Here is a 421604-nt window from a genome sequence, read left to right as displayed (position 1 = left end):
ACGAATGACCTCGGATCTGTCTCCGGGCCCAGCCCCTATCAGCGATCACGCACTGCCAGACCAGGCCCGGTGACAACACCCCCCAGATCATGACTTCGACAGGGGGCAGTAATCATGCCGGGCCCGGCAGGCCGTCGCCCCTCAGCTTGCCGCCGAGAAGGCTCACGAAGAAGGTAACGGGGACCGCCCCGGTTCAGGGTCTCGGCGCCCGGCGGTTCACCGCGAACGAAGCCCGTCTAGTAGCTCGCCGCGGTCGAGTACGAGACGAACGCGGCGCGGAGCATCTCGAAGGTCTCGTCGGAGGTCGCGGAGTGGATCGAGAGCCGCACCTGGCCGAGGCGGGTCGTCGCGGTGACGCCGTGATTGTGCAGCGACGCCGTGAGCAGGGTGACCTGCTCGGCCGGCGGCTCGAGCACGACCATGCCGGCCCGCTCCTGCTCGTCGCGCGACGAGACGACGGCGATCGCGTACTCGTCGGCGAGCTCGATCGCGCGGCTCACCCGCTCGGCCATGGCTGCGTTGATCGCGGCGACGCCCGTCTCGGCGATCTCTTCGAGAGCGGCTGCGAGCCGCGCCTGGGCGAGCGGGTCGGGGTTGGCGATGCGGTAGGCCCGGGCGTCGGGCGCGGGCGGCGGCACGTGCCCCCAGGGCTCGGCCTCTTCAGTTGCGCTGAATCCCGAGAACACGGGGGTCAGCCGCTCGAGCGCCCGGTCGGAGAGCGCGAGCAGGCCTGTGCCCCAGCCGGCGCGGCACCATTTCTGCCCACCGGTGACGACGACGTCGGCGGCCTCCCACGGGGCATCCACGACGCCGAAGCCCTGAATCGCGTCGACGACCAGGAGCCGGTCGCCGATCACCTGGCGGATGCCCTCGATGTCGCAGAGGTAGCCGGTACGCGAATCGACGAGGCTCACCGCGACGGCCGCGACGTTCTGCTCGAGCTGTTCGCGGATCTGGCCGGGCGTGACCTTGCCGTGGTCGGTCTCGAGCCATACGGGCTGCACCGTGTGCAGCGCCTCCTGCGCTCGAACGGCGCCGATCGGCAGGCTCGGGAACTCTTCGGCCGAGAGCAGCACGCCACCGGTGAGCCCGAACATCGCGTGCATGATGCCGGTCGTGGTGTTCGGCTCGAAGACGATCTGCTCGGGGGTGAAGCCGGTCACCGCCGCGGCGGCGGCACGCACTCGTCCGTCCTGCTCGGAGAACGCGTCCATGCTGCCGTGGCGCGCGCGCTGGAGCACCTGCGTGAACGCGAGCACCTCTTCGGCGGCGGCCGTCGAGAGCGGACCCACCCGGCCGTAGTCGAGGTAGCCGGGTTCTTCCGTGAATCCGGCGTTGAAATCGTCGATGGTCACGTGATGTGCCCCCTTCTCCGTCGAACATCCTTGCAGAACCGGGGATGCCGCGCAGCCCGGCCGCTCGGAGTTCCGCCGGTCACCCGCCGAATCGGCGATGGCGTTTGCTGTAGTCGCGGAGCGCGCGGAGGAAGTCGACCTTGCGGAGGTCGGGTCCGAGCGCCTCGACGAAGTAGAACTCGCTGTGCGCCGACTGCCACAGCATGAAGTCGCTGAGACGCTGCTCGCCCGAGGTGCGGATCACGAGGTCGGGGTCGGGCTGACCGCCCGTGTAGAGGTGCTCGCCGATGAGGTCGGGCGTGAGCCGTTCGGCCAGGTCGTCGAGGCTGCGGCCCTCGGCGTGGTGCGCGGCGACGATCGAGCGCATCGCGTCGGTGATCTCCTTGCGACCGCCGTAGCCGACCGCGAGGTTGACATGGAGGCCGCGCTTGTCGGCCGTGCGGTGCTCGGCCGCGTCGAGCGCGGCGACGAGCGGTTCGGGCAGGCCCGTGTCGCTGCCGACGTGCTGCACCCGCCAGTCGCGGTAGTGGCTGAGCTCCTCGGCGAGCTCGGCGATGATCTCGATGAGGTCGGCGAGCTCGTCGCTCGGACGGTTGCCGAGGTTGTCGCTCGAGAGCAGGTAGAGCGTGACCGTCGAGATGCCGGCGTCGTCGCACCACTCGAGGAACTCGCGCATCTTCGCGGCGCCGGCGCGGTGGCCGTGCGCGGCCGTCTCGAAGCCGAGCTGCTTCGCCCAGCGGCGGTTGCCGTCGATGATCATCGCGACGTGGCGCGGGAGGGCCGCGGGGTCGAGTCCGCGTCGGAGCCGGTTCTGATAGAGCCGGTAGAGGATCCCGCGACCGAGGGGCTGATCGCTCGTCTGCACGGCACTACGCTACCCCTTCGCCGACGCCGCCGAACTCACAGGCGACCGTGATCGGCCAGGCCCTACGCTGTGACCATGACCCCCGAACGACCCCGCGAACCCGCCGACCTCGTCGAAGGGTTGACGCGACCGGTCGCTCCCGACGACCCGGCCGACATCGCGATCGCACGCGACGAGCACGGCCCCGATCTGCCGAACATCCCGCTGCTCGACGATTCGCTCAGCCACGCCGACGAGGTCAAGCCGACGTGGCGCGGCTGGATCCACGCCGTGACCTTCCCGGTCACGATCGTCGCCGGCGTCGTGCTCATCGTGCTCGCCGAGGGCGCCCCGGCGAAGTGGGCCTCGGCGGTGTTCGTGCTCACCTCGATGCTGCTGTTCGGCAATTCGGCCCTGTACCACCGCTTCGACTGGGGGCCGAAGACGAAGGTCGTGCTGAAGCGCATCGACCACGCCAACATCTTCCTGCTGATCGCGGGCACGTACACGCCGCTCGCGATCCTCGCGCTGCCGCCCGCGAAGGGCTGGCTCCTGCTCTCGATCGTCTGGGGCGGGGCGCTCCTCGGCATCGGGTTCCGCGTGTTCTGGATCACGGCGCCGCGCTGGTTGTACGTTCCGCTCTACCTGCTGCTCGGCTGGGCCGCGGTCATGTACCTCGGCGACCTGCTCGCGGCGAACGTCGCGATGATGGTGCTCGTCATCGTCGGCGGCCTGCTCTACACGATCGGCGCGATCGTCTACGGCTTCAAGAAACCGAACCCGTGGCCCGGCGTCTTCGGGTTCCACGAGATCTTCCACACCTGCACGGTGCTGGCGTTCATGTGCCACTGGACGGCGACGCTGCTGATCGCCATGGCGCCGGCGTACCACGTCGGCTGAAGTTCAGCCCCGATTCGGGTCGTCCTCGTCGCGCGGCGCCCGCCCCGAGGCATCCGTCGCCTGGCCGTCGGCGTCGCCGAACGCAGCCTCGGAGGCTGCGGCCGCCTCGGCCGCGGCCTCCGCCTCGAGTTCGGCGCGCACCTGCGCCCGGTAGTTCGTGCGACGGATGCGGCGCACCATGTCGAGGATGAGCAGGAGCACCGCCACCATGACGAGGAACGTCACGACGAAGCCCATGACCCCGGGGGTCACCGTGTTCGGGTCGAACTCGTCCTTCTCGGCGACGAAGCTGCTCGCCGGGAGCAGCAGAGAACGGACGGAGTCGACGAGCATCGGGGAGCCTTTCAAGGACGGACACGGTCTTCATGGGGCGGCGTTAGGCTTGAAGCAGCCTAGTCGATCCACCTTCGAAGGAGCCCGGGTGCCCACCCAGACCGACGCGCCGGCGAGCGCTCAACTCGACGACCGGTACGGGCGTACCCGCCGTCACCGCTCCCGCGACCGATTCCTTCTCGTCGGCGGTGCGATCGCCTTCGCCGTGGTGCTCGTCGCGTGGGTCGTCTGGGCCGGCCTCGACGGGCAGAAGCCGCAACTCGAGGTGACCGACACCGGCCACCGCCTCATGAACGAGGAGCGCTCGGTCGAGGTGAGCTGGAACCTCTCGGTGCCGCCCGGCAACGAGACCGCCTGCATCGTGCAGGCGCTGAACGAGGACTTCACCGTCGTGGGCTGGAAGGTCATCGAGGTTCCGGCCTCCGACCAGCACATCCGCGCCCTCACCGAGACCGTCCGCACCGCCCAGGAGGCGAACACTGGTTTGATTTACAACTGCTGGCTCACCTAACATGGGGCATTCGCCCTGAACGTGGTTCGGGGCGACACGTCTATCCGGCGTGCCCATCCCCGAAACGGGCTGTCCCCTACACAGGAGTGTGCATCATGGCGCAGGACGCCACCGTCACCTGGCTCACCCAGGAGGCCCACGACCGCCTCGCGGCGGAACTCGAGCAGCTCTCGACCACCGGTCGTGAGGAGATCGCGAAGCGCATCGAGGCGGCACGCGAGGAGGGCGACCTCAAGGAGAACGGCGGCTACCACGCCGCGAAGGACGAACAGGGCAAGATCGAGGCCCGCATCCGGCAGCTCAAGGAGCTCCTGAAGACCGCCGAGGTCGGCGAGGCCCCCGCGTCGAAGGGCATCGTCGAGTCGGGCACCGTCATCACGGCGATCATCGCCGGCGACGAAGAGAGCTTCCTCATCGGCAGCCGCGAGATCGCGGGCGACTCCGAGCTCGACGTGTGGAGCGAGCAGTCGCCGCTCGGCGCCGCGATCCTCGGCCTCGCGGTCGGCGCGAAGACGAGCTACACCGCGCCGAACGGCCGCGAGATCGCCGTCGAGATCACCGCCGTCGACACCTGGGGCGGCCAGTAGGCGCTCCGGCAGCAAGCACACGAGAGCGGATGCCACCGGCATCCGCTCTTCGTCGCTCTCTCGCCGCCTCGTCACGGGCTGCGGGATACTGCTCAGTCGTCGAGCACGACGGGCGAGTAGCCCGCGCGCCGGAGCACCTCGACGACCTCGGTGCGATGCTCGGGGCCGCGCGTCTCGACCGAGATGTCGATCTCGACCTCGGAGATCTGCATGCCGCGCCCGTGGCGGGTGTGCATCACCTCGACGACGTTCGCGTGCGTCCCCGCGACGAGTTCTGCGACACGCACGAGCTGGCCCGGGCGATCGGGCAGGCCCATCCGCACCGTGAGGTAGCGGCCCGATGCGGCGAGGCCGTGTGCGATCACGCGCTGAACGAGCAGGGGGTCGATGTTGCCGCCCGAGAGCACGGCGACCGCCGGCCCGTCGTTCGGCACGGCGCCCGTCATGATCGCGGCGACGGCGACCGCACCCGCCGGTTCGACGACGAGCTTCGCCCGTTCGAGCAGCACGAGCAGCGCCCGGGCGATGTCGTCTTCTCCGACGGTGACGATCTCGTCGATCGTGTCGCGGATGATCTCGAAGTTCAAGGCGCCGGGGCGGTACACCGCGATGCCGTCGGCGATCGTCGGAACGACGGGAACCTGCTGCGGCGATCCGGCCGCGAGCGAGGCGACGTACGGAGCGGCGTTCGCCGCCTGCACGCCGATCACTCGGATCGTGCGCCCCTCGGCCGCGGCCTGCTGCTTGACGGCGCTCGCGATGCCCGCCGCGAGCCCGCCTCCGCCGATCGGCACCACGATGGTCGTCGCGTCGGGCGCCTGCTCCAGGATCTCGAGACCGAGCGTGCCCTGACCGGCGACGACGTCGTGATGGTCGAACGGCGGGATGATGACCGCGCCGGTCTCGTCGGCGAAGGCGGCGGCCGCATCGAGCGTCTCGCCGATCGAGGCGCCGGCGAGCATGACGTCGGCGCCGTAGGCGCGCGTCGCCTCGAGTTTCGGCAGGGCGACGCCGACCGGCATGAAGATCGTGGCGCGGATGCCGAGCTCGCGCGCCGCATAGGCGACGCCCTGCGCGTGGTTGCCCGCCGACGCCGCGACCACACCGCGCGCCCGCTCGTCGGCGGAGAGCGAGGCGAGCCGGTTGTAGGCACCGCGCAGCTTGTACGAACCGGTGCGCTGCAGATTCTCGCACTTGAGGCGAACCGGGGCGCCGAACAGCCGCTCGAGGTATCGCGAGGACTCCATCGGGGTCTGCCGTGCGACGCGCGCGACGACCTCGCGCGCGTCGTGGAACTCGGCGAGGGTGGGCCCCGCGACGGTGGTGCTCAACTTGTCGATTCTCCTCGCTGGAATCCGGGTCGCTGCGGCACGGTGCGCCAGAGCGGCGATCGCACATCGGCGGTCGGCGGTGGCGCGTCGTCCTTCCACGCACCGCTCGAGACGTAGAGGATCATGACGTTCACCACCGCGGCCACCGGCACGGCGAAGAGCGCGCCGGGGATGCCGGCGAGCAACGACCCCGTGGCCACCGCGACGACGACGCCGAGCGGGTGCACCTTCACCGCGGTGCCCATGATGAGCGGCTGAAGCACGTGCCCCTCGACCTGCTGCACGAGCAGCACGATGCCGAGCATGATCACCGCGGGCCAGAGCCCGTTGTAGACGAGGGCGACGAACACGGCGAGCGCCCCGGTGGCCACGGCACCGACGATCGGGATGAAGGAGCCGAGGAAGACGAGGATCGCGATGGGCACGGCGAGTGGCAGTCCGAGCAGGAAGGCGCCCAGGCCGATGCCGACGGCGTCGATCGTCGCGACGAGGATCTGCACCTTGACGAAGTTCTGAAGCGTGGTCCAGCCGGCGCTGCCCGCGCCGTCGACGGCGGTGCGGGCACGCCTCGGGAAGATGCCGATGATCCAGTTCCAGATGCCACGGCCGTCGATGAGCATGAACAGGGTCGCGAAGAGCGCGAGCAGCATGCCCGCGAGGAAGTGTCCGAGGCTCGAACCGAGCGAGAGCGCGCCGCTCCAGATGAGGCCCATGTCCTGCTGGACCGCCGTGACCGCCTGTGCGACCCAGTCGTTGAGCTGCGCCTCGGTGAGGTGCAGCGGCCCCTCGAGGAGCCATACTCGGAACGCATCCCAGGCGACGAGGGACTGCGCCGCGAGTTCGTCGGCACCGCGGGCGATCTGCCAGATGCCGAGCGTGAGCAGACCCCCGACGACCGCGAGTGCCGAGAGCATCGCGACCGCGACCGCGAGCCATTTGGGCCATCGGTGCCGCTGGAGGAACGCGGAGAACGGCACCAGGAGCGCGCTCAGGAGCACCGCGACGAGAATCGGGATCACGATCAGCCGGAGCTGGATGATGAGGAAGACCACGACCGCGAGTACGCCGCCGACGAGGAGGAGCCGCCACGACCAGGCCCCCGCGATCCGCATGCCGAACGGGATGGAGTCGACCGGATCGCGCACGGGTTCGGCCGGCCTCCGCGACCCCTCGGCCGCTCGTCCGGCCCATCGTCGCGACCATCGGCCGCGCTGCCCCGCCCCACCAGTCGAGTCCGCCATTCGTCCAGTCTAGGCACCGCGTATGCATGCCTCGGCATGTCGCGAGGCGGCCGTGAACGGCGCACTCCGTGTCGGTCGTCGGCAGTAGCGTCGGATGCATCATGGTCGACGTCGTCAGTCCCGCTCTCGCCCGCCGCATCGCGCTCGCTGCGCAGGGTTTCGCCCGCCCGCACCCCGAGGCCGCCGGAACACGCGCCCTGAACGGGGTGATCGACCGCTTGGGTCTCCTACAGATCGACTCGGTCAACGTGTTCGAGCGCAGCCACTACCTCCCTGCCTTCAGCCGCGTCGGCCACTACGACCGGGGGGGGCTCGACCGCATCACCTCGGGCCCGAAAGGGCGCATGGTCGAGTACTGGGCGCACCAGGCCGCGTACATCCCGCGAGAGCTGTGGCCGCTGTTCGCGTTCCGCCGCGACGAGTATCGACGTTCGGGCAGCGATTGGGGCGGCTGGGTCGCCGAGCAACGCGACCTCGCGGTGTGGCTGCGCGCCGAGCTCGCCGCGAACGGCCCCATGCGGGCGAGTGAGATCGAGCACGACGCGAACGAGCGGCGCGGCCCGTGGTGGGGGTGGTCCGACGTCAAGCGCACGCTCGAGATGATGTTCCGAACGGGCGACGTCATCTGCGTCGACCGGGTGCGTTTCGAGCGGGTCTACGCCCTGCCCGAGCAGGCCCTGCCCGCCGAGCTCCTGGGCTCCGGCCCGTCCGAGGCCGACGCGGTGCGCGAACTCGTCGCGCGCGCCGCCGCGGCGCAGGGCATCGCGACCGAGGCCGACCTCGCCGACTACTGGCGCATGAAGCGGGCACCGGTACGCAATGCGATCGCCGAACTGGTCGACGCGGGCGTGCTGCTGCCGGTCGAGGTGCCCGGCTGGCAGACGGGTTCGCGTCCGACACCGACCTGGCTCCACCGTGATGCGCACCGGCCGCGCCGCATCGAGCAGCTCGCCCTGCTTTCGCCGTTCGACCCCGTCGTGTGGTTCCGGCCGCGCACCGAGCGGCTCTTCGACTTCCACTACCGCATCGAGATCTACACGCCAGAGCCCGATCGCAAGTTCGGCTACTACTCGCTGCCCGTGCTCGTCGACGATCGGGTCGTCGCACGCGTCGACCTCAAGAGCGACCGCAGGGCGCGCACCCTGCGAGTGCAGTCGGCCTGGTCCGAGCCCGGGGCTCCCGCCGAGACGGCCGCACGGCTCGTGCCGGTGCTCCGCCGTGCCGCGACGTGGCAGGGGCTCGACGACGTCGTCGTCGCCGGACGCGGCGACCTCTCCGCCGCCCTCGAGAGCGAGCTCGTCGCCGCGGCCGCCTGATGCCCCGAACGTCGCGGCCTAGAAGCTCCCGCCCATCTTCTCGAGGCGCGCGATGCGGTCGGCGATCGGCGGGTGGGTCGCGAAGAGGCGGTCCATGACACCGGGCTTCAGCGGGTCGGCGATCCAGAGGTGGGCCATCGACGAGTTCTGCCGTTTCATCGGCCGCCCGTACGCGTCGAGCTTGGCGAGCGCGCGGGCGAGCGCGTCGGGGTGGCGGGTGGTCATCGCGCCCGTGGCATCCGCCAGGTATTCGCGTTGACGCGACACGGCGAGCTGCACCATGCTCGCGACGAGCGGTGCGATGAGCATCGCGACGAGACCGAAGATCATGACGACCGGGTTGCCGTTGTTGTTGTTCCTCCCGAAGAACGCCATGCGCACGAGCATGTCGGAGATGAAGCCGACGGCCACCACGAGCCCGAACACGATCATCGACAGGCGGATGTCGTAGTTGCGCACGTGGCCGAGCTCATGCGCCATGACGCCCTCGAGTTCGGCGTCGTCCATGATCTCGAGGAGCCCGGTGGTCGCTGCGACGACGGCGTGCTCGGGGTCGCGCCCGGTCGCGAAGGCGTTCGGCGCCGGGTCGGAGATGACGTAGACGCGCGGCATCGGCGTTCCCGTGGTGATCGAGAGGTTCTCGACCGTGCGCCAGAGCCGCGGGTGCTCGGCCTTCGAGGTGATCTCGACCGCGCCCGACATCGACAGCGCCTGCCGGTCGGCGGTGAAGTACTGGATGAGCGCGTAGCCGATGGCCACGACGAGCGTCACGACGACGATCGTCAGATCTTGGTAGATGGTGGCCGCCAGCCAGCCGAGGCCCCCGATGACGGCGAGGAAGAACAGGATGATGAAGACGGTGTTGCGCTTGTTCTTCGCGATCGCGCGGTACATCATCGACCTCGGGTCTCGATGCGCGTCGCGCTGCGCGCGGCGCTACTCGACCTTGCTGCCGGCTTCGCCGTCATCAAAACTGGACGCGCGGCGGCTCGGCGATCGCCGCCGGCTCGGTGACCTCGAAGAAGTCGCGCTCATGGAAGCCGAGGCCGCGCACGAACAGCGTGTTCGGGAACACCTTGATCTTGGTGTTGAGCTCGCGCACACCGCCGTTGTAGAACCGGCGCGACGCCTGGATCTTGTCTTCGGTGTCGACGAGCTCGGACTGCAGCTGCAGGAAGTTCTGGCTGGCCTGCAACTGCGGGTACGCCTCGGCGACGGCGAAGATCGATTTCAGCGCCTGCTGCATGTGGTTCTCGGCTGCACCGGCCTCGGCGGGGCCCTGTGCCTGCAGCGTTTCGGCGCGCGCCTGGGTCACCGACTCGAAGACGTTCTTCTCATGCGCGGCATACCCCTTGACCGCCTCGATGAGGTTCGGGATCAGGTCGGCACGGCGCTTCAGCTGCACCGTGATGTCGCTCCACGCCTCGTCGACGCGCACGTTGAGCGTGACGAGCGAGTTATACGTGGCCCAGAGGTAGATGCCGATGATCAGCACGAGTGCGACGACGATGAGGACGGGGATCAGCCATTCCATGGCGCGGACTCCTAGTGCATTCGGCTCCGGGATCTCGGGGCTCTGCAATCCTACCGACGCCGCCTCGAAGCGACGGCCGTTCCCATGAGACTCGAAGGAACTCCGGCGGAACCTCCGGGGCTAGGCTCAGACTGTGGCGGAGCGTTCCAGACCGAGGGGTCCCGGTCGCCCTCGCGGTGCGAAGCCCGGCGATATGCGGGCGCGGATTCTCGCGGCGGCGACGGCCGAGTTCGGCGAGCGCGGCTACGAGGCGGCCTCGATACGGGCGATCGCCCGTCGGGCGGGCGTCGACCCCGCCCTCGTTCACCACTACTTCGACGACAAGCAGCGGCTCGTGGCCGAGGTCGTCGAGGTCCCCCTCCGGCCCGACCGGCTGGTCGGCACTGCGCTCGACGGACCGCTCGACGAGCTCGGTGAACGGCTGGTGCGCGCCGTGCTCACCGCCTGGGATGCGCCCGCGGTGCGTCCCGCGGCGGTCGCCGCGCTGCGTTCGGCGATCGGTCAGGGCCCGGTCGCCAGGATGCTGCGCGAGTTCCTGCGCCGCGAGATCATGCTCCGCATCGCCGTGCGCCTCGACGACCGCGACGACCCGACCGACGCGGAGGTGCGTGCCGAGCTCGCGGCGTCGCAGCTCGTCGGCGTCATCATGGTGCGGTACGTGCTCGAGTTCGAGCCGCTCGCCTCCCTCGCCGTCGATGAGCTCGTCACGCGGGTCGGGCCCGCGGTGCAATGGCACCTGACCGGGCGTCCGCCGGGGGCTTGACAGCGCGCCGCCCGAGGCGAAGTATTCGGCGCATGATGAATAGCTCGGATGTCCCGCAGCACGCGCCGGCCGCGCCGACCGCGCCGGCGGCGATCATCACGCAGGACCTGCACGTGCACCGTGGCGGCACCCCCGTCCTCGAGGGGCTCTCGCTCGCCGTGCCGAGCGGCATGATCGTGGGTCTGCTCGGCCCGAGCGGCAGCGGCAAGACGACGCTCATGCGGTCGATCGTCGGCGTGCAGCTCGTGAAGTCGGGCACGATCGAGGTGCTCGGCAGGCCCGCCGGTTCCCCCGAGCTCCGCCGACGGGTCGGCTACGTCACGCAGCAGGCGAGCGTCTACGACGACCTCAGCGTGCGCCAGAACCTCGTGTACTTCCGCCGAATCCTCGGCGCACCCGCCTCCGATGTGGCCCGGGTGATCGAACGCACCGACCTCGGCACGGTCGAGCACCGGCTCGCGGGCACGCTCTCGGGCGGCCAGCGCAGTCGGGTATCGCTCGCGGCGGCACTGCTCGGCTCCCCCGAGCTGCTCGTGCTCGACGAGCCGACGGTCGGTCTCGACCCGGTGCTGCGCGTCGAGCTCTGGAACATGTTCCGCGCCCTCGCCGCCGACGGCACCACCCTGCTCGTCTCGAGCCATGTCATGGACGAGGCCAAGCGCTGCGACCGGCTGCTCCTCATGCGCGACGGCGCGCTGCTCGCCGACGACACCGTGCACGGAGTGCTCGGGGTGACCGGGACCGATGACGTCGAGACCGCCTTCCTGCGGCTCATCGAGCGCGGCGAAGCCGACCTGCGTCCGCGCGACGCCGACGAGGAGGCATCCCGATGACACTCGCGCGCACCTTCGCAACCGCCGGTCGCGTACTCGCGCAGATCAGGCACGACCCGCGCACGATCGGGCTCCTCCTCGTCGTGCCGAGCCTCCTGATCGGGCTCGTCGCGTGGATCTTCGTCGACACCGACGTGTTCGGCGACATCGGCCCGGCGATGATCGCGCTGTTCCCGTTCATCGTGATGTTCCTCGTCACGAGCATCGCGACCCTGCGCGAACGCCGCAGCGGCACCCTCGAGCGGCTCCTGTCGATGCCGATGGGCAAGGGCGACTTCATCCTCGGCTATGCGCTGGCCTTCGGCATGCTCGCGGTCGCGCAGACGGCGATCGCCGTGTCGTTCGCCGTCTGGGTGTGCGGCCTCGAGATCGAGGGCTCGATCTGGCTGCTGTTCGCGGTCGCGGTCGCCGACGCATTGCTCGGCACGGCGCTCGGCCTGCTCGCGAGCGCATTCGCCCGTACCGAGTTCCAGGTGGTGCAGTTCATGCCGCTGCTCGTGTTCCCGCAGATCCTGCTCGGCGGTATCTTCATCCCCCGCGATCAGCTTCCCGCGGCGCTCGAGGCGATCAGCGAGTGGTTGCCGCTGAGCTTCGCGATCGATGCGCTGCAGGCGGTCGCGACCGACAGCGAGTCGTCCGAGTGGATCGTGGCGAAGCTGGTCGTGATCGGGGCGTGGGTCGTCGGCTCGATCGTGCTCGGGTCGATCACGTTGCGCCGGCGCACCGCCTGAGACCGACGAACGGCGATGCCGTCGAGCGTCCGCCGTTCGACGGTTCAGACTCGCGCGTGGACCCCGCCGAGCACGCGATCGAGATAGGGGTTCTGGAAGCGCCGCTCCGGGTCGAGCTCGTCGCGGACGGCGAGGAAGTCGTCGAAGCGCGGGTACACCTCGCGCAGAGTCTCGGCGGTCTGCGTGTGCATCTTGCCCCAGTGCGGGCGCCCGCCGCGGGCGCGCATGAGGTCTTCGACGGCGGCGAAGTACTCGCGCTGGTCTTCACGGAAGTACCGGTGCACGGCGATGTAGCCCGACTCGCGACCGTAGGCGGTCGAAAGCCAGTTGTCGTCGGCTGCGGCGGCGCGCACCTCGATCGGGAAGCTGATGCGCCAGCCCTTGCGTTCGATGAGCGCGCGGACCTCGCGCAGGGCCTCGGGCACCTCGGCGAGCGGAATCGCGTACTCCATCTCGCGGAAGCGCACCGTGCGGTTGGTCACGAACACCGACGGCGAGAAGTCGGAGAACTCCCGGCCGCTCTGCAGCTTGTCGACGAGACGGGCGAAGGCGGGGATGACGGCGGGCGCGGCCGTTCCGACCGCGCACGCCGCGCGGAACAGGCCGTTCGCGACGAGTTCGTCGTCGAGCCAGCGCGAGAACCGGCCGAGCGGCCGCCGCTCGGCATCGCCCGGCAGCCGCGTGTTCGTCTTCGTCATCGCGAGCTCGGTGTGCGGGTGCCAGTAGAACTCGAAGTGGTCGGCGCCGCGTACCCGCTCCTCCCAGCCGTCGAGCACCTCGGCGAGGGGCTCGGGACGTTCGACCGCATCGAGCACGTACCGCGGCACGAGCTGCAGCGTCACCTCGACGAGCACGCCGAGCGCGCCGAGGCCGAGGCGTACGGCGGGCAGCAGCTCCGAACGCTCGGTCTCGCTCACGGTGATGATCTCACCCGTGCCGGTGACGAGCTTCGCGGCGACGATCTGCGTCGCGAGCCCGCCGAAGCCGAAGCCGGTGCCGTGCGTGCCGGTCGAGGTCGCACCGGCGAGCGTCTGGCGATCGATGTCGCCCATGTTGGCGAGCGCGAGCCCGTACGGCGCGAGCAGCGCCGGCAGGCCGTGCAATGCCGTCCCGGCGCGGAGCGTCACCCGGCCCGTAGCTGCGTCGGCGTCGACGACGCCCGAGAGGTCGGCGAGATCGAGTTGCACATCGGGAGCGAGCGCGATTCCGGTGAAACTGTGGCCCGAGCCGACCGGCTTGACCCGGAGGCCGGACGCCGCGGCGGCCTGCACGGCGCGCTGCACCGCCTCGGCCGAGTCGGGTCGTTCGACGCGCAGCGGCCGCACCTGCTCGGTCCGGCTCCAGTTGCGCCATGTTGCTCCGGTCGCGGTCACAGGAACGCCATCCCCTCTCCCCGATACGACGGGATCATCTCCACGGTCTCGTCGCCGTCGACGACGGCGAACTCGTTCAGGTGCTCGGCGAGCTCGCCCGACTTGGTGTGGCGGAACCAGACCCGGTCGCCGACGGTCAGGCCGCGCGCCGCGCGCCCCGACACCGGAGTCTGCACCTCGCCGGCCATCTCCCGCGGCTCCATGACGAGCCCCTCGGGCCAGACGATGCGGGGCAGCCGGTCGGGCGCAGGCGGGCCCGACGCGACCCAGCCGCCACCGAGGATCGTCGCGTGCGCCGTGCTCGGGCGACGCACCACATCGAGGGCGAACGCCGCGGCTGGGGCGGGCGTGAAGTGCTCGTAGCCGTCGAACAGGTGACCGCCGAACAGCCCCGAGCCCGCGGCGATCTCGGTGATCACGGGATCGGCCGAGGTGCGCTCGAGCGAGCCGGTGCCGCCGCCGTTGACGAATTCGAGCTGTGCGACCTCCCGCACCGCCGCGACCGCGCGGGCCCGACGCTCGAGGAGTTCCGGCATCGAGCACGACTGCATCCAGCGGTTGACGGCGCCGTCGACCGGGCGACCGGCCGGCCGATTCACGACCCCCGCGATCTGCGCCTCGTACGACATCATGCCGACGAGTTCGAAGCCCGGGCGGCGGGCGATGTAGGCGGCGAGCGCCCCCGCGTCGGCGGGAGCGTGCACGGGAGAACGCCGCACCCCGAGGTGGCCGAGCACCGGGACATCCCAGGAGGCGTCGAGTTCGAGGCACACCCGGATCGTCTCGCGCCGGCCGGGGGGCAGCACCGCATCGATGAAGTCGAGCTGCGCGGGCGAGTCGACCATCAGGGTGATGCGCGCCGCGAAGTCGGGGTCGGTCGCGAGGCGGGTGAGACTCGCCCGCTCGGCCGTCGGGTAGCCGACGACGATGTCGTCGACCGTGTCGGCCAGCCAGAGCGCCTCGCCGAGGGTGTAGGCGAGCACCCCTTCGTAGCCGGGCATCGCGAGCAGCGATTCGATGACGCCGCGCACCCGGACCGACTTCGACGCCACCCTGATCGGCGTGCCGTTCGCCCGCCGCAGCATGTCGAGCGCGTTGTGCCGGAGTGCGCCGAGGTGAACGGCGCCGACGGGGGCGTCGAGGTGCGCGGTCGCCGCGGTGAGGCGCGGCCAGTGTTCGGCGGGCGTACGCCAGCTCGAGGCGTCGGTCGCGGGGCTGCCGGTCATTCTCAGGTCGAGCGAGGCCATCAGCGCACGCTCCGCACCCGGGCGACCGCGAACGCCCCTGCGGTCGAGAGCGCCGCACCGAGCAGGAACACGAGCATGAACGAGCCCGAGACGACGACCGCGGCCGCACCGATCATCGGAGCGACGGCCTGCGGCACGGCCGAGGCGATGTTCATTATGCCGAGATCCTTTCCGCGCGAGGTCGCATCGGGCAGCACCTGGGTGGCGAGAGCCTGGTCGACCGAGAGGAAGCAGCCGTAGCCGAGGCCGAGAAGGCCGGCGGCGATCATCGCGACGGTCAGGTCGGGGAAGAGGCCGAGCAGCAGCGCCGCGATCGCCTGCAGCGCCGAGGCGACGAAGACGAACTGCTTGCGGCGCCCGAGCCTGTCGGAGAGCCTGCCGCCGACGAGAGAGGCGATGATCACGAACACCATGTAGATGAGCGTGAGCACGATGAGGTCGGCCTCGGCGTTCGCATCGTTCAGCTGGAACATGAGGAAGTAGAGCAGGAGGCTCGTGCCGAGCGCGTTGCCGGTCGACACGAGCACCCGGCTGAGCAGCGTCCAACCGAAGTCGGGGTACTTCTTCGGGCTGATCCAGAACCCGGCGATGACGGTGCGCAGCGTCATCGGAGTACGCAGTGACGGCGCGAGCGGCTCGTCGTGCCGGGTGAGGAACGGCACGGCGAGCACGAGCAGGAGGACCGCGAGCAGGAGGTAGCCGAGCGTGGCGTCGGTCACGAGCTCGGTGACGAGGATGAGCCCGACGATGATGCCGACCGCCTGCGGCGCAGACATCCACCCCGACACGAAACCGCGCTGGTTCACCGGCACCTGGTCGGAGATCGTCGCGGTCAACGCGGCGGTCATGATGCAGAAGCCCACGGATGCCACGACCCACGCGGTGCCGATCGCCCACATCTCGGTCTGGAGGCCGAGCGCCACGAGCGCGGCGGCGAACACGAGCGCGCCGATGAGGATCCACGGCCGCCGCCTGCCGAACCGCGAGCTCGTGCGGTCGGAGAGTGCGCCGGTCAACGGGTAGGCGATGATCGTGGCGATCGCCGCGATGCCCGAGATGGTGCCGAACGCGACGACCGAGTCGACCCAGTGCTCGGGGCGGAGCTCGGCGTCGATCTGGGCGGGCAGCAGCAACTGCACCGGAGTGAGCTGCGCCATCCAGATGCCGAACCAGACGGTCGCGAACGACGCGATCCATCCGGCGCCGATGCGGCGCGTCGGTTCGGCGAACGCAGCGGGGGTGGTCGGGGCGCCGGGGGCGTCGGCACGCGTCATCGGGTGTCGGCCATTCTCGTGAGGGCGTCGGCGGCCGCATGCGCGACCGCCCGGGCGGCGGCGTCGTCGCGATCGACGAGCCAGGTGAGGGTGAGTCCGTCGGTGAAGGCGACGAGCACGCGCGCGACGCGTTCGACGGGGACGGTCCAGCGAGCGCCGGCGAGCTCGGCGCCGAGCTCGAGCGACTGCGCCGCCAGGGCGATGTACTTCGCGTACTGCGCGGCGGCGAGCGGGTGGCGCTCGGGCGAGCGCAGCGCGTACTGGGTGAGCTCGAGCATCGCCTGCTCGTGCTCGGGATCGGCCTTGAGGTGTTCGAAGTAGCGGAGGATGCCCGCCTCGACGAGCTCGAACAGCGTGAGCCCCTCGACCTCCTCGGGGGCGACCGCCTGCTGCTCGCGGGCGACGACCGTCGTGATGAGTTCGTCGATGAGCTCGTCGCGCGACTCGAAGGCGTAGTGGAAGCTCGCGAGGCTCATGCCCGCTTCGGCGACGATCGCGCGGGTGGTCGCGTGGGCGAGGCCCCTGCGGGAGACGACGACGAGCGCGGCGGCCACGAGCGCGGCGCGTCGCTCGGGTGCAGGAATCCGGGCCACATTGCTCCTCTCGACTGCGATGCCGACGAAGTGGGACAAACGTCCCAGTCGGATCAGTATGCACGAAAACGCTACGGCATGCATGCCCACCCACCCGCTACGCTCGCAACATGCGTCTCGGTGTTCTCGATGTCGGTTCCAACACGGTGCACCTCCTCGTCGTCGACGCGCACCGCGGCGCCCGCCCCATCCCCACGACCTCGCACAAGTCGGTGCTGCGCCTCATGCGGTACCTCGACGGCGACGGCGCCATCAGCGACGAGGGCGTCGCCGCGATCATCGAAGCCGTCGCGGCAGCCGCGGCCGCCGCCGCCGAGGCCGATATCGACGAATTCCTCCCGTTCGCGACCTCGGCGATCCGCGAAGCCGCGAACGGTGAAGAAGTGCTCGCCCGCGTCGCTCGCGACACCGGCGTCGAGCTGCAGGTGCTCCCCGGCGAGGACGAGGCGAACCTGACCTTCCTCGCCGTGCGGCGCTGGTACGGCTGGTCCGCCGACAACATCCTGCTCTTCGACATCGGCGGCGGCTCCCTCGAACTCACCCAGGGCATCGACGAGATCCCGGATGTCGCGCGGTCGGTGCCGCTCGGTGCCGGGCGGTCGACCGTGGAGTTCCTGCCCGACGACCCGCCCTCCGAAGCACAGGTCGCGCGGCTCCGCGCCCACGCCCGCGAACTGCTCACCGGCGAGGTCGGCGCGTTCCGCGATCTCCCTGCACCCGATCACGTCGTCGGCTCCTCGAAGACCATCCGTTCGCTCGCACGGCTCGCCGGCCACCTCGCGGAGGGCGTCGGGTCGAACGACCGCTACGTCCTCACGCGCCGCGGCCTCGACGACTGGACGCCCCGGCTCGCGAAGATCCCGGCCGACGCGCGACCGGCGCTGCCCGGCATCACCGCCGACCGCACCTTTCAGATCGTCGCCGGCGCGGTCGTCCTCTCCGAGGCGATGCGCGCCTTCGGCGTGCGCGAGCTCGAGGTCTCGCCGTGGGCGCTCCGTGAGGGGATCATCCTCCGCAGGCTCGACCTGATGGAGTGAGCCGGTGCCGATGCACCTCATCCGCGTCGCATGACGCCGAGCTCCTCGTACGAGGTGCCCGACGTGGTCAGGTCGCTGCAGTTCGGCGCCGGGCGCTCGACCGTGGTCTTCCTTCCCGACGACCCGCACTCGCCCGACCAGGTCGATCGGCTGCGCGAACATGCACGCGCCGTGCTCGCGAGCGCGGTCGCCGACTTCGCGGGTCTCGCCGCGCCTGATCACGTCGTCGGTTCGTCGAAGACGATCCGGTCGCTCGCGCGCCTCGCCGGCTGGACGGAGGACGGCGTCGGCTCCGACCATCGCAGCATCCTGCGGCGCAAGGGCCTCGACGACTGGATTCCCCGGCTCGCGCATCCCCGCGGATGCACGACCCGCGCTGCCGGGCATCTCCGCCGACCGCACGTTCCAGATCGTCGCGGGCGCGGTGGTGCTCTCCGAGGCGATGCGCGCCTTCGGCGTCTCCGAACTGGATGTCTCGCCGTGGGCGTTGCGCGAGGGACTCATCCTGCGTCGCCTCGACCTGATGGAGTGACGAACGGCGGCCGTGCATCGTGGTGCGCGACCGCCGCCGTTACGATGCCTGTTCCTGCATCCGGCGCTCGGCCATCGTCCCAGATGTTGTTCATGGAGGTATCCCTTCCATCGCTCGTCGAGGCCATCGCGCGCGAGGAAGCGTCGAAGCTACTCCCCCGCCGGCCATTTGCACATCATTCGATTCGAGCGAGGCCGAGCGTGGCGTACGCCGCGAGCGGCACGATGCCTACCGCGGCGGCGGCGACCCGCTCGTCGCCGGCGACCAGGACGTCGGCCTGCAGCGTGGCGACCGCGAGATACTCGGCGAGCGACGGATCGTCGAGATCGAGCTGTCGGGCAAACCGCCACGCTGTCGCTCGGGAGACGCGATCGCTGAGCAGCCGCATGCGGAGCGACGCCAGCCCCTCGAGACTGGTGCGCGCGTCCCGCTCGTCGAGGCGACCTTCGCGCACCTCGCGATAGAGCATCGCCATCGCATGGCTGCGGATGAGCGACGGTGCGACGAACGGATGTCGCACCTCGGCATTGCGCCCCTCACGGATGAGCCGCAGTGCCGTCACCGCGTCGATCGCGTGCCTGGTCGCTTCCGCGTCGCCCATCGCTACCGCTGATCACCGCGCTTGGCCGAAGCGACGCGCGACCAGATCTTCGATTGCCACTGCGAGCGGTTGATCCTCCGGTTCGACGCCATTGAGGAAGACGAGGCCTCCGTCCTCGTCCACCTCAACCAGAATCTCGACGATCGAAAGCACGGCAGCCAAGCGTTCGACGAACCCGCGATGCGAAATCACCGTCGACGCGCGGACTGGGACTGCAGAGAGGATGCGCAGAACCTCCTCTTCGACACGCCGAGGGTCGTGTTCCCCACTCTCGTTCACGAGGAGATGAGGGTCTGCTGTGCGAGCATGCACCCCGAGTACGCCGTGCTGAGGTCGGACGCTGTAACCTTCCACGTTGCCGTTCGACTGCCCGACTTCCAGAAGTGAGTGCGACCCGCGGACGACGTATAGCGATGAACCCCGCCTGTGTAGAACTTCACCGATCCAGTGATGTTCGTCGATGCATGCACGTACACCACATATCCTGTGCCGCATGACTCCGTCCCAGAAATCGACGTCGTCGCGGCCGTCGCGCTGGGCATGCCGGCAGTCACCGACAGCAGCCCTGCAACTACGAACGTCGAGCCGATCTTCCAGCCGATCCCGGTTCGCCTCCCCTTGCCCGCTTCCATGTCGGCATTGAAGCAGCGCTGAAGCGGCATGCCGACCAAATCGTCGGGCGTGTCGGTTGTGCACGCCCGGCAATATCGCTTCCGATCCGACGCCGTGCACAGCGCCGCCTGCCCGCACCAGTGCTCCCGCTGGGACTCGAACCCAGACTTGAGCGGGTTTAAGCCGCCTGCCTCTGCCGATTGGGCTACGGGAGCGTGCGCTCCCCGAGAAGTGGAACGCGGCGCCGCCCCGATGGGCGACGCCGCGTCTCAGCTTAGTCAGGAGCCGCCGGCTACTTGGCGGCGACGGGCTCCTTCTTGGCGGGCTTCGCCGTCTTGACCGCCGCGTCGGCGGCAGGCGCGGGCGCCTCGACCGCCGGCGGCTTCGGACGAGCCGCGAAGAGCTCGAACTGGGCGCGCGGGTTCTGCACCGCCTCGAGCGCGACGATGTCGCGGCCGAGCCAGAAGTTGTTCCACCAGCCCCAGAACACGCGGAACTTGCGCTCCCAGCTCGGCATCGCGAGACCGTGGTAGCCGCGGTGCGCGAACCAGGCGGGCAGGCCCTTGATCGCGAGCTTGCCCGACTGGAACACGCCGGAGCCGATGCCGAGACCGGCGACCGCACCGAGGTTCTTGTGGAGGTACTGCTTCGGCTCCTCGCCGCGGAGCACTGCGACGATGTTCTTCGCGAGCAGCTTGCCCTGACGCACGGCGTGCTGGGCGTTCGGCACGCAGTAGCCGCCGACGCCGCCGCCTGAGAGGTCGGGCACGGCCGAGATGTCGCCGGCCGCCCAGGCATCGGCGACGAACTCCTCGTCGTCGCCCACGCGGAGGTCGGCGCGGGTCTTGATGCGTCCGCGCTCCTCGACGGGAAGGTCGCTCGTGCGCACGATCGCCGGGTTCGCCATGACGCCGGCCGTCCAGACGATGAGGTCGGACTCGAAGCTCTCGCCGGTCGACAGCTCGATCCGGCCGTCCTGCGCGCTCGTGAGCTGGGTGTCGAGGTGGATCTCGGCACCGCGCTGCGCGAGGTGCTTGATGACCCAGTGGCTCGTCTCGAGCGAGACCTCGGGCATGATGCGGCCCATCGCCTCGATGAGGTGGAAATGCGTCTCGTCGAACGTCAGCTGCGGGTAGTACTCGAGCAGCGAGCTCGCGAAGGAGCGGAGCTCGGCGAACACCTCGATGCCGGCGAAGCCGCCGCCGACGACCGTGACGGTGAGCAGTCGCTCGCGCTCGGGGCCCGCGGGCAGGCTCGCCGCGCGGTCGAAGTTGGAGACGAGGCGGTCGCGGATCGCGACGGCCTCTTCGATCGTCTTCAGGCCGATCGCGTTGTCGGCGATGCCGGGGATCGGGAAGGTGCGCGACACGGCACCGCCGGTCACCACGACGACGTCGTACTCGAACTCCCACGGCTCGCCGAGCTCGGGGGTGATCGTCGCGGTCTTCGAGGCGTGGTCGATCTTCGTGACCTTCGCCGTGATGACGCTGGTCTTCTTCAGATGGCGGCGCTGCGAGGTGACCGCGTGGCGGGCCTCGATCGAACCCGCCGCGACCTCGGGCAGGAACGGCTGGTAGGTCATGTACGGCAGCGGGTCGACGACCGTCACCTCGGCCTCGCCGGTACGCAGCCACTTCTCGAGCTTCCACGCCGTGTAGAACCCCGCATAGCCACCGCCGACGATGAGAATCTTGGGCACGGTGAATGGACTCCTCAGTATCTGGTGATGCGGGCTGATGCGTGCGATCACTGCTCGCGAATGCGGACAGTCCGCCTGGTATGCCGAGTGGCGCCGATGCCCAACAGCGCTGCTAGCGTACCAAATCCTGCGACGAGCGAGAGCGGCACCGTGATGTAGGCCAATGTCCACGGCGTCGGGAGCAGCGTCGCCGTGCCCTCGTCGGCCGGCGGCGGCGGGTCGGCGATCGGCACGATCTCGGTTTCGGGCGAATCGGTCGGCGCCGTCGTCGAGGATGCGCGCCGGTGCAGGGTGATCCATTCCTCGAGACTGCCGAGCGGATTCGCCTCGACCTCCTCGACGTCGGCCTCGAGCGCGGGGACGGGGTCGATCAGCCCGTACCCGTAGAGCGGGCTCGGCACCTCGTGCCCGTTCGGGTCGGCGGTCCGGATGACCCGGTTGATGACGTTCGCCGCGTCGAGCTCGGGGAACTCGGCGCGCACGAGCGCCACGAGCCCCGAGACGAGCGGGGTCGCCGCGCTCGTGCCGTCCCAGATGACGACGCGACCGTCGGGCCTCACGCCCACGAGGTCTTCGCTCGGTGCGGCGACGCCGAGGGTGATGCCCTGCGAGCTCGCGCCGAGGCTCGCGTTCTTCTGCTTGTCGACGCCCGCGACGGCGAGCACGCCCGGAATCGTCGCCGGCGCACCGACCTCGGCCGTGCCGCTGCCCCGGTTGCCGGCCGCCGCGACGACGACGACGTCGTGCTCGAAGGCGTAGGTGAACGCCTCGTCCCAACTCTCGGGCCAGTCGCGGGTGTTGCGGGTGAGTGACATGTTGATGACGTCGGCACCGTTGTCGACGGCCCACCTCACACCCTCGGCGATCTGCTCGTCGTTGCTCTTCTCGGCGCCGGTGTCCTGGCCGAATGCGACCGACACCGTCAGCAGCTCGGCCTCGGGCGCGACGCCGATGACGCCGGTGCCCTCACCCGTGCCGCGCCCCGCGAGGAGCGAGGCGACCATCGTGCCGTGCCCGCTCTCCTCGGGGTCGCCGACCGGCGTCTGCCCGTCGGGAGTGCCGAGGCCCGAGACATCCGTGCCGCCGGCGACGGCACCGCGGAGTTCGGCGACGTTGCCGTTCACTCCCGTGTCGATGATCGCGACGGTGACGCCTTTGCCCTTCGTGGTGTTCCACGCCGTCGTGAAGCCGTAGTCGCCGAGCCAGTACTCGTAATCGCGCACGGTGTCGGCGCGCGCGGGCGCGGCACCCCCGAGCAGCACTGCGGCAGCCGCGACCGCGGCGGTCGCGGTCTTCGCGAGCGTCGATGCGAGGCGGCCCCGGCTGCGGGTCATTTCGCGTCGACTCCGTAGTCGGGGCATCGGCAGACGTCGGGCGACCAGCTCGACCGTTCGAGCGCGAGGTCGCCGATGGGGTTCAGGCCCGGCCCGGCCGCGAGCGACTGGGCGGCGAGCGCGTGCAGGCACTTCACCCGGGTCGGCATGCCGCCCGCCGAGATGCCGTCGACCTCGGGCACATCGCCGAACCCGGCTCGGTCGGCGAGGTACTCGCGGTGGGCGTGCTCGTACGCGGCGCGCACGCCGTCGTCGCTCGCGAGCAGCTCGGTGCACTCGACCATGAGCTGGGCCGCCTCGAGGAACGACATCGCGGCCGTCGCGCCCGGGTGCGAGAGGTAGTAGAACGTCGGGAAGGGCGTGCCGTCGGCCAGGCGCGGCGAGGTCGCGACGACCGTCGGCGCGCCGCAGACGCAGCGCGCGGCGATGCCGACCACGTTACGGGCGGGGCGGCCGAGCTGGGCCGAGACGATGGCGAGGTCGCGTTCGGCGACCTCGTCGAACGGGGGCCGGGTCATCGCGCGCCCTCCGCGTCGGGGGTCGCCGGGGCGCCGCTCTCGGGCGCGGCCGGGTCTCCGGCCTCGGGGGCCAGCCCCGCGGTCACCACGGAGTCGAGCAGGGTGCGCATCCAATCGCCCTTCGATTCGGTCACTTCGGCCGAGACCTCGGCGGCGTCCTCCGCCTTCGCGGCCTCGCTGCGGTCGTCGATGACGAGGTAGCTCACCTCGCCCGGCATCACGTAGTACAGACGTTCACGCGCCTGCGTGACGATGAACGTCTCGTCGTTCCAGCGCTCGCGCTCGTCGCGCAGGCGCTGGACCTCGGTCTCCTGGGCGGCGACCGCGGCGCGCAGCTCGGCGAGCTGCGCACGCTGCTGCGCGAAGGCCGCGATCGTCGGTGCGAGCACCACGACCGCGAGCACGAGCACCCCCAGCATGATGAGCGAGAAACCTGAGAAACGGATGCCACTGAGCCACCCCGCACGCACGGAGTCCGTCGATCCGCCGGGGGCGGGCTTCGCCGAGGCGCGCGGCGTCGTGTTCTTCGGCGGCTTCTTCGGCGGCTTCTTCGACGTCGCGGGCTTCGACGAAGTCGATCTCGCCGAAGTCGCGGCCTTCGCCGAGGACTTCGCAGCCTTCGCGGCACCGGACGACGCCGGCTTCGCGGACGACGCGGGCTTCGCGGCATCCGCGCCCTGGTTCTGCTGCGCGCGCGAGCGCGGCGTGCGCGCTCCGGAAGGGTCGGCGGGGCGTCGGGGGTTGCGGGCGGAATCGTCGTTCATCGCTCTCCTCCCGGCCCGGCAGAGAACGACGGGGGCGGCCACCCGGCCGCCCCCGTCGCTGATCAGCTACGCTGTCACGCCGTGAAGCGCGGGAACGCCGTGCGACCGGCGTACACCGCGGCCTCACCGAGCTCTTCTTCGATCCTCAGAAGCTGATTGTACTTGGCGACGCGCTCCGAGCGGGCGGGCGCGCCCGTCTTGATCTGACCGCAGTTGGTCGCGACCGCGAGGTCGGCGATCGTGGTGTCCTCGGTCTCGCCCGAACGGTGCGAGAGCACCGCGGTGTAGCCCGAGCGCTGCGCGAGCGAGACCGCGTCGAGCGTCTCGGTCAGGGTGCCGATCTGGTTGACCTTCACGAGGATCGAGTTGCCCGCGTGCTTGGCGATGCCGTCGGCCAGGCGCTTCGGGTTCGTCACGAACAGGTCGTCGCCGACGAGCTGGAGCTTCTGCCCGAGCTCGGCGGTGAGGGCCGTCCAGCCCTCCCAGTCGTCCTCGGCGAGCGGGTCCTCGATGGAGATGAGGGGGTACGCCGCGGCGAGCTCGGCGTAGTACGCGCTCATCTCGGCCGAGCTGCGGTCCTGGCCTTCGAAGCGGTAGACGCCGTTCTCGAAGAACTCGGTCGCCGCGACGTCGAGGCCGAGCGCGATGTCGGTGCCGAGCGTGAAGCCGGCCTTCTGCACGGCCTCGGAGATGAAGTCGAGGGCGTCGCGGTTCGACGCGAAGTCGGGGGCGAAGCCGCCCTCGTCGCCGAGGCCCGTCGAGAGGCCCTTCGCCTTCAGCAGGCTCTTCAGTGCGTGGTAGGTCTCGACGCCCCAGCGGAGGCCCTCGGAGTACGTCGGCGCGCCGATCGGCAGGACCATGAACTCCTGGATGTCGACGCCGGTGTCGGCGTGCGCGCCGCCGTTGATGATGTTCATCATCGGCACGGGCAGCACGTGCGCGTTCGGTCCGCCGAGGTAGCGGAACAGCGGCAGGTCGGCCGCCTCGGCGGCGGCCTTCGCGACCGCGAGGCTCACACCGAGGATGGCGTTCGCGCCGAGCGCGCTCTTGTTGTCGGTGCCGTCGGCCTCGATGAGGGCCGCGTCGACGAGGCGCTGGTCGCTCGCGTCGAGGTCTTCGATGGCCGGACCGAGGTCGTCGAGCACGGCGTCGACGGCCTTCTGCACGCCCTTGCCGAGGTAGCGGTCGGCGTCGCCGTCACGCAGTTCGTAGGCCTCGAACGCACCGGTGGAGGCGCCCGAGGGCACGGCCGCGCGGGCGAGGGTGCCGTCGTCGAGCAGCACCTCGACCTCGACTGTCGGATTGCCGCGCGAATCCAGAATCTCGCGCGCGCCTACAGCTTCGATGAATGCCACAGTGGACTCCTCGTGTGATGGGGGTGACTGATGGACGACTCCGTCGTGATCCGCTCCCGAGTCTAGAGGTCGAGGATGTCTCGTGCTCGCCCGCGACGTCGCCGCATCGACGCACGACCCGCCCCCGCCTCATCATCCTCCCGTCACTGCCCGTGCCCACCCCCAACCCGAGTGGGCGAACTTTGCAGGGTTCCGAAGCCCGACCCGACCAAGAACGCCCACTCGCAGGGGAAGGGCTCGGGAGCGCGGCTCCGCCGAAGACGAACCCCGCCGAGTGGGCGAAGTTGGCGCGATTCGTGCGCAAGTTGTCGCCGACATCGCCCATTCGATTCGCCGAGCTCCGCTTTCCTCGGTCGGCTGTGGAGAGATGCCGGAACGAGCGCGACGGATCCGCGAGCATGCAGGGATGACGCGACGCACCGTTGACCCCATCCCGCGAGGCGGAGCCGTACGGACGAGCGAGCATGCGAGCTTCGACACGACCCGCGGCCGATTGCGTGCCAAGTCGATCCAGCACCCCTTCACCGGTGTGAGCGCCGTCGGGCTCGACCTCGAAGCGGTCGTCGACCTGTGCGAGGCGTATCGGCCACTCCTCCGACCCGGCGAGGCCTACAGCCACGCGACCGCCGCATTGCTGTACGGCGCACCGCTTCCATCATGGGCGGCGGCGGTGCGGCCGCTCCACGTGCTGAGCCCCACCGTGACGCGACCCCGCACGCGGGGCACCGTCGGCCACCGCGCGATGCGAGCCTTCCCAGTCAGCCTGAGACTCGGCCTGCCCGTCGTGACCCCGGCCGACATGTGGATGCAATCGGCGGGCACGCTGGGGCATCGCGACTTGGTCGCGGTCGGGGACTTCCTCGTCACGGGGCGTCTCCACGGTCGCGCGGCGGAAGGCCCGTTCTGCACGCCGGCCGAACTCGTCGCCGTGGTCGAGCGGAGCACGGGTCGTCGCGGCCTCGCCTCCGCACGCCGGGCTCTTGAGCAGATAAGGGTGGGCGCGGCATCGCGCCCCGAAACGCTGCTGCGCCTCGTCGTCGTCGAGGCCGGACTCCCCGAACCGGCGATCGGCCCTCCGGTCATCGTCGCCGGTGGTCTCGTGCTCCACCCCGATCTCGCCTACCCCGACTTGCGGATCGCGATCGAGTACGAGGGCGCGGGGCATCGTGACGCCGGCCGGTGGGAGCGTGATATCGAGCGGCGCGAACTCTTCGAGGATGCCGGTTGGCGAGTCATCCGGATCACGAAGACCGCGCTGTTCGAGAATCCTGAGGGCATCGTCCGGCGTATCCGGGAGGCCCGAGTGGCGCGCGCGGCATGAGACTTGATCGAGTGGGCGAAGTTGGCTGGTTCTCGAAAGAGAACACCGCCAACTTCGCCCACTCGGCACAGCGGTGAGGTGAGGCGCGGCGGCGCGGCGGCGCGGCGGCGCGGCTACGCGCCGAGTTCGCGGAACTCGAGTGCGGCGGCGTCGCCGGTCGCGTCCGTCACGGTCGCGAAGGCGTCGAATCCGTCGGCGGTCACGCGGTCGAGCAGGGCGCGCAGGTTCTTGGTGCGGCGTTCGAGGCGAACACGGGTGCCGGATGCCACGAGCTCGGCCTTGAGGGCGAGCAGGCGCGCCTGCTGCACATCCCCGTCGTAGACCAGCACGACCGCACGCGGGCGCGCATCGTCGTCGATCTCGAGCAGGTCGATGATGCGCTCGAAGCCGATCGAGAAGCCGCAGGCCGGCACCTCCTGCCCCAGGAACCGCCCGATCATGCCGTCGTAGCGACCGCCGCCGCCGAGCGAGTAGCCGTACTCGGGGTGCGCGATCTCGAAGATCGTACCCGTGTAGTAGCCCATGCCGCGCACGAGCGTCGGGTCGAACTCGATCGCGGCGCCGGGAAGGGCCGCGCGCAGCGCGAGGAGGTCGTCGTAGGCAGCCCGGTCGAGCCACGCGGGCGCCGCGTCGGCGAGGTGCCAGTCGGCGCTCGTGAGCTCCTCGAGGGCGCGCGCGACGACGGAGGCATCGGGAATCGCGCTGATCTCTGCGAGTTCGGCGGCGACGCCCGCGACGCCGATCTTGTCGAGCTTGTCGATCGTGATGAGCGCCCGCTCGCGCAGCTCGTCGGGCACGCCCCACGACGCGAGGATCCCCGCGAGGACGCGCCGGTCGTTGAGTCGGATGGAGCAACCGGTGAGCCCGAGCGCGTCGAGCGTCGCGACGGTCGCGGTCAGCAGCTCGAGCTCGGCGAGCTGCCCCGCCTCGCCGATGATGTCGATGTCGCACTGCACGAACTGGCGGTAGCGCCCCTTCTGCGGGCGCTCGGCACGCCACACGGGTGCGATCTGGATCGAGCGGAACACCGGAGGCAGCGCCGCGCGGTGCGTCGCGTAGAAGCGCGCGAGCGGCACGGTCAGGTCGTAGCGCAGCCCGAGGTCGGCGAGCGAGAGGGCGTCGTCGGATGCCGCGGCGCGCGCGAGGTCGGCGGTGTCGAGGCCGCGCTTCATGACGGCGAAGGCGAGCTTCTCGTTGTCACCGCCGAGGCCGGCGTGCAGGCGGCTCGAATCCTCCATCACGGGCGTCTCGATCTCGTCGAAGCCGTGGGCCGCGTAGACCCCGCGGATCACGCCGAGGGCGTGCTCGCGGCGGGCCTTCTCGGCGGGGAGGAAGTCGCGCATGCCGCGCGGAGGAGTGACGGAAGCGGCCATGCGTGCCATTCTTCCAGTTGTGCGGGACGACCCGGCGCACGAGGAGGCACGATGGCAGGCATCACGGTCACGGGCGTCGCCCGATCGTTCGGCGAGGTGCACGCGGTCCGCGATGCGAGCTTCGAGGTCGCCCCGGGCAGCGTCGCAGGGCTCATCGGCCCGAACGGCGCGGGCAAGACGACCCTGCTGCTGATGCTCGCGACCCTGCTCGCGCCCGACGCGGGCACGATCCGCATCGCCGGATACGATCCCGTGACCGAACCGCACCAGGTGCGCCGGCGCATGGGTTGGATGCCCGACGTGCTCGGCTCGTGGCCGACCCTCAGCGTACGGGCCGCGCTGACGACGAGCGCCCGAATGTACGGAATGGGTGCCGACGAGGCATCCGCTCGTGCACAGCAGCTCGTCGAGCTCGTCGACCTCGTCCCGCTCGCCGAGCAGGCGACGCGGGTGCTCTCGCGCGGGCAGAAGCAGCGGCTGAGCCTCGCCCGCGCCCTCGTGCACGACCCCGAGGTGCTGCTGCTCGACGAGCCGGCCTCGGGTCTCGACCCCGCCGCCCGCGCCGAGCTCCGCGAGCTCGTGCGCCGACTCGCCGGCGAGGGCAAGACGATCCTCGTCTCGAGCCATGTGCTCGCCGAGCTCGAGGAGATGGCCGACTCGGCGGTGTACCTCGCGGCCGGCGCGACCGCCGCGCCCGAGGAGGTCGCGCGCGCCGGCCGGTCCGCGAGGCACTGGCGGATCCGCTCGCTCGACGCCGAACGGCTGGTCTCCGCCCTCGGCGACGCGGGCTTCGGCGAGGTCGCGGTGGTCGACCGCTTCGGTGCGGTCGTGCCGCTCACGAGCGAGCCGGACGCTGCGCAACTGCTCGCCCATCTCATCGGTTCGGGCGTGCCGGTCTCGTCGTTCGCGCCGGCCGTCGGCGATCTCGAACACGTCTTCCACGACCTCAATCGGGCGGGAGACGACGCATGATCGGGTTCTTCCAGGGCATGTGGCTGATCGTCGCCCTCGACCTCAAGCAGCGGGTGCGCGGCGTCGCCTGGTACGTGCTGCTCGGCGTCTTCGTGCTGCTCGTGACGATCGTCACGGTGCTCGTCGTCATCGCGACGAACGCGTGGGACTCGGGCGGCGGAGCGGTCTTCTCGACCGTGGTGTTCTTCGTCCTGCTGCTCGGCACCCTCGTCTCCCCCGCGCTCTCGGGCAACGCCATCAACGGCGAGCGCGAGGCGGGTACGCTCGCGACCACGCAGGTGACGCTCGTGACGACCGCGCAACTCGTCGTCGGCAAGTGGCTGGCCGCCTGGATCACCGCCCTCGCCTTCCTCGTCGCCTCGGTGCCGTTCCTCGTGTTCGGTGTCGTGCTCGGCGAGGTCTCGGCATCGACGATCGCGGTGTCGCTCGTGGTGCTCGCCGTCGAGGTCGGGGTGATCGCCGCGATCGGCGTGGGCCTGTCGGGGGTGATCGCGCGGCCGCTCTTCTCGGTCGTCGTGACGTACCTCGTCGTCGCCGCGCTCTCGATCGGCACGCTCATCGCCTTCGCGCTCGGCGGGGCGGCGATGCAGTCGACGGTGCACAGCACCTACATCTCGGTCGATTACGAGGCCCTCGACGACTCGGGGCAGATCCCCGACGGCGACGAGGTGCCGTGCCTGGCCCCGGTCGTCAGCGAGTACCCGACACCTCGGTGGGACTACGTCTGGGGATTCCTCGCGGCGAACCCCTACGTCGTCGTCGCGGATGCCTCGCCCGGCACCTTCGACGAGCACGGTTCGCCGCGCGACCTCTTCGGCTGGATCGCGGTCGGCGTGCGCCAGGCGCAGCACGCGCCCGACCTCGAGACGACGTACGACGAGTGCGCAGACTGGCGGAAGTACGGCGCCTACGGGTACGGGGGTCCGGGCGAGGGCGAGACCCCGAAGGAGGTCTACGAGCGCTCGGTGCCGTCGTGGTTCGTGGGGCTCTCGATCCACGTGCTGCTCGGCGCGGGCGCGCTCGCGTGGGCCTGGCGTCGCACCGAGGTGCCGGTGAAGCGCCTCGCCCCGGGCAGCCGCATCGCCTGAGCCGAGGCGGGCGCCCGCTCAGCCGGCCGGTTCGGCCGCGCGCGCCGCCTCGGCGCGCCGCACCTCGCCCTCGAACTCGCGCACGGCGGCGCGGAGGGCGCGTTCGGCGTCGAGCCCCTGATCCCGCGCTGCGGCCACGAGCCCGAACAGCTGTCGCCCGAGCTCCGCCTCGGTGGCGGGCACGGCGATGGGCGCCGTGTCGGGCGTGACCGGCCACGGGGCATCCTGCGCCGTGACGCCGGCCTTCTCGGCCTTGCCGAGCACCTTGCGGGCGAGCGCGAGCGCCGGCATGCCGCGCGGCACCCCGTCGAGCACGCTCGTGCGGTGCGGCTTCTCGTCGGCTTTCAGGTCCTCCCAGAAGGCGACGACGTCGTCGGCGGTCGCAGCCTCGCGGTCGCCGAAGACGTGCGGATGCCGCGACACCATCTTGGCCGTCATGTGACGGGCGACGTCGTCGATGTCGAAGCGCTCGTCGCCCGTATGGGCGGCGATGTCGGCGTGGAAGAGCACCTGGTAGAGCACGTCGCCGAGCTCCTCGAGCATCTCGGCGCGGTCGCCGGCCTCGATGGCGTCGATGAGCTCCCAGCACTCCTCGACCAGGTACTGCACGAGCGATTCGTGGGTCTGCTCTGCGTCCCACGGGCACCCGCCCGGGGCGCGCAGCAGGGCGACGGTGGCGACGAGTTCGTCGAGTCCGGGGTGGGGTGCGCTCATACGGGCAGCCTAGGCGGCGGGCGCGCCGTGTGCGCGGTGCGGTCAGTGCACGAGCGCGAGCAGCAGCCCGACGCCGATGAAGAGCACGCCGAAGACCGTGTTCACGATCCGCTGTCCGCGGACCGAGCGGGTGAAGCGGCGCATCCCGTGCGCGGCGAGCGCGAAGAAGCCCCACATCACGATGACGTCGACCACGATGACGGTCGCCCCGACGATGAGGTACTGCAGCAGCAGCGGCTGGCCGGGCCGGATGAACTGCGGCAGGAAGGCGAGGAAGAACACGATCGCCTTCGGGTTCAGCAGATTCACCCAGAGGCCCCTGCGGAACATCGACCAGCGCGACTCGGGTGCGGCGGCCGGGGCCGGCCGCGAGGCATCCGCGTCGCCTTCTGCGTCGCCTTCTGCGTCGCCTTCTGCGTCGCCTTCTGCGTCGCCCGCGAGCTGCGGCTTCGCGAGCAGTTGCCGGATGCCGAGGTAGACGAGATATGCGGCGCCCGCGTATCGGATCGCCTCGAAGGCGATTGGCGAGCTCGCGACCAGGACGCCGACGCCTGCGGCGACGATGAGGATGTGCACGACGAGCGCGGCCTGCTGCCCGAGGATGCCCCAGATCGATCGGCGGAACCCGGAGTTCAGGGAGTTGCCCATCGTGTTGATCGCTCCCGCACCCGGGGTGAAGCTGATCACGAAGCAGGCGGCGAGGAGCGTCGCCCAGAGCGAGAGGGTCACCGCTCAAGCGTAGGCGCGTCTGCGCGGCACGCCTGCCGACCCGGGGCGCCCCGGCCGGCCGCCCGATAGACTCGATCGCGGAGTGCCGGGAAGTCTGGTCGGCCGGCGGGAGACCGTCGTCACCGTTCCTCCAGCGGCGCCGCACCGTCTCCGGCCCCACGCGCACGCGACTTCCGAACAGGAGTCCCATGAACTTCCTCCGCTCCGAGCGATGGGCCGCGGCCCTGCTCCTCATCGCCGCCGCCCTCGGTCTGCTGCTCGCGAACACGGCGGCCGGCCCCGCGTTGCTCGAGGCCAAGAACGCCCACCTCGACCTCGCGTGGATCGGGCTCGACCTCTCGGCCGGCCATTGGATCAGCGACGGACTGCTCGCGATCTTCTTCTTCATCGTCGCCGTCGAACTCAAGCGCGAACTCGTCATCGGCGAGCTCAACAGCCTCTCGAAGGCCATGCTGCCGGCGATCGCCGCGGTCGGCGGCGTGGTCGTGCCCGCGCTGATCTACTTCGGATTCACGGCCGGCACGCCGACCGTCGACGGTTGGCCCATCCCCACCGCGACCGACATCGCCTTCGCCCTCGGCGTGCTCGCCGTGTTCGGCACCTGGATCCCGACGCGCGTGCGCGTGTTCCTTCTCGCCCTCGCCGTGCTCGACGACCTCATCGCGATCCTCATCATCGCGTTCTTCTTCACGAGCGACGCCGACCTCGCCGCGATCGGGTTCGCCGGCATCGCGATCGCCCTGTTCGGTGCGGTCAGCCGACTCATGAAGCCGCGCTCGGCGTGGATCCTCGCCCGCCGCCCGCAATGGCCCATCGTGCTGCTGCTCGTCGTGCTCGGCGTGCTCGCGTGGTACTTCATCTACCAGTCGGGCGTGCACGCCACGATCGCCGGCGTCGCACTCGGTCTCGTGATGGCCCGGCGCCCGGGCGGCCGCGCCGTGCACGCGCTCGAACCGTGGTCGAACGGCGTCATCCTGCCGCTGTTCGCATTCTCGGCGGCGATGGTCGCCGTGCCGCAGGTGAGCCCGAGCGAACTCGACCCGGCGTTCTGGGGCATCCTCGTGGGGCTGCCGGTCGGCAAGATCGTCGGCATCCTCATCGCCGGCGGCATCGGTGGACTCGTGGCCCGACGGAGGTCGGGCACTCCCCTCACGCTCGGCGATCTGCTCGTCGTGGGCACCCTCGGCGGCATCGGGTTCACCGTGTCGCTGCTCATGAACGAACTCGCGTTCGCGGGCCTCCCCGAGGTCGCGGATGAAGGCACCCTCGCCGTGCTGCTCGGCTCGGGCATCGCGATCGTCGCCTCGGGCGTCGCGGTCAGCGTGCGCTCGGCGCAGTACCGTCGCCGCGGAGCGCCGGCCGGGCCGAGCGGTGCGTTCTCACGCTGAGCGGCCTTCGTTGCGGGGGCGGCTCGCCGCCATGGAATCGGTGATCGCCACGAATTCGGGCGTTTCGCGCTGATTCGCCCGAATTCGTGGCGATCGCCGAATTCGTGGCGGGCGGGCGTGCGTGCACGGGGGCCAGCGTGCGGCGCGCCGGGCGGTGCCGCGGCCGACGCGCCGGCCGCGCCCCGCTCACACCTTGGGCGCCGCCGCCCCGTCGCTCGGCTCGAAGATGTTCGCGACGAGCCGCGACACCCACTCGATGAGTTCGCCGTCGGGCAGCATCTCGCCACCGGGCATCGGGAACGGCACGAGGATCACGTCGTTCTGCGCGAAGTGCTTCGCCCCCTGGTACATGCGCTCGAGTCGCACCCGACGCGAGTCGGGGATCTTCGCGGGCGCGATGCGCAGCTTCGACCCGGTTGCGAGCAGGTCGCTGAGGCCCGCGAGCTGAGCCTGCCTGCGCAGCCGGGAGATCGCGACGAGATGCTGCACCTGCTCGGGCGGGGTGCCGTAGCGGTCGACGAGCTCCTCGAGCACCGTGTCGATCTGACCGTCCTTCGCCGCCGGGCCGCTCGCAGCCGAGAGCTTCTGATACGCCTCGAGCCGCAGGCGCTCGCTGTTGACGTACTCTTCGGGGATGTGCGCGTCGACGGGCAGTTCGAGCCGAAGCTCGGTCTGACCTTCGGCGACGTCGCCGCGGAATGCGGAGACGGCCTCGCCGATCATGCGGAGGTACAGGTCGAAGCCGACTCCCGCGATGTGGCCCGCCTGCTCGGCGCCGAGCAGGTTGCCGGCGCCGCGGATCTCGAGGTCTTTCAGGGCGACCTGCATGCCCGACCCGAGTTCGTTGTTCGCCGCGATCGTCGACAGCCGGTCGTGCGCGGTCTCGGAGAGCGGCTTCGCCGGATCGTAGAGGAAGTACGCGTAGGCGCGCTCGCGGCCGCGGCCGACGCGCCCGCGCAGCTGGTGCAGCTGGCTGAGCCCGTACTTGTCGGCCCGGTCGATGATGATCGTGTTCGCGTTCGAGATGTCGAGGCCGGTCTCGATGATGGTCGTCGAGACGAGCACGTCGAACTTGCGCTCCCAGAAGTCGTTCACGATCTGCTCGAGCACGTGTTCGTTGAGCTGGCCGTGCGCGACCGCGATGCGCGCCTCGGGCACGAGCTCGGCGAGCTGGGCCGCGACCCGGTTGATCGACGAGACGCGGTTGTGCACGAAGAACACCTGGCCCTCGCGGAGCATCTCGCGGCGGATCGCCGCCCCCACCTGCTGCTCGGAGTACGGCCCCACGAAGGTGAGGATGGGGTGCCGGTCTTCCGGCGGGGTGGCGAGGGTCGACATCTCACGGATGCCGGTGACGGCCATCTCGAGGGTTCGCGGAATCGGCGTCGCGCTCATCGCGAGGATGTCGACGTTCGTCTTCAGCTTCTTGAGCGCGTCCTTGTGCTCGACACCGAACCGCTGCTCCTCGTCGATGATCATGAGGCCGAGGTCTTTGAACTTCACCTTCTCGGTGAGGATGCGGTGGGTGCCGATGACCATGTCGACCGTGCCGTCGGCGAGACCCGCGATCGTCTCGCGCACCTCCTTGTCGGTCTGGAACCGGCTGAGCGGTCGCACGTGCACCGGAAACCCTGCGAAACGCTCGCTGAAGGTCTCGAGGTGCTGCTTCGCGAGGAGCGTCGTGGGCACGAGCATCGCGGCCTGCTTGCCGTCTTGGATGGCCTTGAACGCGGCACGCACGGCGACCTCGGTCTTGCCGAAGCCGACATCGCCGGCGAGCAGGCGGTCCATCGGGATGGGCCGCTCCATGTCGGCCTTGACCTCGTCGATCGTCTGCAGCTGATCGTGCGTCTCGGCGAACGGGAACGCCTCCTCGAGCTCGTGCTGCCACGGGGTGTCGGGGCCGAAGGCGTGCCCCTTCGCCGCCATGCGAGCCGAGTACAGCTTCACGAGTTCGACGGCGATCTCGCGCACCGCCCTGCGGGCCTTCGACTTCGCCTGCGACCAGTCGCTGCCGCCCATCTTCGAGAGCGCGGGTGCCTCGCCGCCGACGTAGCGCGAAAGCAGGTCGAGCTGGTCGGTCGGCACGAACAGGCGGTCGCCCGCCTGGCCGCGTTTCGAGGGCGCATACTCGAGCACGAGGTACTCGCGTACCGACTTGGGCTGCTGCTGGATGCCGGCGGTGCGACTCGGGCCCTTGGGGCGGGCGCCGGTCGCCACCTCGCGCTGCACCATCTCGACGAACCGGCCGATGCCGTGCGTCTGGTGCACCACGTGGTCGCCGGCCCTCAGCTGGAGCGGATCGACGACGTTGCGGCGGCGCGAGGCGAGCTTCTTGCCCTGCCGTGCGTCATAGCCGGCGGCGCGGCCGTAGAACTCGGCCTCGGCGATGAGCCCGAGCTTCGCCTCGGGCACCTCGAAACCGCGCGCGGCGTCGGCGTGCACGAGGTAGGCGACACCGGGTTCGAACTCGTTCGGCGTCTCCTCGACGATGCGTGCGGCGAGGCCGGCCTCGGCGAGCACGTCGCGGGCGCGCTCGACGAGCCCCTGCCCGGCCGAGACCACGACGAGCGACCAACCCTCGCGGAGGCGCCCGGCCACGTGCTCGACGGCCCCCTCCACGTTGCCCTGGAAGCTCGGCATCGCGTTGGCCGCGACGCGGCGGGTGGCGTCGGCGGCCCGCGCGGCCAGCTCGGCGGCGTCGCCCCCGGCGGCCGCGACCACCTCGGCGGCGTCGCCGAGATCGAAGCTCGAGAAGTTCCACCACACCCGGTGCGGGTCGGGCTCGCCAGGAGCACTGTAGATCGCGGCGTCGCGCAGCGCCCGTACCGTGAGGAAGTCGCCCGCGGCGAGGTCGATCGGCGCCTCGGCACCGTGGGTCGCGGCCATCCACGCGGCCGACAGGAACTCGCGGTTCGTCTCGCCGAGGCTCACCGCTCGCCCCGACACCCGCTCGGGTTCGAGCACCGCGAGCGCGGCGCCCTCGGGCAGGTAGTGGGTGATCGGCACGAGCCGATCGAGGAGGGCGGGCGCGAGCGACTCCATGCCCTCGACCGGAATGCCCTCGGCGATCTTCTCGAGCATCGCCGAGAGGCTCGGGAACTCGTGCACCATCTCACGGGCACGCTGTCGTACGGGGGCGGTCAGCAGCAGTTCGCGGCTCGGTGAGAGCACGACCCGTTCAACCGGCTCGGGCAGCGACCGCTGGTCGGCGACCGAGAAGGCCCGCAGTTCTTCGACCTCGTTGCCGAAGAACTCGACGCGCACCGGGTGGTCGGCCGTCGGCGGGAAGACGTCGAGGATACCGCCGCGAACCGCGAACTCGCCGCGCCGGGCGACCATGTCGACGCGGGCATACGCGAGATCGACGAGCCAGAGCGCGATCTGCGAGAGGTCGTACCCGCGCCCGCCCGCGACGAGTTCGATGGGTGCGTGCTCGGCGAGGTTGTCGGCGAGCGGCTGGAGTGCAGCGCGCACCGAGGCGACGATGATGAGCGGATGCCTCGCCGACGATGCCGACCATTCGTGCATGCGGCGAAGGGCATGCAGTCGTCGGCCGACGGTCTCTGCGCTCGGCGAGAGGCGCTCGTGCGGCAGCGTCTCCCATGCGGGGAAATCGAGGAGCTCGGCGTCGGCCGGCAGGTAGGGCGCGAGCGATGCGCGCAGCGCCTCGCCCTCGCGGCTCGTGGCGGTGATGACGAGCATCGCCGGGGGCAGTCCCGCTTCGACCCGGCGGGCGAGGAGCCCGGCCAGCAACGGCGCATCGAGCCCTGCCGGAGCCGAGAAGTCGGCGCTGCGCTGGGCCTCAGCCAGGGCGCGATCGATCGTGGAGGCGCGCGAAAGCGCAGTGGACAGACCCTGCAGACTCACCCGACGAGTCTAGCCGCGCCCGCCGAGACGTCGGCCGGCGCACGTCGGGCGCACTCGGACGTGCCGAATGCAGGATGTTCCGCCCGCCGCGCCGCGCGCGAGTGCCGATGCCACGGTGTGCCGCCGAGTCATCCTGCATTCTGCACGCACGCGGCACGAGCGAAGGCCGACGCACCCGACAGCGGACCCGGGTCGGCTGCGCCGGATACGATTGGCGCGGCTCGACGGAAGGACTCCGCATGATCATCGCCGCCGCAGACGGCTCGGCCCTCGGCAACCCCGGCCCGGCCGGCTGGGCCTGGTACGTCGACGAGCGCACCTGGGCGGCCGGCGGGTGGAAGCACGCCACGAACAACCAGGGCGAGCTGAAGGCGGTGCTCGAACTCTTCCGCGCGACGGCGCACCTCGACGACGAACTGCTCGTGCAGTGCGACAGCCAGTACGTCATCAACTCGGTCACGAAGTGGATGCCCGGCTGGAAGCGCAAGGGCTGGCGCAAGGCCGACGGCAAGCCGGTCATGAACGTCGAGCTCCTCCAGCAGCTCGATGAGGTCCTCGCCGGTCGCCGCTACCGCTTCGAATGGGTGAAGGGCCATGTGGGGCATCCGCTCAACGAGGCGGCCGACTCGCGTGCCCGAGCCGTCGCCGAGGCCTATCGCAGCGGGCTGCCCATCCCCTCTGGGCCGGGCTGGACGGGCGACGGGGTTGCCGGGGCCGATGCAGTCCACGAGCGGATGCTCGACGAGGCGACCGCGATCGACGACGAGGACGACCGCGGCGACCGCGACGCCGACGAGGTGCCCGCAACGCTCTTCGAGCTCGACGAGGCGCCCGACGCGTGGCAGACGCTCACCCTCGAACTCTCGACGGAAGAGCACGATCGGCTCGTGCAGCGGGCGCGGGCGGCGGGCGTCTCCCCCGAGGAGTTCCTCCGCGGGCTCATCTGACTTCGGGTCTCGAGGCCGCCGCGCCGCTCAGCCCGGCGAGTGGAACCGCTGCTGCGCCGCAAGCAACCCGTCGCTCGCGATCGCCTCGGCTGCGTCCGCGGCATCCGAGATCAGATTCGGCAGTGACTGTCGCTCAGTGCCCGAGAAGTCCTTCAGCACGTAGTCGGCCGCGTCCTGCCGGCCGGGCGGGCGACCGACGCCGACGCGCACCCGCACGTAATCGGGGCCGAGCGCCTTCGAGATGTCGCGCAGGCCGTTGTGCCCGCCGTGTCCGCCGCCCTGCTTGAGCTTGACCGTGTCGAAGGGCAGGTCGAGCTCGTCGTGCACGACGATGAGTCGTTGGGGGTCGACGCCGTAGAACTTCACGAGCGCAGAGACCGGGCCGCCCGAGGTGTTCATGTACGAGTTCGGCTTCGCTATGACGAGCTTCGGGCCGCCGGGTCGGAGAAAGCCCTCGGCGACGCGCGAGGGCGTCTTGTGACTCTTGAAGGCCGCGCCGATGCGCGCGGCGAGCTGATCGGCGACCATCTGGCCGACGTTGTGGCGGTTGCCCGCGTACTGCGCCCCGGGGTTGCCGAGGCCGACGACGAGCCAGGTGTTCGCGGCCACGATGGGTTCCTTCCGGGGGCGCAGGCGGTCGAGGAGTCCGATGATCGTCTCCGTTCGCGAGTTTCGAGATGTGCGGTTCGAGAGTTGGTGCCCGTTGACGGCAACGAGGGCTGCGGCCCGCTCCGAGCGTACCCGGGGGCGGCCCGGCAGGCCCTCGCGCGAGTGGGACTCCTCGGCGGTGGCCACGCCCCTCGGCTGCCTCGGCTGCTTCTTCGCCCAGGTCGAGCTTCCGGGGGTGCGCACGTTCACGACGAGCGCGTCACCGTCGGCGGCGAGCGCGGTGCCCGCGGGAAAGCTCGAGCCGTCCGGGGTGCTGTCAAGGCTCGATCCCTCCCCGGGCCTACCAGAGCTCGCCGCGGAAGAGGAGGGCCGACCACGCCGCGGGGTCACCGACCGGGCGGGCATCGACGACGACCGTGTCGCCGTCGACCGTGACGTTCTCGACGGTGAAGTACTCGGAGTACGGGGTGCCCTCGAGTTCGTCGCTGAGCTCGGCGAGCGGGTCGCCCTGCAGCGTCGCGCCCTGCTCGTAGAACTCGCGCATCGACTCGCCGAGCGCCTCGGCGTCGCCGTCGGTGACCGCGACGATGTGCACGAGCGCCCCGTCGGCGTCCTTCGTCAACCCCGCGCCGAGGTAGCCGGCGAGCGAGCCCTCCTCGGTCGGGTGGATCGCGGCCGACAACACGCCGCGCTCGTCGAGCGCCTGCGCCGCGGCGACCGCCTGCTCGTCGGTCGACGCCGTCGTGCCGTCGAGGACCATCTGCAGCTGCCTCTCGCTGCTCGTGATCACGACCTGGTCGTCGATCAGCGCGATGCGCTGCGAGTACATCTCCGCTTCGCCGAGGCCGAGGTCGATGGCGCCGTCGTCGCCGCGCATCCAGGCGCCGTCGACCGGCTCGCCGAGCGCCTCCGTCAGACGCTCGGCGGCGTCGCCCGGCGCCTCGAAGGCGAGCACGGCCTCGGACCGTCCGCCCGTCTCGACGAAGCGCTCGACGTCGACCAGCGAGAGCCCGAGTACCTTCGCGACCTCTCCGGCAAGGTCCAACTTGTACCAGGAGAACGACTGGGGCGTGATGAACCCGAGCTCCGTCTCCAGCGGGCGGTAGATGTCCTCGAGTGTGCCGCCCTCCTCGATGCCCAGGGCGGCCTGGGCGGCCTCGATGTCGCCGTAACTGATGTCGTCGCCGGCGGGCACGAACGCGAGTTCGTGCACGAAGCCGCTGCCGCGCGCGGCCGTGCCGGCGGCATCGCTCGCAGCGGCCGTCGGCTCGTCCTCGCCCGAGCCGGCGGAGGCGCACCCAGCGAGCAGAAGCATGGCGGCGAGGGCGATCGGCATCGCGGTGATGGGCGCGAGGGCGCGGCGGGTCATGGGCTCTCCGTTCTCGTCGGCGCGCGGCCGAGCAGGGTGTGCGGGATCCGGGGGCGACGTCGGCAGTTCCAGGGCCGCAGAAGCGCCTGGCCGGACTCCGGCGACGGGGAACGGCGAGGGCCCGTCCTCGACCGACAGGTCGTGGACAGGCCCTCGCGCGCGAGTGTGCTTACTCGGCGGCAGCCTCTTCGGCGGGTGCCTCGGCGGCCTCGCCCTCGACGCCCTCGACGCCCTCGGCGGCCTCGGCGGCCTCCTCGCCCAGGTCGACCTTCTGGGGGGTGTGCACGTTCACGACGAGCGCGTCGCCGTCGGTGACGAGCGCGGCGCCCTTGGGAAGCTCGACGTCCTTCGCGTGGATCTGGGTGCCCTCTTCGAGGCCCTCGACCGACACGACCACGTTCTCGGGGATGTGGGTCGCCTCGACCTCGAGGAGCAGGGTGTGCGAGTCGAGGTCGGCGATGGTGCCGGGAGCGGGCTCGCCCTCGACGTGCACGGGGATCTCGACCTGGACCTTCTCGCCCTTCTTCACGACGATGAGGTCGAGGTGCTCGATGATCTGGTGCACCGGGTCCTTCTGCACGTCCTTGACGAGGACGAGCTGGCTTTTGCCGCCGATCTGCAGGTCGAGCACGGCGTTCGCCTTGCGGATGAGGAGGCCGACCTGGTGGGCCGGCAGGGTGACGTGCTGCGGCTCGGTGCCGTGGCCGTAGACCACCGCGGGGATCTTGCCGGCGGCGCGGATCTTGCGGGCCGCACCCTTGCCGAAGCTCTCGCGGGCTTCTGCGATGACCTTGTTGTCGTCGTCCATGATGTTCTCCTTGCGGGCGCACGGCCCAGATCGTGTATCTGTCGTCTCGACTCGAACGCGCGCAGTGACCTGCGCAGAGCGTGAGGAAAAGCCGTGGAGCCTGCTCCTACCGCGTCGATCACGGATGCCTCGCCGACCGCTTTCACGGGCGGGCGGGCGTCCCTCGCCGAAGTCCAATCGCCCAGTCTACCCGAACTCGCACGCGGCGTCGTTCCGAGCGGTTCGACGCCTCACCCGGGGTCGGAGCGGCCGAGTGCGTCGCGCACGTCCGCCACGAGCTCGGCCGGGCTGCGGCGCACGTCGAGCACGACGCCGCGCTCGTCGCCGCCGAGCGGCTCGAGCGCCGCGAACTGCGAGGCGAGCAGACTCGTGGGCATGAACTCGTGCTCGCGATCGCGCTGACGTTCGGCGATGAGCCCGGCGTCGCCGGCGAGATGCACGAAGACGGTGCTGGGCGCGTGCGCCGTCAGCTGCGCGCGGTAGCTGCGCCGGAGCGCCGAGCACGCGACCACGATCGGAACGCCCTCGGCGAGTTCGGCGGCGATGCGCGCGCCGACGCGATCGAGCCACGGCGCCCGGTCGGCGTCGTCGAGCGGGCGGCCCTCGGCCATCTTGCGCCGGTTCGCGAGCGGGTGGAGCTCGTCGCCGTCGACGAACGGCACGCCGAACGCTCGGGCGAGCGCGGCGCCGACCGTCGACTTGCCCGAGCCGGAGACGCCCATCACGACGAGCGGGGTGTGCAGGGCCTCGGACACGGCATGCTCCTCACTCGTCGCGACTGCGAACCTACCGCACGCCGCCGGCTCGGCGACGGGCGAGCGCCTGCTCACCGCAACACCGTGCAACGGTGAGGCGCGCTCACAGTACGCTGGGAACGACCCCACCCTTTCTTCGAGGAGAGCTACGTGCCTGTCACCCCTTCAGCAAACATCGGCGTCGTCGGCCTCGCCGTCATGGGCTCGAACCTCGCCCGCAACCTCGCGAGCCGCGAGGGCAACACGGTCGCGGTGTTCAACCGCTCCCCCGAGCGCACCAGGCTCCTCGTCGATGAGCACCCCGAAGCCGGATTCGTCGCGAGCGAGTCGTACGACGACTTCGTCGCCTCGCTCCAGAAGCCCCGCACCGCGATCATCATGGTGCAGGCGGGCCGCGGCACCGATGCCGTCATCGCCGAACTGGCGAGCCGCTTCGAGCCCGGTGACATCATCGTCGACGGCGGCAACGCGAACTTCCACGACACCATCCGCCGCGAGGGCGAGATCTCGCCCACCGGCATCCACTTCGTCGGCACCGGCATCTCGGGCGGCGAGGAGGGCGCGCTCAACGGCCCCTCGATCATGCCCGGCGGCTCGGCCGAGTCGTACGAGACCCTCGGCCCGATCCTCGCCTCGATCGCCGCGGTCGCCGAGGGCGAGCCCTGCGTGACCCATGTCGGCACCGACGGCGCCGGCCACTTCGTCAAGATGGTGCACAACGGCATCGAGTACGCCGACATGCAGCTCATCGCCGAGGCCTACGACCTCATCCGCCAGGGCACGGGCAAGTCGCCGGCCGAGATCGCCGACATCTTCGCCGAGTGGAACACCGGCGAGCTCGAGAGCTACCTCATCGAGATCACCGCCGAGGTGCTCCGACAGGTGGATGCCTCGACCGGCCTCCCGCTCGTCGACGTCATCCTCGACGAGGCGGGCGCCAAGGGCACCGGCGCGTGGACGGTGCAGAACGCCCTCGACCTCGGCGTCCCCGTCTCGGGCATCGTCGAAGCCGTGTTCGCCCGCAGCCTGTCGTCGAAGCGCGCCCAGCGCGAGGCATCCGGTGACCTGCCCGGCCCCGACGGCGAGTTCGCCGTCGCCGACGCCGACGCCTTCATCGAGGACGTCCGCCAGGCGCTCTACGCCTCGAAGATCATCGCCTACTCGCAGGGGTTCGACGAGATCATCGCGGGCGCCGAGCAGTTCGGCTGGGACGTCAAGAAGGGCGACATCGCGAAGATCTGGCGAGCCGGATGCATCATCCGCGCCCGCTTCCTCAACCGTATCGCCGACGCCTACGCCGAGGACCCCGAGCTCGTGGCCCTCGTCGTCGCGCCGTACTTCCGCGACGCCGTCACCGGCGCCCAGGCGGCGTGGCGTCGCGTCGTCGTCGCGGCGGCGCAGTCGGGCATCCCGACCCCGGCGTTCAGCTCCTCGCTCGCGTACTACGACGGCCTGCGTGCACCGCGCCTGCCCGCTGCCCTCGTGCAGGGCCAGCGCGACTTCTTCGGCGCGCACACCTACCAGCGCGTCGACAAGGAGGGCGTCTTCCACACGCTGTGGTCGGGCGACCGCAGCGAGATCGAGACGACGCCGTCGTCGCACTGATCCTTCGAGGCATCGAACGGCTGCCTCCGGTCCGCGGTCACGGATAGGCTCGTCGCATGGGCGAACCGAAGTGGCGCAGCGAGGGAGACGACCCCGACTACCGGTTCACCCTCGCGAACGAGCGAACGTTCCTCGCCTGGATCCGCACGGCGCTCGCACTCATCGCAGGAGGGGTGCTGCTGCACGAGTTCGCCGCCGGCATCGGACCGCGCCCCCTCGTCACGGCGCTCGCGGTCGCGCTCGGTGCGGCCTCGGCGGTGCTGGCGCTGCTCTCGTACCTGCGCTGGCGCGGCAACGAGATCGCGATGCGCCACGGCCGCCGGCTCGGCTTCAGCTGGGCGCTTCCGGTGCTCGCGGCCGTCTGCCTGGTCACCGCGATCGCGCTCACGGCGTTCCTGGCGCTGCCATGAGCACGGCGAGCGTGCGCGACCCTGGGCTGCAGCCCGAACGGACCGCACTCTCGTGGACCCGCACGGCGCTGGTCGTCGCCGTCAACGCGCTCCTCGCCCTCCGCACCGGGTTCGTCGAGGGCGAGCCCTGGCTCGTCGTCGCCGGTCTCGTGCTCGTCGTCGCCGGCGGCGCGGTGGCGGCGATCGGCTCGATCCGCAGCCGTCAACTCGAGGCGGGCTCGTTCGCCCCGCCAGTCGCGCTCATCGGCGTCGTCACCGCCGTGACGCTCGCCGCGGCGGCCGCGGGCATCGGCTCGGTCGTCGGCGGGGCGGGTCTGTGAGCGACTCCGACCCCGAATTCGAGGGCCGGCCCCACGACGACCGCCCTGTCTTCGGCGAACGTCGCCGACGGGTGCTCCGCATCACGGTGCTCGTCGCGCTGGCCGCGCTGGTGCTGCCGCTCGTGCTCTCGGTCGCGGGCCAGGCGCAGTCGGCGGCGGCTCGCGCGTGCGCCGTCTACGTCGAGCGATTCGATGCCGATGCGGTCGGCTCCCGCGTCGCGCTCGACCTCTTCGCCGACGGTGGCCCTGGGTGGACGTGTTCCGCGGTGTCGGAGGGCGGTGTCGAGACGCCGCTCGCGAACCTCGGACTCCTGCCGAGCGCACCGCAGCCGGTGGGCCCCGACGAGATCCCCGCCTAGCCCGAGCGCATCGTGGGGTCGGTTGCCCTCGACGGCACAACGCTCGTCAGGTATCTTGATGTCAAGATACTTTCGGAGGTTCGAGATGCTGCATCACGTTCAACTCGCCTGCCCTCGCGGCCGGGAGGATGCGCTCCGCGACTTCTACGTCGGCGTGCTCGGTCTCACCGAGCACGAGAAGCCGCCCGCGCTCGCGGCCCGTGGCGGCTGCTGGTTCCGCGGCCACGGCATCGAACTGCACCTCGGCGCCGAACCCGATTTCGCGCCCGCGACGAAGGCGCACCCCGGTCTCCTCGTGGAGGACCTCGACGGGTGGGCCCGGCGGCTGCGCGAAGCGGGCTACCCCGTGCACTTCGACGACGACTTCCCGGGGATGCGCCGCTTCTACAGCGAGGATTGCCACGGCAATCGTCTCGAGTTCCTCGAACCGATCGGCTGAGGCGCGGTCACGCCCCGCCGGCGTCGAGGCTCGCGGGCTCGTCGGCGCTCGCGGGCTCGTCGGGGAACACCCGCTTGTACTTGCGACCGTCGGCGAGCTCGACCGTCTCGGCGCGCAGGATGCCCCGGGTGACCCGCTGGTAGATGGCCTGCGCCGTGACGCCGTACTTCGCCGCCGCCTCGGCGACCGAGAGCCCCGGAAGCCCGGTCGGCACGCTCGACGGGCGCTCGCGCTTGCGCCTGCGACTCGCCTCCTGGCGCTCGGCGATCGCCTCGTCGTCGCCCGCCCAGCGGTACTTGGCAGCCGAGGTGCTGAGGCCCGCGGTCTCGGCGATCTCGTCCCAGCCGATCCCGGCGGCGAGTGCGTCGCGCACGGCGGCGAGCGCGGCCGGGTCGGCTTCGAGGGCGGCCACGAGCGAACGGATGCCGCCGAGCCGCTCGAGCGGCGAGGCATCCGCCGCATCGTCGGCCCCGCCGGCCCCGCCGCCCGCGAGCGCGTCGAGCGCGACCAGTTCGGCGAGCGCCCGCGCGGTCTCGGCGGAGAGGAACGACACGGCCCGACCCTCGCTCAGCCGTTCAGCAGGCCGTTGCGCACCTCGCGGCGCAGCACCTTGCCGATGAGCGACCTGGGCAGATCGTCGGCTGGCAGGATGCGCCTCGGCACCTTGTACGGCGTCAGCCCGGCGCGCACGAAGTCGCGGATCGACTTCTCGTCGAACTCGGCTCCTTCGGCGAGCACGACCACCGCGACGACCTCTTCGCCGGTGCGCTCGTCGGGCAGGCCCACGACGGCCGCGTCCTCGACGTCGGGGTGCGAACGCAACGCCTCCTCGACCTCGCTCGGCGCGACGTTGAAGCCGCCCGTGATGATGAGCTCCTTGATGCGGTCGATGATGCGCACGAAGCCCTCGTCGTCGATCGAGACGATGTCGCCCGTGCGGAACCAGGGCGCCCCGCCCTCGGGGTCGGCGACGAAGACGGCCTCGGTCTCTTCGGGCTTCTGCCAGTAGCCCGAGAACACCTGCGGGCCGCGCACGATCAGTTCGCCCTCGGCGCCGGGTGCGACGTCGTTCGACGGCTGTTCGGGGTCGACGACCCGGCATTCGGTCGACGGCAGGGGCAGGCCGACGGTGCCCGCCTTGCGGTTCGGCGCGACGGGGTTCGCCATCAGCACGGGCGAGCATTCGCTGAGCCCGTAGCCCTCGACGAGGTAGCCGCCCGTCGCGGCCTCCCACGGGTCGACGACCTCGGCAGACAGGGGCATGGCCCCCGAGATGGCGATCTGGATGCCCTGGAGCGAGACGCCCTCGGCGGCCGCGGCCTTCGTGAGCCGGTCGTAGATCGGCGGCACCGCGGGCAGGAAGGTCGCGGGATGCTTCTTCACGACCTTCAGCACGAGCTCGGGGTCGAACTTCGGGAAGAGCACGAGGCGTGCGCCCATGCTCATCGCGAAGGTGAGGCAGAGCGTCAGCCCGTAGGCGTGGAACATGGGCAGCACCGCGTAGACGACCGCGGTGCCGCGCGGCACGTCGGGCACCCACGCCCGCGACTGCGCCGCGTTCACGAGCAGGTTCGCGTGCGTCAGCGTCGCGCCCTTCGGGCTGCCCGTGGTGCCGCTCGTGTACTGGATGAGCGCCACGTCGGCCGCCGTCGGCGCGATGATGTGCGCGTCGATCGGCGCCGAGGAGGTGAGCTCCTCCCAGCGCACGGCGCCGCGTACCTTCGTCGTCAGCGCCGCGCGCGACTCGCGCGCCTTCGAGACCGGCAGGCGGAGCAGGGCCCTCGTGAGGAACGGCATCGCCCGCGTCACGTCGACCGAGACGAGGTGCGCGACCTGCACGTCGGAGGGGAACGCCTGGATCGTCAGGGCGACCTTGTCCCAGGCGATCACGACGCGTGCGCCGTGGTCCTCGAACTGGTGCCGCAACTCGCGCGGCGTGTACAGCGGGTTGTGCTCGACGACGATCGCCCCGAGCCGCAGCACCGCGTAGAACGCGACGATGTGCTGCGGGCAGTTCGGCAGCACGAGGGCGACCGGGTCGCCCTTCTGCACGCCGAGCAGGCGCAGCCCCTCGGCGGCGCGTTCGATCTGCTCGCCGAGTTCGCGGTAACTCATCGTGCGCTCGAAGAACTCGAGCGCGACGTTGTCGGGGTACTGCTCGACCGAGCCGCGGATGAGGTCGTAGAGCGAGCCCTCGGGCTCGTCGACGTCGTCGGGCACCCCCGACGCGTAGCTCGCGAGCCAGGGGCGGGGCGTCGTGATGGCCATCAGCCGGGCCTAGGCCGCGCCGTCGAACATGCTCGTGACCGAGCCGTCTTCGAAGACCTCGTGGATCGCACGGGCGAGGAGCGGCGCGATCGGGAGGATGGTGAGGCGGTCCCAGCGCTTCTCCTCCGGCAGCGGCAGCGTGTCGGTGACCACGACTCGGTCGATGAAGTCGGACTGCAGGATCTCGGTCGCCGGGTTCGAGAACACGGCGTGGGTCGCGGCGACCACGACGCCGGTGGCCCCCGCGGCCTTCAGCGCCTCGGCGGCCTTGACGATGGTGCGGCCCGTGTCGATGAGGTCGTCGACGAGCAGGCACACCCGGCCGTTGACCTCGCCGACGATCTCGTGCACCGAGACCTGGTTCGGCACGAGCGGGTCGCGCCGCTTGTGGATGATCGCGAGCGGCACGCCGAGCTTGTCGCTCCAGATGTCGGCGACGCGCACCCGGCCCATGTCGGGTGAGACGACGGTGAGGGTCGCGGGGTCGAGCGAGTTCTTGAACTCCTCGAGCAGCACCGGCATGGCGAAGAGGTGGTCGACGGGGCCGTCGAAGAAGCCCTGGATCTGCGCCGCGTGCAGGTCGATCGACATGATGCGGTCGGCGCCGGCCGTCTTGAACAGGTCGGCGACGAGGCGCGCCGAGATGGGCTCGCGGCCGCGACCCTTCTTGTCTTGACGCGCGTACGGGTAGAACGGCGCGACCACGGTGATGCGCTTGGCGGAGGCCCGCTTCAGCGCGTCGACCATGATGAGCTGCTCCATGAGCCACTCGTTGATCGGCGAGGTGTGCGACTGGATGACGAATGCGTCGGAGCCGCGCACGCTCTCGTCGTAGCGGGCGTAGATCTCACCGTTCGCGAAGGTCCGGGCATCGGTGGGCACGAGCTCTGCGCCGAGTTCGGCCGCGATCTCCTCGGCGAGCGCGGGGTGCGCCCGCCCGGACACCAGTACGAGTCGCTTCGATCCGGTGGTCTCGATTCCCGACATCTGCTGTGTCCTCTCCACCCGCGATCCGCCGGTGCGTCAGTCGACGACGGGTTCGGATGCCTCGCCGGCAACCTCGGCCGCCTGGGCTGCCGCGGTGCCTGCTCGATACTGCTGGACCCATCCTTCGATGTTGCGTTGCGGCGCCACGTTCACGGCGAGCGCACCGGCGGGGACCTCCTTGCGGACGACCGTGCCGGCACCCGTGTAGACGCCGTCTCCAATCCTAACGGGCGCGACGAAGACGCCGTGCGAGCCGGTGCGCACGTGCGAGCCGATCTCGGTGCGGTGCTTCTGCACCCCGTCGTAGTTCGCGGTGATCGATCCGGCGCCGACGTTCGAGTGCACCCCGATCGTCGCGTCGCCGATGTACGAGAGGTGCGGCACCTTGCTGCCTTCGCCGATCTGCGCGTTCTTCGTCTCGACGAACGCGCCGATCTTGCCGTCGGCGCCGAGCACGGTGCCCGGGCGCAGGAACGAGAACGGGCCGACCGTCGCACCGGCGCCGATGACGGCGAGGGTGCCGTCGGTGCGGCGGACCTCGGCATTCTCGCCGACCTCGCAGTCGACGAGGGTCGTGTCGGGGCCGACGACCGCACCGGTCGCGATGACGGTCGCACCCTTCAGCTGCGTGCCCGGGCGGATCGTCACGTCGGACTCGATCTTCACGGCGAGGTCGATCCAGGTCGTGGCGGGGTCATCGATCGTGACGCCGGCGAGCTGCCAGCCGCGCACGATGAGGGCGTTCAGCCGTGCCGCGGTCTCGGAGAGCTGGGCGCGGTCGTTGATGCCGGCGACGAGCCAGGGCTCGGCCACCGGCACTGCCTCGACCTCGCTGCCCGCCGCGCGGAGGAGGCCGATCACGTCGGTCAGGTACTTCTCGCCCTGGGCGTTCTCGGTCGTGAGGTTCGCGAGCTGGTCGCGCAGGGCGGCCGCACCGAAGGCGTAGATGCCGGCGTTGATCTCGGCGATGGCCCGCTCGTCGGGCGTGGCATCCTTCTGCTCGACGATGCGGTCGAAGGCACCCGCGTCGCTGCGCACGATGCGCCCGTAGCCGCTCGGGTCGTCGTAGACGGCCGAGAGCACGGAGGCGGCCGAACCGGTGCCGCGGTGGCGCCCGAGGAACTCGGCGAGAGTGTCGGCGTCGAGGAGCGGCACGTCGCCGTTGAGCACGAGCACGTCGCCGTCGAAGCCCTCGGGCAGCGCGGCGACCGCGAGCTCGACCGCGCGGCCGGTGCCGTCGATCTCGTCCTGGTCGACCAGCACGGTGCCCGGGAAGCCCGCCTCGATCGCCGAGGCGACCTGCTCGCGCTCGTGGCGCACCACGGCGAGGACGTGGGCGGCGTCGAGTGCGCGCGCGGTGGCGAGCACGTGGCCGACGATCGGCGCACCCGCGAGCGGGTGGAGCATCTTCGGCAGCGAGGACTTCATGCGGGTGCCCTGGCCTGCGGCGAGGACGATGATCGCGAGGTTCTGGTCGGTCATGCTGGCTTCCTGTGAGTACGGATGCTTCGGACGCGGGGCCGCGTGCAGCGTGGTCGGGCTCCGCCACCAGGATTCGAACCTGGGCCTCACAGCTCCAAAGGCTGTCGTGCTGCCGTTACACCATGGCGGATCGCGCGCGGCGGCTTCCCGGCGCACGCGCCCTCAAGTCTGCCATGCCGCAAACCTCGCGCGATAATGGCGGGATGAGCGATGCCGACGAGGTCGACCGGATCGTCGACGACTGGGAGCGCGAGCGCCCCGACCTCGACTTCTCCCCGCTGCAGGTGCTGTCGCGCGTCGCCCGACTCGCGAAGCACCTCGACCGGGCGCGGCGACAGGCGTTCGCGCGCTCCGAGCTCGAGGCGAGCGAGTTCGACGTGCTCTCGGCGCTGCGTCGTGCGGGCGCTCCGTACCGGCTCTCCCCCAAGGCGCTGCTCCAGCAGACGCTCGTGTCGAGCGGCACCATGACGAACCGCATCGACCGCCTGGTCGAGCGCGGGCTCGTCACCCGCCAGACCGACCCGAACGACGGGCGCGGCATCCTCGTCGAGATGAGCCCGGCCGGCCTCACCCGGGTCGATGCCGCGATCACCCGACTCGTCGACGCTGAGGCCGAACTGCTCTCGCGGCTTCCCGCGGCCGAGCAGAAGCGGCTGGCGGGGCTGCTGCGCAAGCTCAGCCTCGGTTTCGACACGCTGTAGAACGGCGGGGCGGTCGGGTTGCGTCTCGGCACCGCCCCGCGCCCGGGCATGTGCAGAACTCAGGATGCTTCGCCCGCCGCGCCGCACGCGGAGCGCATCCGCGCGGCGTGCCGCACGAAGCATCCTGAGTTCTGCACGGCCGGAGCGGATGGCCGACCCCGCCCCGACTAGCGGCGCAACACCTTGCGCGCGAGCCAGTTGCCGAAGAACTGCAGGCCCTGCACGAAGACCACGATGACGAGCAGCGCCGCCCACGTGATCGCCGGCTCGAACTGCCGGTACCCGTAGACGAGCGCGAAGTTGCCGAGCCCGCCGCCGCCGATGAAGCCGGCCATCGCCGTCATGTCGACGATCGCGACGACGATGAAGGTGTAGCCGAGGATGAGCGGGCCGAGCGCCTCCGGGATGACGACGGTGCGGAGGATCCGCACCGGGCCGGCGCCCATCGCGCGGGCCGCTTCGATCGTTCCCGGCGAGACCGTGATGAGATTCTGCTCGACGATGCGCGAGATCGCGAAGGAGGCCGCGATCGACAGCGAGAAGATCATCGCGTCGTTGCCGATGCCGATGCCGATCACGTACCGCGCGAACGGCTGCACCGCGGCGAGGAAGATGATGAACGGGATCGGGCGGAAGAAGTTGATGACGACGTTCAGCACGTTGAACACCGCGCGGTTGGGCAGCAGGCTGCCCGGGCGGGTGCTGTAGAGCAGCACCCCGAGCACGAGGCCGATCGCTCCGCCGACGAGGAGCGTCAGGGCGACCATGTAGAAGGTCTCGTAGGCGGCGACCCAGAACTCCGAACCCAGTTCGAACAGGCGATCCATCAGGCGGCCTCCGTCACTTCCACGCGCGCGGCGATCGAGGCGAGTGCGGCGTCGGTCGCCGCGTCCTCACCTCGGATCGCGAGCGTCAGGTGGCCGAACGCGCGGCCCTGGATGTCGTTGATGCCGCCGTAGACGAGCTCGAAGTCGAGCCCGGCCCGGGCGAGCTCGAGGAAGACCTGCGCCTGCGAGGCGTCGCCGTCGCGGAAGGAGATCGTCACGATCCGCCCCTCGTGACGTTCGCGCAGCACCGCGAGTTCGGCGGGCGAGGGCAGGCCCTTCACGACCGTCGCGACGAAGCGCTGCGAGGAGGAGTTCTTCGGGGTCGAGAAGACATCGAAGACGTCGCCGTTCTCGATCACCCGTCCGCCGTCCATGACGGCGACCTTCGTCGCGATCGACTGGATGACGTCCATCTCGTGCGTGATGACGACGATCGTCACGCCGAACTCCCGGTTGACGCGTTTGAGGAGCTCGAGCACCTCCTGCGTCGTCTCGGGGTCGAGCGCGCTCGTCGCCTCGTCGGCGAGGAGGAGGCGCGGCGAGGTCGCGAGCGCGCGGGCGATGCCGACGCGCTGCTTCTGCCCGCCCGAGAGCTGCTCGGGGTAGGACTTCGCCTTGTCCGAGAGCCCGACGAACTCGAGCAGCTCGGCGACGCGCGGGGCGATCTCGGCCTTCGACCAGCCGGCGACCTTCAGGGGGTAGGCGATGTTGCCCGCCACGGTCTTCGAGCTGAAGAGGTTGAACTGCTGGAAGATCATGCCGATGCCGAGCCGGATCTTGCGGAGCTCGCGCTCGGGCAGCCCCGTGAGCTCACGGCCGTCGAACTCGATCGACCCCGAGCTGGCCGGCTCGAGCGCATTGACGAGCCGCACGAGGGTCGATTTTCCGGCGCCCGAATAGCCGATGATGCCGTAGACGTCGCCTGGCTCGATGTCGAGCGTGACGTCGTCGACCGCGACGACCTCGCGGCCGCCCTTCTCGGGTGCCGGGTACGTCTTCGTGACGTTCTTCAGCGCGACGAGCGCCATGGTGGTTCTCCTCCGGACTCGTGGTCCTCTGGAAACGCGCATCGGGCGGCGGGACCGGGTTGGTCTCCGCCGCCCGCGCGGCGGAACGGGTGGAACGGGCGATCAGCCCTTGGCGGCCTTCGTGTCGGCCTCGACCTTGGCGAGCGACTCGGCGAGGTCGGCGACGGGCGTCACGAGCGGCACGCCGGTGCCGCCAGAGGCCTCGATGAGACCGGCCTGCACCTCGGGGTCGGTCTGGAAGATCTCGACGAGCTTCTTGTACGTCGCGTTGTCCTCGTCTTCGGCGCGCGTGGCGAAGATGTTGACGTAGGGCAGCGCGTTGGGGTCGCTCGGGTCGTCCTGCGCGATCGCGTCCTCGAAGGTGAGGCCGGCGTCGGCGACGAAGTCGTTGTTGATGACCGCGGCGGCGACGTCGGGCAGCGAGGTCGGCGTGAGCGAGGCCTCGAGCGCGGTGACCTCGACCCTCGAGGCGCTCTCATCGACGTCGGCGAGGTCGCTGAAGATCGTGCCGCCGCTCTTCAGTTCGATGAGGCCGGCCGACTGCAGCACGAGCAGCGCGCGCGCCTGGTTCGACGGGTCGTTCGGCACCGCGACGGTCTCGCCGTCCTTGATGTCGTCGGCCGACTCGTACTTGGTCGAGTAGAGGCCGAGCGGGTAGATCGCGGTCGAGCCGATCGCGACGAGGTCTTCACCGGCCGACACGTTGTAGTCGGCGAGGTAGACGATGTGCTGGAACTGGTTGAGGTCGAGCTCGCCCTCGGTCGTCGCGGGGTTCGGCTGCGCGTAGTCGCCGAAGTCGATGATCTCGAGGGTGATGCCCCCGTCGGCGGCGGCCTCTTCGAATGCGGCCCACTGCGGGTCGCCCTTGCCGACGACGCCGATCTTCACGACCTCGCTCGCCGCCTCGCCCTCGCCGCCGGCCGCGGGCGTCGCGCAGGCCGCGAGCCCGAACAGGAGGGGCGCCGCTGCGAGTGCGGCGATGAGCTTCGTGGTGCGGTGTGACATGGGGTTCCCTTTCGCTTCGGGCGCCGCGGTCTGGGTGCGGATGGGCGTGGAGCAGGCATGGCTCCGCCACCGTTGATTTCAGTGGGGGCGTCGATGCCGCGATCGCGGGCGCATCTCTACGCTAGGCGAAGGTTCTTCGCGCTGTTGACCACGTGGTCACAATGGGTCACAGCTTCTGCGACGTCAACCCTCGAGATTCTCAGATACTTCGAGCCAGCGGGTCTCGAGGTCGGCGACGGATGCCTCGAGCCCTCGCAGTTCGTCGCCGAGCGCGCCGAGCCCGACGTAGTCGGACTGGTCGTGGCGGGCGAGCTTCTCGTGCTGCACCGCGATCTCGGCCTGGAGCTTCTCGAGCCGGCGGTCGATCGAGGCGAGCTCCTTCTCGGCGTTGCGGCGTTCGGCCCCCGTCAGTGCGGGCACCGCAGCGGCTCCGCCGGCGGCCGCGCCGGTCGCCGCCGTCGAGGCCGAAGCGGCGGGCCCGCCCGCCGAGCCGCCGGGCGCCGCCGCACTCGCCTGCCTCGCGGCATCCACGCCGGCCCGCAGCTCGAGGTACTGCTCGATGCCGCGGGGCAGATCGCGCAGGTGGCCGTCGATGATCGCGAGCTGCCGATCAGTGACCCGCTCGATGAGGTAGCGGTCGTGCGAGACGACGAGGAGGGTGCCCGGCCACGAGTCGAGGAGGTCTTCGATCGCGGCGAGCATGTCGGTGTCGAGGTCGTTCGTCGGCTCGTCGAGAATCAGCACATTCGGCTCCTGCAACAGGATGAGCAGGAGCTGGAGACGGCGCTTCTGACCGCCCGAGAGGTTCTTCACCGGGGTCGAGAGCTGGGCGCTCGTGAAGCCGAGCCGCTCGAGCAGCTGCCCCGGGGTGAGTTCGACGGCCTTCGAGCCGGCGCCGACGGTGTAGCTCGCCCGCTGTTCGGCGACGACGGCCGACACCCGTTCGTCGGCCCACTCGGCGAGCTCCGCGAGCTCCTGGCTGAGGGTCGCGATGCGCACGGTCTTGCCCCGCTTCACCCGGCCTGTGGTCGGTTCGACGGCGCCCGTGACGAGCCCGAGCAGCGTCGACTTGCCGGCGCCGTTCACCCCGAGGATGCCGGTGCGCTCGCCAGGCGCGATGCGCCACTCGAGTTCGTGCAGCACCGTCTTCGAGCCCGTCGCCGACTCGGCCGACGGGTACTCGACACTCACATCGAGGAGGTCGACGACGTCTTTGCCGAGCCGCGACACCGCGAGCTGCGAGAGCTCGACCGCATTGCGCATGGGCGGCTCGTCCTCGATGAGCTGGTTCGCCGCCTCGATGCGGAACTTCGGCTTCGAGGTGCGCGCGGGCGCGCCGCGACGCAGCCACGCGAGCTCCTTGCGCATGAGATTCTGCCGCTTCGCCTCGCTCGCCGCGGCCATGCGGTCGCGCTCGACGCGCTGGAGCACGTACGCCGCGTACCCGCCCTCGAAGGGCTCGACGATCCCGTCGTGCACCTCCCAGGTCGCGGTGCACACCTCGTCGAGGAACCACCGGTCGTGGGTCACGACGACGAGCGCACCCTGACCCTGCGCCCAGCGGCCCTTGAGGTGCCCCGCGAGCCAGGCGATGCCCTCGACATCGAGGTGGTTCGTCGGTTCGTCGAGGAAGAGCACGTCCCAGTCGCCGATGAGCAGGGCCGCGAGGCCCACGCGTCGACGCTGGCCGCCCGAGAGGCTGCCGATCTGCGCCTGCCACGGGACATCCGCGAGCAGCCCGCCGATGACGTCGCGCACCTTCGCATCGCCCGCCCACACATGCTCGTCGATGCCGCCGACGACACCCTCGGCGACGGTGACGCCCGGGTCGACGACGTCGGCCTGGTCGAGCATGCCGATGCGGATGCCACGACGCTGCGTGACCCGCCCGCCGTCGGGTTCGAGGCGGCCGGCGAGGAGCTTCATGAGCGTCGACTTGCCGTCGCCGTTGCGGCCGACCACGCCCACGCGGTCGCCCTCGTCGATGCCGAGGGTCACCTCGTCGAAGACGGTGCGCGTCGGGAACTCGAGATGCAGGCGCTCAGCGCCGAGGAGGTGTGCCATGACCTGACGAGCCTAGCTGCGTTGGTCGAGGAGCGACGTGTCTCGGTGATGCGCTGGCGTGCCTCCCCGACGACCGGCGTATCGGGGTCCGCCTCAACCGCGCAGCACGCGCGCGCCGTGCACGGCGCCGTGCACGTGCAGGGCGTTGAGCCGGGCTGCCGAAAGCGCGACCTGCAGCTCGATCGCCGAGTCGGCGTCGTCGACGAGGAATGCGATCGTCGGCCCCGACCCCGAGACGAGTCCGGCGAGGGCGCCGTTCGACTCGCCGAGCTCGAGAATTCCTCCGAGTCCGGGCGCGAGTCCGAGCGCCGCGGCCTGGAGGTCGTTGTGGAGCGCCGCTGCGAGCATGCGGGCGTCGCCCGCCCGCAGCGCCTGCAGCACCTCGGCGTCGACCGCCGGGGTCGCAACACCCGGATCGAGTTCGGGGTGCGCCTCGCGGCGACGGTCGAGTTCGCGATAGACCCCGGGCGTCGACAGGCCGAACTCGGCCACCGCGAGCACCCAGTGGAACGATCCGGTCGCGAGTGCGGGGCTCAGCCGGTCGCCGCGCCCCGTGCCGATCGCCGTGCCGCCGGTGAGGGCGAACGGCACGTCGGCGCCGAGCTTGGCCGCGAGCGTGTGCAGCTCCTCCTTCGTGAGGCCGGTGCCCCAGAGCGCGTCGCACGCGACGAGGGTCGCCGCGGCATCCGCCGAGCCCCCGCCCATGCCGCCCGCGATGGGCACGTGCTTCTCGATCTCGAGTCGCACGCCGCCGGGAACACCCGCGGTGCGGGCGAGCAGCTTCGCCGCCTTGATCGCGAGGTTCGAGCGGTCGGCGGGCAGAGCCGACACGTCGACGCTGCCGCCGAAGGAGACGCTGAACTCGTCGTCGGGCCACGCCTGCACGTCCTCGTAGAGCGACACCGCCTGGTACGCGGTCGCGACGTCGTGGTACCCGTCGGGCTGCACCGCGCCCACGCGCATGAAGAGGTTGATCTTGCCGGGCGCCCGAACGTGCACTGCCTCGTCGGCCCAGGCGATCGTCATGCCCCCACGCTACCCGACGGCTTCGCGGCCACGACGCGCCTCACCCGACCTCGGCGAGCCATTCGCGCATACGGGCCTTCACCTCGGCGAGTCGCTCGTCTCCCGGCATGCGCCCCCACGTCAGTCCGATCGAACTACGACCGTCCGAGCGCGCGCTCGACGACGCGAGCACGAACTCGCCGCCGCCCTGCGGGAACCTCGCGGTCGGATGCTTCGCCGTCAGGTTAGGGCGAGGGGTGCCGTGCCGAGCGCCGCCTCGACGACCTCGGCGAGGGCGCGGAGCGCCGCGGTCTTCTCGAGGTCGACCGTGCGGGTGACGCTCGCCTCATAGCTGCCGTCCTGCCGCTGCCCCGGGCGGCGGATGCCGCGCGCCTGCTCGTACGCGACCGTCACGTTCTGCGCCCACCAGGGGTCGACACCGTGCTCGGCGACGAGCCACGCGGCGACGGCCTTATGCGTCCAGCCCGTCGCCTCGGCCTCGTCGAGGCGGGCGAACCACACCTCGCGCGGATGCCCGGTCGCGGACTCGACGGCGTCGTCGCCGACCCCGTCGGTGTTCGATCCCACGGGGTCGGATTCCACAGACTCGCTCATGCCCGCAACGCTACGCCTCCTCGGCGCGCTCATCGCACTGAAGTGCGGTTTCCGCGACTGAAGACGCCCGCCACGGGGTTCGGTCGCGGAACTGAACCTCAGTGCGCGGCCCGGGCCGCCGCGGCCCGCGCGACGCGCAGGAAGTCGGCCACGACGAGCTGCTCGCCGCGCGCCTGCGGGTCGACGGCTGCCGCCTCGAGCACCGCAGCGGCCGAGGCCGAACCGCCGCCGAGCACGGCGGAGAGCGACTGGCGCAGCATCTTGCGGCGCTGCTGGAAAGCGGCGTCGACGAGCGCGAAGGTCGCGACGCGCTCGGCCTCCGACCCCGGGGCATCCGATCGCTCGAAGCCGACGAGCACCGAATCGACGTTCGGCACCGGCCAGAACACCATGCGGGAGACCTGACCGGCCGTGCGCCAGCGCCCGTACCAGGCGGCCTTCACGCTCGGCGCACCGTAGACCTTCGATCCCGGCTCGGCCGCGAGCCGGTAGCCGACCTCGGCCTGGACCATGACGATGCCCGACTTCAGGGAGTCGACGTGCTCGAGCAGGTGCAGGAGCACCGGCACCGAGATGTTGTACGGCAGGTTCGCGACGAGCCGCACGGGTGCACCGGGCAGCGCGGTCACCCGCATCGCATCTTCGGTGACGACCGTGAGCCGGGCGCCCGGCTGCATGATGGCGGCGGTGTGCGGGAGCTGGGCGGCGAGCCGCTTGTCGATCTCGACGGCGATGACCTCGGCGCCTGCCTCGAGCAGGCCCAGCGTCAGCGAGCCGAGCCCCGGCCCGATCTCGAGCACGGTCTCGCCTCGTTCGACGCCCGCGATCTGCACGATGCGCCGCACGGTGTTGCCGTCGTGCACGAAGTTCTGGCCGAGCTTCTTCGTCGGCGTGACGCCGAGGAGCTCGGCGAGGTCGCGGATCTCGGCGGGGCCGAGCAGGCGCGGCTGGGCGCCGGGTCCGTCGCCGTCGGCCTCGTGGCGGTGCGCGTTCACGCCCCGCCGCCGCTCGTGGTCGCCCCCTGCACGGGGTCATCCTCCCATGCGCCGTACACCGCGAGCGTGTTCGACGCGAGCTCCGCACAGAACTCGTCGAGGGGGGCGCCGAGGGTCTCGGCCATGAATCGCACCGTGTGCGGCACGAGATAGGGCGCGTTCGGCCGCCCGCGCAGCGGCACCGGGGTCAGGTAGGGCGCGTCGGTCTCGACGAGGATCAGCTCGCGCGGCAGCACCCGCAGGGCCTCACGGAGGTTCTCGGCGTTCTTGAACGTCACGTTGCCCGCGAACGAGCAGTACCAGCCCTCGTCGGCGGCGATGCGGGCGAGCTCCTCGCCGCCCGAGAAGCAGTGGAACACGGTGCGCCGCGGCGCACCGACTCGGCGCAACGTCGCTGCGACCTCGTCGTGCGCGTCACGGTCGTGGATCTGCATGGCGACGCCGTGCCGCTTCGCGATGTCGATGTGCGCCTCGAAACTGCGAAACTGCGCCGGCCGACCCGCATCACCGGTGCGGAAGAAGTCGAGCCCCGTCTCGCCGACCGCCCGTACCCGCGGCTGCGCGGCGAGTGCGTCGATCACGGCGAGGGCATCGTCGAGCGAACCGGATGCCTCGAGTTCGGGTGCTTCGTTGGGGTGCAACGCGACCGCGGCCAAGAGCCGCGGCTCGCGCGCGGCGAGCTCGGCCGACCACCGGCTCGTGGCGACGTCGGTGCCGACCTGCACCGCACCCGCGACCCCGACCGAGGCCGCGCGCTCGAGGTGCTCGTGCACCTCGAGGAGCGTGTCGGGGCGACCGGGCGGCGCCTCGTCGGAGGGTTCGAGATGGGTGTGGTTGTCGTAGACCGGGATCGGCAGCGGTTCGGGCAGCGCCGGGTAGCCCTGCCCGGCGCTCGTCGACGGCGGTGCCACCTGCTACTCCGCGACCTCGACGCGGGGGAAGAGTGCTTCGAGCGGCGCGACGCGCTCGCCGAGCTCGGCCTCGAATGCGCGATCGATCCGGGCCTGCTGCACGGTGCCGGGCGCGCCGAGGGCCGCCCACAGCTTCGCCGCGGCGACGGGCGTGACGGGCGAGAGCAGCACGGCGAGGGTGCCGAGCCCGCGGTAGGCCGTCGCGAGCACCGTCTCGAGCCGTTCGCGGTTCGCCGGGTCCTTCGCGAGCACCCACGGCTCCTCGGCGGTGAGGTAGCCGTTGAGCGCGTCGACGAGCGCCCACGCGGCGCCGATCGCCTCGTGGATCGCGAGGCGATCGATCGCCTGCCACGAATCATCCGTAGCCCGACGCTCGACCGAGGCGATCTCGATGTCGGCGGGCTGCAGCGCGCCGGCGGTCGGCACAGCGCCGTCGCAGTAGCGCGTGATCATCGCCACGACGCGGGAGGCGAGGTTGCCGAAGCCGTTCGCGAGCTCGGCCTGGTAGCGGGCCGACAGGTCCTCCCAGGAGAACGAGCCGTCCTGGCCGAACGCGATGGCCCGGAGGAAGTAGTAGCGGAAGGCGTCGGAGCCGAAGGTCGAGGTGATCTGCTCGGGCGCGATGCCGGTGAGCTTCGACTTCGACATCTTCTCGCCGCCGACGAGGAGCCACCCGTGACCGAAGACCCCCTTCGGCACCTCGAGTCCGGCCGCCATGAGCATCGCCGGCCAGATCACCGCGTGGAACCGGAGGATGTCCTTGCCGACGATGTGCTGCGCGGGCCAGCGACGCGCGAACTCCTCGTCGCTCTGCCCGTAGCCGACCGCGGTGATGTAGTTGAGCAGCGCGTCGAACCAGACGTAGACGACATGGGTCTCGTCCCAGGGCACCTTGACGCCCCAGTCGAAGGTCGATCGCGAGATCGAGAGGTCGGCGAGCCCTGAACGCACCCAGCCGAGCACCTCGTTGCGGGCCGACTCGGGCTGCACGAAGTCGGGGCGCTCCTCGTAGAGGGCGAGGAGTCGCTCGGCGAACGCCGAGGTGCGGAAGAAGTAGTTCTTCTCGTGCAGCAGCTCGACCGGCTTCGAGTGGATCGCGCAGACCAGTTGGCCCTCGTACTCGCCGGCACCCGGCACGAGGTCGGACTCCTGCTTGTACTCCTCGCAGCCGACGCAGTAGTACCCCTCGTACTCGCCCGTGTAGATGTGGCCGTCGTCGTAGAGCTTCTGCAGGAACTTCTGCACATTCGCCTCGTGACGCGCGTCGGTCGTGCGGATGAAGTCGTCGTTCGCGATGCCGACGGTCTCGAGCAGCGGGATCCACGCGTCGGCGACGAGCTTGTCGGCCCACTCCTGCGGGGTGACGCCGTTCGCGGTCGCGGTGCGGAGGATCTTCTGGCCGTGCTCGTCGGTGCCCGTGAGCATCCATGTGTCGTCACCGGCCTGCCGGTGCCAGCGTGCGAGCACGTCGGCGGCGACCTCGGTGTAGGCGTGCCCGATGTGGGGCACGTCGTTGACGTAGAAAATGGGCGTGGTGATGTAGAACGAGGAGGCTTCGGCCATGCGATCGATTCTATGGGCGCCCGGATGCCGCGGCGTTCGTGTTACCCGCGCTGTGCCTCCTCCTCGGCTCGGCGCTCACGCCGCCGCCGTCGCACGCTGCCGTCGCCGATCGCCGCCGGCACGGCCTCGGCGACGTCGAGATGCTCGTGCGGCGTGGGGACGCCGAGCGTCACGTCCTGCTCCTTGATCGCGGGCTCCCGCACCCGCTGGCCCGGGTACTCGACGACGCGGAAGCCGAGCACGATCTTGCCCGGTGCGTCGCGACGGTCGAGCGCGCGGTAGGCGTCGGCCACCTCGGCGAGCGGGAACACGTCGGCGATCGGGAGGCGCACCCGACGCGCCGAGACGAGCGCGGCCACCCGGCCGAGCGCGACGACGTCGCCCGCCCCGAGCGCGACGGCGTCGCTCGCCTCGACGGCACCCTGGTCGAGCACGGTGAAGACGCGCGAACGGGGCACGCCGAGCGCCAGCGCGGCGGCGGTCTCACCGCCGAGGAAGTCGAGGAACGCCGTCACCGGGCGTGCATGCTCGGTCGCCTCGACGATCGCGGTCACGCGCTCGGCGAGACCCGGCCCGTACCCGGTCGGGATCACCCCGAACTGGCGCAGGAAGTCGAAGCGCTCCTCGGCGGTGGTGCCGATGACCGTCGCGCCGCGAATCCTCGCGAACTGCGCGGCGAGGCAGCCGACGCCGCCGGCGGCCGCGGTGACGACGATGGTGTCGTTCGGTCCGAGTGCGAGGCCCTCGACGGCGTTCCACGCGGTGGTGCCGGCGAAGTGGAGCGACCCGGCGACCTCCCACGAGAGCCCGGGGGGCTTGGGCAGCAGCTGCTGCTCGGGCACGGCCACATGACTCGCCTGCGCACCTCGGGCGACGAAACCCATCACCTCGTCGCCGCGGGCGAATCGGGCGACGCCCGGCCCGGTCGCGATCACGACTCCGGCGAGATCGCTGCCCTGGTGGGCCGGCAGTTCGACCGGCCATCGCTCGCGGTGCTCACCGCGCCTCGCCGCGCTGTCGGCGGGGTTGAGGCCGGCGGCGAAGACCTCGACGAGCACCTCGCCGGCCCCCGGCTGGGGTACCGGCACGTCGTCGACCCGCAGTACCTCGGGCCCGCCGTACTCGGCGAATCGGACGGCGTGCGCGCCGCCCCCGTGCGTTCCGTGCGTGTCATCCATCTCGCACCTCCCATGTCGGGCGATGCCCTCATTCTCCCCCGTTCGGGGGTCGACCGACAGGGGTTGCGCCGAGTGTCCCGCGCGCCGTCCGGCTAGTCTCCGGCGGGCTGCCGACGGCGCGCGAGCGCCGCCTCGTACAGCTCGCGCTTGCCGATTCCGGTCTCGCCGGCGACGAGGGCGGCCGCGTCCTTCAGCCGGGTGCCCGACGCGGCGAGCCCGAGCACGCGTTCGAGCGCACTCTCGGCGTCGACCGCGGTCTCGCCCGCCCCGCCCACGACGATCACGATCTCGCCGCGGACGCCTGCGGCGGCCCATTCCGAGAGTTCGCCGAGGGTCCCGCGGCGAACCTCCTCGTGGAGTTTCGTGAGCTCGCGGCACACCGCGGCGGGGCGCTCTGCGCCGAACGCCTCGGCGAGGGCCTCGAGACTCGGCGCGAGTCGCGACGGGCCCTCGAAGAAGACGAGCGTGCGTCGATCCCCCGCGAGTTCGGCGAGACGGCGAGCGCGTTCGCCGGCCTTGCGCGGCAGGAACCCCTCGAAGGCGAATCGGTCGGTCGGCAGTCCCGACACGGCGAGCGCGGTCACGACGGCCGAGGGGCCGGGGATCACGGTGACGAGCACCCCGGCGGCCGCCGCCGCGGCGACGAGCGGGAAGCCGGGGTCGGACACCGTCGGCATGCCGGCGTCGCTCAGCACGAGGAGGTCGTGCTCTCGAGCGAGTTCGACGAGTTCGTCGGCCTTCTGCCGCTCGTTGTGCTCGTGCAGCGCGATGAGGCGGGGGCGGTTCGAGATGCCGAGCGCGGCGATGAGCCGCTGCGTCACACGGGTGTCCTCCGAGGCGATCACCGTCGCGGCCACGAGCGCCTCCCTGAGCCTGGCCGAGGCGTCCCCGAGATTGCCGATGGGCGTCGCCGCGAGGATGATCATGCCCTCAAGTCTGTCCTAGTGTTGGGCGCATGAGTGTCGACGCGTCGGTGGAGCCCACGGGCTCCCGGCTCGACGACTGGTGGTCCCGGCAGATGTCGAGCCCGGCCCGACGCCGGCTCTGGTACTGGGGCGGCCCCGTCCTCGTCACCGTCATCGCCGCCGTGCTGCGATTCTGGAACCTCGGGCAGCCCCAGCAGATCGTCTTCGACGAGACGTACTACGTGAAGGACGCGTGGACGCTCCTCCACAACGGCTTCGAGTCGCGCTGGCCCGAAGGCGCCGACGCCGATTTCGCCGCGGGCGACACGGACCTCTACCTCGACGAGCCCTCGTACGTGGTGCACCCGCCGCTCGGCAAGTGGCTGATCGGGCTCGGCATGGCCGCGTTCGGCGCCGGCGACGCGTTCTGGTGGCGTGCGACGACGGCGCTCGCCGGAACGATCGCCGTGTTCCTGATGACCCTCGTCGGCCGGCGGTTGTTCTCCTCCACCGCGCTCGCGGTCACCGCGGGCCTCCTCTTCGCGGTCGACGGCAATGCGATCGTGATGTCACGGGTCGCGCTGCTCGACAACTGGGTGATGCTCTTCGCACTGCTCGGCTTCTGGTTCGTGCTGCTCGATCGCGCCCATGCCGAGCGGGCGCTCGACGCCCGGCTCGCGGAGGCGTGGGCGTCCGGCCGCGACCCCCACTACGGGCCGGCGCTCTGGGCGCGCCCCTGGGTGGTCGCCGCGGGCGCCGCCTTCGGCGCGGCGACCGCCGTCAAGTGGTCGGGGCTGTGGTTTCTCGCAGCGTTCGGCCTCTATCTGGTCGTGGTCGACATCGTGGCGAGGCGACGTGCGCGGGTGCCGTTCTGGCTGACCGGCGGGCTGCTCAAGCAGGCGCCGGTGACGTTCGTACTGCTCGTCCCGGTGGCGGCGGTCGTCTACCTCGCCTCGTGGACGGGTTGGCTCGCGACCGACGGCGGCTACTACCGGCACTGGGCCGAGGAGGCCGGCAACGCGGCGACCGGGTTGTTCGCGTGGGTTCCGAACTCGCTCCAGAGCCTCTGGCACTACCACGTGTCGGCGTACGACTACCACGTGGGGGTGCACAGCGAGCATCCGTGGCAGTCGAACCCGCTGACCTGGCTGTTCATGGTCCGGCCCACGAACATGCACTACTCCGACGATGCCTCGAGCGGGCTCGTCTCCTCGATCATCGGGGTGGGCAATCCGATCATCTGGTGGGCGGCCGCCGCAGCCTCCCTCTATCTCGTCTACCGATTCGCACGGTACCGCGAGTGGCAGGCGGGCCTGATCCTCGTCGGGCTCGCGGCGGGGTACCTCCCGTGGCTCGCCTACCTCGACCGCACCGTCTTCCAGTTCTACTCGATCGCCTTCGAGCCCTACCTCGTGCTCGCGCTCGTCTTCGTGCTCGGACTGATCGCGGGCCGGCCGAGCGACGAGCGCTGGCAACGCACCAGCGGGCTCGCGGTCGTCGCGGTCTTCCTCGCCGTCGTGCTGCTCGTCTCCGCGTTCTTCCTCCCGATCTGGACGGGCGTGCCGATCACCCCGACGCTGCGCGAGTTGCACTTCTGGTTGCCGAGCTGGGGCTGAGCGCGTTCAGCCCGCCCCCGCGGCGCCGCGCTGCGCGGCGAGTCGCAGCTCGAGCTGGTCGAGCACCAGGTCGAGGCCGTAGCCGAACTCGTCGCCGTAGTCGTAGCCGTGCCCGACGACCATCTGCTCGAGCATCTCGGCCAGGTGCGGGTACTCCTCCGCCGGAAGCTCGAGCTCTTCGGCGAAGGCGTCGGCGCCCTCGTCGGGCGTGAACGGCAGGGTGAGCTCGGTGAGCACGAAGCCGTAGATGTAGGCGTCGAGCACCGAGAAGGCGTGGGCGGCGAGCGCGAGGTCGAAGCCGCCGTGCCGCAGCACGCCGAGCACCCGGTCGTGGTGACGCATGACGGCCTGCCCCGGGTTCGACCGCGATTCGAGCAGGCCGAGCGACCAGGGGTGCGCGGTGAGCACCGCGCGCATGGCCCCGGCGCGGTCGACCATGGCGGCGCGCCAGGGCGTGCCGATCTCGAGCAACGGGATCTCCTCGAACGCCGCATCGGCGAGGAGGTCGAGCAGCTCCTCCTTGCCCGAGACGTGGTGGTAGAGCGACATCGCCTCGGCGCCGAGCGCTCTGCCGACGCTCCGCATGCTGACCGCGGCAAGCCCTCCGTCGTCGGCGACCTGCATCGCGGCGGCGATGATGCGCTCGCGGCTGAGCGGGGTGCGCTGGGCCATTCCTCCTCCATCCTCACGGCGATCCTTGCGTCCTTACGACCGTAAGGCTATCGTGGACACCGAACGAACTTACAGGCGTAAGGAAGCAGCATGCGCGCAGCAGTCGTCGAACGGTACGGCCCGCCGTCGGTCGCGCGGGTCGAAACGGTTCCCGATCCCGTCGCGCGCCGCGGCGAGTCGCTCGTGCGCGTCATGGCTGCGACCGTCAACTCGGGCGACGCCCGCATTCGCGGCGCCCGGTTCCCCCGCGGCTTCGCCGTGCCGGGCAGGCTCGCGCTCGGCGTGCGCGGGCCGAGGGTCCGCGTGCTCGGCGCGGTCTTCGCCGGCGTCGTCGAGGCCATCGGTGCGGATGCCACGGGCGGCGCCCCGCACGCCGGCGGCACCGTGGCATCAGGGTACGCCGTGGGCGACCGGGTGTGCGGCATGACGGGCGCGCGCATGGGTGCGCACGCCGAACTCGTCGCGGTCCCCGCCTCGCGGCTCGCGCGCATCCCCGACGGGGTGACGTTCGACGACGCGGCCGGGGTGCTGTTCGGCGGCTCGACGGCGCTGCACTACCTGCGCGACAAGGCCGCGGTGCGGCCGGGCGAGCACGTGCTCGTCGTCGGCGCCTCGGGCGCGGTCGGCACGAACGCCGTGCAGCTCGCGAAGCACTTCGGGGCGAAGGTCACGGCCGTCACGAGCGCACCGAACGCCAAACTCGTCACCGCGCTCGGCGCCGACCGGGTCGTCGACTACCGCACGACGCCGCTCGGCTCGCTCGCGTCACGCGGCGAACGCTTCGACGTCGTGTTCGACACGGTCGGCGCACTGAGCCCGGCGACCGGTCGCCCGCTCCTCGCCGAGGGCGGGCGGCTGCTGCTCGCCGTCGCGAGCCTCGGCGAGATGATCACCGCCCGCGGCCCGGTGAAGACGGGCACGTCCCCCGAGCGCGCCGAGGACTTCGCGACCCTGCTCGGCCTCATCGCGACCGGCGATCTGCGCGTGGTGGTCGACGAGACGATGCCGCTCGACCGCCTCGCCGAGGCGCACGCCCGCGTCGACTCGGGCCGCAAGGTCGGCAATCTCGTGCTGCATCCGCAGGAGGCCGCGGCCTGAGTCGGTGCTAGTGGCCGGCGCCGCCGTCGACGAACTTCAGGCCGATGACGCAGCCGATGAGGCCCACCAGCAGTGCGATCTTCAGCCACGAGACATCCGTCTCGCCCGTGACCATCGCCCAGACGACCGTGAGCGCCGCACCGATGCCGACCCAGACCGCGTACGCGGTGCCGGTCGAGATGTCGCGCATCGCCCAGGCGAGGCCTGCCATCGAGAGCGCGAGTGCGCCGAAGAAGATGACCGAGGGCCAGAGCTTCGTGAAGCCCTCGGACTTGCCGAGCGCGGTAGCCCAGACGGCCTCGAGCACGCCCGAGATGATGAGGATGATCCATGCCATGACTGTGCACTCCCGGATTCGTTGGACAACATTGTGCCAGTCGTCATCTCCGGGTACTGGATGCCCTCGTCCGGTGGTCGCCTCGCACGACCTGCGTCAATCGTAGCAAGGCCGCCTGATCAGGCCCTGTGCACTCAGGCCCTGTGCACGAGCGCGAAGTGCTCGACCACCGGGAACGGCTGGTAGAACCCGTGGAGCAGCGCGCGCCAGCGCGCGTACTCGGGCGAACCGCGGAACCCCCGCTCGTGCGCCTCGACGCTCTCCCAGTGCACGAGCAGCAGATACTCGCTCGGCGTCTCGATCGAACGCGAGAGCGTCAGGTCGATGAAGCCGGGCATCGACGAGATGATCTGCTTCGCCTCCGCGAACACGGTCTCGAACTCGGCCTCGCGGCCGGGCACGACGGGCAGGAGCGCGTGTTCGAGGATCATCGGCCAACCGTAGCGCCCGACGACCGTTGCTCTTCGTTACGCCGCCGAGCCTGCCGTCGTGCGGGTGAAGCTAGCGTTGCGCGCATGGCAGACCGCGAATACGGCTTCAAGACCCGCGCCATCCATGCGGGCAACATCCCCGACCAGGTGACGGGCGCCCGTGCGCTGCCGATCTACCAGACCAGCGCATACGTCTTCGACGACACCGCCGACGCGGCCGCCCGCTTCGCACTGCAGAAGTACGGCAACATCTACTCGCGCCTCGCGAACCCGACGGTCGCGAGCTTCGAGGAGCGCGTAGCGAGCCTCGAGGGCGGCCTCGGCGCCGTCGCGACCGCGTCGGGGCTCTCGGCGCAGTACATCACCTTCGCCTCGCTCGCGGGCGCCGGCGACCACATCGTGGCCAGCGCGAACCTCTACGGCGGTTCGATCACGCAGCTGGATGTCACGCTCCGCCGCTTCGGCATCGAGACGACGTTCGTGGCGAGCTCCGAGGCATCCGACTACGCGGCCGCGATTCGCGAGAACACGAAGGCGCTCTTCGTCGAGACCATCGCGAACCCCTCGGGCGAGATCGCCGATCTCGAGGCGCTCGCCGACGTCGCGCACGCGCACGGCATCCCCTTCATCGTCGACTCGACGCTCGCGACGCCGTACCTCAATCGCCCGATCGAGTGGGGCGCCGACATCGTCACCCACTCGGCGACGAAGTTCCTCGGCGGGCACGGCACGACGCTCGGCGGAGTCGTCGTCGAGTCGGGGCGCTTCCACTGGCATTCCGAGAAGTTCCCGCTGTTCGGGCAACCGGTGCCCAGCTACGGCGGACTCGAGTGGTCGGGCAACTTCGGCGAGTACGCGTTCCTCACGAGGCTCCGCGCCGAGCAGCTGCGCGACATCGGCCCCTCGCTCGCGCCGCACTCGGCGTTCCTGCTCGCGCAGGGCGTCGAGACCCTGCCGTACCGCATCCAGGCGCACGTCGACAACGCCCGCACCGTTGCGAGCTGGCTCGCCGAAGACCCGCGCATCGAGCAGGTGCTGTGGGCGGGCCTGCCCGACCACCCGCACCACGACCGGGCCGCGAAGTACCTGCCGAAGGGGCCGGGCTCGGTGTTCAGCTTCGAGGTCAAGGGCGGCCGCGCCGCGGGCCGCGCACTCATCGAGAACGTGAATCTCGCCTCGCACCTCGCGAACGTCGGCGACGCCAAGACGCTCATCATCCACCCAGCCTCGACGACGCACGCGCAGCTCACGGAGCAGCAGCTCGTCGACGCGGGCGTCGCGCCCGGCGTGGTCCGGCTCTCGGTCGGCATCGAGGACGCCGACGACCTCATCTACGATCTCGATCAGGCGCTCACCGCCGCGACAGGAGGCACGCGATGACCGACACCGCAGTCAACACGACCGAGACGGATGCCTCGGTGCAGGGCTCGCTCGAGACGGTCCGCTTCGCGAACGGCCTCTCCTGCGAGCTCCCGGCCTCCTCGCCCCTTGCGAAGCTCCTGCACTCGCAGCGCACCTGGGTCGGCCCCGATGCGAAGGCCCGCCTCCGCATCCTGAACGCCGCGAAGTCGGTCGCGATCGTCGGCGCCTCGCCGAAGCCGCAGCGATCGAGCTACTTCGTCGGCACGTACTTGCAGCAGTCGAGCGGCTACCGGCTGTACTTCGTGAACCCCATGGAGACCGAGATCCTCGGGCAGCCCGCGTACGCGAGCCTCGCGGACCTGCCCGAGGTGCCCGACATCGTGGTGGTGTTCCGGCGCGGCAGCGACATCCCGAGCGTCATCGACGACGTCGTCGCCGTCGGCGCGAAGACCATCTGGGTTCAGCTCGGCATCTGGAACGAGGAGGCGGCGTACTCGGGCGAGGAGCAGGGTCTGACGGTCGTCATGGACCGCTGCATCAAGGTCGAGCACGCCCGCTTCCACGGCGGCCTGCACCTCCTCGGCTTCGACACCGGGCAGATCACGAGCCGCAAGACGCTGCGCTGACCCGTGTCAGGAGCACCGACCCGGGGGATCTACCCGAGCCGCTGCAACGCCCGTTCGCGACGGGCAGCAACGCGCGAACCCGACTCGCGCCGGGTCATTCGCCGGAGGACGATCGGCGCGAGGACGAGCCCGACGACGCTCCATACCCCGAGCACGACGGCAGTCTGCACCGGTCTCCAGGAGCCGTGGAGCTCGATCGCCGCCGCGCGTCGGGCAGCAGCGCGGAGCGCATGCCGAGGCCGAGCCAGTACACCGGAAACGCCTGAGCGAGCGGCTTCAGCCACTCGGGCATCGACGTGATCGGCGCGAAGATGCCCGAGATCGCGATGAGCCCGAGGAGGAGCAGGGAGACGTAGCCGGCCCCGCGCGAGGTCGAGATGAACGAGCCGACGACGGCACCGATCGCCTGGGTGGCGACGAGCCCGAGCCCGATGACCCACGCGAAGGTCAGCCACGAACCCGACCTGCCGGTGTCGAGCGCGTCGACGAAGAAGAGCCCTGGGACGAGGATGGTCGCGAGATAGGCGAGGACCGTCACCGAGATCTGCACGAGCTCGCCGATGAGATGTGCGCGGATGCCGTTCGGCGTGACCTTCGCGCGCAGCAGGGAGCCGTCCTCGCGGTCTGCTGCGAGCTGCTGCACGACGAGCAGCATGCCGAACGCCACGAACATGCCGATCGCGCCCGGCAGGATGAAGGTGTCGAGCGTGTAGTCAGGGCCGATCGGAACGTCGCGGAGCAGGAAGAGCGCCACCAGCGTTGCCACCGGCCAGAGCAGCTGGCCGACGAGATCCATGCCGCTGAACGCGAGCCGGAGTTCGATCACGCCCCGCGCAAACCCCGCGCGGACTCCGGGAATGCCGATGCTCATCGTGCCGCCCCTTGCAGCTCGCGCTCGTCCGCCGTCGTCGCGGCAGCCTCGGCCTCGCGGACCAGCGCGAGGTACGTTTCCTCCAGCGACGCGCGACGGATCTCGAGAGCGCTGACCGCCGTGCCGTGCTCGAGCAGCAGTTCGCGCGCGAACGCGGTCGAGTCGGCGACGAACCGGGTGCGGCGGTCGCCGCCCTGCACCCAGCGCACCTCGTCCTCGCCCACGATCTGTCGCGCCAGCTGCTCGGCGGAGCCGTCGGCGATGATCCGCCCCTGGGTGAGGATGACTTGGTCTGAATGATCCGGCGGACGAGCCACCGACTGCGAAGTGGCTGTTGCCTGCGCGGCGCGGCCGCGATTGCATCGAGGGATGCATGACGAACTCGAGTTCTCCGACGACCCCGCACGCCTCGACCTGGATCGGGTGCACACCTGGCTCGCCGAGGAGTCGTACTGGGCCGAAGGGCGCTCGCGTGCGGCGCACGAGGCCGCGGTCGCCGCGTCGCGCAACTACGGCGTCTACGACCGCGCGAGCGGCGAGCAACTCGCGTACGCCCGGGTGATCACCGACGGGGTCACCTTCGCCTGGCTGTGCGACGTGTACGTCGATGCGCCGGCGCGTGGGCGCGGCGTCGGCGTGGCGCTCATCGAGCAGATCATGACCGAGCTCGAGCCCCTCGGGCTCCGCCGCATCGGCCTCACGACCGCCGACGCGCACGGGCTCTACGAGCGCTTCGGGTTTCGGCCGCTCGACCGGCCCGAGCAGTGGATGGCGCGCATGGGGCCACTCCCCCGCGCGTGACGACCGCGGCGCGGCAGCTCAGGCCGACATCGGCCGGACTGCATCGGAGGCGACGTCGCGGCCGTAGGCCATCATGAGGAAGCTCGAACCGTCGGGCGGCACGAAGGTGAACTCCCGCTCGTGCATGCGGCCGAACCCGAGCCGGTCGTAGAGCCGCTGCGCTGCGACCATGTCTGGGCCGGTGTTCAGCACCACGCGATCGAGGCCGCGAATGCGCGCGAGTCGCACCACATGCTCGACGAGCACCTCGCCGACGCCTCGGCGCCGCGCCCCGGCGGCGACGCCGAGGAAGCGGAAGTCGAGTTCACCGTCGCGTGCGAGCGGCGAGATGGCAGCCCCCGCGACGGGAGTGGACGCCGTGCCGAGCAGCTCGCCGCTCGTGGCATCCACCGCGACCCAGACCTGGTGGTCGCGGGCCCGTTCGGCGACCGCGACGAGGTCGGCGCGATAGCCGGGGTTCAGCTCGAAGTCGGCGGCGTAGGCGCCCTCGATGAGGGCCGCGACCGCCCCGGCCTCGTCGGGGCGCATGAGGCGCACCCGTAGGTCGTCGCGTTGCTGGAGCGGAAAGCGGTAGACGAGCGAGTCGACCCCGGCGCCGACCGTCGCATCGCGTTCGGACGCCCGCTCGAAGCCGAGTCGCTCGTACAGTGCCTGCGCGCGGACGTTCCGTGTGCCCGTGTCGAGCACGAGGGCCGTCGCGCCCCATTCGAGCGCGGCCTCGAGGCTCGCGCGCATGAGCGCGGCGCCGACGCCCGAGCCCTGCTCGGCGGGGTCGACCGAGAGCAGGCGGATCTCGGCCTCACCGTCGACCGCCACCCGGGCGTACGGAGTACCGGCGCGGAGCACGCTCGCCGTGCCGACGACGCCGCCGTCGTCACCGACCGCGACGAGCACCTCACCGGCGGCGGCGCGGCCGGTGGTGTCGGCTTCGAACGCCGCGCGCTCGGCGCTCTTCGGCAGGTGCCCGTACGGTCCGGCCGCGAACGCCCGCACGATCAGCTCCGCCTCGGCGGCGAACTCCTCGGGGCGGACGGGTCGGATGCGCGGCACGGTGGGGCCGACGGCGAGGTCTGCGGCATTCGTCATATCCCCTCAAGCCTACGGCTCGGTTGTGTCCGGCCTCCTCGCAGCTTCGTGCCCGGACGTGCGCGAGATCGGTCTGCGACGCACGAATCTGCGATGCCCCGAGGCATCCGTGCGCGTGAAGCGGCGTAGCCTTGAGGGGTGACAGCGTTCGTCTCTGCCCTCGATCTGTTCTCGATCGGGATCGGCCCCTCGAGTTCGCACACCGTCGGCCCCATGCGGGCGGCCCGAATGTTCGTCGAGGCGCTCGACGAACAGGGTGCCCTCGGGGCGGTCACCCGCGTCTCGTGCTCGCTCTACGGCTCGCTCGGCGCGACGGGGCTCGGCCACGGCACCCCCGACGCGGTCGTCGCGGGCCTCGCCGGACTCGAGCCGCACGACTGCGACCCCGACGACGTGCGCGGCGCGTGGGCGCGACTCGACGAATCCGGCCGAGACGGCGCCGAGGTGCGGCTGTTCGGCCGTCACCCCACCCGGCTGCGGCAGAGCGACATCTCGCTCGAACCGCGAACGCGCCTGCCCGGCCACCCGAACGCGATGACCCTGCAGGCCTTCGGCGATGGCCCGCTCCCGATCGCCGAGGAGACCTACTACTCGGTCGGCGGCGGCTTCATCCGCCGAGAGGGCGACGCCGCGAGCGAGGCCGAGGCGCTGCGTCACCCGCTCCCCTATTCGAACGCCGCAGAACTGCTCGCGCTCTGCGAGGAGCACGGCGTCTCATTCTGCGACATCGCCCGTCACAACGAGGTCGCGGTGCACGGCGAGGCCGGCATCGACGAGGGCCTCGACGCCATCTGGGCCGCGATGGCCGAGTGCGTCGCGCACGGCATGGGCACCGAGGGCACGCTGCCCGGCGGGCTCAAGGTCAAGCGCCGCGCCCCCGAGGTGCGCCGTCGCCTCGAGGCCTACGACCACGACGAGATCGAGGCCGCGCACCACCGCGACACCTCCACCGAGTGGCTGCACGCCTTCGCCCTCGCCGTCAACGAAGAGAACGCCTCGGGCGGGCGGGTCGTCACCGCGCCGACGAACGGCGCGGCCGGCATCATCCCCGCGGTCGGCCACTACTACCTGCGCTTCGTCCCCGGTGCGGATGCCGCGGGCATCCGCCGCTTCCTGCTCACCGCCTCGGCCATCGCGAGCCTCGTGAAGAAGAACGCCTCGATCTCGGGCGCAGAAGGCGGTTGCCAGGCCGAGGTCGGCTCGGCGTGCGCGATGGCGGCGGGTGCCCTGTGCGCCGTGCTCGGCGGAACGCCCGGGCAGATCGAGAACGCCGCCGAGATCGCGATGGAGCACCACCTCGGTCTCACCTGCGACCCCGTCGCCGGGCTCGTGCAGGTTCCCTGCATCGAGCGCAACGCGATCGCGGCCTCGACGGCCGTCTCGGCCGCGCGTCTCGCGCTGCACGGCGACGGCACGCACCTCGTCTCGCTCGACACGGTGATCGAGACGATGCGCCAGACCGGCATCGACATGATGACGAAGTACAAGGAGACGAGCGAGGGCGGCCTCGCGGTGAACGTCATCGAGTGCTGACGGGGGTCGTGCCCCCCAGACGGGGACTCTCCCGGCGCCGCGGCGCTTCTGTCAGAGTTTCCCCATGGAAAGCGACCCGACGCTCGACCCGTCCTTCTTCTACGGAGCCGGCCTCATCGGCCTCATCATCGGCCTCGTGATCTATCTCGCCGTGCTCGCACTCATGCTGTGGATCGGCTACCTGATCATCAAGGCCGCCGTGCGCAACGGCCTGCGCGAGCACACCATGTGGCTGGAGAGCCGCAGGGGCCCGCTGCGCTGACCTCGTTCAGCAGTCGCAGCTGATGCCCGCGGCGGCCCCGGCGACGGGCGAACCGCCGAGCCCGACGCGGCCGACGTTCGTCAGCGGGTCGGCGGCGATCCGGGCGAACCCGTCGGCCGTCTCGTAGGCGAAACCCTCGCGCACCCAGTACTCGAAGCCGCCGATCATCTCCTTCACGGGGTGACCGAGTCGGGCGAACTCGAGCGCCGCGCGCGTCGCCCCGTTGCATCCCGGACCCCAGCAGTAGACGACAACCGCCGTGCCCGGCCCGACGAGCGCGGTGCCCTCCTCGGCGATCCTGCGGCGCGGCAGGTGCACGGCCCCGGGCACGTGCCCCTGCGCCCACGCCTCGTCGCTCCGCGTGTCGACGAGCACGAACCCGGAACCGCCGTCGGCGAGCGCCGCGGCGACGTCCGAGACATCCGCCTCGACCGCGAGGCGGGCCGCGAAGTGCGCGATCGCCGTCTCGGGCGAGGCGACCGTGTCGAACAGCGCGGTGGTGGCGGGAGCGGCCGGGGCGACGGAGGCGGTGAGTTCGGTCATGCGCCCAGACTGCCAGCCACCGCGCCTCGGACCGCAGGGAAATCGCGCCATTCCGCCGCGAGATCCGGCCAGCGCGCCCGGCCGGGGCCGAGCGCGCCCGGCAGAGCTCAGGCGGGCGCGAAGAACGCCGTCACGGCGGCCCCGAGCGCGGCGAGGTCGTCGACGTGCGCGAGCTCGCGGGCCGAGTGCATCGAGAGCAGCGGCACCCCGACGTCGACCGTGCGGATGCCGAGCCGGGTCGCGGCGAGCGGGCCGATCGTCGAGCCGCACGGGATCGCGTTGTTCGACACGAAGGGCTGGGTGCGCACCCCCGCCTGGCGGCAGACGCCCGCCCACAGGGCCGAGCCGACGGCGTCGCTCGCGTAGCGCTGGTTCGCGTTGAGCTTCAGGAGCGGCCCGCCGCCGAGCACGGGGCGATTCGCCGGGTCGTGCCGCTCGGGGTAGTTGGGGTGCACGGCGTGGCCGGCGTCGGAGGAGAGGATCCACGACGCGGCGAACGCGCGACGGCGCTCGTCGTCGCCGGCGCCGAGGCCAGCGGCGATTCGCACGAGCACGTCCTCGAGCATGGGGCCGCTCGCGCCCGAACGCGACTCCGAGCCGAGCTCCTCGTGGTCGAAGGCCGCGAGCACGCTGACGTGGCCGGCCTCGGACGGAGCGGCGAGGAGCGCGACGAGGCCGGCGTAGACCGAGCTGAGGTTATCCATGCGGCCGGAGGCGAACAGCTCGCCCGAACGCCCGAAGCGCGCGGGCGCCTGGGTCTCGGCGACGAGCACGTCGTGCCCGACGATCGTCGCGCCCGGCACGCCCGCGAATCCGGCGAGCTCGGCGAGCAGGTCGACCGGCTCGTCACCCGCGACGCCCCAGACGGGCTGCGTGTGCCGCTGCTTGTCGAGGGTGAGCCCCTTGTTCACCTCGCGGTCGAGGTGGATCGCGAGCTGCGGGATGCGCAGCATCGGCCCGGTGCGAACGAGGTGCAGCTCGCCGTCCTCTGTGGCGATACGGCCTGCGAGTTCGAGTTCGCGGTCGAGCCACGAGTTGAGCAGCGGTCCGCCGTAGACTTCGACGCCCGCCTGCAGCACGCCCTCACCGGTCGTGGACGGGTTCGGCTTGAGCTTGAACGACGGCGAATCGGTGTGCGCGCCGAGGATGCGGAACGGGGTCACGGCGCCGGCCCCGTCGGGCTGCACCCACGCGATCACCGCGCCGTCGCGCACGACGACGCGACGGCCCGGGGTCGCGGGCCACGCCTCGGTCTCGTCGAGGCGGTCGAACCCGGCTGCCTCGAGGCGCCGGGCGACCTCGGCCGCAGCGTGGTACGACGAGGGCGAGGCCTGCACGAATGCGGCGAAATCCTCGATGTAGGCATCGGTCGGGGTCACGGGCGTGGCGGGAGGCATACCTCCATCCAACACCGCCGACCCCCACGACGACGAACCGGCCGACCCGTCGCCCACTCGTGATGTCGCACGAATCGTCGCCATCGGGCGTGGGTGGCGACGATTCGTGCGACATCACCGCGCGGGGGCGGGGCGGGGGCAGTCAGGCGAAGCGCACGGTCGCCTGGAGGCGCGATCGGACCTCCATCACCTCGGTGCCTCCGAGATGCGCCGAACCGGGCAGGCCTTCGCGCACGGCGCTCGCGAGGCGCGAAGCGCGAACGAGTGCGACGATCGCACCGCGATTCGTGCCGCCGAACTCCAGCGGCTCCGCCGCGTACTCGTCGGGCACGACCACGACGAGCGCCGTCGGCTTCACCTTCGCCGCCTTGCCGATGGCCTTCGCACGGGCGGCCAGCGCCCGGATCGGCCGCTCGCCCGCGAGCGCCTCGCCGACGAGTTCGCCGCGCTTCAGCGCGACCGGCCCGCCCCAGTCCTCCGACTGGATCGCGAAGAGCCCCGTCGGCCCGAGCACGAGATGGTCGAGCTTCGGCGGCAGCCCGTGCCCCGCGGCATCCGTCGCGAGATCGTGCCAGATCGTGTACGCGATGCCGAGCGTCGAGAGCGAGCGCGCGGTCTCCTCCTCGGCGAGCGCATCGGCGAGCACATGACGGATGTCACGTGGCGCGCCCCGCACGAGCGCCGGGTCGTACGGGTCGTCCAGCGGCACGCCGCGCCCCACCCACTCGCGGATGAGCCCGAGATACCGCTCGCGAGAGAGCCCGCCGGGGTGGCCGTACGAGCGCGCGAGCGGTCGCGAGTCGCGCCGCGGCCGGGGCGCGGCGGGCGCCCATGTCGCCCGGGTCGGCGCGGCGGCACCGCCCGCGCCCCGATCGAAGGCCGCCCGTGCCGCTGGGGTGCCGACGAGCGCCCACGCGCGCTGCACCGCGTGGAAGCGGGCCGGGTCGCCGCCGGTGTCGGGGTGGGCCACGCGCAGGGCGCGTCGGTACGCGGTGCGAAGCTCCGTGGCATCCGCGTCGGAGGCGACGCCGAGCACCTCGTACGGTGAGTCGGAGAGCGGGGAGTCGGGCATGGGCTCGCTTTCGATCTGCGACCACGACAATACCGGGCGGCGCTGCGCCTCGGGTCTAGACTGCGGAGCATTCCGGCCCGCCGGGCCGCACAAGCGCCGGGAGGCCGTGATGCTCGTGGACGTCAACTACTGGGCGGTCGTCGTCGCGACGCTCTCGACCGTGGTCGTCGGCTCGATCTGGTACACCCCGAAGGTCTTCGGCAACTACTGGATGAGGGTGGCCAAGGTCGACGACTCGGGCGACCGCGGGGCCGTCGGCCCGATCCTCACCACGCTCATCGTCAGCTTCATCTCGGCGTGGGTGCTCGCGATCGCGGCGCAGATCGCGTGGACGGCGCTCGGCGGCGACTACCTCGGCGTCACGATCATGACGGGCCTGATGCTCTGGGCGGGGTTCACCGCGGCCCGCATGATCACGCACGACGCCTTCGAGGGCCGCCCGTCCGGCCTCACGATCCTGAACATCGCGCACGAACTCGTCACCGTCGTCGTGATGGCGCTCATCATCGGCGTCTGGCCGCCGGCCGGCACCGTGTAGCCGGAGAAAGACGACGCCGGGCCGACGCCGAAGCGGCGGCCCGGCGTGGGATCAGACGACGGGCGCCGTCGCCGCCGACGTCTTGGCGATCGTCTGGTAGCCGTCCTCCGGATGGTGTCGAGGAGACGTCACTCCGCCGGCAGCAGCAGCATCCCGTCACCCACGAGTTCGCGCACCTCGGGCAGCAGCTCGGCGGCGAGCGCCTGCTCGTCGACGTCGAGCAGCTGGGCGAGCGCGGCCACGATCGCGCCGATCGAGAGTTCGCCGTCGCACGCGCCGACGAGGGCGGCGAGCGCCGTCCCTGGCGCGACGGTGCGCCCGAAGCCGCCGCCCTGCCGCAGCAGCATCGCCGTCGGGTCGTCGTCGCCGGGCCAGTAGTGGCGCTCTTCGGTGACGTCGCCCGCGACCCGCAGCCGGGTTGCAGACAGCGCCGTGTCGTCGAGGAGCACCTGCCGATCGCGCGCGGCGAGCGTGGCCGCGAGATGCGCGCCGAGGCCCTCGTCGTCGCCGCCGAGCGGGCCATGCCGGCGCTCCACGCGTGCGAGCGGGGCCGTTCCCGAGGCATCCGACTGCTCGACGGGGCGGCGCAGCAGTACGTAGCCGAAGCCGACGTGATCGACGCCGCGCGCCTCGAAGTCGTCGAGCCAGGCGTCGTAGAGGCGGTCGAACGCCGACGTGCCGGGTCGGGTGCCGCCGTCGCGGATCCAGGTCTCGGCGTACTCGGCGACCGACTGCACCTCGCGCTCGACGAACCAGTGCTCGAGCCCGGCGCCGGTCGCCCAGGCGACGGCCCGCTCGAGCCCGTCGGCGTCGCCGCGGTACTCCCAGTTCGCGAGGAGCTGCGCGACGCCGCCGGGCTCGAGGTGGTCGGCCGCACCCCCCACCACGGCCTCGACGAGGGCGTCGCCGACCATGCCGCCGTCGCGGTAGTCGTACTCGGGCACGCCCTCGGTGCGCGGGGTGATCACGAACGGCGGGTTCGACACGATGCGGTCGAAGCGCTCGCCGGCGACCGGCTCGAAGAGGCTGCCGAGGCGCAGTTCGACGCCCTCGATGCCGTTGAGTGCGAAGTTCATGCCCGCGAGCACGAGCGCCCGCCCGGAGATGTCGGTCGCGACGACCTCCTCGGCGAACCGCGAGGCGTGCATGGCCTGGATGCCGCAGCCTGTGCCGAGGTCGAGCACCCGCCGTGCCGGGGTCGGCAGCATGAGTCCCGAGAGGGTCATGGATGCCCCGCCGACGCCGAGCACGTGCTGCTCGCCGAGTTCGTGGCCGAGGGCGAGTTCGCCGAGGTCCGAGACCATCCACCACTCCACCGCGCCGCGCTCATCGGTGAAGGCGTAGGGGCGCAGGTCGAGGGCGGGGGTCACCTGACCGCCCGACTCGCGCACGAGGCCGAGCCGGGCGGCGCCGTCGACGCCGAGCGCCGCGAACGCCGCCCCTACCTCGGCGGCGGGCACCGGGAGCCCCAGTACGAAGAGCTCGCCGAGCGCGGCCAGCGGCGCGGATGCCCCGTGCTCGCCCCTGCGGGCGTCGAGCACACGCCGCGCGGGCACGCGCTCGCCGCGGTGCAGGGCGGCGGCCGCCTCCTCGCCCCACAGCCCGTCGAGGGCGCCGACGGTGTAGTCGGCTCGGCGGAGGTCGTCGGCGAGGCGGGCGAGGAGTTCGGGGCTCGGTGCAGGATCCACCCGACCATTCAAGCGCAGTGCGACCGCTCGATCACCGGCGGCGGTAGCCCGTACTCAACCTGCGGTCGCGTCGCCCTCGACGAGCTCGAGCACGAGCGGGAGCGGCCCGTACCCGTCGGGGAGCGCGAAATGCCCAGCGCCCGGCACGATGATCGGCACGATGCCGTACAGCTCGGCGAAGGAGGGCGAACCGGTCGGGCTGACGCGGTCGTCGTCGCTCGTGACCAGGACCGGTGGCTCGAAGCTCGCCGCAGCGAGCGCGGACGCCCGGTCGACCGTGCCGCCGTCGCGCACCCCGCCCGACGCCTCGCCCAGGAAACCCGAGATGACCGGCTGGGAGGCGAGGAACGCGTCCGACGGTGGTGCCACGAGCACGACCCGGGCCGCGGCGGGCTCGCCGATGCCGAGCTCCGCGCGCGCCTGCGCGAACGCCGCCCACAAGGCGCCGCCGAGGCTGTGTGCCACGACCGTCAGCGACTCGGTGCGGGTCGCCGCGAGTTCGCGCTCGAGCGCTTCGAGCCACGCCGCCGGGTCCGGCGCATCGGCGTCGGGCAGCTGCGGATACCGCACCCGGTGTCCGCGCGCGGCGAGTTCTCCGGCGAGCCAACGCTGCCAGTGCCCCTCCGGGCGGTGGTTCTGCCAGCCGTGCAGGATGAGTACGTCTCCCATGGCATCCTCCTCGTCCGGCCGCGGTCGGCCGGTCGGGCACCATTCAAGCGGGTTCGCTCGGTACGACGCATCTCTCCCGTCATGTTCACGTCATCGCGCCGACACGTTCGGCGTCCTCCCGTAACCCGAGCGTCACACGCGCCGCGTAGCGTGGGCGTACGATCGTGGCAGCGAGGGGAGGTCGCACATTGGCAGAGTCACCGGCACCGGCGCTCGAGCGTCTCCGTCAAGACGCACGCGACGAGCTCTCCGCGCTCATCGAGCTGCGCTGCCGACTCGGTGAAGACCCCTGGGAGTTCCTGCCAGAACTCCCCTCAGTCGACGAGCAGGTCGTCGCGACGCTTCGTGAAGACCGCCTCCGCTCGGAGCAGTGGGCACCGGCGCGTTCGCGCGCCTACCACCCCGCCGCGCGTCAGGGCGAAGCCGCCCGGTTCGAGTTCGACCTCCTGCGCGGCATCGCGCTGGAGCATCCCGAGCTGAGCGCCGCCGTCTGGTCGGTGCTCGACCGGGTGCCCGCCGCCTGGTGAAGGCGCCCCGGGTGCCGACCGTCGGCCTTCAGGCCGGGCCCGCGAGCGATTCGGCGCGTCGCCGCTGCACGCGCATCCACGTGAAGAAACCGAGCAGCGTGAACGCGCCGTAGAACACGTACATCAGGGCGGAGGCGTAGTACCCGGCCGAGACGAGCAGCGGAACGCCGACGAAGTCGACGGCGACCCAGATGAGCCAGAACTCCGTCCACCCCTTCGCCATGCCCCAGGTCGCGAGGAGCGACCCCATGAAGATCCACGCGTCGGCCCACACCGGCTCGAACGAGCCGAGCGCGCGGAAGACCGGGGTGAGCAGGAGTGTGCCGCCCATGAGGAGCCCCGCGAGCAGCAGCCGTTCGCGCCCGCTCGCCCAGCGCGGGTCGACCGCCGACGCGCCCGCCGCCGCGTTGCGGTGCCGCGACCACTGCACCCAGCCGAAGATCGAGACGCAGATGAACATCAGCTGGCGCCCCGCCTGGCCGAGCAGGTTGACGGGATTGGGGGTGTCGAAGACCGCGCCGAGGAAGACGGTGAACAGCAGCGCGTTGCCGATGATGCCGACCGGCCACGCCCACACCTTGCGCCGCAGCCCGCCGAGCGCGCTCGCGAGGCCGAACAGGTTGCCGACGATCTCGCGCCAGAGGATCACCTGGTCGCCGATGACGAGCTGGGCGTCGAAGAGCCACTCGATCGGGTTCACCGCTCGGCCGATGCGCCGTTCGTCTCGGCCTCCGCCGCCGTCTCGCGAGCGAGCCGCCGACGAGCACGGAGCCCTTCGATCGCCCGCCATCCGAGCAGGAAGACCGCGAGCGTCACCGTGGCGACCAGCACGAAGGCGAGGGCGATGCCCTGGCCGGAGGCCGCTCGGAGGGCCAGACCGCCCGCGACGGTCACGGCCCACACGACGACCCCCGTGGGCCAGAGCGCGAGCGGGCGTCGCCACGCGAGCGAGACGAGCCAGCCCACCACGAGTGCCGCGAGGAACGGCCATCCGGTCTGCCAGACGCCGGCGAGGTCGACGCCCTCGGCGTGACTGCGGCGGCCGATCACCACGAACAGCACGACGAGCACCGCATCGACGAAGAAGGCGGCCACGGCACCGGAGGAGGTCGGCTGCACCGATGTGGGCGAGCCTGCGGGCGGCGGGGCGCTCTGGCGAATCACCCCTCAATCGTAGAGCCCGACGGCGCGGTCGCCCGCGCCGCCGGGCTCATCCTGACGCGGTGCGGGGTCAGAGCACCTTCGAGAGGAAGGCGCGGGTTCGCTGATGCTGCGGGTTCGACAGCACCTCGCGCGGATCACCCGACTCGACGACGACGCCGCCGTCCATGAAGACGAGCGTGTCGGCGACCTCGCGGGCGAAGCCCATCTCGTGCGTCACGACGATCATCGTCATGCCGCTCTTCGCGAGCCCCTTCATGACCTCGAGCACCTCGCCGACGAGCTCGGGGTCGAGCGCCGAAGTCGGCTCGTCGAAGAGCATGAGCTTCGGCTCCATCGCGAGCGCCCTGGCGATCGCGACGCGCTGCTGCTGCCCGCCCGAGAGCTGCGAGGGGTAGTAGTCGCTGCGGTCGGCGAGGCCGACCCGGGCGAGCAGTTCGAGCGCACGCGCCTTGACCTGCCCCTTCGGCTGGCCCTTCTTCAGCAGCGTCGGCGCGAGCATCACATTCTCGACGGCCGTCATGTGCGGGAAGAGATTGAAGCGCTGGAACACCATGCCGATGTCGCGGCGCTGCTTGGCGGCGTCCTTCGGGTGCAGCTCGTAGATCTTGTCGCCGTGCTGGCGATAGCCGACGAGCGAGCCGTCGACCGACAGGCGACCGGCGCTCACCGTCTCGAGGTGGTTGATGCAGCGCAGGAAGGTCGACTTGCCCGAGCCCGAGGGGCCCACGAGGCAGAGCACCTCGCCGCGCTTCACCTCGAGCGAGATCGAGCGCAGCACGGTGTTCGAACCGAACGCCTTCGAGACGGCTTCGGCCTTCACCATGGGGGTTTCTGCGGCGTTCATGCGCCTCCTCCCGGACGGTTCGAGGGCGGCACGGCGCCCGGCAGTTCGCCGGGCTCGACGGCGGCCGTCGCACTGGTCGCGACGGTCGGCCTCTGCGGGGCGGGGCGCTGGTCGACGCCCTTCGCGAAGTGCTTCTCGAGGTAGTACTGGCCGACCATCAGGATCGAGGTGATCGCGAGGTACCAGATCGAGGCGACGATCAGCATCGGCACCGGCTGGTAGGTCTTCGCCGCGATGTCGCTCGTGCGCGTGAACAGCTCGAGCGAGAACGGCACCGCGGTGACGAGCGAGGTCGTCTTCAGCATCGAGATGACCTCGTTGCCCGTCGGCGGGATGATCACGCGCATCGCCTGGGGCAGGATGACCCGGCTCATCGTGTGCCACCAGCCGAGACCGAGGGCGGTGGCCGCCTCGTCTTGGCCCTTGTCGACGGCCAGCAGGCCGGCGCGCACGATCTCGGCCATGTACGCCGCCTCGTTCAGCGCGAGGCCGATGACGGCGAGGAAGAAGTAGCTGAACAGCTCGCCCGTGTCGAACGAGACCCACGGTTCGGTGAACGGGATGCCGACATCGATCGTCTTGTAGATGACGCCGATCAGCCCCCAGAACACCAGCTGCACGTACACCGGAGTGCCACGGAAGAGCCAGAGGTACGCCCACGCGACCGACTTCACGACCGGGTTCGGCGAGAGTCGCATCACGGCGAGCACGACGCCGAGCAGGATCGCGATGACCATCGAGTAGATCGTCAGTTGCAGCGTGTAGCCGGCGGCCTCGATGACGCGCACGTCGAAGAGGTACTTGCCCACCTCGGGCCAGTTGTAGACCGGCCGGTTGACGGCCGCATCGATGATGAACAGCACGGCGATCGCGGCGAGCACGATCGCGAGCACCATGCGCCACGGGTGACGCAGCTTGATCGCCTTGATGGCCTCGGGCGGGGTCTCGGCTCCGGCGCCGGCCGGCGGGGTCTCCGACCCCGCCGGCCGGGAAGGCATGTCGGACATGACTGGGCTGGCCTACCGGATCAGTTGGTGGCGCCGTTGATGACGGCCTCGTCGACCGCACCCGACTCGATGCCGGCCGCCGTGAGGATCTCGAGGTAGGTGCCGTCGTCGATGAGCGACTGCAGTGCGGCCTGCACGGCCTTCGTCATGTCGCTGCCCTTCTCGGTCGCGAAGCCGTACGGGGCGGCGTCGAACATCTCGCCGACGGTCTCGAGCTGACCCTCGAGCTTCGAGACCGCGTCGCCGGTCACGGGCAGGTCGGCCGAGAACGCGTCGGCCTTGCCGTTGACGACCGCCGTCGTGACCTCGGGCTGGCCGTCGAACGGCAGGATCTCGATGGCCGGGTCACCCGCGTCGAGGCACTCCTGGTTGCGGGCGGGCAGCTCATCGGTGTGCTGGATGGTGCCGGCCTGCACCGCGACGGTCTTGCCGCAGGCGGTGTCGGGCGTGATGTCGCTGCCCGCGGGAGCGGCCCACAGGCTGCCGGCGTTCAGGAAGTCGACGAAGTCGACCGAGGCCTGCCGCTCCACCGTGTCGGTGAACGACGACGAACCCATGTCGAGCGCGCTCTCCTGGATGCGGGGGATGATGCTGTCGAAGCTCAGGATCTCCCATTCGGGCTCGAGGCCGAGCTTGGCCGAGACGGCCTCGGCGAGTTCGACGCCCCAGCCCGTGGGGTTGCCTGCGTCGTCCTTGTACTCGTTCGGCGGGTACTCCGCGTCGGTGCCGATGCGCAGCACGCCCGAGTCCTTGACCTCGGCGGGCAGCAGGGCGACCGCGGCGTCGTCGGCCGCGATCGCGGTCGTGGTGGTCTCGTCGCCACCGGGGGAACCGCCCTCGCTCTCGGCATTGTTGACGCAGCCCGTGAAGAGCAGGGCTGCCGCGGAGGCGATGGCGGCCGGCAGGAGAAGTCGGCGGATGTTCATGGTGATACCTCTGTCGTCACGCGATCATGGGGACAAGACGGCGGAGCGAAATCGCAGCGGCTCCGTCGCCGTACCGAGAGCCTAAACCAAGGCGGCCGCACGCCTGCATCCCTGCGGATCACGATTCGGCGGCGATTGGATTCGCCCCTTCCCCGCCCGCGGGACGCAAGATTCCGCTCTTTCAGCGCGCATCGTCGCACGGCGTACGGCGCTCGATAGGCTGGGCGCACCGTGGGAAGCTACTCCGAACTGCTGAAGACCTCGGGCGTCGCACGCATCATCGCCGCCCAGCTCACGGCGCGCTTCCCGTTCGGGATGCTCTCGCTCGCCTTCCTCCTCCACGTCGAGCAGCAGACGGGCTCGTACGGCGCGGCCGGCCTCGTGCTGGCGGCAACCTCGATCGGACAGGCCATCGCCGGCCCGTTCACGAGCCGGCTCATGGGCCGATTCGGCATGCGCCCCGTGCTCATCCTGACCCTCGTGATCTGCGTCACCGGGGTGGTCGCGATCGCCGTGCTGCCGCTCACCGTCCCCCTCTACATGGCGATCGGCTTCGTCGCGGGGCTCGCGACCCCGCCGGTGCAGCCGGCCGTGCGCACGATCTATCCGAAGATGGTGAACTCCCGCCAGCTCACTCCGCTGTTCTCCCTCGACGCCTCGGCGCAGGAGATCATCTGGGTCGTCGGCCCGGTCGTCACCACCTTCGTCTCGACGCAGATCGGCACCGTCTGGGGCATCCTGCTCGCCGCCGCGCTGATGGTCGTCGGCGGCGCCTGGTTCATCGCCTCGCCCGAGCTCGGGCGAGTGCGCATCCCGCGCTCCAGGCGCAGGCTCGGCGTGGTGCTGACCAGGCCGCCCGTGCTCCTCGCCACCGTCGTCGGCTTCCTCCTCATCGGGGCGTGCGCCGCGATCGAGGCCGGCGTCGTCGCGGTGTTCGGTCACGACGGCGCCGAGGCCGGCATCGTGCTCGCGATCTTCTCGGTCGGCTCGCTCGCGGGCGGGCTCTTCCTCGGCCACGTGCCGATCGGCCCGTGGTCGACGGCTCGCCGCATGTTCATCGTGTTCGCGGGCACGGCCCTCGCCGCGTTCGTCATGGACTTCTGGTGGCTCTCGGTCACCCTGTTCATCGCGGGCATCGGCATCGCCCCCGCGCTCGCCGTGCTCTTCGCGATCGTCTCGTCGAGCGTGAAGTTCTCCGACACCGCCGAGGCCTACGGCTGGGTCGGCACCGGGCAGCTCATCGGCGCCGCACTCGGCTCGGCGCTCGCCGGGTTCCTGATCGACGGCCACGGCGCCCAGGGCGCGTTCTGGGCGGCGACCGGGCTCGCGCTGCTCGGCTTCCTCGTTCCTGCCCTCGCCCGGCGATGGCACCCCGATCTCCGCGGCCGCGACGCGAGCCCCATCCCCGACACCGAACCCGTACCGCTGCAACCGAGCTAGAGAACGGCAGATGTCACGCAACCTCGATCCCGCTCCGCTGATGCCGCTCGCCGACGGCGGAGTCATCCCCCAGCTCGGCTACGGCCTCTACAAGGTGCCGCCCGCCGATGCGACGAGGCTCTGCCTCGAGGCGATCGACGTCGGCTACCGCCACCTCGACACTGCGGCCTTCTACGGCAACGAGCGCGAGGTCGGCGAAGCGGTGCGGGCCGCGCCGGTGCCGCGCGACGAGCTGTTCGTCACGAGCAAGGTCTGGAAGGACGACAACGGCTACGACGAAGCCCTCCGCGCCTTCGACGCCTCGATCGCGCGCCTCGGTCTCGAGCAGCTCGATCTCCTCCTCATCCACTGGCCGGTGCCGTCGACCGACCGCTACGCCGACACCTGGCGCGCGCTCGTGAGGCTCCGCGACGAGCGCCGGGTGCGCTCCATCGGTGTCGCGAACTTCCATGCCCACCACCTCGAGCGCATCATCGGCGAGACCGGAGTCGCCCCCGTCGTCAACCAGGTCGAGCTGCACCCCTGGCTGCCGCAGGCCGAGCTGCGCGCCTTCGACCTCGCTCACGGCATCCTCACCGAGGCGTGGTCCCCGCTCGCGCGCGGGCGGGTGCTCGACGACCCGGTGCTCGACGAGCTCGCCGCCCGACACGGTCGCACGCCGGCGCAGATCGTGCTGCGCTGGCACGTGCAACTCGGCAACGTCGTCATCCCGAAGGCGTCCTCGCCGGGCCGCATCCGCGAGAACCTCGACGTCTTCGACTTCGAGCTGCGCCTCGGCGACCTCGCCGAGATCGCCGCGCTCGAGAGCGGAGCGCGCACCGGCCGCGACCCCGACGACGACTGATCCGCCCTCGTCGATCACGGCCCGGTCACGGAGAGGTCACGGCCTGGTCACGGGTGAAATGCGATCGTGACCCGACTCTCAGCGGACATCCAGACGTCGGCTCCGGCTCCGGTCCTAGCCTGACCGCATGAGACCGATCGCACCCGTGGCCGCGGCCGCCGCACTCACCGTTCTGCTCCTCGCCGGATGCTCGATGGGCGGCGAGAATTCGAGCTACGAACCCGCGATGCCGGCGCCCGCGGAGGGCGGCGAGTCCGGGCGGTCCGCCGACGAGGCGATCGCCGACGGCGACGGCACGACGGCGACCCAGAGCGTCATCACGACGGGCCGCATGTCGATCACCGTCGATGACCCGCTCGCCTCGGCCGAGGACGCCGCCGACCTCGCCCGAGACGCGGGCGGGCGGGTCGAGAGCCGCAGCGAGCAGCCCGGTTCGGGCTCGACGTCGCCGAGGGCCGAGCTCGTGCTCCGGGTACCGGCCGACGAGCTCGACGCCGTCGTCGACGAGCTCCGCGAGTTCGGCGACGTCAACGGCGTCACGATGAACGAATCGGATGTCACCGCGGAGCGGAAGGATCTCGACGCGAGGATCGAGGCGCTCGGCGCCTCCGTCGACCGACTCGAACAGTTGCTCGCGCAGGCCACGACGATCACCGACCTCATCGCGATCGAGTCGGAGCTGACCACCAGGCAGGCCGAGCTCGACAGCCTCACCCAGCAGCGCGACTGGCTCGCCGACCAGGTCGACTACTCCACGCTGACGGTCGAGCTGATCACGATCGAGACGGCTCCCGACACCGCCCCCGACGACTTCTGGAGCGGGCTCGCGGCCGGGTGGGCCGCGCTCACCGGGTTCGCGGCGGCGCTCGGCGTCGCGATCGGCGTGCTGCTGCCGTGGGTCGCCGTGCTGCTCGTGCTGGCGGCGATCGTCGTGCTCGTCGTCGTGCTCTCGACCCGCGGTCGCCGACGGGCGACGCCCGCGCCGGCCGCTCCCCCGGCACCCGCGACCTCCACCCGACCCGGCGCAGCGCCTGAGGATCCGGACACCACGGAGCCCTCCCCCGAGGACGAGGGCCGGGCGTAGTCTGGCGACGTGAGCGCGACGACCGAGAATCCGACGCCCGAGTCCACGACGACTGCCTCCCCGACGCCCGAGTCCCTGCTCGGCGACGAGCTCCTCGAGCGGTTCCGGGCGAGGGCGGCCGAATCCGACCGCGACAACGCCTTCTTCGACGACGACCTCGCCGAGCTGCGCACGGCCGGCTACCTGACCGCGCTCGTCCCTGTCGAGTTCGGCGGCCTCGGCTGGTCGGCGCTCGACGTCGTGCGTGCGCAGCAGCGGCTCGCGGGCGCCGCGCCGGCGACGGCGCTCGCGGTGAACATGCACCTCGTGTGGACGGGCGTGGCGAAGGTGCTCCGCGACCGCGGCGACGACTCGCTCGAGTTCGTGCTGCGCGAGGCCGGCGCGGGCGAGATCTTCGGCTTCGGCATCAGCGAGGCCGGCAACGACCTCATGCTCTTCGGCTCGCGCTCGGCGGCCGAACCGCAGCCCGACGGCGGCTACCGCTACTCGGGGCGCAAGATCTTCACCTCGCTCTCGCCCGCGTGGACGAGGCTCGGCACGATGGGCCTCGACAGCACCTCGCCCGACGCCCCGAAGCTCGTCTACGGCTTCATCGACCGCGAGGACCCCGACGTCAGAGTCCTCGACGACTGGGACACGATGGGCATGCGCGCGAGCCAGAGCCGCACGACGGTGCTCGACGGCGCGTACGCCCCCGCCGATCGCATCGTGCGCCGCCTCGACCCGGGCCCGAACGCCGATCTGCTCGTGTTCGGCATCTTCGCGAACTTCGAGCTGCTGCTCGCCTCGGTGTACACCGGCATCGGCGCGCGTGCGCTCGAGCTCGCGGTCGCCGCGGCCCACCGGCGCACCTCGATGAAGCACGATGGCCGCCCGCTCGCGCACGACCCCGACATCCGATGGCGCGTCGCCGACGCCGCGCTCGCCTACGACGCCGTGCCCCCGCAGCTCGAGGCGGTCGCGCGCGACCTCGACGGGCTCGTCGACCACGGCACCGCCTGGTTCCCGAAGCTGGTCGGGGTGAAGGTGCGTGCGACCGAGACCGCCAAGCACGTCGTCGACCAGGCGGTCAGGGTGGCCGGCGGATCGAGTTATTTCGCCGGGTCCGAACTCGGGCGGCTCTACCGCGACGTGCTCGCGGGCATCTTCCACCCCTCCGACGACGAGTCGGCTCACGCCACGGTCGCGAACGCCTGGCTCGGCCCCGTCCCCGACTGACCGCATTTGGCTAGACTTGCGGGGGCGGCGAACGTCGCCAGCGCACACTGGAGGTCGTTGTGAACGTCGTCGCCACCGTCATCGCCCTGGGACTCTTCGTCTTCGGCATGTGGGTCATGAGCATCGCCCCCGAGGTGGCCGGCTTCCAGGCGGCGACCTTCTTCTCGGGCATCCTCGCCGTCTCGCTCTCGCTCGCGATCCCGTTCCACCTCCTCGGCCGCGCCGACGACTGAGCACGCCGCGATGACGTTCCCGGCGCACGACACCCGCGTCACCTATCCCTCGGGCGCCCTCGTCGAGCGCGCGACGGTGCTCCACGTCGCACCCGCCGCCGCCGGCCGGGTCGCGGTCGTCACCGACGTCACATCGTTCCACCCGGTCGACGCGTCCTGGCCCGACCAACCGGCCGACAGCGGCACGATCACCCTCGCCGACGGTGCGTCACTGCCGGTGCGCGATGCGGTCGTCGCCGCGAGCGACGGCGAGGCGCTGCACCTCGGCGCCGACGTCCCCGTTCGCAAGGGCACCGAGGGCTGGGTCTACCTCGTCGCCCACCTCGTCGACGAGGGTTCGGCGATCGCCGAGGGCGACGAGGTCGAGATCACGGCGGATGCCGCGGCGCGCCGCGCCCTCTCCTCGGGGCACACGGCCTGCCACGCGGCATCCCTCGCCCTGAACCTCGCCCTCGAGGGCCGTTGGTCGAAGCCGGCGCGCACCGATACGCTCGGCCGGCCCGACTTCGACGGCATCGCGATCGCCTCGAGCCTGATCGAGCCGAACGGCTCGCTCGACCGCTATCGGCTGAACAAGTCGCTGCGCCGCGCCGGATTCGACGTCGCCGGCCTCGGCGACGAGCTCGATGCCCTCGCCCAGACGGTGTCGGCGACGGTCGGCCAATGGGTGGCCGCAGGTTCGCCCGTGCGCATCGACCGCGACGGCGACGCTCTCACCGATCGCCGGTACTGGGTCGCCGAGCTGCCGGGCGGCACCGCGTCGATCGCCTGCGGCGGCACCCACGTCGGCTCGCTGGCCGAACTGGGCTCCGTCGCCGTCGCCTTCGAGCTCGTCGACGACGGCGGCACGCCGGTGCTCGAGATGCGCACGCGCACCGGCGCCTGACCAGACCTCACCCCGGCATCCAGCACACCGGCGCCGAACGGCCGAAGCGCCGCCGAACGGGGTTACGATTGCCGACGTGGGTATTCGCATCGAGAAGGTCGATCTGCCCGGGATCGGCGTGCGTCACGACCTCGTGACCGAAGCCGGGCGCCGTATCAGCGTGGTCTCGCACCGCGACGGCGAGCGCGATCTCGGCGTCTTCGACATCGACGACCCCGACGCGTGCCGGGACTCGGTCGCGCTGAACGACGACGAGGCCGCGGCGCTCGCCGACGTGCTCGGCGCCTCGGTCATGCTGAGTCGCCTCACGAGCCTGTCGGACGAGACGGCGGGCCTCTACACCGAGCAGATCGCGCTGCCCACCGACTCCCCCTACCTCAACTCCACGCTGGGCGACACGAAGGCCCGCACTCGAACGCACGCCTCGATCGTGGCGATCGTGCGCGACGGTGCGGTGATCCCCTCCCCGACGCCCTCCGAATCCCTGCGCGCGGGCGACCTCATCGTCGTCGTCGGCACTCGCGAGGGGCTCGACGGCGTCTCGCGCCTGCTCGCCAACGGACCCGACTGACGCCGGGCCCGGTATGCATGAGACGACGCTCCTCCTCATCGAAGTCGGCGCGCTGCTTCTCGGCATGAGCCTGCTGGGGCGACTCGCCCTCCTCATCGGCCTGTCGCCGATCCCGCTCTACCTCCTGCTCGGACTCGCGTTCGGCGACGGCGGCATCTTCCCGTTCGATGCGAGCATCGAATTCCTCCAGACCGGCTCCGAGATCGGCGTCATCCTGCTGCTCGCGCTCCTCGGCCTCGAGTACACCGCGACCGAGCTCTTCGACAGCCTGAAATCGGCGCGCAAGCCGGGCATCGTCGACGGGCTGCTGAACGCGTTGCCCGGCGCGGGCCTCGCGCTCCTCCTCGGCTGGGGCCCGGTCGCCGCGGTGGCGCTCGCCGGCGTCACGTGGGTGTCCTCGTCGGGCGTGATCGCGAAGCTCCTGCGCGACCTCGGGCGCCTCTCGAACCGCGAGACGCCCGCCATCCTCGGCGTGCTCGTCATCGAGGACCTCGCGATGGCGTTCTACCTGCCGGTGCTCTCGGCGATCGTCGTCGGCGTGAGCCTCTGGCAGGGCGCCATCGCCGTGGCGGTCGCCGTCGCGGTCGTCGCGGTGATCCTCTACATCGCGCTCCGGCACGGGCACCTCGTGTCCAAGCTCTTCCCGGCCGACCACGCCGAGCCGCTGCTGCTCGGCGTGCTCGGGCTCACGATGCTCGTCGCCGGTCTCGCGCAGGAGGTCTCGGTGTCGGCCGCCGTCGGCGCGTTCCTCGTCGGCATCGCGCTCTCGGGGCGGGTGGCGGCGAACGCGAGCCAGGTTCTGACGCCGCTCCGCGACCTGTTCGCGGCCACGTTCTTCGTCTTCTTCGGGCTCACGACCGACTCGTCGGCGCTCTGGTCGATGCTGCTGCCGGCGCTCCTGCTCGCCGCGATCACCATCGTGACGAAGCTCCTCACCGGCGCCTACGCGGCGCGGCGGGCGGGGGTCGGCACGCTCGGCCAGTGGCGCGCGGGCTTCTCGCTCGCCCCGCGCGGCGAGTTCTCGATCGTCATCGCCGGGCTCGCGGTGAGTGCCGGCGTCGAGCCCGCGATCGCGCCGCTCGCCACGTCGTACGTGCTCATCACGATCATCGCGGGCACCTTCCTGACCCGGCTTCCGGATGCCACGTGGTTCCGCGCGGCCGTGCGCGCCCGGCAGCAGCGCGCACGGCTCTCGGCATAGGGCGGCTGCGGCGCCCCGTCTATTCGCCCGGGCCGGCGTTCGCCGCGGCGTCGGCGCGGTCGGCCCGTGCGAGCGCCGCGGCGTCGTCGAGCTCGGCGTCGGCGGCATCGGCGGCGGCGAGCAGCTCGCGCACGCGCGGCACGACCTCGCTGCCGTAGCGCTCGATGCTCCCCATCATGGCCTCGTGCGGCAGGGTGCCGTTCGAGTACTTGAGGTCGAAACGCACGGCGCCGATCGTGCGCACCGCGCTCGCGATCTTGCGTGCGACGGTCTCGGGCGAGCCGGCGTAGAGTGCGCCGTGCTCCGAGGCCTCGGCCTCGAAGTGCTCGCGGGTGACGGCACCCCAGCCGCGCTCGCGGCCGATGCGGTCGACGATGACCCGGTAGTGGGGCCAGAGCGTGTCGAGCGCGGCCTCGTCGGTGTCGGCGATGAAGCCGGGCGAGTGGATGGCCACCGGCTGCGCCGGCTTGCCGAACTGCGCGAGCGCCTTGCGGTAGAGCTCGGCGAGTGGGGCGAAGCGCGCCGGGCTGCCGCCGATGATCGCGAGCACGAGCGGCAGGCCGTAGTGCGCGGCGCGCACGACCGACTCGGGGCTGCCGCCGACGCCGACCCACGTCTTCAGGTGTCCGTGCTCGACCGGCGGGTAGACGCGCTGATTCTCGAGCGGTGGGCGCAGTTCGCCTGCCCACGTCACCGGCTCCTGTTCGAGGAGTTCGGCGAAGAGGTTGAGCTTCTCCTCGAAGAGCTCCTGGTACTGGCTGAGTTCGAAGCCGAACAGCGGGAACGACTCGATGAACGAGCCGCGCCCGAGGATGACCTCCGCGCGCCCTCCCGAGAGCCCGTCGAGCGTGGCGAAGCGCTGGAACACGCGCACCGGGTCGTCGGAGCTCAGCACCGTCACGGCCGAGCCGAGGTGGATCCGCTCGGTGCGCCCGGCGATCGCGCCGAGGACGACCTCGGGGGCGGAGACGGCGAACTCGTGCCGGTGATGTTCGCCGATGCCGAAGAAGTCGAGTCCGAGCCGGTCGGCGAGCACCGCCTCCTCGACGACGTTCCGCAGCACCTGGGCGTGCGGCAGCACGGTGCCGTCGGGGGCGGCCGTGACATCCCCGAAGGTGTCGAGTCCGAATTCGTAGCGCTCGGTCATGCCGGCCCTTCTCTCCGCGTCTGCATGCGTATGCATACTTCTTGGCGAAACCCGTGACGCCACGAGACTATTCCCCGCTCGCCCCGTCGACCAGCACCCGGGGCGGGAATGCCCGCACCGCCGCCGTCGTTGGCATTCCATGTCGACGCATCGATCTCGTGGTCGCGCATCGGGAATGGGAGCATGGAACAGTGACGGAACGCCAGGTGATCGGTATCTTCGGAGCGGGCAAGGTGGGCACCGCCCTCGCCCGGCTGCTCGTCGACGCCGGGTACCGCGTGCTCATGTCGGGCTCTCCCAGGCAGACCGCGCTCGATCTCCTCGTCGGCGTCGTCGCCCCCGGCGCCGAGGTCGTCGCGCCCGAGGTGCTCGCCGCCGAGTCGCGAGTCATCATCGTCGCCGTGCCGTTCGGCAAGGCCGGCACCGTGCCATGGCCGGCCTTCGACGGTCGCATCGTCGTCGACGCCATGAACTACTGGCCCCCGGTCGACGGCAACATCGCCGAGGTCGACGACGATCCCCGCACGACGAGCGAGCAGAACGCCGCCCGCAATCCGCGCGCCCGCGTCGTGAAGTCCCTCAACCACCTCGGCTACCACGAGATGGAGGACGACAGCCTGCCCGCGGGCGACCCGCTCCGCCGCGCGCTCGCGGTCGTCGGCGACGACGACGAGGCGCGTGCCGAGATCGCCGCACTCATCGACGCGATCGGCTTCGATCCCGTCGACGGCGGCGCACTCGCGCACGGCGTGGCCCTCGAACCCGGCCACCCGGCCTTCGGCCGCGAACTCTCCGCCGCCGAGCTCGCCGCGCTGCTCACGCCCGTCACGCACCTCGCCGCCTGACCACCCCCTACGCTGTTCCCCGACGGCACGAACGGGGGCGAGCATGGATGCTTCGGGGCTGATCGGCGAGCTCGAGGCGATGGCGAGCGAGGCCGAGCGGGTGAAGTATCGACGCTACTTCCCCGACGACGACTCCGCACCGTTCATCGGCGTGCGCATGGGTGCCGTCTTCGACCTCGCGAAGACCGCGCTGGAGCTTCCCGTTCGCGAACTGGAGCTTCTGCTCGAGGAGCCGACGCACGAGGTGCGCGCCCTCGCGTGCAGCATCATGGGCAGGTCCGCCGCGCAACCAGGTGTCGACGACACCCGCCGCACTGAACTGTACGAGCTCTACCTCCGCCGTCATGACCGCATCGACCAATGGGACCTCGTCGACCTCGCCGCCCGCGACGTCATCGGCGCCCACCTCCTCGAACGCGATCGCCCGCCGCTCGACCTGCTCGCGGCATCCGGCTTCTGGCCCGAACGCCGCACTGCGCTCGTCGCGACCTTCGCGTTCCTGAGACGCGGCCAGCCCGACGACGCCTTCACCCTCGCCGAGCGCCTCGCGCTCGACGACGCGCCGTTCGTCCAGAGGGCCGTCGGCTGGGTACTGCGCGCGGCCGGTGATCTCGACGAGGCGCGTCTCGTCGCCCTCGTCGAACGCCACGCGGCTACGATGCCGCGCATCGCCCTCCGTGCCGCGATCGAACACCTGCCGAAGACGGAGCGGATGCGCCTGCTCGCGATCCGATGAACGCCGTCAACCGGCGTCGGATGCTGCGCCGGACGCCTCGTCGCCGCCGAGCGGACGTCGCCCGCGCCGCCGGACGCCGAGGTCGGCGACCGCGATCGCGAAGGCGATCGCGACGAACACTGCGACGGCGAGCATGCCGACCGCGTACGCGTCGTGGTACACGACGAGATCGGGCTCGCCGTCGGATTCGCGGAAGATCGTCGAGTAGAAGAGCGAGAGCGTCACCGCCGTGCCGATCGCGGTACCGATGCGCTGGCCGAGCTGACCGACCGAGCCCGCGAGACCGCCCTGCTTCACCGGGATGTCCATGAGTGTCAGCGTCTGGTTCGGCGACACGACGAGCCCGCCGCCCGCGCCGCCGATGACCATCGCCCCCGCCATCGCCCACGGCGTCACCTCGGGCGGCGTCACGATCGCGAGCAGCACGAGCAGCCCGATGCCGATGAGCAGCAGCACGAGCCCCCCGACGACCAGCGGCCGCCCGATGCGGTTCACCAGGTTGCCGCCGAGCCACGAGCCGACGGCGCTCATGAGCGCGAAGCCGATGCCGACCATGCCCGCGTAGACCGCCTCGAGACCGAGGCCGTGCTGCAGGTAGAGGGTCGTCAGCAGGAACATCGACGGCATGGCCGCGAAGTAGACGCTCGCGAGCGCGGTGCCGTTGCGGAACGAGCTCACGCCGAAGAGACTCAGCGGCACGAGCGGATGGCGCCCGGTGGCCGCGTAATGGCGCTCCCAGGCGATGAACGCGGTCGCGGCGAAGACGAAGACGACGAGCACCCACCATCTGGCCGGGTCGTCGTCGGGCGAGCCGGTCGTGAAGAGGAACGGCCACATCAGCGAGAGCACCGTGAGGGCGAAGAGGCCGAGGCCGATCGGGTCGAGCGAGAGCGGTTTGCCCGAGGGGTGCCGGGTCTGCGGAAGCAGCCAGACCGCCAGCGCGATGGCGGCGAGCGCGAGAGGGACGTTGATCCAGAAGATCCCGCGCCAGCCGTCCTCGGGGCCGCCGATCGCGATCATGAGCCCGCCGAGCGTCGGCCCGAACGCAGTCGCGAGCCCGATCGTCGCACCGAACAGCCCGAAGGCCTTGCCCCGCTCCTTGCCGTGGAAGAGTTCCTGGATGATGCCGAGCACCTGCGGCATCTGGATGCCCGCGGCCACCCCCTGGAGCAGCCGGGCCACGAGCAGGACCGCGGCGTTCGGGGCGAGGGCGGCGACGAGACTCGTGAGGGTGAAGAGGCTGAGGCCGATCACGAACAGGGTCTTGCGCGATCGCTGGTCGCCGATGCGCCCCGCGGGCACGAGCGTGAGGCCGAAGGTCAGCACGTAGCCCGCGACGATGAGTTGCAGCTCGGTCGAGCCGGCATCGAAGGCGTCCTCGATCGCGGGCAGGCCGACGTTCACCTTCGAGAGGTCGAGGATGGTGAGCGCCGCGACCGCGACGCAGACCCAGAACGCACGCCAGCGGTGCTGCTCCGAGAGCGGGATGGAACGGGTGACGGGAGGCACTGACATCGGTCCCAGCCTATGCCCGCGCCGCCGTTCAGGCGCGCAGCGGTCCGCCGCGCTCCTGCGTGCGCGCGATCGAGGGAAGCACGATCAGTGCGACGACCGCGATGAGCTGGGCCGTGAGGCAGATGCGCACCGCAGAACCCGCACCGTCGAGGTTCGCGAGGATCACGACGAACTGCGCGACCGGGGTGAGCACCGCGAGCCCGACGACCCACCAGAGGACCCGCGAACTCAGCCGGCCTCTGCGGGAGGGGGCGAGGGTGTCGGCCCGGCCGGCCGTGAGCCCGAGGACCAGCGCGCCGGCGATGAGGGCAGCAGTGGCCGCCCACGAACTCGCGATCGGGGCGACCCGCATGACGAGGCCCGCCGCGGCGAGGAGCGGAGCGACGCCGATGAGAACGAGGCCGCTGACGGCGCCGAGGTCGAACGACACAGGGTCGCCGCGCTCGACGCGCGGATCGGCGGAGCGGCCGCCACGCGCGTTCCAGTCCTGCCTTCGGGCGATCTCGGAGAAGGCGAGCAGGCCGAGCACCATCATCCCCTGGAGCCCCACGAACCCGCCGAGGAACTCGGCGGCGGCAGCGGGGTCGGCGAAGCCGTTGACGACCAGCACCACCGGCGTGATCCCGCCGATCGCGGCGATCCAGCGCAGCGCGACCGGGCTGAGCCGGCCGAATCGTCGAGGCGCCGTCGTCACGCCGCGACGCGCGGTGGTCGCCAGCACGAGTTCTCCGAGCAGGAGCAGCACAGTCGACAGCACCGAGGCGACGACGAGGTCGAGCCCGGCCGGCACGCCGACGACGACGACGATCGGTGCGGCGACGACGAGGGCTGTGCCGACGACGGCACCCGGATCGGCCGGTCGGTCTTCGACGATGCGCGCGGGGACCGCGACGGGCGCCGGCGCCGTCTTGCGTGCGACGGCCGAGGCCGACGCTCCGACGGGCGTCTGCCGCACCAGGCCGGCGAGCGCCTCGGTCAGCACGCCCCGACGCACGAGCGTGTCGAGTGCGACGGCGCGCTCCGTCTCGGCTTCCATGCCCGCAGCGCCGGCCTGCAAGGTGTCGAGTTCGACGAGGACGCCGCGCGGGTCGCGTTTTCCGGGCGTCTGCTTCGCCCACGTTCCGAGATCGATCACGGCCTCACCCGTTCGGAGCCCAGGCGAAGGTGCTGACGATCGCGTCGCTCAGTGCGACGCAGGAGTCGAGCAGATCGGCATCGACGGGTTCGTCGGCCGGCCGGACGATCGACGTCGAGAGGAGGACCGCGGACGTGCGGTTCGACCCCGGCACCGGGATGAGGTAGTTGACCTGCTCGTCGACGGCCTCCTCGGCGCCCGCCAGTCCGCTCACCGTTCGGGTCCATCGCACGATCATCCGGTCGTCGCCGAGAAACGCCGCGCCACGAGTCGAGAACAGCTCGCTCACCCGCGCGTCGAGCGGACCGCCGCCCGGTTCGACGAGCCTGGTCGCCGTGATCGACATCGGCGCGAGTGCTGCCCCTTCGTCACCGCTCGGCAGGTAGACGGCAATGCCCTGACGGTCGCGCAACCCTCGGAAGGACGACTTCACGGCCGCGGCGAGCTGGAACTCGAGGTCGGGGCGGCCGTAGGGGCGCAGCTTCGCCCGCATCGCCGTGAGCAGCTCCGCCTCCGACTGGGTCGACAGGTCGTGGCGCACCCAGCCCGGCGGAAACAGCATCCGGAACGATGGCACCGCCGTGGCCGCGATCATGCGCGCTCCAGTCGGAGCGAATCGACGAGCGCCCACAGTTCGGGCGCCATGAGCCCGATCATCTGCGGGTCGGCGCTTCGGGCGAGCACGACGACGCGCGCGCCGGAGGGTGCGAAGAGGTAGCCGAGCTCGGCGACGGTCGCCTCGCCCGCGTCGTCGGCCAGGATGCGGGAGTACCCGATGCCGGCACCCAGCCCGGCGGAGCGCACCTCGGTCGGGCGCACCGCGACCGTGCTCGGCAGCGGCCCCAGTTCTGCCGCGAGATCGACGTCGTCGTCATCGTCGCGCTCCGCGATGAAGAGCTGCACGACGCCCACCGCAGGCAGCCCGTAGGGGCAGTACCAGAGGGCGCCCGATCGCTCGGCGTCGAGACCGCCCTGCTGCGCGGCGAGGAGTTCGGGCAACTGCGCCGACCACGGCGGCTCGTTCCACGGCGCGGCGACGTTCGCGGACGACGCGATGCGGTGGGCCCACTCCTCCAGCCGCTCACCCGACTCGGTCGGGAACGCGGTGGGCACCGGAAGCCACCACTTGCTTTCGTAGTCGAGCGAGTAGGTCAGCACGCTCCCAGCATAGGGAGCCGGTCGCGGGCTCCCGCTCACGAGCGAGCGAGCGATGTGGCCCAGCGGTCGGCCGAGGCGTCGCCGGCGAGGCCCTCGAAGAAGTCCGAACCGTCGCGGTACGCACCGAATCCGGGCTTCGCGATGCTGTCGATGATGTTCGCGACGGTGTCGACCCCGCTCGACGCGAGCTGGCTGCCGTCGAGCACGGTGCCGGCCAGGGCCTGGTTGACGCGGTTCGTCACCGCCGGGCCCGAGGCGGCGAACGCGTCGGAGAGCGCCGCGGAGATCGGTCCGCCCGAGCCGCCCGTGACGCGCGCGAGCCACCCGGCCGGACCGGTGTAGGAGATTCCGTCGACGACATCGCCGAATGAGCGGATCTGGTTGATGATGCCCTGACTCTGCGTGAGGTTGCCCGCCGAGTTCGTCACGGGGCCGCGGAGGAAGGTCGAGAATCCGCGCAGGGCGCGCAACTCGCGGAAGGCGGTGAGCCCGACGAGGTCAGAGCCGAACCCCTTCGCGAAGCTGAGCCCTCTCGAGCCCCAGGTGCCGGCGCCCCGGAACAGCGTGCCGAGCTTCGCCAGGCGCCCGAACGGCACCACGGCGAGGCCCGCGAAGAAGATGTCCCAGCCGTCGCCGCGCCCGGCGGCCACCTTCCAGATCGTCAGGCCGAGTGCGAGCAGTCCGACGATCGCGCCGGCCAGCAGCACGAACGGGCCGCCGACGATGATCGCGACGACGGCGAGGATCACTCCCGCAACGGCGAGGATGTTCAGGATCACCTCGATCGCCGGCAGCGCGTCATCCCAGAAGCTGTCCTCGACGCCGCGGTCGTTGGCGTCCTCGAGTCCGTTGACGGCGTTCTCGTACGAGCCGTTCCACGTGTCGAAGGGCTCGTCGTAGCGGCGGGCCTCTTCGAGCCACTCGTCGTAGATGTTGTCCTGCGCGACCCGCAGATCGGCGACGCCCTGACGGCGTTCCTCCGCCTGGGCCGGCGTCTCGTCGACGGGCGGCGTCTCGCCGTTCGCGTCGCTGAAGGAGCTGCGCGCACCCTCGTACGTGCTCCAGAGCTCGACGCAGTTGTCGACGATGTCGTTGAGCCGGTCCTTCACGTCGACGACCGTCTGCCCGTACTCGCGGAGCACCTTGCCGCTCGGCTCGTACCGGGCACCGGCCTTCGCGAGATCGGCGTGGACCTGGCCGGCCGTCTCCTTCAGGCTGTCGATCGAATAGCCCTTGCCCTCGGCGCCCGAGACGATCGCGCTGAGGATCGCCGCGGATTCGCGCATCTGCATGCCGAGGGACTCCATCTGCGAGCCGCGAGTGACGATGTCGGCGCCGTCGCCGGCGATCTTGCGGATCTCGTTCCCACCCGGTGAGCGGTCCATCGTCAGTTCCCCTTCGGCAGGTTCTTCGACTCGTCCTGGTCGACGGAGAGGGAGGCGGAGGCCTCCGTGTCCCAGTTCACCCAGGCCTGGCCGACCTCGTCGACATGTTTCTGTAGCTCCTGCACGTCCTGCTTGAGCGTCTCGCGCTTGTCGTTCCACGCGCCCTCGAAGCGATCGACCTGCTCGCGGAGTCCATTGCGGCCGAGCGGCGATCCGATCGCGCCCTCGAGCGCACCGGTGCGGTCGCCGGCCTGATCGAACTCGACGATGATCTGCTTGAGCGAGCCGTTGAGCTCGTTGAGCACCTCGTACGGGATCTGCACTCCGTCGCTCATCCCGGCCCCTTTCCGTGTCGTCCTGGGTCAGCCTAAGCGGTGCGGCGCGGATGACGACATGGAGAGGACTCCCCATGCGGATCACGAGGAAGTCGGGAACTTGTTCGGCCTCCACGCAAGCAGAAAGCCCCCGGGCAGCGACCGGGGGCTTTCTGATGGCGACGGATGTCGACTCGAGTGGTGGACCCAGGGGGATTCGAACCCCCGACCTTCTCATTGCGAACGAGACGCGCTACCAACTGCGCCATGGGCCCGAGCGAGAAAGAGCCTATCACCCTTCAGCGGGTGGTTCTGACCACCGGCCCCGGCGTCGTCAGCCCGCAGCCCGGCGACGGCGGAGCACCGCGTCGAGGTCTTCGAAGCCCGGGCGCGAGTCGTCGACGATGCCCATGCTCGCGTAGGGGCTCGCCGTCGACGGCCGGTCGGCCCGGCGCGTCTCGGGTGCCGCCGCGGATGCCGCGGGGGTGATCGACGGCACCGCAGGCGCGAGCCGCTCGGCGCGCCGCGCCACCGCGGCCTCCGACTCGGCGCGCTTGAGTTCGGCGGCGGCCTCAATCGACGCCATCGCCGTCGCGGCGATGGTGCCGCGCGAGAGGTGCAGCGGACGGGGCAGCGGCTGCGGCGTCCAGCCGACAGGCTCCTCAGCCGTCTCGGGGAGGTCGATGGGCTCGAACTCCTGCGCGGCCGGGACCGGATGCGCCACGCTCGACGCCCGGCTGGGCGGGCGCACCCGCGCGAGCGCCACGAGTCCGCCGAAGGCGGCGAGGAACACGAGGCCCGCGACCCCGGCGATGAGCAGCGACGCACCGAACGCGGCCGCCACGAGTCCGCCGATGACGGTGAGCAGGGCCGCGAACGCCGTCAGCGAGCAGGCGGCGCGCTTTCGGCGCAGCGCGAGTCGCGCGGCGCGGGCCGAGACATGGGGCGCAGTCGTCGGCAGTGCGATGGGTTCGGTCACGGGAGCGCGTGCGGCCAGCGCCGCGCCGGCACGTGCGCGCGCGGCATCCGCGACCTCTTCGGCTTCGCACCGCTCGGCGATCGCGATCTGCTCGGCCGCCTCGGCCGCCAGCCTCGCGGTCTCCTCGTGCTCGTGCAGGATGCGCTGCTGGGCCGCGACCTCGCGGGCCGTCGCCTCGACGACGACCGGCTCGGGCGTCTCGGCGGTCTCGGCGAGGATGCGCAGCGTCTGCTGGAGGCGGACGGCGTTCCGTTCGGTCGCGAGATACTGCCGGCGGCGCAGCCAGTTCGGCAGCAGGTACGCGATCCACAGCGCGGCGGCCACCGCCACCAGGACCCCCCCGCCGATCACATCCATGGCGACAACGTTAAGTCACGGGGCGCCGCAGCCCCGAGCAGACTCGGGCGTGTTCAGCGATCTGTCAGGGGAAGTGGTCGCTGGCTCGCGGCCAGGTCCGCTGCGGCGACCCTCGCCGCTTCGCTCGGCGCCCGCCCCTCGCGCCACCTCCGGAGCACTCCGCGAGGTACCTCCTCGGCGACGAGCGCGAACGAGAAGTGGTCGCGCCAGTGCCCGTCGATGTGGATGAATCGGCGTCGCAGCCCTTCGTAGCGGAAGCCGAGCTTCTCGACCACCCGCAGCGAGGGCCCGTTCTCGGGGCGTATGCAGATCTCCATGCGGTGCAGTCGCAGCACCCCGAAGCAGTAGTCGGTCGCGAGCGCGACGGCCGTGGGCGTGATGCCGCGACCTGCGACCTCCTCGGAGACCCAGTAGCCGATCGTCGCCGAGGAGAGCGAGCCGTAGCTGATCGACGAGACGTTCAGCTGGCCGACGAGCTGCCCGTCGACTTCGATCACGAACGGCAGCCCGTGCCCGCTGCGCGCGTGAGCGAGGAGATTGCGGATCGACGCTCGCGCATCGACGAACGAGCCGCCGCCCGGGTAGCTCGCCTCCCACTGGCGCAGCCAGCGCCGGTTGGCCAGCAGCACCCGCTCGAGCGCCTTCGCGTCGCGGACACGGATCGGCCGGAGCGTGACCTCGCCGTCACGGAGCGTGGGCAGGGCGACCGCGGCCATGTCAGTCGGCGTCGAGGGCGGCGGTGTAGCCGAGGAGCCATTCCTTCAGCTCTGCGCCGAGGTCGTCGCGATCGACGGCGAGCTGGATCACGGCCTTGATGTAGTCCAGCTTGTCGCCCGTGTCGTACCGGCGACCCCGGAACACGACCCCGTACACCCCGCCCGTGCCCTCGACATCGCCCGCCATCGTCATCAACGCATCGGTCAACTGGATCTCGCCGCCCTTGCCCGGCGGCGTCTCGGCCAGGATGTCGAACACCTCGGGCTTCAGCACATACCGGCCGATCACCGCGTAGTTCGACGGCGCGACCTCCTTCGCCGGCTTCTCCACCAGACCCGTGATCCGCACCACATCGGGGTCATCGGTCACCTCGACCGCCGCCGCACCGTACTGGTGGATCTGATCCGGGTCGACCTCCAACAGGGCCACGATCGACGCGTCCCGCTTGACCTGCTCGTCCAGCATCCGCGTCAGCAACTCGTCCCTGGCATCGATCAGGTCATCACCCAGCAGCACCGCGAACGGCTCATCACCGACATGCATGTGCGCCCGATGCACCGCATGCCCGAGCCCGAGCGGGTCACCCTGACGCACGTAGTGCATGTCGGCCAGCTCGGTCGACTCGTTCACCTTCTCGAGCTTCGCGGTATCACCCTTGCGCTCCAGGGTCGCCTCCAGCTCCGCGACCCGGTCGAAATGATTCTCGAGCGCGTTCTTGTTGCGCCCCGTGATCATCAACACATCCGTCAGGCCCGCCGCGACAGCCTCCTCGACCACGTACTGGATCGCGGGCTTGTCGACCACCGGCAGCATCTCCTTCGGCATCGCCTTCGTCGCCGGAAGGAACCGCGTACCGAGCCCGGCCGCAGGAATGACCGCCTTCGTGATCCGTTGTGTCATGGGCTCCAGCGTAGCCGTTCGGGCATCCGGCCTAGGATGTGTGCCATGCCCGAGGATCCGGACGTCCAGAAGCGCATCCTGCGCGCAGAGCTCCGCGAGCGGCGCCAGAACATGCCGGCGCACGAGCGCGAGATCGCGACCGAGGGCTTCACCTCGCGACTCGAAGAACTCATCGGTTCGACGGGCGCCGAGTCGATCTCGTGCTACCTGTCGATGCCGTCCGAGCCCGACACGAGACCCTTCGTGAACTGGGCCGAGGCCCGGGGCATCCGCGTGCTCTTCCCGATCACCCGGGAGGACGGGCTGCTCGACTGGACCGTCGGCGAGGAGGCGAGCGAGACGATCGGCCTCCACGGCACGCCCGAGGCCGTCGGCGAGCTCCTCGGCCCCATGGCGATCAACGACGTCGACCTCATCGTGATCCCGGCGGCCGCGATCGACGCGAGCGGCATGCGCCTGGGCTGGGGGCGGGGCTATTTCGACAAGACCCTCGGATCAATGGGAAAATGTCCTCCGGTGTATGCCGTGGTCTTCGACAGCGAGTTCGTCGAGCACGTGCCGCGCGAAGTGCACGACCAGCCGGTGAACGGCGTCGTGACCCCCACCCGCATCATCGCCTTCTGACCGGATCGGCCGGTCTCCACGACCGGAGAGTTGCATGCCCACCTATTCCTACCGCTGCACCGAGTGCGACAACGCCTTCGACATCCACCAGGCGTTCACCGACGACACGCTGACCGTGTGCGAGGTCTGCGGCGGCAAGCTGCGCAAGCTCTTCAACACGATCGGCGTGACGTTCAACGGTTCGGGCTTCTACCGCACCGATTCGCGCGCCGGCGGCGCGGGTTCCGCCAAGGGCGGGTCGGATGCCTCGTCGTCTTCGAGTTCGTCGTCGTCTTCTTCGTCGTCTTCTTCGTCGTCTTCTTCGTCTTCGTCTTCGTCTTCTTCTTCGCCGAAGCCCTCCTCGACCGGCGGGGGCGCTTCGGCATCGTCGTGAGGGTCGGCTAGCGTGGTGCCCGTCTGATCAGCGACCGGAGGGGGAAGCCGTGATCACGGGCTTCAGGGAATTCATCATGCGGGGCAACGTCATCGACCTCGCCGTCGCGGTCGTCATCGGCGCGGCGTTCACGGCGGTCGTGACGGCGATCGTGGAGGGGCTCATCAACCCGTTGATCGGCCTGCTCTTCAAGGCCGACAGTCTCGATTCTCTGAGCTTCACGATCGGCGAGGCGACGTTCAGGTATGGCGCTGTGCTCGGCGCGATCATCTCGTTCCTCGCCGTCGCCGCCGTCGTCTATTTCGTGTTCGTCATGCCGATGAACCACTTCAAGGAGCGCGCGGAGGCCCGGCGCAAGGCTGGGCAGCCCGACCCAGAGGAGCCCGAGACCGAGCTCACCGTGCTGGCGCAGATCCGCGACCTGCTCGCCCAGCAGCCCGCTGCGGGCGGCTCGGGCCGCCACACCGAGCAGTAGGCGCTCCCCGGGTCACCGGCTGAGCGTCGGACGGACTGCGTCGCGTTCGGCCGAGCTCGGCGCCTTCTGCAGAGACTGCTGAGCGTTTGCAGGACTTCGCCGCGTTCGGAGGACGATTCCGCGCAAGCTCGTCCTACGAACGCGGCGATGTCCTCAATTCCCGCCCCCGGATTGGGTCGGCCGGGCGGCATCCGCCACTCGGCCGGGTCAGTCGCGCCGCCAGTGCGGGGGTCGGTCGCCCAGCAGCCGCTCGTCGTCGGGCGACCTCCGCCGAGGCGTCTCCGTCGTCTCGCCGCGATCGTCGCCCGCGTCGGGCGCGACCGGCGCTTCGGGTGACGGATCGGACCCTGGTGCCGGCGTGAGCTTCGCCCGGCGCGCCCGCCCAGGAACTCGCTCGACCCGTTGACGCGGCTCGTCGGGTTGGCGCGGCTCGTCGGATTCGCGCGTCACGAGCGGGCGTCGGCGGCGCGCGGTCGTTCGTCGCCCTCGACGGCCGCCGGATCGGGCTTCCCGAGGAGCGTCGCGACCCGCGCAGCCACCGCATCGGGATTGCCGAACAGCTCGAAGCTGTGCACGCGGAGGTAATGCCACCCGAGTCGTCGCAGCACATCGGGGCGCAGCCGCAGCGCCTCACGCAGGCTCTGCCCCGCGAAGGCGTCGTCGGTCTCGACGACGACGGCCTTGCCCGCGTGAGCGGCGGCGAGCGCGAGGCGCCCGCGATGGCCCACGCTCACCCGGATGCCACGACGTTCGAGTCGTGCGCCGAGATCGCGCAGCATCGGCCCCGGCGGGTTCGCCTCGCCGGGGTCGGCGGCGCGCTCCTCGGTCTGTGTGAGCACGTTCGCGAGGGCGAGCACTCCATGGCTCTGGCGCGACTCGTCGATGTCTTCCGGGCGGAACGCCGACACGAGGTCCATCGAGCGTCGGGCGCGCGTCATCCCGACCGCGAGCAATCGGTCGCCGCCCGGCTCGCCGAGGGAGCCGAAGTTCGAGAGCAGTCGTCCGTGCGGGGTGCGGCCGTAGCCGATGGAGAAGATGACGCGGTCGCGACTCTGCGCGACCGCCTGTTCGAGCGTCAGCACCGTGAAGGGTTCGGCGCGGTCCTTCAGGATGAATGCGGAGAGATCGGTGCGCTTGGCGAACGCGGCGAGCACGGCCTGGTGCACCCTGGCCGCGTGACGAGTGCTCGCCGTGATGACCATGAGCGACTCGCGCGGGCGCTTCACGGCGTGCTCCATGACGAGTTCGACGACCTTCGCGACCTCGGAGTCGATCGACTCGACCGTGCCGGTCACGGTATCCGGCAGCCCGTTGCCCGCGACGTAGTGGAGGCCGAGACTGCCGTGCCCGAGGAAACTGCCCGCCCACGGCATGGAGACGATCCGCCCCGCGTAGAAGCGCCGGTTGACGAGCTCGGCGAGGTCCTCGCCGCCCGCGCGGTAGCTGCGGGTGAGGGTGAGGGTCGGCAGGAGCTCGCCGAGGCGCGCGAGTGCCGAGTCCGCGTGCAGCGCGTCGACGCCGTGGTCGGCTTCGACCGGCTGGTCGCCGTCGTCGATGCCGGTCTCGAAGAGGGTCGGCGTCTGGGTGACGGGGTCGCCGAAGGCGACGACCTGCTTGGCGCGCCGGATCGCGCCGAGGTTCTCGGCGATCGTCGTGGCGCCGGCGTCGACGAGGAGCACGGTGTCGAACGGGATCCGCTCATCGATCGCGGCGACCTCGTAGGGCGAGGCGAGCCACACGGGCGCGAGCACGCGGAAGAGGTTCGGGACCTCCGATTGGAGGGCGCTCACGCGGACCCGGTCGCTGCGGAGCATCCGTTTGAGCAACCCGGCCTCGTCGGGGTGATCGACGAGCGCGACCTTCCAGTTCTCGGCGAGCCGCCACGCCAGCAACGGCCCGGCGGCCGAGGCGTGCGCCTCGTCGACGAGACGGAAGTCGCCTTCGAGACGGTCGAGCACGGTCGTGTTCGCGCCGAGCAACGCCTTCTCGCTCGCGAGCACGTGTTCGAGCACCGACTGCCACCAGGCGAGCTCGAGTTCGCCTGAGACCGCCGGTTCGGGCACGTGGCGACGAGCGAGGTCGAGCAGCAGCGGATCGAGGCCGAGATCGCGAAGGCGCCCGAGGATCGCGGTGCGCTCCTGCAGGTTCGCGAGCACTTCGGAGTCGGCGGCGAGCCCCGCGAGCGTCGCGACGAGTTCGCGGACCGGGCGCGCCGCGAGCTGGCGAGGCGTGCCGACGATGTCGAGCGGCGCATCGAGGGTGGCGAGATCGGTCGCGACGTGCTGGAAGGCGACGTGCACGTCGTCGAGTCCGACCGGGACGCCCGGGATCGCACCGGCGTCAGAGTAGCGCTGCCACAGCGTGCGCTGCTGCTGGATGCCGCGGAGCGCCGCGTTGAGGTCGGTGATGTGCACCCCGGGGCGCACGTACTCGAGGGCGTGCCTGCGGAGCCTGCGGCGGTTGGCGCCCGACATGCCGGGAGACTCGCGCCTCGGCGCCGTCGCCGTGATCAGTTCGCCGAGCGGGCGGTCGTACACCGAGGGCTGGAATCGGTCGAGCGTCTCGCGCACGTCGAGGAGGAGCCGGAGGAAGACGCCGAGTTCGGCGATCGACTCGAATTCGCGGAGCCGGGTCTGCGCGATGAGGGCGCGACCGCGTTCGAGGAGCCGTGGCACCTCGACCGCGCTCAGTCGCTTCGCGAGCTCGTGCGCGTTCGTCGCCTCGGCCGAGCTCGCGAAGGAGGCGCCGTACCAGGGCGAATCGCCGGGGCCGTAGCGGAACTCGCCGAGTTCGGCGGCGCGGGCGAGTTCGCGTGCGACCTCGTCGCGCCCACTCGACAGGGCGACGAGGGCGGCGTGGTCGAGCCTCGCCGTCGTCGAGGGCGGCGTGGGCAGGAGCGCGAGCCGCGAGAGTTCGCCGAGCGCGTCGAGCACCGAGACCCGGAGCCCGGGGTCTCGCCGCGTGAGCGCCGTGCGATAGTCGAGCAGCACCTTGCGCAGCCGCACGAGCGCGTCGTCGACGTCGGCCACGCGCGGGCGTTCGGCCTTCTCGTTGCGAGAGATCGACTGGATGAGTTCACGCCGGAGGCCTGCGGTGGTGACGGCGGCGCCGCCGAGTCCGATCTGGCCGAGACGATGCGCGATGCCGTCGAGGCTCGCCCGACGCGAGCCGACGACGAGCACCCGCTTGTCCTTCGCGACGAGGGCGCCGATGGCGTTCACGACCGTCTGCGTGCCCCCGGTACCCGGCAGGGTCTTCACGACGACGGAGGTGCCGGCCTCGATCTCGGCGATGACCTGCTCCTGCTCGGGATCCGCGTCGAGGAGCAGGGTGTCGGTCGACGGGGGCCGCTCGTCCTGCGAGACGAGACGCACGGGCTCCTCACGAGCGGCCGCGACGGAGGCCCGGGCCGCCGGGTTGCCGGCGAGGGCGTCGATGACGGGGTGCTCGAGCCGCGAGGCATCCGCCGCCATCTCGGGGCCCACCTCGGCGAAGGAGGACACGACGAGTCGCGGCGCGACCTGGAACCACGGCAGGTGGCTCGTGAGGCCGCGCAGGCGATCGATCACGGGCTGCGGCTTGAACGCGCCGTTCGTGATCGCGAGCGCGACGAACGCCTCGGCGTCGAGGGTGATCTGGAACTGCTCGCGGAGTTCACGCGCGAGCGCCGGGTTCAGGAAGGGCTGGCCCTTCAGCTTGAGCTCGAAGTCGCGGCCGTACCGGCGGATGGCGAGCGGACGCAGGAGAACCGGAGCGAGGAACTCCTCGCCGCCGTTGCGCCACGAGGCGAGGCCGATCGCGAGGTGGACCGACTCGATGCCGCGGACGCTCCGGAGCTCGATGCCCTTCTGAGTGATCTCGGCGGCGGCGAGTCGCGCGTTGCGGAGTGCGAGTTCATCGCGTATGAGGCTCGAGAGCAGTGTCGACTTGCCGGTGATGAACTGGGGCAGCCCACCGGGATGGGTGGTCGAGAGCTCGATGCGAGTGCGCGGGGTGTCGACGAAACGCACGAGCGGCGAACGACCGCCGACGGCGGCGAGCTCGGCACCCCAGCGGCGCCAGCTGGGCTCGGCGACATTGCCTGCGATGAGTTCGGGGTCGCCGAGGCTGACGCCGTTGGGGCTCGTGATGTCCTGTTGCATTTGATCCGGGGTGAGGTCGTCGGCTGCCGCATCGGTCTCTTCGCCGAGGATCTCGTCCTCGGCGTCGTCGTTCCGATCGAGCCGCTGCACACCGACACACTAAGACGAAACACGCGAATTCCTCGGAGCATCGCCGCATCGGACGCTCATTCGATACCCCTAGGGTATTGTGCTAGCGTCATCGGATGCTCCCGCCCACCCCAGCCCCCCGTTCACCGCGCGTGACCGTCGTCATCGGCGGCGTCGCCGGAGGCATGTCCGCGGCCACCCGCCTGCGCCGCCTCGACGAGGAGCGCGAGATCATCGTGATCGAGCGCAGTTCCGCCGTCTCGTTCGCGAACTGCGGTCTGCCGTACCACGTGTCGGGCGTCATCGCCGAGCGCGACGACCTCTCGCTGCAGACCCCCGATCGTCTCGCCGAGCGATTCCGGCTCGAGGTGCGAGTACGGCACGAGGCCGTCGCGATCGACCGCGCGGAGCAGACCGTGGAGGTGCGCTCCCTCGCGAGCGGCCAGGTCGAGACGCTGCACTACGACGAACTCGTGCTCGCCCCGGGCGCCGCGCCGCGCCGCCCGAGCGACGTCGCGGCGGGCGCCCCGCTGCACACGCTGCGCACCCTCGACGACCTCGACCGCATCATGAGCCGCCTCGACGAGGCGCCCGCCGGGAACGCCGTCGTCATCGGCGGCGGCTACATCGGTCTCGAGATGGCCGACAACCTCGCCCGCCGTGGGCTCACGACGACCCTCGTGCAGCGCGGCGGGCAACTGCTCGCCGCGCTCGACGAGGAGATGGCGGCACCGGTCGCCGACCACCTCGCGGCGCACGGCGTCGCGCTGCGCCTCGGCCGCACCGTGCACCACGTCGCGGTCGATCACGTGCGCCTCGACGACGGCACCCGCCTCGCCGCCGACCTCGTCGTCGCGGCGATGGGCGTCGTACCCGAGACGCGCCTCGCCGCCCGGGCCGGCCTCGCGGTCGGACCGAGCGGCGGCATCGTCGTCGATCGCTCGCACCGCACCAGCGACCCCGCGATCTTCGCCGTCGGAGACGCCGTCGAACAGCGCGACGCCGTCGACGGCTCCCCCCGCCTCGTCCCGCTCGCGGGCCTCGCGAACCGGCACGGACGGGCCGCCGCGGACGCCATCGTCGGACGCGCCGCATCCGCACGGCCGGCGCTCGGCACCGCGATCATCGACGTCGCCGGCCTCACGGTCGCGAGCGTCGGATGGACCGAGCGCACCGCACGCGAACGAGGCCGAACCGTGCGCGTCATCCACTCCCACCCGCTCTCGCACGCCGGCTACTACCCCGGCGCGTCGCCGATGTCCCTGAAGCTCGTCGTCGATGCCGCGAACGACCTGATGCTCGGCGCCCAGGCGATCGGCACCGACGGCGTCGACAAGCGCATCGACGTCATCGCCACGGCGATGGGCGCCGGAATGACGGCCTCCTCGCTCGCCGAGCTCGAGCTCGCCTATGCCCCGCAGTTCGGCCAGGCGAAGGACCCGGTCAACCAGTTGGGCTACATCGCCGAGAACCTCGCTGCGGGCACCGATCGGGTGATCCAGTGGCACGAGCTCGACGCGGCGCTCGCGGAAGGCGCCGTGCTCCTCGACGTCCGCGGTGAGGCCCAACTCGACGAAGGGCGCATCCCCGGCGCGCGCTGGCTGCCGGTCGAGCGCCTGCGCGCGGCCCACACCGAGTTCGCAGGCCGTCGAATCGTCGTGCACTGCCGGGTCGGCCAGGGCGCCCACACCGCTGCCCGCCTCCTCGACGCACTCGGCCACGACGTCGTCAATCTCGACGGCGGATTCCTCACCTGGCGCGACGGCATGCACGCCCGAGGGCTCGCGCGAAGCGGCCAGGCCGCCGAGGCCGCCGCCGCCGAGGCCGCCGCCTGAGGCGGCGCGAACCCGACCCGCCCACTGAACCCACGAATCACGACCCGCCCGCTGAACGAAGGAGCACCGGAATGCAGTCCCTCTCCCCCGCCGAGGTGCACGCCACCGCCGACGCGTACATCATCGACGTGCGCGAGCCCGAGGAGCTCGCCCAGGCCCGCGTCGACGGCGCCCACCACATCCCGCTCGGCGAGCTCGCCGCCCGGCTCGAGGAGGTGCCGCGCGATCGCACCGTGTTCGTCATGTGCCACGTCGGCGGACGCAGCGCCGAGGCCGTGGTCTACCTCGAGCAGCAGGGCTTCGACGCGGTGAACATCGACGGCGGCATCCTTCAGTGGTACCGCGCCGGGCTCCCGGTCGAGACTGGCGCGACGGAATGAGCGGCCCCGGCGAGACGACCGCCTCCGACGCCGAGCGCCTCGCCGAGCAGCGCCGCATCGCCAACCGGCTGAAGCGGGCCCGTGGCCAGCTCGGCGCTGTCATCGAGGCCGTCGAATCGGGCGCGGACTGCCGCACGGTGGTCACCCGTCTCGCGACCGTCTCGAGCGCCCTCGACCGGGCCGGCTTCGCGATCATCTCCTCCGCGATGCGCGAATGCCTCGCCGACCAACAGGAGTCGGCAGGCGGCAGGCCCGGCGCACGCGGCGAGCACGGCGTCGCGGCGAAGCCCGACGTCGAAGAGCTCGAGCGACTGTTCCTCAGCCTCGCCTGACCGGCGCCCCGGTCCCCGGCGCAGTCAAGGTGCATTCCCGCCCCGGCCCCGGCGCGGTCCCGGTGCATTCCCGGCCCGGCCCCGGCGCAGATTGACGATGCCCCGCCCATGAGGGCGGGGCATCCGGTCGCGCGGAGCAGCGGGAGCACGCCCCGCGCGACGGTTCCTCACCCCTCGCGACCGCCTGTGCAGTGGCGGTCGATCGGCTGCGAGGAGTGAAGCTCAGCGGAGCGATCTGCGCCCCGCGCCGGCTCAGCGAGCCGTGTACTCCAGGCCGTGCGCCGCGGCGACGGGCTCGTAGCTGAGCTTGCCGGCCGTCGCGTTGAGGCCCTTGGCGAGCGCCGGGTCGGCGGCGAGTGCGGCCTCCCAGCCGAGGTCGGCGATCTTCAGCGCGTACGGGAGCGTGGCGTTGATGAGCGCCGGCGCCGACGTCGCGGGCACCGCGCCGGGCATGTTCGCGACGCAGTAGTAGATCGCGTCGTGCACCTTGAAGGTCGGGTCTGCGTGCGTCGTCGGGCGCGAGCCCTCGAAGCATCCGCCCTGGTCGATCGCGATGTCGACGAGGACGGCGCCCGGCTTCATCGCGGCGACCATCTCGTCGGTCACGACCTTCGGGGCGGCGGCACCGGGGATCAGGACGGCGCCGATGACGAGGTCGGCGGTCTTCAGCGCGCGGGCGATCTCGTACGAGGAGGAGGCCATCGTGTGGATCCGGTGGTCGTACCGGCCGTCGATCTCGCGGAGCTTCGGCAGCGAGATGTCGAAGACGGTGACGTCGGCGCCGAGGCCGAGCGCGGTCGCCGCGGCCTGCTCGCCGGCGACGCCGCCGCCGATGACGACGACGCTGGCGGGGGCGGTGCCGGGAACACCGGCGAGCAGCACGCCGCGGCCGCCCTTGGAGGCATGCAGTTCGGCTGCGCCCACCTGCGGGGCGAGCCGGCCGGCGACCTCGCTCATCGGCGTGAGCAGCGGCAGCGAGCGGTCGGCGAGCTGCACGGTCTCGTAGGCGATCGCGGTGACGCCCGAGTCGAGGATGGCCTGCGTGAGCGGCAGGTCGGCGGCGAGGTGCAGGTACGTGAAGAGGGTGAGGTCGTCGCGGAGGAAGCCGTACTCGCTCGCGATGGGCTCCTTGACCTTCAGCACGAGTTCGGCCGCCCACGCCTCGGCGGCGGTGGCGACGATGCGGGCGCCCGCGTCGACGTACTCGGCGTCGGCGTAGCCGGCGCCGAGGCCGGCGCCCGCCTCGATGACGACCGAGTGGCCGCGCTGCGTCAGCGCGTGCACTCCGGCGGGGTTCATCGCGACACGGAATTCGTTGTTCTTGATCTCAGCGGGCACGCCGATACGCATGATTGCTCCGAACAGCTCTCGGCCGACAGCACAGTCGGGCCGAATGGAATGTGGATGGATGCGAATATCATCGCTGCTTGTTCGCCTCTGTCAAAGATCATCCGTGGATGATTCGGTAGACTCGTCGCATCCGATTCATTCATGCGAAAGCGAAGGTTCCGATGGCGGATGCACCGCAGATCAGCGCTCCGGGCGTCGAGCCCGCTCCCGTGGCGCTCGATGCCGTCGACCGGCAGATCATCGCGATCCTGCACGAGAACGCGCGCATCCCCAACGTCGATCTCGCACGCGCGGTCGGCGTCTCGCCCTCGACCTGCCTCGCCCGGGTCCGGTCGCTCCGCGATCGCGGCGTCATCGTGCGCTACACGGCCGAGATCTCGCCTGCCGCGCTCGGCTACCACCTGCAGGCGCTCGTCAGCGTGCGCATCCGGCCGGGCGCCCGTCACCTGATGGAGCAGATCTCCGACGAGTTGCGCACCCAGCCCGAGGTCGCGCAGCTCTTCTTCCTCGGCGGCTCCGAGGACTTCCTCATCCACGTGCGCGTGCGCGACAGCGATCACGTGCGACAGTTCGTGCTGAAGAACCTCTCGGCGAATCCGGCGGTCGCCCTCACCGAGACGAATCTGGTGTTCGAGCACCACACGGCGATGTCCGCAGGGCTCCGCACCGTGCTCTGAGCCGAGATCCGCGCCACATCTTCGGAGATCACCACAGATTCGGATGGATGGGGGTCTCTCGACCGAATCCGCGGCGATCGCCGAATCTGTGGCGACGTGCGCGGGGCTCAGCCGCGCAGCGGCAGGATCTCACCGAGATCGAGCCCGTCGGGCGTCTCGAGCTGTTCGTAGGTGCAGCTCTCGGGCGCGCGATCGGGCCGCCACCGGCGGAACTGCGCCGTGTGGCGGAACCGGTCGCCCTCCATGTGGTCGTATGCGACCTCGACGACGAGTTCGGGGCGGAGCGGCACGAACGAGAGGTTCTTGCCGGCATTCCACCTGCTCACCGCGCCCGGCATGCGACTGCCCTGCTGCGCCGATTCCTCGGCCCACCCGCCCCACGGGTGCGCGGCGAGATCGACGGCGATGAGCGGTTCGAGTTCGGCGACGAGGCTCGCCCGCCTGGCCATCGGGAACGCGGCCACGACGCCCACGTGCTGCAAGCGGCCGCCGTCGCCGTAGAGCCCGAGCAGCAGCGAGCCCACGACCTCGCCCGACTTGTGCCACCGGTACCCCGCGACGACGCAGTCGGCGGTGCGTTCGTGCTTGATCTTGAACATCGCACGCTTGTCGGGCAGGTACGCCCCGTCGAGCGGCTTCGCAACGACGCCGTCGAGGCCGGCCCCCTCGAAGCGGGTGAACCAGTCGCGCGCGACGGCGGGGTCGTCGGTCGCGGGGGTCGTGAAGATCGGGTCGGATGCCTCGGCGAGCGCCTCGACGAGACGCGCGCGCCGCTCGGAGAACGGTCGGGACATGAGGTCGTGCGAGCCCGAAGCCAGGAGGTCGAAACCGACGAATGCGGCCGGGGTACGTTCCGCGAGCATCCGCACGCGACTCTCGGCGGGGTGGATCCGCTGCTGCAGGGCCTCGAAGTCGAGTCGCCCGTCGGTCGCGATGATGATCTCGCCGTCGACGACGCACCGCGGCGGCAGGTTCTCGCGGAGCGAGGCGATGAGCTCGGGGAAGTACCGGGTCATCGGCCGCTCGTTGCGGCTGCCGAGCTCGATCTCGTCGCCGTCCTTGAAGACGATCGTGCGGAAGCCGTCCCACTTCGGCTCGACGTGGCCGGTGTCGGGGATCTCCTTGACCGACTTGGCGAGCATGGGCGGCACTGGCGGCATCACCGGGAGGTCCATTCGACCATCCTGCACCTCCGCCCCCGGCTGCGGTAGCACCGCCGGGCGATCCGGTCAATCCCTCGCGCCGAGCTCGGCGCCGGCGTAGCGTCGAAGCCGCCGGAGCCGACCGGCCCACGGCGCGAGGAGCATCCCATGGGCGACGCACGATCCGAAGACCCCGAGACCGGCAGGATCTCCGAGGCGGAGGTCCCATGAGTTCGACCATCGATCGTCCCCGGCGCGCGCGGAACCTCAGCACGACGCTCCCGCCGATCGGCATCTGGTGGCCGATGCTCGAGGGGCCGCTGCGCCAGGAGATCCTCGAGAACCTCGACGCCCCGCTCCGCACGGTCGTGGTGGCGCGCATCCTCGAACTCTGCGAGGCCGACGCAGTGGTGCCGCGAACCCCCGTCCACCTCGACGAGAACGAGCGCGCGTACATCGCCGGCTGGGTGCACGCCGTCGACTGGAGCTGAGCGGCGGCACCACTCGCGGCGCGCCGCGAAGGCGTCGGCGGATGCGACGATAGAGGGATGCCCTTCGACTCATTCCCCTCCGTCGAGGAACTCGTCGTCGCCCGCCTCGTGGGCCCGCTGAGCCTCAGCCGCGGACGCACCGTCGAGCGTTCGGGAGCCGTAGAGGAGCTCGTCTGGGAGGCCGCCGGGTTCCGGCTCCGCGCCGTGGTGCGCGGCAGTTCAGCGGAGTCGTACCGGGTCGACGTCCGACTCGACCTCGCCATCCCCGGCCGGACGACGATCCTCTCAGGCACATGCAGTTGCCCGGTCGGGCGCAATTGCAAGCACGTCGCCGCTGTGCTGCTCGCCTCGACGGAGCGCCACAGGCAGGCGGCCGCTGCGCCGGCGGACCTGGTCGCGGATGCCGCCGGTCGCGGCTGGCGCGCCGAGCTCGAGGCGCTGACGGCGGCGGCCGGCCGGGGCACCGGCGAGGTGATGCCCCGGCAGCCGCTCGCCCTGCAGTTCGAGTTGCGCGAACGCGTCGCGCGACGCGGCGGCGCGGGCCCCAGGCAGACCGCGCGCGACGAGCCGGCGACGACCGAGGCCTCCGTCGACCGGCTCGCGGTGCGCCCGGTGACCCGCGGCGCGCGGGGTGGCTGGATCAAGGCGAACCTGAGCTGGCAGAACGTCGGATTCCAGGGTGGGGCCGGCGGCTTCGACCCTCGGCAGGCGCGGTGGTTCGGCGAATTCTCCGTGCTGAAGGGTGCGCGCCATTCAGCCTTCGCCGAGTACGGCTCGGCCTGGATCTCGCTCGACGAATACGAGAGTTCGACGCTGTGGGCGCTCCTCGGGCAGGCGGCCTCGCTGGGCATCGCCCTCGTCGGCCGGGCGACGCAGACCGAGGTGGTGATCGGCGACGCTGCCGAGATCAGCCTGGCCGCCCGGGCGCTCGACACCGACACCGCGACGGCGCCCGCGGGCCTGCAGCTCGTGCCCACCGTCTCGATCGACGGAGAGGCGCACCCGAGCGCTCGCGCGCGCCTCATCGGCGACCACGGCGCATACGCCTTCGACTTCGCACGCGGCCGCATCACCCTCGCACCGCTCGCGGTCGTCTCGACTCCGGCCACCCGCGCGGTCGTCCGCCGCATCGAGCCGATCGTGGTGCCGGCGTCTGAAGTCGAGGAGTTCGCCCGCCATGAATACCCCCGTCTGGCACGCACGGTGCGCATCGCGAGCGACGATCCCGCGGTCGAACTGCCCCCGCTTCCACCCGCGACACTCGTCGCGACCGCGACCCATGAGCCGGGCCACCTGCTGCGTCTCGAATGGGAATGGGAGACCGACGGCGGCCGCCGCCTCCCACTCGACGCGCCCGATGCCGAGTTCCACGACCCCGCTCGCGAGCGCCGCCCGGCCGAGCTCGCCGCCGAGCTCGCCGCCGGCGAGCCGACGGCTGCGATGCTCCTCCGGACGGTCCCCACGACCGGCTCCCGCGATCGGCGCGAGGCCGGCCCCGTGGCATCCGCGAGCCTCAGACCGCAGGTCGTGCTGCGCGGCGTCGAGGCCGCCGAGTTCTCGACCCGCCTGCTGCCACGGCTGCAGGAGCTCGCGCACGCGCGGGTCGACGTCGTGGGTGAGGCGCCCGAGTACCGTGAACTCACCGAGGCGCCGAAGCTCACCGTGACCACGGTCGAGAGCGAGCGCACCGATTGGTTCGACCTCGGCGTGGTCGTCACGGTCGAGGGCAAGAAGGTGCCGTTCGGCCCGTTGTTCAGCGCGCTCTCGCACGGGCGGAAGAAGCTCCTCCTCGTCGACGGCAGCTATCTCTCGCTCGACCAGCCGGTGTTCGCGCCGCTCCGAGAGCTCCTCGAGGAGGCCGGCACGCTCGACGAGTGGGAGGGCGGCGAACTGCCGATCCACCGCACGCAGACGAGTCTCTGGGCCGAGTTCGAGGATCTCGCCGACGAGTCGGCCGCCGCCGTCTCGTGGCGCGAGACCGTGGCGGGCCTCAACGCCCCCGAGGGCATCGACCCCATCCCCCAGCCCGAGGGCTTCGCGATCGAGCTGCGCCCGTACCAGCTCGAGGGGTTCCGATGGCTCGCCTTCCTCCACCGGCACGGCCTCGGCGGCATCCTCGCCGACGACATGGGGCTCGGCAAGACGGCGCAGACCCTCGCGCTCGTCGCGCATGCGCAGGGGCGAGCGGATGCCCCGGCGTCGCCCTTCCTCGTCGTGGCACCGACCTCGGTGGTGTCGAACTGGGAGCGCGAAGCGGCCCGATTCACCCCTGGGCTGCGAGTCGCGACGGTGACGGCCACGCAGGCGGCGAGTCGCCGACGCCTCGCGGACGTGATCGCCGGCGCCGACCTCGTCGTCACGAGCTACGCGATCCTTCGCCTCGACGCCCCGGCCTTCGCCGAACTCGACTGGTCGGGACTCGTGCTCGACGAAGCCCAGTTCGTGAAGAACGGCAACTCGAAGGCGAATCAGGCCGCTCGCGACATCCGCGCGCCGTTCAGGCTCGCCGTCAGCGGCACCCCCGTCGAGAACAATCTCATGGAGCTGTGGGCGCTGCTGCGGATCGTCGCCCCAGGTCTCTTCCCCTCCGGCCGGGCCTTCGCCGAACGCTACCGACGGCCCATCGAGATCGACCACAACGGCGAACGGCTGGCGACGCTCCGCCGTCGCATCCGGCCGCTCGTGCTGCGCCGCACGAAGGAGCTCGTCGCTCCAGAACTGCCCGAGAAGCAGGAGCAGGTGCTCCAGGTCGCGCTCGACCCGACGCACCGGCGCATCTACGACACCTTCCTGCAACGCGAGCGCCAGAAGCTGCTCGGCCTCATCGACGATCTCGATCGCAACCGATTCACCGTGTTCCGATCGCTCACGCTCCTGCGCATGCTGAGCCTGCACGCCGCCCTCATCGACTCCGAGCAGTATGCCGACGTGCCCTCGGCGAAGCTCGACGCCCTCTTCGACCAGCTCGACGAGGTCATCGCCGAGGGGCACCGGGCGCTCGTGTTCAGCCAGTTCACCTCGTTCCTCGAGCTGGCGGCGGCGCGGCTCGATGCGGCGGGTGTGCCGTACGCCTACCTCGACGGCTCGACCCGGCGCCGCAGCGACGTCATCGACCGCTTCCGCACGGGCGACGCGCCGGTGTTCCTCATCAGCCTCAAGGCGGGCGGATTCGGGCTCAACCTCACCGAGGCCGACTACGTGTTCCTCCTCGACCCGTGGTGGAACCCCGCGAGCGAGGCGCAGGCCGTCGACCGCGCGCACCGCATCGGCCAGTCGAAGACCGTCATGGTCTACCGCATGGTCGCCGAGGGCACGATCGAGGAGAAGGTGATGGCGCTCAAGGCGAAGAAGGCCGCGCTCGTGTCGTCGCTCATGGACGACGACGAGCTGTTCAGCGAGACGCTCACCGCAGACGACCTGCGCGGCCTCATCGGCGGGTGAATCTGCGCCGCCCATCGCCTCGCATCGGCCGCCCCGGATCGGACGGGCCGCCGGGCCGGCGACGGGGAATCGCCGGCCCGGCCATCACCGGACCACGCGGGTAGGTCGCGAACCCGGCGATGGCGTACGCCCGATGGCACACGCGTCGCAAGGCGAGGAAGAGATCATTGCCCCCCCGGATCCCTCCCCGTCGCTCTCCGCGGTGACGGTAGAGAGGAGGCGATGTACCCGAAACATCGTCGCCGCCGTCGCTGCGAAGTGGTTCGAGCGTACCACCGCAACACCCCCCGTTCGGGGGTGGGCACGTGCCGAACGTCCCGAATCGATTCAGAGGACGTCGCCGGCGCGATGCCCGGGGTGCGCACCGAATGGTGCCCCTGGAGGGACTCGAACCCCCAACCTGCTCCTTAGGACGGAGTTGCTCTTCCATTGAGCTACAGAGGCCGGTCGTACGAGTCTATGGCACTCCGGTAGCGTGAGCGGCGGCGCACGGAGTGCGCGTGGACGCGCGGCCCGGCCGCGAGAACGGAGACGGCATGGCCGAGGCGGGCACGACGAGGTTCTGGGTCGGTGCGTCGACGGTCGGGGCGCTCGGCTCCCCGGCGCGTGGCATCCGATCGCTCGATCTCGACGCCGACGGCCGCTGGGCGCTCGGCGATCCGATCGACGTGGGCCCGAACCCCATGTTCCTCGCGGTCTCGGGCGCGGCGGGCGTGCTCGGCATCGTGCACGAGCTGGCCGAGGGCCGGATCTCGAGCTGGACCTTCGAGGGCGACGGCCTCTCCCCGTTCAGCCGTGTCGGGGTCGCGAGCGGCGATCCGTGCCACCTCGCGTTCACCGAGTCGGGCGAGCTCGCCTTCGCCGCCAACTACTCGGGGCACCGGGTCACCGTGCATCCGCTCGCCCCCGACGCCTCGGCCGACTCCGTGCTCGAAGCCGAGTTCTCGGGCACCGGTCCGAACCTCGATCGTCAGACCGGATCGCACCCGCACCAGGTGGTGCTCGACCACGAGCGCGATCGTCTACTCGTGCCCGATCTCGGCGCCGACCGCATCCGCATCGTCGGCCTCGGCATGCTGCCCGAGGCGCTCGAGCACGACGAGCACGCCGACATCGTGATCCACCCGGGCGCGGGCCCGCGCCACCTCGTCGTCTCGGGCGGACTCGCGGTCACGGCGAACGAACTCGATCGCACGGCCAGCGTCATCGATCTCGTCGAGGGCCGCGAGCTCGCCTGGTTCCCGATCGGGCCCGACACCGAGACGCGCGGCCTCGGCTGCTCGGCGATCAGGCTCACCCGCGGCGGCATCGTGCTCATCGGCGACCGCGACGCCGATGCGCTGCGCGGCCTTCGTCTCGACGTCGAAGCGCGCACCCTCGAACTCGTCGCCACCGTCGCAACCGGCGGGCGGCACCCGCGTGACCTCGAACTCAGCCGTGACGAGCGCTTCGCCCTGGTCGCCGACCAGGGCTCCGACTCGATCGCGATCGTCGCGCTCGATGGGGAGGGCGTGCCGCTCGGGCTCGTCGACACGGTGGCAACGCCCGCCCCGGCGTGCCTCGCCCGGGTCTCGTAGACGAACGAGTCCGTTCGGCGGGGCGGCGTGGACGCCGTTCATCGTTGGCGAAGGGTGCTAGCACTCCCGCACTCCCGCGCTCCCGCACTCCCGCACTCCCGCACTCCCGCACCACCACACCGTTTCGGGGGTGCATATCCGCAAGATCGTGCCGCGATTCCGTGCCGAAGTTGCGGGAAAGCACCCCCGAGACGAGCTAGCGATCCCCCACCGCCTACGACCACTGAAGGCGAGAGAACTCATACATCTCGACGACGCGGAACTCCCGCGCGCCCGGGTCGGTCGGGCGCCGCACTCACCGCGTGGCAATCAGACCGGCGGGTACAGGTACAGCGCCTCGCCTGCGGGGATCGTGCGCTGATGGTACGAGTGGTCGGAGTTCTGGTTGTACTCTTCGATGTTCACCGAGCCGTCGCTGTTGATCGACTGCACGTACGCGACGTGGTTGTACGGGAACCAGGCCACCGCTCCGACGACCGGGGTGCTCGAGGTGGGCCAGCCGCGGCTCGCCCATTCGTCCGCCCAGGCGTAGGCGCTGCCCGATGCGAGGTTCGACCAGTCCCACTTCCACGGGGCGCTCGTCACGCCGGCGTCGCGGTTGAGCCGCCAGGCGACGAAGTCGACGCACTCGCGGTAGTAATACCGCAGGGGCGAGAGCCCGCCGCCGTAGTCGTCGGGCAGTTGATCCCACCAGGGGTAGTCGTCGCCCTCGGCGCGGACCGTGTACAGGGCGTAGCTGCCGCCGCCGCGCGAGGCGAGCTCCGAAGCCCGCTCGGCGCGCTCGGCCTCCTCCGCTGCGAGACGGGCCTCTTCGATCGACGCCTTCGTGGTCACCGCGTAGCCGTCGGAGACGATGGGAGCGCCGCTCGCGAGGGCGCCGACCGAGACGTCCTGGGCCTCCGCGATGCTCAGACTGAAATCGCCGGATGTCGCGAACTCGCTGCCGCCCGGAATGACGGCGTAGGCCGGAAGGGCGACGGTGCCGACGATCGCCGGGACGACGAGCACCGTGGCGAGCACCCGCATCGGGCCGTTGCGCCGCGGTGCGCGCGGGGTCGGAACAGCCGACTCAGGGCGTCGTCGACGACCATGCTCAGGATCTCGGGGGGCGGTCCGCACCCGACCTACCATAGGGCACCGCCGCGAGGTTTGTCACGGCGGGCGCGCGGCTCACGCGGCGGTCGCGAGGTACTCGCTCCACTGCGGCAGCGGACGCTCGACACCGCGGACCGCCCAGCTGCGACCGTTCGGCATCTTCGGCGTGAAGCGCAGTTCCCAGCCCATCTCGGCGGGCGTGCGATCGCTCTTCGTGTTGTTGCAGCGGAGGCAGCACGCGACAAGGTTCTCCCACGTGTCGCGCCCACCGCGCGACCGCGGCAGCACGTGATCGATCGTCGCGGCGGATCGCCCGCAGTACGCACAGCGATGGTCGTCGCGACGCAGCACCCCTCTGCGACTCACCGGCACGTGGTGCGATCGGGGCGCCCGAACGTACCGCGTCAGGAGGATGACGCTCGGCCTGTCCCAGTTGCCGCTCGCCGCGCACACCGGATTGCCCTCCTCGCGGAGGATGACGGTCGCCTTCTGATTCATCACGAGCAGGAGCGCGCGTTTGAACGAGACGACCGCGAGTGGTTCATATCCGGCGTTGAGCACGAGTGTGCGCATGGGGGGCCTTCCGATCGGGGCTGGATGGCTTCCAGCCGCGTGCAGGACTCGACGGTCCGAGGGTGCCCCCGAGGGACGAGGATCTCTGGGCGGAGGCTTCGCCGCACCGACCCCGAGAACGCGAAACGGGCACCGTCATGAAGACAGTGCCCGTCGGCGCGTTCGCGCGAATGGTACTCGGCTGACTACTGCGCCGTTGGTGGAACTGCGCGCGCGCACCCGCGGAATGGATGCTGTGCGCCTTCACCATCGGCTTCACCTGCCCGGTATCTCGGATCGTCAGGGTCTCAGGCTAAGGCACGAACGGCGCCCCGGGAACTCCCGGCGCGCCGTTCTTCGCGTGCAGGCCACGCGGTGTTCACCGTCAGATGCCGATGCGCACGATCGAGTAGTCGCTCGTCCAGATGGGCTGGACGCGCACCGATGCCCCCTCGTAGGGAGCGTGCAGGATCATTCCGTCGCCGGCATAGAAGCCGTCGTGACCGTCCATGATCACGAGGTCACCCGGCTGCGCGTCGGCCTCGGAGATGACCGTGCCCATCGCACCCTGGCCTGCCGACGAGTGGGGCATGCTGACGCCGAACTGCGCGTACACGTACATGATGAAGCCCGAGCAGTCGAAGCCCGCCGGCGTCGCGCCGCCGTAGACGTACGGCGTGCCGATGTACTGGGTCGCGACGTCGTACACGCTCGCGAGGTCGAAGCTCGGGTAGGGCGGGTTCGCGAGGAAATCGCCGACCGAGGGGCCGTCGTACGACGCCGCGTACGACGTCATCGCGTTCTCGGCCGCGATGCGGGCCGCCTCCGCCGCCTCGGCGGCCTCGGCCGCCGCTCGGATCTCCTCGCCGGAGACCGTCGCGTAGCCGTCGGCGGTGACGGGCGCTGCGATGACGTCGTCGGTGACCTCGACGGTCTGCGCCTGCGCCTTCGACAGGCGGGTCGCGTCGGTCTCGCCGAACTGGGGGCCGACGCTGCCTGGAGCGATGGCGTAGGCCGGAATCGCGAGCGTGCCGACGATGCCCGCCGCCGCCGTCATCACGAGGATGTTCGCGAGACCCCCGCGACGAAGTCGCCTGGTCGACGGCAATGCCGGTGCGGCGACGGCCTTCGCGAGGTCCTGCGTCTGGGGGGTCGTGGGGGAACTGGGGGCCTTCGAGGCGATGATCGCCTTCGTGGCGGCCCCGCGAGCGCGGGTCCTCGGGGGACGGCGCCGGGAGAGTCGAGCCAAGATGTAACCTCCGTCGCTCCACGTCACCTGGATGCCGTCTCACCTGATGCGCGCGCGGCGCCTCACGGGTACCGGGTCGAGCGGTGAGCGCTGGGAGCGTCTCGACCCTGGCCCTCCGGCTGGCTTCGTGCCGGTGGACTCGTACGAGAGTACGCGAGCCGAGCCCGAATGTCACATTTCGATCACGGCGCGGCCGAAATCGTCCGAAAGAGGTCGCAGCGCCGCTCGGATTCAGATGCTGATGAAGAGGTGTCCGGCGACTTCGGTGGGCAGCTCGATGCCGCCGTCTGCTCCGTCGACCTCGACGAGCACGTACCCGCCGGCACGGCTGAAGCTCGCGAGCGCGCCGGGCATCACCCCGGCCTGCTTCAGCTGACCGAGGAGCTCCGGATCGAACTGCACGGGTTCGCCGAGCCGGCGGACGGTGGCGCGCACGGGCTCATCGCGGTCGCTGACCGCGTCGACGAGGTTCACCACACCCGTCATGAACGGGTCGGCCGGCGCAAGCCCGAGCTCTTCGAGCCCCGGGATGGGGTTGCCGTACGGCGACTCCTTCGGACCGCCGAGGATCTCGATGAGGCGACGCTCGACCTGCTCGCTCATGACGTGCTCCCATCGACAGGCTTCGTCGTGCACGTACTCCCATTCGAGTCCGATCACGTCGGCGAGGAGGCGCTCGGCGAGACGGTGCTTGCGCATGACGTGCACGGCCTTGCTGCGGCCTTCTGCGGTGAGTTCGAGGTGGCGGTCGCCGGAGACGACGACGAGCCCGTCGCGCTCCATGCGGGCGACGGTCTGCGAGACCGTCGGACCCGAGTGGCCGAGACGCTCGGAGATGCGCGCGCGCAGCGGCACGATGTTCTCCTCTTCGAGGTCGAGGATCGTGCGCAGGTACATCTCGGTCGTATCGATCAGATCGGTCACGCGGTATCCTCCCGTTGCGTCGCAGCCCGTCATCAAGCCTAGCGGCCACCACCGTCTCGCTAGACTCGTCGCATGCCGAGCCTCGTGATCCCCGCTGACCTGCTGCCCGCCGACGGACGCTTCGGATGCGGGCCGTCGAAGGTCCGCGCAGAGCAGCTCGCGCACCTGGCCGAGGTCGGCCCTGCACTCCTCGGCACCTCGCACCGCCAGGCCCCCGTGAAGAACCTCGTCGGTCGAGTTCGCTCAGGGCTGGCAGAACTGTTCTCGCTCCCCGAGGGCTACGAGGTGGTGCTCGGCAACGGCGGCTCGACCGCGTTCTGGGATTCGGCGGCCGTCTCGCTCATCGAGCGCCGCGCGCAGCTCGCCTCGTTCGGCGAGTTCGGCGCGAAGTTCGCGAAGGCCGCCGGCGCGCCCTGGCTCGAGGCCCCCGAGGTGCGCACCGCCGCACCGGGCACGAGCGCTCGCGTCGAGGCCGGCCCCGGGTTCGACGTCTACGCCTGGCCGCAGAACGAGACGTCGACGGGCGTGCAGGCCCCCGTCGCGCGCGTCGAGGGCGACGCCGGTGCGCTCACCGTCATCGACGCGACGAGCGCCGCGGGCGGCGCCGCCGTCGACGCTCGCGAGTTCGACGTCTACTACTTCGCGCCGCAGAAGAACTTCGCGGCCGACGGCGGCCTGTGGTTCGCACTCATGTCGCCCGCCGCGATCGAGCGCATCGGCCGCGTCGCCGCGTCGGGCCGGTACATCCCCGAATTCCTCTCACTGAAGAACGCGGTCGACAATTCGCGTCTCGACCAGACGCTGAACACGCCCGCGCTCGCGACGCTCCTCCTCATGGAGAACCAGATCGACTGGATCAACGCGTCGGGCGGCCTCGCGTGGGCGGACGCACGCACCCGCGAGTCCTCCGGCCTGCTGTACGAGTGGGCCGAGGCCTCGAACGTCGCGACCCCGTTCGTCGCCGACCCCGCCGACCGCTCGCAGGTCGTGGTGACGATCGACTTCGACGAGTCGGTCGATGCGTCGGCGATCTCGAAGGTGCTCCGTGAGAACGGCGTCGTCGACACCGAGCCGTACCGCAAGCTCGGTCGCAACCAGCTGCGCATCGCGACCTTCACCGCCATCGAACCCGACGACGTCCGCAAGCTCATCGCCTCGATCGACCACGTCCTCGAGCGGATCGGCTGACCCGGTGCGCCTCTGGCTCAGCGAGGAGGAGCGCCGGCCCGATCCGGCGCCCGCTCGGGCCGACGCGCGCAAGGCGCTCGTCGCCGGCACGATCGGATGGCTCGTCGTCGCCGCCGGCTGCCTCGTGTTCCGCGAACCGCTCGAGGCCGCAGGCCTCGGGTGGTATCTGGTGGCCGCGCTCGTCGGTGTGGCGCTCGGGGTCGCCGGGATCGTCGTCGTTCAGGCGATCCGTCGTCGCGCTGGTCGACCGGGCGACGACGGATCGGGCGTCTCCGCCTGATCAGGCATCACGGCGCGGGCGCGGCCTCTTCGTCGTCGCGCGCGCCGTCGTCGGCGTCCCGCGTCGCGTCGAGGTCGAGCGCATCGATGTCGATCCCGTCGAAGTCATCGTCGCGCTCGAGCCCGTCATCGTCGTCGTCATCGTCGGAGTCTTCGTCCTCATCATCGAGGTCATCGTCCTCGTCCTCGTCCGCGAGGTCATCGTCGTCATCGTGCTCGTCGTCGATCCCGCTCGCCTCGGCCTCGTCGCCGTCGGACGCGGCCGCGAGTTCGGCGGCCGCCTGCTGCGCCGCCCGGTATTCGGCGAGCCGCTCGGACCACGGCACCCACTCGGGCGCGAGCAGCGCCTGGTCACCCGGCATCAGTTCGGTCTCGAGCACAGTGGCGGCCGCGTCGTCGACGCGGGCGATCGTCACACTCCACCGCCAGCCGGGGTACCCGGCCAGATCGGCGGCGAAGAGCAGGCTCACGACGTGCTCGCCCTCCACGATGTGCCCGATGACGGAACCCACCGTCTCCGGTGCGGTCACCTCGAGCAGCGCCCGCCGCGCGAGATCGACCGAGGCGAGCAGCACCTCGTCGGCCACGGGCGGCGCCGTCTCGCGGCGAGCGTCGGCCGAGTCATCCGGCGAGATCTCAGCGGCCGTCGGGGATACCTCGTCGGCCGGCTGCTGGGTTTCAGGGGTCTCAGGCATCCAGATCGTCAGCCACCTTGCGCAGCACCGCAGCGACGGTGCGCGCCTTGGACTTCTCGGGGTAGCGCCCCCGTCGGAGGTCGGCGCCGATGCCGTCGAGCACCTTCACGACGTCCTCGACGATGATCGCCATGTCGTCGGCCGGCTTGCGGTTGATCTTGGTGAGGCTCACGGGCGTGTCGATCACCCGCACCGAGAGCGCCTGCGCACCGCGCTTGCCCTCGGCGATGCCGAATTCGAGCCTGCTGCCCGCACGCACGGTCGCGCCGGCGGGCAGGGCGGATGCATGGAGGAAGACCTCCTGGCCGTCATCGCCGCTGATGAAGCCGAAGCCCTTGTCCTCGTCGTAGAACTTGACCTTGCCGGTGGGCATCGTGGAAACCTCGCTTATACGTCTCACGGCGCGCCGAAAGCAACGCGCCGTTCTCCCTCCAGTCTAGAGTCACGTGCCCCGCAACGAGGCCTCCTGCCCTATTCTTGACAGGTGAGCGATTCCGGCCCTATCACCGAACATCGCGCCGAGCGCATCCTCGCGGTCATGTTCGCGACGATCGTCGGGCTGTCGATCGTCGCCTTCTTCGTGGTCATGATCGGCACCGCGAGCGGCGCCGCCGCCGACGACGGCTTCAGCCACGGCGCCTGGCCGTTCATCATCATGCTCCCCTGGTTCGGCCTGCCGATCGCGTTCCTGCTCCTGATCGTGCTGCTCATCGTCAACAGCGTGCGACGTTCCCGCGAAGCCCGAGCCGGATCGAGCTGAGCGGAGACGATGCTCGAACTCGCCGCACGACTCCGCGAGCTGACGCGAGATGACCTCGCCGCAGCACTGCGGACGCGCGAGTTCGAGACCGCGGGCGTCCACGACCTCTTCGATCTCGCCGAGGCGCTCCTCGCGCCCGACTCGCTCGACCAGGCGATCGGTCGCCTCGACCGGCCGCGCCTCGCGGTGCTCGCCGTCGCGGCCACCCTCGCCGACGGCACCGGCGCCAGCACCGTCGAGGCGGTGCAGGGCGAGCTCGCCGCGCTCGGCGCCACCAGCACGCGCGCGGATGCCACCGGCGAACTGATCGACGAGCTGTCCCGATCCCTCCTCGTGGTGCGCCGAGACAGTCGGGTGCACGTGCCCGTCGCCGTCGCCGCGCGGCTCGTGCCCCGGCTCGGTGACGATCTGCCGGCCCCGGGCGACCTCGCGGCGCCTGCACCCCCGGTGCTCGTGCCGAGCGACTCCGTCGATCGGAGCCTGCTCGCACGGAGCTCCTCCGAGGCGGCGTACGCGACGGTGACGGCGACGTCCGAACTGCTCGCCGCGCTCGGATCCCAACCCGCCCGCGAACTGGCGAAGGGCGGGCTCGCCCTGCCCGACTCGAAGCGGCTCGCCGAGGCGAGCGGCACCGAGCTCGACGCGCTGCCCCGCCTCTTCCATCGCGCCGACGAGGCCGGACTCGTCGTGCGCGACGGCGCCTTCTGGCTCGAATCCGACCGCGGCGCGAGCTGGTCGCTCGAGCCCGCCCGCGGCCGATGGCTCCGGCTCGCCGAGTGCTGGCGCGATCGCATTCCCGAGGCGCTGCGCCGCCTCGTGGCCCGCCGCAACGATCCCCTGACCGCGACCGCCCTGCGCGACGACGTGCGGTGGCTGTACCCGGCGGGCGGGGCGTGGCTCGACGACGGCCTCGACCGGCTCTTCGGCGAGGCGGAGGCGCTCGGGCTCGCGGTCGCGGGCGAGCCGGTCGAGGCGGGTCGTCTCGTGCTCGGGGGCGAGCTCGAGCGCGCGGCAGACCTCATCGCCGCCCACTTCCCGGCCCAGGTCGACCGCGTGTACCTGCAGCACGACCTCTCGATCGTCGCGCCCGGGCCGCTCGAGCCGGCCCTCGACGCTCGGCTCCGCGGCGTCGCCGACGTCGAGGCCCGCGACCTCGCCTCGACGTATCGCGTGAGCGCGGCATCGGTGAATCGCGGGCTCGCCGCCGGCGAGACGGCCGAATCCATCCTCGACTTCCTCGGCGGGATCTCGCTCACCGGAATCCCGCAGCCGCTCGCGTATCTCGTCGCCGAGGCCGCTGAGCGGTTCGGGGCGGTGCGCGTGTCGAGCGCCGCCGACTCCGATGCGCCGGCACGGGCCTCGATCCGCTCCGACGACGAGCAGCTCATCCGCACGCTCGCCGTCGACCAGTCGATCTCCTCGCTCGCCCTTCGCCAGACCGGCACCCACCGGCTCCTCTCCCGGTTCGGGCCCGATGTGGTGTTCTGGGCGCTCTCCGACGCGAAATACCCCGTCGCCGCCGAGGATGCGGCGGGCGAGATCGTGCGACTTCAGCGGCACCGGCTGGCGCCCGCTCCGGTCATCGCCCCGGCCCCCGATCCGATCGCGGCGCTGCTCGACCGCATGGCCGAGGAGCAAAGCGTCGGCGGCGACGCCGAGCAGGCGTGGCTCGCCCGCCAGCTCGAGGCCGCCGCCCGCTCGAAGGAGACGCTCACGGTGACGGTGCGGATGCCGGGGGGCGATACCGCCGAGTACCTCCTCGCCCCCGCGAGCGTCGCGAACGGTCGGCTCCGCGCGCGCGATCGCAGGGCCGACATCGAGCGCACCCTGCCGCTCTCGGCCATCGCGGCCGTCTCACCAGCCCCCGCCGACGCCTGAGCGCACGGCCGCCCTCTCACGAAGCGGGCGTAGACTCGACGGTTATGTCAGACGGCCCCCTCATCGTGCAGAGCGACCGAACCGTGCTGCTCGAGGTCGCGCACCCACTCGCCGAAGACGCCAGGCACGACCTCGCGGTGTTCGCCGAGCTCGAACGCGCCCCCGAACACGTGCACACCTATCGGATCACGAGGCTCGGCCTCTGGAACGCCCGCGCGGCGGGCCACGACGCTGAGGACATGCTCGGCACCCTCGAACGCTATGCGAGATTCCCGGTACCGCAGACAGTCGCCGTCGACATGCGCGAGACCGTCGGGCGCTACGGCCGCCTCGTGATCGATCGCACCGACGACGGCGAGCTCCGCCTGCACGGCGACGACGTGGCCGTGCTCACCGAGGTCGTGGGCGCCCGGAGGATCGCGCCGCTCATCGGCGAACGCGTGGGCGACACGAGCTTCCTCGTCGAGCCGTGGGCGCGGGGGCAGCTCAAGCAGGAGCTCGTGAAGCTGGGCTGGCCTGCCGAGGATCTCGCCGGCTACACGCCGGGCACTCCGCACGAGATCGAGCTCGACGAAACGGGCTGGCACCTGCGCGACTACCAGCAGAAGGCGGTCGACAACTTCTTCGAAGGCGGCTCGGGAGTCGTCGTGCTGCCCTGCGGCGCGGGCAAGACCCTCGTCGGCGCGGGCGCGATGGCCACCGCGAAGACGACGACCCTCATCCTCGTCACGAACACCGTGAGCGCCCGGCAGTGGCGCGACGAGTTGTTGAAGCGCACGAGCCTTTCCGCCGACGAGATCGGCGAGTACTCGGGGCAGGTGAAGGAGGTCAAGCCCGTCACGATCGCGACCTACCAGATCCTCACCGCGAAGCGGAAGGGCGAGTACGCCCACCTCGCCCTGCTCGACGCCCTCGACTGGGGGCTCGTGGTCTACGACGAGGTGCATCTGCTGCCGGCTCCGGTGTTCAAGCTCACGGCCGAGTTGCAGGCCCGCCGGAGGCTCGGCCTCACCGCGACCCTCGTGCGAGAGGACGGCCGCGAGGGCGATGTATTCTCGCTCATCGGCCCCAAGCGCTTCGACGCCCCGTGGAAGGAGATCGAGGCGCAGGGGTTCATCTCGCCGGCGGCATGCTTCGAGGTGCGCATCGACCTGCCGCAGTCCGAGCGGCTCGCGTACGCGGCATCCGCCGACGACGAGCGCTACCGGCTGGCGGCGACCGCGCCGACGAAGCTCGGCGTCGTGCGCGAGCTCGTCGCCCGCCACGCGGGCGAGCGCATCCTCGTGATCGGCCAGTACCTCGACCAGATCGACGAGCTCGCCGAATCGCTCGACGCCCCGAAGCTCACCGGCTCGACGCCCGTCGACGAGCGCGAGCGACTCTTCCAGGAGTTCCGCGAGGGCACGACGCCGGTGCTCGTGGTGTCGAAGGTCGCGAACTTCTCGGTCGACCTGCCCGAGGCGACGGTCGCCATCCAGGTGTCGGGCTCGTTCGGCTCGCGGCAGGAGGAGGCCCAGCGCCTCGGCCGGCTGCTGCGCCCGAAGGAGTCGGGACTCAGCGCCAACTTCTACACGCTCGTCTCGCGCGACACCGTCGATCAGGATTTCGCGCAGAACCGGCAGCGGTTCCTCGCCGAGCAGGGGTACTCGTACACGATCCTCGACGCGCACACCCTCGACCCCGCGGCCTGACTCGCCGCCGAGCGGTTTCTCAGGAGCGCCGAGACCGCCATCGGCCGCACTCCTGCGGGAATCCGCCGGTCTCCGCGGTCGACTCGGCCAGTGCGTCCTGAGAAACAGCGTCTGAGCGGCCCCGGCTCCTGAGAAACAAGAAGAGGGGTCAGCGCGCGCGAGCGTAGCGGAGGAGCAGCAGGTCGCCCACGGGGATCGCGTGCACGAGCCGCAGGCGGCGCGCGTGCTCGTGTCCGCCCGCGGTGATGCGGCCGGCGTCGCCCGAGACGAGCAGCGGGCTGAGGCTCAGGCACAGCTCGTCGACGGCGTCGACCTCGATGAGCGCGGCGAACAGGTGCGGGCCGCCCTCGCAGAGGATCTGGGCGAGCCCCTCCGCCGCGAGCGCTTCGCGCATCGCGAGCGGGTCGACGACCGCGTCGCCGCAGACGAGCACGTCGGCCACCTCGGCGAGCTCCGCCCGACGAAGCGGGTCGGATGCCGCGTGGGTGACGACGATCGGGCGGGTGACCGCGTCGGCGAAGAAGGGGTGCGCGGGTTCGAGCTCGAGCGCCGAGGAGACGACCGCGAGGCGGGGCTGATCGGCGAGGCCGTGCTCGCGCCGCCAGGCGACGTTCTCGCCGCGCAGGCGCAGGCCGCCGTAGCCTTCGGCGCGTACCGTCCCTGCGCCGACGAGCACGACATCGGCGAGGGTGCGCAGCACCCCCATCGCCAGCCGGTCGGCGTCGTCGCCGAGGCCGCCGCTGCGGCCGTCGAGGGTCACAGCGCCATCGAGGCTCATCACGAAGTTCATGCGGACGCGGGACGTCACTCGGTCGGGCAGGGCGTACGCGGCCAGCAGTCGGGCCCGGTCGATGTGGCCGGCCGGTTCGGCGACGGTCGACCCGCCCTCGGCCCCGGTCACGGCTCCTCGTTCGGGCCGTCGATCATGTTGTGCTTGAGATAGGCGGGCTCGCGCCATCCCATGATCGCCTCGACCATGCGCGCCGCGTCGACCGACTCGGCGACGTTGTGCATGCGCAGGATGCGCGCGCCCTGGATCACGCAGAAGACGGCCGCCGCGATCGAGCCCGAGAGACGTTCGCCGCGGGGCCGGTCGAGGCTCTCGCCGATGAAGTCCTTGTTCGAGACGGCGGCGAGGAGGGGGAAGCCGAGCCGCGTGAACTCGGCGAACCGCCGGGTCAGCTCGAGCGACTGCAGGGTGTTCTTGTTGAGGTCGTGCCCCGGGTCGAGCACGATGCGGGATTCGGGCACGCCGCGCGAGACCGCGAGCTCGACGCGCTCCTCCAGGAACGCCGCGATCTCGTCGACCACGTCGTCGTACCGGGGCCTCGGAAACCACTGGCGCGGCTCCGCCCGGCTGTGCGTGATGACGAGCGTCGCCTCGGATTCGGCGACGACGTCGGCGAGCGCGGGGTCGTGCACGCCGGTCGTGTCGTTGACGACGTGGGCGCCCGCGGCGATCGCCGCGGCGGCCACCTCGGCATGGAAGGTGTCGACCGAGAGCGTGGCGCCCGAGCCTGCGAGCGCGGCGACGACGGGCACGACCCGGTCGATCTCCTCGACGACGGGGATCGCCGGGCCCGGCCCGAACTTCGCGCCCCCGATGTCGACCCACGCAGCCCCTGCGTCGATCGCGCGGCGCGCCGCGTCGACGGCCGCGTCGAGGCCGAAGGTCGCTCCTCGGTCGTAGAACGAGTCGGGCGTGCGGTTCACGACCGCCATGATCGCGATGGAACGCCGGAAGTCGACCTCGCGCCCGGCGATACGGCGCACCGGCTCAGCGAGGTTCGGGTCGGCCCAGCCGGGCGGTGGCGCTGCGGTCACGCGGATGCCTCGGCGACGAGTTCGTCGAAGGACACCGCCGGGTCGGCCAGGCGCGCCGGATCGATCCGGGCGCCCGAGCGGATGAGCCGCTGCACCCCGTCGCTCACGTCCCACACGTTGACGTTCATGCCGGCGACGACCCGCCCGTCGCGCTGCCAGAAGGCGATGAATTCGCGGGCGCCCGGGTCGCCGCGGAACACCGGGTCGACGCCGTCGGCGAGGGTTCCATACCCCGAGTACTCCATGCCGAGATCGTACTGGTCGGTGTAGAAGTAGGGGATCTCGGCGTACTCGAGCGACTCGCCCGCGAGCACCCGGCCGGCGGCCCGGCCCGCGTTCTCGGCGTTGGCCCAGTGCTCGGTCCGCAGGTGCGCCTCGAGCACGGGGTGGTAGACGCTCGCCACGTCGCCGACGGCGTACACATCGTCGGCACTGGTGCGGAACGAGGCATCCGCGACGATGCCGTTCTGCACCTCGAGGCCGGCTGCGTCGGCGAGGCCGGTCGCGGGGACCGCGCCGATGCCGACGAGCACGAGGTCGGCCGGTACGGTCTCGCCGGTGTCGAGCTCGACCCCGGTCACCCGCCCCTCAGTGCTGCGGAGAGCGGCGACGCCCGTCGACATCCGGAGGTCGACCCCGTTGGTCCGGTGGAGCTCGGCGAACACCTCGCCCACGGCACTGCCGACGGCCGCGGCCAGCGGCACCGCCTCGGGGGCGACCACCGTGACCTCGTCGCCGTAGGCGCGCGCGGCGGCGGTCGCCTCGAGGCCGATCCATCCGGCTCCGATCGCGACCATGCGTCGTCCGCCTCCCGAGAGCGCGTCGCGGAGGGCGACGGAGTCGGCGAAGGTACGGAGGACGTGCACCCCGGCGAGCTCGCCCTCGGGCGCCGGCCAGCGCCGCGCGTTCGCCCCCGTCGCGATGAGGAGCCGGGCGTACGCGAGGGTGCGATCGTCGGCGAGCCGGAGCCGATGACCGCCCGGATCGAGCGCGGTCGCCCGCACCCCGCGCAACACCTCGACGTGCTCGTCGGCGTACCACTCGGCCGGGTGCACGTCGACGACATCTCGTTCTGCGGCACCGGTCAGGAACTCCTTCGACAGCGGCGGCCGGATGTACGGCATCGCGTCCTCGGCGGCGACGATCGTGATCGGGCCGGTGTGGCCCGCCTGCCTCGCCCCCTCCGCGGCCCGTGCTCCCGCGAGCCCGCCGCCGACGATCACGAGTGGTTGCGCGCTCATCTCACTGCTCCGTTCTGCCGATGCCGCAGCGCTCGAGGAACTCGCGCCGCGTCCGAGCGTCATCGCGCACGACGCCCACGAGCGAACTCGTGATCGTGCGGGTGCCCGGCACCTGCACACCGCGGAGCGACATGCAGAGATGCTCGGCCTCGACGATCACGCCGACACCCTCGGGGTCGAGCACCTCGACGAGCCGCTCGGCGATCTGCCCGGTCATCCGCTCCTGCACCTGCAGGTCGCGGGCGTACTGCTCGACCACCCGTGCGAGCTTCGAGAGCCCGATGATCCTGCCGCCGGGGACGTAGCCGAGATGGGCGACGCCGCGGAACGGCAGCAGATGGTGCTCGCAGAGCGAGTCGAAGGGGATGTCGCGGACGACGACGAGTTCGCCGTAGCCCTCGCCAGGAAAGGTGGTCGGCGTGAAGCGGCGGGGTGTCAGCATCTCGATGTACGCCTCGGCGACCCGTCGCGGCGTGTCGGCGAGGTGCTCGCTCTCGACATCGCGGCCGAGCGCGACGAGCAGGGCGCGCACCGCCTCGGCCGCCGCCTCGCGATCGACGGCGTGCTCCCCGTCGGCGTGCTCCACCTCGATCGCGTGCTCCGCCTCGTCGGCGGTGACGGCGTGGAGCCTCGGTACCTCGGCTGCGAATTCGCTCGACGTCATGCTTCCCTCCGGCCCCTGCTGCCGAGGCTAGGCCCGCGGAATTCTTTTGTCAATGTTTGCTGCATTTAGAGATAGGATCCGATCATGGGCACCCCAGCGAAGGGCCACCCCGACGCGATCAGCGCGCTCGGCGCGCTCGCCGACCCGGCGCGACGCCGTGTCTACCGCGTCGTCTCGACCAGTCGTGATGCCGTCGGTCGCGACCACGTCGCCGAAGCCCTCGAACTCCCGCGGAGCACCGCGGCCTTCCACCTCGACCGCCTCGTCGAGGCGGGCCTGCTCACGACCGAGTCCCGTCGGCTCACCGGTCGCACCGGCCCGGGCGCCGGGCGGCCCGCGAAACTCTACCGCCGGGCCGAGCACGAGGTCGGCCTGAGCCTTCCGTCGCGGCTCTACGAGCTCGGCGGCCGGGTCATGGCCGAGGCGATCGCACGGGCCGCCGAGGGCGTGCCGGTGCGTGAAGCGCTGCACGAGGCCGCCGAGCGGGCGGGTCGAGGGCTCGCCGGGGCATCCGACGATCTCGGCACCGCGCTCGACGCGGCCGGGTTCGAACCGCACGACGACGGCGAATCGGGCGTCACGCTCGGCACCTGCCCCTTTCACCGGCTCGCCCTCGAGAACCCCGCCGTCGTCTGCGATCTCAACCATGCCCTCGTCTGCGGCATGGCGCGCTCCACCGGCGCCGACCCCGCCCGAGTGCTCCTCGACCCCGGCGCCGGCAGTTGCTGCATCCGGGTCGTCGCCGCACCGAATTGACCGTCGTCCACACGACTCACAGCCAAGATTCAGCGAACGTCAAGAGAATCGAGACATGAGCGACGGACCTCGCATTCTCATCGTCGACGACGAGCCCAACATCCGCGACCTTCTCACCACCAGCCTGCGCTTCGCCGGCTTCGCGGTGCGCGCCGTCGGCAACGGCGCGCAGACCATCTCGGCCGTGCTCGAGGAGGAGCCCGACCTGATCATCCTCGACGTGATGCTGCCCGACATGAACGGCTTCGGCGTCACCAAGCGGCTGCGTTCGGCGGGCTACACTGCGCCCATCCTCTTCCTCACCGCGAAGGACGACACGGAGGACAAGATCACCGGCCTCACGGTCGGCGGCGACGACTACGTCACCAAACCCTTCTCGCTCGACGAGATCGTCGCCCGCATCAAGGCGATCCTGCGCCGTACCATGCACGCCGAAGAAGACGCGGTGATCCGCACCGGCGAACTCACGATGGACCAGGACACCCACGAGGTGCTCGTCGGCGACGTGCCCGTCGAGCTCTCCCCCACCGAGTTCAAGCTGCTGCGCTACCTCATGCTGAACCCGAATCGCGTGCTGTCGAAGGCCCAGATCCTCGACCACGTGTGGGAGTACGACTTCAACGGCGATGCCGGCATCGTCGAGAGCTACATCTCGTACTTGCGCCGCAAGCTCGACCAGCACTCCGCCGAACCGCTGATCCAGACCAAGCGGGGGTTCGGGTACATGCTCAAGTCCTCCTCCAAGCCCTGACTCAGGTTCCGCCGCCTAGACTCGGCCCGCCATGAATCAGACGTTGTTCGAGCGGTGGAACCGCATCTCGCTCCGCACCAAGATCACCGGGGTGACGGTGCTGATGCTGACGCTCGGGCTGCTCGTCTCGGGCATCGGCACGGCCGCGATGCTGCGCTCCTACGTCGAGGACCAGATGGGGTCGAAGCTCGAGGCGATCGCGTCGGGATCGATGAAGCAGTACTTCGAGATCGACAGCGACAAGCCCCGGGTGCAGACGAATCTCAACCAGCTCGACTTCTCGTCGAAGGACGACGTGTTCGTCGCGATCTACACCGCGAGCGGCGAGTACAAGCGCAACAACTGGGAGAGCGTTCCCGAGGAGCAGTGGCCGGTCTTCCCGTCGACGATGACCCAGGCGCAGGTCACCGCCATGAACAGCGGGCACTACCAGACGTTCACGCTCGACGACGCGAACGGCGACCCCACCTTCCGCGCCGTCGCGGCGCTGATGACCGCAGACTCGCACGGCACGCTCGTGCCGATCGTGATCGCCGTCTCGACGCAGGACACCGAGCGCCTGCTCGCCGTCTACCTCACGATCTTCTTCGGCTTCGGCTTCGGCGTCGTGCTCGTGGGTGCTCTCCTCACCCGCATGCTCGTGACGAGCACCTTCGGCCCCCTTCGCGAGGTCGAACGCACCGCGGCGGCGATCGCCGACGGCGACTTCAGCCAGCGGCTCGGCGGAGCGACGCCGAACACCGAGGTCGGCCGCCTCAACCGTTCGCTCAACACGATGCTCAACCGCATCGACCGGGCCTTCCGCGACCGTGCCCGCACGATCGACCAGATGCGCCGTTTCGTCGGCGACGCCTCGCACGAGCTGCGCACCCCGCTCGTCTCGGTGCGCGGCTACGCCGAGCTCTACCGGATGGGCGCGCTGCAGTCGCCCGACGAAGTGGCGCAGGCGATGGACCGGATCGAGAAGGAGGCCATCCGCATGGGCGGCCTCGTCGAAGACCTGCTCGCCCTCGCCCGCCTCGACGAGGCGAAGCCGCTCGAGCTCGCCGAGGTCGACCTCGTGCCGCTCGCCCGCGACGCCGCCCTCGACACCATGGCGGCGCACCCTGGGCGCACGGTCACCGTGATCGCGCCCGAAGAGTTGGGCGCTGCGGATGCCGCGGCCGACGCCGCACCCGAGCTCGAGGTCGAACTCGACCCCTCGGCGCGCGCGGCGGCGACCGGCCCGATCTCGTTCGCCGGCGCCACACTGGCGCGACTGCGCGGCCGGCAGCCCCGCAGCGAGCCCTCGGCCGCGGCGGTCGCACGCAAGGAGGCTCAGGCCGCCCGTCGTGCGGCGACCGCGGCTGCGCAGGCTGCGAAGCGCGCGGGCCGCCAGAGCGCGGCGCAGGCTGCGCGTGCCGATGCCGCGGCGAAGGCCGCCGAACGCACGGCCGCCACCGCAGCGCAGGCTGCCGCGCATGCCGCCGATTCGACGCCGAAACCCGTTCGGCGCGCGGTGGTGCTCGCCGAGGAGAACAAGATCCGTCAGGTCATCACGAACCTGATGGGCAACGCGATCCGCTTCACGAACGACGGCAGCCCGCTCGAGATCCGCGTGTCGATCGACGATGTCGCCGAGCGCGCCGTGATCGAGGTCGTCGATCACGGCGAGGGCATTCCGCCGCAGATCCGCGAGAAGATCTTCCAGCGCTTCTGGCGGGCCGATACCTCGCGCACGCGCGAGACGGGCGGCTCCGGCCTCGGGCTCGCGATCGTCTCCTCGATCGTCGCGGCGCACAACGGCGCGGTCGACGTCATCGAGACGCCGGGTGGCGGGGCGACCTTCCGGGTCATGCTGCCGCTCGCCGGGTCGTCGGCGGCGCCGCAGCCGATCGCCGAGGGCTGAGGGCCTGCTCGATCCCTCCTCCCCAGCACCGCTGCGCCCGCTGCGGTGCGGTGCGGACCGTGCTGCGGGCTGCGGCGCCTGAACGCCGAATAGCGTGTGGACACACCGAACGAAGGGATTCTCGATGACCAGCTTCCACGTCGACGCCGAACAGGTCGCCGCAGCCACCCAGACCGCGCAGGGCACGATCGGGCGGATCCAGTCCGACGTCCAGGCGCTGCTCTCGCAGCTCACCGGGTTGCAGTCGTCCTGGTCGGGCCAGGCCTCGAGCGCGTTCCAGGGGGCGGTCTCCGACTGGCGTGCCACGCAGCTTCAGGTCGAGCAGAGCCTCATCGGGCTCAGCCGCGCGCTCGGCACGGCCGCGGCGCAGTACGCCGACGCCGAGCAGGCGAACGCGCGACTGTTCCTGCGCTGAGCCGTCGGACGCACACCGGCGAGGCTCGCGCTGCGAGAGACTGGGCCGATGACCGGTGAAACCGATTGCTGCTGTGCTGCCTGCTCTGGGCGGTGCCCGGCGAGGAGGCTGCGATGAGCAGTTGCGAAGACGAGGTGCTCGCGCTCGTCACCTGATATTGAGTGCCTTCTTGTCAAGAGGGCATGGCGAGGCGCCGTCCGGGAATAGCCCGGGCGGCGCCTCTTGCTTCGCGTTCTGACTGGTTGGTGAGCGTGTCGTTGCGACGCGCGGTCAGTCTGAACCGGCCTGGGTTTCTCGGAGGGTCGTGAGGTCGCCCGGCTGCGGCGCGCGAACGAGATCCTGAAGACCGCGTCAGCGTTTTACGCGGCAGCGGAGCTCGACCGCAAACTCGGACAGTGATTGATTTCGTCTGCCAGCACGCGGACGAGTTCGGGGTCGAGCCGATCCTGGCCGTGCTGAACGAGCACGGCCACGGGATCGCCCCATCGACGTACTACGCGTATGCCCGCCGCGGGTTCGGGCCGACCGTACGCGACCTCGAGGACGCGTACACGGCGAATGTGTTGTTCGACGTGTGGGTCGCGAACCGGCGCCTCCACGGGCGCCGCAAGCTCTGGAAGGCTGCTCGTCGGGCCGGGCATGACATCGGCCGTGATCGCGTCGAGCGGTCCCCGGCCGGTTCAAACTGTCGGATAGGCCGGGCAGACCATCCTCTGCCCGGTAACCCACGAGCATGTGTGAGCGAGGCCCCGTCCCGCGACCCTCTCACCAGAAGAGGGCCACTACATACTGTCTAGCACCGCGGGGCGCTCGTGCAGCGGGCTTCGAGCGACGGGGCGGGTGGCGCGCCGCACGAGGTGCAGCTGCTCCGGACGACGAAGGGCGCCTCCCGGAGGAGGCGCCCTTCGCGCGATTCGTGTGTCGCGGACCTGCTTAGAAGTCCATGCCACCCGTGGGGTCGCCGACCGGAGCCGGGTTCTTCTCGGGCTTGTCGGCGACGACGGCCTCGGTGGTGAGGAAGAGGCCGGCGATCGAGGCCGCGTTGAGCAGCGCCGAGCGGGTGACCTTCACCGGGTCGTTGATGCCTGCGGCGAGCATGTCGACGTACTCGCCGGTCGCGGCGTTGAGGCCCTGGCCGACCGGGAGGTTGCGGACGCGGTCGACCACGACGCCCGGCTCGAGGCCGGCGTTGAGGGCGATCTGCTTGAGCGGGGCGTCGATCGCGACGCGCACGATGTTCGCACCGGTCGCCTCGTCGCCCGAGACCTCGAGCTTCTCGAAGGCGGTCTTGCCGGCCTGGATGAGCGCGACGCCACCACCGGCGACGATGCCCTCCTCGACGGCGGCCTTCGCGTTGCGGACCGCGTCTTCGATGCGGTGCTTGCGCTCCTTGAGCTCGACCTCGGTGGCCGCACCCGCCTTGATGACGGCGACGCCGCCGGCGAGCTTGGCGAGGCGCTCCTGGAGCTTCTCGCGGTCGTAGTCGGAGTCGGTGTTGTCGATCTCCTTGCGGATCTGCGCGACGCGGCCTGCGATGGCCTCCTCGTCACCGGCACCCTCGACGATGGTCGTCTCGTCCTTGGTGATGATGACCTTGCGGGCCTGACCGAGCAGGTCGAGGGTGACGTTCTCGAGCTTGAGGCCGACCTCCTCGGAGATGACCTGGCCGCCGGTGAGGATCGCGATGTCCTGGAGCTGCGCCTTGCGACGGTCGCCGAAGCCGGGGGCCTTGACGGCGACCGACTTGAAGATGCCCCGGATCTTGTTGACGATCAGGGTCGCGAGCGCCTCGCCGTCGACGTCTTCCGCGATGATGAGCAGCTGCTTGCCGGTCTGGATCACCTTGTCGACGATGGGCAGCAGGTCCTTGATGTTCGAGACCTTGCCGTTGACGATCAGGATGTAGGGGTCTTCGAAGACCGCCTCCTGGCGCTCGGGGTCGGTGACGAAGTACGCCGACAGGTAGCCCTTGTCGAAGCGCATGCCCTCGGTGAGCTCGAGCTCGGTGCCGAAGGTGTTCGACTCCTCGACGGTGACGACGCCCTCCTTGCCGACCTTGTCGATCGCCTCGGCGATGAGCGCGCCGATCTGCTCGTCGGCGGCCGAGATCGAGGCCGTGGCGGCGATCTCCTCCTTCGTCTCGACGTCCTTCGCGTTCGCGAGGAGCTCGGCCTCGACGGCCTGCACGGCCTTCTCGATGCCGCGCTTCAGCGAGATGGGGTCGGCGCCTGCGGCGACGTTGCGGAGACCCTCGCGAACGAGCGCCTGGGCGAGCACGACCGAGGTCGTGGTGCCGTCACCGGCGACGTCGTCGGTCTTCTTGGCGACCTCCTTGACGAGCTCGGCGCCGATCTTCTCGAACGGGTCGTCGAGCTCGATCTCCTTGGCGATCGACACGCCGTCGTTCGTGATCGTGGGGGCGCCCCACTTCTTCTCGAGCACGACGTTGCGACCGCGCGGGCCGAGGGTCACCTTGACGGCGTCGGCGAGCGTGTTGAGGCCACGCTCGAGGCCGCGGCGGGCCTCCTCATCGAAAGCAATGATCTTTGCCATGTGTGTTTCTCGCCCCTTCTCGGACGTCTTCAAAGATTCGTGATTAGCACTCAAATCACCTGAGTGCTAAAACGATTCTGGCACTCGACCGCCACGAGTGCAAGCGAGCGCGACGGCCCCGGCGCACGCCGAGCGCGAACATCGCCGCCCCCGTCAGGGGGCGAACGTCGCCGTGCCGCTCTGGGGCACGAGTTCGATCCAGGTGCTGCCGGGTGCGAGCCGGAGCGACGAACCGTCGTCAGCCGTGAGAACGATCGGCGAGCTCGCCGCGTCCTTCGTCCACGTGCCGCGCGCGGTGCGCCCACCGGCCGACACCCAGGCCTTCCCCGAACCGATGAGCACGGTCTTCGGCACCTCGCCGTACCGCCAGTCGATCCCGACCTCGAGCGTCACCACGTTCGTCGCCCGCACTCGCGCGCTGCCCTCCTCGACGTCCGCAACCCCCTCCTGCGAGCGCAGCCAAGACGAGGAACCCGCATCCCAGTCCCAGCTCGGCGAACGCCCCTCAGCGAAGACCAGTGCGATGCGCGAGGTCGGCGCCGCGGCGAGCGCGGGGTCGGAGAGCGGATCGGCGGTGCCGTACTCGAACTGCACGGGCGGCGGCGAGACCCCGGCATTGCGCGCCATGGTCTCGCGGGCGTCGAGGATCACGTCGTGCGGGCCCGGTCGCTCGTCGGCGCGGGAGAAGAGGCCGGTCTCGTCGAGGTCGAAGACGACGTTGACGAGCGGGGTCGCCATCATCATCGCGACGAACTGATCCTGCCCACCCGAGTAGGCGATCACTCCCCCGAGCGGCGAGGCGATGTCGGGGTCCATCGGACGGATGGACCGCACAGGTCCGACCTCGGGCGGAATGTCGGAGTGCCAGACCGCGAGGTAGCGGGTGAGGCCGCCCTCCACGAGTTCTTCGAACACGAGGTCGGTGCGATTCAGCGCGATCTGCGGCCGCGCGTCCTCGTGGTTGTCGATCTTGGCGGCGAGCGAGGGATGCTCCGGGGCGGTCGGGTCCGTCGGCGTGCCTCTGAGCGGGGAGAACGCCACGGCGAGCGGTTGCGAGGTGCCGACCGCTCGGCGCTCGGCGCTCGGCGTCGGTTCGGGCGGGGCCTGCCCGCAGCCGGCGACGAGCAGCGCCGCAGCAGCGATGGCGACGAAGGCGGCCCCCCGCGGTCGCCAGGTCGCTCGGACCCCGGTGACCATAGCCACATGCTAGTGACGTACGGGCGGCTTCGACGACGATCGATTCGGACACGCCGAACGCGCCGTCGGAGGGACGACGGCGCGTTCGGAATTCGCGTGTGCTCAGGCGGGACGAACGGCTTCGGCCTGCGGTCCCTTCGACCCCGTGCCGACCTCGAAGACGACCTGCTGTCCCTCTTCGAGCACCTTGTACCCGGCCATGTCGATGGCGGAGTAGTGGACGAAGACGTCTTGGCCGTCCCCGTCGACGGTGATGAACCCGTATCCCTTTTCAGCGTTGAACCACTTGACGGTTCCGTTCGCCATTCGTTGCTCCCATGTTGCGGTGTGTGGATCAGCACCTGCCTGTCGCCTGTACCGGGTCGCCTCGACACGGGCGAACGAGGCACCTGAGGTGCCGGACGTGCACACGGGCTCGGGCGACCAACTCCAGATAGTCACACCGCGCCGTCCGGACGCAAGGGGGTGCACGTCACGAATGGTCGCAGAATGGCAACGATTCGACCGGGTCAGCCGGCGGTGGCCTCCGCGTAGTCGGAACCGAGCACGAGCACGAGCGGCGTGCCCGTCTCGGCGAAGGTCTCGGAGAGGCGTACGTCGGCCTCGGGCAGCAAGGTCGCGACGCCGCGCGCGGCACCCTCGAGATCGGGTGTGGCGTAGTAGACCACCGTCTCGGTGAGGTCGTTCTCGCTCGCGTTGGTGGTGGCGTCCACCGGGACCCCTCCGGCCGTGAGCGTCTCGGCGGCCTTGGCCGCGAGTCCGGCGGTGCCGGTGCCGTTCAGCACGGTCACCTTCACCTCGGCCGAGATGGTCGGCTCCGCGGTCTGCGTCGGCGCCGGCGTGGCAACCGGATCGGGACCGTTCGCGGCGTTCAGACGTTCGTTGAAGACCATGACCCCCGCGATGCCGACTCCGGCGAGCACGACGGTCGCGAGCGCGGCCCAGCCGAACCTGATCCATCGCGCTCCTCGACGGGCGGGCGCGCGGTGGGCGCCGACGCGGTCGATGCCGTGCGGGATCGTGTCGAAGCGATCGCGGGGGAACTTCTGCGCCATGTGATCCAGATCGGGTCGGGGCCGGGCTCAGGCGAGCGGTCGGCCGAGGGGAATCGAACGGCTGGAGCGCGCCGCCCGGCGCGCCGAACGCATCCGCTGAAGCCGCTTGACGAGCATCGGATCGTGGCGGAGCGCCGCCGGCGAGTCGATGAGCTCGCCAAGAATCCGATAGTAGCGGGCCGCCGAGATGTCGAACTCGTCGCGGATCGCCTCGGCCTTGCGGGCGGGCTGCTGCCAGGCGCGCGCCTCGAAGGCGAGCACCCGGAGCTGGCGATCGTCGAGATCGACGGCGTCTGGCCGGTCCGGCATGCGCTCCGCGCTCATCCGTTCCTCCGCTCCCGGCGGTCGACGCACCACCTGCAGCACATCCTAGGGAACGCCCGCCGAGAGTGCGCCGAGCGGTCGCGGCGTGTGCCGCCGACTGGAACAGACGGCCGCTCCGCGGCGTTGCATCCGTTGCGGCCGCCCCGTCCGGCGTTCGAGCTGAGACGATGGAACCCGTCGACCGCGATCCCGAGAGGAGCACCCCATGTCCTACCCCGTGCACAAGAGCGATGCCGAGTGGCGAGCCGAGCTGGGCGAGGAGCAGTACTCGGTGCTCCGCGAGGCCGCGACCGAGCGACCATGGACGGGCGAACTGCTCGACGAGGAGCGCTCCGGGGTCTACCACTGCGCGGCCTGCGATGCCGAGCTCTTCAAGAGCGGCACGAAGTTCGACTCGGGCTGCGGCTGGCCGAGCTTCTACGAGTCGGTGCGGCCCGAAGCGGTCGAGCTCATCGAGGACCGCACGCTCGGCATGGTCCGCACCGAGGTCCGCTGCGCGAACTGCGGTTCGCACCTCGGGCACGTGTTCCCCGACGGATTCGGCACGCCGACGGGCGACCGCTACTGCATGAACTCGATCGCCCTCGGCTTCACCCCCGAGTCCTGAAGTGGCATCCGTTCGCGAAGCGGCGCTCGCCCGGCGTTCGGCAGCGAAGGTGACGGATGCCTCGCCCGACGACGCCGCACTCCTCGAGCTGCTCGGCGTCGCCGAGCGGGTCGCCGACCACGCCGCCCTTCGCCCGTGGCGCACGATCGCGCTGCGGGGCGGGGCACGCGAGCGACTCGGCGCGGCCCTCGTGGCCGCGTCGGGCTTCGAGGGCGACTCGGCCGCGAAGCTCGCCGCCAAGCCCCTGCGGGCACCGCTCGTGCTCGCCCTCGTGCTCTCACCGCGGTTCCACCCGAAGGCGCCCGAGTGGGAGCAGCTCGTCGCCGCCGCCGGCGTCGGCCACCTCTTGAGCCTGCTCCTGGACGAGGCCGGCTGGGGAGTCATGTGGCGCACCGGGCCGTTCACGAGGCATCCGGCCGTCGCCGAGATGCACGGGCTCGCCCCCGGCGAGCAGCTGCTCGGGTGGCTCTACGTCGGCGGGCGACCCGACGGCGGACGCCCGGGGCGGCCGGCGGAACGGCCGGCGCCGCGATTCAGCTCGATCGACTGACGGCGACCGCGACGCCGTCGCCCGGCCCGGCGGCTCGGTGCCGGTGGCGCGACCAGCGGATCGACGCGACGGCGACCGCGACGACGGCGAGCACGGTGCCGCCGATCGTGGCGCCGTCGACTGGGCGGCCGGTGGGCAGCAGCAGGTCGAGGGCGAGCGCCCCCGCGAGCTGGCCGGCGACGCCGCAGAGCGCGAGCAGCAGCACGCCGATGGAGCGGACGACGAGCGCCTGGCCGGCGATGAAGATGCAGCCGATCGCGCCGCCGAGGTAGAGCCACGGCTCCGTCGGCAGCCGATCGGGCCACCCCGTGATCGCGGCGTGCCCGAGCATGACGATCACGAGCGCGACCGTGCCGACGAGGAAGTTGCCGAATGCCGCGGTCAGCGCGCTTCCCGCCTCGGCCTTCACCCGCCCGTTGACGGCCTGCTGCCATCCGACGCCGAGTCCGGCGACGAACGGGAACAGCATGACGGGAAGCGGCACGTCGTGCGCGAGCTGCGCCGACACCGCCCAGCCGATCGCGAGGAGCGCGAGCAGTGCACCGAGCAGGCGCATCGGGGTGAGCGGCCGGCGTCCGCCGGGGCCGAGCCCGATCAGGTCGAAGACGATGCCGCCGATGGTCTGACCCGCGACGATCGCGACCGTGAACATGGCGACGCCGAGCACTCCGGCCGAGAGCCCCTGGGTGACGACGAACCAGGCGCCGGCGAGCCCGCCGAGCACCATCCACCACGCGAGGCGCCCGGCGCGAAGGCCCGCGACGACCCGCCCGACGCCTGCCCGCCCCGGCCGCCACCCCCCGAGTGAGACCACGAGGATGACGAGCCCCGAGCCGAACGAGATCGCCGCCGCCGTGTACGGGTCGTCGAGTTCGGCCGCGAGCTGCCCGTTGATGCGCGACTGGAGCGCGGTGAAGGCGCCGAACACGGTCGCGAGCGCGACCGCGATCCAGAGCGGCATCCGCGTGCGCTCGGCATGCTGGTGGGTGTGGGCGTGGCGACGGTCGGGGCGCTGCGATTCGGCGTTCGACGGTGCGCCGGTGGGTTCTTCGGTCAAGAGCCGGCTACGGGACTCGAACCCGTAACCCCCGCTTTACAAGAGCGGTGCGCTACCAATTGCGCCAAGCCGGCAGAGGGCGGATGCCCCGCTGGGTCATCCTACCCGGGGCTGCACCGACGAGGAGGGCCCGGCGCGGACGCCCGGCCCTCCTCGGATGCCTCGGCTACGACGCGGGCGTCGGGGTGGGCGTCGGGGTCGAGGTCGACTCCGAGAACGCCTCACCGGTCGCCTGCAGCACGAACGACTGGAACTCGGCCGGGTCGGTGAGCGATCCGACGTACTGCTTGCCGTTCACAAGCACCGTCGGGGTGCCCTTGATCGACGGGAGGTCGGAGTTCGGCACCGGCTGGGTCAGCGCCCGCTCGGTCGCGTTGTTCACCCAGCCGTAGAACTCCTTCGAGTCGATGCAGTTCTCGATGGTGCCGACCGAGGAGGCACCGGCCTCCGTCACGAAGCCCTTGATCTCGTCGTTCGTGAGACCGGTCGAGCCCTCCTCCGGCTGGTTCGCGAAGAGCAGCGCGTTGAAGTCGAAGAACGACTCGGGCGAGGTGTCGGCCACGCAGGCCGCGGCGTTCGCCGCGCGGAGCGAGTACTGGGTGCCCGCCGACTTGTTCGTGAGGATGGCGAGGGGGTGGGTCTCGAGGGTGGCCGCGCCCTGCTCGACCATCGTGCGGATCGCCTCGCCGTTCGTCGTCTCGAACTGGCCGCAGAAGGGGCAGAGGTAGTCGACGTAGACCACGATGTTCGCGACCGTGCCGCTGTCGTCCTGCTCGGTCGGGATCGGGTCGGCGTCGGCGTCGAGCGACTTCGTCTCGACGGGCGTCATCGCGCCGTCCACTCCGGTGAGGAGGATTCCGTTGCTCGCCATGTTGGCGGGGCCCGGCCCGGCGGGCTTCATGTTCTGCACCACGACGCCGATGACGAGGCCGATCACGAGCACCACGGCGACGGTGACGCCGCCGACGAGCAGGAACTTGTTGCGACGCTCCCGCTTCTTCTGCGCGACGCGCAGCTCCCTGGCCTTCTCGCGCGCGGCTTCGCGCTGCTCGTTACGGGTGGGGCGTGGCTGGTTCGATCCGCCGTTGCTCATCGATGGTCACTCCGGTCGCTGTGTGGGCGCGCGCGAGTGCAGGCGCACGCAATGACGATAGTAGGGACGATGGCTGGGAATCACCCAAACGGGCGCTGAATGCGCTCTCCGCCGGTTCACGCCACGGCAGCGAGAGGATGCCCCGGGGCCGGGGCCGTGGCATCCGCACCGTGGTCGGGAGCCCTGCCCGCGCGTGCGATACTGATGAGGCGTCGACGTCGACGCGCTTCCATTCACTACGGATCGTCCGGCACGTACCTGCCGGTGAAGGAGAGAAAGAACCATGGCGTCAGTCACGTTCGACAAGGCCACCCGCCTGTACCCGGGCGGCACCCGCCCCGCGGTCGACCAGCTCGACCTCGAGATCGCCGACGGCGAGTTCCTGGTGCTCGTCGGCCCGTCGGGTTGCGGCAAGTCCACGTCGCTCCGCATGCTCGCGGGCCTCGAAGAGGTCAACGACGGCAACATCTTCATCGGCGACCGCAACGTCACCGATGTGCCCCCGAAAGACCGCGACATCGCGATGGTCTTCCAGAACTACGCGCTGTACCCGCACATGACGGTCGCCGAGAACATGGGCTTCGCGCTCAAGATCGCCGGCGTCGGCAAAGAGGAGCGCGCCGCCCGGGTCCTCGAGGCCGCGAAGCTCCTCGACCTCGAGCCCTACCTCTCGCGCAAGCCGAAGGCGCTCTCGGGCGGTCAGCGTCAGCGCGTCGCCATGGGCCGCGCCATCGTGCGCCAGCCCCAGGTCTTCCTCATGGACGAGCCGCTCTCGAACCTCGATGCGAAGCTCCGCGTGCAGACCCGCACCCAGATCGCGTCGCTCCAGCGCCGCCTCGGCGTCACCACCGTCTACGTCACGCACGACCAGACCGAGGCGCTCACCATGGGCGACCGCATCGCCGTGCTGAAGGACGGCCTGCTCCAGCAGGTCGGTACCCCCCGCGACCTCTACGAGAAGCCGCAGAACGTCTTCGTCGCCGGCTTCATCGGTTCGCCCGCGATGAACCTGTTCCACGCAGAACTCGTCGACGACGGAATCAAGTTCGGCACGGCCACCGTCCCGGTCGACCGCGAGACGCTCGCCGAGACCAGCGGCAAGATCGCCACGATCGGCGTGCGCCCCGAGGACATCGTCGTGTCGCCTCACGAGGGCGAGGGCCTCGCGGTCGACGTCGACCTCGTCGAGGAGCTCGGCGCCGACGGCTATCTCTACGGCCACTCGACGGTCGAGGGCAAGCGCACCGACATCGTCGCCCGCGTCGACGGCCGCGCGCACCCGAACGCCGGCGACCGGGTGTACCTCACCGCGACGCCGAACCACGTGCACCTCTTCGACGCCGAGTCGGGCGACCGCCTCGGCAACAAGGCCGTCGTCAGCTGACCTCGCGCCTCATGACGATCGATGCCGGTCGGGCGGTTCGCCCGGCCGGCATCGCCGTCTTCCGGGGGCGGCCCCGTGGCATCCGCACCTCTTCTGGAAGGATCGACCCATGAGCGGTTCCCTCTCGATCACCTCGGCCATGGCCGACCCGGCCCTCCTCGACCTGCCGTGGCACCTCCCGCTCGAGTCGTGGCCGAGCGACGCGATCGCCGCGCTCCCGAAGGGCATCTCCCGCCACCTCGTGCGCTTCGCCCACCTCGGCGGTCACGTCGTCGCCATCAAGGAGACGACCGCCGAGATGGCGAAGGGCGAGTACGAGATGCTGCGCACGCTCCAGCGCCTCGAGATCCCCTGCGTCGAGCCGGTCGCCGTCATCACGAACCGCAGCGACGACGAGGGCGAAGAGCTGAAGCCCGTGCTCGTGACGCGTCACCTGCGGTTCTCGCTCCCCTACCGCGCGCTGTTCTCCCAGACGTTGCGACCCGACACCGCGACCCGCCTCGTCGACGCGCTCGCGGTGCTGCTCGTGCGCCTGCACATCGTCGGCTTCTTCTGGGGTGACGTGTCGCTCTCGAACACGCTGTTCCGCCGCGACGCGGGCGCCTTCGCCGCATACCTCGTCGACGCCGAGACCGGCAAGCTCTACGAGGGCGGGCTCTCGAACGGGCAGCGCGAGAACGACCTCGAGATCGCGCGGGTGAACATCGCCGGCGAACTCCTCGATCTGGAGGCCGGCGGCAAGGTGGCCGACGAGCTCGACCCGGTGCGCATCTCGAACGGCATCGTCGAGGCGTACCGCAGCCTCTGGACCGAGCTCACCGGCTCCGAGTCGTTCTCCTCGGCCGAGCGCTGGCGCATCAACGAGCGCGTCAACCGGCTCAACGAACTCGGCTTCGACATCGAAGAGCTCGCGATCAAGACGGATGCCTCGGGCACGACCGTGCGGATCCAGCCGAAGGTCGTCGATGCCGGCCACCACCAGCGCCGGCTCCTGCGGCTCACCGGCCTCGACGCCGGCGAGAACCAGGCCCGGCGCTTGCTCAACGACCTCGACTCGTACCGCGCCGCGTACGGCAAGGGCGAGCTCGACGAGGAGATGGTCGCGCACGAGTGGCTCATGCGCGTGTTCGAGCCGGTGGTGCGCGCGATCCCTCGCGAGCTGCGGGGCAAGCTCGAGCCGGCCGAGGTGTTCCACCAGCTGCTCGACCACCGCTGGTTCATGGCGCAGCAGGCCGGCCACGACATCCCGCTCGCCGAGGCCGTGTCCTCGTACATCAACACCGTGCTCCGCCACCGCCGCGACGAGGCGACCATGATCGACCCGCCGACCGGCTCGCTGACCGCGGCGATCGAGGTCGTGCCGACCGAGACTGCGGCGATCAGCGCGATCGACCCCGACGACGAGGACGACTGGCGTCTGAAGGTCTGAACCTGCTCCACATCGCGTTTCTCAGGAGTTTTCCCGGGCATCGTGCCGTTCGAGGGTGATTTCTCCTGAGCACGGCACGGTTTCGAGATCACGCTCCTGAGAAACGTGATTTCGCGGATGTCGGGGTCAGCCCTCGGCCCGCAGCTTCGAGATCTCGTAGAGCGTGACCGAAGCGGCGATGCCCGCGTTCAGCGACTCGGTCGTCGCGCTGATCGGGATCGACACGATCGCGTCGCAGGTCTCCGCGACGAGGCGCGAGAGGCCCTTACCCTCACTGCCGACGACGATCACGATCGGGCGGTCCGCCCAGCTGAGGCCGGGCAACGACACGTCGCCGTCGCCGTCGAGGCCGAGCACGAACACGCCGCGTTCTTTGAGTGTCTTCAGCGTCTGCGTGAGGTTCGCGGCCATCGCGACGGGCACGCGTGCCGCGGCGCCGGCCGAGGTCTTCCAGGCGGCCGAGTTGACCCCGACCGAGCGGCGCTGGGGCACGATGACGCCCTGACCGCCGAACGCGCCCGTCGAGCGCAGGATCGCGCCGAGGTTGCGCGGGTCGGTGATGCCGTCGAGGGCGACGAGCAGCGGCGTCTCGTCGCTCGCGATGATCTCGTCGAGGAGCTCGATCGGGTGGGCGTACTCGTACGGCGGCACCTTGAGCGCCAGGCCCTGGTGCACGCCGCCCTCGCCGGCGAGGCGGTCGAGCTCGGGCTTCATGACCTCGAGGATCGGAATGCCCCGGTTGGTGGCGATCTTCACCGCCTCCTTCACCCGGTCGTCCATCTCGATGCGCGCGGCGAGGTAGAGGGTCGTCGCGGGGATGCGGGTGCGCAGCGCCTCGAGCACCGAGTTCCGGCCCGTCACGATCTCGGACTCGTCGCCCGACTTCGAGCGTCGCGCGGCACCGGAGGCACCTCGGGGCGCACTCGAGCCGCGGGACTGGCCCGCCACCTTGCCGCCCGGCTTGCCCTTGCCGCCCGAGGCGGCGTAGCGTTCCTGCGCCGCCTTCCGCTTGCCGGCGGGGTGCCAGGCGCGATCCTCGGCCTTCGGCGTCGGCCCCTTGCCCTCGAGGGCCTGGCGGCCCTGGCCGCCCGAGCCGACCTGCTTGTTCTTCGCCTTCCGCACGGCTCCGGCGCGCGACTTGCCGCTGCTGCCCTTCATGATCCCAAACTCCAATGCGTGCCGGTCTGACTGTCTTCGATGGTGATGCCCGCGGCCGTGAGTTCGGCGCGGATCCGGTCGGCTGCGGTGTAGTCCTTCGACTCGCGCGCGGCCCGCCGGTCGTCGATGAGGCGACGGACGAGCGTGTCGAGCGCCGCCGCGGCGGGCCCCTGCTCGGCCGCCGACCAGTGGGGGTCGCGGGGGTCGATGCCGAGCACCTGCACCATGGCACCGACCTGCCCGTGGGCGATCGCGGCGGCGTTCAGTTCTTCGGTGTCGAGTGCCTGGTTGCCGGACCGCACCGTGTCGTGCAGCACCGCGAGCGCCTGCGGCACGCCGAGGTCGTCGTCCATCGCCGATTCGAACGCCTCGGGCACGACGGGGGCGCCGACGCCGATGAAGCGGGTGCCCGCGAGCCGCCGCTCGACGCGCTCGAGGAACACCCGGATGCGGTCGACGGCGGCCTCGGCTTCGAGGAGGGAGCCGGGCGCGTAGTCGAGGGTCGATCGATAGTGCGCCTGGCCGAGCAGGTATCGCACGGCCAGGGGGCTCGCCAGGGCGAAGAGCTCGGCGGCGTAGACCGAGTTGCCGAGCGACTTCGACATCTTCTGGCCGCCGATGTTGACGAGTCCGTTGTGCACCCAGTAGCGGGCGAAGCCGTCGCCGGCCGCACTCGTCTGCGCCAGCTCGTTCTCGTGGTGCGGGAAGCGGAGGTCGAGTCCGCCGCCGTGCAGGTCGAACTCGGGGCCGAGGTAGCGCCCGGCCATCGCCGAGCACTCGATGTGCCATCCCGGGCGGCCGTCGCCCCAGGGCGAGCGCCAGCTCGCCGAGGTGGGCTCGTTCGGCTTGCGGCCCTTCCAGAGGGCGAAGTCGCGGGGGTCGCGTTTGCCGCGGGGGTCGGCGTCGGCCGCCGCCTCCATCTTGTCGCGCGACTGCCGGGTGAGCTCGCCGTAGGCGGGCCAGCTCGCGGTGTCGAAGTAGACGTCGCCCGATCCGTCGAGCGCCGGGTACGCGTGGCCGCGCTCGATGAGGCGCGTGATCAGCTCTTGCATCTGCTGCACGCTCGCCGTCGCGCGGGGTTCATAGCTCGGCGCGAGGATGCCGAGGGAGTTGTAGGCGGAGGTGAACTCGAGCTCGACCCGGTAGGCGAGCGCCCACCACGTGTCGCTCGCGCCCTCGTCGGCGGCGGCCTGGAGGATCTTGTCGTCGATGTCGGTGACATTGCGCACGAAGACGACCTCGTTGCCGCGGTAGGCGAACCAGCGCCGCATGATGTCGTAGACGAGGGCGCTGCGGAGGTGGCCGATGTGCGGGCTCGACTGCACCGTCGGCCCGCAGACGTACATGCCGACGCGCCCCTCCCGGAGGGGCACGAAGTCGCGCAGCGCCTGGGCCTTCGAGTCGTAGAGTCGCACGGTCACCCGCCAAGCCTACCGGCGCGACTCCGCGGCGCCCGCGTCGTGCGGCCCCGTCGACCGCGCCGAACCTCAGGCGGGCACGATGAGCGCGGTCGCGATGGCCGCGACCCCCTCGCCGCGACCAGTGAACCCGAGCGCGTCGCTCGTCGTCGCGGCGACGCTGACCGGGGCGCCGAGCACTCGCGACAGCAACGCCTCGGCCTCGCCACGACGGGGCGCGAGCTTCGGCCGGTTGCCCACGATCTGCACGGTGACGTTGCCGATGAGGTAGCCGGATGCCTCGACGAGACGCCTCGTCTCGGCGAGGAACACCTCGCCATGGGCGCCGGCGAACCGCGCGTCGGCAGTGCCGAAGATCTGGCCGACGTCGCCGAGTCCGGCCGCCGCCAGGAGCGCGTCGCACACGGCGTGCGCGGCGGCGTCGCCGTCGGAATGCCCCGAGAGGCCTCGCTCGCCCGGCCAGTGCAGGCCGGCGAGCCAGAGCGGGGAGTCGTCGGCGGCGAATGCGTGCACATCGGTACCGGTGCCGATTCGCGGCGCCGCGGGGCGCGGGGCGTCGTCGTGCGCACCGGCGGCCGGCGACCGGCCTGCAGTGTGCTGCTCGGCGTCGTGCCGGCCTGCGAGCAGCTGCTCGGCCCGGCGGAGGTCGGCGGGCACGGTGATCTTGAACGCGCGGACATCGCCGGGAACGATCTCGACGACGAGACCGGCGGCGGCGGCGAGCGCGGCATCGTCGGTGACGTCGCCGCGCGCCGTGGCGTAGGCGTGGTCGAGCGACGACCGGGGGAAACCCTGCGGCGTCTGCACGGCCCGCAGGGTCGAGCGATCGACGGTCTCCTGCACCTGGCCGTCACCGCCGACCCGCTTCACGGTGTCGACGATGTCGAGGGCGGGCACGATGCCGTGTCTGCGCGCGCGGACGGCCGCGGCGACCTCGTCGAAGAGCAGGGCGGGCGCGAGCGCACGTGCGGCGTCGTGCACGAGCACGGTCTCGACCGCGGCGGGGAGCACCGCGAGGCCGGCGGCGACCGACTCCTGCCGACTCGCTCCCCCGGCGACGACGTCGAGCGTCGCCCCCGCGGCGGCGGCATCGGCCGAGAATCGCTCGCGCGTGGTCTCGACACGCTCCCCCGGCACAACGAGCACGAGGTGCGGTGCCTCGCGCATGGCGAGCACGCCGGAAACCGCCGTGGCGATCACCGTGTCGGGGCCGAGCGGCACGAAGGCCTTCGGCTCAGCGTGACCGAGACGGCTGCCGCTGCCCGCGGCGACGACGATGACGGCGATCGCAGAACTCACAGCTCGAGCGTAGCCCCGTGCGATCGTCGCCGCGCGGCGGTGGTGGCCCGCCCAGGAGACGTGCCGCGCCGGAGACGACGAACGGCGGGTGCGCACGCACCCGCCGTTCGTCGAAGGATCGATCGCCCGCTACGAAGCGAGCACCTCGTCGAGCACGGTCGACGCCGCCTCTTCGTCGGTCTTCTCGGCGAGCGCGAGCTCGGAGATCAGGATCTGACGTGCCTTCGCGAGCATGCGCTTCTCGCCCGCGGAGAGACCGCGGTCCTGATCGCGGCGCCACAGGTCGCGCACGACCTCTGAGACCTTGATGACATCACCGGACGCGAGCTTCTCGAGGTTCGCCTTGTACCGGCGCGACCAGTTGGTCGGCTCCTCGGTGAAGGGCGCGCGCAGCACCTCGAAGACCTTGTCGAGGCCCTCTTTGCCGATGACGTCGCGGACGCCGACGAGATCGACGTTCTCGGCGGGCACCTCGATGACGAGGTCGCCCTGCGTGACGTTCAGCTTGAGGTAGAGCTTCTCTTCACCCTTGATGATGCGTTTCTTGACCTCGGTGATCGTTGCGGCACCGTGGTGGGGGTAAACGACGGTTTCGCCAACCTCAAAAAGCATGAATGGTAGTCCTTTCGGCAACTCTCAGGATATCACATTCGCGATCATGCTAAGGTTCGCCTCCCCTTCTGGCAGGCGGCCCCGGGTACGATATGCTCGGATTCGATCGCACGCGCCGACTGGTTCGTGCGCGCAGTTTCGCACTTGGAGGTTCTGTGAAGGCGCGTCTCGCCGCATCCGCTGCTCTGGCCCTCGGCGTCGCGCTCGGCGCAAGCGGGTGCTCGATGCTCACCTACCAGGCGACGACCGAGCACTACGACGCGAGCGACGGCGTCTCCGCGAACGTCGGCGAGCTCGACCTCCGCAACATCCTCGTCGTCAGCGACGACGGCGTCGACGGCACGCTCGTGCTCACGATCGTGAACACCGGCGCCGACGACGTCGACCTCGACGTGCAGGTCGACGGCGGCGACACCGTCACCATCCCGGTCGACGCGGGCGAGACGGTCGCCTTCGGCGTCGATGCAGCCGAGGGCATCGACGCGGTCGAGCCGATCGTCCTCGAGGGCATCGGCGTCGAGCCCGGTTCGCTCCTGCCGATCTACTTCCAGTACGGCTCGGCCGAAGGCGTCGAGAAGCAGGTGCCGGTGCTCGACGGGCGTCTGCCCGAGTACGAGTCGCTCGTTCCCTGAGCCGGGGCTCCCAGCGCGCGATGCCGAGCGGATGACGCTCCCGGCGTCGCCCGCCTACCCTGAGACGGCACCGGCGTAGCCGTTCATGAACCCGACCACGAAGAACACCGCGGCGGCCACGACGGCCACGAAGCAGATCCCGATTCCGACGATCGCCGGCCATCTCGCCCCCGGGCGGGACAGGGCGACGATCGACAGTACGAACGCGGCGAGCAGCAGCACCCCGCCGATGGCTTCGAGCAGCATCGTGGGCAGGCTCACGCCGATCAACGCGAGCACGGCGAGACCCAGCCCGAGATAGCCGAGCACGTTCTGGGGTCTCGCGGCCCCGGCGGATGCGGCTTCGGCCGCCCCACCCTCCTGCACCGCCGGCTCGGTCCATCGCGTGCCGTCCCAGTAGCGGCGCGTTCCCGCGCCGTCGTCGTACCATCCTGCCGCAGCGTTCGAGTCCATGTCTCGATCGTCGCAAGGACGACTCATGGGACGCAAGCCGGCATGCCACGATTCGCGCGACGCCGCGCAACCGGCGCTCCGGGGCCCCGGCGGCGACTCACCCCTCGAAGCGGTACCCGAGCCCTCGCACAGTGACGAGCTGCACCGGCTCGGAGGGTGCGACCTCGATCTTCGAGCGGATCCGCTTGATGTGCACGTCGAGCGTCTTCGTGTCACCGAAGTAGTCGGAGCCCCAGACCCGGTCGATCAGCTGGCCGCGCGTGAGCACCCGCCCGGGGTTGCGCATGAGCAGTTCGAGCAGCTCGAATTCCTTCAACGGCATGGGCACGGGTTCTCCGTCGACCTCGACCGTGTGCCGATCGACGTCCATCTTGACGCGCCCTCCCTCGAGCACGCCCTCGTCGAAGTCCTCGATCTCGGTGCGGCGGCGCAGCACCGCCCGGATGCGGGCCAGCAGCTCGCGCGTCTTGTACGGCTTCGTCACGTAGTCGTCGGCTCCGAGCTCGAGGCCGACGACGATGTCGATCTCGGAGTCCTTGGCCGTGAGCATGATGATCGGCACCGTCGAGCGGGTGCGGATCTCGCGGCAGACCTCGGTGCCGGGCAGACCCGGCAGCATGAGATCGAGCAGCACCAGGTCTGCTCCGTCGCGGTCGAAGGCGGCGATCGCCGAGGGGCCGTCGGCGGCGACCTCGATCTCGTAGCCCTCGCGCTCGAGCAGGAAGCTCAACGGATCGGAGAGGGCGATCTCGTCTTCGACGAGCAGGATGCGGGTCACGTACGTTCTCCTTGCTGAGTCGCCGCGCGCTTCACGGCGGGTCTGACATCGGCCGGGGCCGCTTCGGCCCCGTCGGGCTCCGCGCCCGCGCCGACCGAGGTCTCGGCGAGCGGCAGCGTGATCATGAACGTCGAACCGCGACCAGGCTGCGACCACACCCGAACGTCGCCGCCGTGGTTCTGCACCGTGTGCTTCACGATGCTGAGCCCGAGCCCCGAGCCGCCGGTATTGCGCGAGCGGGCCTGATCGACCCGGTAGAAGCGCTCGAAGACGCGCTCGAGGTCGTCGCTCTCGATGCCGATGCCCTGGTCGGTGACGGCGATCTCGACCTCGTCACCCTCGATCTTCACGCCGACGCCGACCCGGCCGCCCTCGTTCGAGTACGCGATCGCATTCGCGACGAGGTTGTGCACCGCGACGATCATGAGGGCACGATCGCCGTAGACCCGGGCTCGCGTGCCGGCCTTGACGGCCACGTCGACGCGCTTGCCGCCGGCGACTACTCGGTTCTGATCGACCGCCGCGGCGACGATCTCGTCGACGTCGACGAGCACATCTGGCCGCAACGCGTCTCGCGCCTGAAGCCGAGACAGCTCGATCACCTCGCTCGTGATGTGTGCGAGCCGGCTCGCCTCGACCGACAGCCGGCCCGCGAAACGGCGCACCTGGTCGGGTTCGTCGGCCGCCTGGTCGAGGGCCTCGGCGAGGAGGCTGACGCTCGCGATCGGCGTCTTCAGCTCATGGCTGATGTTCGCGACGAAGTCGCGACGCACTTCGTCGAGACGGAACGACTCGGTGCGGTCCTCCGCGAGGAGGAGCACGAACCGGGTGCCGAGACGGGCCACGCGCACCCGCAGGCGCAGCGGCGAGTCGCCGTGGGGCGATCGAGCCACCGTGAGTTCATCGGCGACGGGGTCACCGGAGCGCCGGACGGCGGCGACGAGTTCGAGGAGTTCGGGGTGGACGAGCGACTGCTGGCGCACGAGCCCCATCGCGAGCGCACCTGGCGAGGCGCGGAGCACGTTGTTCGACGGGTCGAGCACGACGCCCGCCGACTCGAGCACCTCGAGCACCTGGTCGACGCCGTCGGGGATCGTCGGCGCGACGACTCGTGCCGCGCTCGAGCCGCGGCGCTCGGCGACGTGCAGCATGACCATGAATGCGGCGCCGAGGAAGATGCCGAAGGCCAGCGCGGTGAGCACTGCCCAGGTGGAGTCCATGGCACCAGACTAACGAGGCGGTACGCGCGGGAGGGCCGTCTTCCCACTGTGCGGCGCTACGTTAGGGAGTGTTCAGCATCCCGGCACCTGTTGTTCATCTCCGGCCGGGAGGATGTCCCGGAGCCGGGTCGTCCCGGAGGGTTCGTGCTGTGCGCGCGAGCGATGACGAGGTAAGGAATTCGAGCATGCGTGAGGTGTTCCAGCAGGAGCTGGCCGAGGTGCAGGAGCGACTCGTCGAGATCGCCGACCTCGTCGCCGTTTCGATCGACAAGGCGACTCGGGCGTTCAACGAATCCGATGTGAGCCTCGCTGAAGAGGTGATCGCCGACGACGACAAGATCGATCAGGCGGCCGTCGAACTCGACGAGCTCGCGATCACGATCCTCGCCAAGCAGCAGCCGGTCGCGCGCGACCTCCGCATCGTCGTCAGTGCGCTGCGCATCAGCGCCTCGCTCGAGCGGATGGGCGACATGTCGACCCACATCTCGCAGCTCGCCCGCTACCGCTTCCCCGACAAGGTCGTGCCGAAGTCGCTGCGCCCGACCTTCGCCGAGATGGGCCGGCTCGACGTCGAGATCGCCCGCAAGCTCGTCGAACTCCTCCGCACCGAAGACGTGCACCTCGCCGAGGAGATCCGGAACGAAGACGACAAGGTCGACGCGCTGCACCTCTCGGTGTTCGACAAGGTGCTCGGCGAGAAGTGGAAGGGCGAGGCCGTCGACACGGTCGACGCGACCCTCGCGAGCCGGTACCACGAGCGTTTCGCCGACCACGCGGTGTCGATCGCGAAGAAGGTGCAGTACCTCGCGACCGGCGACTGGGACCCGGAGAAGTCCGCGCTCTGAGCGCACGGCCGCGACCGGCGCTGACATGACGAAGGGCGGATGCCGACCGGCATCCGCCCTTCTCGTGCGTTCGGTTACTTCTTGCCCTGCGCCGCCACCGCCGCAGCACCGGCCGCCGCCGCCTCGGGGTCGAGGTACTCGCCCGGCTTCGTCGGGCGGAACTCGTCGTCGAGCTCGTAGACGAGCGGGATGCCGGTCGGGATGTTGAGTTCGGCGATGTCGTCGTCGCCGATGCCGTCGAGGTGCTTCACGAGCGCCCGCAGCGAGTTGCCGTGCGCGGTGACGAGCACGGTCTTGCCGGCGGCGAGGTCGGGCACGATGTCGGACTGCCAGTACGGCAGCATGCGCGCGATCACGTCTTTCAGGCACTCGGTGCGGGGCAGCTCATCATCGGCGAGGCCGGCGTAGCGCGGGTCGCCGACCTGCGACCACTCGGCGTCGTCGGCCAGCACGGGCGGCGGCACGTCGAACGAGCGGCGCCACAGCTGGAACTGCTCGGGGCCGTACTTCTCGAGGGTCTCGGCCTTGTCGAGCCCCTGCAGCGCGCCGTAGTGGCGCTCGTTCAGGCGCCAGCTGCGACGCACGTCGATCCACGCGCGGTCGGCGACGTCGAGCGCGATGTTCGCCGTCTGGATCGCGCGGGTCAGCACCGAGGTGTGCAGCACGTCGGGCAGGAGCCCCGACTCGGCGAGCAGTTCGCCGGCGCGGGCCGCCTCGGCCGTGCCGAGCTCGGAGAGCCGGACGTCGACCCAACCGGTGAACAGGTTCTTCTGGTTCCATTCGCTGTTGCCGTGACGGAGCAGCACGAGGGTGTGAGGCATGCCCCCAAGCCTAGCGGCGAGGCATCCTCGGCCCTGCCCGCGTGAAGTCCGATGACCGCCCGGCCGCCGCGAACGCGACCGCCGGGCTGTCAGACTTGCAGCATGCCCCCGGACGCCTCGCCCCACCCCCGGCGCCTCCGGCCCGGGCAGCGCGTCGGCACCGTCACCCGCGGCACCACGAACACCAACCGGTTGCGCCGCGTCGACCGGTGGATCGCCGCGCAGCCCGCGCTGCTGCACGCACCCGACCCCTTCGTGGTCGACCTCGGCTACGGCGCGAGCGGGGTCACGACGCTCGAACTCGCGTCGCGCCTCGCTCACGTGCGCCCCGACGTCGACGTGCTCGGCCTCGAGATCGAACCCGAGCGGGTGCGCGTCGCGCGCGAGCAGCTCGCGGCGGTGCGGACGGGCGAAGCGCACTTCAGCGCCTCGCTCGCGGTCGACTTCGCGATCGGCGGCTTCGAGGTGCCGGCGCCGGGCGGTCGCCGCCCCTCGGTCATCCGCGCCTTCAACGTGCTGCGCCAGTACGACGAGGGCGAGGTCGCCGCCGCGTGGGGCCTGATGCGATCGCGGCTCGCGCCCGGCGGGCTGCTCGTCGAGGGCACCTCCGACGAACTCGGCCGGGTGTCGAGCTGGGTCGGGCTCGCGGCATCCGGACCGCGGACCTTCACCGTGAGCCTTCGCCGTTCGGGTCTCGAACTGCCCTCGATCGTCGCCGAGCGCCTGCCGAAGGCGCTCATCCACCGCAATGTGCCCGGCGAGCGGATCCACCGCCTGCTCGTCGACCTCGACCTGGCGTGGCGGACCCACGCGGCGATGGCCGTCTACGGCCCGTCTCAGCGTTGGATCGCGGCCGTCACGACGCTGCGCCACGAGGGCTGGCCGATCATCGGCGGGCCGCGACGCGCGCGGCTCGGCGAGCTCACTGTGCCGTGGTCGGCGGTCGCTCCGCTCGACTGAGTCGCACGCTGGGCAACGGTCAGGGCTTGCGCACCCCGAGGCGTGGCAGGCGTGGCACCTCGACGGCGGCCCCGGCGCCCGCGGGCACGATCTCGACCTGGGCTGCGGCGATGTCGATGCCGTGGCTCGGCACGATGAGGGGGAGCTCGGCGGGCACGGCGCGCTTCACCACGGCGAGCGCGATGGGCCCGAGCTCGTGATGCATGGCGCTCGACGTGATGCGGCCGACGACCTTGCGCTCGGGCGCTTCACCCTCGACCGGCTCGGGGCGCACCTTCTCGCCGACGACCTCGTCACCGGGGGCGGGCAGCACGGTGTCGCTGCCGTCGAGGTGCAGCAGCACGAGCCGCCTCGGCGGACGGCCGAGGTTCAGCACCTTCGCCACCGTCTCCTGGCCTTTGTAGCAGCCCTTGCCGAGGTCGACGGCGCTGCGCAGCCAGTCGAGCTCGTGCGGGATCGTCTTCTCGTCGACCTCGCTCGCGAGCCGCGGTCGCCATGCGGCGATGCGCAGCGCATCGAGCGCGAGCGCCCCTGCCGCCGCGACGCGCCCGGCCGCGACGGCGGCCGCGGCTTCGGCGAGCGCCGAGCGCGGCACGATGCGTTCGACGAGGCGCCAGTCGGATGCCGGGTGGCCGGCCAGGGCGGCGTACTGGTGCCCACCGGGCCGGGGTGCGGCCCACGGGTCGACCCAGTCGAGCGCGACACCGGCGGGCGCGTACGCGGCGGCGGCGTCGTCGAGCGCGGACTGCGACATCGCGGCGAGCACCGCCGTCTCGGCGCTGCGGTCGGCCACCTCGACCCGCAGCATGAATCGCATGCGGTCGAGCCAGGCCGCGAGCGGCGCGGCCTCGTCGCCCTCGACGACGAGCCAGACGCTCTCGCCGTCGTCGACGGCGTGCACGGCATGCTCGATGTGCCCGGCCGCGTCGAGGAGCAGCGCCTCGATGCCCTCGCCCGGTGCGAGCCGGTCGAAGGACTGGCTCGCCATCGAGTGCAGCCAGCTCAGCCGGTCGGGGCCGGTCACGCTGACGACGCCGCGGTCGGAGAGGTCGACGATCGCCTCGCCCCGCTCGAGGCGACGCTGCTCGACCATGGGGTTGCCGTAGTGGCCCGCGACGGCGGCCGACGACTCCGACGGCACGGCACCGGGGAGCGTGAGGAACGGCGAAGCGGTCATCAGTCGACCTTGCCGAGACGCGCCGAGGCGTGGGTGCGCAGATCTTGGCCGAGCGCGGCGATGTCCCATGCCCAGAGCAGGTGGCCCTCGACGAGGCCGTAGAGCCGGGTGGCGGCCGAGTACGGCTTCGCGCCGGCGGCACGCATGACCGCGTCGGTCGCGAGGTCGATGCGGGGCCCCTTCACCTGGCCGAGATACAACTCGCTGACACCTCCGGGGTGCACGATCGACACCTCGAGGTCGAACCCGCCGTCATCGTTGCGCAGCGCTTCGACCGCCTCGGCATCGGGGAAGCGCGGTTCGCCGACCGCGGGCAGCAGTGCCGGCCCGGGGTCGCCCTCGCCCTGCTCTCGGACGAGGCGCCAGTAGCCCGTCTCGGTTGCGAGCGGCGTGGGTTCGCCCCCCTCTTCGTCGGGGAAGAGCCAGGTGTAGGACGTGTAGTTCAGGTGAGGCAGCCCGTCATGGCTGAAGCTCACCCGCTGGCCGAACTCGCGCGTCACCGAATCGTCGCCGACGGCGTAGTCGATCACCCCCGAACCCTCCCAGACTCCGAGGAGCCAGGAGAGCGGGACGAGCTCGGCCGGGAGGTCGACGGGCAGCTCGATCATCGCCACGACGTCACCGGCGCCTAGCGCTGACCCTTGAAGAGCTTGTAGACGACGACCCCGCTGACCCACGCGATCGCGAGGCTCGCGAGGCCGAGCAGGCCGATGAAGAGGAGTTCGAGGGCGAGCAGCTCAGACATACTGGGAGTCTATCCGGTGGTCACGTGGCGCGGGCCCGCATCAGGCCGTCGCGAGCGGCGCGAGCAGCACGGCTGCGAGCGCGACCACGACCACGGCCCCGCCGATCGACGCGGAGACCCGCCCGACGAAGCCCTCGGGTCGCCGTGTGGCCAGCTGCACCACGAGCGTGCCGATCACCGCGGCGGCGAGGACGACGCCGAGCGCCCCGTAGAGACCGAGCCACGAGTCATCCCCGAACCAGGCATCCTGCCCGGAGAGGGCGAGGCCGCCGACGATCGCGCACCCCGCGATCGCGACCACCCAGATGAGCACGACGCTCGCCCACCCGAAGCGCGTCTCGGACTGCTCGACCATGTCTCCCCGTTCGTGTCGCGGGTCGGCGTCGGCCGTCCCGTAGTATTGACCGCACCTTACTACTGGAGGGTGTGGCGTGGCGCAGCTGCTGATCTTGACGCCGACGGCCAACGACGACGTTCTCCCGGCGCTCGCACTGCTGACCCATCGGGTCAGGGTGATCCCGGCGTCGCCCGAGCAACTCGTGCGGGCACCCGACGCCGACCTCGTGCTGCTCGACGCGCGCACCAACCTCGCGGGCACCAAGGCGCTCGCCCAGATCCTGAAGACCACGGGGCTCTCGGCCCCGCTCCTGCTCGTCGTCACGGAGGGCGGCCTCGCGGCCGTCACGCCCGACTGGGGCGTCGACGACGTCGTGCTCGACGGAGCCGGTCCCGCCGAGATCGACGCCCGCATCCGCCTCGCGATCGGGCGCGCGCAGAGCTCGCAACCGAGCGAACGCATCCAGACCTCCGGGGTCGTCATCGACGAGGCGAGCTACTCGGCCAAGGTGCACGGCAAGCCCCTCGACCTCACCTACAAGGAGTTCGAGCTGCTGCGCTTCCTCGCGGCGCATCCGTCTCGCGTCTTCACCCGCGAGCAGCTGCTCAGCGAAGTGTGGGGTTACGACTACTTCGGCGGCACCCGCACGGTCGACGTGCACGTGCGACGGCTGCGTGCGAAGCTCGGCGACCTCGAGTCGCTCATCGGCACCGTGCGCAACGTCGGCTACCGCTTCAACGTCCACGAAGACGACGAAGGCGCGGGCGCAGCCCCCGTCGCCGCCCGCTGACCGGGCCCTCATCGGCCCGCTTCGGGCCGCGAGACGTGATGAGCGTGGGTGTGGAGTTCGGCGTTCTGTGGCGGCGATCTCGATCGGCGTGCGTCGCGAGCGCTGAGGTCACCCTCGGTGGCGCCATCGGTTGATCCCGACGGCGATGAACGTGACGGCGACGCCGAGGAGCAGGAGAGGAGCTTCGAAGGCGAGGGCCGCCGATGCGCCGGCCAACGCCGCGAGGAGTATGCCATCCAGCGCCCAGGCTATCCGTGCAGCCGCGCCGAGGTCACCCATCGGCGTGGGAATCGGGGTGAGCAGCGCGGGCGGGAGCGGACCTTTGAGTGCGTTGTCGACACGTGCGAAAAGGGCGAGCAACCCGAGCACGAACGCGCTGACCAGCGGCGCGGCGGCCGCGGTGCCGGTCAGGATCGAGCACACCATGACCGCCGCGAGCAACACGAGCACGACGGCGGCGAGCGGGAAGAGTGCGTGGTTGGCGAGCAGTCGTTCGTCGCTGATCCCATAGAGGGGGAAGTCCCCGGCAACGCTCGCGGCGTGCCGTATGCCGTCGGTGAGCGGGCCGATGCCTGCGAAGACCATCAGCCCTGCGGCGGCTCCGAGCAGCCAGCCGGGTGCGGCTGGCGCGAACGCGAGCGTGATCAGCACCCCGCTTGCGGCGAGGGCGACGACGCCGACGATGAGACGGCCCGGTGTGCGGGTTGCGCCGATCGCGTCACGGATCAAGAACGTCCACGCCAGGCGATTCCTCGGGCGGACCGCGAGGGCGCGGCGACCGGTATGCGCGCGCCCTCGATAAAGAGCGGCTGCCGTGTCGAAGTCCATGCCCATTGCCAGAGCGGTCGCCGAGTCCCAGCGCGCGGCCTGCGCTGCCAACGCGGTGAGGCCAAGCCGGTTCATCAGCATCGGCACCGCAGCCACGAGCGAAGCCGTCAGAGCGGCCAGCGCGACCAGCGCGACCGGGGTGTGCGACGCACTGCTCGCGGGGTACGCGAGGCCGACCCAGCCCCAGGGGGTGAATGGCTGCGCGGCAGGGATGGCGGCGATGGTCGCCCCCAGCCCCAGGACACCGACCGCCACCGGCACCGCGGCGCGTGGGAACGCCTGCCCGGCCAGCCACGTCACGGTCGCGAGAACTCCGACGAGGGCACCGACCGCCGTGAAGCTCGCGGCACTGAACGGGTCCGCCAGGCCATGGCTCATCAGGCTGCCGGCGACCAGGCCGGCGACGAGTGTGGTCGTCGCGGTCACCCGCACGCCGGCGCGCAGCAAGGGGCCGCGGAACGTGTCCGAACGGGGCAGATCGCTGGCGGCGAGGGCGTGGGTCAGGAACGGTGGATGCAGTGCCGGGCCACGGTCACGGCCCAGCACCAGGCCACCCGCCCACAGGCCCGCGACGACGAGCATCGTCACCTCCGGGGCAGCAGGCGATGCCAACAGGGCGAGACCTTCCGCGCTGGTCGCGCTCAGCCACACCGCGCGAGCGAGGGGTGCCACGGTGACCAAGGCGACCATGTGAACCAGGTAGACCAGGAACCAGCGGTCACCGACCGTGCGGACGTTGCGCGCACGCCAGATCCCGATCGCCGCACCAGAGGCGGTGCTCACGCAGCATCCAACCGGAGCGTGTGATCAGCCAACCGGTCCGCGAGCAGCGGACTGTGCGTGGCGACCACGAGCGTCGCGCCGCCATCGCGCCGCGCACGCAACACACGGATCACCGACTCGACGTGCTCCGGGTCCAGCCGCTGTTCCGGTTCATCGAGGATCAACACCTCGAACGGACGGGCCAGCACCAGGGCGAGACCGAACAATTGCATCTGCCCGGAGGACAGTTCGTGGGGGAACCGTCCGTGCAGCGCATCCAGCCCCAATTCCGAAAGCACGCCACGCGCGAGCTCCGCGGCCGCGGCCTGGTCATCCGTCCACGTCGTTGCGACCAACAGGACGTGATCGAACACCGTGAGGTCAGAGGCCATCGGCGGCAGGCCGATCATCGCGGCGACCCGTCGCCGGAAACCACGGTCACGCTCGACCGCGCCGGCGCCGCCGATCCGCACCGTCCCGCTCGACGGCTTCCGGGCACCGGCCAGCACGCGCAGCAACGTCGACTTGCCCGTCCCGTTCCGACCGCGCACGATCAGTACCTCGCCGCGCTGCACCATTGTCGAGATCGGGGCCAGCAGCGTCACGTCGCCCGCGATCACAGCCACCTCGTCCACCTCGATCATCCGACCATCCTCGCAGGTCGTGGAATCGCGCCGGGCTCGAACTCGCGCCCGACCCATCGGTGGCGTGCCGAGGCCTCGTGCCTGCCCTTCGGAGCGCCGAATTCCGCAGAGCGCGGGCGCAGCCCCGTCACCGCCCGTTCACCGTGCCCTCATCGGCCCGTTTCGGCCTGCATGCCATGATGTCAAGATGAGCCCCGACAGCATCCTCGAGGACGACCGCACCTCCGACCGGACGGCGAGCGACTTCGACGACGACTTCGAGCCCTTCGACATCGAAGGCGCCCCCGAGCTGCCGGCCGAGCGCTACCTCGACCGCGAGCTCAGCTGGCTCGCGTTCAATCAGCGGGTACTCGAACTCGCCGAGGACGAGACCCTGCCGGTGCTCGAGCGGGCCAACTTCCTCGCGATCTTCGCGTCGAACCTCGACGAGTTCTTCATGGTGCGGGTGGCGGGCCTCAAGCGCCGCATCGTCACGGGGCTCGCGGTGCCGACCAACATCGGCCGGGCTCCCGCCGACGTGCTGAGCGACATCTCGAAGCAGGCGCACGAGCTGCAGGAGCGGCATGCGGCCGCGTACCAGTCCCTCGTGAAGCCCGCCCTCGCCGCGGCCGGAATCCGCATCGCCTCGTGGGCCGAGCTCGGCGACGAGGAGCGCGCCCATCTGCACGACGTCTTCTCGAAGCAGATCTTCCCGGTGCTCATGCCGCTCGCCGTCGACCCGGCGCATCCGTTCCCGTACATCTCCGGCCTCTCGTTGAACCTCTCGGTGCGCGTGCGCAACAGCCGCACCGGCCGGCAGGAGTTCGCGCGCGTGAAGGTGCCGCAGATGCTGCCGCGCTTCGTGCGCGTCGACCCCGGCGAATCGATCGAGCGCGCCAGGTACCTCACCCTCGAGGAGCTCATCGCGAACCACCTCGGCGACCTCTTCCCCGGCATGGAGATCGTGGAGCATCACGTCTTCCGCGTCACCCGCAACGAGGACGTCGAGATCGAGGAGGACGAGACCGAGAACCTCATCAAAGCGCTCGAGAAGGAGCTGCTGCGGCGCCGATTCGGACCGCCCATCCGCCTCGAGGTCACCGACGACATGGACGAGGTGACGCTCGGCCTCCTCGTCCGCGAACTGGATGTCACGGACCAGGAGGTGTACCGCCTGCCCGCGCCGCTCGACCTCGGCGGCCTCTTCGACCTCTCGCGCCTCGACCGGCCAGAACTGCACTACCCGACGCACGTGCCGACGACGGCCGTGCAGCTGCAGCCGACCGAGTCGAACCTGCGGGCCGACGTCTTCAAGGCGATCTCCCGCCAGGACGTGCTGCTGCACCACCCGTACGAGTCGTTCGCGACGAGCGTGCAGGCGTTCCTCGAGCAGGCGGCGGCCGACCCCGACGTCCTCGCCATCAAGCAGACCCTGTACCGCACCTCGGGCGACAGCCCCATCGTCGAGGCGCTCATCGACGCGGCCGAGTCGGGCAAGCAGGTGCTCGCCCTCGTCGAGATCAAGGCCCGCTTCGACGAGCAGGCGAACATCACGTGGGCGCGCAAGCTCGAGAAGGCGGGTGTGCACGTCGTCTACGGCCTCGTCGGTCTGAAGACGCACTGCAAGCTCGCGCTCGTGATCCGCCAGGAGAAGGGCGTGCTGCGCCACTACAGCCACATCGGCACGGGCAACTACAACCCGAAGACCAGCCGCATCTACGAAGACCTGGGCCTCCTCACCGCCGACGACCAGGTCGGCAAAGACCTGACCCGCCTCTTCAACGAACTGTCGGGCTACGCGATCGAGAAGAAGTTCAAGCGGCTCCTCGTCGCACCGCTGCACCTGCGCAAGGGGCTCCTGAAGCTCATCGCGACCGAGATCCGCAACGCGGAGGAAGGTCGGCCCAGCGGCATCCGCATCAAGGTGAACTCGATGGTCGACGAGGCCATCATCGACGCGCTCTACCGCGCCTCGAACGCGGGGGTGCCCGTCGAGGTGTGGGTGCGCGGCATCTGCAGCCTGCGGCCCGGCATCCCCGGGCTCAGCGAGAACATCCGGGTGCGCTCGATCCTCGGACGCTACCTCGAGCACTCGCGGCTCTTCTGCTTCGAGAACGACGGCGATCCGCAGGTCTTCATCGGCTCGGCCGACATGATGCACCGCAACCTCGACCGCCGCGTGGAGGCGCTCGTGCGCCTCACCGACCCGATGCACCTCGCCGAGGTGCAGGGGCTCTTCGACCGGGCGATGGACGAGTCGACGAGCTCGTGGCACCTCGACGGCGAGGGTGTCTGGACCCGCCGTTCGACCGACGATTCGGGGCAGCCGCTCTCCGACCTGCAGAACCAGCTCATGGCCGAGGTCGCCCGGCGCACGAGATCGGCCCAGCGTCCGCGAACGGGGCAACGCCGGTGACGACGGCCGTCTACGCCGCCGGCGCCGTGTGCTGGCGCAACATCGACGGCAGACTGCACGTGCTCGTCATCCACCGCACGGTCTACGGTGACGTCACGATCCCGAAGGGCAAGGTCGACCCCGGCGAGTCGCTGCCGCAGACCGCGGTGCGTGAGATCGCCGAGGAGACGGGGCTCGAGGTCGCCCTCGGCGTGCCGCTCGGCGTCTCACGCTATCCGCTGCCGAGCGGGCGCGAGAAGATCGTGCACTACTGGGCGGCCGAGGTGAGCGACAAGGCGGTGCAGCGCTCGACGTTCAAGCCGAACGCCGAGGTCGCGGCGCTCGAGTGGGTGACGCCCAAGCGCGCCCGCGGGTACCTCAGCTACCAGCCCGACGTCGAGATCCTCGACAACTTCATGGCGCTCGTCGAGCAGGGCGTCACCCGCACGTTCAGCCTCACCGTGCTCCGCCACGGCAAGGCCGTCGGCCGCAGCGGGTTCGACGGGCCGGATGCCTCGCGCCCGCTCTCGGCCCGCGGCGTCGACCAGGCGGCGGGGCTCGTCGGCACGCTCACCGCCTGGGGGCCGAAGCGCATCGTGTCGAGCCCCGCGGTGCGGTGCATCACGACCGTGACGCCGCTCGCCGCCGCGACCGGGATCGAGATCAAGCGCGACGCCGGAATCAGCGAGGATGCGTGGCGGGCCGGCGACGGCGAGGTGCGCCGGGTCGTCGGCAAGCGCGTGCGCTCGGGCCGGTCGGCCGTGATCTGCAGCCACGGACCGCTGCTGCCCGACCTCCTCACGGAGTTGGCGCTCGCGACGGCCACCCCGCTCGGCACCTACGTCGGCGACGCCGCCGAACTCGAGCCGGGCGCGTTCAGCGTCGTGCATCTCTCGGCGACGAACCAGGGTTCGGGCATCATCTCGATCGAGACGCACCCGCCGCGCGCCTGACCGGCACAGCGGGTCGAGGAGGGAGCGAAGCGACCGTCTCGAAACCACGCCAGGGTGCATCAAGGGTTTCGAGACGTCGCTTCGCTCCTCCTCAACCCGCCAAGATCCGTTCACCTCCCGTTTACCGAGGTGGCGGATGCTCGTAAGGCGCGCTCGTTAGCGTCGCAGGCGGGTCGGCACCGGCCCACAACTCCTGCAAACGATCCCCGGAAGGGAAATCACGTGAACCTCAAGCGTTTCGGCGTGCCAGCAGCCGTCGCCGTCACCGCGGCGCTCGCGCTCAGCTCCTGTGCTTCGAACGAAGGCGGCGCCGCCCCCGAGGAGTCGGCCTCGACCCTCGCGGGCAACCTGGTCGGCGCGGGCGCCTCGTCGCAGGACGCGGCCCAGCAGTCGTGGATCGCCGGTTTCCAGACCGCGAACCCCGACGTCACGATCGACTACGACCCCTCGGGTTCGGGCGCCGGCCGCGAGACCTTCCTCTCGGGCGCGAGCGACTTCGCCGGTTCCGACCGCGCGTTCAAGGACGAGGAGCTCGCCGCGGGCGGCTTCCAGAAGTGCGCACCCGACTCGACCATCGTCGAGCTCCCCCTCTACATCTCGCCGATCGCGGTCATCTTCAACCTCGAGGGCGTCGACTCGCTCGACCTCGACGCGGCGACCGTCGCCGGCATCTTCGCCGGCACGATCACCAAGTGGAACGACCCGGCGATCGCCGCGACGAACGAGGGCGTCGAGCTGCCCGACCTCGCCATCACCCCGGTGCACCGCTCCGACGACTCGGGCACGACCGAGAACTTCACCGAATACCTCGGTGCGGCCTCGGGCGGCGTCTGGTCGTGGGAGGCCGACGGCGTGTGGCCGTTCGACGGCGGCGAAGCCGCACAGGGCACCTCGGGCCTCGTCGACGCCGTGACCAACGGCAACGGCACCATCGGCTACGCCGACGCCTCGCGCGCCGGCGACCTCGGCACCGTGGCGATCAAGGTCGGCGACGAGTTCGTGCCGTACTCGCCCGAGGCCGCCGCCGCGATCGTCGACGCCTCGCCGTTCGCCGAGGGCCGGGCCGACGGCGACCTCGCGATCGAGATCGACCGCACCTCGGAGGAGGCGGGGGTCTACCCGATCGTCCTCGTCAGCTACCTGATCGCCTGCGGCGAGTACGCCGAGACCGACCACGTCGAGCTCGTGAAGTCGTATCTCTCGTACCTCGCGAGCGTCGAGGGCCAGGAGACGGCGGCCACCGACGCCGGCTCGGCGCCGATCTCCGACTCGCTCCGCGAGAAGGTCACCGCTGCGATCGACTCGATCAAGTAGTAGCTTCGTGCCCGACCCCCGAATTCCGCGAGGAGCGACGGGGTCGGGCACAGCCGCGTCCTCCGGTTCGTCCGGGTGACGTACCGAAGAACCGCAACCCGACCCCCAGGATCGCACCAGATGACCTCCGCACCAGCCCCGATCAAGGCGAAGCTCCGCGTCGGCGACCTCGTCTTCTCGCGTTCGGCGGTCTTCGCCGGCTCGATGATCCTCGTGACGCTCGCCGCCGTCGCGGTCTTCCTGATCGTCCAGTCCATCCCCGCGCTCTCCGCCACGAAGGACGACGCGTCGATCCTCGACACGAACTTCTGGGCGTACGTCGGGCCGCTCGTCTTCGGCACCGTCTGGGCGGCGGCGCTCGCCCTCGTCATCGCCCTGCCGGTCTCGATCGGCATCGCGCTCTTCATCTCGCACTACGCGCCGCGCCGACTCGCCTCCGTGCTCGGCTACGTGGTCGACCTGCTCGCCGCCGTGCCCTCCGTCGTCTTCGGCCTCTGGGGCATCGGGGTGCTCGCGCCGGCCGTCGTGCCGGTCTACACCTGGCTCAATGAGCACCTCGGCTGGATCCCGCTTTTCAGCGGCACCGTCTCGGCCACCGGCCGCACCATCCTCACCGCAGCACTCGTCCTCGCCGTCATGGTCCTCCCGATCATGACCGCGATCTGCCGCGAGGTGTTCCTCCAGACGCCGGTCCTCCACGAGGAGGCGGCGCTCGCGCTCGGCGCGACCCGCTGGGAGATGATCCGGGTCGCCGTGCTGCCGTTCGGCCGCTCGGGCATCATCTCGGCCTCGGTGCTCGGCCTCGGCCGCGCGCTCGGCGAGACGATGGCCGTCGCGATGGTGCTCTCGGCCGCGCACGTAGTGACCTTCGACCTGCTCACCTCGGTCAACCCCACGACCATCGCCGCGAACATCGCGCTGAGCTTCCCCGAGGCCTACGCCCTCAACGTGAACGTGCTCATCGCGACCGGCCTCATCCTCTTCGTCGTGACCTTCGCGGTCAACGCCTTCGCGCGCTGGATCATCAGTCGCCGCAAGGAATTCTCGGGAGCGAACTGATGACCTTGCAGACCATGAACCCCTCGCCCGAGACGGGCACCCCGATCGCGAACTCGCTCACGGCCGGCCGTCTGCCCTCATCCGCACCCTGGGTCATCCTCGGTACCGCGGTCGCGGTCGCGGCCGCCGTCTTCGGCGTGGTCGCGATCGGCTCGGGCTCGGGCTTCGACTGGGGCGGTGCACTCGTCGTGGGCGCCCTGCTCTACATCCCCTCGATCTGGCTCTTCTCGCGCCTCGTCGAGGGCGCCCGCCGTGCGACCGACCGTCTCGTGACGGCGCTCGTGACGGGTGCGTTCCTCCTCGCGATGATCCCGCTCGTCTCGCTGACGATCACCGTCGTGACCTTCGGCCTCGCGCGCTTCGACGCCGACTTCTTCTCGATGTCGATGCGCAACGTCACCGGCGAGGGCGGTGGCGCGCTGCACGCCATCGTCGGCACCCTGCTGATGACGGGTGCCGCGGCGATCATCTCGATCCCGATCGGGCTGATGACCTCGATCTACCTCGTGGAGTACGGCCGCGGCAAGCTCGCGCGCGGGGTGACCTTCCTCGTCGACGTCATGACCGGCATCCCGTCGATCGTGGCCGGGCTCTTCGCCTACTCGCTCTTCGCGATCTTCTGGGGCCCGGGCACCCGCACCGGCATCGCCGGCGCCGTCGCGCTCTCGCTCCTCATGATCCCGGTCGTGGTCCGCTCGAGCGAGGAGATGCTGCGACTCGTGCCGAACGAGCTCCGCGAAGCGGCCTACGCACTCGGCGTGCCGAAGTGGCTGACGATCGTGAAGGTCGTGCTGCCCACCTCGATCGCGGGCATCACCACCGGCATCATGCTCTCGATCGCCCGGGTCATCGGCGAGACGGCCCCGCTCCTCATCGCCGCGGGATTCACCGCGAGCATGAACTACAACCTCTTCGACGGGCGCATGCAGTCGCTGCCGGTGTTCGTCTACACGCAGTACGCGAACCAGGGCAATCCGGCCGAGGCGTTCCTCGACCGCGCCTGGGCCGCCGCCCTCACCCTCATCCTCATCGTCATGGCGCTGAACCTCATCGCGAGGCTCGTCGCCCGTCTGTTCGCGCCGAAGCTCGGCCGCTGAGCCCGTCGACCGAAAGCAAGAAGGAAACCTCGTGTCCAAGCGCATCGAAGTCCGCGACCTCAACGTCTACTACAGCAAGTTCCTCGCCGTCGAGGGCGTCACCCTCGAGATCGAACCCCGCAGCGTCACCGCGTTCATCGGACCGTCGGGCTGCGGCAAGTCGACCTTCCTCCGCACCCTGAACCGCATGCACGAGGTCATCCCCGGCGCACGCGTCGAGGGCGAGGTGCTCATCGACGGCAACAATCTCTACGACCCCGCGGTCGACCCGGTGCTCGTGCGCCGTCAGGTCGGCATGGTGTTCCAGCGGCCGAACCCCTTCCCGACGATGTCGATCAAGGAGAACGTGCTCGCGGGCGTGAAGCTCAACAACAAGCGCATCTCGAAGTCCGACGCCGACGATCTCGTCGAGCGCTCGCTGCGCGGCGCGAACCTCTGGAACGAGGTGAAGGACCGCCTCGACCGCCCCGGATCGGGCCTCTCGGGCGGCCAGCAGCAGCGTCTCTGCATCGCGCGCGCCATCGCGGTCTCCCCCGAGGTGATCCTGATGGACGAGCCCTGCTCGGCCCTCGACCCGATCTCGACGCTCGCGATCGAGGACCTCATCGAGGAGCTCAAGCAGCAGTACACGATCGTGATCGTGACCCACAACATGCAGCAGGCGTCGCGCGTCAGCGACCGCACCGCGTTCTTCAACATCGCGGGCACCGGCAAGCCGGGCAAGCTCATCGAGTACGCCGACACGACGACGATCTTCTCGAACCCCTCCGTGCAGGCGACCGAGGACTACGTGTCGGGGCGCTTCGGGTGATCTGAACCACGAACCGCGGATGCCACGGAGCGACCTCGCTCCGTGGCATCCCCGATCTCGGGGTCGTGGTCTCGCGGTCGTGTCCTCGAGACGCGACCGCGCGACGCTACACGACCGCCGCGACGGTCACTGCAGCTCCCACGGGCCCCACGCGGAGGCGCCCGGCTCGTCGCCCTGCGTCCACCACTTGGCCCGGTAGCTCGCGCCCTCGTGGCTCACAACCTGGCCGCCGGTGTAGGCGGTCGTCGCGTTCCACGCGGGCGCGGTCTCGCCGCCACCGTCACCGCCGTCACCGCCATCACCTCCGCCGGGCTCGCAGGCGCCGACGAGCTTCCAGGCGGAGTCGGATCCGGGAACGCCGCCCTGGGTCCACCACTGCGCGGTGTACTCCGATCCCTCGTGCGAGACCTTCGCACCGCCCGTGTAGACCGCGGTCGAGTTCCACGCGGGTGCGGTGCAGGCACCGTCACCGCCGCCGTCGCCGCCGCCGCCGTCGCCGCCGCCGCCGCCGTCGTAGACCGGATCGGTCGCCGGGCCCGTCGCCGAGGCACGCAGCTTGTCGGCGAGGGTGCCGATCAGTTCGCCGTTGCGGTCGCCGTCGAGTTCCCACCACATGCCGCCGCCGAGGCCGAGTTCTGCGATGTACTGACCCTTGCGGGTCGTCGACTGCGCGTTGTCGTAGCTCCACCACTGGTTGCCGTCGTAACGCCATGCCGCGCCGATCGCCGGGTCGTAGTACTCGGTGCCGAGGGTCTTCAGCTTGTCGTAGTCCTCGTTGCCCTTCTCCCAGGTACCCGGGCCGGCCGCCGTCGCCGGGCCCCACGCGTCCGCCGAGGTGGCGCCCTGCCAGCCACGGCCGTACGCGGCGAGGCCGATGCCGAGCTGCTTCGGCGAGATGCCGGTCTTCAGGTACTCCTTGACGGCCTTGTCGACGCTGAAGCGCTGGTGCGCCGCACGCGTGTCGGCGGGGTCGTCGAAGAGGTTCGCCTGGTGGCCGGTCAGCGTCGGGTTCCAGGCCCCGTGCAGGTCGTAGCCCTGCACGTTGCCGAAATCGAGGTACTTGAAGTTCTCGGGGTCGTTCCACCCGCCGGCCGCGATGTCGGCCGGGTTCGCCGGAAGGAACGCCGAGAGCTGGTACGGGTGCCCGTTCTCGGCGGTGAGGGCGTCGATCTGCGTGCGGAACTCCTTCAGCAGCGCGGTGAAGTTCGCCTTGTCGTTCACCTCGTCGACGTGGTTGCCGACCTCGCCGTTCTGCGAACCGGGCCACTCCCAGTCGATGTCGATGCCGTCGAAGACGCCGGCCGCCGCACCGGGCCCACCGCGGCCGTCGATGACGGGCAGGTTGCCGCGCAGGTAGAGGTCGACGCAGCTCTTCACGAACTTCTTGCGCGAGGCATCCGTCGCGGCGGCCTTCGAGAAGTTCTTCGACCAGGTCCAGCCGCCGAGCGAGATCATGACCTTGAGGTTCGGGTTCTTCGCCTTGAGCTGCTTCATCTGGTTGAACGAACCGGCCAGCGGCTGGTCCCAGGTGTCGGCTGTGCCCGCCACGGAGTTCGCCGCGGTGTAGCCCATGCCGAAGTCGGCCCAGGCGTCGCCGGCCCCGTCGGAGCCGTTCGGCCCGGTGCCCTGCGCCTTGTTCGCGATGAAGCACTCGAGCGTCTGGTAGTTGATGTTGCCGAACGCGTAGTTGATGTGGGTGAGGTCGGCCGCAGTGCCCGAGGTCTGCAACTGCTTGGCTTTGAAGTCGCGGCCGTAGACGCCCCACTGGGCGAAGTAGCCGACGTTGCGGTAGCCGTTGACGGCGCTCGGCGTCTGTTCGGCCGCGACGGCCGGCGCAGCGCCGACCGCCGCGAGGCCTGCGACCATCGCACCGGTCGCGAGGGCGGCGAGCGCCGCGCGCACACCGCGCCCCGGAGTTCTCTGATTCTTCATGGCGTCCTTCGGTGAAGGGGAACTGAACGGGCGCGTGCGCCCTTGGACATGCTCACGTTATGGAGAGCGGCCGCAGCTCGGCGTCCGCACGATCCACACGATCCGGAGAGCGCGTGCGGGCGTACGTAGAACTACGTACGCCCGCACCCGACTCAGCAGCCGACCGGCTGACCCCAGACGTCGTTCGTGCCGGGGGTGTTGCCCTGCGTCCACCACTTCGCGGTGTACTCGGAGCCGTTGTACGAGACCTGCTGGCCGCCGGTGTAGACCGCGGTCGCGCTCCAGGCCGCCGCGTCGCACGTGCCGGTGCCTCCACCGCCGCCCGAGCCGCCGCCCGATCCCGCAGTGGGTTCGACGACGGTCACGCCGCGCGGCAGGTCGTCGAGCGTCGCGAAGGTCTCGGAGCCGATCTTCACCCGCAGGTTCGAGATCTCGGTCATCGGCAGGCGCCACGAGAGTTTCGTGAAGACGCTGCCGCCTGCGGGGATGCCGCCCGAGGGCACCGTGATCGTGTAGGTGTGGAAGTCGCCCTTCAGACCCCCCACGTTCGATCCGGTGTGATCGCTCGACACCTTGGTGATGCCCCAGCCGTTCTGCTCCCCGAGGGCGCCGGTGTCGCTCGTCGCGGTGTCGAAGGTGATCGTCGCCCCCGCGGGGATCGCGGTCTTCGACCGGTTGGTGAAGGTGACCTTCGGGTTGATCGGGTAGTTGTTGTCACCGAGCGCGAAATCGCCGAACGACACCTGCAGGTCGATCGCCTTCGTCGGCATCGGCACGTTCGCCTTCACCGCATCGTACGGCTGGGATGCCGCGAACCGGTCGTGCAGGATCGACACGAGCGTCGAGCCCATCTCGTACTGGCCCTTCTGCGCGTCGTACTCGTAGTCGCCCGCGAGCTCCCAGATCATCGCGCCGCCGATGCCGTTGTCGGCGATGTACTCGGCCTTCGCCGTGATCGCCTGGTCGGAGTCGCCCGAGAGGAAGGTCTTCGTGGTGGAGTTCCACCACCACTCCGTCTTCGTCGTCTGGTCGAAGTGATGCGTGTAGGTGCCGTTGATCGAGGTCGGCGATCCGTAGGAGGCGGTGTAGTCGCCCACAATGCCCTTCTGAAGGTTCAGCACGTGCCAGATCGGGTTCGCACCCGCGCCGACCTCGGCGCCCGACTTGTCGAGGTCGTGCCAGAGATTGTTGATGCCGACCGCGCCGTTGCCGCACTTCGAGGTGCCGCCGTTCGACGGCCCCGTGCCCGGAGGGCATTTCGTCTGATCCGCGAGCGGAGCCTTGCCGTAGAGCCCGTCGGTGCCGCCCTGCACGCCGTCCCAGCCGCGCGTGTAGAACGGCAGGCCGACGTTGATGCGACCGGGAGGCATCGCCCCGCGGAAGTAGTGGTACGCCCAGTCGGTGTTCAGGTACCCGATGTTGCTGTAGGCGCCGTAGACGCCGCCGGCCGCGAGCTCGGGGTCCTTGCCGTCGTCGAAGAGCGGGCCGTTGCCGCCGACGTAGTCGTTCCACGCACCGTGCAGGTCGTAGCTCATGATGTTGACGTAGTCGAGGTACGGGGTCACCTGGTACATCTCGGCCCCGCGCAGCAGCCAGCCCGAGGCGGGCGCGGCGACCGTGAGCAGGTAGTGCGTGCCGTCGGCCGCGCCCGCGCGGTCGAGCTTCTCGCGGAGGGTCTTCATGAGCGACTCGTACCCGGCCCAGAGCTTCGCGCGCCTCGGCTCGGAGAAGGCGAAGTCGTCGGGGCTGCCTGCCTTGCCGTTCGAGTTCGCGTACTCGTAGTCGATGTCGACGCCGTCGAAGCCGTAGCTGCGGATGAACTCCACGGCCGAGTCGGCGAAGGCGTCGATCTTGGCCTGCGAGTCGGTCAGCGTGTAGAAGCCGCCGTCGGCGACCCGCTCGCCGTTCGCGTCGAAGTGGCCGCCGGTCTCGGCCCAGCCGCCGACCGACACGAGGGCCTTCACGCCCGGGTTCTGCTGCTTGTACTTGTTGAGCAGGTTGAAGTGCCCCTGGTACGGCAACGTCGGGTCCATCTCGGCACCGGTGACGCCCGGCCAGGTCATCTTCGTCGAGGCGTTGCCCGCGACATCCTGGTTGACCGAGACCTCGCCCCGCCCGTCGATGTGGGCGAAGGCGTAGTTGATGTGGCTGACCTTCTTCCACGGGATGTCGCTCGCGAGGTAGCGCGGCTGGCCGTTCTGGCCCGTTCGCCAGTTCGTGAAGTAGCCGATGACGCGGTGCTCGAGGTCGTTGGGCAGCTTCTCGCGCCCCTGCTCGTCGTAGATCGTGCAGTAGGGGACATCGACTCCCGGGGTCTGGTAGAGGCCGTCGGGACGGCACTTCTCGTCGGGGTTCGAAGTCCACGGGGTGCCGGGTTCGGGGGTCGGCGTCGGCGTCGGCGTCGGCGTCGGCGTCGGCGTCGGCGTCGGCTCGGGTGTGCCGGTGCCGCACGCAGCGCCCGCCGCCCAGGGCCCCGAGTCGCCCGCCCCGGGCTCGTTGTTCTGGGTCCACCACTTGGCGGTGTAGTTGATGCCGCCGTGCGAGGCGGCGGTGCCGCCCGTGTACACGGCGGTCGAGCTCCACGCCGGGGCGCACGCCTCGGCGGCGCTCGCGACCGCGGCGGGGAGGAGGCCTGCGATGAGCAGTCCGATCCCCGCGGCGGCGACGGCGGCCCTCCGGCCGCGCCCGAACTTCAGTGTTCGCATCTCGTTCCTGTCTGCCTGTGATCCGCCCGCAGTCCACGGGCAGCCCGACGCTACCGAGGAGCCGGGGCGACCGAATCCGCACATCCCCGCATACGCGGTACTACGTACGCTGCTCGCCGACGGGACGCGGATTCGGCGCTGCGTGGGCTACGTCGTGCGCGAGGGGGACAGCCCGCGCATGCGGTAGGCGAGCACCGCGAGCTCGACCCGCGAATGCACGTCGAGCTTCGTGAACACCCGGCCGAGGTGCACCTCGACGGTACGCACCGAGACGTAGAGCCGCGCAGCAGCATCGCGGTTGGACGCCCCGCCGACGACCAGCATGGCGACCTCGAGTTCGCGTTCGGTGAGCACGTCGGCCCAGACAGCGCGGCACATGACGAGTGGATCGTCGACGTCGGCCGGTTCGGCGAGTGTCGGATCGGAGGCCGCAGCAGCGGAGGCGACCGGGGCCACCGCCGCCCGCGCCGTGCCGTCGGCCGAGGGCGCCGTCACGCGCGCCGCCGCACGCCCCGATGCCGGGTCTCCGCCCGCCCCGATCATCGCGCGTTCCCCCGCCGGCGCGGCCGACGAGGCCACCGCGGCAGAGAGCACGCGCCGCTCGCCGTCGATGACCGCGAGCCACGCCCGCGCACCGGACTCGTCGAAGAGGTGTTCTGCGGTCAGCAGGTGCCGCTGCGCACGATCGAAGGCGCCCGCCTCGCCGCAGGCCCTCGCGAGCATGAGTTCGGTACGAGCGCGCTCGTAGTGCGAGCCGATCGCCCGGCTGGTCTCGAGCGCCGCGCGGTAGTCGACCTCGAAGCGGTGCCGGTCGGTGCTGCGCATGCGCCGATGGAGCTCGCCGGCGAGCCGGGCATCGAGTGGTCGCCGAACTCCGGCCTCCGGCACCGGGGCGCCGCCCGGCGACGGAGCCGATGGGCCTCCCTCCCAGCCCGCGACCGAGTCGAGCCCCGGCACGTGCAGTCCGCACCCGACCGTCTGCTCGCGTTCGGCCGCGAGTGCGACGAGCGTCGCCGCCTCCGTGTTGGCGCCTCGCAGCTGGGCGGCGACGGCGCGGTCGACGAGCTCCTCCGCCCGGATCGAGACCCTCGACGGCGGCTGCGCGGCTTCGACGGCGAGGGCGAATGCGCCGATCTCACCGGTGGTGATGATGTCGATGCGTCGCGCGAGCGTCGCGCCGAGACCTCCGAACGGCAGGGCGATGGGGAGATCGGTCGCTGCGCGGGCGAGCAGCCGCCCCGCCCGACCCACTTCGCCCGACCACAGCACGAGCAACGCGGCGGCGACGGCACGGGCGGCCCGCATGAGTGGTGCCCGCTCGTCGCCGGCCAGGCGCGGATCGCTCGAGGTGTCGCGAAGCGCGTCGAGCCAGCGTGCGGCACGCTCGGGGTGCCCGGCGAGCCCCTGTTCGATCGCAAGCGCGATCGCGCAGGCCCCGGGCGTCGCTGAGCCGTTCGGCGCACCGTTCACCACCCCTCCCTCGGCGCCCTCGGAGGACGCGACACCGTCGAGCGCACTCCCGACGCCGAACATCGCGCACCAGGCGGCGGCCGCCAGGAGCGGCGCGTCGTCGAGCCCGTGCCGCGCGGTCATCCGAGCTGCGTCGGCGAGCCGCCGCGACGCGGCCGCGGGAGCGCCGCGCTCGGCGAGCAGCCCGGCCGCCGTCGCCGAAGCACGGGCGAGATCGGACCTTCGCCGCGCGAGCGAGCCCCAGGCATCCGACGCGTCGACCGCGTCGTCGCCCGTCGCGGCGAGCCGATCGTCGAGTTCGCCGAGCGGCACGTCGCCCTCGAGCGCGGCGCGCACGATGAGGTAGTCGGCGAGCACCGAGGCGCGCTCGTCCTCGTCGCCGTGTTCGAGCACCGCGCCGAGCCAGCACCTGGCGTCGTCGACGTGCCCACCGTGCAGCGCGGAGCGGCCGGCGACACGCCACGCGTCGATCTCGGCGCGGCCCGAGGCGTGGCTCGCGGCCTCGCGGGCGACGGCGTGCGCCCACTCGGGCTCCCCGGCCGCATCGGCGGCCTCGGCGAGCTCGAGCAGCGGGGCGACCAGCGCCTCGGACCCCTCGAGCGTCGAGAGGGAACGGTGCCAGGTGGCCCGCCCGTCGTCGCCGAGCTCGGTGTAGGCCCGCGCGAGCGTCGCGTGCGCCCCGGTGCGGTCGGCGAGGCTGGCGACGGCGTGCACCCAGACCCGCGTGCGCGGGTCGGCGAAGGCGAAGTGGCCGGCGACGAGCAGCAGATGGCGGCTCACCTCGCCCGCGACGAGTGCCGACATCGGCCGGCCGGATGCCGCGAGCAGCACGTCGACCCGGTCGTCGACGCAGACCGCGGCGGTGACGAGGAGCGTGCGCTCCCACTCGGCGAGCCGCTGCACCTCGGCGCCGACCGCGGCCTCGATCGCGGGCACGAGCGGCAGCGGGTCGGGCAGCACGGCGTGGCCGAGTCGCTGCGCGGCGCGGAGCCGCCCGGTCACCTCGATGATCGCGTCGGCGTCGCCGCTGAGGGCGAGACCCAGCCGCGCGGCGACGTGCGGAGCGACGACGAGGCGGTGCCTCGCGAGCAGCTCGACCACCGCTCGCGTGTCTTCGAAGACCTCGGTCGATGAGCGATGACGCGGGGCCTGGCGGGGCCGTTCCGGTGTGGAAGCCATTGCCCCTCCGCTCACTACTTCGGTCGCGTGGGGTTATGTTAGCAACATTTACAAAGTCGGCGCGAGTGCGCGGCACGCCGAGCGCAACTCCCCCTTCGGGGGCGCCGGTTCGGGCGCGGCGCTCAGTCGCGCGGGCTCAGGAGATAGTCGTTGAAGCGCCGGGTGGTCGCCTCGTCGAAGGCGACGGATGCCCCGTCGAGCGTTGTCACGCCCGCAGCGAGCCGCACGCTCGAGACGAGCCAGATCGCGTCGGCGAGCGCGAGCTCGGCCACCGGGATGTCACGGTACTCGGTGCGCTCCCCCGCCTGTTCGAGGTGCTCGAACAGGCTCTGCTGGGTCGTCCCGTGGAGGATCGCCCCGCTCGGCGCGGGGGTCGAGTAGACGCCGTCGCGGCGGAGGATGACGCTCGAGGTCGGCCCCTCCATGACGAAACCGTCGGAGGAGACGAAGATCGTGTCGTCGGCTCCACGACGCTTCGCCTCGCGGAGCGCCGCCATGTTCGGCGCGTAACTCAGCGTCTTCGCCCCGAGGAGGAGCCACGGGGCCTTCGCCGCCGCATCGTGCGCGAGACCGCGATCGAGCGTCACGACCCGGATGCCCTGCTCGCGCGGCACCGTGAAGTCGGCCGCGGGCGAGGCATGCAGCCACGCCGTCGGCGCAGGCCCGTGCTCGACGCCGCGACTCAGCACGAGCTTCAGCGCGAAGGTGCCCGTCGCGGGCAGCGCGGCCGTGGCCCGCCGGATGGCCGCGTGCCACTGCTCGAGATTCGGCTCGGGCAGTTCGCAGATCGCCGCCGAGTTGCGCAGGCGCACGAGATGGGCCTGCGCCTCCTGGGCGTGACCGTCGACGACCGCGAGGGTCTCGAAGATGCCGTCGCCGCGCTGCGTCGACAGTTCGCCGACGCGCAGCGCCGGCTCCGAGGCATCCACCTCGTGGAAGGTCGCATCGACACCGTCTGCGGACGCGTCGGCGGGCAGCGGGGCGATGAGGAGTGTCACGGTCGGGGTCATGCACCAATGCTATGCAGGATGCCCCGCGCCGATGCGCTACCGTACGGGCATGCAGACGCTCGGCACCGGAGAGATGAGCCGCGCCTCCGGCCTGTCGCTCAAGGCGCTGCGGCTCTACGCGGCGAGCGGCCTGCTCGTGCCCGCCGAGGTCGACGCGCGCACCGGGTACCGTCGCTACGGCGAGGCCGAGCTCGCCCGCGCCCGATCGATCCAAGCGCTGCGCCGGGTCGGGCTGCCGCTTCGCCGGGTGCGCGAACTCATCGATGCCCCGCCCGAACGGCTGCGCGCCGAGCTCGCCGTCTGGTGGTCGGCGGAGCGGAGCGCGTTCGCCCGACGCAGTCAGGTCGTCGACGTCGTCACCGAGGTCTCGGTGCAGCCCGAGCTGCATGGTTCCGCCGCGTCATCCGCCCTCGACGCACGGGTGCGCGTGGTGCATCGCGCGGCGCAGAAGACGGCGTCGATCACGCGCGTCGTCGAACAGTCCGAGCTCGTGCCGACGACGATCGCCGATGTCATCGCGCTCCGCCACCACCTCGCCCGGCCCGACGCCGGCCCGCTCGCGGCGCATCAGCTGATCTTCCACGAGCCCGTGGGCATGGCGCTTCCTGGCCGCATCGAGACCGCGGTGCCGTACGCGGGGTCGTGCGATCCCGCGGGCGAGATCGTGCTGCGCGCGGTGCCTGCGGGCGCCTTCGTCGCGATCGATGTCACCGCCGAAGAGCTCGTGTACCCCGCGCTGCTGCGGTTCTACGATGTGATCGCCCGCGCCGCCGAGCGGCACGGCGGCGCACTCGGCGCCCCTCGCGAGCTCTACGAGCAGCCCTGGTCGACCGCGCCGGGCGACGTCGTTGCCACGATCGCGACCCCCATCGCGGTGGTGTCCGGAGCCGCACTTGACTCTGCCCCCGGGGCAGACCGGAGGCTCGAGTCATGACCGATCGACTCGCCGCATCCGCATCCGCATCCGCATCCGCATCCGCATCCGCATCCGCATCCGCATCCGCATCCGCCGAAGCCTCCGTCGCGGCCACCCGTGCTGACCGCTACCGCAGTCACTCCGCCGTCACCGATCCCGGCGGCCACGCCGAACTCCTGCGCGACGTCGGCACCGGGTTCGAGGCCCTGCACCGCACCGTCGAGCGGCTCGTGGACCACTACCGGGCGACACCCGGAGGGGTGAGCAGCGAACAGCTCCACGACATCGATCGGCGGTGGGTCGCCTCGCAGCTCGACGCGCTCGCGAAGCGGCAGCCCGGGCCGCTCGACGCCCAGCGGGCACCCGAGCATCGCCTCGGCGGCTGCTGCCGTGATCATTCGGTGCTCGCCGTGGCGATCCTCCGCGAGCACGGTGTTCCCGCGCGCACCCGGCTCGGCTTCGCCGGCTACTTCACGCCCGGCTATCGCAACGACCACGTCGTGGCCGAGCGGTGGGACGCCACGGTCCATCGCTGGCTGCGCTTCGACCCCGAACTCGACCGTGCCGCGTACGCGTTCGCCGTCGACGACCTCCCGCGCGGCGACGAGGCCGTGTTCCGCACCGCCGCCGAGGCCTGGCTGGCGTACCGCGCGGGCCGCACCGAACTCGACGACCACGGCGTCGGACCGGACACCCCGCTTTCGGGCCCCTCGTTCGTGCATCGCTATGTGATCGCCGACCTGGCGCATCGACAGCGCTGCGAGGTGCTGCTGTGGGACGGTTGGGGCGCGATGGCCCTGCCGGGCGCCGAACTCTCGGCCGAGCAGGTCGAGCTCACCGATGCCGTCGCCCAGCTCACCGTCGCGGCCGACGCCGGCGACGAGGCGGCCGAGACCCGGCTCGACGAGCTCTGGGCGGCCGACTCCCGGGTGCGCCCCGAACGGTTCGTCGAGACCTGGTCTCCCACCGGCCGCGTCGGTCGGACCGACCTCGAGGGCCGCACCACCGAGTGGGCCGCTGCTGCAGATTGACGGGCGCCACCCGGCCGAGGAGACGACGAGGCCGGCCGCAGGAACGCCTCTCGGCGCGAGGCCGCTCGGAGCGGCGAATTTTGGAGCCCGGGGTTACTGCGGCCGGCCTCAGTCAGTCTAAACGACGTCGCGGGCCCGTTCATTCCCGGCGCCGGCGACGCCGGCGACGCCGCCGCTCGCGGCGCTGAGCACCGGCGCCGCGCCCCGCTCAGTCGAGGCTGTCACGCCGCCACAGCCGGGCGCAGGCGCCGAGTTCGTCGGCGAGCTCCGCGAGTCGCAGTGCGCGCCGAGTGAGTGCGCCCGAGCGCTCGGGGTGGGCGGCGTCCGTGGCATCCGCGTCGTCGGCGAGACTCGTGAACCCCGCCGCGCTCACCCGCGCGAATGCCGCCGCGCGCTCGAGCGCGACGGCGAAATCACCGGTGAAGACACCGTGAAGCACCCGGTCGGCGAGCTCGCGCACCTCGTCGGGCCCGGTGGGCGACGCCGCACCCGCCACGACCTGGTCGATCGTGTGCGAGCCCTCGGATCCGCGCCGGTACGCGAGGCTCAGCGCTTCGGCATCCTGGCCGATGAGTGTGCGCAGGAGGTAGATGCGCCAGAGCGCCCCCGGGAGGCTCTTCGCGGAGGACCCCGACCAGAGTTCGGCGATCGCGTCGATGCCGTGCAGATCGGTGTACGCGATCAGCCGCCCGACGATCTCCGGGTCGGGGTTCGCGCGCACCCGGGCGAGGAGCGCCGCCGCCGTGTCGTGCGCCGCCCGGTTCAGGCGGGCCGGGTCATCACCGCCGATGAAGCCGTCGAACAGCGCGGGGGGAAACCGGGTGGGGCGATGGAAGTCGGCGGCCATTCGGAACAGGATACCCGGACGCCCTGCACGTGCCCCCGAAACGAGTGGTCCCCGCACTGGGGGCGCCCGCATTGGGGGCGCATGGGCCGCGGCATCGGGATAGCCTGCGGGACAAGCGCCCAAGCATCTTGGCGACCTCGGAGGAGGGCGGCGAGCTGACCGTTGTGCCGCTCGAAGGCCCTGTGCGCAGCCGTCGAGGCTCCGCATCGGCCCGACCCGGGGTGGCGAGCGGCCGGACGCCGGTGAGAGCCGGCGGCCGGCCGCATCGTCGTGCCTGCCCGTCTCACTCCCCCTCGGCGGCCCGCCGCATGAATGCCGTCCGCCAGTTCTCGCCTGAGCGCTCGTAGGTGATCTTCGCGTGGCAGTTGCGGCAGCGCACGTCGCATTTCGCGATCTCGCTCATGACCTTGCGCACCGAATAGCCGTTCTGCGCCAGACGCATCACCTCGGCGGACTTCTCGCAGCCCACCCGATGGTCGAAATCGAGCACACGAAGATCGGGCTCGCCGCAGTCGAGGCATGGGTGGGCGCTGAGGTAGTCGCCGACTGCGTCGAGTGCGAGACGCCTCTGCTGTGCCTTTCTCGCCATGATCACCCGCACATGAGCCTCACGGTTCTTGGCGTAGTACTCGCGCGCCTTCTGACGATTGCACTCCTTGCAGAGCGTCGTAAGGCCGTCTCGGGATGAGCGAAGCCGGTTGAACTCTTCGAGTGGCCTAGACTGCTTGCAGCGATAACAGCGCTTCTGCGTCACGTTCACGCCCCCGTAGCTCAGAGGCAGAGCAGCTGACTTTTAATCAGCGGGTCGGGATGTCGGAATTCCCCGGGGGCACCACCACGGTCGGGCTCCATTGTGCGGATGCTCATCATCGAAAACCTCCTTCATTCGAAGGTATATTCGACCACTGACACTCGAACTCGATTGCTCCCACCCGCTCAGCGCACCACCAGCCCGTGCTCGTATGCCCAGATGACCACGTGCACGCGGTCGGGCAGCCCGAGCTTCGCGAGGATCGCCTTGACGTGCGTCTTCACGGTGTTTCCGGTGAGATAGAGGCGTTCGGCGATCTCGTCGTTCGAGGCGCCGACGACCAGTTCGGCCAGCACGTCGCGCTCGCGGGCGGTGAGCGCGGCGAGCAGCGTCTCGGCGTCGGCGGCGGTCGGCGCCCTCGCCACGAAGTCGATGAGACTCGCCGTCGCCCGCGGCGCGAGGGTCGCGTCGCCCGCGTGGACGGCGCGGATCGCCGCCGCCAGTTCCTCGGCCGAGGCGTCCTTCGTCAGGAACCCGCTGGCACCTGCCCGGATGGCGGCGAACACGACCTCGTCGAGGTCGAAGGTGGTGAGCACGAGCACGCGGGTGCCGGGATGCTCCGCCCGCACTCGACGCGTCGCCTCGATGCCGTCCATCCGCGGCATCCGCACGTCCATCACGACCACGTCGGCGCGGTGCGCGCGCAGGCGTTCGAGGAGTTCTGCCCCATCGGCGGCCTGCGCGACGAGCTCGAGGTCGGGCGGGTCCTCGAGCATGATCCCGAGCGCCTGACGCATGAGCTCCTGGTCGTCGGCGAGCGCGACGCGGATTCGGGCACCGTCCGTCATCTGGATGCCTCGTCGTGGGCGTCGCTGCCGAGTGGGAGTCGCGCAACGACACGCCAACCCTGGGCATCCTTCCGGGGGCCGGCCTCGAAGCCGCCGCCGAGCTGCCCGACGCGGTCGCGCATGCCGTGCAGGCCCCGCCCGTCGGCGGAGCCCCGCAGTGCGGCGACGTCGCGTCCGTCATCGTCGATCGTCACGGTGAGCACGTCCCCCCACTCGATCCGCACCCGCGAATGCGTCGGCGGCGAAACATGCCTGATCGTGTTCGTCAGGGACTCCTGCACGACCCGGTACGCGGCGAGCCCGACCCCGGGTCGCACCTCGGCGGGCACGCCGAGGACCTCCAGTTCGGCGGTGCGCCCCGGCGCCTGCGAGCGCTCGACCAACGCCGGGAGGGCGTCGAGACCGGGGCTCGGTTCACGCGGCGCCGAGTCGCCGCGCGGTGCCGCGGCGAGCGCCCCGAGCAGCCCGCGCATGTCGCCCATCGCCGCACGCCCGGTCGTGACGACATGTTCGATCGTCCCACGGGCCCGTTCGTCGTCGCGCCCCAGGAGCAGCCGCGACGCCTCCGCCTGCGCGACCATCACGGCGAGCGAGTGCGCGATGACGTCGTGGAGTTCTCGGGCGATCCTGCGCCGCTCCTCGGCGACCGCGCGCAGCTCGCCCTGCATGCGCAGTTCGGCGGCCTGCTCGAGCGCGAGTTCCTGCGCCGCGCGCTTGCGGAGCGTCTCCCTGCGGTAGCGGCCCAGCGCCCAGGCGACTCCGATCCCGCCCCCGAGCGCGCCGGCGAGCGCCAGCACCGCCCCCGGGCTCGCAACCATCCCCACGTCGCTCGGGCGATTCGAGAGGAGCACGACCCCGGTGATGACTCCGACGCCGGCGAGTCCGAGGGCGAGCCCGGTGATTCCGGCGACGCGGTCATCGCTCGCTGCGGCGGCGTAGACGAACGCGAGGTAGACGACGGAACTGGCCTGCAGCACGGCGAGCCCCGGCATGCCGGGCAGACTCAGCACGGCGAGCGCCAGCATGAGCGTGGATGCCACGGCGATCGCCGCCCGCGGCCACCGCGGCCGCACTGCGACGAACAGGTGCAGCAGCACGAAGAGCACGAGCACGACGCTCGCCCAGGCGGTGCCCGCGGGTCCGGCCTCCCGCAGCACCTCGGCAGCGGTGATCGGCAGCAGCGCTGCCGCACCGACTGCGGCCCAGGCCCAGTCGGCGGGGCCCGGCGCCCGGCGCGCGGTCGTGGCATCCAGCATCTGCCCCACGCTACCGGCGGGTCGCCGGGTCGCATCTCACCCGATCGGGTGAGGCGCGCGACCCGCTCGGGACGGCACGCTGGCGACGACTCCCGCCGATGGTCGGCGGGCACGCCGGGAACATGCCTCGACGAGGTGCCCGGCTGATGCAGAGGAGTGAACCATGACCTCCACCAGACCCGCCACCGGCTCGGTCGCCGTCGCCCCTCCGGACGCCGTCGCCCGGCTGCTGCACCTATTCGCACTGCTCGCGCTCGTGACCTCCGCCGCGATCACGGCGTTCGGTCTCGCCTGGTGGCTCCTGCCCGGCTGGAATCCGTATGCGACGTCGAGCTCGCGCAGCCTCGCGAGCGCACTGCTCGACCCGGCACAGTTCGCCGCGGCCGTGGTCGCGACCGGCGCCGTCGGGCTCGTCGTCGCCGCCGCCGCCGCGTCGCGCGGCGCACTCGACCGACGAGCGCCGCTCATCGCGGGCGCCGCGGCCGTGCTCACCGCCGCCGTCATCGTCGTCCTCGGCGACGCCGGCACCGTGACCTTCGCGGGCTACCTGTTCGGGTTCTCCGCCGTCGTCGCAGGAATGCTCACGACCGCCGTCCTCGTCGTGCGGGCGCCCAGGCTCGGCGTGCCGCTGCTCGCGCTGCTCGCCGCCCTCATCGCGGTCGCTGTGTGGTGGGCCGGGCTGACCTGGGCGGGTGTCACGACTTTCCTCGAGAATCTCGGCTCCGGGCTCATCGACAACGCGCTGCTCATTCTCATCTCGGCCGTCTCGGTCGCGGCAGTGCTCGCGTGGACCGCCGTGGCGGTCGTCGCAGGCCGCACGACCCGCGAGATGCGCGGCTTCGAGGCGCGGCTCGTGCGCCACCGCCGTGCCATCACCGTGCTCGCAGCACTCGGGCCGCTGCCGTACGCGTTCATGCGGGCGAGTTGGCTCACGCCGTGGCCCCTGTTCGCCCCGGCCGTCGGCGAGATGTCGCCGGCCGTGCTGGCGACCGGGCTCATGCTGGGCTCGGGCGCGGTCGCCGCGTGCGTGCTCACGCTCGGACTCATCCTGCCGTGGGGCCGCGTGTTCCCGCGTTGGATGCCTCGGATCGGCGGCCGACGCGTTCCGGCTCCGCTCGCGGTCGTTCCCGGCCTCATGGCCGCGACGATCATCACGATCTCCGCTGTGCCGCTCGTGCTGATGTCGCTCGACGCCGACTCGCTCCTCGACGCGGTCGTCTTCAACCTCGTGCTGCCGCTCTGGTTCTGGGGGCCGATGCTGGCCCTCGCCGTCTGGGCCTACGCGGCGTGGCGGCGCGGTGAGCACGAAGCGGTCGATACGGGCGGCGCGCTCGACTGAGCAGTGCGCGGATGTCGCGTGGTCGGTGCCGTGCGGCGCCGCCCACGCGGCCCCTCCCATTGGTTCCCCTGCACGCACCTTCGCGTGCCGGTTCCCACGCTATCCGCGAGTACTCCTCAGCACCAGAGTCGACGGGCCCCAGTTCGGGGAGCCTCGCGGCAGGGCCATCCACTCGATGAATGCCCGCTAGCCTGCCATCGCGCGGAGCCCGGCCATGAGCGCCACCCGCTCGGCGGAGGTGCGCCCGAGGGGCGTGACCGCGAGCGTCGTCACGCCCGACTCGGCGAAGGCAGCGACCCGCTCGGCGACGTGCCCGGCCGGCCCGATGAGCGAGATCGCCTGCACGAGCTCGTCGGGCACGGCCGCGACCGCCTCCTGCTTGCGGCCGTCGAGGTAGAGGTCTTGAATGCGCGCCGCCTCGGCCTCGAACCCGTAGCTCGAGATGAGGTCGTTGTAGAAGTTCTTGCCCCGGGCGCCCATGCCGCCGACGTAGAGCGCGAGGTGCGGCTTGGCCGCGGCGAGCGCCATGGCCTCGAGCGCGGGGTCGTCGGTGATCGCGAGCGCGGGGCTCGCGAACACGTCGAGCGGCGCGAGCGCGGCGTCGCGCTTCGCGGTGCCCGCGGCGAGCGCGGCACCCCACACCTCGCCCGCTCGCTCGGGGTGGTAGAACATCGGCAGCCAGCCGTCGGCGATCGCCGCGGTCTGCTCGACCGACTTCGGTCCGAGCGACGCGACCGTGATCGGGATGCGCTCGCGCACCGGGTGGTTGATGAGCTTCAGCGGCTTGCCGAGCCCGGTGCCCTCGCCCGCGGGCAGCGGGATGGTGTAGTTGCGGCCCTCGTGCACGACGGGCTCGCGCCGCCAGGTCATGCGGCAGATGTCGATGATCTCGCGGGTGCGGCCGAGCGGCGCGTCGTACCTCACGCCGTGGAACCCCTCGATGACCTGCGGCCCCGAGGCGCCGATGCCGAGCTCGAACCGCCCGCCCGACACGTGGTCGAGGCCGGCGGCCGTCATCGCGGTGAGCGTGGGGGTGCGGGTGTACAGCTGCAGGATGCCGCTCATGAGCGTGAGCCGCTCGGTGCGCGCGGCGAGGAACCCGAGCTGGCTGACCGCGTCGAACGAGTACGCCTCGGGCACCGCGATGAGATCGATGCCGGATGCCTCGAGCTCGGCGACCTCGTCGGCCGCTTCGCGGAAGCCGCCCGCGTAGTTCAGGAACATGCCGACGCGCATCCGTCACTCCTCGTCGTGTGGGGTTCGTGTTCGCCCGGCGAACTGGCGCACGGGCATGTCAGAGGGTAACCGACGGCCCGCGCATCGCCGCGCCGATTGTGGGGTTCCGACGACCCTCAGCTTGCTCCGAGACGGATGCCGCAGGCTGGACTCCAAACGACCGGCATCGAACCCCGACCGTGAGGAGGACCCGTGAGCTGGAGCCTCGTGCTCGACATCCTGCTCGTGCTCGTCTTCATCGGAGCCGGCGTGAACGGCTGGCGCGCCGGGCTGCTGCGCACCGCGGCCGGGCTCATCGGGCTCGTCGCGGGCGGCATCGCCGCCTGGTTCGTGATGCCCTGGCTCGCCGGGCTCATGCCGCTGCCCGAACTGCGCGCACCCGTCGCGATCGCCACCGCGATCGTGCTGCTCTCGCTCGGGGCGTGGCTCGGCGCGATCACCGGACGGGCGCTCCGCCGCGGCGCCCACCGGGTGAAGCTCGGGGTGCTCGACCGGGTGCTGGGGCTCCTCGGCAACCTGCTCGTGACCGCGTTCGTCGTCGCGCTCGTCGCATCGGGGGTCTCGGCGATGGGCGTGCCGGTGCTCTCGCCCGCCGTCGCCGGATCGGCCGTCGTGCGCGCGCTCGACCAGGTCACGCCGCCGCCCGCGAGGTCTGCGCTCGCCGAACTGCGCGCCGCCGCGCTCGGCGAGGGGCTGCCCTGGCTCGTCGATGTGCTCGACACGCCCCTGCCGACCGACCCGCCGCCGCAGGGCGGCGTCGACTCCCCCGCGATCGTCGAGGCGTCGCGATCGGTCGTTCGCATCACGGGCACGGCGTTCCAGTGCGGCAGCAACGTCTCGGGCTCGGGGTTCGTCGTCTCGGACGACCGCATCGTGACGAACGCGCACGTCGTGGCGGGCGTCGACGAGCCGATCGTCGAGGCGCCGGGCCTGGCGGCCGTCGCCGGCCGGGTCGTCGCGTTCGACCCCGAGCACGACCTCGCCGTCATCGCGGTCGACGGACTCGACGCCCCGGCGCTGGTCATCGACGAACCCGCGGTCGGCGACGAGGTCGCCGTCGCGGGCTACCCGTTCGGCGGACCGCTCGAGCTCCGCCCTGCCCGTGTCGCGGCGAGCGGGCCGCTCACGATCTCGACCGACGGCGCGTCGTCGACACGCGACGTCATGACCCTGTCCGCCGAGGTCGATCCCGGCAACTCCGGCGGCCCGGTGCTCGATGCCGACGGCGAGGTCGCGGGCGTCGTGTTCGCGAGATCGGAGACCGTCGCGACCGTGGGCTTCGCGGTTCCCGTTTCGACGCTCGCGCCGCTCGCGGCGGAGGCATCCGCCCTCGACGACGCCGTCGATTCGGGGGCGTGCGCCGCGTGAGCTCAGTCGGCTGAGAAGCCCTCGAAGCGGATGCCCCAGCTGAGCTGCCACTCCTCGCCCGGGCCGAGCCAGCGCAGCCCGCGGCCCGAGTTGAACGCCTCGGCCGGCGCCGTCATCGGCTCGATCGCGATCGCCACGTCGCCGTCTTCGCCGGGGAACGCGCGCGAGGTGTACACCTGCACGTAGCCGAACTCGTCGTCGGCCCACACCGACACGCTCCGCCCGTCGGGCGCCGTCAGCGTGTGCAGCACCTGGCCGTCGTCGCTCGCGAGCTCGCCGAACGCGTCGTCGAGCTGGATGTCGCCGACCCGGCGCCCCTCGCGGAAGTCCCACTCGGTGCCGTCGACCGGCACCTCGCCGGTGGGCAGCAGGCGCTCGTCGACCTCGATGTGGCTCGCTGCGTCGAGGCGCAGCACGAGGTCTTCGGTGCGGACGCCGCCGATCTTGAGGTACGGGTGGGTGCCGATCGCGACGGGCGCCGCGTCGGCGCCGAGGTTCTCGACGAAGTGCGTGACGCGCAGGCCGTCGGCGACGAGCTCGTAGTGCACGGCGGTGCCGAGCAGGAACGGATAGCCGAGCTGCGGGTAGATGCGCGCTGCGAGCGTCACCGAGTCGCGCTCGCGATCGACCGCGGTGTACTCCGCGTAGCGCAGCAACCCGTGGATCGCATTGCCGCGGGCGGGTTCGGTGATCGCGAGCTGATGGTCGACGCCGTCGTGGCTCCACCGGCCGTCGCGGATGCGGTTGGGCCAGGGCGCGAGCACGATGCCGGCGCCCATCGGCGGCGACTGGTCTTCGCCGTACGCGGGAACGAGGTCGATGCCGTTGATGCTGAGGCTGCGGAGCCCGGCGGCCACGGCCGTGACGGTGGCCCGGATCTCGCCGCTCGACGTCGTCGTCTCGAGCTCGAACTGCTCGCCCGTGGGAAGGGTCATGGACCAACTCTATGGTCTGCGTCGGACGCATGTGCGGTGACGACCGCGAGTCCCGCCTCCTCGAGCTCGGCGACGACCGCGTGCGGGGCCGAGGCATCCGTGACGAGCTCGTCGAACGCGTCGACCGGGCCGACACGGCCGAGGTGCACCTCGCCGATCTTCGACCCGTCGGCGACGACGACGGCGCGCGCCGCCCGCTGCAGCATGAGCGCCTTCACCTGCGCCTCGGGCAGGTTCGCGTTCGTGACGCCGTGCACCGGATCGACCCCGTTGCAGCCGATGACGGCGAGATCGACGTGCACGTCGCGCAACATCGAACCGGCGAGCGGGTCGACGAGGGAGTGCTGGCGGGGCCGCAGCGTGCCGCCGGTGACGACGACCTGGAACCGGGGGATCTCGCTCTCGAGCTCGAGGGCGATCGAGAGGCCGTTCGTGAACACGACCACGTCGTCGAGCTCGGTGCGCTGTGTGAGGGCGCGGGCGACCTGCAGCGTCGTCGTGCCCACGTCGAGGATGAGGCTCTGCCCGCTGCGCACGAGCCCGGCCACGTGCGCGCCGATGCGGCGCTTCGGTTCGACGGATGCCTCGAGCGCCTCCTCGAAGCTCGGCTCGCGTTCGGGCCGTGCGGCGCCCGGCGCTCCGGCGGGCACCGCGCCGCCGTGCACCCGGCGGATCAGTCCCCGGCGCTCGAGCGCGTCGAGATCGGCACGGGCGGTGACGGTCGTCACGCCGAACGCGCGGCTCAGTTCGGCGACGCGCACGAACCCGCGTTCGGCGACGAGCGCGCGCGCGAGTTCGCGGCGGCGCGGTGCATCGACCTGAACGTCGAGCCGGGGTTGGTCGCTCATACGGGAATCATGCGGCCTCGAGCCGCACTTTGCAATACGAAAGGAGTTTGTTTGCGAAACGAAAGTCGCGTAGGGTGTGCGGCGTGACCGAGATCTCTCCCGCCGACAGACACCCCGTCGACCCGCGCATCGCCGTGCGACGCACACGTCTCGCCGACGGTCGCGAGCTGCTGTACTTCGACGACGCAGACACCGACCTGCCCGCCGAGCGCGCCATCGACGAGCGCGAACTCGGCGCGCGCCCGGCAACGGCCGAGATGCGGCAGGACATGCTCACGGGCGAGTGGATCTCGATCGCCGCCGCCCGCCAGAACCGGGTCGTGCTGCCGCCCGCCGAGCTCGACCCGCTCGCGCCGCAGGCGCCCGGCAACCCGTCCGAGATTCCGAGCCGGTACGACGTCGCGGTGTTCGAGAACCGGTCGCCGTCGTTCGGGCCCGCCCTTGCCGAAGCAGGTGTCGCCGATCCGCTCGCCGAACTGCGCCGCGTGGGCATCGAACGGCGTCTGCCGTCGCTCGGCCGGTGCGAGGTCGTCTGCTTCAGCCCCGAGCACGAGGGCTCGTTCGGCACCCAGACGGTCTCGCGCGCCCGAACCGTGATCGAGGCGTGGGCGCACCGCACCGCCGAGCTCTCGACGCTGCCCGGCGTCCAGCAGGTGTTCCCGTTCGAGAACCGCGGGCGTGAGATCGGCGTGACGCTCGGGCATCCGCACGGTCAGATCTACGCGTACCCGTACGTGACCCCCCGCACCGAGCGACTGCTCGCCTCGATCGACGACTACGGGCCCGGGCTCTTCGCCGACCTGCTCGACCGCGAGCGCGGCGGGCCCCGCGTCGTGCTCGCGGGCGAGCACTGGACCGCGTTCGTGCCGTTCGCAGCGCGCTGGCCCATCGAGGTGCATCTGCTCCCCCACCGCCATGTGCCCGACCTCGCGGAGACGACCCTCGCCGAGCGCGACGAGCTCGCGGTGCTGTACCGCCGCCTCCTCCGCGGCGTCGACCGGCTCTACGACACGCCGACGCCGTACATCGCGGCCTGGCACCAGGCCCCGGCGCACGAGCGGCGCGACGAGGTGCGGCTCATGCTGCAGCTCACGAGCCCGCGACGCGGCGCCGACAAGTTGAAGTACCTCGCCGGCTCGGAGGCCGCGATGGGAGCATGGGTCGGGGATGTCCCGCCCGAAGCACAGGCCGAGGCGCTGCGCGCCGCGATCGAGGGAGCCGCAGAATGACCGTCGCCGACGCCGCCCACGGATTCGCCGAGTGGTTCGGCAGGCGCCCGGCGGGGGTCTGGTCGGCGCCCGGACGCGTGAACCTCATCGGCGAGCACACCGACTACAACGACGGCTTCGTGTTCCCGTTCGCGATCGATCGTCGCACGTCGGTCGCGCTCGGCGACCGCGACGACCGGGTCGTGCGCGTTGCGACGAGCCACGAGCCCGAGGCCGTCGAAATCCACCTCGACGCACTCGCGCCCGACGCCGTGTCGGGGTGGGCCGCCTACCCCCTCGGAGTCGCGTGGGCGCTGCGGGAGTCGGGCGCCGACCTCGACCTCGCCCGCGGGGTCGACCTCTACATCGCGTCCGACGTGCCGATCGGCGCAGGTCTGTCGAGCTCGGCGGCGATCGAGTGCGCCGTGGCGCTCGCGCTCGACGAGCACTGGGGACTCGGCTTCGACCGGCCGGCGCTCGCGAAGGTCGGACGCCTCGCGGAGAACCGCGTGGTCGGCGCCCCGACGGGCATCATGGACCAGACGGCGTCGCTGCTCGGTGCGGTCGATTCGGCGGTGTTCCTCGACTGCCGCAGCCTCGACGCCGACGTGATCCCGCTCGGCTTCGATGCCGAGGGCCTGTCACTCGTCGTCGTCGACACCCGCGTGACGCACGCCCACGCCTCGGGCGGGTACGCCGCGCGCCGGGCGTCGTGCGAAGCGGGCGCCCGCGGGCTCGGCGTCGAGTCGCTCCGCGACGTACGTGTCGACGACCTCGCCCGCGCGGCGGAGGTGCTCGACGACGAGACCTTCCGCCGGGTGCGCCACGTCGTCACCGAGAACCAGCGGGTGCTCGACACGGTGCGCACGCTCCGTGAGCGCGGTGCGGGGGCGATCGGCGCGCTGTTGGATGCCTCGCACGTGTCGATGCGCGACGACTTCGAGATCTCGGTGCCCGAGCTCGACCTCGCCGTCTCGACGGCGCAGTCGTCGGGCGCGATCGGCGCCCGCATGACGGGTGGCGGGTTCGGCGGATCGGCGATCGCACTCGTCCCCGACGCCCTGGTGCCCGACGTGACCCGCGCGGTGGCCGCGGCCTTCGCCGATCACGGCTACCGCGAGCCGGTCGTCTTCACTGTTCGCGCATCGGAGGGCGCCCGCCGCGACGCGTAGGCCTCGCTCAAGCGCCGCAATCGCAACGACAGTCGCCCGTGCAATCGCCCGACTCCCAGCAGGCGGAGAGACAGACGCAATCCCCCAGTGTCATCAGGTCTCGCTCCGCAAGCCGCTTGGCGTGTTCGAGTCGCTCGACCAGCCGGCGACGAGCCTCCGCTTGCATCGAACTCCGAGTCGGGTGGTCGTCTCCGGCGGTGAGTCCGAGTCTCGAACGCCGCTCGTCTCGCGCAGCCCTGTGGTGGTACCAGCCGGTCGGCTCGGCGCGGTCGTAGCGGACATCCGCCAGCTTCGACCGCGGCACATCCTCCGGCGACCTCACGTCGAGGTGAGCCGGCATGCGTCGACCCGCATTGTCGCGGATCGCGTCCTGCGGCACCGGGACGACCTCCTCGCCATCCGCGTCGAACACCGAGACGCGCATCCCGGCGAGCGCGATCAATCGCTGGAACGCGGCGAGTCCGATGTCGACCTGTGATGCCTCGATGCGCGCGACCGTGCTGTGCCCGACCCCGATCATCGCCGCCAGTTCGCGTTGGCTCACATCCAACTCCCGACGCACACGCAGCACGATCCCGGCCGTCTCGAGCGTCGCACCGACCACGCCATCCATTCGAGCCTCCTCGGTCACCGCGGAATGATGCGCCGAGTCTGCACCAATCCGCCGACACCGAGTCCGGCGCACCGTGCCGCGACCCGACTGCACCCTCCGAGTACTACGTCATTGCCCCGCCTCGCGGGGCAGTGACGTAGTACTCGGAGGCGGGCCGACGAAGGCGGAATCACAGCGAGACCCGGGAGCGGGGATCGCCGGATCCGTTGTCGATCAGGACCGTTCGCGGACAGCGGCGGGCTCGACGATGGGGAGGGCGGCGGGCTCGACTGCGTGGGGCGTGCCGCGGGTGATGCGCACGAGATCGTCGAAGGTGGTGGAGAACACGGTCTTGGCGTGACCGGCGGCGGCCCAGACGACGGGGAATGCGGCGAGGTCGGTGTCGACGATCGTGCGTACCGGCGCGGGGTGGCCGAGCGGTGCGACGCCGCCGATCACCTGTCCCGTCGCCTGCTTCACCGTCTCCTTCGAGGCGCGATGGATGACGCCGCCGAGTGCCGATCCCAACCACTCGGTGTCGACGCGATGAGCGCCCGAAGTGAGCACGAGGATCGGCTCGTCGTCGAGCGTGAACACGAGCGAGTTCGCGATCTGGCCGACCTCGACGCCGAGTGCGTCGGCGGCGAGCCGGGCCGTCGTCACGGCGTCGTCGAACCAGACGATCTCGGGCTCGAGACCCTGCGCGGCGAGCGCCGCCGCGACGCGGTCGACGGCGGCGTGGGAGGTCGGCGATGCGCTCATCTTCCGATCCTATGGCGGTGGTCGCGAGCCCGGCGGGCGGCGTCGTCGACGCGACATCCCGATGGCGTAGAGTTCGCCCGTGCCACAGCCCTCGCTCGCCCGCCGACTCGGCCTGCGCGATGCCGTCGTGATCGGTCTCGCGGCCATGATCGGTGCCGGCGTCTTCGCCGCATTCGCACCCGCCGCCGCTGCAGCGGGCGAAGGACTGCTCATCGGCCTCGCGATCGCCGCGATCGTCGCATTCGCGAACGCGAGCTCGACCGCGCAGCTCGCCGCACGATACCCCGAGTCGGGCGGTGCCTATCGGTACGGGCGCGAGCGGCTCGGAGCATGGCCGGGGTTCCTCGCCGGCTGGGGGTTCGTCGTGGGCAAGACGGCGAGCTGCGCCGCGATGGCGATGACGTTCGCGGCGTATCTCGTGCCGGAAGCATGGCAGCGGCCGGTCGCCGCCGTCGCCGTCATCGTGCTCGCCGCCGTCAATCTCCGCGGCATCACCCGCACGGCTCGTGCCGCGAGCGTCATCGTCGCGGCCGTGCTCGCCGTGCTGCTGCTCGTCATCGCGGCCGGTGCCGGCCCGCTCCTCCAGGGCGGCATCCCCCTCGACGGGCTGCTCGATGCCGGCTGGCCCGGCATCCTGCAGTCTGCCGGCCTGCTCTTCTTCGCCTTCGCCGGATACGCGCGCATCGCGACCCTCGGCGAGGAGGTGCGCGACCCCGCACGAACGATCCCCCGCGCCATCCCCATCGCCCTCGGCATCGCGGTCGCCCTCTACGCCCTCGTCGGCTCGGTGCTGCTCGCCACGCTCGGCGCCGATGCCCTGGCGTCGTCGACGGCACCCCTCGTCGACCTCGTCGACGAGGTCGGCTGGAACTGGGCCGCCCCGATCGTGCGCGTCGGCGCCGCCGCCGCCGCGCTCGGCGCACTTCTCGCCCTCATCGCGGGCATCGGCCGCACCGCCCTCGCCATGGCCCGCGACGACGAGCTCCCGCGGCCGCTCGCCTCGGTGCATCCCGAATACCGGGTGCCGCACGTCGCCGAGATCGTCGTCGCCGTCGCGATCGTCGCCCTCGTGCTCACGGTCGACCTGCGCGACGCGATCGGCTTCTCGTCGTTCGGCGTGCTCGGCTACTACCTCGTCGCCAACATCGCCGCCATCACGCAACCCGCGAACGAACGCCGGACGCCCCGCGCGCTGTCGGTGCTCGGCGCGATCGGCTGCATCGTGCTCGTCGTCACCCTGCCCCAGACCGCGATCGTCGCCGGCGTCGCCGTGTTCGTCGTCGGAATCGTCTGGCGCCTCGCGACGCGGGCGATCAGACGACGCCGCGGCGACCGCCGATAGGCTGTCGGCATGTCCGTCGATCCCAGCGCACGCCTCATCCCACTGGCCGGAATCGCCGCCCCCGTCGTCGCCGACAGCGCGTTCGTCGCAGCCGGCGCCGTGATCGTCGGCGACGTGCGACTCGAGGCCGAATCGAGCGTCTGGTACAACGCGGTGCTGCGTGCCGAGGCCGAGCCGATCGTGCTCGGCGAGGCGTCGAACCTGCAGGACACGGTCGTCTGCCACGTCGACGCCGGGTACCCGCTCACCGTCGGCCGTCGCGTCTCGGTCGGCCACGGCGCCGTGCTGCACGGGTGCACCGTCGAAGACGACAGCCTCGTCGGCATGAACGCCACCGTGCTCAACGGCGCCGTCATCGGCGCGGGCTCCCTCGTCGCCGCCGGCGCGGTGGTGCTCGAGGGCACGATCGTGCCGCCCGGCTCGCTCGTCGCCGGAGTTCCCGCGAAGGTACGCCGCGAACTCAGCGATGCCGAGCGCGAGGGCATCCGCCGCAATGCCGCTTCCTACCTCACCCACGTCGGCGAGCACACCGCCGGCACTCCGCTGGTTGAGTAGCGAGCGACGAAGGAGCACCACTCCGCTGGTTGAGTAGCGCGCGACGAAGGAGCACGCGTATCGAAACCATGGTGGGCAGGTCTCGAGACCGGCTCACCAGGTTTCGATACGCGTCGCCGCTCCGCGTCGGCGCTACTCAACCAGCGGAGGGCGTCGCCGCTCCGCGTCGGCGCTACTCGACCAGCGGCAGGGCGAACGCACGCCGAACCGCCCGCACCCGGCGCACCGCCCAGCGCGACGGCACCGCGACGACCATCGACAGCGCTCCGGCGACCGACCGGTCGTACGGGCCGAGCATCCGCTTGCGTTCGAACGCCCGTCGCACCGCCCCTCCGACGAGGTTGTACCGACGCGCCGGGGCCGGCAGCTGCCCGGCCGCACGCCGTTCGAGCAACGCGTCGAGCCGATCGGCCCAGTCGTCGAACGCCTCGCCGTGGAAGTAGTTGTCGTCGAGCCAGCCGTCCGCGGGAGTCCGTGCCATCCAGCCGACGACCGCCTCACCGCCGCCGAACAGGCCGCTGCCGTCGAACACCGTGTTGATCAGCTTGGGACCCACCCCGAACTCGTCGACGACGACCGCCGGCACCCCGGCGCCCACCGCCTCGAGCACCGCCGTCGAGCTCACCGTCACGAGCATCGAGGCGCGCTCGAGGTGCTTCGCCATCGGTCCGTCCTCGACGACGAGGTTCGGCGGGACACCGCCGAGGCGGGCGCGCACGTCGGGATCGGCGAGCAGCTCGGCGTAGTCGTGCACCTCCGCGTGGGTCTGCGCTTCGCCCCGCCTCGCCCTGACCTTCACGACGACGCGGCGGGTCGGACGCCGTCGTGCGGCATCCGCCAGCAGGCCGAGCATCCGCACCCGATCGTCGAAGCCGACCGGCACCTTCGCCTGTGCGGCGAACACGAGATCGCCGTCGTGCGGCGCCGGCGCCGAGGCATCCCCGCCGCCTGATGCCCCCGGCCCGCTGCCGGTGACGAACGGCAGCGTCGCGAGCCCGAACTCGACCGGCACGCCGAGCCCCGCGGCGAGCTGCTCGAACTCGCGCACCTCGCGGCGACTGTGGAGCACCACGAGGTCGACTTGTTCGCGGTAGACCACCGCCTTCGCGGCCGCCGGGATCGTCAGTCCCGGGAACCCGCTCAGCACGACCGGCCGCCCGGGCAGCGCCGCGACGATCGGCGCGACGACCCGCACGAACGGACCGCGCAGCGCGAGCAGCACCGCATCGGGGCGGCGGGCGGCGAGACGGCGCTCGAGCGACGGCAGGTCGAGCCGGCGCACGCCCTTCGCGGTGAAGCGCGATCCGTCGAGCGCAGCGCCGAGCTGCCGGTCGCTCGGCATCACGGGCGTCGTGACGACGACGAGTTCGGCATCCCATCCGGCCGGCAGTCGCGACGCGAACGCCGCGCCCCATTTGACGTACGAGTCCGAGTCGGCGACGACCACGAAGCGGCGACGGGCCCCGGTCGGGGCCGCTGCGGCAGGCGTCGCCGCGTTCACAGCGCCGGCACGCGCCGGAGCTTCGCGCGCGGCGCCTCCTCGCCCGGGAACACGCGCTTCACGCCGTCGCCCATGGCGTCGCCGATCACCCGGATGTCGCGGACGAGGTGCTCGAAGCCGGCGGGTTCGAGCGACGCCGCCTGGTCGGAGCCCCACATCGCCCGGTCGAGCGTGATGTGCCGTTCGACGGCGACGGCGCCGAGGGCGACCGCGGCGAGCGAGATCTGGAGGCCCCGCTCGTGCCCGGAGTACCCGACGGGAACCCCGGGGTAGCGGCTCCGCAGCGTGTCGATCGTGCGCAGGTTCGCCTCCTCGGGCGGCATCGGATAGCTCGAGGTCGCGTGCATGAGCACGAGCCGCTCGGTGCCGAGCACCTCGACCGCGCGGTCGATCTCGTCGAGCGTCGACATGCCGGTCGAGCAGATGACGGGCTTGCCGGTCGCGGCGATCGCCTCGAGCAGGGCGAGGTCGGTGATCGAGGCCGAGGCGACCTTGTGCGCGACGACGTCGAGGCGCTCGAGGAACGCGACCGAGGGCACGTCCCACGGCGAGGCGAACCAGTCGAGCCCCGAGCGCATCGCGTACGACGCGATCTCGAGGTACTCCGACTCGCCGAACTCGACCCGATACCGGTAGTCGAGGTAGCTCATCGTGCCCCACGGCGTCTCGCGCGAGACGTCTCGCATGTGCTCGGGGGTCGCGATCTCGGGCGTGCGCTTCTGGAACTTGACGGCCTGCGCGCCCGCCTCGACGGCGACGTCGATGAGGCGCTTGGCGATCTCGACGTCGCCGTTGTGGTTCAGGCCGATCTCGCCGATGACGTAGACGGGCTGGCCGGGGCCGATCATCGATCGGCCGATGCGGACGGTGTTCATGCGAGGGCTCCCTGCGGTGCTGACGTGGTGGTGGTCGGTCGGGGTGCGGCCGGGGCGCCGTCTCCAGGCGCGCCCTCGCGTGCCGCGAGCACGAGGTCCGCGAGCTCGCGCACCGCGCCCTCGCCGCCGCGGGCCTCGAGCACGAGGCGGGCGGCGTCGCGCACGGCGGGCACCGCGTCGGCGACGGCGAGCGGCCAGCCGACGAGCGACATGGCCGGCAGGTCGCCGAGGTCGTTGCCGAGGTACGCGATGCGTTCGAGCGGGATGCCTCGGGCCTCGGCCCATTCGGCAAGGGCCGGGGCCTTGTCGTGCATGCCCTGCAGCACGTCGACGCGCAGCTTGGCGGCGCGCGCCGTCACCACCCGGTTCGTCTCGGCGGAGAGCACGAGCACGGGGACGCCCGCCGCGCGCAGGCGCGCGACGCCCTGGCCGTCACTGCGACTCACCCGCACGAGTTCGCGACCCTCGGTGTCGATCCACGCGGTGTCGTCGGTGTGCACGCCGTCGAAGTCGGTGACGACGGCATCGACGTCGACGACCCGGGCCGGCCGGTCGATGAGTTCGACGAGCGCCCGCGCGACGACGAGGTCGGCGGCGGTGTCGATGTCGATGCCGATGCCGTGCAGCTGGGGCACGACCTGCGACGCGATCCGGCCGAAGAAACGGTGCCGTGCGGCGCGGAACCCCGCCGTCCGCATCGCGACGAACGCCCCGGTCTCGCGGAACTCGGGTTCGCGCTCCTGCCTGCGGCGGCGCACCGCGGCATCGTGGTTGGCGCCGAACACCGACCCGTCTCCGGCGGCGCGCCACACGAACGCGTGACTCTCGACCGCCGCGAAGACGCTGTCGGCCTCATGGCTCACGACCCGTGCGACGGCGGCGTCGAGGTCGGACGGGTCGATGAACGGCGACGTCGCCTGCACGAAGAGGGTGACGGCGGGAAGCGGGCCGTGGGCTTCCTCGAGCTCGTCGAGTGCGTGCAGCAGCGCCGACTCGCTCGACGCGGTGTCGCCCGCGAGCTCGGCCGGTCGATCGACGACGGTCGCCCCGGCGGCACGTGCGACCCGGGCGATCTCGTCGTCGTCGGTCGTGACGACGACCGCGCCGACACTGCGGGCGGCATGCGCGGCGGCGATCGCACGGCCGACGAGCGAGACCCCGCCGAGCCGCATCAGGTTCTTGCCCGGCAGGCCCTTCGACCCGCCGCGCGCCGGAATGATCGCGACGGCGACGGCGTGCTGATCGATCTTCGACTCGCCCATGCGGGCAGGCTACGGAGCGGAGGTGGCGCCGGGGTGGCGCGAGTGTGGCGGCGGGGTGAACGGACACCTCGTGACACAGCGTGCGGTGCGGGCACATCGGTGGCCGACTGCGCTTACGCCCTCACGCGCCGTCCCCTGAAAGGGGGGTGGATCGAGGCCGAGTCGCCGCCGTGACAGATTGGTCGCTCTCGATAGAGTCGCGCGTATTGCTACGGAGAGGTATCCAATGGAATTCCCTGACGCCCTGAACGCCCTCGCCCAGAAGGTTCACAATCAGCGCGAAGCGATTCAGACGGAAGAGGCGACGAAGAACGCGTTCATCATGCCCTTCATCTCGTCAGTGCTCGGCTACGACGTGTTCGATCCCCTGGAGGTGGTGCCCGAGTACACGGCAGACGTCGGTATCAAGCGTGGAGAGAAGATCGACTACGCGATCATGCGCGACGGCGAGGTTCAGATGCTCGTCGAGTGCAAGACCGGCACCAACGGACTCAAGATCGAACACGCGTCTCAGCTCTTCCGGTACTTCGCCGTCACGAATGCGCGAATTGCGGTACTGACCAACGGCAGGCTCTATCACTTCTTCACAGACCTGGACGCTCCGAATCGCATGGACGAGAAGCCGTTCCTTGTACTCGACCTGCTCGACATCGATGAGAGCCTCGTCGATGAGCTCCGGAAACTCTCGAAGGATTCGTTCGATCTCGAATCGGTGATCAGTGCCGCCGGCGAACTGAAGTACATCGGAGAGCTCAAGCGCGCGATCGGTGAACAGTTCCGCACGCCGTCGGACGATTGGTCGCGCCTGTTCATCTCACAGGTATACGACGGTGCGATCACCCAGCGAGTGCGCGACCAGTTCACCCCGCTCGTCAAAAAGGCGGCAGCGCAGTTCTTGAACGATCAGGTCAACGAGCGACTGAAGGCAGCCCTCCGGGGCGGAACCTACGCCACCGAGGAAGCTCCAACCACCGTGACGAGCCAAGACCCTTCGGCCGAGGATCTCGATCGTGATACCGAGATCGAAACGACGCTCGAGGAACTCGAGGCGTACCAGATCGTCAAGGCGATCGCCTGTAGCGATGTCAAACCTCAGCGAGTCTCTCAGCGGGACTCGAAGTCGTACTTCGCGATCCTGCTGGATGACAACAACCGCAAGCCCATCGCCCGGCTGCATTTCAACTCCAAGAAGCAGAAATACATCGGATTGCTCGACGGCGACAAGGTCGAAACGAAGTACCCGATCGACGGGCTCGAGGATATCTACGAGTTTGCATCGCCTATTCGCGAGGCCGTCGCACGATACAAATGATCCTCGAGGAGCGACCGCCAACCCTCACGCGGTGAGGTGCGTGGCGCGAGGAGACTTTCTCAGCCCTGCAGCCCCAGCGCGGCCGCCTTCACGACGTTGGCGAGCAGCATCGCCCGGGTCATCGGGCCGACGCCGCCGGGGTTCGGCGAGAGGTGCCCGGCGACCGCCGCGACACCGGGGTCGACGTCGCCGGTGAGCCGGGCCTTGCCGGTCTCCTCGTCCTGCACGCGGGTGATGCCGACGTCGAGCACGGCGGCACCGGGCTTGATCCACTCGGGCTTCACGAGGTGGGGCACGCCGACGGCGGCCACGACGATGTCGGCGCGGCGGACCTCGGCGGCGAGGTCACGGGTGCGCGAGTGCGTGAGGGTGACCGTCGCGTCGAGGCCCTTGCGGGTGAACAGCAGGCCGAGGGGCCGGCCGACGGTGAGGCCGCGCCCGATGACGGTGACGTGGCGGCCCCTGATCGGCACGTCGTAGCGCTGCAGCATCTCGACGATGCCCGCGGGCGTGCACGGCAGCGGCGAGTGCAGCTCGCCCTCGATGCCGAGCACGAGGCGGCCGAGGTTCGTGGGGTGCAGCCCGTCGGCGTCCTTGTCGGGGTCGATGAGCTCGAGCATCGCGTTCTCGTCGTGCCCCGCGGGCAGCGGCAGCTGCACGATGTAGCCGGTCACCTCGGGTGCGGCGTTGAGGTCGCGGATCGCCGCGCGCACATCGGCCTCGGTCGCCGTCACCGGCAGGTCGACGCGGATCGACTCGATGCCCACCTCGGCGCAGTCGCGGTGCTTGCCGGCGACGTACGAGCGCGACGCCGGGTCGTCGCCGACGAGCAGCGTGCCGAGTCCGGGCATGACGCCGCGGGACTTCAGCCCGGCGATGCGTGCGGCGAGCTCGTTCTTCACGGCGGACGCCGTGGCGACCCCGTCGAGCGTGATGGCGGTCATGGTGCTCCTCGGTGCGGGCGGGCGAACAGGCGGGCGGATGCCTCGGGGCGGGCGCGACGCCGGGGCGACGATCGTCGCCCCGGCGTGGGTGGCCTACTGCTGCAGGCCGGGGTACAGCGGGAACGCCGCCGTGAGCGCCTCGACCCGGGCGCGGAGCGCCGCGACATCCGCCTCGCCCTGCAGTGCGAGCGCGATGATGTCGGCGACCTCGGTGAACTCGGCGTCGCCGAAGCCGCGGGTCGCGAGGGCCGGGGTGCCGATGCGCAGGCCCGACGTGACCATCGGCGGGCGCGGGTCGAACGGCACGGCGTTGCGGTTGACGGTGATGAGCGCCTCGTGCAGCAGGTCTTCGGCCTGCTGGCCGTCGATCTCCGAGTTGCGGAGGTCGGCGAGCACGAGGTGCACGTCGGTGCCTCCCGTGAGCACGTCGATGCCCGCGGCGCGCGAGTCGTCGGCGGTCAGGCGGTCGGCGAGGATCGCGGCGCCGCGGAGCGTGCGCTCCTGGCGGTCCTTGAACTCGGCCGAGGCCGCGATCTTGAACGCGGTCGCCTTCGCGGCGATCACGTGCATGAGCGGGCCGCCCTGCTGGCCGGGGAACACGTTCGAGTTGAGCTTCTTCGCGAGCTCGGTGTCGCGCGACAGGATGAAGCCCGAGCGCGGGCCGCCGATCGTCTTGTGCACGGTCGACGACACGACGTCGGCGTGCGGCACCGGCGACGGGTGCAGGCCCGCGGCCACGAGGCCCGCGAAGTGCGCCATGTCGACCCAGAGCTTCGCGCCCACCTCGTCGGCGATCTCGCGGAACGCGGCGAAGTCGAGCTGGCGGGGGTAGGCCGACCAGCCGGCGATGATGACCTGCGGGCGGTGCTCGAGGGCCTTCTCGCGCACGACGTTCATGTCGACGAGGAAGGTCTCGGGGTCGACGCCGTACGCGACGGCGTTGTAGAGCTTGCCCGAGAAGTTGAGCTTCATGCCGTGGGTGAGGTGGCCGCCGTGGGCGAGCTCGAGGCCGAGGATCGTGTCACCGGGGGTGGCGATCGCGGAGAGCACGGCCGCGTTCGCGGTCGCGCCCGAGTGCGGCTGCACGTTCGCGTACGCGGCGCCGAAGAGCGACTTCGCACGCTCGATGGCGAGCGACTCGGCGACGTCGACGTACTCGCAGCCGCCGTAGTAGCGGCGGCCGGGGTACCCCTCGGCGTACTTGTTGGTGAGCACCGAGCCCTGCGACTGCAGCACCGAGACGGGAACGAAGTTCTCGCTCGCGATCATTTCGAGGTAGTCGCGCTGGCGACCGAGTTCGAGCTCGAGAACGTCGGCGATCTCGGGGTCGACCTCGGAGAGGGGCGCGTTGAAGATGGATTCGGCCAAGACTGGCTCCTTCATGACATACGGACCTAGGGGGTGCTGCCGCTGCGACTCGCGCAGCAGCAGGCGTACCGGCCCAGGCGTGCGGTCGGTCCGTGCCAGTCGCTCCCCGATGGGAATCCATCTCAACGCCAGTCGCGACGCTGGCAAGCATAGCAATGGATGCCTCGCGCCGCCGCCGGTCGCGCCGCGAATGCCCGGTCGTGGCCGGCGTCGGGCGCCGGAAGCCTCTTCCGCGCGGGAGTCGTCGCGTGGCAGGATGTCCCCGAGCCGATTTCGTCAAGACTCCTGTCTTTCACTTCGAGGATGCAATGATGCCGAGTGCCTCCGTCAGCCGCACCGCCGTCGTCGTCGCCGCCGCGTCGCTCTTCGCGCTCACGGGCTGCTCCGCCGACTCCGGCGACGACCCGTTCTCCGGGCTCGTGCCCGCGCCGGCGCGGTTCGAGCTGACCGACCGAGGCGACTTCACGCTCGGCGAGCGCACCCGGCTCGTCGTGTCGGGCGACGGTGCCGCCGCCGTCGCCGAGACCTTCGCGGCCCCGCTGCGGGCGGCGACGGGGTACGACCTGCCCGTCGAGGAGGCCGAGCCCGAGGCATCCCCCGACGGCGACATCGAACTCGTCATCGACCCGGCGGTGGAGGGCGACGAGGCGTACGTGCTCGAGAGCGGTCACGGCGGCGTGCGCATCGCCGCCGGTGAACCGGCCGGCCTGTTCTGGGGAACCCAGTCGCTCAGGCAGATGCTGCCCGGCGCGATCGAGGAGTCCGGCGCCGGCGAGCCCGAGGGCGGCTGGCGGGTGCCGGCGGCATCCATCGTCGATCAGCCCCGCTTCGCCTACCGCGCGTCGCTCGTCGACGTCGCCCGTCATTTCTCACCGGTCGACTACATCGAGAAGCACCTCGACCGGATGGCGCTCATGAAGCTGAACGTGCTGCACCTGCACCTCACCGACGACCAGGGCTGGCGCATCCGGATCGACTCGTGGCCCGAGCTCACCGGCATCGGCGCCTCGACCTCGGTCGGCGGCGACGGCGGCGGCTTCTACACGAAGGACGACTACCGCCGCATCGTCGACTACGCGGCCGAGCGGTTCATCACCGTCGTGCCCGAGATCGACCTGCCCGGACACACGAACGCCGCACTCAGCGCATACCCCGAGCTCAACTGCGACGGGGTCGCCCCGCCGCCCTACGAGGGCATCGAGGTCGGGTTCTCGTCGCTCTGCGCCGACCCGGCGCGTGCCGAGGTGACCGACCGGTTCCTCGCCGACGTGCTCGGCGAGGTGGCCGAGATGACGCCCGGTCCCTGGATCCACGTCGGCGGCGACGAACCGCTCGCGACGAGGCCCGACGACTACCTCGACCTGACGCGCCGCATCACCGCCGCCGCCGCCGCGACGGACAAGACCGTCATCGCCTACCACGAGATGGGTGCCTCGAACGAGCTGCCGCCGGGCACCGTCGGGCACTACTGGGATCTGACTGCCGCGCACGAGATGCCCGCGAACCGTCGCGACGAACCCGCGCGCCCGTACCCGGAGTCTGCCGGGCAGGCGCACTCGTTCCTCGAGCAGGGCGGGCGGCTCGTGCTCGCGCCGGCCGACCGGACCTATCTCGACATGATGTACCCCGACCGCCCCGCAGGCCCCCTCGGCACCGAGCTCGGCACGCGGTGGGCCGACACGATCACGCTCGAGGAGGCCTACGCCTGGCGACCCGAGGAGACGGTCGGCGGGCTCGACGAGTCCGACATACTCGGGGTCGTCGCCTCGGTCTGGACCGAGACGCTCTCGAACCCGCCCGACTTCGAGTTCATGGTGTTCCCCCGCATCGCCGCGATCGCCGAGGTCGCCTGGTCGCCCGCCGACGCCCGCGACGAGGAGGACTTCCGTTCACGGCTGCCGACGCTCGGCGCCCACCTCGACGGGCTGGGCGTCGCCTACCGCAAGGTCGGCGGGGTCGACTGGGCCGAGTAGCGGCGCGCTCGCGGCGCCGCCCTGCGCTGCAGCCCGGCTCGAAGACATCGATTCAGGAGTTCCCGCACCGACGGAGCGCGCCGGGGCCATCGACCGGTTTTTCGCCGACGTCACGCGCGAGGTCGCGACGCGATCACCGCGCGCCGGGCGTCAACCCTTGGGCGGAGCGGTCGACGCCCGGAGGACGAGCTCGGGTCGCAGCGGTTCGACCGAGACGGGTTCGCGTTGCTCGATCAGTTCGATCACGCGCATGGCTGCGGCTCGGCCGACCTCCTCGAAGGGCTGGCGCACGGTCGTCAGCGCCGGGGTGGCGTAGGCGGCAAGGGCGATGTCATCGACGCTCACCACCGAGATCTCTCCCGGCACGGCTCGTCGGGCCTCGTGCAGTGCTCGGATCACGCCGAACGCCATCTCGTCGCTCGAGACGAACACCGCGGTGGCATCGGGGATCGCGGCGATCGTGCGACCAGCGCGATAGCCCGACGCGGGCGACCAGTCACCCGGGATCACCGGCGGCGGCGTCGCACCGCGCTCGAGGAGCACTGCCTCCCATGCGTCGCGACGGGCGCTGGACTCCTGCCAGAATTCGTCGCCCGAGACGTGCCAGACCGTGCGGTGCCCGAGATCAAGCAAGTGCTCGGTCGCCATGCGCGCGATGGCGCGCTGATCGATGAGGGCATCCGCGCCGATGCCGTCGGATTGCCGATGACCGACCGTGGGCGTGCGTTCCACCCGGCTGCCGAGGGCTTCGGCGAGGAACCCGACCGGCGCGAGCACGACGATGCCCTCGGAGCCCTGACGTTCCAGCCGGTCGAAGGCGTCGGTGAACGCCGCCGGACCTGAGTGCTGCGGCACGCTCGCGGTGATGACGGTGTAGCCGGCCTCGGCGGCGGCGCCCTCGGCCCCGAGCAGGATCGCGCTGGTCGAATAGCGGGCGGTGGAGACGAGGATGACTCCGATCGTGCGCGTGCGCCCCGACGCGAGCGACGCCGCTGCAGCGTGCCACCGGTAGCCGACGGCGTCGACGGCGGCCATCACGCGGCGCGCGGTCTCGGGGCGCACGTTCGGGTGCCCCGAGATGACCCGGGAGACGGTCTGGGTCGACACACCGGCGGCGCGTGCGACGTCGACCTGGCTCGGAGCGCGATCCTCTGCTGAACGGCGGGGCATGCGCCCATCGTAATGAGCGTTCACGACCGCGCGGCTGAAGCTGCGCAAAGTCCGGCAGGAATGCGTCATAATGTGAACGCAAACATTTCCGGTCGCGATCCGCTTCCGGTGCCTGTATCTCTGGGAGGCCGCCCGAATGACCGCGACCGACGTTCGGGTCGAAGCTGGTAACCACGCAGCGCTCACATTCCGCGACAGCACGCTGCTGCGGAACGGGCGCCCGCATCGGATGCTGTCGGGGGCCGTTCACTACTTCCGGGTGCACCCCGATCAGTGGGAGGACCGGCTCCGACGGCTCGCGGCGATGGGCGCGAACACGGTCGACACGTACATCCCCTGGAACTTCCACGAAGAGGTCGAGGGCGAGCGCCGGTTCGACGGCTGGCGCGATGTCGAACGGTACCTCCGGCTCGCGGCCGACATCGGCCTCGACGTCTACGTGCGGCCCAGCCCGTATATCTGCGCGGAGTGGTCGAACGGCGGCCTGCCCTGGTGGCTCACGGCACGCACGCGCGGGCTGCGGTCGAGCGAGCCTGCGTTCATCCGCGCGGTCGAGGCGTGGTATCGCGAGCTCGTGCCCCGGCTTGTCCCGCTCCAGGCCGCAGAGGGCGGTCCCATCGTCGCGGTGCAGGTCGAGAACGAGTACGGCTCCTACGGTTCCGATCGGCGCTACCTCGAGCACCAGCGCGACCTGCTGCGTTCCCTCGGCATCGTCGAGCTCCTCACTACGGCCGACGGCACGACCTCCGACATGCTGGCGCACGGCTCGGTCGAGGGCGCGATGCCGAGTTTCACCTTCGGCACCGGCGTCGCCGCAGCGGTCGAGTTGCTCCCCGAGCACACCCCGCTCCTGTGCAGCGAGCTCTGGGGCGGGTGGTTCGACCACTGGGGCGAGCGCCATCACGTCCGCAGTGCCGCGAGCATGATCGGCACCGTCGACGAGTTGCTCGCCGCCGGAGGGTCCGTCAGCCTGTACATGGCGCACGGCGGCACGAACTTCGGGCTCTGGAACGGCGCGAACTGGGACGGCACGCTGCAGCCTACCGTCACGAGCTACGACTCCGACGCGCCGATCGCCGAGGACGGTCGGGTCGGGGCGAAGTTCGATGCACTACGCGCCGCGTTCGCACCGTGCCACGACCGGCCGCTGCCGGAGCTCCCCCCGGAGCCGGTCTTCCAACCGCCCCAGGCCGCTCCCCTGACGCCCGAAGCCTCCCTCATCGCTGCGGTTCGAGCGGTGCCCGCCACGGCCGCAGCACCCCACCCCGCGACGTTCGATGAGCTCGGTGTCGGCGACGGCCTCGTGGCCTACGAGACCGTCGCCGACGTCACCGGTGAGACCGAACTCGTCATCGAGGGCCTGCACGACCGCGCGGTCGTCTTCCTCGACGGTCGGCGGCACGCGATCCTGGAGCGCGACGGTCGCACGAGCACCGTCATCACCGGCCCGGCGCGGCGCCTGGTCATCACGATCGTCGTCGAGAGCCTCGGCCGCATCAACTACGGCGCCAAGCTCGGCGAGCAGAAGGGGATCCTCGGCGGGGTGCGGCTCGGCCGACGCTTCGCCCACGGTTGGACGCACCGGATCCTCCCGCTCGACGGAGCCGCGGCCGACGGACCCGTCGGCGTCGACGGTTACGCGCGCGCGGAGATCGACGTCGCCGCGCCGGCCGAGGCCTGGCTCGCGTTCCCGGGAGGCGTGAAGGGGATGGTCTGGGTCAACGGGTTCCTCATCGGCAGGTACTGGAGCCGTGGACCGCAGGAGACCCTCTACGCCCCCGCCCCGCTCTGGCGAGCGGGCCGCAACGAGGTGCGGGTGCTCGACCTCGAGCGTCTCGGCACTACCGTCGAGGTGCGCGCGTCGGCGTCGCTCGGCGACACCGAGGAGTTCATCGGCTCCTGATCGCGTCGGCCTCGCTGGACGCCTCCCGCCCTCAATGCACGCCGAGCTGCGTCTCCATCACCGCGGCGGCTGCGCCGAGCAGCACGAGATCCGGGTCGCCCGACCTGACCTCGATCTCCAGGCCTTCGACGATCGTCGGCCGCAGCCGCGAGGCCACACCGTCGACGACCCCGCGCGCGAAGGGGCCGTCGACGAGCGCGGGCGGGCCCAGCACGACAACGACGTTGATATTCAGGATGTTGAGCACGGGAGCGAGCACCTCGCCCAGCACCCGCCCGGCGGGTTCGAGGATCCCCGCGCCTTCCGCGGCCAGGCTGCGCGCCAGATGCGGCGCGCCGACGACGACGTCGAGGCAGCCCCGGCGGCCGCACGCGCACGGCGCACCGCCCGGATCCACCGTGAGATGCGCGATCTCGCCCGCGGCGAACTGCTCACCGAGCACCGGCTGCCCATTCACGAGCACGGCCGCGCCGACGCCGTTGTCGATCGCGACGACGACGGCATCGCGACCGGAACGCGCACGGAACCGGCGCAGCCCCAGAGCGAGCAGGTTCACATCGTTGCCGACGACCGCGGGAACTCCGGTGCGGCGGCGCAGCACGTCTGCCAGACGCACGTCGCGCCACCGCAACCCGTCGGCGACGCGGACGCGCCCCTCATCGTCGACCAGCCCCGGCGAGGCCACGCCGATGCCGATGACCTGAGCGGCGGCGCGCTCGATGAGCAGGTTGGCGAGCTCGACGGCATGCTCGACGGCCGTCTCGCCCTGCGCGTCGCCGATGTCGACCTGCACCCGGTCGACCACGGCGCCGTTCAGATCGATCGCCGCCCCCGTGAAAGCCCCGTGATGCGTGAGGTCGAGCACGATGCAGAGGTTGTGGTCCGCGGCGATGTCGACCTTGGCGGCGGGCTTTCCGACCCGTGCCTCGGCTACGATGCCGAGGTCGCGCACGGTGCCCGCATCGACGAGTTCGGCGACGAGCGCGGAGGCCGTCGGCGTGGACAGCCCGCTGAGACGTGCAAGCTCAGGACGGGACTTCGGACCGTGCTGATACAGCAGCCGCAGGATCACCGCGAGGTTGTGCTGACGGCCCTCGTGCGCCGACGCCGTGGGCTTGGGGTCGCTGCGCCGCATCTCGAGAAGGTCCGCCGGAGTGAGCGAGAGGATGTCGGTCGCCCGATCGGCGCGCGGGGCTTCCGCTTCCCCAGCATCTCGCACGCTGTGCCTCCTCCTCGCACCACCTGAGCGACGCGCACGCCGACTCCCGGCTATGCGATCGTCGCGGTCAGCAGGTCGATCTCCCGCTGACGTTCCGCCTGATCCTGAACGCGCCCGGCCACACCGGGGCGCTCCTGCCACGGTAGCGGGCCATCGGCCCTGCGGTACTCCACGCCACGCTCTGCAAGACGTCGCAGATGCGTCTCGAGGCGGCGGTCGAACTCGTCGAAGTCTCCGCCAGGGCCGCTCCACAGCACCTCGGCGAGCGCGCACGCGCGGGGCCACAGCATGTAGTCGACCGCCCGCGACGAGTCGAGGTGCTCGGTCCAGAGATTCGCCTGCGCGCCGCGCACGAGCGCCGCCTCCTCGGCCGTCGCTCCGGCCGGAATGGGATCGGACGCGTACACGGTGCGCAGATCGACGACGACGCCGACCGGGACCGGCTCGCGAGGGTCGTCCGACTGCCGGTAGTCGAAGTAGAGCGCGTTGTCCGGACACGCCACGACCGGGAGCCCGCGCCGCAACGCGGTGCGAACACCCGTCTCGCCGCGCCAGCCGAGCACCGTGACGCCCTCGGGCTCGTCGTGCTCGAGGATCTCGTCCCACGCCAGCATGCGCCGGCCCCTGCTTCGGATATGGGCGTTGAGCTGGTCGAGGAACCAGAACTGCAGCTCGCGCGGATGTCCCAGTCCACGTACGCGCGCGAGCTCCCACGAGCGCGGATCCGCCTCCCAGGGCCCCGAGGGAACTTCGTCGCCGCCCAGGCCGATGTCGACCGATGGGAACAACTCGAGCAGCTCGTCGAGCACCGTGCGGAAGAACTCGACGGTCGGCTCCTCCGCGTTGAGCGGGAAGCCGCTCACCCCGAACCGCGGCCACACCTCGACCTCGGGGTCGCGACCGTCGGCCGTCGGGATCCCGAGGTGCGGATACGCGGCGATGGCGGCCTGCGAGTGCCCGGGAACGTCGATCTCGGGGACGACCGTGATGCCGCGGCTCGCCGCGTAGGCGACGATCTCGGCGATGTCGGCCCGTGTGTAGAAGCCGCCGTGCGGCCGGTCGTTCTCGGGCGCGGTGGCGTCATCGGCGCCCACCTGGCTTCGGCTGCGCCACGACGACACCTCCGTCAGACGCGGCCAGGCCTTGATCTCGACGCGCCAGCCCTGATCGTCGGTGAGGTGGAAGTGCAGCCGGTTGTACTTGTGCATCGCCATCAGGTCGAGCAGACGAAGCACCTCGCGCACCGGGAGGAAGTGCCGTGCCACGTCGAGCATGAGCCCGCGCCATCCGAAACGCGGCTCGTCTTCGATCCGGCACGCGGGGATGGTGATCGCGCGTGCGCCTGCCGTGGCCGAACGCCACACCCCGTCGCCCATGAGCTGCAGCAGCGTGACGGCACCATGACCGAACCCCGCCGACGACGACGCCCGCACCTCGACGCACGACGGCCCGACCTCGAGGACGTAGGCCTCCGCCGCGAGCGCCGGATCGGCGATGAAGCGGAGGCCCGCGGCATCCGTCTCTGCATGGTCGACGCGGATTCGCGACGACGACCAGAGCCGCTCGCTCACGAGCGCGATCGCGTCGACGGCCTCCGCGACGCCAGCGGCACGCACGGAGCGATTCAGGGTGAACTCGCCCGCCGTTCGTTCGAAAACCTGCGGCCGAGGGAGCAGAACCGGATCCAATTTCATCCTTTCACCGCACCGGCCGACATGCCGGTGACGAGCTTGCGTTGGAGGAGCACGAAGAACACCACGACGGGGAGGGAGAAGAGCACGGATGCCGCCATCTGCCCGCTCACGTCGGTACCGGTCAGCGGCGAGGTGAACGAGGCGAGCCAGACCGGGAGCGTGTACATGCTCTGGTCCTTCATGAACGTGTACGCGATGAGGTAGTCGTTCCAGGCGTTGATGAAGGTGAACACGCTCGTTGCGATCACGCCGGGCAGCACGAGCGGGAAGAGGATTCGGGTGAGCACCTGCCAGGTGCTGGCGCCGTCGAGCTGAGCCGCCTCCTCGAGCTCGGCGGGGAGGGCGAGGAAGAAGCTGCGCATCATCCAGATCGAGAACGGCAGGGTCATCGACACGTAGGCGAGGATGAGGCCCGCATAGGTGCCGAGAAGCCCGGCCTCGTTGAAGACGAGGTATTGCGGGATGAGGGTCGCGGCACCCGGGATCATCTGGATGAGCAGGACGATCACGAGAATCGTGCGGCGCCCGCCGAAGCGGAAGCGCGACAGCGCAGCGGCCGCGAACAGTCCGAGCAGCACCGCGAACACCACCGCGCCCACCGTGACGATGAGCGAGCTCCTCAGGTTGTCGAAGAACCCGGCTTGGAAGATCGCGGTCTCGAAGTTCTCGAGTGTCGGGTTCAGCGGCAGGAAGGTCGGCGTGGAGCTGAGTGCATCGGGGCGGGGTGTGAACGCGGTCTTCACCATCCAGTACGTCGGAAACGCCCAGACGGCGCAAAAGACGATGGCGATGACCGTGGCGACCGATGACGGCCGGCCGAGACGGCGGCGACGTACGACGCTCACAGGTCGTCCTCCCCCGAGCGGATGAGATGGCGGATGTAGACGCTCGTGATGGCGGCCAGCAGCAGTGCGGTGATGAGCGCGAGCGCGGCACCGGTGCCGAGGTCGAGTCCGACGAAGGCGGTGATGTAGGTAAAGACGCCGAGTGTGGAGGTCGATCCGTCGGGGCCGCCCTTGGAGACGAGCCAGATCTGGTTGAACACGTTGAAGTCCCAGATGACCGAGAGAATCGTGACCAGCAGGATCGTGGGCTTCAGGAACGGCAGCGTGACCGTGCGATAGATGCGCGGCTCGGATGCCCCGTCGAGCCTGGCGGCCTCGATGTACTCGGGGCCGACCTGGGTCTCGGCGGCGTAGGTTGTGAGGGCGATGAAGGGCACGGCCTGCCAGACGACGAGCAGCCAGATCGAGGTGAACGCGAGCCCGGTGTTCGCGCCCCAGTCGGTCGCGGTCATGTCGCCGAAGACGCGCAGTTGCGTGAGCAGCCAGTTGACGACGCCGTAGCCGGGTTGGAACATCCAGTTCCACACGAGCGAGGCGGCGACGTTCGGCATGGCCCACGCGAACACGAGCACGACCGTGACCACGGTGCGCATGCCGCCGCCGAGTTTCGTCATCAGATGCGAGATGGCGACGCCGATGACGATGCTGCCGATGACCAGTGCCGCGGTGAACCAGATCGTGCGGAAGAAGGCGGCCCAGAAGTCGCCGTCGGTGAGAATGTCGGCGAACTGCTGCACGCCGACGAAGGAGAACTCCCCCGTGAACAGCGATCGCTGGTCGTAGTCGGTGAACGCCATGAACACCATGACGACGAGCGGCACGAAGGTCACCGCCGCGAGCACGAGGCCTGCGGGTGCCATCAGCAGCACCGGCGGCAGTCGGCGCTCGGCGAAGGCGCGCCCGGTACGGGGTCGAGTGGTCACGGCGTTCTCCGGATCGGGTGCGGGTCGGACAAGGGGTGGGCGCTCACAGCGAGCGCCCACCCCCTGGGTCAGTTCAGGGCCTCGTCGGCCTTGCTGTCGTACGTCGCCGCGGCTTCTTCAGGCGTGGCCGCACCGGATGCCACGGTCGAGAACAGATCCTGAAGCAGGTTGGCGCCCTCGACCTCGGTCCAGCCCGGCGAGGCCGGCGTCGCACGCGAGTTGAGTGCGGCGTCGAAGAAGCCGATCTTGGTCTCGCCGAGGTCGCCCGCGACGGCGGCGATGTTCTCTTCGCTGTTGGGCATGAGGCCTTGGCCGCCGAACACGAAGTCGACCTGGATGTCGCTGCTCACTGCGATCTGCGTCCAGATCAGGGCGAGGTCGGGGTGCGCGCTCTTCGCGGCGATGCCCCAGACCGACCCGCCGAGCATGACCGGCTGCGTGTCGTCGATCTGCCCCGGCAGCGCGAACGTGCCGAGGTCTGCCTCGGTGAGTTCGGGGTTCGCGTTCAGGATGGCGTTGATCGCACCGTTCGTGGCGATGATCGCGCCCGCCTTGCCGTCGGCGAAGATCTGCTCCTGCTCGGGTTTGTCTGCGGAGACCGTCCGCGACGACTCGGCGGAGTACGCGTTCTGGAACTCCTTCCACGCCTCGATGCCCTCGAGCGATGCGTCAGAGCCCGCGGTGGAGGACCACTCGCCGTCCTCCAGTGCCGCGATCTCACCGCCGTGGTCCCACATGAACTGCAGACCGACGTACCAGTGCTGACCGGGCAGGTACAGCGGGGAGAAGTCCGGCGCGGGGTTGGCCGCGGCCAGCGCGTCGAGGTCGGCGGTCAGCTCCTCCCACGTGATCGGGACCTCCGTGATGCCGGCGTCGGCCCAGAGCGTCTTGTTGTAGATGACGGCGCGGTTCCCGGCGAAGCCCGGGATGCCGTACAGGGTGCCGTCGACCGTCGCCGGCTCCTCCAGGCCGCTCAGCCAGGTCTGGTCCTGAGCGAGGTCGTCGCGGTAGTCGGTGATGTCGAGCAGCGCGCCGTTCGCGGCGTACCCGGCGACCTGCGTGTTGCCGATGTCGACGACGTCCGGCGGAGTCGTCGTGGCGAGCGCGGTGCTCAGCTTGGTCGTGATGCCGTCCCACTGTTGGATCTGGACGTCGACCTCCGCGCCGGTGCGCTCGGTGAACCGCTCGTTGATGGCGGCGAGCGTCTCGTCGTTGTAGTCGTCCTGCATGACCCAGACGGTGAGCGTGTCGCCGTCGGCTTCGACGGTGTCGGGGATGCCGTCGGGAAGGGCGGCGGTCGTGCCGGTGCCGGTGCCGGTCGAGCATCCGGCGAGCAGCAGGGCCGCAACTCCGGCCGTGGCGATGGCCGCCGCGCGAGCGTTCTTTCGCATGTGATCTCCTCTGTCGGTGTGCATTCGGCCTCCTGCTCGGCCGGAGGAGCCGCGCTCACGGCGCGTGAGCGTGATCACGTCGTCGTGCTGTGCAGGTTCTCCCCGGGCCTGCGCGACGGTGTCACGTGCCTGGTGGTCGAATTAATTAAGTATCAAGCTTTATTAATAGAAGTGCAAGCCCCGGTTCGCCCACTATCGCGCGGGCCGGCCGGATCGCGACCGGCCCGCGCGAGTGGTCAGTCGAGATCGTTGCGGGTGAACGTGCGGATCTCGCTCGTGTTGCCCGCGCCGTCGGTCGCACGAACCGACACCACGGTCTTCGCATCGACGCGGAACGGTTCGGAGTACTCGCGCCACTCCAACGCCGGTTTCGCGTGCTTCTGCGTCGAGTACTCGATCCGAATGCCGTCCGAGACGGCATCCGTCGCCGCCAGGACGATCTCGTTGCGCTGCGTCAGCGACGCCGTGACCGCGGGGGCGCCGTCGTCGACGCGCGCGATCTGGTCAGCAGGGATCTCGATGCGCACCGCGCGACGCTTCGCAGGATCGGCCCCCGTGTCGCCCGCCTGCGTGAACACGGCGGCATACGCCGTCTCGTCCCCGTCGAGCGACTGGGTCTCGTCGCTCCACGACCAGCCGTCGGGCAACGCGACCGAGGCGAGCGTCGCCCCCTCGGCCTGCAGGCCCGCCCCGGGCAGCACGGTCAGCAGCACCCTCTGCCGGGCCGCACGGGCGACCGGGGTGATGCCGCCGCTGTACGCGACGCCCTCCTCGAGTGCGCTGTAATGCAGCGAGTAGACCCCCGGCGCGAGCGACTGCAACGCGGCCGTGTCCGATGCGTCGGCCACGACCAGGTGCACCTCGTTGCGGCCGCCTTCGACACCGCCGTTCACGAACATCTGCTCGTCGTTGATGCTGTACTCGACGACGTATCCCTCGCTCACGCCGACACCGTCGAGCAGGTCCGCGGCCTCACCCGCGCGCATCACGCGGTCGACGGCGCCCGTGATCTCCGGCTGCCCCGCGTAGTAGGCGTCGGCCGCCGCCTGCTGGGCGGCGCTGCGGTAGTAGCGCACCCAGTCGACCTTGAACGCCGCGCCGTCCTCGGCGAGGTGGTCGCCGGCGTCGCCGGCCCAGTTGCCGCCCGTGGCGAGGTTGAGCTGCAGGTACTGCGGGCGATTCAACGAGTCGGCCGCCGCCTGGAAGCGGGCCACCTCGCTCGCGATGAAGGCCTCGTTGCCGGCTGCCGTGGTCGAGTCGGTGGGGAAGTACATGATGTTGAACACCACCCCGTCGACGTACCAGGCGATGTACTCCGGGTTCCAGTCGATGCCGTAGACGTGATAGCCCTCCGACAGGCTCTCCGCGGTGGAGAGGTTGCCGCCGAGCGCGGTCGGCGCGTATGAGCCGTCTCCGTCCGCGTCACCGCCCGTGTAGTAGAAGTGCGGCGTCCCGTAAGTGACCGCGTTCGAGTTGCCGGCTTTGCCGACTTCGCCCTGCGCGGCTCGTTCCTCGGTCGGTGCCCCGATGATCTCCATGATGTCGAGCTCGCCGGTGGAGGGCCACGAATAGCCGTGCTCCATGTTCACACGGCCGTCCATGTGGAAGTCGGCACCGAGCATCCAGAACGCCGGGAACACGCCCTTGCCCTCGGGGAGCGACATCCGCGCCTCGATACGCCCGTACAGGAACTCCTCGCGCCCTTCGGTGCGGACCGATCCGGAGTTGTACTTCACGACGCGAGCCCGGTCGCCCCAACGGGCGGTGTTCCGGTACTGGTCGGCCAGGGGCCGGTCGGTCGCCGCGAGGATGAGGGCTCCGTCGGCCACGTCGACGTTGTCGGTGCTCGACGAGTAGTGCTGCTGCTCGTTGCCGCGCACGTTGCCGAGCTCATAGCCCCAGTCCTCTTGATTCAGCGCGTCGCCGTCGAACTCGTCGTTCCAGACGAGGTCGTAGGACTCCTGTTCGTACACCGTCAGGTTGTCCATCGCGATCGTGGTGTTCGCCACGTGCCGCTCGGCGTCCTGTGCCGCCCACTTCACGATGCCGACGAACGTGTTCCAATTCTTCGCCGTGAATGTGAACGTCTTGCGGCTCCAGCCGTTCGAGATCAGCTCACCGGTGGACAACTGCGTGGTGGCACCCTGATTTTGCGAACCGTCGGGGTTCATCCCCTTCGTAGTGAGGAACACCGCGCTCGGGACGTATCCGTCGGCGGCCCCGACGTTCACGTCGGCCGAGACGACGTAGGAGCGACCGGGAACGGTCGGAACCGCCTGCCAGATGTGGTTGTCGATGGCGCCCGCGTCGATCAGCGCGTACGTGTTCTCGCTGCCGTCGTCCAGCGTCTCCGTCGCAGGATGCGACGTGTCTCCCGCGCCGAACCACTCCCATTCGGCTTTGGATGAGACGGAGTCCTTCGCCTCGAAACTGCAGTTGGCGACGACGTTCAGCGCGACCGGCGCGTCGAGCGCGGGTTCACTCTGTCCTTCGAGACAGGTCCGCACGCCGTGGTCGCCGTCCTCCCCGGGCACCGTGGAGCCCACCGTGACGTCGACGTTCAGGCTGCCCCGGAACGAGTACTCCCCCGCCGCGACCACGATGTCGGCCGGGATGGCCGACGTGGTCACTCGCGTCGTCGCAGGGGCGGTGACCTCGACCTCGACCGTGGCTTCCTCGCCCGGAGCGAGGGCCGGCATCTCGGCGATGTCGGCGGTCCAACCCTCGGCGACGTTCGCAGTGACCTCACCGGCGGGGAGGTCGCGGTCATCGTCGTTGCGGATGGTGACCGTGGCGGTGGCGGGCACACCCGCCGTCACATCGAGGGAGATCGGCGCGATGTTCGCGCAGAACGGGTTCAGCCACTCCTCGCTGAATGATGCATAGCGGAGCTGCCCGCTCTCACCCTCGTAGAAGAGGCCGTACCCGCCGCTGTCGAGGGCGACGAGGTCGGAGTACGACATGCCGCCCGATGCGAACACCCGTTCGACGGGCCAGGTCGCGCCGTCGTCGCACGAGTACCGGACCGTGCCGTTGGATCGACTGACGGCGGATGCCGCGTTGCTGAACAGCAACTCCTTGGATCTGCTGGTGCCGGGTTCGGCATCCGCGTTCTTGCGGATGATCGAGGCGTTGTTGACCGGGTCGACGAGTGCGGCGTCGACCTCCGGCTCGCTCCAGGTCTCGCCGCCGTCCTCGGAGTACGCGACGTAGCGCGCCTTGTGGCCGGAGTGGATCCGTGAGTTCAACATGAGTGTGCCGTCGGAAAGCTCGACGACTTTGTTCTCGTCCATGTTCGTGCCGACCGGCGTGCCCCGCTGCCACGTCTCGCCGTGGTCGTCGGAGTACAGCGAGAAGGCCTTGAGCGTCGCGTCGGAGAAGCTGCCGACGAATTGCACCACCAGGCGACCCGCGTGCGGACCGTTCTCGATCTGGATGCCGTGGCCCGAACTCGCGAAGGCGGCCCGCACATCTTCGCCCTTGAACACGCCGGTGACCGATCGGTGCTCCCACGTCTCGCCGCCGTCGCTCGAGACCGAGACCTCGGCGCTGACGACATCACGGTCGGCGTCGTCGTTCCCGTAGGCACCGGTGACGAAGCCCGCGTCCTTGGAGAAGACGTGGAAGTTGAACAGCGTGCCGGTCTCCTCGTCGTAGACGTAGGAGGGGTCGGAGTAGCCCGACTTCCGGTCGTCCGCGATCGTCGGATCGTCGATGACTCCCTCGTGGATGAAGGTCTCAGGACCCCAGGTGACACCACCGTCGGTCGACCGTCGTTGGAGGATCGAGTTCGGACCGGGCGAATCCTCTGCAGTCGGGCGACCGTCGTAGGAGACGAGGAGGTCGCCGTCGTTCAGTTGCACGACGGCCGGGATCCGGTAGTTGAAGAAGGCGCCCAGCTCGTGGCCGTAGGGCGGTTGCTGGTTGCTCATGCCGCCGGTGCCGACGGCGAGCACCTGCTCGTGATAGGCCGGGGGCGGTTCGGCCGCGTTGGCTGCTGCGGCCGGCGTCAGACACGCGGCTGCGACCGCACCTGCGGCGAGCCCGCTGAGGAGTCGAGTGTTCATGGTTGCTGTCTTTCCGTGGTGTTCAAGGCGACGATGCCGGGACGGACGGATGATGCCGGACGTGCGCGCGTCCGGCAGTGTAGAACGCAAGTGAATTCACTAAACCTATTTATTAATAGGGCTTTCAGAATAGCGGGTCGCCGAGACGCCGCACAAGGGATTCATCCGGGTCGCGGGCGATGATCGTCCGCGCGAACGAGATCGAGGGCCTGCGCCCGGTGGAATACCGGACCCAGGCCCTCTGTGCTTCGGATCGGAACGCGCCGATCAGCCCTTCACCGCGCCGGCGGCGAGTCCCGAACGCCAGTAGCGCTGCAGGCTGAAGAACAGCACGATGAGCGGCACGACGCCGAGCAGCGCCCCGAGCATGACCGCCCCCTTGTCGGGGGCGAAGTAGCTCACCATGCCGAACAGTCCGAGCGTGACCGGTTTGAGGTCCGCGGAGGAGAGCATCATGAGCGGCAACAGGAAGTTGTTCCACGTCGCCACGAAGATGAACAGGAAGATTGTCACCATCGCCGGCGCGAGCAACCGCAGCACGATCGTGAAGAAGATGCGCGCCTCACCCGCGCCGTCTATGCGCGCCGCCTCGAGCAGTTCGTCGGGGACGGACGCCTGCGCGTAGACCATACCGAGGAAGACACCGAACGGTGAGACCGCCGAGGGAATGATGACGGCCCACGCGGTGTCGGTCAGCCCCATCGCGTGGAACTCGACGTAGAGCGGGACGGTCAGGATGGCCACGGGCAGCAGCAGGCCCGCCATGATGACGCCGACGGCGAGCTTCTTGCCCGGGAACGCGAACTTCGCGATCGCGTACCCCGCCATCACGGCGAAGAGCGTGCCGATGACGCCCGCACTCAGCGAGTAGAAGATCGAGTTGCCGACCCAGCGCCAGAACATCCCCTGCGTCCAGCCCATGAGGCTGTCGTAGTTCGCGCCGAGGTTCCACTCCGCGAACCAGAATCCGAAGCTGTTCGTCAGGTCACGGTTGTTCTTCGTCGCAGCTACGAGCACCCAGAGCACGGGCGCGAGGAAGTAGACCGCAGCCGCGACGAGCGCGACCATCCCGAAGCCCTTGGCGGTGGGCGACGGGCGGAGCGTGCGGGGCGGAAGGTCCGCCGCGGATGCGGCGCGGGCGGCGGCGCGGCGGTCGGCGCGCGTCGGAGTGGCCGTGGACATCACACATCCCCCTTACGGCGCTGGACCAGCGCGTACACGATCGCGAGCACCCCGGCGATGACGGCCATCAGCAGCGAATAGGCCGAGGCGATGCCGGTGCCCGACGGCGAGACCGTACCCATCAGCGAGTTGTAGGTGAGCATCATCGGCGTGTAGTCGAGGCCCATCCAGGAGTTCGCGCTCTCCATGACGACGGGTTCGTTGAACAACTGGATCGTGCCGATGATCGACAGCAGCACCGCCAGCAGGGCGGCGTTGCGCACGAGCGGGATCTTGATCCTCGTCGCGATCTGCCAGCCGGTCGCGCCGTCGAGTCGCGCCGCCTCGTACAGTTCGCGCGGAACGGCCTGCAGTGCCGCGAGGAAGATCAGCATGTTGTATCCCGTGTAGGTCCACGTGGTCATGTTGGCCATCGACAGCAGCATCGTGCCCGGTGCCATGAGGTCTGTGCCTTCGGGCAGGAACGGCATGAACGGCGAGACCTCCGGCGTGTAGAGGTAGAGCCAGATCATCGCCGCGATGACGCCCGGGATGGCGTATGGGAGGAAGTAGGCCATCCGGAACAGACCCGGTCGCCTCACGAGGAACGAGTCGAGCAGGAGCGCGAGGGCGAGGGCGCCCACGATCATGACCGGGATCTGGAATGCCGCGTACAGCACGACTCGGCCCATGCCCACCCAGAACGCGCCGCTCGAGGCCGCCGTGACGAAGTTGTCGAACCCGACGAAGCGGTCCTCGAGCTCGCCACCGCCGTACAGTCCGTCGCCCGCAGGCACCTGGGCGAACATCGAGGACTGCACCGACACGATGATCGGGATCAAGAAGACGAACACGAACAGGACGGCGAATGGAAGCATGAACAGCCACCCGGTGAGCCCTTCGCGTCGTCGCCGACCGTTGCGGCGCCGGGTCGACCCCGGCGACGGCGACGGCGTCGTCTGCGGTGTCACGGTCATGGTCGCAGTCATGTGGTTCTCCCCTTCCGAGGTGCGGCGGAGGGCACGACGTCGTCGCGCCCTCCGCCACTGGATGTCAGGCGGGCGACTCGATCACTCCGCGACGGGCAGGCCGAGGTCTTCGAGCGCGGCCACCGCCGAGCTCTGCCCCGTCGCGAAGATGTCGGCGACCTCGGCCGATCCGGCGACGACTTCCGCAGCCGTCTCGTTCATCTTCGTCAGCGACGCGAATCCCGGGGCGTACGAGAAGGTCGGGCTGAGGTTCGCCGACGCGGTTGCGAGCTCGGCGAGCACGTCCTGGCCGCCGAACTGGCGGAGCATCTTCTCGCTCGTCTCGGGCGTGCCCGCGGCCGCCACCACGAGGCCCTGCGAGGCGAGATCGTCGATCTGCGTGTTGAACCAGGCGTTGAACTCCATCGCCTCGGCCGGGTGCTCACAGCCCTTGGTGACTGCGACGCCGGATCCGCCGTCGGGACCGGTCATCTCGCCGGCACCGAAGTCGGGCAGCTGGGCGACCCGCCACTGGCCCTCGGCCGGGGTGCCGTCGAGGGAGTCGAGCAGGAATCCCGCCTCCCACGCCGCACCGATGTGCCCGATGAGCGCACCGTCGTTCAGCGCCTTGGTGAAGGCTTCGCCCCAGCGCTCGGTGGCGAGCGTCTGCTTCGTGTCGAGCAGCTGCTGCCAGAAGGCCGAGACAGCCTGCGATCCCTCACCCTCGGCATCGACCGACCACGCGTCGCCCTCGGTCGAGAACCAGGTGTCGCCGGCGGCAGCCGACTGCGCGGAGAGCCAGTTCAGCGCCTCGTCGGGAGTGAACGCGGTCACGTACTTGCCCGCGGCGGCTGCGACGGCCGAGTCGGCCGTGACGTCGGCCAGGGTGGCCGGCACGTCCAGCCCGAGCTTCTCGAACTCCGCTTCGTTGTAGAAGTACACGAGGGGCCCGGTGTCCTGCGGAAGTCCGACGACCGCGTCACCGACCTTCATCATGCCGTAGGCGCCTGCGGAGAAGTCGCCCGCGTACTGCTCCGCTTCGCCGGCGACGTCTTCGAGGAGACCCTTGACATACAGTTGCGGCACCTCCGAGTAGCCGACCTGGGCGAGGCACGGCGCGCTACCGGCCTTCACATCGGTCTCGAGCTTCAGGATCATGTCACTCGCCGCGCCGTCGAACTTGGTCGCAGTCACCCGGATGTCGGGGTGCTCCTCGTTCCAGCGCTCGACGATCTCGCTGACCGGCGTCATGCCCTCACCGTCGGGCAGGCGGTGCAGATAGGCGATCTCGACGGGCCCCTCGGCCGCCGACTCGTCCGCACCGCTGCCCGCGCTGCAGGCCGCGAGGCCGAAGGCCGAGATCGCCGTCACGGTGACGGCGATCGCCGAACGCGCGAAGCGCTTCCTCGATGTCATGTATGGCTCCTCTTTGAGATGTCGCCGCCGCGGTGCGTGTGGCGGCTCCTTCCGTCGAATCTCCGCGGCGCACTGGGCACCACGTCCGTTCGAACGGGATGAATGTTTGCGTTCACAATACTCCGAATGGCCGCCAATTCAAGCCGGAAAGCCTTGCGCCTGGAATCGGATGTACAGCGCGAACACTCAGCGGCGCCGGAACAGCCGGACCTGGTCGCATCCCCGCCTACGGAGTTCGACCGCAGTGGGTGAGGTGGCCCGCTTCGCGAACGACGCCTCGGCGCCGCGCGCCCGCGCCATCCGGAGCGCCCGCGCGCGCGGACGACCGCGGCGAACGACGAAGGCGGATGCCTCGAGGCCGGCCCCGAGGCATCCGCCCGCTGTCTGCCCGGCGAGCGCTACTTGACGCTGCCCGCCGTGAGGCCGCCCACGAGGCGCTTCTCGATGAGCATGAAGAGCACGACGACGGGGATGATCGCCACGATCGAGACGCCGAAGACGTACTGCCAGCTCGTCGAGTACTGGCCGACGAACTTCGTGAGCGCGACCGACATGGGCTGGTTGCCCGCCGTGGAGAGGATGACGAGCGAGGCGGCGAACTCGTTCCAGCAGGCGACGAAGGTGAACACGATCGCCGTCACGATGCCCGGCCACACGAGCGGCAGGTTGATCTTGAAGAGCACCGTGAGCCGCCCGGCACCGTCGATCTGGGCGGCCTCGTCGACCTCCTTCGGGATGCCCGCGAAGAAGGAGTGCATGATCCACACCGCGAACGACAGGTTGAACGCCGCGTTGATGAAGATCATCGCCGCCCAGGTGTCGATCATGCCGAGCGCCGTGAACTGGCGGAACAGGCCCGAGGTCAGCACCGCCGGCTGCAGCATCTGCGTGACGATCACGAGGAAGAGGAACACCATGCGGAACGGGAACTTGAACCGCGCGGTGTAATACGCCGCGGGCAGCGCGACCGCGAGTACGAGCAGCGTCGCGAAGACCGAGATCACGATCGTCGAGATCATGTTCTGCGGCAGCGGCGTCTCGGGCGTCGACCACATGTCGAGGTAGTTCTCCCAGTGCCACTCCGTGGGGAAGTATGTGGGGTCCACCGACAGGATCTGCGACTTCGTCTTCACCGAGCCGAAGAACATGATGAGGTACGGCACCACGAACACGGCGAGCACGACGAGCCCGGCGAACATGCGCAGCAGCACGTTGCCGAGGGGCACCTGGTCGGCGGTGTATCGGCGCTTGCGCGGCGGGGTCTGGCGGCCGGATGCCCCGTGGCCGGCGTCGCTCGCGAGCATCGCGCGGGTTTCGGTGACGGTCACGGTCAGACCTCCTTCGTCGGCTTGACGACCTTCACGTACACCGCGACGATCACGATGACGATGATGAAGGCGACGACCGAGAGCGCCGACGCGACGTCGACCTTGTGCTGGTTCTGGATGTACTTGAAGATCATCGTCATGATCGTGTCGGCGTCGTAGCCGGGTATCGACCCGGTCATCACCCGGAGGATCGGCAGCGAGTTGAAGACGTTGATGATGTTGATGAGCACCGCGACGCTGAGCGCGCCGCGCAGCTGCGGCAGCACGATCGTGAAGTAGGTGCGCGCGGCGCCCGCGCCGTCCATCTTCGCGGCCTCGAGCGTGTCGCCCGGCACCGTCGCGAGTCCCGCGAGGATCGTGTACGTCGTGAACGGCAGCGACACGAAGATCGCGACGATGATCGACCACATGAACGCGGTCGCCGGGTTCTTCGTCCAGCCGTAGCCCTCGGGGGTGTCGACGAGTCCGATGTCGACGAGGAACTTGTTGATGATGCCGAAGTACGGTTCGAGGCCGTAGTAGACGACCATCGTCGTCATGACGACCGAGGCCGCCCACGGGATGATCACGACGAGCCGCACGAGCTGACGACCCGGGAAGGCCTTGTTGAGGATCTGGGCGAGGCCGAGCGAGATCACGACCGTGAACGCCACGACCACGACGACCCAGACGATCGTGCGGAAGAAGATCGGCCAGAAGTAGGGGAACTGGAAGACCTCGACGTAGTTGTCGAAGCCGACGGATCCCTTGTCGAGCCCGGACAGCGAGATGTCGCGGGTCGAGTTGTAGAACATGACGACGGCCGGGAACAGCACGACGCCGAAGATGAGGATCAGCGCGGGCGTGATCCAGGGCAGCGCGGCCGCGAGGTCGCGCCCCCCGGGCTTGCCGCGGCGCGCGGGCGCTTTCGCACCCCCGGGACGGGGGCGGCCTGCGGCCGCCCCCGTCGGGTTCGGTGATACGTCGGTCGTGGAGCTCATGGTGCGAGGTTCACCGAACCCTTTCCGTGTGGGAGGAAGGCGAGCGTCAGCTCGCGTCGACCTGCTTCTGGATCTCGGTCAGCACGTCCTGCGCCGGCTTCGACTGGATCTGGCCGAAGAGCGACTTGAACGCGCCGTCGGTCGCCTGCCACTTGGGGTTCGAGCTCGGGTAGAACTGCGCGTCGGGCAGCACCGCGAGGAACGGTGCGAGCGCCTCGTCGTCCTGCAGCTGCTCGGCACCCGACTTCGTGACGGGGAGGAAGCCCTCGGCCTGCACCCACGGCACGTAGACGTCGGCCGAGTAGTAGTAGTCGAAGAACTTGGTGATCGCCTCCTGCTTGTCGCCGTCGTTCTGGAAGGCCATGAGCTGGTCCATGACGCCGAGCGTGAAGGGCGAGCCGTCCTTCGTCGGGATCGGGACGATCGAGTAGTCGAGGTCGGGGTTGCCGTCCTCGATCTGGCCGACGGTCGGCGGGAGGCCGACCTGCATGCCGATCTTGCCCTGGACGAAGATCTCCATGAGCGGGGTGCGGTCGGTCGAGCCGGGGTCGGCCTGGGTCGCGCCCGCGTCGATCATCTTCTTGATCTGCTCGGCACCGGGGAGGTTGGCCGGGTCGTCGACGGTGATCGCCTCGGCGTCGCCGAAGGTGCCGCCGCCGCCCCAGAGCCACACGGCCGCCTCGGCCTGCGCCTCTTCGGAGCCGAGGGGCATGCCGTAACCCGCGACGCCGCCGCCGAGCTTCGAGACCTTGGTCGCCGCATCGAGCAGCTCGTCCCAGGTGGTCGGCGCCGCGCTCACGCCCGCCTGCTCGAGGAGGGCGTTGTTCACGAACAGGGCACGCGCCGAGGCGATCAGCGGGAGGGCGTAGGCGGTGCCGTCGACCTCGGCGTTCGCGAGGAACGAGTCCTGGAAGTCGCTGAAGGTCTCGGGCGAGACCACGTCTTCGGCCGGGTAGAGCAGCTCATCCGCCGCAAAGCCGGCGAAGGGGCCGCCGTTGTAGATGTCGGGGGCTTCTCCGCCCTGGATCTTCGTGGTGATGACCGTTTCGAGGTTGTCCCACGACTGGACCTCGAGCTTGACGTCGATGTCCTCGTTCTGGGCCTCGAAGCCCGTGATCACGTCCTCCCAGAGGCCCTGGGTGTTGTCGGAGTAGCTCGGCACGAGCAGGTCGAGTGTGGTCTTGCCGCCGGCCGAGTCGCCGCCGCCGTCGCCGCCGCCGAAGCCGCAGGACGCGAGCGTCAGCGAAGCGGTGGCCGCGAGCGCGAGCGCGGTGCCGAAGCGCAGTGACTTCTTCATTGAATGCTTCCTCACTGTGTTGGGTGGCGCATCGACGAATGAGAGAGTCCCACGCACCGATGCGATCGTCCAAACCGCATGGATCTTGGCGATCCGTGCAGTTTCATGAACGTTTCACCGAGCAAACGATCAGGTACGTTCACTCGACGCTGGGAAATCTATTCCGAGCTCCGCGCGGCCGTCAAGACCGCGGAGCCATTTGTTACCGAATTTGTTCAGATCCCTCACTAATCCTCCTCGATTCCGGGCCATCGTCGAAAACGATCTCTTCGATGATCGTTGGACACCAGTTGCAGTCATCTGCAATCATTGGAAGCGTCATCGTCGTCACCCGGCGACCGCACCATCGACTGGAGCCCACGTGAGTCTGTCTTCCGCTTCCGCCCCCGCCGCACACATGGCCGCCGAGCTCGCCTCGCAGCCCGAGACGTGGGCTCACGCAGCCGAGCTCCGCGACGAGCAGTCGCGCCTCCCGCGCCGCGGCGAGCGCATCGCCGTCGTCGGCTGCGGCACCTCGTGGTTCATGGCCCAGTCCTACGCCTGGCTCCGCGAGTCGGGCGGGCACGGCCAGACCGACGCGTTCGCGGCGTCCGAGGCGTTCCCGCTCCGCGGCTACGACGCCGTCGTCGCGCTCACCCGCTCCGGCACGACGACCGAGGTGCTCCAGCTCGTCGGCGACGTCCGCGGGCAGGTGCGCACGATCGGCGTCATCGGCGACGCCGGCTCCCCGCTCGTCGATCTGGTCGACGACGCGATCACCCTGCCCTTCGCCGACGAGCAGTCGGTCGTGCAGACCCGCTTCGCGACCACGGCGCTCGCGCTCTTCCGGTCCTCGCTCGGCGAGGACCTCGACCCCGTGATCGCCGACGCCGAGCGGGCGCTCGCAGAAGACCTCGACCCCACGCTCGTCGACGCCGAGCAATACACCTTCCTCGGCCGCGGCTTCTCGGTGGGCCTCGCGCACGAGGCGGCGCTGAAGATGCGCGAGGCCTCGCAGTCGTGGACCGAGTCGTACCCGTCGATGGAGTACCGCCACGGCCCGATCTCGATCGCCGCACCCGGCCGCGTGACCTGGCAGTTCGGCGCCGCACCCGAGGGGCTCGCCGGCGACGTCGCCGCGACCGGCGCGCGATTCGAGACGAGCACGCTCGATCCGATGGCCGACCTCGTGCGCGCGCAGCGCGTGTCGCTCGCCCGGGCCCTCGCCCGGGGCCTCGACCCCGACCAGCCGCGCAACCTCACGCGCTCGGTGATCCTCGAGGGCTGACCCGATGACCGACACCGCGCGGCCGGCACCGCTTGGCCCTGGTGCCGCCGTCCTCGCCTTCGACGTCGGCGGCACCGATACGAAATCGGCGATGGTGGATGTCTCGGGGCAGGTGCTCGGGCTCCGCCGCACGCCGACCGCGCGCGACGACGCCGACCCCGCCCGCGCGATCGCCGAATCGTTCGCCGAGCTCGCCCGTGCGCTGCGCGACGACCACCCCGAGATCGAGGTCGCCGCAGCGGGCGTGAGCGTGCCGGGGCTCGTCGACGAGGTGCGCGGGCTCGGGCTCTTCGCCTCGAACCTGGGATGGCGCGACGCCCCGATCCGAGACCTCGCCGAACGCGCGCTCGGCCTGCCCGTCGCGTTCGGCCACGACGTGCGCGCCGCGGGCGATGCCGAGCACCGCCTGGGCGCCGCCCGCGGCCACGACGACGCCGTGGTGCTCGCCATCGGCACCGGCATCGCGAGCTCGATGCTGATCGGCGGTCAGCCCTATTCGGGCGGCGGCTACGCGGGCGAGTTCGGGCACTCGCTCGCCGACCCGCGCGGCGAGCGCTGCCCCTGCGGTGCGATCGGATGTCTCGAGACCATCGCCTCGGCGGGCGCGATCGCGCGCCGCTACCGCGAGGCGAGCGGTCGCGAGGCAGCCGGGGCTCGCGTGGTGCTCGACGCGGCCGAGGCCGGAGACCCCCTCGCGCAGCGCATCTGGGGCGCCGCGATCGAGGCGCTGGCCGAGGGCATCGCCCGACTCGTCGCGACCCTCGCCCCCGAGGCGGTCGTGATCGGCGGCGGCCTCTCGCAGGCGGGACCGGCGCTCTTCGAGCCGCTCGGCGAGCGCATCGACGAGCTGCTGAGCTTCCATCGCCGGCCCGTGCTCCGCCGTGCCGAACTCGGCGACGACGCGGGACTGCTCGGCACCGCACTCGCCGCACGCGACCTCGCGGCGGCACGAACGGCGGCACCGTGATCCTCACCGTCACCCCGAACCCGGCCGAAGACCTCACCTGGCACCTCGCTGCGCTCCGCCCCGGCGAGACCCACCGCGTGCCGACCGGGGTCTCGCGCGCCGGCGGCAAGGGGCTGAACGTCGCGCGGGTCCTCGCGGCCGAGGGCCACGACGTGCTGGCACTCACGACCGCGGGCGGCGCGGCCGGCGCTCGCCTCGCCGACGACCTCGAACGCAGTGGCATCCCCCACCGCCTCGTGCCCGTGCACGGCGAGACGCGACGCAGCCTCGCCCTCGTCGACGAGGCGAGCGGCGACACGACCGTCCTCAACGAGCAGGGCGCACCCCTCGCCGACGACGAGGCACGGACCCTCCTCGCCGAGGCGGCCCGGCTGGGCCGACGCGCCCAGGCGGTCATCATCAGCGGGAGCCTGCCGCCCGGGTTCGGCCCCGACGAGCTCGCGGGGCTCGTCGCCGAGCTCGTCGCCGCCGGCACCCCGGTCATCGTCGACACGAGCGGCCCCGGACTGCTCGCGTCCGCCCGCGCCGGCGCGACCGCCCTGAAGCCGAACCGCGACGAGCTCGCCGAGGTCACCGGGCACGACGACCCCGTCGCGGGCGGCCGCGTGCTGCTCGACGCGGGCGCGCGGCTCGTGCTCGTCTCGCTCGGCGCCGAGGGACTGCTCGTGCTCTCGCACGCCGACCGCTCCGACGGTGTCCGCGCCCGCCTGCCGCACCCGCTGCACGGCAACGCGACCGGCGCCGGCGACGCGGCCGTCGCGGCGATCGCCGCCGCGATCGCCGCGACCCCCTCACTCGTGAGCGACCCGGGCCCCGAGGGCGTCGCGGCCCGCGCGGCCCTCGCCCGGCGCGCGACGGCATGGTCGGCCTCGGCCGTGCTGATGCCCCTCGCGGGCGCGCTCTCCCCCGACCACGCCCGGCTCGAAGCCGAGGTCGTCACCGGCGACCACGAGGCATCCGCCGCCGACCCAGCCGACACCGCGCAGGCGCAGCCGGCGCCCGAAACCGACCCGAGGACCACCGCATGACGCTCACCCCCACCCGCACGGTGCTCGAGGCCGCGGCGTCGGCCGGAACCGCCGTCGGCGCGTTCAACGTGCTGCATCTCGAGACGGCGGAGGCCCTCGTCGGCGCAGCGGAGGACACCGGGCTGCCGGTCATCCTGCAGCTCTCAGAGAACTGCGTGCGCTACCACGGCGCCTTCGAGCCGATCGCACGGGCGACGCTCGCCGTCGCCGAGGCCTCGAGCGCCAGCGTCGCAGTGCACCTCGACCACGCGGAAGACATCGAGCTCGCGCTCCTCGCGATCGACCGCGGCTTCGGCTCGGTCATGTACGACGGCGCGAAGCTCGACTTCGCCGACAACGTCGCGACCACCCGACGGGTCGTCGCCCGTGCGGCCGGGCCGGGCGTGCTCGTCGAGGCCGAGCTCGGCGAGATCGGCGGCAAGGACGGGGCGCACGCGCCCGGCGTGCGCACCGACCCGGCCGAAGCGGCGCTGTTCGTCGCCGAGACCGGGGTCGACGCCCTCGCCGTCGCCGTCGGCTCGTCGCACGCGATGACCGAACGGGTCGCCGCGCTCGACCTCGAGCTGATCGCACGGCTCCACGCCGCCGTGCCGGTGCCGCTCGTGCTGCACGGCTCCTCCGGCGTACCCGACGCGACGATCGTGGCGGGCATCGCCGCCGGCCTCACCAAGATCAACGTGTCGACGCACTTGAATGCGGCCTTCACCGGCGCGATCCGCGGCTACCTCGCAGAGCACCCGACGGCCGTAGACTCTCGCAAGTACTTCGCGGCGGGCCGCGACGCGGTGCGCATCGAAGCGGGCCGCATGCTGAGGCTGTTCGCCTCGCCGGTGACGGCGGGCACCACCGGGAAGGACGGGATCGGATGAATCGCGCGGAGCGCCTGAGCGCCGTCCTCGACCTGCTCGCCGACGGCGGCCAGGTCGAGGTCGAGCAGATCGTCGACCAGCTCGGCGTGTCGCCGGCGACCGCCCGGCGCGACCTCGATGCGCTCGCGAGCCAGCAGCTGCTCACCCGCACTCGCGGCGGCGCCGTGGCCCACTCGGTGGCGTACGACCTGCCGATCCGGTACAAGAACCAGCAGAACCCCGAATCGAAGGCGGCGATCGCGCGGGCGGCGAGCGCGATGGTGCCCCGCGGCGCCGTGATCGGCCTCTGCGGCGGCACCACGGCCACGGCGATCGTGGAGGCGCTCATGTCGCGCGCCGACATCATGGAGCCCGCGAACGACCCGAGCCTCACCGTCGTCACGAACGCGATCAACATCGCCATGCAGCTCGCGATCCGGCCGCAGATCAAGACGGTCGTGACCGGCGGCGTGGTGCACGCGCGCTCGTACGAGCTCGTCGGCGCCTACACCGATGCGGTGCTCGGCAGCGTAACGCTCGACTACGCCTTCATCGGCGTCAACGGCATCGATCCGACGATCGGGCCCACCTCGCACGACGAGCGCGAGGCCGCGGTGAACGCGCTCATGGCCTCGCGGGCGACGCACCCCGTGCTCGTCGCCGACTCGTCGAAGCTCGACAAGCGGGCGTTCGCGGCGATCGGCTCGCGGCGCCTCTTCTCGACCCTGATCACCGACTCCGGCGTGACCGAGGCGCAGCTCGCACGACTCGCCGACCACGGCTACGACGTTATCGTTGCTTAGGTGAGCACCCCCGTCGTCCCGACCATCCCCGCCCCCGGCCCGCACGGGCCCACGATCATCCATTCGGCGCGGCTCGTGAGCGGCTTCGACACGGTGCCCGACGCCTGGGTCCGCTTCGAGGGCGGCAGCGTCGCCGAGCGCGGGCTGGGCGACGACTGGCGCGCCCTCCTCACCTCCGATTCGAGCGTGACGGATGCCTCGGGGCGGTTCCTCGTGCCCGGCTTCATCGACCTCCACTGCCACGGCGCCGGCGGCGCCTCGGCCGACGAGGGCGAGGCGGCCATCGAACGCGTGCTCGCGGTGCACAACGCCCACGGCACGACCCGCACGGTGCTCTCGCTCGTCACGGCCTCGGTCGACCGGCTGGCCGGGCAGCTCGCGGTCATCGCGCGCCTGGCACGCCGCGACCCGCGCGTGCTCGGCGCCCACCTCGAGGGGCCGTTCCTCGACGATGCCTTCCGCGGCGCGCACGACCCGTCGCTGCTGCGCACGGCCGACGCCGATTCGGTCGAGCGCCTCCTCGCCGCGGCCGACGGCACGCTGCGCCAGATCACGATCGCCCCCGAGCACGCCGGCGCGACGGAGGCCATCGGCCGCTTCGTCGACGCGGGCGTCGCGGTCGCCGTCGGGCATACCGGGGCCGACTTCGACACAGCGCTCGCGGCGTTCGGCGCCGGAGCGACGATCCTGACGCACGCGTTCAACGGCATGCGCGGCATCCACCATCGCGCACCCGGCCCCGTCGTCGCGGCGATGCACGCCGACCACGTCACGCTCGAGATCATCAACGACGGAGTGCACGTGCACCCCGACGTCGTGAAGCTCGCCTTCGCGGGCGCGCCGGGCCGTGTGGCCCTCATCACCGACGCGATGGCGGCGACGGGCTCGGCCGACGGCGCGTACCTCCTCGGCACCCTCGAGGTCGTCGTCGACCAGGGCGTCGCACGCCTCCGCGAGGGCGGTTCGATCGCGGGGTCGACCCTCCTGCAGGACGAGGCGCTGCGACGCGCCGTCGTCGACTGCGGCATCCCGCTCGATCAGGCGATCGCCGCGCTCACGACGGTGCCCGCTGCGGCCGTCGGGCGGGCGCACGACCTCGGCCGGCTCGATCGCGGCTACGCCGCCGACGCGGTGCTGCTCGGCGACGAGCTCGACGTGCAGGCGGTCTGGGCGGCTGGCGGCCGGCTGCGCTGATCTGCAGCGCCTGCCCCGAGGCATCCGCATCGCTCGATACCCTACCCCTCGACGCGCAACGAACGAGCGGCGGACGTGACGGCGGGGTCTCGAGGCGTGTTCCCCATCGCCTCGAGACCCGGCCGTTCGCGGAGCCGCCCTTCCCCCGGGCGCCTCCGGTTTCGCCGGCGGGTACCCGGCTTCCGTCTCGACATTCGGGCCGACGAGACAGCGGTAGGCGAGGGCGAGTTGCATGCCCTCACAGGAGAAGACGTGCCGCGAACGGATCTATGACGCGAATCTCGCGAAAATCTGGTGAAATTGTCCGGAACCCCGATCCGCGTCATGATCGCCCCTCCGACGCGTCTCTCAGGTGAACCCACCCGAATCACCCAGAAGGAGCCGCGCGTGCCCCCCGTGCGCACCGACCCGACCGCCGACGCCGCGCTCATCGAGCGCACCCGCCGCGGCGATCCCTCCGCCTACGCCGAGCTCTGGCAGCGCCACGCGGCGTCGGGCCGCACCGTCGCGCGCTCCTACAGCTCGCTCGATCCCGACGACCTCGTCGCCGAGTCGTTCACGCGCATCTACGACGCGATCCTCGCCGGCAAGGGGCCGACCGCCGCGTTCCGTCCATACCTCTTCACGACGATCCGCAACACGGCGGCGAGCTGGGGCCGGGCCCGCCAGGAGACGAACCTCGAGACCCTCGAGTCGTTCGAAGACCCCGACACGAACGAGGCGGCGACGCTCGACGCCCTCGACCGCTCGACCACCGCGCAGGCGTTCCGGTCGCTGCCGACCAGGTGGCAGGAGGTGCTCTGGTACAGCGAGGTCGAGGGCATGACCCCGCAGCAGGTCGCCCCGCTCGTCGGCATGAGTGCGAACAGCACGGCTGCCCTCGCCTATCGCGCCCGCGAAGGGCTCCGCCAGGCGTGGATCCGCGCGCACCTCAAGAACTCCACCGAGCCCGAGTGCCGTTGGACGATCGACCGGCTCGGCAGCTACACGCGCGGCAAGCTGCGGCCGCGCGACACCACGAAGCTCGAATCGCACCTCGACGACTGCGCGCGCTGCACGATCGTCGCCGCCGAGGCGCGCGAGGTCGGCTCGCGGCTCGCGCTCGTGCTGCTGCCTCTCGCCGCGGGCGTCGGCGGCGCGACGGCGTACTCCGCCTGGTTGTCGCAAGGCGCACCCGTCGCCGAGTACGCGATGGGCGCCGGCGGCATCGCCGCGGGGGCTGCTGGGGCGACCAGCGGCGCGGGAAGCGCAGGCACCGGGACGGCCGGGGCCGGAGGCGCGGCCGGCGGAAGCACTGCGGCCGGCGGCGGGCTCGTCGGCGCGATCGGCGGAACCGGCGTCGCGATCGGCGCCGGGGCCCTCGTCCTCGCCGCCGCAGTCGTCGCGGTCGCCGTCGTCGCGCCGAGCCTCACACCGACGAACGAGCCGCTCGCGGCGCCGATCGGTGAGGTGCGCGAGCCCGCGCCGCCCGACGACCAGGCCGACGTGCCCGCTGTCCTCCCCGAGCCCACCGTGCCCGCCCCGATCCCGTCGCGCGCGCCCGAGATCGACGAGGCGACCGGCGACGACGACGTGGCCGACAGATCACCGGCTCGGCCGCCGCTCGAACCGGCTCCACCCGTGCCGACGCCGACCCCCATACCGACGCCGTCCCCGGAACCGACCCCCACGCCGACCCCGACGCCGACCCCGACCCCCACGCCGACGCCGACCCCCGAGCCAGGTGACACGGAGGCGCTGCCGCCCGTCGTCTTCGAGCCCGACACCGGCGGCAACCGGGTGGAGCCGATCGTCTCGGGCACCGCCGAACCCGGCGCGACCGTCACCGTGCGCGCCGGCGCCCAGACCGGGCTCGCCGCGGGCGACGCCGGCTGGCAGACGACGGCCGGCGGCGACGGCAGGTGGTCGCTCACGCTCACCGGGACTCCGGCGGGCGAATCCGCGTACCAGGTCACGCAACTCGACCGCGCTGGCAATCGTTCCGACCCCACTGCCTTCACCGTGCGCCTCGCAGCACCGCCCGCCCTCAAGCTCTTCGTCTGGAAGGGCGTTCTCTGGCGCATCGACCTCACCGGCGGCCTGGCCGGAGCGGACGCCGAACTCCTCGCCGACGGCGACACGTGGACCACGGTCCCGCTCGACCGACGCGGGTCGGCGAGGTTCTGGCCTCTCGAGGACGCCGATCGGCTGGAGCCGATGACGGTGCGATACCGGGTCGGCGAGCGGGTCGGCCCGAGCGGGTCGGCGTACTTCTCGAACGACCGGCCCGATTCCGCCCTCCCGGCCGGCGGCTGAGACATCCATCGCCCGGTAATCTGGGCGGATGACCACCGCTGCCGCGCCCGATCACCTGTACCACTGGGTCGTGACCCTGAGCTGCACCGATGGCCCCGGCATCGTGCACGCGATCTCGGGCGCGGTCGTCGCCTCGGGCGGCAACATCACCGAGAGCCAGCAGTTCGCGAGCCTCGACACCGGGCGTTTCTTCATGCGACTCCAGGTCGAGTCGCGGGCGACTCGAGCCGAGTTCGAGGCGGCGCTCGCGCCCGTCACCGAGCGCTGGAGCATGCAGTGGCACCTCGACGAAGTGGGGCGGCCGCTCCGCACCCTCGTGCTCGCCTCGACCGCCGGCCACTGCGTGAACGACCTGCTCTTCCGCCAGCGCGCAGGCCAGCTGCCGGTCGAGATCCCCCTCGTGCTCTCGAACCACGGCACGCTCCGCGACCTCGTCGACTTCTACGGGGTGCCGTTCGAGGCCGCCGCCGTGACCGACGCCGCGTCGAAGGCCGAGTTCGAGCGACGCCTCCTCGACGCGGTCGACGAGCACGACATCGAGCTCGTGGTGCTGGCACGCTACATGCAGATCCTCTCCCCCGAGCTCTGCGAAGAGCTCGCCGGGCGCTGCATCAACATCCACCACTCGTTCCTGCCGGGTTTCAAGGGCGCGAACCCCTACCGGCAGGCGCACGCCCGCGGCGTGAAGCTCATCGGCGCGACCGCCCACTTCGTCACGAGCGACCTCGACGAGGGGCCGATCATCGAGCAGAACGTCGTGCGGGTCGACCATTCGCGGAGCCCGAGCGAGCTCGTCGCGATCGGGCAGGACGAGGAGAGCCGCACGCTCAGCCAGGCGGTGAAGTGGTTCGCCGAGCGGAGGGTGCTGCTCGATGGGGCCCGCACGATCATCTTCCGCTGAGGCGCGGGTACGCTAGAGGGTTGTGAGCACCGCACCCGAGACCCCGCAGCAGGCCCAGCCGAAGATCGGCCCGAACGACATCCTCCGGTTCTTCCTCGAGCTGTTCGCCTTCGTGTCGCTCGGCATCTGGGGGTTCATGGCCTTCCCGCTGCCGTGGCCGGGCGTGCTCATCGGCATCGGGGCGCCGCTGGTCGCGATCGTCGCCTGGGCGCTGTTCATGTCGCCGAAGGCGGTCTTCCGCATCGACCCATTCGGCAAGGCGCTCGTCGAGATCGCGATCTTCTCGGCCGCCGCGATCGGCTGGTGGATGCTGGGGCAGCCCGTCGTCGCGGTCGTCTTCGCCGTGGTGGCCGCGGTGAGCGGCATCATCAACGGCCGCAAGGAGCTCGCGGGCTGACGACCGGCTCCCCCGATCCCGGCGCCGTCCGAAGCCCGCTCCGCGCTCGATCCCGATCGGCGATCCCGAAGATCGTCCGGGTCGCGGAGCTCCTCGGGTTCGCCGATCTCCGCTGAAACGCCCAAGCTGCGACGCCGATGACGCGGATGCCTGGGGCGAGATCTCGCCCGAGGCATCCGCGTCGTTCGCAGGGCTGCCCGCCCGGTCAGGCCTTATGACCGCCTCGCGGCGCCGTCGGGTCGCGAGAACGCCGGATGCCTCGGGCGGCTTCCCGCCCGAGGCATCCAGGTCGTTCGCAGCGGGCTAGATGCCCTGCCAGGCCGGCTTGTTGGCCCAGGCGTGCCGGTAGTACTCGAGGTTCGCGAGCCGCGACGCGGCCGCCTCGTCGACGATGACGGTCGCGTGCGGGTGCAGCTGGATCGCCGAACCCGGCTGACTCGCGGAGACGCCGCCCTCGACCGCAGCGGCGACGGCCTCGGCCTTCGCATCGCCGAAGGCGAGCAGCACGAGGTGGCGGGCCCGCAGGATCGTGCCGATGCCCTGGGTGATGCAGTGCATGGGCACGTCCTCGGGCGAGTCGAAGAAGCGCGCGTTGTCGACGCGGGTCGGCTCGGTGAGCGTCTTCACCCGCGTGAGCGACGCGAGCGAGGAGCCCGGCTCGTTGAATCCGATGTGACCGGTGCGTCCGATGCCGAGGATCTGCAGGTCGACGCCGCCGGCGGCCGTGATCGCCGCCTCGTAATCGGCGCCGGCGTGCTCGATCGTCGCCGGGTCGCCGTTCGGCACCCGCACGAGTTCGGGGGTGAGCCCCAGCGGCTCGACGACCTCACGGGTGATCACCGCACGATAGCTCTCTGGATGCCCGTCGGGCAGGCCCACGTACTCGTCGAGCGCGAAGCCGCGCACCCCGCGAACGTCGATCGACTCGGCGCCGATCCTTGCCGCGAGCGCCCGGTAGCTCGCGAGCGGCGTCGAGCCGGTCGCGAGCCCGAGCACTGCGTCGGGCTTCTGCCGGATCAGCGAAACGATCGACCCGGCGACGAGCTCGCCCGCCGCCCGCTCGTCTTCGACGACTACGACTTCTGCCATTGCGCAACTCCTACCAGGGCAGCGCCCACGGCGGCTGCCGGAAATCCGAGGGGAATGACCCTGACCCGCTCCGCGAGCCCGAGTGAGGCGAGGAACGCCGAGTCGGCGGCCCACCCGTTCAGGATACGGCGAGTTCCGTCGACGAGCGGTTCGCCGAGTGCGGCGAGCCCGCCCCCGATCACGACCTCGTCGACGTCGGTGGTGAGCACGAGCAGACGGACCGCCGCCGCGACGCCGGAGAGGAAGCGTTCGCGGACGCGGACCGCCTCGGCGTCGCCCGCCTCCGCCCGATCGAAGAGCTCGCGGGCGGGCAGCTCGGCCTCGGTCGGCCACATGCGCGCGATCGCCGACCCCGAAGCCACGGTCTCGAGGCAGCCCCGCTGGCCGCAGCCGCACAGCTCCCCCGCGGGGTCGATAGGGATGTGCCCGATCTCGCCCGCAACGCCGTGCCCGCCGCGCAGCAGCCGAGCGCCCTGCACGATCCCGGCAGCCAGGCCGGTGCCGAGGTTGAGGTAGGCCATCGAGCGGTCGGCCGACGGGGCCGGCGACCCTCCCACGCCGAGGAGGTGGTGTGCGCCGAGCGCCGCGGCCTTCACGTCGTTCTCGATGCGAACGTCGACGCCCAGCCGGTCGGCGAGCCGAGGCCCGAGGTCGAGCCCCTCAAGACCGAGGTTGACGGCGTGCGCGACCCGACCCGTCGCCGTGTCGACCGCGCCGGGGATCCCGATGCCGATCGACGAGAAGGCGGCTTGGCCGACGCCCGAGAGCTCCGCCATCCGTTCGACGGTCCGCAGCGCGGTCTCGACGACCGCCTCGGCGCCGAATCCGGTCGGCATGCGCACCTGATCGCTCAGTTCGCCGCTCTCGGCGAGTGCGACGGCCGCGGTCTTCGTGCCGCCGATGTCGATGCCGAGTCTCACCGCGCAGCCACAGGGGCGAGCGCGCCGTCGACGAACGCGAGCACCGCGTCGCCGAGCAGGCGCGAGGCGCCGTACGTCGCGACGTCGGCGTAGCCGCGGTCGTGCGACGGCCAGCCCATGTCGATCGTCACGACGTCGTCGCGCACGGCGCGGAGGGCATCGATCGCCTTGCGGGCGAAGCCGTGGCGGTGCAGATCCTTGCCCACGACGAGCACGGGGCCGGGGAGCCCCGCCGGGTCGGCGAGCACCTCGCCGGGGCCGATCGCGACGCGACGGGCGCGGCTGAGCCACGACGGCCGCCGGGCGACGGTCTCGGCGGCGAACGGACCCCACGGCGACTCGCCGATGGCGATGTTCGCCACCGTGTCGATGCGCACGACGGTGCCGATGCCGGCTGCGCCGAGCAGGTGTTCTCGCACGGCGTCGGCGACCTCGAACGAGGCGACCACCCGGGCGATCTCCTCCTCGTCGTGGGCCGGTTCGATCACGTTCGGTTCGGCGGGACCGGCCGGCACCGCGGGAGCCGTCGCCGCGAGAGCGCGCACGCGCTCCGCCGCGTCGCGGACGCGGTCGGCGGACAGCAGGCCCGCGTCGATCGCCTCGGCGATCGCCTGGACGATCTCTTCGAGCTGGGCGTCGGTGTTCTTCGACCCGATGCAGAGCAGGTCGCAACCGGCGGCGAGGGCGCGCACAGCGGCTTGGGGGATGCCGTGCACGCCGCTCGCCCCCTTCATGTCGAGGGCGTCGGTCACGATGACGCCCTCGAAACCCAGCTCCCCGCGGAGCAGGCTGTGCAGAACATGCGGGGAGAGGGTGGCTGGAGCCTCGGCGTCGAGCTGAGGGAGCAGGATGTGCGAGGTCATGATCGTGCGGGTGCCCGCCGCGATCGCCGCACGGAACGGCACGAGCTCGCGCTCGCGCAGCGTCTCGATCGGCACGTCGACGACCGGGAGCGCGAGGTGCGAGTCGGTCGCGGTGTCGCCGTGGCCCGGGAAGTGCTTCGCGCTCGCGGCGATGCCGGTCTGCTGCAGTCCCTCGACCCAGGCGGCCGAGTGACGGGCGACGAGCTCGGGGTCGTCGCCGAAGCTGCGCACGCCGATCACGGGGTTGTCGGGGTTCGCGTTGACATCGACGTCGGGGCCGAACGTCACGGTGCACCCGGTCGCCGCGAGGGCTCTACCCACCTCGGCCGCGACGCGGCGGGTCAGCTCGAGCTCGTCGATGCGGCCGAGCACCGCGTTGCCGGGGAACGGCGCACCGCGGTCGTAGAAGAGCCGCGTGACGTCGCCGCCCTCCTCGTCGATCGCGATGACCGCGTCGCGGTTCGCCGCGCGCAGGCTCTCGTTGAGGGCCCGCAGCTGCTCGGGGTCGACGATGTTCTCGCCGAAGAGGCACACTCCGCCGAGGCCCTCACGCAGTCGGGCGAGCAGCCAGTCGGGGGCGACCGGGCCGTCGAAGCCCGGCAGCAGGGTCGTCAGGATGTCCCGGTGCAGCTGTGCGGCGGCACCGGTGGGGTTCTCGGCGCTCATCCCTTGACGGCCCCGTTCACCAGGCCGCCGACCATGCGGCCCTGCACGAAGAGGAAGAAGATGACGACGGGAAGCGCGATGAGCGTCGAGCCGGCCATCACCGCGCCCCAGTTCGTCGCCTCGGTGGCCGATTGGAACGAGTTCAGCCAAGGCGGCAGGGTGAGGTTGTAGCCCTTGAGGAGGAGGAGCGCCATGAGGAACTCGTTCCAGCTCTGAATGAAGGCGAAGATGCCGGTCGAGACGAGCGCGGGCGCCATGAGCGGGAAGGTGACCTTCCAGAATGCCTGCGCCTTGGTGCAGCCGTCGATCATCGCGGCCTCTTCGAGTTCGGCGGGCACGCCCTTGACGAAGCCGCGCAGCGTCCAGATCGTGAACGGCACGACCGCAGCGAGGTGCACGATGAACAGACCCAGGAGGGTGTTCATGAGGCGCCAGTCGTCGATCATGTTGTAGATCGTGAACATCATCGCCTCGCCGGGCACCATCTGCACCACGAGGACGGCGACGATGAAGAACACCCGTCCGCGGAATGCGAATCGCGCGAGGGCGATCGACGCGAGGAAGGCGAGGATCGCGCAGACGACGACGACCGCGAGACCGACCGTGATGCTCGAGATGAGCGCGTGCGGGAAGTCGGTCTGGCCCGGTGCAGCCTCGCGCGTCCACGCAGTGATGTAGTTCTTGAACGTGAAGTCGAGCGGCAGCAGGCTCGGGTTGCGGCTGATGATCTGGTTGGAGGGCGTGAACGACATGTTCACCATCCAGTAGACCGGGAAGATCGAGCACACGATGATGACGAGCGCCCAGACGTTGAGGCCGATGCGGCCGACGAGGCCCCTGCGGCGGCCGGCGCGACGGCCGGGGCGGCCTCCACTGCCGATCGTGGTGGCGGCGCGGGTCTCGGCCGCGATCGATCGGGGCTCTTCGGCGAGCTGCATTCCAGGACTGATGCTCACAGCTCTTCATCCTTCAGGGAGTTGCGGACGTTGAAGTAGGAGATGGCCATGAGCAGGATCACCATGAACACGCCGATGGCCGCGGTGGTGCCGAACTCGCCGAGCCCCTGCCGGAACAGGTAGGTCGGCAGCACGTTCGTCTCGCTCGCGAGGCCGCCCTGCTGTTGCAGTGCATACACCTGCGTGAAGATGCGCAGGTTCCAGATGGTCTCGAGCACGAGCACGGCCGTGATCACGTTGCGCATGTACGGCAGGACGATGAGCCGGAACCGCTGCCACGCGCTGGCGCCATCGAGCGACGAGGCCTCGATGACCTCCTCGGGCACCTGGCCGAGTCCCGCGTAGAAGGTGATCGCGGCGAAGGGGATGCTCTGCCAGGTGACGATGATGACGAGCACCATCATGAAGGACCAGGGGTTCTCGAGCCAGCCGTGTCCTCGCCAATCCTGCGTGCCCGTGATCGTGTTGAGGGCCCAGTTGATGACGCCGTAGTCGGTGTCGAACATCCACCCCCAGACGACCGTGGCGGCCAGGGGCGGCATCGCCCAGGCGAAGAGGAGCGAGACGGACACCGCGATGCGCCAGGCCTTCGAGAGCTTCGTCAGGGTGAGCGCGATGAGCATGCCGAAGACGACGATGAGCGCGGTGAGCACGACCATGAGGCCGAGGCTGCGGGCGAGCACCTGCGGGAACTGCGAGTCGGTGAAGATCTCGATGTAGTTGTCGAACCCGACGAAGTCGGGCGCCGTGCCCAGCATCTTGTTCTTGATCTCGAGGTTCGTGAACGAGGTCACGAGCATCACGATCGTCGGGTAGACGACCATGACGACGAGGAGTGCGATGCTCGGGGCGAGCAGCGCCCAGGGGGCCCACTGCACCGGCTTCTTCTTGCGAGGTCCAGCGGGGGCGCCCTTGGGGGGACGGGGCGGTTTCGTGGTCGGCGTGCGCGGCGTTGCGTCAGGCTCGGCGAGGGTTGCGCTCATGGCTCTTCCTCCGGGTGTCCGCGGGGGGACGCGGGGTATGACTGATGGTACGTCTCGCGGCACCGGCGCCGTTCGAGTTCGTTGCGGTGAGGCGGGGGCGGAGCTGTGTGGGACTCCGCCCCCGCCGGGGCTCAACAGGCTAGCTGTTGAGGATCTCCTCGATCTGCGCGTCGAGGTCGGCCGCGATAGCCGCCACGTCGCCACCCTGGGCGATCTTCACGAGCGCCTCCTGGATGATCTGCGCAGCCTCGACCTCGGCCCACTTCGGGGTGGTCGGGGTCACCTTCGAGTTGGCGAGGGCGACGGCCTGGGCCTTCGCGATCTCGGTGTCGGGCAGGTTCGCCGCCGAAGCGGTGAGGCCCGGGGTCAGGCCACCGGCGGCCAGGAGGTCCTGGTAGCCGGCGCTGGCCATGATGTCGAGCGCGGCGCGAGCCTGCTCGGGGTTCGCGCTCTTCGTCGCGACGGCGACGTTCGAGCCGCCCGCGAAGATCGGCGCGGTCTCGCCGGCCTCGAGGCCCGGCAGCGCGAACGCCTTCAGGTCCGAGCCGTAGGTGTCGGGGCAGCCGGGGGCCTCGGCATCGGCCGGCGCGGTGATCGACCACTGCACCCACGCGGGCGCCGAGAGGAAGACGTCTTCACCGGCGCAGAACGGAACCTGCGGGTCGGTCTCGTCGCCGTCCTTCGCCGCGTTCGAGGCGTTGAGGTAGACGTCCTGGAGCTGGGTAAGCCCCGCGACGCCGCCTTCGCTCGAGAAGCCGGCCTTCCACTCCTCGCCGTCCTGCTCGGCGATGAATCCGCCGTGCGCCCAGACGTAGGGAAGCGCGTTGTACCAGTCGCGGCCCGGAGCCCAGATGCCCGAGACGGTGTCGGTGCGGCGCTCCTTGCCCGTGGCGACGTACTCGTCGAGCGTGGTCGGCACGGGGGTGTCGCCGAGGATCTGCTCGCTGTAGAACACGATGCGGCCACCGGCGTAGTACGGCGCGGCGTAGAGCTCGCCGTCGTAGGTCGCCGACTCGACGAGACCGGGCAGGTAGTCGTCGGTCGCGAAGTCGTCGAGCGGGAGGAACAGGCCCTGGTCGGCGAAGCTCGCCGTCTGGGTGTTGCCGACCTCGACCACGTCGGGCGAGTCGTTCGACTGGAGCGCAGCTGCATAGGTGTCGCTCACGTCGGCCCAGGTCTTCTCCTCGACCGTGAGGGTCCAACCGTCGTTCTCAGCCTCGAAGGTGTCCTTGAGGTAGGCGCGCGCGTCCTCAGGGGTGTCGCTTCCGACGACCCAGACGGTGATGTCGCCACCGTCGGCCGACTCGTTCCCACCACCGGTGCTGCAACCGGCGAGGGTCAGGGCAGCAGCGGCGCCGAGCGCCACAATGCCGAGTTTCCTCATTTGTCGTTTCCTTTCATGGGGGTGGGGAAACAGCGGGGGTTCGCTGTCACCCTTGGTGCCTGGAGTCCCTCACGAGACTCCGAGTTGTCCGGAGAGGACCATGACGGCCGCGCCGCGGAGGACGATGTCCTCCGCCTGCTCGGACATCCGGAGCCTCAGATCACGGTTGAGTTCCGCCATCGTCCGCTGCCGGAGTGTGTCGACGGTCGCCTCGTGGAAGGCGCCGTCGAGCAGATCGGCGGGGCCGCTGAGCACGACCTCCGTCAGATTGAGGGCGCCGACGACCGGCGCGAGCACGATACCGAGCCGACGGCCGGCTTCGCGCAGGATCTCGTCGCGCGCGGCGGCGGCAGCGGCATCGGTGTCGCCGTCACCGGCCCCGACGCTCGAACCGCGTGAGGCGCCGACGGCCGCGAGCTGCGCCGTGAGGCGGGGCTCGGCGACCCAGGCTTCGAGGCATCCGTCTTTGCCGCACGCGCAGCGCGGGCCGCCGTCGGTGCCGACGACGACGTGGCCGATCTCGCCGGCGGCGAATCCGCCGCCGATGACGGGACGGCCTCCGACGATGAGGCCGGCGCCGACACCGTGCCCGACTTTGATGAGCAGCAGCTCGCCCGGCGCGGTCTCGCCGTGTTCGGCGAGGATCGCGACGTTCGCGTCGTTCGCGACGTGCACGGGGAGCTCGGTGCGGGCGGCGAGCCGGGCCTGAAGCGGCAGGTCGACCCAGCCGAGGTTCGGCGCCGAGCGCACGACGCCGAGCGGGTCGACGACGCCCGGCGAACCGACGCCGATGCCGAGCACGGGGATCGTGGCGAGCGCGAGCAGCCGATCGACGAGCTGCTCGACGAGCAGGGCGGCCGCCTCGCCGGTCGCACCGCCGCGGGCGAGTTCGATGCGCTCGGCGATGGTGCCGTCGAGGGCGGTGACGGCTCCGCGGAACACCTCGTGCTCGGAGAGGTCGAGGCCGATGATCTGGAACGCGTCGCGGGCGACGTCGATGAGGGTGGCGGGCTTGCCGGGCCGGGCGGCTTCGCGCTGACCGAGTTCGACGACGAGCCCCTCGGCGATGAGGTCGGCGACGAGGTCGGAGATCGTGACGCGCGTGAGGCCGGTCTCACGCGAGACGTCGGCGCGGCTCCGCGCGCCCGAGCTGTAGAGCGTCTGGAGCACGAGGGCACGATTGTGGCTGCGAGCATGCTCGGGAAGCACCTTGCCCGTGGGCCGGAGCGCGCGCGATCTGGTGAAGATCGGGGCACCGGCGAACGGTACCGTGAGCAGGTCGGAATGCGCCACCGAAGTGGGGGGCGTCGGCTCCGTGGTGACCGGGCCTCGCTGCGCATCCGTTGCAGTCACGTTTGTTAGTAAACCTTACGAACAAACCAGATGCAAGTGCGCGACACGATTTCGCGCCCGCGTTATCGATTCGTGATCTACGCCGCGACGACGTGCGAATCGGATGCCACGACGCCGGCCGCACGCCGGGCGTCGAGCCGTCCTCCGATGGCGCGAAGCGCCGCCAGGATCGCGATGAGGTCGACCACCTCCTGGAGCAGTGCGCCGACCGTCGCCGGGATCACACCGAATGCGGCGATCACCATGAGTCCCACGCTCACGAGGATCCCGATCCAGATGCTCTGCAATGCGATGCGCACGGTGTCGCGTCCGATCTCGACGGCCTTCGCCGTCCGCGAGATGTCGTCGACCAGGATCACCGCCGAGGCCGACTCGCTCGCCGCCGTCGCCCCCTTCGCCCCCATCGCGATGCCGACGTCGGCGGCCGCGAGCACCGGGGCGTCGTTGACGCCGTCGCCGACCATGATCACCGGGCGCGCGGTGACCGCGGCGACCTCGCGAACCTTGTCGCCGGGCAGACAGTCGGCCATGACCCGGGTGATCCCGAGCTCGGCCGCGATGTGATCGGCGGTGGCCTTCGCATCGCCCGTGAGGATCATCGTGTCGTGCACGCCGAGCTCGCCCAGGCGCTCGAGCGTCGCCTTCGCGTTCTCGCGCAGCCGATCGCTCGCGAGCAGCGCCCCGGCGTAGCGCCCGTCGACGGCGACGTAGACGGCGAGTTCGCCCGGCGCGATCGCGGTGCGCTCGGCCTCGGGCGCCACGGATGCCACGAAGGCGAACTTGCCGACGACCACCTCGCGCCCGCCGATCTTCGCGGTGACGCCGTTCGTCGCGGCCTCGCGCGCCCATTCGGCCTCGCCCAGGGGCAGCCGCTTCGCCTTCGCGGCCTCGATCATCGATGCTGCGAGCACGTGCGACGAGTACTGCTCGGCCGAGGCGACGAGGCCGAGCAGTTCGTCATCGGAGAAGCCGGTCTCCGGTCTGATCGCGACGAGCCGCGGCTCACCGTGCGTGAGGGTGCCGGTCTTGTCGAACACCGCGGTCTTCGCCCGGGCGAGCAGTTCGAGCACTCCCCCGCCCTTCACGATCACGCCGTTGCGCGCGGCCCGGCTCATTCCGCCGATGAAGGCGACGGGCGCAGCGATCAGCAGCGGGCACGGCGTCGCGAGCACGAGCACCTCCGCGAAGCGCACCGGGTCGCCCGAGACCCACCATGCGACGCCCGCGAGCGCGAGCGAGAACACCGTGAAGGGCACGGCGTAGCGATCGGCGAGCCGAACGACGGGCGCCTTCGACTCCGCGGCCTGCGCGACGAGTGCGACGATCTGCTGGTACTGGCTGTCGGCGGCGGTCGCCGTGGCGACGATCTCGATCGCCGCCTGCCCGTTGACCGATCCGCTCAGCACGGCGTCGCCGCGCTGCTTCTCGACCGGCACGCTCTCGCCGGTGAGCGACGACTCGTCGAATGCGGCCTCGGCCGAATGCAGTTCGCCGTCGACGGGCACGATCTCGCTCGGCCGCACGAGCAGCCGATCGCCCGGCCTGACCTCGTCGACGTGCACGTCGACGAGGTCGTCGCCGTCGAGGCGGTGGGCCAGCTGCGGCGAACGCGTGAGCAGCGAGTCGAGTTCGCGCTTGGCGCGCCGGTTCGCGTAGTCCTCGAGCGCGGCGCCACCCGTCAGCATCAGTACGACGAGGAGCGCGGCGATGTACTCGCCGACGAGCACCGTCGCGACGATCGCGGTGATCGCCAGGATGTCGAGGCCCCAGTGTCCGCGAAGGATGTCGCGGACCATGCCGACGGCCTGCCACGCGGCGATGACGAGCGCGTAGCCGCTGAAGATCCAGGGCACGGCGACCCCCGCTCCGGTGAGCGCGAGCACGATGCCGAGCAGGCCGATGGCGAGCGTCAGGCTGACGACCCAGTACCTGCGGGCGAGCTTCAGAACACGTCCCATGCGCCCATCCTCCCGTGCCCACAGTTTCTCAGGAGGAATCTCGGCCGGGATGGCCGAATCGGGTCGGGTTCTCCTGAGAAACGCAGAATCCCGGGGGTGTGCTCCTGAGAAACACGGTTGAGGGGGAGACACGAAGGGGTCGGATGCCGGTGGCATCCGACCCCGTGTCGAGGCGTGTCGGCTATGCGCCGAGACGCGCCTTGAGGTTCGCGTCGATGGAGTTCAGGAACTCCTCGGTCGTCTGGTACCCCTGCTCGGGGCCGACGAGGGCCGCGAGGTCCTTCGTCATCGCGCCCGACTCGACGGTCTTGATGACGACGTCTTCGAGGGTGTGCGCGAAGTCGATGAGCTCCTGGTTGCCGTCGAGCTTGCCGCGGTGCGCGAGGCCGCGCGTCCAGGCGTAGATCGAGGCGATCGGGTTCGTCGAGGTGGGCTTGCCCTGCTGGTGCTGGCGGTAGTGACGCGTGACCGTGCCGTGCGCCGCCTCGGCCTCGACGACCTTGCCGTCGGGCGTCGCGAGCACGCTCGTCATGAGGCCGAGCGAGCCGAAGCCCTGCGCGACGGTGTCGGACTGCACGTCGCCGTCGTAGTTCTTGCAGGCCCAGACGTAGCCGCCCTCCCACTTCAGCGAAGCGGCGACCATGTCGTCGATCAGGCGGTGCTCGTACGTGAGGCCGGCCTCGTCGAACTTCTGCTTGAACTCGGTGTCGAAGACCTCCTGGAAGAGGTCCTTGAAGCGTCCGTCGTACGCCTTCAGGATCGTGTTCTTCGTCGAGAGGTAGACGGGGTAGTTGCGCGAGAGGCCGTAGTTCAGCGAGGCGCGCGCGAAGTCCTTGATCGACTCGTCGAGGTTGTACATGCCCATCGCGACGCCCGAGCCGGGCGACTGGAAGACCTCGAACTGCTGCGGCTCCGAGCCGTCCTTCGGGGTGAAGGTCATCGTGAGGGTGCCCTCGCCCTCGAAGCGGAAGTCGGTGGCGCGGTACTGGTCGCCGAAGGCGTGGCGGCCGACGATGATCGGCTTGTTCCAGCCTGGCACGAGACGCGGGATGTTCGAGATGATGATCGGCTCGCGGAAGATGACGCCGCCGAGGATGTTGCGGATCGTGCCGTTGGGCGAACGCCACATCTTCTTCAGGCCGAACTCCTCGACGCGGGCCTCGTCGGGGGTGATCGTCGCGCACTTGACACCGACGCCGTGCTTCTGGATGGCGTGCGCCGCGTCGACGGTGATCTGGTCGTCGGTCTCGTCGCGCTTCTGGATCGAGAGGTCGTAGTACTCGAGGTTCACATCGAGGTACGGGTGGATCAGCTGGTCTTTGATGGCCTGCCAGATGATGCGGGTCATCTCGTCGCCGTCGAGCTCGACGACGGTGCCTTCAACCTTGATCTTGGACAAGTTGAGTTCTCCTTGGATCTCTCGGGGAATTTGAGGAAGTCTCGTGGGCGGACACGCCGTCTGCCAGCTTACCGCGTCGGCAGAATATCTCGACATCGAGACAAACGGATGCCTCGTCGGCACGCCGCGGCGGCGAGGTCGGCCACTCGGGGTCGACTCAGGGACATCCCCGCTACCTCGACTCGCGGTTGTCGGGTTAGCCTTGGCGCTATGGCTGAGCTGAGACTGGAAGATCTGTCCGCATCCAACATCGTGGCGGCGAACACGCTCTCGCTGAAGCCCGGCCAGGAGCAGTTCATCGCACCGGTCACCTACTCGGCCGAGGCCTCGGTCGTGAATCCCGAGACCGCGTGGCAGCGCGTCGCCCTCCAGGGCGACAAGGTCGTCGGCTTCATCCACGGCAACTTCGACCCCGAGAACCCGCACGAGGAGTTCCGCGCCTGCATCTGGCGCATCAACGTCGACGCCGATGTGCAGGGCAAGGGCGTCGGCCGCTTCCTCGCCAAGGCGCTCGCCGAAGAGGCGAAGCGTCGCGGCTTCGACCGCATCACCGTGCTGTGGGAGCCGGGCAGCGAAGGCCCCGAGAAGTTCTTCCACCGCGTCGGCTTCGTCGATGTCGGCGAGACCGCCTACGGCGATGTGATCGGCGCTCTCGAGCTCTGAGACCGTGGCCCGCGCACTTCGCGAGCAGCCGGCCGGGCGCCGTCCTGAGCCCGTCGAAGGGTTCGTCGACGCAGTGCTCGCCGTCGTGGCCGACATCCCGGCCGGCTCGGTCGCCACGTATGGCGACGTGGCGGCGATACTCGGCTCCCGCGGGGCGCGCGCCGTCGGCCAGGTCATGGCGAGGTACGGTGCGGATGCCCCGTGGTGGCGCGTCATCCGGGCGGACGGGCACCCGCCTGCGGGGCACGCCGAGCGCGCCCGCGCGCACTACGAACTCGAGGGCACTCCGCTGCGGCCGTCGGCCGGCGACGACGGCTACCGCGTCGACCTCGCCGCCGCGCGCTGGCGCCCCTGAGCCCTCGTGCCCCCACGCCCCCTCCCCCTCGCCCCACCCCTCGCCCGTCGCCCGTCGCCCGTCGCCCGTCAGAGGGTTTACAGGACAATCCCGCCTTCGCAGGACAGCTGCATCGATTCGACGTCCTGTAAACCCGAAACTGTCCTGTGAACCCGGGGCGGGGGCCGGGGCGGGTGCGGGTGCGGGGCGGGGGCGGTCAGGGCATGGGGAGGGGGACCGGGATGCGCACGGTGATCGTCGTGCCGGCGCCGACGGGGCTCTCGATCGCGAGCTCACCGCCGACGGCGTCGACCCGGTCGGAGATGCCGAGCATGCCGCTGCCGTGAAGCGCCGCGCCGCCGACGCCGTTGTCGCGCACGACGACTTCGAGCACGCCGTCAGCGAGGTGCGCGCGCACCCAGCCCCGAGTCGCCTGCGCGTGCTTGGCGACATTCGCGAGCGCCTCGGCGACGACGAAGTACGCCGTCGACTCGATCACCTCGGGCAGCCGCCCCTCCGCCTGCACGTCGATCTCGAACGGCACCGGGCAGCGACCCGCGAGCTCGGGCACGGCGAGCGCGAGCCCGCCCGAGGAGAGCAGCGAGGGGTGGATGCCGTGTGCGAGTTCGCGCAACTCCTTCAGCGCGTCGTTCAGCATCGCGATGTTGCCGTCGAGCTCGACGCCGAGCGGTTCGATCCCGCGGTCGCGCGCCTGGTTCGCGGCGAGCCGCAGCCGCATGCCGAGCGAGACGAGATGCTGCTGCGCCCCGTCGTGCAGGTCGCGTTCGATGCGGCGTCGTGCCTCGTCGCCGGCCTCGACGATGCGCGCGCGCGACTGGCGCACCTGCTCGAGGGTGCGCTCGATCTCGGAGCGCAGGCGCCCGTTGTCGACCGAGAGCCGGAGCGCGCTCGACACGCCGTCGAGCAGGCGCATGTTGTCGGTGAGCACCCGGTCGTGCCGGATGAGCGCGATCGGCATGCCCGTCGGCGAGGCCACCGGCAGCAGGCTGTGGTCGCCGTGGCGGTCGGCGGGATCGTGCTCGATGGGATCGCCCGAGGCATCCGCGTACCGGCCCCGTTCCTCGTCCCACCAGTAGACCCGCACCGAGGCGTCCCGGAGGGTGCGCGCGAGCGACTCGGCCCAGAGGCCGCGATCGGCTCCCTCACGGGTGATGCGCATCAGGTCGGCGACGCGGGCACGCATGTTCCGGGTGTGCGAGATGCCGGCGACGAAGCTCACCGGGATGGAGGCGATCGCCACGAGCGAGACGGTCGCGAGCACCAGCGGGGCGGTCGCGTTGGCCGCGTAGGTGACCGCCTGCGCGGCGAGGGTCGTCGCCCAGGCCAGCAGCGCCAGCGGCATGAGGAAGGCCACCGTCCGGGCGGGCACGCTGCCGCGGATCCAGCGCACGAGGAAGCGCACGGCGATGACGAGCGCGAGGACGACGCCGATGAGGCGATAGCCGATGTCGATGACGCCGGAGACGACGGGGGCGTCGATGATGCGGTAGGGGTTCGGCGCACAGTCGCAGAGCGCGGCGGGCGGTTCGGCGAGCAGCACGGTGCCGAGCAGGTAGGTGACCGAGGCCGCGAGCGCGATCGCGCCGAGCACCCTGGCCAGACGGTCGCCGAAGTCGCCGCGGGGGTAGAGCAGCACGAGGATGCCCGTGAGCAGGCCCCACCAGAGGTGAACGCCGTAGAGCAACGGCCAGAGCCAGCCCAGGTCTTCGATGACCCGGAGGAAGGTGAGCGGGATCCACACGACCGGGAAGAGCACCATGAGCCGCGCCGGCACGCGCGAGGGCCCGATCGCCCAGGCGACGCCCGCGCAGGCCGCGAAGACGAGCGGCACGATCGCATGCAGGGTGACGTAACTCACCTCGGGGCGCTCGGACTCGGCGGCCGCGAGGAACCCGGCGACTTCCATCGCGAGGCTCAGCGCGACGACCGACGCGATGGTGATCGTTCGTCTGATGATCCGGCCGCGTCGGCCGGGCGCCATCACCTCGCGCCGAGGAGCGTCAGCACCGCGAGCACCCGCCGATGGTGCTCGGGCGACTCCTCGAGGTCGAGCTTCTGGAGAATCGAGCGGACATGGGTCTCGACCGTCTTCAGGCCGAGGAAGAGGGTCTGGGCGATGCCGCCGTTGGAATAGCCCTGGGCCATGAGCTCGAGCACCGATCGCTCGCGCTCGGTGAGCCGTGACAGCGGGTCGTCGGCGCGGGTGCGCTGCACGAGCTGCTCGACGACCTCGGGGTCGACGACCGAGCCGCCCGACGCGACCGTCTCGACGGCGCGCACGAGGGTCTGCGGTTCGGAGACCCGCTCTTTCAAGAGGTACCCGGTGCCGCTGCCGGCGCCCATCACGCGCAGGGCGTATTCGGGCGTCGCGTACATCGAGAGCAGCAGCACGCCGATCGTCGACCCGCTCGCGCGAAGCGACTCGAGCGCGAGGATGCCCTCGTCGCGATAGCTCGGCGGCATGCGGATGTCGAGTACGGCCGCGTCGACGCCCCCGGCGCGCACGACCTCGACGAGCTCCTCACCGGTGCCGACCGAGGCGACGACCTCGAGCCCGCCGCCCTCGAGCACCTTCGCGATGCCCTCGCGGAGGAGGAGCGCGTCGTCGGCGATGGCGACGCGCAACGGTCGAGACGTCTCGTCCATGCACACCTCTTCCGCCGGGGCGCCGAACCGATTCGATTCGAGCCGTGAAACGGGCACAGGCGACCGAACCGGTCGCCCCCGCCTGTCGTGAGCGTATCGCGTTCGGCACTCGCGCCGCTCCCCCGGTTCAGGGGGTGCCCGGATCCGGGCAGCCCTTCGACGTGGCATACTGCCCGCGCGACGTGCGTGCCGACGAGGGTTCAGGGTGTGCACCCAGTCGGATCCGTGGTCGTTCCTGATCCGGACGGCGAGCGACTCGGCGAGTATCGGTCACATGTTCGGCGCAACCCCCACCCCCACTCCCACTCCCACGCTCGAGCGCAACCGGCGCTCCGGGCCTCGACGTCGCAGCGCCCTGCCCGCCCCCGAGCTCCCGCCCCGCCGCGAGCTCATCCGCCGCGAAGTCGCCGCCGACGCCGCCAGGATGCGGATCGCCGAGCTCGTCGAAGCGCACGGCAGCCCGCTCCTGGTGCTCGACACCGATCGGATCGCGACGCGACTGCTCGCCCTGCGGCGCGAGCTGCCCGGCGTGCACCTCCACTTCGCGCTCGGCGCGCTCCCGCACCCCGCCGCGATACGAGCGGTGCACGCCTTCGGCGCGGGCTTCGACGTCGCCTCGCGAGGCGAGATCACGCTGCTCGAGCGCGAGGGCGTGCCGCTCAGGCACGTCGTGCACGTCGCCCCCGTCAAACGCGTCGACGACCTCACGAGCGCCTACCTCCGGGGCATCCGGACCTTCGTCGTCGATGCCCGTTCGGAGGTCGCCAAGTTCGCGGGACTCCCCCGCGACGTCGCCGTGCTCGTGCGACTCGCGTTCCCCGGCGGGGAGTCCGGGTCGGGTGTCTCCACCGAGCAGGCGCCCGCACTCGTGGCGCACTGCCGACGGGTCGGACTCCGGGTCGCGGGCTTCACCTTCCACCTCGGCGACCGGCAGCGCGACCCGGCGGTCTGGGAGCGCGCGATCCGCGGTACGCTCGCGCTCATCCGCTCGCTCGAGCGCCGGCACGGCACGCGTTTCGAGATGCTCGACCTCGGCGGCGGGCTCCCCCTCGCCGACGACCCGGCCGCCGCGTTCCTCGGGGTCGCCGCACGCATCAGGGCCGCACTCGCGGGCGCGCCCGCGCACCTGCGGCTGGTGATCGCCCCCGGCCGGTTCGTCGCCGCACCCGCGATGACCCTCGTCGCGCGCGTCGTCGCCGGCGCCGACCGCTCCGACGGCCGATGGCTCGCCCTCGACTGCGAGGTGCACGAGTTCCTCCCTGCCATGCGACACGACGGCCGCCGCCCGATCATCGCCGCAGAGGAGCTCGGCAGCCAGCCGCTCCCCGACGGCGCGACCGATCGCGCGACCCGTCGGCTCCTCACCCGGCACCGGGTGCCGACGACCCTCGTGGGTCCGGCGAACGACCCTCGCGACCTCGTCGCGCGAGACCACCCGCTGCCGCCGCTCGGCGTGGGCGACCTCGTCGTGAGCCCCGGGATGGGGGCCTACACGATCCGGGCCACGACCGGATTCGACGGGAGCGCGGTCGCCCCCGTGGTGGTCGCGCCGCGCTGAGACGTCGGCCCACGACGACGGATGCCCCGTGCCCGAGTGGGGCGCGAGGCATCCGTCTGCCGTGGTCGCGGCGCGCTGCGCGCGAGCCGCTCACACCAGCGAGTCCCGCCAGGCCGCGTGCAGCGCGGCGAAGCGGCCGGTGCCGCCGATGAGCTCGGCGGGCGCGCCGTCCTCGACGATGCGGCCGTGCTCCATGACGAGCACCCGGTCGGCGATCGCGACCGTCGAGAGGCGGTGCGCGATGATCACCGCGGTGCGGTCGGCGAGGAGCTTCGTCAGCCCCTCCTGCACGAGTCGCTCGCTCGGGATGTCGAGCGAGCTCGTCGCCTCGTCGAGGATGAGCACCGCGGGGTTCGCGAGGAAGGCACGGGCGAACGAGATCAGCTGTCGCTGGCCCGCGCTCACCCGGCCGCCGCGCTTGTTCACGTCGGTGTCGTAGCCGTTCGGCAGCCCCTCGATGAACTCGTGCGCGCCGACGGCCTGCGCCGCCCGCACGATCTCGTCGAAGCTCGCGTCGGGCTTGCCGAGCGCGATGTTGTCGGCGACCGAGCCCGAGAAGAGGTACGCCTCCTGCGTGACCATGACGATCGCGCGCCGCAGGTCCTTCGGGTGCAGGTCGCTGAGCGCGACGCCGTCGAGCGACACCACGCCCTCGCTCGGGTCGTAGAAGCGCGCGATGAGCTTCGCGAGCGTCGACTTGCCCGCGCCCGTCGACCCGACGAGGGCGATCGTCTGGCCCGCCGGCACGTCGAGGTCGAAGCGGGGCAGGATGACCCGGCCCTGCGTGTACGCGAACTCGACGCCGTCGAAACGCACCCGGCCCTCCGCGTTCCAGAGGTCGACCGGCTTCGCCGGGTCGGGCACGCTCGGCTCCTCCTCGAGCACGCCCGAGATCTTCTCGAGCGCGGAGGAGGCAGACTGGTACCCGTTGTAGAACATCGCCAGGTCCTCCATCGGGTCGAAGAAGCGCTTCGTGAAGAGCACCGCCGCGAGGAGCACGCCGACCCCGAGCGTGCCGTCGATGACCCGGAACCCGCCGAGCACGATCGTCACCGCGACCGCCGCGTTGCCGATGAGCGCGAGGCCCGGGTTGAACACTGCGAAGAGGCCCAGCACCTTCGCGTTGACATCGCGGTAGTCCTCGACGAGGCCGCCGAACTCCTGCTCGTTGCGGCGCTCCTTGCGGAACGCCTGCACCGCGCGGATGCCGGTCATCGTCTCGACGAACTGCACGATGAGCTTCGCCGACGCCACCCGCGAGCGCCGGAACAGCGCCTGCGAGCGCACCTGGAACCAGCGGGTCAGGATGCCGAGGGGGATCAGCGCGACGAGCAGCACGAGCCCCGACTGCCAGTCGAGCAACAGGAGCGCGATCGCGGTGAACACCATGTACATGAGGCCGCGCACGAGCATCGTGAGCCCCTCGTCCATCAGCTCGCGGATGGCGTCGAGGTCGCTCGTCTGCCGCGAGATGATGCGGCCCGAGGTGTACGACTCGTGGAACTCGAGCGAGAGCTTCTGCGTGTGCAGGAACACCCGGGTCCGCAGGTCGATGAGCACGGCCTGGCTGATCCGCGCCGACATCCTGATGTAGACGGAGATGAGGAACGCGCCCACGAGCCCGGTGAGCAGGTACGCGAGTCCGGCGAAGGCCGCAGGCATCCAGTCCTGCTCCATGAGCGCGGGGATGCCCTGGTCGATCCCGTACGCGATGATCACGGGGCCGGCGACCTGCGCGGCCGACGAGACGACGACCGCGGCCGCGGTCAGCCAGAGCTTGCCCTGCTGGGGTCTCAGGAGCGAGCCCAGCAGGCGCCGTGAACGGGCCCTGATGTGCCGCGACTCCGCCTTCGAGTAGTCGTTGCGCTCTTCTCCCTGCACACCGGTGACGCTCATGATGCCGCCTCCTCTCGCTCGAGACCTGCTGGTCGAGGAGCGCCCGACGAAGGAGGACGCGTCTCGAGACCCGGACGCGTCTCGACACCGCGACGCTCGTCGTCCTCGAAGCTCGAGATGACGAATCGGTAGTGCTCGCTCTCGCGGAGCAGTTCGGAATGGGTGCCGACCGCCGTCACGCGGCCCGCCTCGAGCAGCGCCACCCGGTCGGCGAGCATGACCGTCGACGGGCGGTGCGCCACGATGAGCGCGGTGGTGTCGGCGAGTACCGAGCGGAGCTCGGCCTCCACCCGTGCCTCGGTCGCGACGTCGAGCGCCGAGAGCGGGTCGTCGAGCACGAGCACCGCGGGCTTGGCCGCGACCGCACGGGCGAGTGCGAGCCGCTGCCGCTGGCCGCCCGAGAGGCTCATGCCCTCTTCGCCGACCTTCGTGTCGACGCCCTCGGGCAAGTCGTAGGCGAAACCCGCCTGCGCGATGCGCAGCGCCTCGTCGAGCACCCGCTCGGCCTCGGCCGCGACCGCGGGGTCGGTGGCCGCATCGCCGGTGAGCTCGGGCCGGCCGAGCAGCACGTTCTCGCGCACGGAGGCGCTGAACAGGGTCGCATCCTCGAAGGCCATCGCGATGTGTCGGCGCAGCTCATCTCGGGTGAAGGCCCGCACGTCGACGCCGTCGAGCTCGACCGATCCGCCCGTGACATCGTAGAGACGTGTGGTGAGGGCCGTCATGGTCGTCTTGCCCGAGCCGGTGAGCCCGACGAGCGCCATCGTCTCGCCCGGCTCGACCACGAGGTCGACGCCGTCGAGCAGGTCGCCGAAGCGATCGGGCGAATCCTGGTAGCGGAAGTGCACGTTCGAGAACGCGAGCTCGCCGCGCGGCCGCTCGTCGTGCCGCGGCTCGGCCGGGTCGACGATGGTGTTCTCGCTGTCGAGGATGTCGAAGAAGCGATCGGTCGCGGTGCGCGCGTCGAGCGCGAAGGCGAGCATGAAGCCGATCGACTCGATCGGCCACGCCAGCACCGCCGCCGTCGCGAAGAACGCGACGAGCTCGCCCACCGTGAGCTGTCCGTTCGCGGCCAGCCAGATGCCGACCACGAGGCACAGCGCGAGCGCCACCGTCGGCACCACCATGATCCAGACCCAGATGTTCGCGTCGAGGCGCGCCTTCTCGATCTCGGTGCGGCGCAGCGACTCGGCCTGCGCGCGGAAGCTCGAGAGGGCGTGCTTGCCCCGGCCGAACGCCTTCAGCACGCGGATGCCGTGGACCGACTCCTCGACCGCGGTGGCGAGGTCGCCCTGCTGGTCCTGGCTGAGCCGCGACTTCTCGGAGTAGCGCCCCTCGAACCGCCAGCCAGCCCACCACAGCGGGAGCGAGCAGACGAGGAAGATGAGCCCGAGCATCCAGTTCATCGACATGAGGATGCCGACGCCGACGACGATGATCACGAGGTTCGCCCCGGTGAGCACGAGCCCGAATGACAGCCAGCGGCGAATGAGGCCGAGGTCGCTCACCGCGCGCGAGAGCAGCTGGCCGCTCGGCCAGCGGTCGTGGAAGCTCACCGGCAGGTCTTGCAGCTTCGCGTAGAGCGCGTTGCGCATGCGCGCCTCGACCTTCGTGCCGGGGCCGACGACGAGCCAGCGCCGCAGCGCGTAGAGGAGCGCCTCGGCGGCGCCGAGGCCGAAGACGAGCATCGCCAGCGGCACGACCGCCGAGGCATCGCCGTCGGCGAGCGGGCCGTCGACGATCTGCTGGAGGACCTGCGGGATCGTCAGCGCGATGAGTTGCGCGACGAGCGCCGCGGCCATGCTCCCGGCGAACGCCGGCATCGCCGGCCCCGCGTATTCGCGCAGGCGCCAGAGCGCGCGGAGCGCCCCGAGCTGCTCGTGCGGGGGAGGTTCGGTCGCAGCGGGCTGCTGCGGCTGGACGGTGTCGGACAAAGCCGGATTCCTCTCGGAGGAGTGGCCGATCGGGGTCGCGACGCGACGCGGAACGGCGGAGAACGAACGGAGAATGTCGACGCGGAGGCGTCGGGCGCGACACGGCCGCGCAACGTGCAGGCTGAGCGCCTGCGGGGCTGTCGGGGTGCGCTACCCCACGGACGGCACGACCGGGGACGTACGGCGGGCAGCGCCATCGACCGCGACCTGGCGGGCGTTGATGTCTGTCTGCATGGTGTCCTCCTGCGTCATCGTCTTCGATACCCTCGAGGCCGCTCGCGTAGGGACGCGGCGGCCAGCCCTTCAGAATATGGGGTGCACGCGCTGGTATGCAAGGCCCTGATCCGGAGTAGAGTGTGCGAATTCGTCGCCACGCGGGTTCGCGTGCCGCCGCCGCATCGAGGCGACCGCACGCCGGCCCTGCACCGCCCCGCGTGCCGCCCCGATCGATGAGGAGCCCGCGTGGGAAGTGCACGGACGGCGCTCGCCCGCGCGAACGCCCGTCTCGGCGTGCTCAGCGGCATCGCGGCCGTCGTGCTGCTGCTCTCGGGCATCGGCACCGCCGCGCTCGACACCCTCGCCGGGGCCGCGACGAGCGGACTGCGCTCGGGCCTCGAGTCCGCGACCGGTGTCGCGGGCGCCGCACGCTGGCAGATCCGCCTCGCGAACGAGGCCGCCGCGCAGTCGGCGGCGGCCGCCGCCGTGCTCGACCGCATGATCGTGCCGCACGGCGCGAGCTGGCAGCGGAGCACACTGGCTCTGCCGACCCCGGCGATCGCTGGCGGCGAACCGTTCGAGGCCGCGCTGTGGGCCGACCCCGCCGTCGCGGAGCGAGCCGAACTGCTCGCCGGCGACTGGCCCGGTGCCGGTTCGTCGATGCACGATGCCGGCGCGCTGGGCGCGGTGCCGACCGCGGTGAATGCGACCGCTGCGACGACGCTCGGTCTCGAGCCGGGCTCGCTCGTCACCGTCGACGACGGCCCGACCCTGCTCGTCGTCGGCATCTGGGAGCCCGTCGACCCGACCGATCCCATCTGGTTCGGCGAGGCGGTCGTGGCGACCGGACTCGCCGACGGGGCCGCGGGGCCCTTCCTCGTCGACGAGGACACCGTCATCGCGTCGCCGTCGGCGGCGGTCGTGCGGTGGACGGCGATCGTCGACCCCACCACGACGCCCGAGGAGGCGACCGCGCTGCGTGCGGCCCTGCCCGACGTCGAGCCCGCTCTCCGCAACCAGGACGACCTCGGCTCCAGCGGTCTCGCCGCCTCGGGCGGCCTCCACGGCACCCTCACCCGGCTCCTGGCCGGTCTCGGTGCGGTACGGGCACTCGCCCCCGTTCCGGTGCTGCTGCTCGCCATCGCGGGCGTCGCCACTCTCGCCCGCCTCGCCGCGCTCCTCGGAGCCGCCCGTCGCGGTGAGTCGCTCCTCCTCCGGGCTCGCGGGGCGTCGGCGACGCGCCTGGCCCGCGACACGGGGCTCGAGGTGCTCGCGGTAGGCATCCCCGCCGCCGCGGTCGGCACGTTCTCCGCGCTCCTGCTGCTCGCACTCCTCCGCCCCGGCGAGGCGCGCGACCCGTCGATCGCCTGGCTGGTCACGGCGGCGAGCGTCGCGATCGCGGTGCTGCTCGTCGCCGGCCGGGCGTTCACCGACGCGCGCCGGCCGGTGCAGCGCGGGTCGGGCGACGAACACGGGCGGATGCCGCGAGCCGCGGTCGCGGGCGGCGTCGTGCTGATCGTGGTCGCCGCCGTGATCTCGCTGTGGCAGTTCAGGCTGTACGGCTCGCCCCTCGTGACCGGCACCACGGGCGCAGTCGAGGTCGATCCGCTCGCGGTGCTCGCCCCGGTGCTCGTCCTGCTCGCGCTCTCGCTCCTCGCGCTCGGCCTCGCACGACCGATCGGCGTGCTCTTCGAACGCCTGGCGGCCGCGAGACCGGCCCTCATCCCCGCCCTGCCGATGCGGCAGCTCGCCCGGCGCGGATCCCTATTCGCCTCGGCCTCGCTCGTCACGATGCTCGCGGTCGCAGGCCTCACCCTCTCCGCGGTGTTCGCGAGCGCCTGGCAGTCCGTCGATCGTGAGGCCTCGGCCCTCGCGACCGGCGGTGAGGTCCGGGTCTCGTTTCCGGGCCGCGACGTCGTGCGCGGCGCCGATCCGCTCGCGACGGGCGAACTCTTCGCCGAGGTCCCGGGCGTCGTGGCCGACGGTCCGGTGTTCCGCGGCGAGGTCCGGCTGGGCTCCGACGCCGCGACGCTCGTCGCGGCACCCGCGAGCGGCTTCGAGGCGTTCGCCCCCGGCACCGGACTCGCGGCCGCGGCCGACGAACTGGCGCCCTCGGCGGAGGCGGCCGCGGTGCCGCTGCCCGAAGGCGCCACGACGCTGGAGATCGAGGTCGGTGTGCGCTCACCCGGAGGCACGCCGGGCGAGGTCGGCGTCTCGGTCTGGCTCCTCACGTCCGACGGCGCCGCGATCAGGCTGCCCGCCGGCTCGATCGGCATCGCCGCGGGGGGAGGCATCGCAGAACTCGAACTGCCGGATGCCACGGGCCTCCGCCTCCTCGGCCTCTCGGCCGGGCTCGTCGACTCCCCCGGCGCCCGTGGGGTGCAGGTCTCGTTCGGCGGCGTCGCGGTCGACGGCGAGACCCCGTCGCGAGAGCTCGCCGGCGCGTTCGAGACCGTCGAGCTGTCCGCGAGCGACCCCGAGGCACGGGCGCCCCTCGCGTCGGGTGCCGAGCCCCTGGAGGTCGTGCTCGCCGCCGAGCTCGCGACCCGCATCTCGGCGGAGGTCGGCGAGGCCGTGGACTTCCGGATCATGTCGGGCGGTGCTGAGATCGACGCCGTCGTAGTGGGGGTCGTCCGGGCCGTGCCCACTGCGGGCGACAACGCGATCCTCGCTGATCTCGGTGCGCTCGAACGCGCCGCCTTCGACGCCGGAGGCGGCGTACCGCAGTTCGGCGAACGCTGGCTCGCATCGAGCGATCCCATGGCGACTGCGGAGTCGATCGATCGAGGCCAGCGCACCGCGACGGTCTCGACGACCCGGGCGGACGCCTCGTCGGCGCAGCTCATCAGCCCGGCGATCACGACGTTCTGGCTCGCCGCGGCCGGCGCCCTGCTGTTCGCCCTCATCGCGCTCACGGCGCTCGCGAGCGCCCTCGCCGGCAGCCGCTTCGGCGAGATCGTCGTGCTGCGCGTGCTCGGCGTCGGCCCGCGCGTGCAGGCACGCGCCCGATTCGCCGAACTCGCCGCGACCGTGCTCGCCGCGATCGTGATGGGTGCCGTGATCGGCGCGGCGACCGCATGGCTGACCGCCCGCGAGCTCGCCCGGGCGGCGATCGGCGATGCCCCCGCCTCGCTCGAGGCGACGCTCGGGGTCGAGCTCTGGCCCTGGCTCACGGGGCTGGCGGCCTTCGCGCTGCTCGCCGGGCTCGTCGCCGCGTCGGCGGCCCGAGCGGTGCGCCGGACGGCGAGCAGGCCCGGCCTCAGGGAGGAGGAGCGATGAGCGCGCGGCACCACTCGGCGCTGACTCCCGTCGGCCTCTTCCACCGGCAGTTCTTCGCCGCGCCGTTCGCCTCCGTCATGCTCGCCCTGCTCGTCGCGGCCGGCGCGTTCCTCGCCACGGCGCTCCCCCGTGCCGTCGCGGCGATGCACACCGCGGCCCTGGCCGAGCACCTCGCCGGCTTTCCGGCGCGCGAGCTCGACCTCCTGTCGGCGAACCGCTCGACGCTCCCGGAGCTCGGCCCCTCGAGCGGCGGCACGACCCTCGCCGACGACGTCGACGCCGTGTGGGGCGGACAGGAGGAGCGCCTGCTCGCGATCCGCGAGCAGATGCCCGACGAACTCGCGCGGGTGAGCGACGATCCGTTGCAGGCCGTCATCGCCGGCCCCAACTCGGCCAAGCCCGACGGCGCCGGGCCCGGCTCCACCGACTACGTCTTCTACGCGGGTTTCGACCCCCGACTCGACGAGCACATCGAACTGACGGCGGGCACCTGGCCGACTGCGCTCGAGGCGCCGCCCCCGCCGGCCGAGCCCGAGGGCGAACCCGGCTCGCTGCCGATGCCCGAGGCGCCGCCCGCGCCCGCCCCCAGTGCGAAGCCGCTCGAGTTCGTAGCCTCCGAGCCGTTCGCCCGTGAGATGGACTGGGAGATCAGCCAGGAACGCAGCATCCCGCTCGGCGCCGAAACGCAGCGCGTCGTGCTCGTCGGCACCTTCGACGCGAAGGACCCCGACGACGGCTTCTGGACGCATCTGCCGGTGCCGCTCGAACCCTCGGTCGCCTTCACCGCCGACGGCACCCTGCGCATCACCGGGCTCGGCTTCGCGCACCCGAACTCGTGGGCGGCGCTCGAACGCTCGCAGCTGCCGACCACGCTCGAGCTGTGGTTCCCGGTCGCCGACGACCGCATCCGCGCCGATCGCTCGGCCGAGCTCCGCGCCGACCTCGACGAGTTCGCGAGCGTGGGGTACCCGGTCGGTTCAGGCGATTGGGTGTACTACTACAGGACCATCGGGGTGATCGGATTCTCGAGCGGGCTCGGCGACGCCCTCACGACGGCGGCGACCGCGGCCGGGGCCAGCGACACCGTGCTCGCGACCGTCGCCTCGGGCCCCATCGGTGTGATGGTCTCGGTGCTCGTGCTCGGTGCCCGCGTCGTGTTCGAGCGGCGCAGGCAAGGGCTCGAGCTCGCCGCGGCCCGCGGGGCGTCGATGGGCCAGCTCCGTGGCATCCTCGCCGTCGAAGGCGCCGTCGTCGGCGTGCCCGCCGCCGTGCTCGGCGCCCTGCTCGGCACGCTCGCCGTCCCCGCCGACGGCGGCGCGGCCGGCCTCGTGATCGCGGCGCTCTTCGCCCTGACCCCGGCGCTGCTCCTCGTGAGCTCCGCACCCGCACTGAGCCCGCTCCGCCGCGCCCGTGCCGACTTCGCGACGCGCGGAGGCGGACGAATCAGATGGATCCTCGAGGCCCTCGTCGCGATCGTCGCCGTGGCCGCGGTGGTGCTGCTCCTCCGGCGCGGCCTCGCGACCTCGGCGGGCGAGGTCGGCGTCGATCCCCTGCTCGCCGCGGTGCCGCTCCTCCTCGCAGTGCTCACCTGCCTCGTCGTGCTGCGCCTCTATCCGCTGCCGCTCGCCGCGACCGTGCGGGCCGCATCCCGCGGGCGGGGTCTCGTGGCCTTCCTCGGTTCGGCGCGCGCGCTGCGTGATCCCTCAGCCGGCGTCGTACCCGTGCTCACCGTGGTCGTGGGCGTCTCGGTCGCGATGTTCTCGGCAGTGCTGCTCGGCACGGTGCAGGCCGGCGTCGACCACGCGGCCGACGCCCGCGTCGGCGCCGATGCCGCGGTGGCGGGCGTTCCGTTCACGCTCGAGCAGCAGGAGGCGTTCGCCGCCGTGCCCGGGGTCGAGGCGATCGCCCCGGTGTACGCGACCGACTCGATCCAGGTCGGCATCGACGGGCGTCTGCGCACGACGACGCTCGTCGTCGTCGATTCCGAGGAGATGCGCGCCGTGCAGGCCGGCCGTTCGGGGGCGACGCCGTTGCCCGAGGGGCTCTCGGAGACGGGCGGCGACGCCGTGCCGGTGGTCATCTCGAAGGTCATCGCCGATTCGATCGAGGGTGCCGAGGACGTCGAGCTCGACCGTGATGCGTTCGAGACGCTCGGCGTCGTCGACGGCCGCACGGCGTTCTGGCCGCGGACGAGCTGGGTGCTCATGGACCGTGCCAACGCCGACGGCTTCGTCGGGACCTTCGTTCCCGACCGCGTGCTCGTGCGCTTCGAACCCGGAGCCGATGCCGCGGCCGTGACCGCCTCGCTCGGTGAGATCGCCGGTGAGGGCGCCACCGTGACCACGCCGACGATGCTGCGAGACGATCTCGCCTCGACGTCGGTCACCCAGGGGCTCGTGGTCTTCCTCGTCGGCGCCATCGTGCTCTCGAGCCTGCTCACGGCGCTCGCGATCGTGCTCACCCTCGTGGTCGGGCGCCCGGCGCGCGAACGCCTCCTCCCGCTGCTCACGACGCTCGGGCTGCGCCGTCGCGGCGAGCGCGCACTCGTCGCGTGGGAGGTCGGCCCGGTCGTGATCGTGGCGCTCGTCGCCGGCGCACTGCTCGGCGTGGTGCTGCCGTTCGTGGTGTTGCAGGGCATCGACCTCCGCGCCTTCACCGGCGCGGACCAGCAGCCCGGGGTCGTCTTCGACCCGTGGCTCATCGGCGGGGTGCTCGCGGGCTCGATGCTCGTCACCGGGCTCGCCGTGCTGCTGGCGTCGCGCGTCGGCGGCGAAGCGAGCGCGGCGCGCGCCATGCGCAAGGAAGAGGAGGGCTGACCCATGCCGATCGACCAGGAACCGCACATCCTGTGCACCGACCTCGTGCGCATCTTCACCGCCGACGGCGTCGAGGTGCAGGCGCTGCAGGGCCTCAACCTGCGGGTCGACTCAGGCGAGATGGTCGCCGTGGTCGGCGCCTCGGGCTCGGGCAAGTCGACCCTGCTGACGATCCTCTCGGGGCTCGACACCGCCACGGCGGGTGTCGCCCGGGTCGCGGGCCACGACCTGCTCACGATGGGCTCGCGCGAGCGGGTCGCCTACCGCCGGCGCACGGTCGGGTTCGTCTGGCAGCAGACGTCGCGCAACCTGCTGCCGTACCTCACCGCGGCCGAGAACGTCGCGCTCGCGATGAACGTGGCGCGCACGCGACGCGGCGCCGAACGCGCCCGCCGCGTCGACGAGCTGCTCGGGTTGCTCGAGGTCGGCGCCGAGCGCGACCGGCGGCCCGCCGAACTCTCGGGCGGCCAGCAGCAGCGCGTCGCGATCGCCGTGGCGCTCGCGAACGACCCGCTCGTGCTCCTCGCCGACGAGCCGACCGGCGAGCTCGACGAGGCCATGTCGTCGGCGGTGCTCGAGGCGATGCGGAGCGTCAACGACGAGCTCGGCGTGACGACGCTCATCGTCACCCACGACCCGGCCGTGTCCGGCCATGTGCGGCGAACCGTGCAGATCCGCGACGGCCGCACCTCGACCGAGGTGCTGCGCTCGACGCGCGTCGACGAGCACGGCGAGGAGCAGCACGTCGCCGAGGAGTTCGCGGTGCTCGACCGCGTCGGGCGCCTGCAACTGCCGCAGGACTTCATGCACAGCCTCGAGCTGAGAGACCGCGTGCGGCTCGCGCTCGAGAGTGATCACGTCGGCGTCTGGCCCGGTCATGAACGGCGACCGGATGCCGCGACGCCCCCGTCGTCCGCGACGCCCCCGCGACGGGCGCGGCACGCCGCCGGCGCCGAGGCATCCGATCGAACCGAGGAGGAACGATGAGTGCGCTCCGCGCAGAATCCGTCAGCCGGGTCTTCGAGGGCCGCGGCGGCGGCGTCCACGCGGTCGACGGGGTCTCGCTCGAGGTGCACCCCGGTGAACTCGTCGTCGTCACCGGCCGCTCGGGCGCCGGCAAGACGACGCTGCTGAACCTGCTCGGGGGCCTCGACCGCCCGAGCTCGGGCACGGTCTTCCTCGGCGACGACGAACTGCCGAAGCTCGGCGAGGAGGCCCTCGCCGCCGTGCGCCGCGACCGGGTCGGCTACATCTTCCAGTCGTTCGGGCTGATCCCCGTGCTGTCGGCGGCCGAGAACGTCGAGGTCCCGCTCCGGCTCCAGCGCACGCCGCCCGCGGAGCGTTCCGCACGCGTCGCCGAGGCGCTCGAGCTCGTGGGGCTCGGCGGCCACTCGGCCCAGCGTCCGTACGAACTGTCCGGCGGACAGCAGCAGCGCGTCGGCATCGCGCGGGCGCTGGCCGCGCGCCCGCAGCTGCTCCTCGCCGACGAGCCCACCGGGCAGCTCGACAGCGGCACGGCGACGACCGTGATGGATCTCATCGGCGACCTCGTGCACGCGCAGGGCGTCGCCGCCGTCGTGACCACCCACGACGCGGCACTCGTGAGCCGGGCCGATCGCGTGATCGAGCTCCACGACGGCCGCGCCGTCGACCGGGGCTGAGCCGGCCGGGTCGACCCGGCGCCACCCGGAGCGACGCCCGCGGCTCCGTCAGCGCACTCGCACCGACAGACAGGTCACACAACCCTCGAGCTTCTCGAACTCGCTGATGTCGACGGTCACGACACGATAGCCGAGCCCCGCAAGCATCGCCGCAGTCTGCGGCGCCGAGGCCGACATGAGCAGCGAGGTGGTCGACAGCGCGACGACGGCGACGCCCTCGCGCTCGGGCACCGGCAGGAACCTCGGGAACAGCGAGGTCACGTCGAGGAGCGCCGGGTCGCCGACGACCGTGCCGTCGGGAAGCGCGGTCGCGGCGCTCTTCAGATGCAGCGCCTTCGACATCGGCACGCCGACCACGGTGTAGCCGTGCGGCGCGAGGAGCTCGCGGAGCTGGCGGATGCCTTCGGCGTTCGTGCGCGAGGAGGCCCCGACGTAGACGACGTCGCCCGCCTTCAACACATCGCCGCCGTCGAGGGTGCCGGGCTCCTCGATGCCGGCGACGCTCAGCCGTGGGATCGACCGCACCGCACGCTCGACCGCCTCGACCTCGGCGCGGCGAGACTCGGCACCGGGCCGGGTGAGCACGGCGAGGTCGTCGAACATGACGACCGTGTCCTCGACGAACACCGAGTCGGCGAGCTCGGGTGCCGCATCGACCTCGACGGTCTCCCACCCTTCGGCGACGAGCGCGGCGCAGTAGTTGTCCCACTGCTCGTCGGCGAGCGACTGGTCGACGGGACGACGTTCGAGGTGGGTGAGCTCGGCCTCATCGAGGTTCGAGGCCGGGATGCGCACGAGAGCGATCCGCCGCGGCTCGCGCACCGGCGCGTAGCCGAGCACCCCGTGCATGACCCGCGGCGCGAGCAGCACCTGGCCGAGCACGACAGCGATCACGAAGATCAGGTTGAGGCTCACGAGCGAGCCGATGACGAAGAGGAACGCCTGCGGACCGAACGGCGACCGCGCGGTGAGCGCCACCATGACCGTCGTGGCGACGAGCGCCGCGAGGCACGCCGAGGTGAACCCGGTGATCAGGGCGAGGAACCACGCGCGGGTCGCACCGAGCGCGTTCGCGATCGAGAGCAGCGCCCAGGCGAAGAACGCGGCGAGTGCGAAGTGGCCGAACACCTGTGCGAAGACGGCCGGCGATTGCCCATTGCCGATGAAGAAGGCGAGCACCGCGACACTCATGGCGATGATCGCGACGACCGCCGCGGAGACGAGGGCGGCCGATGCCCGGCGCCCGCGGGTCGCGACCGGCATGAATCGAGCCGCTGAGCGTGATGCGGGCAGGGGCGAAGCCGGCGGAGCGGGGGAGGTCATGAGCACGAGCCTACTGGCCGGGCGGATGCCCCGGGGTCAGCGTTCCCCTGCCCTCATGCCGCACCCCGATCCCCGAGTCGCGTTGCCCCGCGGCGCGCCCGGCGGACACGCGACGCCGTGTCGCCGCCCGACGATGCGTCGCGAGCGGACTCGCGTCACGGTCGGACGGCGACCGGGTATCGTCGCAGGACCCCCCGGCTCAGCGGCCGGCGTCGAGGCGGGCGCGGGCGAGGCGCTCGGCGGCATCGAGCGTCGTCGACCCCGTCGCCACGGCGTCGTGGAGCACGGCGGCGACGACGTCGCCGATGCCCGCGATGCGCGCGTCGAGGCCGGCTGCGTCGGCACCTGGCCGACCGGCGACGTCGAGGTAGATCACGCCGCCGGCGTTGACCACGAAGTCGGGCGCCCAGACGATGCCGCGGTCGCGCAGGAGCTCGGCCACGTCGCGCGAGGCGAGCTGGTTGTTCGCGGCGCCGACGACGGCGCGCACGCGCAGCTCGTCGACGACGTCGGGCGTCAGCACGCCGCCGAGCCCGCAGGGAACGAACACGTCGGCCTCGACGCGGTGCGCGTCGGCGGGCCCCACCCAAGCCGCGCCGAGTTCGTCGGCGAGGGCGCGCTTGTGCTCCGCGACATCCGTCACCGTGAGCCGAGCGCCCGCGGCCGCGAGGCTGCGCGCGAGGCGGCCGCCCACCTGACCGAGACCCGAGATGACGAAGTGCCGACCGGCGGCGTCGTTCGAGCCGAACACGTGGGCGAGCGTCGCGAGGATCGACGCGTGCACGCCCGCGGCGGTCGCGTCGGCGGGCTCGCCGACGCCGCCCTGCTCGGGCGGCAGGCCGCAGACGTGGGAGGTTTGCTCGTGCACGACGGCCATGAGTTCGGCGCTCGTGCCCACGTCTTCGGCGGTCATGTAGGCACCGCCGAGCGACTCGACGGCGTCGCCGAGGTCGAGCATCGCGTCGCGGCGCTGCGCCTCGTCGAGCACGACGCCGGCCGGGACCGCGACGACCGACTTGCCGCCGCCCCGCATGAGGCCGGCCGCGGCGTTCTTCATGGTCATGGCCTGCGAGAGACGCAGCGCGTCGGCGAGGCCGTCGGTCCAGTGCCCGTAATTCCAGACGCGGGCACCGCCGAGCGCCTGGCCGAGGCGCGTGGAGTGCACGGCGACGATGACGGTGAGTCCCGAGCGGGGACCGCGGGTGATGAGCACCCGTTCATGGTCGGGGGCGTCGCTCGGCAGGGTGGCGCTGACCTCGGCGGCGGGCGCCGGGGCATGGGTGATCGACATCGATCGTTCTCCTCGAATCATCCGCTTCGTGGGCGGAACCTGGCCTGCGCGGGGTGTGTGCAGGCTCGATCCAAGGGTACCTCCGGCGGGCCATGGCCTGCGCTCCTGGTCACCGGTGCTCCCGGCCAGGGTTCTGCGGCCACCCGCGGCGTGCGGCCCGCCACCACTTCGGCGATCACCACGGATTCGGTCCCGCCCCCCTGAAGCATCCGATTCTGCGGTGATCGCCGAAGTTGTGGCGGCCGCCGAGTGCGGACCGCGCCGCGAGGACGGGCGGGAGGGTGCGAGGCGGGCAGTGGGGCGGGCGCCGCCGCAGCGGGCGACTCAGTGGAAGAAGTGGCGCTCGCCCGTGAAGTACATCGTGACGCCGGCTGCGGCGGCCGCGGCCACGACCTCTTCGTCGCGCACCGAGCCACCCGGCTGCACGACCGCCTTCACACCCGCGTCGAGGAGGATCTGGAGTCCGTCGGCGAAGGGGAAGAACGCGTCGGATGCCGCGACCGAGCCCGCGGCGCGGTCGCCGGCCCGTTCGACCGCGAGCTTGCAGGAGTCGACTCGGTTGACCTGGCCCATGCCGACGCCCACCGAGGCACCGCCCGAGGCGAGCAGGATCGCGTTCGACTTGACCGCGCGGCAGGCCCGCCAGGCGAACTCGAGGTCGGCGAGGGTCTCGGCGTCGGCCGCCTCACCGGCGGCGAGCGTCCACTCGGCGGCGGGGGCGAAATGCCGGTCGGCCTGCTGCAGCAGCACGCCGCCCGAGATCTGCTTGAGCTCGACCGCGGTCGGCACGAAGCCCTCGGGCAGGGTGAGCAGGCGGAGGTTCTTCTTCTGCGTGAGGAGCTCGACGGCCTCGGCCTCGAACGCCGGTGCCACGAGCACCTCGGTGAAGATTCCTGCGACGGTCTCGGCCATCTCGCGGGTGACGGGGCGGTTCGCCGCGATCACGCCGCCGAACGCCGAGACCGGGTCGCACTCGTGTGCGCGGCGATGGGCGTCGGCGATCGGGTCGGCGGCGCCGGCCGCCGCCACGGCGATGCCGCACGGGTTCGCGTGCTTGATGATCGCCACGGCGGGCTCGTCGAAGTCGAAGGCGGCCCGCACCGCGGCATCCGCATCGACGTAGTTGTTGTAGCTCATCTCCTTGCCGTGCAGCTGCACCGCCTGGGCGATGCCCGGCCGCCCGCCCTGCGAGGAGTAGATCGCCGCCCGCTGGTGCGAGTTCTCGCCGTAGCGGAGATCGGCGTCTTTCAGCCAGGTGCCGCCGACCCACGCCGGGAAGGGCGAGACCTCGGCCGGCTGGTCGGGGGCGACGACACTGCCGATCCACGAGGCGACCGCGACGTCGTACGACGCGGTGTGCCGGAACGCCTCGCGGGCGAGTTCGCGCCGCTGCGCGAGCGTCGTGCCGCCCGCGGCGAGCGCGGCGGCGACCTCGTCGTAGCACTCGGGCGAGACCACGACGGCGACGTTCGCATGGTTCTTCGCCGAGGCGCGCACCATCGCGGGGCCGCCGATGTCGATCTGCTCGACGACGGCGTCGGGCGCGGCGCCCGAGGCGGCCGTCTCGACGAAGGGGTAGAGGTTCACGACCACGAGTTCGTACGGCGCGATGCCGAGTCCGGCGAGCTCGCGCTCGTGGTGCTCGAGCCGGAGGTCGGCGAGGAGGCCCGAGTGCACGGCGGGGTGCAGGGTGCGCACCCGACCGTCGAGGTGCTCGGGGTAGCCCGTGACCTCGGCGATCTGCGTGACGGGCAGCCCCGCGTCGGCGATCGCCTTGGAGGTGCCGCCCGTCGAGATGATCTCGACGCCGGCCTCGACGAGCGCGCCCGCGAGTTCGACGAGACCGCGCTTGTCGCTGACGGCGATGAGCGCTCGGCGCACCGGCACGAGGTCGCGTTCGCGGTAGAGGCTGGGGTCGATGGCGTGGCCGCTCATGATCGTGCGAGGCCTTTCAAGTCGAGGTGCGAATTGGCGATGTCGAGCACGGCCTGGATGAGCAGGCGCCGCTCGACGGGCTTGATGCGGTCGTGGAGGCTCGACTCGGTGTCGCCCGGCAGCACCGGGATGCGCTCCTGCGCGATGATGGGGCCGCCGTCGACGGAGTTGTCGACGACGATGAGGCTCGCCCCGGTCTGCGCGACCCCCGCGGCGAGCGCATCGCGCACGCCGTGCGCGCCCGGGAACTCGGGGAGGTATGCGGGGTGCGTGTTGATGAGCTGCGGCGAGAACGCGTCGACGACGGCGGGCGGCACGAGCCGCATGAGCCCCGAGAGCACGACGAGGTCGGGCTCCCAGCCACGCACCGCGTCGATGAGCGCGGCGCCCCAGGCGTCACGGTCGGGGTAGGCGGTGAAGGGCACCGTGAAGGTGGGCACGCCGAACTCCTCGCCGAGCACGAGACCGGATGCCTCGCGGTCGGCGCCGATCGCGACGACGCGCGCCGGGAACTCGGCGTCTTCGGCGGCTTCGAGCAGGGCCCGGAGGTTCGAGCCTCCACCTGAGATCAGGACGACGAGCTTCAGCACCCCTCGAGCCTACCGGCCGGGAGGGGTTCGAGACGGCCCGACGTCAATCGGCTCCCGGAGGCGAACCCACGCCGCCACGCCGCCCGCGATCGCGCCGATGCCGACCGTCGCCGCGGCCACGAGGGCGACGGCCCACGGGTCGGGACCGACGACGGCGAGGCGTCCGGGGCCCGCGGCTCCGCCCGACCACCACGCGAGCAGTCCCATCACGATTCCCGCGACGACGCCGGCACCGGCTCCCACGGCGACCGGATACCACCAGGGTGACGGTGCCGCGGCTCCATCGTCGCGCCGCACCTCCGCCGCGGCATCCCTCGCGAGCACGAACCATGCCCCCGCGAAGCCGAGCACGACCGGGACGAGAAGCCAGAGTGCGCCGAGCATCGGCGCATCGCCAGGCAGCGCACCGAGCAGGGGGATGCCGGGAATCGGCCCGAGCACGGTGCCGCCCGGTGCGACGGTCGTGCCCGCGCCGATCGCGAAGCCGGGCCCGAGCAGCCACGCCGCCGCCCAGATCACGAAGTTGGGGATGAACGCGAGCTCGACGACGGTGAGCAGGATGCCGCCGTCGACGCCCGCGCCGAGCGACTGGCTGAGTCCCGCGATCGTCGCGTAGTCGACGGCGATGAGCGCGGCCACGAGCACCGCGGCGACACCGAGCACGCCGATGGCGGCGGCGCCGCCGATCCGCACCGCCCGACGCACGGCGTCGACGGCGGCGGGCGGGAGCTCCTCGAGCCGCTCGCGCACCCAGCCGCCCGCGAGGTCGCCCTGATTCGCCTCCCGCAGGGTTTCGAGCACGGCGCCGACGGCGACACCGACCGCCATCACGAACGCGGGAAGCAGCATCGCCTGCCAGAGCGATGCCCTTGCCGCCTCGGCGTCGGCGGAGAGGCCGAGTACGGCGCCGACGATCGCGTAGACGACGATCGCCGAGATCGAACCGGTCATCGAGTGACCTGCGGCGGCCGATCGACGCCCGATGCGCCGGCCGACGGCGGCCGAGACCAGCGCGAAGCCGAGCAGTGCGATCGTGACCGGGAACGGCTCGCCGGCCCCCGGCACTCCCGTCCGCGCCGCCGCGACGGCGTCGATCTGGAGCACGAGGTCGACCCCGTGGCCGAGCAGCCAGAGGTCGGCGGCGCCCCGCAAGAATGCGGCCGCGTCGACCGCGAGGCCGAAATGCACCGCCCAGACGATGAGCAGCGGCACGAGCACGACGCCGAGGCCGATGAGCGCGGAGACGGCGGCTTCGAGGGCGGCCAGCAGGGCGATCGTCGTACGTCTCATGACCTCGCCGAGCCTAGCGGAACCCGCCGGGGAACCCGCCCGCCACGGCGGCGCGACGTCAGCTCGACTCGGGGCCGCCGACCGTGCTGCGATCGGGCGAGAGGAACACGACCGCGGCGGCGGTCACCCAGAGCGCAGCCCCGCCGAGCGCGACGATCAGCGCGACGAGGCCGAACCCGGCGAACTGCATCCACAGGAAGCCGCCGCCCATCGTCGCCACGCCGATCGCGATGAACGCACCCGGCACGCTCTTCATGGGGACCGTTCTGGAGACGCGAAGGCTCCACCTTCTGCCGACGACCGTCGAGGAACAGTTCTTCACGAACGCCCCTCGGTCGCGAGCAGCCCGTCGGATTCGTCGCCATCGGCTGCGGCGGCCGCCCCGGCTGTCCCAGATTTCCCGCCGGAGGCGTCGTCGCCGGGCTCCGAGAGCGGCTCCGCCGCATCAGTCTCGCCGGGCGCGTCGGCGGGCCGGCGAAGCACCTCGAGGACGAGCAGCGCGAGGAGCGCGAGGAGGACGGTCGTCACGACCGAGGCCGTCGTCACCGGCCGGCTGAGCAGGATGACCGCGGTGGCGATGAGGGCGATCGCTCCGGCGATCACCCCGTGCGAGCGGTCGAGCGCGCGGCCGAACGAGCCCGTCGAGAGCCCGTGGCGGTCGCCGGCGCGTCGAAGCGCGGCGAAGCCGCTTCCCGCGAATCCACGGAGTGAGCGAGCCGGCGCCCAGGGCCCCGCGACCCAGGCGATCACCGCGGCGAACAGTCCGAGCACGAGCAGCGCGATGGTCGTCGAACGCATCGCCTCGGTGAGCTGCGCGTAGACGACCGTCGCGGCGTCGCCCGGAATGATGCTCGGGCTGAGGGCCGCGAGGAAGACCACCTTGCCGACTTCGAAGCCCGCCGCGAGGAGGGCCATCATGAGGGCGAATCCGCCCGCCGTCCAGACGAACGCCGTCGATCGGCGCTTCGCGACGAAGACGCCGGCGACGAGGAACGCGAGCGCGACCCAGGGCAACCAGGTGCCGATGCCGACCGCGAACCCGTACAGCGTCTTGACGAGCACGAAGGCGTCGCCCTGCGCGATGACGATGCTCTGATCGATGGTCGGGATCGCGTCGGCGAAGCCGACTCCGCGCTCCGAGAGGCGCTCCTTCACCGCCTCGATGATCGGGCCGATCTGCACCGACAACGATCCGTCGCCGCCGATCTCGAGCATCGCGTCGGGGTCGCCCTGCACGGCCGCGACGAACTGCGTGTGCGTCGTCTGCAGCGCCGTGCGCCAGATGTCGGCGAAGGCGTCGGAGCTCACGAGACGGTGCACCACATCGGCGACGAGCGACTGCAGTCCCTGCGTCGCGGGGGCCTCGAGGAGGCCGAGCGCCGTTTCGGCGCGCGGCGGCAGATCGAGGGCGCGGATGCCGTCGAAGAGGTCGGCGGTGAGCTGCGGGATGTCGACCTCGCGTTCGATGGCCGCCGTCACCTGGTCGGAGACGTACTCCTGCACCTCGGGGTCCTCGGCGAGCGGGGCGAAGGTCTGCACGAAGCGGTCGGTGTCGACGAGCTCGAGACGGGCCCAGCCGGCGACGACGGCGACCGGCGCGAGCAGCAACCCGACCACCACGAGCACGACCGCGACGACGGTGCGGCCCCGACCGCGACCGCGACGGCCCTCGGCGGCGGCCGGCGTTCCGGACACGATCGTCGTCTCTGCGCTGCGGAGGCGCGCGTTCTCAGACTCGAGTTCGGCCACCCGGGCCTCGAGCTCGGCACTGGTCATCTTCGTCATGTGTCCCCCTCAGGCACGACGATAGCGGTTCGGGCGGTCACTCGGTGCGGGATCAGTGGATGACGGCCTTCAAGACGATCATGACGAGCCCGAAGGCCGCTGTGGTGAGCGCGCCGAGCAGCTGCATCGGCCAGGGTGCACCGCGGCGACGGTAGGCGATGAACCCGAGTGCTGCGAGCACCACGACACCGACCCAGAGCGCCAACCAGATCGTGAGGGCGTCGGGCACGACCCGCGTCGCTCCGAGCAGGAGGATCGACGACGGCAGCAGCGCGGAGGCGAGCAGCCCGAGCGAGTGGCGGAGCGCCGTCGCGAAGGCCTGCCTGAGCGGCATCACGTGATCGACGGCGAGGCCGTGGCGGGCGACCGTGCCTGCATAGACATGCGCGGCCCAGAACACCACGACGGTGATGACCACGATCCAGAAGACCTCCCACGAACTCGACCCGTGGGCGCCCGCCACCACGATCATGCCTGAGACGAGCACGACGCCGTAGACCGACTCCTCGGTCACGAAAGCGGTTCGGACGAGTTGATCGCGCAGTTCGGCGGCGCTCGTCCGCCACCGGGGCGCGGGCCCGGCATCCGAATCTTCGACCTTCATCCAGCCACCTTCTCACGCGCGTCGCGAAGAGCCCCCCGTTCTGGGTTATGAGATTCTCTCAATTTCACTGTCGGACTGCGCCCCATCGGAGTAGCGTGCGGAGTGAAAACCTGAGACTCCCCCGGGTCCGATGCATCCCGCCACCGCCTCACCCACGGCGGCGAGAGACGACCGTCACCCGCACGCCCTGCCACGCCCGCGCACTGCCGCCCCAACCCATCGCCCCCGACGGGATCGACCGGGCCATCCGGACCGGTCGAAATGCGCGAACCTGGAGGCGACGATGCCACTGCGCACCCACTCGACGCGAGGGTCCTGGAGGACTTCGCGGACACGAAAAGCGCTCGCTGCAACGGCCGCGGGCTCTCTCGCGGTCGGAATGATCCTGATGGCGGGCCCCGCCCTCGCGGCAGACGGCCCGTTCGACATCGACGGCACCGTGCCCGATGCCGGCACCACCGAGATCGCAGATCCGTTCGGCAGCGTGAAGGAACTCGGCCCGCTCAACTCGAGCAGCACGAAGATCGGCGTCATCCACAACGACGCCGTCCCGACGCTCGGCGAGACCAACCCGAACGCCCAGGTCGACCTGCGTCGAGCATGGCTGGACACCGAGCGCGAAGGAGACAAGGACTGGCTGTACTTCGCCTGGGAGCGTGACAAGAACACCGGCAGCGGCTTCATCGCCTACGAGTTCATGCAGGACCCGGCGCCCGCCGAATGCGCGTACGAGACGTCGACCCCAGCGCAACTGATCGCCGGCTGCAATCCTTGGGAGAACCGCAGAGCCGGTGACTTCCTGATCCTCTGGGATCAACAGGGCGGCAGTCTCGACCGGTACCTCCGAATCTGGAGCGGCACCGCGCCGAACCTGACCCTGGGCTCGCCGATCCCACTCGACGACACGGTGTCGGAGGTGGCCTACAGCGATGACGGGTTCCGCGGTGAGGCCGCCGTCAACCTGACGGACACCATCTTCGGTGGGTCCACCGCGTGTCTCTCCTTCGCCAACACCATTCCGAGCACGGTGACCGGCAACTCCGACACCGCCGACTACAAGGACACGATCCTCGCGACGACGCCGCCGATCAGCAACTGCGAATCGACCACGGTGACCACACCGAAGACCGGTGCCGGGGCCGGCATCCCCGCTGGAGGCCTGTCGATCGGCACCGGCGTCGTGTCGGTGAAGGACTCGGCTGTCGTGAGCCTGACGGGCGGCACCGCCACTCCGGCGGGCTCGGTGGCGTTCCACCTCTGCAAGGTCGACTCACCCGATTTGTGCGACACCGGAGGAACGAGCGTCGGCTCGACGAACCTCAGTGGTGCTGCGTACCCGGCGACGGTCTCGTCGCCGACCGCCTACGTCACGTCCGCCGGCCGGTACTGCTGGCGCGCGGAGTTCAGCGGCGACGCAGCCAACGGCATCCCCGGCTCCAGCGATGCGAGCGCGACGGAGTGCTTCGTGGTGAACCCGGTCGATGCGACCTTGGCGACCACCGCTGGTGCGGACGTCCTCCTCGGCAACGCCGTCACGGACTCGGCCGAACTGGACGGGACGGCCAGCCAACCGGCCGACCCGGTCATCAATCTCGACGGCACGGCCGGCGACCCGGCCGGAGGCACGATCACCTTCACGCTGTACGGGCCGGATGATTGCGAGACCGTCGCCTTCACCTCGGACCCCGTGGACGTCAGCGGCGACGGCGACTACGACTCACCTGAGTTCACGCCGACAACTCCCGGCGAGTATCACTGGGTAGCTGTGTACAGCGGGAACCTGCCGAACACCGTCGGACTCACCCACAACACCGGATGCACCGATGTCGACGAGGATGTGGTGGTCAACACCGTGCCCTCGACGTTGTCGAGCGCGCAGAAGTGGGTGCCGAACGACTCGGTGACGGTGTCGGCCGGTGCAGGCGGCGATATGGCAGGCACTGTCTCGTTCGCACTGTACGCGACGGCCGACTGCACCGGGAGCGCGGTCTACAGCACGACGGCGGCCGTGGCCGGCGCGTCTCCGCAGACCGTGTCCACGTCCAACACCACGCCCGTGCTGGCGTCCGGCTCGTTCTCGTGGAAGGTGAGCTACGACAGCACCAACCTGGCTCAGGAGGACATCGGTGCCACTTGCCACGAGACGTCGGTGCTGACCATCACCAACGGAGGCGACATCAGCAGCGACTGAGTGGGGTCATGAACCCGCTCGTCGCCGAGGACTGAACCGAACGGCCGGGGTGCGCCCCCGATCCACCCCGCCGAACGGCAGAACCCCGCAGGCCTTCGCCTGCGGGGTTCTGTCGGTTCAGCCGGGATGCCCGGCCGCGGTCTCGTGCCTACGCGCCGAGTGCCGCGTAGACCTCGCGCAGCAGTTGCGCGGTCTCGCTGGGGGTCTTGCCGACCTTGACACCGGCGGCCTCGAGGGCCTCCTTCTTGGCCTGCGCGGTACCGGCCGAGCCCGAGACGATGGCGCCCGCGTGGCCCATCGTCTTGCCCTCGGGTGCGGTGAAGCCCGCGACGTAGCCGACGACGGGCTTCGTGACGTTCGCCTTGATGAAGTCGGCCGCGCGCTCTTCGGCGTCGCCGCCGATCTCGCCGATCATGACGATGGCCTTCGTCTCGGGGTCGGCCTCGAACGCGGCGAGCGCGTCGATGTGCGTGGTGCCGATGATCGGGTCGCCGCCGATGCCGATGGCGGTCGAGAAGCCGAGGTCGCGCAGCTCGTACATCATCTGGTAGGTCAGCGTGCCCGACTTCGAGACGAGCCCGATCGGGCCCTTGCCCGTGATGTTCGCCGGGGTGATGCCGACGAGCGACTCACCGGGGCTGATGATGCCGGGGCAGTTCGGGCCGATGATGCGGGTCTTCTCGCCCTTCTCCTTGGCGTAGGCCCAGAACTCTGCAGAGTCTTGCACCGGGACGCCCTCGGTGATGATGACGAGCAGCGGGATCGACGCGTCGATGGCCTCGATCACGGCGTCCTTCGTGAAGGCCGGGGGCACGAACGCGATCGAGACGTCGGCGCCGGTCTGCGCCATTGCCTCGGCCACGGAGGCGAACACCGGGAGCTCGACGGGGCTGCCCGAGGCATCCGTGTGCAGCACCGTGGTGCCCGCCTTGCGGGCGTTCACGCCGCCGACCACCTGGGTGCCGGCCGCGAGCATGCGCGCGGTGTGCTTCGAGCCCTCGCCGCCGGTGATGCCCTGGACGATGACCTTGGAGTCCTTGTTGAGGAAGATCGTCATTTGTCTGTTCCTTCTCGCGACTACGCGGCGTTCGCCAGCTCGGCGGCCTTGTCGGCGCCCTGGTCCATGTTCTCGGCGAGGGTGACGAGCGGGTGCGCCGCCTCCTCGAGGATGCGCCGGCCCTCGGCGACGTTGTTGCCATCGAGGCGCACGACGAGCGGCTTGTTCGCGGCGTGGCCGAGCTCGGCGAGCGCCCCCACGATGCCCTTGGCGACCTGGTCGCACGCGGTGATGCCGCCGAAGACGTTCACGAACACGCTCTTGACCTGCGGGTCGCCGAGGATGATGCCGAGGCCGTTGGCCATGACCTCAGCCGAGGCGCCGCCGCCGATGTCGAGGAAGTTCGCGGGCTTCACGTTGCCGTGGTTCTCGCCCGCGTAGGCGACGACGTCGAGGGTCGACATGACGAGGCCCGCGCCGTTGCCGATGATGCCAACCTCGCCGTCGAGCTTGACGTAGTTGAGGTCGAGCGCCTTCGCAGCGGCCTCGAGCGGGTCGGCCGCGTCCTTGTCTTCGAGGAGCGCGTGGTTCTGGTGACGGAACTCGGCGTTCTCGTCGAGCGAGACCTTGCCGTCGAGGGCGATGACGTTGCCGTCTTCGTCGAGGATGAGCGGGTTGACCTCGACGAGGGTCGCGTCTTCGCCCGTGTAGACCTCGTAGAGCTTCACGAAGACGTCGGCGACCTTGTCGACGAGCTCGGCGGGGAAGTTCGCGGCGACCGCGATCTCCTTCGCCTTCTCGACGGTCACACCCGCGATCGGGTCGACCTCGATGCGCGCGAGCGCCTCGGGCTTCTCGACGGCCAGCACCTCGATCTCCATGCCGCCCTCGACGCTCGTGAGCGAGAGGTACGAGCGGTTGGCCCGGTCGAGCAGCACCGAGAAGTAGAACTCCTGCGCGATGCGGGCGCCGCCGGCGACCATGACGCGCTTGACGACGTGGCCCTTGATGTCGAGGCCGAGGATGGCCTTCGCCGCCTCGTACGCCTCGTCGGGGGTCTTCGCAACCTTGACGCCGCCGGCCTTGCCGCGGCCGCCGGTCTTCACCTGGGCCTTGACCACGACGACGCCGCCGAGCTTCTCGGCGGCCGCACGCACCTCGTCGGGGGTGTCGGCGACGATGCCCGGGAGCACCGGGACCCCGTACTGCTCGAACAGGTCTCTGGCCTGGTACTCGTAAAGATCCACGCTCTACTTCCAATCGGTCCGCACGCGCGATCGCGCACAGGGGCTGGTGGGTTTCGGCCCGGAGGGCGACGAAAAACATCTCGACGTCAAGATAAGTGGGCCATCCACCATGCTACTCCCCGCGCCGGGACGCCGAGAATCGACCGGATGCCACGGTGTCCGGCCGCCCGGACGGCAGGGCTCGCCGCGACCGCTCCCGACCGGCGGCGGCCCTCGGTGTGACACTTCGGACATGACGGATGCCTCGAACGAACCGACCCACGGCGCCGATCCCCACGACGCGAACGTGCCAGAGAAGCTCAACTGGCTGCGCGCCGGAGTGCTCGGGGCGAACGACGGCATCATCTCGGTCGCCGCACTCGTCGTCGGTGTCGCCGCGGCCACGACGGACGTCGCCGCGATCGTGATCGCGGGCGTCGCGTCGGTTGTCGCCGGGGCGATCTCGATGGGCCTCGGCGAGTACGTCTCGGTCTCGACCCAGCGCGACACCGAGAACGCACTCATCGCGAAGGAGACGGGTGAACTCGCCGAGATGCCCGAGCAGGAACTCGCCGAACTCGCCGGCATCTACCGGGCCAAGGGCCTCAGCGACGAGACCGCCGAACGCGTCGCCCGCGAACTGACCGCGCACGATGCGCTCGCCGCGCACCTCGAGGCCGAACTCCACATCTCCCAGAACGAGGTCGTGAACCCATGGCATGCGGCGGGGGCATCCGCGCTGTCCTTCCTCGTCGGAGCCGTGCTGCCGATGCTGGCGATCCTCCTGCCGCCGCCCGAGTGGCGCATCGCGACGACGTTCGTCGCGGTCATCGTGGCGCTCGCGATCACCGGCTGGCTCTCGGCGTGGATCGGCGGGGCCCCGCGCGGCCGGGCCATCGTGCGGGTCGTCACCGGAGGGGCGCTCGCGCTCGTCGTGACCTGGGTGATCGGTGCGGCGCTCGGCGGGGTGGTCTAGTCTCGCTCCGGTGGGTCAGCCGTCGCGAGGGCCGATGCTCGGCGTCGCCGTCGTCGGGGGCGGCATGGGCACTACCTCGACGAGGCGGCGCGCCGCGAGCACCATGACGACGCCGACCGCCGCGCCGAGCGCGGTCTCGAGCACGCGGTCGCCGATGAGCTCGGCGATCGGCGCGGGCGAGGCGAGGTGGGCGACCGTGAGCGCCAGCGGCGTCACGAAGACGAGCGCCGTGCCGTAGTGCCGGGTGACGAGCAGCTCGGCGGCGAACTGGCAGACGGCGACGACCGCGACGAGCACCCAGACCGGCGGCTCGGGCCACAGCACGAGCGCGGTCACGACCACCCCGGCGATCGTGCCGAGGACCCGGTGCACGGCACGAGAGACGGTGTGCGCGGCGCGCGCCGGCGGAATGACGGCGATCGCGCTGACCACCGCCCAGTAGGGATGCCCGATGCCGAGCGCGAGCGCGATGGCGCCGGCGAGGAGCGCGGCGAGCACGTTCTGCGCGACATTGAGCCAGAGGCGCGGATCGGTGTACCCGCGACGTCGACTCGGAGTGCGCCGCGGCAACGATCTGAATGCACGCTCGGCCCGGCTCCCCGAGAGCCGACGCAGCAGCCAGCCCGACATCGCGAGCAACCAGGCGAACGCGGCCGCCGCCCAGGCGACGCCCCAGCGCTGCCAACCCGTGCCGTCGTCGACGGGCTGTGCCGCGCAGACGAGCAGCCCGAACACGGCGAACAGCGGCGTCGACGGCGTCACGCCGAGCATGTTGAACCCCACGATGACGGCGACGATGACGATGACGAGGGCACCGGCCTCGATCACGACCGGCGCGTCGGCGACCGACAGCAGGATGCCGAGCCCCGTCGCAGCGAGCTGGGCCGCCGCAGCCGCGCTCACGGTGCGCAGTCGAGTTCGGTAGGGCTCGCTGCGACCGAAGATGGCGACCATGCCGCCGAACGCGGCGTACGAGGCCCAGTCGACCCGGCCGACGGCGACCAGGATGGCGAGCGGCACCGCTGCGGCGATCGCCGCGCGCAGGGCCACCTCGATGTCGAGCGCGCGCAGCGCGCCCGCCCAACGGACGAACCGGTCGCGGGCCGGGTTCACAGCTTCTCGATGGGCGCGATCTTGATGAGGAGCTTCTTCTGGCCGGCGCGGTCGAACGACACATGCGCGATGCGCTTCGTGCCCTCGCCGGTGACCTGCGTGACCTTGCCCTCGCCGAAGTCGGCGTGCCGGATGCGGTCACCCGCCTCGAGCGTGAGGTCGCCGTTGTCGCGCACGGTGCCGGTGACCTTGTTCGCCCACTCGGTCTTCGGCTTCTCGGAGCGGGTGACGCTGAAGCGCTCGAGGTCGCGGTCGCGGGTGCCCCAGGCGCCGCCACCCGCTGCCCCGCCCTGACCGAAGCCGCGGCGGGCGTTGAGCGCCCGCGGCTGCGAGCCTCCGCGGCTCGTCGCCATGCCGGGCGACTGGCGCCAGTCGATGAGCCCCTCGGGGATCTCTTGGAGGTACCGCGAGGGCATCGCGACCGCGACCTCGCCGAACTGGGCACGGCTCATCGCGAGCGAGAGGTAGAGGCGTTTGCGGGCGCGGGTGATGCCGACGTAGAAGAGCCGCCGCTCTTCGGCGGGGCCGCCCGGCTCGGAGGCCGACATCTGGTGCGGAAGCAGCCCCTCTTCGATGCCGGTGAGGAAGACGGCGTGGTATTCGAGCCCCTTCGCCGTGTGCAGCGTCATCAGCGAGACCGTGCCCGAGGCGTCGTCGAGTTCGTCGGCGGCGGCGACGAGCGAGACCTGCGTGAGGAAGTCGACGAGCGTGGCGCCGGGGTTCTCGCGGTCGAAGTCGCGGGTCTGGGCCACGAGCTCCTCGACGTTCTCGGCGCGCGTCTCGTCTTGCGGGTCGCGGCTGTTGCGGAGCGCGTCGAGGAGGCCGGAGCGCTCCATCAGGAAGACGAGCACCTCGGAGATCTTCGACGCGCCCTCGTTCGTTCCGGCATCGATGCCCGCCTGCGAGGGCACGAGCATCGCGGCCGCCTCGTCGAGCACGTCGGCGAGCGCCGAGATCGCCCCGGTGACCTTCGGCCCGAGCCCGAGCCCGCCGGCCGAGCGCATCGCCTGCCGGAACGTCAGGTCGTTCTGCTCGGCGAACTGCGCGATGGTCGTCTCGGTCGCCGGGCCGATGCCGCGCTTCGGGGTGTTCAGGATGCGGCGGAGCGCGAGCTCGTCGAGTGGGTTCGCGACGGCGATGAGATAGGCCATCGCGTCTTTGATCTCGGCGCGCTCGTAGAACTTCGTGCCGCCGACGACGCGGTAGGGCAGCGCCGAGCGCACGAAGATCTCTTCGAGCGCACGGGTCTGCGCGTTGGTGCGGTAGAACACGGCGATGTCGCGGTAGGCGACGCCCGAGCGGTGCAACGACTCGATTTCGTCGGCGATGAACTGCGCCTCGTCGTGCGCGGTGTACCCCGTGTAGCCGACGATCTGCTCGCCGTCTCCGTCGGCCGTCCAGAGTTTCTTCTCTTTGCGGTCGAAGTTGTTCGAGATGACGGCGTTGGCTGCCGACAGGATGTTCTGCGTCGACCGGTAGTTCTGCTCGAGCAGCACCACCTTGGCACCCGTGAAGTCGCGCTCGAACTCGGAGATGTTGCGGATGTCGGCACCGCGGAACGCGTAGATCGACTGGTCGGAGTCGCCGACGACGGTGAGGCTCGCCCCGGGGATCGCGCCCGTCGCATCGGTCATTCCCCGCACGAGGATGCCGTGGCTGTCGAGCTCGGTGACGATCGCCGGCTCGACCGGCCGGGTCAGCTCGCGGATGAGCGAGTACTGCGCGTGGTTCGTGTCTTGGTACTCGTCGACGAGGATGTGCCGGAACCGCCGCTGGTAGAGCGCCGCGACCTTCGGGAACGCACGGAAGAGATAGACCGTCTCGGCGATCAGGTCGTCGAAGTCGAGGGCGGATGCCTCGCGCAGGCGCCGCGTGTACTGCCGGAAGATCTCGAGGAACATGACCTCTTGCGGGTCGTTCATGTTCGCATTGCGTGCGTAGCTCTCGACATCGGCCAGCTCGTTCTTGAGCTTCGAGATCTTCGACTGGGCACTCGCGGGAGTGAAGCCCATGGTGTCGGCGTCGAGGCCCTTGATGATGCGCTTCAGGATCGTGCGCTGGTCGGCCGAGTCGTAGATCGTGAACGTCGAGGAGAGGCCGAGCGACTCGGCCTCGCGACGAAGGATGCGCACGCACGCCGAGTGGAACGTCGAGATCCACATGCCCGACGCGCTGTCGCCGAGCAGCGCCTGCACGCGCTCGCGCATCTCGGCGGCGGCCTTGTTCGTGAAGGTGATCGCGAGGATCTGGCTCGGCCACGCCTCGCGCGTCTCGATGAGGTGCGCGATGCGGTGCGTGAGCACCCGAGTCTTGCCTGAGCCGGCGCCCGCGACGATCAGGAGCGCCGGGCCGCGGTACTCGACCGCCTCTTTCTGCTGGGGGTTGAGACCCTCGGTGAGCGGCGAACCGGCGCCTGAGGGGTCGTCGGAGCGTGCCGTAGGCGCCTCGCGCCAGCCGGCCGGGTCGTCGGGGTCGAGGATCAGCGTCATGTCGCCTTCAAGTCTAGGCGCGGCCCCTGACACGAGACTCGCTGGTCGAGGAGCGCCGACGCGGAGCGGCGACGCGTCTCGAAACCCGGCAGCGTTCGAGCCCGGGTCGCGGTCCTCGAGACGCGTCCGACTCCGCCGGGCGCTCCTCGACCGCCTGGATTCTCGCTACCGGGCCTGCTCCGTGAACTCCCGCCGCGCCTCGACCCCGAGATCGGGGTGGTCTACGAAGATGCCGTCGATCCCGGTCGCGAGCGCCTCGGCGAACTCGGCCGCCCAGTCGCCGTAACCGGCTCGCGCGGAACCGCGTCGACGCGCCGACGCGAGGAACCGGTTCTCAGGGCGAAGCGTCCACGTGTACACGTCGAGCCCCGCGGCGTGCGCCGCCGCGACGAGCGCCGCACCGCGCAAGGGCGACCCCGTGGCATCCGATGAACGTCGGGGCGCCGGGCCGACGAGCCGGGCCTTGCCGACGCTCACTCCGTCGAAGCGGCCGGCGAGGCCGCGCAGCCCCCGCTCGGTCACGAAGTCGTCGTAGCGCGGCGCGCGGCGCCCCTCGGCGAGCACGAGGTCCCAGGGGGCGCCCGAGTTCTCGATGAGGAACACCCGGCGCCCTCGGATGCCACGAGCCCCGAGCCGGTCGAGCAGGGTCGGCTCGAACGCCTCCATGATCAGGCGCTCGTCGCCCGCACCCCACCCGGCGGCGCCGAGCTCGGCGGCGAACAGCTCGTCGAGCGGAAGCCCGAGCGCGTCGAAATGGGCGGCGTGCTTGAACTCGGCCACCATCCGGAGCATCCGCCGCTGCTCGTCGGCCGCGCGGTCGATGAGCTCGAACAGCTCGCGCAGGCGGATGATCGGGTATCGGCCGTCGAAGCTCGCGCTCGCGTGCCGCAGCGCGCCGAGCCGCTCGCGTGACCGCAGGGTCGCGAGCTCCGCCCACGTGAAGTCCTCGGTGAACCAGCCCGTGAGCGGCTTGCCGTCGATCTCGCGCGTGGTGCGGCGACCCGCGAACTCGGGGCGCGACGCGACATCCGTGGTGCCCGAGATCTCGTTCTCGTGCCGCAGCACGAGCACGCCGTCGCGCGTCGCGACGAGGTCGGGCTCGACCGCGTCGGCGCCGAGCGCGAACGCGAGCTCGTACGCCGACTTGGTGTGCTCGGGACGGTAGCCCGGGGCGCCGCGGTGGCCGATGACGAGCGGGCGCGGGGCCAGATCGAGCTGCATGGGCCCAGCGTAGCCAGCACCGCCGTCGCTTCCGCGGAATTCCGCGAGAACTCACGGCGTTGTCTCGGAGTATTCAGGTAGGTTTGTTCACGGCACGGATGCCGCATCCGGTCGCCGATCCCCCGCATCCGACGACAGCCGAAAGCAGAGGAAACCATGGCTCTCGACAATCCCGCATTCTCGCGGAACTCCGCCTTCTCGCAGCAGGGAGCCGTGGCCGCAGCGCAGGACGTCTCGGCCCAGCAGCTGCAGGAGATGTACAACCAGCCCTCGACGCCGCCCGCGGGCGAGACGATGACGGTCGAGTCGACGCTCGGCAAGTCGGTCGCCGGCTTCGGCCTCCTCCTCGTCGGCGCCGCCCTCGGCTGGCTGACGGTCGAGAGCGTGCCCTTCCTCTGGATCGGCGCCGGCATCGTCGGCTTCGTCCTCGCCCTCGTCAACACCTTCAAGCGCGAGCCGTCGGCCGGCCTCATCCTCGCCTACGCGGGCGTGCAGGGCGTCTTCGTCGGCGGCATCTCGGCCTGGTACGAGATGATGTACGGCGGCGGCATCGTGGCTCAGGCCGTCATCGCGACGCTCGTCGTCTTCGGCGTGACGCTCGCGCTGTTCGCGTCGGGCAAGATCCGGGCGTCGAAGAAGGCGACGAAGGTATTCATGATCGCGATGGTCGGATACCTCGTGTTCTCGCTCATCAACATGGGTCTCATGCTCTTCGGCGTGAACGACGACCCTTGGGGCATGCGCGGCGCCGACATCATGGGCATCCCGTTCGGACTCATCCTCGGCGTGCTCGTCGTCATCATGGCCGCCTACTCGCTCGTGCTCGACTTCGACTTCATCCAGCAGGGCGTGCGCAACCGCGCCCCGAAGAAGTACGAGTGGACCGGCGTCTTCGGCATCATGGTCACGGTCATCTGGCTCTACCTCGAGATCCTCCGCATGATCGCGATCGCGCGCGACTAGCGATTCCCGCACACACTCGAACGGCCGCCCCAGGGCGGCCGTTCGTCGTTTCGGGCGCGTTCGCCCGAGCAGCCCGCCGCTGAGTGTCGTGACGAGTCGTCGGCGCGGCGCCTCGACACACGGCACCAGCGGCCTGCCCCGTCGGCGATCCGGCCGGCGGTGCTGACGACTCGTCATGCCCTCGCACTGCTCGCGGCGCAGCCCGCGGGCCACCCCCGAGACGCCGAAGGGCGCCGGCCACGCGGCCGGCGCCCTTCGCGCACGTCAGGAGCGGGTCACTCCCACTCGATGGTCCCCGGCGGCTTCGACGTGACGTCGAGCACGACGCGGTTGACCTCGCGCACCTCGTTCGTGATGCGATTGCTGATCCGAGCGAGCACGTCGTACGGCAGGCGGGTCCAGTCGGCGGTCATCGCGTCCTCCGACGAGACGGGGCGCAGCACGATCGGGTGGCCGTAGGTGCGGCCGTCGCCCTGCACGCCGACCGAGCGCACGTCGGCGAGCAGCACGACCGGGCACTGCCAGATCTCCTGGTCGAGGCCGGCGGCGCTCAGCTCTTCGCGAGCGATCGCGTCGGCGTCGCGCAGCAGCTCGAGCCGGTCGCGGGTGACCTCGCCGACGATGCGGATGCCGAGCCCGGGGCCGGGGAACGGCTGGCGGCCGACGATCGCCTCGGGCAGGCCCAGCTCGCGGCCGATGGCGCGTACCTCGTCCTTGAAGAGGGTGCGCAGCGGTTCGACGAGCTCGAACTGCAGGTCTTCGGGAAGGCCGCCGACGTTGTGGTGGCTCTTGATGTTCGCGGTGCCCGAACCGCCGCCCGACTCGACGACGTCGGGATACAGCGTGCCCTGTACGAGGAACTTGATGGGCGTGCCGTCGGCGGCGGCCTCGGCGAGCAGGTCGCGCTCGGCGGCCTCGAACGAGCGGATGAACTCGCGCCCGATGATCTTGCGCTTCTCCTCGGGGTCGGTCACCCCGGCGAGCGCGTCGAGGAACGTGTCCTCCGCGTCGATCGTGACGAGGCGCACCCCGGTCGCGGCGACGTAGTCGTTCTGCACCTGCTCGCGCTCGCCCTTGCGGAGGAGGCCGTGGTCGACGAAGACGGCGGTGAGCTGGTCGCCGACGGCCTGCTGCACGAGCGCCGTGGAGACGGCCGAGTCGACGCCGCCCGAGAGGGCCGAGATGACGCGGGCGGAGCCGACCTGCTCGCGGATGCGGGCGACCTGCTCGGCGATGACGTTGCCCGGGTTCCAGTCGGCGGGGATGCCGGCGGCGCGGTGCAGGAAGTTCTCGATGATGCCCTGGCCGAACGGCGAGTGCTTGACCTCGGGGTGCCACTGCACGCCGTAGAGCTTGCGCTCGTCGTTCGCGAAGGCGGCGACGGGGGTCGAGGCGGTCGAGGCGAGCACCTCGAAGCCCTCGGGCGCACGGGCGACCGAGTCGCCGTGGCTCATCCACACCGTCTGGGCGGCGGGCTGCTCGACGACGAGGGGGTTGCCCGAGCCATCCGCGACGGTCGCATCGGTCGCGCCGTACTCGCGCTGGCCGGTGTGCGCGACCTCGCCGCCGAAGTGCTGGGCCATCACCTGGAAGCCGTAGCAGATGCCGAGCGTCGGCACGCCGAGCTCGAGGACGGCCTCGTCGAGGCGGGGCGCGCCCTCCTCGTAGACCGACGACGGCCCGCCCGAGAGCACGATGCCGATGGGGTTCTTCGCGCGCACCTCGTCGGCCGTGATCGTGTGCGGCACGATCTCGGAATAGACGGATGCCTCGCGCACTCGCCGTGCGATCAGCTGCGCGTACTGCGCGCCGAAGTCGACGACGAGAACGGGCCGCTGCTCGGTCTGCTGGTCGGTCACTACTGGGCCTCCACGGAATCGGGGGTGGTTTCGGATGCCTCGGGGGCGGCGCTCGCGGCGGCCGCCTCTGCGGATTCGCGGCGGTCGAGGTACGCGGTCACCTCACGTGCGACGCGAACCTCGAGGAAGAACGAGAGGAAGGGGATGATGCCGCCGAGAGCGATCAGGATGAACCGGCCGAAGTGCCAGCGCATGAGGCTCCAGAGCCGGAAGTCGCTGAAGAGGTACACGACGTAGAACCAGCCGTGGGCGATGAGGATGCCGGTCGAGAGGTTCACTCCGGAGCCGGTCGACTCGAGGCCGGCCGCCGTCTCGATGACCGGCTCGAAGCTCAGCAGCCCATTGGGCCCGAATGCGAAGAGCTCGAGGTGCCACACGTACTTCAGCAGCATCTCGGCGCAGAGCAGGAGCAGCATGACGCCGGTGATCACCGAGGCGACCTTGTAGAACTTCAGCGCCCCGCGAATGCGCGGCAGATCGGCGGATTTCGGCTCGAGGGGCATGGGTACATTCTACGTGGCCGCGGCTGGGCGCAGACCCAGCAGGAACCGGGCCAGGGTCTCGACGGCGTCGTCGATGCCGCGAGCGGGGTCGGGCGAAGCCGCATTGGCGATCGCGACCTCGTTGAGCGCACCGGAGAGCATCGTCGAGACGGTGTCGAGCGAGCTGGTCTCGATCACCCCGGCGGCGACGAGTTCCGCGACGCCCTCGTCGAGCAGACGCACGCTCGTGTCGAGGTCGCCCTCGCGCCACTCGCCCCAGCCGAGCACGGCCGGGCCCTCGATCAGCAGGATCCGACGCACCTCGGGCGCGAGGCTCGCCTCGAGGAAGGCGCGGCACCCCGCGAGGAAGTCGTCGAGCACGTCGCCGTGGCCGGTCGAGGCCTGTTCGACCGCCTGTGCGACCCCGTGCTGCGCCTGCTCGACGACAGCCTGGAACAGCCCCTGCTTGCTGCCGAAGTGGTGGTAGAGCGCGCCGCGGGTGAGCCCGGCCTCGGTCATCAGCTCTTCGAGCGCGACGCCCGCGTAACCGTGCTCGGCGAACCGAGCGGTCGCGAGCCGCACGATCTCGGCCCGCGTGCGTTCGCGCTGCTCCGCCTTCGTCGCCATGCGACCCTCCCTGCTTGACATACACACTGTACGTCAGTCACGCTGAGGAAAGATACATACAGCCTGTATGCATCTGCGAGAAGGAGAAGAGATCATGCTCACCGGCTGCTACCCCGTCCTCTGCACCGCGGATGTCTCCGCGAGCGCGCGCTTCTACCGCGAGCACTTCGGATTCGCGACCACCTTCGAATCCGACTGGTACGTGAGCCTCCGCCACCCCGACCGCGGTCACGAGCTCGCACTGCTCGACGCCAGCCACGAGTCGATCCCCGCCGGGTACGGCGAAGCCGCCCGCGGCATGCTCGTGAACCTCGAGGTCGATGACGTCGACGAACTCGCGGCCCGACTCGACGCCGCCGGGGTGCCGACCGTACAGGCGCTCCGCAGCGAGGCCTTCGGCCAGCGTCACGTGATCGTGCGCGATCCGGGCGGAGTGCTCGTCGACGTGATCACCGAGATCGAGCCCGCCCCCGAGTTCGCGGCGGCGTTCGGTCGCTGAGCCGGGCGGATGCGCGACGCGGCACAGCCCGCGCGGTTCGACCGGGCGGCCGTGCCGGCCGACCGGGGTCGGCTCGGGCTATCCGGCGTCGACCGGGGCGTGGCCGGCGGCCGCCTCGGCCTCTGCCGCCTCCTCCCGCTCGCGCTCGACGGCGTCGCGCACGAGCCGGTACCAGAGGTAGATCGCGAAGCCCGCGAACACGACCCACTCGACCGCGTAGAAGATGTTCAGCCAGTTGAGCTCGGTGTTCTGCTGGGGCGGCGGCGAGTAGATCGCCTCGAGCCCCTCGACCGGCTCGGCTGCGGTCACATACCCGAAGTACACGGGCCGGTCGTCGTAGTCGACCCAGACGTTCACGAGCTGCGCGACCGCGACCGAGCGCATGAGGAAAGGGTCTTCGTCGTCGGCGGGGGCGACCGGTGCTTCACTCGGCAGGAACCGACCGACGATCGCCACCCGCGCTTCGGGATCGATCGAGGCGTCGAACCGATCGGCTGCGGCCTGCGCCGCCTGCGCATCGGGGGCCCAGCCGAGTGCGACCGGCAGGCCTCCCTCCGGGGCATCCGCAACCTCGAGATGCGCGACCGCCCAGTAGCCCGAGGTGCCGTCGTTGCGGCGGTCGGCCACCAGCACGGTGTCGCCCGGCACGAATGCCCCGGCGACCTCGACTTTCTGGCCGGTCACGGCCTGCGCGGTCGGGGCGCCGGGCTCGGCGACGCCCGCGAACGGCCGCAGCTCCTCGGTCGGATGCTCGACGACCACGGCCTGCTCGACCGCCCGCTCGAGCTGCCATTGGCCGAGCACCGCGAACGCCGCCGCGATGCCGAGTGCGAGGAGGAGTGCGAGCACCCAGCGGGGGCGCACCATCATGCGCACGGTGGCGCGTCGGGACTCGGCTGACACGATGGACAAGCCTACCCGGCCCCACCTGTGCGTGCCCTCGGCCCCAGCACCACCGAACCCCGTTCACGTGAATGGGCCCGGATGCACCGGGTTCACGCACGAGAACGGGGTTCGGTCGGGCTGCCGGGTTCAGTCGACCTTCACGATGTCAGGCGCCTCGAGCCGCACCCGGTCGGCCGATTCGTCATCGGGCTGCTCCTGCGAGGCGCGTTCGGCGGCGACGCGTTCGAGGTAGCGCTCGACCTCGAGCGTCTCGCGCGCCGCATCCCAGCCGAGCACCTCGCCCATCAGCTTCGCCGCGACCGGCGCGGCCGAGACCCCGCGATCCCAGGCCTCGATCGAGATGCGGGTGCGCCGCGCGAGCACGTCGTCGAGGTGCAGCGCGCCCTCGTGCGAGGCCGCGTACACGACCTCGGCGGCGAGGTAGTCGTCGGCCCCCGGCAGCGGTTCGCCGAGACGCGGGTCGCTGCGGATCAGGTCGAGCAGTTCATCGGTCAACGTGCCGTAGCGGTTCAGCAGGTGTTCGATGCGCACCTTGTGCACGTCGAAGGCCTGCGCGATCTTGCCGCGCTTGTTCCACGCGGCCTGATAACCCTCTGCACCGAGGAGCGGGATGTCCTGCGTGGTCGACGGCGGGACTCGGCCGTCGAGCGCGTCGACGGCGGCGTCGATCGCGTCCTTCGCCATCACCCGGTACGTGGTCCATTTCCCGCCCGCGATGACGACGAGCCCCGGCACGGTGTGCGCGACGAGGTGCTCTCGCGAGAGCTTCGAGGTCTGGTCGCTCTCGCCGGCGAGGAGCGGCCGGAGCCCGGCGTACACGCCCTCGACGTCTTCGCGCGTGAGCGGGATCGAAAGCACCCGGTTGACGTGTTCGAGCAGGTAGTCGATGTCGGCGGCGGTCGCCGCCGGGTGCGCCTTGTCGAGGTTCCAGTCGGTGTCGGTCGTGCCGATGAGCCAGTGACGGCCCCACGGAATGACGAACAGCACGCTCTTCTCGGTGCGGAAGATCATGCCCATCGCCGACTGGATGCGGTCGCGAGGCACCACGAGGTGGATGCCCTTCGACGCGCGCACCTTGAACGTGCCGCGTTCGCCGACCATGCGCTGCGTGTCGTCGGTCCAGACGCCGGTCGCGTTCACGACCTGCTTGGCGCGAACCTCGAAGTGCTCATCGGTCTCGAGGTCGTGCGCCGTCACCCCGACGACGCGCTCGCCCACCTTGATGAAGCCGTCGACCTTCACGCGGCTCGCGACGTGCGCGCCGTAGAAGCTCGCGGTTCTCGCGAGGGATGCCACGTAGCGGGCGTCGTCGACCTGGGCGTCGTAGTACGTGAGGCCGCCGACGAGGGCGTTCGGCGCGAGCGAGGGGATGGCACGCTGCACCTGCCGCTTCGAGAGATGCCGGTGGTGCGGCACGCCCGGCGGCCGGCCGCCGGTGTAGCTGAAGATGTCGTAGAGCAGCATGCCGGCGCCGACATAGAAACGCTCGATGACCCGCTTCTGGAGCGGATAGAGGAACCTGACGGGCTTCACGAGGTGCGGCGCGATGCGTTGCAGCAGGAGCCCGCGTTCGATGAGCGCCTCGCGCACGAGGCGGAAGTCGAGCTGTTCGAGATAGCGGATGCCGCCGTGCACGAGTTTCGACGATCGGCTGGACGTGCCCGAGGCCCAGTCGCGGGCCTCGAGCAGCCCGGTCGAGAGCCCTCGGGTGACGGCGTCGAGCGCGGCACCCGTGCCGACGATTCCGCCGCCCACGACGAGGATGTCGAGTTCTTTCTCTTTGAGCCGGGCGATCGCGGCCGCGCGTTCCTCGGGTCCGAGCTTCTGCGAACGCGTCACCGACTTGTTCCGAGCCATCGTGCCACCCCATCCCCGCGGCCTCGTGGCTGGGCCGCGTGATCCGGTTCCACGCTACCCGAGACCCCGGCGAACGAGTAGAGCCGGTGGCGACGAACCGGCATCCGGCAGGGCGGCGACCCGCGGGGCAGCCGCGCCGGTGCTACGACCCCAGGTACGGCTCCACGATGACCTCCACGCGCTGGAACTCCTTCAGGTCGGAGTAGCCCGTCGTCGCCATCGAGCGGCGCAGCGCACCCACGAGGTTCGCGGTGCCGTCGGCGGCCGGGGCCGGCCCGTAGAGCACTTCTTCGAGCGGTGCGACCTGGCCGACGTGCACGCGTCGGCCGCGCGGGAGCTTCGGGTGGTGCGCTTCGGCGCCCCAGTGGTAGCCGCCGCCCGGGGCATCCGTCGCGCGCGCGAGCGCCGCACCGAGCATGACCGCATCGGCGCCGCAGGCGATCGCCTTCACGATGTCGCCGCCGGTGCCGACGCCGCCGTCGGCGATGACGTGCACGTAGCGGCCGCCCGACTCGTCGAGGTAGTCGCGGCGGGCCCCGGCGACGTCGGCGACCGCGGTCGCCATCGGGGCGTGGATGCCGAGGGTCGCGCGGGTCGTCGAGGCGGCGCCGCCTCCGAAGCCGACGAGCACGCCGGCCGCGCCCGTGCGCATGAGGTGGAGCGCCGCCGTGTAGGTCGCGGCACCGCCGACGATCACGGGCACGTCGAGCTCGTAGATGAACTTCTTGAGGTTCAGCGGCTCCTGGTTCTTCGAGACGTGCTCGGCCGACACCGTGGTGCCGCGGATCACGAAGAGGTCGACGCCGGCGGCGACGACGGTCTCGTAGAGCTCCTGGGTGCGCTGCGGCGAGAGGGCTGCGGCCACGGTGACCCCGGCGGCGCGGATCTCGGCGAGACGGGCCGTGACGAGTTCGGGCTTGATCGGCTCGGAGTAGAGCTGCTGCATGCGCTCGGTCGCGCGGTCGGCCGGGAGGCTGCGGATCTCGGCGAGCACGGGGGCCGGGTCGTCGTAGCGGGTCCACAGCCCTTCGAGGTCGAGCACGCCGAGTCCGCCGAGCTCACCCATCATGATCGCCGTCTGCGGCGAGACGACCGAGTCCATCGGCGCCGCGATGAACGGGATGTCGAACTGGTAGGCGTCGATCGCCCAGCCGACCGAGACGTCTTCGGGGTCGCGGGTGCGCCGGCTCGGCACGATCGCGATGTCGTCGAATGCGTATACGCGCCGGCCCCGCTTGGAGCGGCCGATCTCGATCTCTTGGCTCACCGTCCCAGCCTATCGGTCGGCCCCAACCGGGCCGGTTCCTCGGGATTACAGGACATCGGTGCGTTTGCAGGACGCCTTGTGCATCCACCCGTCCTGCAAATCGGCGAATGTCCTGTAAACCCGAAAGGGGTCGGGTCAGCGCACCCGGGCGACGCGTCCCTCGTCCCACACCGGGGCATCCGCCTCGACGACCTCCCCCGACGCGGTGAACACGACGAAGCGATCGAAGCTGCGGGTGAACCAGCGGTCGTGGGTGACGGCGAGCACGGTTCCGTCGAAACGCTCGAGTGCCTCCTCGAGTGCCTCCGCCGAGACGAGGTCGAGGTTGTCGGTGGGCTCGTCGAGCAGCAGCAGCGTCGCCCCCGAGAGTTCGAGCAGCAGGATCTGCAGGCGCGCCTGCTGACCGCCGGAGAGCCGCTCGAAGTTCTGCAGCGCCGCCCCCGCGAGCCCGTAGCGGTCGAGGGCCGAGCTCGCGGCCTCCCTGGCCATCCCCTCCCGGTTCGCATCGCCGCGGTGCAGGATGTCGAGCAGCGTGCGCCCCCTGAACTCGGGATGCTCGTGATTCTGCGCGAACCACCCCGGTACGACGCGCGCGCCGAGCACCGCGCGCCCCTCGTGCGGCACCCGTGCGAGCGTCTCGCCCACGCTCGTCACGTGGCCGAGGGTGCGGTCGGGCTCGGTGCCGCCACCCGCCAGCAGCCGCAGGAAGTGCGACTTCCCCGAGCCGTTCGAGCCGAGCACCGCGACGCGGTCGCCGTACCAGACCTCGAGCTCGAACGGGCGCATGAGCCCCGTGAGTTCGAGCCCCTCGCAGACGATCGAGCGCTTGCCGGTGCGGGAACCGCGCAACCGCATCGAGACCGCCTGCGCGGGCGGGCGCTCCTCCGGCGGGCCGGCCTCCTCGAACTTGCGCAGTCGGGTCACGGCGGCCTGGTACCGCGAGGCCATGCCGTCGTTGTACGTCGCCTTCACCTTCATCGTCTGCACGAGGGTCTTCAGCGCAGCGTGCTGCTCGTCCCAGCGGCGACGCAGCTCGTCGAGTCGCGCGAACCGGTCGTCGCGCGCCGCGTGGTACCCCTCGAAGCTGCCGCCGTGCACCCAGGCGGTGTTGCCCGCCGCACCGAGCTCGATCGTGACGATGCGATCGGCGGCGCGCGCGAGCAACTCGCGGTCGTGCGAGACGAGCAGCACCGTCTTCTGGGTCTGCCGCAGCTGCTCCTCGAGCCACCGCTTGCCGGGCACATCGAGCGAGTTGTCGGGTTCGTCGAGCAGCAGCACCTGCTCGGGCCCGCGCAGCAGCGCCTCGAGGGCGAGCCGCTTCTGCTCGCCGCCCGAGAGCGTCGAGAGCTCGCGCCACTTCGCACGTTCGAACGGGATGCCGAGCGCCGCGAGGGTGCAGTGGTCCCAGACGACCTCCTGCTGGTAACCCCCGGCTTCGGCGTACTCGGCGAGCGCGGTCGCGTACCGCATCTGCGCGACGGTGTCGTCGCGCTCGATGAGGGCGTTCTCGGATGCCACGAGCTCCAGCGCGGCGGACCTGATGCGTGCGGGCGCCACCGAGACGAGCAGGCCCGCGACCGTGGCATCCGCGCCGTCGATCGTCTGCCCGGTGCCGACGAACTGGTCCATGACCCCGAGTCCGCCGTCGAGCTGCACGCTCCCCTCATCGGGGCGGAGTTCGCCGCGGATGATCCGCAGCAGCGTCGTTTTGCCCGCGCCGTTGGCACCGATCAGGGCCGTCGTCACTCCGTCGGTGACGCGGAATGCGAGATCGGCGAGCAGCGGCCGCCCGTCGGGAAGCGAGAAGGAGACGCCGTTGACGTCGATGAAGCCCATGAAGGTGTTCCGATCGGTTCGCGACCGGTCTCGGGTGTCCCGCGGTCGCGCCGCCCGGGTGGGCAGCCGATCAGGATACAAGGTGGACGCCGACCCTGCCACCCTCGCCCGTTCTGCGGCAAGCTGGAAGCATGCATCGCATCGCCGCAGAGCCCCTCGACGTCCTCCGCACCCGTACGAGCGAGAAGTGGCGCCACTACGACGCCGACGTGCTGCCGCTGCCGGTCGCCGAGATGGACTACCCGCTCGCGGAGCCCATCGCCGCCGCGCTGCACGCCGCGGTCGACCGCTCCGACACGGGCTACGCGGCGGGCAGCCGCGCGGTGGCGGAGGCCTTCGCCCCCTTCGCCGCGGAGCGCTTCGGCTGGGAGGTCGACCCGGGGCGCATCACGTGCACCGCCGACGTCGCGATGGGGCTCGTCGAGGTGCTCAGGCGGGTCACCGAGCCGGGTGACGGCGTCGTGATCACCCCGCCGATCTACCCCCCGTTCTTCGACATCGTGACCGAGGCCGGAGCGACGGTCGTCGACGTGCCGATGCTCGGTGGCATCGACGAGGGCTGGTCGCTCGACCTCGGCGCCGTCGACGCCGCGTTCGCGGGGGGCGCCAGGGCGATGCTGCTCTGCAATCCGCACAACCCGATCGGGCTCGTGCCGAGCCGCGAGCAGCTCGCGGCGCTTGCCGAGCTCGCGGCGAAGCACGGTGCGACGATCGTGTCCGACGAGGTGCACGGCCCGCTCTCGCAGCCCGGCTCGATCTACACGCCGTTCCTCACCGTCTCCGACGCCGCTCGCGAGCACGGCGTCACGGTGACGGCGGCCTCGAAGGCGTTCAACCTCGCGGGGCTCAAGGCCGCGATGGTCGTCACCGGCTCCGACCGCGGCGACGCCGTGCGCCGCGCATTCCCGTACGAGGTCGAGTGGCGGATGAGCCAGTTCGGCTCGATCGCCTCGGTGGCCGCGTTCCGCGAGGGCGGGCACTGGCTCGACGGCGTGCTCGCGAGCCTCGACGACAACCGGCGACTGCTCGCCGAACTGCTCGCCGACGAACTCCCGGGCGTGCGGTACCGCATCCCCGACGCGACCTACCTCGCGTGGCTCGACCTCTCGGCCCTCGGCTGGGGCGACGACCCCGCCGCCCACGCCCTCGAGCACGCGCGGGTCGCGCTCGGCGTCGGCACGATGTTCGGCGCAGAGGTCGGGCGCGGGCGCGCCCGCCTGAACTTCGCGTGCACCCCCGAGGTGCTCGGCGAGGCCGTCACCCGGCTGGCTGACGCGGCGGGGCGCTGACGGCAACGGGCGGCACGACCGAAGTCGTGCCGCCCGTGTCGGGTGCTCCAGCCGAGCCGTCAGCGCGTGTAGTTCGGCGCTTCGACGACGATCTGCACGTCGTGCGGGTGCGACTCCTTGAGGCCCGCCGGCGTGATCCGCACGAAGCGGCCCTTCGTCTTCAGCTCTTCGATGGTGCGCGCGCCGACGTAGAACATCGACTGACGGAGGCCGCCGATGAGCTGGTAGGCCACCGCCGAGAGCGGGCCACGATAGGGCACCTGCCCCTCGATGCCCTCGGGGATGAGCTTGTCGTCGGACGGCACGTCGGCCTGGAAATAGCGGTCCTTCGAGTACGAGGTCTTCTTGCCACGGGTCTGCATCGCGCCGAGCGACCCCATGCCGCGGTAGGCCTTGAACTGCTTGCCGTTCTGGAACACGAGCTCGCCCGGGCTCTCGGCCGTGCCCGCGAGCAACGAGCCGAGCATCACCGTGTCGGCACCCGCGACGAGCGCCTTCGCGATATCGCCCGAATACTGCAGGCCGCCGTCGGCGATGAGCGGCACCCCGACGGGCTTCGTGGCCTTGGATGCCTCGTACACGGCCGTGACCTGCGGCACGCCGACGCCGGCGACGACGCGGGTGGTGCAGATCGAACCGGGCCCGACACCGACCTTGACGGCGTCGGCGCCGGCCTCGACGAGCGCCTTCGCGCCCTCGTAGGTCGCGACGTTGCCGCCGATCACGTCGATGTGGGCGAAGCTCGGGTCGGATTTCAGGCGGCGGATGATGTCGAGCACGCCCGCCGACTCGCCGTTCGCGGTGTCGACGACGATGACGTCGACTCCCGCGTCGCGGACGGCCTCGGCGCGCTCCCATGCCTCACCGAAGAAGCCGATCGCCGCACCGACGCGGAGGCGGCCCTCGCTGTCTTTCGTGGCGTTCGGGTACTGCTCGGACTTGTCGAAGTCCTTGACGGTGATGAGCCCGGTGAGGTGCCCGTCGTCGTCGACGAGCGGCAACTTCTCGACCTTGTGCTCGGCGAAGATCGCGAGCGCCTCATCTGGGTTCATGCCCACTCGCCCGGTGATCAGCGGCATCTTGGTCATGACGTCGCTGACCTTCGTGGCGGGCTTGTCGAAGTCGGAGACGAAGCGCATGTCGCGGTTCGAGATGATGCCGACGAGCTTGCCGTCGTCGTCGACGACGGGCAGTCCGCTGACGCGGTAGGTCGCGCACAGTGCATCGACGTCGGCGACCGAGGCATCCGGCGTGGTGGTGACGGGGTTCGAGACCATGCCCGACTCACTGCGCTTCACCCGGTCGACCATCTCGGCCTGGTCCGCGATCGAGAGATTGCGGTGCAGGATGCCGATGCCGCCCTGGCGCGCCATCGCGATCGCCATGCGCGACTCGGTCACGGTGTCCATCGCGGCCGACAGCAGCGGCGTGGCGACGGTGATGCGACGCGTGAGCCTCGAGTGCGTGTCGGCTTCGCTCGGGATCACGTCGGTGTGACCGGGCAGGAGGAGGACGTCGTCGTACGTGAGTCCCGTGAATCCGAACGGATCTGCCTGATCCATGACTTCCCTTCGTGTGGAGTGCGCCCGCGCAGGGCGCGTCGTCGGCGAGTTGGCGGTGCATCAATGTTAAGCGAGTTTGCACCGCGGGCATTCCCCGGATAACAATCGAGGGCTTGTTGTGCTCATGTCCGAAACACATGAGACATAATCGGCACGTACCGTCGACGACGTCGTCGACGGGAAAGGACCGGTCCCGGAGGTCCACGAGGCCTCCGCGACCCCTTGGAGGTGCAGTGGAACCCACGAGATCAGCCCAGACACGCTCTCGCGGGAGGTGGCTTCTCCTCTTCGGACTCCTTCTGTCCGCACTCACTCTGTCCGGCATCGCAGCGTCCCCTGCGATGGCGGAGGATGGGAGTACGGCCGCGGAGTCCGAGGAGTACGAGTTCGCCTTCACGGGAAATGTGCAGTTCGACGGCGAGCCGCTCGAAGGCGTGAAGATCAGCGTCAAGGGCGGCGGCTTCTCGGCCGACGCCGAAAGCGACGCCGAGGGCAGGTGGCGCGTCGGCGTGCCCGAGAAGATCGAGTACACGATCGAACTCGACGAGGACACACTGCCCGACGGTGTGGTCGTCGCCGAGGGCCAGAACCCCCGCACGGCCGAGTTCGGCCTCACGAACTCGAAGTCGGTGAACTTCTTCCTCGGGGAGGGCACGCGGGTCACGGTCTCGTTCTTCGACCAGCTCGTCAACCGGCTCGTCAACGGTCTCAACTTCGGGTTGCTCCTCGCCCTCGCGGCGATCGGGCTCTCACTGATCTACGGCACCACCGGCCTCAGCAACTTCGCGCACTCGGAGCTCATCACCTTCGGCGCGCTGATGGCGTTCACGTTCTCGGGGCTGGTGCCGGTCTGGTTCGCGATCCTGGTCGCCGTCGCGTTGAGCGCGACCCTCGGCTGGACGCTCGACGCCGCACTCTGGAAGCCGTTGCGCAGACGTGGCGTCGGCACGATCCAGCTCATGATCGTGAGCATCGGCCTCGCCCTCGCGATGCGGTACACGTACCAGTTCTTCTACGGCGGTCGCACCCGGCAGCTGCCCGGGGCGTCGCCGGGAGATCTCGACCTCGGCCCGATCTCGCTCTCGTGGATCGACCTCGCGAGCATGGGGGTCAGCATCGTGGTGCTGCTCGGCGTCGCGTGGCTCCTGCTCCGCACCCGGATCGGCAAGGCCACCCGGGCGGTCTCCGACAACCCGAGCCTCGCCTCCGCGAGCGGCATCGACGTCGACCGCGTCATCCGCATCGTGTGGGTGCTCGGCTCCGCCCTCGCCGGGCTCAGCGGTATCCTCTGGGCCTACTACCGGCCTGGCGCGAGCTGGGACATGGGCTTCCAGATCCTGCTGCTCGTGTTCGCCGCGGTCACCCTCGGCGGTCTGGGCACCGCGTTCGGCGCCCTCGTCGGGTCGCTCATCGTGGGCGTGTTCGTCGAACTCTCGACGCTCTGGCTGCCCGCCGACATGAAGTTCGTCGCCGCGCTCGTGGTGCTGATCCTCGTACTGCTGCTGCGGCCGCAGGGCATCCTGGGTCGACGAGAGCGGATCGGTTAGGAGGCAGGACATGATCGACTGGGGAACACTCTTCTCGAACGCAGCCGCCGAGCTGATCAGCCCGACGACCGCGGCGTACGCGCTCGCGGCGCTCGGCCTCGCCGTGCACTTCGGCTACACCGGCCTGCTCAACTTCGGTCAGGCCGGCTTCATGGCGCTCGGCGCCTACGGCTACGCCATCTCGGTACTCACCTTCGGGTTCCCGGTCTGGGCGTCCGTGCTCGTCGGCATCGCAGCGTCGGTCGTCTTCGCACTGATACTCGGCATCCCGACGCTGCGGCTTCGCGCCGACTATCTCGCGATCGTGACGATCGCGGCCGCCGAGATCGTACGGCTCCTGTTCACGACGAACACCTTCGTGGATGTCACGGGGTCGGCCAACGGCCTGAGTGAATACAAGGACGGATACCGCGCGCTGAACCCCTTCAGTTTCGAGGGCAAGGCCGGCTTCGGCCCGTGGATGTTCAGCGCGAATGACTGGTGGAACATCGTCGTCGGGTGGAGCGTCGTCGCCCTCGCCTGCGTGCTCGTCTGGCTTCTCATGCGCAGCCCGTGGGGCCGTGTGCTCAAGGGTATCCGCGAAGACGAGGACGCCGTGCGCGCCCTCGGCAAGAACGTCTACTCGTACAAGATGCAGAGCCTCATCCTCGGTGGCGTGTTCGGCACCCTCGCCGGCATGATCTTCATCATGCCGCGCGCGGTGATCCCGTCGAACTACGCCACCTCGCTCACCTTCTTCGTGTGGGCGATCCTGCTGCTCGGCGGCGCTGCCACCGTGCTCGGCCCGGTCGTCGGCTCGGTCGTGTTCTGGGTGCTGCTCTCGTTCTTCTCTGGATTCATCGCCCGTGCGGTCGAGGCCGGGTGGATCCCGATCTCAGCGGTGCAGGCCGGTCAGCTGCGATTCATCCTCGTCGGGGTGGCGATCATGCTGATGGTCGTGTTCAGACCGCAAGGTCTGATCGGAAACAAGAAGGAGATGGCCTTTGTCAAGTGACATCACCCCAACGAACAAGCCCGTGAAGACCGTCGGCCTGCATGTCGGCGACGCGGCGCCCGGGTGCCGCAAGGTCGATCCGATCCTCATCGCCGACGGCGTGAAGCGCACCTTCGGCGGGCTCACTGCGGTCGACGTCGAGCACGTCGAGATCCCGCGCGGCGCCATCACAGCCCTCATCGGCCCGAACGGCGCCGGCAAGACGACCTTCTTCAACCTGCTCACCGGTTTCGACAAGCCCGACTCGGGTACCTGGAGCTTCAACGGCACGTCGCTCGCACACGTCCCTGCGTTCAAGGTGGCGCGGATGGGCCTCATCCGCACGTTCCAGCTGACGAAGGCGCTGGCGCTCCTGAGCGTCATGGACAACATGAAGCTCGGTGCGACCGGACAGCTCGGCGAGAACATCTTCCGCGCCCTGCTGCCGTTCCTCTGGCGCAAGCAAGATGAGGACATCGAGGCGAAGGCCCTCGAACTCCTCGCCCGGTTCAAGCTCGACGCCAAGAAGGACGACTACGCGGCGAGCCTCTCGGGCGGGCAGCGGAAGCTCCTCGAGATGGCCCGGGCGCTCATGAGCGACCCGAAGCTCGTCATGCTCGACGAGCCCATGGCGGGGGTGAACCCTGCCCTCACGCAGTCGCTGCTCGACCACGTCCTGGGCCTCAAGGCCGAAGGAATGACGGTGCTCTTCGTCGAGCACGACATGCACATGGTTCGCCATATCGCCGACTGGGTGATCGTGATGGCCGAGGGACGCGTGGTGGCCGAGGGCGACCCGCGCACGGTCATGGAAGATCAGGCGGTCATCGACGCCTACCTCGGCGCCCACCACGACACCGACCTCGGCCAGACCGACACCGGTCACGTCGAAGCATTGAAGGAGCTCATCGATGACGAACAGTAGCCCCGTGGTCGACGCGCCCGGCCCCGGCGCCCCGGCCGACCAGGTCGTCGTCGAGGTGCGCGGCGTGACGGCGGGCTACCTGCCCGGCGTCGACATCCTGCACGATTGTTCGCTCGTCGCCCGGCAGGGCGAGCTGATCGGCATCATCGGCCCGAACGGGGCGGGCAAGTCGACGCTGCTCAAGTCGATCTTCGGCCTCGTGAAGGTGCGCGACGGCGGAATCTTCCTGAACGGCGAGGAGATCACGAACCTGAAGGCGAACAGACTCGTGGCGAAGGGCGTCGGCTTCGTCCCGCAGACGAACAACGTGTTCCCGAGTCTCACCATTCAGGAGAACCTCGAGATGGGCATCTACCTGCGGCCGAAGGGTCTCGCCGAGCGTCTCGAGTTCGTGACCGCGATCTTCCCCGAGCTCGGCAGACGCCTGAAGCAGCGCGCCGGATCGCTCTCGGGCGGTGAACGGCAGATGGTGGCCATGTCACGAGCACTCATGATGGGGCCGCACGTGCTGCTGCTCGACGAGCCGAGCGCCGGACTCTCCCCCGTCCGCCAGGACGAGGCCTTCCTCCGCGTCAAGGAGATCAACAAGGCGGGCGTGACGACGATCATGGTCGAGCAGAACGCGCGGCGCTGCCTGCAGATCTGCCACCGCGGGTACGTGCTCGACCAGGGCCGTGACGCCCACACGGGCACCGGCCGCGAGCTGCTCAACGACCCCAAGGTCATCGGCCTGTATCTCGGCACCCTCGGCCAGGACGAGGACGACTGAGCCCTCTCCGGACTCGACGAAGGGCGGACGCCGTGCGGCGTTCGCCCTTCGGTCTTCCTGCCCCATGTCGCCCCCGCAGCATCGGCGTCGAATCCGTACTGGCGCCGGGTGCCCGGGTACGAGAGCGGCCCCGGTGCTCTCGCACCGGGGCCGCCGTCTTCGAGCGAACTGAGATCAGTTGATGCGCTCGGAGACGTTGTTGTCGTTGTACTCGTAGACACCGATCGTCGCGCCGGTCGGGTCACCGTTCTCGTCGAACGTGATCGGACCCGACAGACCGTCGTAGTCGATCTGCTCGCCCTCGGCGAGGAGCGCCGCGGCCGACTCGAAGTCGGTCACCTTCTCTCCGCCGCCGGTGGTGCCGGAGATCTGCGTGAGGTAGTCGGCGATCGACTGGCCGGCCGTGTCGTTGGCCGCGTAGGCCGCCAGCGCGAACAGCACGATGTTGTCGTACGACTCCGCCGCGTAGGTGAAGTCGGTCAGACTCGGGTCGATCTCGAGCAGGCGCTCGGTGAAGTCACCGAGGCTCGCGAGGTCGAGACCGGGGGTCGTGGCCTTCGCACCCGTGATCAGGCCGGGGGCGAAGGACTCGCTGAAGTCGAGCCGGTTGCCGTCGGTGAGATAGATCTTGTCACCGGCGAAGCCGCCGCCCACGAGCTCGGGGATGATGGTCAGGACCTCGTTGAACGTGATCAGCACGATCGCGTCGGGGTTCTGCGCCGTCACGTCGGCGATCTGCGTCGTGAAGTTGGTGTCGCCCGTGTTGAACGACGACTCCGCGACGACCTCTCCGCCGGCACTCTCGAACGCCGTCTTCGTGGCGTCGGCGAAGCCGGTGCCGTAGGCGTCGTTCTGGTAGATGACGCCGAGCGTCGAGTTGCCGTCGTCGGCGACGAGGTTGCCGAGCACCTCACCCTGGAGCAGGTCGGAGGGCGCGGTACGCCAGTACAGCCCGTTGTCGTCGATCGTCGACAGGTCGAGACCGGTGTTCGACGGCGACATCATCACGACGCCCGCGCTGGTGACCTGCTCGTAGACGTTGCGCGTCTGCGCCGATGCGGCTGCACCGGTGATCGCCGAGACCTCCTGCGAGAGCAGGTCGGTCACCGAGCCGGTCGACACGTCGATCGTGGTGTCGCCCTCGTCGCGCAGCACGAGCTCGAGCGTGATGCCGAGGTCGGCCGCGTTGATGTCGTCGACCGCGAGCTGCGCCGCCGCGATCTGGGGCGGGCCCAGCACGGCGAGCGTGCCGCTCTGAGGGGCCAGCTGACCGACCTTCAGCGTGAGGTCGCGCTCACCGGCCTCGATGGCGAGTGCGTCGCCGGTGTCGGCGGGCTCCTCGGACTCGGTCGACGGGGTCTCGCCCGACGAACACGCGGTCAGGAGAAGGGTGCTGACGCCGACGATGGCGAGACCCGTCCAGGCTGCGCGCGTCGAGCGCTTGGCCGTGGCCTTCGCGAATACGCTCATGTTGCTCCTTGGGACTGAAGGAATCGGTACACAAAGCAGCGTCACGGGGACGCCGTTGTCTGACAGTATTCCGGGGCATCGGCGGACACAAGTCACCCCGGTCACAACCCGGTAACACCCGTCGGGATTGTTACCTCATCGACACCCTTCCGCGGCTCCACGCACGAAATCAGCGTCATTCGGCGTCATCATGCGCGGAACCCGCACTCGGCGCGTGCTCAGACCGGCTCGGCGACGACACGCCTCGACGCCCGCCGAACTCCACGGAGGAGATCGACCGTGAGCACGGCGAGGGCCACCCAGACGAGCGCGAACCCGATCCATCGCTCGGGCGGCATCGGCTCGCCGAGGAGCACCACGCCGACGAGGAACTGGATGAACGGGGCGAAGTACTGGATGAAGCCCATGTAGATGAGCGGAAGCCTGCGCGAGGCCGCCGCGAACAGCAGCAGCGGCACCGCCGTGACGGCGCCGGCGCCGAGCAGCAGCATGGTGTGCCAGGTGCCTTCGGCGCCCATCGTGAGCCCCGTGGTCGCGGCGACCCACCACAGCTGCACTGCGGCGAGGGGTGCGAGCCACAGGGTCTCGAGCGTCAGGCCCGAGACGGCGTCGACGCGAGGACCGACCCGCTTCTTGATGAGTCCGTAGAAGCCGAACGAGAAGGCGAGCAGCAGCGCGATCCACGGGAACTGCCCGTGGCCGACGGCGAGGACGACCACCGCGACGATGCTGATGCCGACGGCGACCCACTGCGTCGTGTTCAACCGTTCGCGCAGCACGAGGACGCCGAGGAAGACGGTCACGATCGGGTTGATGAAGTATCCGAGCGAAGCCTCGACGACCTGCTCGGAGACCGCCGCGTAGACGTAGGTCTGCCAGTTGACGAAGATGAGCACGCCCGCCACCGCCATTGTGAGGAGCACCCGTCGGTCGCGGAGCAGGGCGAAGAGTGCGCCCCATCCGCGCGTCACCGTGATGAGCAGCGCGCAGAAGACGAGCGAGAGGAGGATCCGCCAGGCGACGATCTCGAGCGAGCCCGTGGGTGCGAGCGCGATGAAGTAGATGGGGAGGAAGCCCCAGAGAAGGTAGGAGGAGATCGCGTACGCGAGTCCGGGCCTGCTGATGCCAGCTCGCGTCGTCGCAGCAGGGGTCTCAGGGGCGGGATTCACCGATACAGACTACGCCCCCGCGAGGTGGCAGCGGCGGCCGAGGGCGAAGACGCAGAACGGCCCGGATGCGCTGCACCCGGGCCGTTCTGGAATGAATCGAGTCGCTCAGCGAACGACGACCGCGAGCACGTCGCGGGCCGAGAGGACCAGGAAGTCCTCGCCGCCGAACTTGACCTCGGTGCCGCCGTACTTCGAGTAGATCACCTTGTCGCCGACGGCGACGTCGAGCGGGACGCGGTTGCCGTTGTCGTCGATGCGGCCGGGGCCGACCGCCACGACCTCGCCCTCCTGGGGCTTCTCCTTGGCGGTGTCGGGGATCACGAGGCCCGACGCGGTGGTCTGCTCGGCCTCGACCTGCTTGATGACGATGCGATCCTCGAGCGGCTTGATGGAAACCGACACGGTTGCCCCTATCTCTCTGATGAAGAAACTGTCTTGCGAAGACTGATTAGCAGCCTCTGAGTGAGAGTGCTAAGCCGAGTCTAGGCGCGTTTTGGCACTCGTGCAACGTGAGTGCCAGTCCGTTCACGCGGGGCGAACACGGCGGTCGGATGCCCCGCACCGTCGCCGCTCGGCGGCCGCGCCACGGTGCTAGCGTGGCCGGGTGGAACGCTCCGAGCTCGTCGAACTCCTCTCACCCGAAGGGCTGCGGCTCCTCGACGGCCTGCCCGAATGGGACTCGAAGGCCGACATCGTGAAGACGGTCGCCGCCCTCCGCCGCCAGGGGCATCCGGCCTCGCTGGTCGCCACCGTGCTCAGCCAGGCGAAGCTCCGTGCGAAGGCCGCAGCGAAGTTCGGCCCCTTCGCCGCACGCATGCTCTTCACCGAAGCCGGACTCGAACAGGCGACCCGGCTGCAGGTCGCCGCACTCCACGCCGGCCGGTTCTCACGAGCCGGGGTGCACCACGTCGCCGACCTCGGCTGCGGCATCGGCGGGGACGCCCTCGCCATGGCCGCGATCGACCTCGAGGTGACCGCCGCCGATGCCGACGAGGTCACCGCTGCGATCGCGGCCTACAACCTCACCCCGTTCCCCCACGCCCGGGTGCTGCACGAGCGCGCGGGGGACGTCGCGCTCGGCGGCGTCGGCGGCGTCTGGCTCGATCCGGCGCGTCGCACCACCGCGGGCGGCACCACGACGCGCATCGCGGATGCCTCGGCGTACTCGCCGAGCCTCGACTTCGCTTTCGGGCTCGCCGACCGGCTGCCGGTGGGCGTGAAGCTCGGCCCCGGCACCGACCGGGACGTGATCCCCGCAGGCGCTGAGGCGCAGTGGGTCTCCGTCGACGGCGACGTGGTCGAACTGGGCGTCTGGCTCGGCGCGCTCGCACGCCCCGGCATCGGCCGTTCGGCGCTCGTCATCCGCGGCGAGCTGGCGCACGAGCTCAGCGCGGCGGCCGACTCCCCCGACGCCCCCGACGGCCCGCTCGGCGACTACCTCTACGAGCCCGACGGCGCGGTCATCCGAGCGCGGCTCATCGGCGAACTCGCCCGGTCGAACGGCGCCTGGATGCTGAGTCCCGGCATCGCCTACCTCACCGCCGACACCGCGTTCGCATCGCCGTTCGCCCGCGGGTTCCGGGTGATCGAACGGCTGCCCGCCGATGAGCGCGGGCTGCGTCAGGCGTTGCACGCCCGCGGCGTGGGCGCGCTCGAGATCAAGAAGCGCGGTGTCGACGTCGACCCCGCCGCGCTGCGGACGCGCCTGAAGCTGAAGGGCTCGGAGCGGGCGACCGTCGTGCTCACCCGCGAGCAGGGTCGCCACGTGACGCTGCTCGTCGAACGGCTCGAAACCGCGGGTTGAGGAGCGCCCGACGCAGGAGGACGCGTCTCGAGACCCCGCTCGTCAGGACGGCAGTGCGCCGAACACGATCGCGTAATAGCCGATCCAGAGCGCCGAGAACACGAGTCCGCCGAGCCCGGTGCCGATGCCGACGAACGCGAGCGTTCGCCCGTGCTCCTCGCGGCGGAGGCCCAGCACGCCGAAGACGATGGCCGCGATCGAGAGCGGCAGCATCCACCCGACGAACAGCGATGCCGTCGCTCCGACGGTGCCCGTGACCGCGGCGACCCAGCTGTAGGCGCGGCTCTGCTGCTGCGCCTCCACGACCTCGCGCTGGTCGTACTCGGGCCGATGCACGACGAGCAGCTGCCCGGTCGAGATGCGCCGGAGTTGACCCGTGTCGATGGGCACGTCGAACTCGCGGACGGCGGGATCGGCGCGCAGGGTCGGTTCTGCGGGTCGGTAGGGCGCGAGCGGGTCGTCGGACGAGGACTCGCCCTCGGACGAGGGCTCGAGCGTCGGGCGGTCGTCGATCGCCGGCACGGTCGCATCGGCGACACCGGCCTCGGATCGGGGCGGCGCGGCCGACGCACCCGCGGACTCGGAAGGAGCCCGGGGCGCCGGAGGCTCCGCCCGAGAACGGCGGTCGGGGGCCCCGCCCTCGGGCGAGACCCCCGCACGGTCGTTCATGGCACCCTCAGTAGACGTCGTAATCGCCGTAGGGAACGCTCGCGAAGAGCACGCTCCAGAGCACGATCGACAGCAGGCCCATGGCGATCCCGACGAAGCCGGTGATGATGCCGGTCAGCCACATGCCCTTCGCAGCAGGCTCCTTGCGCTTGCCGATGAAGCCGAGCACCACGGCCGCGGCCGGGATGAACAGCTGCATGATGCCGCCGACGAAGGGGATCCACACGACGGCGAATCCCCCCACGATGCCGAGCACGCCGGCGATGAGCGAGATCAAGCTGAACACCGGGGTCGGCTTGCTCGGTGCGGTGCCGTAGGCACCGTACCCGGGCTGACCGTACGCGGGCTGCGCCGGAGCACCGTAACCCGGCTGCGCCGGAGCACCGTAACCGGGCTGCGCCGGAGCACCGTACGCGGGGGGCGGCGCGGCGGCGCCATAGCTCGGCGGCGCCGCGGGTGCCGCTGCACCGTAGGCGGGCGGAGCGGGCGGAGCCGGCGGGGCGGGCGGAGCCGGCGGCGCGGTCGGCGCCTCGGGCGCGGCCGGCGGCTCGGGTACCGAGGGCACCTCGGGGCCGGTCGCGGCCGCATCCACCGGGACGACCGGCTCGGGCGCACCGGGCACCTCGGGCTCGGGCGCGTCGGGAACGACGGGCTCGGGCACGTTCGGCACCGTCGGCTCGACCGGCTCGCCGGGGAGTTCCTCGGGGTTCTTCGGATCACTCATCGGTGCTCCTTGCTCTGCTTGATGCGGGTACCGGCGCGGCTCAGTACGTGGTGATCTGGGGGTTCGAGGCGACGAACGCGAAGGCGGCGATCCACACGATGACGAGGATGATGCCCACGACGAGGCCGATGTACCCGAGGATGAGGCCGGCGATGGCGAGCCCACGCCCCTGCTCGCCGGTCTTCTTGATCTGGCCGAGCGCGATGTGCCCGGTGATGATCGCGACGAGCGACACGAAGAATGCCGAGACGAGCGAGACGATCGCGAGCACGTTGGTCTTGGTCGAAGCAGGTGCACCGTAGGCGGGCGCGGCGTAGGCCGGAGCAGCCGGCGGCGCGCCGTACGCGGGAGCGGCCGGGGCTGCGGGAGCAGCCGGGGGCACGGGCGGAACGGCGCCCGCGGGCTGCTCGGGAAGGTTCGGGTCGGTCACGGTGGTTCCCCTCGATGCTGTGTGTGCAGCGCTCCCTCGGGTTGAGGGACGCTCCGGGCGCGCACGATCGACGCCGCGCTCCGGTGATTTCGTCCCCACACTATCGCGCGAGGGCCCGCGTGCACAGGCTTCGGCCGTCACACGACCTGGATCTCGGTCACCGGCAGCGTCGAATCGGCGCCGAAGCCGAGGTCGGACGGCGCATGGCCCGCCATCACGAGCTGCGCGCCGAGTGCCGCGATCATCGCGCCGTTGTCGGTGCAGAGCGAGAGGGGTGGGACCCGCAGTGCGATGCCCGCCGCCTCGGCCCGTTCGGCGGCGACGTCACGCAGGCGCGCGTTCGCGATGACCCCGCCGCCGAGGAGCAGTCGCGGCACCCCGAGTTCGGTGCACGCGTCGATCGCCTTCGCGACCAGCACGTCGACGACCGCCTCCCGGAAGCTCGCGGCGACGTCGGCGACCGGCACGGGCTCGCCGGCGGCCTCACGCTGCTCGACCCAGCGGGCGACGGCGGTCTTCAGCCCTGAGAAACTGAAGTCGTAGCGGTGCGCCGCGAGGTCCTTCGGACGGGTGAGTCCCCGCGGGAAGCGGATCGCCTCGGGGTCGCCGCCCACCGCTGCGCGGTCGATCTCGGGCCCTCCGGGGTAGGGCAGGCCGAGCACGCGGGCGACCTTGTCGAAGGCCTCGCCTGCGGCGTCGTCGATGGTCTCGCCGAGCAGTTCGACGTCGGAGACGAGGTCGCGGACCAGGAGGAGCGAGGTGTGTCCGCCGGAGACGAGCAGTGCCACCGTCGGCGTCTCGAGCGGGTCGGACGTGTCGAGGAGGTCGGCCCCCACATGCCCGACGAGGTGGTTCACCGCGTAGATCGGGACCCCCAGGGAGAGCGCGAGCGCCTTCGCGGCCCCGACGCCGACCATGAGCGCCCCGGCGAGGCCCGGCCCGCTCGTGACGGCGACCGCGTCGATCTCGTCGAGCGTGACGGATGCCTCGGCGAGCGCCGCACGGATCGTCGGCCCCATCGCCTCGAGGTGCGCGCGGGCCGCGACCTCGGGAACGACGCCGCCGTAGCGCGCGTGCTCCTCCATCGAGGAGGCGATCGTGTTGGCGAGCAGCGTCGTGCCGCGCACGATGCCCACGCCGGTCTCGTCGCAGGACGTCTCGATGCCGAGGATGAGCGGGTCGCCGGTGTTCATCGGCTCACCCCTCGGATGGTCGCGCCGCCGGCGCCGCCCGCCGGCCGTGTGACCGCCGGGGGTACGGCGAGCTGCATCATGATCGCATCGACGCCGCGCCGATAGTACCTCGGGCGCACCCCGATCTCCACGAAGCCGAGCGACTCGTACAAGGACCGGGCGATCGGATTGTCGGCACGCACCTCGAGGAAGAGCTGCGCGATGCCGCGGCGCCGCGACTCGGTGATGAGCGCATGCATGAGCCCTCGACCGAGGCCGATTCCGCGTGCGGCCGGGTCGACGGCGATCGTCTGGATGTCTCCCTGGTCGCCGCCCGAGGGCGCCAGCAGGCCGGCGTAGCCGAGCAGCGGGGGCCACGCGGCATCCGACTCGTCATGCTGCGCCTCGGATGCCTCGTCGTCGACCTCGTCGGCACCGCCCGACCCGGCGTGCGCCTGACGCGACGCGAGCTCGTCGTCGACCGCCACCAGGTAGTAGCCGTGCGGGCTCTCGAGTTCGCGGCGCATCGCGTCTTCGGGCCAGGCGTCCTCGGTGAAGGTGGCCCGCTCGAGCCGCATGATCGCGTCGAGGTCGCCGAGCCGGGCGCGGCGCATGAACACGCTCACCGGAGCACCCGCCTTCCGGCCGACGGGGTGACGTCGGGGGCTCGGAGGTAGAGGGGCGCGTCGGCGGCGATCGGCAGGCGACCGGCGGCGAAGGCGAGTTCGGCGACGAGTCCCACGGCGCCCGCCGAGACGACGGCCGCCTCGAACCGGATGCCTCGCGGCTCGGGCAGTGCGTCGCGTGGCGCGAGCCCGGGGCCGGTCACGCGCACCGGCAGCCCGGCCACGTCGAGCCCGTCGTACTCGGAGACGGCGAACTCCCGGCGCCGCGCGTCGGTGACGACCTGCAGCGGACCGGTCTCCCCCGCGGTGTACCGCGACCAGGCGATCGCGTCGTGGCTCGGCACGGGCACGAAGGGGCGGGCGACGCCCAGGGCGAAGGCGTGCGCCGCGGCGATGCCGACCCGGAGGCCGGTGAACGGCCCCGGGCCCATGCCGGCGGCGACGCCGGAGAGGCGATCGGGGGCGATGCCGGCCTCGTCGAGCGCATCTCGGATGAACCCGCCGATCACCTCGGCGTGGCGCATGGTGTCGTCGGTGCCGGTCTCGGCGAGGACGCGCAGTTCGCCGCTCGCGGCGTCGCGATCGACGATCGCGACACTCGTGCCCGTCGAGGTGTCGATCGCGAGGAGCATGGGGACAAGCCTACGCCGAGACGGCGTACAGGGTGCCCGCCCACCGGGGTCCGATGCCGCGCACGGTGACGGTGCGCGGCTCGTCGGCGTCGAGCTCGTCGTCGCCGGCCTCCTCGCCGTCAGCCTCGCCTCGCGCCTCGCTCGCACCGGTCGGGCGCTCGATCACGATCTCGAGCCGCGAGTCGCTGAGCTCCTCGACGAGGCCGGCGCCCCACTCGACGACGACGACCGAGCGTGCGACGTCGAGATCGAGGTCGTCGACGAGCGCCGCCTCGCCGAGCCGGTAGGCGTCGACGTGGATGAGCGGCGGGCCGTCGCCGAGGTTCGGGTGGGTGCGGGCGATGACGAACGTCGGGCTCTGCACGGGGCCGCGCACGCCGAGGCCTGCGCCGATGCCCCGGGTGAGGGTGGTCTTGCCCGCCCCGAGCGGCCCGGTGAGCACGAGCAGGTCTCCGGGGCGGAGCCCGCGCCCGAGGTCGCGGCCGAACTCGCCCATCTCCTCGGCCGTCGCGAAAGTGGCCGACAGCGTCACGGGCGGACCTCGGTCGTGCTCGCAGCCTGGCTCGCACCGGCACCGCCGACGTATCGGCGCGGCACGCGAGGGCCGATGCGGGTGACGATCTCGTAGCCGATCGTGCCCGCCGCCGCGCCCCACTCGTCTGCGGTCGGGGCCCCCGTCGCCGGGTCGCCGAAGAGCACGACCTCGTCGCCGATCGACACCTCGTCGTCGCCGACGTCGAGGATGAACTGGTCCATGGCGATGCGACCGGCGACCGGCCGGCGGCGACCGGCGAGGAGCGCCTCCGCCCCGTTGCCGGACGCCTGACGCGGCACCCCGTCGGCGTAGCCGAGCGGCACCAGGGCGAGGGTGCTCGCCTGCTCGGCGTGCCAGATGTGGCTGTACGAGGCGCCCGCGCCCGACTCGACGCGGCGCACGGCCGCGACTCGGGCACGGAGCGTCATCACTGGGGTGAGCCCGAGCTCGGTCGAGGTCGTGCCGTCTCCGAACGGCGTGAGCCCGTACATGCCGATCCCGATGCGCACCGCGTCGTAGCGGGAGGCCGGGTCGCGCAGCGCCTGCTCGGTGGAGGCGATGTGCCGGATCCGCGGCGAGAGTCCGGCTGCCCGGGCATCGGCGAGCGCGCGTTCGAAGGCCTCGAGCTGAGCGCTGTCGACCTCGCGCGAGGTGTTCGCGAAGTGGCTGAAGATCCCGACCACCTCGACCAGCCCGTCGCGTTCGAGGCCCGCGGCCACGGCGACCACGTCGGCCCACTCCGCTTCGGGCACGCCGTTGCGGCTGAGCCCGGTGTCGATCTTGAGGTGCACGCACGCGGGCGCGACGGCACCGCCGCCGCGGGCGAGTTCGACCGCGGCCTCCGCCGCGCGCTCGAGCTGTGCGCGGCTGGAGATGCCGAGCTCGATGCCCGCGCGGACCGCGCGGGCGAAGTCGGCGTCGGGCCCGTGCAGCCAGGCGAGCACGGGAGCATCGATGCCGGCGTCGCGCAGCTCGTGCGCCTCGTCGAGGTCGGCGACACCGAGGCGGGTCGCGCCGCCCGCAAGGGCGGCACGAGCGGCGGCGACCGCGCCGTGCCCGTAGGCGTCGGCCTTCACCACCGCGATGATCTCGGCCGGGGCCATGCGAGCGGCGAGCGTGCGCACATTGCCGGTGAGCGCGTCGAGGTCGATGACCGCCTCGCGGAACGGCGACCCCGTGGCATCCTGCCGGCTCATCGTTCGTTCCCCTTCTCGAGCACGACGAAGGCGCTCGCGATGCCCGCGTCGTGGCTCATCGAAAGATGCACCCGATCGATGCCGAGCTCGGCGACGTGCCGCGCAAGCGCCCCCGAGAGCGCGAAGTCGGGGTTGCCCTCGGCGTCCTGCACGATCCGCATGTCGTGCCAGCGGATCACCGCGTGCCCGCCGAGCGCCTTGATGAGCGCCTCCTTCGCCGCGAAACGTGCGGCGAGCGATCGTGCCGGACGATCACGTTCGCTCTCGGCGAACAGACGTTCGAGGAGCGCGGGGGTCCGGGTGACCGAACGCTCGAAGCGCCCGATGTCCACGACGTCGATGCCGATGCCGGCGATCACGCGGCCCCCGCGCCCATGGTCACTCGACCGTCACCGACTTCGCGAGGTTGCGCGGCTGGTCGACGTCGAGCCCCTTCGCCTGCGAGAGCTCCATCGCGAAGATCTGGAGCGGCACCACCGCGAGCAACGGCTCGAAGAGCGGGCCCGCGAGCGGGATGCGCACGACCTCGTCGGCGAACGGCAGCACCGCGGCGTCGCCGGCCTCGGCGATCGCGATGACGCGGGCGCCGCGGGCACGGATCTCCTGGATGTTCGAGACGACCTTCGGGTGCAGGCTCCGGTCGTGGCGCGGGCTCGGCACGACGACGAACACCGGCAGCCCCGGCTCGATGAGCGCGATCGGCCCGTGCTTCAGCTCGCCGGCGGCGAAGCCCTCGGCGTGGATGTACGCGAGCTCCTTGAGCTTCAGCGCGCCCTCGAGTGCGATCGGGTAGCCCACGTGGCGGCCGAGGAAGAGCACCGAACGGGTGTCCGCCATCCAGTGTGCGAGCTGCGCGACCTTGTCGGCCTCGCCGAGCACCTGCTCGATCTTCTCGGGCACCGCGGTCAGTTCGGCGAGCTGGGCCGCGAGCTCGGCCTCGCCGAGCGTGCCCCGCACTCGCGCGAGATGCAGCCCGAAGAGGTAGAGCGCCGTGATCTGCGCGACGAACGCCTTCGTCGAGGCGACCGCGACCTCGGGGCCGGCGTGCGTGTAGACCACCGCATCGGATTCGCGCGGGATCGTGGCACCCTGCGTGTTGCAGATCGAGATCGTGCGGGCACCCTGTTCGCGGGCGTACTTGACCGCCATGAGCGTGTCCATCGTCTCGCCCGACTGGCTGATCGAGACGACGAGGGTGTCGTCGCCGATCACAGGCTCGCGGTAGCGGAACTCGTGGCTGAGCTCGACTTCGACCGGGACGCGCGCCCACTGCTCGATCGCGTACTTCGCGACCATGCCGGCGTAGGAGGCGGTGCCGCACGCGATCACGGTGATGCGTCGGATGCCGCGGAGCTCGTCGTCGCCGAAGCCCTCGAGCTCGGGGATCACCACGGCTCCGTCGACCACGCGGCCGCGAAGCGTGTTGGCGACGGCCTCGGGCTGCTCCGAGACCTCCTTGCGCATGAACGACGACCATCCGCCCTTCTCGGCGGCCGAGGCATCCCAGGCGACCTCGAAGGCCTCGACCTCGACGGGCGACCCGTCGAAACCTGTGATGACGACCTCGTCGGCGGTGATCGTCACGATCTGGTCCTGGCCGACGGCGACGGCCTGCTTCGTGTACTCCACGAATGCGGCGACGTCGGAACCGAGGAAGTTCTCGCCCTCGCCGAGCCCGATCACGAGCGGCGAGTTGCGGCGCGCGCCGACGACGACGCCGGGCTCGGCGCGGTGCACGGCGAGCAGGGTGAAGGCGCCCTCGAGGCGCGAGACGGTGTTGCGGAATGCCGTGCGGAGGTCGCCGGCGTCGCGGTACTCGCGACCGAGGAGCACGGCGGCGACCTCGGTGTCGGTCTCGGACTCGAAGGTGAAGCCCTCGGCGAGCAGTTCGTCCTTCAGCTCGGAGAAGTTCTCGATGATGCCGTTGTGGATGAGCGCGAGCCGGCCCTCGTCGCCGAGGTGCGGGTGCGCGTTCCGGTCGGTCGGTCCGCCGTGGGTCGCCCAGCGGGTGTGGCCGATGCCGGTGCCGCCATGGCGCAGCGGGTTCCGCTCGAGCTCGTCGGCGAGGACCTTCAGCTTGCCGGCCCGCTTCGCGGTCTCGATGGCGCCGTCGTCGTCGACGACCGCCACCCCCGCCGAGTCGTAGCCACGGTATTCGAGGCGGCGCAGGCCACCCATGAGGACGTCGAGGCTGTTGCGCTCTCCGACGTATCCGACGATTCCACACATGGGGGCGATTCTACTGGCGAACGGCTGAGCCGCCGCCCTGTGGCCATCGGGCGGGATGCCGCTGCGGGCGCCGTGCACCGCACTACACTGGCACGGTGCCGGATCAGCAGAGCCCGTCGTCGCACCCGACGCAGATCTCGCCGTTCATCGAACTCGATCGAGCCGACTGGGCGGCGCTCGCGCCGTCGATGCCGTCGCCGCTCCGGGAGACCGAGATCGTGCAGCTGCGCGGCCTCGGCGAGCCGCTCGACCCGACCGAGGTGGCCGAGGTCTACCTGCCGCTCAGCCGGTTGCTGAACCTCTACGTCGGCGGTACCAAGTCGCTGCACAAGGTCGCGAGCGAGTTCCTGCGTGAACGCTTCGAGTCGACCCCGTTCGTGATCGGCGTCGCTGGCTCGGTCGCGGTCGGCAAGTCGACCATCGCGAGGCTCCTGCGCGAACTCCTCGCCCGTTGGGAGCACACGCCCCGGGTCGAACTCGTGACGACCGACGGGTTCCTCTTCCCGAACGCCGAGCTCGAGCGCCGCGGACTCATGGCCCGCAAGGGATTCCCCGAGTCGTACGACCGCCGGGCGCTCCTGCGCTTCGTCAGCGAGGTGAAGGCCGGCGCCGCCGAGGTTCGCGCGCCGTTCTACTCGCACCTCGCCTACGACATCGTTCCCGACGCCCAGGTGACCGTCCGTCGACCCGACGTCCTCATCGTGGAAGGTCTCAACGTGCTGCAGCCGCCTGGCCCCGGGCACCGCCTGGCCGTCAGCGATCTCTTCGACTTCACGATCTACGTCGACGCACGCACGAGCGACATCGCGCGCTGGTACGAGGAGCGCTTCCTGAAGCTCCAGCGGGGCGCGTTCGCGAACCCCCGTTCGTACTTCCACCGCTACGCCTCGCTCACCGAGGACGAGGCACGCCACCGTTCGCGCGAGATCTGGAAATCGATCAACGAGCCGAACCTGCTGCAGAACATCCGGCCGACCCGTTCGCGCGCCTCGCTCGTGCTGCGCAAGAGCGCCGACCACACGGTCTCGAGCGTGCTGCTGCGCAAACTCTGAGCCTCTCAGCACGTCGCTGAGTCTTCTCAGGAAGAATCCGGGCTTTCTCAGGACGGAACAGCGGCAGCGACCCCGACACGCCGCGTTCTCTCCTGAGCAACGCGGCGTTCCGGGGTTCGGCTCCTGAGAAACGAAGCAGCGCTCAGAGGGCCAGTTCGGTCTTCACGACCTCGGCCAGGGTCGCCGCATGACGGTCGGCCTCGGTCTGATCGGATGCCTCGACCATGACCCGCACCATGGGCTCGGTGCCCGACGGCCGCAACAGCACCCGGCCCGAGTCGCCGAGTTCGGCCTCGATCTCGGCGACGGCTGCGGCGATGCGCTCGTTGCCGCCGAGACTGTGGTGATCGACGCCGCGCACGTTCACCAGCACCTGCGGGTAGACCGTCATCGCACTGGCCAGTTCGGCGAGCGACTTGCCGGTGCGCGCCATCTCGGCGACCAGATGCAGTCCGGTCAGCACCCCGTCGCCGGTGGTCGCGTACTCGCTCATGATGACGTGGCCCGACTGCTCGCCGCCGAGGGCGAACCCGCCGGCGCCGAGTGCCTCGAGCACGTACCGATCGCCGACCCTGGTCTCGACGACGTCGATGCCGTGCTCGGCCATCGCGCGCTTGAGGCCGAGGTTCGACATGACCGTCACGACGAGCGTGTCGTCGGTGAGCTTGCCCCGCTCCTTCATCGAGAGCGCGAGGATCGCCATGATCATGTCGCCGTCGACGATGTTGCCGTCGGCGTCGACGGCGAGGCAGCGGTCGGCGTCGCCGTCGTGGGCGATGCCCACATCGGCGCCGTGCTCGAGCACGGCGGCCTGCAGCTTGTCGAGGTGCGTCGAACCGACGCCGTCGTTGATGTTGACACCATCGGGGTCCGCCCCGATGACGACGAGTTCGGCCCCCGCGTCCTTGAAGGTCTCGGGCGAGACTCCGGCGGCGGCGCCGTGGGCGCAGTCGAGCACGACCTTGATGCCGTCGAGACGGTTCGGGAGGGTGCCGAGCAGGTGCACGACATAGCGGTCTTCGGCGTCGGCGAAGCGGCGGATTCGCCCGACGCCGTCGCCGACCGGAGCCAGCTTCTGCTTGCCGAGGTAGGACTCGATGCGATCTTCGACCTCGTCGGGCAGCTTGGTACCGCCGAAGGAGAAGAACTTGATGCCGTTGTCGGGCGCCGGGTTGTGCGACGCCGAGATCATGACACCGAAGTCGGCCTTGATCGAGTCGATGAGGAATGCGGCCGCGGGCGTCGGGATGACCCCGGCGTCGAGCACGTCGACACCCGAGCTCGCAAGGCCCGCAGAGACCGCGGCGGTGAGGAACTCACCGGAGACCCTGGGGTCGCGCGCGACGACGGCGACCGGGCGCCGCCCCGCTGCGCGGTTCTCGTCGGCGTGACGCCCCTGCGTGAGGACGGCCGCAGCCGCCTGGGAGAGGCCCAGGGCCAGGTCAGCCGTGAGTTCACGGTTGGCCAGGCCCCGGACCCCGTCCGTTCCGAAAAGCCGAGGCATACGGATTCGCGGAGCGGATTAACGCTTCGAGAACTGCGGAGCCTTGCGCGCCTTCTTGAGACCGGCCTTCTTGCGCTCGATGACGCGGGCGTCGCGAGTGAGGAATCCGGCCTTCTTCAGGGTCGGGCGGTTGTTCTCACGGTCGATCTCGTTGAGTGCACGGGCGATCGCGAGGCGGAGCGCACCGGCCTGGCCCGAGGGGCCGCCGCCGGTGATCTTCGCGACCACGTCGTACGAGCCGGTGAGCTCGAGCACGGTGAACGGGTCGGTGATGAGCTGCTGGTGCAGCTTGTTCGGGAAGTACGCCGCGAACTCGCGGCCGTTGACCGTGATGGTGCCGGCGCCGGGAACGACGCGCACGCGGGCGATGGCCTGCTTGCGACGGCCGACGGCCGCGCCCGACACGTTGAGCACGGGACGGGGGGTGGTGGGAGCGGCCTCGGGGGCGCTCTCGGTCGTGTAGCTCTCGGGAGCCGCTTCGATCTGGTCTGCGATCTTCGCCATGTTGGTGTGAATCCTTATTTCGAGAACGTCGAGGGTGCCGGAATTACTGGGCGACCTGGGTGAGGGTGTACGGCTTGGGCTGCTGCGCGGCGTGCGGGTGCTCGGGGCCCGCGTAGACCTTGAGCTTCTTCAGCTGGGCCCGACCGAGCGAGTTCTTCGGGAGCATGCCGCGGATCGCCTTCTCGACGGCGCGAACGGGGTTCTTCTCGAGGAGCTCGGCGTAGCCGACGGCCTTGAGACCGCCCGGGTAGCCCGAGTGGCGGTACGCCTTCTTCTGCTCGAGCTTCTGTCCGGTGAGTGCCACCTTCTCGGCGTTGACGATGATGACGAAGTCACCGGTGTCGACATGGTTGGCGAAGATCGCCTTGTGCTTGCCGCGCAGCAGGGCTGCGGAGTGGCTCGCGAGACGGCCGAGGACGATGTCGGTCGCGTCGATGACGACCCAGTCGCGCTGGATCTCGTTCGACTTCGGGGTATAGGTGCGCGTCACGGAAGTGCTGCTTTCTGATCGAGTGAGGGGTTCGTGAATCCCACTCCGGGGGAGTTCGATCGCTCACGCTGACGAACGCCTGGTGGAGGGCTCAACTTCGGGCACCGCTGCAGAGAACGGCACCAAAGGGAGATTCTAGCAGCTTCGACCCGCGAATCAGAATCGCGGCTCCTCCGCCGGGTCGCGGATGCCACGCGGCCGGAGCTCCCGCCTCGCTCGCGTCTGCGCGGCGCGGGCCTCGAGCTCGGCGTCGTCGGGGTAGCCGACCTCGGTGAGCACGAGCCCCTTCGCCGGCATCACCTTGAACTCGCTCGTGCGCCGCCCGGCCGCGAGGAGTGCTTCAGGACCGTCCGGCTCGAGCCGCCCCTCCCCCACCGCGACGCAGGCGCCCACGAGCGCCCGGACCATGGAGTGGCAGAAGGCATCGGCCTGCAACCGCGCGACGAGCACGCCGTCGGGACCGCGATGCCAGCTGAACTCCTGCAGCGTGCGGATGGTCGTCGCCTCGGGGCGCGGCCTGCAGAACGCCGCGAAGTCGTGGAGACCGGTGAGGTTCTCGGCCGCGGCATCCATGGCACCCGCGTCGAGCCCGCGCGGCAACCAGACCGTGCGCAGTCTCTGCAGCGGATCCTTCGTCGCCGAGGCGTCGGCGATGCGGTACTCGTAGCGCCGCCAGACGGCGGAGAATCGGGCGTCGAAGCCGCTGGGCGCGATCTCGGCGCTCGTGACGACGACATCGGCGTCAGCGGCACCGAGGATGCCGCCGAGGCGGCGGAGCAGCACCGTCGGAGGATCGGTGGCCACGAGGCCTGCGACCTCGCCGCGTCGCGGCCGGGTCACCGCGGTGAAGGCCGCGAGCGGCACATCGACATGCGCGACCTGCCCGACGGCATGGACTCCGGCGTCGGTGCGGCCCGCGACCGTCAGCCTCGGGACGACGTGCTCACGGCGGAACAGCGTGGCGAGTGCTTCTTCGATGACGCCCTGCACGGTCCGCAGACCCGGCTGGCGACTCCATCCCTTGAAGTCGGTGCCGTCGTAGGCGATCGCGAGTCGGATCCTGAGGCTCGCCTCGCTCGCGGTGCCGGCTGCTGCCGTGCCGGCCACGGGGTCGGTGCGCTCGGGCGTCGACGCGTGAACGGATTCGGGCATGGATCGAGTTTAGGCGCGCACCGCTTCGGCCAAGGTCCGGCCCGTTCTGGCGTGCCGATGCGAGGCCCGGGAGATACGCGAACGGGCCCCCGTGCGTTCTGCACAGGGGCCCGTTCTGCAGGGCGAGACTACTTGGCCTCGGCCGCCTCGGTCTCCTCGGCGGCGGGGGCCTCGGTGGCCTCCTCGGCGGCGGGGGCCTCGGGGGCCTCCTCGGCGGCGGGGGCCTCAGCGGCCTCCTCGACGACCTCGGCCTCGGGCTCTACGGCGACGGGCGCCGCGGCGGCGGGCTTGGTGGCGCGCTGCTTCTTCACGACCGGCTCGAGCACGAGCTCGATGACCGCCATGGGCGCGTTGTCGCCCTTGCGGTTGCCGATCTTCGTGATGCGGGTGTAGCCGCCCTCACGGTCGGCGACCTGCGGCGCGATGACTGCGAAAAGCTCGTGCACGACGGCCTTGTCGCCGATCACGGCGAGCACGCGACGGCGGGCGTGCAGGTCGCCGCGCTTCGCGAACGTGATGAGGCGCTCGGCGAGCGGGCGGAGCCGCTTCGCCTTGGTCTCGGTCGTGGTGATGCTCTTGTGCGTGTAGAGCGCAGCCGCGAGGTTCGCGAGCATGAGCCGCTCGTGCGAGGGGCCGCCTCCGAGGCGGGGGCCCTTGGTGGGCTTCGGCATGGTTCGTTATCTCCAGTGTGTGGGGGTCGGTGCTACGTGCGCGAGCGACTAGTTCTCGTCGTCGAAGCCGGTGTAGAAGTGGGCGCCGTCGAAGCCGGGCACCGAGTCCTTGAGCGACAGGTTCATCTCGGTGAGCTTGTCCTTGACCTCGTCGACCGACTTCTGACCGAAGTTGCGGATGTTCATGAGCTGCGACTCGCTCAGGGCGACGAGCTCCGACACCGTGTTGATGCCTTCGCGCTTCAGGCAGTTGTAGCTGCGCACCGAGAGATCGAGGTCTTCGATCGGGATCGAGAGCTCGCTCGAGAGCACCGCGTCGACCGGCGCGGGGCCGATCTCGATGCCCTCGGCCGCGGTGTTCAGCTCGCGCGCGAGGCCGAACAGCTCGGTGAGGGTGCGGCCGGCCGAGGCGATCGCGTCGCGCGGCGAGATGGCCGGCTTCGACTCGACGTCGACCACGAGGCGGTCGAAGTCGGTGCGCTCGCCGGCGCGGGTGGCCTCGACGCGGTAGGTGACCTTGAGCACCGGCGAGTAGATCGAGTCGACCGGGATCTGGCCGGCCTCCGAGTACTCGTTGCGGTTCTGCGAAGCCGAGACATAGCCACGGCCGCGCTCGATCGTGAGCTCGAGCTCGAACTTCGCCGAGTCGTTGAGCGTCGCGATGACCAGCTCGGGGTTGTGCACCTCGACACCCGCAGGAGCGGAGATGTCGGCGGCGGTGACCTCACCCGCACCCTGCTTGCGCAGGTACGCGGTGATGGGCTCGTCGTGCTCGCTCGAGACGACCAGGTTCTTGATGTTCAGGATGATCTCGGTGACATCCTCCTTCACACCGGGAACGGTCGAGAACTCGTGGAGCACCCCGTCGATGCGGATGCTCGTCACGGCTGCGCCGGGGATCGAGGAGAGGAGGGTGCGGCGAAGCGAGTTGCCGAGGGTGTAACCGAAGCCCGGCTCGAGGGGCTCGATCACGAAACGCGAACGGAACTCCGAGATGTTCTCTTCGGTGAGCGTCGGGCGCTGTGCGATCAGCACTGTTGATTCCTTTCGGCAGGGTGTCCGCTATATGACACCTGCGAGGTCGAGGATCTTGAGTTGTGTGAGAACGGATGTCCGGTGGCCGGGCGGGCTCCGAAGAGCCCGGCCCGACCACCGGCCCGGAGAGCCTTAGACGCGACGGCGCTTCGGCGGGCGGCAGCCGTTGTGCGCCTGCGGCGTCACATCGTTGATGCTGCCGACCTCGAGGCCGGCGGCCTGGAGCGAACGGATCGCGGTCTCACGGCCCGAGCCGGGGCCCTTGACGAAGACGTCGACCTTCTTCATGCCGTGTTCCTGCGCCTGGCGCGCAGCCGACTCGGCCGCGAGCTGCGCGGCGAACGGGGTCGACTTGCGCGAGCCCTTGAAGCCGACGCCGCCCGAAGAGGCCCAGCTGATCACGGCACCGTTGGTGTCGGTGATCGAGACGATCGTGTTGTTGAACGTCGACTTGATGTGAGCCTGGCCCACGGCGATGTTCTTCTTTTCCTTCTTGCGCGGCTTGCGAGTAGCCGCCTTTGGTGCTGCCATGTGTGAAATCTCCTAGATCTGGCGACGAGCGGTTACTTGCGGCCGGGCTTCTTCTTGCCGGCGACGGTGCGCTTCGGGCCCTTACGGGTGCGAGCGTTGGTCTTGGTGCGCTGTCCGCGGACCGGAAGGCCGCGACGGTGGCGAATGCCCTCGTACGAGCCGATCTCGACCTTGCGGCGGATGTCGGCGGCGACCTCGCGGCGGAGGTCGCCCTCCACCTTGAAGTTGCCCTCGATGTAGTCGCGAAGGGCGACCAGCTGGTCGTCGCTGAGGTCCTTCACGCGGATGTTCCCGTCGATACCGGTCTCCGCGAGCGTCTGCAGCGCGCGAGTGCGGCCGACGCCGAAAATGTAAGTCAGTGCGATCTCCACGCGCTTCTCGCGCGGGATGTCGACTCCTGCCAGACGTGCCATGTGTGGCTTCTCCTGTTTCGAAGTGGAGGTGTGGAGCACTGCCGGTGCCCGGGCCTCCGTCCCGAGGTGTCACCCGCGCGAGCGGGATCTGGCAGTGCCGATGCGGTGTTCAGTTGTGGTGAGCGGATGCCTCGTGTGAAGCCTGCTCGTGCGCCGAGGTCTCGATGCAGCGCCGGGGCGCCTTGCTCGACCTTGAGCCTTCGGTCGATGCCGCTTCGCGACGTCGACCTTCGGCTCAACCTTGGCGCTGCTTGTGGCGCGGGTTCTCGCAGATGACCATCACGCGGCCGTGGCGGCGGATGACCTTGCACTTCTCGCAGATGCGCTTGACGCTGGGGTTGACCTTCACAGTGGTTCCTCTGATTCGCTGTCCTCGTACCCGCGGAATGCCACGGGCCGTTACTTTCCGGCAGCCCTTACTTGTAGCGGTAGACGATGCGCCCGCGCGTCAGGTCATAGGGGCTCAGCTCGACGATCACGCGATCCTCGGGGAGGATGCGGATGTAGTGCTGGCGCATCTTCCCTGAGATGTGCGCGAGGACCTTGTGGCCGTTCGTGAGCTCCACCCGGAACATTGCGTTCGGAAGAGCCTCGATGACCGAGCCTTCGATCTCGATGACGCCGTCTTTCTTGGCCATAGCCTCACTATCGCTTGGAGTTGGGGATGCTGGTCGTGCGATGACTGCTGCACGCGTACCATGTGCGATGCCCTCGGACGAGGTCGTCGGGCATGCCAAGGCAGGCGTGCAGAACACCAAGGGTCAACTTTAGGCTATTTCAACCGTTTTCGCCAGTCGAGCATGCAGCCGGGTGGGTCCCCCCGGCGAGCACCCCTCGGGACCCGTTCAGCCGAACGCGTCCGCCGCGGATTCCGCAGCCGACCGCGCCGATGCCGCCCCGTCGGCGCCGAGCGCCGCCTCGGCGATCGTTCGGGCCTGCGCAGCCGAATAGCGGAGAAGCCTCGCCCGCACCCCGGCGAGCGCCGAGGGCGCCATCGACAGGCTCGTCGCGCCGAGTCCGACGAGCACGACCGCGAGGAGCGGGTCGGCGGCGGCCTCGCCGCAGATGCCGACCGGCTTGTCGAGCTCCGCCCCTGCCTCGCCCACCGCGCCGACGAGGCCGAGCACGGCCGGATGCCACGGGTCCTGCAGTTCGGCCGCATCGCCGAGCAGGCGATCGGCAGCCATCGTGTACTGCGTGAGGTCGTTCGTGCCGATCGACGCGAACTCGACGGCGGTGAGCAAGCGCTTGGCGAGCAGCGCGGCGGCGGGCACCTCGACCATGATGCCGGCGACCGGGAGCCCCGCCTCGTGGGCGAGCGCTGAGAACCAGGCTGCCTCCTCGACCGTCGCGACCATCGGCGCCATCACCTCGAGCCGTGCCTGCGTCCGCGAAGCTGCGACGGCGAGGGCGTCGAGCTGCCCGCGCAGCATCGGCTCGGCGCGTCGCAGCGCACGGATGCCCCGCAGCCCGAGTGCCGGATTCTCCTCGTGCCGCACGCCGAGGAAGGCGAGCGGCTTGTCGGCGCCGGCGTCGAGCACCCGCACCACGACCTTCTTCCCGGGGAAGGCTGCGAGGAGGCGTTCGTAGGCTTCCTGCTGCACCGTGCCCGACGGCTCGACATCGGACCCGAGGAAGAGGAACTCGGTCCGGAACAATCCGACGCCCTCCGCGCCGAGACGGACGGCCTCTTCGGCCCCGGCCGGGTCCCCGAGGTTGGCGAGCAACGGAACGGGTGTGCCGTCGGCGAGACGTCCCGGCGCGATCGGCGCCATCGCCTCCGCCTCCAGCTCCGCCTTCCGCGCTGACGCGGCGGCGATCTCGTCACCGGAGGGATCGCGCACGATGCGCCCCCTCGCCGCGTCGACGATCACGGTCTCCCCCTCGACGAGCCCCGCGGCATCCGCGCCGACGATCGCGACGAGCGACTTCTCGCGCGCGAGGATCGCCGTGTGCGATGTCGGCCCACCCTCGAGCGTCACGACGGCGAGTACCCGACCGAGGTCGAGGGTCGCGGTGTCGGCAGGGGCGAGGTCGTTCGCCACGAGCACGAAAGGATGCCCGGGGTCTGGAATTCCGGGAGCGGGCGCACCGGACAGGACCGCGATCACCCGCTGTGCGACGTCGGCGAGGTCTGCGGCGCGTTCGGCGAGGTACCCGCCCATGCCGGAGAGCAGCTCACGATATCCGTCGAAGGCTTCGAACACTGCCCGTTCGGCGGTCTGGCCGCGGGCCGCGTGCTCGGCGACGCTCGCGTGGACCGCGGGATCCTCGAGCATCAGCGCTTGGGCTTCGAGCACCTCGCCCGTGGTGCCCTCGGCGGCCTCCGCCCGGCGTCGGAGCTCTCGCGCGACCTCCGCCGCAGCGGCCCGCGCCCGCTCGAGTTCTTCTTCGGTGCGGAGCGCACTCGGCGCGACCGACGGTTCAGGCGGCGGCGGAGACATCCAGGCGACTGGGCCGATCGCGATCCCGCGTCCCACCCCGATCCCGATGAACTCCACCTCGATCACCCCCGGCTCGATCGGCACCACTGCGATCCCCCGGCGCCCGCGTTCAGCCTATCCCCGACGGCCCTGCGACGGGTCGGGAACGCTCAGTCGATCGGCGCCGGCACGATGCCGAACGGCGCAAGGCCCTCGGCGCCGCCGTCGGCGGCCGTGAGCACCCAGATTCCCGCGGCGTGCACGGCGACGCTGTGCTCCCAGTGCGCCGCGTCGGCGCCGTCTGCGGTGGTGACGGTCCAGTCGTCGTCGCGTACGAAGGTGTCGACCGCGCCGGCGACGAGCATCGGTTCGATCGCGACGACGAGGCCGGGCTTCACTGCGGGGCCGCGGCGGTCGACGCGGTAGTTGAACACCGGCGGCTCCTCGTGCATCGTGCGGCCGATGCCATGGCCGACGTACTCGGTGAGGATGCCGTACTCCCCCTCGCCGAGCACGTAGTCCTCGATCGCCGCGCCGACCTCGTTCAGGTACGAGGCGCGGGCGAGCGTCGCGATGCCGTGCCAGAGCGCGTTCTCGGTGACCGCCGAGAGCGTCTCCCTCGCCGAGACGATCTCGGGCCGGGCCGGGTCGGGCAGCACGATCGTGAACGCCGAGTCTCCGTTCCACCCGTCGACCTCCGCGCCGCCGTCGACCGAGACGATATCGCCGGGCTGGAAGCGCCGATCACCGGGAATGCCGTGGACCACGTCGTCGTTCACCGAGACGCACAGGGTGTGGCGATACCCGGGGACGAGCTGGAAGTTCGAGCGGCCGCCTGCCGCGATGATCGTTCGCTGCGCGGCGGCATCGAGTTCGAGGCCGGTCGCGCCGGGCACGGCACGCTGTCGAGCCTCACCGAGTGCCGCGGCCGTCACGCGACCCGCCGCGACCATCGATCGCAACTGGGCGGGCGACTTGTAGATCGAACGCCGGAACACGCGACTCAGGCCGCGGCGCCGGGGTGCCGCGGAGCGAGCCCCCGTGCGGCGAGCGCCTCGAAGATGCGCTCGGTCACCTCCGCGAGCGTGCCCACGCCGTCGATGCGCACGACGAGGCCGCGTTCGCGGTATACGTCGAGGATCGGAGCCGTCTCGCGCTCGTAGATGGCGAGACGATTCGCGATGACCTCTTCGGTGTCGTCGGTGCGGCCCTGCTCGACCGCGCGCTGGGTGAGCCGCGAGATCGACTCGTCTCGGGGAACCTCGAGTTCGATCACGGCGTCGAGCGCCTCGCCGCGACCGGTCAGGAACGCGTCGAGGTCGTCGACCTGGCCGCGATTACGGGGATAGCCGTCGAGCAGGAAGCCCTCCGCGGCGTCCGCCTGCGCGAGACGGTCGCGCACGAGCTCGCTGGTGAGCGCATCGGGCACGAGATCACCCGCCTCGATGATCACCTGGACCCGCTTGCCGAGCTCCGTGCCGCCGGCGACGTTGGCGCGGAAGATGTCGCCCGTCGCGACCTGGGGCACGCCGAACGCCGCGGCGACGAGCACACCCTGCGTGCCCTTGCCGGAGCCCTGCGGGCCGACGATCAGGAAACGGGCGGAGCTGATTGCGGCATCGCCGTTGGCGGGGGGCGTCATCGGAGAAGTCCTTCGTAGTGTCGCTGCTGGAGTTGGGCGTCGATCTGCTTGACCGTCTCGAGCCCGACGCCGACGATGATCAGGATGGACGCGCCGCCGAACGGGAAGTTCTGGTTCGCGCCGACCCAGACGAACGCGATCAACGGGATGAGCGCGACCAAGCCGAGGTAGAGCGAGCCGGGGGCCGTGATGCGGGTGAGCACGTAGTCGAGGTACTCGGCCGTCGGGCGGCCCGCGCGGATACCGGGGATGAAGCCGCCGTACTTCTTCATGTTCTCGGCCACCTCGTCGGGGTTGAAGGTGATCGCGACGTAGAAGTAGGTGAAGCCGACGATGAGCAGGAAGTACAGCAGCATGTAGAGCGGGTGGTCGCCCTTGGTCAGGTAGTTCGTGATCCAGAGCACCCACGGCTGGGGGTCCTCACCGGCCGCAGGCTGGTTGAACTGCGCGATCAGGGCGGGCAGGTACAGGAGCGACGAGGCGAAGATGACGGGCACGACGCCGGCCATGTTGACCTTGATCGGGATGTACGTGTTGTTGCCGCCGTAGGTTCGCCGGCCCACCATGCGCTTCGCGTACTGCACCGGGATGCGCCGCTGGCTCTGCTCGACGAACACGACCGCGACGACGATCGCGAGACCGATCAGGAGCACGATCGCGAAGATGTCCCAGCCGCGGGCGATGCCGATCGCCCAGAGCGAGCCGGGGAACGTCGCGGCGATCGAGGTGAAGATGAGCAACGACATGCCGTTGCCGATGCCGCGCTCGGTGATGAGCTCGCCCATCCACATGATGAGGCCGGTACCGGCGGTCATGGTGATGACCATGAGGAGGATCGCGTACCAGGCGTCGTTCGTGATCAGCGCCGAGCACGAGGGGTCGCTGTTCGGGAACAGGGCGCCCGAGCGGGCGACCGTGATGAGCGTCGTGGACTGGAGCACGCCGAGGGCGATCGTGAGGTAGCGGGTGTACTGGGTGAGCCTGCCCTGGCCCGCCTGGCCCTCCTTGTAGAGGGTCTCGAAGTGGGGGATGACCACGCGCAGCAGCTGCACGATGATCGACGCCGTGATGTACGGCATGATGCCCAGCGCGAAGATCGAGAGCTGCAGCAGTGCACCGCCCGAGAAGAGGTTCACGAGGTCGTAGAGGCCGGATGCCCCTGCCGCCTGGTTCGCCGCAAGGCACTGCTGCACGTTGCCGAAGTCGACGAACGGCGCGGGGATGAAGGATCCGAGCCGGAACAGGGCGACGATGCCCAGCGTGAACCCGAGCTTGCGGCGAAGATCCGGCGTGCGGAAGATCCGCCCGATGGCGTTGAACACTCGTCCTCCTGTTGCTCCGTGCGGTGCGACTGCGCCTCGCAGGGAGTTGGTTCGTTATACGACTCGAGCCAGTCGAGACCCCGCTTATCCTACGCGAGGTCCCGACTGGCTCGAACCAATCGTTTTCCGGTCTTACTTGACCGAGCCGCCGGCGGCGACGATCTTCTGCTCGGCCGAGCCGGAGACCTTGTCGACGGCCACGTTGAGCTTGACCTGGATGTCGCCGTTGCCGAGCACCTTGACGCGCTCGTTCTTGCGCACTGCGCCCTTCTCGATGAGGTCGGCGATGGTGACATCGCCGCCCTTCGGGTAGAGCTCGGCGAGCTTGTCGAGGTTCACGACCTGGTACTCGACGCGGAACGGGTTCTTGAAGCCGCGGAGCTTCGGCGCACGCATGTGGTACGGAAGCTGTCCACCCTCGAAGCCGGGGCGGATGTTGTTGCGGGCCTTCGAACCCTTGGTGCCGCGACCGGCGGTCTTGCCCTTCGAACCCTCACCGCGTCCGACGCGGGTCTTGTCCTTCTTGGCACCGGGAGCGGGGCGAAGGTGGTGGACCTTCAGCACCTGCTCGCGCTTCTCCGCGACGTCGGCCTTGGGAGCCGCCTTCTTCGCGGGGGCCTTCTTCGCGGGGGCCTTCTCGGCCTTCGCGTCGTCGGCCTTCGCAGCAGCGGCCTTGGCCGGAGCCTTCTTCGCCGCAGCCGCCTTGGGGGCGGCCTTCTCGGCGGCGGGCTTCGCGGCGGCCTTCTTCGCCGGAGCCTTCTTCGGGGCCTCGGTGGTGGCGTCGTTCTTCTCGTCAGCCATTAGTCAATCTCCTCAACCTTCACGAGGTGAGCGACGGTGTTGACGTACCCGCGGTTCTGCGGGGTGTCCTCACGCACGACCGACTGGCCGATTCGCTTGAGCCCGAGGCTGCGCAGCGTGTCACGCTGGTACTGCTTCTCGCTCACCTTGGACTTGATCTGGGTTACCTTCAGCTGCTTGGCCATCAGGCACCTGCCTTCGCTGCTGCGGCAGCCTCGGCCGCCTGCGCCTCGGCGCGGATGAGACGCGCGGGGGCGACCTGGTCGTAGTCGAGACCACGACGAGCTGCGACCGCACGGGGCTCTTCGAGCTGCTTCAGCGCTTCGACCGTGGCGTGCACGATGTTGATGGTGTTCGACGAGCCGAGCGACTTCGACAGCACGTCGTGGATGCCGGCGCACTCGAGCACCGCACGCACCGGACCACCGGCGATGACACCGGTACCGGGCGACGCCGGGCGGAGGAGCACGACACCGGCCGCGGCCTCACCCTGGACGGGGTGCGGGATGGTCGCGCCGACGCGGGGAACGCGGAAGAAGTTCTTCTTCGCCTCCTCGACGCCCTTGGAGATGGCGGTGGGAACTTCCTTCGCCTTGCCGTAGCCGACACCGACGAGGCCGTTGCCGTCACCGACGACGACGAGCGCGGTGAAGCTGAAGCGACGACCACCCTTGACGACCTTCGACACGCGGTTGATGGTCACGACGCGCTCGAGGAACTGGCTCTTCTCGGCATCGCGGCCACCGCGATCGCGGCCACCCTGGTTGCGGTCGCGGCCACCGCCGCGGCGGCCGTCGCGCTCGTTGCGCGCCGGCTCGGAGGCGGCTGCCGTCTCGACGGGTGCCTCTGCAATCACCTCGGGCTCCTTCGTAGTGCCATTTTCAACAGATGCTGTGCTCACAGGTTGAGCCCTGCCTCTCGCGCTCCATCGGCGATCGCTGCGACGCGACCGGCGTACTTGTTGCCGCCGCGGTCGAAGACGACGGAGTCGACACCGGCCTGCTTGGCGCGCTCGGCGACGAGTTCGCCGACCTTCTTCGCCTTGGCGGTCTTGTCACCGTCGAACGCGCGGAGGTCGGACTCCATGGTCGACGCCGACGCGACGGTGTGACCCTTGGCGTCGTCGACGACCTGCACGAAGACGTGGCGGGCCGAGCGGGTGACGACGAGACGGGGGCGGAGCTCCGTGCCGACGATCTTCTTGCGAAGGCGGGTGTGGCGGCGCGAACGCGCGGCCGTCTTGCTCTTCACAGCCATGATTACTTACCTGACTTTCCGGCCTTGCGACGCACGACCTCGCCGGCGTAGCGGATGCCCTTGCCCTTGTACGGCTCGGGCTTCTTGATCTTGCGGATGTTGGCGGCGGTCTCGCCGACGGCCTGCTTCGAGATGCCCGCGACCGTGAGCTTGTTGTTGCCCTCGACGGTCAGCGTGATGCCCTCGGGCGCCTCGACCGTGACCGGGTGCGAGAAGCCGAGCGCGAATTCGACCGCGCTGCCCTTCTGCGCGACGCGGTAACCGGTGCCGACGATCTCGAGGCCCTTGGAGTAGCCCTGGGTCACACCGATGATGTCGTTGGCGATGAGGGTGCGCGTGAGGCCGTGCAGCGAACGCGAGGAGCGCTCGTCGTCGGGACGGGTCACGACGACCTGGTTCTCCTCGAGCTTGACCTCGATGGGCGACGCGACGCTGAGCGACAGCTCGCCCTTCGGGCCCTTGACGGTGACAGCGGCGCCGTCGACCTTGACGTCGACACCCGCGGGGATGTCGATGGGAAGTCGTCCGATTCGTGACATGGGATTACCACACGTAGGCGAGGACTTCCCCACCCACGCCCTTCTTCTCGGCCTGGCGGTCGGTCAGCAGACCGCTGGAGGTGGACAGGATCGCGACGCCGAGGCCGCCGAGGACCTTGGGCAGCTCGGTCGACTTCGCGTACACGCGGAGGCCGGGCTTCGAGACCCGCTTGATGCCGGCGATCGAGCGCTCGCGGTTCGGGCCGAACTTGAGCTTCAGCGTGAGGGTCTTCCCCACGCGAGCGTCGGTGACCTCGAAGTCTGCGATGTAGCCCTCGAGCTTCAGAATCTCGGCGATGTGCGCCTTGAGCTTCGAGTTCGGCATCGACACGGAGTCGTGGTGCGCGGAGTTCGCATTCCGCAGGCGGGTCAGCATGTCAGCGACCGGGTCGGTCATCGTCATGACGATTCGTTCCTTACGTTCACCAGGTTTCAGGACCCGTTACACGGGGACTGACCTGTGGTGTGGCCTCAGCGATTGCATGAGACCGGAGTCCCGCACCCGCCGGCCTCCGAGCGATCGGAGACCGGCAGACGCGAGCACAAACTCGTAGAGCCTACTACAGATGGCTGCTACGCGGCGTCGGTCGACTTGAACGGGAAGCCGAGCGCCTTGAGCAGCGCGCGACCCTCGTCGTCGTTCTTGGCGGTGGTCACCACGGTGATGTCCATGCCGCGAACGCGGTCGATCTTGTCCTGGTCGATCTCGTGGAACATCGACTGCTCCGTGAGACCGAAGGTGTAGTTGCCGTTGCCGTCGAACTGCTGGTCGCTGAGTCCGCGGAAGTCACGGATGCGAGGCAGGGCGAGCGAGAGCAGGCGGTCGAGGAACTCCCACATGCGGTCGCCGCGGAGCGTGACGTGCGCACCGATCGGCTGACCCTCGCGCAGCTTGAACTGCGCGATCGACTTGCGGGCCTTGGTCACCTGCGGCTTCTGGCCGGTGATCTTGATGAGGTCGGCGATCGCGCCGTCGATGACCTTGCCATCGCGTGCGGCCTCGCCGACGCCCATGTTCACGACGATCTTCACGAGGCCGGGCACCTGGTGCGGGTTCGTGTACTCGAACTGCTCGGTGAGGCCCTTGGCGATCTCGCCGCGGTACTTGGTCTTCAGTCGCGGCTGGATTTTGCCAGCCTGCGTAGCCGTGTCGGTCATTACAGGTCCTTACCTGACTTCTTGGCGTAGCGGACGCGGACGGTCTTCGAGACACCGTCCTTCGTCACCTGCTCGGTGCGGAAACCGACGCGGGTCGGCTTCTTCGTCTCGGGGTCGACGATCGCGACGTTCGAAACGTGGATCGGCGCCTCGTGGGTCTCGATGCCGCCGGTCTTCGAGCCGCGCTGCGTCTGGCCGACGCGAACGTGCTTCGTGACGAAGTTGATGCCTTCGACGACGACGCGGTTCTCGGCGACGAGCACCTCGAGGACCTTGCCCTGCTTGCCGCGGTCTCCGCCGCGAGCCTGGCTGCGGCCCGAGATGACCTGGACGAGGTCGCCCTTCTTGATGTTGGCCATGTTTACAGCACCTCCGGTGCCAGCGAGATGATCTTCATGAACTTCTTGTCGCGCAGCTCGCGACCGACCGGCCCGAAGATGCGGGTACCGCGGGGGTCACCGTCGTTCTTCAGGATGACCGCGGCGTTCTCATCGAACTTGATGTACGAGCCGTCGGGACGACGGGTCTCCTTGACGGTGCGGACGATGACGGCCTTGACCACATCGCCCTTCTTGACGTTGCCGCCGGGGATGGCGTCCTTGACGGTGGCGACGATCGTGTCGCCGATGCCGGCGTAACGACGCTTCGACCCACCGAGAACGCGGATCGTGAGCAGCTCCTTGGCGCCGGTGTTGTCGGCGACCTTGACTCGTGATTCCTGCTGAAGCACTTCGAACTCCTTCTTTCAAGCAAGCCCGAGGCTTACTTGGCCTTCTCGACGATCTCGACGAGACGCCAGCGCTTCGTGGCGGAAAGGGGGCGGGTCTCGCTGATCACGACGAGGTCGCCGATGCCGGCGGTGTTCTGCTCGTCGTGCGCCTTGACCTTCGAGGTACGGCGGATGACCTTGCCGTACAGCGGGTGCTTCACGCGGTCCTCGACCTCGACGACGATGGTCTTCTCCATCTTGTCGCTGACGACGTAGCCGCGACGGACCTTGCGGTAACCGCGAACCTCGTTGGACTCCGCGAGGTCGGTCGCGGTTTCGACCGCGGGCTTCGCAGCCTTCTTGGTCTCAGCCATGATCAGGCCTCCTTCGTCTCTGCCTCGGCAGCTGCATCAGCGGATGCCTCGGCCTTGGCCTTCTTCGTCTTCTTCTCGGCCTTGGCGGGGGCCGCCTCGACCGGCGCGGGCGTGGCACGGATGCCGAGCTCGCGCTCACGGATGACCGTGTAGATGCGGGCGATGTCGCGCTTGACGGCCTTGACCCGGCCGTGGCTCTCGAGCTGGCCGGTGGCCGACTGGAAGCGCAGGTTGAACAGCTCCTCCTTGGCCTTCTTCAGCTCGTCGACGAGTCGCTCGTCTTCAAAGGTGTCGAGCTCTGCGGGGCTGAGCTCCTTGGTGCCGACGGCCATTATGCGTCGCCCTCCTCGCGCTTGATGATGCGTGCCTTGAGGGGCAGCTTGTGGATGGCACGGGTCATGGCTTCACGGGCGAGCTCCTCGGAGACGCCCGAGACCTCGAAGAGGACGCGACCCGGCTTGACGTTGGCGACCCACCACTCGGGCGAACCCTTACCGGAACCCATGCGGGTCTCGGCCGGCTTCTTCGTGAGCGGACGGTCGGGGTAGATGTTGATCCACACCTTGCCGCCACGCTTGATGTGACGCGTCATCGCGATACGAGCGGACTCGATCTGACGGTTGGTCACGTAAGCGGGCGTGAGCGCCTGGATGCCGTACTCGCCGAACGACACCTTGGTGCCGCCGGTGGCCTGGCCCGAGCGGCCGGGGTGGTGCTGCTTGCGGTACTTGACTCGACGGGGAATCAACATGGTTATGCCTCAACTCCTGCGGTCGCCGGCTCGGCCTTCGGGGCGCGGTCGCGGCGGGGACGGTCGTTGCGGTCGCGGGACGGCTTCTGAGCCGCCTGCTCGCGCGCGAGTTCCTTGTTGGTGATGTCGCCCTTGTAGATCCAGACCTTCACGCCGATGCGGCCGAAGGTGGTCTTGGCCTCGTAGAAGCCGTAGTCGATGTTCGCGCGGAGCGTGTGCAGGGGCACACGGCCTTCGCGGTAGAACTCCGAGCGGCTCATCTCGGCGCCGCCGAGACGGCCCGACACCTGGATGCGGACGCCCTTGGCGCCGGCGCGCTGCGCGCCCTGCAGGCCCTTGCGCATCGCGCGGCGGAACGCCACACGAGCGGAGAGCTGCTCGGCGATGCCCTGCGCGACGAGCTGGGCGTCGGCCTCGGGGTTCTTCACCTCGAGGATGTTGAGCTGGATCTGCTTGGCGGTGAGCTTCTCGAGATCGGCGCGGATGCGCTCGGCCTCGGCGCCGCGGCGGCCGATCACGATGCCGGGACGCGCCGTGTGGATGTCCACGCGGACGCGGTCGCGGGTGCGCTCGATCTCGATGCGCGAGACCCCCGCGCGGTCGAGCGACGTCTGCAGCAGACGACGGATCTTGACATCCTCGGCGAGGTAGTCGGCATAGCGCTGTCCGGGCTTCGTCGAGTCGGAGAACCACCGCGACACGTGGTCGGTGGTGATGCCGAGACGGAAGCCGTACGGGTTGACCTTCTGACCCATTACTTCGTACCCTCCTCGGGCGTGGCGAGCACGACGGTGATGTGGCTCGTTCGCTTGTTGATGCGGAAGGCACGACCCTGCGCGCGCGGCTGGAAACGCTTGAGGGTGGTGCCCTCATCGACGAATGCGCGGCTGATGTAGAGGTCCTGCTCGTCCAGATAGGTGTTCGTTGCATCGGCCTTGACGCGAGCGTTCGCGATGGCCGAGGCGACGAGCTTGTACACGGGCTCGCTCGCACCCTGGGGGGCGAACTTCAGGATGGCCAGGGCCTCCTGAGCCTGCTTGCCGCGGATCATGTTGACGACACGACGGGCCTTCATGGGGGTCACGCGGATGTGACGCACGCGTGCAATCGACTCCACCATTTCTTTCCTCCTTCACGCCACCGCGTCAGCGGCGGCGGCCCTTCTTGTCGTCCTTCACGTGACCACGGAAGGTGCGGGTGGGGGCGAACTCGCCGAGCTTGTGACCCACCATGGTCTCGGTGACGAACACCGGGATGTGCTTGCGGCCGTCGTGCACGGCGATCGTGTGCCCGAGCATGGCCGGGATGATCATCGAGCGGCGCGACCACGTCTTGATGACGTTCTTCGAACCGGCTTCGTTCTGGACGACGACCTTGCGAAGCAGGTGCTCGTCGACGAAGGGGCCCTTCTTGAGACTGCGAGGCATCTTCTCTTACTCCTACTTGCGCTTCTTGCCGACGGTGCGACGACGGACGATGAGCTTGTCGCTTTCCTTGTTGGGGCGACGAGTGCGGCCCTCGGCCTTGCCCCAGGGGCTGACCGGGTGGCGACCACCGGAGGTCTTGCCCTCACCACCACCGTGCGGGTGGTCGATCGGGTTCATCGCGACACCGCGGACGGTCGGGCGGACGCCCTTCCAGCGCTTGCGGCCGGCCTTGCCCCAGTTGATGTTCGACTGCTCGGCGTTGCCGACCTCGCCGACGGTCGCGCGGCAGCGCGCGTCGACGTTGCGGATCTCACCCGAGGGCAGACGGAGCTGCGCGTAGGGGCCGTCCTTGGCGACGAGACGCACCGAGGCGCCGGCCGAGCGAGCCATCTTGGCACCGCCACCGGGGCGCAGCTCGATGGCGTGCACGACGGTACCGGTGGGGATGTTCTTCAGCGGCAGGTTGTTGCCCGGCTTGATGTCGGCGCCGGGGCCCGACTCGACGATGTCGCCCTGCGAGAGCTTGTTCGGAGCCAGGATGTACCGCTTGGTGCCGTCGACGAAGTGCAGCAGCGCGATACGCGCGGTGCGGTTGGGGTCGTACTCGATGTGAGCGACCTTGGCGTTGACGCCGTCCTTGTCGTTGCGACGGAAGTCGATCACGCGGTACTGGCGCTTGTGGCCACCACCGATGTGACGGGTCGTGATGCGGCCCTGGTTGTTGCGACCACCGGTCTTCGACAGGGGGCGGAGCAGCGACTTCTCAGGAGTCGAACGCGTGATCTCCGCGAAGTCGGCGACCGACGAACCGCGACGACCCGGGGTCGTGGGCTTGTACTTACGAATAGCCATTTTCTACCTCTGCTCCCTAGCCGACAGCCGTGAAGATGTCGATCGAGCCGGACTTGAGGGTGACGATCGCGCGCTTCGTGTCCTTGCGCTTGCCCATGCCGAACCGGGTGCGGCGGGTCTTGCCCTGGCGGTTCAGGGTGTTGATCGACGCCACCTGGACGTTGAAGATCTTCTCGATGGCGAGCTTGATCTCGGTCTTGTTCGAGCGGGGGTCCACGGTGAACGTGTACTTGCCCTCGTCGATCAGGCCGTAGCTCTTCTCCGAGACGACCGGCGCGATGATGATGTCGCGCGGGTCCTTGTTGTGTGCGGCGCTCATGCGGAGACCTCTTCCTTCTTCGCCGACTTCGCGGCCACGAAGGCCTCGAGCGCGGCGGCGCTGAAGACGATGTCGTCGGCGACGAGCACGTCGTAGGCGTTGAGCTGGTCGACCGGCAGCACGTGCACGGTCGGGATGTTGCGGACGGCGCGCTCGGCGAGCGCCTCGTCGCGCGCGAGCACGATCAGGAAGTGCTTGGCCGGGGCGATGCCGTCGAGGAGCGCCAGGGCGTCCTTCGTGCGAGGGGCGTCACCGGCGACGAAGCCCGAGACCGCGTGGATGCGGCCGCCGCGTGCGCGGTCGGAGAGCGCGCCGAGGAGGGCCGCGGCGATCATCTTCTTCGGGGTCCGCTGCGAGTAGTCGCGCGGCTGCGGGCCGTGCACGACGCCACCGCCGGTCATCTGCGGGGCGCGGATCGAGCCCTGACGAGCGCGGCCGGTGCCCTTCTGCTTGAACGGCTTGCGACCGGCGCCCGAGACCTCGCCGCGGGTCTTGGTCTTGTGCGTGCCCTGGCGTGCCGCAGCGAGCTGCGCGACGACGACCTGGTGGATGAGCGGGACGTTGGTCTGCACGTCGAAGAGCTCGGCGGGCAGCTCGAACGAGCCGGACTTCTTGCCGGTCGCGTCGAGCACGTCGATGGTGTTGGCGGTAGCCATGGACTACGCCCCCTTCACTGCGTTGCGGACGAAAACGAGGCGGCCGCGAGCACCGGGAACCGCGCCCTTGACGAGCAGCAGGCCCTTCTCGGCGTCGACGGCGTGCACGCGGAGGTTCAGCACGGTCACGCGCTCGCCACCCATGCGGCCGGCCATGCGCATGCCCTTGAAGACACGGCTGGGCGTCGACGAAGCACCGATCGAACCGGGCTTGCGGTGGTTGCGGTGCGAACCGTGCGAGGCCGAGACGCCCTTGAAGTTGTGGCGCTTCATGACGCCGGCGAAGCCCTTGCCCTTGCTCGTGCCGACGACGTCGACGAGCTGGCCGGCCTCGAAGGCGCCCTCGACCGCGAGCTCCTGGCCGAGCGCGTACGACGCGGCGTCCGCGGTGCGGACCTCGGTCACGTGGCGGCGGGGAGTCACGCCTGCGGCCTGGAAGTGGCCGGCGGCGGGCTGGTTGACCTTGCGCGGGTCGATGGCGCCGGCGGCGATCTGCACGGCCTCGTAGCCGTCCTTCTCGACGGTGCGGAGCTGCGTGACCACATTCGGGGCGATCTCGATGACGGTCACGGGAACGAGCTTGTTGTTCTCATCCCAGACCTGGGTCATGCCGAGCTTGGTGCCGAGCAGACCCTTCACGTTCTTGGTAGCGGAAGACATCTGTTACCTCAGAGCTTGATCTCGATGTTGACGTCGGCGGGCAGGTCGAGACGCATCAGCGAGTCGACGGCCTTGGGCGTCGGGTCCACGATGTCGATGAGACGCTTGTGGGTGCGCATCTCGAAGTGCTCGCGGCTGTCCTTGTACTTGTGGGGCGAGCGGATGACGCACACCACGTTCTTCTCCGTCGGAAGCGGCACGGGGCCGACGACCGTGGCACCCGCGCGGGTCACCGTGTCGACGATCTTGCGCGCCGAGGTGTCGATGACCTCGTGGTCATACGACTTCAGTCGAATGCGGATCTTCTGTCCCGCCATTGCTGACTCTCTCTCTGTCAAGGCGTCTTACCCCTTCCGAGGGCATCGGACGCCGCGTAGCTACTCCGTGTGAAGCACCACTGTTCTTCTGTCAAAGGCCGGTGATCGAGCCTGTCGAAGCCACCCGCCCGGATGACCCGGGGCGGTGCCCTCGACACGCTCGACCTTCGAGCCCCAACCGGCGCGCGCGCAGCATGGAAAGGCCCAAGCCAGGTGGTTGTCGGTTGTGTGTTCTGCTGCCTGCCGCCTAACCTGACCCCGGGGCTTCGCCTCGAGTGGTTATGCACTGCCTGACAGTGATTCGAACGCGCGCACGAGGGCACACGTTCGAAATGTTGAACTCAACGAGTTTGCCACAGTCCTGGCGTCCGTGCAACCCGGGCGTGTCGCACCCGCCCGTCCTCACAGCGACGTCGCAGGAAGCCGGCCCCGCTCGGCGCGATGGCGCATGATGGAGGGAGAGTCCACGACCCCGTCTGGAGGCGCAATGAGCGAGCACACGCATCAGGTCAGCGATCGGATCGCCCCGGGCAGCGTCTCGGTCACGCGCATCGGTCCCCGCAGCTACGAGGGCCTGAACGAACGCGGCGCGACGGTGCGCATCGGCGGCGACGAACTCGAGGGTGAGCACTTCTCGCCCGGTGAACTGCTGAAGCTCGCGCTCATCGGCTGCGCCGGACTCAGCACCGACCGGGTGGCCGCCCGCCGTCTCGGCGACGACTATGCGATCACCATCTGGGCGCACGGACTGAGCGACCCCGAGACGAATCGGTACACCAGGGTCGATGAGGAGCTGCTGGTCGATCTCGGCGGGCTCGAGGCATCCGATCGCACCAAGCTCATCGAGATCATGGCGCGGGCGATCGAACGGGGATGCACCGTGGCGCGCAGCGTCGAGGACAGCATCGACCTCGAGACCACCATCGACGGTTCGCCGGCCTAGTCACGCAGTCGATCACTCTGCGGCGGGTCGCTCGCACGCGACCGCCCGCTCGCCGGCGACGCTGGGGGCGACGACCCCCGCGCCCACGATGAGTGCGATCAGCCCGGCGAGGCCGCTGAGCAGGAAGACGGGGCGCCGTCCGAGTCCTCGGCGTCCCTGCCGGAACGGATCCTCGATCCATCGCTTCGACAACCCGGCGACGAGGAGCGACACCCCGACGAGGATCACCATCAGCCACGGCGGGCTCGGCATCCCCGTCAGGTACGGGGTGAACATGAAGATCGGCCAGTGCCAGAGGTACAGCGAGTACGAGACGTCGCCGGTCCACTGCACCGCGCGCAGCCGCGCGACGCTCGCCGGCGACCAGACGCGCGCGGGCATCCCCGCCCAGATGACCGCGAGCGTCCCGACCACGGGGATCAGCACGACGACGCCCGGAAACACCTCTGGCGAACGGAAGGCGACGATCGGCACCGCGATGAGCGCGAGGCCGGTCCACGAGACGACCGAGCGCAGTCCCTCCCGGCCAGCGAGGGGCGCGCGACTCACGATCGCGAGGATGCCGCCGACGCCGAACTCCCACGTGCGGGCGAACGTCGAGAAGTACGCGAGGTTCGGGTCCTGCGCGGTCAGGATCACCGAGTGCGCGAACGAGGCGATGGTGATCACGCCGAGCATCACGAGCACCACGGTTGAGGATGCCGCGCCCCGCCGGACCGCGATCCAGAGGGCCACGATCATCAGCAGCGGCCAGAACAGGTAGAACTGCTCCTCGACCGACAACGACCAGAAATGCTGCACGGGCGTCGACTCGAGATCGGCGCGCCTCGGGATCTGGGAGTCGACGGCGAGTTGCCAGTTCTCGTAGTAGAGCGTGGAGGCGACGATCTCGCGGAACCAGGGGCGCCATTCGCGTTGCGGAACGAGCAGCAGGGTGAGCAGCGAGACGGTCGCGAGCGTCGCGATCGCCGCCGGCAGGATCCTCCGTGCCCTGCGAAGGTAGAAGTCGCGCAGCGAGAGTCGCCCCGTCCGTTCGATCTCGCGCATGAGCAGGCCCGTGATGAGGAACCCCGAGACGACGAAGAACACATCGACGCCCATGTACCCCGCAGGCGCCACGGCCGGCCAGCCGTGATGGAGCACGACCGCGCCAACGGCGACGGCCCGAAGAGCCTGAATCTCGGGGCGAACCGTGGATCGAGCGAATGGCGAGGGTGAATCGACCATCGGCTCAACCATACGGCGAATGGGATGATTCGCCCAAGCGATTCGAGCGCGGCGAACCGACGAGGCCCGGGTACGACGAAGGGGGCCGGGCCGAAGCCCGACCCCCTCACAGGTCGCGTATCGCGTATCTCGATACGCTTCGCTACTCGAGAACCGTTACTTGATGATCTTCGTGACGGTACCGGCGCCCACGGTGCGGCCACCCTCGCGGATGGCGAAGCCGAGGCCCTCCTCCATGGCGATCGGCTGGATCAGCTCGACCGACATGTCGGTGGTGTCGCCGGGCATGACCATCTCGGTGCCCTCGGGCAGCGTGATGACGCCGGTGACGTCGGTGGTGCGGAAGTAGAACTGCGGGCGGTAGTTCGCGTAGAACGGGTTGTGACGGCCGCCCTCGTCCTTCGAGAGGATGTAGGCAGTGCCCTCGAAGTTCGTGTGCGGGGTGACCGAGCCCGGGGCCACGACGACCTGGCCGCGCTCGACGTCCTCGCGCTTGGTGCCGCGGAGCAGGAGGCCGCAGTTCTCGCCGGCCCATGCCTCGTCGAGCTGCTTGTGGAACATCTCGATACCGGTGACGGTGGTCTTCTGCGTCGGGCGGATGCCGACGATCTCGACCTCGGAGTTGATCTTCAGCGTGCCACGCTCGGCGCGGCCGGTGACGACGGTTCCACGACCGGTGATCGTGAAGACGTCCTCGACGGGCATGAGGAACGGCTTGTCCTTGTCGCGCACGGGGTCGGGGATGAACTCGTCGACCTTCTCCATGAGCTCGAGGATCGAGTTGACCCACTTCTCGTCGCCCTCGAGCGCCTTGAGGCCCGAGACGCGAACGACCGGAGCGTCTTCGGCGAAGCCCTGGCTGGCGAGCAGCTCCGAGACCTCGAGCTCGACGAGCTCCAGGATCTCCTCGTCGTCGACCATGTCGCTCTTGTTGAGCGCGACGAGCAGGTAGGGCACGCCGACCTGCTTGGCGAGCAGCACGTGCTCACGCGTCTGGGCCATCGGGCCGTCGGTGGCGGCGACCACGAGGATCGCGCCGTCCATCTGAGCCGCACCGGTGATCATGTTCTTGATGTAGTCGGCGTGACCGGGGGCGTCGACGTGCGCGTAGTGACGCTTCGGCGTCTCGTACTCGACATGCGAGATGTTGATCGTGATGCCGCGCTGACGCTCTTCGGGAGCCGAGTCGATCGACGCGAAGTCGCGCTGAACGTTGGTCGCCGAGGGGTACTTGTCAGCAAGCACCTTCGAGATCGCAGCGGTGAGCGTGGTCTTGCCGTGGTCGACGTGACCGATCGTTCCGATGTTGACGTGCGGCTTGGTCCGCTCGAACTTGGCCTTAGCCACTGTGGGTCCTCCTCAGGACTCGTGTAGAGCCGCCGGGCGCTGGATTGCGACCGGTGGCCTACGGGGGTTGTGTTGATATGTTACGCGAACCGGAAGGTTCGTGCGGGCGAAGGGCCGGAGCCCCCGCTAGGGAGACTCAGTCGCCCTTGTTCTTCTGGACGATCTCGTCGGCGACAGCCTTCGGGACCTCCGCGTAGCTCTCGAACTCCATCGAGTACACCGCACGGCCCGAGGTCTTCGACCGCAGGTCACCGATGTAGCCGAACATCTCCGAGAGCGGGACGTGCGCACGCACGACCTTCACACCGGCGGCGTCCTCCATGGACTGGATCTGGCCGCGGCGCGAGTTCAGGTCGCCGATGACGTCGCCCATGTACTCCTCGGGAGTACGGACCTCGACGCTCATCAGCGGTTCGAGCAGAACGGGGTTCGCCTTGCGAGCGGCTTCCTTGAAGCCCATCGAACCGGCGATCTTGAACGCCATCTCCGAGGAGTCGACGTCGTGGGCGGCACCGTCGAGGATCGACGCCTTGACGCCGACCATCGGGTAGCCGGCGAGGATGCCGTACTGCATGGCGTCCTGGAAGCCGGCGTCGATCGAGGGGATGTACTCGCGCGGGATGCGGCCACCGGTGACCTTGTTCTCGAACTCGTAGGTCTTGTCGCCTTCGATCTCGAGCGGCTCGAGCGCGAACTGGATCTTCGCGAACTGGCCGGAACCACCGGTCTGCTTCTTGTGGGTGTAGTCGTGACGCTCCACCGCGCGCTTGATGGTCTCGCGGTAGGCCACCTGGGGCTTGCCCACGTTGGCCTCGACGTTGAACTCGCGCTTCATGCGGTCGACGAGGATGTCGAGGTGGAGCTCGCCCATGCCCTTGATGACCGTCTGACCGGTCTCCTGGTTCTGCTCGGTGCGGAAGGTCGGGTCCTCCTCGGCGAGCTTCTGGATCGCGGTTCCGAGCTTCTCCTGGTCGGCCTTGGTCTTCGGCTCGATCGCGACCTCGATCACGGGGTCGGGGAAGGTCATCGACTCGAGCACGACCTGGTTGTCGGGGTCGCACAGCGTGTCACCGGTCGTGGTGTCCTTCAGACCGATGACGGCGTAGATGTTGCCCGCGGTCAGGAAGTCGACCGGGTTCTCCTTGTTGGCGTGCATCTGGAAGATCTTGCCGATGCGCTCCTTGCGGCCCTTGGTCGAGTTCACGACCTGCCCGCCCGAGTCGAGACGACCCGAGTAGACGCGCACGTAGGTGAGGCGACCGAAGAACGGGTGCACGGCGACCTTGAACGCGAGCGCGGCGAAGGGGTCCTTCGCGTCGGCGTGACGGAGGATGATCTTCTCCTCGTCGCGCGGGTCGCGGGCCTCGACGGCCGGCACGTCGAGGGGCGACGGCAGGAAGTCGATGACCGCGTCGAGCATCGGCTGCACGCCGCGGTTCTTGAACGCGGAGCCGCAGAGCACCGGGTAGATCTCGGAGTTGACGGTGAGCTTGCGGATCGCGGCCTTGATCTCGGCCACGGTCAGCTCTTCGCCGCCGAAGTACTTCTCCATGAGCGCGTCGTCGGTCTCGGCGACGGTCTCGAGCAGCGCGGTGCGGTACTCGGCGGCCTTCTCGACGAGATCCGCGGGGATCTCCTCGACGGCGTACTTCGCGCCCATCTGCACATCGCCCTTGGCGTCACCGCGCCAGGTCAGCGCACGCATCTCGACCAGGTCGACGACGCCCTCGAAGGAGGACTCCGCACCGATCGGGAGCTGGAGCACGAGCGGCTTCGCGCCGAGGCGCGAGATGATCGTGTCGACCGTGAAGTAGAAGTCGGCGCCGAGCTTGTCCATCTTGTTGACGAAGCAGATGCGCGGGACGTTGTACTTGTCGGCCTGGCGCCAGACGGTCTCGGACTGGGGCTCGACGCCCTCCTTGCCGTCGAAGACGGCGACCGCACCGTCGAGCACGCGGAGCGAACGCTCCACCTCGACCGTGAAGTCCACGTGGCCCGGGGTGTCGATGATGTTGATCTGGTTCTTGTTCCAGAAGCAGGTCACGGCGGCAGACGTGATCGTGATGCCGCGCTCCTTCTCCTGCTCCATCCAGTCGGTCGTCGAGGCGCCGTCGTGGGTCTCGCCGATCTTGTGGTTGACGCCCGTGTAGAACAGGATGCGCTCGGTCGTGGTGGTCTTGCCGGCATCGATGTGCGCCATGATGCCGATGTTGCGGACCTTGTTCAGGTCGGTGAGCACGTCTTGTGCCACGGGGGTTCCTCCGGAGGATCAGGAAGCGAAGGTGGGGGGCGGGTGGATGCCTCGGCGCGATGCGGAGGCATCCACCCCGCCTACTACCAGCGGTAGTGGGCGAATGCGCGGTTCGACTCAGCCATCTTGTGGGTGTCTTCGCGGCGCTTGACCGCAGCACCCAGGCTGTTCGACGCGTCGAGGATCTCGTTGGTGAGACGCTCGGTCATGGTCTTCTCGCGACGAGCCTTGGCGTAGCTGGTGAGCCAGCGGAGCGCCAGGGTGTTCGCACGGTGGGGCTTGACCTCGACGGGGACCTGGTAGGTCGAGCCGCCGACGCGGCGCGAGCGCACCTCGAGGGTGGGGCGCACGTTGTCGAGCGCCTTCTTGAGGGTGGCGACCGCGTCCTGGCCGGACTTGGCGGCGACGTTCTCGAGCGCCTCGTAGACGATGCGCTGCGCGAGGTCCTTCTTGCCGTCGACGAGGATCTTGTTGACGAGCTGGCTGACGACCGGCGAGCCGTAGACGGGGTCTGCGACGACGGGGCGCTTCGGAGCGGGTCCCTTGCGAGGCATTACTTCTTCTCCATCTTCGCGCCGTAGCGGCTGCGAGCCTGCTTGCGGTTCTTCACGGCCTGCGTGTCGAGGGCGCCGCGGATGATCTTGTAACGGACACCCGGGAGGTCCTTCACACGACCGCCGCGCACGAGCACCATCGAGTGCTCCTGCAGGTTGTGGCCCTCACCGGGGATGTAGGCGGTGACCTCGGTGCCGTTCGAGAGCTTCACACGAGCGACCTTGCGGAGCGCGGAGTTCGGCTTCTTCGGGGTGGTGGTGTACACACGCGTGCACACGCCGCGCTGCTGGGGGTTGGCCTTCAGGGCGGGAGCCTTGGTCTTGGTGACCTTCGGCGAGCGACCCTTGCGGACCAACTGCTGAATGGTTGGCACTGCTTCTCCTTGTTGGTGCTGCACGGTGACAGCGGTGATGGATTTCACATCAGACCCACCGGCACCGCAGAGCTGCGGAACCTTCGGTGGTGGGTATGCCGTGGGGGCGACCCGCTGAACAGCGCGGGCACCCGAATGAGCGCGCCAGAGCGCACACACTCGATCTATGGTAATCGCACGTAACCTCGCGGTCAAATGAGGGCGGATGCCCGATGGCTCACCCCGGCCACCCCGGAGCATCGAGTTCGCGGTCGAGATCGGCGAGCATCTCGGCGACCTGCGGCTCGACGAGCCGCTCGATCGCATTGCCGATGCGGTAGCGGTGCTGGGCGAGCTCGATGCAGATGCGGCGGCCGAGCTGCTTCGCGAACTCGTCGGCGAGTCGCACCTCCTCGCGCAACGCCTCCTTCTCCTCCAGGGTGAACGGGCGCGGCGAAGGCTCGTTCGCCTCGGCCGCCGTGACGGCCTCGAGCCCGCCGAGCGTGAAGAGGAACGGCTGGTCGGGCACCGGCTCGGGGTCGACATCGAGACCGGCGTACTCGGGGTCGAGGCCTTCGCCCGCGCGGTACGGACGCCGGGCCTTGCGCTCTTCGGCGAGCCGGATCTCGCGGTGGAGCATCGGCAGGTTGCGCGCGGTGTAGTCGTCGACGGACACGTCGATGACGCCTTTCATGCGCATCGAGAAGGCGTGCTGCACGGGATGCGGGATGTCGATGTCGAGACCCGCCGCGGCCAGGATCGGCGAGCCGAAGCAGCGCTGGCAGAGCCGCACGCGAGCACGATGCGTGCCGGGTCGCCACCGCGGCAGCCACTGCAGCCAGCGGTCGACCTCGTGGCTCACGCGCGCCTCGACCGATCCCTCCATCGGGTTCACGATACTGCGCCGGATGCCGCGGCGCGGCCTTGCGACGGACGCACGGCGTGCCGCGCGAGGCATCCCTCACCGGTCGTCGCGCTCCCACGGCCAGCGCGGGCGCTCCATGCCGCCCTGCCGGCCGCGCGCCACGAGCACGGCGAGCGACGCCGTGAGCGCCGCACACGCGGGTACGAGCAGGCCGAACCAGCCGGCGCCGAGGACGAACGCGAAACGCAGGCTCGCGAACACCGCCGACGAGGAGCCGAGCAGGTGTCCGATCGCGGCGACCGCGACGAAGGCGAGCCAGCTCGCGACCGCGGCGACGAGCACCGTGCCGGCCATCCGCTGCGGCCGCCGCAGCAGCACGCCCAGCGCGATGAAGAACACGATGACGGATGCCCCGACGGCCGCGGGCCCGACGAAGAGGCCGACCGACGGATCCCCGACGATGTCGAGGTCGAGCAGCAGGCTCACGAAGCCGAACGCGCACACGACGAGCGCGAGGTCGAGTGCGGTCGCGAAGCTCGCGACGACCCAGGCGCCGCGGGCGGGCTGCGGTTCGCCTTCCCGCCGATCGATGCTCATCCTCCGAGGCTACGCCGGTTCGCCAGCCCGAGCCGAGAGCTCAGTCGACGAGGCGGAGCGACGAGACGATCTTGGCGAGCGAGGGCCCGGCGTGCGCGACGAGGTCCTGGGGGGCGGGGCTCGCCATCACGCGCACGGTCGCCCGCTCCCCCTGCAGGAGATACGCCAGCCCCGCAGCGGGCCGCTGCTCTGGGGCGGGCGCGAACAGGCAGCGCACCGAGATGCCGGTGCCGAGACCGGGAACCTCGACCGGGTCGACGATCGGTCGCCCGAGGAGCTCAGCGTCGCCGAGCAGGGCGCGGACGAGCGATCCCTCGACCTTCTGAGGGCCCGAGACGCCGATCCCGACCATCATTCCCGCAGCGCCGGGGCCGGGCAGGTAGAGCAGGGTCGCGGCGGCGCCGGGCAGGGCTCCCGACAGCGAGGCCATCGCGAGGCCGCGGACGGCCTCGAGGCGGTCGGGCGCGGTGTCGGGATGGCGGCGATGGAAGCCGGCCACCACGTCATCGGCCCAGGCCTCGGCCTCCTCGCCCGTGGACGGATGATCGGCCGGCACGCGGATCCATGCGTCATTCGGCGCATCGATGTCAAGTCTCATGCCTCACCTCTCGTCTCGGGTCGACCGGTACAGCATCGCACGGTGCGGCGCGCACCCGCACAACGACCTCATGTCCGAGGTGCGTCGACGTCCTGCGCAGAGTCGGTTGCGACGGTCACACGCCCACTCGGAGAGTCTCGATGACGTGCCGGAGCGGCTGGTCGATGAGTCCTACCATCGTCGTCGTCATGGGTGCGCTCGTCACGCGCACCGCGCAGCGTTCACCCGAGATCAGATAGCCGATACCCGCGACGGCCGCCGCACCCGGCTCGGCTTGTCCGCTGATGAACCGCGCGGAGACGCCTCGACCGATCGCCGGAACGTCGACGGTCTCGATTTCGGGGGCACGGCCCAGGGGCACGCCGTCGAGAAGGCTCGCGACGAGGTCTTCACTTCCCGTTCCGGGCGCGCCGATCTCGACGTGCACCAACGCCGCGGTCGGAGCCGCGAGCGGGAGGAAGAGCAGACCGAACGCCGCATCCGGAAGGAGCTCTCGCACCGCCCGCTCGAGGATCGAGCGCATCGCCGCGCGTTCCTCGGCGTCCGCCTCGGGACGGACGGACAGGTATCGTGCGAGCGTGCCCTCGACCCAACCGGCGGCCTCGCCGTACGCGCCATCGAGGAACGCGCGCGGGACGAGCGCCCAGTACCGATCATCGGCGTCGACCTCGACGTTCATACGGGGTGCCATTCGAAGGTGCTCACGATTGCGTCGGTGAGCTCGGCCATGCCATCGACGAGTGGTCGCCAGGACTCGTCGCCGTCGCCGGTGGGCGGATGAACCGCGACTGCGGTGAACTGCAGCGCGCGTCGCCGACCGGGCTCGGGGAACGGGGTCAGGTACGAGACGGTGTGCTGGCCCACGAGCGCAGATCCCATGGACATCGTCGAATCGGACTCCCAGCGGACGAAGCGCTGGTCCCCCCGGAGCGCCGTGGCACCCTTCGTCCGGATCAGGTCGGTGACGATCGGGTCGAGGGTTCCTCCATCCGGCGCGGTCCGCACTGCCGCGGTGATCGAGAGCGGCAGCAGCAGGCCACTCTCCCATTCGGTCGTCTGCAGATAGATGCGTTCGGCCTTCGATGCGCGGAGACCGGCGAATGCCCGGCCCGTGATCGCACGGAGTTGCGCGTACAGGTCGGGGCGATGTGCGGTGCGAAGTCGGTCACCGGCGAGGCCGAGCAGGTGCTGCTCGGCGACGGCATCGGGGGCGAACTCCTCCCACCCGTTCGGAAGCACGATCGAGAACGACGGAACTCCTGACGCGGTTCCGAGAAGTTCGTCTCTGAGACTCATTTGTTCCGTCCTGCCTGATCGATCGCCCACATGCGTCGTGCGAGCCCACCGAGCGGAGCTTCAAGCGCCTGCGCTCGGCGTTCGCCGTCGATCACGCCCGCCGAAGCCAGAACGTCGACCGCCTCGGTGAGCTCGGCGGCGATCGCAGAGCGCTCGGCGTCTGCGAGGTGGGCGACCGAGTCGACTGACCGCTCGAAGCTGGTCTGCACAACACCCGTGCGTGCAGACGACGCAGCGCGTTTCGCCACGACGATGCTGACCACGCACGCGATACACATCACGAGTAGAGCGGCTGCCACGAGCCATCCGCCGGGTGCCGCGACGAAGATCGTCGCCACCACGACGATGATACCCGCGATCAGGCCGAACACGATCTCGAATACGGCCAGGAGCGCTTCCTGCGCGGTCGGCGCCGGTCCGCTCCCCGCCGCGCGGCGCCACTCGAGGACGCGGAACCCGGTGTGCGCGAGCGCGATCGCCGCTGCGGCAGCGAACCACCACCCCTGAGCCGAGGGAAACCGCACGGCGAGGATCACAATGGGCGGAAGCAGGAGCGGCGCGAACATGACCGCGAACGCGGCGAACGAGCGCGCCCGTTCTCGCGAGGATCCGCCCGCCAGATCGCCGTTCGCGACGGTGATCGCGGCCAGTTGATCGGGAAACGACCCGAACGCGCGCGCCTCCAACTCGCTCCAGCGGAGTGGTCGCCGCCCTGCCACGACGTCCCGCGCGTATGCGGATGCGTCTCCCGTCACCGATTCTCCACTCATCTGTTCCGCCGCACCGTCGAACGAACGAAGGGCCGACTCATCGGACACCTCACGAATTCGCGAGCTGCGTTTCCCACGTCTGCACGGTACCAGCGGAGACCAGGTCGCCGATCGTGTCGAACACGGCCTTGCCCGCCGTGAACGGCGCATTGACGATCCAGCCGTAGTGGCCGGTGACGATGCCGGCGACACCCCAGCCGCTTCCCGCGAGCGCGTCACGCATCTCACCGGCGTCAGCCATGCCCATGATGCGCGGCGCGAGGTCCCATGACTCGTAGCTGCCGCGCATCGCCGCCGTGAACGCCGTGAATCGGCTCGCGCCGAAGACACGACTGGTCGCGAAGACATCCGGCATCGTCGAGAACGCCGTCCTGAGCGTGGAGCGCCCCGCGGAGGTCGCCAGACCGCCGGTGAGTCCTTCGACGAATCCGGTGGCACCCTTGGAGAAACCGCCGGAGAACTTCGCGAGGCTCCCGAATGGGATCACGCCGACGATCGCCAGCGCGAGATCCCAGCCGTTCGCATCACCGCGCCCGAATTGATAGGCGGTCAGGGCGAGGGCTGCGACCGCGACGATGGCACCGGCGAGCGCGATGATCGGGCCGCCGATGACGAACGCGAGGACGGCGAGCGCGATTCCGGCCCACTGCAGCACGACCGTGACCGCGGCGACGATGCCGTCGACGTTGTCCCAGAATCCATCGGAGATTCCGCCGTCGGTTGCGCCCTGGATGTCGTCGGCCGCCTTGTTGAAGGCCGACTCCCACGTTTCGTACGCGGCGTCGAAGTTGCGGCCCTCGTCAGTGAAGGCGTCGTAGGCGTCGTCCGAGCGCACTTGGGCTGCGGCGACGCCGTCGTTGTGCGCCTCCTGCTCGGGAGAGAGCCCTCCCCCGAGCGGCGGCGTTCCTGTCTCCCAGGGCATCAGCGGACGGTTCGCGTCCTGATAGGCGGCTCGGGCATCGATGTAGTCGTCCCAGGCGGTCTGGCAGCGCGGCACGATCAGGCGCATCTGCGCCTGCACGTCGGTGAGCGCGTCGGCATAGACGATGAGCGCCGCACCCGAGGGGCGATACCGCTCGCCGGCGAGCTTCAGCTCTTCGTCGATCTCACCGATGACCTCTTTGATCTTCTCGATCGAGAGGCCCTCCTGCGGAACGCCGTTGCCGGCGATCGCACGCAGCACGCCCGCCGCGCCGATCATCTGCTCGCCGAGGCTCTCGATCTGCTGGCCGCGCGATCGGATGCCGAAGGCGTTGCCCGTCACGACCTCGATCTCATTGCCCGCGGGGGACGGATCCATCTGCTTGCTCCCTGCCGTGTCTCGTCGGTTCTGGTGCTCGTCGGGTGCGCGCGTCAGGCGCGCGGCATCGTGTCGACTTCATTCGCCTCGACGGCGAGCGACGCGGCTGCCTCGCTGTCCCAATCCGCCCACGCCTTGCCGGTTGCTTCGACCCGCTCCTGGATCTTCATCAGATCCTCCTTGAGCGCCCCGCGCCGATCGTTCCATCCGTCCTCGAACTCCTCCGCAGCTTCACGGAGTCGGTTTCGGCCGTACGGATCACCGATATCGCCCTCGAGATCCGAGGCACGATGTTCGGCGTTCTCGAGCTCGACGATGATCTGCTTCAACGATCCGTTGAGCTCGTTGAGCACGCTGTACTCGATCAGGACGTCGGTCATCTCGGTTCCTTTCGGCTATGGAGCGGAGGGGTTCGATCTCCTCGATGGAGACACAGCGACGGGAGGGCTCTCGCCCCCCCGTCGCGAGACCGGGGTTCAGCCGCCGGCGAGCTGCTGGTCGAGGTCCTGGATCGCCTGCATCATGCCGCGCAGCGCCTCGCCCATCTCACCGATACCGTCGACCGCGCTCTTCAGCCCCGTCGTGAGCTCTTCGTAGCCCTGGCCGAACTTGCCCGACGCGTGCTGCGTCTTGAAGTCGTTGCCCAGCAGCGTGTCGACCGAGCTCTTCAGCTGGTCGAGCTGCCCCTGAATGTCATCACGAGCGTCCGACAGCTTGTTCGCCATCGCCTCCATCTCGCCATACGATGCGCCGAAATCAGCCATCATCACACCTCTCTCGTGTTCGGATCGCCCGCGGTCGTCGACATCGGGCCGTTGCCTGAGCCACGCTATCGGTCGTCGGTCGTTCGTCCCAATGGGGAGCACTCCCCATGCCCGGTCGCTCCCCCACCATCGCGGCGAGCTCGGCGCGATCCAGTTGCACCCCGATCACCGCCGCGGCGAGGTCGAGTTCCACGGCGATCATGCGCGCCCCGGGCACCGGCAGGCGATCAGGCGACCGGATGCTCCGGCGCTCGAGTTCCGCGTCGGCGTCGTCGAGATCAGCTGACCGATCGCGAACGTCGTCGCACCCGCGAGCCCTGCGGGGATCCAACCGCCGACCACGGTGTTCGGCGGCGGGGGAAGCTCACGCCGGACCGGCAGCACCGCGACGGCGTAGAGGAGCGCCGCAACGATGACGAGCACTGCGGCGAGCGGAATGACGGCTTCGATGTCGAGCTGCGCTCGCGAGAAGTACAGGGCGAACGCCGAAGCCGCCGCGAGAACTGAGACGAGCAGGCTCAACTTCTTCGGCCACGGCATGGTCGCCGCGGCCGCGGCGACCGGGTCGACCGCCCGCAACTCGGCTACCAGCTTCTTGCGCAGCCCGCGGATGGACTCCGCGTGGCCCCCCGGCGATCGCCGTGACCCGCTCGCCGAACTCGGGAGTGACCTCGAGCGCGAGCCGCTCGATCGACGTCGGATCCTTCCGGATGCCGGTCTCCGTGGCCACCCGGGCGAACTCGATCGCCCTCACCCGATCAGCCTCAGCGAGCCGATGCCGTCCTGCCACGACTGCTTGATTCCGCTGACCTCCTCCTGGAGCTTCACCAGGTGCCCGTTGACCGTTTCGCGTTTGTCGCCCCAGGAGCCCTCCGGGGCGAGCACCATCGCCCCGCCCCGGCGCCGCACGGGTTCAGCCGCCGGCGAGCTGCTGGTCGAGGTCCTGGATCGCCTGCATCATGCCGCGCAGCGCCTCGCCCATCTCACCGATACCGTCGACCGCGCTCTTCAGCCCCGTCGTGAGCTCTTCGTAGCCCTGGCCGAACTTGCCCGACGCGTGCTGCGTCTTGAAGTCGTTGCCCAGCAGCGTGTCGACCGAGCTCTTCAGCTGGTCGAGCTGCCCCTGAATGTCATCACGAGCGTCCGACAGCTTGTTCGCCATCGCCTCCATCTCGCCATACGATGCGCCGAAATCAGCCATCATCACACCTCTCTCTTTCACCGGACCGACCGCTCGAGCGACCGGCCACGCACTACGCTAGCGAATCGCGCCGCGACCGAGAATGGGCAGCACTCCCCATCCTCAGGCGCTCGGCGCGTCGACCGTCGGCATCTGCACGATCATGGTGCGGCCGTTCTGCACGAAGATCCCGCGGCCCTCGGGGAACTCGCTGCGCTTGACCTTCGGGAACGGCGTCTTGAACACCGAGTCGCCGTCGAAGGAGTCGGGACGCAGCGCGATACCGCGGCGACCGGCCTTGAAGTCGCCGACGAATCCGAACCCGCTCGACAGCATCGACACATCGGCGTCGCCGATCAGGAAGTGATCGCTGCGGTTCACGGCCTGGAACATCTCCTTCATCGACCGTTCGGCATCGGAATCGGCGAACTGGGTGACGCCTTCGACGACGATCATGATCCGCTTCGGCATGGTCTCGTCGACCAACACCTCGGCCAGCTCCTTCGCGAGCAGCTTCACCTGGTCGACCGCGGTGGCGCTGCGCACCCACGGCGCGTAGTCGGCGAGCTGCGCCCGACGTCCCGCAATGTGGAAGAGCTGCACCTCCGGGTCGAAACGGCGGACCGAGTCGATGAGCGCCCGCATCGCGGTCGTCTTGCCGCTCTGCGGCGGCCCGGTGACGATGAAGGTGCCGACCGGCTCGAAACCGACGGGCGCGAGGGTGTCGTCGCCGAGCCCGAGCGCCGGCCACTCGCCGACCGAGTCCGGCAGGGAGGCCGCGGGGTACGACGTCGGCAGCGCACCGATCGCCGGCACCTCCCGGGCACCCACACTGCGAAGCCGCTCGGCGAGCTGCTCCAAGGCCTTCGACTGTTCCGCGACGTTCGACGAGCCGCCGACGGCGGCCAGTTGCGTCTCGAGCCCCTCGACGATCGCACGACCCGGCACCGAGCGCTCTCCGAGCACGTCCTTGGGCACCCCGAGCACCTGGTAGGCCGACTCGTCGGAGAGCCGGAGCACGATGCGCTTGGTGATGTTCGCACTCACCGCCGTCGGCACTGCGCCGGCACGGTCGGCCGTCGCGACCGCATGAACGCCGAGCGGGCGGCCCTCGCCGAGGATGCGCATGAACACGTTGTAGAACGGCATCCGGACGGTCGTCGAGTCCCACTCGGCCTTGAACTGTCCGAACCCGTCGATGAGCAGGATGACTCGGGGTTCGTCCTGCCCGGTGATCGCCCGGTACTCGCTGAGGCTCGCGGCATGCGCGTCGCTGAACAGCTTCCCGCGCCGGTCGAGCAGCTCGTTGAGTGTGCGAAGCAGGCGCTGGACGCGCTCGGCGTCGTCGCCGGCGATGATCGAGCCCACGTGCGGCAGCGCCTCGAGCGAGCGCAGCGCGCCCGAGCCGAAGTCGAGCCCGTACACCTCGGCTGAGCCGAGGTCGGGACGCATGCCTGCGGCCGCGGCGATCGTGCGCAACGCGGTCGACTTCCCGGAGCCGCTCGTGCCGTAGATGAGCATGGCACCGTCGCGGTCGGGCACGAACGACATCGCCTCCTGCAGCTGACGTTCCGGGACATCGGCGAGGCCGAGTGTGATACTCGAATCGCCGCCGACCGGAAGATCCTGGATGTCGACGGTCGTCGCGAGATCGTCGAGCCAGGGTCGACGCGGGGCGGGGATTCCGGCCTCGACCGCCGCCGCCACGAAGCTCCGGACCATCCGCTTCTGATCATTGGGCCCGAGATCCTCGTCGTGCGAATCGGACTCGGGCTCGGACTCCGCCTCCCAGAGGATCATCGAACCGAAACGCAGCTCTGCCACGCGAACCTCCGCCTCGGCGACCTCGTTGGTCGTCCAGCCGCCTGAGTACGCGGACTGGAACGGAACGAGTCGACCGGGTCCGGTCTTCGCGATTCCGCGGCCCGGAAGCGACGGGTCGAACGTTCCGGCGACACCGTCTCCGACCACGTCGCGCGAATCGGACTCGTCCGCCATGCGCAACGCGACCCGCAGGTTGGTGTTCGCCCTCAGGTTGTCCTTGATGACGCCGGCGGGGCGCTGTGTCGCCATGATGAGGTGGATGCCGAGCGACCGGCCCCGCTGCGCGATGTCGACGACGCCGTCGACGAACTCGGGCACCTCGCCGGCGAGCGCCGCGAACTCGTCGATCACGAGCACCAACGCCGGCGGACAGTCGGGGTCGCGCCGCTTCTCGAGCTCGAGCAGGTCCTTCGCCTTCTTCCGGTTGAAGAGGTGCTCACGGTGGTGAAGCTCCGCTCGAAGACTGGTCAGAGCACGGCGCACCAGGTGAGGGCTGAGGTCGGTGACGAGTCCGACGCAATGAGGGAGGTCGACGCAGTCGGCGAAGGCTGAACCGCCCTTGTAGTCGACGAAGAGGAAGGTGACCCGGTCGGGGCTGTACTCCGCAGCCATGCCGAGTACCCAGGCCTGGAGGAACTCGCTCTTGCCGGCACCCGTCGTGCCGCCGACCAACGCGTGCGGCCCCTGCGTGCGCAGATCGAGCGACATGGCATCTGGACTGCCCTGGCCGATGAAGGCCTTCAGCGTGCCCGCGCGCTTCAGCCTGCCCAGCGCGACGCCCGAACGATCGAGCACCGAGTTGTTCTGCCTCCAGCGCTCGATGACCGACGAGGGCTGCTCGACGAGTTCGTGTCCGATGAGTCCGACCATCGAGACGCTGCGCGGGAGATCGCTCGAGTCGACCGTCACGGTGCTCGCGTCGACGACGGGGGCGAGCCGTCGCGCGAACAGCTCGGCGTACTGGTTCGAGACGCCCTCGACGCGGACCGTTGCGTATTCCTCGCCCGCGCGGACGTACCCGATGCGTGCGTCGTCGAGGCCCTGGCCGGCGTCGATGAACGTGCGGCAGGCTGCAGGGAGCGATTCGACGCTCGGGCCGACGAAGATCGTGTAGATGCCGGCGTCGGCCCCTCGTTCGATGAGTTGGGTGAGCCGCGGCCGATCGACCGGAGCGTCCGCCGACACGATGAGCACCATGGCGAGATCGCCGGGTACCCCGGGCACCCGGTCGCTCGCCGATCCGACCTGGGCTCCGAGCGTCATCGTGGTGTCGTCCTCGCGAAGCGGACCCCGTCGCGACGCCGTCCCGGCGAGGCGATCGAGGATCGCCTCCTCGAGGGCGTTCAACAGCGCGGTGCCGGCCGACTGGCTGTCGGCGAGCGCGAACTCGGCGAACGGATTGCGCGAGCTCGACGTGTGGGGCAGCCACTTGAGCCACTCGAGTTCGCGCGACCACACCGGATCGACGATCGCGGCCGCGATCACCTCGTGCGGTGCGTGCAGGCCGAACAACTGGATGCAGAGCCCGCGAACGACGTCGGCGGAATAGTGGGTCGGCCCGGCCACCCCGATCGCGCCCGAGCTGGGCAGGAGCTCGACGATCGGCACGTCATCGATCTCGGCGAACTGCTCCCTGAGCTTCGTCACCTGCCGCTCGTACTTCGCGATGCCGTTCGTCGATGCGCTCGTGTCGTCGATCGAGTTGCGGCTCGAGGCACGTCCGATTCCGAGCCGAAGCGCGAGGAAGTTCCAGTGCTCGGGGCGTCTGGTCCACAGCAGGGGGCCCAGACGCATCGCCCCTTCGTAGACGACGGCGACCGCCGGGGACTCGGCGTGACGGCGCGCGCGCTCCACCGAGCGCTCCGAAGTCAGCTTCTCTTCGAGCTCCTCGATCTGGATCTCGAACGTCTCGACCTCCTGCGCCAGCTTCTTGCCGCTCTGGGTGCGCTGGCCGATGAAGTTGCCGAGCATCATGAGCGGCGACATGAACACGATCAGCAGCGACATCGGACGTTGTGTGAAGGCGAAGATCGCGAGACCCATGAGCACCGGCGAGACCACCATCGGCCACGGGAACATGCGGGGGTTCGCCTCGCTGGGAACCTGCGGCTTCTTGTGCGCGGTACCGGGATACCGCACCTCGACGCGAGGCGACCGGTTGAACATGAGGGCGCCGCCGCGCTCGAGCACCGAGTCGTCGGGCGCGTCGGCGGCGCTCACGGCGAGGTCGAACGAGACATCGGTACCGCCGATGGTGATGACCTGACCCGGGATCACCCGGACACGCTGGACGAGCCCTCCGTCGACGATGAGGCCGTTCGCCGAATTGAGGTCGACGAGTTCGATCGAGTTGTCGACCTCGACGCGCGCATGCCGCTTCGAGACGAGCGAGTCGGCCAGTACGAGCTCCGCGTCCGCCGCACGGCCGATGATGCTCGCCCCTCGGGGAAGACCGAACTCACGGCCTGCATCCGGCCCGGAGAGGATCCGCATCACGGCGATCGCCGCCGCCGCCGCGCCACTCGGCCGCGGCGCGTGCGCGACGACCGCGGCATTGAAGCCCGAGCCGATGGGGGCGTCGCCGATGAGTACCTGCGGATCGAGAACGACCGGTTCGCTCGATGTGGGCGGCGCGACGGCGAGGGTCACGCCCGACGCAGCGCCGATCAGCGGTGACGTCGGGTCGTTCGTCGCGATAGCGCGGGCGACGTCGCCGACCGTCGCCGTCGCGTCCGCAGTGATGACGAGATCGACGGGCGCACCCTGCTGTCGGCGGAGTCCGAGTTTGAGCTTCATGCCTTACCTTCCGGGCTCAGTCTCAATGGTGAAGCTGCGCCCACCGATGACGACGACGGTGCCGGCTCCGAGCGCGACCCGGACCCCGGGTTCCAACGTCTCGGCGCGACCGTCGGGATGCCGCACCTCGGTGCCGTTGGTCGACCCGCGATCGGCGAGCCAGAAGGCCCCGTCGCGTGCGCCGAACTCGGCATGCACCTTCGAGATCCGTTTCGTGGGGTCATCGACCGGGACGAGCTGGGCGGGCGTCGCCCCGCCGACGGGTGCGCGGCCGAGCAGTCCGAAGTCGGATGCCTCGACCGAGGTGCCGTCGTCGAAACGGAGGATGACGCGCAGGGGTGCAGCGGACGGCGGCGGCGCAGCGCGTGCAGCGGGCGGCGAGGATGCGGCAGGCGCCGCAACCGCAGCGGCGACCGGGCGGACCTGTGCAGGCCCCGCCGGCACACCGACGGGCGGCGGCGCCCACTCGCCGTGGCTCGACGCCCCCGACGAGACGACACCTGAGCTCGAGCGCTCGGCGGGAACGTGGAGGCCGGCGCCCGGCGCGCGGTCGCTCGCGAGCGACGGGAGTCGGACCGCCTCGGCCTCGGGCGGTGCGGCGGCGACCCGTCGGGCCCGTCGCATGGCCCGGGCGTCGAACGGGTCGAGCGCGCGTCGCGCGTCGACCACGTAGCATCCGCCGACCCGATCGAGCCAGGAGCGACCGCGCCGCTCGGGATCCCAGGCGCCCGAGGCGAAGAGGATCGCCGGGCCGACGAGCGGCACCACGAGTTGGCCCGCCCAGAGCACGAGCGCGCGCAGCACGATGCGCCAGAAGCCGGCCGGCCCGAAGTCGCGGACGCTCACGGACCGGAGGCCCGCCGCCGCCTTGCCGACCGTGACCCCGCGCCGGCCGTGCAGGACGAGCTGCACGAGGCCGAAGACGAAGACGAGCGTCTGCCCGATCGCGATCGCGATGAGCTGGCCCGCAGAGGCCGAACCGAGGCGAGTCGGGTCGCCGCCGGAGGCGATCACCGGGTCGATGAGCAGCAGCACCCCGATCAGGGTCGGCGTCGCGAGTACCGCCCAGATGACGGCGTCGAGCGCGAAGGCTCCGGCGCGGCGTCCGCTCGGCGCGGGCACGAGCCCGATCGCGCGAGCGTACCCGGGATCAGGCCGACCATCGGGTCGGAGACCGGGCGTCGGCTCGTCATCGATGTCCATGGTGACGCTCACGTCGCTCCTCGAGTCCGCAGGTCGGCAGGGTGGTCCAAGCTGCTACCCAACGCGATCGTGGGCACGCTGTCGATGGGGAGGAGTCACCATCCCCGTCTGACGAGCGTACCCGCAGGCTCCGTCTCCGCCGTGCGTTCTGCACAGCCGCCCGCGGCGGTCGCGATCAGCCGAGCGACTGCGGACGGGGCCCGGCGGCGAGTTCGCGGTCGTACGCCTCGAGCGCGAGGCGGTTGCGCTCGGTCACCGTGCGCCCGCGCGCCGCGATCCACCCGCCCAGCCAGATCGGGATCTCACGAGCGATCACGCCCGCCACGATCGCGAACGGGTCGAGCCAGCGCTGCGCGATGAACGTCTGCGCCTCGTCGAAGGTGAGGGTCCACGCCTCGACGGTGAGCAGCGCCCCGCCGAGGTACGAGAAGTACACGAAGACCCCGACGAGCAGACCGAACACGACATACGCCCACCATCGACCGCGATTCACGATCGCGGCCAGCAGCGCGAAGCCGACGAAGAAGGCGACGATCGGCACCCAGTACACGGGCTTCGCGAGGAACCGCTCGAGGAAGACGGTGTTCACCTCCGCGGCATCGCCCTGACTCAGCAGCAGCAGATAGGCGACCGCCGCGTAGAGCGCCGCGAACAGGGCGGCGCCGATGAGCGCGACGAGCGCCCCGAACGCCCGATTGCCCTGCGCCCGAGGTTGATCGGGCGCCTGGACGTAGACCGTCTGCGCGCCGAACGGGGTGGTCGGCTCGGCCACCGTCTCCGGCGAGAGCGTGGCCGCACCCGACGCCGCCGCGACGGCGGCCGTCGACGCAGGCACGAAGGTCTCGCGACGGACGGACCCCGCGGGCACCGGCTGGGGCGCCGCTTCGGCGTCGTCGATTCCGTTGGGTTCGCCATCGACCGGTGCGGAGGCCTCAGCTCGGGCGTTCGCCCGCAGCACCGCGGCGTCGAGCGCGCTCGTCTCGGATGCCTCGGCGGACTCGGGCTCGTCGAGGGGCTCACGCTCGGGCTCGTCGAACGACGCCGGCGTCGTGGCATCCGGCTCGATGGGGTCTGCGACCGTCGCCGCGTCACCGCCGTCGTCGACAGCCGACCCGGTCGTCTCTGCGGGCGTCGCAGACGTGGCCGCGGCGGGCTCGCCGGGCTCCTCCGCCCCGTCGTCCGCAGGCGCCGGCCGGTCGTCGTCCGCGACCGGCGACTCCACTCCGCTGTTCGGCTCGGCGGACGCTTCGGGCTCGATGGCCTCGTCGCCTCGCATCTCGTCGTCCGACCCGGGTCCGGGAGTCGTGCTGCTCATGATCGCGCTCCTTCCGGGCGCCCACGCGCCCGCGGTGCGCCAACTGTATCGCCGCACGGCGGCCGCCGCTCCGCGCCGCGCGGATCCCGCGGCGTTTTCGCCTCGACCTCGTGCTCGTCCACGCCCTGGGAACGACGAAGGGCCCCGGATCGCTCCGAGGCCCTTCGTCTGGCTCACGAGCCGGAGCGCACGCCGGCTCGTGAGACCGGGATCAGCTGTAGTTGCCGGGCGTGAAGTCGTCGCTCGAGAACGCGTCGAAGTCGACGAAGCTGAGGTCGCCCTCGCTGAAGGCGGCGTCGTCGGTGAAGATGCGGTTCGGGTAGCGCTCCGCCTTCGCCTCCTCCGTGGCCTCCACCGCGACGTTCCGGTACTTCTGCAGACCGGTGCCGGCGGGGATCAGCTTGCCGATGATGACGTTCTCCTTGAGGCCGACCAGCGGGTCGCTCTTGCCCTCCATGGCGGCCTGCGTGAGCACGCGGGTCGTCTCCTGGAAGGACGCGGCCGACAGCCACGACTCGGTCGCGAGCGAGGCCTTCGTGATACCCATGACCTCCTGGCGAGCCGACGCCGTCTTCTTGCCCTCGGTGAGCGTCGCACGGTTGATGCCGTTGTACTTCAGCCGGTCGACGAGCTCGCCGGGAAGCAGGTCGGTGTCGCCGTGGTCGACGACGGTGACCTTGCGCAGCATCTGGCGCACGATGACCTCGATGTGCTTGTCGTGGATCGGCACGCCCTGCGAACGGTAGACGTCCTGCACGCCGTTCACGAGGTGCTTCTGCACCTCGCGGACGCCCTTGACCCGGAGGACCTCCTTCGGGTCGACGGTGCCGACGATCAGCTGCTGACCGAGTTCGACGTGCTGGCCGTCCTCGACCAGGAGGGTCGAACGCTTGAGCACGTTGTACGCGATCGGCTCGTCGCCGTTGTCGGGCGTGAGGATGACCTTGCGCTGCTTGTCGGTCTCGTCGATCGTGATGCGACCGGGAGCCTCGACGATGGGCGACGCACCCTTGGGGGTACGTGCCTCGAAGAGCTCCTGCACGCGGGGCAGACCCTGCGTGATGTCATCGGCCGAGGCCGAACCACCGGTGTGGAAGGTACGCATCGTCAGCTGCGTGCCGGGCTCACCGATCGACTGTGCCGCGATGATGCCGACGGCCTCGCCGATGTCGACGAGCTTGCCGGTCGCGAGCGACCGGCCGTAGCACTTCGCGCAGACGCCGACGGCGGACTCGCAGGTGAGGACCGAGCGGACCCGGATCGACTCGACGCCCGCGGCGATGAGCTCGTTGATGAGCACGTCGCCGACGTCGCTGCCGGCCTCGGCGACGACCTCGCCCTTGGCGTTCACCGCGTCAGCGGCGAGCGAACGGGCGAACACCGAGTTCTCGACGTTCGGGTCGCGGACGAGCTCGCCCGAGGAATCGACCGTGGCGATCGGGAGCTCGAGGCCCTTCGACGTGCCGCAGTCCTCCTCGCGGATGATGACGTCCTGCGAGACATCCACCAGACGACGCGTGAGGTAACCCGAGTCGGCCGTACGGAGGGCCGTGTCGGCCAGACCCTTGCGGGCACCGTGCGTCGCGATGAAGTACTCGGCGACCGAGAGGCCCTCGCGGTAGCTCGAGATGATCGGGCGAGGGATGATCTCACCCTTCGGGTTGTTCACGAGACCACGCATGCCGGCGATGTTGCGCACCTGCAGCCAGTTACCACGAGCGCCCGAGGTCACCATGCGGTTGATGGTGTTGTCGGTCGGGAAGTTCTCCTGCATGGCCTTGGCGACCTCGTCGGTGGCCTTGGTCCAGATCTGGATGAGCTCCTGACGACGCTCGAGGTCGGTCGTGAGACCCTTCTCGAACTGCGACTGCACCTTGGCGGCCTGCTTCTCGTACTTCGACACGATCTCGCCCTTCGAGGGGGGCGTGATGATGTCGGAGAGCGCGACGGTGACGCCCGAACGGGTCGCCCAGCGGAAGCCGGCGTCCTTGATCCGGTCGAGGGTCGCGGCCACCTCGGTCTTCGGGTAGCGCTCGGCGAGGTCGTTGACGATCTCCGAGATCTGGCCCTTGCCGGCCTGGCGGTTGAAGTACGGGTAGTCGACCGGGAGCGCCTCGTTGAAGAGCGCACGACCGAGGGTCGTCTCCATGAGGAACGGCTTGCCCTGCACGAAGCCCTCGGGCTCGTCGCCCTCGCCGAAGTAGAGGCCGTCGAGACGGATCCTCACCTTGGCGCCGAGGTCGAGCTCGAGTTCGCCCGGACGGTTCTGGTCGAACGCGAGGATGGCCTCGGCGATCGACGAGAACGCGCGGCCCTCGCCGGCTGCGCCGGGCTTCTCGGTCGTCAGGTGGTGCAGACCGATGATCATGTCCTGCGAGGGCAGGGTCACCGGGCGGCCGTCGGACGGCTTCAGGATGTTGTTCGAGGCGAGCATGAGGATGCGCGCCTCGGCCTGAGCCTCGACCGAGAGCGGAAGGTGCACGGCCATCTGGTCGCCGTCGAAGTCCGCGTTGAAGGCGGCGCAGACGAGCGGGTGGAGCTGGATGGCCTTGCCCTCGACGAGCTGCGGCTCGAACGCCTGGATGCCGAGACGGTGCAGGGTGGGTGCACGGTTCAGCAGCACGGGGCGCTCGCGGATGATCTCTTCGAGGACGTCCCACACCTGCGGGCGCGAACGCTCGACCATGCGCTTGGCGGCCTTGATGTTCTGCGCGTGGCTCAGGTCGATCAGGCGCTTGATCACGAACGGCTTGAAGAGCTCGAGCGCCATCTGCTTGGGCAGACCGCACTGGTGCAGCTTCAGCTGCGGGCCGACGACGATGACCGAACGGCCCGAGTAGTCGACGCGCTTGCCGAGCAGGTTCTGGCGGAAGCGACCCTGCTTGCCCTTGAGCATGTCACTCAGGGACTTGAGGGCGCGGTTGCCGGTACCGGTGACGGGGCGACCACGGCGACCGTTGTCGAACAGCGCGTCGACGGCCTCCTGCAGCATCCGCTTCTCGTTGTTGACGATGATCTCGGGGGCACCGAGGTCGAGCAGACGACGAAGACGGTTGTTGCGGTTGATCACACGACGGTAGAGGTCGTTGAGGTCGCTGGTCGCGAAACGGCCGCCGTCGAGCTGCACCATCGGGCGGAGCTCGGGCGGGATCACCGGGACGACGTCGAGCACCATCGCGGCGGGCGAGTTGCCCGTCGCGAGGAACGAGTTGACGACGCGGAGGCGCTTGATCGCGCGGATCTTCTTCTGGCCCTTGCCCTCGGCGATCTGCAGGTGCAGGTCTTCCGCCTCGGCGGCCAGGTCGAACGCCTCGAGACGCTTCTTGATGGCCTCGGCGCCCATGTAGGCGTCGAAGTACATGCCGAAACGGTCCTGGAGCTCGTGGAAGTCGGCGTCCTCGGGCTTGAGCTCGCCCACCTTGAGCGTGCGGAAGGCCTCCCACACGCGTTCGAGGTGCGCGACCTGCTCGTCGCCCGACTTGCGGACCTGCGTCATCTCCTTGTCGGCGGCGGCCTCTGCGCGCTTGCGCTGGTCGCTCTTGGCACCTTCGGCCTCGAGCGTCGCGAGCTCCTCCTCCTTGCGGGCCATGAGCGTCGCGATGCGGGCATCGCGCTGGTCGCCGATGGTCTTGATCTCGAGACGGAGCTCGTTCTCGAGCCCGGGCATGTCGGCGTGACGGCCCTCTTCATCGACGTCGATCACCATGTAGGCGGCGAAATAGATGACCTTCTCGAGGTCTTTCGGTGCCATGTCGAGCAGGTAGCCGAGGCGGCTGGGCACACCCTTGAAGTACCAGATGTGCGTGACCGGGGCGGCGAGCTCGATGTGGCCCATGCGCTCACGGCGGACGGAGGACTTGGTGACCTCCACGCCGCAGCGCTCGCACACGATGCCCTTGAAGCGCACGCGCTTGTACTTGCCGCAGGCGCACTCCCAGTCGCGGCTCGGGCCGAAGATCTGCTCACCGAACAGACCGTCCTTCTCGGGCTTGAGGGTGCGGTAATTGATGGTCTCGGGCTTCTTCACCTCGCCGTAGGACCACTTGCGGATGTCCTCTGCGGTGGCCAGGCCGATGCGAAGCTCGTCAAAAGTCGTTGCGTCGAGCAATTTCTCTCCTTGGAAAGTCTCTGTAGTCGTCTACTGGCCAGGCTTAGATCTCGTCGATGTTCGACGACTCGAAGCGCGCGGAGATGTTGATGCCGAGCTCTTCCGCAGCGCGGAAGGCCTCGTCGTCGGTGTCGCGGAGCGAGACCGCTGTGCCGTCTGCCGAGAGGACCTCGACGTTCAGGCAGAGCGACTGCATCTCCTTCATGAGCACCTTGAAGGACTCGGGGATGCCGGGCTCCTGGATGTTCTCGCCCTTGACGATCGCCTCGTAGACCTTGACGCGGCCGAGGATGTCATCGGACTTGATCGTGAGGAGCTCCTGCAGCGCGTATGCGGCGCCATAGGCCTGGAGCGCCCAGACCTCCATCTCACCGAATCGCTGGCCACCGAACTGCGCCTTACCACCGAGCGGCTGCTGGGTGATCATCGAGTACGGGCCCGTCGAACGCGCGTGGATCTTGTCGTCGACGAGGTGGTGCAGCTTCAGGATGTACATGTAGCCGACCGAGACCGGGTACGGGAAGGGCTCGCCCGAACGACCGTCGAAGAGCTGGGTCTTGCCGCTCGAGTCGATCAGACGCTCGCCGTCGCGGTTGGGGAGCGTCGAGTCGAGCAGACCCGCGATCTCCTCTTCGAAGGCACCGTCGAACACCGGGGTGGCGACCTTGGTGCCGGGGGCGGCCTCGTGGGCGGCCTCGGGCAGGCGCTTCGCCCACGTGGGCTTGCCCTCGACCTTCCAGCCCTGCTTCGCAACCCAGCCCAGGTGGGTCTCGAGCACCTGGCCGAAGTTCATTCGACCGGGGATGCCGAGCGGGTTGAGCACGACGTCGACCGGCGTGCCGTCCGCGAGGAACGGCATGTCTTCGACCGGGAGGATCTTCGAGATGACGCCCTTGTTGCCGTGGCGGCCGGCGAGCTTGTCACCCTCGGTGATCTTGCGCTTCTGGGCGATGTAGACGACCACGCGCTGGTTGACGCCCGAGCCGAGCTCGTCGTCGCCGTCTTGGGAGTCGAACACCTTGACGGCGATGATCGTGCCCTGCTCGCCGTGGGGAACCTTCAGCGAGGTGTCGCGAACTTCGCGGCTCTTCTCGTTGAAGATCGCGCGGAGGAGGCGCTCTTCGGCCGAGAGCTCGGTCTCGCCCTTCGGCGTGACCTTGCCGACGAGGATGTCGCCGGGGCGGACCTCGGCGCCGATGCGGATGATGCCGCGCTCGTCGAGGTCGGCCAGCAGGTCGGGGCTCACATTGGGGAGGTCACGGGTGATCTCCTCCTTGCCGAGCTTGGTGTCGCGCGCGTCGACCTCGTACTCCTCGATGTGGATCGAGGAGAGGACGTCGTCCTTCACCAGGTTCTGGCTGAGGATGATCGCGTCCTCGAAGTTGTGGCCCTCCCACGGCATGAACGCGACGAGCAGGTTCTTGCCGAGCGCGAGCTCGCCGTTGTCGGTCGCAGGACCGTCGGCGATGACCTCGCCGGCCTCGACGCGGTCGCCCGCGTTCACGATGACGCGGTTGTTGTACGAGGTGCCCTGGTTCGAGCGGTCGAACTTGCGCAGGAAGTAGCTCTGCGTGCCGCCCTCGTCGAGCTGGACCGTGACGGAGTCGGCCGAGACCTCGACGACGACACCGGCCTTGTCGGCGGTGATGACGTCACCGGCGTCGATCGCGGCGTAGCCCTCCATACCGGTGCCGACGAACGGCGAGTCGCTGCGGAGCAGCGGCACCGCCTGACGCTGCATGTTCGCACCCATGAGGGCGCGGTTCGCGTCGTCGTGCTCGAGGAACGGGATGAGCGAGGTGCCGACCGACACCATCTGGCGCGGCGAGACATCCATGTAGCCGATCTCGTCGGCGGGGATCAGGTCGACCTCGCCGCCCTTCTGACGGGCGAGCACGCGCTCCTCCGAGAAGTGGCCGTCGGCCTTGAGCGGTGCGTTGGCCTGAGCGACGATGAAGTCGTTCTCCTCCATCGCGGTGAGGTAGTCGATCTGGTCGGTGACCCGGCCTCCGACGACCTTGCGGTACGGCGTCTCGATGAAACCGAACGAGTTGATGCGCGCGAACGACGCGAGCGAGCCGATGAGGCCGATGTTCGGGCCTTCGGGAGTCTCGATCGGGCACATGCGGCCGTAGTGCGAGGGGTGGACGTCTCGGACCTCGACGCCGGCGCGGTCGCGCGAGAGACCACCGGGGCCGAGCGCCGAGAGGCGGCGCTTGTGGGTCAGACCCGCGAGCGGGTTGTTCTGGTCCATGAACTGCGAGAGCTGCGAGGTGCCGAAGAACTCCTTGATCGCGGCGACGACGGGTCGCACGTTGATCAGGGTCTGCGGGGTGATCGCCTCGATGTCCTGCGTCGTCATGCGCTCGCGGACGACGCGCTCCATGCGGCTGAGGCCGGTGCGCACCTGGTTCTGGATGAGCTCGCCGACCGCGCGGATGCGACGGTTGCCGAAGTTGTCGATGTCGTCGACGTCGAGGCGGAGGTCGACCGCCTTGCCGCCGCGGCGGCCGGGCAGCGTCTCGCGCTCGTCGTGGAGGGCGACGAGGTACTTGATCGTGGCGACGATGTCTTGCACGGTCAGCACCGAGTCGGTGAGGGGGGCCTCGAGGCCGAGCTTCTGGTTGATCTTGTACCGGCCGACCTTCGCGAGGTCGTAGCGCTTCGGGTTGAAGTAGAAGTTGTCGAGCAGCGCACGCGCGGCCTCGGCGGCGACCTGCTCGCCCGGACGGAGCTTGCGGTAGATGTCCTTGAGCGCCTCTTCCTTCGTGAGGATGTTGTCCTTCTCGAGGGTGAGGGCGATCGACTCGTACCCGGCGAACTCCTCGAGGATCTCTTCCGAGGTGAGGCCGAGGGCCTTCAGGAACACCGTGACCGACTGCTTGCGCTTGCGATCGATGCGGACGCCGACCTGGTCGCGCTTGTCGATCTCGAACTCGAGCCAGGCGCCGCGGCTCGGGATGACGCGGGCCGAGTAGATGTCTTTGTCGCTGGTCTTCTCGGGGGTGCGCTCGAAGTAGACGCCGGGCGAACGGACGAGCTGCGAGACGACGACGCGCTCGGTGCCGTTGATGACGAAGGTGCCCTTGGGGGTCATGAGCGGGAAGTCGCCCATGAAGACCGTCTGGGTCTTGATCTCACCCGTGAGGTGGTTCATGAACTCCGCGTTCACGTAGAGCGGGGCGGAGTAGGTCTTCGACTTCTCTTTGCACTCGTCGATCGTGTACTTCGGCGGCTCGAGCTCGGGGTTCGTGAACGAGAGCTGCATGGTCTCGCCGAGGTCTTCGATCGGCGAGATCTCCTCGAAGATCTCCTCGAGACCGGTGGCCTCGGGCAGATCGGTGCGACCGGCCGACTGGGCTTCGGCGACGCGCGCCTTCCACGCGTCGTTGCCGACGAGCCAGTCGAAGCTCTCGGTCTGGAGTGCGAGGAGGTCGGGTACCGTGAGGGTATCGGCGATCTTCGCGAACGAGAGGCGGCTTGCACCGCGTCCGTTCTTGGGGGTGGGCGTGGTCGCGTTGCGCGCAGCAGCCAAGTGAATAACCTCCATGGCCCCGTCGGGCCGGTTCACTGTCGGTAGCGGAGAGAGTTCAGTACCCCTCAGACATGGTGCGACGCCGGAGATCACAGGATCTCGGCACACACGAAGCCGACCGCAATATGAAGGCATGCAGGGTCTGGGAGCGCAAAGCTCAACTATATGCGATCCGACGCGCCAAGTCCAGCCGGATTCTTGATTTGTTCGCGGATGTCCGGTATAACCGGGATCCCGCGCCCGTGAGATGCGAAGCGGCGCCCCGCAGCGGCCCCGATAGTGTCGGTGGGCGGATGCTGCGGGGCGCCGTCTACGGCATCGGTTCAGGCCGTCGCGTGCACGCCCTCAGGCAGCCCCGAGCGCACCGACCGCTTCGCCGCGTCGACGACTGCGAGCGTGCGAACCCCGACCGAGCCGTCGGGAACCGGTGCCCGCGAGTCGCCGACGGCCCCGAGGAACTCGTCGATCATGAGCTCGTCGAGATCGGAGCCGAACGCGTCCCAGGTCGCACCGCCCGTTCCGTACCCCGAGATGTGAGCGGCGAAGGGATCGATCCGCATCGACCCTCGCGTGCCGTGCACCTCCAGTGTGAGCCCGCCCCAGGTGGCCGCCGAGTCGGGCTGGCTCCACGAGCAGTCGATCGTCGCGATGACCCCCGACGGATAGGCGATCGACACGACGCCCCCCGTCTCGACCTCGACACCACGATCGGCGTGCAGAATGCGGTTCGCCGTCGCGTAGACCTCCTGGGCGGTCTCGCCGAGCAGTTCGTCGAGGAGGTCGGCGCAGTGCACGACATGATCGACGAGTGCGCCGCCTCCGGCGGCGGCCTCGTTGGTGAACCAGCTGCGGTCGAGCGGGATCTTGCCGTTGTTCGTGCCGGAGACGGCGAGGATCTCGCCGAACTGCCCTGCACGCACCCGGGCCACGAGCTCGCGGAACGACGGCGCGAAACGCACCGGGTACGCGGTCATGAGCGTGACTCCCGCGGCATCGGCGGCCTCGACCATCGCGAGGGCGTCGGCCGGCTCGGTCGCGATCGGCTTCTCGCAGAGCACATGTGCGCCGGCGGCGAATGCCGCGAGCGCGAGCTCGCGATGCCTCGCGTTCTCTGCGGTGACGATGACGCCGTGCGGCGCGCGGGCGAGCACGGCGTCGACGTCGTCGAGGTACTCGATGCCGAGGCGCTCGGCGAGCTCGGCGCCGCGCTGCGTCCCCGCGTCGTACGGCGTGAGGTCGGTGCCGAAGACCTCGACGCCCCGTGCGAGGAGCGAACGGGCGTACGCCTCGACGTGCGGGTGCGCGAACGACAGGATGCCGATGCGCAGTGGTTCGGTCGTGCGGTTCATGCGCGGGCTCCGATCAGGGTGTCGTCGGTCGAGGCATCCACCTCGCCGGTCGGCTGGACCTCGACCGGCAGGCCGCGCTCGATCGACTCGAGGGCGGCCTCGGCGATGCGTACCGCGCGGACGCCGTCGGCCCCGTCGACCCGAGCAGGTCCTCCGGAGCGGATGGCCCGCGCGAAGTCGGCGATCTCTACGGAATACGGGCTCTCGGCCCCGCTCGTCTCCGGCAGGTACCCACCGGGCTCGACGGGCGGGAACACCGCCCGCACGGTGTCGTCGCGCGCGGAGTCGAAGCGCAGTACGCCGGTGTCGCCCGCGAGGTCGAACGAGTACGAGAACGGCAGCGCCGGACTCCCCCACGTTCCGTGCACGTGGCTGATCAGGCCCGACTCGTGGTCGAGCACGACCTGGGCCGCGACCACCGGGGCCACCGCCCCGCCCCGGCGTTGCAGCCGAGCGAAGACGCGACGCACCGGGCCGCCGAGCCACTCGGCCTGGTCGAGGTCGTGGATCATCTGGTCCATGACGATGCCGCCCGAGACGGCGTCGTCGAAGAACCAGGCCGCTTGCGGCGCCGCGCTCTGGCGCCGGAACCGGAACACCGCGGGCCGCCCGATGCGCCCCGCCGCGATCGCCCCGCGTGCCGCGAGGAACTCGGGGAAGTAGCGCACGACGTGCGCCGGGAAGAGCCGTACTCCGGTGCGTTCCGCCGCCTCGACGACCGCGGCCGAGTCGGCAGCCGTACGCGCGAGCGGCTTCTCGCACACGACGTGCTTGCCGCGCCCGATGGCCGCGAGTGCGAACTCGGCGTGCGTCGACGTCGGGGTGACGATGTCGATCACGTCGACGCCCGGCCACAGCTCGTCGAGGGACTCGGCGACCTCGAGGCCGTAGCGCGCGGCGAGTTCGTGCGAGCCCGCCTGCGAGTACACGGTGATCCGCGCGCCGAGCGCGAGCCAGCCCGGCACATGCGCGTGGGAGATTGCGCCGGCGCCGATGAGGCCGACGCGGAGGGGTGTGGTCATGGGTGGAGCAACGCCGTTCATTTGAGTCCGGAGAATGCGACGCCGTCGATGACTCGGCGCTGCATGAAGAGGAAGAGGAGGAGCACCGGTGCCATCGCCATCATCGCCGCCGCGAGGAGCATCGGATAGTCGGTGATCGTGCGACCGCTCGTGAGGGTCGCGATACCGGCGGAGAGCGGCATGCTCTCGGCGCTCGTCGCGACGATGAGCGGCCAGAGCAGGTCGTTCCACGACCACAGCACGGTGATGATCGCGAGCGCCGAGAGTCCGGGCTTCGCGAGCGGCAGCATGATCTTCCAGAAGATCTGGAACTGGTTCGCTCCGTCGAGGCGGGCTGCCTCCTCGAGCTCCGGCGGGAGGCCCATGAAGAACTGCCGCATCATGAACGTGCCGAACGCACTGAAGATGCCTGGTGCCGCGATGCCGATGACGGTGTTGAGCCAGCCGAGCCCTTGGATGATCTGGTACTGCGGCAGGAGATAGACCTGCGGCGGCACCATGAGGATCGCGAGGATCAAGGCGAGCACGACGCCCTTGAACGGGAAGTACATGCGCGCGAACGCGTACCCCGCCATCGAGCACAGCACGAGCTGACCGATCGTGCGGATCACCGTGATCGCGACCGACACCCCGAACTGGCTGAGGAACGGGACACGGTCGAACACGTTCGCGTAGTTCTCGGGCTTGAACTCCGACGGCCAGAACGACGGCGGGATCGAGATGACGTCGGCGTTCGTGCCGAGCGACATGATGAGCTGCCAGACGAAGGGGAAGATCATCACGACCGCCCCGACCGTAAGCACGACATACGCGATGGTGTTCGACTCGCGCGCGCCGACTGGGCGCTTAGACATAGGTGACCCATTTCTTCTGGAGTCGGAACTGCAACACCGTGAAGATGCCGACGAGGAGGAGGATCACGACGCCGATGGCCGCCGCATACCCGTTGTCGCCCGTCTTGATGTTCGTGAAGAAGTAGTAGACGACCGACTGGGTCTTGTCGATGGCGGGGTTCGTCGTGCCCATGAGCGCATACAGCAGGTCGAAGAGCTGGAAGCCCGAGATGACGGTCATCACCGAGACGAAGAAGATCGAGGGGGTGAGCAGCGGCACGGTGATGGTCGTGAACTGCTTCCATCGCGTCGCGCCGTCGAGCGACGCAGCCTCGTAGAGCTCGACGGGGATGCCTTTCATGCCCGCCGACAGGATGATGAGGTTGAAGCCGAGCGAGATCCAGACGCCGACCAGGGCCACGGCGACGAGGGCCACCCCCTCGGTCGAGAGCCAGCTCGGGCCGTCGATGCCGATGAGCGAGAGCATGTAGTTCAAGATGCCGAAGTCGCCGTTGTAGATGATGCGCCAGACCATGGAGATGGCCGCGGGCATCGCGACGTACGGCAGGAAGAACGCGGCACGGAACACACTGGCGAATCGAAGGCCGGGGCGGTTCAGGAGGCTCGCGAAATAGACGGCGAGCGGGATGCCGCAGAGCAGGATCGCCGTGTACCCGAGGGTGTTCAGAATGGCGCGGCCCATCGTGGCATCGGTGATGAGTTCTGCGTAGTTGTCGAACCCGACCCACTCGGAATCGCCGAAGGGGCCCCACTCGGTGAAGCTGAACCAGAAGTTGCGCACGATCGGCCACAGGTAGAACAGGGCGACGCCCGCGAACAGCGGCAGCACGAAGACGAGCGCCCAGCCGAGGTCGCTGCGGCCGCGCCGCTTGCTGCGACCGGCCGGCGGGGCCGGCGCCGCAGCGGGAGCTGCGACGCCGACCTCGTGGACTGCTGAGGAGGTCATTCGTTCTCTTCGGCCAGTGCTTCGTTCATCTTCTCTGCGAGTTCCTTCGCCACCTCGGCGACGGGGCGCTCGCCCGAGAACGCGGCGGGGAGCAGTTCGTTCTCGAGCTGGTTCCACGCTGCGGTGTTCTTCGAGACGGGGTACGGGAACGAGGAGTTCTCGGCCTCGTCGAGGAAGACCTGCAGGTTGTACGGCGCCGAGGCGACGAACGCCTCCTGCGTGCCGTTGAACGCGGGGAGAGCGGCTCCCGCCTCGGCCTGGATGACTGCGGCACGGTCGGAGGCGAGGAAGTTCTGGAACGCCTGCGCGGCGGCCTTGTTCTTCGACGACTTCGCGACGACGTTCGCGAGACCGTGGATCACGGTCGCCTCCCGCTCGTCCTTCGGCAGGGGCGCGACCTCGATGTCGTCGACGATCGCGGACTCGCGGAGCTCCGCGTTCGACCAGGTGCCCGACCAGAACATGGCCGACTTGCCGTTCACGAACCACACGTTCTGCGGGGTGTCGGAGAGCTGCTGGAGCGTCGGAGCCGAGCCGTCGGCGATGAGGTCGGCGACGAACTGCAGGCCCGCGATCGCCTCGGGGCTGTCGTAACCCGACGTCGTGCTGTCGGCCGAGATGACCTCGCCACCGGCCTGGAGGATGGTGTTGTAATACATCTCCTGGCCGCCCGCGAGACCGTTGACGGTGCCGTAGACGCCGTCGGCCTTCAGCGCGTCGGAGATGGCCTTGGCCTTCTCGTGGAACTCGTCCCACGTCCAGCCCTCGGTCGGGTACTCGACGCCCGCCTGGTCGAACAGCGCCTTGTTGTAGAACACCGCGACCGTGTCGTAGTCCTTCGGCACGCCGTACTGGGTGCCGTCGAACGAATACAGGTCGTTGAGCGCCTGCGGGTAGTTCGCCGGGTCGACGGCGTCGGTCACGGGCTCGAGCTTGTCGTTCGAGGCGTAGAGCTGGAAGTTCGGGCCGTTCATCCAGAAGACGTCGGGCAGCGTGTCCGACGAAGCCTGGGTCTGGAGCTTGCCGAAGAACTCGGAGTACGGCGTGACATCCGTCTTCACCGTGATGTTCGGGTACTCCTCGTTGAATTCCTCGATGATCTGGTCGATCGCCTTCTCCTGGGTGGCATCCCAGTAGGCGTAGCTGATCTCTGCCGTCATGTCCTTGTCGGCGGTCGACGTCGACCCGCCGTCGTTGGACGAGCAGGCGGTGAGCAGGAGTGCCGTGGCGGCGACTCCGGCCAGTAGCGCTGTGCGGCGCATGGGTGTTCTCCTCCGGTTAGAGTGGGCGGGATCGCCCGATTGCAGGTGATTGCGGGTGACGAGTCACCCACCGGTCGGCGCGGTGTGCGCCGCGCCGACCGGGTCTCCGGGCCCTTCGAAGTAGCCGGCGACGCCCGAGGGCAGCGCAGGAACGTCTCGGGGTTCCGATGAGTTTCGAAGCGAGTCCGTCGCCGCCGCCGCCGTCGCGACTGCGTGACGTGCGGCGATGGGCGAGGTCTCGGTGGGGATGCCCTCGCGCACGAAGCGGAGGAACTCGGTGACCGTGCGGAGGTCGGCATCGCCGTGTCCGCCCTGGTCGCCGACGATGGGATGCTCCAGATCGCCCTCGGGCCGGTAGAGGCGCCGCTCGTTCCAGACGCGCACGACTCCGCCGTCGGTGTCGCCGAAGTTCTCGAGCCGGCCCTTCGTGCCGATGACGGTGTAGTTGCGCCAGTAGTCGGGCGTGTAGTGGCACTGCTCGTACGAGGCGTAGACCCCGTTGTCGAGTTGCATCAGCACCATCGAAAGGTCTTCGACGTCGATCACCGGGTTGAGCTCGCGCTGCTCGAGCGGCGGCCAGTTGTCGAGACTGAACCACTCGGGCATCGTGCGGTCGGAGTTGTCGCGCCGATCGGCGATGCCGCCGTAGAGGGTGTCGCCGCCCATGCCGACGACACGGGTCGTATACCCGCCCGCGAGCCAGTGGATGACGTCGAGGTCGTGCGCGCCCTTCTGCAGCAGCAGCCCGTTCGACCTCGCCCGCTCGGCATGCCAGTCCTTGAAGTAGTAGTCGCCGCCGTTGCCGACGAAGTGACGGCACCAGACCGCCTTGACCTCGCCGATCTCGCCGCGCGCGATGGCGTCGCGCATCGTGCGGATGACCGCCATGTGGCGCATGTTGTGGCCGACGTAGAGCTTCGCCCCGGCGGCGACGGCAGCCTCGAGCACGGCGTCGGCGTCTTCCGTGGTGGTGGCGAGCGGCTTCTCGAGGTAGACGGCGACGCCTGCACGGAGCAGCTCCACGGCGACCTCGGCGTGCGTGTCGTCGGGCGTGAGCACGAAGGCCCCGTCGACGACGTCGCCCGATGCGAGCAAGTCACGAGTGCTCGCGAACGCCTCGGCGGTGGCCGAGAGCGCGTCGTTCCCGCGCGCGAGCGCCGCCGGGTCGGGATCGACCAGCGCGACGATCTCACCGAGCCCCGAGGCCGCAGCATGAACTGCGAGGTTCGACCTCGCGCCGCATCCGATCACGGCAAGCCGGAGCGGACGCGCCGGCTCGTCGAGGTTCACCATTCGAAGTCCTTTCCCTCTGAGTCGAGCGCGTCGCCGCCGTCGGGCCGGCGCAGCGCCGGCATCGGCACCTCGTGGACCCCGTAGACCAGCTCCGAGCTGAGGTCGAACGCCCGCGACAGCGCCCCGAACGCGATCGAGTCGATGCCGAGTCGCGAAGCGACGATCGTCGGGGCGAACGGCAGCGAGACGAGGCCGGCCACCCGCTCGTTGAGCGGCGTCACGAGCCGGTCGCCTGCGCGCGACATCGGGCCGCCGATGACGACGAGGTCGGGGTCGATCGTCTGGGCGAGCACGACGACCGTGTCGGCGAGGCCCGCGACGAAGGTCTCGACCTCGGCCACGGCACCGGCATCGCCCGCATCTGCCATTTCGAACACGCTGCGAGCGCTCGGGGCCGAACGCCAGACGAGGTGGCCGCGCTCGTCGAGCGGAACCCGGAGGCTCGCGTCGCCGAGTTCGCCCGCAGCGTTGTGGCTGCCACGCCGGAGCCGCCCGTCGAGGACGAGTCCCGCGGAGATCTGGCCGCCGATGAAGACGAAGAGCATGTCGTCGGCGAGATGAGCTGCGCCGAGCCGCTGCTCCGCGAGGGCCGCGAGGTTCACATCGTTGTCGAGGGACACCGCGCAGCCGATCTGCTTCGCGAGCTCGCCACCGACGTCGACACCTTCCCAGTCGGGGAACCCGTGCGAGATCCAGATGCGACCGTCGGCCCTCACCAAGCCCGTGACCCCGACATGGGCGAACAGCAGGCGTTCCGCGGGCGCATCGGCGACACGAAGCGCGTCGGCGATCAGCGCACGCACGGCGTCGATGCGCATTCCGCCGTCGGCCGGAACCTCACCCCGATGTTCGACGCGGGCCACCACTGTGCCGGAGAGATCGGCGAGAATCACGCGGATGCCGGCGAAACCGACGTCGACGCCCGCGACGTAGCCGGCGTTGCCCACGAAGCGCGAGACGCGAGCAGGCCGACCTGCGCCGCGGTGGCCGTTGGTCTCGTTCGTCGCCACCAGTCCGCGACCGGCGAGGTCGGAGAACGCGGCTTCGACGGTCGGGCGCGACAGGCCTGTGGCTTGGGCGACCTCCGAGACCGAGGCGGGGCCGATGTCGCGCAGGTGGAGCGCGCAACGAGCAGTGTTCGACCTGCGGAGGGCGCCCAGCCGGTGCTCGTGCGTTCGTGATTCCATTCGCCGCTCCATCGAGGTTCTTCGGGACGATGTCCCGCGAATCAGAAATTACGCAAGTGACTTGTGTAATTACCAGCATGAGTGAACCACAGTCATCGGATGTATGTCAAGTCCCGAACCCGACGCCCTTGGTACGGCCGCCCCCCGCGCGCCCGTACGGATCGGCGCGCGCCGAGGAGGCGCCTTCGAGCGATCGATCGCACATCCGGGGCGGTCGGCTACCGATTGGCGGAGTCAGGTGCCGATCAGTCGACTCAGCGCCGGCGATTCGGGGAGCGCCCGCATCCGCCGACGCGACATCCGTGGCACGATGCCGTCATGGCGGCACACATCGAGTTCGGCGCCGACGTGTTCTCGGAGCACGGGCTGACGCTGCTCGTCGACGGCACGGCGCAGTCGCACGTCGACCTCCTCGACCCGACCCACCTCTTCTTCGAGTACACCCGTCGCCTCGGGCACGTCATCGATGCTTCGGGTGCACCCGGAGTACCGCTTCGGGTACTGCACCTCGGCGGCGGCGCCCTCACGCTCGCCCGTTACGTCGCCGCGACGCGCCCCGGCGCTCGTCAGCTCGTCGTCGAACTCGATCGTGAACTGCTCGACACGGTGCTCGAGCGGCTGCCGCTGCCCGAGGGGGCGCGCATCGAGCTCGTCGTCGGCGACGCGGCATCCGTCATCGAGACCGTCGACGGGCCGTTCGACCTCGTCATCGTCGACCTCTACTCGCGCCTGGAGGCACCTGCGTTCGTCGAGACCGTCGACTTCATGGGCGGATGCCTCCGGCTCCTGTCTTCCGGCGGCGTGCTCGCGGTCAACGTGGCCGACGCGGCAGGGCTCGGCCGGCTCCGAGACCAGGCCCGTGCGATCGCACGGGCCGACCCTGCCGCGGCGATTCTCGTCGCCGGCGATCCGAGTGTGCTCTCGGGTGCCGAGGAGGGCAACGCCGTGCTCGTCGCGGCACGCGGAGAGCTGCCGCCCGGCCTGCGCGAGCGCCTGCTCGCGCAGGGGCCGCACCCGGCCGAGGTGCTGACGGGCGAACGACTCGACTTCGTGCTGTGGGGCGGCTGCTGAGCGAGCGGGTAGCGTGGCCTCGTGCCCTCCCCCGACGACTCGTTCGAACGCCGCCTCGCCGTGAGCGGCCACCTCGCCCGGCTCGAGGAGTCACGGCAGACACCGGGTTCGTGGACCCTCTACGTCGACGGCACGCCGCAGTCGCACGTCGAGCTCGAGCGGCCCGACTGGCTCGGCTTCGAGTACGTGCGCCGCATCGGGCACGCCGCCGACCTCGTGCGCGAACCGGGCGAGCCGATCACCGCCGTACACCTCGGCGGCGGGGCGCTGACCCTGCCGCGCTACGTCATCGCGACCCGGCCCGGCTCCCGTCAGCAGGTCGTCGAGCTCGAGTCCGAGCTCGTCGATCTCGTGCGCGAGCACCTGCCGCTGCCGCGAGGTGCGCAACTCCGTATCCGCCACGGCGATGCGCGCGAGGTCGTCGCGAAGCTGCCCGGCGGGCTCGACGGCGCCGTCGACCTCGCGATCGTCGACATCTTCTCCGGCGCCCGCACGCCCGCGCACGTCACGAGCGTCGAATTCTACGAACTCATCGCCCCGAGACTCGCCCCAGGCGGCATCGTCGCCGTGAACGTCGCCGACGGCGCGGGCCTCGCCTTCGCCCGATCGCAGGCGGCGACCCTCGCGCACGTCTTCGCGCACGTGGCGATCGCCGCCGACGCGAGCATGTTGAAGGGCCGCCGCTTCGGCAACGTCGTCATGTACGCCTCGAACGCGCCGCTGCCGTTCGACGAACTGCCGCGCCGCCTCGCGAGCGACCCGGCCCCGGCGAAGCTCGTCGACGGCGAGGAGCTCCGCCGCTTCATCGCCGGCGCCCCGATCGTGACCGACGCCACCGCGGTGCCGTCGCCACCGCCCGCGCGTTCGATCTTCCTCGCGAAGCCCGGGCGCTGACGCCCCGCTCCGCCTCACCCGCCCCGCGCCGCAAGATCGGCGATCGCCACGAGATCGGACCGACTCGCCCGATCGGCTCCGAAGTCGTGGCGATCCCCGAATCCGTGGCGGCTCAGCCGACCGAGTGCACCCGGCTCGGCGCGCTCTCGTTCCACACCCGATCGAGCGCCGTCACCGCGTACGTGTACGAGCGGCCCACCTCCGCCGAGTCGTCGACGAATCGCTGGACCACGCCCCCACTCGCACGAACGGTCGCGATGAGCGCCGTGGCATCCTCGACGTCGATGCCGACGCCGTCGCCCTCGACGCGGTAGACGGCGAAGGAAGTCGCCCGTCTCGTCGGCGGCGCCGCATCCTGCCACTGCAGTTCGACGCCGGCGTCGCCGCGCACGGGGGGCGTGAGCACGGGAGCCCGCACCGCCGTCGCCGGCAGCCACTCCATCGCCGGCACGATCGCCGGGTGCGCGTAGTGGTCGGCGAGCACCCGCGACATCGACCCCTTCGGGTCGGCCGGAACGTGCTTCGCCGAGAAGTACACGTTGCCGTGCACGGGCGTTCCCGCCGCGTCGATCTCGCGGCCGAGCGTGAGGTGGTTCGAGAGCTCGGCCGGGTCGGTGAACGCTCCCGAGGTCACCTTGTAGAGCGCCTCCCCGACGTACAGGTGCGTGCCCGACGTCGCGGCGACGTCGGCCCACCAGGGCGCGAGCTTCGCGTAGTCGGCGACCGCGAGTCCGATCTGCCAGTAGATCTGCGGGTTGATGTAGTCGAGCCAGCCCTCGAGCACCCACTTGCGGGTGTCGGCGAACTGGAGGTCGTACGACTGCGATCCGCCCGTCTCGGAGCCCCGCGGGTCGGTCGCGCGGTTGCGCCAGATGCCGAACGGGCTGATGCCGAACTTCACCCACGGCTTCAACGCCTTGATGCGCTCGGAGATCGAGCTGACGAAGGTGTCCACGTTGTGCCGCCGCCAGTCGGCGACGTCGTCGAAGCCGCCGCCGTGCGCGGCGAAGGTCGCCGCGTCGGGCACCGTCTGACCGGCGACCGGGTAGGGGTAGAAGTAGTCGTCGAAGTGCACGCCGTCGAGGTCGTAGTGCTCGACCGAGTGCAGGATGGCGCGCTGGATGTGCTCCTGCACCTCGGGCAGTCCGGGGTCGAAGTAGAGCTTGCCGCCGTACGCCCACGCCCACTCGGGGTGCACGCGCGCGGGGTGCTCGGGCACGAGCTTCGCCGGGTCGGCCTGCATCGAGACGCGGTAGGGGTTGACCCAGGCGTGGAGTTCGAGGTTGCGGGCGTGCGCCGCCTCGACGATGAAGGCGAGCGGGTCGTAGCCGGGATCCTGCCCCTGCACCCCCGTCAGGTACTGCGACCACGGTTCGAGCGGGCTGGGCCAGAACGCGTCGGCCGTCGGCCGGATCTGCACGAACACCGCGTTCAGCTTGAACTGCCGGGCCACGTCGAGCCAGTGGACGAACTCGGCACGCTGCTCATCGGCGGTGAGTCCGGTGCGGCTCGGCCAGTCGATGTTGACGACGGAGGAGATCCACATGGCGCGGAGCTCGCGCTTGCGCGGACCCGCCGCGGTCTCGGCGCCGGCGGTGCCCGCTGCCGCGCCCGCGGCGAACGCCGGCGTCGGCGCGAGGCTGCCCACCGTCACGGTGAACGCGGATGCGGCGACGCCGGCCACGGCGAGGGTGAGGAAGCCGCGGCGGTGGAGAACTCCAGCGGGAACGGCCGGAGGGTCTCCGCCATCGAGGTGCATCGCGTGCCTCGCGTGCCTCGCGTGGTCGTCGTGCGTGTCGTCGAGGGGCATCTTCGATCCTCCGAGTCGTGGGGTTTTGGAAGATACTTCCATACTCACTCGAAGTTGTGAAGAGTAGTTTCCAGCGGGGAGTCAGGCGTGCCGGAAGCGCAGCTCCTGCCCCGGCCGCAACTGCGCGACCGCGTCGAGCGACGACAGCGCCACGATCGCGATCACCGGGTACCCGCCCGTCACCGGTCGATCGGCGAGCAGGATCGTCGGCCGCCCGTCGCCTGCGACCTGCACCGAACCCGGCACGGTCGCCTCGCTCGCGAGCTCACCGGCATCGCGCCGTTCGAGCGTCGGGCCGACGAGCCGCGCACCGATGCGGTCGGCCTGCTCCGAGAGCCGCCAGGACGCCTCGAAGAACGTCGCCCCGGCCGCGTCGGTGAACCAGTCGGCGCGCGGGCCCGGGCGCAGGGCCAGAGTCACCGCTCCGTCGGGCGGTGCGAACGCGGCCTCCTGGTCAATGAGCGGCACGGATGCCTCGGGCTCGGCGCCGATCGCGAGCACCCTCCCCGGCGCGAGCGGTTCGGGGCCGATGCCCGAGAGCGTGTCGCGCGAACGCGAGCCGAGCACCGGCGCCTCGTCGATGCCGCCGCGCACCGCGAGCGAGTAGCGGAGCCCGCGCACGGCCGGGCCGAGCTCGAGCACGCCGCCGTCGGGGGCTCGCACCGCCGTGTACGGCGCCACCGTGCGCCCGTCGAGGACGACCGGGCCCCAGGCGCCGGCGACCGCGAACCAGCAGTCGCCGCCCGTGAACCGCGCCCGGAACCCGCCGACCAGCACCTCGACGATCGCGTCGCCGTCGCGGTTGCCCACGAGCCGGTTCGCGAGCCGGGCTGCGCCGCGGTCGAGGGCCCCCGAGCCCGTCACCCCGAGGTGGGCGAAGCCCGGCCGACCGAGGTCTTCGACGAGGGCGAGCGCGCCGGGGGACTCGACGACGAGGGCGCGGGTCATCCGCGCACCCGCTCGACGACGAGGGCGCGGGTCATCCGCGCACCCGCTCGAAACGCACCCGTCGGCCGGGCGCGAGCACGGCGGGCTCCGGCCGCCCGGCATCCCAGAGCACCGCATCGGTCCGGCCGATGAGGCGCCAGCCGCCCGGGCTCTGCCGCGGGTAGACGCCGGCGAAGGCTCCGGCCAGCGCGACGGCTCCCGCGGGCACCCGTGCGCGCGGTGCGCCGAGTCGCGGCACCTCGAAGGACCAGTCGTCGCTCACGAGGTAGCCGAATCCGGGGGCGAAGCCGCCGAAGGCGACCCGCCACGACGCGGCGAGGTGGCGGGCGACGAGTTCCTCGGGCGAGACGTGCAGCAGGGCCGCGGTCTCGTCGAGGTCGTCGCCGTCGTAGACCACGGGTACGACCGCCTCGCCGAAGGCGGCAGCATCGGTCGCCGGCGCATCGTCGACCCTGATGCGCCGCAGCCACGTCGCGAGCGACTCGAGCGGGAGCACCGCCGGGTCGACCACGACGAGCAGCGTGCGAGCAGCGGGCACGAGCTCGATCACGCCGGGCCGACGCTCGGGGGCGAGCGCATCGTGGAGGGCGAGCACCTCGTCGAGCCCGTCGCACTCGACGAGCAGCGCGGACTCGCCGCTCGGCAGCAGGCGCCTCGTCACACGAACGCCTCGATTCGGCAGCCGGCGCCCTCGAGCGCGGCCCGCACGGCGCGGGCGATCGCCACCGCGCCGGGGGTGTCGCCGTGCAGGCAGAGCGAGTCGGGGGCGAGTTCGAGCCGGCTGCCGTCGTCGGCGACGAGGCCGCCCGTCTCGGCGAGCTCGAGCGCCCGGTCGGCGGCGGCGGCGGGGTCGTCGATGATCGCACCGGGCTCACCGCGGGGGCTGAGCGAGCCGTCGGCCGCGTAGCCGCGGTCGACGAAGGCCTCACGGGCGAAGACGAGCCCCGCGGCATCCGCCGCCGCCTCGATCTCGCTCGCCCGCGGACCGAGCAACGCGAGCGTCGGGTCGTAGGCCGCGATCGCCCGGGCGACGGCGTGCGCCGCGGGCCGGTCGGTGACGAGGCGGTGGTAGAGCGCCCCGTGCGCCTTCACGTAGCGCACCCGCGTGCCCGCGAGGCGGGCGAGGGCGTCGAGCGAGCCGAGCTGCGCCACGAGCTCGGCGGCGATCTCGCCGGGGGCGACGTCGAGCGCGCGCCGGCCGAAGCCGACGAGGTCGCGGTAGCCGGGGTGCGCGCCGAGCGCGACGCCGTGGCGCGCCGCGCGGCGGGCGCTCTCGAGCATGGTGGCCGGGTCGCCGGCGTGGAACCCGCACGCGACGTTCGCGCTCGACACGAGGCCGAACATCGTCTCGTCGTCGCCGACGCGCCAGGCGCCGAACGACTCGCCGAGGTCGCTGTTGAGGTCGATCGCGGGCCGCATCCTCCCATTCTGCCGCTGCGGCGCGCAGACTGGGGGTTGGGAGGCGGCATGAGACGGGCAGACGGCGACGTGGCGGTGGATGCCTCGGTGAGGCCCCGCCCGTTCCCCCGGCATCCGATCGCGGGTCGCGTGCTCGGCTCCGCATGCTCGGCGGCCCTGCTCGCGGTGCTCCTCGGCTGCACGGCCGACCCACCCGCGGCGACGCCGACCCGCACGCCGACGCCCGCACCCTCGGCGAGCGCGACCTCGCCCCCGACTCCGAGCGAGCCGCCGGCGCCCGAGGCGGTGCAGCCGACGGGCGAGGTGTCGGTCGTCGCCGAGGGGCTCGATGCGCCGTGGTCGATCCTCGTGCTGCCGGGCGGCGGCACGCTCGTCTCGCAGCGCGATCGCGGCGACATCGTCGAGGTGCTGCCCGATGGCGCGCTCCGCGTCGTGACCGAGGTGCCGGGGGTCGCCGCCGCCGGGGAAGGCGGACTGATGGGGCTCGCGCTGCTGCCCGGCGACGCCGACCGGCCGCCGTACGTCTACGCGTACTTCACCGCGGCGAACGACAACCGCATCGTGCGGATGCCGCTCGACGGCGCCCGGGGCTCGCTCTCGCTGGGGGCGCCCGAAGAGATCCTCACCGGCATCCCGAAGGCCGGGAACCACAACGGCGGACGCCTCGCGTTCGGCCCCGACGGACTGCTGTACGCGACGACCGGCGACGCCGGCGTCCGCGATGCCGCGCAGAACCCCGACTCGCTCTCGGGCAAGATCCTGCGAATGGACCCCGAGGGCGAACCCGCCCCGGGCAACCCCTTCGGCAACTTCGCCTGGTCGATCGGTCACCGCAATCCGCAGGGTCTCGCGTGGGATGCCTCTGGCGGCATGTGGGCCGCGGAGTTCGGCCAGAACACGTGGGACGAGCTCAATCGCATCGAACGCGGTGCCAACTACGGCTGGCCGATCGTCGAGGGTGCAGCCGGTGATCCGCGCTTCACCGATCCCGTGCAGCAGTGGGCGACCGGGGAGGCGAGCCCCAGCGGTCTCGCCGCGATCGGCGACACGCTCTTCCTCGCCGCACTCCGCGGCGAGCGGCTGTGGACGATCGCCCCCGCGACCGGCGCCGGCGACCTCGCGTCGACGGCCTGGTTCGTCGGGGAGTTCGGGCGGATCCGCGATGTCGCCGCAGCACCCGACGGCGGGCTCTGGTTCATCGGCAACAACACCGACGGGCGAGGTTCGCCGCGCGACGGCGACGACCGGCTGTTCGCCGTGGGGCTGGCGCCCACGGGCTGATCGCGCCGCCGCGAGCTGATCACGCCGCCATGAGCTGATCGCGCCGCCATGAAATCGGAGATCTGCACAGGATCGGGCCGTTGTCCCCTGCGCCGCCCGAAATCGTGGCGAACACCGATGCGGTGGCGGCTCTGCCCCGTTCGGGGGTCGCGAACCCCTCCCCCGTGTGGCCGGCCGGGGCTATTCTCATCCCATGGCGGATCTGGAGCGGGTGCGACGGTGGGCGGAGGCGCTCATCGTGCTGCATCTCGACCCGGCGGTGTGGAGCTTCGAGTTCGACAACGCCAAGAAGCGCGCGGGTCTCTGCAACTACACGGCCAAGCGCATCTCGGTGTCCCGCTACCTGGCGGCCCGCTACGACGACGACGAGATCCACCAGATCCTCTTGCACGAGGTCGCCCACGCCATCGCGGGCCCGCGCGCGGCGCACGGGCCGAAGTGGGCCGCCGTCGGCGCCGAACTCGGCTACATCGGGCGCCGCACGCACGACGGCGAGGTCGCCCACGAGCTCGCGCCCTGGGTCGGCAACTGCCCGGCCGGGCACGAGCACTTCCGCTACCGACAGCCGACCCGGGCACTCAGCTGCGGGCTCTGCCGACGAGGCTTCGATCGGGCCAATCTCATCGTCTGGCACCACCGCGAGATCACCCCCGCGGTGCGCCGCAGGGCCGCGAGCGCGGCCGTCGGCTGAGCCCGGCGAACCACTACGCTGGACGGATGCCCGTCTCCACCGTCTCGATTCCCATCGGGCAGTGGCTCATTCCCGCCGAGGGCGTCCGCTGGTGGTTCGACTCAGGTTCGTTCGCGCTCGATTTCGCGACGACCGGGTCGATCGGGGGCACCGCGGCCGGAGCCGGCGTCGAACGCCTCCACTCCCCCGACGACCTCACCGCCTGGCTCCGTGAACGATTCCCGGTCCCCGTCGGCGCCGCTCGATCTCGCGACCTGTTCGACGCCGTCGCGCTCCGCGACTCGATCGCGCGCATGGCCCTCGCCGCCAGCCGCCGCGAGGCGCCGCGTGCCGGCGACGTCGACGTCGTGAACCTCTATGCGGCGACGCCCGACGTCCCGCCCTCGCTCGCGGGCGGCTCCCGTCAGGCGGGCCGTTCGGTGCACACCGTGCCGCAGGCGCTGTCGACGATCGCCCGTGACGCGGTCGACCTGTTCGGCCCGGTCAACCTCGAACGCATCCGCGCCTGCTCGGGCGACGACTGCGACGTCGTGTACCTCGACACCTCGCGCGCCGCGACCCGCCGCTGGTGCTCGATGCAGCGCTGCGGCAACCGCGCGAAGGTGCGTGCTCACCGAGCCCGCAAGAGCCGACGCGCGCCGGCGTCGAACGGACTCGCCGAACCGCTCTTCGGCGACCCCATCGTCGGCGAGCCCGCGTCCGCAGTGCCCGAACCTTCGGCGTCCGCGCCCGTCGAGCCCACGCCTGCAGAACCCGAACGCGCGGCCTGACGGCGTCGTACCAGGGTCGCGCGGCTGCGCGCCGCCCGGGCGCGGTGCGTCAGCTGCGCGCGGCGGCTCCCCTGCGCCGCGGCAGCGCCAGAAGCGCCCCGATGACGAGCAGGGCGGACGCGAGCGCGGCCGCGAACCAGGCCGCCTCGCCCGGGATGTCGAGGTAGGTCGTGATGCCGAGGATGCGCGCGAGGCCCCATGGCAAGAGCCCGAGCTCGTCGTTCCAGAGCGTGAGCGCGCGCTCGAGGCCGATCACCCCGATGACGAACGACGGCACGACGAGCCCCGCCCCGACCGCCGCGAGCACGAAGCCGGTCGCGCGCCTGGCGCCGACCTGCGTCGCGAGCGTCCAGCCGGCGACGACGAAGACCCAGACGAAGAGCGCGAACGCGAGCACGATGTAGCCGGTACGCAGCGGTGGGTCGGTCCAGAACGCGAACCAGTAGCCGCCGGGCCCGGTGAACGACAGCGCGACGAGCGTCACGATGCAGCGCAGCACCACGACCCCGCCGACCGCCGCGATCACGGGCCAGGGCGAGCGCCGACGGACGCACAGGCGCAGCACGCCGGCGAACACGGTCCACGCGCCGATCACGACCGCGAGATGGGTCCACGACAGGAACGACGTCTGCACGGCGCGGGTCGCCACGAGGAGGGCGACCGGCACCAGGAACAGCAGCCTGCGATCGAGTTCCAGAAGGCCGAGGGTCGACTCGCGGGCCCGCCATGGGCGTGTCGAGGCCACCCAGGTTGCGCGCGCCGCCGTGGCGCCGGGCTTCGCGACGAGCCGCGTCCGCGCGGCGAGCATGCCGATCACCACCCAGGCGAGGGCGAGCACGAGCAGCCCGCGCGCCGCCCACGCCATGGCGGGGTCGCGCTCGGCGCGATCGACGCCGAGCTGCGCGGCGGTGAGGTTGAAGGCGGGGTGGTCGAGGTCGCCGTCGTATCGGGCGAGGTGTTCCGCGGCGAGTTCGTCGAAGCGGTTCCGGTCGGACTCCCACGCCGCGCGGGCCTCGGGCGAGCCGGTATCGTGCCACTGCCCCTGGTGCAGGATCAGCGCGCGGTACGCCGCGAGCAGACGGAGGGTTCCGAGCTCGTAGTCGAGGGTCGAGACGAACGCCTCCCTCAGCTCCGGGGAGCGCCAGCTCGAGACATCCGTCTTCGCCACGATCTCGCGCATCTGCTCGACCGCGCCCACCGCTTCGGCGCCGCTCGCGATCGCCGCCTCGATGCCGTCGACGCCGCCGCCGCCGCCGGCCGAGTCGCGCACGATCGAGTACATGACGTCGAGGACCGCCGAGTCGCCCGTGAGGATGTCCCACTCGAAGATCCACATCATGGGCGGCGGCTCGAGGCCGATGGCGAAGACACGCTGCTCCGCGAACTGCTCGAGGTACATGCCCTGCTCGATCGCCGTCCGCGACCGGGTCATCGCGTCGACGATCGCCTCGACGGTGCCGGGGTCGTCGGAGAACCACTCCCGCGCCCATGCCGCGGTGATGGCGGCGACGTCGGCGTCGGGATCACGAGCGAGGTCGGTCGCGAGTTGCGTGTCGAGCTCGTACAGCTGCCAGAACCCCGCCTTGAGGTAGAGCGACATCGGTCCGGCGCGCCACGGGCCGCCGTCCTGCGTCCACACCCAGACGCCCTCGATGCGGTCGTTCGCCGCGAGCAACTGCTGGAGCGCCCACTGGTACTGCGTGCCGAGGTCGTTCGGGAAGGCGCCGAAGTTCTCGAACTCGCGCCGGCTTTGGAACTCGACGATGCGACGCTGGGACCCCTGCTCGAGCGTGTGGTTGAGCGGAAGCCAGCTGTAGAAGTCGCCGAGCGTGTACTTGGTCGACACGATGAGCGCGGGCGAGTCGACGCCGCCGAGCACCGCCTCGTAGGACGCGTCGCTGGTGTGCATGTCGCCGACGGCGCCGACGCCGACGCTCCACGTGCGGAAGATCACCTCACGACCGGTCGCCTCGGCCTGCCCGGTGAACGCCCCGAGCATCGCGCGCACCGCCTCGACCGTCGTCACCTTCAGCGCGGAGTAGGAGTCCCAGCCGCCCACGTCGTAGATCGCACCGGCCTCGCCGATCCGTATGAGCACGCCGTCGAGCGCGGGCACGGCCGCGTACAACTCGTCGAGGCCCGCGGTGTACACGCCCCAGAACTCGGGGTCCTCGGTGTCGAGCGAGCCGAACCGCTCGGTGAGGGCCCGCTCGAGCGGAGCGGTGAGGGCGAGCATGTCGGTACGCAGGAACACCTGCACGCCGAGCTCGTCGGCGCGCTCCCAGAACGGGGCGAACGCCGCCCGGAGTGCGAGGGCGCGGTCGCGGTGCTCGTCGCCCTCGGCATACACCGGGCCGCCCGGCGCGTCGTCGAAGGTCGCGAACTCCACGAACCCCGGGAAGGCGACGGCGTTCGACCCGTTCGCGAGAGAGTGTCGCAGGAACGCCTCGAAATCGTCGTAGGCCGCGGCGAGCGCGGTCTCGTCGATGTAGGGCGCCTCGGGCTGCACGACGCCGGCGAAGGCCTTCGACGCGTGCGAGTAGTCGTCGCCCGACTGCCATTCGGCCGGGTCGGGCTCGACGCCCACGGCGCCGAGGTCGGTCATGCGCAGCGGCAGCCGGGAGGGCTCGTGCACGCCGAGGAGGTCGGCGACGGGTGCGCCCGCACGCACCTGCGCCGCGAGGTCGTAGATCGCGCGAACCGCGCCGACCTCGGTGAACGCGACGATGCGCAGCGTCGAGGCATCCCCGCGGAGTTCGTACCCGTCGTCGCCTGGCCCGGAATCGGCCTCCTGCCCCTCGATCAGCTCGACCGAGACCTGTGCCTCGCCTTCGCGCGCCGACGCGTCGGCGACGGCGTCGCGCAGCTCGTCGACGGCGACCCCGAACCGTGCCGTCTCGGGCACGTCGAGCATCGTGAACTCGGGCGGTGCCGCCGCCGGCGCGACCTCGGGCACGCCGGCCGCGGCCGGCCGCATCTGCTCGCTCGGCTCGGTGCGGATGCCGAGCGCGTCGCCCACCGCGTACGCGACGCCGAGACCGAGGGCGACGAGCACGAGGGCGGTGACCACGGCGAGGATGCCTCGCCTGGTCGCCGTCGTCATGAACAGATCCTATTCGGCGACGAAGACCCCGCCTCGCAGCACCGGCACGACGGGGGTGACGTCGCGCTCGGCGGCGAGTCGCGCGTCACCCGCGAAGCCGAGCTCGCGGAGTTCGACACCGCTGCCCGAGGCGCTGATGAGATGCCCGGTCGCCCGGGAGAGCCCCTCGTAGGCGGCGCACGCGACCGCGGCCTCTGGCGAGGTGTGATCGATGCCACGGGCGACGAGCGCGTCGATGACGGCGCCCGCGACCAGCAGATCCTCGATCGCGAAACGAGTGCCGTCGGCGAGCGGCGAGCCGGGCTCGGCCGGGCGGCGCTCCACCGCGTCGGGCGCGAGTCCGCCGGACCCTGCCGACCCGATCCCGGCCCGTTCGCCGGCGGCGACGACCGCGATCATGAACCGGTCGCCGTGCTCGGCCTGCATCGCGAGGAGTCGCTCGGCGACCGCCGTGCGGTTGCGCATCGAGGCGGCGATGACGGGGACGCCGAGCACTCCGAGCCGGTGCGCGAGCGCGCCGCCGTTCGGCGAGGGCACCACGACGAGCGGTGCGGCCTCGGGCGCCCCGATGAAGCTCGAGGGCGACAGGCTGGGGCCGGCCTCACCCCGACGCACGGCCACGACGCCGTCGTGCGCTGCGGCGAAGGCGGCGGCGCCCGCGAGATCGTCGCTCGGCCACGGTGCGACGGCCGTGCCGTGCTCGGCGGCGACGACGACCGCGGTCGTGAAGGAGAGGGCGTCGACGAGCACGACGGCGTGCACCCCGGGAGCGATCCGATCGGCACCGGCCGCGCCCCAGTCGAACCGCACCTGGTACTTGGCCTGTCCGAAGGGATCCGTCGTCGCGCTCACCGCGACAGGTTACCCGCCGGGGCGGGCGCCGGCGCAGGCTCACCGCGGCGGCGCCGAGCACGAGCCGGGGAATCACCCCGGATCCCTTGGCACCGACGAGTGCTCCGTCCTACTCTCGGCACATGCGGGTGCTCCTGAAACTCACGCTCGACTGCACACCGGACGCGGCGTGGCGTGCGATCCGGAGTCCCGCCGTGCTGCGCGAGGTGGTGACGCCCTGGCTCGACTTCGAGTCCCTCGAGCCCGGCGGTCTCCCGACGATCTGGCCCGAGGGCCCGCACCGAGTGCGCGCGCTCGCCTTCCGCCGCTTCTCCGCGGGCGAGGAGTTCGTCCACGTGAGCTACCCCGGCGGCCTGCCCGAGGGGGTGCGGATGCTCCGCGACGGGGGCGGCGCGATCACCGGGCCGCTCGCGGTGTTCCGACGATGGGATCACCGCATGGCGGTCTCCGCCCTCCCCGACGGCCGCACGCTCTACCGCGACCGGCTGCTCGCGAGCGCCGGCCCCTGGGAGCCCGCCGCGTGGTACCCGACCTGGCTGTTCTGGCAGTGGCGGGGCCGGCGACTCAGGCAACTCGCCCCGGGCTGGTCGTACGATCCGCCCGGCACCGCCGATGCCGACGCCCGCGCGTCGGAGCCCCGGCGATGACCGCCTCGATCGGCGCACTCCAGCTCGCCGACTGGCGCCGCCGCGTGTTCGGCCTCTACGCGGGGGTGCGGCAGCTCAGCGTGCATGACCCTGCGGCCGGCCACGCCCTGTGGATCTCGGGCCGCGACGAGCTCTTCGCGGGGCATCCCCAGTCACCGTTGCTGCCCGACGACCGCGCGCGATTCACCGGCCTCACCGTCGCCCGATACGACCCCGACTGGCGCTTCGAACTCGAGGTGCGCCGCACCGAGGAGCCGCAGCGGATGACGGTCGACAGTGCGACCGACGGCGAGATCCCGTTCGCGCTCGTCGGCGCGGTGCGAGTGCCCTACCTCGGCACGCTCGACGTCTGGCGGCTCAGCGGATACGGCGGTGGCCTGTTCCTCCCCGTGAAGGACGCCCTCGCGGGTGCGCCCGGCGGCACCTACGGCGGCGGCAGGTACCTCCTCGACACGGTCAAGGGTGCCGACCTCGGGCCGGGTGCCGACACCGACACCCTCGTCGTCGACTTCAACTTCGCGTACAACCCCTCGTGCGCCTACGACCCCTCGTGGTCGTGCCCGCTCGCCCTGGAGGGCAGCACGCTTCGCGCCGAGGTGCCGGTCGGCGAGCGGATGCCCCGCTGACAGCGCCTGCACAGGGGCATCCGCTATGCTGGCGGACGGCGAGCGCGATGATCGCGCCGCCTGCGTCGTAGAAACGCTTCCGGGCCGGGTTCGAACTCCGAGCCGCCCGATGACTCTCATACGGCGAACGGATGCGCCGACCGGCGCCTTCGCCAATTCCCACCGCCGGGCCTACTCCGTCGCTCTCCGCACTGCGAAGCGCGACGCGCCCGGCCGTGCCATGCCCCCGAAAGGCACCAGTGACCGACACCACCTTCGCAAGCCTCGGCGTGCCCGCCCCCCTCGTGGCGATCCTCGCCGCCGACGGCAAGACCACCCCCACCCCCATCCAGGCCGACTCCCTGCCCGACACCCTCGCCGGCCGCGACGTGCTCGGCCGCGGCAAGACCGGCTCGGGCAAGACCATCGCGTTCGCCCTGCCCATGGTCGCGCGTCTCGGCACGACCCTCGCGGGCGGACAGCGCCGCGCCGGGCGCCCCCTCGGCCTCGTGCTCGCCCCGACCCGCGAACTCGTCACCCAGATCGCACGCGCCATCGAGCCGCTCGCCGACGCGTACGGCCTCAAGGTCACGACGATCTTCGGCGGCATCAACCAGAAGCGTCAGGTCGAGGCACTGCGCGCGGGCGTCGACATCGTCGTCGCGGCGCCCGGCCGCCTCGAAGACCTGATGAAGCAGGGCTTCGTGCACCTCGACGCCGTCGAGATCACCGTGCTCGACGAGGCCGACCACATGGCCGACCTCGGATTCCTGCCGGTCGTCACCCGCATCCTCGACAAGACCCCGCGCGGCGGCCAGCGCCTGCTGTTCTCGGCGACCCTCGACAACGGGGTCGACAAGCTCGTCAAGCGCTACCTCGAGAACGAGGTGCTGCACTCGGTCGACGAGGCGAACTCGCCCGTCGCGGCGATGACCCACCACGTCTTCCTCACCGACGACGCCGACACGAAATTCGAACTCGTGAAGACGCTCGCGAGCGGCATGGGCCGTCGCATCCTCTTCATGCGCACGAAGCACCACGCGAAGAAGCTCGCGAAGAAGCTCACCGAGCAGGGCATCCCCGCCGTCGACCTGCACGGCAACCTGTCGCAGCCGCAGCGCGACCGCAACCTCGCGGCCTTCGCCGACGGCACGGCGAAGGTCATGGTCGCGACGGATGTCGCGGCGCGCGGCGTGCACGTCGACGACATCGAGCTCGTGGTGCACGTCGACCCGCCCATGGAGCACAAGGCGTACCTGCACCGCTCGGGTCGCACGGCGCGCGCCGGCAGCGAGGGCGACGTCGTGACGATCGCCATGCCCGGCCAGCTCCAGGACCTCAAGCAGCTGCTCCGCAAGGCGGCCATCACGGTGACCCCGTCGCCGGCCGTGCCCACCACTCCCCAGGTCGTGAAGCTCGTCGGCGACGTCGCGCCGTACGTGAAGCCTGCTCCCCGCGCTGCTGCACCGCAGCAGGGCGGCGGTCGCTCGCAGGGCGCGAACGCCCAGCGCAAGCGCGCCGCTCGCGACGGCCAGGCCGGCGAACGCCAGGGCCAGTCGCAGGGAGGTCGCGGTCGCGGTCGCGCCGGCCAGTCGGATGTCCCCGCCGGCGCTCCGCGCCGCGATCGCTCGGGTCGTTCCGCCGAAGCCAAGTCGAGCGCACCCAAGCAGGGTTCGGGCCAGAGCCGCGGCGCCCAGTCGACGGGCGCGCAGCGCAGCGGCGGCTCGCGCGGCGGCGCCAAGCAGCCGATCCGGGTGGGCAGCCTCGTCTCGCCGTCGCGCAACACGCGCACCAACCGGCGCGCGCAGGGCTGACCCTCCCGTCGAGTGCACCGGGGCCCGTGGAGTTCGACTCCACGGGCCCCGGTGCTGCGGGTCGGCGTTCCCCCGATCGTCGACCCCGCATTCCCGTCCCCCGACGGGATCGGGCCGTGTCCCCTCGGCCCGGGTCGATCGCGATGCGTCGCCTCAGCCGGCGGGCATGACCGCGCGGCCGATCTCGCCGCCGACGACCATCGCCAGCGCGACCATCGCCGCGGCGGCGAACGCCAGCAACACGATGGCCATCGACTTCGTGCGTCGCATCGCCACTCCTTCCCTCACCACGGATATGTCCGGGTGGGGCGAAAAGGTTCCCGATTCGTGGAACTTTCTTCTGAGGTCCGGACATATCAGTGCGGCCGGTCGGTGACGACCGCGCCGAACCCGATCCCGAAGGAGTCATCGATGTCCATCCGTCAGTCCGCACTGACCGCAGCGACCGCGCTCGTATTCGCCGTCGGCGTGCTCGCACCGGCCATGCCGGCGAGCGCCGAGCCGCGAACGGCGAGCCCCGCAGCGCTCGAGCTGTCCGAATCCGCGCTGTCCGCCCGCGCGCCGGCAGGCGCCGAGCTGCACTGCGCGCTCGACATCGGCTCGGCCGAGGCACCCCGCGCGAAGGTTCCCGAGCCCGTCTGCTTCTCCTCGGTCGACGAGGTCGACCGCTACCTCGAGGAGCGCTCGGCGGCGGTCGGCTCCCGCTCGCTCGCGGCCGGGTCGGTCGCAGCCGCATCGGTCGCGGTCGGCCGCATCTACAAGGACATCAACAAGGGCGGGTCGAGCCTGACGTTCTGGGGATCCAGCGGGTGCGACGGCGCGACCTTCGGCTTCCCGTCGCTCTCGTCGAGCTGGAACACGTCGGTGAGTTCGATCATCGGCCTGAACGGGTGCTGGGCGACGGGGTACCTGGCCACGAGCTACGGCGGGTCGCGCATGAACTGCATGCCCTATTGCAGCGCCCTCGGCAGCTACAACGACCGGATCAAGTCCCTCGTCTTCCGCCCGAAGGGCACGCTGGGCTGACGCCCGCCGATCGGTCGATCTCCGGGCCTCAGGAGATCAGCCGGTGGGCGGTGCCATCCCGAGTGCCGCGCAGATCGACTCGTTGGGCGAGGGCACCACTGCGGCCGTGCCGTCCTCCATGACGCAGAGCTGCAACTCCTCGGGCACCCTGCCCGGGGGGTTGTGCTCGGCGAGCGGGTCGTACCCCGGCTCGAAGAGCCCCTGCTCCCACATGAGGGTGCAGATCTGAATCGGGTCGCCCCATTGTTCGTCGCTCTCGGTGACCGACGCGCCCGAACCGGGATAGCTGCCGTCGGCTGCTCGGGTCGGTTCGCTCAGGCATTGCACGTAGGTACTCTGCGTGACCGGGCCCGGGGCCAGCAGCACCGTGCCGGCCGTCACCGCGACGCCCGCGGCGAGCACCCCGAGCCCGCCCCAGCCGATGACCCGCCGCCGCCGGCGGGCGGCGCGCACGGCCGGTTCGCGGCTCACGTGGTCGACGAGCATCGCCCGGATCGCGTCGGCGCGATCCGGCCGCATCTCGGGCTCGGTCATCCGGTCACCTCCAGGTCGTCGGCGGCGTGCGCGGGTCGGGGCGGGCGGGCCTCGTGCGACGGCGTTTCGGCTGCCGCCGCACGCGTTTCGGCTGCCGCCGCACGCGACTCGGGCCACACCGCGTCGCCCAGCTCGACCTGGAGCTTGCGACGGGCGCGCGACAGGCGCGACTTGACCGAGCCGAGCGGGACGTCGAGCGCGGCCGCCGCGTCGGCGAGCGGCAACTCCTCGATGAAGCACAATTCGACCACTCGCCGCTCGGCGGGGTTCAGCCGCTGGAGCGCCTGCTGCAGGCGGCCGGTGAGCCGCTGCCCGTCGAGGCGCTCCTCGACCTCTCGTCCGGGGTCGACGGCGTGCCGGGCGGCCGGGATGGCCGCGAGGAGCCGCTTGTGGCGCCGCGCGGCGCGCTGGGTGTTGAGGGTCACGTTGGTGGTCACGACGAGCAGCCAGGGCAGCAGCGAACCGTCGACGAAGCGGACGTCGCCTCGACGACGCCAGGCCTCGAGGAAGACCACGGCGACGATGTCCTCGGCGTCGGAGACGTCGTGCACCTGCGCGTAGGCGCGGCGGAATACGCGCGCGCGGTAGCGATCGTAGACCACGCCGAACGAGGCCTCCGTGCCCGACGTCGCCTCGAGCCAGAGCGCCGCGTCGGTCCGCCCGTCTTCGCCCATGCTCGGGCAAGCCTAACCGGGCGTTCCGCCGATCGGGGATTCGTGGGAGTTGCCATGCACTGATATGTCCGGATGACCCGCCGAGGTTCCCGATCCGTCATGCGGGCCCGATTTCGCACCGACGACGGACTGGCTTAGTCTCGGGGGCATGAGCACCGAAGTCGTTGCCGAAGTCGTCGTCCGTCCCATCCGCGATTCCGATGTCGAAGCCTTGGGCCGGGTCCACGCCACCTGCTGGCACGAGACCTACGACCACCTGATCAGCGCCGCCGCGTTCGAGAAGCTCTCGCCGCGCCGCATGGCCGAACTATGGAACCACTACGCCGAACGCGGCGAGGAGTACGCCCAGTTCGCCGCCCTCGTCGACGGCGAGATCGTCGGCTTCGTCGGCTCGGGCCCCGCCCGCGACGACGGCGCCCCGCGCGAGCGAGAGCTGTACTTCATCTACCTGCTCGACGCCTACCACGGCACCGGCATCGGCCAGAAGCTCTTCGATGCCGCCGTCGGCACCGAACCGGTCTACCTCTGGGTCGCCTCCGACAACCCCCGCGCGCATCGTTTCTACACGCGCAACGGCTTCACCGCCGACAGCGCCGACCAGCACGTGCCGTTCCTCGGCGAGGAGATCCACGAGGTGCGGCTGGTTCGCTGAGTCCCCACCCGTGGTCGGGTGGCGGTGCGTGTCGAGACCGTCAGCGCAGGGCGCCCACCGAGGCGAGGCCCTGCTTCACCAGCAGGCCCCGCCCGCCCTCCATCTCGCTCGTGACCGTCTCACCCACGGCCTCCTCCGGCGTCATCCACGTCACTTCGAGCGCGTCCTGGCGCGGCTCGCAGGTGCCCGTGACGGGCACGACGAACGCGAGCGACACCGCGTGCTGTCGTTCGTCGGTGAACGGGGTGATGCCCGGCAGCGGGAAGTACTCGGCGACGCCGAACGGCACCGGGCTCGCGGGAAGCAGCGGGAACGCCATCGGCCCGAGATCCTTCTCGAGGTGCCGGAACAGGGCGTCGCGGATGGTCTCGCCGTACATCACGCGCCCCGAGACGAGCGTGCGGGTCATCTCGCCGACGGCGTTGGCGCGCAGCAGCACCCCCACCTCGGTGACCTGCCCGAGTCCGTCGACGCGCACCGGAACGGCTTCGACGTAGAGGAGCGGCAGTCGACCGCGCACCTCCGCGAGTTCGAGGTCGCTCAACCAGCCCGGGTTCGCCGGCGGACGCACGACGGGCTCATCGTCGGGATTCCAGTCGGGATCGGGGGTGCGTACGCTCATGCCCTCGATTCTGCCCCACGCCGATAGCGTTGTCGCATGACGAGTGTGCTGATCGACGACGACGCCGTGCTCTGGTCGGCCTCTTCCGCCGACCGCGAAGGGCGGCCGCTGCTCGTGCTGCTGCACGGCTACAACTCGAACGAGGGCGATCTGTTCGGCCTCACGCCGTATCTGCCGCTCGAGCCCGCCGTCGCCTCGTTGCGGGCGCCGATCTTCGCGGGATACGGCTACGCCTGGTTCCCGCTGCTCGCGGAGGGCGCCGAGCTCTCGGTCGAGGGCGCAGACGCCGCGGTCGACGCGCTGCTCGCCTGGTTCGATCGCGCCGCACCCGACGCGGGGCCGATCGGCCTTCTCGGCTTCTCGCAGGGTGGTGCGATGGCGCTCGAGTTGCTGCGCCGCGCGCCGGAGCGCTTCGCATTCGCGGTCAGTCTCGCCGGCTTCGCGCTCCCGGGCGAGCGCGAGGGCGACGGTCGGATGTCACGGCTCGCGCCGCCCGTATTCTGGGGCCGCGGCACCGCAGACGAGGTGGTGCCAGAGGCATCCGTCTCGCGCACCCTGGCGTGGCTGCCCGAACACTCGACGCTCGACGCGCGCATCTACGAGGGCCTCGGCCACTCGGTGTCCGAGCGCGAGCTCGCCGATGTCGCGGGGTTCCTCCGCGAGCGCTACGCCGCCGCGGAGCGATAGGAGGGCCGGGTCAGACCCCGCTGCCGCCTCCGCCGCCGGCGGCGCGACGCGCGGCGCGCTCCTTGTCACGGTCGGCGACGCGGATCTTCTCGGCGCGGACGGCCGCCTGAGTGGCGCGTTCCTGCACCAGCCACGCGGGCGGTGCGACGAGGAGTGCCTTGATCTCGGTCGTGGTGAGCGGCTCGGTGACGCCGCCTCGGGCGAGGCCCGAGTTCGAGACACCGAGCTTCGCGGCGACGACGGGGCGCGGGTGCGGCCCCTCACGGCGCAGGGTCTCGAGCCACTCGGGCGGGTCGGCCTGCAACGCGGCGAGCTCGTCGCGCGTGATGACCGCGGCGCGGAACTCCTCGGGTGCGGCGTCGAGGAGGATGCCGAGCTTCTTCGCCGCCGTCTCTGCCTTCATGGACTGCGGCTTCATGGCCTTCGGCTGCTTCTCACTCACCCTGCAACCGTAGCCGACGGTAGCCTGAGAGGCATCCGCACGCAGGAAACAAGGGGGCGCCGAATGGCATTGCGGCTCGATTACGTCGCGGGCGTCTCGCCGTCGAAGTGGCTGCGCGCGTGGGGCGAGCGCCGCGCCGACCTGCCGCTCGAGGCGGAGCGGGTCGACGAGCACCTGCAGCTCGAGCGCCTGCGGACGGGCGAGGCCGACCTCGCCTTCGTACGGCTGCCGGTCGAGACCGAGGGACTCCACGTCATCCCGCTCTGGGAGGAGCTCGCCGTCGTCGCGCTGCCGAAGGAGCATCCCTTCGCCGACGAAGCCGAGCTCGCCGTGGCCGATCTCGACGGCGAATCGCCCGCGCCCGTGCAGCTCGACCCGGCGATGACCCTCGAACTCGTCGCGGCCGGCACGGGTTACGCGATCGTCCCGCATTCGATCGCGCGGCTCCACCAACGGCGCGACGTCGTCGCCGTTCCGCTGTCCGACGCCCCGCCCACGCGGATCGCGCTCGTCTGGCGCATCGAACGCGACGACGACGACATCCAGGAGTTCGTCGGCGTCGTGCGGGGCCGCACCGCACGCAGTTCGCGGGCCGACGAGACGCCCGAGCTCTCGCCCGCGAAGGCGGCGAAGAAGGCGGCCGCCGAGCGTCGGGCCGCCGAGGCGGCTCGCGCGGGGGGCAGGCCCACCGGCAAGACCGCCGGAAAGGGCTCAGCCAAGGGCGTGTCCGGGCGCTCGGGCTCGGGCCGCGGGGCATCCGGCCGGACCGCCTCGCAGCGCGGGCGGAGGAAGGGCCGATGACCGCGGCAGCGCCGTTCCTGTTCCTCTCTGCACGCCCCGAGATCGAGGCGGTCGGCCCCGAGTACGAATCGGTCCGTCGCGCGACCGGCCTCGATGCGGGCAGGCTCGAACACCATCGTCTCGACGTCGAGTCGCTCGGCCGCGTGCCGCTCGCCGCGTACGCGGGCATCATCGTCGGCGGCAGCCCGTACAACGTGACGACGCCCGAGGCGAACAAGCACGCGGTTCAACGCCGGGTCGAGAGCGAGCTCGCCGAGCTGGCCGAGTGGGCGCTCGAGGCCGAATTCCCGTTGCTGTTCACCTGCTACGGCATCGGCGTGCTCACGCAGGTGCTCGGCGGCGCCGTCGGCACCCTGCACGGCGAGAACGCCGCGGCGGTCGAGATCACCCTCACGGCCGAGGGCGCCGCCGACCCGCTCGTCGGCGCGCTGCCGCCCAGCTTCGATGCCCTCGTCGGCCACAAGGAGTCGGTCGAGACGCTACCGGGCGGTGCGGTGCTGCTCGCGAGTTCGGCCGGATGCCCCGTGCAGATCTATCGGGTCGGGGCCCGCCTGTATGCGACGCAGTTCCACCCCGAGGTGTCGACGGCCGACTTCATCGCCCGGGCGCAGGTGTACCGTCACCACGGCTACTTCCCGGCGAGCGAACTGCGCGAGGTGAGCGCACGGCTCGACTCGGCGAGCGTCACCGAACCGCAGCGACTGCTCGCCCGATTCGTCGAACTCGTCGACACCGGCTGGGGCTGAACCGGCGCGGTACGCGCCGCAGCGAAAGCGGATGCCGCACGGGGCATCCGCCTTCGCCGACGGCGATCAGGCCGCGCTGTTCCGGCTTCCGCGCGTGACCAGACCCCAGATGAGCAGCACGATGATCGAGCCGCCGATCGCGAGGAGCCACGTGCCGAGGTCCCAGAACTCCGTCAAGGGGCGGTTGAGGATGAGGCTGCCGAGCCAGCCGCCGAGGAGGGCCCCGACGACGCCGAGCAGCAGGGTGACGAACCAGCCGCCCGCCTGATTGCCTGGCAGGATCAGCTTGGCGATGGCCCCGGCGATCAGGCCGAGGATCAGAAACGCGAGGAAACTCATGGTTGCTCCTTCGTTCGATCCTCCAACGTTGGCACCGCGAGACCAGCTGGGCAAGCCCTTGTCGCGCGTGTCGGCCGCACGCCCCGGGCGTTCGACGCGCACGGATCAGGCGGGATTCGGCTGCGGGAGCGGGTACACGCGACGCAGCAGCACCCGCTGCGCGAGCGTCCATGCGACGGTGACGAGCAGGTAGAGACCCGCCGCGAGCGGCACGAACACCGCGATGATCGCGGTGACGAATTGCAGGAGGCCGAGCATCCGCTGGGCGCCGGCGGTGGCGAGCGGCGACGGGGATGCCGCGTTCGCCGCGCCGTCGGCCGCGTTCGCCGCGCCGTTCGCCTGCGCGCGGAACACCCGCCGCGTCACCTCGCCGACGAGCGCGATCGAGAGGATGATCGTGGCGAACACCGCGAGCCCCCCTGGCGTGAGCGTGCCGTCGACGATCGAGCCCGCGAGACTCGTGCCGAGCGGGACACCCGCGAGCGTCTCCTGCAGCAGCGCATTCGCGTGTCCGGCGATCGTCGGGAGGATGAACAGGGCGTAGATGACGCCGACGACGGGGGCCTGGGCGAGCATCGGCAGACAGCCCGCGAACGGGCTCGTGCCCTCGTCGCGGTAGAGCGCCATCATCTCTCGCTGCAGTCGTTCGGGGTTCTTGGCGTGCGTGCGCTGCAGCTCGGCCAGCCGCGGTGCGAGCCGGGCACGCCCCTGCTCGGCCTTGGCCTGCGCGACGCCCACGGGGATGAGCGCGGTGCGGACGAGCAGGGTCACGAGCACGATCGCGGCGGCGGCGCTCGCGGCGCCCGTGAACGGTGCGATCAGGTCGGCGAGGCCCATGAGCACGGCGTGCGCACCGTCGAGGAGGGCGGCGAGGGGCGGGAAGGCGTAGAGATCCATGGCGGGTGAGCGTCCTTTGCGGTCGGCGAAACGGGGTCCGTCTGGCCGCGACGGGACGCCGAACATCGCCGAGGAGTCGCCGGCGGCGCACGTCTGACACGACGGGCGGGGCTCGGCGGAGGCGAGAGGGCGCTACGCGGCCGCGAGGCCGCGACCCGGCGCCCTCGGCCGGGCACGCCCCGGCGCGTCGGGGTCGCTCTGGGAGAGCAGGAGCCCGGGGTCGGCGGTCTGCCGGAGCCGGCGCGCGGCGCCGCTCGCGTCGGCCGCGACGAGCGCCGGCATCGCGCGACATGCGACGACCACGAGCGCGACCGCCGCGACGCCGACGACACCCACGAGGAGCACGGCGAGCACGCCGTTCGACGCGAGCGAGAGCTCGAGCGAGGCCTGCACAGAACGGAGGAGCGCGCCGACGAACTCGATCACGATGCCTCCTCCCGACGCAGTCACGTTACCACCGGCGGCCTGAGACATGCCCGGCGCCCCGATTCATTCGTCGAGCAGGCGCTCGTACATCACGTGGTCCTGCCACTCCCCCCGCGATGCGGAGGTAGCGGCGGGCGAGCCCGAAGCGTTCGAAGCCGTTGCGCTCGAGCACCCGCTGCGAGCCCGTGTTGTGCACGAGCGCGCCGGCCTGCACCCGATGCAGGCCGGCTGCACGCGCGTGGTGCACGGCCATGCCGACCGCCTTCGTGGCGAGCCCGCGCCCGACGAACCGCTCGTCGACCCAGTAGCCGAGGTTGGCGTTCTCGAACACCCCGCGCACGAGATCCGAGAGGTTCACCCGGCCGACGATCTCCTCGCCCCGCACGAGCACGAACGGCACCGAGGTGCCGGCCCCCAGGCGCGCCATCGCCCCTGCGACGTCGCGGTGGTGCCAGGACGCGGTGAAGAACTCGGGTGTGCGCAGCGGCTCCCACGGGGCCAGGTGCTCCCGATTGCGCGTGTAGGCCGCGGCGAGTGCGGGTCCGTCGCCCGCGGCGACGAGCCGCATGACGACCCCGTCGTCGAGTTCCACCGCGTCGAACATTCGGCCTCCCGAGAAACAATGAACCCCGCGATCATACGATCGCGGGGTTCTGTGGCGGTACCGGTGGGATTTGAACCCACGGTGCGCTTTCACGCACACAACTTTTCGAGAGTTGCACCTTCGGCCGCTCGGACACGGTACCGGGATCAATAGTAGGCGACGAGGGCAAGACTGCCAAAACGAGCCGTGATCCCTTCGTCATCGAAAGCCCAGCCGGCCCCCAGCCGGCGCCCAGTCGACTCGAAGCGGGCACGGATAGCGTCTCGACATGACCACCGCCCTCGCCACCGCGCTCGCGCCGCCCCGGCCGCGCGGCTCGGCGCGCGCCCTCGCCGCGGGCACCTCGCTCGCGATGTCGACGGTGCTCGGCACCGCGGGCGTGCGCCCCTTCCGCGCGCAGGTGGAGCTCCGCCGCTCGGCACTCGACGACACCCTGCCGGTGCACTCGAAATGGTGGCGCGAACACGGTGCGGCCGAGGGCGAGCTGCTCTATGTCGCCCTCGGCGACTCGGCGGCCCAGGGCATCGGTGCGTCGCGACCCGACCGAAGCTACGTCGGCGTGCTCGCGGAGGCGATGCGGGCGGCGTCGGCGCGCAGCATCCGCACCGTGAACCTCAGTGTCTCGGGCGCGACCACCGCGCTCGCGGTGCGCGACCAGCTGCCGCGCCTGCGCAGCCTCTCGCCCGACGTCGTCACGGTCGCGATCGGCGCCAACGACATCGCCGGCTGGGATGCCGCGGCCTTCGACCGCCACCTGCGGACGATTCTCGACGAGCTTCCCGAGCACGCGATCGTCGGCGAGCTGCCCTGCTTTCACTTCCCGCGCAACGAGCGCAGGGTCGCCGAGGCGAATCGGATGCTCCGCGCCGCCGCCCGCTCGCGCGGACTCGCGGTCGCGCCGCTGCACGAGGCGACCCGCCGTCAGGGTCTGCCCGGCATCCTGACGCAGTTCGCGCGCGACATGTTCCACCCGAACGACCGCGGATACGCCGTGTGGGCCGAGGCGTTCCGGCCGCACGTGGGTGCGCGGCTTGACGCGCTCGCGACCGGCCGCCTCGCCCCGGTCGCCGTCGCCGCCTCCGTCGATGTCGGAGCCCGCGGGTAGTCTCGGGGCATGGCCCGACCCACCACCGCGTTCCGTTGCACCGAGTGCGGGTGGTCGACCGTCAAGTGGGTCGGTCGCTGCGTCGAGTGCCAGCAGTGGGGCACGGTCGTCGAGGCGGCCGAGAAGACCGGCATCGTGCGCGCCGTGCAGGCCGTCCAGCTCGGCGAAGCCCGCGCCGCCCGGCCGATCGTCGACGTCGAGACGAGCGATGCCGCCCACCGGCCGAGCGGCATCGGCGAGTTCGACCGGGTGCTCGGCGGCGGCATCGTCGCAGGTGCCGCGATCCTGCTGTCGGGCGAGCCCGGCGTCGGCAAGTCGACGCTGCTGCTCGAGGTCGCCGCCCGCGTCGCCGCGACCGGCCGCCGCGTGCTCTACGTCACCGCGGAGGAGTCTGTGGCCCAGGTTCGGCTGCGAGCCGGCCGCACGGGCGCCCTGCACGGCGAGCTCTACCTCGCCGCCGAGACCGACCTCGCGACCATCCTCGGGCAGGTCGACGTCACCCGCCCCGACCTCCTCATCGTCGACTCCGTGCAGACGGTGTCGTCCTCGCTCTCCGACGGGCTGCCGGGCCAGCCGAGCCAGGTGCGCGAGGTCGCGTCGACCCTCATCCGGGTCGCGAAAGAGCGGCAGCTGCCCGTGCTGCTCGTCGGGCACGTCACCAAAGACGGCTCCATCGCGGGCCCACGCCTGCTCGAGCACCTCGTCGACGTCGTCTGCCAGTTCGAGGGCGACCGGCAGACCGCGCTGCGCTTCGTGCGAGCGCTCAAGAACCGCTTCGGGCCCACCGACGAGGTCGGTTGCTTCGAGATGACGGGCGATGGCATCGCCGAGGTGCCCGACCCCTCGGGCCTCTTCCTCTCGAGCGGCCGCAGCCTCGTGAGCGGCACCTGCGTCACCGTCGCGCTCGAGGGCCGTCGTGCGCTCCCCGTCGAGGTGCAGGCGCTCGTCGTGTCGACGAAGGCGCCGCAACCGCGCCGGGTGGTCAACGGGGTCGACCCGGCCCGCGTCGCGATGATCATCGCCGTGCTCGAGCGCCGCGCCGGCCTCAAGGCGCTCGGCGAGCACGACGTCTACGTCTCGACCGTCGGCGGGGTGAAGCTGAGCGAACCCGGCGCAGACCTCGCCATCGCCGTCGCCATCGCCTCAGCCATGCGCGACGCCGCGGTGCCGCACGAACTCGCCGCCTTCGGCGAGATCAGCCTCGCTGGCGAGGTGCGCCCCGTCACCGCGGCCAAGCAGCGGGCGGCCGAAGCGCGCCGGTTGGGTTACACGACCATCCTCGACGTCGAGGCGGGCAGCGTGCGAGCGGCCGTCACCCGGGCGATGCTCGTCGCCGACGACGCTCGCGCGCGCGAGCTCGACGCGGCGTTCTGAGCGACCGAGTCAGGCGTCGAGCGCCCGCAACAGCTCGCCGGGCGGTGCCTGCATCGGGTGCGGTCCGGCGATGTCGAGGAACACCGTGGTGATCGTCGACTCGTGTCGCTTCAAGAATGCGCGCAACCACCCCGGGCTCTGCAGGCCCACGGCCGGCGGCAGGTTCGCCGGCTTGTTCGCGGCGTCGCTGAAGAGCAGCAGCGCGACCTCCCCCGTCTTCGGGTCGCGGAACGTCCAGACCTCGCCGCCGTCGAGCGGCTTGTCGCGCGGCCCCGGCTTGATGAGGGGCACGACCGTGTTGCCGTTGCGCAACGCGAGGGCGACGGCCGCCATGTCCTGGCGTTCGAGCGCCTCGGCGAGTGCCTGGGATCGGAACTCGAGCGGGTCGCCCGCGGGCTTCTTGCGTGCCTTGCCTGCCATGCCTCAAGGCTACCGAGCGTTCGCCGCTGCTCGGCACGCCCGCCCTGCCGCTCCTGGGGGATGCGCCCGACCGCGACGCCCGCTCAGTACAGCAGGAACTGCTTCTGCTCGGCCGACTCGAATCCGTCGACGGCGACCGCGAGGTGGTACGACGCACCGCCGCCGGGCACGGTCTCACGCGGACCGGTGCAGGTCTCGGGGTTCGAGCGGGTGCGGTCCCAGACGATGGGGGCGCTCGAGCTGATCGGCGTTCCGGGTGTGAGCGACACCTCGGCATCGACCGGGTCGGTCTGGCAATCGGTCGACGTCCAGTAGACCTCGTCGCCGCTCGTCACCGTGAAGACCTGCGCCTTCGTCCCGGCGTTCAGCACGCACACATTCTTGCCGGTGTTCGTGATCGTCACCGAGAGCTGCGGCTGCTCATCCGCCGCGTACGAGCTCTTGTCGGTGATCGCCTCGACGGTGATCTGCTCTGGCCCGCACGGGTCGCCGTCGACCGCGGTCGGCTCGGTCGGGATCGCCGTCTCGGGTGCCGCCGACTCGGAGGCCGGGGGTGCGCTCTGCGAGCCCTCGTCTCCGGAGCTCGCACCCGGCCGCACGATGATCAGCACGATCGCGACGACGACGGCGACGATTCCGAGCAGCACGAGGAGTCGGCGCCGACGATACACCTGCGGCGTCTGGCGCCCGGAGGGTTCGGAATTCGTCGACATGCTCACAGGGTACGGCCGCAGGGGCTCGCCCCGAGGCATCCGCGCGGCGCGCCGGAGTGAGCTCAGAGCCGCTTCAGCATGCGCGTGTTGCCGAGCGTGTTCTGCTTGACCCGCGCGAGGTCGAGGAACTCGGCCACGCCTTCGTCGTGCGAGCGCACGAGTTCGGCGTAGACCTCGGGCGCGACCGTCTCGGCGCCCATGTCCTCGAAGCCGTGGCGTCCGAAGAACGAGGTCTCGAACGTGAGGCAGAACAGCCGGCTCAACCCGAGCTCGCGCGCCTCCTGTTCGAGGCTGTCGAGCAGTGCGTGCCCGACGCCCTTGCCGAGCCAGGCGTCGTCGACGGCGAGGGTGCGCACCTCGCCGAGATCCTCCCACATGACGTGCAGCGCGCCGGCGCCGATCACACGCCCGTCGGAGGCCTCCGCGACGCGGAACTCCTGGATCGCCCCGTACAGGTCGACCCGCTCCTTGCCGAGCAGGATTCGTCGGCCGACGAGCGGCTCCACCACGTCGATGATCTTCGGCACATCGCTCGTGCGCGCCCGTCGCACGTGGAACTCGGTCGTCATCCGTTCATCGTATTCCCGCCACACACCTTCTTCGCCAGACGAACACGGGGCGGGCGGGGTGGCGCGACGAGGGGGCGGATGCCGCGGCATCCGCCCCCTCGTATCGTTCGCGTCTACTCGCCGGATGCCGCGGCGAGGTCGGGCGTCGCCGGCCCGGTGCCGATCGCGGCGTTCGTGTTCACGCCGACGCTCACCGGCAGCTCGCGCTGCGTGGTGGTGAAGACGAACTCGCCGTCGGTGAAGTCGACGTGCACGTGGTCGCCCGAGTTCAGCTCGCCGTGCAGGATCTTCTCGCTCAGGCGGTCTTCGATCTCGTGCTGCACCGCACGGCGCAGCGGCCGGGCGCCGAGCGCCGGGTCGAAGCCGACCTCGATGAGGCGCTCCTTCGCGGGCACGGTGAGCTCGACGGTCATGTCGCGGTCGAGCATGCGCTCGCTGAGCCGCTTCAGGAAGAGGTCGACGATCTGCAGCAGCTCGGGCTTCGAGAGCTGCGGGAACACGATGATCTCGTCGACGCGGTTCAGGAACTCGGGCTTGAAGTGCTTCTTGAGTTCTTCGTTGACCTTGCCGCGCATGAGGTCGTACCCGGTACGGGTGTCGCCCTCGAGCGCGAAGCCGACGGGGCCGCTCGAGATGTCTTTGGTGCCGAGGTTCGTCGTCATGATGATGACGGTGTTCTTGAAGTCGACCACGCGCCCCTGGCCATCGGTCAGGCGACCCTCCTCGAGGATCTGCAGGAGCGAGTTGAAGATGTCGGGGTGCGCCTTCTCGATCTCGTCGAAGAGCACCACGCTGAAGGGCTTGCGACGCACCTTCTCGGTGAGCTGGCCGCCCTCTTCGAAGCCGACGAACCCGGGCGGGGCGCCGAAGAGCCGCGAGACGGTGTGCTTCTCGCCGTACTCCGACATGTCGAGCGAGATCATCGCCGCCTCGTCGTCGAAGAGGAACTCGGCGAGCGCCTTGGCGAGCTCGGTCTTGCCGACGCCGGTGGGACCAGCGAAGATGAACGAGCCCGAGGGGCGCTTCGGGTCTTTCAGGCCGGCGCGGGTGCGGCGGATCGTCTTCGACAGGGCGGAGATCGCCTCCTCCTGGCCGATGACGCGTTCGTGCAGCGCCTTCTCCATGAAGACGAGCCGGCTCGACTCCTCTTCGGTGAGCTTGAAGACGGGGATGCCGGTGGCCTGCGCGAGCACCTCGGCGATCAGGCCCTCGTCGACGACCGCGGTGGTCTTGACGTCGCCCGACTTCCACTGCTTCTCGAGACGCAGCCGCTCGCCGAGGAGGTTCTTCTCCTCGTCGCGCAGCGACGCGGCCTTCTCGAAGTCCTGCTCCTCGATCGCGGTCTCCTTCGCGGCGCGCACGACGGCGATCTTCTCGTCGAACTCGCGCAGCTCGGGCGGCGACGAGAGGATCGAGAGGCGCAGGCGCGCGCCCGCCTCGTCGATCAGGTCGATGGCCTTGTCGGGCAGGAAGCGGTCGGAGATGTAGCGGTCGGCGAGGTTCGCCGCGGCGACGATGGCGCCGTCGGTGATCGACACCTTGTGGTGCGCCTCGTAGCGGTCGCGGAGGCCCTTGAGGATGTTGATCGCGTGGGGCAGCGAGGGCTCGGCGACCTGGATCGGCTGGAAGCGGCGCTCGAGCGCGGCGTCCTTCTCGAAGTGCTTGCGGTACTCGTCGAGCGTGGTCGCACCGATGGTCTGCAGCTCGCCGCGGGCGAGCAGGGGCTTCAGGATCGAGGCGGCGTCGATCGCGCCCTCGGCGGCACCCGCACCCACGAGGGTGTGGATCTCGTCGATGAAGACGATGATGTCGCCGCGCGTGCGGATCTCTTTGGTGACCTTCTTCAGGCGCTCCTCGAAGTCGCCGCGGTAGCGCGAGCCGGCGATGAGCGAGCCGAGGTCGAGCGAGTAGAGCTGCTTGTCTTTCAGCGTCTCGGGCACCTCGCCCTTGACGATGGCCTGCGCGAGGCCCTCGACGACGGCGGTCTTGCCGACGCCCGGCTCGCCGATCAGCACGGGGTTGTTCTTCGAGCGGCGCGAGAGGATCTGCATGACCCGCTCGATCTCTTTCTCGCGCCCGATGACCGGGTCGAGCTTCGACTCGCGGGCGGCCTGCGTGAGGTTGCGGCCGAACTGGTCGAGGATCTGCGATCCGCCCTGCGGGGTCTGCTGCTCGTTCGCGCCGACCTGCACCTGCTCTTTGCCCTGGTAGCCCGAGAGCAGCTGGATGACCTGCTGGCGCACCCGGTTGAGGTCGGCGCCGAGCTTGACGAGCACCTGGGCCGCGACGCCCTCGCCCTCGCGGATGAGGCCGAGCAGGATGTGCTCGGTGCCGATGTAGTTGTGGCCCAGCTGCAGCGCCTCGCGGAGCGAGAGCTCGAGCACCTTCTTGGCGCGCGGCGTGAAGGGGATGTGCCCCGTCGGCTGCTGCTGGCCCTGGCCGATGATGTCCTGGACCTGCTCGCGCACGGCATCGAGCGAGATTCCGAGTGACTCGAGCGCCTTGGCGGCGACGCCCTCACCCTCGTGGATGAGGCCGAGCAGGATGTGCTCGGTGCCGATGTAGTTGTGGTTGAGCATCTTGGCCTCTTCTTGGGCCAGGACGACGACACGACGGGCTCGGTCGGTGAATCTCTCGAACATGCTCTACTCCTCACGGCCCCACTGGGCGGGGGACGTCGATACATCGAGCGTAAACAAGCCGGATGCCCCGTGGGGCGCTGTTCGCCGTGGGCGCATCACGGTTCGGGGTGGGTGAAACGCCGACGGGCCGCCGGGACTCGCCCCGACGGCCCGTCGATCAGCGCTCGAGCGATCTACGCCTCGGCCGCCTGGCGCCGACGGCGGAGGAAGAGCAGCAGCCCGCCGGCCGCCAGCACCGTGAGGCCGATCCAGCCGGCGGTGAGGCTCGCACCGGTCGCGGGCAGCGAGGGCTGCTCGGGTACGACCGGGGCGCAGTCCTCGCTCGATGCGGAACCGCTCCAGAACTCGATGGTCGCGGAGTTGAGCAGCCCGCTGCCGTCCTCTCCCATGCCGACGGTGCAGTCGGCCTCATCGACGGTGATCTCCTCGTCGACCTCGGCGGTCACCGCGACGGCGTAGACGTGCTCACCGCCGGCCGGCAGCACCGCGGTCGTGACGGCGAGGTCGTCGACGCCGTTCCAGCCGGGATTGATGACGACGCCCTCGGGCCCGGCGATCTCGGCCGCGATCGGCGTGATGCCGTCGCCGAACTTCAGTTCGTCGGTGAGGTCGTACGACTCGTCGGTCGCCGACTGGCTCGTCACCGTGATCGTGTACGAGACATCCCACGTGCCGTCGCCGTTGTCGACGGCCGGACCGTCGACGGTCTTGTCGATGACGAGCGGGCCCCTGAGGACGTTCTCGATCTCGCACGCGATCAGATCGCCCGGCTGGACCGTGAAGTCGCTCGCATCGATCGGTGCCGGGCCGGCCTCGCCGGCTGGGTCGACCGTGCAGGCGAGGTCGCCCGCGATCCATTCCTCACCGGGGTCGGCTTCGCCGAGGGAGAATCGGCTGCCGAGCAGCACGCCCTCGAACACCGCTGTGCCCTGGCCGGCCTCGGTCGTGACGCTCTCGACGATCGGCGCGCCGGACGGCACGCCCTCGGCGTCGAGCGGGGTGAGCTCGAAGTCGAAGGTCCCGTCACCGCCGACGGTCGATTTCGCGATCTCGATCTCACCGGGCACCGCCTCGTTGGTCAGTGCACAGTCGATCTCGGTATCGATCTCGGCCACGAACGCGAACCCGGGCTCGTCGCCGTTGAGGTCGGTGAGTTCACCGCCGCCGCCCGTGCAGGTGATCTCGCCCAGGTTCCAGCCGTCCACCGCGGTCTCGGTCACGGTGTACTGCTCACCGGGCACGAGGTCGGTCCACGTCGCCGTGTCGGAGCCGTCGCCGGCACCGGTCACGGTCTGCGTGCCCGGCTGTACGCCCGGAACCGGCGAGATGGTCAGGTCGAACGCCCACTCGAAGCCGTCGGCGACGCCGACCACGTTCTTGGTGACCGTGACCGATCCCGGCAGCGCCTCGTTCGTGAACACGCAGGTGATCACAGCGCCCGGCGCGAGCACGATCGCGGTCGACGCGCCTTCGGGCGTGCCACAGCTGATCGACTCGAGCTCCCAGTGCTCCGGCACGGTCTCGGTCGCCGTGTAGTCGCCCGGGACGATGAGCCCCGAGCTCCACGGGTCGGCCTCGTCGTCCGTCGCGTCGTTGATGGTGAACTGCTCATCGGTGTCTTCACCGACCAGCGAGAAGTCGAAGTCCTGGTCCCACTCGTCGGGGATGGTCTCCTTGTCGACGCGGATCTCGCCGCGCTGCGTGTTCGTGTAGGTGCACTCGACGAACTCGCCCGGATCGACGTCGAGCACCGCCGTGAAGGCCGCGTCGTCGACGATCGTGCCCTGGTCGGGGTCGATGCAGACGAGATCGGTCGTGTCATAGCCCTCGAGCGGTGACTCAGCGAGGTCGTAGCTGCCGGGCTCGACCGAGAAGACCTCGCTGTCGCCCGCTCCGTCGCTCGCGTCGATCGTGAACGTCGACGGGTCCTCGAGCCAGCTGCCGGTGTACTCGAACACCGCGCCCTGCGGGCCGTCGACGACCTTGTGCACCTGGATCTCGCCGTTCTGCGTGTTCTCGAACACGCAGTGCACGCCCTCGCCGGCGACCGTCGTCACCGTCTCGCCGTCGGCCGTCTCCGTGCCCGCCGGGGTGCACGCGACCTCGGTGAGATTCCAGCCGTCGGGAACGGTCTCGGTCACCGGCACCTCGCTGCCCGGTACGAAGTACACGGGGTCGCTCGTCTGTCCGTCGGTCAGCTGCACCGCGGTGCCGCCGACGTCGAAGGTGAAGGTCTGGCCGGATGCATCGGGCAGCGTCTGCTTCTCAACCGTGACCCACGAGGTGGTGTTGACGATCGTGCACTCGGTCACGTCGCCCGTGACGACCGGGAACTCGGTCGTGGGCGAGGTGATCTCGAAGGTCTCTCCGCCGACCTCGCAGGTGATCGAGAGCTCCGCCCACGGCAGCCCGTCGGCGATCGTCTCGTCGAGCGTGTAGTCGTCACCGGCGAGCACGTCGGACCAGACATCGGTGTCGCCGATGCGGAGGGTGTCGTTGATCGCCGTCTCGCCGCCCTCGAAGATCGCGCCTCCCCCGGTGCGCACGACCTCGTAGTCGAAGTCGTCGGTGCTCGTGATCGCCGGCGGGTCGGAGAGCTTCGTGATGCTCAGCCCGCCGCAGTTGGTGATGACCAGCGGATCCTGCGGCTCGAAGAAGTCCTGGATCTGCGCGGTCGGCGCATTGCCCGTGCGCGAGAACGAGGTGCCGGTCGCGAAGCCTTCGCAGGAGTCGGGCTCGAAGAGGCCTGCCGCAGTGAGGTCGACGGCGAGCTCGCCGAAGGTCTCGTCGTCGCCGGGTAGCGGGGCGGGGCCCTCGGTGCGCTGACCGACCACGGCCGCGAAGTCGAGGGGGTCGCCGGTGTCGACCCACTCGCCCGGCCCGTCGGGGTCGGTGCAGTCACCGCTGTCGGGCGCCCACGTGAGCACCGCAGCGCTCGTCACGCTGCCGGCCGACGCGTAGTCGAACTCGATCGCGAAGTCGTCGCAGCGCCCCGCCTCCGGCCCCTGCAGGGTCGTGAAGGTACTCATGTCGCCGTTGCCCTCGAGGCGTGTCCAATACAGGTAGAACACGACGTGCTCGACGCCCAGGTCATCGGTGATGATCTCGAACGCCGCGCCGCCGCTGCACAGGTCGCCCTTGGCGTTGACGTTCGCCGGGGCCGGCTCCCAGGGGTTCGTCGCCTGCGTCTGGCTGCCGGGTGAGCCGGTCGCGTCGAGCACATCGCAGGAGGTCGCGAGCGAGCCGTTGTCCCAGCCCTGGTCGCCGTCGACGATGCCGGTGGAGTCGAAGCCCTGCGTCGTCGTGTACGGACCGGTCGGCGTGAAGGTGTGCGACCCGTCATCGGCGAGCGGCGACAGGAAGCTGTCCCAGTCGTAGGTGTCGGGCGGCGTGCCGCCCGTACGATCGCCGTCGATCTCGAATCCGGTCGCGAGCCCGCTCGGGAGCGTCACGGCGACCGCGGGCGAGGCGATGAGCAGAGGGGTCAGGAGTGCGCCGACCATCGTGGCGATGGCGACGGCGGCGGCAGGCAGTCTGCGTCGGGGCACGGGTCAGCGTCCTCACGTGTCGGGTTGCCGTCCCGGATGGACGGCGCACGTGCGGGCAACGCTAATCGAACAGGATTCCTCATGTACCCGTCGGCTGCCGAATGTCTTGGCCCCAGTTCAGGGGCCATTTTCGCAACGGGGGACACCCCGAACGGCCACCGGGGTACGAGCCGCCGACTACTTGACCGGAACGGCGACCTCGGTGTCCTGCACCTCGACGACGAGCTCCTCGGTGGTCGTGACGTTCATCGGCGTCCAGAAGACCGTCGTGTGCGGCACGAGGTCGGCCGTGCACATCTCGTCGGCGGGCCGCTCGACGAGGTCGATCGCGACCCGGTTGCCCTCGCCCGCGGGCTCGATGACACGGATGCTCTCACCGACGGCCGGGCATGTGGAACTGCCCCAGATGGTCACCGCGAGCTGGCCGCCCTGACCGACCCACGCGGCCTGCGGCTCGCCCGTGACGTCGCCGCCCGCTTCGCCGCCCTCTTCGCCGTGCTCGGAGACCGGCTCGCCCGGGAAGTTCTCGGCCGCTCGCGTGGGCGGAGCGCACGCGGCGAGGAGGAACACGGAAGCGAGGGCCGCGGCAGCGAGGCCGGCACGGCGAAGACGCACGGAGGTAGCCATGCCGCAATGATATCGGTTCGACACCCTGCGCACCGCCTCCGCACCGCTCCAACGGGCCGCCGTCCGATGCCCGGATTACGCTGGCGTCATGAGCAATCTCGAGAAGGACCCGCTCGAGCTGCTCTGCCCGCCCGAGGGGCGGCAGGGCCCGAGCGTGCAGGTGCTCGCGGCGCGCGACGTGCCGCTCGGCGGCCCGCGCGCGATGCGCGTGCGGCGCACGCTCCCGCAACGTGGGCGCACCACGATCGGCGCCTGGTGCTTCGCCGATCACTACGGCCCCGACGACGTCGCCGCGTCGGGCGGCATGGTCGTGCCGCCCCATCCTCACGCCGGGCTGCAGACCGTCAGCTGGCTCTTCGAGGGCGAGATCGAGCACCGTGACTCCACCGGCAGCCGCGAGCTCGTGCGGCCCGGTCAGGTGAACCTCATGACCGCCGGCCGGGGCATCTCGCATTCCGAGGTCTCGACCCCCGCCACGACCCGACTGCACGGCGTCCAGCTCTGGATCGCCCTCCCCGGCGCCTCCCGCGACGTCGCCCCGTTCTTCGAGCACGCCGAGATCGTCGCCGAAGAGGTCGACGACGCCGTCGTGCGCGTGTTCGCGGGCTCCCTGCCCGGTGTCGGCGACGAGGCATCCGTTCGCCCCATTCAGGACGGCGCCGTGACGCTCTTCAGCCCGCTCGTCGGCGCCCAGATCGACCTTGCCGCGGGCGGCGAGGCGTGGATCGAGCTCGACCCCGCCTTCGAGCACGGCGTGCTCGTCGATGCTGGGCCCGTCAGGGTCACGATCGCGGCGACCGACGACGAGGTCGCCGACCGGCCCGCCGACGCCGACGGACTCACCGTCGCAGGTCACTCTGCGACGCTCGAGCGGAGTGAGCTCGGCTACCTGCCGACCGGCCACGACGGCGTGCGCCTGACCGCGGGCGACGGCCCGGTGCGCGTGGTCCTCCTCGGTGGCGTGCCGTTCGGCGAAGAGCTCGTCATGTGGTGGAACTTCATCGGCGGAGACCACGACGAGATCGTCGAGTTCCGCCGGCAGTGGCAGTCCGAGGTCATCGGCCGCGACAACCCCGACGGCCGCTTCGGGCGCGTCGACTACGACGGCGACGCACTGCCCGCACCAGAACTGCCGACGGTTCGCCTGAAACCACGAACGTGATGAGGCATCGTGCAGCTCCGAATGGTCCTGGCCGCCGCCGCCGTCGCAGCCCTCGCCGGGTGCACGGCGGGCAGCACCACGACGACGCCTGAGCCCTCCCCCACGACCACGCGGGTGCCGTCGGCTGAGCTCGCCGCGCGCGCCGCACATTCCGCGACCTCGTTGCCCGACGGGCGGGTGCTCATCGCCGGAGGGTGCGTGACCGACGGGTGCAGCGAAGCCACCGCGCGAACCGCCCTCGTCTCGGCGGCGGGAACGAACGCCGTCGAGGGGCCGTCGATGGCCGCCCCCCGTACGAACCACACCGCCACTGCACTACCCGACGGCCGCATCGTGATCGTCGGCGGGTTCCTCGGAGAGAATGCCGGCGTCACCGGGTCGGCGGAGTCGATCGGACCGGATGCGGAGTCCTTCGCCCGCCTCCCCGACCTCCTCCAGCCCCGCGGCGGCCATGTCGCCGCGCTGCTCCCAGGCGGCCGGATCCTCATCGTCGGGGGCTGGATCGCCCCGCAGCGCTCCAGCGCATCCGCCGAGATCCTCGATCCGGGCACCGGCACGATCGGCCCTGCCGAGTCGCTGCCCTGGGCGGCCGACGCACTCGGCGCGGCCGTCCTCGCCGACGGCCGCGTGCTCGTGACGGGCGGACAGGTCGAACCCGGCGTCGCGAGCTCCGAGGCCGCGGTCTTCGATCCCTCGACCGGCAGATGGACACCGACGAGCCCCATGTCGGAGCCCCGCATGAAGCATGCCGTCGTCGCCCTCGCCGACGGCCGAGCACTCGTCATCGGCGGCACCCCCGACGATGCCGCTCTGCTCGCCTCGACCGAGTTGTACGACCCCGTCTCGGGCCGCTTCGAGCGCGGGCCCGAGCTGCAGGAGCCTCGCTACAAGCTGCCCGACGGGGCCCTGCTCCTGCCCGACGGGCGTGTGCTGGTCGCAGCCGGCGGTCGGACCGTCGAGGTCATCGACGTCTCCGCCGAGACGTCGGAAGTGATCGAGGAGACCGACCGTCGCGCGGCATTCGCCTCCGTGACCCTCCTCCGCTCGGGCGATGCGCTCGTGGTCGGCGGCTACGACGACCGCATCCGGCTCGTCGGGCGGGCGACGGTGGTCGGGCTCCCATAGCCGTACCGCCCGGGCACCGGATGCACCGCCCGCACCTCGCCCCGAGGCATCCGGCGCTCGATCGCTACTGCAGGGCCGAGGTGAGCCGCGCGAGGTTGTCGAGCACCGTCGCACCGAGCGGCTGCTTCAGCCACTCGTCGAGGGTGAGTTCGCGGCTGTCGCGCCGGTAGCCGTCCTCGACGGCGCGCATCTCGCGCACGAAGGAGCGCCCCCGCACGAGCAACGACACCTCCATGTTGAGCTCGAACGAGCGGATGTCCATGTTGCTCGACCCGATCACCGCGACGTCGTCGTCGATCGTGAAGTGCTTCGCGTGCAGGATGTACGGCGCCTTGTACATGTAGATCTTGACGCCGGCCCGCAGCAGCGCCTCGTAGTACGAGCGCTGCGCGTGGTAGACGAGCGCCTGGTCGCCGATCTCCGAGACGAAGAGCTCGACATGGATGCCCCGCTGGGTCGCCCCGCTGATCGCGTACAGCATCGCCTCGTCGGGCACGAAGTACGGGCTCGTGATGATGATCCGTTCCCGCGCCGCGTAGAGCAGCGCCAGGAAGAGCTTGAGGTTGTTCTCGCTGCGGAACCCCGGCCCGCTCGGCACCACCTGGCAGTCGAGATCCTGCGCCTCGCCCGGCTGGGTGAGCGACGCGGCGAGGTCGCGCGTGGGCTCCTCGCCCGTCTCGAGGTACCAGTCGGTGGCGAAGATCGCGTCGAGTCCGGCGACGATCGGGCCCTCGACGCGGGCGACGAGCTCCTTCCACTTCAGCCCGCGCCGCTGATTGCTGCGCTTGTTGTAGCTGCGGTCGATGACGTTCTGCGATCCCATGAAGCCGACCTCGCCGTCGACGACGAGGATCTTGCGGTGGTTGCGCAGGTCGGGCCGCTGGTACCTGCCCTTCAGCGGCTGCACGGGGAGCATGAGCTGCCAGCGCACCTGCATCTCATCGAGGCGCCGCAGAGTCTTCCGATACCCGGCGGCTCGGCGCGAGGCGATGTGGTCGAGCAGCACACGCACCTCGACACCGCGCGCCACCGCATCGCCCAACGCCTCGAAGAACGGCTCGGTCGTGGCGTCGAGCGCGAAGATGTAGAACTCGACGTGCACATAGCGCTTCGCATCGCGGATCGCGTCGGTCATCGCCGCGAGCGAGCCCTCGTAGTCGCCGATCAGGCTCGCACTGTTCTGGCCGATGAGCGGCATCGACCCGAGGTTGCGGTTCAGGCGCACCACGCCCTCGAACCAGCTCGGCCACGCGCTCGAGTCGCTCACGCGCTCGACACCGTGCGTGGACTCGCGGATGTAGCGGTCGACCTCCGCCTGCTTACGGCGGCGGTGCTTCGGCAGCTTCGGATTGCCGATGAGCAGGAAGAACAGCACCCCGAGGAACGGGATGAAGAAGATCGCGAGGAGCCAGGCCATACCGGCCGTCGGACGGCGGTTGCGCGGCACCACGATCACCGCGATGACACGGACGATGAGGTCGAGGACGAGGAGGAGCGCTGCGACGACGAGCGCCGTCTGCGAGAGCCCGGCCTCCATGCGGACTAGGCTGCAGGCCGGTCGCGACCGAGTTTCGCCCGCTCTTCGGCCTCGATACGCGAATACGCCTTGCGCTCGGTGCGGTCGGCGCGGATGATCGAGCGCATCACGAACCAGAAGATGAGTCCGATGAGCACGGTCGGCGCAAGCGACCAGATCGCGTTCGCCCAGTAGTCGTCCATAGTGCACTCAGGATATACGGCTTCCCTGCGAGTTCCACCGGCGTGCGGGCCGTGGTCACCGCACGAGGCGCTCGCCCGCCCGGATCGGCACCGACCACCGGTTGCCCGGCACCGGCATCGCGCAGACGTAGTGGTCCGAGAACGCGCACGGAGGCAGGTAGGCGCGGTTGAAGTCCACGACGGCCTCGCCGTCGGCCGGTACCGGGAATCGGATGAACCGGAAGGCGTGGCTCTCGCGCCCGGCCGTCCCATCGGCGAAGGCCGCGAAATACCAGCCGTCGTCCTCCTGCACGGTCAACGAGAAGGGCTCGCCCTCCCACTCGAGCTCGACGATCGCGTCGAACGTCAGCGTGGCGGCGTGGTCGTCGACCGATCGCGTCTCCGCCGTGGCCGCCTCACCTCGCACCCGGCCGTGGAGCCGGGCGGTCTCTGAGAACTCGAATCGCTCGATCGACGAGATGCCCCGGGCCGCGGGCGCCGCGGGATCGAGCACCCGCAGCGCGATCGAGCCGTCGCGCTCGAATCCGCGCAGCAGCAGGCCCGCCGCCTCGAGCTGCTGACCCGGTGCGAGCCGCACGTCCTCGCCGTGCACCTCGCCGCGCACTTCGCCGTCGCTCGCACGCCAGCGGCCGGGCAGCCCCTCGAGCTCGGTGGCGTCGGCCGTGAGCCAGTGCGTCGCAGCGAGCGTCGCGAGCCCCCACTCGCCCCATACGCGCGTCTCCCGCTCGTCCATCCAGTGTTCGTGCGCCGCTCGCAGTTCCATACGGTTCCCGTCGTCCTCCGGCTTCGACGTCACCTGACGTCCGTGTACATATTGTTACACCATCGAAACCTTCGGATATATAGCCTGTGCCTATGGAGCTGGAGAACGCAGGACTCATCGAGATCGATGCCCTCACCCGTGTGCTCGATGTCCACTCGCTCAGGATCCTGGTCGCGATCGACCGGACCGGGTCCATCAGCGCGGCCGCGCGCTCGCTCGGCTTCAGCCAGCCCACCATCACCCAGCACGTGCAGCGCCTCGAGTCGCGCCTCGGCACCCCGCTCGTCGCCCGCACCGCGCGCTCGGCCAGCCTCACCGCGATCGGGCAGTTGCTCGCCGCCCATGCGCCCCGCATCGACGCGAGCCTGACGGCCGCCGCGACCGAACTCGCCAGGGCCCTCGGACATCGTGTCGGCACCGTTCGCATCGCCGCCCCCGCCGGAGCCGTCGTCGGCACGATCGCCCCGGCACTCGCCCGCATCGCGGCCGACATCCCCGGTATCGAGGTGCGCTTCGTCGAGGCCGAGACCGACGAGGCACTCGAGCTCGTGCGCTCCGGCCGCGTCGACGTCGCCGTGACCACCGGCGCCGCCGGCGCTCCCGGCGAGCGCGGGCAGCGTCTGCGTCGCGAGGGCCTCCGATCGACGTTCCTCTACGGCGAGGAGCTCATCGCTGTGCTCCCGTTCGACGAGATGCCCGAGCCCGGGGTGCGCGTCGAGGCATCCGCGCTGGCCCACCTGCCCTGGATCTTCGGCGACGGCACCCGATCGGCGGTCGTCGCCGGCGCCGTCGGCCGTACGAGCGGCCCGGCCGACCTCGCGGTCAGCCGCCCCGACGCGGCGCTCGCGCTCGTCGCGGGAGGGGTCGGCGTCGCCTTCCTGCCCGAGAGCGCTTTCGCGACGGCCCCTCCGGCCGGAGTGCGAGTGCTCGGGCTCAGCCCGGCGCTGAGCCTTCGCACCGTCGCCGTCACGCTCGCCGAGGCGAGCGAGATCCCCGCCGTCGCGGCGAGCCTGCGCATGCTCGCCGCGCGCCGTCCGAGCGGCTACGAGGTGGAGGCGCTCGCCGACGCCCGTCGTCGCTCGAACGGTCACCGCGCGCGCTTCGCGCGTCCGATCGCCCTCGCAACACTCCCCCAATTGCAAGAGGAGGACCCCCTCATGTCCGCAACATCCCGTTCCCGCGTCGCGCGCGCAAGCGCAGCAGCCGCCGGTGTGCTGCTGCTGGCCGCCTGCACGAGCGGCACACCCCAGTCGGGTGCCGGCACCGACACCGGCGAGGAGATCGAGCACATCAGCGTCGCGCTGCCGGGCTCCCTCTCCAACCTGTACGTCGGCCAGGAGTCCGGCATCCTGAACTACTACATCGCGTCGATCGCACAGGAGGGCCTCGTCTCGGTCGACGCCCAGGGTCGGGTGCAGCCCGGCCTCGCCGAGTCATGGGAGCAGACCGACGACGTCACCTTCGTCTACGAGCTCCGCGACGACGCCGAGTTCCAGGACGGCACGCCCGTCACCGCCGACGACGTGGTGTTCAGCCTCGAGCAGGCGCGCGACGAGACCGCCTCCCCGGGCCTCGCGTACTACCTGGCGGGCGTCGACACGATCGAGAAGACCGACGAGAACGAGGTGACGATCACCCTCACCGCACCCGACGCCGCCTTCGCCGCCAACATGAGCTCGGGCGGTGCCGCCTTCATCACCTCGCGGGCCTTCTGGGAGGAGCACGGTGGCAAGGTCGGCACAGCCGATTCGATGCTGCTCGGCACCGGGCCGTACCAGGTGACCGAGTTCGTGCCCGATTCGCACGTGCAGTTCGAGCGGGTCGACACCTGGTGGGGCGAGCTGCCCAAGGTGAAGTCGATCACCGTCGAGTTCATCCCCGACGAGTCGACCCGCCTGCTCGCCGCGCAGTCGGGCGACGTCGACGTCGCCTTCAACGTGCCGCTCGCCCAGTCCACGCAGTGGGAGCAGCTCCAGACCATGCGCGTCGAGTACGTCAACGACCTCTCGTACGTCGGGCTCTACTTCAACACCTCGCTCGCGCCGTTCAACGACCCCAAGGTGCGCGAGGCCTTCGCGCACGCCGTCGACCGCGACGCCGTCGTCGAGAAGCTCCTGCGCGGCCACGGCGAGGCCGCGACCGCCATCATGACGCCCGAGTCGCTCGGCAAGGCGTACGACGCCGACGAGGCCCGCGACGTGCTCGCCGGCATCCCCCAGTACGACTTCGACCTGAACGCGGCGAAGGAGGCGCTCGCCGCCTCCGCGCACGCCGACGGCTTCGAGGCCGAACTCCTCACGCCCTCGACCGGCCCGCAGCTCGGCACCGCCGCGCAGTCGCTCGCCGAGAACCTCTCGTCGATCGGCATCACGCTGAACGTGCGAGAGGTTCCCATCGAGGAGTGGCTCGCGAGCCTCGACGCCTCGTCGAGCTACGGCGTCGGGATGATGTGGTACTTCTCGACGCTCGGCGACCCCGCCGAGGTGCCGAGCTACCTGCTCGGCGCCGGCAACCCCTCGGCGTACTCGAATCCCGAGATCGACGAACTGCTCGCGCAGGCCGGAACCGAGTCCGACCCGGCAGCACGCGTCGAGCTGCTCGTGCAGGCCGAGACGCTACAGGCCGAGGACGTCGTGAACGTGCCGCTCTGGTGGGGCCAGTCGGCCACCGCCTTCGGCAACGATCTCGGCTTCGACGACTACAGCTCGTTCGCCTTCATCTCGTCGTGGCCGACCCAGATCTACCGGACCGCGCCGTGACCGAGTCCATTCCCGCTGCACGCGCGCCGCGACTCCGGCCGATCGGCCGGATGCTCGCGGTGCGCGTGCTGGGCACCGCGGCGATCCTGTTCGTGCTGTCGATCATCGTCTTCTCGATGCTGCACCTCGCCCCCGGAGATCTCGTCAAGACGCTGCTCGGCACACGCCCCGCCTCGCCCGAGGCCGTCGCCGCCATCCGCGAGCAGTACCACCTCGACGACCCGCTGCCGGTGCAGTACCTGCGCTGGCTCGGGGGCGTGCTGAGTGGCGACTTCGGCGAGTCGATCCGCCTGCAGACCTCCGTCTCCGACGCGATCGCCGCGCGGCTCGGGCTGACGCTCGCCCTGTGCGGACTCGCCTTCGCGATCGCCCTCGCCGTCGGCATCCCGCTCGGCGTGCAGAGCGCCGTTCGCGCCGGTGGCGTGCTCGACCGCGCCGGCACGACCCTCGGGGTCATCGGGCTCAGCGCACCCACCTTCGCGGTCGGGCTGCTGCTGCTCTACGTCTTCGCCTACTACCTGCCGATCTTCCCGGTGTACGGAGGTGGACGCGGCCCGCTCGACACGCTCTACCATCTCGTGCTGCCGGCGGTCACGCTCGCGGCGGGTCTCGGCGCCATCGTGCTGAAGCTCACCCGCACGGCGATGCTGCGCGAGCTCGACGCCGACTACGTCACCTCGGCGCGCGCCCGCGGCATCCCCGAGTCGCGCACCCGCCGGCTCGCCCTCCGCAACGCCGCCATCCCGATCGTCACCGGCGCGAGCCTGCTGCTCACCTTCCTCGTCGGCGGCACCGTGCTCGCCGAGACGACCTACGCGCTCCCCGGCCTCGGCACCCTGCTGCAGGACTCGGTGCTCTTCAAGGATCTCGCCGTCGTGCAGGCGCTCACGCTGCTCGTCGCCCTCGTCATCGCCATGATCGCGCTGCTCGCCGACCTCGCCTACCTGATGCTCGATCCGCGCGTCCGCGATCAGGGAGGTGCCGCATGACCGCCGCGCTCGGCCCCGTCGGCGTCGGCTTCCGCTCGCGTCGGCGCATCCCGGCGACCATCGTCGCCTGCCTCGTGGTGCTCGCCGTGGCGCTGCTCGCCGTGCTCCTCGGCCCGCTGCTCTTCCCCGACGCGACGAAGCAGGACATCCTCTCGAGCCTCATGCCCGCGGGCTCCCCCGGGCACCCGCTCGGAACCGACGAGCTCGGCCGGGACATCCTCGCGCTCACCGTCGCGGGCGCCGCGTCGGCGCTCGTGGGCCCCGTCTGCGTCGCGGTGGGCTCGATGCTCCTCGGCATCCTGCTCGGCACCCTCGCGGGGTACGAGCGCGGCCCGCTCGACTTCGCGATCAGCCGGTGGACCGACCTGCTGCTCGCGCTCCCCGTACTGCTCGCCGCCATCGTCGTCTCGGGCGTCTTCGGCGGCGGCTACTGGACCACGGTCGCGCTGCTCATCCTGCTCTTCTCGCCGTCCGACATCCGCATCGTGCGCGCCGGCGTGCTCGAGCAGGCGGCGCGCCCGTACATCGAGGCCGCGCAGATGCTCTCGCTCTCGCGCTGGCGGGTGATGTTCCGGCACATCCTGCCGAACGTCTCCTCGCTCGTCATCACGAATGCGATGCTCAATGTCGCGTTCGCGCTCGTCGCGTTCTCGTCGCTGTCGTTCCTCGGCGTCGGCGTGCCGCCGGGCACGGCAGACTGGGGCCGCCAGCTCACCGACAACCGGGCGATCATGTTCGACAACCCGGCTGCGGTGATCGTGCCGGCGGTGCTCATCATCGCCGTGGCCTGCTGCGTCAACCTGGTCGGCGACTGGCTCGGCCAGCGCCTGACCCGCTCAGGAGGTGTCGCATGACCGGAATCGAGGTGGCGATCGACGGCATCGACGGCCCCGCCGGGCCGATGGTCGCGGCGGTCGCCTTCGGCATCGAGCCGGGCGCCTCGCTCGCGCTCATCGGCGAGTCGGGCTCGGGCAAGACGCTCACCGCGAAGAGTCTCGTCGGCCTGCTTCCGGGCGGCTTCGGCGCGAGGGGCGTGCTGCGCGTCGACGGCCGGGCGCACCCCCTCGACGCGACGGATGCCGCGTGGCGCCGCGTGCGCGGCCGCGAGGTGTCGCTCCTGCTGCAGGACCCGTTCACGAGCCTCTCGCCGGTGCACCGGTGCGGGCCCCAGATCGCCTGGACGCTGGAGGCGAAGGCGGGCCGGCGGCTTCCGAAGCGGGAGCTCGACCTCGCCGTGGCGAAGCGCCTCGCCGAGGTCAACCTGCCGGCGCGCGTCGCCCGGGCGTACCCTCACGAGCTGTCGGGCGGTATGCGTCAGCGAGTCGCGATCGCCGCTGCACTCGCGAGCGACCCGCGCCTACTCATCGCCGACGAACCGACGACCGCGCTCGATGCGTCGAACCAGGCCGAGATCCTCGACCTGCTTCGCCAGTTGCAGCTCGAGCGCGGCATGGCGATGCTGCTGATCTCGCACGACCTCGGGCTCGTCCGCGGTCGCACGGACGACGTGCTCGTCATGCGGCACGGCGAGGTCGTCGAACGCGGCGCCACGGCGACGGTGCTCTCGTCGCCGGAGCACGCGTACACCCGCGCACTCATCGCCGCCGATCCAGTGCTCGCCCTCGACGCCGAGCGGCCCGACGACGCGCTCGGGAACGATGCGGACCTCGGGGTCGCCGGCCGCGCACCCCTCATCTCGGCCACGGGTGTCGTGAAGCGCTTCGGCCTGCGCACGGTGCTCGACGGGGTGGACCTCTCGATCGCCCCCGGGCAGGTCGTCGGCGTCGTCGGCGAATCGGGATCGGGCAAGTCGACGCTGGCCCGCTGCATCGCCGGCCTCGAACGCGAGGACGGCGGGTCGATCGTCTTCGACGGTCGGCCGCTCGCGCCGGGCCGTCGCTCGCGCACGCCCGAGCAGATGCAGATCGTGTTCCAGGATCCGTACTCGTCGCTCAACCCGATGATGACGATCGGGGCGATCCTGCGGGAGGCACTCGGGGTCGGCGGTCGCCGGCCCGATGAGGTCCCAGCGATGCTCGAGCTCGTCGGCCTGCCCGCAGACGCAGCGGCCAAGCGACCGGCTCAGCTGTCGGGCGGCCAGCGCCAGCGCGTGGCGATCGCCCGCGCGCTCGCCCCGCGACCGCGCCTGCTGATCTGCGATGAGTCGGTCTCGGCCCTCGACGTGCAGGTGCAGGCGCAGATCCTCGACCTGCTCGGGAGACTGCGTGACGAGCTCGACATCGCGATCCTGTTCATCTCGCACGACCTCGCCGTCGTGCGCCGCATCGCCGACACGGTGACGGTCGTCTGGCAGGGCCACGTCGTCGAACACGGCTCATGCGCACAGGTGCTCGACCAACCGTCCGAGGACTACACGAAACTCTTGGTCGCGGCGGCACGCCGCGACACCACAGGAAGGACCACCGTCGCATGACGACCATCACCGACACCCTGCTCGACGACGAGCTGCGAGCGGCGCTCGGCGAGACCCGCGCGCAACGATGGGCCGCGCCGCGAACGCCGTACTCGCCGCGCGTCGACGTCGCCCACCGCGACGACCGGCCCGCGGCGGCGGCGCTCACCTCCCGACGGAGTGCGACCGCCGCGGTCAAGATCGTCGATGTCTGGTGGCGCACGGAGGCGGATGCCGTGGCGGCCGCGACCCTCGTCGACGAGATCGTCGCTCGCGCGGTGGCGGCGGGTGACGCCGCCGTGAAGTGGGAGGTGCCGTTCGGCCGGGAGCTGCCGGCGTTCGCCGTCGAACAGGGCTTCGTGCCCCTTGCCGCGCCGCACCCCTCGGCACCCGGCACGCTCGGATCGCGCGGGTACGTGCGCTGGTTGCGCGACGTGCCCCATGACGAAGCGCCCTACTATGCGCAGACCACGCTCTACACCTGCGGCGCGGTGAGCGGGCTGCTCGCGACCGAGGCGATCGGCGCGGTCGGCTTCGGCGATGCGTCGGATGTCGCGTCAGGCGAGTCATCCGACGCCTCGGCCGACAGCCTCCCCACGCCGTCGCTCGCCGACCGCGACCTCGAGCTCGCGTTCTGGCGGCGGGCGAGCAACTACCCGGCCATCGAACCCGTCGGCCTCGGTGTGGTCATGCGCGAGACGGTGCCCGGCGAGGTCAGCGTCGAGGTGTTCCTCGACCACGACGGGCCCGTGCTGATCGAGGCGTACACCGGGTTCGAACGCGACTTCCGGGCGGAGCTGCAGGCGGAGTCGCTGCGCCAGGCCGAGGCGGCCGGGCTGCCGGTGCGCCGCAGCCGGATCACGATCGACGAGATCGCGCGGCGCATCGCCGGCGGCGAGCTCGCCCTGCTGCTCGTCGACGAGGCGCCGATGCACGGCGAGACGGGCCCGCACTGGGTGCTCGCTCATGCGGCGGGTGAGGGCGTCATCGTGATCGAAGACCCGTGGATCAGCTCGGACGAGGGCGAGACCTGGGTCGACTCGCACGAGCTGCCGGTCGCCCATGCCGACCTCGACCGAATGGTGGCGTGGGGCGAAGCCGGCTACCGCGGCGTCGTCTTCGTCGGGCGCCGCTGACCGCCGGCCGTGCGGCGGCGCCGGGCTCCGTGCCCGGCGCCGGTGCACGACGGGTGCGTACGGCGACCGGTCACCCCTGCGAGAGCAGACCCCACACGCCCGAACCGACGAGGTAGAGCCCGATCGCCCCGACCACGATCCAGATCGCGAGCCGCGTGTTCGACGGCCGCTTCGGGTCCTGCTCGGGTTCGAGCTGGTCCTTCGGAAGGTAATCGTTCATCGCCGTGACATCCGTCTCTTGGTCGCTACTTGACGAGCGGGAAGAGGATCGTCTCACGGATACCGAGACCCGTGATCGCCATGAGCAGGCGGTCGATGCCCATGCCCATGCCGCCCGACGGCGGCATGCCGAACTCGAGCGCCCGCAGGAACTCCTCGTCGAGGCGCATCGCCTCGGGGTCGCCGCCCGCGGCGAGCTTCGCCTGCTCGACGAAGCGGTCGCGCTGGATCACGGGGTCGACGAGCTCGGAGTAGCCGGTGGCGAGTTCGAACCCTCGGATGTAGAGGTCCCACTTCTCGACGACGCCGGCGATCTCGCGGTGACCGCGTACGAGGGGCGAGGTGTCTTCGGGGAAGTCCATGACGAAGGTCGGCCGCACGAGCCCGCCCTTGATGTGGTGCTCCCAGAGCTCTTCGACGAACTTGCCGGGGATCGGGTGGTCGATCTCGATGCCGGCCTCGTCGGCGAGCTCCTTCAGGCGCGACATCGGGGTCTCGGGGGTGATCTCCTCGCCGACCGCCTGCGAGAGCGAGCCGTACATCGAGATGCGGTCCCACTCGCCGCCGAGGTCGTACTCGGTGCCGTCGGCCCAGGTGACGACGTGCGAACCCGACACCGACTTCGCGGCATCCTGGATGAGCTGCTGCGTCAGGTCGGCGATCGTGTTGTAGTCGCCGTACGCCTCGTAGGCCTCGAGCATCGCGAACTCGGGCGAGTGCGTCGAGTCGGCGCCTTCGTTGCGGAAGTTGCGGTTGATCTCGTACACCCGCTCGATGCCGCCGACGACGGCGCGCTTGAGGTAGAGCTCGGGGGCGATGCGCAGGTACAGCTCGGTGTCGAAGGCGTTCGAGTGCGTGACGAACGGGCGGGCCGAGGCGCCGCCGTGCATGACCTGGAGCATCGGGGTCTCGACCTCGACGAAGCCGAGGCCTGTGAAGGTCGCCCGCAGGCTCGCGTTGACCTTCGCGCGGTCGATCACGTTGCGCCGTGCCTGCTCGCGGGCGATGAGGTCGAGATAGCGCGAGCGCACCCGATTCTCTTCACTCAGCTCGTTGTGCAGGTTCGGCAGCGGCAGGATCGCCTTCGAGGCGATGCGCCACTCGCGCACCATGATCGAGAGCTCTCCGCGGCGGCTCGTGATCACCTCGCCGGCGACGAAGACGTGATCGCCGAGATCGACGAGCTCCTTCCACGCCGCGAGCGACTCCTCGCCGACCTCGGCGAGCGAGACCATCGCCTGGATGCGTTTGCCGTCGCCCGACTGCAGGGTCGCGAAGCAGAGCTTGCCGGTGTTGCGGGAGAACACGACGCGGCCGGCGAGACCGACGGACTCGCCCGAGGCTTCGTCGACGCCCAGGCCGACGAAGCGGTCGCGCACCTCGGGGATCGTCGCCGTGATCGGCAGACGCACCGGGTAGGCACCGAGACCGAGGTCGGATGCCTCGTCGATGAGCCGCGCGCGCTTGGCGAGCCGCACGGCCTTCTGCTCACTGATCTCTTCGGCAGTGGGTTCGGCGGTCTGGTTCGGCGTCTCGTCGGCCATCGTTCTCTCTCGTCGGCGCCCGTGCGGGCGGAATCGTGCGTGGTCAAGCCTACTTGCGCGGCCGCCGCGCCAGTATTTCGGAGATCACCACGAATTCGGACGGCATGGGCCCGAGGCATCCGAAATCGTGGTGATCGCCGAAAGCGTGGCGGTGAGTCGCGGGGCCCGGGGTCGGGGGGATCGGGCTCGGGCTCGGGGCTCGGGGGGGGGCGCGGGCTCGGGGGC

Annotated in this window: 400 protein-coding genes, 7 tRNA genes, 1 riboswitch and 1 other annotated feature; of the genes, 136 read left to right on the top strand and 271 right to left on the bottom strand. The window is 70.6% G+C overall.

Annotated elements, in window-relative coordinates; all coding sequences use genetic code 11:
- Window positions 1-236: 236 nt before the first annotated feature.
- Both H516_RS0112455 and H516_RS0112450 read right to left on the bottom strand, forming a co-directional pair.
- A complete protein-coding gene (locus H516_RS0112455) occupies window positions 237-1355 on the bottom strand; it encodes an aminotransferase class V-fold PLP-dependent enzyme (protein ID WP_022890044.1) in 1119 nt (372 codons plus the stop codon).
- A gap of 79 nt (window positions 1356-1434) precedes the next feature.
- Complete coding sequence (locus H516_RS0112450; protein WP_022890043.1) at window positions 1435-2220, bottom strand: isoprenyl transferase; 786 nt, start codon at window positions 2218-2220, stop codon at window positions 1435-1437.
- A gap of 75 nt (window positions 2221-2295) precedes the next feature.
- Here H516_RS0112450 and trhA point away from each other — a divergent pair, with 75 nt between their 5' ends.
- Complete coding sequence (gene trhA, locus H516_RS0112445) at window positions 2296-3099, top strand: PAQR family membrane homeostasis protein TrhA (RefSeq protein WP_022890042.1); 804 nt, start codon at window positions 2296-2298, stop codon at window positions 3097-3099.
- 3 nt (window positions 3100-3102) lie between these two features.
- Here the strand turns inward: trhA and H516_RS19955 are convergent, their stop codons facing one another.
- Window positions 3103-3432, bottom strand: coding sequence for a hypothetical protein (locus H516_RS19955; RefSeq protein ID WP_022890041.1), 330 nt, complete (start codon window positions 3430-3432; stop codon window positions 3103-3105).
- A gap of 88 nt (window positions 3433-3520) precedes the next feature.
- Here H516_RS19955 and H516_RS19950 point away from each other — a divergent pair, with 88 nt between their 5' ends.
- Both H516_RS19950 and greA read left to right on the top strand, forming a co-directional pair.
- Window positions 3521-3943 (top strand): DUF4307 domain-containing protein, encoded by a 423-nt coding sequence (locus H516_RS19950; RefSeq protein WP_022890040.1) that lies wholly within the window; start codon window positions 3521-3523, stop codon window positions 3941-3943.
- Between the two features lie 95 nt (window positions 3944-4038).
- Entirely contained in the window at window positions 4039-4530 is a 492-nt protein-coding gene (greA, locus tag H516_RS0112430; protein ID WP_022890039.1) for a transcription elongation factor GreA, read from the top strand.
- A 92-nt stretch (window positions 4531-4622) separates the two neighbouring features.
- Here greA and ilvA read toward each other — a convergent pair whose 3' ends face one another.
- Together ilvA and H516_RS19945 are read right to left on the bottom strand one after the other, a co-directional pair.
- Window positions 4623-5861, bottom strand: a complete 1239-nt coding sequence (gene ilvA, locus H516_RS0112425) for a threonine ammonia-lyase (protein ID WP_022890038.1) — start codon at window positions 5859-5861, stop codon at window positions 4623-4625.
- Window positions 5858-7102, bottom strand: coding sequence for an AI-2E family transporter (locus H516_RS19945; RefSeq protein WP_022890037.1), 1245 nt, complete (start codon window positions 7100-7102; stop codon window positions 5858-5860). The genes ilvA and H516_RS19945 overlap by 4 nt, the downstream gene beginning before the upstream one ends.
- Window positions 7103-7203: 101 nt before the next feature.
- Here H516_RS19945 and H516_RS0112415 point away from each other — a divergent pair, with 101 nt between their 5' ends.
- The gene (locus H516_RS0112415; protein WP_022890036.1) at window positions 7204-8418 is read left to right on the top strand and encodes a winged helix-turn-helix domain-containing protein; all 1215 of its coding nucleotides are present in this window, start codon (window positions 7204-7206) and stop codon (window positions 8416-8418) included.
- 18 nt (window positions 8419-8436) lie between these two features.
- Here H516_RS0112415 and H516_RS0112410 read toward each other — a convergent pair whose 3' ends face one another.
- Together H516_RS0112410 and H516_RS0112405 are read right to left on the bottom strand one after the other, a co-directional pair.
- Complete coding sequence (locus tag H516_RS0112410; RefSeq protein WP_026378723.1) at window positions 8437-9312, bottom strand: M48 family metalloprotease; 876 nt, start codon at window positions 9310-9312, stop codon at window positions 8437-8439.
- Between the two features lie 73 nt (window positions 9313-9385).
- Window positions 9386-9952: a LemA family protein gene (locus H516_RS0112405; RefSeq protein ID WP_022890034.1), complete on the bottom strand. Its 567-nt coding sequence runs from the start codon at window positions 9950-9952 to the stop codon at window positions 9386-9388.
- Window positions 9953-10145: 193 nt separating this feature from the next.
- Here H516_RS0112405 and H516_RS0112400 point away from each other — a divergent pair, with 193 nt between their 5' ends.
- From H516_RS0112400 to H516_RS0112390, 3 genes are read left to right on the top strand one after another with little or no spacing between them, the layout of a single operon-like run.
- Window positions 10146-10715, top strand: coding sequence for a TetR/AcrR family transcriptional regulator (locus H516_RS0112400; protein WP_026378722.1), 570 nt, complete (start codon window positions 10146-10148; stop codon window positions 10713-10715).
- A complete protein-coding gene (locus tag H516_RS0112395) occupies window positions 10682-11548 on the top strand; it encodes an ABC transporter ATP-binding protein (RefSeq protein WP_425393477.1) in 867 nt (288 codons plus the stop codon). Before H516_RS0112400 ends, H516_RS0112395 begins: the two co-directional genes overlap by 34 nt.
- Window positions 11545-12279 carry an ABC transporter permease gene (locus H516_RS0112390; protein ID WP_022890031.1) on the top strand — a complete coding sequence of 245 codons (735 nt, stop codon included), beginning with the start codon at window positions 11545-11547 and terminating at the stop codon, window positions 12277-12279. The genes H516_RS0112395 and H516_RS0112390 overlap by 4 nt, the downstream gene beginning before the upstream one ends.
- A 44-nt stretch (window positions 12280-12323) precedes the next feature.
- Here the strand turns inward: H516_RS0112390 and H516_RS0112385 are convergent, their stop codons facing one another.
- Genes H516_RS0112385 through H516_RS19940 form a run of 4 tightly spaced genes read right to left on the bottom strand, consistent with a single transcriptional unit; the run spans window position 12324 to window position 16766 of the window.
- The gene (locus tag H516_RS0112385; protein WP_022890030.1) at window positions 12324-13652 is read right to left on the bottom strand and encodes a D-arabinono-1,4-lactone oxidase; all 1329 of its coding nucleotides are present in this window, start codon (window positions 13650-13652) and stop codon (window positions 12324-12326) included.
- The gene (locus tag H516_RS0112380) at window positions 13649-14899 is read right to left on the bottom strand and encodes an alanine racemase (RefSeq protein WP_022890029.1); all 1251 of its coding nucleotides are present in this window, start codon (window positions 14897-14899) and stop codon (window positions 13649-13651) included. Before H516_RS0112380 ends, H516_RS0112385 begins: the two co-directional genes overlap by 4 nt.
- Complete coding sequence (locus H516_RS0112375; protein ID WP_022890028.1) at window positions 14899-16173, bottom strand: MFS transporter; 1275 nt, start codon at window positions 16171-16173, stop codon at window positions 14899-14901. Before H516_RS0112375 ends, H516_RS0112380 begins: the two co-directional genes overlap by 1 nt.
- On the bottom strand, window positions 16170-16766 hold the full coding sequence (locus H516_RS19940; RefSeq protein WP_169513523.1) for a TetR/AcrR family transcriptional regulator: 597 nt from the start codon (window positions 16764-16766) through the stop codon (window positions 16170-16172). The genes H516_RS0112375 and H516_RS19940 overlap by 4 nt, the downstream gene beginning before the upstream one ends.
- 110 nt (window positions 16767-16876) lie before the next feature.
- Here H516_RS19940 and H516_RS0112365 point away from each other — a divergent pair, with 110 nt between their 5' ends.
- Both H516_RS0112365 and H516_RS21810 read left to right on the top strand, forming a co-directional pair.
- Complete coding sequence (locus tag H516_RS0112365) at window positions 16877-17803, top strand: Ppx/GppA phosphatase family protein (protein WP_022890026.1); 927 nt, start codon at window positions 16877-16879, stop codon at window positions 17801-17803.
- Window positions 17804-17963: 160 nt separating this feature from the next.
- Window positions 17964-18335, top strand: a complete 372-nt coding sequence (locus tag H516_RS21810) for a Ppx/GppA phosphatase family protein (RefSeq protein WP_022890025.1) — start codon at window positions 17964-17966, stop codon at window positions 18333-18335.
- A gap of 175 nt (window positions 18336-18510) precedes the next feature.
- Here the strand turns inward: H516_RS21810 and H516_RS22180 are convergent, their stop codons facing one another.
- Entirely contained in the window at window positions 18511-18936 is a 426-nt protein-coding gene (locus tag H516_RS22180) for a PIN domain-containing protein (RefSeq protein ID WP_022890024.1), read from the bottom strand.
- A 21-nt stretch (window positions 18937-18957) separates the two neighbouring features.
- Here H516_RS22180 and H516_RS0112345 point away from each other — a divergent pair, with 21 nt between their 5' ends.
- Both H516_RS0112345 and H516_RS22175 read left to right on the top strand, forming a co-directional pair.
- Entirely contained in the window at window positions 18958-19323 is a 366-nt protein-coding gene (locus tag H516_RS0112345) for a hypothetical protein (protein WP_022890023.1), read from the top strand.
- A 63-nt stretch (window positions 19324-19386) separates the two neighbouring features.
- Window positions 19387-19590 carry a hypothetical protein gene (locus tag H516_RS22175; protein ID WP_157432247.1) on the top strand — a complete coding sequence of 68 codons (204 nt, stop codon included), beginning with the start codon at window positions 19387-19389 and terminating at the stop codon, window positions 19588-19590.
- Window positions 19591-19689: 99 nt separating this feature from the next.
- Here H516_RS22175 and H516_RS0112335 read toward each other — a convergent pair.
- The 6 genes from H516_RS0112335 to eno all read right to left on the bottom strand — a co-directional run bounded on the left by H516_RS0112335 (window position 19690) and on the right by eno (window position 25218).
- Window positions 19690-19763 (bottom strand) — tRNA-Leu (locus tag H516_RS0112335).
- A gap of 77 nt (window positions 19764-19840) precedes the next feature.
- Complete coding sequence (locus H516_RS0112330) at window positions 19841-21247, bottom strand: NAD(P)/FAD-dependent oxidoreductase (RefSeq protein WP_022890021.1); 1407 nt, start codon at window positions 21245-21247, stop codon at window positions 19841-19843.
- Window positions 21248-21294: 47 nt separating this feature from the next.
- Window positions 21295-22581, bottom strand: a complete 1287-nt coding sequence (locus H516_RS0112325; protein WP_022890020.1) for a S8 family serine peptidase — start codon at window positions 22579-22581, stop codon at window positions 21295-21297.
- Window positions 22578-23099, bottom strand: a complete 522-nt coding sequence (locus H516_RS0112320; protein WP_022890019.1) for a DUF501 domain-containing protein — start codon at window positions 23097-23099, stop codon at window positions 22578-22580. The genes H516_RS0112325 and H516_RS0112320 overlap by 4 nt, the downstream gene beginning before the upstream one ends.
- Window positions 23096-23863, bottom strand: a complete 768-nt coding sequence (locus H516_RS22730; RefSeq protein WP_245561805.1) for an FtsB family cell division protein — start codon at window positions 23861-23863, stop codon at window positions 23096-23098. The genes H516_RS0112320 and H516_RS22730 overlap by 4 nt, the downstream gene beginning before the upstream one ends.
- Window positions 23864-23937: 74 nt before the next feature.
- Entirely contained in the window at window positions 23938-25218 is a 1281-nt protein-coding gene (gene eno, locus H516_RS0112310; protein ID WP_022890016.1) for a phosphopyruvate hydratase, read from the bottom strand.
- Window positions 25219-25624: 406 nt separating this feature from the next.
- Between eno and H516_RS19915 the strand changes: the two genes are divergently transcribed.
- On the top strand, window positions 25625-26539 hold the full coding sequence (locus H516_RS19915) for an endonuclease domain-containing protein (RefSeq protein WP_022890015.1): 915 nt from the start codon (window positions 25625-25627) through the stop codon (window positions 26537-26539).
- A gap of 113 nt (window positions 26540-26652) precedes the next feature.
- Here the strand turns inward: H516_RS19915 and hisS are convergent, their stop codons facing one another.
- Window positions 26653-27912 (bottom strand): histidine--tRNA ligase, encoded by a 1260-nt coding sequence (hisS, locus tag H516_RS0112300; protein ID WP_022890014.1) that lies wholly within the window; start codon window positions 27910-27912, stop codon window positions 26653-26655.
- Between the two features lie 51 nt (window positions 27913-27963).
- Between hisS and H516_RS0112295 the strand changes: the two genes are divergently transcribed.
- The gene (locus tag H516_RS0112295; protein WP_022890013.1) at window positions 27964-28884 is read left to right on the top strand and encodes an ABC transporter ATP-binding protein; all 921 of its coding nucleotides are present in this window, start codon (window positions 27964-27966) and stop codon (window positions 28882-28884) included.
- The gene (locus H516_RS0112290; RefSeq protein ID WP_022890012.1) at window positions 28881-29972 is read left to right on the top strand and encodes an ABC transporter permease; all 1092 of its coding nucleotides are present in this window, start codon (window positions 28881-28883) and stop codon (window positions 29970-29972) included. Before H516_RS0112295 ends, H516_RS0112290 begins: the two co-directional genes overlap by 4 nt.
- Before the next feature lie 18 nt (window positions 29973-29990).
- Here H516_RS0112290 and H516_RS0112285 read toward each other — a convergent pair whose 3' ends face one another.
- Together H516_RS0112285 and H516_RS0112280 are read right to left on the bottom strand one after the other, a co-directional pair.
- Window positions 29991-30686, bottom strand: coding sequence for a nucleoside triphosphate pyrophosphohydrolase (locus H516_RS0112285; RefSeq protein ID WP_022890011.1), 696 nt, complete (start codon window positions 30684-30686; stop codon window positions 29991-29993).
- 42 nt (window positions 30687-30728) lie between these two features.
- Window positions 30729-31415 (bottom strand): LysE family transporter, encoded by a 687-nt coding sequence (locus H516_RS0112280; protein ID WP_022890010.1) that lies wholly within the window; start codon window positions 31413-31415, stop codon window positions 30729-30731.
- 188 nt (window positions 31416-31603) lie between these two features.
- On the opposite strand from H516_RS0112280, the gene H516_RS0112275 reads away from it, so the two are divergent.
- Window positions 31604-32803: a Na+/H+ antiporter NhaA gene (locus H516_RS0112275; RefSeq protein ID WP_022890009.1), complete on the top strand. Its 1200-nt coding sequence runs from the start codon at window positions 31604-31606 to the stop codon at window positions 32801-32803.
- Between the two features lie 186 nt (window positions 32804-32989).
- On the opposite strand, the gene mfd is transcribed toward H516_RS0112275, so the two are convergent.
- Complete coding sequence (gene mfd, locus H516_RS0112270) at window positions 32990-36673, bottom strand: transcription-repair coupling factor (protein WP_022890008.1); 3684 nt, start codon at window positions 36671-36673, stop codon at window positions 32990-32992.
- A 239-nt stretch (window positions 36674-36912) separates the two neighbouring features.
- On the opposite strand from mfd, the gene H516_RS0112265 reads away from it, so the two are divergent.
- Window positions 36913-37620, top strand: coding sequence for an RNase H family protein (locus H516_RS0112265; protein WP_022890007.1), 708 nt, complete (start codon window positions 36913-36915; stop codon window positions 37618-37620).
- 27 nt (window positions 37621-37647) lie between these two features.
- Here H516_RS0112265 and pth read toward each other — a convergent pair whose 3' ends face one another.
- From pth to H516_RS19910, 4 genes are all read right to left on the bottom strand, one after another.
- A complete protein-coding gene (pth, locus tag H516_RS22725; RefSeq protein ID WP_026378719.1) occupies window positions 37648-38229 on the bottom strand; it encodes an aminoacyl-tRNA hydrolase in 582 nt (193 codons plus the stop codon).
- A gap of 340 nt (window positions 38230-38569) precedes the next feature.
- The gene (locus H516_RS0112255) at window positions 38570-39598 is read right to left on the bottom strand and encodes a hypothetical protein (RefSeq protein ID WP_022890005.1); all 1029 of its coding nucleotides are present in this window, start codon (window positions 39596-39598) and stop codon (window positions 38570-38572) included.
- Window positions 39599-39767: 169 nt separating this feature from the next.
- Window positions 39768-40406, bottom strand: a complete 639-nt coding sequence (locus H516_RS0112250) for a 50S ribosomal protein L25/general stress protein Ctc (protein WP_022890004.1) — start codon at window positions 40404-40406, stop codon at window positions 39768-39770.
- 230 nt (window positions 40407-40636) lie between these two features.
- Window positions 40637-41161: a gluconokinase gene (locus tag H516_RS19910; protein ID WP_022890003.1), complete on the bottom strand. Its 525-nt coding sequence runs from the start codon at window positions 41159-41161 to the stop codon at window positions 40637-40639.
- A gap of 150 nt (window positions 41162-41311) precedes the next feature.
- Here H516_RS19910 and gndA point away from each other — a divergent pair, with 150 nt between their 5' ends.
- The 5 genes from gndA to H516_RS0112220 all read left to right on the top strand — a co-directional run bounded on the left by gndA (window position 41312) and on the right by H516_RS0112220 (window position 44294).
- The gene (gndA, locus tag H516_RS0112240; RefSeq protein WP_022890002.1) at window positions 41312-42766 is read left to right on the top strand and encodes an NADP-dependent phosphogluconate dehydrogenase; all 1455 of its coding nucleotides are present in this window, start codon (window positions 41312-41314) and stop codon (window positions 42764-42766) included.
- A gap of 56 nt (window positions 42767-42822) precedes the next feature.
- Window positions 42823-43176 carry a YidH family protein gene (locus tag H516_RS0112235; RefSeq protein WP_022890001.1) on the top strand — a complete coding sequence of 118 codons (354 nt, stop codon included), beginning with the start codon at window positions 42823-42825 and terminating at the stop codon, window positions 43174-43176.
- Window positions 43173-43496, top strand: coding sequence for a DUF202 domain-containing protein (locus tag H516_RS0112230; protein WP_022890000.1), 324 nt, complete (start codon window positions 43173-43175; stop codon window positions 43494-43496). Before H516_RS0112235 ends, H516_RS0112230 begins: the two co-directional genes overlap by 4 nt.
- Window positions 43493-43855: a hypothetical protein gene (locus H516_RS19905; RefSeq protein ID WP_022889999.1), complete on the top strand. Its 363-nt coding sequence runs from the start codon at window positions 43493-43495 to the stop codon at window positions 43853-43855. Before H516_RS0112230 ends, H516_RS19905 begins: the two co-directional genes overlap by 4 nt.
- Before the next feature lie 85 nt (window positions 43856-43940).
- Window positions 43941-44294 carry a VOC family protein gene (locus H516_RS0112220; RefSeq protein WP_022889998.1) on the top strand — a complete coding sequence of 118 codons (354 nt, stop codon included), beginning with the start codon at window positions 43941-43943 and terminating at the stop codon, window positions 44292-44294.
- Between the two features lie 7 nt (window positions 44295-44301).
- Here the strand turns inward: H516_RS0112220 and H516_RS0112215 are convergent, their stop codons facing one another.
- From H516_RS0112215 to H516_RS0112195, 5 genes are all read right to left on the bottom strand, one after another.
- A complete protein-coding gene (locus H516_RS0112215) occupies window positions 44302-44847 on the bottom strand; it encodes a hypothetical protein (RefSeq protein WP_022889997.1) in 546 nt (181 codons plus the stop codon).
- A gap of 14 nt (window positions 44848-44861) precedes the next feature.
- Window positions 44862-46562 (bottom strand): long-chain-fatty-acid--CoA ligase, encoded by a 1701-nt coding sequence (locus tag H516_RS0112210; RefSeq protein WP_022889996.1) that lies wholly within the window; start codon window positions 46560-46562, stop codon window positions 44862-44864.
- Between the two features lie 9 nt (window positions 46563-46571).
- Entirely contained in the window at window positions 46572-47549 is a 978-nt protein-coding gene (locus H516_RS0112205) for a ribose-phosphate diphosphokinase (RefSeq protein WP_022889995.1), read from the bottom strand.
- Window positions 47550-47585: 36 nt separating this feature from the next.
- Window positions 47586-49031, bottom strand: a complete 1446-nt coding sequence (gene glmU, locus H516_RS0112200; protein ID WP_022889994.1) for a bifunctional UDP-N-acetylglucosamine diphosphorylase/glucosamine-1-phosphate N-acetyltransferase GlmU — start codon at window positions 49029-49031, stop codon at window positions 47586-47588.
- A 58-nt stretch (window positions 49032-49089) separates the two neighbouring features.
- A tRNA-Gln gene (locus H516_RS0112195) sits at window positions 49090-49161 on the bottom strand.
- A gap of 73 nt (window positions 49162-49234) precedes the next feature.
- Between H516_RS0112195 and H516_RS0112190 the strand changes: the two genes are divergently transcribed.
- Window positions 49235-49732 (top strand): MarR family winged helix-turn-helix transcriptional regulator, encoded by a 498-nt coding sequence (locus H516_RS0112190; protein WP_022889993.1) that lies wholly within the window; start codon window positions 49235-49237, stop codon window positions 49730-49732.
- Window positions 49733-49899: 167 nt separating this feature from the next.
- Here the strand turns inward: H516_RS0112190 and H516_RS0112185 are convergent, their stop codons facing one another.
- From H516_RS0112185 to rsmI, 11 genes are all read right to left on the bottom strand, one after another.
- Entirely contained in the window at window positions 49900-50559 is a 660-nt protein-coding gene (locus tag H516_RS0112185; RefSeq protein ID WP_022889992.1) for a methionine ABC transporter permease, read from the bottom strand.
- Window positions 50559-51587 carry a methionine ABC transporter ATP-binding protein gene (locus H516_RS0112180; protein WP_022889991.1) on the bottom strand — a complete coding sequence of 343 codons (1029 nt, stop codon included), beginning with the start codon at window positions 51585-51587 and terminating at the stop codon, window positions 50559-50561. Before H516_RS0112180 ends, H516_RS0112185 begins: the two co-directional genes overlap by 1 nt.
- A gap of 102 nt (window positions 51588-51689) precedes the next feature.
- Window positions 51690-52592, bottom strand: coding sequence for a MetQ/NlpA family ABC transporter substrate-binding protein (locus tag H516_RS0112175; RefSeq protein WP_022889990.1), 903 nt, complete (start codon window positions 52590-52592; stop codon window positions 51690-51692).
- A 183-nt stretch (window positions 52593-52775) separates the two neighbouring features.
- Window positions 52776-54656, bottom strand: a complete 1881-nt coding sequence (locus H516_RS0112170; RefSeq protein ID WP_022889989.1) for an ABC-F family ATP-binding cassette domain-containing protein — start codon at window positions 54654-54656, stop codon at window positions 52776-52778.
- 93 nt (window positions 54657-54749) lie between these two features.
- Entirely contained in the window at window positions 54750-55682 is a 933-nt protein-coding gene (locus H516_RS0112165) for a 4-(cytidine 5'-diphospho)-2-C-methyl-D-erythritol kinase (RefSeq protein ID WP_022889988.1), read from the bottom strand.
- Between the two features lie 219 nt (window positions 55683-55901).
- Window positions 55902-56276, bottom strand: coding sequence for a DUF4287 domain-containing protein (locus H516_RS19900; protein WP_157432245.1), 375 nt, complete (start codon window positions 56274-56276; stop codon window positions 55902-55904).
- Between the two features lie 98 nt (window positions 56277-56374).
- Complete coding sequence (gene rsmA, locus H516_RS0112150; protein WP_022889985.1) at window positions 56375-57271, bottom strand: 16S rRNA (adenine(1518)-N(6)/adenine(1519)-N(6))-dimethyltransferase RsmA; 897 nt, start codon at window positions 57269-57271, stop codon at window positions 56375-56377.
- Window positions 57268-58182 (bottom strand): TatD family hydrolase, encoded by a 915-nt coding sequence (locus tag H516_RS0112145; RefSeq protein ID WP_022889984.1) that lies wholly within the window; start codon window positions 58180-58182, stop codon window positions 57268-57270. Before H516_RS0112145 ends, rsmA begins: the two co-directional genes overlap by 4 nt.
- 3 nt (window positions 58183-58185) lie before the next feature.
- Complete coding sequence (gene metG / locus H516_RS0112140; protein ID WP_022889983.1) at window positions 58186-59745, bottom strand: methionine--tRNA ligase; 1560 nt, start codon at window positions 59743-59745, stop codon at window positions 58186-58188.
- Between the two features lie 41 nt (window positions 59746-59786).
- On the bottom strand, window positions 59787-60923 hold the full coding sequence (locus tag H516_RS19895; RefSeq protein WP_022889982.1) for an NADP-dependent oxidoreductase: 1137 nt from the start codon (window positions 60921-60923) through the stop codon (window positions 59787-59789).
- 92 nt (window positions 60924-61015) lie between these two features.
- On the bottom strand, window positions 61016-61849 hold the full coding sequence (gene rsmI / locus H516_RS0112130) for a 16S rRNA (cytidine(1402)-2'-O)-methyltransferase (RefSeq protein ID WP_022889981.1): 834 nt from the start codon (window positions 61847-61849) through the stop codon (window positions 61016-61018).
- 29 nt (window positions 61850-61878) lie between these two features.
- Between rsmI and H516_RS0112125 the strand changes: the two genes are divergently transcribed.
- Window positions 61879-63444: a dolichyl-phosphate-mannose--protein mannosyltransferase gene (locus H516_RS0112125; RefSeq protein ID WP_022889980.1), complete on the top strand. Its 1566-nt coding sequence runs from the start codon at window positions 61879-61881 to the stop codon at window positions 63442-63444.
- Window positions 63445-63450: 6 nt separating this feature from the next.
- Here the strand turns inward: H516_RS0112125 and H516_RS0112120 are convergent, their stop codons facing one another.
- Window positions 63451-64116 carry a TetR/AcrR family transcriptional regulator gene (locus tag H516_RS0112120; protein ID WP_022889979.1) on the bottom strand — a complete coding sequence of 222 codons (666 nt, stop codon included), beginning with the start codon at window positions 64114-64116 and terminating at the stop codon, window positions 63451-63453.
- Between the two features lie 90 nt (window positions 64117-64206).
- Between H516_RS0112120 and H516_RS0112115 the strand changes: the two genes are divergently transcribed.
- On the top strand, window positions 64207-65214 hold the full coding sequence (locus H516_RS0112115) for an NAD(P)-dependent alcohol dehydrogenase (RefSeq protein ID WP_022889978.1): 1008 nt from the start codon (window positions 64207-64209) through the stop codon (window positions 65212-65214).
- 7 nt (window positions 65215-65221) lie between these two features.
- On the opposite strand, the gene H516_RS0112110 is transcribed toward H516_RS0112115, so the two are convergent.
- Together H516_RS0112110 and H516_RS0112105 are read right to left on the bottom strand one after the other, a co-directional pair.
- Window positions 65222-65551 carry a DMT family transporter gene (locus H516_RS0112110; protein ID WP_022889977.1) on the bottom strand — a complete coding sequence of 110 codons (330 nt, stop codon included), beginning with the start codon at window positions 65549-65551 and terminating at the stop codon, window positions 65222-65224.
- A gap of 134 nt (window positions 65552-65685) precedes the next feature.
- On the bottom strand, window positions 65686-65982 hold the full coding sequence (locus H516_RS0112105; RefSeq protein ID WP_022889976.1) for an antibiotic biosynthesis monooxygenase family protein: 297 nt from the start codon (window positions 65980-65982) through the stop codon (window positions 65686-65688).
- Between the two features lie 84 nt (window positions 65983-66066).
- Here H516_RS0112105 and H516_RS0112100 point away from each other — a divergent pair, with 84 nt between their 5' ends.
- The gene (locus H516_RS0112100) at window positions 66067-67362 is read left to right on the top strand and encodes an O-acetylhomoserine aminocarboxypropyltransferase/cysteine synthase family protein (protein WP_022889975.1); all 1296 of its coding nucleotides are present in this window, start codon (window positions 66067-66069) and stop codon (window positions 67360-67362) included.
- Window positions 67359-67970 carry a CoA-binding protein gene (locus H516_RS19890; protein ID WP_022889974.1) on the top strand — a complete coding sequence of 204 codons (612 nt, stop codon included), beginning with the start codon at window positions 67359-67361 and terminating at the stop codon, window positions 67968-67970. Before H516_RS0112100 ends, H516_RS19890 begins: the two co-directional genes overlap by 4 nt.
- Window positions 67971-68064: 94 nt before the next feature.
- On the opposite strand, the gene H516_RS20965 is transcribed toward H516_RS19890, so the two are convergent.
- The gene (locus tag H516_RS20965; protein WP_211217089.1) at window positions 68065-68841 is read right to left on the bottom strand and encodes an ABC transporter permease; all 777 of its coding nucleotides are present in this window, start codon (window positions 68839-68841) and stop codon (window positions 68065-68067) included.
- Window positions 68838-69158: a hypothetical protein gene (locus tag H516_RS0112085; protein WP_022889973.1), complete on the bottom strand. Its 321-nt coding sequence runs from the start codon at window positions 69156-69158 to the stop codon at window positions 68838-68840. Before H516_RS0112085 ends, H516_RS20965 begins: the two co-directional genes overlap by 4 nt.
- A 52-nt stretch (window positions 69159-69210) precedes the next feature.
- Here H516_RS0112085 and H516_RS0112080 point away from each other — a divergent pair, with 52 nt between their 5' ends.
- Window positions 69211-69642 (top strand): GNAT family N-acetyltransferase, encoded by a 432-nt coding sequence (locus tag H516_RS0112080; RefSeq protein ID WP_022889972.1) that lies wholly within the window; start codon window positions 69211-69213, stop codon window positions 69640-69642.
- Between the two features lie 18 nt (window positions 69643-69660).
- Here the strand turns inward: H516_RS0112080 and H516_RS21795 are convergent, their stop codons facing one another.
- The gene (locus H516_RS21795; RefSeq protein WP_022889971.1) at window positions 69661-70728 is read right to left on the bottom strand and encodes a GNAT family N-acetyltransferase; all 1068 of its coding nucleotides are present in this window, start codon (window positions 70726-70728) and stop codon (window positions 69661-69663) included.
- A 138-nt stretch (window positions 70729-70866) separates the two neighbouring features.
- Between H516_RS21795 and H516_RS0112065 the strand changes: the two genes are divergently transcribed.
- Together H516_RS0112065 and H516_RS0112060 are read left to right on the top strand one after the other, a co-directional pair.
- Window positions 70867-72261: an L-serine ammonia-lyase gene (locus H516_RS0112065; RefSeq protein WP_022889970.1), complete on the top strand. Its 1395-nt coding sequence runs from the start codon at window positions 70867-70869 to the stop codon at window positions 72259-72261.
- 64 nt (window positions 72262-72325) lie between these two features.
- Window positions 72326-72523, top strand: coding sequence for a hypothetical protein (locus H516_RS0112060; RefSeq protein ID WP_022889969.1), 198 nt, complete (start codon window positions 72326-72328; stop codon window positions 72521-72523).
- Window positions 72524-72529: 6 nt separating this feature from the next.
- Here H516_RS0112060 and H516_RS19875 read toward each other — a convergent pair whose 3' ends face one another.
- The 3 genes from H516_RS19875 to H516_RS0112045 all read right to left on the bottom strand — a co-directional run bounded on the left by H516_RS19875 (window position 72530) and on the right by H516_RS0112045 (window position 75535).
- A complete protein-coding gene (locus H516_RS19875) occupies window positions 72530-73066 on the bottom strand; it encodes a rhodanese-like domain-containing protein (RefSeq protein ID WP_022889968.1) in 537 nt (178 codons plus the stop codon).
- A gap of 107 nt (window positions 73067-73173) precedes the next feature.
- Entirely contained in the window at window positions 73174-74463 is a 1290-nt protein-coding gene (locus tag H516_RS0112050) for a M18 family aminopeptidase (RefSeq protein ID WP_022889967.1), read from the bottom strand.
- Window positions 74464-74605: 142 nt separating this feature from the next.
- On the bottom strand, window positions 74606-75535 hold the full coding sequence (locus H516_RS0112045) for a DnaJ domain-containing protein (RefSeq protein WP_022889966.1): 930 nt from the start codon (window positions 75533-75535) through the stop codon (window positions 74606-74608).
- A gap of 109 nt (window positions 75536-75644) precedes the next feature.
- Between H516_RS0112045 and H516_RS0112040 the strand changes: the two genes are divergently transcribed.
- Window positions 75645-76073, top strand: coding sequence for a DUF1761 domain-containing protein (locus H516_RS0112040; protein WP_022889965.1), 429 nt, complete (start codon window positions 75645-75647; stop codon window positions 76071-76073).
- Between the two features lie 128 nt (window positions 76074-76201).
- Here the strand turns inward: H516_RS0112040 and H516_RS0112035 are convergent, their stop codons facing one another.
- Together H516_RS0112035 and H516_RS0112030 are read right to left on the bottom strand one after the other, a co-directional pair.
- A complete protein-coding gene (locus tag H516_RS0112035; protein WP_022889964.1) occupies window positions 76202-77761 on the bottom strand; it encodes a DUF7059 domain-containing protein in 1560 nt (519 codons plus the stop codon).
- 54 nt (window positions 77762-77815) lie between these two features.
- Window positions 77816-78430 (bottom strand): RBBP9/YdeN family alpha/beta hydrolase, encoded by a 615-nt coding sequence (locus H516_RS0112030; RefSeq protein WP_022889963.1) that lies wholly within the window; start codon window positions 78428-78430, stop codon window positions 77816-77818.
- A gap of 188 nt (window positions 78431-78618) precedes the next feature.
- On the opposite strand from H516_RS0112030, the gene H516_RS0112025 reads away from it, so the two are divergent.
- Window positions 78619-78957 carry a hypothetical protein gene (locus H516_RS0112025; protein WP_022889962.1) on the top strand — a complete coding sequence of 113 codons (339 nt, stop codon included), beginning with the start codon at window positions 78619-78621 and terminating at the stop codon, window positions 78955-78957.
- Window positions 78958-78985: 28 nt separating this feature from the next.
- Here H516_RS0112025 and pnuC read toward each other — a convergent pair whose 3' ends face one another.
- From pnuC to H516_RS0112000, 5 genes are all read right to left on the bottom strand, one after another.
- Complete coding sequence (gene pnuC, locus H516_RS19870; RefSeq protein ID WP_022889961.1) at window positions 78986-79657, bottom strand: nicotinamide riboside transporter PnuC; 672 nt, start codon at window positions 79655-79657, stop codon at window positions 78986-78988.
- A complete protein-coding gene (locus H516_RS19865) occupies window positions 79654-80121 on the bottom strand; it encodes a DUF3054 domain-containing protein (RefSeq protein ID WP_245561803.1) in 468 nt (155 codons plus the stop codon). The genes pnuC and H516_RS19865 overlap by 4 nt, the downstream gene beginning before the upstream one ends.
- 67 nt (window positions 80122-80188) lie before the next feature.
- Complete coding sequence (locus tag H516_RS0112010) at window positions 80189-80965, bottom strand: amino acid ABC transporter ATP-binding protein (protein ID WP_022889959.1); 777 nt, start codon at window positions 80963-80965, stop codon at window positions 80189-80191.
- Window positions 80962-81972 carry an amino acid ABC transporter permease gene (locus H516_RS0112005; protein WP_022889958.1) on the bottom strand — a complete coding sequence of 337 codons (1011 nt, stop codon included), beginning with the start codon at window positions 81970-81972 and terminating at the stop codon, window positions 80962-80964. The genes H516_RS0112010 and H516_RS0112005 overlap by 4 nt, the downstream gene beginning before the upstream one ends.
- A gap of 20 nt (window positions 81973-81992) precedes the next feature.
- Entirely contained in the window at window positions 81993-82898 is a 906-nt protein-coding gene (locus H516_RS0112000; protein WP_022889957.1) for an ABC transporter substrate-binding protein, read from the bottom strand.
- Between the two features lie 231 nt (window positions 82899-83129).
- Between H516_RS0112000 and H516_RS0111995 the strand changes: the two genes are divergently transcribed.
- The 8 genes from H516_RS0111995 (at window position 83130) to H516_RS0111960 (ending at window position 90375) form a co-directional block, all read left to right on the top strand.
- Entirely contained in the window at window positions 83130-84338 is a 1209-nt protein-coding gene (locus H516_RS0111995) for an MFS transporter (protein ID WP_022889956.1), read from the top strand.
- Between the two features lie 10 nt (window positions 84339-84348).
- The gene (locus H516_RS0111990) at window positions 84349-85182 is read left to right on the top strand and encodes an aldo/keto reductase (protein WP_022889955.1); all 834 of its coding nucleotides are present in this window, start codon (window positions 84349-84351) and stop codon (window positions 85180-85182) included.
- A gap of 127 nt (window positions 85183-85309) precedes the next feature.
- Window positions 85310-86266, top strand: a complete 957-nt coding sequence (locus tag H516_RS19860; protein ID WP_022889954.1) for a DUF4349 domain-containing protein — start codon at window positions 85310-85312, stop codon at window positions 86264-86266.
- Between the two features lie 9 nt (window positions 86267-86275).
- Entirely contained in the window at window positions 86276-87484 is a 1209-nt protein-coding gene (locus H516_RS0111980) for an acyl-CoA dehydrogenase family protein (RefSeq protein WP_022889953.1), read from the top strand.
- Between the two features lie 59 nt (window positions 87485-87543).
- Window positions 87544-87717, top strand: coding sequence for a hypothetical protein (locus H516_RS22170; protein ID WP_022889952.1), 174 nt, complete (start codon window positions 87544-87546; stop codon window positions 87715-87717).
- Between the two features lie 10 nt (window positions 87718-87727).
- Window positions 87728-88603 carry an alanyl-tRNA editing protein gene (locus H516_RS0111970; RefSeq protein ID WP_022889951.1) on the top strand — a complete coding sequence of 292 codons (876 nt, stop codon included), beginning with the start codon at window positions 87728-87730 and terminating at the stop codon, window positions 88601-88603.
- Window positions 88604-88679: 76 nt separating this feature from the next.
- Window positions 88680-89174 carry a cation:proton antiporter regulatory subunit gene (locus H516_RS0111965; protein WP_022889950.1) on the top strand — a complete coding sequence of 165 codons (495 nt, stop codon included), beginning with the start codon at window positions 88680-88682 and terminating at the stop codon, window positions 89172-89174.
- A gap of 13 nt (window positions 89175-89187) precedes the next feature.
- A complete protein-coding gene (locus H516_RS0111960; RefSeq protein WP_022889949.1) occupies window positions 89188-90375 on the top strand; it encodes a cation:proton antiporter in 1188 nt (395 codons plus the stop codon).
- Between the two features lie 19 nt (window positions 90376-90394).
- Here the strand turns inward: H516_RS0111960 and H516_RS19855 are convergent, their stop codons facing one another.
- Window positions 90395-91522 carry an LLM class flavin-dependent oxidoreductase gene (locus tag H516_RS19855; RefSeq protein ID WP_022889948.1) on the bottom strand — a complete coding sequence of 376 codons (1128 nt, stop codon included), beginning with the start codon at window positions 91520-91522 and terminating at the stop codon, window positions 90395-90397.
- Window positions 91523-91713: 191 nt separating this feature from the next.
- On the opposite strand from H516_RS19855, the gene H516_RS0111950 reads away from it, so the two are divergent.
- Complete coding sequence (locus tag H516_RS0111950) at window positions 91714-92367, top strand: NADPH-dependent F420 reductase (RefSeq protein ID WP_022889947.1); 654 nt, start codon at window positions 91714-91716, stop codon at window positions 92365-92367.
- A 43-nt stretch (window positions 92368-92410) separates the two neighbouring features.
- Window positions 92411-93103 carry a DNA alkylation repair protein gene (locus tag H516_RS0111945; protein WP_022889946.1) on the top strand — a complete coding sequence of 231 codons (693 nt, stop codon included), beginning with the start codon at window positions 92411-92413 and terminating at the stop codon, window positions 93101-93103.
- 6 nt (window positions 93104-93109) lie between these two features.
- On the opposite strand, the gene H516_RS0111940 is transcribed toward H516_RS0111945, so the two are convergent.
- The 10 genes from H516_RS0111940 to galU form a co-directional block, all read right to left on the bottom strand.
- On the bottom strand, window positions 93110-94618 hold the full coding sequence (locus tag H516_RS0111940; RefSeq protein ID WP_022889945.1) for an MFS transporter: 1509 nt from the start codon (window positions 94616-94618) through the stop codon (window positions 93110-93112).
- 28 nt (window positions 94619-94646) lie between these two features.
- A complete protein-coding gene (locus H516_RS0111935; protein WP_022889944.1) occupies window positions 94647-95753 on the bottom strand; it encodes a hypothetical protein in 1107 nt (368 codons plus the stop codon).
- A 4-nt stretch (window positions 95754-95757) separates the two neighbouring features.
- Window positions 95758-96348 carry a hypothetical protein gene (locus H516_RS0111930; RefSeq protein WP_022889943.1) on the bottom strand — a complete coding sequence of 197 codons (591 nt, stop codon included), beginning with the start codon at window positions 96346-96348 and terminating at the stop codon, window positions 95758-95760.
- Window positions 96345-96911, bottom strand: coding sequence for a hypothetical protein (locus H516_RS0111925; RefSeq protein WP_022889942.1), 567 nt, complete (start codon window positions 96909-96911; stop codon window positions 96345-96347). Before H516_RS0111925 ends, H516_RS0111930 begins: the two co-directional genes overlap by 4 nt.
- Window positions 96912-96946: 35 nt before the next feature.
- Window positions 96947-98296, bottom strand: a complete 1350-nt coding sequence (locus H516_RS0111920; RefSeq protein WP_022889941.1) for a hypothetical protein — start codon at window positions 98294-98296, stop codon at window positions 96947-96949.
- Between the two features lie 2 nt (window positions 98297-98298).
- Entirely contained in the window at window positions 98299-98631 is a 333-nt protein-coding gene (locus H516_RS0111915) for a hypothetical protein (RefSeq protein WP_022889940.1), read from the bottom strand.
- A gap of 178 nt (window positions 98632-98809) precedes the next feature.
- Window positions 98810-98885, bottom strand: a tRNA-Ala gene (locus tag H516_RS0111910).
- Between the two features lie 59 nt (window positions 98886-98944).
- A complete protein-coding gene (locus H516_RS0111905) occupies window positions 98945-99946 on the bottom strand; it encodes a hypothetical protein (RefSeq protein ID WP_022889939.1) in 1002 nt (333 codons plus the stop codon).
- A 53-nt stretch (window positions 99947-99999) separates the two neighbouring features.
- Entirely contained in the window at window positions 100000-100662 is a 663-nt protein-coding gene (locus H516_RS0111900) for a GNAT family N-acetyltransferase (RefSeq protein WP_022889938.1), read from the bottom strand.
- A 1-nt stretch (window position 100663) separates the two neighbouring features.
- Window positions 100664-101563: a UTP--glucose-1-phosphate uridylyltransferase GalU gene (gene galU, locus H516_RS0111895; protein WP_022889937.1), complete on the bottom strand. Its 900-nt coding sequence runs from the start codon at window positions 101561-101563 to the stop codon at window positions 100664-100666.
- Between the two features lie 45 nt (window positions 101564-101608).
- Here galU and H516_RS0111890 point away from each other — a divergent pair, with 45 nt between their 5' ends.
- Genes H516_RS0111890 through mscL form a run of 3 tightly spaced genes read left to right on the top strand, consistent with a single transcriptional unit; the run spans window position 101609 to window position 103035 of the window.
- The gene (locus tag H516_RS0111890; RefSeq protein ID WP_022889936.1) at window positions 101609-102187 is read left to right on the top strand and encodes a 5-formyltetrahydrofolate cyclo-ligase; all 579 of its coding nucleotides are present in this window, start codon (window positions 101609-101611) and stop codon (window positions 102185-102187) included.
- A gap of 34 nt (window positions 102188-102221) precedes the next feature.
- Window positions 102222-102560: an FmdB family zinc ribbon protein gene (locus H516_RS0111885; RefSeq protein ID WP_022889935.1), complete on the top strand. Its 339-nt coding sequence runs from the start codon at window positions 102222-102224 to the stop codon at window positions 102558-102560.
- Window positions 102561-102609: 49 nt separating this feature from the next.
- Window positions 102610-103035 carry a large-conductance mechanosensitive channel protein MscL gene (gene mscL, locus H516_RS0111880; protein WP_022889934.1) on the top strand — a complete coding sequence of 142 codons (426 nt, stop codon included), beginning with the start codon at window positions 102610-102612 and terminating at the stop codon, window positions 103033-103035.
- A gap of 446 nt (window positions 103036-103481) precedes the next feature.
- Here the strand turns inward: mscL and H516_RS19850 are convergent, their stop codons facing one another.
- Window positions 103482-107267: an ATP-binding protein gene (locus tag H516_RS19850; RefSeq protein ID WP_022889933.1), complete on the bottom strand. Its 3786-nt coding sequence runs from the start codon at window positions 107265-107267 to the stop codon at window positions 103482-103484.
- Window positions 107268-107362: 95 nt separating this feature from the next.
- Here H516_RS19850 and H516_RS0111870 point away from each other — a divergent pair, with 95 nt between their 5' ends.
- From H516_RS0111870 to H516_RS0111860, 3 genes are all read left to right on the top strand, one after another.
- Window positions 107363-109081, top strand: a complete 1719-nt coding sequence (locus H516_RS0111870; RefSeq protein ID WP_022889932.1) for an FAD-dependent oxidoreductase — start codon at window positions 107363-107365, stop codon at window positions 109079-109081.
- A gap of 71 nt (window positions 109082-109152) precedes the next feature.
- On the top strand, window positions 109153-109461 hold the full coding sequence (locus H516_RS0111865) for a rhodanese-like domain-containing protein (RefSeq protein ID WP_022889931.1): 309 nt from the start codon (window positions 109153-109155) through the stop codon (window positions 109459-109461).
- A complete protein-coding gene (locus H516_RS0111860) occupies window positions 109458-109793 on the top strand; it encodes a metal-sensitive transcriptional regulator (RefSeq protein WP_022889930.1) in 336 nt (111 codons plus the stop codon). The genes H516_RS0111865 and H516_RS0111860 overlap by 4 nt, the downstream gene beginning before the upstream one ends.
- 252 nt (window positions 109794-110045) lie before the next feature.
- On the opposite strand, the gene ald is transcribed toward H516_RS0111860, so the two are convergent.
- A complete protein-coding gene (gene ald / locus H516_RS0111855; protein ID WP_022889929.1) occupies window positions 110046-111143 on the bottom strand; it encodes an alanine dehydrogenase in 1098 nt (365 codons plus the stop codon).
- A 161-nt stretch (window positions 111144-111304) separates the two neighbouring features.
- Between ald and H516_RS0111850 the strand changes: the two genes are divergently transcribed.
- The gene (locus H516_RS0111850; protein WP_022889928.1) at window positions 111305-111820 is read left to right on the top strand and encodes an Lrp/AsnC family transcriptional regulator; all 516 of its coding nucleotides are present in this window, start codon (window positions 111305-111307) and stop codon (window positions 111818-111820) included.
- A 107-nt stretch (window positions 111821-111927) separates the two neighbouring features.
- On the opposite strand, the gene H516_RS0111845 is transcribed toward H516_RS0111850, so the two are convergent.
- The gene (locus H516_RS0111845; RefSeq protein ID WP_022889927.1) at window positions 111928-112995 is read right to left on the bottom strand and encodes an ATP-dependent DNA ligase; all 1068 of its coding nucleotides are present in this window, start codon (window positions 112993-112995) and stop codon (window positions 111928-111930) included.
- Between the two features lie 194 nt (window positions 112996-113189).
- Here H516_RS0111845 and H516_RS0111840 point away from each other — a divergent pair, with 194 nt between their 5' ends.
- Window positions 113190-113453, top strand: a complete 264-nt coding sequence (locus tag H516_RS0111840) for a hypothetical protein (protein WP_022889926.1) — start codon at window positions 113190-113192, stop codon at window positions 113451-113453.
- 57 nt (window positions 113454-113510) lie between these two features.
- Entirely contained in the window at window positions 113511-116894 is a 3384-nt protein-coding gene (locus H516_RS19845; protein WP_022889925.1) for a DEAD/DEAH box helicase, read from the top strand.
- Window positions 116895-117263: 369 nt separating this feature from the next.
- Here H516_RS19845 and H516_RS0111830 read toward each other — a convergent pair.
- A tRNA-Arg gene (locus H516_RS0111830) sits at window positions 117264-117338 on the bottom strand.
- 56 nt (window positions 117339-117394) lie between these two features.
- Here H516_RS0111830 and H516_RS0111825 point away from each other — a divergent pair.
- A complete protein-coding gene (locus H516_RS0111825; RefSeq protein WP_022889924.1) occupies window positions 117395-118471 on the top strand; it encodes a lactonase family protein in 1077 nt (358 codons plus the stop codon).
- Window positions 118472-118780: 309 nt separating this feature from the next.
- Here H516_RS0111825 and H516_RS21375 read toward each other — a convergent pair whose 3' ends face one another.
- The 4 genes from H516_RS21375 to H516_RS0111805 form a co-directional block, all read right to left on the bottom strand.
- Window positions 118781-119497, bottom strand: a complete 717-nt coding sequence (locus H516_RS21375) for a CHAP domain-containing protein (RefSeq protein WP_051138807.1) — start codon at window positions 119495-119497, stop codon at window positions 118781-118783.
- A gap of 144 nt (window positions 119498-119641) precedes the next feature.
- Window positions 119642-120139 (bottom strand): HNH endonuclease, encoded by a 498-nt coding sequence (locus H516_RS0111815; RefSeq protein WP_022889922.1) that lies wholly within the window; start codon window positions 120137-120139, stop codon window positions 119642-119644.
- A gap of 364 nt (window positions 120140-120503) precedes the next feature.
- The gene (locus H516_RS19835) at window positions 120504-121367 is read right to left on the bottom strand and encodes a C40 family peptidase (RefSeq protein ID WP_157432244.1); all 864 of its coding nucleotides are present in this window, start codon (window positions 121365-121367) and stop codon (window positions 120504-120506) included.
- A gap of 231 nt (window positions 121368-121598) precedes the next feature.
- Window positions 121599-122291 carry an iron-dependent transcriptional repressor DtxR gene (locus H516_RS0111805; RefSeq protein ID WP_022889920.1) on the bottom strand — a complete coding sequence of 231 codons (693 nt, stop codon included), beginning with the start codon at window positions 122289-122291 and terminating at the stop codon, window positions 121599-121601.
- A 72-nt stretch (window positions 122292-122363) separates the two neighbouring features.
- Between H516_RS0111805 and serC the strand changes: the two genes are divergently transcribed.
- Together serC and H516_RS0111795 are read left to right on the top strand one after the other, a co-directional pair.
- A complete protein-coding gene (gene serC / locus H516_RS0111800; protein WP_022889919.1) occupies window positions 122364-123479 on the top strand; it encodes a phosphoserine transaminase in 1116 nt (371 codons plus the stop codon).
- A gap of 4 nt (window positions 123480-123483) precedes the next feature.
- On the top strand, window positions 123484-123759 hold the full coding sequence (locus H516_RS0111795) for a DUF2530 domain-containing protein (protein WP_022889918.1): 276 nt from the start codon (window positions 123484-123486) through the stop codon (window positions 123757-123759).
- Window positions 123760-123766: 7 nt separating this feature from the next.
- Here H516_RS0111795 and H516_RS19830 read toward each other — a convergent pair whose 3' ends face one another.
- Entirely contained in the window at window positions 123767-124453 is a 687-nt protein-coding gene (locus H516_RS19830; protein ID WP_022889917.1) for a DUF3027 domain-containing protein, read from the bottom strand.
- Window positions 124446-124826, bottom strand: a complete 381-nt coding sequence (locus tag H516_RS0111785) for a cold-shock protein (RefSeq protein ID WP_022889916.1) — start codon at window positions 124824-124826, stop codon at window positions 124446-124448. Before H516_RS0111785 ends, H516_RS19830 begins: the two co-directional genes overlap by 8 nt.
- A 111-nt stretch (window positions 124827-124937) precedes the next feature.
- Here H516_RS0111785 and H516_RS0111780 point away from each other — a divergent pair, with 111 nt between their 5' ends.
- Genes H516_RS0111780 through H516_RS0111770 form a run of 3 tightly spaced genes read left to right on the top strand, consistent with a single transcriptional unit; the run spans window position 124938 to window position 128782 of the window.
- Window positions 124938-125213, top strand: a complete 276-nt coding sequence (locus H516_RS0111780; protein ID WP_022889915.1) for a hypothetical protein — start codon at window positions 124938-124940, stop codon at window positions 125211-125213.
- A 9-nt stretch (window positions 125214-125222) separates the two neighbouring features.
- The gene (locus tag H516_RS0111775; protein ID WP_022889914.1) at window positions 125223-127091 is read left to right on the top strand and encodes a helicase-associated domain-containing protein; all 1869 of its coding nucleotides are present in this window, start codon (window positions 125223-125225) and stop codon (window positions 127089-127091) included.
- Between the two features lie 44 nt (window positions 127092-127135).
- A complete protein-coding gene (locus H516_RS0111770) occupies window positions 127136-128782 on the top strand; it encodes a DNA repair helicase XPB (RefSeq protein WP_022889913.1) in 1647 nt (548 codons plus the stop codon).
- Between the two features lie 148 nt (window positions 128783-128930).
- On the opposite strand, the gene H516_RS0111765 is transcribed toward H516_RS0111770, so the two are convergent.
- Genes H516_RS0111765 through folE form a run of 4 tightly spaced genes read right to left on the bottom strand, consistent with a single transcriptional unit; the run spans window position 128931 to window position 132511 of the window.
- The gene (locus H516_RS0111765; protein WP_022889912.1) at window positions 128931-129683 is read right to left on the bottom strand and encodes a pyrimidine reductase family protein; all 753 of its coding nucleotides are present in this window, start codon (window positions 129681-129683) and stop codon (window positions 128931-128933) included.
- Window positions 129680-130606, bottom strand: a complete 927-nt coding sequence (gene folP, locus H516_RS0111760; protein WP_022889911.1) for a dihydropteroate synthase — start codon at window positions 130604-130606, stop codon at window positions 129680-129682. The genes H516_RS0111765 and folP overlap by 4 nt, the downstream gene beginning before the upstream one ends.
- Complete coding sequence (locus tag H516_RS0111755) at window positions 130603-131847, bottom strand: NAD(P)/FAD-dependent oxidoreductase (RefSeq protein ID WP_022889910.1); 1245 nt, start codon at window positions 131845-131847, stop codon at window positions 130603-130605. Before H516_RS0111755 ends, folP begins: the two co-directional genes overlap by 4 nt.
- 1 nt (window position 131848) lies before the next feature.
- Window positions 131849-132511: a GTP cyclohydrolase I FolE gene (gene folE, locus H516_RS19825; RefSeq protein ID WP_022889909.1), complete on the bottom strand. Its 663-nt coding sequence runs from the start codon at window positions 132509-132511 to the stop codon at window positions 131849-131851.
- 84 nt (window positions 132512-132595) lie between these two features.
- Here folE and H516_RS0111745 point away from each other — a divergent pair, with 84 nt between their 5' ends.
- The 4 genes from H516_RS0111745 (at window position 132596) to H516_RS0111730 (ending at window position 136321) form a co-directional block, all read left to right on the top strand.
- Window positions 132596-133267, top strand: coding sequence for a helix-turn-helix transcriptional regulator (locus H516_RS0111745; protein ID WP_022889908.1), 672 nt, complete (start codon window positions 132596-132598; stop codon window positions 133265-133267).
- A 55-nt stretch (window positions 133268-133322) separates the two neighbouring features.
- A complete protein-coding gene (locus H516_RS0111740) occupies window positions 133323-134018 on the top strand; it encodes a response regulator transcription factor (protein WP_022889907.1) in 696 nt (231 codons plus the stop codon).
- A 31-nt stretch (window positions 134019-134049) separates the two neighbouring features.
- On the top strand, window positions 134050-135906 hold the full coding sequence (locus tag H516_RS0111735) for a sensor histidine kinase (RefSeq protein WP_022889906.1): 1857 nt from the start codon (window positions 134050-134052) through the stop codon (window positions 135904-135906).
- A gap of 124 nt (window positions 135907-136030) precedes the next feature.
- Window positions 136031-136321, top strand: a complete 291-nt coding sequence (locus H516_RS0111730) for a WXG100 family type VII secretion target (protein ID WP_022889905.1) — start codon at window positions 136031-136033, stop codon at window positions 136319-136321.
- Between the two features lie 353 nt (window positions 136322-136674).
- Window positions 136675-136806, top strand: a sequence feature (AL1L pseudoknot).
- Between the two features lie 448 nt (window positions 136807-137254).
- Here the strand turns inward: H516_RS0111730 and groL are convergent.
- The 5 genes from groL to H516_RS0111695 all read right to left on the bottom strand — a co-directional run bounded on the left by groL (window position 137255) and on the right by H516_RS0111695 (window position 141450).
- Entirely contained in the window at window positions 137255-138874 is a 1620-nt protein-coding gene (gene groL / locus H516_RS0111715) for a chaperonin GroEL (RefSeq protein WP_022889903.1), read from the bottom strand.
- 153 nt (window positions 138875-139027) lie between these two features.
- Window positions 139028-140071 carry a DUF3048 domain-containing protein gene (locus H516_RS0111710; RefSeq protein ID WP_022889902.1) on the bottom strand — a complete coding sequence of 348 codons (1044 nt, stop codon included), beginning with the start codon at window positions 140069-140071 and terminating at the stop codon, window positions 139028-139030.
- 102 nt (window positions 140072-140173) lie between these two features.
- The gene (locus tag H516_RS0111705) at window positions 140174-140377 is read right to left on the bottom strand and encodes a cold-shock protein (protein WP_022889901.1); all 204 of its coding nucleotides are present in this window, start codon (window positions 140375-140377) and stop codon (window positions 140174-140176) included.
- 203 nt (window positions 140378-140580) lie between these two features.
- Window positions 140581-141126, bottom strand: coding sequence for a LytR C-terminal domain-containing protein (locus H516_RS0111700; RefSeq protein ID WP_022889900.1), 546 nt, complete (start codon window positions 141124-141126; stop codon window positions 140581-140583).
- Between the two features lie 27 nt (window positions 141127-141153).
- The gene (locus H516_RS0111695; protein WP_022889899.1) at window positions 141154-141450 is read right to left on the bottom strand and encodes a DUF3263 domain-containing protein; all 297 of its coding nucleotides are present in this window, start codon (window positions 141448-141450) and stop codon (window positions 141154-141156) included.
- Window positions 141451-141655: 205 nt separating this feature from the next.
- Here H516_RS0111695 and msrB point away from each other — a divergent pair, with 205 nt between their 5' ends.
- Together msrB and H516_RS0111685 are read left to right on the top strand one after the other, a co-directional pair.
- Window positions 141656-142057 carry a peptide-methionine (R)-S-oxide reductase MsrB gene (gene msrB, locus H516_RS0111690; protein ID WP_022889898.1) on the top strand — a complete coding sequence of 134 codons (402 nt, stop codon included), beginning with the start codon at window positions 141656-141658 and terminating at the stop codon, window positions 142055-142057.
- Window position 142058: 1 nt separating this feature from the next.
- Window positions 142059-142607: a nitroreductase family protein gene (locus H516_RS0111685; protein ID WP_022889897.1), complete on the top strand. Its 549-nt coding sequence runs from the start codon at window positions 142059-142061 to the stop codon at window positions 142605-142607.
- Here the strand turns inward: H516_RS0111685 and H516_RS19820 are convergent.
- The 3 genes from H516_RS19820 to H516_RS0111670 form a co-directional block, all read right to left on the bottom strand.
- Complete coding sequence (locus H516_RS19820) at window positions 142591-143664, bottom strand: DMT family transporter (protein ID WP_022889896.1); 1074 nt, start codon at window positions 143662-143664, stop codon at window positions 142591-142593. The two genes, H516_RS0111685 and H516_RS19820, sit on opposite strands and share 17 nt — an antisense overlap.
- Before the next feature lies 1 nt (window position 143665).
- Window positions 143666-143738 (bottom strand) — tRNA-Thr (locus H516_RS0111675).
- Between the two features lie 92 nt (window positions 143739-143830).
- Complete coding sequence (locus H516_RS0111670; RefSeq protein ID WP_022889895.1) at window positions 143831-144757, bottom strand: DsbA family protein; 927 nt, start codon at window positions 144755-144757, stop codon at window positions 143831-143833.
- Between the two features lie 283 nt (window positions 144758-145040).
- Between H516_RS0111670 and H516_RS0111665 the strand changes: the two genes are divergently transcribed.
- Window positions 145041-146141 carry an ABC transporter ATP-binding protein gene (locus H516_RS0111665; RefSeq protein WP_022889894.1) on the top strand — a complete coding sequence of 367 codons (1101 nt, stop codon included), beginning with the start codon at window positions 145041-145043 and terminating at the stop codon, window positions 146139-146141.
- 109 nt (window positions 146142-146250) lie between these two features.
- Window positions 146251-147570, top strand: coding sequence for a DUF4032 domain-containing protein (locus tag H516_RS0111660; protein WP_022889893.1), 1320 nt, complete (start codon window positions 146251-146253; stop codon window positions 147568-147570).
- Between the two features lie 126 nt (window positions 147571-147696).
- Here the strand turns inward: H516_RS0111660 and rlmB are convergent, their stop codons facing one another.
- The 4 genes from rlmB to H516_RS0111640 all read right to left on the bottom strand — a co-directional run bounded on the left by rlmB (window position 147697) and on the right by H516_RS0111640 (window position 152057).
- Window positions 147697-148728: a 23S rRNA (guanosine(2251)-2'-O)-methyltransferase RlmB gene (gene rlmB / locus H516_RS0111655; protein ID WP_022889892.1), complete on the bottom strand. Its 1032-nt coding sequence runs from the start codon at window positions 148726-148728 to the stop codon at window positions 147697-147699.
- A complete protein-coding gene (gene cysS / locus H516_RS0111650; RefSeq protein WP_022889891.1) occupies window positions 148725-150149 on the bottom strand; it encodes a cysteine--tRNA ligase in 1425 nt (474 codons plus the stop codon). The genes rlmB and cysS overlap by 4 nt, the downstream gene beginning before the upstream one ends.
- A gap of 66 nt (window positions 150150-150215) precedes the next feature.
- Window positions 150216-151445 carry a bifunctional 2-C-methyl-D-erythritol 4-phosphate cytidylyltransferase/2-C-methyl-D-erythritol 2,4-cyclodiphosphate synthase gene (locus H516_RS0111645; protein ID WP_022889890.1) on the bottom strand — a complete coding sequence of 410 codons (1230 nt, stop codon included), beginning with the start codon at window positions 151443-151445 and terminating at the stop codon, window positions 150216-150218.
- A 129-nt stretch (window positions 151446-151574) separates the two neighbouring features.
- Window positions 151575-152057, bottom strand: coding sequence for a CarD family transcriptional regulator (locus H516_RS0111640; protein ID WP_022889889.1), 483 nt, complete (start codon window positions 152055-152057; stop codon window positions 151575-151577).
- A 155-nt stretch (window positions 152058-152212) separates the two neighbouring features.
- Between H516_RS0111640 and H516_RS0111635 the strand changes: the two genes are divergently transcribed.
- Window positions 152213-152689 (top strand): hypothetical protein, encoded by a 477-nt coding sequence (locus H516_RS0111635; protein WP_022889888.1) that lies wholly within the window; start codon window positions 152213-152215, stop codon window positions 152687-152689.
- Window positions 152690-152743: 54 nt separating this feature from the next.
- Here the strand turns inward: H516_RS0111635 and H516_RS22165 are convergent, their stop codons facing one another.
- The 3 genes from H516_RS22165 to H516_RS0111620 form a co-directional block, all read right to left on the bottom strand.
- Window positions 152744-153142: a DUF2510 domain-containing protein gene (locus H516_RS22165; RefSeq protein ID WP_022889887.1), complete on the bottom strand. Its 399-nt coding sequence runs from the start codon at window positions 153140-153142 to the stop codon at window positions 152744-152746.
- A gap of 97 nt (window positions 153143-153239) precedes the next feature.
- Window positions 153240-153920 carry a response regulator transcription factor gene (locus tag H516_RS0111625; RefSeq protein WP_022889886.1) on the bottom strand — a complete coding sequence of 227 codons (681 nt, stop codon included), beginning with the start codon at window positions 153918-153920 and terminating at the stop codon, window positions 153240-153242.
- The gene (locus H516_RS0111620; RefSeq protein WP_022889885.1) at window positions 153917-155140 is read right to left on the bottom strand and encodes a sensor histidine kinase; all 1224 of its coding nucleotides are present in this window, start codon (window positions 155138-155140) and stop codon (window positions 153917-153919) included. Before H516_RS0111620 ends, H516_RS0111625 begins: the two co-directional genes overlap by 4 nt.
- Before the next feature lie 185 nt (window positions 155141-155325).
- Between H516_RS0111620 and phoU the strand changes: the two genes are divergently transcribed.
- On the top strand, window positions 155326-155985 hold the full coding sequence (gene phoU / locus H516_RS0111615) for a phosphate signaling complex protein PhoU (RefSeq protein ID WP_022889884.1): 660 nt from the start codon (window positions 155326-155328) through the stop codon (window positions 155983-155985).
- Between the two features lie 74 nt (window positions 155986-156059).
- Here phoU and H516_RS0111610 read toward each other — a convergent pair whose 3' ends face one another.
- Window positions 156060-156806 (bottom strand): phosphoglyceromutase, encoded by a 747-nt coding sequence (locus H516_RS0111610; protein WP_022889883.1) that lies wholly within the window; start codon window positions 156804-156806, stop codon window positions 156060-156062.
- A 102-nt stretch (window positions 156807-156908) separates the two neighbouring features.
- Between H516_RS0111610 and H516_RS19815 the strand changes: the two genes are divergently transcribed.
- The gene (locus tag H516_RS19815; protein ID WP_022889882.1) at window positions 156909-157766 is read left to right on the top strand and encodes a class I SAM-dependent methyltransferase; all 858 of its coding nucleotides are present in this window, start codon (window positions 156909-156911) and stop codon (window positions 157764-157766) included.
- Between the two features lie 19 nt (window positions 157767-157785).
- Here the strand turns inward: H516_RS19815 and ygfZ are convergent, their stop codons facing one another.
- From ygfZ to H516_RS0111585, 3 genes are all read right to left on the bottom strand, one after another.
- Window positions 157786-158943 (bottom strand): CAF17-like 4Fe-4S cluster assembly/insertion protein YgfZ, encoded by a 1158-nt coding sequence (gene ygfZ, locus H516_RS0111600; RefSeq protein WP_022889881.1) that lies wholly within the window; start codon window positions 158941-158943, stop codon window positions 157786-157788.
- Window positions 158943-159551, bottom strand: a complete 609-nt coding sequence (locus H516_RS0111595; RefSeq protein ID WP_022889880.1) for a nitrobindin family protein — start codon at window positions 159549-159551, stop codon at window positions 158943-158945. Before H516_RS0111595 ends, ygfZ begins: the two co-directional genes overlap by 1 nt.
- Window positions 159552-159728: 177 nt before the next feature.
- The gene (locus H516_RS0111585; protein WP_022889878.1) at window positions 159729-160043 is read right to left on the bottom strand and encodes a hypothetical protein; all 315 of its coding nucleotides are present in this window, start codon (window positions 160041-160043) and stop codon (window positions 159729-159731) included.
- Window positions 160044-160119: 76 nt separating this feature from the next.
- Between H516_RS0111585 and H516_RS0111580 the strand changes: the two genes are divergently transcribed.
- Window positions 160120-160815 carry a response regulator transcription factor gene (locus H516_RS0111580; protein WP_022889877.1) on the top strand — a complete coding sequence of 232 codons (696 nt, stop codon included), beginning with the start codon at window positions 160120-160122 and terminating at the stop codon, window positions 160813-160815.
- A 108-nt stretch (window positions 160816-160923) separates the two neighbouring features.
- Here the strand turns inward: H516_RS0111580 and H516_RS0111575 are convergent, their stop codons facing one another.
- Both H516_RS0111575 and H516_RS0111570 read right to left on the bottom strand, forming a co-directional pair.
- Complete coding sequence (locus tag H516_RS0111575; protein ID WP_022889876.1) at window positions 160924-162426, bottom strand: hypothetical protein; 1503 nt, start codon at window positions 162424-162426, stop codon at window positions 160924-160926.
- Window positions 162423-163049, bottom strand: coding sequence for an ABC transporter ATP-binding protein (locus H516_RS0111570; protein WP_022889875.1), 627 nt, complete (start codon window positions 163047-163049; stop codon window positions 162423-162425). The genes H516_RS0111575 and H516_RS0111570 overlap by 4 nt, the downstream gene beginning before the upstream one ends.
- Before the next feature lie 187 nt (window positions 163050-163236).
- On the opposite strand from H516_RS0111570, the gene H516_RS19810 reads away from it, so the two are divergent.
- The 6 genes from H516_RS19810 (at window position 163237) to pstB (ending at window position 170657) form a co-directional block, all read left to right on the top strand.
- The gene (locus tag H516_RS19810; protein ID WP_022889874.1) at window positions 163237-165444 is read left to right on the top strand and encodes an RNA degradosome polyphosphate kinase; all 2208 of its coding nucleotides are present in this window, start codon (window positions 163237-163239) and stop codon (window positions 165442-165444) included.
- Window positions 165441-166376 (top strand): NUDIX hydrolase, encoded by a 936-nt coding sequence (locus H516_RS0111560; protein WP_022889873.1) that lies wholly within the window; start codon window positions 165441-165443, stop codon window positions 166374-166376. Before H516_RS19810 ends, H516_RS0111560 begins: the two co-directional genes overlap by 4 nt.
- A 222-nt stretch (window positions 166377-166598) precedes the next feature.
- Window positions 166599-167690 (top strand): phosphate ABC transporter substrate-binding protein PstS, encoded by a 1092-nt coding sequence (locus H516_RS0111555; protein ID WP_022889872.1) that lies wholly within the window; start codon window positions 166599-166601, stop codon window positions 167688-167690.
- Between the two features lie 120 nt (window positions 167691-167810).
- Window positions 167811-168749 (top strand): phosphate ABC transporter permease subunit PstC, encoded by a 939-nt coding sequence (pstC, locus tag H516_RS0111550; RefSeq protein WP_022889871.1) that lies wholly within the window; start codon window positions 167811-167813, stop codon window positions 168747-168749.
- Complete coding sequence (gene pstA / locus H516_RS0111545; RefSeq protein WP_022889870.1) at window positions 168749-169846, top strand: phosphate ABC transporter permease PstA; 1098 nt, start codon at window positions 168749-168751, stop codon at window positions 169844-169846. The genes pstC and pstA overlap by 1 nt, the downstream gene beginning before the upstream one ends.
- A gap of 31 nt (window positions 169847-169877) precedes the next feature.
- Window positions 169878-170657, top strand: a complete 780-nt coding sequence (gene pstB, locus H516_RS0111540; RefSeq protein ID WP_022889869.1) for a phosphate ABC transporter ATP-binding protein PstB — start codon at window positions 169878-169880, stop codon at window positions 170655-170657.
- A gap of 126 nt (window positions 170658-170783) precedes the next feature.
- Here the strand turns inward: pstB and H516_RS19805 are convergent, their stop codons facing one another.
- From H516_RS19805 to H516_RS0111520, 4 genes are all read right to left on the bottom strand, one after another.
- Window positions 170784-172589, bottom strand: coding sequence for a glycosyl hydrolase family 18 protein (locus H516_RS19805; protein WP_084620658.1), 1806 nt, complete (start codon window positions 172587-172589; stop codon window positions 170784-170786).
- 152 nt (window positions 172590-172741) lie between these two features.
- Window positions 172742-175294, bottom strand: coding sequence for a glycosyl hydrolase family 18 protein (locus tag H516_RS19800; RefSeq protein ID WP_022889867.1), 2553 nt, complete (start codon window positions 175292-175294; stop codon window positions 172742-172744).
- Between the two features lie 147 nt (window positions 175295-175441).
- Complete coding sequence (locus H516_RS0111525) at window positions 175442-177943, bottom strand: helix-turn-helix transcriptional regulator (protein WP_084620656.1); 2502 nt, start codon at window positions 177941-177943, stop codon at window positions 175442-175444.
- A gap of 122 nt (window positions 177944-178065) precedes the next feature.
- The gene (locus tag H516_RS0111520; protein WP_022889865.1) at window positions 178066-178953 is read right to left on the bottom strand and encodes an aminodeoxychorismate lyase; all 888 of its coding nucleotides are present in this window, start codon (window positions 178951-178953) and stop codon (window positions 178066-178068) included.
- A 31-nt stretch (window positions 178954-178984) separates the two neighbouring features.
- Between H516_RS0111520 and H516_RS22160 the strand changes: the two genes are divergently transcribed.
- On the top strand, window positions 178985-179887 hold the full coding sequence (locus H516_RS22160) for a MerR family transcriptional regulator (protein WP_169513522.1): 903 nt from the start codon (window positions 178985-178987) through the stop codon (window positions 179885-179887).
- Window positions 179884-180900 carry a transglutaminase-like domain-containing protein gene (locus tag H516_RS19795; RefSeq protein WP_022889863.1) on the top strand — a complete coding sequence of 339 codons (1017 nt, stop codon included), beginning with the start codon at window positions 179884-179886 and terminating at the stop codon, window positions 180898-180900. Before H516_RS22160 ends, H516_RS19795 begins: the two co-directional genes overlap by 4 nt.
- 208 nt (window positions 180901-181108) lie before the next feature.
- On the opposite strand, the gene H516_RS0111505 is transcribed toward H516_RS19795, so the two are convergent.
- Together H516_RS0111505 and H516_RS0111500 are read right to left on the bottom strand one after the other, a co-directional pair.
- Window positions 181109-181747, bottom strand: a complete 639-nt coding sequence (locus H516_RS0111505; protein WP_022889862.1) for a hypothetical protein — start codon at window positions 181745-181747, stop codon at window positions 181109-181111.
- A gap of 283 nt (window positions 181748-182030) precedes the next feature.
- On the bottom strand, window positions 182031-182507 hold the full coding sequence (locus H516_RS0111500) for a hypothetical protein (RefSeq protein ID WP_157432242.1): 477 nt from the start codon (window positions 182505-182507) through the stop codon (window positions 182031-182033).
- On the opposite strand from H516_RS0111500, the gene H516_RS0111495 reads away from it, so the two are divergent.
- Window positions 182508-182582: transfer RNA gene (locus H516_RS0111495), tRNA-Lys, on the top strand.
- 101 nt (window positions 182583-182683) lie between these two features.
- On the opposite strand, the gene H516_RS0111490 is transcribed toward H516_RS0111495, so the two are convergent.
- Together H516_RS0111490 and H516_RS19790 are read right to left on the bottom strand one after the other, a co-directional pair.
- Window positions 182684-183346, bottom strand: coding sequence for a response regulator transcription factor (locus tag H516_RS0111490; protein ID WP_022889860.1), 663 nt, complete (start codon window positions 183344-183346; stop codon window positions 182684-182686).
- Window positions 183343-184602 carry a sensor histidine kinase gene (locus H516_RS19790; protein ID WP_157432241.1) on the bottom strand — a complete coding sequence of 420 codons (1260 nt, stop codon included), beginning with the start codon at window positions 184600-184602 and terminating at the stop codon, window positions 183343-183345. Before H516_RS19790 ends, H516_RS0111490 begins: the two co-directional genes overlap by 4 nt.
- A 163-nt stretch (window positions 184603-184765) precedes the next feature.
- Between H516_RS19790 and H516_RS0111480 the strand changes: the two genes are divergently transcribed.
- Window positions 184766-185941: a hypothetical protein gene (locus tag H516_RS0111480; RefSeq protein WP_022889858.1), complete on the top strand. Its 1176-nt coding sequence runs from the start codon at window positions 184766-184768 to the stop codon at window positions 185939-185941.
- A gap of 186 nt (window positions 185942-186127) precedes the next feature.
- Here the strand turns inward: H516_RS0111480 and H516_RS0111475 are convergent, their stop codons facing one another.
- A complete protein-coding gene (locus tag H516_RS0111475) occupies window positions 186128-187177 on the bottom strand; it encodes an LLM class F420-dependent oxidoreductase (protein ID WP_022889857.1) in 1050 nt (349 codons plus the stop codon).
- Window positions 187178-187369: 192 nt separating this feature from the next.
- On the opposite strand from H516_RS0111475, the gene H516_RS0111470 reads away from it, so the two are divergent.
- Complete coding sequence (locus H516_RS0111470) at window positions 187370-188545, top strand: MarP family serine protease (RefSeq protein ID WP_022889856.1); 1176 nt, start codon at window positions 187370-187372, stop codon at window positions 188543-188545.
- 2 nt (window positions 188546-188547) lie between these two features.
- On the opposite strand, the gene H516_RS0111465 is transcribed toward H516_RS0111470, so the two are convergent.
- Together H516_RS0111465 and H516_RS0111460 are read right to left on the bottom strand one after the other, a co-directional pair.
- Window positions 188548-189480: an aldose 1-epimerase family protein gene (locus tag H516_RS0111465; protein ID WP_022889855.1), complete on the bottom strand. Its 933-nt coding sequence runs from the start codon at window positions 189478-189480 to the stop codon at window positions 188548-188550.
- Window positions 189477-190328, bottom strand: a complete 852-nt coding sequence (locus H516_RS0111460) for a DeoR/GlpR family DNA-binding transcription regulator (RefSeq protein ID WP_022889854.1) — start codon at window positions 190326-190328, stop codon at window positions 189477-189479. The genes H516_RS0111465 and H516_RS0111460 overlap by 4 nt, the downstream gene beginning before the upstream one ends.
- Window positions 190329-190411: 83 nt before the next feature.
- Between H516_RS0111460 and galT the strand changes: the two genes are divergently transcribed.
- Together galT and galK are read left to right on the top strand one after the other, a co-directional pair.
- Window positions 190412-191557 (top strand): galactose-1-phosphate uridylyltransferase, encoded by a 1146-nt coding sequence (gene galT / locus H516_RS0111455; protein ID WP_022889853.1) that lies wholly within the window; start codon window positions 190412-190414, stop codon window positions 191555-191557.
- Window positions 191554-192708 (top strand): galactokinase, encoded by a 1155-nt coding sequence (galK, locus tag H516_RS0111450; RefSeq protein ID WP_022889852.1) that lies wholly within the window; start codon window positions 191554-191556, stop codon window positions 192706-192708. Before galT ends, galK begins: the two co-directional genes overlap by 4 nt.
- A 7-nt stretch (window positions 192709-192715) precedes the next feature.
- Here galK and H516_RS0111445 read toward each other — a convergent pair whose 3' ends face one another.
- Together H516_RS0111445 and H516_RS19785 are read right to left on the bottom strand one after the other, a co-directional pair.
- A complete protein-coding gene (locus H516_RS0111445) occupies window positions 192716-193321 on the bottom strand; it encodes a helix-turn-helix domain-containing protein (RefSeq protein ID WP_084620650.1) in 606 nt (201 codons plus the stop codon).
- A 213-nt stretch (window positions 193322-193534) separates the two neighbouring features.
- On the bottom strand, window positions 193535-194062 hold the full coding sequence (locus H516_RS19785; protein WP_022889850.1) for a YbaK/EbsC family protein: 528 nt from the start codon (window positions 194060-194062) through the stop codon (window positions 193535-193537).
- Between the two features lie 79 nt (window positions 194063-194141).
- On the opposite strand from H516_RS19785, the gene H516_RS0111435 reads away from it, so the two are divergent.
- Together H516_RS0111435 and H516_RS0111430 are read left to right on the top strand one after the other, a co-directional pair.
- Window positions 194142-195404 (top strand): APC family permease, encoded by a 1263-nt coding sequence (locus tag H516_RS0111435; RefSeq protein ID WP_022889849.1) that lies wholly within the window; start codon window positions 194142-194144, stop codon window positions 195402-195404.
- 9 nt (window positions 195405-195413) lie between these two features.
- Window positions 195414-195959 carry a gamma carbonic anhydrase family protein gene (locus tag H516_RS0111430; protein ID WP_022889848.1) on the top strand — a complete coding sequence of 182 codons (546 nt, stop codon included), beginning with the start codon at window positions 195414-195416 and terminating at the stop codon, window positions 195957-195959.
- A gap of 172 nt (window positions 195960-196131) precedes the next feature.
- Here H516_RS0111430 and H516_RS19780 read toward each other — a convergent pair whose 3' ends face one another.
- The 3 genes from H516_RS19780 to H516_RS19775 are packed head-to-tail and all read right to left on the bottom strand — an operon-like array spanning window position 196132 to window position 199597.
- Window positions 196132-197460, bottom strand: coding sequence for a DUF6716 putative glycosyltransferase (locus H516_RS19780; protein WP_022889847.1), 1329 nt, complete (start codon window positions 197458-197460; stop codon window positions 196132-196134).
- Window positions 197457-198335, bottom strand: coding sequence for an N-acetylneuraminate synthase family protein (locus H516_RS0111420; protein ID WP_022889846.1), 879 nt, complete (start codon window positions 198333-198335; stop codon window positions 197457-197459). The genes H516_RS19780 and H516_RS0111420 overlap by 4 nt, the downstream gene beginning before the upstream one ends.
- Window positions 198332-199597, bottom strand: coding sequence for an acylneuraminate cytidylyltransferase (locus H516_RS19775; RefSeq protein WP_022889845.1), 1266 nt, complete (start codon window positions 199595-199597; stop codon window positions 198332-198334). Before H516_RS19775 ends, H516_RS0111420 begins: the two co-directional genes overlap by 4 nt.
- Before the next feature lie 226 nt (window positions 199598-199823).
- Between H516_RS19775 and H516_RS0111410 the strand changes: the two genes are divergently transcribed.
- Window positions 199824-200909 carry a type I restriction enzyme HsdR N-terminal domain-containing protein gene (locus H516_RS0111410; protein WP_022889844.1) on the top strand — a complete coding sequence of 362 codons (1086 nt, stop codon included), beginning with the start codon at window positions 199824-199826 and terminating at the stop codon, window positions 200907-200909.
- Between the two features lie 59 nt (window positions 200910-200968).
- Here H516_RS0111410 and H516_RS0111405 read toward each other — a convergent pair whose 3' ends face one another.
- Together H516_RS0111405 and glyA are read right to left on the bottom strand one after the other, a co-directional pair.
- Window positions 200969-201853: a bifunctional methylenetetrahydrofolate dehydrogenase/methenyltetrahydrofolate cyclohydrolase gene (locus H516_RS0111405; RefSeq protein WP_022889843.1), complete on the bottom strand. Its 885-nt coding sequence runs from the start codon at window positions 201851-201853 to the stop codon at window positions 200969-200971.
- 93 nt (window positions 201854-201946) lie between these two features.
- The gene (gene glyA / locus H516_RS0111400; RefSeq protein ID WP_022889842.1) at window positions 201947-203236 is read right to left on the bottom strand and encodes a serine hydroxymethyltransferase; all 1290 of its coding nucleotides are present in this window, start codon (window positions 203234-203236) and stop codon (window positions 201947-201949) included.
- 49 nt (window positions 203237-203285) lie between these two features.
- Window positions 203286-203367, bottom strand: a riboswitch (ZMP/ZTP riboswitch).
- Window positions 203368-203532: 165 nt separating this feature from the next.
- On the opposite strand from glyA, the gene H516_RS19770 reads away from it, so the two are divergent.
- On the top strand, window positions 203533-205194 hold the full coding sequence (locus H516_RS19770) for a beta-N-acetylhexosaminidase (RefSeq protein ID WP_157432240.1): 1662 nt from the start codon (window positions 203533-203535) through the stop codon (window positions 205192-205194).
- A gap of 150 nt (window positions 205195-205344) precedes the next feature.
- Here H516_RS19770 and H516_RS0111390 read toward each other — a convergent pair whose 3' ends face one another.
- Window positions 205345-206364, bottom strand: a complete 1020-nt coding sequence (locus H516_RS0111390; RefSeq protein WP_022889840.1) for a LacI family DNA-binding transcriptional regulator — start codon at window positions 206362-206364, stop codon at window positions 205345-205347.
- Between the two features lie 136 nt (window positions 206365-206500).
- Here H516_RS0111390 and H516_RS0111385 point away from each other — a divergent pair, with 136 nt between their 5' ends.
- Entirely contained in the window at window positions 206501-208267 is a 1767-nt protein-coding gene (locus H516_RS0111385) for a glycoside hydrolase family 35 protein (RefSeq protein ID WP_022889839.1), read from the top strand.
- A 31-nt stretch (window positions 208268-208298) separates the two neighbouring features.
- On the opposite strand, the gene H516_RS0111380 is transcribed toward H516_RS0111385, so the two are convergent.
- The 12 genes from H516_RS0111380 to H516_RS0111320 all read right to left on the bottom strand — a co-directional run bounded on the left by H516_RS0111380 (window position 208299) and on the right by H516_RS0111320 (window position 225556).
- Window positions 208299-209486, bottom strand: coding sequence for an ROK family transcriptional regulator (locus H516_RS0111380; RefSeq protein WP_022889838.1), 1188 nt, complete (start codon window positions 209484-209486; stop codon window positions 208299-208301).
- A gap of 50 nt (window positions 209487-209536) precedes the next feature.
- Window positions 209537-211180, bottom strand: a complete 1644-nt coding sequence (locus H516_RS19765; protein ID WP_084620646.1) for a beta-N-acetylhexosaminidase — start codon at window positions 211178-211180, stop codon at window positions 209537-209539.
- On the bottom strand, window positions 211177-212025 hold the full coding sequence (locus H516_RS0111370; protein WP_022889836.1) for a carbohydrate ABC transporter permease: 849 nt from the start codon (window positions 212023-212025) through the stop codon (window positions 211177-211179). Before H516_RS0111370 ends, H516_RS19765 begins: the two co-directional genes overlap by 4 nt.
- Entirely contained in the window at window positions 212022-212948 is a 927-nt protein-coding gene (locus tag H516_RS0111365) for a carbohydrate ABC transporter permease (RefSeq protein ID WP_022889835.1), read from the bottom strand. Before H516_RS0111365 ends, H516_RS0111370 begins: the two co-directional genes overlap by 4 nt.
- A 68-nt stretch (window positions 212949-213016) precedes the next feature.
- Window positions 213017-214339 carry an extracellular solute-binding protein gene (locus H516_RS0111360; protein WP_022889834.1) on the bottom strand — a complete coding sequence of 441 codons (1323 nt, stop codon included), beginning with the start codon at window positions 214337-214339 and terminating at the stop codon, window positions 213017-213019.
- 236 nt (window positions 214340-214575) lie between these two features.
- Window positions 214576-218406: an exo-alpha-sialidase gene (locus H516_RS21365; protein ID WP_051138803.1), complete on the bottom strand. Its 3831-nt coding sequence runs from the start codon at window positions 218404-218406 to the stop codon at window positions 214576-214578.
- A gap of 267 nt (window positions 218407-218673) precedes the next feature.
- Window positions 218674-219588: a carbohydrate ABC transporter permease gene (locus tag H516_RS19750; RefSeq protein WP_022889833.1), complete on the bottom strand. Its 915-nt coding sequence runs from the start codon at window positions 219586-219588 to the stop codon at window positions 218674-218676.
- Window positions 219588-220556, bottom strand: a complete 969-nt coding sequence (locus H516_RS0111340; RefSeq protein ID WP_022889832.1) for a carbohydrate ABC transporter permease — start codon at window positions 220554-220556, stop codon at window positions 219588-219590. The genes H516_RS19750 and H516_RS0111340 overlap by 1 nt, the downstream gene beginning before the upstream one ends.
- An 81-nt stretch (window positions 220557-220637) precedes the next feature.
- Window positions 220638-221951: an ABC transporter substrate-binding protein gene (locus H516_RS0111335; RefSeq protein ID WP_022889831.1), complete on the bottom strand. Its 1314-nt coding sequence runs from the start codon at window positions 221949-221951 to the stop codon at window positions 220638-220640.
- Window positions 221952-222349: 398 nt separating this feature from the next.
- Complete coding sequence (locus H516_RS0111330) at window positions 222350-223279, bottom strand: carbohydrate ABC transporter permease (RefSeq protein ID WP_022889830.1); 930 nt, start codon at window positions 223277-223279, stop codon at window positions 222350-222352.
- 2 nt (window positions 223280-223281) lie between these two features.
- On the bottom strand, window positions 223282-224259 hold the full coding sequence (locus tag H516_RS0111325) for a carbohydrate ABC transporter permease (RefSeq protein WP_022889829.1): 978 nt from the start codon (window positions 224257-224259) through the stop codon (window positions 223282-223284).
- Between the two features lie 46 nt (window positions 224260-224305).
- Window positions 224306-225556: an extracellular solute-binding protein gene (locus H516_RS0111320; protein ID WP_022889828.1), complete on the bottom strand. Its 1251-nt coding sequence runs from the start codon at window positions 225554-225556 to the stop codon at window positions 224306-224308.
- A gap of 397 nt (window positions 225557-225953) precedes the next feature.
- On the opposite strand from H516_RS0111320, the gene H516_RS0111315 reads away from it, so the two are divergent.
- The 9 genes from H516_RS0111315 (at window position 225954) to H516_RS0111275 (ending at window position 235256) form a co-directional block, all read left to right on the top strand.
- Entirely contained in the window at window positions 225954-226823 is an 870-nt protein-coding gene (locus H516_RS0111315; RefSeq protein ID WP_026378698.1) for an SIS domain-containing protein, read from the top strand.
- A gap of 4 nt (window positions 226824-226827) precedes the next feature.
- Window positions 226828-227790, top strand: coding sequence for an ROK family protein (locus tag H516_RS0111310; RefSeq protein ID WP_022889826.1), 963 nt, complete (start codon window positions 226828-226830; stop codon window positions 227788-227790).
- Entirely contained in the window at window positions 227787-228818 is a 1032-nt protein-coding gene (locus H516_RS19745) for a 1-phosphofructokinase family hexose kinase (protein WP_022889825.1), read from the top strand. Before H516_RS0111310 ends, H516_RS19745 begins: the two co-directional genes overlap by 4 nt.
- Window positions 228815-229687 (top strand): class II fructose-bisphosphate aldolase, encoded by an 873-nt coding sequence (locus H516_RS0111300; RefSeq protein ID WP_022889824.1) that lies wholly within the window; start codon window positions 228815-228817, stop codon window positions 229685-229687. The genes H516_RS19745 and H516_RS0111300 overlap by 4 nt, the downstream gene beginning before the upstream one ends.
- Window positions 229684-230469: a DeoR/GlpR family DNA-binding transcription regulator gene (locus H516_RS0111295; protein ID WP_022889823.1), complete on the top strand. Its 786-nt coding sequence runs from the start codon at window positions 229684-229686 to the stop codon at window positions 230467-230469. Before H516_RS0111300 ends, H516_RS0111295 begins: the two co-directional genes overlap by 4 nt.
- The gene (locus tag H516_RS0111290; RefSeq protein ID WP_022889822.1) at window positions 230470-231663 is read left to right on the top strand and encodes an N-acetylglucosamine-6-phosphate deacetylase; all 1194 of its coding nucleotides are present in this window, start codon (window positions 230470-230472) and stop codon (window positions 231661-231663) included. It abuts the gene before it with no gap.
- Between the two features lie 387 nt (window positions 231664-232050).
- Window positions 232051-233958, top strand: a complete 1908-nt coding sequence (locus tag H516_RS19740; protein WP_169513521.1) for a sigma-70 family RNA polymerase sigma factor — start codon at window positions 232051-232053, stop codon at window positions 233956-233958.
- A gap of 28 nt (window positions 233959-233986) precedes the next feature.
- On the top strand, window positions 233987-234859 hold the full coding sequence (gene purU / locus H516_RS0111280) for a formyltetrahydrofolate deformylase (protein ID WP_022889820.1): 873 nt from the start codon (window positions 233987-233989) through the stop codon (window positions 234857-234859).
- A 22-nt stretch (window positions 234860-234881) separates the two neighbouring features.
- Window positions 234882-235256, top strand: coding sequence for a YrdB family protein (locus H516_RS0111275; RefSeq protein ID WP_022889819.1), 375 nt, complete (start codon window positions 234882-234884; stop codon window positions 235254-235256).
- A 303-nt stretch (window positions 235257-235559) separates the two neighbouring features.
- Here the strand turns inward: H516_RS0111275 and H516_RS0111270 are convergent, their stop codons facing one another.
- The 9 genes from H516_RS0111270 to H516_RS0111230 form a co-directional block, all read right to left on the bottom strand.
- Window positions 235560-236345 carry a glucosamine-6-phosphate deaminase gene (locus H516_RS0111270; RefSeq protein ID WP_022889818.1) on the bottom strand — a complete coding sequence of 262 codons (786 nt, stop codon included), beginning with the start codon at window positions 236343-236345 and terminating at the stop codon, window positions 235560-235562.
- A complete protein-coding gene (locus H516_RS0111265) occupies window positions 236330-237265 on the bottom strand; it encodes an ROK family protein (RefSeq protein ID WP_022889817.1) in 936 nt (311 codons plus the stop codon). The genes H516_RS0111270 and H516_RS0111265 overlap by 16 nt, the downstream gene beginning before the upstream one ends.
- Window positions 237262-238794 (bottom strand): glycoside hydrolase family 3 protein, encoded by a 1533-nt coding sequence (locus tag H516_RS19735; protein ID WP_022889816.1) that lies wholly within the window; start codon window positions 238792-238794, stop codon window positions 237262-237264. The genes H516_RS0111265 and H516_RS19735 overlap by 4 nt, the downstream gene beginning before the upstream one ends.
- The gene (locus tag H516_RS0111255; RefSeq protein ID WP_245561801.1) at window positions 238791-239750 is read right to left on the bottom strand and encodes a carbohydrate ABC transporter permease; all 960 of its coding nucleotides are present in this window, start codon (window positions 239748-239750) and stop codon (window positions 238791-238793) included. Before H516_RS0111255 ends, H516_RS19735 begins: the two co-directional genes overlap by 4 nt.
- A complete protein-coding gene (locus H516_RS0111250; protein WP_022889814.1) occupies window positions 239747-240733 on the bottom strand; it encodes a carbohydrate ABC transporter permease in 987 nt (328 codons plus the stop codon). Before H516_RS0111250 ends, H516_RS0111255 begins: the two co-directional genes overlap by 4 nt.
- 139 nt (window positions 240734-240872) lie before the next feature.
- On the bottom strand, window positions 240873-242117 hold the full coding sequence (locus H516_RS0111245; RefSeq protein ID WP_022889813.1) for an extracellular solute-binding protein: 1245 nt from the start codon (window positions 242115-242117) through the stop codon (window positions 240873-240875).
- A 69-nt stretch (window positions 242118-242186) separates the two neighbouring features.
- Complete coding sequence (locus H516_RS0111240) at window positions 242187-243395, bottom strand: ROK family transcriptional regulator (RefSeq protein ID WP_425393478.1); 1209 nt, start codon at window positions 243393-243395, stop codon at window positions 242187-242189.
- Window positions 243396-243547: 152 nt separating this feature from the next.
- Entirely contained in the window at window positions 243548-245428 is a 1881-nt protein-coding gene (locus H516_RS19730) for a heavy metal translocating P-type ATPase (RefSeq protein WP_022889811.1), read from the bottom strand.
- 181 nt (window positions 245429-245609) lie between these two features.
- Window positions 245610-246827: an NADP-dependent isocitrate dehydrogenase gene (locus H516_RS0111230; RefSeq protein ID WP_022889810.1), complete on the bottom strand. Its 1218-nt coding sequence runs from the start codon at window positions 246825-246827 to the stop codon at window positions 245610-245612.
- A 210-nt stretch (window positions 246828-247037) separates the two neighbouring features.
- Between H516_RS0111230 and H516_RS0111225 the strand changes: the two genes are divergently transcribed.
- The gene (locus H516_RS0111225) at window positions 247038-247490 is read left to right on the top strand and encodes a GNAT family N-acetyltransferase (RefSeq protein WP_022889809.1); all 453 of its coding nucleotides are present in this window, start codon (window positions 247038-247040) and stop codon (window positions 247488-247490) included.
- 4 nt (window positions 247491-247494) lie between these two features.
- Entirely contained in the window at window positions 247495-247845 is a 351-nt protein-coding gene (locus H516_RS0111220; RefSeq protein ID WP_022889808.1) for an MGMT family protein, read from the top strand.
- 196 nt (window positions 247846-248041) lie between these two features.
- Here the strand turns inward: H516_RS0111220 and H516_RS19725 are convergent, their stop codons facing one another.
- Both H516_RS19725 and H516_RS0111210 read right to left on the bottom strand, forming a co-directional pair.
- Entirely contained in the window at window positions 248042-249826 is a 1785-nt protein-coding gene (locus H516_RS19725; protein WP_022889807.1) for a sensor histidine kinase, read from the bottom strand.
- Complete coding sequence (locus tag H516_RS0111210) at window positions 249826-250491, bottom strand: response regulator transcription factor (RefSeq protein ID WP_022889806.1); 666 nt, start codon at window positions 250489-250491, stop codon at window positions 249826-249828. Before H516_RS0111210 ends, H516_RS19725 begins: the two co-directional genes overlap by 1 nt.
- 274 nt (window positions 250492-250765) lie before the next feature.
- On the opposite strand from H516_RS0111210, the gene H516_RS0111205 reads away from it, so the two are divergent.
- The gene (locus tag H516_RS0111205) at window positions 250766-252049 is read left to right on the top strand and encodes a type III PLP-dependent enzyme domain-containing protein (protein ID WP_157432238.1); all 1284 of its coding nucleotides are present in this window, start codon (window positions 250766-250768) and stop codon (window positions 252047-252049) included.
- Between the two features lie 90 nt (window positions 252050-252139).
- Here H516_RS0111205 and H516_RS0111200 read toward each other — a convergent pair whose 3' ends face one another.
- Both H516_RS0111200 and H516_RS19720 read right to left on the bottom strand, forming a co-directional pair.
- Window positions 252140-253945: an ABC transporter ATP-binding protein gene (locus H516_RS0111200; protein ID WP_022889804.1), complete on the bottom strand. Its 1806-nt coding sequence runs from the start codon at window positions 253943-253945 to the stop codon at window positions 252140-252142.
- Window positions 253942-255768, bottom strand: coding sequence for an ABC transporter ATP-binding protein (locus tag H516_RS19720; RefSeq protein WP_084620681.1), 1827 nt, complete (start codon window positions 255766-255768; stop codon window positions 253942-253944). The genes H516_RS0111200 and H516_RS19720 overlap by 4 nt, the downstream gene beginning before the upstream one ends.
- Before the next feature lie 573 nt (window positions 255769-256341).
- On the opposite strand from H516_RS19720, the gene H516_RS0111185 reads away from it, so the two are divergent.
- Genes H516_RS0111185 through H516_RS0111170 form a run of 4 tightly spaced genes read left to right on the top strand, consistent with a single transcriptional unit; the run spans window position 256342 to window position 263851 of the window.
- Window positions 256342-259374 (top strand): FtsX-like permease family protein, encoded by a 3033-nt coding sequence (locus tag H516_RS0111185; protein WP_022889801.1) that lies wholly within the window; start codon window positions 256342-256344, stop codon window positions 259372-259374.
- The gene (locus tag H516_RS19715; RefSeq protein WP_022889800.1) at window positions 259371-262190 is read left to right on the top strand and encodes an FtsX-like permease family protein; all 2820 of its coding nucleotides are present in this window, start codon (window positions 259371-259373) and stop codon (window positions 262188-262190) included. The genes H516_RS0111185 and H516_RS19715 overlap by 4 nt, the downstream gene beginning before the upstream one ends.
- A gap of 3 nt (window positions 262191-262193) precedes the next feature.
- Window positions 262194-263177: an ABC transporter ATP-binding protein gene (locus H516_RS19710; RefSeq protein WP_022889799.1), complete on the top strand. Its 984-nt coding sequence runs from the start codon at window positions 262194-262196 to the stop codon at window positions 263175-263177.
- The gene (locus tag H516_RS0111170; protein WP_022889798.1) at window positions 263174-263851 is read left to right on the top strand and encodes an ABC transporter ATP-binding protein; all 678 of its coding nucleotides are present in this window, start codon (window positions 263174-263176) and stop codon (window positions 263849-263851) included. The genes H516_RS19710 and H516_RS0111170 overlap by 4 nt, the downstream gene beginning before the upstream one ends.
- Window positions 263852-263899: 48 nt before the next feature.
- Here the strand turns inward: H516_RS0111170 and ddaH are convergent, their stop codons facing one another.
- The 8 genes from ddaH to H516_RS0111130 all read right to left on the bottom strand — a co-directional run bounded on the left by ddaH (window position 263900) and on the right by H516_RS0111130 (window position 272669).
- Window positions 263900-265114 (bottom strand): dimethylargininase, encoded by a 1215-nt coding sequence (gene ddaH, locus H516_RS0111165; protein WP_022889797.1) that lies wholly within the window; start codon window positions 265112-265114, stop codon window positions 263900-263902.
- A 259-nt stretch (window positions 265115-265373) separates the two neighbouring features.
- Window positions 265374-266465, bottom strand: a complete 1092-nt coding sequence (locus H516_RS0111160) for a Glu/Leu/Phe/Val dehydrogenase family protein (protein ID WP_022889796.1) — start codon at window positions 266463-266465, stop codon at window positions 265374-265376.
- Window positions 266466-266789: 324 nt separating this feature from the next.
- A complete protein-coding gene (purH, locus tag H516_RS0111155; protein WP_022889795.1) occupies window positions 266790-268400 on the bottom strand; it encodes a bifunctional phosphoribosylaminoimidazolecarboxamide formyltransferase/IMP cyclohydrolase in 1611 nt (536 codons plus the stop codon).
- Window positions 268397-268990 carry a phosphoribosylglycinamide formyltransferase gene (purN, locus tag H516_RS0111150; RefSeq protein ID WP_022889794.1) on the bottom strand — a complete coding sequence of 198 codons (594 nt, stop codon included), beginning with the start codon at window positions 268988-268990 and terminating at the stop codon, window positions 268397-268399. Before purN ends, purH begins: the two co-directional genes overlap by 4 nt.
- Before the next feature lie 9 nt (window positions 268991-268999).
- Window positions 269000-270280, bottom strand: a complete 1281-nt coding sequence (locus H516_RS19705; protein ID WP_022889793.1) for a cell division protein PerM — start codon at window positions 270278-270280, stop codon at window positions 269000-269002.
- Between the two features lie 58 nt (window positions 270281-270338).
- A complete protein-coding gene (locus H516_RS0111140; RefSeq protein ID WP_022889792.1) occupies window positions 270339-270536 on the bottom strand; it encodes a hypothetical protein in 198 nt (65 codons plus the stop codon).
- A gap of 62 nt (window positions 270537-270598) precedes the next feature.
- The gene (locus H516_RS19700) at window positions 270599-272065 is read right to left on the bottom strand and encodes a hypothetical protein (protein WP_022889791.1); all 1467 of its coding nucleotides are present in this window, start codon (window positions 272063-272065) and stop codon (window positions 270599-270601) included.
- Between the two features lie 52 nt (window positions 272066-272117).
- The gene (locus tag H516_RS0111130; protein ID WP_022889790.1) at window positions 272118-272669 is read right to left on the bottom strand and encodes a hypothetical protein; all 552 of its coding nucleotides are present in this window, start codon (window positions 272667-272669) and stop codon (window positions 272118-272120) included.
- A gap of 388 nt (window positions 272670-273057) precedes the next feature.
- Between H516_RS0111130 and H516_RS19695 the strand changes: the two genes are divergently transcribed.
- Window positions 273058-274860: a hemagglutinin gene (locus tag H516_RS19695; RefSeq protein ID WP_245561800.1), complete on the top strand. Its 1803-nt coding sequence runs from the start codon at window positions 273058-273060 to the stop codon at window positions 274858-274860.
- A 148-nt stretch (window positions 274861-275008) separates the two neighbouring features.
- Here H516_RS19695 and sucD read toward each other — a convergent pair whose 3' ends face one another.
- Together sucD and sucC are read right to left on the bottom strand one after the other, a co-directional pair.
- Window positions 275009-275917: a succinate--CoA ligase subunit alpha gene (gene sucD / locus H516_RS0111120; RefSeq protein WP_022889788.1), complete on the bottom strand. Its 909-nt coding sequence runs from the start codon at window positions 275915-275917 to the stop codon at window positions 275009-275011.
- A 20-nt stretch (window positions 275918-275937) separates the two neighbouring features.
- On the bottom strand, window positions 275938-277104 hold the full coding sequence (sucC, locus tag H516_RS0111115) for an ADP-forming succinate--CoA ligase subunit beta (RefSeq protein WP_022889787.1): 1167 nt from the start codon (window positions 277102-277104) through the stop codon (window positions 275938-275940).
- Between the two features lie 232 nt (window positions 277105-277336).
- On the opposite strand from sucC, the gene H516_RS0111110 reads away from it, so the two are divergent.
- Window positions 277337-278059 carry a VIT1/CCC1 transporter family protein gene (locus tag H516_RS0111110; RefSeq protein ID WP_022889786.1) on the top strand — a complete coding sequence of 241 codons (723 nt, stop codon included), beginning with the start codon at window positions 277337-277339 and terminating at the stop codon, window positions 278057-278059.
- A gap of 15 nt (window positions 278060-278074) precedes the next feature.
- Here the strand turns inward: H516_RS0111110 and H516_RS19690 are convergent, their stop codons facing one another.
- The 3 genes from H516_RS19690 to H516_RS19685 all read right to left on the bottom strand — a co-directional run bounded on the left by H516_RS19690 (window position 278075) and on the right by H516_RS19685 (window position 282882).
- Window positions 278075-279172, bottom strand: a complete 1098-nt coding sequence (locus H516_RS19690) for an FUSC family protein (RefSeq protein WP_084620644.1) — start codon at window positions 279170-279172, stop codon at window positions 278075-278077.
- Complete coding sequence (locus H516_RS0111100; RefSeq protein WP_022889785.1) at window positions 279169-281661, bottom strand: ATP-dependent helicase; 2493 nt, start codon at window positions 281659-281661, stop codon at window positions 279169-279171. Before H516_RS0111100 ends, H516_RS19690 begins: the two co-directional genes overlap by 4 nt.
- 165 nt (window positions 281662-281826) lie before the next feature.
- Window positions 281827-282882: a glycerophosphodiester phosphodiesterase family protein gene (locus tag H516_RS19685; protein WP_022889784.1), complete on the bottom strand. Its 1056-nt coding sequence runs from the start codon at window positions 282880-282882 to the stop codon at window positions 281827-281829.
- A 156-nt stretch (window positions 282883-283038) separates the two neighbouring features.
- Here H516_RS19685 and H516_RS0111090 point away from each other — a divergent pair, with 156 nt between their 5' ends.
- Entirely contained in the window at window positions 283039-283845 is an 807-nt protein-coding gene (locus H516_RS0111090; protein WP_022889783.1) for a Bax inhibitor-1/YccA family protein, read from the top strand.
- Between the two features lie 275 nt (window positions 283846-284120).
- Here H516_RS0111090 and guaA read toward each other — a convergent pair whose 3' ends face one another.
- From guaA to H516_RS0111075, 3 genes are read right to left on the bottom strand one after another with little or no spacing between them, the layout of a single operon-like run.
- A complete protein-coding gene (gene guaA / locus H516_RS0111085; protein WP_022889782.1) occupies window positions 284121-285704 on the bottom strand; it encodes a glutamine-hydrolyzing GMP synthase in 1584 nt (527 codons plus the stop codon).
- Entirely contained in the window at window positions 285704-286207 is a 504-nt protein-coding gene (locus H516_RS0111080) for a DUF3817 domain-containing protein (protein WP_022889781.1), read from the bottom strand. The genes guaA and H516_RS0111080 overlap by 1 nt, the downstream gene beginning before the upstream one ends.
- 9 nt (window positions 286208-286216) lie before the next feature.
- Window positions 286217-286813 carry a TetR/AcrR family transcriptional regulator gene (locus H516_RS0111075; protein ID WP_022889780.1) on the bottom strand — a complete coding sequence of 199 codons (597 nt, stop codon included), beginning with the start codon at window positions 286811-286813 and terminating at the stop codon, window positions 286217-286219.
- Window positions 286814-286907: 94 nt separating this feature from the next.
- Between H516_RS0111075 and H516_RS0111070 the strand changes: the two genes are divergently transcribed.
- Window positions 286908-287312 carry a VOC family protein gene (locus H516_RS0111070; RefSeq protein ID WP_033197121.1) on the top strand — a complete coding sequence of 135 codons (405 nt, stop codon included), beginning with the start codon at window positions 286908-286910 and terminating at the stop codon, window positions 287310-287312.
- Between the two features lie 78 nt (window positions 287313-287390).
- Here the strand turns inward: H516_RS0111070 and H516_RS0111065 are convergent, their stop codons facing one another.
- The 4 genes from H516_RS0111065 to H516_RS0111050 all read right to left on the bottom strand — a co-directional run bounded on the left by H516_RS0111065 (window position 287391) and on the right by H516_RS0111050 (window position 293178).
- Entirely contained in the window at window positions 287391-288215 is an 825-nt protein-coding gene (locus tag H516_RS0111065; RefSeq protein ID WP_026378686.1) for an SURF1 family cytochrome oxidase biogenesis protein, read from the bottom strand.
- 129 nt (window positions 288216-288344) lie between these two features.
- On the bottom strand, window positions 288345-290075 hold the full coding sequence (locus H516_RS0111060) for a glycerol-3-phosphate dehydrogenase/oxidase (protein WP_022889777.1): 1731 nt from the start codon (window positions 290073-290075) through the stop codon (window positions 288345-288347).
- A gap of 142 nt (window positions 290076-290217) precedes the next feature.
- The gene (locus tag H516_RS0111055) at window positions 290218-291342 is read right to left on the bottom strand and encodes a GuaB3 family IMP dehydrogenase-related protein (protein WP_022889776.1); all 1125 of its coding nucleotides are present in this window, start codon (window positions 291340-291342) and stop codon (window positions 290218-290220) included.
- Between the two features lie 135 nt (window positions 291343-291477).
- Window positions 291478-293178, bottom strand: coding sequence for an ABC-F family ATP-binding cassette domain-containing protein (locus H516_RS0111050; RefSeq protein WP_022889775.1), 1701 nt, complete (start codon window positions 293176-293178; stop codon window positions 291478-291480).
- Window positions 293179-293309: 131 nt separating this feature from the next.
- Between H516_RS0111050 and H516_RS0111045 the strand changes: the two genes are divergently transcribed.
- A complete protein-coding gene (locus tag H516_RS0111045; protein ID WP_022889774.1) occupies window positions 293310-294467 on the top strand; it encodes a MalY/PatB family protein in 1158 nt (385 codons plus the stop codon).
- Window positions 294468-294526: 59 nt separating this feature from the next.
- Here the strand turns inward: H516_RS0111045 and guaB are convergent, their stop codons facing one another.
- Window positions 294527-296029, bottom strand: coding sequence for an IMP dehydrogenase (gene guaB / locus H516_RS0111040; protein ID WP_022889773.1), 1503 nt, complete (start codon window positions 296027-296029; stop codon window positions 294527-294529).
- Between the two features lie 341 nt (window positions 296030-296370).
- On the opposite strand from guaB, the gene H516_RS0111035 reads away from it, so the two are divergent.
- The 4 genes from H516_RS0111035 to H516_RS0111020 are packed head-to-tail and all read left to right on the top strand — an operon-like array spanning window position 296371 to window position 300243.
- On the top strand, window positions 296371-297576 hold the full coding sequence (locus H516_RS0111035; RefSeq protein ID WP_022889772.1) for a branched-chain amino acid ABC transporter permease: 1206 nt from the start codon (window positions 296371-296373) through the stop codon (window positions 297574-297576).
- A 13-nt stretch (window positions 297577-297589) separates the two neighbouring features.
- Window positions 297590-298570: a branched-chain amino acid ABC transporter permease gene (locus H516_RS0111030; protein ID WP_026378683.1), complete on the top strand. Its 981-nt coding sequence runs from the start codon at window positions 297590-297592 to the stop codon at window positions 298568-298570.
- Complete coding sequence (locus H516_RS0111025) at window positions 298560-299474, top strand: ABC transporter ATP-binding protein (protein ID WP_051138800.1); 915 nt, start codon at window positions 298560-298562, stop codon at window positions 299472-299474. Before H516_RS0111030 ends, H516_RS0111025 begins: the two co-directional genes overlap by 11 nt.
- On the top strand, window positions 299461-300243 hold the full coding sequence (locus H516_RS0111020) for an ABC transporter ATP-binding protein (RefSeq protein WP_051138799.1): 783 nt from the start codon (window positions 299461-299463) through the stop codon (window positions 300241-300243). The genes H516_RS0111025 and H516_RS0111020 overlap by 14 nt, the downstream gene beginning before the upstream one ends.
- Before the next feature lie 174 nt (window positions 300244-300417).
- On the opposite strand, the gene H516_RS0111015 is transcribed toward H516_RS0111020, so the two are convergent.
- The 3 genes from H516_RS0111015 to groES all read right to left on the bottom strand — a co-directional run bounded on the left by H516_RS0111015 (window position 300418) and on the right by groES (window position 303284).
- Entirely contained in the window at window positions 300418-301713 is a 1296-nt protein-coding gene (locus H516_RS0111015) for an ABC transporter substrate-binding protein (protein ID WP_022889768.1), read from the bottom strand.
- Between the two features lie 218 nt (window positions 301714-301931).
- The gene (rarD, locus tag H516_RS0111010) at window positions 301932-302882 is read right to left on the bottom strand and encodes an EamA family transporter RarD (RefSeq protein ID WP_022889767.1); all 951 of its coding nucleotides are present in this window, start codon (window positions 302880-302882) and stop codon (window positions 301932-301934) included.
- A 105-nt stretch (window positions 302883-302987) separates the two neighbouring features.
- Complete coding sequence (gene groES, locus H516_RS0111005; protein WP_022889766.1) at window positions 302988-303284, bottom strand: co-chaperone GroES; 297 nt, start codon at window positions 303282-303284, stop codon at window positions 302988-302990.
- Between the two features lie 202 nt (window positions 303285-303486).
- Between groES and H516_RS0111000 the strand changes: the two genes are divergently transcribed.
- A complete protein-coding gene (locus H516_RS0111000; RefSeq protein WP_022889765.1) occupies window positions 303487-304686 on the top strand; it encodes a class I SAM-dependent methyltransferase in 1200 nt (399 codons plus the stop codon).
- A gap of 42 nt (window positions 304687-304728) precedes the next feature.
- Here H516_RS0111000 and H516_RS0110995 read toward each other — a convergent pair whose 3' ends face one another.
- The 10 genes from H516_RS0110995 to glmS form a co-directional block, all read right to left on the bottom strand.
- Entirely contained in the window at window positions 304729-305355 is a 627-nt protein-coding gene (locus tag H516_RS0110995; RefSeq protein ID WP_022889764.1) for a DUF4190 domain-containing protein, read from the bottom strand.
- A gap of 7 nt (window positions 305356-305362) precedes the next feature.
- On the bottom strand, window positions 305363-306079 hold the full coding sequence (locus tag H516_RS0110990) for a DUF4190 domain-containing protein (RefSeq protein WP_022889763.1): 717 nt from the start codon (window positions 306077-306079) through the stop codon (window positions 305363-305365).
- Between the two features lie 40 nt (window positions 306080-306119).
- Window positions 306120-306509, bottom strand: a complete 390-nt coding sequence (locus H516_RS21360; RefSeq protein WP_022889762.1) for a DUF4190 domain-containing protein — start codon at window positions 306507-306509, stop codon at window positions 306120-306122.
- 137 nt (window positions 306510-306646) lie between these two features.
- On the bottom strand, window positions 306647-307702 hold the full coding sequence (gene tsaD, locus H516_RS0110980; protein ID WP_026378680.1) for a tRNA (adenosine(37)-N6)-threonylcarbamoyltransferase complex transferase subunit TsaD: 1056 nt from the start codon (window positions 307700-307702) through the stop codon (window positions 306647-306649).
- Window positions 307699-308307 (bottom strand): GNAT family N-acetyltransferase, encoded by a 609-nt coding sequence (locus H516_RS19675; protein WP_033197103.1) that lies wholly within the window; start codon window positions 308305-308307, stop codon window positions 307699-307701. The genes tsaD and H516_RS19675 overlap by 4 nt, the downstream gene beginning before the upstream one ends.
- The gene (gene tsaB / locus H516_RS0110970) at window positions 308304-308939 is read right to left on the bottom strand and encodes a tRNA (adenosine(37)-N6)-threonylcarbamoyltransferase complex dimerization subunit type 1 TsaB (RefSeq protein ID WP_022889761.1); all 636 of its coding nucleotides are present in this window, start codon (window positions 308937-308939) and stop codon (window positions 308304-308306) included. Before tsaB ends, H516_RS19675 begins: the two co-directional genes overlap by 4 nt.
- 10 nt (window positions 308940-308949) lie before the next feature.
- Complete coding sequence (tsaE, locus tag H516_RS0110965) at window positions 308950-309435, bottom strand: tRNA (adenosine(37)-N6)-threonylcarbamoyltransferase complex ATPase subunit type 1 TsaE (RefSeq protein ID WP_051138814.1); 486 nt, start codon at window positions 309433-309435, stop codon at window positions 308950-308952.
- A gap of 32 nt (window positions 309436-309467) precedes the next feature.
- The gene (gene alr / locus H516_RS19670; protein ID WP_022889759.1) at window positions 309468-310670 is read right to left on the bottom strand and encodes an alanine racemase; all 1203 of its coding nucleotides are present in this window, start codon (window positions 310668-310670) and stop codon (window positions 309468-309470) included.
- Window positions 310667-311029, bottom strand: coding sequence for a holo-ACP synthase (locus H516_RS0110955; RefSeq protein ID WP_022889758.1), 363 nt, complete (start codon window positions 311027-311029; stop codon window positions 310667-310669). Before H516_RS0110955 ends, alr begins: the two co-directional genes overlap by 4 nt.
- Before the next feature lie 19 nt (window positions 311030-311048).
- Window positions 311049-312899 (bottom strand): glutamine--fructose-6-phosphate transaminase (isomerizing), encoded by a 1851-nt coding sequence (gene glmS, locus H516_RS0110950; protein WP_022889757.1) that lies wholly within the window; start codon window positions 312897-312899, stop codon window positions 311049-311051.
- A gap of 95 nt (window positions 312900-312994) precedes the next feature.
- Between glmS and coaA the strand changes: the two genes are divergently transcribed.
- Window positions 312995-313951 (top strand): type I pantothenate kinase, encoded by a 957-nt coding sequence (gene coaA / locus H516_RS0110945; RefSeq protein WP_022889756.1) that lies wholly within the window; start codon window positions 312995-312997, stop codon window positions 313949-313951.
- A 142-nt stretch (window positions 313952-314093) separates the two neighbouring features.
- Here coaA and glmM read toward each other — a convergent pair whose 3' ends face one another.
- The 34 genes from glmM to rpsJ form a co-directional block, all read right to left on the bottom strand.
- On the bottom strand, window positions 314094-315455 hold the full coding sequence (glmM, locus tag H516_RS0110940; RefSeq protein WP_022889755.1) for a phosphoglucosamine mutase: 1362 nt from the start codon (window positions 315453-315455) through the stop codon (window positions 314094-314096).
- 18 nt (window positions 315456-315473) lie between these two features.
- Entirely contained in the window at window positions 315474-315959 is a 486-nt protein-coding gene (rpsI, locus tag H516_RS0110935) for a 30S ribosomal protein S9 (protein ID WP_022889754.1), read from the bottom strand.
- Between the two features lie 43 nt (window positions 315960-316002).
- Entirely contained in the window at window positions 316003-316449 is a 447-nt protein-coding gene (rplM, locus tag H516_RS0110930; protein ID WP_022889753.1) for a 50S ribosomal protein L13, read from the bottom strand.
- Window positions 316450-316605: 156 nt separating this feature from the next.
- Window positions 316606-317601: a tRNA pseudouridine(38-40) synthase TruA gene (gene truA / locus H516_RS19665; protein ID WP_022889752.1), complete on the bottom strand. Its 996-nt coding sequence runs from the start codon at window positions 317599-317601 to the stop codon at window positions 316606-316608.
- Window positions 317602-317729: 128 nt separating this feature from the next.
- The gene (rplQ, locus tag H516_RS0110920; RefSeq protein WP_022889751.1) at window positions 317730-318272 is read right to left on the bottom strand and encodes a 50S ribosomal protein L17; all 543 of its coding nucleotides are present in this window, start codon (window positions 318270-318272) and stop codon (window positions 317730-317732) included.
- Between the two features lie 48 nt (window positions 318273-318320).
- Window positions 318321-319307, bottom strand: a complete 987-nt coding sequence (locus H516_RS0110915) for a DNA-directed RNA polymerase subunit alpha (RefSeq protein WP_022889750.1) — start codon at window positions 319305-319307, stop codon at window positions 318321-318323.
- 132 nt (window positions 319308-319439) lie between these two features.
- Window positions 319440-319838, bottom strand: coding sequence for a 30S ribosomal protein S11 (gene rpsK / locus H516_RS0110910; RefSeq protein WP_022889749.1), 399 nt, complete (start codon window positions 319836-319838; stop codon window positions 319440-319442).
- 32 nt (window positions 319839-319870) lie between these two features.
- On the bottom strand, window positions 319871-320251 hold the full coding sequence (gene rpsM, locus H516_RS0110905; RefSeq protein WP_022889748.1) for a 30S ribosomal protein S13: 381 nt from the start codon (window positions 320249-320251) through the stop codon (window positions 319871-319873).
- Window positions 320252-320486: 235 nt separating this feature from the next.
- A complete protein-coding gene (gene rpmJ, locus H516_RS0110900; protein WP_022889747.1) occupies window positions 320487-320600 on the bottom strand; it encodes a 50S ribosomal protein L36 in 114 nt (37 codons plus the stop codon).
- 67 nt (window positions 320601-320667) lie between these two features.
- On the bottom strand, window positions 320668-320889 hold the full coding sequence (gene infA, locus H516_RS0110895; protein WP_011186713.1) for a translation initiation factor IF-1: 222 nt from the start codon (window positions 320887-320889) through the stop codon (window positions 320668-320670).
- A 207-nt stretch (window positions 320890-321096) separates the two neighbouring features.
- Window positions 321097-322779: a phosphoenolpyruvate--protein phosphotransferase gene (gene ptsP / locus H516_RS0110890; RefSeq protein ID WP_281166825.1), complete on the bottom strand. Its 1683-nt coding sequence runs from the start codon at window positions 322777-322779 to the stop codon at window positions 321097-321099.
- A gap of 65 nt (window positions 322780-322844) precedes the next feature.
- Window positions 322845-323672 (bottom strand): type I methionyl aminopeptidase, encoded by an 828-nt coding sequence (map, locus tag H516_RS0110885; RefSeq protein WP_022889745.1) that lies wholly within the window; start codon window positions 323670-323672, stop codon window positions 322845-322847.
- 5 nt (window positions 323673-323677) lie between these two features.
- Window positions 323678-324316 (bottom strand): adenylate kinase, encoded by a 639-nt coding sequence (locus H516_RS0110880; protein ID WP_022889744.1) that lies wholly within the window; start codon window positions 324314-324316, stop codon window positions 323678-323680.
- Complete coding sequence (gene secY / locus H516_RS0110875; RefSeq protein WP_022889743.1) at window positions 324313-325638, bottom strand: preprotein translocase subunit SecY; 1326 nt, start codon at window positions 325636-325638, stop codon at window positions 324313-324315. Before secY ends, H516_RS0110880 begins: the two co-directional genes overlap by 4 nt.
- 132 nt (window positions 325639-325770) lie before the next feature.
- Window positions 325771-326439, bottom strand: a complete 669-nt coding sequence (gene rplO / locus H516_RS0110870) for a 50S ribosomal protein L15 (protein ID WP_022889742.1) — start codon at window positions 326437-326439, stop codon at window positions 325771-325773.
- On the bottom strand, window positions 326439-326624 hold the full coding sequence (gene rpmD, locus H516_RS0110865; protein ID WP_022889741.1) for a 50S ribosomal protein L30: 186 nt from the start codon (window positions 326622-326624) through the stop codon (window positions 326439-326441). Before rpmD ends, rplO begins: the two co-directional genes overlap by 1 nt.
- The gene (gene rpsE, locus H516_RS0110860; RefSeq protein WP_026378677.1) at window positions 326624-327292 is read right to left on the bottom strand and encodes a 30S ribosomal protein S5; all 669 of its coding nucleotides are present in this window, start codon (window positions 327290-327292) and stop codon (window positions 326624-326626) included. The genes rpmD and rpsE overlap by 1 nt, the downstream gene beginning before the upstream one ends.
- Before the next feature lie 44 nt (window positions 327293-327336).
- On the bottom strand, window positions 327337-327696 hold the full coding sequence (gene rplR / locus H516_RS0110855) for a 50S ribosomal protein L18 (protein ID WP_026378676.1): 360 nt from the start codon (window positions 327694-327696) through the stop codon (window positions 327337-327339).
- 2 nt (window positions 327697-327698) lie between these two features.
- Window positions 327699-328235 carry a 50S ribosomal protein L6 gene (gene rplF, locus H516_RS0110850; protein ID WP_022889738.1) on the bottom strand — a complete coding sequence of 179 codons (537 nt, stop codon included), beginning with the start codon at window positions 328233-328235 and terminating at the stop codon, window positions 327699-327701.
- A gap of 4 nt (window positions 328236-328239) precedes the next feature.
- The gene (rpsH, locus tag H516_RS0110845; RefSeq protein ID WP_022889737.1) at window positions 328240-328638 is read right to left on the bottom strand and encodes a 30S ribosomal protein S8; all 399 of its coding nucleotides are present in this window, start codon (window positions 328636-328638) and stop codon (window positions 328240-328242) included.
- Window positions 328639-328808: 170 nt separating this feature from the next.
- Window positions 328809-329393 (bottom strand): 50S ribosomal protein L5, encoded by a 585-nt coding sequence (gene rplE, locus H516_RS0110840; RefSeq protein WP_022889736.1) that lies wholly within the window; start codon window positions 329391-329393, stop codon window positions 328809-328811.
- Window positions 329393-329752, bottom strand: coding sequence for a 50S ribosomal protein L24 (gene rplX / locus H516_RS0110835; RefSeq protein WP_022889735.1), 360 nt, complete (start codon window positions 329750-329752; stop codon window positions 329393-329395). Before rplX ends, rplE begins: the two co-directional genes overlap by 1 nt.
- Before the next feature lie 2 nt (window positions 329753-329754).
- The gene (gene rplN, locus H516_RS0110830) at window positions 329755-330123 is read right to left on the bottom strand and encodes a 50S ribosomal protein L14 (RefSeq protein WP_022889734.1); all 369 of its coding nucleotides are present in this window, start codon (window positions 330121-330123) and stop codon (window positions 329755-329757) included.
- Between the two features lie 32 nt (window positions 330124-330155).
- Window positions 330156-330476, bottom strand: coding sequence for a 30S ribosomal protein S17 (gene rpsQ, locus H516_RS0110825; protein ID WP_022889733.1), 321 nt, complete (start codon window positions 330474-330476; stop codon window positions 330156-330158).
- Between the two features lie 2 nt (window positions 330477-330478).
- A complete protein-coding gene (rpmC, locus tag H516_RS0110820; RefSeq protein WP_022889732.1) occupies window positions 330479-330808 on the bottom strand; it encodes a 50S ribosomal protein L29 in 330 nt (109 codons plus the stop codon).
- Window positions 330808-331227 (bottom strand): 50S ribosomal protein L16, encoded by a 420-nt coding sequence (gene rplP, locus H516_RS0110815; protein WP_022889731.1) that lies wholly within the window; start codon window positions 331225-331227, stop codon window positions 330808-330810. Before rplP ends, rpmC begins: the two co-directional genes overlap by 1 nt.
- Window positions 331228-331229: 2 nt before the next feature.
- On the bottom strand, window positions 331230-331982 hold the full coding sequence (rpsC, locus tag H516_RS0110810; RefSeq protein WP_022889730.1) for a 30S ribosomal protein S3: 753 nt from the start codon (window positions 331980-331982) through the stop codon (window positions 331230-331232).
- Window positions 331982-332347 carry a 50S ribosomal protein L22 gene (gene rplV, locus H516_RS0110805; RefSeq protein WP_026378675.1) on the bottom strand — a complete coding sequence of 122 codons (366 nt, stop codon included), beginning with the start codon at window positions 332345-332347 and terminating at the stop codon, window positions 331982-331984. Before rplV ends, rpsC begins: the two co-directional genes overlap by 1 nt.
- A 25-nt stretch (window positions 332348-332372) precedes the next feature.
- On the bottom strand, window positions 332373-332654 hold the full coding sequence (gene rpsS / locus H516_RS0110800) for a 30S ribosomal protein S19 (RefSeq protein WP_022889728.1): 282 nt from the start codon (window positions 332652-332654) through the stop codon (window positions 332373-332375).
- 12 nt (window positions 332655-332666) lie between these two features.
- Entirely contained in the window at window positions 332667-333506 is an 840-nt protein-coding gene (rplB, locus tag H516_RS0110795) for a 50S ribosomal protein L2 (RefSeq protein ID WP_022889727.1), read from the bottom strand.
- 16 nt (window positions 333507-333522) lie between these two features.
- Complete coding sequence (rplW, locus tag H516_RS0110790; protein WP_022889726.1) at window positions 333523-333825, bottom strand: 50S ribosomal protein L23; 303 nt, start codon at window positions 333823-333825, stop codon at window positions 333523-333525.
- The gene (gene rplD / locus H516_RS0110785) at window positions 333822-334481 is read right to left on the bottom strand and encodes a 50S ribosomal protein L4 (protein WP_022889725.1); all 660 of its coding nucleotides are present in this window, start codon (window positions 334479-334481) and stop codon (window positions 333822-333824) included. The genes rplW and rplD overlap by 4 nt, the downstream gene beginning before the upstream one ends.
- A gap of 3 nt (window positions 334482-334484) precedes the next feature.
- Window positions 334485-335141 carry a 50S ribosomal protein L3 gene (gene rplC / locus H516_RS0110780; protein WP_022889724.1) on the bottom strand — a complete coding sequence of 219 codons (657 nt, stop codon included), beginning with the start codon at window positions 335139-335141 and terminating at the stop codon, window positions 334485-334487.
- 8 nt (window positions 335142-335149) lie between these two features.
- The gene (rpsJ, locus tag H516_RS0110775; RefSeq protein ID WP_017201594.1) at window positions 335150-335458 is read right to left on the bottom strand and encodes a 30S ribosomal protein S10; all 309 of its coding nucleotides are present in this window, start codon (window positions 335456-335458) and stop codon (window positions 335150-335152) included.
- A gap of 487 nt (window positions 335459-335945) precedes the next feature.
- On the opposite strand from rpsJ, the gene H516_RS0110770 reads away from it, so the two are divergent.
- Window positions 335946-336401, top strand: coding sequence for an OsmC family protein (locus H516_RS0110770; RefSeq protein ID WP_026378674.1), 456 nt, complete (start codon window positions 335946-335948; stop codon window positions 336399-336401).
- Window positions 336402-336413: 12 nt separating this feature from the next.
- Here H516_RS0110770 and H516_RS20960 read toward each other — a convergent pair whose 3' ends face one another.
- The 29 genes from H516_RS20960 to H516_RS19635 all read right to left on the bottom strand — a co-directional run bounded on the left by H516_RS20960 (window position 336414) and on the right by H516_RS19635 (window position 372197).
- Complete coding sequence (locus tag H516_RS20960) at window positions 336414-337628, bottom strand: acyltransferase family protein (RefSeq protein WP_169513520.1); 1215 nt, start codon at window positions 337626-337628, stop codon at window positions 336414-336416.
- A gap of 156 nt (window positions 337629-337784) precedes the next feature.
- The gene (gene tuf / locus H516_RS0110760; protein ID WP_022889723.1) at window positions 337785-338975 is read right to left on the bottom strand and encodes an elongation factor Tu; all 1191 of its coding nucleotides are present in this window, start codon (window positions 338973-338975) and stop codon (window positions 337785-337787) included.
- Window positions 338976-339111: 136 nt separating this feature from the next.
- Entirely contained in the window at window positions 339112-341226 is a 2115-nt protein-coding gene (gene fusA, locus H516_RS0110755) for an elongation factor G (RefSeq protein ID WP_022889722.1), read from the bottom strand.
- Between the two features lie 83 nt (window positions 341227-341309).
- Entirely contained in the window at window positions 341310-341780 is a 471-nt protein-coding gene (rpsG, locus tag H516_RS0110750; protein ID WP_022889721.1) for a 30S ribosomal protein S7, read from the bottom strand.
- On the bottom strand, window positions 341780-342154 hold the full coding sequence (gene rpsL, locus H516_RS0110745) for a 30S ribosomal protein S12 (protein ID WP_022889720.1): 375 nt from the start codon (window positions 342152-342154) through the stop codon (window positions 341780-341782). Before rpsL ends, rpsG begins: the two co-directional genes overlap by 1 nt.
- A gap of 217 nt (window positions 342155-342371) precedes the next feature.
- Window positions 342372-343019, bottom strand: coding sequence for a hypothetical protein (locus H516_RS0110740; RefSeq protein WP_022889719.1), 648 nt, complete (start codon window positions 343017-343019; stop codon window positions 342372-342374).
- A gap of 75 nt (window positions 343020-343094) precedes the next feature.
- A complete protein-coding gene (locus H516_RS19655; RefSeq protein WP_022889718.1) occupies window positions 343095-343595 on the bottom strand; it encodes a DUF6121 family protein in 501 nt (166 codons plus the stop codon).
- 40 nt (window positions 343596-343635) lie between these two features.
- Entirely contained in the window at window positions 343636-344193 is a 558-nt protein-coding gene (locus H516_RS0110730) for a hypothetical protein (protein WP_022889717.1), read from the bottom strand.
- Window positions 344194-344308: 115 nt separating this feature from the next.
- A complete protein-coding gene (locus H516_RS0110725) occupies window positions 344309-344884 on the bottom strand; it encodes a hypothetical protein (RefSeq protein WP_157432236.1) in 576 nt (191 codons plus the stop codon).
- Entirely contained in the window at window positions 344869-345489 is a 621-nt protein-coding gene (locus tag H516_RS0110720) for a hypothetical protein (RefSeq protein WP_022889715.1), read from the bottom strand. The genes H516_RS0110725 and H516_RS0110720 overlap by 16 nt, the downstream gene beginning before the upstream one ends.
- Window positions 345486-346244 (bottom strand): hypothetical protein, encoded by a 759-nt coding sequence (locus H516_RS0110715; RefSeq protein ID WP_157432235.1) that lies wholly within the window; start codon window positions 346242-346244, stop codon window positions 345486-345488. The genes H516_RS0110720 and H516_RS0110715 overlap by 4 nt, the downstream gene beginning before the upstream one ends.
- A 64-nt stretch (window positions 346245-346308) precedes the next feature.
- Complete coding sequence (locus H516_RS0110710; RefSeq protein WP_022889713.1) at window positions 346309-347559, bottom strand: hypothetical protein; 1251 nt, start codon at window positions 347557-347559, stop codon at window positions 346309-346311.
- Window positions 347560-347612: 53 nt separating this feature from the next.
- Window positions 347613-347939, bottom strand: a complete 327-nt coding sequence (locus H516_RS0110705; RefSeq protein ID WP_022889712.1) for a hypothetical protein — start codon at window positions 347937-347939, stop codon at window positions 347613-347615.
- A gap of 96 nt (window positions 347940-348035) precedes the next feature.
- Window positions 348036-348323 (bottom strand): WXG100 family type VII secretion target, encoded by a 288-nt coding sequence (locus H516_RS0110700; protein WP_026378673.1) that lies wholly within the window; start codon window positions 348321-348323, stop codon window positions 348036-348038.
- A 198-nt stretch (window positions 348324-348521) separates the two neighbouring features.
- Window positions 348522-348902, bottom strand: a complete 381-nt coding sequence (locus tag H516_RS0110695) for a hypothetical protein (protein ID WP_022889711.1) — start codon at window positions 348900-348902, stop codon at window positions 348522-348524.
- Window positions 348903-349073: 171 nt separating this feature from the next.
- Window positions 349074-349211, bottom strand: coding sequence for a hypothetical protein (locus H516_RS22155; RefSeq protein WP_157432234.1), 138 nt, complete (start codon window positions 349209-349211; stop codon window positions 349074-349076).
- 25 nt (window positions 349212-349236) lie between these two features.
- The gene (locus H516_RS0110685; protein ID WP_026378673.1) at window positions 349237-349524 is read right to left on the bottom strand and encodes a WXG100 family type VII secretion target; all 288 of its coding nucleotides are present in this window, start codon (window positions 349522-349524) and stop codon (window positions 349237-349239) included.
- 102 nt (window positions 349525-349626) lie between these two features.
- Entirely contained in the window at window positions 349627-354123 is a 4497-nt protein-coding gene (locus tag H516_RS0110680) for a type VII secretion EssC family protein (RefSeq protein WP_022889708.1), read from the bottom strand.
- Window positions 354124-354126: 3 nt separating this feature from the next.
- Entirely contained in the window at window positions 354127-355338 is a 1212-nt protein-coding gene (locus H516_RS0110675) for an RDD family protein (RefSeq protein WP_157432233.1), read from the bottom strand.
- 163 nt (window positions 355339-355501) lie between these two features.
- Entirely contained in the window at window positions 355502-356641 is a 1140-nt protein-coding gene (locus H516_RS21355; RefSeq protein ID WP_157432232.1) for a hypothetical protein, read from the bottom strand.
- Between the two features lie 211 nt (window positions 356642-356852).
- Window positions 356853-360749 carry a DNA-directed RNA polymerase subunit beta' gene (gene rpoC, locus H516_RS0110665; protein ID WP_022889705.1) on the bottom strand — a complete coding sequence of 1299 codons (3897 nt, stop codon included), beginning with the start codon at window positions 360747-360749 and terminating at the stop codon, window positions 356853-356855.
- Window positions 360750-360792: 43 nt separating this feature from the next.
- Window positions 360793-364284, bottom strand: a complete 3492-nt coding sequence (gene rpoB, locus H516_RS0110660) for a DNA-directed RNA polymerase subunit beta (RefSeq protein WP_026378672.1) — start codon at window positions 364282-364284, stop codon at window positions 360793-360795.
- A 323-nt stretch (window positions 364285-364607) separates the two neighbouring features.
- Window positions 364608-365633 carry a Gfo/Idh/MocA family protein gene (locus tag H516_RS0110655; RefSeq protein WP_022889703.1) on the bottom strand — a complete coding sequence of 342 codons (1026 nt, stop codon included), beginning with the start codon at window positions 365631-365633 and terminating at the stop codon, window positions 364608-364610.
- The gene (locus H516_RS19645) at window positions 365630-366655 is read right to left on the bottom strand and encodes a Gfo/Idh/MocA family protein (RefSeq protein ID WP_051138797.1); all 1026 of its coding nucleotides are present in this window, start codon (window positions 366653-366655) and stop codon (window positions 365630-365632) included. The genes H516_RS0110655 and H516_RS19645 overlap by 4 nt, the downstream gene beginning before the upstream one ends.
- 17 nt (window positions 366656-366672) lie before the next feature.
- On the bottom strand, window positions 366673-367509 hold the full coding sequence (locus H516_RS0110645) for a carbohydrate ABC transporter permease (protein ID WP_022889701.1): 837 nt from the start codon (window positions 367507-367509) through the stop codon (window positions 366673-366675).
- Window positions 367502-368455, bottom strand: a complete 954-nt coding sequence (locus tag H516_RS0110640; RefSeq protein WP_022889700.1) for a carbohydrate ABC transporter permease — start codon at window positions 368453-368455, stop codon at window positions 367502-367504. Before H516_RS0110640 ends, H516_RS0110645 begins: the two co-directional genes overlap by 8 nt.
- Window positions 368452-369717, bottom strand: coding sequence for an ABC transporter substrate-binding protein (locus tag H516_RS0110635; RefSeq protein ID WP_022889699.1), 1266 nt, complete (start codon window positions 369715-369717; stop codon window positions 368452-368454). The genes H516_RS0110640 and H516_RS0110635 overlap by 4 nt, the downstream gene beginning before the upstream one ends.
- Window positions 369718-369780: 63 nt before the next feature.
- The gene (locus H516_RS19640) at window positions 369781-371010 is read right to left on the bottom strand and encodes a Gfo/Idh/MocA family protein (protein WP_051138796.1); all 1230 of its coding nucleotides are present in this window, start codon (window positions 371008-371010) and stop codon (window positions 369781-369783) included.
- Entirely contained in the window at window positions 371004-372197 is a 1194-nt protein-coding gene (locus H516_RS19635; RefSeq protein WP_051138795.1) for an ROK family transcriptional regulator, read from the bottom strand. Before H516_RS19635 ends, H516_RS19640 begins: the two co-directional genes overlap by 7 nt.
- A 318-nt stretch (window positions 372198-372515) precedes the next feature.
- Between H516_RS19635 and H516_RS0110620 the strand changes: the two genes are divergently transcribed.
- Together H516_RS0110620 and H516_RS0110615 are read left to right on the top strand one after the other, a co-directional pair.
- Entirely contained in the window at window positions 372516-373268 is a 753-nt protein-coding gene (locus tag H516_RS0110620; protein ID WP_022889698.1) for a spermidine synthase, read from the top strand.
- 21 nt (window positions 373269-373289) lie between these two features.
- Window positions 373290-374162 carry a spermidine synthase gene (locus H516_RS0110615; RefSeq protein ID WP_022889697.1) on the top strand — a complete coding sequence of 291 codons (873 nt, stop codon included), beginning with the start codon at window positions 373290-373292 and terminating at the stop codon, window positions 374160-374162.
- Window positions 374163-374274: 112 nt separating this feature from the next.
- Here H516_RS0110615 and H516_RS0110610 read toward each other — a convergent pair whose 3' ends face one another.
- From H516_RS0110610 to H516_RS0110595, 4 genes are all read right to left on the bottom strand, one after another.
- Window positions 374275-375972 (bottom strand): glycoside hydrolase family 10-like protein, encoded by a 1698-nt coding sequence (locus H516_RS0110610; protein ID WP_022889696.1) that lies wholly within the window; start codon window positions 375970-375972, stop codon window positions 374275-374277.
- Between the two features lie 81 nt (window positions 375973-376053).
- Window positions 376054-376920 (bottom strand): 5-oxoprolinase subunit C family protein, encoded by an 867-nt coding sequence (locus H516_RS22405; RefSeq protein WP_026378670.1) that lies wholly within the window; start codon window positions 376918-376920, stop codon window positions 376054-376056.
- A gap of 31 nt (window positions 376921-376951) precedes the next feature.
- Window positions 376952-377581 carry a 5-oxoprolinase subunit B family protein gene (locus H516_RS22400; RefSeq protein WP_033197102.1) on the bottom strand — a complete coding sequence of 210 codons (630 nt, stop codon included), beginning with the start codon at window positions 377579-377581 and terminating at the stop codon, window positions 376952-376954.
- Complete coding sequence (locus H516_RS0110595; RefSeq protein ID WP_022889695.1) at window positions 377578-378339, bottom strand: LamB/YcsF family protein; 762 nt, start codon at window positions 378337-378339, stop codon at window positions 377578-377580. Before H516_RS0110595 ends, H516_RS22400 begins: the two co-directional genes overlap by 4 nt.
- A gap of 48 nt (window positions 378340-378387) precedes the next feature.
- On the opposite strand from H516_RS0110595, the gene H516_RS0110590 reads away from it, so the two are divergent.
- The 3 genes from H516_RS0110590 to H516_RS19630 all read left to right on the top strand — a co-directional run bounded on the left by H516_RS0110590 (window position 378388) and on the right by H516_RS19630 (window position 381081).
- A complete protein-coding gene (locus H516_RS0110590; RefSeq protein ID WP_084620634.1) occupies window positions 378388-379620 on the top strand; it encodes a PQQ-dependent sugar dehydrogenase in 1233 nt (410 codons plus the stop codon).
- Window positions 379621-379813: 193 nt separating this feature from the next.
- Complete coding sequence (locus H516_RS0110585; RefSeq protein WP_022889693.1) at window positions 379814-380311, top strand: SprT-like domain-containing protein; 498 nt, start codon at window positions 379814-379816, stop codon at window positions 380309-380311.
- A gap of 26 nt (window positions 380312-380337) precedes the next feature.
- The gene (locus tag H516_RS19630) at window positions 380338-381081 is read left to right on the top strand and encodes a CGNR zinc finger domain-containing protein (RefSeq protein ID WP_022889692.1); all 744 of its coding nucleotides are present in this window, start codon (window positions 380338-380340) and stop codon (window positions 381079-381081) included.
- Between the two features lie 49 nt (window positions 381082-381130).
- Here H516_RS19630 and H516_RS0110575 read toward each other — a convergent pair whose 3' ends face one another.
- Together H516_RS0110575 and H516_RS0110570 are read right to left on the bottom strand one after the other, a co-directional pair.
- A complete protein-coding gene (locus tag H516_RS0110575) occupies window positions 381131-384184 on the bottom strand; it encodes a hypothetical protein (RefSeq protein WP_022889691.1) in 3054 nt (1017 codons plus the stop codon).
- A gap of 9 nt (window positions 384185-384193) precedes the next feature.
- Complete coding sequence (locus H516_RS0110570; protein ID WP_022889690.1) at window positions 384194-385036, bottom strand: 2-phosphosulfolactate phosphatase; 843 nt, start codon at window positions 385034-385036, stop codon at window positions 384194-384196.
- A gap of 122 nt (window positions 385037-385158) precedes the next feature.
- On the opposite strand from H516_RS0110570, the gene H516_RS0110565 reads away from it, so the two are divergent.
- The 4 genes from H516_RS0110565 (at window position 385159) to H516_RS0110545 (ending at window position 389128) form a co-directional block, all read left to right on the top strand.
- Window positions 385159-385683, top strand: a complete 525-nt coding sequence (locus H516_RS0110565) for a hypothetical protein (RefSeq protein WP_022889689.1) — start codon at window positions 385159-385161, stop codon at window positions 385681-385683.
- Entirely contained in the window at window positions 385680-386309 is a 630-nt protein-coding gene (locus H516_RS0110560) for a DUF1684 domain-containing protein (RefSeq protein ID WP_022889688.1), read from the top strand. The genes H516_RS0110565 and H516_RS0110560 overlap by 4 nt, the downstream gene beginning before the upstream one ends.
- Before the next feature lie 239 nt (window positions 386310-386548).
- A complete protein-coding gene (locus tag H516_RS0110555) occupies window positions 386549-388102 on the top strand; it encodes a DEAD/DEAH box helicase (protein ID WP_022889687.1) in 1554 nt (517 codons plus the stop codon).
- A gap of 411 nt (window positions 388103-388513) precedes the next feature.
- Window positions 388514-389128: a hypothetical protein gene (locus H516_RS0110545; RefSeq protein WP_157432229.1), complete on the top strand. Its 615-nt coding sequence runs from the start codon at window positions 388514-388516 to the stop codon at window positions 389126-389128.
- 36 nt (window positions 389129-389164) lie between these two features.
- On the opposite strand, the gene H516_RS0110540 is transcribed toward H516_RS0110545, so the two are convergent.
- Both H516_RS0110540 and H516_RS19625 read right to left on the bottom strand, forming a co-directional pair.
- Window positions 389165-389662: a hypothetical protein gene (locus H516_RS0110540; protein WP_022889684.1), complete on the bottom strand. Its 498-nt coding sequence runs from the start codon at window positions 389660-389662 to the stop codon at window positions 389165-389167.
- Window positions 389659-390336 (bottom strand): RNA polymerase sigma factor, encoded by a 678-nt coding sequence (locus tag H516_RS19625; protein WP_022889683.1) that lies wholly within the window; start codon window positions 390334-390336, stop codon window positions 389659-389661. The genes H516_RS0110540 and H516_RS19625 overlap by 4 nt, the downstream gene beginning before the upstream one ends.
- 148 nt (window positions 390337-390484) lie before the next feature.
- On the opposite strand from H516_RS19625, the gene H516_RS0110530 reads away from it, so the two are divergent.
- Window positions 390485-390988, top strand: coding sequence for a GNAT family N-acetyltransferase (locus tag H516_RS0110530; RefSeq protein ID WP_022889682.1), 504 nt, complete (start codon window positions 390485-390487; stop codon window positions 390986-390988).
- A gap of 40 nt (window positions 390989-391028) precedes the next feature.
- Here H516_RS0110530 and H516_RS0110525 read toward each other — a convergent pair whose 3' ends face one another.
- Entirely contained in the window at window positions 391029-391610 is a 582-nt protein-coding gene (locus H516_RS0110525; protein WP_022889681.1) for an NUDIX hydrolase family protein, read from the bottom strand.
- Between the two features lie 36 nt (window positions 391611-391646).
- On the opposite strand from H516_RS0110525, the gene H516_RS0110520 reads away from it, so the two are divergent.
- Window positions 391647-392297 (top strand): alpha/beta hydrolase, encoded by a 651-nt coding sequence (locus H516_RS0110520; RefSeq protein WP_022889680.1) that lies wholly within the window; start codon window positions 391647-391649, stop codon window positions 392295-392297.
- Between the two features lie 10 nt (window positions 392298-392307).
- On the opposite strand, the gene H516_RS0110515 is transcribed toward H516_RS0110520, so the two are convergent.
- The gene (locus H516_RS0110515; RefSeq protein ID WP_022889679.1) at window positions 392308-392715 is read right to left on the bottom strand and encodes a DUF5997 family protein; all 408 of its coding nucleotides are present in this window, start codon (window positions 392713-392715) and stop codon (window positions 392308-392310) included.
- 87 nt (window positions 392716-392802) lie between these two features.
- Here H516_RS0110515 and H516_RS19620 point away from each other — a divergent pair, with 87 nt between their 5' ends.
- On the top strand, window positions 392803-393540 hold the full coding sequence (locus tag H516_RS19620) for a LysR family substrate-binding domain-containing protein (protein ID WP_022889678.1): 738 nt from the start codon (window positions 392803-392805) through the stop codon (window positions 393538-393540).
- Window positions 393537-394286 carry a glutamine amidotransferase gene (locus H516_RS0110505; RefSeq protein ID WP_022889677.1) on the top strand — a complete coding sequence of 250 codons (750 nt, stop codon included), beginning with the start codon at window positions 393537-393539 and terminating at the stop codon, window positions 394284-394286. Before H516_RS19620 ends, H516_RS0110505 begins: the two co-directional genes overlap by 4 nt.
- Window positions 394287-394352: 66 nt before the next feature.
- On the opposite strand, the gene H516_RS0110500 is transcribed toward H516_RS0110505, so the two are convergent.
- The 5 genes from H516_RS0110500 to H516_RS0110480 all read right to left on the bottom strand — a co-directional run bounded on the left by H516_RS0110500 (window position 394353) and on the right by H516_RS0110480 (window position 396694).
- Window positions 394353-394625, bottom strand: a complete 273-nt coding sequence (locus H516_RS0110500) for a GlsB/YeaQ/YmgE family stress response membrane protein (RefSeq protein ID WP_022889676.1) — start codon at window positions 394623-394625, stop codon at window positions 394353-394355.
- A 105-nt stretch (window positions 394626-394730) separates the two neighbouring features.
- On the bottom strand, window positions 394731-395522 hold the full coding sequence (locus H516_RS0110495; RefSeq protein WP_022889675.1) for a YidC/Oxa1 family membrane protein insertase: 792 nt from the start codon (window positions 395520-395522) through the stop codon (window positions 394731-394733).
- 132 nt (window positions 395523-395654) lie between these two features.
- The gene (locus H516_RS0110490) at window positions 395655-395948 is read right to left on the bottom strand and encodes a DUF6412 domain-containing protein (RefSeq protein ID WP_157432228.1); all 294 of its coding nucleotides are present in this window, start codon (window positions 395946-395948) and stop codon (window positions 395655-395657) included.
- 25 nt (window positions 395949-395973) lie between these two features.
- A complete protein-coding gene (locus H516_RS20955; RefSeq protein ID WP_342663206.1) occupies window positions 395974-396552 on the bottom strand; it encodes a GNAT family N-acetyltransferase in 579 nt (192 codons plus the stop codon).
- A 52-nt stretch (window positions 396553-396604) separates the two neighbouring features.
- Window positions 396605-396694, bottom strand: a tRNA-Ser gene (locus H516_RS0110480).
- Window positions 396695-396820: 126 nt separating this feature from the next.
- On the opposite strand from H516_RS0110480, the gene H516_RS19610 reads away from it, so the two are divergent.
- Window positions 396821-397657 (top strand): SGNH/GDSL hydrolase family protein, encoded by an 837-nt coding sequence (locus H516_RS19610; protein WP_022889673.1) that lies wholly within the window; start codon window positions 396821-396823, stop codon window positions 397655-397657.
- A 9-nt stretch (window positions 397658-397666) separates the two neighbouring features.
- Complete coding sequence (radA, locus tag H516_RS0110470) at window positions 397667-399031, top strand: DNA repair protein RadA (protein WP_022889672.1); 1365 nt, start codon at window positions 397667-397669, stop codon at window positions 399029-399031.
- Window positions 399032-399040: 9 nt separating this feature from the next.
- Here the strand turns inward: radA and H516_RS0110465 are convergent, their stop codons facing one another.
- The 6 genes from H516_RS0110465 to H516_RS0110440 all read right to left on the bottom strand — a co-directional run bounded on the left by H516_RS0110465 (window position 399041) and on the right by H516_RS0110440 (window position 407550).
- Window positions 399041-399451 carry a hypothetical protein gene (locus H516_RS0110465; protein WP_022889671.1) on the bottom strand — a complete coding sequence of 137 codons (411 nt, stop codon included), beginning with the start codon at window positions 399449-399451 and terminating at the stop codon, window positions 399041-399043.
- 83 nt (window positions 399452-399534) lie between these two features.
- Window positions 399535-400164: a hypothetical protein gene (locus tag H516_RS0110460; protein ID WP_022889670.1), complete on the bottom strand. Its 630-nt coding sequence runs from the start codon at window positions 400162-400164 to the stop codon at window positions 399535-399537.
- A gap of 62 nt (window positions 400165-400226) precedes the next feature.
- Window positions 400227-400733 (bottom strand): amino-acid N-acetyltransferase, encoded by a 507-nt coding sequence (locus H516_RS0110455; protein ID WP_022889669.1) that lies wholly within the window; start codon window positions 400731-400733, stop codon window positions 400227-400229.
- Between the two features lie 113 nt (window positions 400734-400846).
- Window positions 400847-403375, bottom strand: coding sequence for an ATP-dependent Clp protease ATP-binding subunit (locus H516_RS0110450; protein ID WP_022889668.1), 2529 nt, complete (start codon window positions 403373-403375; stop codon window positions 400847-400849).
- Window positions 403376-403548: 173 nt separating this feature from the next.
- A complete protein-coding gene (locus H516_RS0110445) occupies window positions 403549-406923 on the bottom strand; it encodes a prealbumin-like fold domain-containing protein (protein ID WP_022889667.1) in 3375 nt (1124 codons plus the stop codon).
- A gap of 177 nt (window positions 406924-407100) precedes the next feature.
- The gene (locus tag H516_RS0110440; protein WP_022889666.1) at window positions 407101-407550 is read right to left on the bottom strand and encodes a hypothetical protein; all 450 of its coding nucleotides are present in this window, start codon (window positions 407548-407550) and stop codon (window positions 407101-407103) included.
- Window positions 407551-407638: 88 nt separating this feature from the next.
- On the opposite strand from H516_RS0110440, the gene H516_RS0110435 reads away from it, so the two are divergent.
- Together H516_RS0110435 and H516_RS19605 are read left to right on the top strand one after the other, a co-directional pair.
- A complete protein-coding gene (locus tag H516_RS0110435) occupies window positions 407639-408712 on the top strand; it encodes a pirin family protein (protein ID WP_022889665.1) in 1074 nt (357 codons plus the stop codon).
- 9 nt (window positions 408713-408721) lie between these two features.
- Window positions 408722-409837 (top strand): Kelch repeat-containing protein, encoded by a 1116-nt coding sequence (locus tag H516_RS19605; RefSeq protein WP_157432227.1) that lies wholly within the window; start codon window positions 408722-408724, stop codon window positions 409835-409837.
- A 64-nt stretch (window positions 409838-409901) separates the two neighbouring features.
- Here the strand turns inward: H516_RS19605 and cls are convergent, their stop codons facing one another.
- Genes cls through H516_RS0110415 form a run of 3 tightly spaced genes read right to left on the bottom strand, consistent with a single transcriptional unit; the run spans window position 409902 to window position 412319 of the window.
- Window positions 409902-411374, bottom strand: coding sequence for a cardiolipin synthase (gene cls / locus H516_RS0110425; RefSeq protein ID WP_022889663.1), 1473 nt, complete (start codon window positions 411372-411374; stop codon window positions 409902-409904).
- A gap of 5 nt (window positions 411375-411379) precedes the next feature.
- Window positions 411380-411556 (bottom strand): hypothetical protein, encoded by a 177-nt coding sequence (locus H516_RS22395; RefSeq protein ID WP_022889662.1) that lies wholly within the window; start codon window positions 411554-411556, stop codon window positions 411380-411382.
- 55 nt (window positions 411557-411611) lie between these two features.
- The gene (locus H516_RS0110415) at window positions 411612-412319 is read right to left on the bottom strand and encodes a DUF1684 domain-containing protein (RefSeq protein WP_022889661.1); all 708 of its coding nucleotides are present in this window, start codon (window positions 412317-412319) and stop codon (window positions 411612-411614) included.
- Between the two features lie 92 nt (window positions 412320-412411).
- On the opposite strand from H516_RS0110415, the gene H516_RS0110410 reads away from it, so the two are divergent.
- From H516_RS0110410 to H516_RS19600, 5 genes are read left to right on the top strand one after another with little or no spacing between them, the layout of a single operon-like run.
- Window positions 412412-415078 carry an ABC transporter substrate-binding protein gene (locus tag H516_RS0110410; protein ID WP_022889660.1) on the top strand — a complete coding sequence of 889 codons (2667 nt, stop codon included), beginning with the start codon at window positions 412412-412414 and terminating at the stop codon, window positions 415076-415078.
- Window positions 415075-416067 (top strand): ABC transporter permease, encoded by a 993-nt coding sequence (locus tag H516_RS0110405; RefSeq protein ID WP_245561795.1) that lies wholly within the window; start codon window positions 415075-415077, stop codon window positions 416065-416067. Before H516_RS0110410 ends, H516_RS0110405 begins: the two co-directional genes overlap by 4 nt.
- Window positions 416064-416921 (top strand): ABC transporter permease, encoded by an 858-nt coding sequence (locus tag H516_RS0110400; RefSeq protein ID WP_022889658.1) that lies wholly within the window; start codon window positions 416064-416066, stop codon window positions 416919-416921. Before H516_RS0110405 ends, H516_RS0110400 begins: the two co-directional genes overlap by 4 nt.
- The gene (locus H516_RS0110395; RefSeq protein ID WP_022889657.1) at window positions 416918-418501 is read left to right on the top strand and encodes an ATP-binding cassette domain-containing protein; all 1584 of its coding nucleotides are present in this window, start codon (window positions 416918-416920) and stop codon (window positions 418499-418501) included. The genes H516_RS0110400 and H516_RS0110395 overlap by 4 nt, the downstream gene beginning before the upstream one ends.
- Window positions 418498-419616, top strand: coding sequence for a peptidase C39 family protein (locus tag H516_RS19600; protein ID WP_022889656.1), 1119 nt, complete (start codon window positions 418498-418500; stop codon window positions 419614-419616). The genes H516_RS0110395 and H516_RS19600 overlap by 4 nt, the downstream gene beginning before the upstream one ends.
- Window positions 419617-419686: 70 nt before the next feature.
- Here H516_RS19600 and H516_RS22150 read toward each other — a convergent pair whose 3' ends face one another.
- Both H516_RS22150 and lysS read right to left on the bottom strand, forming a co-directional pair.
- Window positions 419687-419836 carry a hypothetical protein gene (locus H516_RS22150; protein WP_022889655.1) on the bottom strand — a complete coding sequence of 50 codons (150 nt, stop codon included), beginning with the start codon at window positions 419834-419836 and terminating at the stop codon, window positions 419687-419689.
- Between the two features lie 25 nt (window positions 419837-419861).
- A complete protein-coding gene (gene lysS / locus H516_RS0110380) occupies window positions 419862-421379 on the bottom strand; it encodes a lysine--tRNA ligase (RefSeq protein WP_022889654.1) in 1518 nt (505 codons plus the stop codon).
- Between the last annotated feature and the right edge of the window lie 225 nt (window positions 421380-421604).

The organism is Agromyces italicus DSM 16388, from assembly GCF_000421545.1.
GTDB lineage: Bacteria > Actinomycetota > Actinomycetes > Actinomycetales > Microbacteriaceae > Agromyces > Agromyces italicus.
This window is presented reverse-complemented; position numbering and strand designations above follow the sequence as displayed.

Bases quoted from the DNA above. Each gene is read 5' to 3' on its own strand.
- H516_RS0112390 (WP_022890031.1), top strand. From the start codon at position 11,545: ATGACACTCGCGCGCACCTTCGCAACCGCCGGTCGCGTACTCGCGCAG.
- H516_RS0112375 (WP_022890028.1), bottom strand. From the start codon at position 16,173: ATGACGCGTGCCGACGCCCCCGGCGCCCCGACCACCCCCGCTGCGTTC.
- H516_RS0112380 (WP_022890029.1), bottom strand. From the start codon at position 14,899: ATGGCCTCGCTCGACCTGAGAATGACCGGCAGCCCCGCGACCGACGCC.
- H516_RS0112250 (WP_022890004.1), bottom strand. From the start codon at position 40,406: ATGGACGACGACAACAAGGTCATCGCAGAAGCCCGCGAGAGCTTCGGC.
- H516_RS0111390 (WP_022889840.1), bottom strand. From the start codon at position 206,364: ATGCCCCGCCGTTCAGCAGAGGATCGCGCTCCGAGCCAGGTCGACGTC.
- H516_RS22395 (WP_022889662.1), bottom strand. From the start codon at position 411,556: ATGGACGACTACTGGGCGAACGCGATCTGGTCGCTTGCGCCGACCGTG.
- alr (WP_022889759.1), bottom strand. From the start codon at position 310,670: ATGAGCCGGCAGGATGCCACGGGGTCGCCGTTCCGCGAGGCGGTCATC.
- cls (WP_022889663.1), bottom strand. From the start codon at position 411,374: ATGGAGGCCGGGCTCTCGCAGACGGCGCTCGTCGTCGCAGCGCTCCTC.
- H516_RS0111770 (WP_022889913.1), top strand. From the start codon at position 127,136: ATGTCAGACGGCCCCCTCATCGTGCAGAGCGACCGAACCGTGCTGCTC.
- H516_RS0110595 (WP_022889695.1), bottom strand. From the start codon at position 378,339: ATGCGGCCCGCGATCGACCTCAACAGCGACCTCGGCGAGTCGTTCGGC.
- H516_RS0111310 (WP_022889826.1), top strand. From the start codon at position 226,828: ATGACCGACACCGCGCGGCCGGCACCGCTTGGCCCTGGTGCCGCCGTC.
- H516_RS19860 (WP_022889954.1), top strand. From the start codon at position 85,310: ATGAGACCGATCGCACCCGTGGCCGCGGCCGCCGCACTCACCGTTCTG.
- rplE (WP_022889736.1), bottom strand. From the start codon at position 329,393: ATGACCGACACGGCTACGCAGGCTGGCAAAATCCAGCCGCGACTGAAG.
- infA (WP_011186713.1), bottom strand. From the start codon at position 320,889: ATGGCCAAGAAAGACGGCGTCATCGAGATCGAAGGCTCGGTCATCGAG.
- H516_RS0110725 (WP_157432236.1), bottom strand. From the start codon at position 344,884: ATGGCACCCCGTATGAACGTCGAGGTCGACGCCGATGATCGGTACTGG.
- H516_RS19785 (WP_022889850.1), bottom strand. From the start codon at position 194,062: ATGAGCGCATCGCCGACCTCCCACGCCGCCGTCGACCGCGTCGCGGCG.
- H516_RS0110565 (WP_022889689.1), top strand. From the start codon at position 385,159: ATGCGGGTGCTCCTGAAACTCACGCTCGACTGCACACCGGACGCGGCG.
- glmM (WP_022889755.1), bottom strand. From the start codon at position 315,455: ATGCCTCGGCTTTTCGGAACGGACGGGGTCCGGGGCCTGGCCAACCGT.
- H516_RS0111990 (WP_022889955.1), top strand. From the start codon at position 84,349: ATGTCACGCAACCTCGATCCCGCTCCGCTGATGCCGCTCGCCGACGGC.
- H516_RS0112180 (WP_022889991.1), bottom strand. From the start codon at position 51,587: ATGGCGCTCGTCGCGCTGAAGAACGTCACGAAGACGTACCCGGCACCC.
- H516_RS0111300 (WP_022889824.1), top strand. From the start codon at position 228,815: ATGACGCTCACCCCCACCCGCACGGTGCTCGAGGCCGCGGCGTCGGCC.
- rlmB (WP_022889892.1), bottom strand. From the start codon at position 148,728: ATGAAGGGCAGCAGCGGCAAGTCGCGCGCCGGAGCCGTGCGGAAGGCG.
- H516_RS0110465 (WP_022889671.1), bottom strand. From the start codon at position 399,451: ATGGCAGGCAAGGCACGCAAGAAGCCCGCGGGCGACCCGCTCGAGTTC.
- H516_RS19810 (WP_022889874.1), top strand. From the start codon at position 163,237: ATGAGCCCCGACAGCATCCTCGAGGACGACCGCACCTCCGACCGGACG.
- H516_RS0111815 (WP_022889922.1), bottom strand. From the start codon at position 120,139: ATGCGCACACTCGTGCTCAACGCCGGATATGAACCACTCGCGGTCGTC.
- H516_RS0111335 (WP_022889831.1), bottom strand. From the start codon at position 221,951: ATGACATCGAGGAAGCGCTTCGCGCGTTCGGCGATCGCCGTCACCGTG.
- H516_RS0111890 (WP_022889936.1), top strand. From the start codon at position 101,609: ATGCCCGAGGATCCGGACGTCCAGAAGCGCATCCTGCGCGCAGAGCTC.
- H516_RS22175 (WP_157432247.1), top strand. From the start codon at position 19,387: ATGTTCGTCGATGCATGCACGTACACCACATATCCTGTGCCGCATGAC.
- H516_RS21810 (WP_022890025.1), top strand. From the start codon at position 17,964: ATGCACGCGCCGTGCTCGCGAGCGCGGTCGCCGACTTCGCGGGTCTCG.
- H516_RS19710 (WP_022889799.1), top strand. From the start codon at position 262,194: ATGCCGATCGACCAGGAACCGCACATCCTGTGCACCGACCTCGTGCGC.
- rplB (WP_022889727.1), bottom strand. From the start codon at position 333,506: ATGGCTATTCGTAAGTACAAGCCCACGACCCCGGGTCGTCGCGGTTCG.
- H516_RS0111845 (WP_022889927.1), bottom strand. From the start codon at position 112,995: ATGGACCTCCCGGTGATGCCGCCAGTGCCGCCCATGCTCGCCAAGTCG.
- H516_RS0110680 (WP_022889708.1), bottom strand. From the start codon at position 354,123: ATGAAGCTCAAACTCGGACTCCGCCGACAGCAGGGTGCGCCCGTCGAT.
- H516_RS0110410 (WP_022889660.1), top strand. From the start codon at position 412,412: ATGGAGCTGGAGAACGCAGGACTCATCGAGATCGATGCCCTCACCCGT.
- H516_RS19900 (WP_157432245.1), bottom strand. From the start codon at position 56,276: ATGAGCGAGTCTGTGGAATCCGACCCCGTGGGATCGAACACCGACGGG.
- H516_RS0110540 (WP_022889684.1), bottom strand. From the start codon at position 389,662: ATGACCGAGCCCGAGATGCGGCCGGATCGCGCCGACGCGATCCGGGCG.
- H516_RS0111245 (WP_022889813.1), bottom strand. From the start codon at position 242,117: ATGAGGAAACTCGGCATTGTGGCGCTCGGCGCCGCTGCTGCCCTGACC.
- H516_RS0111430 (WP_022889848.1), top strand. From the start codon at position 195,414: ATGTCCGTCGATCCCAGCGCACGCCTCATCCCACTGGCCGGAATCGCC.
- H516_RS0111205 (WP_157432238.1), top strand. From the start codon at position 250,766: ATGTTCGGCGCAACCCCCACCCCCACTCCCACTCCCACGCTCGAGCGC.
- H516_RS0110635 (WP_022889699.1), bottom strand. From the start codon at position 369,717: ATGCGCCGCACAGCGCTACTGGCCGGAGTCGCCGCCACGGCACTCCTG.
- H516_RS0112415 (WP_022890036.1), top strand. From the start codon at position 7,204: ATGGTCGACGTCGTCAGTCCCGCTCTCGCCCGCCGCATCGCGCTCGCT.
- H516_RS0111745 (WP_022889908.1), top strand. From the start codon at position 132,596: ATGGGCACCCCAGCGAAGGGCCACCCCGACGCGATCAGCGCGCTCGGC.
- H516_RS0111015 (WP_022889768.1), bottom strand. From the start codon at position 301,713: ATGAGCGTATTCGCGAAGGCCACGGCCAAGCGCTCGACGCGCGCAGCC.
- pstC (WP_022889871.1), top strand. From the start codon at position 167,811: ATGACCTCCGCACCAGCCCCGATCAAGGCGAAGCTCCGCGTCGGCGAC.
- H516_RS19855 (WP_022889948.1), bottom strand. From the start codon at position 91,522: ATGACCGAGCGCTACGAATTCGGACTCGACACCTTCGGGGATGTCACG.
- H516_RS0112230 (WP_022890000.1), top strand. From the start codon at position 43,173: ATGAGCACGGCGAGCGTGCGCGACCCTGGGCTGCAGCCCGAACGGACC.
- H516_RS0111200 (WP_022889804.1), bottom strand. From the start codon at position 253,945: ATGAGCGTCACCGGTGTGCAGGGAGAAGAGCGCAACGACTACTCGAAG.
- H516_RS22405 (WP_026378670.1), bottom strand. From the start codon at position 376,920: ATGACCCGCGCCCTCGTCGTCGAGTCCCCCGGCGCGCTCGCCCTCGTC.
- rpsI (WP_022889754.1), bottom strand. From the start codon at position 315,959: ATGGCGAAGATCGCAGACCAGATCGAAGCGGCTCCCGAGAGCTACACG.
- H516_RS0112265 (WP_022890007.1), top strand. From the start codon at position 36,913: ATGATCATCGCCGCCGCAGACGGCTCGGCCCTCGGCAACCCCGGCCCG.
- H516_RS0110460 (WP_022889670.1), bottom strand. From the start codon at position 400,164: ATGTCGACGAATTCCGAACCCTCCGGGCGCCAGACGCCGCAGGTGTAT.
- H516_RS0112235 (WP_022890001.1), top strand. From the start codon at position 42,823: ATGGGCGAACCGAAGTGGCGCAGCGAGGGAGACGACCCCGACTACCGG.
- H516_RS19720 (WP_084620681.1), bottom strand. From the start codon at position 255,768: ATGCCGGCGTTCGCCGGGAGCATGGCCGCGGCGCTCGTCGCGCAACTC.
- H516_RS0110545 (WP_157432229.1), top strand. From the start codon at position 388,514: ATGTCCATCCGTCAGTCCGCACTGACCGCAGCGACCGCGCTCGTATTC.
- H516_RS19735 (WP_022889816.1), bottom strand. From the start codon at position 238,794: ATGAGCGCCGAGAACCCCACCGGTGCCGCCGCACAGCTGCACCGGGAC.
- rpsK (WP_022889749.1), bottom strand. From the start codon at position 319,838: ATGGCAGCACCAAAGGCGGCTACTCGCAAGCCGCGCAAGAAGGAAAAG.
- rpsC (WP_022889730.1), bottom strand. From the start codon at position 331,982: ATGGGTCAGAAGGTCAACCCGTACGGCTTCCGTCTCGGCATCACCACC.
- pstA (WP_022889870.1), top strand. From the start codon at position 168,749: ATGACCTTGCAGACCATGAACCCCTCGCCCGAGACGGGCACCCCGATC.
- H516_RS0112000 (WP_022889957.1), bottom strand. From the start codon at position 82,898: ATGAACATCCGCCGACTTCTCCTGCCGGCCGCCATCGCCTCCGCGGCA.
- H516_RS0110440 (WP_022889666.1), bottom strand. From the start codon at position 407,550: ATGGCTACCTCCGTGCGTCTTCGCCGTGCCGGCCTCGCTGCCGCGGCC.
- H516_RS0111295 (WP_022889823.1), top strand. From the start codon at position 229,684: ATGAATCGCGCGGAGCGCCTGAGCGCCGTCCTCGACCTGCTCGCCGAC.
- H516_RS0111970 (WP_022889951.1), top strand. From the start codon at position 87,728: ATGACGTTCCCGGCGCACGACACCCGCGTCACCTATCCCTCGGGCGCC.
- H516_RS0111505 (WP_022889862.1), bottom strand. From the start codon at position 181,747: ATGGCCGCCGACTTCCATCGCCCCACCCGGTTTCCCCCCGCGCTGTTC.
- H516_RS0110455 (WP_022889669.1), bottom strand. From the start codon at position 400,733: ATGACGACCGAGTTCCACGTGCGACGGGCGCGCACGAGCGATGTGCCG.
- H516_RS0110530 (WP_022889682.1), top strand. From the start codon at position 390,485: ATGAGCACCGAAGTCGTTGCCGAAGTCGTCGTCCGTCCCATCCGCGAT.
- H516_RS0112060 (WP_022889969.1), top strand. From the start codon at position 72,326: ATGGAAAGCGACCCGACGCTCGACCCGTCCTTCTTCTACGGAGCCGGC.
- H516_RS0110730 (WP_022889717.1), bottom strand. From the start codon at position 344,193: ATGAGACTTGACATCGATGCGCCGAATGACGCATGGATCCGCGTGCCG.
- H516_RS0112325 (WP_022890020.1), bottom strand. From the start codon at position 22,581: ATGACCCGCAGCCGGGGCCGCCTCGCATCGACGCTCGCGAAGACCGCG.
- H516_RS0112170 (WP_022889989.1), bottom strand. From the start codon at position 54,656: ATGGCACACCTCCTCGGCGCTGAGCGCCTGCATCTCGAGTTCCCGACG.
- rplD (WP_022889725.1), bottom strand. From the start codon at position 334,481: ATGGCTACCGCCAACACCATCGACGTGCTCGACGCGACCGGCAAGAAG.
- ddaH (WP_022889797.1), bottom strand. From the start codon at position 265,114: ATGCCGGTCGCGACCCGCGGGCGCCGGGCATCGGCCGCCCTCGTCTCC.
- H516_RS0111905 (WP_022889939.1), bottom strand. From the start codon at position 99,946: ATGGATGTGATCGGCGGGGGGGTCCTGGTGGCGGTGGCCGCCGCGCTG.
- galU (WP_022889937.1), bottom strand. From the start codon at position 101,563: ATGACACAACGGATCACGAAGGCGGTCATTCCTGCGGCCGGGCTCGGT.
- H516_RS19800 (WP_022889867.1), bottom strand. From the start codon at position 175,294: ATGCGAACACTGAAGTTCGGGCGCGGCCGGAGGGCCGCCGTCGCCGCC.
- H516_RS0110400 (WP_022889658.1), top strand. From the start codon at position 416,064: ATGACCGCCGCGCTCGGCCCCGTCGGCGTCGGCTTCCGCTCGCGTCGG.
- H516_RS0111640 (WP_022889889.1), bottom strand. From the start codon at position 152,057: ATGCTTTTTGAGGTTGGCGAAACCGTCGTTTACCCCCACCACGGTGCC.
- H516_RS19890 (WP_022889974.1), top strand. From the start codon at position 67,359: ATGACCGACACCGCAGTCAACACGACCGAGACGGATGCCTCGGTGCAG.
- H516_RS22150 (WP_022889655.1), bottom strand. From the start codon at position 419,836: ATGAACGATTACCTTCCGAAGGACCAGCTCGAACCCGAGCAGGACCCG.
- H516_RS0111865 (WP_022889931.1), top strand. From the start codon at position 109,153: ATGCAGTCCCTCTCCCCCGCCGAGGTGCACGCCACCGCCGACGCGTAC.
- H516_RS0110525 (WP_022889681.1), bottom strand. From the start codon at position 391,610: ATGAGCGTACGCACCCCCGATCCCGACTGGAATCCCGACGATGAGCCC.
- purU (WP_022889820.1), top strand. From the start codon at position 233,987: ATGACCACCGCTGCCGCGCCCGATCACCTGTACCACTGGGTCGTGACC.
- H516_RS19790 (WP_157432241.1), bottom strand. From the start codon at position 184,602: ATGCTGGATGCCACGACCGCGCGCCGGGCGCCGGGCCCCGCCGACTGG.
- H516_RS0111160 (WP_022889796.1), bottom strand. From the start codon at position 266,465: ATGTCGATCACCCATGCCCCGGCGCCCGCCGCCGAGGTCAGCGCCACC.
- H516_RS19795 (WP_022889863.1), top strand. From the start codon at position 179,884: ATGACCGATCGACTCGCCGCATCCGCATCCGCATCCGCATCCGCATCC.
- metG (WP_022889983.1), bottom strand. From the start codon at position 59,745: ATGGCCGAAGCCTCCTCGTTCTACATCACCACGCCCATTTTCTACGTC.
- H516_RS0111850 (WP_022889928.1), top strand. From the start codon at position 111,305: ATGGCGGATGCACCGCAGATCAGCGCTCCGGGCGTCGAGCCCGCTCCC.
- H516_RS19875 (WP_022889968.1), bottom strand. From the start codon at position 73,066: ATGACCGAACTCACCGCCTCCGTCGCCCCGGCCGCTCCCGCCACCACC.
- H516_RS0110495 (WP_022889675.1), bottom strand. From the start codon at position 395,522: ATGGATCTCTACGCCTTCCCGCCCCTCGCCGCCCTCCTCGACGGTGCG.
- H516_RS0111520 (WP_022889865.1), bottom strand. From the start codon at position 178,953: ATGACCCCGACCGTGACACTCCTCATCGCCCCGCTGCCCGCCGACGCG.
- rsmI (WP_022889981.1), bottom strand. From the start codon at position 61,849: ATGATCATCCTCGCGGCGACGCCCATCGGCAATCTCGGGGACGCCTCG.
- H516_RS0110395 (WP_022889657.1), top strand. From the start codon at position 416,918: ATGACCGGAATCGAGGTGGCGATCGACGGCATCGACGGCCCCGCCGGG.
- H516_RS0111020 (WP_051138799.1), top strand. From the start codon at position 299,461: ATGACGAACAGTAGCCCCGTGGTCGACGCGCCCGGCCCCGGCGCCCCG.
- H516_RS0111660 (WP_022889893.1), top strand. From the start codon at position 146,251: ATGAGCGGTTCCCTCTCGATCACCTCGGCCATGGCCGACCCGGCCCTC.
- H516_RS0112210 (WP_022889996.1), bottom strand. From the start codon at position 46,562: ATGGCCATCACGACGCCCCGCCCCTGGCTCGCGAGCTACGCGTCGGGG.
- H516_RS22180 (WP_022890024.1), bottom strand. From the start codon at position 18,936: ATGGGCGACGCGGAAGCGACCAGGCACGCGATCGACGCGGTGACGGCA.
- H516_RS0112275 (WP_022890009.1), top strand. From the start codon at position 31,604: ATGAACTTCCTCCGCTCCGAGCGATGGGCCGCGGCCCTGCTCCTCATC.
- H516_RS0111740 (WP_022889907.1), top strand. From the start codon at position 133,323: ATGAGCGACGGACCTCGCATTCTCATCGTCGACGACGAGCCCAACATC.
- H516_RS0112285 (WP_022890011.1), bottom strand. From the start codon at position 30,686: ATGAGCGCACCCCACCCCGGACTCGACGAACTCGTCGCCACCGTCGCC.
- guaB (WP_022889773.1), bottom strand. From the start codon at position 296,029: ATGGATCAGGCAGATCCGTTCGGATTCACGGGACTCACGTACGACGAC.
- H516_RS21795 (WP_022889971.1), bottom strand. From the start codon at position 70,728: ATGACGAATGCCGCAGACCTCGCCGTCGGCCCCACCGTGCCGCGCATC.
- H516_RS0110435 (WP_022889665.1), top strand. From the start codon at position 407,639: ATGAGCAATCTCGAGAAGGACCCGCTCGAGCTGCTCTGCCCGCCCGAG.
- H516_RS0111325 (WP_022889829.1), bottom strand. From the start codon at position 224,259: ATGAGCTCCACGACCGACGTATCACCGAACCCGACGGGGGCGGCCGCA.
- H516_RS0111420 (WP_022889846.1), bottom strand. From the start codon at position 198,335: ATGAACACCGTCCGCATCGGCCGATCGATGATCGGCCCCGGCCAGCCC.
- H516_RS0111315 (WP_026378698.1), top strand. From the start codon at position 225,954: ATGGCCGCCGAGCTCGCCTCGCAGCCCGAGACGTGGGCTCACGCAGCC.
- trhA (WP_022890042.1), top strand. From the start codon at position 2,296: ATGACCCCCGAACGACCCCGCGAACCCGCCGACCTCGTCGAAGGGTTG.
- H516_RS19915 (WP_022890015.1), top strand. From the start codon at position 25,625: ATGACGCGACGCACCGTTGACCCCATCCCGCGAGGCGGAGCCGTACGG.
- H516_RS0110575 (WP_022889691.1), bottom strand. From the start codon at position 384,184: ATGACGACGGCGACCAGGCGAGGCATCCTCGCCGTGGTCACCGCCCTC.
- H516_RS0112175 (WP_022889990.1), bottom strand. From the start codon at position 52,592: ATGTCACACCGCACCACGAAGCTCATCGCCGCACTCGCAGCGGCGCCC.
- tsaD (WP_026378680.1), bottom strand. From the start codon at position 307,702: ATGAACACCGGCGACCCGCTCATCCTCGGCATCGAGACGTCCTGCGAC.
- H516_RS0112040 (WP_022889965.1), top strand. From the start codon at position 75,645: ATGCTCGTGGACGTCAACTACTGGGCGGTCGTCGTCGCGACGCTCTCG.
- H516_RS21365 (WP_051138803.1), bottom strand. From the start codon at position 218,406: ATGAACACTCGACTCCTCAGCGGGCTCGCCGCAGGTGCGGTCGCAGCC.
- H516_RS19955 (WP_022890041.1), bottom strand. From the start codon at position 3,432: ATGCTCGTCGACTCCGTCCGTTCTCTGCTGCTCCCGGCGAGCAGCTTC.
- H516_RS19610 (WP_022889673.1), top strand. From the start codon at position 396,821: ATGACCACCGCCCTCGCCACCGCGCTCGCGCCGCCCCGGCCGCGCGGC.
- H516_RS0111785 (WP_022889916.1), bottom strand. From the start codon at position 124,826: ATGCCCACCGGCAAGGTCAAGTTCTACGACGAGGACAAGGGCTTCGGC.
- H516_RS0112045 (WP_022889966.1), bottom strand. From the start codon at position 75,535: ATGCCCGACTCCCCGCTCTCCGACTCACCGTACGAGGTGCTCGGCGTC.
- H516_RS0112110 (WP_022889977.1), bottom strand. From the start codon at position 65,551: ATGGCATGGATCATCCTCATCATCTCGGGCGTGCTCGAGGCCGTCTGG.
- rplV (WP_026378675.1), bottom strand. From the start codon at position 332,347: ATGGTGGAGTCGATTGCACGCGTGCGTCACATCCGCGTGACCCCCATG.
- H516_RS0111460 (WP_022889854.1), bottom strand. From the start codon at position 190,328: ATGAGCGACCAACCCCGGCTCGACGTTCAGGTCGATGCACCGCGCCGC.
- H516_RS19685 (WP_022889784.1), bottom strand. From the start codon at position 282,882: ATGCAGCTCGATCTGGCCCCGCGCCCGCTCGTCATCGGCCACCGCGGC.
- H516_RS19695 (WP_245561800.1), top strand. From the start codon at position 273,058: ATGGCGGGCCCCGCCCTCGCGGCAGACGGCCCGTTCGACATCGACGGC.
- H516_RS0112105 (WP_022889976.1), bottom strand. From the start codon at position 65,982: ATGATCCTCGAACACGCGCTCCTGCCCGTCGTGCCCGGCCGCGAGGCC.
- H516_RS19630 (WP_022889692.1), top strand. From the start codon at position 380,338: ATGCCCGTCTCCACCGTCTCGATTCCCATCGGGCAGTGGCTCATTCCC.
- H516_RS0112125 (WP_022889980.1), top strand. From the start codon at position 61,879: ATGAGTGTCGACGCGTCGGTGGAGCCCACGGGCTCCCGGCTCGACGAC.
- H516_RS0112405 (WP_022890034.1), bottom strand. From the start codon at position 9,952: ATGGAATGGCTGATCCCCGTCCTCATCGTCGTCGCACTCGTGCTGATC.
- H516_RS0111730 (WP_022889905.1), top strand. From the start codon at position 136,031: ATGACCAGCTTCCACGTCGACGCCGAACAGGTCGCCGCAGCCACCCAG.
- ald (WP_022889929.1), bottom strand. From the start codon at position 111,143: ATGCGTATCGGCGTGCCCGCTGAGATCAAGAACAACGAATTCCGTGTC.
- sucD (WP_022889788.1), bottom strand. From the start codon at position 275,917: ATGACGATCTTCCTCAACAAGGACTCCAAGGTCATCGTCCAGGGCATC.
- H516_RS0112190 (WP_022889993.1), top strand. From the start codon at position 49,235: ATGAGCGATGCCGACGAGGTCGACCGGATCGTCGACGACTGGGAGCGC.
- rpsJ (WP_017201594.1), bottom strand. From the start codon at position 335,458: ATGGCGGGACAGAAGATCCGCATTCGACTGAAGTCGTATGACCACGAG.
- H516_RS0111080 (WP_022889781.1), bottom strand. From the start codon at position 286,207: ATGCCCCTCGAGCCGAAATCCGCCGATCTGCCGCGCATTCGCGGGGCG.
- H516_RS0111410 (WP_022889844.1), top strand. From the start codon at position 199,824: ATGGAATTCCCTGACGCCCTGAACGCCCTCGCCCAGAAGGTTCACAAT.
- H516_RS0111695 (WP_022889899.1), bottom strand. From the start codon at position 141,450: ATGAGCGCGGAGCGCATGCCGGACCGGCCAGACGCCGTCGATCTCGAC.
- H516_RS0111320 (WP_022889828.1), bottom strand. From the start codon at position 225,556: ATGAAGAAGTCACTGCGCTTCGGCACCGCGCTCGCGCTCGCGGCCACC.
- H516_RS19715 (WP_022889800.1), top strand. From the start codon at position 259,371: ATGAGCGCGCGGCACCACTCGGCGCTGACTCCCGTCGGCCTCTTCCAC.
- H516_RS0111705 (WP_022889901.1), bottom strand. From the start codon at position 140,377: ATGGCGAACGGAACCGTCAAGTGGTTCAACGCTGAAAAGGGATACGGG.
- H516_RS22730 (WP_245561805.1), bottom strand. From the start codon at position 23,863: ATGAACGACGATTCCGCCCGCAACCCCCGACGCCCCGCCGACCCTTCC.
- H516_RS0111480 (WP_022889858.1), top strand. From the start codon at position 184,766: ATGACCTCCACCAGACCCGCCACCGGCTCGGTCGCCGTCGCCCCTCCG.
- rpsM (WP_022889748.1), bottom strand. From the start codon at position 320,251: ATGGCACGTCTGGCAGGAGTCGACATCCCGCGCGAGAAGCGCGTGGAG.
- H516_RS0111075 (WP_022889780.1), bottom strand. From the start codon at position 286,813: ATGGCGACGAAGGCGGAGCAGCGCGAACGCACGCGGGCCGAGATCGTG.
- H516_RS19845 (WP_022889925.1), top strand. From the start codon at position 113,511: ATGCCCTTCGACTCATTCCCCTCCGTCGAGGAACTCGTCGTCGCCCGC.
- H516_RS0111960 (WP_022889949.1), top strand. From the start codon at position 89,188: ATGCATGAGACGACGCTCCTCCTCATCGAAGTCGGCGCGCTGCTTCTC.
- H516_RS0110990 (WP_022889763.1), bottom strand. From the start codon at position 306,079: ATGAGTGATCCGAAGAACCCCGAGGAACTCCCCGGCGAGCCGGTCGAG.
- rpmC (WP_022889732.1), bottom strand. From the start codon at position 330,808: ATGGCCGTCGGCACCAAGGAGCTCAGCCCCGCAGAGCTCGACACCTTT.
- H516_RS19600 (WP_022889656.1), top strand. From the start codon at position 418,498: ATGACGACCATCACCGACACCCTGCTCGACGACGAGCTGCGAGCGGCG.
- H516_RS0111710 (WP_022889902.1), bottom strand. From the start codon at position 140,071: ATGGTCACCGGGGTCCGAGCGACCTGGCGACCGCGGGGGGCCGCCTTC.
- H516_RS0110560 (WP_022889688.1), top strand. From the start codon at position 385,680: ATGACCGCCTCGATCGGCGCACTCCAGCTCGCCGACTGGCGCCGCCGC.
- rplF (WP_022889738.1), bottom strand. From the start codon at position 328,235: ATGTCACGAATCGGACGACTTCCCATCGACATCCCCGCGGGTGTCGAC.
- H516_RS0111360 (WP_022889834.1), bottom strand. From the start codon at position 214,339: ATGCGAAAGAACGCTCGCGCGGCGGCCATCGCCACGGCCGGAGTTGCG.
- H516_RS19775 (WP_022889845.1), bottom strand. From the start codon at position 199,597: ATGGGCGAGTCGAAGATCGATCAGCACGCCGTCGCCGTCGCGATCATT.
- H516_RS0111525 (WP_084620656.1), bottom strand. From the start codon at position 177,943: ATGGCTTCCACACCGGAACGGCCCCGCCAGGCCCCGCGTCATCGCTCA.
- rplX (WP_022889735.1), bottom strand. From the start codon at position 329,752: ATGGCCAACATCAAGAAGGGCGACCTCGTCCAGGTCATCTCGGGCCGC.
- H516_RS0111885 (WP_022889935.1), top strand. From the start codon at position 102,222: ATGCCCACCTATTCCTACCGCTGCACCGAGTGCGACAACGCCTTCGAC.
- H516_RS0112030 (WP_022889963.1), bottom strand. From the start codon at position 78,430: ATGGGAGACGTACTCATCCTGCACGGCTGGCAGAACCACCGCCCGGAG.
- H516_RS19895 (WP_022889982.1), bottom strand. From the start codon at position 60,923: ATGGATGACACGCACGGAACGCACGGGGGCGGCGCGCACGCCGTCCGA.
- H516_RS0111920 (WP_022889941.1), bottom strand. From the start codon at position 98,296: ATGGACCGCTCACCGGGTGGGAACGAGATCCGCAAGATCGCCGGCGAC.
- H516_RS0111110 (WP_022889786.1), top strand. From the start codon at position 277,337: ATGACGGATGCCTCGAACGAACCGACCCACGGCGCCGATCCCCACGAC.
- H516_RS0111050 (WP_022889775.1), bottom strand. From the start codon at position 293,178: ATGGGCTTCATCGACGTCAACGGCGTCTCCTTCTCGCTTCCCGACGGG.
- H516_RS0111860 (WP_022889930.1), top strand. From the start codon at position 109,458: ATGAGCGGCCCCGGCGAGACGACCGCCTCCGACGCCGAGCGCCTCGCC.
- H516_RS0110710 (WP_022889713.1), bottom strand. From the start codon at position 347,559: ATGGATCCGTCCCCCGCGGGCAATGAGATCGAGGTCGTGACGGGCAAC.
- H516_RS0112165 (WP_022889988.1), bottom strand. From the start codon at position 55,682: ATGACGATCGCCTGGGCCGACGAGGCAGTGCACGTTCGGGCGCCCGGC.
- H516_RS0110655 (WP_022889703.1), bottom strand. From the start codon at position 365,633: ATGAACCGCACGACCGAACCACTGCGCATCGGCATCCTGTCGTTCGCG.
- glmS (WP_022889757.1), bottom strand. From the start codon at position 312,899: ATGTGTGGAATCGTCGGATACGTCGGAGAGCGCAACAGCCTCGACGTC.
- H516_RS0112080 (WP_022889972.1), top strand. From the start codon at position 69,211: ATGCATGACGAACTCGAGTTCTCCGACGACCCCGCACGCCTCGACCTG.
- H516_RS0112205 (WP_022889995.1), bottom strand. From the start codon at position 47,549: ATGTCGGGAATCGAGACCACCGGATCGAAGCGACTCGTACTGGTGTCC.
- H516_RS19830 (WP_022889917.1), bottom strand. From the start codon at position 124,453: ATGCCTGAGACCCCTGAAACCCAGCAGCCGGCCGACGAGGTATCCCCG.
- H516_RS22155 (WP_157432234.1), bottom strand. From the start codon at position 349,211: ATGGTGCTCGCCCCGGAGGGCTCCTGGGGCGACAAACGCGAAACGGTC.
- H516_RS22165 (WP_022889887.1), bottom strand. From the start codon at position 153,142: ATGGACTCGAACGCTGCGGCAGGATGGTACGACGACGGCGCGGGAACG.
- H516_RS0112115 (WP_022889978.1), top strand. From the start codon at position 64,207: ATGCGCGCAGCAGTCGTCGAACGGTACGGCCCGCCGTCGGTCGCGCGG.
- H516_RS0110640 (WP_022889700.1), bottom strand. From the start codon at position 368,455: ATGACCTCCTCAGCAGTCCACGAGGTCGGCGTCGCAGCTCCCGCTGCG.
- H516_RS0111225 (WP_022889809.1), top strand. From the start codon at position 247,038: ATGGCTGAGCTGAGACTGGAAGATCTGTCCGCATCCAACATCGTGGCG.
- H516_RS19750 (WP_022889833.1), bottom strand. From the start codon at position 219,588: ATGTCCACGGCCACTCCGACGCGCGCCGACCGCCGCGCCGCCGCCCGC.
- H516_RS0112005 (WP_022889958.1), bottom strand. From the start codon at position 81,972: ATGTCCGACATGCCTTCCCGGCCGGCGGGGTCGGAGACCCCGCCGGCC.
- H516_RS19770 (WP_157432240.1), top strand. From the start codon at position 203,533: ATGCCGAGTGCCTCCGTCAGCCGCACCGCCGTCGTCGTCGCCGCCGCG.
- H516_RS19815 (WP_022889882.1), top strand. From the start codon at position 156,909: ATGCCCCCGGACGCCTCGCCCCACCCCCGGCGCCTCCGGCCCGGGCAG.
- H516_RS0111250 (WP_022889814.1), bottom strand. From the start codon at position 240,733: ATGAGCGCAACCCTCGCCGAGCCTGACGCAACGCCGCGCACGCCGACC.
- rplP (WP_022889731.1), bottom strand. From the start codon at position 331,227: ATGTTGATTCCCCGTCGAGTCAAGTACCGCAAGCAGCACCACCCCGGC.
- H516_RS21375 (WP_051138807.1), bottom strand. From the start codon at position 119,497: ATGCGGGTGCTCGCCACGGTGCTCGTCGTCCCGGCGATCGTCGGCACC.
- H516_RS0112295 (WP_022890013.1), top strand. From the start codon at position 27,964: ATGGCAGGCATCACGGTCACGGGCGTCGCCCGATCGTTCGGCGAGGTG.
- H516_RS0111170 (WP_022889798.1), top strand. From the start codon at position 263,174: ATGAGTGCGCTCCGCGCAGAATCCGTCAGCCGGGTCTTCGAGGGCCGC.
- greA (WP_022890039.1), top strand. From the start codon at position 4,039: ATGGCGCAGGACGCCACCGTCACCTGGCTCACCCAGGAGGCCCACGAC.
- H516_RS0111700 (WP_022889900.1), bottom strand. From the start codon at position 141,126: ATGGCGCAGAAGTTCCCCCGCGATCGCTTCGACACGATCCCGCACGGC.
- H516_RS0112185 (WP_022889992.1), bottom strand. From the start codon at position 50,559: ATGGATCGCCTGTTCGAACTGGGTTCGGAGTTCTGGGTCGCCGCCTAC.
- H516_RS0110505 (WP_022889677.1), top strand. From the start codon at position 393,537: ATGACCGCGGCAGCGCCGTTCCTGTTCCTCTCTGCACGCCCCGAGATC.
- rplO (WP_022889742.1), bottom strand. From the start codon at position 326,439: ATGGCTGACGAGAAGAACGACGCCACCACCGAGGCCCCGAAGAAGGCT.
- H516_RS0110995 (WP_022889764.1), bottom strand. From the start codon at position 305,355: ATGAACGACCGTGCGGGGGTCTCGCCCGAGGGCGGGGCCCCCGACCGC.
- H516_RS20960 (WP_169513520.1), bottom strand. From the start codon at position 337,628: ATGGTCGATTCACCCTCGCCATTCGCTCGATCCACGGTTCGCCCCGAG.
- H516_RS19640 (WP_051138796.1), bottom strand. From the start codon at position 371,010: ATGGTGAACCTCGACGAGCCGGCGCGTCCGCTCCGGCTTGCCGTGATC.
- H516_RS0111490 (WP_022889860.1), bottom strand. From the start codon at position 183,346: ATGACGGACGGTGCCCGAATCCGCGTCGCGCTCGCCGACGACCAGGAG.
- H516_RS0111070 (WP_033197121.1), top strand. From the start codon at position 286,908: ATGCTCACCGGCTGCTACCCCGTCCTCTGCACCGCGGATGTCTCCGCG.
- H516_RS0110520 (WP_022889680.1), top strand. From the start codon at position 391,647: ATGACGAGTGTGCTGATCGACGACGACGCCGTGCTCTGGTCGGCCTCT.
- H516_RS0111060 (WP_022889777.1), bottom strand. From the start codon at position 290,075: ATGGCTCGGAACAAGTCGGTGACGCGTTCGCAGAAGCTCGGACCCGAG.
- H516_RS0111930 (WP_022889943.1), bottom strand. From the start codon at position 96,348: ATGATCGCGGCCACGGCGGTGCCATCGTTCCGGATGCTGTTTCCGCCG.
- H516_RS19945 (WP_022890037.1), bottom strand. From the start codon at position 7,102: ATGGCGGACTCGACTGGTGGGGCGGGGCAGCGCGGCCGATGGTCGCGA.
- H516_RS0111870 (WP_022889932.1), top strand. From the start codon at position 107,363: ATGCTCCCGCCCACCCCAGCCCCCCGTTCACCGCGCGTGACCGTCGTC.
- H516_RS0111945 (WP_022889946.1), top strand. From the start codon at position 92,411: ATGGATGCTTCGGGGCTGATCGGCGAGCTCGAGGCGATGGCGAGCGAG.
- tsaE (WP_051138814.1), bottom strand. From the start codon at position 309,435: ATGGGCGAGTTCGGCCGCGACCTCGGGCGCGGGCTCCGCCCCGGAGAC.
- H516_RS0111755 (WP_022889910.1), bottom strand. From the start codon at position 131,847: ATGAGCGCGCAACCACTCGTGATCGTCGGCGGCGGGCTCGCGGGAGCA.
- H516_RS0110700 (WP_026378673.1), bottom strand. From the start codon at position 348,323: ATGGCTGATTTCGGCGCATCGTATGGCGAGATGGAGGCGATGGCGAAC.
- H516_RS0110590 (WP_084620634.1), top strand. From the start codon at position 378,388: ATGAGACGGGCAGACGGCGACGTGGCGGTGGATGCCTCGGTGAGGCCC.
- hisS (WP_022890014.1), bottom strand. From the start codon at position 27,912: ATGGCCGCTTCCGTCACTCCTCCGCGCGGCATGCGCGACTTCCTCCCC.
- H516_RS0112120 (WP_022889979.1), bottom strand. From the start codon at position 64,116: ATGGCCCAGCGCACCCCGCTCAGCCGCGAGCGCATCATCGCCGCCGCG.
- H516_RS0112400 (WP_026378722.1), top strand. From the start codon at position 10,146: ATGCGGGCGCGGATTCTCGCGGCGGCGACGGCCGAGTTCGGCGAGCGC.
- H516_RS0111035 (WP_022889772.1), top strand. From the start codon at position 296,371: ATGGCGGAGGATGGGAGTACGGCCGCGGAGTCCGAGGAGTACGAGTTC.
- H516_RS19700 (WP_022889791.1), bottom strand. From the start codon at position 272,065: ATGACGAAGATGACCAGTGCCGAGCTCGAGGCCCGGGTGGCCGAACTC.
- radA (WP_022889672.1), top strand. From the start codon at position 397,667: ATGGCCCGACCCACCACCGCGTTCCGTTGCACCGAGTGCGGGTGGTCG.
- H516_RS0110685 (WP_026378673.1), bottom strand. From the start codon at position 349,524: ATGGCTGATTTCGGCGCATCGTATGGCGAGATGGAGGCGATGGCGAAC.
- H516_RS0112100 (WP_022889975.1), top strand. From the start codon at position 66,067: ATGGCAGACCGCGAATACGGCTTCAAGACCCGCGCCATCCATGCGGGC.
- rpsH (WP_022889737.1), bottom strand. From the start codon at position 328,638: ATGACGATGACCGACCCGGTCGCTGACATGCTGACCCGCCTGCGGAAT.
- H516_RS0111840 (WP_022889926.1), top strand. From the start codon at position 113,190: ATGAGTTCGACCATCGATCGTCCCCGGCGCGCGCGGAACCTCAGCACG.
- H516_RS0111340 (WP_022889832.1), bottom strand. From the start codon at position 220,556: ATGACTGCGACCATGACCGTGACACCGCAGACGACGCCGTCGCCGTCG.
- H516_RS0111465 (WP_022889855.1), bottom strand. From the start codon at position 189,480: ATGACCCTTCCCACGGGCGAGCAGTTCGAGCTCGAGACGACGACGTCG.
- H516_RS0111270 (WP_022889818.1), bottom strand. From the start codon at position 236,345: ATGGCAGAAGTCGTAGTCGTCGAAGACGAGCGGGCGGCGGGCGAGCTC.
- H516_RS0112320 (WP_022890019.1), bottom strand. From the start codon at position 23,099: ATGACCCGGCCCCCGTTCGACGAGGTCGCCGAACGCGACCTCGCCATC.
- H516_RS0110705 (WP_022889712.1), bottom strand. From the start codon at position 347,939: ATGACCGACGTCCTGATCGAGTACAGCGTGCTCAACGAGCTCAACGGA.
- H516_RS19655 (WP_022889718.1), bottom strand. From the start codon at position 343,595: ATGAGCATCGATCGGCGGGAAGGCGAACCGCAGCCCGCCCGCGGCGCC.
- H516_RS0112220 (WP_022889998.1), top strand. From the start codon at position 43,941: ATGCTGCATCACGTTCAACTCGCCTGCCCTCGCGGCCGGGAGGATGCG.
- H516_RS19645 (WP_051138797.1), bottom strand. From the start codon at position 366,655: ATGACCACACCCCTCCGCGTCGGCCTCATCGGCGCCGGCGCAATCTCC.
- H516_RS0111940 (WP_022889945.1), bottom strand. From the start codon at position 94,618: ATGTCAGTGCCTCCCGTCACCCGTTCCATCCCGCTCTCGGAGCAGCAC.
- H516_RS0112290 (WP_022890012.1), top strand. From the start codon at position 28,881: ATGATCGGGTTCTTCCAGGGCATGTGGCTGATCGTCGCCCTCGACCTC.
- H516_RS0112410 (WP_026378723.1), bottom strand. From the start codon at position 9,312: ATGTACCGCGCGATCGCGAAGAACAAGCGCAACACCGTCTTCATCATC.
- truA (WP_022889752.1), bottom strand. From the start codon at position 317,601: ATGCCCGAATCCGTTCACGCGTCGACGCCCGAGCGCACCGACCCCGTG.
- H516_RS0110450 (WP_022889668.1), bottom strand. From the start codon at position 403,375: ATGTTCGAGAGATTCACCGACCGAGCCCGTCGTGTCGTCGTCCTGGCC.
- H516_RS0112365 (WP_022890026.1), top strand. From the start codon at position 16,877: ATGCGTCTCGGTGTTCTCGATGTCGGTTCCAACACGGTGCACCTCCTC.
- H516_RS0111670 (WP_022889895.1), bottom strand. From the start codon at position 144,757: ATGAGCAACGGCGGATCGAACCAGCCACGCCCCACCCGTAACGAGCAG.
- H516_RS0111405 (WP_022889843.1), bottom strand. From the start codon at position 201,853: ATGACCGCCATCACGCTCGACGGGGTCGCCACGGCGTCCGCCGTGAAG.
- H516_RS19730 (WP_022889811.1), bottom strand. From the start codon at position 245,428: ATGGGACGTGTTCTGAAGCTCGCCCGCAGGTACTGGGTCGTCAGCCTG.
- H516_RS0111610 (WP_022889883.1), bottom strand. From the start codon at position 156,806: ATGCCTCACACCCTCGTGCTGCTCCGTCACGGCAACAGCGAATGGAAC.
- H516_RS0111620 (WP_022889885.1), bottom strand. From the start codon at position 155,140: ATGGACTCCACCTGGGCAGTGCTCACCGCGCTGGCCTTCGGCATCTTC.
- rplQ (WP_022889751.1), bottom strand. From the start codon at position 318,272: ATGCCGAAGCCCACCAAGGGCCCCCGCCTCGGAGGCGGCCCCTCGCAC.
- H516_RS0110415 (WP_022889661.1), bottom strand. From the start codon at position 412,319: ATGGAACTGCGAGCGGCGCACGAACACTGGATGGACGAGCGGGAGACG.
- H516_RS0111585 (WP_022889878.1), bottom strand. From the start codon at position 160,043: ATGGTCGAGCAGTCCGAGACGCGCTTCGGGTGGGCGAGCGTCGTGCTC.
- H516_RS0111140 (WP_022889792.1), bottom strand. From the start codon at position 270,536: ATGAAGAGCGTGCCGGGTGCGTTCATCGCGATCGGCGTGGCGACGATG.
- rplR (WP_026378676.1), bottom strand. From the start codon at position 327,696: ATGGCTGTGAAGAGCAAGACGGCCGCGCGTTCGCGCCGCCACACCCGC.
- H516_RS0111665 (WP_022889894.1), top strand. From the start codon at position 145,041: ATGGCGTCAGTCACGTTCGACAAGGCCACCCGCCTGTACCCGGGCGGC.
- rplC (WP_022889724.1), bottom strand. From the start codon at position 335,141: ATGTCTTCCGCTACCAAGAACGTGAAGGGTCTGCTCGGCACCAAGCTC.
- H516_RS0112050 (WP_022889967.1), bottom strand. From the start codon at position 74,463: ATGCCTCCCGCCACGCCCGTGACCCCGACCGATGCCTACATCGAGGAT.
- H516_RS0110880 (WP_022889744.1), bottom strand. From the start codon at position 324,316: ATGACGCCCCCCGCCAACGGCGATGCCGCAATCAGCTCCGCCCGTTTC.
- H516_RS0111900 (WP_022889938.1), bottom strand. From the start codon at position 100,662: ATGGCCGCGGTCGCCCTGCCCACGCTCCGTGACGGCGAGGTCACGCTC.
- H516_RS0111045 (WP_022889774.1), top strand. From the start codon at position 293,310: ATGCATCGCATCGCCGCAGAGCCCCTCGACGTCCTCCGCACCCGTACG.
- H516_RS0110720 (WP_022889715.1), bottom strand. From the start codon at position 345,489: ATGAGTCTCAGAGACGAACTTCTCGGAACCGCGTCAGGAGTTCCGTCG.
- H516_RS0111595 (WP_022889880.1), bottom strand. From the start codon at position 159,551: ATGATCGAGCTGCCCGTCGACCTCCCGGCCGAGCTCGTCCCGCTCTCC.
- H516_RS0111570 (WP_022889875.1), bottom strand. From the start codon at position 163,049: ATGATCGAGGTGGACGAGGTGGCTGTGATCGCGGGCGACGTGACGCTG.
- H516_RS19705 (WP_022889793.1), bottom strand. From the start codon at position 270,280: ATGAGACGTACGACGATCGCCCTGCTGGCCGCCCTCGAAGCCGCCGTC.
- H516_RS19805 (WP_084620658.1), bottom strand. From the start codon at position 172,589: ATGAAGAATCAGAGAACTCCGGGGCGCGGTGTGCGCGCGGCGCTCGCC.
- rpsG (WP_022889721.1), bottom strand. From the start codon at position 341,780: ATGCCTCGCAAGGGACCCGCTCCGAAGCGCCCCGTCGTCGCAGACCCC.
- rplW (WP_022889726.1), bottom strand. From the start codon at position 333,825: ATGAGCGCCGCACACAACAAGGACCCGCGCGACATCATCATCGCGCCG.
- H516_RS19625 (WP_022889683.1), bottom strand. From the start codon at position 390,336: ATGGGCGAAGACGGGCGGACCGACGCGGCGCTCTGGCTCGAGGCGACG.
- glmU (WP_022889994.1), bottom strand. From the start codon at position 49,031: ATGACCGACCAGAACCTCGCGATCATCGTCCTCGCCGCAGGCCAGGGC.
- H516_RS0110610 (WP_022889696.1), bottom strand. From the start codon at position 375,972: ATGCCCCTCGACGACACGCACGACGACCACGCGAGGCACGCGAGGCAC.
- H516_RS0111100 (WP_022889785.1), bottom strand. From the start codon at position 281,661: ATGACGCTGATCCTCGACCCCGACGACCCGGCCGGCTGGCGCGAGGCG.
- H516_RS19635 (WP_051138795.1), bottom strand. From the start codon at position 372,197: ATGGAATCACGAACGCACGAGCACCGGCTGGGCGCCCTCCGCAGGTCG.
- H516_RS0110515 (WP_022889679.1), bottom strand. From the start codon at position 392,715: ATGAAGCCGCAGTCCATGAAGGCAGAGACGGCGGCGAAGAAGCTCGGC.
- H516_RS0112255 (WP_022890005.1), bottom strand. From the start codon at position 39,598: ATGACCCGCCGCGCCCTCGCGCCCATCACCGCGATGCCGATCGCCCTC.
- H516_RS20965 (WP_211217089.1), bottom strand. From the start codon at position 68,841: ATGAGCATCGGCATTCCCGGAGTCCGCGCGGGGTTTGCGCGGGGCGTG.
- H516_RS19620 (WP_022889678.1), top strand. From the start codon at position 392,803: ATGGCATTGCGGCTCGATTACGTCGCGGGCGTCTCGCCGTCGAAGTGG.
- purH (WP_022889795.1), bottom strand. From the start codon at position 268,400: ATGAGCGGCCACGCCATCGACCCCAGCCTCTACCGCGAACGCGACCTC.
- H516_RS0111475 (WP_022889857.1), bottom strand. From the start codon at position 187,177: ATGCGCGTCGGCATGTTCCTGAACTACGCGGGCGGCTTCCGCGAAGCG.
- H516_RS0111090 (WP_022889783.1), top strand. From the start codon at position 283,039: ATGGCTCTCGACAATCCCGCATTCTCGCGGAACTCCGCCTTCTCGCAG.
- galK (WP_022889852.1), top strand. From the start codon at position 191,554: ATGACCGTCGCCGACGCCGCCCACGGATTCGCCGAGTGGTTCGGCAGG.
- H516_RS0110740 (WP_022889719.1), bottom strand. From the start codon at position 343,019: ATGGAGGGATCGGTCGAGGCGCGCGTGAGCCACGAGGTCGACCGCTGG.
- H516_RS0111210 (WP_022889806.1), bottom strand. From the start codon at position 250,491: ATGGACGAGACGTCTCGACCGTTGCGCGTCGCCATCGCCGACGACGCG.
- H516_RS0110645 (WP_022889701.1), bottom strand. From the start codon at position 367,509: ATGTCTAAGCGCCCAGTCGGCGCGCGCGAGTCGAACACCATCGCGTAT.
- rpmD (WP_022889741.1), bottom strand. From the start codon at position 326,624: ATGGCCAAGCAGCTGAAGGTAACCCAGATCAAGTCCAAGGTGAGCGAG.
- H516_RS0110770 (WP_026378674.1), top strand. From the start codon at position 335,946: ATGAGCGAGCACACGCATCAGGTCAGCGATCGGATCGCCCCGGGCAGC.
- H516_RS0110620 (WP_022889698.1), top strand. From the start codon at position 372,516: ATGGCGGCACACATCGAGTTCGGCGCCGACGTGTTCTCGGAGCACGGG.
- H516_RS0112010 (WP_022889959.1), bottom strand. From the start codon at position 80,965: ATGAACGCCGCAGAAACCCCCATGGTGAAGGCCGAAGCCGTCTCGAAG.
- glyA (WP_022889842.1), bottom strand. From the start codon at position 203,236: ATGAAGGAGCCAGTCTTGGCCGAATCCATCTTCAACGCGCCCCTCTCC.
- H516_RS0110585 (WP_022889693.1), top strand. From the start codon at position 379,814: ATGGCGGATCTGGAGCGGGTGCGACGGTGGGCGGAGGCGCTCATCGTG.
- tsaB (WP_022889761.1), bottom strand. From the start codon at position 308,939: ATGCTCCTCGCGATCGACACCTCGACGGGCACGAGTGTCGCGATCGTC.
- folE (WP_022889909.1), bottom strand. From the start codon at position 132,511: ATGACGTCGAGCGAATTCGCAGCCGAGGTACCGAGGCTCCACGCCGTC.
- H516_RS0111735 (WP_022889906.1), top strand. From the start codon at position 134,050: ATGAATCAGACGTTGTTCGAGCGGTGGAACCGCATCTCGCTCCGCACC.
- H516_RS21355 (WP_157432232.1), bottom strand. From the start codon at position 356,641: ATGAGCAGCACGACTCCCGGACCCGGGTCGGACGACGAGATGCGAGGC.
- H516_RS0111915 (WP_022889940.1), bottom strand. From the start codon at position 98,631: ATGAGCGACGGAGTGCAGATCCCGTACGAGGTGCTCAACGAGCTCAAC.
- msrB (WP_022889898.1), top strand. From the start codon at position 141,656: ATGTCCTACCCCGTGCACAAGAGCGATGCCGAGTGGCGAGCCGAGCTG.
- lysS (WP_022889654.1), bottom strand. From the start codon at position 421,379: ATGGCCGACGAGACGCCGAACCAGACCGCCGAACCCACTGCCGAAGAG.
- rpsS (WP_022889728.1), bottom strand. From the start codon at position 332,654: ATGCCTCGCAGTCTCAAGAAGGGCCCCTTCGTCGACGAGCACCTGCTT.
- ygfZ (WP_022889881.1), bottom strand. From the start codon at position 158,943: ATGACCGCTTCGCCGTTCCTCACGCTCCCCGGTGCCGTGCCGTCGGAG.
- H516_RS19725 (WP_022889807.1), bottom strand. From the start codon at position 249,826: ATGGCGCCCGGCCGACGCGGCCGGATCATCAGACGAACGATCACCATC.
- H516_RS0110500 (WP_022889676.1), bottom strand. From the start codon at position 394,625: ATGAGTTTCCTCGCGTTTCTGATCCTCGGCCTGATCGCCGGGGCCATC.
- H516_RS0111385 (WP_022889839.1), top strand. From the start codon at position 206,501: ATGACCGCGACCGACGTTCGGGTCGAAGCTGGTAACCACGCAGCGCTC.
- H516_RS20955 (WP_342663206.1), bottom strand. From the start codon at position 396,552: ATGTTCGACGCGGTGGAACTCGACGACGGGGTCGTCATGCGGCTCGTC.
- phoU (WP_022889884.1), top strand. From the start codon at position 155,326: ATGCGTGAGGTGTTCCAGCAGGAGCTGGCCGAGGTGCAGGAGCGACTC.
- H516_RS0111775 (WP_022889914.1), top strand. From the start codon at position 125,223: ATGCTCGAACTCGCCGCACGACTCCGCGAGCTGACGCGAGATGACCTC.
- serC (WP_022889919.1), top strand. From the start codon at position 122,364: ATGCCGAGCCTCGTGATCCCCGCTGACCTGCTGCCCGCCGACGGACGC.
- H516_RS22160 (WP_169513522.1), top strand. From the start codon at position 178,985: ATGCGCTACCGTACGGGCATGCAGACGCTCGGCACCGGAGAGATGAGC.
- groL (WP_022889903.1), bottom strand. From the start codon at position 138,874: ATGGCAAAGATCATTGCTTTCGATGAGGAGGCCCGCCGCGGCCTCGAG.
- H516_RS19765 (WP_084620646.1), bottom strand. From the start codon at position 211,180: ATGAAATTGGATCCGGTTCTGCTCCCTCGGCCGCAGGTTTTCGAACGA.
- H516_RS0111445 (WP_084620650.1), bottom strand. From the start codon at position 193,321: ATGGATGGCGTGGTCGGTGCGACGCTCGAGACGGCCGGGATCGTGCTG.
- rpsQ (WP_022889733.1), bottom strand. From the start codon at position 330,476: ATGGCTGAGACCAAGAAGGCTGCGAAGCCCGCGGTCGAAACCGCGACC.
- H516_RS0112395 (WP_425393477.1), top strand. From the start codon at position 10,682: ATGGCACCTGACCGGGCGTCCGCCGGGGGCTTGACAGCGCGCCGCCCG.
- H516_RS0111130 (WP_022889790.1), bottom strand. From the start codon at position 272,669: ATGAAGGTCGAAGATTCGGATGCCGGGCCCGCGCCCCGGTGGCGGACG.